Raw genomic sequence first — 461,373 nt, 5'->3', positions numbered from 1 at the left:
TGCCTCCCTACTCACCTGAGCTTAACCCTGCTGAACAGGTATGGCAGTACCTTAAACAGCATTGGTTATCTAATCGCTGTTTTGAGAGTTATGATGCGATTGTCGATGCGGCATGTGACGCTTGGAATGCATTGTGTAATCAGACTAACTTAATTAGGTCTATCACTCAGCGGGAGTGGTGCGACTTGAGTGTTATTTTTTAGAATTGGTATGATAATGTTATGGCGTCAAAAACCTTAACGTTGGCCTCTGTAGAGGGCAGCAGTACGTATTTTTCTACAGACAGATTTGAGCATGGGTTTGGCTATGATATAGCCCGCTCTTACGCCCATGATTTGGGTGTGGACTTAAAGGTCAAGCAATATGACACGGATGCAGAAGCCTTAAAAGCCGTTCGCCAAGGTGATGCAGATATGGCATTAACCACCGCCAGCACTAAGTTAAGTACAGAGTCTGGTGTGGCCTCAATCAATATTAGCTGCGGCTTTGACAGTACTCTTGCTACTAATGGTTTGCATCCAAAAACCAATTGGAGTTTCCGAAGCAATACTGATCCTCTGGCCGTTAAAGCCAGTCACTTCCTATGTGATGATGGACAGTTGATTAGTACCACCAAAATTGCCAATTTTTATGATCAAACTTTATTAGAAGATGATTATAACCGTAAGCATTTTGAACAGGCATTAAATACCAATTTGCCTCACTATAAAAACTCTTTTCAGCAGCAAGCCAGCACTTACAACCATGACTGGCAGCTTTTAGTGGCTATGGGCTATCAAGAGTCGCATTTAGATGCCAATGCGATTTCGCCTACAGGAGTCCGTGGGTTAATGATGCTAACCAACAACACTGCTAAGGCTATGGGCGTCTCAGACCGAGTAGACCCTTATCAAAGTATCGGTGGTGGCGCTCGCTATTTAGAGCAGATGAAAGCCACGTTCAAAGACGTGCCAAATCCAGACCGTTTATGGTTTGCTTTAGCGTCTTACAATATGGGCCCCAATGCGGTCAAAAGCATTCAACAGAAACTGGCCGATAAAGGTCAAAATCCCAACAGCTGGTCGAATGTCTATACCTATATGTCAGAAAATGCCATTTATAACTCTCGCTACACTCAGTGCATGCATTATGTCACTAACATCCGTAGCTATTTAGAGTCTCTCAAAACGCAAACGACTTAAGTTCGCAAACTGTTATAACTGTCATAACTTTTATAAGCAGTACCTTTATGGCAGGACCATCAATTTTTAAACAAAAAAAGAGCTCAAATTGAGCTCTTTTTTTTTGATCTAACTTTTGACGTGCTGTTTATTGAACAGGAACTTTAATGGTTTGACCCAACTGTAGCATCGCGGTACTACTAATACCATTCAACTCTGCTAGCTTCTGTGGGCTTATACCATATTTCTTAGCCAACCCAATCAAGCTATCTCCAGATTGCACTTTATAATTAGTGGTGGTCGCAGGAATGGTAATCTTTTGACCAATCTGTAATTGCGCGTTATTACTCAAGCCATTAGCACTTGCCAGCTGACTAACGCTTACCCCGTATTGACCCGCTAAAGCAATCAGTGAATCGCCTGACTTAACGGTATAGTTACCACTGGTAGAGGTTGCTTTAGAAGCAGGGGCTGATGAACTAGCACTCGAGCTAGCGCTCGAAGAGGAGCCACCACTTGCTTTACTCGAAGGTACTTTCAGCGTTTGACCTACGAACAAACCAGCGGTAGTGCTAATATCATTAGCGGCTGCTAAGTCTGCTGTTGATACCCCGTACTCACGTGCAAGGTTAATCAGACCATCACCCGCTTTTACTTTATAGGTTCCGGTATAGTTCACTTTTGAGCTTGAAGTACTGCTACTTGAAGACTTTGAGCTGCTACTAGAACTACTTGAAGTATTACTTGAGGTGCTGCTGCTTGACGAAGCGCTACCACTACTGCCTGGAATCGTAATCACTTGTCCTACCAACAGATTAGAGGTCACACTTAAGTTGTTGGCCTTAGCAAGATCGCTTATAGACAGGTCGTATTTATTTGCCAACGCCGTTAATGAATCTCCTGATTGCACTTTATACTTGATGGTTTGATTATTCAAGTTACGTGCAACTTGCTCTTTGGCCACAGGCAGTTTAATGGTTTGACCACGCTGTAGCTGAGTAGTCGCTGAGAAGTTATTAATATCAGCGATTTGGGTATGAGCCACCCCAAGTTTATTGGCAATACCAATTAGGGTATCACCTGACTTGACCGTGTAACGAGTAGTTTCTCCGCTATAGCTGCTAGAGCTAGAAGAAGATTTACTGTTACTACTCGATGAGCTTGTGCTACTGCTTGATGAAGCAGTATCGGCCGGTACAGTCAGACGCTGTCCTACCAATAATTGCTCATTAGGGCTCATATCATTCATGGCAGCTAATGTGGTGACAGGTATATTGAAGCGTGACGCTAAGCCAATTAGACCTTCACCGCGCTGGACAGTGTAGGACTTAGTCTTACCACTATATGCTGATGAAGTGCTACTGCTAGAGCTGCTGGTCGTGGTTTCTTTAACCATACCAGGGATGAGCCATAATTTTTGACCAGTGCGCAATTGAGCATTGGTAGGCAAGCCGTTGTAGCTTGCCAAACGTGACACACTCAAGCCGACGCGGTTTGCTGTTCCCACTAACGTATCGCCTGGGCGTACGATATAAGTATTAGGCTGAGCGTCACTCTGAGTGACATCAGGTTTAGCGACTGAACTGTCTAAAGGTTTAATAGGCTTAGCGTTATATAGATACAGCTTGGTTCCTGCCAACAAGGTTGAGTTGGGATTAATTTGGTTCCAATCTGCGATATCACGCCAGTTTAAGCCAGCACGTGTGGCGATATTTAACAGGGTGTCACCGCGTTGTACGGTATAAACACTACGGGTACCTGTTGGTTTAGGCGGAGTACTGTCTTGTTGCTGAGTAGCAGGTTTATCAAAGCTAATTTTCTTCTCTAAACCGCGTGCTTCCAGAATAGATTGTTGAGTTTGAATGGCATCAAGTTTGATATTACCATCTACCGGACTTACTACCTCACCCACTTCTGGTGCTTGTTGGCGAATTTGTTGCGAAATGAAGCTCTTCTCTTCAGGAGACAAAGGTGGCTCTTGAACGATGGTCACGTTCTTAGTCAACTGAGCAGAAGTGGTTGGCAAGGTATTAGAAGCCGCCAATTCAGACTCAATTCTTTTCTTCTCAGTGGCACTAATAGGCGGTTCACTCACTGTGTTAGTGATAGTCGCACCCGATGAGAATGAAGGCGTTGGAGCAATATAGCTGCTATTTTGTTGCGGTGCACGAGCTTTGCTTGCAAAATCAGCCAAACCATCCGATGACTTAGCCATCACTTCATATTGAGAATCAGGGATAGTATAAGGAGAGATACCCCCACCATTGCCTTTTAGAGTGCTTAGCTTAGAGTCTACAACGATGTTAACTTGGTTGGGGATAATGACACGGTTAGGTCCTGAAGAATCCACTCGACCGCTGGTTAATGAAGGGTTAAGCGCTTTTAATTCATCATAACCCACGCCTGTCAGTTGTGAAACTTCCATCAAGCTCACGCCATAATTGACTGGGACGCTTCTAAAATGCTGACGGTTGGCGATAGCAGGTAAATAAATACTATATTGGTTGGTATCTTTGATGATTTGAGCAACCGCCATGAAGCGTGGCACATAATGCATGGTTTCAGTAGGCAGCGATAAAGACCAATAATCTGTTGGTAACCCTCTAGCACGGTTGGCATCAATGGCTTTTTGAACACGACCTGGACCAGCGTTATACGCGGCCAATGCCAACTCCCAGCTGCCAAACTGGTTATGTAACGACGTTAAGAAGTCATAAGCAGCACGTGTTGACTCAATAACATCACGGCGGCCATCATAGGTTGGGGTTTGGCTTAGACCATAGATACGGCCGGTACTAGGAATGAACTGCCATAGGCCTGCCGCTGCCGCGTTACTAGTACCTGTTGGATCGTATGAACTCTCGATAACCGGTAGTAATGCCAATTCTGTTGGAATATTACGACGTTCCGCTTCACGTACAGTATGATATAAATAACGACTCGCACGAGCGGTTAGACGGTTAATATACTCTTGACGACTGATAAACCAGTTCTTCTGAGCATCAATTCTTTGCTGCTGACCGAAGCCATAGCTTTGGTTCATGCGGAAACCTGCTCGCATTCTGTCCCACAAGTTACCATATTGCTGAATGGCCAACTTATCATCTTCCACCATTTTCATATCCGTGGCTTCTAATAAATTTTCAAGCTCCGATAGACTCTCATCATCTAGCAATGAGGTACTATAACCTCTGGTAGCCGGTACATTGGACACCGCTTCGTTTTGTGCAACAGGAACACGAGTCACCTGTTGTGTACCTTGAGTTGGTGCTGTGCTGTTACAACCGGCTAAAATTACTGAGCCTATAGCAATAACTAAAGGTAGCTTACAAAATCGAATAGAGGTTTTTCTAAAGTTCATGACAATAACAACCCAGTATAATAAGTGAAAACAACTTTATATATTAAAATTTTTATATATTAAGACATAGTTTGTGAGTAAGTAAGGACAACATGCGCCACAAAGTATAATGGCTTTTGATGTAAAATTGTATCTATAATAACTTTTATGAATAGCTTTTTAGATTATGGGCATCAAAACCTTAGCAATTACCACTTTATATACAGTTATATATACCAGTGGTTACTTCCCTATTAAAGTCCAAAATCAGTCTAAAAACTGTTCAAAAAGCTTACCCTTAATCTATTAAACTTTAAGTAATAGACTGCAGGCTTTATACTCAACGCCTGAGTATATCAGCAATTTCCTAAATACAAAAAACGAAAAAGTTTGTAAATATTACAAACTTTTTCGATGGAACATAATGAAGGCGTATTATTCAATAGTAACTTGTGACACTGCTCTTAAAAGCACGGCATTGTTATTATCTGACTTTAAGGTGGCGCGTGAGGTGGTACTCATCGTTCTTTGCTGACCATCTTTTACCCAAGTTTCAACCGTTTTGACATCAGCTTTCGCTTGTTCACCACTTATTACTACGTTTGAAATTGAAATATCATACGCATAGTTACTAGATTTTGCCCAACTGTCTTGCAATAGCTTCAAGTAAGCTGCTTTGTCTAAACTGGTGGTTTTACCTCGGCGTGATAGTGAAATTAGCGCCTCATCTGCTACTAAGCTGGATACTTTATTCACGTTTTTACTATTTGCTGCTTGTTTCATTTGGGCAGCATAGCTTTGTACAGCAGCTTCTGATATTGCTGCTTGTGCAGAAGTTGCGGCAACACCGACAGTCGCTACAATAGCCACTGGCGCTAAGATACCCGCTAGAGATTTTCTAGAGCTAAATAAACTCTTTATCATCATGACTTCCTTTATATTATTGTAATGGATTTAAGCTTAAGACTATAAATTTCATGAAATTAAACGTCTTAACCTAACTTCTATCTTACTACAATTCAATTAGGCTTATCCTAGCTGATTATTAACGTCTTGTAATATTTAGTCACAAATAAAAAAAGTAAAGGGCAATCTTATCCAGATTACCCTTTGTTTTATTACACTATCTTAAACACTAAGTCTTAAGCACTAAGTAGCTTTTAATCAATGATGGTATCATCATCTTCAACCAGCATGCCTAAACGTGCTGAGCGGCGCTGCATCATTTGGCGTGCTAATGCCTGCATGTCCTCTACTCTATCTACCTCATCGACAATCTCTAAGCCGAGTAAGGTTTCTAGTACATCCTCTAAGGTGACCAGGCCTTTAACTTCACCATATTCTCCCACTGTAATGGCTATATGAATACGGCTATTTAGCATCAAGTCTAATAAGTCAAACAGCTTCATTTTAGAAAATACAAAAGTAATTTCACGCTTGTAGCTTTCTAACGGCTTGTCCATATGGTTATTGGCTTTTGCCAATAAGATATCTGACTTTAAGACAAAACCTGTCACTTTATCTAAGTCTTCATCATAAATGGGTAATCTTGAAAACATTAGTTTTGGACGATTTGCCAGTAATTCTGCCACTGTAATCGACTGATCAAAAGCATGCATTACTGATCTTGGCGTCATAATATCTTCTACCTTAATAGCACCAAATGCCAAAAGGTTTCGAATGATTCTTGACTCTAGAGGATCTATTTGACCTGACTGCTCACCAACACTGGCTAACGCTGCAAATTCATTACGGCTAAAGGTATTCGCTTTTTTACCCCGTGTTAATAACTTGGTAATTTTTTCTGAAAACCAAATTAAAGGGTATAAAAGGAAGATAATACCTTTCACAAAATAAGCAACTGGACCTGATAACTGTCTCCAGTATACGGTACCAATAGTCTTAGGAATAATCTCCGAACCAATCAAGATTAAAAGGGTCATCAGTGCAGAAAACACCCCAAACCATTCACTTCCGAAGACAATTGTGGCCTGAGCACCTGCTCCTAAAGACCCCACAGTATGGGCCACTGTATTTAAGGTCAAAATAGCCGCAATAGACTGATCAATATTGTCTATTTTGACATGTTTTAACATCGCTGATTTTGCAGGGTTTTCTTCTGCGATTGATGCCACATAAGAGGGCGTCATAGTCAGTAGTGTCGCTTCTGATACCGAACAAATAAAGGACACAAAGACCGATAGTACAATAAAGCCTACCAATAAGGCGACATGGACACCATAAGCGTATGTCTGAATGGCAGCGTCAGCCTCTGCATTACCACCGGCTGCATAAGCAACCAATGGTAATGAGGCGATAAGAATCAATGAAATGATAGTATTACGGGTAAAGCGTGATGATGTTCTAAATCGAGCTTTCAAGTCACACACCTAATGTAATTAACATATAAAAAATAAGAGTTACAGGATAGCATTAAATTTATGGCGTTTACATCCATTTGTCGTTAACGCCCTCACGTAATGCTTTACCTGGTTTAAAATGCGGAATAGATTTTTGTGGCACCATAACCATTTCACCGGTTTTAGGATTACGGCCTTGTCTGGCCTCACGGTGATGCAAACAAAAAGTACCAAAACCTCTCACTTCAATCCGATTATTCTCAATTAATTTTTCAGACAGTAATTCGATAATTTCTCTGACCGCATCATCGACTTCTGTCTCTGAGATATAGTCGCAACGAGCCGAGACGTCCTGAATCAAATCTGATTTATTTATAACTTCTGTCATATCCTTGTGACCTTAATAAATGATTAGTTGAAATAGCTTTAAAGTTATAGTCCTTTAAGAACCTTATAAGCAAATAACCGTTATCTTCGTGATAACAGCTCTGTCAATAAACTATGAAAACTCTGTTAAAAAATAAGCAGGTTACCCCGCTCTGTAAACAGTGAATTAACCATAGCATGTTGATATTAAATCATAAGTTGCGGCATCTGTGGAACTATTATTCCAATTTATAACCAAATAGCAAGTAAATCGACATAAAAAAGGAGTACCCGAAGGTACTCCTCTTTATAACCATAGCGTATAGCTATCGATATTTAGTCAAAGATTAGTCTTCTTGCATCTGTTCTTTGATTAGGTCACCGATAGTTTTTGGCTGTGCTTCTGGAGCAGCTTGAGTGCTACCAAGCTCTTTAATAGCTTGACGCTCTTCAGCTTCATCTTTAGCTTTGATTGATAAGCTAATACCACGTGATTTACGGTCAACGCTGATGATTTTCGCTTCAACAGTGTCGCCTTCGTTTAGATGTTTAGTCGCATCTTCAACTTTGTCACGTTGGATTTCAGAGGCACGTAAGTAACCTTCAACTTCATCTGCTAAAGTAATAGTTGCGCCTTTAGCGTCAACTTCTTTAACAGTACCAGTTACGATTGAACCGCGATCGTTACCTACTAGGTACTCGTTGAACGGATCAGAGCTTAACTGCTTGATACCTAGGCTGATACGGTTGGCTTCAGCATCAACTGAAAGAACCATAGCTTCAACAGTGTCGCCTTTGTTGTAGTTACGGATAGCTTCTTCGCCAGCTTCGTTCCAAGAGATATCAGATAGATGAACTAGACCATCGATACCACCGTCAAGACCAATGAAGATACCGAAGTCAGTGATTGACTTGATAGTACCTGTTAGCTTATCGCCACGGTCAAACTTCTTATCGAACTCTTCCCATGGGTTTGGTAGAGTTTGTTTGATACCTAGGCTGATACGACGACGCTCTTCATCGATATCAAGGATCATAACGTCAACTTCATCACCAATCTGAACTACTTTAGATGGGTGGATGTTTTTGTTAGTGTGATCCATTTCTGAAACGTGTACTAGACCTTCGATACCGTCAGAAATCTCAGCGAAACAACCATAATCAGTTAGGTTAGTTACGCGAGCTTTAACGATGCTACCTACTGGGTAAGTACCGCTTACGTTATCCCAAGGATCAGTGCCTAACTGTTTAAGACCTAAGCTTACACGGTTACGCTCACGATCAAATTTAAGTACTTTAACTTTAAGATCTTGACCCACTTCTACAACTTCAGATGGGTGCTTAATACGGCGCCATGCCATATCAGTGATGTGTAGTAGACCATCGATACCGCCTAGGTCAACGAATGCACCATAGTCAGTTAGGTTCTTAACGATACCTTCAACTTCGATACCTTCTTCAAGCTTATTAAGTAGCTCTTCACGCTCAGCTGAGTTTTCAGCTTCCATAACCGCTTTACGGCTAACAACTACGTTGTTACGTTTCTGGTCTAATTTAATAATTTTGAATTCTAGTTCTTTGCCTTCAAGGTGCGTAGTGTCACGGATTGGACGAACATCAACTAATGAACCTGGTAAGAAAGCACGTACTGAACCAATATCAACAGTAAAACCGCCTTTTACTTTGCTTGAGATGATACCTTTAACAATTTCATCACCTTCAAATAGCTTCTCAAGCGCATTCCATGTTTCAACACGTTTTGCTTTTTCACGTGACAGTAGGGTTTGACCCATACCGTTGTCAACAGCTTCAACAACAACATCAACGCTATCGCCCACTGCTACTTCAAGCTCGCCATTTTCGTCTAAGAACTCTTCACGAGCTACAACACCCTCAGACTTCAAACCAGTGTCAACTGTAATCCAATCGCTATCGATTGCTACAACAGCACCGCTGATTACTGAGCCACGCTCAATATCAAGACCCTGCTCTTCTAGACTCGCTTCAAATAGTTCAGCAAATGATTCCATTATGATTACCTTAATATAGCCGTATCCTGTCCAGCACAGTACGGTTCAAGTTAATGAGGATAAAAGATTGACGCTGGTTTTACTCTTTTCATCCCCATTTAAAAAAAACGTTAAATTTGTTTGGGTGGTATCAAACTCGATTCACATCTCGTGTTTGATGAACTGCCTAATATGCCGTTAGGTTATCTAAGAAAGTATCAATAAACTCTCAAGAGATAATTAAACTAACAAAATAGCTTAGTCGCTAAAGCAAATACCCTTAGTTTGGCAGAACTCTTTAATCTTCGAATAAACATCTTCAGCATTCATCTGAGAGCTGTCTAATACCAAAGCGTCTTCAGCAGGTTTAGAAGGAGAAACGCTTCTATTTTCGTCACGCTCATCTCGTTGCTGAATGCTTTGCAATATGGCTTGGTAATCCGCACTTTGCCCTGCTTGCTCTAATTGAGCAACGCGGCGATTGGCACGCGCTTCCGCACTGGCTGTCAGATATACTTTGGCATCCGCATTGGGAAATACCACTGTACCCATATCACGACCATCAGCGATTAACCCTGAGTCGTTTGCCATATTTTTCTGTAGTGCTAATAATGCCGCTCTTACTTTAGGCAGGGCGGCAACTTTAGAGGCATAACCCCCTACCGTTTCATTTCTTATCTCACCGGCGACATTACTGCCATCAACCACGATATCAACTTCGCCAGTCTCACGAGGTAGAAACTGTATGTGTAACTTGTTGGTTAGCTCAGCGATATTCTCTTCATCTTTACTGTCTAACTCTGTATTAGTTAGCAACTTTGCTTCAAAAGCTTTTAAACCAACAATTCGGTACAAAGCCCCCGAATCAAGTAAGCGGTAATCCAAAGCTTGAGCCAGTTTCAAACAGACGGTCCCTTTTCCTGCACCACTTGGGCCATCTATTGTAATCACTGGAAAGCTCATCTTTTATCACCTACTATTTATTTTATAATATTAGCCGTTTGTAGGTCACTACTGTCGGCTATATTTGTTCGTTATTTTTTTATTAATAGCGTATTAACTAACTAATAAAGAGGCATCTACACGACTGTAAACGCAAATAGTGCAAGATTATAACAAATAAAGCGCTGCATCACTAGATAAAATTAACGATTTACCCACAAAAGTTCAATTATCTTTTTAGCCTTTAATCGTTGTTAAAAACTCGATTATTAACTCGAACTGTTTTTCTTTTTAGTTCGTCTTGCCTTAAAAAACGACTTTAAGATTTGCTGGCTATCGGCTTGTAGCAGACCGTAATTAACCGCTATTTTGTGGTTATAAAAATCCATTTCAACCAAATTCAATTGGCTACCCACCATTCCAGCTCGAGGCTCTTGGGTGGCAAATACCAACCGCGACAATCGAGCATGGATTAGAGCGCCAAGGCACATGGTGCAAGGCTCTAATGTCACATATAGCGTGGTATTAGCAGGCAACCTATAGTTCTCTAACGCAGAACAGGCCGAACGAAGCGCGACTATTTCAGCATGGGCCGTAGGGTCGCACGTTAATATAGGCTGATTAAACCCTTCGCCTATAATATTGCCTTCCTGTACCAACACCGCCCCCACAGGGACTTCTTCTTTAGAAGCGCCTTGTTGTGCCAACTCTAAAGCAGCTTGCATACATTTAACATCACTGAGCGACCAAAACTTGGCTTTGGATAAATCAGTAGTCGATAAATCAGCTGTATGGCCATTGACCGTCGTCATGGCCTTTAAATTTTGTACTTGTAAATGAGTCATAGCAAAAGCTTTTAAATAAGAATTATACCTTTCTAGAAAATTATCCATCTTTGGCAAACCAGTTAAATCGACTGGTTGTCTTGTTTGTGCCTGTTTGCCTTAATAGGTTAATTTCTAGAATTAGTATTACTGAGGTAGTTGCCAATCTATTGCACTTTTGCCATGTTGAATTAAGTATTCATTGGCTTTAGAAAAAGGTTTTGTGCCAAAAAACCCCCCTCTATTGGCTGCCAGTGGTGAAGGATGGACAGCAGATAAAATAAGGTGTTTATCCGTATCAATAAACTTGCCTTTAAGCTTAGCCTTACTTCCCCAAAGAATAAATACAGTATGCTCGGTCTGCTTATTGATCACATCAATAACCGCATCGGTAAATTGCTCCCAGCCTTTGCCTTGGTGACTGCCAGCATCACCCTCTTCTACGGTCAAAGAAGCGTTTAAAAGCAACACGCCTTGTTTCGCCCAGTGCGTTAAGTCGCCATGTCTTGAAGGCACTGTACCAATATCATCGGCCATCTCTTTCAAAATATTATTAAGCGAAGGCGGTTTAGGTATTATTTTGGGCACAGAAAAAGACAAACCCATCGCTTGCCCAGGACCGTGATAAGGGTCTTGACCCAAAATAACCACTTTCACTTCTGACAGTGGTGTTAAGTTAAAAGCATTAAACATCTGGCTGCCTTTGGGATAAATCGTTTTTCCCGCACTATACTCTTGTCTTAAGAACTCTCTTAAGTTGTCCATATTTTGAGAAGTCAGTTCGTCCGCTAAGGCTAACTTCCAATCTTCAGGCATTTTCACCCGCGCTAAAATAGCTTGTTTTTCAGCGTCACTCTTTTGGGGCTGATCTGTGTCAAATAGCTGCATAGGAATACTCTTATTTTGATTATATATTAAGAATTATAAGGCTTAACTGATTCAATATTCTGTCAAATTTTATGATAATTAAATAAGGATAAAAAAAGAGGTCGACCCTAGGGTAACCTCTTTTTGGAGTGAAATAACAATACTTAATTTAGTGCTTAGTTCGTTGGCCTAAATCGCTATAGCTCATCTAACAACTATTTAGCCATTTAGACTTCTGACGATTTAACCTTCAGCGTATTCTACGCCACGCTGACCGTGCTGCTCAACCACTGTTAGTAAAATACGACTGCCTTCTGCTGCCGCCTTACCACTGTTGTCTACAGAACTTTCAAAAGGCTCATCATTCAACGTCACGTGCACTGCACCACCTTCCGCTAAGTCACCAAACAATACCATATTAGCCAATGGCTTTTTGATCTCGTTTTGGATCAGACGTTGCATAGGACGAGCACCCATCAAACGGTCATAACCTTTGTCAGCCAAGTATTCACGAACTTCATCGTCAATCTCTAATACCACTTGCTTGTCATCAAGCTGGGCTTGAAGCTCAACTAAGAACTTGTCTACCACTGAAACAATGATAGAAGAGTCTAGTGGGTTAAACTGAATAATCGCATCCAACCGGTTACGGAATTCAGGGGTGAATACCCGATTCATCGCTTCAGTGTTATCTTTACTATGATCTTGCTTAGTAAAGCCCATTGACGCACGGCTAATGCTATCAGCACCAACGTTTGTGGTCATAATCAAGATGACTTGCTTGAAGCTGGCAACACGGCCGTTATTATCAGTTAATGAACCGTGATCCATAACTTGTAATAACAAGTTAAATACGTCTGGGTGCGCCTTCTCAATCTCATCTAGCAATAACACACAATGTGGGTGCTGATTGATTTTCTCAGTTAATAGACCACCTTGATCAAAGCCAACATAGCCTGGAGGCGCACCGATTAAGCGTGATGCAGTATGCGCTTCCATGTACTCTGACATGTCAAATCGCACAAGCTCTATGCCCATCAGATTCGCCAACTGTTTAGAAACTTCAGTTTTACCTACCCCTGTTGGGCCAGCAAACATGAAGGAACCAATAGGCTTATCAGATGACTTCAATCCTGCTCTTGATAACTTAATAGCATCAGACAAAGTCTTAATCGCTTCACTCTGACCAAATACTAAACGGTTCAAATCACGTTCTAAGTGTTGTAACAATGATTTATCATCGTTAGACACTGATTTAGGTGGAATTCGAGCCAACTTAGAGATAATCGCTTCAATGTCTTCTACATCAATAACCGTAGGCGCTACTTGCTTATCTTCATCTAAGTCTGCTTTAGAGTCATCTTGCTCAAGCTCAGCATCCGCTTCTAAGTCTTCGTCTGCTGAATCATTTGCTTGGGCGTCTTTTTCTAAGTCAAGGTCCAATTCGAAATCATCATTAACGTCTTTCTCATCCGTTATTGACGCATCATCTTGATCTTTAACAGGATCATAGTCTGAATGACTTAACTCATTTATTAACTGATTTTCGTCTTCCACTTGGTCTGCATCTGGGGTAACACCAAGACGCTTGTAAGCACCTGCTTCATCAATAACGTCAATGGCCTTATCTGGCAAGAAACGTTCATGAATGTGTTTAGCAGATAATTTAACTGCACTCACTAAGGCAGCATCAGTATATTCCACATTATGGAATTCTTCATAACGCGGTTTTAAGCCGCGTAAAATTTCGATGCTGTCATCAATGCTAGGCTCGTTGACATCAATCTTTTGGAAACGACGAGATAACGCATGGTCTTTTTCAAATACCTGACGATACTCAGTAAATGTGGTTGACCCAATACATCTTAATTCACCGTTGGCCAAAGCAGGCTTGATTAGGTTCGAGACATCCATATTACTGCTCATAGATGATCCTGCACCAATAATCATATGAATTTCGTCAATAAACAAAATAGCATTTGGTTTGGCTTTTAACGCATCAAGCAATCCTTTCATCCGCTTCTCAAAATCACCACGGTATTTAGTACCCGCAATTAGAGAGCCAATATCTAGGCTATAAATAACACAGCCCTGTAAAGGTTTCGGAGCTTTATTATTGATAATTAACCAAGCCAGACCTTCAGCAATTGAGGTTTTACCCACGCCTGGATCACCCACTAATAGCGGGTTGTTTTTGCGACGACGACATAGTACTTGTGCCGTACGCTCAATTTCGCTCTGACGACCAATTAAGGGATCTGTCTTACCTTCCGCCGCTCTTTTATTTAAGTTTTGGGCAAACTCAGTTAGAGGGTCTTTTTTCATTCTTGCCCCTTTAGCTTCAGCAGATTCTGCTTCAGGGCCTGAATCACGAGTTTCATCGCCGTCTGAACCATGAGACAAGTACTGAGTCAATTCAAGACGACTCACCCCTTGTTTTTTGAGCAAGTAAACCGCATAAGTATCGTGTTCAGAGAACATAGATACTAAGATATCTGAGCCCTGTACCAGACGACCGGAGCCGATAGACTGCACATGAAAAATTGCACGCTGCAAAATGCGATCAAAACTCTGAGTAGCCTGAGGCGTTTGTTCTAAATCCGCATCTAAAGTCGGTGTATGTTTTTCGATATAAGCTTCAAGGTCCGAGCGTAAGCTAGCAATATCAGCTCCGCAAGCCTTTAAGGTAGTGGCAGCATTATTGTTTTCTAACAACGCCAATAGTAAGTGCTCAACGGTGAGATACTCGTGAGACTTCTGTCGAGCTAGCGTCATGGCTAGACGCAAGGAAACTTCGAGATGACGACTTAACATAGAGGTATCCTGTCAATATTGTAATTTTTTATTTGGTAAGATCTTTGTGAGTATAATTTTAATAGATAGTTAACTATAACAAGTTAACAGGGAATTGGGGTAGTTAATGACAATGATATTATTGATATCACGATTTTTTTGTAACTTGCTTTTTTCACTTAGATCTTATCCACTTATTAAGTAGGTAGGGTTTGCCATGCTAAAAATCAAGTCAACTTGCTGACAATGTGTTTAATAGATACTCAAACCTAACACAAATTTTTCGCTCAATTTCAATGCGTTATGCAAGCTAAGATAATAAGGAACAAAAAAGAAGGGAAGAAAATAGTAGGCAATGAAAACAAAAAATAGTAGAAGGATAAGGAGAAAGTGGCCCCAGCTTATGAGGCTGACACCGCTATTATTATTCCTTAATAAATGGGGTATCGATAGTTAGTTTTCAAGGGATTAGAATCTAAGGGATTAGACTTCAAGAAGTTAGCGGTTAAGGAGCTAGATTTTAAGCGATTAGATTATGAGGGATTTATGGTTAAGCAAATATATTGTGATTAACGGACAATTGTCGGTGGTGGCTTAAAATTAACTGCTTTGATGAGGCTCAATCTGAGTCAAAAGTGGATAGCCTTCTTTGCGGGCCGTCTGATTGACTTTCTTAGCCTTAGTCTCAGCAATGTCTTTGGGATAAATACCAGCAATACCACGACCTTGATTGTGAATATTAAGCATAATCTCAACCGCACTAGTGGTGTCATGACGAAATTCAGACTGTAGGATATACACCACAAATTCCATCGGTGTATAGTCATCATTGTACATCACAACCGCATACATAGGCGGCTCAGCAAGATCAGGCTCAGCGACCATTACCTCAACTTCACCATCTTCTTCAACCTCATCATCTATGAGTCGAGAAGGCAGTGTCTTTAACGGATGCAAAATAGGCAGAGTCGCTGGATGATGCCAGTCCCCTGACATCTGCTTATTGGTTTGAGAAATAGTATTGGTACTTTTAATCATATGCATCATTAATTAGTAAACTTATGGGCCGCTGAATAAATAATAGTTAAGGGGTATCGCCTTGTGTACTGCCTTTGGTGTTGCCTTTTCCTTCAGTAACAGGGCGCTGATCTGTTTCTGGCACTTCTGATAATGAAAGTGGCATCTTATCTACAGGACTTGCCAACTCCCAGTTATAAATCTGCTCAACTTTTTGACCATTAGACTCAAGGTTCAATTTGGCCTGCTTAGGTCTAAAACCTTTTGGCATCACAAAACGACCTCTAATACGGGCAATACCTTTAATATCGTAGGTACTTGGCTCTAAAGGTACATCGACTAAATTGTCTTCATCCAATAAGGTTAAGGTCGGTTTTAGACGATGTTGTTGCCCATCCTTCGCTAACATTGCCACATCAAAACGATATTCAAAGGCATTCTCAGGTAAAGGCTCCATCTTAGCACCCACCACTTGTAACGGTAAGCCGCCTTGCTCTACCAAAGTGTCAGCATAGACCTGATTGACCTGAATCAGCTGTAAGTTTGTCACTTCTAACTGCTGCATATCTTGACGCATTTGGCCTAAGTTATTCAGGCTAATATCACGCTCCTGCTTAGCAGTATTCAATTGAGCAATTAATGCTTGAACATTTTGCTTCATCTTCTTGATATCTTCAGCAGTCAATTGCTGTGCATCACCCTTAAGCTTTGCGTCTTCTTGCGACGCTTGATAGCCTCTGTAATAACCAAATTTATGGCCAAAGGCAGTAGCAATAACGCCAGTTAATAATACGGCGCTCGCAAATAAAACCAATATCAGCGGACTCATCACACCATTGGATGATCGCTTCACATTTTTCGGGGTGGATTTGCTGATTTCGGTGGGCATGTGTTCTAGACTCGTATCTTATGAATCGGCAATTAATTAGGCCGCCATATTCCATGGCAGATTTAAGGCAAGGTATTATACCTAAATCTCAATGTAATAACTAACAGCAGATTGGATTCAATGTAATATTTATGTCGCCAATTTTTTATATCAAATAACATAAGCCATGTATTTTAATATACAACTACATTTAAAACTGTTTAGTTTACTTATAATTGACGACCAATCAAAAACTTAGATAGGTTTTTAAACATCTGACATCTTATTGAAGATACCTGACCAATTACAGGTATCGAGAGCTAACGTCTAAAGTTGATGTCGATTTAAAAGGCTATCTTTTAAAAGGGTATCTAAGGCACCACAGGGATATGGTTCAATCCTAATGATTCATCAAACCCAAACATGACATTCATACACTGTACTGCTTGTCCTGCTGCCCCTTTTACTAGGTTATCTTGAACAACCAGAATAGTCGCTGACTTGGTCTGATTGTCTTGATATACCGCAATTCTAAGTCTATTACTGGCTCTTACGCTGCGAGTATCTGGATATTCGCCTGAAGGTAACACATCAATAAACGTCTCATTTTGATAAGCGTCTTCATAAACTTGCTGCAAGTTCAAGGCACACCCAGCGTCAGTTAGTCCCAAATGAATGGTGGTAAACATACCTCGAATCATCGGTACTAAATGAGGAACAAACCGAATATTGTGGGTAAATTTACTGTTTAATAACTGGTGTACCCCTTGTTCAATTTCAGGTAGGTGACGGTGCCCAGTTACCCCATAAGCATTAAAATTATCGGTAGTTTCGGCATAATTAAGATCAAGCTTAGCTTGGCGTCCTGCACCAGAAATGCCTGATTTGGCATCAATAATGATGCGAGACTCAATCAATGGCTCGTTTTCATTATTTTGGGCTTCTATAATAGGTTTTAAGCCTAATATAGCGGTCGTAGGATAACAACCAGGGTTGCCAATCACTTGTGCTGACTTGATGGCTTCACGGTTAATCTCAGGCAGACCATAAGCAGCTTGTTTTAGCAGCTCTGGGCAAGCATGCTTGTGCTTATACCATTGTTCAAACTGCTCTAAAGACTGCAGCCTAAAGTCAGCAGCTAAATCAATAACTTTAACCCCTGCGTTTACCAAATCTTGCGCTTGCTGCATCGCCACACCATGAGGAGTGGCAAAAAATACAACATCACAAGTTGCAAGGGCTTCAAGCGTATCTTCACCTAAGTCGCTATACGTTAAATCAGATATACCACGTAGGCTCGGAAAAATACTGGCAACAGGCTTGCCCGCTTCGGATCGCGACGTTAACCATTTGATGGTTACTTCTGGATGAGAAGATAACAATCTTATAAGTTCAATACCTGTATACCCTGTTCCACCTACAATGGCTGCCTGTAACATATCACATCCTATCTGATTGATTAAAAGCCGATTAAATAAAATCCGTCTTACTATTTAAAATAACTGAGATTAAGATAACCTAGACTGATTAAATATAATCCTTATTTTTCAAAGAGTCATTCTATTTATGAAGTTTACGTTATCATCTAATGCTATTCAATGTCTTAAACCCGACTATTTTAGTCGCCTATGCATTTATTCACTTAGACAAAGTATTTCATTATTATGGAACTACCCAGTACAAAATAGGCTTATTCACGAATAAGCCTATTTTGTACCACCTAAGTTTTAAGCCCGTTCATGTTTTAAACCAATTAAGGTTTTAAACCTATCAAAGTTTAGAGCTTGTATTCATGCACCGCATCAATAAATACTTTGGCGTTTTCAGGGTTTACCCACTGTGTAATACCATGGCCTAAGTTAGCCACATAGCCAGTCTTAACACCGCCTGCATAAGCATCGTCTAACATAGCATTAACCGATTGACGAATAAGTTCAGGTGAGCCATATAACGTGGCAGGATCTAAGTTACCTTGAACCGCGATTTGCTTATTACTTTGCGCTAAAATAGCACGGGCTTTATCTAGTGGCATGGTCCAATCCAAACCTAAGCAATCTGCCTCAGTATCTGCTTGAATATCTAACCACAGACCACCGCCCTTGGTAAATACCACCACAGGCACATCAGGATGACGCTGTTTAAGCTCAGACACCACACGTTTGTTGTACTTATGTGAGAACTCTTTAAATTGACGGTGTGCTAAAGCGCCACCCCAACTATCAAACAGCTGTACAAGCTGGGCGCCTGCGACAATTTGCGCGTCCAAATAATCAATGATTGCTGACGTAATATGATCTAAAATTTGATGTAAAAATTCAGGCTTGCTGTACAGAAGACCTTTGGTATAACGGTAATCTTTTGAACTACCACCTTCGATCATATACGTCGCTAGAGTCCAAGCACTGCCTGAAAAACCAAACAAAGGCACCAAACCATTCAGTTCTTTACGGATACTGGTAACGGCATCCATAACATACCCTAAAGAATCATTGGCATTAAAAGGTTCAAGCTGATTAAAATCGGCTTCAGTGCGTAAAGTGCGCTTAAACTTAGGACCTTCTCCGGTTTCGAAATATAGTCCCAATCCCATAGCATCTGGTATTGTCAAAATATCACTGAATAAAATGGCGGCGTCTAAATCAAAACGTCTTAAAGGTTGCATCGTGACTTCTGTTGCACGCGCAGTGTCTTTACACAGACTCATAAAATCACCTGCCTCTGCTCGAGTTGCCTTGTATTCTGGAAGATAGCGGCCTGCTTGGCGCATCATCCATACTGGCGTCATGTCCACCTCTTCGAAGCGTAGAGCTTTGAGCAAACGATCGTTTTTCAACGGTGCAAAATTGTGAGTATTGTTAACAGAATCAGAATTCATTATAGACATTATTATCTCTTTAAAGTCACTAGATTATAATCGAAATGGATAGGTAGAATAGAATACTACCTATCAATGGTATCAGGTTATGCCACACTCTACACCTAACGGCCCTTATTTATTTAAAATGGCCATATCATCACGGTGTATCATCACCACACGCTCTTCTGAGCTGCCCAATATTTTTTCAAAATTATGGGTTCTTTCGCGAGCCACACGTCTGGCTTCTTCAGAAGAAAAATTCACTTGGCCGACTGCAATACGTTCTTTGGTAGTTTCATCGACAACGGCTACCACATCGCCTTCATCAAAGTCACCTTGGATATCAACCACGCCCACAGGCAATAAACTCTTGCCTTGTACGGTAATAGCATGTACTGCACCAGCGTCAATAAACAAGGTGCCTGACATTCTAAGATGCGCTGCCAACCACTGTTTACGGGCGATTATTTTATCTTGTTGATTAGTTTGTAATAGCGTACCGACCGATTCTCCATCAACAATACGGGTAATTACTTTATCAAGACTGCCATTTGCAATCACAGTGGGACAACCGCCCATGGCGGCCAATCTGCCTGCTCTAATTTTAGTCAGCATTCCACCGCTACCTAATTTGCCGCCCTCTCCTGCAATATCATATAGGTAATCGGCCATGGCACGTTCTTGACGAATCATTTTTGCATCAGGATTTTCACGAGGATTATCAGTAAACACCCCGTCCTGGTCGGTTAAAATAATATACAAATCAGCGCTAACCATCGCTGCAGCCATCGCTCCTAGCGTATCATTATCACCGAATTTAATTTCGTCCACAGTAATGGTATCGTTCTCATTAATAACGGGCAGTACACGCCACGACAAAAGCTTGTGTAGCGTATTGGCGGTATTAAGATAACGCTCACGGTTAGACAAATCATCATGGGTCAACAGTATCTGTGCACTGCGTACTCCACTTTGGATTAAAGCCGATGACCAAGTTTCTATCAATCCCATTTGACCAATGGCAGCGCAGGCTTGCAGCGCTTCTAATTTCTTAGGGCGTTCTTCCAGACCCATTCTTACTAAGCCTTCCGCTACTGCCCCTGATGAAACCAATATGACTTCTTTGCCTTGATTGTGTAATTTAGCAATTTGACTGGCCCATTCATATATCGCGGTACGATCCAAGCCTTTGCCGTTATTAGTCAATAAAGAGGAGCCGATTTTTACAATGACACGCTGTAAATCAAATGATCTTTTTTCAGTGGCAAAGCGGCTATCATCTAATTCAGTGGGCTTGGGTATGCTGACTTTAGATTTTACGGCTTTTGGTTTGCTAGCTTTTGATTTGGTAGCTTTTGGTTCGACATCTTTTGGTTTTGCAATTTTCGAGTTTTTCTGATTGTTATTAGCACTCATAATTCTTCCCAAAATTTTATGAATAGAATAGTAATATGCTTTGTAAACACTGCTAACTATTGGTAAATATAAAAACCTAGTAAATATATAAATATAAGAATCTAGTAAAGATAGAAATCACTCATCTCGCCAGTAAGTTAGACAATCGTTTATAGATAATGCTTTTTATAGCTAACCATATCACTGTTAACTAATGACCTAACGAGATGAGTGAAGGAGCGACTATGGGGCGTAAATAATTTCTACGCCATCATCATCGTCGTCTCCATTGTCTGATCTAAAGGCAGCTTCACGAGCAGCACGTCGTGCGGCACGATACGCTTCTTTCTGCTCTTCTGTATTTAGACGGACCTCAGCTTCAAGACGTTCGAACCTTTCTCGTTGCGCTTCAGCAAATAAAGAATCTTCTTCTTCACGCTCTTTTTCACGCTCAATTTCATTCATTAGATGGTATTTAACATCATCTACGCCTTGACCGGTTAAGGTAGACGTTCTAAATACAGCGCCTGTCCAGCCTAGTTCTGCCACGATATGTAGACAAAGCTCATTTAACTCATCTTCGTCAGGCACTTGATCGATTTTATTTAAAATTAAAATCTGTGGCAAATTGGCCAATTCGGGTGAGAATCGCTCTAACTCATTTAAAATAACGTGGCCATTTTCGACAGGATCACTACCGTCAATAGGTTTAATATCTAAGATATGCAATAGACGACGGGTACGGGCCACGTGCTTTAGGAAACGAATTCCTAAACCTGCCCCTTCAGAAGCACCCTCGATTAAACCTGGAATATCGGCCATTACGAATGAACGATGTATGCCCACATCTACCACGCCTAAGTTTGGCACAAGGGTGGTAAACGGATAATCGGCTACTTTTGGTTTGGCAGAAGACACTTGTCTAATAAATGTCGATTTACCAGCATTTGGTAATCCAATCAAACCAACATCTGCCACCACTTTAAGCTCAAACTTAAGCTCTTTTAGCTCGCCCTCGAATCCTGAAGTGGCTTTACGCGGGGCTTGGTTGGTTGAGCTTTTGAAATGAGTGTTACCTAATCCACCGTCACCGCCTTTGGCAACTAGAACTTCTTGACCAATTTCAATCAAGTCACCCACTACTTCACCGGTCTCATTATTAATAATGGTAGTACCGATAGGGACACGTAGGTATATGTTATCGGCCCCTTTTCCTGAACAGTTTTTGCTTTGTCCATTTTGGCCACGGCCCGCATCATAGCGACGTGTATAGCGGTAATCCACTAGAGTATTTGTATTGTCATCAGCAACGACTATGACATCGCCACCTTTACCGCCGTCACCGCCATCTGGCCCACCACGAGGAACATATTTTTCACGGCGAAAGCTCACAATGCCGTTACCACCATCCCCTGCTTTGACAGTAACAATTGCTTCATCGATAAATCGCATTGGTTTTGCTCCCTTAACTTCTTTTAAATTGGTCTAACATAAATTGGCTAATTACAGACTTCCACATAGCGCAGAAGCATTGCTTATTAGAAATATAATATTTTCGTGAAAACAATTCTAGAAAATAGTGTTGATTTTTATAACGCCGTATTCTACAGCATTATTATTGATTAAATGGATACGATTGACTAAATAGAATTAATATCTACTGATACCTTTAATAAAAATACCCGATAACCATAACGATTATCGGGTATCGTTGCAAATCGTATCAGTCATTCTTTTGTTATCAAAGCACATTAATAATTGATTTTTTGATGCCAATCTCATTAAGAAGCAACAAAAATTTCAAACCGTACTTTCAAAAATGACTATTTGCAATGGCTTTACTGATATTCTTTACCAATAGTAATGCTTAAAGCTGATTTAGACCGCTTTGATTAAGCAGAAATATTAGTGTAATGAACACCTGCCATTTGAGCAGCCACTCTTAATACTTGAGTGCTGTAGCCTACTTCGTTGTCATACCATACATAAACAGTCGCATGGTTGTCAGTAACGATAGTCGCTTGTGCATCAACAATACCTACTTGCTTAGTACCGACAAAGTCTGATGAAACAGCTTCTGTAGAATCAGTATAAGCAATTTGTGACTGCCATGCATCACTTTGAGAAACTTGCTTTAAGAAAGCATTTAGTGCGTCCGCACTTTCAGGTGCTTTCTCAAGATTCAAGTTTAAAATAGCCATACTAACGTTTGGTGTAGGAACGCGGATCGCATTACCTGTTAGTTTACCATTTAATTCAGGTAAAGCTTTACCAACTGCTTTAGCAGCACCAGTACTGGTAATTACCATGTTCAATACCGCACTACGGCCACGACGGTCAGCTTTATGATAGTTATCAATTAAGTTTTGGTCGTTAGTAAAGGCATGGATAGTTTCAACATGACCGTTAACAATGCCAAACTCATCGTTAAGTACTTTTAGCGAAGGAGTGATAGCGTTAGTAGTACAGCTAGCAGCACTGACGATAGTGTCATCGCCAATAGTGTCATTGTTGACACCATATACGATGTTTTTGATGTCACCTTTAGAAGGGGCTGTTAACAATACTTTTTTAACGCCTTTGGCTTGTAAATGCTTACCAAGACCCGCTTCATCTTTCCAGATACCGGTGTTATCAATAACGATGGCATCGTTAATACCATAGCTGGTATAGTCGATTTCACTTGGGTCATTGGCATAGATAACTTGTACGAAACGACCATTTACGATAATACCTTGGTTCTCTTCATCTACAATGATAGAGCCTGGGAAAGTACCGTGAACTGAATCACGCTCTAATAAAGAAGCACGTTTTGCGATATCACCTTCTTTACCAGGACGAACCACAAACGCTTTTAACTGTAGGCCTTTATCAGTCGCTGCCTCTTCAAGCAATAAACGAGTTAAGATACGGCCAATACGACCAAACCCATAAAGAACAACATCAGTCGCTTCACTGGCTGCTGGCTGTGATTTATCTGCTTTTGCTAACGCATCAACAACGCTTACTTTGTTTTTTAACAATTGACCAGCATCAACCACGGCAGTTTTAATATCTTGATTGTCTACCACTTCTTTTACAGTAGCGATAATATCATCAAGACTTAATGCTTCACCATCGTTACGGTCAGCAGTCTGCTGAACTTTGGTTAGTAAGTCTGCAGTTGAAAGCCCATTAAGTGTTTCACCAAATAAGTTAACTTTTACGTCTTTATGGTTATAAAGATTATGCAGTTGATTTACGAGCTCATAAGCCTGATTTTCTTGTTGTTGATATTTGGCTAAATGAACTTGATGTAACTCACGGCGCGTATTAGCATTACTCACAATAGTCATCCTTTGGGTAAATGAAGTGAAGGGGTTAGTGAAGTGAAAATAGTAGCTAAATTAAATAAGGTTGCTTTAGATATTGCCAAAACCTGCTAATGGATGCCAAAAGCAGGTTTGTGATGGTCATTCTATCTAAGGCTAAATTCGAAGTTGATTTTAAAGCATATTGGCAATTTTAGCCAGCACGATAGTAAGCAATGTGGTCAAATTAGCTGACCTAACTAACTCAATACCTGTTTTTATAACTATCTTCGTTTATAACATTCTGTCTTCAACGGGTAGAAGTTAATAGATTAGCTACTGGTCTGTTTATTACTTGAATTTGGATTTTGCTGTGTCGTCTGCTGTTTATTCATGTTATTTGTGGTATTCGCCGTCTTATCATTAGGGGCTGTATTATCAGCTTTTACGATAGTCTTAAGCATGCCGGTATGCGTAGTTATTTCAAGCTTGTTAATATCATAACCTTGCATCTTCGCCACATTTTTATACTGATCAAAGGTCGTTTGAGCCATGGTCGGTGTGCGTGACAACATCCATAGATATTTATTGTCTGGTGTTCCTACCAAAGCAGTTTTATAGTTTTGATCAAGCTGTAATACCCAATAGTCTGCTTTACCTACTGGCAACCATCTAATCCAACTTGGTAGAAAGGTCACTTTAAGCTCACTGCCTGTATCATTAGCAGGCGTTGCAAGACCCTTGGCTTTCATCATTGAGCCATCTGCTTTACGGCACTCATTGATCACATCAACTGACTTTAATTTGCCACTGTCATCTTTATTCAAGTTATAAGTGGCTGTTACATCAAAGGCACAGTTACGCTGAAAATACATAGGAAAACGGGCAATTTCATACCATTGTCCTGCATATTTATTTAAATCCACCCTATCTACTGAGGTAGGTACTGTCGCCATAGCTGCATTAGCCCCTGCTGAGGCATTCATTTGAGCTCCAACTGTGCCCACTTCAGCATGAGAGAAAGTAGAGTAAGCAGCTAACGGCACTAATAGCGCTAGAGCAATGCCTGTGTGTTTAAGTAACGCCTTCATAAAGGCTCTATCTGGAATGTCGTGGCTGTATTTATTCATAAGAGTATCGATGTATCTATAGGTTCAATTCAAAAAGCGGAATATGAAATAATTATTTGCAGTCATCAAAAGATAAGCGGTCACAATATAAATAAGTATTTAAACCCAAGTATCGATGAATATGCCCTTGATCAATAAATAAGTAAATATTAATGAACAATCATTTGTCTAGTCTTGGCTGACTATAATTAAATTAAACAGTTAAATAATAAGCTGTATAAATAAAATGCCTACCCAATTCCGCTATCTCAATAAAATGTATTTTCAAGCATTGTTTCAAAGCTTAACCATTTGAGCCAATAGCAGGTAACTGAACAGTAGGTCTGGTAATCATTACTTTAACCTACGTCAGTTAAATGAAGCGTTACTAGTAGTATTTGTTGGCTCAGCTGTTTTTCGGCTGGCTTAACAGGCTTAGCAAGCTTTTGAAAGAAATTAAAAACACTGCTCTTAAACTAATTACTTTCAAAGCAATCGTTAGTAAAGCCCTGAAATGTCGTCGCTTTTTTTGATATAGCCATCATAATATTCGGCCTATAGCTTTACTATCCAAAAAATGTAGTATTACGATACTGTTTGTAAATTCACTGTGGATTTTTGATTTTTTGGTGAGGTTACGTTAAAAAATTTCGTATTCCTGCTACTTTGTCACCTTGATGATGTCTTACTTGCTGTAAGTCTTCTGAACTCATACCACCTAAGGCTATAACCGGTACTTCACTCACACTAGCAATCCTCTGAAACCCTTCCCAGCCCAATGGCACGGCTTCAGGATGAGTGGCCGTTTGTTGCACTGGAGATACAAAAACACCTATCACTGGCGATAAATCGTGCTTTAAACGATACTGAGCCAGTTGATTAACTTTTAGCACCGTTTCTTGGTTATGACTGCTAACCGTTAAAGGCAAACCTGCCAGCAGATTATTACAGACATCAGTGAGGTTAGCCTCTTGATAAGTCTCATCAATCACTTTTTGGGTTAAATGCTGAGCAATGACCTGCGGAGGTAAAATGTTTTTGCTGTATAAATAATTGGCTAACTGGCAATCTATAATGAGCATAATATCAGGGCGATTCGCCAGTAATGAGCTTAACAGTTGCTCACGCTGTGGCAAATCAGAGTTTTTCAAACGCAAGTAAACACAAGCTTGTAGTGGCAGCTTTTGTTGATACCAGTGCAACCACTGTTGTCGTCGACTGTCATCAGTAGTATTGGTATCAACATTAGTGTTCATATCAATGCCATTATCCGCGGCAGCTCGAGACTTAGCTTCTGTCTTTAGCTCTAAATCACTGTCAACATCTTGAGTAATGCTTATTAAATCAGGCAACTTCAGCCACTGTAGAATGGTTTTGTTCGCCTCCGGCAACCGATATTTATTGGCTACTAAATCTTCTAGACTGACCCATTGCAACTGTTGCCCTTCACATCCCTGTTGCTGATCGCGACATTCAAGATAGTGCTGCTCTGTTAGTTCTACTCGAAATATATGTAGGCAAACCCGCTTTGACTTATGAGGGGTCTCAATATTGGCGTAATGATGTCGCAGTATGCCTAGCGGATTTATTAGACAGCGTGCCGATATATCTAGTCCTATTTCCTCTAACACTTCCCTAATAAGTGCCTGCTCAGCGGTTTCATTGTCTTCAATCTTACCGCCAACAAACTCATAGCGATTGCCTTGATGTTGTTCAGGTTTACGAAATCCCAATAAGTACTGGTCGCCATAATGAATGACCGCCACTGCCACATCAATATTTATCACTGTTTTCTTTCTCCTTATATTTATTGTCATCTTTAAATCACTGATTGATTAAAATCAAACACCGTATTCATTTTATTTAATAAAACACTTGCAATGGAGCTCATAATAAATAATAATTGAGTTAATGATAATCATTATCAATTAGATAAATTCTATAAGTTGCTTATGGCGTTTTATCTATAGCGTGATTCAGTTATACAGTTTATAGCTCAATACATTGAATCATAGAAAACTCTTAACTTTCTAAAATTAAGGATTAAGCTTTATGGCCACTATAATTTCACGCGCACTTCATTTACGTGACAATCAACTTCCTATGCTACAGTCTGAGCACTTGTTTGCCCTCACTAAAGAAGTGAGAATCCAACATGAAGGCGAAGAGTATCGTCTGCGCTTGACTCGCAACAATCGATTAATTTTAACCAAATGATTTACTGATTTATTAATACTGATGCTAACTTATAGTGTAACGACCCTATGAGAAGAAACATTAAAACGAAATAATCCAGTTAAAATCAATTGAAATCAGTTAAAAAAAGAGGGGGTGACTTTAAGTCGCCCCCTCTTTGCTTTGCTTGCTAACTAACTGCTTATTAATTGACTGGTTAGCTAACTGGCTTATTAAACAATGCACTCATTCAATAGCAGTCAGCCTTCAGATTAACTACGTCCTAGAAATTAAAGCTGTACACCACGTCTACTGCATTTTCTGCTGCTGAAGTGGCCTCCACATAAATGCGGCGGGTTAATTGATAACGTAACGATAAGCTACTTTGAGAGTTAAACACACCTACCCCATAACGAATATACAAATCTGGGGTAATATAGCCAGTCACGTTAACGTTGGTATCACTATCGGTACCCGAAGCATCAATAGTCAATCGCTCTAAACCAAACGCATCGCCAATACTATTAGTCAAGCTGCGTGTTCCGGTCAATCCTAAGCTTAAGCCTGCCGCTGCCAAGTTATTGGTTACCTCTGACTTAAAGCCCTCCTCACTAATCTGAGTAGCCCCTGGATTCGAGATACGACCCGTTACTAGCGCATTCATAGCTTGTTGCTGAGTTAAACCAGCATTGTTGAATACCACGATGTTGGGTTCAGAAACTCTACCTTTAACACGCACACCGACTGAACGACCTTCGATTTCTTTAGCGGCTTCAATACTTACAAGAGGGTTAACGACATCGCCATTAAAACGTACTTGAGCATAATTCAGATCAAGGTTTTGACCAAATACATCGATGGTACTTCGGCGGCTCACCTGAACGACGCCTAATGCATTCATTACCCCTTGACCTTTTTGAGTAATATGAACAGCGCCGGCCAATGGTAATACTGCCCCAAACCCGCGGAAGTTCACATCACTACCCAGATCTACCCCAATATCCGCATTGATTGACCAAGGTTTGGAGATAGCCAATACCTCTTCAATGTTGCCGATTAATGCACGGTTTAACACCACCACATCATCTGATTTGGTAACCACATCTTCGTTGGCTTCTGGCGGTCTGATAGTGGCTGTTGGCACTGAGACCGCACCCACTATATTGACATATTGTTGTTTTGGCTTAATGACAATATTGAAATCTGGGTTAACCTCTGCAAAAAGCAGTGGAGGCTGAGTAATTACCAAGCGCTCGCCTGTCACTCGTAATTTGGCTTGCAGCTCTTGTTTCCAATCTACGATACCAGTAAGTTGTCCATCGCCCTCACCACTCATAAAGGTCCCTTCGAGCTGAGCACTTTGACCTCTAATTCGGGCTTTGGCATTAATATCCGTTAGATTAACAGGTAAATCTAACAGGGCCACTGTGGCATCTCTTAAGTTCAGATCCCCATAGAATACCGGACTGGTTAACGTTCCCCCTAGACCCCCTGCCATTGTGACATTACCTGCCAGCTTACGCATACCTGGGAAGAAAGGTTTGAAAACGGCTAAATTCAATTCATTTAGCACCAACGCCCCTGATATTGGTTTATCCTCTTTATAAGGATCAATCACAACGTCAGCATAACCTCTAGCGCCATTTCCATTATCAATATCAGTACGTAACTTCAAGCCTTCTTCAAAAGATCTAACAATCAAAGAGATACGCTTGTAAGGTACAGTAATTGGCTCATCCTGACCTTCTTGGATCATGCCAAACTTACCATTGTCCGAATATAAAGTGGCATTAATAACTGGCTCAATACCTTTGCCCCATTCGACAACAGCCTTACCATTTAAGTTCGCCTGCCAACTGAGATCTTTTGGCATAAAGGGCGCAAATAAGGTGGTGTCAATTTGTTGTATGGCTAAGTTAACTTGTCCTCTGGCAGTAGAAGCAATTAGGTTCTCACGAAGACAAAGCTTACCAGTCTGATCGGTGGCCTCCCAACAATGAGCAGCCAATTGAATTTCAGGAGATTTACCGCCAAACGAGGCAATAAGCTGAGCAGGTTGACTTTGAGCCAAGGTAACGTATTCAGTAGATATTTCTCCATCACCTACTACGCCTCGCCAACTACTATTCTGACGGTTAAAGCCGCCTTTAACAGTGGCTTGGATACCGACTTTATTGTTAGCACTAGTGGTATCTCCTTTAACGGTCAGCGTATGATCTTGCTCAGTACCATTAAATACAGCGTACACATTTTCAAACTTACTGCCTGAAGCCTGTAAACCATCTGCAATGACCACCAGTGTACTTGGGCGCTTGGCCAAATCGACAATCTTACCTTTTACCACACCCCTCTCTAGCAGTAGTCCTGGCAGCGCCAATTTATTACCGGTTAAGTCCACATAAATGGTCGGCAGTGCCTGGCCTTTTTGCTGCATCAAGGTAAAGCCGCCTAGCACAGAGCCTGCAAAGTCTTTATTAATCTGACGTAAATCGCGAATGCCCACTTTGGCTTCAAGATTCTCGGTGTTACCATTTGCCACAACTTGGTTGTCTCCCCATTGCAGCAATAAATTATTGGCATTTAAGGTTTCTACCACACTCTTAAACTTCTGAACCTGACCACTGGCATCCGTCGCCTTCAAGGTCGCTAAATACTGACCCATGTCTTTAGGTAGATGTAGAGTGGCATTAAGATTACCTTGCGCCAATAGAGGTTGACCGTTAATTTCACCACGCAGTGCCATCTTATCGACAGCAATACGCTGCACACTGTCTTTCCATAAGCCAGTACTAGAAACTCGGCCGGTAATGTTACTCGGTACGTCCTTAATAAAATAACCAAGATTAAAGTCATCCATGACTGCATTTACATTCCATGCGACGCCATTTCTAACATCAAGCTTGCCTTTGGCAATAATGCTACCTGCTTCACCCACATGACTTAGATTGCGAATGTTAATGGCTTGGGCGTCACCGCCTGCATCTAAGACCAGCTTACCTTTGGGCAGTTGAAGCGTATCGATTGACCCATTAAATTTGACCTCAAAATCGCGTAAGTCGCCAAGCTTGGTTTTATTATTACGCCATTTACCTGAAGTTTTTAGATCACCTGTGACAATACCCTCTGTCTGTGGGGCAAAGAAGCCAACATTAAATCGATTGGTATTGGCCTTAATATCCCACCTGATACCATCGCTCAAATTCACGTTACCTGAAGCCGTAATGTCTCCAGCCTCACCTTTATGGTTAAACTTCTTAATATTGATATTGTTTGTGGTGCCATTGGCATCCACAATGAAGTTACCTTTCGGTAAGCCTTGAGTGGCGACCTTACCATTAAATCTCGCATCAAAATTCTGTAGGGTGCCATTTAAAATATCGACCACGCCATCACCACGCCCCATGATATCTACATGGCGATTTTGCGAAACTGTTTTGCCACTCTTGGGATCAGTACTATTGACTTGAGCGGTTAAGGTAGAGATTAAATCAGAAGAATTAATGGTAAACACATGACGCTGACCCTTAACCACCCTGCCTTTTACACGACGGGTGATATCTATCATTTTCCCTGTCGCATTAATTTTGCCCACGACTTTATTGACGGGAATAGAATCTTTGAACGCTTGAGGACGTAGACCCTTAGTATTGGCGTCAATACTCCAAGTCAATGGTGACTTCTTCGTCGCCAACAAGATACTGCCTTTACCCGCTAGATCACCCATTACCCCATCGTAATTTAGGTTCTGTAGGTTAATAAGGTTATCGATCTTATAGAGTTTCACCTTGTAGTCACCTGCTGGTGCCACATTCAATTTGTTTATCTGAGCATCTGCCGTCACCCATAGTTTCTCATCGCGTAACATGACATTGGCCACGCCGCTTGGGCTATCAATATCACCCACTTGAGGCACATTTTTACGACGTAGATTTTGCCAGCTGGCATCAACATACCAAGGCGCATCAAACCTTGGATTATTGGGCTTAGCGCCTTTGACCACTTTGGCTTTGATCTGCTCTCCATCGCGCTGCTTCAAGTTGCCATTAATTTGCATCAAGCCATCTTTATTTTTTAGATCATAGACCACCGCCAACTCGCCATTTAGATACTCGGGTGCATAAGGTGCTGCACTCTTAGGCAGTAAGCCACGTAGTTTATAGTTGCGACTGTAAATCATCGCTTTGGTAGTGAAATCATCTTCCCAATCCAAAACACCTCTGGCCAATAAGTTGCCTTCTGGGGTTTCAGCCGTTAGCTGTTGTAGCAGCATTTTTTTGGTATCAATGATATTGGCTCGGCCCTGATAATGGCCGCTAGGAATGTCTTTGGCAAGCAATCGACTATTAATTCTAAGTTCAATATCAGAGAGTACGCCTGACGCCGTCGCCATACCATTTTGTAATCTAATTTCTTGACCCTCAGCATATGGTAGGTCAATTTCATCCCAATTTAATTTGGCTTCAAAAGGTGCGTTGTCATCAAGACCTTGTACGGTAAAGACACCATTTACATTGCTGTCATTATATTTACTGCGGATTTTGCCATAGGTGCGCTTCACACTACCAGTGGCTTCAACATAAATAGGATCGATATAAACCTTGTCTAGGCGATTAACCGTGACCAGCGCTGACACATCCAAAGGATAATTACCTTCAAGCACCACTGACCCTTCTAAGTCAGCAATATGTACCACATCACTATATTGCAGTGTGGCTTGACCGATATCTAGGTTGGTACCCACCCAATATAAATCATCTGCTTCAATATCAGTAACCTCAACAGGTTTTCTGCCGACTTGGTTGTAGATAATTCTATTGATATGGGCTTTATCAAAACGTAAGTTGACCGGAAGCTCATAGGTCTTATATTCGAAAGGATCGCCTGACGGCGGTAAACGGTTTTCAATAACAATAGTTTCAATATCCGCATCTCTTAGATGCACTTCTCTGGCAAATATGGCACGCCAGCCGATCTTGACATACGTATTGACGAAGTGAATATCCACATCTTCAGAAGCGCTCATGGTGATGTCCTTTACCAACATACCATCGCGCAAATTACCTTCAGCGTACTGTAATTCAACCCCAGTCTTTGAAACAATTCTTTCAAGTATAAACTTGGTGCCTCTTTCGGTCCCTGCCATGATGTAAAAAGCAATACATACGATTAAAAACAGAATCAACAACAGCGCCAAAAGCTTTAGCAAAAATGACAAAGGATAATGATGCTTAAGTCGCTCCGCATCACGCTGAGCAGGATCTTTTTGTTGATTAGGTTCAGGGGTTTGCGAAGTGGTCATGGAATCAGTAACTTGTTAGAAATAAAGTAAGTCATCATAAAGCTTGATCGTTTAAAGAGGGTTAAAACTGAGCGGTTTATCAATGAATTAATCTCAGTTCAAATCCCTCTAAACCTCATTAAAGCTTACAATATTTAGGGTTAATATGGCCTGTTTTCACAAGAGGACTAAAGTCGAGTCATAGTAAATGATATTGGTTATAACGGCAACAGCATAAGCTTTATTAACACTACATAAGCTTTGTTTATTATTGCAGTGGTGAGCCAATAAAGAAATGCAATCGAACAGGAATACTGTCTTCTAATACCCCTGCCGCTAAGTCTACTCGTACCATACCTACGGGAGAAGCCCAACGTACACCGAATCCCACACCAAGTTTGGTTTCTGCTTCAAAGTTAGTATCATAAGCGTTACCGACATCGGCAAAGACCGCCCCTCTAAAGCCTGGTTTAAATTCATAGTTATACTCGGTACTACCGACAGCAAGGACTTGACCCCCCACCAAATAACCCTTTTCAGTAGCTGACAAACTTTTATAATCGTAACCGCGAATACTACGGTCACCGCCGGCGAAGAATCGTAACTTATAGGGTACATCCTCAAAATCATTGGCCCAAATGTAGCCCCCATCTAGACTTGCTATAACCTGGTGCTTATTCATATCCCCGAAGCTATATACCCCACTAACCCCTGCTCTAGCAATCGCCATATCGGTATCAGACAATGCTTTATCAGCCCCCGCTTCCACTGAATAATATTGATGCCATCCTTTGGTAGGATTAGTGGCATTATCAGCCACTGTCTTATCAATCTGATAACCCAGTAATAAAGCTTCTTGGCTAAAATTAGCGCCTTCTCGGTTAAAAGGAACCGGTAGATTTTCACGATCTGGCCCTTTTACCCCACTTTCAAGGTCATCAAGTCGATATCTTAAAGAGTAGGTTCTATTCCATCCCTCATCTTTACGAATATTACGTGATATCCCTGCCCTAAGGGTATTGGTATCTAAATCTAAGTTGTTTTTGCCTTGATCGATGGTCTCTTGTTCATAACTCAAGTTTGCGGTGAGTGTGTCATCCAGTGGATGCTTCCAAGGACGGCTGGCGTGTATATTCACCGATTTATTGATTCTTGACGCCCCCACGCTAACACCCGCTTGATAACCGTCGCGATTAATCAAGTTATGCTCCATACGAGCAACTGCTCGTACACCAGTATCGGTACCATAACCAATACCTAAGTCGACATCTCTAGGCTTATCGGCGGTAACAAAAACGTAAAGAGGAACGGCTTTGCTGTCGGCAACTTGTTGCGGAGTTTTACGATTTGCCAATACGGTTTTACTCAGGTCGGTTGGTAAATTATCAGTATCAGCAAAAGGATCTTTATCATCTGGGAAAATCTTCTTCACTGCATCACTAACCGCATTAGAGATTTTACCCAATAAGTTTTTGGCCTCTTCTTCAGATTCATCTAAGACCCGATCGTCAGGTAGTCGAGATAAACGCTCTGCTTTGACAGTGATTTCGTTCAGTTTATCGCTAGTTTCTTGGTCAACAGAATATTCAATGGGCTTAAATTCTTCGTTGATATTGCCCATACCCCCTGCTACTTGAGAGTCGAGAGGTTGGCCATTTTTATCAAGCTCAGTAGATCCTGTACTGCCTTCATTCAACACTTGTTCAGCGTTGGATGCCGAATCATTCTCCTTGACAGCATTGTCAAAGCCTAAAGTAGCACCCACTGTATTAGGTCTAATCGTTTCAACGTTGATCGCATTGAAATAACGGGTGGCAGACAAATCATTGGTAAACTTAGTCACATCAGGTGCATAGTATTTATCGCCTACCTCGAACTTATGCAGCTGATGCAGTAGTTCTGGCTTGACCGGCAGTTTGTCAGGATCTGTCGTTAGCTGTCCCGTTTCTTTATCAATAGTAAAGAAAACTACTTTATCAAAATGATAACGTTCACCGGTATCATAAACCAGGTCCACATCAGCAGTGTTATCCGGCAAGATAACGTCCACTGATTTGTTCAACCATTGACCATCAAAAAACCCAAACTGATCGGTTGTAGTTTCGATTCTTTGTTTGGTCTGTTTGTAGACACCGTGATTAAAGACATCCTCTTTTGACGGAGGTGCCTCCTGTTGAATGGCTTTAAACTGTGGTAGGTCTTTACCCTCACCACGTATGTCAATATTTCGGCTACTAACCCTAACAGGATCACCTAGATGCTCAATAATGACCGCCACTTCATCGGAGTCAATTCTTTTAAAGCTAAGCTTGATATCATAATATCCCACAGCCTGAGCCGCATTTAGGGCTTCTTGGTGTAGTTTTGGGGTCACCGCCGTAAAATCAGAGATAGACTCAACGGTGATATTCTCCATTGCCGCTTTAATATTGGTCGCGGGCTGGGTATTCTTATCAACTTTGACTAACTTTGACTTAGACTGCGGGCTACCGTCTTCTTGTTGTCGATAAATTGTGGCTTTGATTCTGGGTAGGCCCGCATAACCATCATTGAATAAGCGGTTATAAAGCCCTTTAATAAATCCAGGTTTTGCTTCTGAATTATCGCTATCTTCCGGGTAATCTTCAGTATCAATTGCTGTCAAATCATGATTGGGATCATTTTGATATTCTGGCAAATAATCATCTGGATTAATACTTGAGTCAGCGGCGCCATTTTGCTCTGCTCCGACCACGACGTCATCAGTAATCTCACCACTGGTTTTTTTAACTTGATTATCAACCTGCCCAATGGCGGTATTTTTAACCGCTTGGTGCGCAGCAGTTTCTGCTGCCTTAGCTTGGGCAGTGTTGGGATTAACAGCGACATCTTTTGCTTGATATACCGGCTGCGTACCTTTTAATTGTTCCTCAGTTACCGCTTCATCGGTAATACCCAACGTCTGTTTGTTAGTCGGGTTAATCTGTGTTGTGGCGTCTAAATCAGTATCAAAACCTAAAGGCGGCTCAGTCGAATCCAAACGTGCTACGGGCTTTTGAAAATCATGAGATACCTGCGTCGCCACTTGAGACAACGCTTGGTCTATTTGCTGTGGCGACTGCATCACTGGGGCATTTGCCAAACGATTGCCAGCAGCATTATCTGTTTGCAAGCGGCTATCAGAGAAAACCCGTTTAAAGGTGTCCTCAGTGCTCTCATTAGGTCGATTTGTGGATTGATTTGTTGAATTATTAGCAACGTTAGTATTTTTCTGACTGTTGGGACGAGGCACCGGAGAGTTCAAAGTTTCACGCTGATAGTCTTCAAGGACACTGGGATCAATAATCCCTTGTTCGACCGCTTTTCTTAACTTAAGGGCAATCAGTGCCTCTTCTAACTGCTCTTGGGTTTGTATTTGAGATTTGCCTAAATTAGGATCATTCTGCTCTTTTGGTAGATCAGTGGGCTTAACCGGCTCAGCTGCGTGGGCCACTGCCGAGACAAAAGTCTGGGTCATTAGACACACTGATAATCCATAAGCCAGTTTAGAATAGCGAAAAGGCAACTTTCGATTGCTAAAGCTGCTGTGGTAGAACTTGCCATAAGGAGGTAACTGATTGTCAGCTGACGTCTTAGCCAGCGACAAAGTAGTGTCTAAATTAGGCATTGCTGCTCTCTTATCCATATTAACTTGCTAAAGTAGTTCCATTGGCTAAAGACTAACGCCTACGTTATGTCTATGCAAATGCGATTTTAATAAATCAAAAAAACAAATTTAATTCAGGTGTGATAAATTATCGCTATTATACTTAGATGTTTAACGTATTTTAGAGATAAATAAAATTTTACACAGCTCAACGAAGACTTAATAAACATCATAATAATTAAATAGCATTAATATTAGGAAGCCAATATATGGCATCACAATTCTCGCTTTTTCGCAGTCGTCGCTTTACCCCAATGTTTTTTACTCAATTTTTGGGGGCGTTTAACGATAACTTTTTCAAACAGGCTTTGTTGCTACTGTTAACCTATAGTGCAGCAGCCAAATTAGGTTCTTCAGTTAGTTTACTGAATAACTTAGCCGCCATGTTGTTTATTTTACCTTTTTTCCTATTTTCAGCTTTAGCCGGTCAATTGGCAGATAAATATGAAAAATCTCGGCTTACTTGGTATATCAAAGTCCTAGAAGTAGTAATCATGGTATTGGCCACTTTTGGGCTTATATTCGAAATCTACTGGCTATTATTTGTCGCCTTATTTTTATTAGGAGCACAATCTACCTTTTTCGGTCCTATCAAGTATGCTTATCTACCGCAAGCCATGCACCAAGACGAATTAGTAGGCGCCAATGCCCTATTTCAAACCGGTACTTCCTTATCCATTTTGATGGGTATGATGGTCGCCGGTTTATTTATTCAAATGGACAATCATTTGTACTGGGTTAGCGCCATGGCTCTATTGATTGCCTCTTTAGGACTGTTAGCCAGTAAGTTCATACCTAGCATGCCAGCGGTTCAACCCAACATGAAGATTGATTGGAATATTTGGCGCACCAGTATGGATACCATCAAATATCTATATTCGTTGCCTTTATTATTTTTCATTATTATTGGCAACAGTTGGTTTTGGTTCTACGGTGCCACTTTTTTAACTCAGACACCTGAGTTTAGTAAAGTGATATTAAATGGTAATGAATCGGTCGTAATTTTTCTATTAACCTTGTTCTCTGTTGGGGTAGCCATAGGGTCTTTACTGTGTAAAACCCTTACTAAGAACCAAGTTAGTTTTAGGTTGCTACCCTTTGGTATTGCTGGGCTTAGCTTATTTGCTATTGATTTATACTTCTCGCTATCTGGCTTGAATATTGATTCAAACACTTTACTCGGTATCAGCGAGCTTTCAAGTGTGAGCGGCAGCTGGCGTGTTTTTGCAGATTTATTTTTGTTAGGATTTAGTGGCGGCATTTACATTGTTCCACTGTATGCGGCAATGCAGGCCTATTCGCCAGTGACTCATGGCGCACGAGTTATCGGGGCCAATAACATTTTCAATGCCATATTTATGGTAACGTCTGCTATCTTCTCCATCGTTATCCTAAACTTATTACAACTGTCTTTACCACAGCTGTTTTTAGTAACCGGCCTACTAAATATCATGTTTGGCATATTTTTATATTCTAAACTAAAACGATATAAAGATACCATGAAGATTCAGCAAGATACTCTGATGTAATAAGCAGTTAACGCCAAAATAAAAAAAGCCAACTTCTAAGAGTTGGCTTTTTTATGGTACCTGATTAACACAAATTATTTTATGCGACTTATTTTATGCGGCTTAGTTTCTTAGTAACGGTAATAGCGATTGGAATGGCCACTAATGCACCTACCACAGCGGTGCTGATAATATGAGGGATATCATCAAACCCTACCACTAAAGCAGTAATCATAAATACACCGATAAGTACAGTTGCGGCCATACCCCATATCATGCTCAATAATTGCCAGTTCATGTCCAATACCTCACCTTAAAAAATGATTATTAGTTAACGATTCATTATTAATAATACAGTTATACACCAAATCCACATTTTTGATAAGGTTTTTCGCTAAAATTTTCGTGGTTTGACAGGTCTCCCTAATTTAGCGACCTTTATTACTCGAAATGTTATAATCTAAAGTGATGCTGTTTGCTTATTCATAATGATAAGTACCAAAAATGACAACTATAATAACTTTAATCTATCTATTAATTATTAACTAGATTTAAGCAATTTTTCTTATTGAACCCTTCTATTTTTTATCATTGATTTTCATAGGCATTTGCTTTTTATACATTGTTTCTCATAAAGGTCGTTCAATGTCGCAAGATTCTTACATTCCAGCCCCTTACTTTCAGTTTGTCACCAATGCAGCAAATTTTGACTTAACTAAGTCTCTGTATGAGGCAGTACCTAACAAAAAAGTTCACCGTCATTGCCCCTTTATCATCATAGAGGCGGATTATATTAATAAGCCACTAATGGATGTGGCAGTGGCTACACTTGAGACAGACTCATCCGATTTATCAGCTACCTCTGAAGCAAAAGCCAATGATTCGCAGACAGTGAATACCATGCCCTCCTCAGATGACAGTGAGCTGCCGGAAAACCAGATAACTTTGGAAAATATAGAGTCTCAATCCGGCATCAAGCCCAATGCCGCCAAGGCTGAAAAAACCGTCAACGAAACTATTAAAGAAAGCGAAGCATTATCAGAACAAGAAAAACAGCGCTTAGATTATTTGGCTCAGCAAGAAGCAAATCCTGTCAATCTTCATGAGTATCTACAGAAAACCGAAGAACCTGCCAACGCAGAAGTTTCTGCAAGCGACTCAACTGATATCAATGCAACAGACAGAAATACGGATGACAGCAGATCTAAAGATGCCCTTGCAGACCAATCATCAGCAATATTAGACTTTAAAGAACTGCCGACTGTGGAGGAATTATCGCCCTCTGATTACCAAACTGACTCTGATACCGCCAATGAAGTAGCTGAAGTCAGTCTTGATGATGCAGACACAGATACTGATACTGATAAGAAAAAAAGTAGAAGACATAAAAAGGAAAAGGAAGAAGAACCACTGACAGAAGAAGAGCAGCTAAAAATCAAAAAAGAGGCACAACTCGAATCTTATAAACAGTTTTTGGCTGAGCAAAAAAACAAAGTAGCTATCGACTATCCAGGCGTTCGGGTAGATATCGAGGCCAATGCTTTACCAAGCCGAATGTATTTTATTATGAACGCATTATCGGCGATTATTGCCAGTTACGGACTGGTGGTAAACTCTGCAGCAGTCGTTATTGGCGCTATGCTGGTAGCAATGATGTTAGGGCCTATTAGTGGAGCCGCCTTGGCCATCATTGACTACCGGGCGCCTCTATTACGCAAGTCATTACTCACTGTCTTAGCCGGTGCAACGATGGTGATGCTTATTGGCTTCATTATCGGATATATACATCAAGACTCGCCGCTTACCAATGAAATACTGTCGCGTACCCAGCCCACTTCAATGGACTTAATGATTGCTCTAGCCGGCGGTACGGCAGGCGCTTATGCCATGATTTCACCGCAGCTATCTGTCGCTGTTGTCGGGGTTGCTGTTGCTACCGCGTTAGTACCGCCTTTGGCTGCCAGTGGTATTTTATTTGCTCACGGTGAGGGCTCGTTAGGCTTAGGCGCTTTACTTTTGGCCGTTACCAACATTATTGCCATTCAATTTACCAACGCCTTAGTGTTATGGTCTTCAGGGTTTAGACGACTGGTCGAAGATGACTATAAAAGCAGCCCGATGGTGGCATTTTTTCGCCGAAATGCGGTGCCTTTGTTATTGCTAGCAGGGATAGGCGTCTATTTAACCTATAACTTTAATACCATTACCAAAAAGCAAAAGTTTGAAAATGAAGTCAAGGAAAGCGTCAATGATTATTTCATTGATAAAGGCAATGCCTTGACCAACACTCAGTTTGTACCCAGAGAAGATTATCAAACGGTCAGAGCGGTCATACGCGGCGAAACTCGGCCTTCATCTTCGGATGCCCAATACTTAGAGCAGCAAATCAATATAAGAATTAAAGAAGAGTACCCAAAATATCAACCGGTACGTTTGCAACTCAGATATATCCCAGTGATTGTTATTGAGTCAAGCCCGTATCACAAAGATGAAATTGATAAAACAGATGCCGCTATCTTAGCCAATGAATAATTTTAGCTTATAAGCAGGCTTAGCTGATGAGAAACCTTAGCCAATAAAGGATATTAGACAGTATATAAGAGCCCATTAGTTTTATTAGCAGTAATTATATGGGCAGTAATTTTACGAATATGCTGTTTGTATACTGCTTGATATTGAGTCAATAGTCATGTTTTGGCTTTAAATATGCTAAACTTTGACGCTATTATTTATAGCAACGTCTTTGTAAGCACTCTATGTCTTATTTTGCGGCTGTAAAACTACTTTATCTGTATAAATCCCTTTATAATTTATCGTTAATAACCCTTTAGCTTAACCGCCATTCTTTAAGGAGTTCATGTGACTCAGTCTGCGCCCACTTCTACAAACTCAGTATCACCTACCACTCGCAAATTTTTAAGCACAGCTGAGCTGCGCAAAGCATTTATAGACTTCTTTGTCAGCAAGCAGCACACGCATGTGCCCTCGTCTAGCTTAGTGCCTTACAACGACCCAACCTTGTTGTTCACTAATGCCGGTATGAACCAATTTAAAGACTGCTTTTTGGGCATCGATAAACGCGATTACAGCCGTGCGGTTACCTCACAAAAATGTGTGCGTGCCGGCGGTAAACACAATGATTTGGATAACGTGGGTTACACCGCCCGTCACCATACTTTCTTTGAAATGTTGGGTAACTTCTCGTTTGGTGACTATTTCAAAAAATCTGCCATTGCTTATGCGTGGGAGTTTTTAACTTCAGCGGATTGGTTAGCTTTGGATGCCGACAAGTTATATGTCACTATCTATGAGACTGATGATGAGGCGTTTGATATCTGGCATAAAGATATCGGCCTGCCTGCTGAGCGTATTATCCGTATTGGCGATAATAAAGGCGCACCCTATGCGTCAGATAACTTCTGGGCCATGGGCGATACTGGCCCTTGTGGTCCTTGCTCAGAAGTTTTTTATGACCATGGCGCACACGTAGAAGGCGGCTTACCTGGTACGCCTGAAGAAGATGGTGACCGTTATATCGAAGTATGGAACTGTGTATTTATGCAGTTCAACCGTCAGCCAGATGGCACCATGGAGCCTCTACCAGCACCAAGCGTAGATACTGGCATGGGTCTTGAACGTATCAGCGCTATCTTACAAGGGGTACACAGCAACTATGAAATTGATTTATTCGTCAATTTAATCAATAGTGCTGCTGATCTATTAGGTATCAAAAACGAAGAGCAAGCTTCTTTAAAAGTTATCGCTGACCATATCCGTGCGGTAAGTTTTTTGATTGCTGATGGTGTATTGCCAAGTAATGAAGGCCGTGGTTATGTGCTACGTCGTATTATTCGCCGTGCCGTAAGACATGGTAATAAACTGGGTGCTGAAGACAGCTTCTTCTACAAAATGGTCGCTCCTTTGGTAGCAGAGATGGGTGAAGCTTACCCACAGCTGGTTGACAAACAAGCCTTTATCGAAGCAGCTATCGAAAAAGAAGAAGTACAATTTGCTAAGACACTTGCTCAAGGTCTACGTCTATTAGACAGCGAACTCAGTAGCTTAAAATCGGGTGATGTTTTATCCGGTGAAGCCGCCTTTAAGTTATATGACACTTATGGCTTCCCAGTGGATTTAACCGCTGACATCACTCGTGAGCGTGGTATTAGTATTGATGAAGCAGGCTTTGATGAGCAAATGAATATCCAACGTCAACGTGCTCGTGATGCGGGTAAATTTGATGTGGACTACTCTGCTGCTATTAAAGTAGATGCTCCTACTGAATTCGTTGGTTACGAAAAGTTAGACGACACTCAAGCCAATATCATTGGTCTTTACCAACAAGGTAAAGAAGTTGATGAGTTAAATGAAGGTGACGAAGGCGTCATCGTTTTAGACCGTACTCCTTTCTATGCTGAAGGCGGTGGTCAAGTTGGTGAAATGGGTGAAATCCGCACTAGCTCTGGCGTATTCAATGTAGAAGACACTAAGAAATCGGGCCAAGCCATTATTCATCATGGTGTGGTTAATATGGGTAGTCTAAAAACCAAACAGACTGCTGATGCTCAAGTAGTGTCTGCGATTCGCTCTGCCAGTGCCAGAAACCATTCTGCCACTCACTTATTGCATGCTGCCTTACGTAAGGTATTGGGCAATGAGGTATCTCAAAAAGGTTCTTTGGTGTCCAGTGAAGTGCTACGTTTTGACTTCTCATACGACCAAGCCGTGTCGCAAAAAGATTTGGCGACGATTGAACGTTTGGTTAATGAGCAGATTCAAGCCAACATTGAGACTCAGATTGAACTGATGAAAATTGATGAAGCGATGGCCAAGGGGGCAGCCGCTTTATTTGGTGAGAAATACGGTGAAACGGTTCGCGTATTGACCATGGGGACCACCGAAATTGAAGATGGCATTGAAAAACCGTTTTCTATCGAGCTTTGCGGTGGCCTACACGTGAAGCGTACCGGTGACATTGGCCTGTTCAAAATCACTTCAGAGTCTGGTATTGCCGCTGGTATTCGCCGTATTGAAGCTTTGACTGGTATGGGTGCTCTGCGTTATGTACAGCAAGCTGACAGTCAGTTAACTACCCTAGCCAATCAGCTTAAAGCAAAACGTCCTGAAGTGGCTGACCGTGTACAAACCATGGCCGATAAACTGCGTGAGCTAGAAAAAGAAATTGAGCGCTTAAATCAAAAGATGGCCAGTGCTCAAGCCGCTACGTTAGTCGACAATGTACAGACCATCGCTGATAAAAAAGTACTGATTGCTAAAGTTGCTGGTATTGATGGTAAAGCCATGCGCGGTCTAATCGATGACATGAAGTCTAAGCTTCAAGACACTATTATTGTGTTAGTGGGTGAAAAAGACGGTCAACTTGCGCTCGCCGCTTCAGTCAGTAAATCACTAACAGGCAACATTAAAGCGGGTGATATCATTCGTCATTTAGCCGAAGAGCTTGGTGGCAAAGGTGGTGGTAAACCTGACTATGCTCAAGGCGGTGCACCAAGCAGTGATAAATTAGAAGGCGTTATGGCGCAGTTGCCAACTTGGTTGGGCACTCAATTAGGCTAGAATGCTGTTTTAAAGTGGTTAAGCTTTAATATGCATAATTACTTAACTGGCCTAACTCACTGGACGTGCGCATAGCGCGTTCAGTGACGCGTCAAACCATTGCAATAAGTTTAGATATTTATAACTATTTACCATCATTAATTTGTCTCGCTTTCTTTGATGGTAACGTTCGGTTGTGTTATAAAGTACGTTTGTCTAAATAGTTTTGGGTTATTCCGTGAATTGATTGTTTGATCAATAGCGTTTACTGACACCTCTACGTTTTAGACAGTTTTAAATAAACCAAGGGATTACCGTTTTTTATTATTATTTTCTCTTACTGCGTATGCCATAGTGACTGTCTATAAAGATGACATCTCATTTAGCGGCATAAGTTTGGGCGATAGTAGTAGAGATAATGGTGAAAACCAAAACTTTCAATTCAAAGGGTTTCACATGACATTGATTGTACAAAAATATGGTGGTACGTCGATGGGCAGTATCGACCGTATCAAAAATGTTGCAAAGCGAGTCAAGCGCTGGCATGACCATGGACATCAAGTGATTGTTGTCGTATCAGCCATGAGCGGTGAGACTAACCGATTAATCGACCTTGCCAATCAAATTAGCAGCACACCAGATCCTCGTGAGTATGACCAAATGGTCTCTACAGGTGAACAGGTTTCTATTTCATTATTATCTATGGCTATCAAAGAGCTAGGCATTGGCGCCCGCTCTTTTACCGGTGGTCAAGTGGCCATTCACACCGATAATAAATACAATAAAGCACGTATTGCTTCTATTGATGATGAAAAGATTAGAGCTCAGCTTGATTTAGGCAATGTGGTGGTAGTAGCTGGCTTCCAAGGTATTGATGAAGAAGGCAATATTACTACGTTAGGTCGTGGTGGTTCAGACACTACGGGCGTGGCATTGGCTGCCGCTCTTGGCGCTGATGAGTGTCAAATTTACACTGATGTAGATGGGGTTTATACCACTGACCCACGGGTAACCGCCAAAGCCCGTAAACTTGATAAAATCACTTTTGAAGAAATGCTCGAAATGGCCAGTCTTGGTTCAAAAGTATTACAAATTCGTGCCGTCGAGTTTGCTGGTAAATACCAAGTACCTTTGAGAGTACTGTCTAGTTTTGACGAAGGTCAAGATGGCAGCTTTGATGAAGAATTCCGCCAGAATGTTGGCACACTGATTACAGTTGACGAAGGAGACGACATGGAACAGCCGGTCATTTCAGGTATCGCATTTAACAGAGACGAAGCAAAGATTGTGGTACGCGGTGTGCCGGATAATCCAGGCGTTGCCTCTTCTATCTTAACCCCGATTAGTGATGCTAATATCGAAATCGATATGATCTTGCAAAACTTATCAGATCAAGGTTTAACTGATTTTAGTTTCACTGTAAATCGTCCAGATTTTGAAAAGGCTATGAAAATTCTTGAAGGCATCAAGCAAGATATCGGTGCCAAAGAAATTCATGGTAACACTGACGTGGTGAAAGTGTCTTTAGTCGGTGTTGGTATGCGTTCACATGCGGGTGTTGCTAGTAAAATGTTCCAAGTATTGGCTGAAAATAACATCAACATTCAGATGATTTCTACCAGTGAAATCAAAATCTCAGTATTGATGAAAGAACAGCATTTAGAAAAAGCAGTTAAATCTTTACACACTGCATTCGGTCTAGATCGTGCTGATGGTGAAAGTAAAGTAGCGGGTCTTTAAGAACCAACTGTTTTTTATAACGCCTTTGACTCCACGGTAATGGCCATTACATTTAATGACTATTACTCGTGCTAGCAGCATAATGTGAAATAGCGCTTTTGTTGTATTTATCTTTAAATGCCCTGAACGTTATGGATATTCACATTAAATAACTGGTCTTTAGGTTGTCATATCTGATAAATTTTAAGAGTCCTAGTGACTCTTTTAATTTATCAGATTTAATTTATGTGGCGACTCTTTTAATTTTTATAATGTAATTAAAGTGAGTCAATGCGTTAAATATAGTGATTACTAATGACAGTAACAACATTAACTAAGGTACTCCCCAATGTCTAGACCAAATTATCATAAAATTAAGATAGAATTGGGTTGATAAAACGATTTATTATCCGAACTATTGTTAGCCAGATAAACCTGTGCAGGAGTATGGTAATCGAGCGACTGATGTAAACGCTCATGATTGTAAAACTCGAAATACTCTTTCAAACCTGCTCTTGCCTGACTGACTGTCTCAAACTGTCGCAAATACACGCATTCATACTTCACTGATCGCCAAAGCCTTTCCACAAAGATATTATCCAGTGCCCTACCGCGACCATCCATACTGATGGCAATACCCTGCTCAATGAGCGGTCTGGTAAATCTTGGGCTGGTAAACTGAGAGCCTTGATCCGTATTAAAAATCTCACAGCGTAACCCATTGTGCAGTAAGCTACTTACCGTATCAACGCAGAAATCCGCCTCAAGCGTGGTAGATAGCGACCAGTCTAGAACATAACGACTGTACCAATCTATCACCGCCATCAAATACACGAAGCCCTTGGCTAAGCGAATATAGGTGATATCAGTACTCCATACTTGATTACAACGGCTAATCGGTACATGCCTAAGCAAGTACGGGTAAACTTGATGCTCAGAGTTAGGCTTACTCGTGTTAGGATGCTGATAAATAGCGTCTAGCCCCATTTGCCGTAGTAAGCGCCTAACTCGATCTTCTCCCACTTGATAGCCTAGTTGCCTCAAATACGCTGTCATGCGTTTAACCCCATAAAATGGGGTCTTGGTGTACTGCTGGTCAAGCAGGTTCATCAGGGTAATATCAAGCTCGCTGATGGGCTTTGGCTGATAGTACAGACTTGAGCGGTTGATACTGAGTAATTCACATTGCTTACGAACACTAAAATCCTTGTTATCAGGTTCTAGCAGTTGTTTACGAGTGCTCAGGGTAGCTGTAAGGACTTTTTTTTAAGCCAGTCTCTTTCACTGATGACTTGCCCTAGCTGCCTATGTAGTTCATCGATAATAGCTTGCTGGGCTTGTTCGTTGGCTTGCTGTTTGGTATTGAATGCAGTAGGGATAACTGCCAAAGCCTGCTTTTTCCAGTTGCTGATTTGGGTTGCATGAACCCCATATTCTGCGGTTAACTCGTTGAGGGTTTTGTGTTCTTTGATGGCTTCAACGGCGACTTTGCTTTTAAATTCAGCATTGTGACGCTTACGTACTTTTGTCATTAGATAGACCTCTTTTTCTAAAGGTTATTCTATCTTATTTGCTACAATTTTTTGGTCTAGTTTTCCGGGAGTATTATAAACCCTTATAATGTTCTGTTCGAATATGGTCTATGCAGATGTATTTAAGAGAAAAATCAAGCTCTTAGGGCAAACACATCATTCATAGCAATGCTATTTTGAACACTATTATTCCCTTGGAAAGTGGGTTGTTCTGATATTTTAGTCTTCGGACTAAGTGAATAACTTCAAAGTAGTGTTGGACAATCAAGGTCGCCTATTTTAAAGGGCAAACTTAATGGGCAACATTATGACTATTTTATCATTTGGCATTTGCCAGTTTTTTCAATTGCGACATAAGGAGTGTGACGCATGTTAATTTTAACTCGCCGTGTGGGTGAAACTTTAATGATTGGTGACGAAGTAAGCGTCACTGTGTTGGGTGTAAAAGGCAACCAAGTTCGTATTGGTGTCAATGCGCCTAAAGATATTGCCGTCCATCGTGAAGAAATCTATCAACGTATTCAGCACGAACGTGCGATGCAGTCACAAATGCAGCACTTGGAACAAAGCAATTTTCCAACTTCATTTGATGATGATGACTTTTTCAACAGATAGCTGATCGTTTTACAGCATTATCTTATCGGCATCGTACTTAGGTCGTATGCTCTAAGAGACAACCGTAACATTAGCATCTAATAATTAGTTTTGATTTGATAATGAGGCCATTATGAGTATCCGACATTCTGACGTGTCTGCACTATTAAACGGATTAGACAAAAAAGCCATTGGCTTTAGTGATGTGATTAACTTTATCGATGATTTTTATCGTTATACCCCTGTTAAATTTATTAATGGGGACTTGGTTAATGAACCAGGTACCAATGAAGGCAGTGCAAAGATCTTTGGTTTTGCCAAACACCATGGTTTAAACCAGCTTGATACTTTAAAGCTCTTTGGTGAGCATTATCATTCTGTACTTGCCACCTCAAATGGGACTGATCACGCCAATATCCGTAACTTTTTACACTGGGGTTGGAGTGCGTTCTTAATGGAAGAAAATCCCTTAACACCGCGTCCAAACGTAGATGTAAAAAACATCTAGTTCACTTATCATTTGTAATCGGCCAAAAAAAAAGACTAACTTAAGTTAGTCTTTTTTTTGGCCAGAAAATAATTAAATGCTATTGAATTAACGAAACTTCACTGGCTGGATAGCGCCTTTAGGGTTGGGCATGTTTGGATAATGATGTTCATGTTCAACATCACATTCCTCTCCTACCACTGTACCGTCTTTTTTAACCGGCTTATGAATATAGCCCACGCGTTCTTGTGGCGGCAGATTTTCATGTTCCCATATCATCACTGCTTGAAGACAAGTTTCACGTTGCTCTGGCGTTAGCTTATTGCCATCAGGCCATTTGCCCAATTCAATGGCGGTCTTAAAAGAGGCCACTAGCTCAGGCGTCATAGCTGCCAATACTTCTTCTTTATTCATGTTATACCTCATATTTAGTATGACTGATATTTAGTGCTACTTATAGTTGAAACTAATAGAAACTAAAATCTCACTATTGGTCATCTTCACTATCTAAAGCAAATTCTTCAGCATGCACATTCCAATTAAGCTTAGTACGACACGCCTCGTAAAAATCAAATCCTGGAGGATGTAATAAGGTTAATTTGTCCGGATGCTTTCGAATATACAATCTTTGATGCTGCTCTAATGCCACACTAGGTTTGCCATCTGCACTGACCATAGGCTGAGTACGATTGTCCTCATGAATACGAATCATGATTTCACTTTTATCGCTGACCACAATGGGACGGCTCGACAACGTATGGGGATGCATCGGCACCAAACATATGGCATCTAAGCTTGGGTGAATAATAGGCCCGCCTCCAGACAAAGCATAGGCGGTAGACCCTGTCGGCGTCGCCACAATTAGACCATCACTGTGTTGGCGATAAACATCTAAGCCATCAATTTTGAGTTGAAAATCAATCATATGCACTGATTTACCGGCATGTAATACCACATCATTGAGGGCCATATCTTGATGTACAACCTCGCGGTCTTCACGGATTTCCATCATCAATAAAAACCTTTGATCGAGCTGATAATCGCCCATCAATACTTGACGTAACTTAACCCCCACCTCATCAGGATTCACATCAGTCAAAAACCCTAATCGGCCCCTATTGACCCCAAGTACAGGTACTCGGTAACGAGCCAATGCTTGTGCCGCATGCAGAATAGAACCATCTCCACCTACCACAATGACTAAGTCACAGACTTCACCAAGTAGGCTACGTTTCACTATCTGTAATTGATTTAGTTTTTCAAGCTCAAGATCAGGTAAAGACGCGGTATCCGAATCAACGTAGAGACTCAATCCCATTTCGTTAATCCGTTGCCCTATCTCATGAATAGTAGTAATAACCCCCCGTTTACGGGCGCGGCCCATTAAACCTATACGCCTAAAGGCGGGGTTTTTAATAGAATGAAAGTGGGTAGAATCTGATAGGTTAGGCAACTTATCAGACTGCGCGGAGCTTTCCATAGGCTTAAGCTTCAGTAAATGGGTCATTAAGATTGAGACTTTAGGTTATTCAAGATTTAAAAGACTTAGCAGTAAAGCATTTAGCCTTCAAACTACAGAATATTGTGTAACTTCGATATAGTGCTAATGCTAATCTAATAAGGATAAGCTGTGTATTCAGACAGTGCTTTTATAGAGTGTAAGCGTATCACATTATCTCATTTCCTGCATTACCCTATGGCCAAATTTGAGAGTCAGAAAATATAAAATTTGGCCTACTAAATCGTATATTGCAAGTTTCATACAGTTTAGCAAGCTTAGAGGCAAAGTTATGACTCGCATCTGCTGTTAGCACATTGAAATACAGATCTCTCGTAACCATTAAATAGGTAACTCTATTCATATTATTCACATTATTTATATTTACATCTTCAAGGTCGCGGAAACTGCAAGCACTTAACGTATTGAAGTCTCAACATACCTTTACCTAATTGATAGAAGTAAGTTATCATGACCGTTAACTATACCTATCCATTTAAGGCTGAGTTAAGTCAGATTTAGCTAAAATTAGTGATTAATAATTAACTAATCCCTGACTTAACTAATACCTAAAGTTTAAGTGGCTTAATTTTAGAAGTTTAGAGTTTATACAACTTGTGAATAATTATTGAATTAATAATTAAATACTAAAGGAACTAATTAATATGGCAAACCCAATTGTCAGTCGTACAGAACTTGCTGTTGGCGGCAAATCAATGACCGTTAAGGGCGTTGTGCATAAAACCAGCTTTTTGCTCGGTCTTAGCGCAATTGCTGCTTTAGGCTTTTTCTTCTTTGTTATCAGCGGTGGTATCAGTGGTGGTATGGCCCAAATGATTACCTTTGGCAGTATGTTTATTGCTTTTGGTTTGGCTCTATTCATCACCTTTAAACCTCAAAAAGCCAAAGCTTTGGCAGCCCCTTATGCAATCTTGGAAGGCTTGTTTTTAGGTGGTGTATCCCTTATGTTTATGGGTATTGACCCCAGTATTCCTGCTAATGCGCTAGCGGCAACTTTCGTTACTGCCGCAGTAATGTTAGGGCTTTACCGTTCAGGCATGATTAAGGTAAACGAGAAATTCCGCTCAATTATGATGTCAGCTATTTTTGCCATCCTGTTAATTTACATTATGCAGTGGGGCTTTGTGTTATTTGGCTCAAGCTTACCTTTCTTATTCCAAACTGGCGGTTTAGTGGCCATTGGCTTTAGCCTATTTGTGGTGGTGATCGCTTCATTTAGCTTGCTGCTTGATTTTGATAACGTTGAACGTGCAGTTGCTGCTGGTGTATCAGAAGACTATGAGTGGGTATTTGGTGTTGGTATTTTAGCCACTCTGGTTTGGATGTATTTCGAGTTTATGCGCTTGTTAAGCCATTTCAATGACTAATATTGATTCAGCTATACAACGCTATTTTCAATAATAAAAAGGGTCGCATTTGCGACCCTTTTTTTATGTCTATGATAAAAATACTGAGCATAAATTATTAGACTCGTTTTAGACCATTCTCGTTTTAGATTATACCCATTTCAGACTAGGCTCGTTTCAGTCGTAACGCATTTAATACCACGACCAATGAGCTTACTGACATCCCAATTGCCGCTAACCATGGCGGGACATAGCCGAAGGCTGCGGGTAGTAGCACTACAGTGTTGTAAGTTAATGCCCAGCGAAGGTTTTGCTTAATAATGTGCTGTGCTTTATCCGCTACCCGTTTAGCATCATATACGGCCGATACTTTGCCATTCAAGATGACGCTATCACTAGATACTTGTGCCAAATCAGCAGCGCCAGCAATAGCTGTAGAGATATTAGCGGCGGCTAATACTGGGGCATCATTAATGCCATCACCTACCATCATCACCACGTGCCCTTGTTGTTGCAACTGCTTAATGTGATTCACTTTATCGCTTGGCGAGAGGCCAAAGTGTACTTGGTTAACTCCTAACTCTTTGGCCACAGTTTGAGCGTGTTCACTTGGATCACCCGTTAATATGACAGTTTCAATATTTTGTGCTTGCAGCCCAGCAATCATCTCTGCCACCCCTTCTCTGACACTGTCATTAAAGTAGTATAAAGCCACAGGCTCCCATACCTCAGCCGTACTCTCAGAACCGACTGCATTAATACTAGGCGCACATCGGGTCAGCATAACTGCAGTACTGGCTTTATGCTTCTGCAGTTGTAGCGATACTTTATTGGCTGGGTTTTCTGCTACAGTTAAGCTTGAGCTCTTATCGTTTGAAGCGCTGTTTGAAGTATTGTTTAAAGCAAAGTCAACATGTCCCAAACGGTATTTATAACCGCCGCCAATGTCATTGACCACCGCCTCAACGCCACCTGCAGTATGGTGTGTCAGCTCCGAGACAGCGGGCAAATGCAGTTGATAAGCGGCATCTAATAAAGCAGTGGCAATCGGATGACGACTGCCCACTTCTAAGGCCGCTGCGATAGCCAATAAATCATCTTTATCTGATTTTTGAGCGGTTAATGCATCGATATAAAGAAGATTGGGCTTACCGTAGGTCAAGGTGCCTGTTTTATCAAATGCCACATGGGTAATTTCGGCCAAGGTCTGAATGGTATGACCGCGTGTGGTTAAGAAACCATAGCTTGCCAGCCTATTGGTCGAGACCGTCAAGGCAATCGGAGTGGCCAGAGACAACGCACAAGGACAAGTGGCTACCAGTACGGCGACTGTGGCCCAAAGCGCTTGTGAGGGATCGACAAAGTACCAGGCTACAAATACCACGACCGCCAATACTAAAATCCTAGCCACAAACCAGCGTGCCCATTTATCGGCTTGCTCAGCCACTTTTGGCTTTTCACTAAGAGCCCGATTCATTAAACGGTCGATAAGCGCAATTTGACTGTTCTCAGGTAACGCAGTTACTATCATCACAAAAGGTTGGCTGTCATTTTGCGAACCCCCAATAACCCTATCGCCTCTGTGTTTGACTATCAGCAGACTCTCACCAGTTAATAGGCTTTGGGATACCGTCGCCGTGTCACTACAAAGGATACCGTCAGCAACTACCTCACTGCCCGCCTCAATCATAATGACATCACCAATACTCAAGGTAGAAGCCGTCACCATTTCACTGTCACTGAGCGTAGTACTGTCTTTTACGTGATCTGCCCTGACTGCACTGTGGCTCTCTAATTGAGCCTGCTCGGATTGTTTGCTCCGCTTAGCAGAGTGAATAAGCGCCCCTAACTCGGCCAGTCTCTGTTGCTGCGTCTCAGTCAATACTAACGGATGCTCTGCGGTCTCAATTTTCTGTTCTACGGATTGTTGTGTTGTTTGGTTGGCTTGATCAATTTGTTGTACCAGCTGTGACTCAAACCCAATTCTTTGTACCAATGTCGGCTCTACCACTACCAAGTCATTGGCCATATTAGCGGCTTTCAGACGCGCATTGTGCTCGATATAACGCCCTGCCAATAAGAAAAATACAAACATACTGACTGAGTCATAATAAGTTTCACCATGACCGGAGACAGTGGCATATAGACTGGCAAAGAAAGTCACGATTAAAGCAATACTAACCGGCACATCCATATTGACTTGACGAATCTTAATCGCCGACCAAGCGGATGCAAAAAACGGGACCGCACAATAGAAAAAGACTGGCACACTAACAAATAGCGACACCCAGCGTAAGAAGTCACGCTGCTCTATCAACATACCGCTATAACTGGAGTATTTGCCAAAATACATCCCGACAGCAAACATCATGGCCTGCATAGCGCCCAAGGCGGCAATGCCTAGCCGAATCATCATTTGCTTATTGTTGCGTGCCAGCATCGCCTCATGAGTGTCTTGGCGATAGGGTTTCGCGTCATACCCTATCTGATTAATCGTAGCCAAAATATCACTAATCGGTAGCTTATCTTCTTCCCACACGACCCGCATGCGCTGATTGGTCAAATTAACTTGACATTTGTCTACCCCAGGTAGCTCATAAAGCCTAGTTTCAATTAACCAAGTACACGCAGCACAGCGTAAGTTACTGACTGAAAGCTCCGCTACCGACTTGCCATCAGCAGCGTACACAAACTGAGCTTGAATATCCTCGTGATCATAAGCCCTTAGACGCTCTAGCTCGGTCGGCATACTGGCGGTACGGTTAATCTCTGAGCGGTCTAAATAATATTGCTCAAGTCCCGCTTCCACGATACTTTCAGCCGCTAACTGACAGCCCATACAGCACATTAACCTGGACTCACCCAACACCTCAGCAGTAAACGGCGGTTCAGGCACAGGTTCACCGCAATGAAAGCAGCAGCCTTCAGGAGGCAGTATCAGATTGTTGAGGTCTTCTAAGTCATTAAATTGCGCTTGGTTTTTTTGTGCTATCGCAGACTCTGTACCAGAAGTCGTTTTGGAAAGAGGTGTGGCACCAGCGCTAGAATTTTCAGGCTGGCTAGAACTATTTTTAGGATGGGTCATAGCAGTATTCACAACAAATTGTCGCAGTAAAGATAGTGTCTATTGTATCAGGTCTGACCAACTAAAGACGGTTATATGAAGAGGACTGACCACTGATTCAGTTTAATACTTTTATTTTTAGGGAAGCTTTTAATATTAGGGTCGTATGCTTGGTCATTGTGGATTAATGAGGGTCATAAAACAGATATCAACTTACTCAACAAAGGTCGATACATGAAAAAGGGATGAAAAGTGGGCTTTAATGAGCAATAGCAGCGTATTAAATGGCATTTACATTGAAAAAAAGGCCATTTTCCGTCATTATAATCAGGTCTTTTTTTATGTTGGTAAACCTATCGTGCATCATAAACCTTCTAAAGCAAAAACTCAGTTTTCTAAATCTTCAGTACCCTCTTCAAATTCAATCACCGGCAAGACCCCAAATCCTGAACAACAACGAGGATCGGTGCTTGGTTTTGTATTACTGATTATTATCATCGTCGGTATGTTAATGCTTGCTATGTATTTAATTAAGCAAGATAGGATCATTACCGCTAAGTTTGAAGGTAAGCGCTGGAATCTTCCAGCTAAAGTATACTCTCAGCCTCTTGAGCTCTATCAAGGTGCGACATTGACCACTAAGAATTTAGACTCTTGGCTAGAGATGCTTAATTACAAATCCAGCTCTAATTATGATCGTACCGGTACTTATAACAAGTCCTCTGGTCAATATGTCATTCATACCCGGGGCTTTCAATATAGTGCCAACGATGTTGACCCTGAACAAGTTATCAAAATTAAAATCCAAGATTCAAAGATAACCAGTATTCAAAGTACCCAGCTCAATGACACTGGTATCGTGCGTATTGAACCGGTCACCATTGGTGGTATCTACCCTGACAATAACGAAGATCGTATTATATTGCCTATTTCTGAGATTCCTCAGCCGCTTATTGATGCCCTAGTTTCTACTGAAGACAGAGGCTTTTATGAACACAAAGGCGTATCTCTAAAAGGGATTGGCCGAGCCTTTTATAATAACTTAAAAGGTGGGTCTATGCAGGGGGGTTCAACCATCACCCAACAGCTTGTTAAAAACTTCTATCTTAGCTCTGACCGTACTTTAAAGCGTAAAGCCAACGAAGCGGTTATGGCCATCTTGTTAGAAATGCATTACAGCAAAGATGAAATTTTACAAACCTATTTGAATGAAATTAACTTAGGCCAGAATGGCAATCGCTCTATTAATGGCTTTGGATTGGCTGCCCAATTTTACTTTAATCAGCCTTTAAAAGAATTACGTATCGATCAACAAGCCATGTTGGTTGGTTTGGCCAAAGGCACCAGTTACTATAATCCTCGTCGCAACCCTGAGCGTGCTTTGAACAGACGCAATACTGTACTAGGTAACATGTTGGCTACCGGCAAAATTGATCAAGAAACCTATGAAGAAGCGATTTCGAAACCGCTTGATGTGGTTGAGAAGCCTAGCATTGGCAAAAGCCGGTTTCCAGACTTCCTAGATATTGTAAAGCGTGAATTACACGAAAACTATCACCCTGAAGATCTGAAAAACGAAGGGTTAAAGGTGTTTAGTACCTTGGACCCTGTGGCTCAATTTGCCGCTGATGCTGCGGTACAAAAACAGCTGTCCGCATTACGCAAACGAGGCAGCAAAACCAAGCCCTTACAAGCTGCGTTGTTGAGTGCTAACCCGGCTTCAGGTGAACTGGTCGCAGCGGTAGGCAGTGGCAGTGAATTTACGGGGTTCAACCGTGCTGTCGATGCCAAACGTCAAGTTGGTTCATTGCTTAAGCCTTTTATTTACATGACAGCACTCGAGAGTGGCAAGTACAATCTTGCCAGCTCAGTCAATGACAACCCGGTTACTTTAACCTTGTCAGATGGCACAACTTGGACACCTAAAAACTATGATGGTGTGGATCATGGCTATGTGCCAATGACCACAGCCTTGGCCAAATCTTATAACCAAGCGGCCGTCAATACCGGGATTGAGTTTGGAGTGGGCACTATTATCAATCAGATGCACCGTCTGGGTATTAACGAAAAAATCCCCACTTATCCTTCTTTGTTTTTAGGTTCTGTGGAGCTTAACCCGATGCAAGTGCTGGGCATGTATCAGGTTGTGGCTGCTGGTGGTTTCCGTACCCCTATCATAAGTATTCGTAGCGTGGTTGACGACAAAGGCAGTATTTTACAACGCTCTGGACTAGACACTAAACGCAGTGTGCCACCCGACGTTAACTATTTGACCAATTATGCCCTACAAGAAGTGGTCAGAAACGGAACAGCTACCTCATTAAAATCTTTGGGAAGTGACCTCAATTTAGCGGGTAAAACAGGCACCACCAATGATTATCGCGATGCTTGGTTTGCAGGCTATAGCGGTAACTACGTTAGTGTGGTTTGGGTCGGTCGTGATGACAACAAACCTATTGGTCTTAGCGGAGGCAGCGGTGCGTTACCCGTGTGGAAAGACTTTATGGGCCGCTTGCGCCTTACTCCTGTTGAACTTGTTCAGCCGGATAATGTTGAATGGCTATGGTTAGAAAACGGCACCGGCAAACTGTCTCATGAAAGTTGTGAGGGTGCCCGATATCTACCGGTACTTTCAAGCCATCTTCCTGAAGAAGCTAGCGATTGTGCGATAGCTTTGTATCAACAGGAGCAAGCCCGTAGGCAAATGGAATGGTTAAACGACCAGCGTAAATCCCTACTGGAGCAAAGTCGTCAATTAGACAGCGTTCAAGAAGGTATGCCGTCTAATAATGGAGATAATGTTAATAATCAGAATGGTGCCTCTGCAGACGATGCGGGCAATGGTTCAGACAATAACAGTGAGAATTCAGGCAACACTTGGTATGATAAAGCCTTAGAATGGTTTTAAATTAAGTTTAACGCTTTGAAATTATATAATTGAAGCTAATTCTTCATAGGGTTAGCTTCAATCTACTCTCTACCATTTAATTTACAATTTGGATTGAAATTATGTCGATGCAATCCCCTGTATTCCGAAAGACACTTACGTTGCCATCTTGGCTTATGGGTTCAACATTAAGCCTGATAATGATTGGTACAATGACTGGCTGTCAAACCACAGAGGGTCTGTCTTCAGCTTCTACTTCAGTGCCAGTTACTCAAGTAGAAAACACGGTCAATACCCCTCATAGTATTCCTAACACTCCCTCTAACAAACCTAGTAATATCCACGACAACGACTACCCTATTTCAGAAACAGAATCAGACATTATAATTGTAGAAGAAGAGTCCGAGTTTGATACATCAGATATAGATTCTGACCGTACGACAGAGGAAGCTGAAGCCAACAATACAGCATCTGTAAATCACAATACTATCGGTCAAACCAGACCTACCCCTTCTGTGGCAACTCCCACAGCGGAGGAAGTGTCTATCATCAAACCTCGTGCACCAGATGCCAAAACCACCCAGCAGATCCTGTTAGAGCAAGCCCGCCAAAACTCAAAGAAACCGGCACAAAAATCCGCTACTATTCAAGATGGTAGCAATATCCCTGCTTTTAGAAAGCTGATGGATACTGGGGTAGAACAATTACGCCAAGGACAAGTTTCTGCCGCTCAGTCTACTTTCACTCGTGCTCAGCGTTTGGCACCTCAATCTTCAGCGGTTTATTTTTATTTGGGCCAAGTGGCTTTAAAACAAAACCAACCGCTTAAAGCAGAAGCTATGGCCCGTCGCGGCCTAGTCGTGGCCACTACTGAGTCTAGAAAAAGAGCGTTATGGCAAGTTATTTTGAAAGCTGGACAAGCACAAGGGAATGCACGCGTCATTAAAGAAGCAAAAGCAGCACTTTCAAGATAAAGGCTATCAACCTAACGACTATCACGTTAAAATATACCGTTTTATTAAGTTATTTACCCTAAGGATAATTATGGATTGGCAGCAACTACACCTGCAATGTGCGAAACAAGATGTGGACTTGGCAGAAAGCCTTTTATTAGAGGAAGGGGCACTTTCAATAAGTCTAGAAGATGCAGGAGATCAGCCCTTATTTGAGCCGCTTCCAGGACAATCACCATTGTGGGATGAGGTTATCTTAACTGGTCTATTTACCGCTGATAATGCCCAAGACATTGAATCGGCTGCACAAGACATTGCAGTACAGGTTAATGCAAGACGAGTATGGACCACTGCCCTTGCTGATACTGACTGGGAGCGCGAGTGGATGTCACATTATGCGCCGATCGAATGTACCAATAACCTTTGGATTGTGCCTAAATGGATGAGCCCACCTAATCCTGATGCGGTCAACATTATGATGGACCCAGGCTTAGCCTTCGGCACCGGCTATCATGCCACGACTCGTCTGTGCTTGGACTGGCTAACCGATCAAGACTTATCAGACAAAGTGGTCATCGACTATGGCTGTGGTTCAGGTATCTTGGGTATTGCTGCCCTTCTACTGGGTGCCAAGCAAGTATATAGCGTCGATATTGATCCTCAAGCAGTCTTAGCAACCAAACAAAATGCTGAGCGTAATGCCGTAGATCACCAGTTACAAGCTTATTTACCAGAAGACTTCGCCGCAGCTTTTAAAGCAGGTGAGATACCAAAAGCGGATATTATTGCTGCCAATATCTTAGCCAAGCCTTTAATGGAGTTGGCACCCTACTTAGCCACGTTAATAAAACCTAAAGGCAATATTGTGCTGGCTGGTCTAATCTCAGAACAACTAGAAGACGTTATTAGCGCCTATCAACCTTGGTTTGATTTAGATACCCGTCACTCTTACGAGAAAAATGACAATCAGGATGATTCACACTGGCATCGCTTGTCAGGTACCTTTACTGGTTAACTAGCTAGTTGAATGAGTGGTATAACTAACTAACCCATCAGCTTTTAGTTTAGTTAGTGAACCGGCCATACAAAACCCTCTCTTATTATTTTTTTAAAAACTATTAAATCTGTTATAACACTATGGACAATCAACCTTCTTCTTTTAGCGATCTGAACAGTTTAACTGCCTCTAATAACAGGGATAAAGCCTCTGCGACTAATGAGGCTCGTAGACCACTTCGTTATCACGTTCAACAAGCCGTTGAGCAATATTTCGTAGAGCTTGAAGGAGAGTCTACTTCTAATCTGTACCAAACCATCCTTCAAGAAGTGGAAAAACCTTTATTAGAAGTGGTACTAAAGCAAACCCAAGGTAACCAGTCCAAAACAGCGCTAATACTGGGGCTGAATAGAGGAACTTTGAGAAAGAAAATGGAGCAATATAACTTAATGTGATTCTATTATTGCATTAACAATTTATTGCCTCCCGTTTGGCATTGATGAGATTGATGGTTCAAATTACCCCTTCTTTATTTTAATAAACCATTCATATTAGACACCTTGTTAATAAGGCGACACAAAACTTTAATCTTTACCGGTTAAAGTTTTGTCATATTTTCAATTTTGCTCTAATATACTCGGGTCTTAATTTTATAGATTAAGGCAATTACTCAAAAACCCACGATGATTTCAGAATCCAATCACCGTTTTTATCGTATACACTATGGGAAAAACTATGTCTGATAAGCCGTACGCTCTTATTTCTGTTTCTGACAAAGCTCAAATTGAAAGCTTCGCAAAAGGCTTACTTGAAGCAGGATATGATTTATTGTCAACTGGTGGTACTTATCGCCTACTTTCTGAGAATGGCATTGCAGTCACTGAAGTAGCAGACTACACTGGCTTCGCTGAAATGATGGATGGCCGTGTTAAAACCCTGCATCCAAAAATTCATGGCGGTATTTTAGGTCGCCGTGGTCAAGATGATGCGGTTATGAGCGAACATGGTATTCGCCCAATCGACTTGGTGGTAGTAAACTTATACCCTTTTGCCCAAACCGTTGCCAAACCAGATGTCACTAAAGCAGACGCTATTGAAAACATCGATATCGGTGGTCCAACCATGGTGCGCTCTGCTGCCAAAAACCATGAGCATGTGGCCATTGTTACCAACCCAGCAGATTACGATGCTATTTTACAAGAGCTAAAAGAAGCTGGTAGCCTATCGCAAAAAACCCGTTTTGATTTGGCAGTTAAAGCTTTTGAACACACCGCTCATTATGATGGCATGATTGCTAACTTCTTAGGCAGCCGCTTGGATTCTTTTGAAGCGCCTGATAACTTTGCCCGTACTTTTAATGTGCAAATGAAAAAAGCACAAGATTTACGCTATGGTGAAAACCCTCATCAACAAGCCGCTTTCTACGTTGAAGAAAATGGATCAGGTGAAGGCAGTATCTCTACTGCTAAGCAGCATCAAGGTAAAGAGCTTTCTTATAACAACATCGCTGATACCGATGCGGCTTTAGAATGCGTTAAGTCATTTAGTGAGTCGGCCTGTGTTATCGTTAAGCACGCTAACCCTTGTGGTGTGGCTATTAATGCAGATCAGACTCAAGCTTACAAAACTGCCTTTAGCACCGACCCTGAGTCTTCATTTGGGGGCATCATCGCGTTTAACCGTCCGTTGACCAAGCAAACCGCTCAAGCCATCGTTGACACTCAGTTTGCTGAAGTCATCATTGCCCCAAGCTTAGAGCAAGGCGTACTTGAGATTACAGCAGCTAAGAAAAATGTGCGTGTTTTAACTTGTGGTGAGTTACCTAACCCACAAAATCGTGCTGCTCAATTTGACTATAAGCGTGTGACTGGTGGTTTATTGATTCAAAACCAAGATTTAGGTCTAATTACCGCAGATGACTTAACGGTAGTTACTGACCTACAACCTACTCCTGAACAATTAAATGACCTTCTGTTCACTTGGACTGTGGCCAAATATGTGAAGTCTAACGCCATTGTTTATGGTAAAGATCAACGTACTATCGGTATTGGTGCCGGTCAGATGAGCCGTGTTAACTCAGCACGTATCGCTGCCATTAAAGCTGAACATGCTAATCTTAAGACTGAAGGGGCTGTTATGGCATCAGATGCTTTCTTCCCATTCAGAGACGGTATTGATAACGCTGCTGAAGTAGGTATTAAAGCCATTATTCAGCCAGGTGGCTCTATCCGTGATGATGAAACTATTGCCGCTGCCAACGAACATGGCATCGCTATGGTCTTCACTGGCATGCGTCATTTCCGCCACTAATTGAGCAAAGTGCTTAATCTATTGTAGAGCTTAGCTGTCATTAATAAGTTTAATGACAGCACCTAATAAAAATTTAATAAAAGCACTCAATAAAAAAACCGCCTCACTTGAGGCGGTTTTTTTATGATTATGTTTTATGATACATATCTTTTATAAAGCAATAGCTTATCAGACAATGCTAAATGCTATGTCACAACTCTGTGGTGAGTTTAAACACCACCAACTTCATTGATAACTTTTTCGTTCTCTTCGACTTTAGTGGCACCTTTTAAATACTCTAGATAATCGCTGAAGTATTCTTGACCACGGATACTTCTCATATCAAACATTGCTTGCGAAAGCTCAGCGGCTGGTACATCTTTCATAGACCCTTTACTGATAGGACCCAGTACCAGTACCGTAGCCCCTTCTTTGGTCTTTTCAGAAACAGCTAGCTGCTTACCATTGGTGCTGTCTTTACTAAAGGCGATGGCTTGCTCATCAGTAGACAATAATGGGTTTTTACGGTTGATATTGCCTAAAGACTTAAAGTTAGCCTGGACCGCTTGCATGCCTTTATCATTAACAGTTTTGCTAATATTTCTCGCCGCTGCTAAAGCCTGTTCAGTGGCTTTTTGTTTGACCAAAATATTTTTAATATCTGCAGAAGCTTGTTGCAATGTTAATGGTTTCACGGGGCGATAGTTGGTAGGTTGAACCCAAATAGTCCCATTGTTTACTTTAATACTGGCACTAACCGACTCATCTTGAAGCGCGAAATCATCAAACGCGGCATCAATAACCGCTGGCTGGCCCAGAGCCGTCTTATTACCTACTTTAGTGTAGTTTTTGATTTTCTGCACGGTCAACTCTTCTTGCTGTGCAATGTCTTCAATACCCACGCCATCTATTGCCATCTCATTAATACGGGTAATCTTGTCAGCAATTAACTGCTCGCGTTTTTGACGCTGAGCCTGAGCGACAAGCTCTTCACGCATACTTGCTAAGCTAGGAACGCTATCACCTGACATTTCTGTTACTTTGAATAATTGATAGCCAAAGCTGGTTTTTACGGGCGCTGAAATCTGATCTTTATTGAGTCCTTCAATGGCTTTAGCAACTTTAGCACCATCTGCACCGAACACGTCTGGATTAAAGGTGCCGATATCACCACCTTTAGCCGCACTAATCGGATCTTCTGAATACTGTTTGGCTAAGGCTGCAAAGCTTTCACCTTGTTTTAAACGCTTTTGTATTTGCTGAATGGTTTGTTCAGCCTTATCGCCAGTAATTAAAATTTGACTTAGCTTTTGATTAGCAGCACCTTTATAGTTGGCTTTAAAAGCATCGTACTGAGCCTGGATCTCTTTTTCCGTTACTTTATCAACTGCGACTTTAGCAGGGTCTAGTTGAATATAAGCCAAATCAACCATAGCCACGCTATTTAAGTCATTTTTGTGTTCATTATAGTAATTTTCAATTTCTTTAGCAGAAACCGATACCTTATCTTTATACTGCTCCCAAGGTAGACGATATACCCAAACGTCTCGGGTTTCTAGCTGTAGAGCAAGTAGATCATTGATTTCAGACTCTGGATAAATCGCCGTTTGTGCCACACCCGCATACAGCTGCATTAGGTTTAACTGTTGACGGTACTGATCAAACAACTGATCTTTGGTCATCCCTTGCTGTTGTAGTGAGAATGCAAAACGATCATTAGAAAATTGACCATTTTCATCTAAAAACTGAGGGTCTTGTAATAACAAGTCATTGATTACCTTATCAGATACGTGCATTCCCAATTGGCCTGATTGGTTTCTCAGTAGGGCACGATTAATCAAGCCCTTTAGGACTTCACGATTTAGCGCATTGGTATTAATCGCACTGGCTTCCACACCATTTTGTAGCAGCTCATTTCTGCGAGTATTAATCGCATCTTGGTATTCTGCACGAGTAATGGTCTGATCCCCTACTGTGGCCACGTCATTGGCATTTGCTGACCCAGTAAAATAGCTTTCAAGGCCCAAAATTACCAAAGGTGATAAACACAGCATTAAGAAAATTCTGCCAGGCCAACTTTGAAGAAAATTACGTATCGATTCCATAGTACCTATCAGTCATCAGTTAATAAAAGGTTAACGCAATATCATACGTGAAAATAAGGTCTGACACAAAAAAAACGCACCCTAAGGTGCGTTATTGTCTGTCATCAGACATAGTGTTCGCTTTACTTAGCGCAGAATCGGCTTAGTTTAAACGATCTTTAAGGCCTTTACCTGCTTTAAAGTGTGGTACACGGCTTGCTGGAATCTGAAGCTCATCACCAGTCTTAGGGTTACGGCCAGTACGCGCTTTGCGATCTTTAACGCTGAATGTACCAAAACCAACTAATGAAATAGTGTCGTTGTTTTCTAAAGCTTCGCCAACACTTTCCATCATAGCATTTAGAGCGTCAGCAGCTTGAGTTTTGTTCAGACCACTTTTCTCAGCGATGCTATCTACTAATTCTGATTTATTCATAGAGACTTCCTTTAAAATGATTTAAATTCGGAGGTAAATTCTATCGCTTAAAAACGAAATAAGCAATATCCAAGCCCTTAAATACTACACAATAGCGTAAAAAAATGCACTTTTTTTAATTTTGAGTATTTTCTGGACATTGGGGTTCTAATGCAGTTATAGCAAGGCGATTATAAATGTGCAAGCAAATTTACATTTTACTGTTCAATTGCTCACTCAAAACGCCTTGAGACACCATATATATTGACTTTATACCTGCAAAACCTTGTAGGTTCAAGTAGTATCGTATATTTATACTAACAAAATACCCTCAATTTGATTAATAACAATCATACCTATGGCGTACTGGTTGCATTATGCTATTATTTATCGCATTTAATTGTTGATAACATTTCGCTCAATGAGCAATGATTATTTTAGATTTAATGTCACTGTCATTTAACATGGCAATAGTTTCATACAATAATTAATTACTTACTATTACTAATAATCACTTACTATATTAGTCACTTATGCCATAGTAGCGTATAGGTATGATAGTCGCTTATTATGGCTTTAATCAGTGTATGGTCTCAAGGATTTATAGCTTGAATGACGTGACTATCTAGCTAGCAATGTAAATTAATCCACATAAATTAAATATAGCTGTTAACGATGTATTGGTCTTAACCGAAACGATGCATTTAACTTTTAAAAATACAAATAGGTTTAGTATGAGTCAAAATTCAATTTCAAACTCTCTACTTAATATTGTACTGGTATTTGCAGAGTCCGCCATTACACTTGTTTTAAGATTCGATTCAAACCTACGTAAGGCCGTCTACCCTTTAGCCAAGAAAAATGTGGTCGTTTGTGTCCGAAGCTACTTACCCCATACTGAGTTTTATGCGACCTTTACCAATAAAGGTATATTATTAGACAGTCACCTTCCTCAATCGGTCACAGAACCCGATGTGGTAATTAATGCTTATGCGCATCAGCTGATTAATTCACTACTTAGCAATGACGTCACTCAGATTAATAAAATAACCATGCGCGGTGCTACTGAGACAGTCACTGAAGTACGTAACTTCTTATCGCAGTTAGGCGTGGCCAGTCTGTTCCAAGGTATTATTAAAACCTTTAAAGGCAAGGATAAACATAATAAACAAACCTCTAAAGAGGATAATAAACCTGACTATAAAGCCCGTATTGAAGAACAGCAGCAACAATTAAATACGCTAAGCATGCGGAACCGTGAACTTGAGATTAGTCTAAAAGAAGCACATAGTAAGCAAAAAATCACCTTAATTGGCCTGATTGTGGCTTCATTAATAGCCATCGCTGCTGTAATCGGTTGGGCAAGTTAATCTAGTCTATTTTCTGCTCTGCAGAGAAGGTGCCTTCTTTGATATGCCCTCAACTGATGTGTCTTTAAATAAATATCATAAAAAACGCCCTAATTAAGATAATTGCTTAATTAGGGCGTTTTTTGTGGGGCTTATTAGATCATTATTAGATAATTATTAAACAGTTAAAAGCTTATTATGTTGATGATAAACAGAGATAAGTTAATTATAAAAGAAAAGCGCTCACAGCAGGCTTTCTGTATTGAAAAACCAATACAATGGCCTCAAATTAAAGTAACTGAATCATTATGTCCGTCTTTAATAGAAAGTAACTGAATCATTATGTCCGTCTTTAATAGATAGTTGAAGAAATGGCTGAATAAATGGCCAAGCAACTGTCCAAATGAATAGCCGAGCTGTACATTGCTCTATAAAACCTTAATCTAATCCTAAATTAAACTAGGTAATTTGATATAATACTGCGGTCTAAAAACCCTAGTCTCTAACTGAGTAAAATCACAGGCTAAATGACCTTGATTTGAATCTGTATGTTTTCATTACAATTAAGCCCCTAATTAATCTTGACTGTATTACTCGGAATTAACTATAATAGGACTTAATTAATTTAGACTGAAATCGTGGAGACATTAAATGCGTTTAACAACTCGAGGTAGATACGCGGTTACTGCGCTACTTGATCTGGCTATTCAAGATGGTGACTCATCAAGTGCTGTCTCCCTATCGGATATCGCCAAGCGCCAATCAATTTCTATTTCTTATTTAGAGCAGTTATTTTCTAAATTGCGTAAAGCAGGATTGGTTACTAGTACCCGAGGTGCCTCAGGTGGTTACCATTTAGCCAAGCCTCTAAACGAAATTGATGTGATGACTATTATCACCGCCGTTGATGAATCTGTTAATGCCATGCAGTGTGGCGGTCAAGGTAACTGTCAAGGCGGCGCAATGTGTCTTACCCATGATTTATGGTGTGCCCTATCCATGCACATTGAACAATATTTAAAAAACATTTCATTAGATCAGTTGTTAGAGATGGAGAATGTAAAAGACGTTTCGCACCGTCAGCAATTACTTCATGAAGCAGCAACTGAAAGAACTGAAAAAAATAGAACAACAAATCCCAATATAATATTCCCTGCCAGTGAGGTTAATCCAGCATGAGTAACTTAAACCGTCCAATCTATCTTGACTATGCCGCTACAACCCCAGTCGATCCACAAGTCGCTAAGAAGATGGCTGAGTACATGACCTTTGACGGTATGTTCGGTAACCCGGCTTCTCGTTCACACGGTTATGGTTGGCAAGCTGAAGAAGCAGTTGAAAATGCCCGTCAACAAATCGCTGATCTAATAAATGCAGATCCTCGTGAAATTGTATTTACTTCTGGCGCAACAGAATCTGACAACTTGGCAATTAAAGGTGCGGCACATTTCTACGAAAGTCGTGGTAAACACATTATTACCAGTAAAATTGAGCATAAAGCGGTATTAGATACTTGCCGTCAGCTTGAGCAAGAAGGTTTTGAAATTACTTATATTGAACCTCAGCCAAGTACTGGTCTTATTTTACCAGAGCAAGTTAAAGAAGCTCTTCGAGAAGATACTATCTTAGTTTCATTGATGATGGTAAACAATGAGCTAGGAACAGTAACTGATGTTAAAGCCATCGGTGAGATTACTCGTGAAGCTGGTGTTATCTTCCATGTCGATGGTGCCCAAGCCGCTGGCAAAATTAAGATTGATTTAGAAGAACTAAAAATCGACTTGATGAGCTTCTCAGGTCATAAGATTTATGGTCCTAAAGGTATCGGCGCTCTATTTGTACGTCGTAAACCTCGTGTTCGTCTGCGTGCTGAGCAGCATGGTGGCGGTCATGAGCGTGGTATGCGCTCTGGTACGTTACCGACGCATCAAATCGTGGGTATGGGTGAAGCTTTCGCCATTGCCGCTGAACGCTTAGAAGAAGATCATGCTCATGCACAAAAATTACATGACAAGTTATGGCAAGGCGTACAGGATATTGAAGAAATTTATCTAAATGGTGATGCAGAAAACAGTATCCCAAATATCATTAACATCAGCTTTAACTTTGTTGAAGGTGAATCTTTAATGATGTCTCTTAAAGACATGGCCGTATCTTCAGGTTCTGCTTGTACATCAGCCACTTTAGAGCCTTCATACGTTCTACGCGCTATTGGCCGTCCTGATGAGTTAGCTCATAGCTCTATCCGCTTTAGTTTCGGCCGTTATACAACAGAAGAAGATATTGATGTGATTCTGACTCAGATTCACGAAGCTGTTGATAAGTTAAGAGACCTATCTCCGCTATGGGATATGTATAAAGACGGTGTTGACCTTAACTCTGTAGAGTGGGCAGAACACTAAGCAAGAAAAGCATAATAGTAATTAGGGGCATTCTTTAAAATTGACAACATTTAATAATAATCTTTTAAATTAAGACCATTATTACCTAAAAAATCCCCTAATTTATGCTGAATTATTTAAACACATTAGACAATAATTTTATTGTCCCCTTATATCTAGGTTAAACCCCAGGAGAAACACCATGGCTTATAGTAATCAAGTAATTGACCATTATGAAAACCCACGTAACGTTGGTAATTTAGACAAAGATGCCAAAAACGTTGGCACTGGTATGGTTGGTGCTCCAGCTTGTGGTGACGTTATGCGTCTACAAATCCAAGTTGGCGATGACGGTATTATTGAAGATGCTCGCTTTAAAACTTATGGCTGTGGTTCAGCTATTGCCTCAAGCTCATTAGTAACTGAGTGGCTAAAAGGCAAAACACTAGACCAAGCTGCTGAGATTAAAAACAAGCATATCGCTGAAGAGCTTGCTTTACCACCAGTGAAAGTTCACTGTTCAGTATTGGCAGAAGACGCTATTAAAGCAGCTATCAATGATTACCGTACCAAAAGTGGCATCACTACTGACGCTTAAGTATCGTTTTAAGAGCACTTAAGCTTTAAATGATCAGCGTTTAAATATATTTATTAAATAATATAGCTAGCGTCTAAATATAGAGTGTTATGTTTAAGACGCAAGTGATCCAAAAGCTTAATGAGTCAATCTTATTAAGCTTAAGCAATATCTCTTTTAATTTTTAACATTAGGAAAGTCTTAATGATAGAACTGACCGAACGTGCCGCAAAACACGTTACAGATTATTTAAATAACCGTGGTCATGGTGAAGGCATTCGTGTGGGTATTCGTACTGCTGGATGTTCAGGACTGGCCTACGTGTTAGAATTTGTCGATGAACCAGACTCAGTAGATGAAAAGTTTGAGAGCCATGGGGTTAATATTTTTGTTGATCCTAAAAGCATGGTCTATCTAGACGGCTTGTTAATGGATTATGTGACTGAAGGTCTTAACGAAGGCTTTAAGTTTACTAACCCCAATCAGAAAGGCGAATGTGGCTGTGGCGAGTCGTTTACAGTTTAAGCCTAATAATTTAATCGGTTATTTCGCTGAGTTAAATTTATACGGTTCTCTATAATATGCTGTGTTTAATTTAATTATAAAGGCCGCATTTAATTATAAAAGCTGCATAATTTAAAATCGTACGATTGCTTCAAATCATGATAGAAACAATTTATTCTATTTAAAAGCTATTGTATTTAAATGCAGTATTTGCCCTAGCTGACGACATTGTTCGTCAGCTTTGATTTTTATTTAACTATTTATGGCGTTATTAACTTATTATAGCGTTACTAATTTTCAATTACTGATTACTGGTTTTGTTTATTGATTATTAATCCCTAAGTAATAGTTTTACCAACAATCAGTCGTATTTTCTTTGAGAGCCCAGTGTCCAAATTTGGCTTCAAAACAAACAATCATCAACCAATAGCATTCAAAGCCTATGTCAGATAACGCGCCTACTTTTGCCAATTTTTTTGCCCTATTTGAACTTCCTATTGCTTTTGAGATAGATACCACAAAGCTTAGCGAACGTTTGCGACAACTTCAAAGTCAGTTTCATCCTGACAAATTAAGTGGCAATGAAAGCGCTTCTTTACAGCAAAACTCAGCTGTCATTAACCATGCTTATGACATCTTAATTAATCCTGATAGCCGTGCTAATTATCTGCTAGAGCTGTCTGGACAAGAGCTGAATGTTGATCATTCTATAGCAGATTTAGATTTTCTCGATGATGCCATGGAGATGCGAATGGCATTAGATGATGCCGAATCCGAGAGTGATTTACCTGCTATAACTAAGTTGAAAACTACTGTAGATCAACGTATTGAGACTCAGTCTCAACGATTTACTGAAGCTTATGCACAGCAAGATTGGTCCGTGGCTATGGATGCAACTCAAAAACTTAAGTTTCTAGTTAAGCTTAAAAAAGATATGGATATAGCCATAGATAACAGTCAGCAAGAAGCTGATGACGATGACTTATATCTTTAATTTATATAGTTTATTTTAATTTTTAATTTTTATTCTGCCTTAGATTGAGTGTTTTATGTCTTTATTACAAATTGCTGAACCAAACCAAAGTGCAAACCCTCATGAGCATAAATATGCCTTAGGTATCGATTTGGGCACCACCCGCTCTATGGTAGCCGTGGTACGCTCAGGTAAGGCAGCATTACTTGAAACCTCTTTAAGCTCTAATGACCAAACTGCTAAAGATACTTTATTACCTTCTGTGGTTTATTACGGCAATACTGAGGGTGTCGATACCCCTATTGTGGGCAGTGATGCATTGAGCTATTTTGAAACGGATCCTGCTAATACCATTATCTCTGCCAAACGCTTTATGGGTCGTAGCGTTAAAGATATTAAGTTTTCACACCCCTATCAGTTGAAGTCTAGTGACACTAATGTTGATGCGATGCCTTCATTTGTTACGGCTCAAGGCGATATCTCTCCTGTCGCTGTCTCTGCTGAAATACTTAAAACCCTACAGAAGAGAGCTCAATCCGCTTTGCCAGACGGTAGTATTCAAGGGGCAGTGATTACTGTACCTGCCTACTTTGATGAAGCACAGCGCCAAGCTACGAAAGATGCCGCAAAATTAGCGGGACTTGAAGTGCTTAGGCTATTAAATGAGCCTACGGCCGCAGCTGTTGCCTATGGTTTAGACAGCAAAAATGACGACTCGAACAAACAAGAACACATTTACCTCATTTATGATCTAGGTGGTGGTACTTTTGACGTGTCTTTATTAAAGATGACTGAAGGGGTTTTTGAGGTTCTAGCCACAGGCGGTAATAGTGCTCTGGGTGGCGACGATATGGATCGTCAAATTATGGGCTGGTTACTCACTCAAGCGGGTTTAAGTCCAAAAAACCTGACGGCTCAGCAGCGCACTCATATCGCCCGTCAAGCTGAAGCGTATAAGCAAGCTTTGACCCATGAAGACAGTGTGGAAGTAGCTTTAGATATTGCCAATACCCAATGGCAAGGTCGTCTTACTTCAGAGGATTTGGTGCAAATTGTTGAGCCTATTACCCGTCGTACCCTATCGACTTGTGAACAGGTCATGCGCGACGCCAATATCGACATGTCACAGCTAGATGAAATTATCATGGTGGGTGGCTCAACTCGTATGCCGGTCATTCAAAAAGCAGTCGCTGAGTTTTTTGATAAAGCCCCCCTATCGCATCTAAACCCTGATGAAGTGGTTGCACTGGGTGCGGCACAAGTGGCTGAACAGTTAATTAAAAAAGACAAATCAAACAACGTATTATTGCTCGATGTTACTCCGCTGTCTTTGGGTCTAGAAACTATGGGTGGGCTGGTAGAAGTGGTTATTCCGCGCAATACCCCTATCCCAGTGGCTAAAAAGCAAACCTTCACTACCTATCAAGATGGTCAAACTGGCATGGTCATTCATGTGGTTCAAGGCGAACGCGATACGGTTGAAAATTGCCGTTCTCTAGGCCGCTTTGAATTGTATGGTATCCCTCCCATGAAGGCAGGCTTGGCACGTATCGAAGTTACCTTTGATATTGATGCCAATGGTCAATTATCAGTCAGTGCATTTGAGGCGACGTCAGGGGTGAAGAGTGACATTAAGATTACCCCCTCTTATGGTTTAAGCGATGAACAGCAAGAACAGCTATTGCGTGCTGGATTTGAAAATGCGGCTCAAGACAAGTTGGCTCGTAGCTTGATTGAAGCCAAAGTAGAGGCTGAGCGTGAAATTCTAGCATTGCAATCGGCTTTACAAGAATTTGGTTCGCTTTTAACTGAAGAGGAAATCAGCAATCTACAGCAAGCAATGCAAAGTTTAGATGAAGCGCTTAAACAAGACACTGCTGCTAAACAAGAAGCAGAACTGCAAGCGATCAAAGCTAATGTTGAGCAACAGCAAGCTAAGTTAAAGCCATTAAGCGATACTTTTGCCGCCCGTATTATGGATCAAAGTGTACAGCAATCACTTGCGGGTACTAGTACTGAGACTTGGTCTGATTAAATAGCGATTTATTATTACTAGGGACCTACTAGTGCTAGGCCATTAATACTGACCTACTATAGAAATACACTGAAACAGATTTTACTAATAACGAGAAGTTGGAACTTTTTATGCCAAAAATTACATTATTGCCTCACCATGAGATTTGCCCAGAAGGTGCTGAAGTTGAGCTTGAAAGTGGCCAAAATCTATGCAAAGGTCTATTAGAAAAAGGCTTCAAAATTGAGCATGCTTGTGAAATGTCTAAAGCCTGTACAACTTGTCACGTTGTGGTACGTAAAGGTTTTAATAGTCTAGAAGAAATGGACGACATCGAAGCTGACTTACTAGATAGAGCATGGGGTCTTGAGCCTGACTCTCGTCTGTCTTGTCAGGTACAGGTTGAAGACACTGATTTGGTCGTTGAAATTCCAAAATACACGCTTAACCACGCCAGTGAAAATCATTAATAGAGCTTGCTATATTTAACTAATAAAATCTAGCAGACAAAAAAAGACACCCATTGGGTGTAATGCCAGTCAGTTAAGGCTGACTGGTATTTTTTTTGGGATATTTTTGTGGCTTACCCTTAACCACCCTCGGGCAAGATCGCTTTCTGCGTTCAGGAATAACAAACAATTTTCCTTCCTCTAAAAGTGCATCTAACAACTTAGGGAAGAGTCCTGCAGCCTGTAAAGGTGCAAACCGTAACAGATCAACAATCGTAATAGACGCCATATGAAAGCTAATTCGTAGAGGGCTAACCTTAGCTCTAAGAGCCATATATCGCATCAAACGTCTTATCAGATTATAAGCAATCATAAGCCCCCAGAATTCTTGTAATACAAGCTGTGGCAGCTTACTTCTTAACAACAGCCCCTGCTGTAAATCAGACTTAATTTCCCTAAAAGCCATCTCGATCTCCCAGCGCTGCAAGTAAAGCTGTGCCACTTTATCCTTAGTAAAGCGTTTATCATCTATTAAAGAGGTGATGTATCGTCTTGTCTTACCCTCATAACGACACTCAATTAATCGAGCTTGCCAAGTATCGGGTAGGTTTGGATTTTTCTTTTGTGCCTGAGGAGAGACGGGCATTTGTATTAAGTAGTCCCCTTCACTAAAGGTTTCAATCACAGTGTAACGCAGATTATCTTTAGCCCGCATGAGCCAGTGACTGTTTGGATGGGCTTGTTGCCAACTGATAAGTAGGTCTGCTGAGAAATAGGCTCTATCAAAGAGCGTAATGCTGTTGTCTTGAACATTTAGCTGACGGGCTAAGGTGATCTCTCCTTGACCCATATCTGCAAGGGTTGTGTCAATGATCTCATGCGTGTCAGTATTGATCAGACATACCGAACGCATTTGGGGATAGGGCGCCTCTTTAGTTCTGCCTTTGCTTGAGCTAAAGTGCTGAAGGTTCTCATCAGTGGATGGGAGTGAGTATACGACGCCATCTACAGCTTGGACGCTAAGTCCCATGAAGTCTTGCTGCTGGGCTCGTGATTCTGTTTGGTAGTGAGCACTTAGTTGATGAAATAGCTGCTTTAGAGGCTCATGCCCGAGGCGTTGTCTTGCTTGTACCACAGCGCTGGGTACGCAGGCCTGTGAGTCTATATTAAGCCGCATTTGCTCTGTGATATACCAAATTGAACGGTTACGATATAAAGCTGTGCCGATGACTATCCAAACAACGTGTTCGGCAGGTAGCTTACGTCTTCTAATGCTCGCTTTGCCCGTATATTCTAAAGCCTGCTGTATCCACTCAGGGTCTATTAATTCACTAAATTGTTCTAGGGTGTCTGGAATCCTTTTATGCGTCTCATTAATAGCGTCTTGTAGTCTCATAGTAAAATAGCCCATCTACTTATTAGATAGGCTATTTTATTACTTTTATTGAGTTTTTGCCTTAACTGACTGGCATTACCCATTGGGTGTCTTTTTTTACGCACTAACTGATTACTGCATTTGCCAATCAAAAGGCATTTGATTGTGACCACGTAGGGCCATCATAAGTGTCTGCTGCATCGCTAGATAAACTTCTTGAGTATAAGGGACTGCAGGAGTACCCCAAACTGGATTTGGCCACGCTAGGTCATTTTGATAGCGTACAATATGATGGAAATGCAATTGAGGCACTTGGTTGCCTAAAGCCGCAACATTCATTTTATCGGCATTAAACGTCTTCGCCATCTGACTAGATAACCAGCTTGACTCACGTAAAAACTGAGCCTGATCAGCAGGCGATAATTCGTAAATTTCTTGCACACCTGCCACTCTAGGTACCAAAATCAACCAAGGAAACTGGCAGTCATTAATTAGACGACAAGTAGATAGCGGAAAATCTCCAACTAAAAACGAATCTTTAGCTAGTGTTGGATGAAGTTGAAACATATGGGCTCTCTTAATTATTTTAATGATTCTGCAAGCCGATATTTTATCAGGTATTGGCCAGATATTATAGATGCTAACGCATGTTTAATATTTTATAGCTGATTAACGATCATTTGTTGACCACCTAAATATAATGCAACAGCTATAAAAAAATATAAGCCAAATATAAAAAAGCAGCCTTGATGTCTCAAGACTGCTTTACCATTTAATCACTACCGACCTGTTTGTACTGATGAAATGGCGGTGTTACAAGCTACTTGCACTTTCTATAATTATTATTCTAGTCCTGATTTTTTTATTATCGTCCTTAATTTTTTTTATTTGTTCTTTTTATAGTTTTCTTTTTTTAATTTTTATCTATTTTTTATTTATTGATTGTCTTTTTATCATTATCAATAATCAACTGACATCTTTACATCTCTACTGCGTCTTCCACTTCGTCATCAATCCAATCAGGGACTTGCAATTCTTCCAGATCTACAGCAAAGCTAATGGCCAGGTTATTAAAGATGGTATTGAGGGTATCGTTAGTTAAGTTCATGGTTAGTGTCTCCTTATCCTTATCATTAATTATTGTCTCTTCGTATTCGGTGAGTCTAAGATACTAATAATTAATGACACTAAGATTAAACCAACATGACGATTTAATGACTATAGACATATTTCATTTACAACTGTGTTTTTAATATTTACAACTGTAGTTTTAGGTAACTATTCTTTATTTTTAACTTCTTAATTTTACGTTCTTTTATCACTCACTAATTGTTAGCCTCTATTCTTTAACCCTACTGCTCAGCCTATCGCAGTAGGGTAACTTCTAACCTCATTTATTATTTTGCTTTTGTGCCACATGTTTAGAGAAGTGATTTAGGAGCTCTCGTACCACCTCCACACGCTGCTGAGGGGTCTTAAGCTTATCGGGATTGGTATAGCGAATACCGGAGGCCCCATTCATACGGTAGCGATTGCCATCCGACTGAATCAGTTGGATAATTGCCAACGCCTCAACTGGAGTATCAGGAGCGAATTCTAGTACCACACTATTGGTCGTCGCATCTATCTTATAAATCTCCAATGGCTCCGCCTGAACACGCAATTGATGGATGGCAAACAGCTGCTTGGTTTGGTCTGGCAACCCACCAAATCTATCAATCATCTCAGTCCTAATATCGGTCAACGTGTCTTTGTCTTCTGCACTACTGATGCGCTTATAGAACAATAGACGCTGCGGCACATCATTGACATAATCTTCAGGAATTAGCGCTGAACAATGCAAGTTAATGTCGCTGGTTAATGACAAAGGCGTATTTAAATCGGGCTCTTTACCGGCTTTAATCGCTTTTGTGGCACGCTCAAGCATGTCCATATATAAGCTAAAGCCAATGGCCTGCATATTACCGCTTTGCTGCTTACCGAGTATCTCGCCCGCACCGCGAATCTCCAAATCTTCACTGGCTAGCATAAAGCCTGCGCCGAGTGTATTGGCACGCTCAATGGCATTAAGGCGTTTTTTAGCATCGCCTTTTAAGCCCTTAATAGAAGGCACTAATAGATAACAATAAGCTTGGTGATGACTCCGTCCCACTCGGCCACGCAGCTGATGCAATTGGGCCAAACCAAATTTATCGGCACGCTCAATAATAATAGTGTTGGCGTTAGGCACGTCGATACCAGTCTCAATAATGGTGGTACATACCAACACGTTGAACTTCTTATGATAAAACTGTTGCATCACCTGCTCTAGCCCGCGCTCATTCATCTGACCATGCGCTACTCCGACTCGAGCTTCAGGTACTAGCTCACGGATATTCTCCGCCATACGCTCAATACTGGCGACATCATTGTGTAGCAGATAAACCTGACCACCCCGCAATAGCTCACGCAAGATAGCCTCTTTCATCAGCTGATTGGTCTTTTGCATCACAAAGGTTTTAATCGCCAAACGTCTTGCCGGTGGTGTGGCAATAATTGACATGTCTCGCATGCCTGTCAATGCCATATTCAATGTTCTAGGGATCGGTGTGGCTGTCATAGACAAGCTATCGACATCACTTTGTAATGCTTTAATCAGCTCTTTATGACGCACACCGAAGCGATGTTCTTCATCGACAATCATCAGACCGAGATTGGCAAATTTCACATCTTTTTGCAGTAGTTTATGAGTGCCGATGACAATATCCACTTTGCCTGCTGCCAAATCTTCCAATACTTGGTCTTGATATTTTTTACCACCAAAACGAGACAATGTCTCTACCTTGATGGGCCAATCAGCAAAGCGGTCTTTAAAGTTATCCTCATGCTGACCTGCCAGCAAAGTCGTCGGCACCAGTACTGCCACTTGATAACCACTGTTGACCGCAATAAAGGCAGCACGCATCGCCACTTCGGTCTTACCAAAACCTACGTCACCGCATATTAAACGGTCCATAGGTTTGCTTTGTTTCATATCATGAATGACCGCATCAATCGCATTAGCTTGGTCAGGGGTTTCTTCAAAGGCAAACTGACTGGCAAACAGTTCATACTGTGCTGTGTCTACTTTAAAGTGAATGCCTTCTTTTGCCTGACGACGTGCCTGCATGTTCAATAGCTCAGCAGCAACATCATGAATTTGTTCTAGCGCTTTTTGTTTTGCCTTATCCCATTTACCACTGCCAATCTTATGTAAGGGAGCCAATGCGGGGTCGCCTCCACTATAACGGCTGATTAACTGTAAATTGGCTACCGGTACATAAATGCTTGCATCATCGGCATATTTTAGATGGATAAACTCTTGTTCGCCCTCGCCCGCATCTAAGGTAATAAGGCCATGATAACGGCCAATACCTTGATTAATATGCACCACAGGACTGCCTTCTGTCAGTTCAGTGACACTCTTAATCAAAAACTCTTCAGAGACATCGCTTTGACGGCGACGACGTGTTTGTAGAACTTGTCTACCAAACAGTTGCGTTTCACTAATAATCGATAAATGATTGGCGATTACTGCCCCACGCTCAATGGGAGCAATGGTAAGTCCTACTGTGGGCTTTCCGCCTTGATTTTGTGCCGGATGCTGATAAAGCTCACTATGCAGGAAGTGCTGTAACCCATCAAAGGTCTGAACTTGAATTTTACCTCTGAACAACTCTAATAAAATTTCGCGACGGCCTGCTGTTTCTGCCACTACCAAAATAGGACGGCGGACAGGTTTGTCTATAGTCTGCTGCTGCTCTGCATCCTCCTCACCCCAGTACCCTTGAGCATAATCTAATAACTCGAGTAAAGGCTCAGCCTTTTGATGACTTACCGGCAAATCTGGCGGCATAATCGCTGGCAAATGCACTTTACCGGTTTGGCTATTGTCAGAGGTAGCCAAATCATTTTGACTTAAGATGACACGAGAATAAGCATTGAGCCTTTCGTTGGTCTCGTTACTTGGTAAATAAAGCAGTTTTGGCTCTAGGATAGGCTTATCGATATCATGACGGCGCTCTTCATAACGACGCTGAATCTGTGACCAATAGTCTGCTTGAGACTCGGCTATATTTTCATCGATAATAAACAGCGAATCGTTGGGGAAATAACTGAATAAATGACCCGTATTGCTCCAGTCCTCTAAATCAAAGAACAGTGGCTGATAATACTCAAGACCACTGCTGGCGATACCTGCCATTACGTCTTTGTGTAGCTCAAACTTACGGCTACTGACATTGGGGAACATCGCTGCGAAGTTATTACGGAAGGTCTCTCTACCCTCCTCCAAAGGAAACTCTTTGGCTGGTAAAATCTGGAACTGTGTAATGGGCTTAGAGACATCTGGCAGCTTATGTAGTAATGACAATGATTCTACGGTTAAATCATGCTTGCTAGCACTGTCTGCATCAGATCGAGCTTCAACGATATCGACTAAAGTTTGGGTCGATAAGGTACGCTGCGTCTGTGGATTGAAAAACTTGATGGTTTCAATCTCATTGTCGAATAAATCTAAGCGTAATGGGAAGGGCTGACCCATAGCAAAGATATCAATAACACTTCCTCGTACCGCAAATTCGCCAGGCTCAAATACGTTATCAACGGCACGGTAGCCTGCTGAAGCCAACATCTCTCTTTGAGCATTTATGTCAAAGACATCGCCCACACTTAAATCAAAGTGCTGACCGATAAGCCAACTGGGTGGTGCAACGCGCTGCATCAAGGTCTGAATACTAATCAATAAAATGCCGCTTTTGGGCATCTCAGTTAGTAGATTGATACGCTCACTAACGATGTCTTGATGGGGAGACAGCTCATCATAGGTTAGCGTCTCCCAGTCTGGGAACACATAGGCATCCACCCCACAAAAGGCAAGTTCAGTTTCAATTTGATTCAACTGATTTTGGTCTTTAGTGACCACTACTTTCAGACGATTGGCAACATTGGCTACTGGACAGTCTGTTAAACTGGCCAACCAAAGGCTACCAGCGGCAGCATGCGTGGGATAGAGCCAACGCCTTTGCGAATTCTCTATAGGGAATAGTTTTTCATTGGTGGCAGTAAAAATATTAGTGAGAGGATGCTCAGAGAGTTTAGGCATAATGTTGTGTTATTTTTCCTTATCAAAGGCCAATAAGCTAAAAGATGTCGTAGCTACTAAAAATAGAGCCTCTATTATACGAACTTGAAGGGGCGGTACAAACTATTGAAACGTCCTTAAAACCACTATTAAAAATTGAACTGCTATTAAAAATAGTATTGCCAAACTATTCAATTAGTCATTTGTAGTTGGATTATTAATCCTATGTGCTTATCAAAAAAGCCAACAAAGCAGTGTGGTGCTGTGTTGGCTTTATAAGTCAGCTAGAGACGTATAATAGAGCTTTAATTTTAGGGCAATTTCAGCTCAGCGTTATTCCCAGATTAACTAAATGAATTAAATGCACAATGAGCTAAATTAACGGTTTTTCGCTAGCAATAATACCGTTATTGTCGGCATAAACATACATGCCTGAGTTTAAAGTTAAATCACCAAAACTAATCTCTAAATCAGTCTGACCTTCACCACGACGGTTTGATTTGCGAGGGATACAGCCTAACGCCATAACCCCGATATCCATCTGTGCCATGTCGTCTACATCACGCACGCAGCCATAAACCACAACCCCAGTCCAACCATTATCGATAGCAGATTGAGCAATCATATCGCCTAATAATGCACAGCGCATAGAACCACCACCATCGACAACCAAGATTTTACCTTCGCCATTGGCATCGCGGCCATCAGAGTTTAGCAACTCTTTAACTCGGCTGTTGTCCTCAAAGCATTTCACAGTGACGATTTCACCGCAAAACTTATCTTTACCGCCAAAGCTATAAAAAGACTTGCCTTCAATATTTGGTAGACAGACTTGGCTTTCTGGATTGGCATCCAATAAATCACAAGTTACGAAGTTTGTTTTGGTCATTTCGGTCATGGTTATTCCCTTAATTATTATTGGCTGATGAAACTATTATTGGCTCATAAAGCTATTATTGATTCAAAAAACTACGGCTATTAATTCAAAAAACTTCGGCGAGTACCGCTAGGACAATCCTGCTACTTACTCAATATTTAGCTTAAGACTTTAATCGAGTCATCGCAAGCATTTGTTGATTGTCAATTATAGTAACTTTATCACTCTTAGCTTCCAAATCTGATACTTTATGACGTTCATTGATATTATGAGCCGTTAGAGCAATAGCTGCTGCCACTCGCTCGGCTTCAATGGGTCGTGAGCGCAAAGTTTTCGGTACCAGTGGCGCAATAATTTTATAAGCCCTTTGTGCTGTATTTTCCAATAAACGACCTTTATGTTTACCTAATAATAAAGAAGGCTGAAAGATAACCAATTCATTAAAGCCTAACTCGGCCAATGAGGTCTCAAGCTCTCCTTTTACTCGGTTATAAAAAAACCGGCTTTCAGTATCCGCGCCTAACGCCGATAAAATAAAGAACCTTTGTACCCCTTTTTTGCGGCAAGATTTAGCAAAATTTAGATTATAGTCATAATCAATACGTCTAAATGCCTCATCGCTTCCTGCTTGTTTTTTGGTCGTTCCCAAACAACTAAACGCATCTGTATCTGGACCAATAGAAATATTGCCCATGATCTCTTCTAGGTTGTTAAAGTCGCCTAATTGATAAAACTGCATTTGAGCTGACATATGCTTTGGCGGCTTTCTAGCAACAATAATCAGATTGTCATACATTAAGCTAAGTTGGCTAACCAACCTTCTGCCAACCAAACCCGTTGCGCCTATTATAATGGCTTTACGTTTCATAACCTCTATACCTTTTGATAACGCTTTGTTGTAACGCTTACAGCATCTGCTGATGAACATCCCTAAACATTTAGCCTTACTACAACCTGATAACTCAGCTGACCTTGCGAAGACTTTAAAATATAAGAACTTAAAAAAGTATCAATTTTAAAAGACGTTCAGATAATATAATGAATATATTAGCAGCAGGTTACTGTAAACATTTTTTTGGACAGTCTCAATCAGTTATTGATTATTGAAATCATTTGATACAAAGCTTGTTATAAAACTCGATAACTGTTATAATCCCGCGCTTTATAGCAATTAGTAAATTTATTGTTACTTTATAATGAGTAACAGCTATTTATTTCAATGTAGATGTACTTTATTTGTTAAGTGCATCTGTTATAAATCTCCTTGCTGTTGACATGGGGTCAATGGCTACTAATCCGTAAGGAGTCCTAAATGAGACATTACGAAGTGGTGCTTATCGTACACCCTGACCAAAGCGACCAAGTAGTCGGCATGGTTGAGCGATATATCAAATTAGTTCAAGACAACAATGGTATGGTTCATCGTCTTGAAGATTGGGGCCGTCGTCAATTGGCTTACCCAATTAACAAAATCCATAAAGCACACTATGTGTTATTCAACATTGAGTGTGATGGTGCGACTCTAGAAGAGCTTGAAGAGCTGTTCCGTTATAACGACGCCATTATCCGTAGTCTAGTTGTACGTCGTGACGACGCTATTACTGAGCCTTCACAATTAGCGAAAAGCGCTGATGAGAAGCGTGCACGTAAAGCGCCACGTAGTGAAAACTATGACAATGATCAGGATGATGAGTCTAACGACGATTCTGACGAATAATTTAAGCTCATTTAAGGAGAAGATCCATGGCACGTTTTTATCGCCGTCGTAAATTTTGCCGTTTTACCGCTGAAGGTATCACTCACATCGACTATAAAGATGTAGAGCTACTAAAACAATACATCAGCGACAATGGTAAAATTGTTCCTAGCCGTATCACTGGTACGTCTAACAAATATCAGCGTCAATTAGCAACTGCTATCAAACAAGCTCGTTACTTAGCATTGCTTCCATACACTGACAATCATCAGTAAGCCAACTTAGGAGTGACTCATGCAAGTTATTTTATTACAGCGTATCGTCAACCTTGGTAAACTTGGCGAAACTGTCGATGTAAAATCAGGTTACGGTCGTAACTACCTAATTCCTCAAGGTAAAGCGTTACCAGCTACTCCAGCTAACGTTGAGAAATTTGAAGCTCGTCGTGCTGAACTTGAAGCTATCGAAGCTGAAGAATTAGCCGCTGCACAGAAACGTGCTGACGCGTTGACTGATGTTAACGTTATCATGCGCGCTAAATCTGGTGAAGATGGTAAGCTATTTGGTTCTATCGGTACTCGCGATATCGCCGATGCACTTACTAAGTCTGGCCTTGAAGTTGACCGCGCTGAAGTTAAGTTACCAGAAGGTACTTTACGTCAAGTGGGTGAATACAATGTTGATATCCAGCTTCATCACGATATCTTTGCTAGCATCTTAGTTACCATTCTTTCTGAAGATGGTGATCAAGCAGCACAACAGCAAGAAGCTGAAGAAGACGCAGAATAATTACTGCCCTACTACAGTTTAGTTGTTAAAGAAAAAGTCAGCTTCGGCTGACTTTTTTTGTGCAAATAAGTTATTCGTTTAGTTAAATTTATCAATATGTTACCTAATGTAAGCTGAAACTTAGTCCTCTTGTAATAATCTGATATTAGCTATATAATAGCTCGTTCTATTGGGGATGTTCTGGCTTCGACGCTGGTGATGAAACCTGATGGTGCATGCCGAGAGTATATGTCCTCTCGTAAATCAAACATATATTGTTATAATTGCAAACGACGAAAGTTACGCTCTAGCAGCCTAAACCCCTGCTTTCTTAACTGCTGATTGCCCATAGTTGGTCAGTTAAGTATAGCGCACGCATATGGGATCGCTCTGGGAACTGCCTTAGTTCTCAGGGTTCAAACTCAAAGGATCGCCCAATCCATCCTGACTGTCGGATCGGTGCGGGTTAAAACCATAGACAGAAACTAAGCATGTAGATCCACAGGCGTAATGCTGGCGGACGCGGGTTCAACTCCCGCCATCTCCACCAATTTCTTAATCAAGGCTTACCGTAATATTCGGTAGGCCTTTTTTAATAGGCGTTTGAGAGGTTTAGTGAATATCCCGAACCATAGCAGGCTATATAGAATACCGGTATTATTGTTGGTATTGAAATGAGTCATATCTAAATATACCAATAAAGTTTCTTTAGCCTGATTAGATTAGACTTGTCTCTCTATCTTAACTATACTCATCTGCAGACATTCTACCCATCAAGTGACGTATGAAACCCATCACATTATTTACTATAGTGTTGACCGCTACAGTGTTAATGGCAAGCTTTTATATGATTAATGCTAGTAGAGTTCAGTCTGTCCCTGAGGCTCTAGCTTGTAATGTCTCCGAGCAAAACGATATCGTGCTTTATAGTGCTGTCTGGTGTGGCTACTGCAAGCAAACTAAGCAATTATTAGCCAAACATAATGTGAATTATTGCGAATATGACATAGAAAGGTCCGCTGAAGGATATGAGCAATTCAAAATGCTGGGTGGCCAAGCTGTGCCCTTGTTACAATTTAACGGTTCAATCATTCATGGGTATAATAAGTCGTTAATTGAAACCCATATCCAAAATCAATAGCTCTACTTTCATAAAAAAGGAGCAAGCTTATAGTATAGGCTTGCTCCTTTTTTTTGGTGACAGATAATCTTAACTTATCTCTTTAAACGCCTTTAAGAATAAGAATAACGCTGTTTTAGCCGCTCTTATCTGCACCGCCTGCATATCACCGATGAAGGTTCTTTCAATAAGTGATACATTGCCATCGACACACAGAGCAATAAAAAATCTCTTTTGAGGTCTTCCCGAAGGAGTCAGAGAAGCTTGTGATATTTGACAATGAAACACACCGATTGCATTTTTAAGGTTATTTTGCTCAATAAACTCTGCAAATTGATTGGCTGCTAGCGCCTCATTAATGGTCTTTTTTTCTACCCGAGTGGTACTTACCTTTAGATTTTCATAAGGAGCATCGGTACTTAATATTCTATTGCTCAAATAAGCATTGGTATTAATCTCATACACCCCAAAGTCATTTATCTGATGCTGACTTAGAGCTTGCTCTAACGATTCATTCTCTTCACTATATAGATAATCTCCCAACAAATGACGTATCTGTTTGGCAGTTCCTTCAAAGTCTTTCTCTGCATCTTCTAAGCTATGTGCTTTGACTGTAAGACGAATGGTGATTTCACCAATCCCTGCATAAGGCGCTATGGAGACATTGCTTTGCTGCGCAATTAATTCTTTTAGTGTATCTTCAACGGCAGACTCGCCAATATTGCCAAACTTTAAATACTTAGAATAAAGTTTCTTACGCGTACCCAAGATATTATCTAGTAAAGGCTTGAGCTCACGTTTAAACATCACCTTCATTTCTCTGGGAGGACCTGGAAGTACGGCATAATAAGTATCTTGATATTTGTGCACAAAGCCCACTGCCAAGCCCACTGCATTTTTTAGAAGATGACTGCCCTCAATGGTATTGGCTTGTCTTTTATTAGAGGCAATTAGAGAATCGTTTCCTCCTTTAAACAGTTCAAGTATTTTATTTTGAGCATCTTCATCAATGACTAATTTTGCTTCCGTAAATTCAGCAATGGCATCTTTGGTTAAGTCATCTTCGGTAGGCCCTAAACCACCACAACATACCACTAAATCAGAACGTTCACTCGCTATCTGTAGGGCTTGTTTGACACGGACCATATTGTCACCCACTACCCCTTGAAAATAGACGTCCACACCTAGGTCAGCCAATTCTTTGGCCATATATTGAGCATTGGTATTCACAATTTGACCTAATAAAATCTCAGTACCTACTGCAATAATCTCAGCTTTCATAATCACCTCTTATTTTTATTTATCGAAAATTCAATATCTATCCTTTGATATTTAGTCTATTGTAAACATTCAGTGTGGCAAACAGTAGACGCTCCTAGTTACGCTATCTAACTTAGCCTTACTGCATGACTTATTTTATACCGCTTAGCTTTTATTTATTTTTTATCGGCCATAAAAAAGGCCTGACACTTTATTGTGACAGACCTTTATTTCATATTAATAATCATACGATTTTTATAAATTTTAGGCAAAAAAATGATGACCCCACTAGCACATCCTCGGCACACTATGTATCTACTACCGTTGCTACCTTCCGGTCCTGGCGGGGTTCATAGTACAAAGTTGCGAGGCTACCAATGGAGCCACCAAGCACGTATTATACCTAAACTTTCAATGTTTTCAAGCATATTCGAACATTTACTGTGTGCTATTTTGCAGATAGGAAAGATAGGCAATTACAGATAAAGCAAGCGCAGATTTGTGTAACAATATTCACAGGGTTTGCACTTACTGCAAATATGTAACATGATATTATTTGCTTCAATTGGCTGTTCTCTGCTTATGCCTTCTATAGACTAAACAAAGCAGCTTATGATTATCAAAATTTTAACCATTATAATTTGTAAGGAATACAATGATGTCAAAATCACTTTCCAATACCCTGTCTAAAGCTGCCATGCTATCTGTATTAGGCAGTGCTGCCCTTTTCGCTCAAGCTGCAAATGCTGAGCCAACCGGCTACAACCAAATCAGCTTCAATGTTGAAGCCAACCAAGAAGTTGAAAATGACCAAGTAACAGCAACTTTATATAAACAAGCACAAGCGTCTACCCCAAAAAAACTAGCGACAGAGCTTAATACTGCGATGAATCAAGCGCTCAGTATTGCTAAGCGCTATCCAACAGTTACCACTACCACCGGACAGCAAAATACCTACCCTAAATATGATGATAACGGTAAGATTGTGGGTTGGACCGGTACGGTTAGTGTGGATCTAAAAAGCAAAGACTTTGCTAAAACCAGTGAGCTTGTTGCCAACTTACAACAAAATCTAGTAGTGCAAAATCTTCAGTTTGGTGTCTCTGAAGAGAAACAAAAACAGCTTGAAAAGGACCTTATTAAAAAAGCCTCTTTAAAATTTAGAGACCAAGCCAAGTCTTTAGCTGAGACTTGGGACATGAGCGGCTATCAAATTATCAATGTTTCTATTAACTCAAGCGGTGGCTATCAACCACGTCCGATGATGATGATGCGTGATGCTGCTGCAAAAAGTAGTGTACCTGTTCAAGAGTTTGAGGGTGGTAATACGCGTTTAGGCGTTACTGCCAGTGGTACAATCGAACTTATTCCATTTAGATAAATTCTCAATAAGATGGTTATTTTTACAGGCACATTTCTATAGCCAGGTTTTTATAAATGCGTATAGATAAACCTTTATAAATATATCATAAAAAAAACCCCAGCTCGAAAGCTGGGGTTTTTTAATCCTACCGATTAACTCTATTAGGTTAATAACCTAGTTCAAGTTAAAAAGCATGCCAATTATAGGCTGTAATACATATCAAACTCAACAGGATGAACTGTAGTGTTTAGACGACGAACTTCTTCAGTTTTAAGTTCAATGAAGGCATCCAACATATCTTTAGTGAATACATCACCTTTCAATAAGAAGTCATGGTCATCTTTAAGAGCTTGAAGGGCAACTTCTAAGTTTTCAGCAACCGTTGGGATTGAACCTTCTTCTTCTGGAGGTAGGTCATATAAGTTCTTATCTGCTGCATCGCCTGGGTGCATTTTGTTTTGAATACCATCAAGGCCGGCCATCAATAATGCCGCAAATGCTAAGTATGGGTTAGCAGTTGGATCAGGGAAGCGAGCTTCAACACGAACCCCTTTAGGTGAGCTTACATATGGAATACGGATAGACGCTGAACGGTTACGCGCTGAGTAAGCTAACATAATTGGCGCTTCGTAATGTGGTACTAGACGCTTATAACTATTGGTCGATGGGTTAACAATCGCGTTCAATGCACGAGCGTGCTTGATGATACCACCGATAAAGTATAAAGCAGTTTCTGACAGACCAGCATACTCGTCACCTGCGAAAGTGTTTACGCCGTCTTTAGAGATTGACATGTGTACGTGCATACCAGAACCGTTATCACCTACGATTGGTTTTGGCATGAAAGTCGCTGTTTTACCAAATTGGTGTGCAACGTTATGTACCACATATTTAAATTGCTGTACTTCGTCCGCTTTACGAACCATAGTGTTGAATGACACACCGATTTCAGACTGGCAAGACGCTACTTCGTGGTGATGTACTTCTACACGGTCTGGACCCATAATGTCTTCTAAACGCTGACACATTACTGAACGAAGATCTTGTGAGCTATCTACTGGTGGTACTGGGAAGTAACCGCCTTTAACGCGTGGACGGTGAGCCATGTTGCCCCACTCGTAGTCGTTATCAGTTGACCAAGCTGCTTCTTCAGCAGTGATACGATGACGAGCACCTGACATGTCGATAGACCATTTTACGTCATCAAATACGAAGAATTCTGGCTCTGGACCAAAGTAAGCAGTATCACCGATACCTGTAGACTTTAAGTATTCTTCTGCACGGCGTGCGATTGAGCGTGGGTCACGATCATAGCCTTGCATAGTGGTTGGCTCGATGATGTCACAAGTTACTACCACAGTCGTTGCATCAAAGAATGGGTCGATAAACGCTGTTTCTGGATCTGGACGTAAAATCATGTCAGAGGCTTCAATGCCTTTCCAGCCAGCAACTGATGAACCATCAAACATTTTGCCGTCTTCTAATACATCTTCATCGATGCTTGAAGCAGGATAGCTGATGTGTTGCTCTTTACCGATCGTATCAGTAAAACGGAAGTCTACCCATTTGGCGTTAGACTCTTTGATTAGATCGAATAGTTTGTTTGACATTGTATGTCTCTCCATTAATTGTTCACAACGAACTTTTTTGAGGGTAGTTTAATCTGAACTTGATTTGAATTTATTATGCTGCACTTAGGCTTATTATGTTCAAAAGCTCGCATATCATTCTCATTTTATCAAAAAACAGTTTAGGTAACAGTAATTTAAAATTTTAATGACAATTTAAATTCAAGCCGTAAACGCTTAGTTCGACTTTAAGCAACCTGTTGCTGCTTTGATATTCTAATTGATGCAACTCACATGCCAACGCTAAATAAATTTCTCAAAATTTAACCTACAGTAGGTAAACAAAAGCTAAATGCTTGCAAATTAGTCTGTTTTTTCACTGTTTTTGGCTTATCTGCCATTCTATAAGATATATAGGTTCAAAAACAGTGCAATCCATTTTATATTTTTGCACCAATTTTGTGCGAATAGAGTATTAATTTTATTTATTATGGTGCATTTAGCATCACAACTACCAATATATGTTACTTATACATCCATTCAATCATCTATTTATTAAATGACATACTGTTTATTAATAGCTTACTGGTTTAATATTTTGGCAGTTAATAATTTAACAATTTGAATAAGCAGCTTAGTGGCCTACCTATCCATTATGACGCAAGGATTAAATTATCGATTCTACTGTGTCACTAATACTCCAAGGATTAGATAATCTTTATCTTAAGTTCCGATATCCTAAGTTCCGAAAAGCACTTGGCATAGGTATAATCTGTTCTATTTTAACTATCTACATCTTCCTTCATAACTAATTTCGACCACTATTAGAATCAGACTATGGATTTAGACCCTTTGTCATATTCCAATGTCTGTTAGAGGTCTTTTTAGAATATTTTGTTCGTTTTAACGTTTTTTTAAATTCTATTTTTTGAATAATGTGATACCTACTTATGATTCTGCTTTTAGATAATTACGATAGCTTTACTTATAATATAGTGCAATATCTACAGCAATTGGGCACACAGGTGGTGGTCGTAGAAAATGATGCGGTGAGTGTGGCTGACATTACTGCCCTCAATCCTAAAGCCATCGTACTGGGACCAGGCCCAGGGACGCCTGACGAGGCAGGTATTACCTTACAATGTATTAAGCACTTTGCCGATAAATTGCCACTACTAGGTGTCTGTCTAGGGCATCAAGCCATTGCACAGTCTTTTGGGGCCACTATAGTTCGAGCCTCACAAATTATGCATGGCCGTACCTCCCAAGTATTCCATGACCAACAAGGTGTCTTCAGCGGTTTGGACAATCCCACTGAGTTTACCCGCTATCATTCCCTTATCATTGACAAAAGCTCATTGCCTAGTACGCTTAAAATTAGCGCGTGGACCTCAAATAATAGCCGCAATAGTCAAGAGTTCAAAAGCCAAGACAATCTTAATGAAATTATGGGAATTCGCCACAAACATCTTCCTATTGAGGGGGTTCAGTTCCATCCAGAGTCTATACTGAGTCAGGCGGGTTTAAAACTGTTTGAAAACTTTTTAGTACAACATCATCTATTAAGTCACTAACAACCTTGGTCTGAGTGTGTATAATAAAAACACGCTTCAAACTTAATAATTCTTTTTTCCAATTAACCTTACTTAGTGTTAAATATTATGCCAAATACTCCGTTAACCACTGCCCATTTATCAGACGAACAAATCCACGACATTCTAACCACTGCATTAGCGCGTATCTTGCGAAGAATTGATTTAACACAACAAGAAATGCGTCAAATCATGACTATCATTATGGATGGACGTTGTCCTGATGCGATGATGGGAGCTCTGTTAACGGGGCTTAATATGAAGAGTGAGTCGATTGATGAAATCACCGCTTCAGCCAGTGTGATGCTTGATTTTGCTCATACTATTGAACCTAAAAATTGTCGTAACATGGTAGATATCGTGGGTACAGGCGGAGATGGTAGCAACCTATTTAACGTCTCTACCGCCTCTGCTTTTGTGGCGGCAGCCGCTGGGGCTACCGTAGCCAAGCATGGCAACCGTGGGGTATCGTCAAAGTCAGGTAGTTCGGATTTACTTGAACAAGCAGGCCTAAACCTAAATATCACCCCAGAGCAAACATGTCAGTGTATTGAAGAGCAAGGTATTGGCTTTTTATTTGCCCCAAATCATCACACTGCGATGAAACATGCAATTCCCGTTAGACGAGCCCTAAAAGTACGTACTATTTTCAATATTCTAGGTCCTTTAACCAATCCAGCTGGGGTTAAAAACTTAGTGGTTGGTGTTTTCACTGATAATATGTGTGAGCCACTCGCCCATGTATTTAAAAATCTAGGTGCTGAGCATGTGATGGTAGTCAGCTCAAAAGACCGCTTGGACGAAATAAGTCTGGCCACCAGTACTAAAGTAGCTGAACTAAAAGATGGCGAAGTGACCGTCTATGATATTTTCCCAGAAGATGCAGGCATAGATTCACAAACTTTAGTAGGCTTAGACGTCAACTCTGCTGAACAAAGTTTGCAACTGATTCAAGCTGCTTTGTCTGGTAAAGACAGTAATGAGTTTGATATTAGTCAAAATAAAGTCGAGAAAGCTCGAGATATGATTGCCCTAAATGCGGGGGCAGCGATTTACGTGTCGGGCCTTGCCAGCAATTTCCCTAATGGGGTTAACCAAGCGCAAAACATTATTCGTAGTAGTAAAGCCCTAGAAAAAATGACTGCGTTAGCTGCCTATACACAGTCTTTCTAAGGTAAAACCGACTATTTATTCTTGACCTGAAACTGGATACTAACCTTAATGATGTTAGGCCAGAACTAATTACTGGCCTAAAACACTTTCATTATTGAGCAATTTCTCACTAAATTTAAGCATAACATAAGAGCAAATTATGACCCAAGATGCCATTCCTTCTATCCTAAAAAAAATTGTTCTCACCAAACAGTCAGAAGTTGCCGCAGCAAAGTTGAAAAAAGATTTAAACGATATTAAGGCGGAAGCCGAACGTTTGTGGCAACAAAAAACTGCGCCGCGTCGTGGCTTTGCAAAGGCCTTACTGTCTAAGCAAGAAGCGGGGCAGCCTGGGATTATTGCTGAGGTAAAAAAGGCGTCTCCTTCTAAAGGCATTATCTCTCATAATTTTGATCCAGCCGTGATTGCTAAACAATATGAGCAGGCGGGAGCAGCATGTTTGTCGGTACTTACTGATGAACAGTATTTCCAAGGCCACAACGACTATCTCCAACAAGCTAAGGCTGCTTGTCACTTACCCGTACTCCGTAAGGACTTCATGATTGATGCTTATCAAATCTATGAGTCTTACTTGATGGGTGCAGATTGTATTTTATTAATCGTAGCCTGCTTGGACGATAACGTATTGCATGAGCTGCATAAAGTGGCTTGTGACTTAGGCATGGATGTACTGATTGAAGTTCATACGCAGCAAGAGCTTGAACGTGCTTTGCAATTGCCTGAATCAGCGCACAATATCTATGGTATTAATAACCGAGACCTTAATACGTTTAATACCGACCTTGAGACTTCAATTAAACTCAAAGCGTATGTTGATAATCAGTCTACTCGCCCTCAGCTTTTAGTCACCGAAAGTGGCATTCATAGCACACAAGACATGCAGCTGATGCTAAACAATCAGATTAGTAGTTTTCTAATCGGTGAGCAGTTTATGAAAACAGATAACCCAGGAGAAACGTTAGCAAGCTTGCTAAACTCTCTATAAGTCCTGATAGACTTTCTATTTTAACTTTTCTAAATTCATTAAATTTAAGCGGTAATTTATATGTCAAAATCTCTATTTTCAAAAGAAATGCAAGACCAACTTAAAGAGCTTAAGGGCGAATTAAGCAAAGGCCGTGCGACCTCTCCAAGTGATCCTGAGAATGAAAAACCCACGGATCCCGTTACTCTACCCACCAAAAAGCAAGTTGAGAAAACGGTTAAACAACTTGGCAGTGAGCATGTTGATGACGATAAAGTTTTGTTCTTACAAGCGATGTCTGGAGTTCAACCGATTAAAGACAACAATACTTTGTCTGATGTGTCTAAACCAAAAGCCACTAAGCCTGATGCCGCGACGTTATCTAAACGTGCCGCAGCTCAAGGTGCTGATACAGAAATACTGGGAGCAGGCTTGTCAGACATGCAAGCTTTACTAAACCCTGTAAGTGGTGAATCCTACCTTATCTATAAGACACCAACTCTACAAAACAAAGTATTCACTCAACTTAAGCAAGGCAAACTGCGTTGGTACGATGCAGTAGACATTCATGGGGCGACCATTGATGAGGCACGTGATGCCGTCACTACTCTAATCACTCAAGCCCGCAGTAAAAATGAAACTGTGGTTAAAATCGTACATGGCAAAGGCTCAGATGCTGTGTTAAAAACTTGTGTCAATGGCTGGTTACGTCAATTACCTGAAGTCTTAGGCTTCTGCTCTGCCCCTCCAAAAGACGGTGGCAATGGTGCAGTATTGGTGCTATTGAAGAAAAATAAATCAGATGACCAGTAGTTTTTCAAATCGTTTTCTATGAAAAAAGCCACTATTTATAACAATAGTGGCTTTTTTATTTAATCTGTCTATTTGGTCACAGCCTACGAATCACTGTCTTTAGTAGTGTCTATTACCGATACCATCTTTTCTTTGGCCGTTGATTTATCTTCATCAGGGGACTCTAAAATCATTCTTTGCGTGGCTAGAGCATGTTCAACAGGATGCTTCTCGATTTCTTTCAAAATATCTATCAACAGCTGGGTTTGCTTATCATAGAACTCATCTGCTCCTGAGGCATAGATATAAGCACGAAATTCTATGACCATAGAATCTTGGCGTAGCTCAGATATTCTGACTTGTGTCCATTCAGAGTTAGTTAATTCATGATTTACCACAAATTCTTCCATCTCTTTCAAGAAATTCTCTAATGTAGTCGCATCCACATGACGCTTTATATAGATGTTATGCAAAAAGTGGAACATATCGCGTGAGGCAAAGTTCTCAATGGACATCGAAGAAAACTCACCATTTGGGACAGTGACAATGGTTCTATTCAAAGTTCGTAATCGGGTTGAACGAATACCAATGTCAACGACTGTACCTTCTAAATCACCAAACTTACAATAGTCTCCCACTCGTACGGGCTGATCTGCAACCACGACCACACTACCCACCAAGTTTTCGATCATTTTCTGTGCACCTAGGGCTAATGCCAAACCACCCACACCCAGTGCCGCAATACCAGTGGTTAAATCAAACCCTAAATTACCGAAGATGAAAATAGAGGCCAAGATCAGCAGTAGCGTCTTAATAATCTTATGCAGTAGACTTAAAATCGAAACGCGTTCAGTTTGATTTTTCTTATAGCTTTGACGTTCTGCCCGACTGAAGATAGCATCAACAACTCTCAATAATAGCCACGTTGATGCAAACCAGCCCACAATATCTTTAATACGGTTAACAGGCTCCCTTACCGTCACCGAAACCCCTGCATAGACCATGACTTCATATAAAATTAATGAGGTCATTACTAATGCCAATGGAAGTACAAATTTAAGATCCAACGGTAGAGGCTTGTTACGCACCTTGGGATAGTAAATTCTTAAGATAAAATAAAGCACCGCAAAGAAGACATAAGAGGCGGCAACACAAATTAATGCCAATAAAAATACTGCAAAGATGTCTGCTAAGTTGTAACCGCCGATCATCTTATCTTGTAGCGGCTTTAGAGTATATTTATCGATAAGTGACGGTGTGGCCGAAATATCGGAGTTTCTAATATCTTGCAATGTTTCGCTAGAGACCTGCCAATACTGACCGCCTTGCTCGCCTTCTTTTCGTACCAAAATAATATCAATGACTTGATCAGGCGCAGTAATCGTCCCTACTTTCTCAAGCGTTGGCGGCAGTTGATCCGCTAAGTTACCTGAAGGGGTATTGTCGATTTGTAGCTCGGCATCCAGTCGTCCTCCGATATCCAGCGCTAACTTAAGCTGACGCACAGACTCAACAGAGTTCTCTCCTGCGTTTAAGCTTAAGTAATTTGCTGCCAAAGACGCATTATTCTCAGCCAGTGCTTTAATAAACCCTTGCACAGTACTTCTTGGCGTTTGCCGTCCAAAAGGATCGACTAACTCTTCATTATTTCCCTGTGATGCAGAATTGGTTAAGGCTGACTGCTCATCTGCAGCTTGACCCTTAGTCGTAAAGGTTAATAATAACGCTAGAACCAATCCAAACATTATTCTCACTAGGATTTGCGAACCATTGGTTTTTTCGTTGCCGTGAGATTGAGAAGGATTAAAATTATAAAAGGACATTTTTAACAGCCTAATGCTTGGGTATTAAAGGGTTTGGTTTGAAATTTTGAAAATTATATAAAACTGGAAGCCTTAATTTTAGCACGCGTGTCATGGCTAACAAGGTGTAAAACTTATGAAAGTCATAACTCAGGCGAACTATAACAAGTTAAAAGCTTCTATTTTGTCTAGCTTTGTTATGAAAACACCTTAGAACTGAGAATTATTAAGCAAAACATGAGGAAAATTCGTCTATTTGTTGTTTAATTTTCAAAAATATAAGGGATAATAGCCCCATTATTTCTTAAATGTTATTTTTCTTTACTGACTAGGTTAGAACATGACTACTACTTATAGCACGTTGTATAAAAGCCTCATTCAAGCTTCTCTAAATAAGTCTCATCTTAACAAAAGCGCTTTGGCTTTAGCGGCCTTGACTTTGGCCTGCCTGCCTGCCGTAGCGGCTGAAAATGACTTATCTGTACAATCTGATATTCCGGTTGCTATCTTTCCAAAGATGACAGTTACTGCAACGCGTACGCCAACAGCTGTGAATAACACTATTGCTCAAACCCGTATTATTGATAGTGAAGACTTAAAACGCTATCAGGGCCAGACAGCTCTAGATGTTATTAAGAATCAACCCGGTTTTAGCTACTACTCAAATGGTGGTACAGGCTCTGTTAGTAATTTTTATGTGCGTGGGTATGATAATAAAAGCATTCTAGTACTGATTGATGGCATACGTTACAGCTCTTTGAGCGCTGGTGGTGCTGCTTTAGGTTTGTTGCCTGCGGATCAAATCGATCGTATCGAAGTTTTATACGGTGCTTCAGGTTCTAGTATTTATGGTGCTGATGCTGTAGGTGGTGTGATTCAAATCTTTACCAAAGGTGCAAATGTGGATGAGAGTAGCTTCTCGGTAACCGCAGGAGCAGGATCAAACGACCAATATCAATATGGAGCGACCGCTCAATTCCGCAATGATCAGGGAACTAGCTTGAGTCTATCTGCAAGCCATAATAAAACCAATGGTATTAATGCTACATTACCAAACCCAAGCGATTCTTTTTCACCTTACAATAGAGATAAAGATGGTTTTGAAAGTGATAACTATAGCTTATCTGCTAGTCAACAACTCAACCCGAATTTGAAGGTTGGCTTAAGTGGTTTATATAGTGAATCAAAAGTTGATTTTGATAATGGTTCTATAGAAGCATATACAGACCAAAAAAATGGTGCTGCACAAGTTTATGCAGACTGGAAATATAATATAGACTCTTCGTTAAAGTTAAGCTACGGTCAGTCTATGGATAAAGGCAAAACCACCAGTGCTAATCCAAGTATTTATGACACTAAACAACAGCAAGTTAACCTCGTTGGTAGTCACAGCTTATCTAAAGGTCAGCTAATTTATGGTGCCGAGCACCTAAAGCAAGAGCTTGATTCTGATAAATACAAAGCTGACGACCGCAAAGTGACTAGTGGCTTTTTAGGCTACATCGTATCTGAAGGCGATTATGATGCTCAAGCCAACGTACGTTATGACGATTACTCAGATTTTGATAGTGAAACCACATATAGTTTAGGTGCTGCGTATCGTTTCACTCCAGAATTACGTGCTGGGGTGAACTACGCTAAAGGCTATCGTGTGCCTACTTTTAACGATTTATACGATGGAGGTGCTGGTAATCCAGATTTAAAGCCCGAAACCAGTGATAACTATGAAGCTTTTTTAGAGTATGCCAATTCAACTCAGTCGACTCGCTTAACTGGCTATCATAATGAAATCGAAGATATGATTGATTATAATAGCAAGGATAATTGGCGCAAAGGAAATATTGCTAAAGCAAAAATCGAAGGCTTAACTTTAACTTCAGATTGGATTATAGACGACTACTTGTTTGGTCTAAGTTATGACTATCAAAAAGCCAAAGATGATAGTGGCGAATTCAATGATGGTAAATATTTACCTATTCGTCCAAAACATAAAGGTCTGGTTTATGTCGGTTATCAGTTCACTGGATTAGACTTACGTGCAGAATATCAGTATGTTGGTGACTACTATAACTTTGTTGGTCATAGCGGTGAGATTGATAGCTACAACTTAGTAAATATTAGTGGTAATTATCAGTTAACTCCTAACTTATCTATGACTGCTCGTCTAAATAACGTGTTTAATGAAAAATATGAGACCTCAGAGTATTACAATACCGACGGCACCAACTTCCTAACCTCTTTAACCTACACCTGGAAATAAACTGATAGTAGCAATTCATTGTCTTATTAAAAAACCACCCTTTTGGGTTAATGCCAGTCAGTTAAGGCAAAAACTCAATAAAAGTAATAAAATAGCCTATCTAATAAGTAGATGGGCTATTTTACTATGAGACTACAAGACGCTATTAATGAGACGCATAAAAGGATTCCAGACACCCTAGAACAATTTAGTGAATTAATAGACCCTGAGTGGATACAGCAGGCTTTAGAATATACGGGCAAAGCGAGCATTAGAAGACGTAAGCTACCTGCCGAACACGTTGTTTGGATAGTCATCGGCACAGCTTTATATCGTAACCGTTCAATTTGGTATATCACAGAGCAAATGCGGCTTAATATAGACTCACAGGCCTGCGTACCCAGCGCTGTGGTACAAGCAAGACAACGCCTCGGGCATGAGCCTCTAAAGCAGCTATTTCATCAACTAAGTGCTCACTACCAAACAGAATCACGAGCCCAGCAGCAAGACTTCATGGGACTTAGCGTCCAAGCTGTAGATGGCGTCGTATACTCACTCCCATCCACTGATGAGAACCTTCAGCACTTTAGCTCAAGCAAAGGCAGAACTAAAGAGGCGCCCTATCCCCAAATGCGTTCGGTATGTCTGATCAATACTGACACGCATGAGATCATTGACACAACCCTTGCAGATATGGGTCAAGGAGAGATCACCTTAGCCCGTCAGCTAAATGTTCAAGACAACAGCATTACGCTCTTTGATAGAGCCTATTTCTCAGCAGACCTACTTATCAGTTGGCAACAAGCCCATCCAAACAGTCACTGGCTCATGCGGGCTAAAGATAATCTGCGTTACACTGTGATTGAAACCTTTAGTGAAGGGGACTACTTAATACAAATGCCCGTCTCTCCTCAGGCACAAAAGAAAAATCCAAACCTACCCGATACTTGGCAAGCTCGATTAATTGAGTGTCGTTATGAGGGTAAGACAAGACGATACATCACCTCTTTAATAGATGATAAACGCTTTACTAAGGATAAAGTGGCACAGCTTTACTTGCAGCGCTGGGAGATCGAGATGGCGTATCGAGAGATTAACTCTGATTTACAGCAGGGGCTGTTGTTAAGAAGTAAGCTGCCACAGCTTGTGTTACAAGAGTTCTGGGGGCTTATGATTGCTTATAATCTGATAAGACGTTTGATGCGCTATATGGTCCTTAGAGCTAAGGTTAGCCCTCTACGAATTAGCTTCCATATGGCGTCTATTACGATTGTTGATCTGTTACGGTTTGCGCCTTTACAGGCTGCAGGACTCTTCCCTAAGTTGTTAGATGCACTTTTAGAGGAAGGAAAATTGTTTGTTATTCCTGAACGCAGAAAGCGATCTTGCCCGAGGGTGGTTAAGGGTAAGCCACAAAAATATCCCAAAAAAAATACCAGTCAGCCTTAACTGACTGGCATTACCCTTTTGGGTGGTTTTTATGGTTTGGCTTAAATTTTAACAATAAAAAAGACCTAACGGAGTAAGTCTTCCTTGATCAGCTAAAATCATTACTTAAGAGGTAGATACTCAGGTAAATAACAGCGTAAATAAGCAATCGCTGCCGTTATCGCCTCTTCACCCATGTCTTCAGTAATCTCATTATGCTGCTTAAATGACAAAGCAAATATACTATGTGTCATGGTATAGACAATGAGAAACTTTTCTTCAATATCGTTAAAACTTACCATATTATAGTGAGCAGATAATTTACCAACAATCATACTCACCATATTAGTGTCTACTCGATCTTCGTAATCACTGCCATCAAAGTCTGGCGTATTTGAGCCATACATTAACTTGTTTTTAGTAATATCTGTATTAAAAAGTTTGACCGATTTTCTTAATATGTCAGCCACATAATCTTGCCAACGCTCAAAACTAGACACTTCAATTTTCTCCAATATTTGAACCGTGTCCATATAATTCAAGAAACGCAATGCTAAGAAAATAGACTCTACATTTGGGAAAAAATGATACGCTGAAGCTCTGGGAATACCCGCCTCTTCACACACATCTGCTAGGCTAATATCTTCAATATTATGTTTTTCACTAAGTCTTCTAGCCGCCATTAGCAGTTTCTGACGACGTACTCTACCCTGCTTGCTGGTATGTTTAAACTTATTAGGCACAATGTTTTTTGCTAATTCAGAGTCAACTAAGACATCATTTATTAGGTGATTGCAACCTTCTATCATAAACAGCCTCTCGATTAGTAGTAGCTAGGAAGGCCTAAACTCTATTGTTCTATAGTTTATTCTAACACCATTTTCTATTTGTGGTTATTTAGTTGACGCTAAAAAGAGGCGCTTTAGTATAACTAGGTACCACAAAAAGAACTTTACATTTATTGATGTTGAGTTAAATCCTTGGCCTAACATTAAAGGAATATTTAACTTAACATAAAGAAACAAAATTAGATACTATTGTGTCTAGTAATATATAAACCTATATGAAATCTTTAACCCCTCTATTTTAAATAATGCAAATTAAATCCTATATAACGTTATTAGCAATAATTTCAAAGGAAGTTATTTTTTAGAGAATGGCTATATAAATTATTATTTTATAAAGAATTATTTTAATTTAATTTTAGCTCGCACAATACCATGATCCGAGTATCTATCTTCATAGTCATGCTTGAGATGGTCATTAAAATAATCGACGCGCTCAACCTCTCCCAGTGAAAATTTACCATCTACCAAAAACTCTTCTGATACAAACAATTGGTCGATTACCTCAGGCATGCCTTGATACAAATGCGTATAAGCGACATCCTTCATCCATCCATAACTGGTCTGCACTCGAGCCGCATCAAACAAGGCCACATCTCTCATGGCTTTGTCATAAATAACCTCACTGGTTTCAGCCAATAGTTGGGTAGTTACACTGTCAGTAACGTCATTCATATCGCCCAACAAAATTAATGGATGACGGGTATTATGCAGTATATCTATCATAAATAAACGCAATGCAGCCGCTTCTGCTGCCCGCATGCACAGACTTCTCAGCTTAGCACGTACCCTCAATAATGGATCATCGTAGTCCTCTAAGCGGTTGCCCTGCTCATCACGGAGATAGTGAGGGCGCTTACTTTTCAAATGTGCAGTAATAACGGTGATAGGCTGTCCGTATACTTCTATAGTGGCTACCAATGGCGGACGATTAAAGCGTTTGTAAAGGCCCACGTCTGGGACATCTATTACTGCCAAATCTGGAAAGTCAGTCAGTAGCTGCCACTCCAAAACTTTATGCTTTGAAATAATACCTAGCGCTGGCGTGTCTTGCGCTCCTCGACCTGCGGTTAAAGCACTAGATGGATCATTGCTGGCCACAGGTGCCAATACTTGTGAAGGCTCAAAGCCTAGTTTCACCGCTAAATCTTGCAATGCTTTTTCATCCCACACTTCCTGAAAAGCATAAATATCTGCTTTGGCATTTTTTAATAAATCATATAAGCCGGTCAGTTTTTTTTGATACTGATGGTCAGTATAAGGCTGCATATTTGCATAATAACTACGGTTAGGCAGGGCAAAATTTAGCAAATTACTGGTGGCTATATAAAAAATTTTATCCATCTTAGAAGCAGGATTACTTTGTTCCATGTCAACGGTCCTTTATTTTTTTAATTATCGATTTTTTAATTATCGGATTTATATGATAAATACCCAATCTGATCTTATTATTTTGGCATTATAAGGGCGAATTCACTATTAGCAGTTGATTACTAATTGTTGGTTATTGGTTTTTTTGCTTTATTTATCACATTAAAATCATAAGCTTACTGCTCTTACTGCAAGGTCTTACCAATGGCTTGATGCCATTTATGCAAATGCTGTTCACGTTCATCTGCGCTCATAGTAGGCTCAAAACACTTGTCTAAATCCCAACTGTCATCAATGGCAGATTCATCATACAAACCTGAGGTAATACCAGCCAATAGTGCAGCACCTTTAGCAGTAACTTCGGTATCTTTGGGTCTTAAAACAGGAACACCTAGCATATCGGCTTGAAACTGCATCAATAAATCATTGTTGGCAGCACCCCCATCCACTCTAAGTTCAGTCAAGGGACTTGGACTGTCCTTTTGCATGGCAGTGAGCACATCATAAGTTTGAAAGGCGATAGATTCTAAAGCAGCACGGGCAATATGGGCCTTAGTGCTGCCTCGAGTCATGCCTGAAAGACTGGCCGTAATGTCTGAACGCCAGTAAGGGGCACCTAATCCGGTAAAGGCGGGAACCAATACCACCTGCTCACTACTATCCACTTCTTTGGCGAGGTCTTCGATATCTTGTGACTTATTAAACAGCCCCATATTGTCACGTAACCATTGCACAATAGCGCCCGCCATAAACACACTACCTTCAAGTGCATAGGTTACTTCACGCTTAGCAGGCGTTAGCATGCGTTGACCTGACTTCACCAACTTTGATAATGAAGTGTGCTCACTTACTCCCGCAATTAACTGAGCATTGGGACTGCGGCGCTGCCAACCCACTGTGCTAAGTAATTGATGTTGGCTAAGTTGTACCTCACTACCGATATTCATTAGCATAAAGCAGCCTGTGCCATACGTATTCTTTGCCATACCGGTAGAGACACAGCCTTGACCAAATAATGCCGCTTGCTGATCCCCAAGTACAGCTTGTATGTGAATTTGTTTGGCAAACAGTCCTTTTTTGGTCTTCCCAAAATCCCCATCAGAGGGCAATACTTTAGGCAACATTTGCTTGCAGAGATCAAACTTATTTAAGAGATCATCTGACCACTCCAACTTATTAATGTCATACATCAAGGTACGTGATGCATTGGTGACATCTATTACATGCTCCCCGCCGGTTAACTTAAACATCAACCAACTGTCGACCGTGCCCACTGCCACTTCGCCACGCTGAGCTCTGTCTTTAAGGTTAGGATGATTTTCCATCAACCATACAATTTTGCTGGCACTAAAATAAGGATCTAGGCGCAGTCCAGTAATGGCCTGTACATGATGTTCCATGCTCATGTCTGACCCTTTTACTTTTTGCTGACGTAGCTTTTGGCACCAGTCATCAGAACGTCTGTCCTGCCAGATAATGGCAGGTGCTAATGGTCTTCCGGTTCGTTTGTCCCATACCACAATGGTTTCACGTTGATTGGTAATGGCTAGGCTAGTTATGTCCGTCGCTAACAAGCCTGCCTGGTTAATGGCATCATGAGCACAGCTAATTTGAGTATGCCAAATTTGCATGGCATCTTGCTCAACATAGCCGGCCTTCGGAGTCGATAAGGTCGTCGGCTTTTGAGATATCTGTATCGCCCGAGCTCTCTCATCATAAATGATGGCACGGCTTGAAGTGGTGCCTTGATCCAATGCTAAAATATAACCTGCCATGATAGGGTCTCTCCGATGATACAAATATGATAATTAGAAATAGAACATGAGTATAAAAATAAGATATGAAGATAAAAGCCAGTCAGCAAGATAAAAATATAGTGCTTATGCTTAAGGCCACGTTATTATAAAAAAGCTTGCACAACTTGGTTAAGATAACGCTGTCCCAATACGGTGGGCTGGATAAATTCTTCATTGTCTACCAATAGCCCCTGCTGTTGTAAACGTTTAATAATCGGCATAATCTGCTCAGTAGCCAATCCCGTCCTTACTGAATATAAAGACAAAGGTACCCCAGAGGATAAGCGTAACGCATTCATCATAAACTCGCCACTAAGGTCCTCAGTAGCAATCGCAGAAAAGCCTACCATCTTCGGAAAGCCTTGATAACTCATATAATCTTTAGGCAAACGGGTCTTACTAAAACGGTAAATACCGCTGTTAAATCCTGGGTAGCTGCTGTCATCGGCTAACGTTATTTTGCCATGCGCGCCAGCACCAATGGCTAAGTAGTCGCCAAACTGCCAATAGTTCACATTATGACGGCAGGGTATATCCTGGGCACCAACCCAAGCTGAGACTTCATAATTTTGATAGCCAAGCTGGGTTAATAACGCACTGCCTTGCTCTTCTATATCCGCTAAATCATTGTCATCAGGTAGCACTGGGGTATTTCTGTAAAACACAGTATTCGGCTCGATGGTCAGTTGATACCAAGAAATATGGGTCGCCCCAGCATGATGTGCTTGCTCAATATCAGTTAAAGCTTCGGCCAGGTTTTGATTTGGTAAGCCATGCATCAGATCAATATTGACCCGTTTAAATCCTGCTTTTTTGGCCGCTTGGGTTGCGAGCTGTGCTTGATTGGCGTTATGAATACGTCCTAATGCTTTAAGCTTGCTATCAGAGAAACTCTGAACACCCATCGATAATCGATTAATACCTACCTTTAAGTACTCTTCAAAAGGCGCATGCTCTAAAGTACCAGGATTGGCTTCCATGGTAACTTCTAAATCCTTAGCCAATGGCAATACCGACTTAAGGTGACTAAATAAACGCTGATACTGCTCAATCGGTAATAACGATGGGGTACCACCGCCGATAAATATTGACGTAATTTCGCGCCCTTGTATCAAGGACAACTGTGAGTCTATGTCTTTGATCAACGCATCAACATAAACGGTAAAGTGATCATCTGCTATTGTAGTACCGGTTTGAGTAAGGCTTTGACTGTCATTATTTGGTAGTGTGTGTGAGTTAAAGTCACAATAGGGGCATTTTTTAACACACCAAGGGATATGGATATAGAGTGCTAATGGGATTTGCGAAACATTTATTAATAATGACATAAAGATAAGGTCTTATACTCGTTGGCAGATAGTGTTATAGTCACGCTTTTATTTTAATTAAAGCACTTTGACTGTCATTTTGAAGGTATTAATATAAAATTGACCACATTGGTTTAAAAAACTGGCTCAAATAAGCTTTTAAGATAGAAGCAGTACAATTTATCAATCTGCTTATTATACGTGCTCAATAAAGAGATAGTAGAGCATTTGAATGGGTATATTGATAATAGTGCCTAGTCCTATTATTAAGATTCCATATAGCCCGGTATTTATAACAAAAACTCTATAACGTGTGAATAATGCACTGACAGCATGACACCGACCCTAACCTGCCCTCTGGCAGGTTATTTATTTATATTATGCGAAGAAATTTATACGACGCGAAGCGTAAATAATATGGAAACAAGTTTTTATGACGGGAAAAAACAGTACGTTAAAAATAGGACTGACAAAATAAAAAGCTTTTTAAGCTTTTTTAAGACAGACAGTAAGACAGCTCTTTAACCTTATTTTTTAAGACCGTTCTTTAATAACAGTTTTTAAAAGTCATATGGCTCTCATTTAAATCCTAATTTCAGAAGTTTGCTTATGTTGCCTAATTTATCCTTTTCTGAATTTAAACAGCACAGTTTGCGCTTGGGCACTCTAGTCCTACCTATCTTAATCACTCAGTTCTGCCAAGCAGCTTTAGGTGTGGTCGATGCTATTATGGCGGGTGGGGTCTCTGCACTAGACTTAGCGGCGGTGTCTATTGGCTCTGGGATTTGGCTACCACTATTTTTATTGGCAACCGGTACGCTGATTGCAACTACGCCATTAATTGGGGAACAAATAGGTCAAAAAACGCCCCATCATGTGCCTCATATTACCCAGCAATCTTTGTGGGCGGCTATACTGATTGGTATCATTGGCTTACTAGTGGTGTCTTTAACGCCCAACCTTTTAGGTGTTATGGGTGTACCTGCGGATATTCAGCCTAAAGCAGCGCAGTATCTAAGATTTGTCGCTTGGGGCTTCCCTGCCATTGCCTGTTATGCAGTATTGCGTAGTTATTGCGAGGCGCTTGGACGACCAGAGCCAGTAACCGTAATTAGCCTGATTGGTTTATTTGTGAATATCCCCATTAACTATATCTTTATTCATGGGTTATTTGGCTTACCGGAATTGGGCGGCGCAGGCTGCGGCTTGGCAACCGCTTGTGTGTTGTGGATAAACGTAATTTTATTGTCAATTTATCTGGTTAAATCTAAACACCAGAAGTTTGATGAAACCCGTTTCTTTTATAACTTTGCCAAACCAGACCGTAAGCAAATTGGCAAATTATTTCGCTTAGGCGTACCCATTGGCGTGTCGATTTTTTTTGAGGCCAGTTTATTTAGTTTGGCATCGATTGTTATTAGCCCCTTGGGTGCCATTGCCGTTGCTTCGCATCAGGTAGCCATGGCCGTCACCTCTCAGCTATTTATGATTCCTATGTCAGTCGCAATGGCACTGACTATTATGGTATCTAACCGCTACGGTGAAAAGAACTGGTTAGCATTACAACAGGTACAGCGTACAGGGCTTATTTGGACCGTCTGTATTGCTTTATGTAGTATGTTAGGTATCTGGATGTTTAGAGAAAACTTAGCAAATGCCTTTACTGACAACCCTGCAGTTAAAGCTCAAGCTATGTTTTTACTGTTGTTTGCAATTGCCTATCAACTGGTAGATGGCTGGCAGGTAAATATTGCTGGCATATTGAGAGGTATGCAGGACACGCAAGTACCCATGTGGATTACCTTATTCTGCTATTGGCTAGTTGCGCTACCTTTAGGCACTTATTTGGTCCGTTTTACCGATACCGGAGCAAAAGGCTTTTGGATTGCTTTGGTTACCGGATTAACGCTTTCTTCAGTATTATTGACCGTACGTCTCATACATCGCCAACGCCAAGTATTGGACATAAAGCCCAGATAATTAGACTGAACTGAACCGTGTTATACAAAATTTAGCATCTTGTTAAGATATATTAGTGCTAAATCCAATATAGAAACTTAAATACATCATTTGTGACTCATCAGACGCGACAAAATTTGTTACAATATACGCAATATTATAAGAACATCTGTAGGCAACCGTATGGACATTGAAAAAATTCGTACGCTCATTGAGCTAATGGAAGAAAAAGACCTGGTCAATTTAGAGGTCAAAACGGGGGAAGATAGTGTCAGTTTAACTCGACATTACCATACCCCTATGCCCTCTATGATGGCTGCTAGCCCTACTTATATTAACGAGCCAAGTTCTGAGGCCGTACATTTAGGTAGTTTGGAAACATCACCTATGGTGGGTGTTTTTTATGCGGCGCCTAGTCCAAATGATCCCCCATTTGTGACACCTGGTCAGAAAGTTCAGGCGGGCGATACGCTTGGTATTATCGAAGCCATGAAAATCATGAACCCACTTGAGGCAACTCAAAGTGGTATTATCGATGCTATTTTGGTAGAAAATGGCGATGTGATACAGTTTGGCCAACCCGTAATCCGTTATAGAAGCTAAGGCATAGGCACCTAGATGATTAAAAAACTGCTTATCGCCAACCGTGGCGAAATTGCTCTACGCATCGTGCGTGCCTGCAAGCAGCTGGGCATTAAGACGGTTGGTGTTTACTCTACTGCCGATGAAGACCTCATGCATCTTCGTTTTGTGGACGAGGCAATTTGTATTGGCAAACCCAATGCGAGCCAAAGCTACCTCAATACTGGCGCAATTATTACTGCCGCTGAGATTACTGGTAGCGATGCCATTCATCCAGGCTATGGCTTCTTAGCTGAAAATGCTGAGTTTGCCGAAAATATCGAAGAAGCAGGCATCACCTTTGTGGGTCCCCACCCCGACCATATTCGCTTAATGGGTAATAAAGTATCTGCCATCAATGCTATGAAGCAAGCAGGCGTGCCTACGGTACCAGGTTCAGTGGGTACGGTCACTTTACATAATGCCGAAGAGCAAGCTAAGAACATTGGTTTTCCTTTGTTAATTAAAGCCGCCGCCGGTGGTGGTGGCCGCGGTATGCGTATCGTTGAGCGCTTTGATCAGCTTAATGAGCAGGTACAAGCCGCCAAGCAAGAAGCAGAACTTTGGTTTGGTGATGATAGCGTCTATATGGAGCGTTACCTGCAAAATCCACGCCACATTGAAGTACAGATATTAGGCGATGGTAATGGCAATGCGATTCATTTATATGACCGCGACTGCTCTTTACAGCGCCGCCATCAAAAGGTTTTAGAAGAAGCCCCTGCCCCAGATATTCCTGATGACATTCGCGAACCTATACTACAAGCCTGTGTTAAAGCCTGTGAAGATATTGGCTATCGCGGAGCGGGTACGTTTGAATTCTTGTTTGAAGATGGTGAATTCTTCTTTATCGAAATGAACACCCGTGTTCAAGTTGAGCATCCTATTACTGAAATGGTAACAGGCATTGATGTGGTGGTAGAACAATTAAGAATCGCCGCAGGTTATGGTCTGTCTTATCGTCAAAACGAAATTCATGTACACGGTCATGCTATTGAATGTCGTATTAATGCTGAAGACCCTAAGACCTTTGCTCCGTCTCCTGGTAAGATTACACAGTACTTCAGCCCTAGTGGCTGTGGGGTTCGCTTCGACTCTCATCTCTATCCAGGCTATGAGATTCCTTCTTACTACGATTCATTGATTGGTAAATTGATTTGTCATGGTCAAACCCGTGAACAAGCTATTGCTAAGACTTTACAAGCATTAGATGAGCTCATTATAGAAGGGATTAAAACCAACATCCCTCTGCATCGTGATCTTATCTTAAAGGACCCAGCTTTTGCCTCACAGGCACAAAACATTCATTATCTTGAAAAATGCTTGCTTAACCCTGTTAAAGAGTAAATGCTAACAGAGCCAGACCTATTTTTATTATTACTCTCAATATTTGTACTTAATCAATCGTTAAAAATTAATGCATAAAAAAAGCAGAAGTGATTCACTTCTGCTTTTTTGTTTATAGCTTAGCTTTTATCAAATACTTATGATAAATCACGGCCTTTGCTGGCTTCGATTGATAAACGTAAGCCGTTTAGACGGATAAATCCTTCCGCATCTTTTTGATCGTAAGCACCCGCATCATCTTCAAAAGTTGCAATCTTCTGATCAAATAAAGAGTTAGGTGATTTACGGCCTACAACACTGACGTTACCTTTGTATAGTTTAACGCGTACCGTACCGCTAACGTATTCTTGAGATTTGTCGATTAATGCTTGTAGCATTTGACGCTCTGGGCTGAACCAGTAACCGTTATAGATGATTTTTGCGTAACGTGGCATTAATTCATCTTTCAAATGAGCCGCTTCACGGTCTAGAGTTAGTGATTCTATACCACGGTGCGCTTTTAACATAATCGTGCCTGCTGGTGTCTCGTAGCAGCCACGTGACTTCATACCAACATAACGGTTTTCAACGATGTCTAAACGACCAATACCATGCTTGCCACCTAGCTCATTTAGCTTAATCATGACTTGGTAAGGCTCTAGTTTCTCACCATTTACCGCAACGATGTCGCCCTTTTCATATTCTAATTCGATATATTCTGGAGTGTCTGGTGCCTCTTCTGGGCTAACAGACCAACGCCACATATCATCTTCAGCTTCAGCATAAGGGTCTTCTAAGATATCACCCTCATAAGAGATGTGAAGTAAGTTGGCATCCATAGAATAAGGTGATTTCTTTTTATTCGCTGAGAAGTCGATAGGAATATTATGCTCTTCGGCATATTTCATTAGACTTTCGCGGCTTGATAAATCCCATTCACGCCAAGGTGCAATAGTTTTGACATCAGGAGCCAGTGCGGTAGCGCCTAATTCAAATCTAACCTGATCGTTACCTTTACCAGTAGCGCCATGGCTAATCGCATCTGCATTGTGTTCTTTGGCAATTTCTACCAAACGCTTGGCAATTAAAGGACGAGCGATAGAAGTACCTAGTAGATACTCACCTTCATAAATAGCATTGGCACGGAACATTGGGAAAACATAATCACGAGCAAATTCTGCACGTAAGTCTTCGATATGGATGTGTTTGATACCCATTGCTTCTGCTTTAGCACGGGCAGGCTCAACCTCTTCACCCTGACCAATATCTGCTGTGAAAGTAATTACTTCAGCGTCATAAGTATCTTGTAACCATTTGGCAATAATTGAGGTATCAAGACCGCCTGAGTATGCCAAAACGATTTTATTGATTTTATCTTTTTCTATCGACATAGTGCATCCTTTATCGAGTGAATGTGAACTAAGAGAAATTATACTGTTACGCGTGGGCATTAAATAATTTGAGTATTGGGTAAAATTAGTTGAGTTTTCTGCCAAGGCATTTCACTATATTCTTACTTAAAGAATTATCTAAAAAATTACCTAAAAATGAGTGCTCACCCGTTATTTATATGTCTATAAATAAATGCACTCATTCAATTTCAGTTTACACTATTTAGAGGCGCAACTAAAGCTAAGCAAAGGCTTATTCCTGCTTTTAATATGTCTCTATCTATCGAACAGTGCCAGTTTTTGATTATAAATATGTTGCGCTAAAGTAGGCTGATAGCCGAATTTATTAGCAAAACCTGTTATCATTAGAGTCCTATTTACTCATTCATTTTTTAACTAACATCGCTTTTATATCGTTTTATAAGGTTATCTTCATTACCGATTTAATCGCGTTAAGATTTAAACTAGTATCTTTAAAACCTATTTAGAACTTACTTAAAGTTTAGATGAATAGCGTTAACACCCAGACTCGACTAATATCAATATATTAATAACAATGGCTTCTAGTTATGACTTCTACACCTTCTTTAACTTCAGAAACTAATGACAACCAGGCTGCGCCAAGACAAATTATCTTACCGCGCCCAGACGACTGGCACATCCACTTGCGTGATGGCGATTCTCTAAAAACCACTGTGGCTCATGCCGCACAAAGTTTTAATCGTGCCATCTGCATGCCAAACTTAGTCCCCCCTGTCAAAACCGCTAAAGAGGCTCAGGCTTACCTTGAGCGTATTCTTGACGCCTTACAACAGGCGGATATTGAAGATAAATATAAACAGTCTTTTGATCCTCGAATGACGTTATATTTAACCGATACCACCACAGTAGCGGATATTCAGCAAGCAGCGGAATCGGGTGTGGTTCAAGCGGTTAAACTATACCCGGCAGGCGCCACGACCAATTCAGCAGATGGCGTTACCAATCTAAGTGGTCGTAACGATGTATTTGAGGCGATGCAAAAATACGGTATCCCCCTATTGATTCATGGTGAAGCTACCGATTCACACGTTGATATCTTCGACCGAGAAAAGCAGTTTATTGACACCACTCTAAATAGCCTTGTTATTCAATTTCCTGAGCTAAAAATTGTGGTGGAGCATATTACGACAGGTGATGCTGCAGACTTCGTTTTATCACAGAATGAGCACGTAGCAGCCACTATTACCCCGCAACATCTTTTGTTTAACCGTAATCATTTGCTTGTGGGCGGGGTCAAACCTCATTTTTACTGCTTACCTATTTTGAAACGTCAGCAGCATCAGCAGGTACTGCTTGATGTGGCTACCAGTGGCAACCCTAAATTCTTCTTGGGAACAGATTCTGCCCCTCATGCGACCCAAGCTAAAGAAAATGCTTGTGGCTGCGCGGGGTGCTATTCAGCGTCTATTGCACTACCTTTATACGCCACTGCATTTGACAGCGTTGGCAAGATAGATCGCTTAGAAGGCTTTGCTAGCCGCTTTGGGGCTCAGTTTTATGGTTTACCAGTTAACGAAAGTAGTATTACTTTAGTAAATGAACCAATGCAAGTGCCTTCAAGCTATCCATATATGAACGATCAAAGCTTAACCCCATTAATGGCGGGTGAAACCTTGCCTTGGTCTATTAAATCCAATTAATGGACGCTAACGCTTAAATTGACTGATTTAGCAGTTTAATAATTAATTGGCTTATTGGCCTAGTAATTTAATGTCGTTTTACTGACCTTAAGACTAGGCCCACTTCTTATTTTATATCTATAATGCGATTTTGATTTATGACTCAATCTAATATAACTGACGACGAATACCAAAACGGCAACAGTAGCGAGCCTCGAGTGTGTACTAACACCTCGTCTAATGAAAGTAGCTCTGATGTCACCGCTGTTGATCAAAACACGAATGGTAATGGCTTTGCCCAACAACCTGTATTGAAAATGGTGGATCGTTTTCGTAAGTTTCTACCGGTGGTAGTCGATGTGGAAACTGCAGGCTTTGATGCGAAGACCGATGCTTTATTGGAGCTTGCTTGTATCCCCATCATTATGGACGAGCAAGGTAAATTTATTCCAGGTGAGGCTTTGAATGCGCATCTCAATCCATTTGAAGGTGCAAACCTTGAGCAGCGAGCATTGGACTTTACCGGTATTGATCCTAATAATCCAATGCGAAAAGCAATTGCAGAAGAAGAGCAGCCTGCGTTACGTCGTATTTTCAAAGAGCTAAAAGCAGTACGCAAAGAAAACGACTGCCTAAAATGCATATTAGTGGGTCATAATGCCCATTTTGATTTGTCCTTTCTGAATGCGGCGATTGAACGCACCAATAGCAAAAATCACAACCCGTTTCATCAGTTTTCAGTATTAGACACCGTTACCCTCTCTGCCCTTGCTTTTGGTCAAACTGTCTTGGCAAGAGCGTGTAAAGCCGCAGGTATCGAGTTTAGTGGGACAGAAGCACATTCTGCACTTTACGATACCCAAAAGACTGCGGAACTGTTTTGTCATATCTTAAACAGTTACCCGATGCTTACCAATGCCCTACTTGAAGATAACACAGCTAATGAGAAATCTGGAGTAGAGTGAAAGAGGTAAAGCACTTAGGTGGTGGTTCAAAAAGTAGGCTGAAAAAAAACAGGCTGAGAAATTGATAAAATAGTGAAATGCAAATCACACTATACATCAAATGCCCAGCCTGTCTAAGTGACAGTATAAAGAAAAATGGCTTCAAAAGCTATGGTAAACAAAACTATAAATGCAAAGACTGCAAACGGCAGTTTATTGGCGACCATGCCTTAACGTACCAAGGCTGTCACTCCCAAAAAGATAGCAAAATACGCCATCTTATGGTTCGAGGCAGTGGCATAAAAGACATCGCTTGCGTTGAGAGAATCAGCAAAGGCAAAGTACTGGCCACCCTAAAAAAGTGTCACTACCAAATAACCCCCAAGCAAAGGCAATACGACTGTCTTGAAGTCGATGAGCTTTGGACATTCGTAGGCAAGAAGACCAACAAACAATGGCTAATTTATGCCTATCACCGTGACACAGGTGAAATTGTTGCCTATGTGTGGGGAAAACGAGACCTTAACACTGTCAAAAAGCTTAAAGCTAAACTGCAAGCCTTAGGCGTAAGTTGTGCTAGAATCGCTAGTGATACCTGGGATAGCTTTGTTACCGGTTTTAAGGGCTTTACCCAAGTCATTGGCAAGTTTTTCACGGTCGGTATTGAAGGTAATAATTGCACTATCAGACATCGAGTAAGGCGAGCATTTAGGCGAAGTTGTAACTTTTCTAAAAAGCTGGAAAATCACTTTAAAGCCTTTGATTTAGCTTTCTTTTACATCAATCATGGATATGTCTAATGTCAGCCTACTTTTTGAACCACCACCAAGCACTTATAGTCAATAAAGATAGTCAATAAAGAAAACTCTACATAGCCATATTACAACTTAATCCACTACCTAAAGTTAGGTTATAACTATATAAACGTATAGTAGTGATAGATATATAGAAGTATCTCATATCGATTAGTAGCTTTTATTTTAATGGACTATATTTTTGATTAACTGTTTTTTATGACAGTTAAAATATTAATAGCCTTGGAAATCACATAGGCTTGTTCTCTAAGGAGAAACTCATGGAATCTACTAATATGATTTGGGGAGTTATAGTTGGCTATATACTTTTTGCCTGTGCGATTAGCATGATAACTAGTCTATGGATTAGGTATCATTTAAAACGAGCAGTTATGTATCCCCACTGTTTACTGAGTGTTGACCTCCTCCCCTCGCTAAACCGAGGGGATTCCTACAGCTAGACGGTCAAGCCCGACCGCGAGGATGTTCTTAGCAGCATTGATATCTCTATCATGCCATGTGCCACACTCAGCACAAGTCCATCCTCTTATTCGCAAGCCTGCTCTACCTTTCGGACTACTGTCACTTATTTTATGGCAGCACGAACAGGTCTGGGTAGTGTAACTCTCATTTACCATCTCAAGCTGACAACCTGCATGCTTGCATTTGTATTCCAGTTGTCGTTTAAGTTCAAACCATCCTGCATCATATGTCGATTTAGCTAGCTTGTTTTTTTTATTGGTAAATGAACGTGATTTAACATCACCAACCACAATTAAGACATTATCCTTAACTAATTGGGTGGTGAATTTATGAATTAAGTCTAATCTTGTGTTTTTGATTTTGGAATGGATTGCTTTAACACGTTTTTTATTGTTAGCACGCTGAGCGACAGCAAGCTTTTTAGCCCATTTTTGGGTCTGCTTAATAGTAAGTTTATCACCCATTGAGGTAGTAGCAGACTCTTTTAAGCCCAAATCAATACCAACGCTGCCCTTACCACTTACCTGCTTAGGAAAGTCTTTAACGGTAATACACGCATACCAACGATTACGACTATCTTGTACTATCTCTAAGGTCTTAATTTGATATAGGCTTAGGTTGTAGCTATCGAATACATCGATGATGAGCTTTTGACCTTTAGATAAGGATAGCTGTATGGTTGATTTAAGTGCCTTCTTACCTGTCTGCCTTGTTTGCAAATACTTGATAGCAGATTTCTTAAAGGGGATCCATCCCAATGATTTACGCTTGGCATCAGGTCTATTAGTACGCCAGTTAAGTTTCGCTTTTTTAAACTGCTTGCGTGATTTAGCATGAGTCTCGTTAATGGCCTGTAAGGTCTGACTGTGTAATCCTAAATACTCACCGCTACCTTTGGTGTATTGGCTTAAATCATACGCTGAAAAGTACTTACCTGTGCGTCTTAAATGCTCAAAGCTTAACGCATTAACATAGTTCCACGCATAGTTAACACTCCCAGCTAGTTTGTTTAGCTGGTTTGCATGTTTGTCTTTGATGCGTAGTTTGAGTGTTTTCATATATTCAGTATGGCCAAGTTAATTTTAACTTACAACCCTTCAACTGCTTCTTACGACAGTGTATGTCGCCTTATATCCACACCCTGAAGTGGGTGGTTTTACGGCGACTGGTGATAAACCAATTATTTACCCGCATTGTCTACTAAAAGACAGGCCAAATAAAAAGTTTTAAAAAATTTAGTAAAAATGCTTGACACCTTAAGCGAACCCCATTAGAATATGCACCACTTCGACATTAACGGTGAAAGCGGTCGAAGTGGTCTGTGTCCCGTTCGTCTAGAGGCCTAGGACCCCGCCCTTTCACGGCGGTAACAGGGGTTCGAATCCCCTACGGGATACCACTATTTTGTGTTATCTAAGTAAGCATTATCCAGTTGATAATTGCTTGCGAAAAAAGCCAAACTCTTTGAGTTTGGCTTTTTTTATGTCTAAATTTTGATGGCTTTATTGACTGAGTTGCTGTTAGCTTTCTGGCATCTATTTATTAACTATTGGCTATCTGACAATTAGTCATCTGATACCGATTATTGTATTCACTTAATAGTTTCATCTGTCACGATACACCATTACCAGCCATTAACGGCTACTAAGAATGCTCTCAATTAAAGTTAGATCTTCGGCATAGGTTAGCTTTATATTCTGATTGTTGCCAGGCACTATTTTTATAGTATAACCCATCGCTTCAAAAGCACTGGCTTCATCAGTAATCATCAATCCTTGCTGTGCCACATAATCCAAAACCTGACGCAATTTAGCCGCTCTGAACACTTGTGGGGTTTGAGCCTGCCATAGGCTACTTCGATCCACTGTGGCCTCAATATTGCCTTCTACACCTACTCTCTTTAGGGTGTCTGCTACAGGTACGCCTAAAATGGCGCCATAGGGCTCCTGCATTGCCGTTTCAATCACCAAATCAATATGCTTGGCCAATACGCAAGGTCTGGCTGCATCATGAATAAGGATTAAATCCTCATCTTTAGCCCCTGCCGCAAAAATAGCTTCTACCCCTGACTTTACCGACTGCCAACGTTCGGCACCTCCTTCTACAAAGGTGACCGACACCATAAAATCTAGATCTTGAGCAATCTCGTCATCCTTAGCAATAACCAACAATACTTGGTTAATATAATCACTAGCTGCTAACGCACTGACACTTTGCTCAACAATGGTTTTACCGAGTACGGGCGTGTATTGCTTAGGTATATCGGCACCAAAGCGGCTGCCTTTTCCGGCAGCAACGATTAAGCTGAATACTTGGGGGAAGACAGAATCAACCGTTATGGAGTCAAGTGGGTTTGCGGTCATAATAAATCACTTTTGATTTTTATGAAGAAGGAAAAGAATGAAATAAAACTTAATTTCAAGCTCATAATTGACTGTACAATAGCCAATTGATAAGAAACAAAGACTAAGGAATACTTTCTATCGCATCCTGAGGATTAACTGGAGGCGTCGGCTGATTGGTATGAGTCACCGGTGCAGTGGATAGCTGTACAAAGGTTTCACCTGGTTTAATTAGGCCTAAATCTAAGCGAGCGTGTTCTTCTACTGCTTCTAATCCCGTTTTTAAGTCATTAACATCAGCACGCAGTACTTTATTTTCATCAATTTTTTGATCATTTAGTTGCTGCTGTATCTCAGTTTCAGTATGCAGCTGTTCTAAGCCTGCTCGTCCACTTTTTCCCAGCCAATATTGATACTGCAAACCTAGCAATACCGCAAGAGCAATCAAAAACAATATGAATTGGCTAAAATATTTCATAAGACGACTTAGAATAAATTAAAAAGTAAGCATTAAAATAGCAAGGTATAACAAACAGATACGACCATTCCGACTAGCTACAAATCATTGTTGACCTCCTCCCCTCGCTAAACCGAGGGGATTCCTACAGCTAGACGGTCAAGCCCGACCGCGAGGATGTTCTTAGCAGCATTGATATCTCTATCATGCCATGTGCCACACTCAGCACAAGTCCATCCTCTTATTCGCAAGCCTGCTCTACCTTTCGGACTACTGTCACTTATTTTATGGCAGCACGAACAGGTCTGGGTAGTGTAACTCTCATTTACCATCTCAAGCTGACAACCTGCATGCTTGCATTTGTATTCCAGTTGTCGTTTAAGTTCAAACCATCCTGCATCATATGTCGATTTAGCTAGCTTGTTTTTTTTATTGGTAAATGAACGTGATTTAACATCACCAACCACAATTAAGACACTATCCTTAACTAATTGGTTGGTGAATTTATGAATTAAGTCTAATCTTGTGTTTTTGATTTTGGAATGGATTGCTTTAACACGTTTTTTATTGTTAGCACGCTGAGCGATAGCAAGCTTTTTAGACCATTTTTGGGTCTGCTTAATAGTAAGTTTATCACCCATTGAGGTAGTAGCAGACTCTTTTAAGCCCAAATCAATACCAACGCTGCCCTTACCACTTACCTGCTTAGGAAAGTCTTTAACGGTAATACACGCATACCAACGATTACGACTATCTTGTACTATCTCTAAGGTCTTAATTTGATATAGGCTTAGGTTGTAGCTATCGAATACATCGATGATGAGCTTTTGACCTTTAGATAAGGATAGCTGTATGGTTGATTTAAGTGCCTTCTTACCTGTCTGCCTTGTTTGCAAATACTTGATAGCAGATTTCTTAAAGGGGATCCATCCCAATGATTTACGCTTGGCATCAGGTCTATTAGTACGCCAGTTAAGTTTCGCTTTTTTAAACTGCTTGCGTGATTTAGCATGAGTCTCGTTAATGGCCTGTAAGGTCTGACTGTGTAATCCTAAATACTCACCGCTACCTTTGGTGTATTGGCTTAAATCATACGCTGAAAAGTACTTACCTGTGCGTCTTAAATGCTCAAAGCTTAACGCATTAACATAGTTCCACGCATAGTTAACACTCCCAGCTAGTTTGTTTAGCTGGTTTGCATGTTTGTCTTTGATGCGTAGTTTGAGTGTTTTCATATATTCAGTATGGCCAAGTTAATTTTAACTTACAACCCTTCAACTGCTTCTTACGACAGTGTATGTCGCCTTATATCCACACCCTGAAGTGGGTGGTTTTACGGCGACTGGTGATAAAAGTATAACAGCAAATAAGATATTACACTCAAAATCTAGTGTATTTCACTTTATAACATTACGTTTCATATCATCGTGTTCTATATCATGGTAGCGTAATCAGTTACACAGCTTTAATAGCAAGATTGAGTGGTATCCTTAGGACAGCCACTCAATCTTATAACCAACTAAAGACCACTAATTCAACTAAAATTAGCGAACTTATTAGCCACGTAAACCGATGAACTCTTCGCCACCACGGTAGCTGGCACGTACTTGCTGCTCGATACGCAATAGCTGGTTGTACTTGGCCACACGGTCAGAACGGCATAAAGAACCAGTCTTAATTTGACCTGCTGCTGTACCTACTGCTAAGTCAGCAATGGTGCTGTCTTCTGTCTCGCCTGAACGGTGTGAGATAACCGTGGCATAACCATTTTTCTTAGCTAAATAAATGGCATCCAAGGTTTCAGATAACGTACCGATTTGGTTGAACTTGATCAAGATAGCGTTGGCAATATTTTTATCGATACCTTCTTGTAGGATTTTTGGATTGGTAACAAATAAGTCATCACCTACCAACTGTACTTTCTTGCCCAGTTTACTGGTTAAGTACGCCCATCCATCCCAATCTGATTCATCTAGACCATCTTCAATTGAAATGATTGGATACTGTTCCGTTAATCTGACTAGATAATCTGAGAAGCTTTGGCTGTCGAAGGTCTTGTTGCCTTCACCGGCTAACACATATTCACCATTTTTGTAGAATTCACTGGCCGCACAGTCTAGCGCTAAATGAATATCTTTACCTGCTTTATAGCCGGTTTTTTCAATGGCTTCTAGGATAACGGTAATGGCTTCTTCGTTACTGCGTAAGTTTGGGGCAAAACCACCTTCATCACCTACTGCTGTGTTTAAGCCTTGTGCTTTAAGTACTGATTTTAGGCTATGGAATACTTCCACACCGGCACGAAGGGCTTCTGAGAAGCTGCTGAAGCCAGTTGGCTCAATCATAAACTCTTGAATATCAACGGTGTTATCTGCATGTTCACCACCATTTAAGATATTCATCATCGGTACTGGCATGGTTAAAGAAGTCTGACCACGTAAGTTAGCAATGTACTGATGCAAAGGGATGGTTTGTGAAATAGCAGCTGCTTTAGCAGTTGCTAATGACACAGCTAACATAGCGTTAGCCCCTAGATTGTCTTTGTTTTCAGTCGCATCAAGCTCAATTAATCGGTCATCAATCGCTTGTTGATCAGTGGCATCATTTTCTAGTAAAGCACTTCTGATCTGACTATTAACATTAGAAACGGCTTTAATAACCCCTTTACCTAAGTAACGAGACTTATCGCCATCACGTAACTCTAATGCTTCACGAGAGCCTGTAGAGGCGCCACTTGGAGCAGCAGCACGGCCCATAGAACCATCTGCTAAAATAACGTCCGCTTCAATAGTTGGGTTACCACGTGAGTCTAAGATTTCACGAGCACGAATATCTTGAATTTCAGTTGCGTTAGTAATACTTTCTGCGTACATAGAGCGACAAGCCTCTTTAATTAAGTGATAAAGAATAAGTTTTGAGCAGATTACCCAACATTAGTTGCTAACTTTAACAGCAGGCTAACAAACACTCTGAGTAATTAAAATCGAAACCTAATTTTACGACTGCCAAAACTTTCTAAACCGCTAAAGGTTTAAGGGATTTTAAAGCAAATCTTTGATATTAAATAAGGTGTTAAATAATTTGGCTAATGATAGCACAAATTACTAAAATCTTGGATGTATCACGCACTCTGTCATTGATTTATTCTATATTATGGGACTTGTTTTGGCATAATTAACCAAAAACATAAGTCCCTGCAATTTTTGGTAAAGGTTAAACCTTATAACGGGTCAAGCGCAAAGCATTCATAAGCACTGAAATTGAGCTTAATGCCATAGCGGCGGCAGCAATCATAGGGTTTAACAGACCGAAAGCAGCCAGTGGAATACCCAAGCAATTATAAACAAACGCAAAGAATAGATTTTGCTTAATATTTCTTACCGTGGCTTTGGCAATATCTACTCCTGAATGTACCTGCATAATCGAGTCGCCCATTAATCTGGCTGAAGCACTGTGCTTAGCAATTTCTGTCCCCTCTAGCATTGCAAAGCTAGCGACGGCCGTGGCCATTGCAGGGGCATCATTCACCCCATCTCCTACCATTGCCACTTTATGACCCACGGCTTGATGCGCTTCTATCCACTGTGCTTTATCACGAGGTTTTAAATAACCTTGCGCCGTCTCTATGCCCAAATCCTGAGCCACATGCTCGACTACAGAGGGCTTATCACCGCTGAGCAACACCACCTCTAATCCATCATTTTTAAGCGTCTGAACCGCTTGAGTACTTTCTTCTTTTAATTCATCTGCTAAGGCAAACATACCCAGTGGCATACCTTCAATACTAACCGCAATGTTACTGGCTATTTGCCAAACTTTAGGCAATCTTTTGGGTAAATTTAAGCCCACAAATTCTGGAGTGCCCACTCTAACTTCGCCAAAGCCTTCGACATCTGCTTTAATCCCCATGCCAGCAACAACATCTACCTTACTGACCGGCAGTAGAGGTAAGTTTTTGGCTTGAGCCGCTGTGACCACAGCAGTTGCCAACGGGTGGCTAGCATGTACTTCAACACTAGCCGCTAACTGCAGCACGTCATCGGCTTTAATCTCTTTATTGACCATCATTGAGTCAACAATATTAGGTTTGCCCTTGGTCAGCGTCCCCGTCTTATCAAACACAACCGTATCGACGCTGCCTGCCATCTCTAAACTTTGAGCATCTTTAAACCATACGCCATGTCGCGCAGCAACCCCCATACCGGCCATGATTGCCGCTGGTGTTGCCAAACCTAACGCACAAGGACAAGCAATGACCAATACTGAAACGGCGTGCAAAATGGCTTTATCCATCGCACCGGTTAACCAAAAGGTCAGACCAAAAGTAACGAGTGCAATCAGCACCACTACCGGCACAAATACCGCAGCCACTTTGTCTGCCAAACGGGCTAAATCGGCTTTACTGCCTTGAGCCTCACTCAAGGCTTTTACCATGTCACTAAGCTGAGTCTCTCGGCCCTTGGCAGTAACCTGATAATTAAGACTGCCATTTTCTACCATTGCGCCTGCCAGCACTCTATCACCCTTATTTTTGGTAACGGGAACTGACTCTCCGGTTAGGTGGCTTTCATCACACCATCCTTCTCCTGAGACCACAATACCATCGGTGGCCACTCGTGACCCTTGTTTGGCGCGTAAGATATCGCCCTTTTGCACGTCATTTAGCTCAATACGCTCAACGCTTGCCTCAGTAGTATTATTTTCTACAGCTATATTTTGTCCTTTACCATCTTTTACCAGTCTTTCGACCGTCGTTGGTGTGAGCTCAAGCAGCATATTGATACTATTAAGACTGTGCTTTTTAGTACGTTGTTCTAAGTATTTACCAAGCTTAACAAAGGCGATAATCATCACCCCCGCCTCAAAATATACAGGCACATGTGCGGCACTATGACTGGTAATCTCTGACCAGCTCAAAGCGAAGCTACTGCTATCGAGCAGATTAATGCCTAAGCTTTGTAGCCAGATATAGGTAGAATAGGCCCAGATGGTCACGGTACCTATCACCACCAACACATCCATATTGGCTAGGCCACCCTTGATAGATGCCCAGGCACTGCGATAAAAAGGACCCGCCAATCCAAACTGAACAAAAGTAGCCAATAAGAACTGAATCCATAACGCAGGCATCCAATGCATGCCTTGACCGAATAGCATACCGGCCATACCGATCAAAAATGGAATCATACAGATCCAAATCAGTACCAGTCGCCAATCCATAGACGTGTCAACGGACTGTGGAATTTGATTGTCTACCATAGGCACCGCAGTAAACCCAGTCTTGCTCACCCACTCGCTAATCTGATCCACGGTCGCTTGACTGGCATCATAACTGACATTTAAGGTCTCACCTGCAAAGCTAACACTTGCTGAATCGATAGCTGGCTTTTTATTTAATACCTTCTCGATACGAGTGGCACACGCTTGACAGGACATACCTTCAACTTGAAACTGAGTCTTAGCTAAATGAGTCGCAGGAGTTTTCGATGTATTGTTCGAATCGTGCTGTGGATCATTTTGAGAAGTGTTTTGAGGATTATTTTCAGAGTTATTTTTATTAAGATTATCGTTATTTGTAGCTTGCGAAGTGGACATAACAACACCAAGGTTAACGGAACAAAAAAGAGTAATTTAAAGACTAACGACAGTCGGTAGGACAATCAAGGTGGATTCTAGACAGGAAAGCATAGATAAGCAATGTATGCCTCTGACTAGACAAAGTAAAGTAAATAGTGAACACAGCATGAATTGGCGATAATTCGAGCCTATACTGCGCCTAATTACTGCCTCTTAACATAATGGGCTAATGTAATTTGATTTGCCTTAGATATAAAAAAACTATTCAATGAAAAAAGCCAGCAAATAGCTGGCTTTTGACGGATTAAGCAAATATCGGATGAGAAATCATTTTTTAAACTATTGTTTAAACCATTTATTAAAAAGCGCTTAGTGATTATTGAGCAGCCACTGAGGCATCGAATCCTGCGTCTTCAATAGCTTCTACTATGGCTTCAACAGCAACAGTTGACGCATCATAAGTCACAGAAGCTTTATTCCCTTCAAGATCCACATCTACTGATTGCACACCTTGAAGTTGACTCACAGCACTGTCTACGCTTTTGACACAGCCACCACAAGTCATCCCTTCAACATTAATAACACGAGTTTCAGTCGCCATTATGTGCTCCTTATTCATCGATTTATTGGAAATTTAATTTTTACCGGCTTACTTAACCTTTAATCCTTAGATTAATTCTTTGGGTTTTGTGGGGCATCTACTGGAAAGGGCTGAGTCACATAATCAACCATGCTAACTGCAGCAGTAATAGCATGGATAGAGGTTTGCGTATCTTCAAAGCGAACCGTACCCACATCATTCTCAGGAGATAATTCAGCAGCTTGCACCCCATCAATATTCTTTAGAGCAGTAATGACACTTTCAAGTCCTTCCGCATCATCGATATTTTTAATACTAAATTGTACCTGTTGAATCGCCATAACTGCCCTCCTTTTAGCTATCAATTACATTAAATTGAGCTATTTAAATTAAGTTATTTATTTTAATTGGTCTATATTTACCGGCTTACATCGACTCAGCTTAATGCGTATCTAGTACGCTAAAGCCTTTAACTAAGTCATCAATTTGCTTTAACTGAGACAAAAATGGCTCTAATTGACTCATTCTTAAAGCACAAGGGCCATCACATTTTGCCACTTCAGGCTCAGGATGTGCTTCTAAGAATAATCCTGCTAGACCGGTTGCCATACCAGCTCGTGCCAAAGTAGTAATCTGCTCACGACGACCACCTGCACTATCGCTACGGGCGCCTGGCTGTTGCAGACTGTGAGTGACATCGAAGAATACTGGCACGTCCATCTGTTTCATAGTATCAAAGCCAAGCATATCTACTACTAGGTTATTGTAACCAAATGAGGTACCACGTTCGCACAAAATAATCTTATCATTACCCGCCTCCAAGCACTTGTTAATGATGTGACGCATCTCGTGTGGAGCAAGAAACTGTGCTTTTTTAATATTAATAATGGCACCTGTCTTAGCCATGGCTTGTACTAAGTCTGTTTGGCGGCTTAAGAAAGCAGGTAACTGAATAATATCGGCCACTTCTGCCACAGGCTGGGCTTGATAAGGTTCGTGCACGTCAGTGATGATGGGCACATTATATTTTTCTTTGATTTGACCCAACCAATCCACCCCTTTTTCTAGGCCTGGACCACGGTATGAGTTTAAGCTTGATCGGTTGGCTTTATCAAAGCTGGCTTTGAATACATACCCAATACCTAAGCGGTTACAGATATCGATATAGCCTTCTGCAATTTCGAATGCCAGCTCTTTAGATTCTAAAACGTTCATGCCACCAAATAAGACAAATGGCTTATCATTGGCAATCGTCATGTCATTCAGCTGAATTTGTGATTGGGCTTGAGTTAACGCAGTCATAGTTTTCTCTGTTTTATTGAGTCAATTATAATAAGTAATAAAATCGATATTTTAGTCTATTTATTGGTCAAAGTAGCGCATCGTTATCGCTAATCTAGTTATTAATCTATCCAGATGAACGGGCTGAAACACGACAATTATTAGGTCTGGAAAGTTTGATACAGATAGACTAATTTAGAAGATGGCCTATTTTATATAAAAAGTTTGATAGACAAGACATCCAATATTGTCACTGTAAATGATTGTAGTACATGCCGAGACAAATACAAACCTTGTATACAAAACACTAAAACTCGCTTAAAAATTAAAAAAGAGGTTAGGACATCCCAACCTCTTTTTTATTAACACATTATTTTTTAGTTAAATACTAATAACCAGTGAACCAAACAGTTAATTGCTCAGTCTATGGTTAATAACATTATCTATAATAAACCACTATTTTATTTTTGGTTTTTAATTGCCGCTTCAATAAAGCTAGCAAATAAAGGATGCCCACCACGAGGCGAGCTGGTGAATTCAGGGTGAAATTGAACCCCGATAAACCAAGGATGATCGGCAATCTCTACTGACTCAACCAAATGCTGCTTGGCTGAATAACCAGAGATGGTCATACCCGCTGCTTCTAAAGGCTCAATATAGCGGTTGTTCATCTCATAACGGTGACGATGACGCTCAGTAATAACCTTAGAGCCATAAATTTGATGCAACTTAGAGCCTTCAATCAATTCAGCTTTTTGGCTGCCCAAACGCATGGTACCGCCTAAGTCAGAATCATCATTGCGAACTTGAAGCTCACCTTTTTCATCCAACCATTCAGTGATAAGACCAATGATAGGCTCTTCAGCTTGACGGTTAAACTCAGTTGAGTCTGCTTTCAGGCCTAACTCATTGGTGGCAAATTCAATCACTGCCAACTGCATACCTAAACAGATACCTAAGTAAGGTACTTTATTTTCACGGGCGTAGGTAATGGCACGCATTTTACCTAATTTGCCACGCTCACCAAATCCACCTGGTACTAAAATAGCATCGGCTTGCTCTAGACGTTGTAATAAGCTGTCATCTGTCTCAAGTACTTCAGCATCGACATAATCAATTTCTACTTTGGTTTTGTGAGTGATACCAGCATGTAACAGTGCTTCGTTAATTGATTTATAAGCATCAGGCAGCTCAACGTATTTACCAACGACAGCTACCGTCACTTTGCCTTCAGCATTTAACAGACGTTCAACCACTTTATCCCAGTCTGAAAGATCTGCTTCTGGTGCTTCGATACCAAAACGCTCCAAGATAATATCGTCTAAATCTTGCTCGTATAAGGTACGTGGAATTTGATAAATGGTGTCCGCATCTTCACAGGTAATTACTGCACGCTCTTCTACGTTAGTGAAAAGCGCAATTTTACGACGGTTGTCTTCACCAATAGCATGTTCTGAACGGCAAATTAATACGTCCGGCTGTAAACCAATAGAACGTAGCTCTTTCACAGAATGCTGAGTAGGTTTGGTTTTGGTTTCACCCGCACTGCTGATATAAGGAACTAATGTTAAATGCATTAACATGGCGCGATTACGGCCTAGCTCAACTTGTAGCTGACGTACCGCTTCCATAAAGGGTAGAGACTCGATATCGCCTACCGTACCACCAATCTCGATAATGGCAATATCGTAGCCTTCGCCACTCGCATGGATACGATGTTTGATTTCATCAGTGATGTGCGGGATAACCTGTACTGTACCGCCTAAGTAGTCACCACGGCGTTCTTTATTCAATACAGTTTGGTAGATACGGCCACTGGTAAAGTTATTGGTTTTACTCATTTTTGAGTGGCGTAAAAAGCGCTCGTAATACCCTAGGTCTAAATCGGTTTCGGCACCATCTTCAGTAACGAAAACCTCACCATGCTGGAACGGGCTCATAGTACCTGGATCGACGTTAATGTAAGGATCCATTTTAGTCATGGTTACTTTTAAGCCACGTGCTTCCAATACGGCCGCTAAAGAGGCTGCGGTAATACCTTTACCAAGTGAGGATACAACCCCACCGGTCACAAATATAAATTTAGTCATAAGAATCAGTCGGCAGTTGGTAAAAAGAGATTTTACTAAATTTGAGGGAGAATTTACAAGGTTGACTTTCTATTAACTTTGAGCTTATTTATAACAAAGGACAATATTTTAGTAAATCATTCCACATATTCAAATGTTTTGGGCGCTGTATTAATTAATACAAGTTTCCATGGGCGTCGTCAGACGCATTACTAGAAGCATTTGTAACTACATTACTAAGTACAGTGTTAGATATGTTGTCAGAGGTACAGTGTATCAGCTAATGCCTGCTTTAAAATATAAAAATTGACCCACTCTACTAAATCCAAAAACTAAGCTACTTAATGAAACAGGCACAAAAAAAACTCATCCCCGAAGGGATGAGCTTTTGGAGAATATGATTCTAATTTAAATTAGAATTTGTATTCTAGACCGCCACCAACTGCGAATACTTTACCATCGCCATTATTACCAAAGTCAGCATCGTTCTGACCAACGTAAGCATGGGCAATCATGTTTTTCTGATAGTAGTATTTACCACCAACAACGATTTGATCAGAATCCCAACCGTTTACACCATCAAGGTCTGAAGTATTGTTATACTGAGCATAAATAGTAGCAGGTTTAGCAAAGTTAGTTAGACCCATTTGAGCACTAACAACATAGCCTTTTTCTTTTTTACTGTTATCTCTATCGTAATCAGCTTCTTGATATAAAGCACCTAGAGTTACAGGGAAGCCTGAGTTGAAAGTAGCTAGATCTAAAGTACCTGTTCCACGAATCATACTGCCCTTAATGTTTAAGTCATCTTCGTATGCTAAACCTAAAGTATAACCTGCACCTTGGTCAAACATTGCAGAAACACCCCAGCCACTTTGATTCTCGCCAGTAATGTCATCATCATTGGCATACATAGCGGCAAATTCTACTGGTACACCTTCAAATTTTGGTGCTTTCCAAACGATAGAGTTTGCGATACGGCCACTGTCTGCCATGTTTAACGCAGCAACTTTTTGCTCACTATCAAGTTTAGTAGAGCCTAAGTTATCCCAGTAACCTTCGTTTACGACGACGTTATTGATGTAGTCAGTGGTTGATTGGTTCTTACCAGCGCGGAACTCACCGAATGACTTGTTGTTAATACCTAAGTAAGTGTCACGGTTTTTTAAAGACTGACCATCATCGCCATCTACATCAATACCATACTCTAATTGATAAATAACGTCTGTGTTAGCAGTCATTGGCTCTGAACCCTTGAAGCCAATACGCGAACCTTGTGAGTTGATTTGAACACCATCTTCGTTATAGTCATTAGTACCAGCAACTGAAGAATCAAACTCTTCATCAACATAGTCAGCAGTCAAGAAGATTTTACCGTAAACAGTAGGAGCAGCGTTAGCTGCTGATACAGATAGAGCAGCGATAGCTGATGCTAAAAGTAGTTTTTTCATGGGGTAGATCTCCACTTTACAATTTTAGTTATGGGCTGCCCTAACAAGCTAACGCCCAGTTTTGTCCATAAAACTTCCAACCAATCATCACACCTGGGCATCAGGCATAAGCTGTGTTAGAAATGAATTAAATACGATTATGGCAACATTATGTGACAAAAATGTTAAACAAGTAACAAAATATTGATTATAAACAATGTTTATTTTTTCAATAGTCAAACGAAGTTTATAGTTCTGTTACATCAATCACCAAACTCATACCTTAAGGCTAAGGATATCAACTTTGAAATAATTTGCAACACTTATTTCGAGGTTTTTAATATGGCTTTTTGGTCAACGATAATTTAAATATTTGATATTTCTGGGATTTATCACTTTAAATATTTTGTTAAGTGTCTATTTATCATGATGCCCAAACAACCTGTTTATCGACATGAATTCATTTTTTATATCGGTATTACTACTCCGCTATGGGCCTTATCTGGAGCCAATCCCAGAGAATTAATTTGTATAAGAAAGCTGTTTTTCAGACAAATCACTGTTAATACTATTGTACTTAATAAATACCATTATATTTAATCTGAAAATCGATGGGCTTTAGAGGGATTACCTTAGTCATAAGATATTAGAAGCCGTATAGTAGCCACTAATGCGCTTATTTTGCGATTACCGCCATACCCCTACTTTATCGAATTAAAAACGCATCAAAAAGCCCTCTGCCACACCTAAAGTGCACCAAAGGGCCGAATTTTATTATTTAATCAATTTCTATAAAGACTATCTTAGATAATTGTCTATTTAAAAGCTCACTGTCCCTGTAAGCAGTCATTACTCAGACTCAGCTATTAGCGTTGCGCTTTCAATTTTAAGCGTGCAGCGTGTAATAATGGCTCAGTATAACCACTTGGCTGCTCACGACCTTTAAAGACTAAATCACAAGCCGCTTGGAAAGCAATAGAGTTATCAAAGTTATCTGCCATTGGCACATAGCTTGAATCCCCTTTGTTTTGCTCATCCACCACTTTCGCCATACGCTTCATAGACTCCATAACTTGCTCTTCGCTCACAATACCATGATGCAACCAGTTGGCAATGTGTTGGCTAGAGATACGTAGCGTAGCACGGTCTTCCATTAAGCCCACGTTATTGATATCAGGTACTTTCGAACAGCCCACACCTTGGTCAACCCAGCGAACGACATAGCCTAGGATACCTTGAGCGTTATTGTCTAATTCTTGACGTTTCTCTTCTTCACTCCAATTAGTGTCTTTCGCCAATGGAATAGTTAAGATATCGTCTAAACTTGCACGCTCACGGCCTTTGAAGCCTTCTTGAATCTGTTGTACGTTGTTTTGATGATAGTGAATACTGTGTAGCGTAGCCCCTGTTGGTGAAGGTACCCACGCTGTGGTTGCGCCCGCTTGAGGATGGTTCATTTTGGTCTCTACCATCTCTTTCATCTCATCAGGTTTCGCCCACATACCTTTACCGATTTGTGCACGGCCAATTAAGCCCGTTTCGATACCAATATCAACGTTCCACTGCTCGTACGCAGGCTGCCATACCGCCGACTTCATTTCACCTTTACGTACAAATGGACCCGCATTCATACTGGTGTGCATTTCATCACCAGTACGGTCTAAGAAACCGGTGTTAATGAAGATCACACGCTCTTTGGCCTGACGGATACATTCTTTTAGGTTAACAGTAGTACGACGTTCCTCGTCCATAACCCCCATTTTTAGGGTATTACGAGGTAGGTTAAGCGCATCCTCTACAGCCGCAAATAAGTCATTGGCAAATTTAACTTCTTCTGGACCATGCATCTTAGGTTTAACGATGTACATAGAGCCTTCACGAGAGTTAGAACGCTCATTTTTGCCTTTAATATCATTAATAGTCAGTAGAGGCGTTACTAAAGCATCTAAAATACCTTCAAAAATCTCTTCTTGGCCATTACCTAAATCTACCAATACCGCTGGGTTTTGCATTAAGTGACCCACGTTACGGATTAATAGTACCGCACGGCCTGGTAATACAAGTTTTCCGCCATCTGGTGTGGTGTATTCACGATCTGGGTTTAGTTGACGAGTTAACTCTTTGCCACCTTTATAGAAGGTTTCAGTTAAATCACCGTTCATTAAACCGAACCAATTACGATACGCTTCTACTTTCTCTTCTGCATCTACCGCGGCTACTGAGTCTTCACAGTCTTGAATAGCGGTAATCGCTGACTCTAATAATACGTCTTTGATATGCGCAGGATCGGTTTGCCCCACTGGATGGTTGGCATCAATTTGAATTTCAGCGTGTAAGTTATTGTTCTTTAATAAGATACCTTTTGGATTGCTCGCATCACCTACATAGCCCACAAACTGAGCAGTATTGGCAAGTGACGTGGTGCTGTCGCCTTGAGCAATTTTTAATTCACCGCCCTCTACGCTAAAACCAGTAGCATCAGTATAGCTACCTTGAGCCAATGCAAAGTTTTCATCTAAGAAAGCTTTGGCATAAGCCACAACAGCTTCACCACGTTTTGGATTGTAGCTGCTGCCTTTATCTTTACCATCAGCGGTATCGATTACGTCAGTACCATATAAGGCATCATAGAAGCTGCCCCAACGAGCGTTAGCAGCGTTAAGTGCATAGCGAGCATTACGTACAGGTACTACTAACTGCGGTCCTGGAATACTGGCAATCTCAGCATCAACATTCTCTGTTGACACTTCAAAGTCTTCACCTTCTGGCAATAGATAGCCAATTTCAGTTAAAAATTCTTTGTATTTTGGATAGTCGATTTCACCATCTTTGGCAGGGTTGTCTAAGTGCCATTGGTCAATCTTAGCCTGTAGCTCATCACGCTTGGCTAAAAGCTCTTTGTTACGTGGGGTAAACTTCTTAACAATCTCTTCAAAATTAGACCAGTAAGCCTCTGATTCCACACCAACGCGGGGTAGTACATCATTTTCAATAAAATTATAAAGTTGACTATCAATGGCAAGGATGCCTTTTTGAACGCGATTTTCATTGTTATTAACAGAGTTACTCATACCATATGATCCTTTGTTGGTGAATGAATTAATCAGTGTCTTCAGTGTTTCATTTAAGTCTATCTTATGCACAAGCATACTCAGACTTGTTATTATTAATTTTATTGAAACAAATTAGGGCTATACCGATAGCTGAAATACACTCTATATACTGATTGACTGGCCACTAGGAGGTCGTCTTTCTTCATACTACTATCATTGAGATAAATAAACAAGAAACTGCCATTTACTAAATAAATGTTTGGTCTTTACTGCCTTGATAGTAGTAGCTAAAGTCAGTAAATTCAAAAGCTTATACAATATTATAATTTGTGTCTTATTAGATTTCAGCGTATTAATTCTAATGAATTAAGCTTATTAACTATCGAGTGCTATTAAATAATAGATTATTGTATTCAGTTATCTTGCCGCTTGTACCTTTACTGTTAACTATAAGTTGAGTGCACTCTTTAGCTCTGATGACAGTTGATATCGTCAGAATTAATATCATCTAGATTAACTCGCCTTTTTTACAGCTGTATTAAATTTCTTGCCGTTAAAAAGCGAAGACCGCTATAAAGTCTAATTGTAAGCATCCGACCATCCCATCTTTTTTTCTATTAAAAAATGCGAGATAGTGTCCACGAACAAATAATCGTGGACACTAACATGACAACACAACCCCCTAATAAGCCCAAACGCAGAACTTACAGCGGCGAGTTTAAAGCACTTTTAGTAAAAGAAGCGACAGACTCAGGTCGATCAATTGCCAGCATTGCCCGAGAGCATGGCATTAACCAAAACCTTCTACATAACTGGAAACGCCAGTATCAGCGCACGCAGACTCAAGCTGACACATTACCTGGTGCTATAAACAGTCCTCATGATCCAAACCCGCACTTTATTCCAATTCATCTTGAGCCTGGAATCACGCATCTAGGCTCAGCCTCCGTCATAAAGAACATCAAACTGCAAATCACAGCTCGAGCATCTGGGGCGATAAGCCTCAACATTAGCCAAATAGACACTCAAAGTTTGATTGACCTACTACGAGGACTGCAATGATACCCATCACTCACATCTGGCTATCCACCGCACCTATGGACATGCGATGTGGTAGTGGCAAACTACTGGCCCACATCATCACCGAACACCAAAGCATTCGCCCTCACTGTGCCTACCTGTTTTACAACAAAGCAGGCACACGCCTAAAAGTATTCATTCATGATGGGCTTGGCGTATGGCTTTGTAGCCGTCAGCTCGATGACAATAAATTTCATGGCTTAACCAAGCCGCTCACCACCACTCAGACTGGTATCAGCATCAACCGTGAACAATTTAATGCCTTAATCAGTGGACTGCCTTGGCGTAACATGGGCAAAGATAAATTAACCCCCATCCTATAAATAGCAGATGACAGGCAAATAAAACTCTGGCAACATATCGCCATGACTGTTGCCAACTTATCCGACTTATCAAAAGACCCCACTTACGCCGAGCTTCTGGTGAAAATCCACCTGCTTGAACAGCGTAATGAGCACCTGCAGCAACAAATTGATCAAACAAATACAAGTCACGATCAACTACAGCAGCTTTTTAACCAAGTGGTTGAAGAAAACCACAAGCTGTATGAACAAGTGCTTGAACTCATCGAAAAACAAAAGCGGCTTATTCACCGGCTCTATGGACAAAAAAGCGAAGGCATCACTGACAGACAAACCCACTTAAACTATGAGGCGGCGCAAGAGGACTTAGCGCAGCTTGAACAAATCCGAGATGAATACCTTAGCGGCTTAAGCCAAGATGAGCTTGCCAAGCTGCCTGCTATTGAACTTACTCAGGCAGAAACCCTCATTGATCAGGGTGAGCTTAAAGCCGTCAAAGAGAGCACAGATGAGCTGCCAGCTTCAGCTACTGATCAGCCTAAAAAAACAAAGCGTGCTAAATACACAGTGATTCCTGACAACCTTGAGGTGAAAACCCAGGTTCATGAACCACTTACCACCGTCTGTGACTGCGGCTGTCAAATGAAGCGAATTGGGGAGGATAAACAAGACAAACTTGGCATTATCCCTAAGCAGTTTTATATTGAGCGTCACATCTACCCTAAATGGGTATGCCGTGAGTGTGACATCATTCATCAAGCGGCTACCCCCAAGCAGATTATTAACAAAAGCATCGCCACCCCAGAGCTGCTTGCACACATCCTTATTAGCAAATATGCAGACCATCAGCCGCTATATCGGCAGAATATTATCTATCAGCGAAGTGGGGTAAATATCCCCGATGCTACTATGGCAGATTGGGTAGGACGCTGCGGCGTCGCCCTTGAGCCTTTAGTCAGTCGCTTGCATGAACTATTACTGTCTGAGCCTATCTTACATGCCGATGAAACCCCGGTATCTATCATGAAGAACCATGTAAAGGTAGGTGGTAAATCATTTAGGACTTACGCAAAACCAGAGATATATTGCCAACCTAAAGCACAGCGTAGTACCATAATAGTCATGAAGAAGCCTAAAGTAACCCGACTAGATTATTGCCAATATCTCATGGTGAGCCAAATAAACTACACCATCACCAACTATGCTGATCATCATCCTGAGAACATCAGTCATGACCGTATCAACCGTTATATTAAAGGTGACAAGCTCAAACCTCGTCTAGTATGGGAACAAGTTAAACAAGACATTGTCGCCGATGCTGAGGGTTACTTGCTCTTTGATGATACCGTATTAGACAAAGATCACAGTCATAAGATAGAACTGGTCAACCGCCAATATAGTGGCAATGCTAAACGATTAATTAAAGGCATTGGTCTTGTAAACTGCATCTACGTTAACCCGCATACCCAGCAGTATTGGGTTATTGACTACCGTATTTACGACAAAGCCATCGATGGTAAAACCAAGCTTGATCATTTAAAAGATATGTTACGACACACGATCGAGTACAAGCAATTGGTATTTAAAACGGTGCTCATGGACAGCTGGTATGCCACTAAAGATATCATGCTGACTATTGATGGTTTAGGTAAAATCTTTTACTGTCCGCTTAAGAGCAACCGTTTGGTTGATGATTCTAAGGGGCAACGCGCTTATACCTCAGTCAGTGCTTTACAATGGACTGAGGCCGAACAAGATAATGGCAAATTAATTAAGATCAATAAATTTCCTAAACACTATAAAGTGCAACTGTTTCGGGTTGTGGTGAGTACTCACCGCACGGATTGGGTCGTAACCAACGACACCACTCAAACAAATCGTGATGACGTACAACAGGTGTGCGCCATACGCTGGAAAATTGAGCAGTTTCATCGTGAGATTAAGCAATTAACAGGTATAGAGTCTAATCAGTGTCGAAAAGCACGTATTCAGCGCAATCATATTTGCTGTTCTATATTAGTTTGGATAAGTTTGACCCGTATTGCTAGGCAGACAAAGAAAACGGTATATCAGTTAAAACATGGCTTGCTGGATGACTATCTCTGCGAGCAGTTGCGCTCGCCTAGACTGATTGTTGCGTAAGTCCTATCATTAAAAAAAGGCTATGTCTGGGCGTATCTTACGCCACAGCACAACTCATTAAAAGCGGTGGTCTATGACTTTGCCGAAAGTCGTCGTAATGAGCACCCTAAAGCCTTTTTAGATAAGTGGCGCGGTAAGCTGGTTTGCGATGATTACAGCGGGTATAAGTTCTTATTTCATCAAGGTGTGACTGAAATCGGTTGTCTGGCTCATGCACGGCGTAAGTTTCATGAACTGCATGTCACTGGGCAAAGTATCGTGAGCATTGAGGCATTAACGTTATTTAGGCAGTTGTATGCTGTTGAACGTGAGATTGATGAGCGATTTGAAAAAAATACACCTCCAATACCAAGAGATCCCCAAATAGTTCGGCAAATCAGGCAAGAAAAAGCCAAACCGATTGCCGATAAGCTGCACCAATGGTTACAAGAAAAAAGGCAGTTAACCACTAAAAATGCCAGTATTAGTAAGGCGATGGATTATTGCCTGAAACGTTGGCAGGCGCTGACTCAGTATCTAGATGATGGCAGGCTGCCGATTGATAATAATTGGGCGGAGAATCAGATGCGTCCGTGGGCACTTGGGCGTAAAAACTGGTTGTTTGCCGGTTCGCTGCGAAGTGGGCAGCGGGCTGCGAATATTATGTCAATCATTCAGTCAGCTCGCTTAAATGGTTTGGATGTGTCTGCTTATTTGACAGACGTGCTAAGACGCCTGCCTACTCAAGAGGATCTGGATGAGTTGTTACCTCATCGCTGGGTGCCACCGCAATAGGGGGTGGTCGGATGCTTACGTCTAATTTGATAGAATAGGCCTTATACGCCTTATCTATGTTCCCTATTTAAGTTTTATATCCCCTATACTCTTAGCCAAAGTAATAAATGAGCACAATTATGAGTGATGACAGTCTTAACGATAGCAATAACACAGTAACTGCCCCCGCCAAAACCGATATCTCCCATATTCATGATTTCTTAGGTGCGCCTACACCCAAAGCTTGGCTTGATGCCGCAGTTCATGATTTGCCAACTCTGATTCAGGACCATGCTAACTGTGAAAAGAAAGCAGCTGGTACTGCCATGAACTTAATCTTTCGCTACGAGTTCCATCAAGAGCTACAAATGAAGTTGGCACAGCTGATTCGAGAAGAAATGCTACATTACGAGCAAGTCGTAGGTATTATGGAGGAGCGTGGTCAAAAATGGCGTCACTTACCTGCCAGTCGCTATGCCAAAGGTATGCTTAAGCATAAACGTACTTATGAGCCTGCCGCCATGATTGACATTTTAATTATCGGCGCATTTATCGAAGCTCGCTCTTGTGAACGTTTTGCGGCACTTAGTGAGGTGATTGAGGATGAAAAGCTGGCTAAGTACTATCGCTATTTACTAAAATCAGAAAGCCGTCATTACGAAGACTATATAAGCCTTGCTCGCTCTTTAGAACCTAATAAGGGGGGTACTGTAGATTTAGAAGCCTTATCGCAAGCCACTAATGGCAGTATCAATACTAATGAAGAAACTATGAACGTTGACCAACGTATCGCTTTTTTTAGAGAAATAGAAGCAGAACTCATTACTAGCCCAGATAGCGAATTACGCTTTCATAGTGGGATACCAACCTAAACATTGTTATAAATGAACGACTTCCCACTAACAACGAAACGTTTCAGTACTAATGAAAAGGCCTACTATAAATAGTAGGCCTTTTTATGGATACACTTAGAGAAGTTATGGATAACTCACTTAAACTTATTTAAGATCTTCATTGAGCACACGGGTTTGCGCATTATCAACAGTGGCATAACGATTGGCATCGGTTATTTCATCACTTTGCGGACGCTCAGTACCCATTGTGTTTTCATTCACATTATCATCAAAAGGCGTATTGCCCTGTTGATCTCTTCTATCCGGTTGACGGGCAGGGTTATCCCCTTCCTTCACATGCTCACTATTGATGTACTCATCTTTAAGTGTTTCAGTACCCTTTTCATTTGTTGTTTCTGAATACTGCTCAGATTCATTTGATGTCTTTGAATACTGTTTAGCCTCTTTCTTAACCGCTACTTCTGATTTATCGATCGGAGTTTTGGTTAAATTTGGGTCTTGAGTTTGCATAATCATTCCTTAATGCCACAGTACCTAAATAACTACTTAAATAAGATTAAGTATGTTATTCAAATAGCTTGCGACCAGTGGGTTAAAAACGTAAAAGCGAATTCGAATATGATTAATTCTAAATAAAACTAAACATTACAGCTTAGTTTTAGCAAATCAGATCTTAATCCTCATCGTGTCGACCTAAGTCAAAAGCATTTAACTCGCCCACGTTTCTGCCCGCTGGAGGAAGACGGGTATCATCTTCACGGCCTTCATCATAAACATCATCTGTTTCTTGAGAAGCTTGCTGTGGACCATCAATATCAGGTTGATGCTTTCTGCCTTCATAAGTACCCTGCTCTAACTCACCTTTATCTGAGGTTTCAGCACTTTGGTCGATAGAAGGCGCATCTGTAGCATCTACAGAATGGGTATCTTTAGGATCTTCATACTGTCTATGTTCATCTTTCACTTTTATGGTTTGATTAATTGACATAATATTCTCTTTATATTTTATATTTATCAGAATTAATAATTAGTTGTGCTCATAATCCATATAATATTTATAGTATGAGCAATTAGTAGCATTAACTATTTAAATTGTCTATCTTGAACTGTTTATCAATACGAACTATTTATCAGTCCGTAACTTTTCATCTATAAAAGGGGTTCTCTCTTCACCTGACAGATTTTCGGGCTGTTCAGACGTTTTATTTTTAGCCTCATCAGATTGAAGATTTTTTTCCACTTCATTTGGATTCACTTCATTCGCTGCTCTTTCTACATCTGATTGATTTTCTGATGCTTGCGGTTTTGCATTGTTATTATCGTTGCTCATATTGCTTCCTTTTTTTGTTTATTTAGTTATGCGTATTATCATATAGGCAGCAGAGCTCAATAAACTATTAGAAACACGTAGCTTTGTGTTTAATTATGTTGAAAAAAAAGCAACTTTGTTAACCAAAGTTGCTTTTTTTAGTTTAATTGAATTAATGCAATAGTAGCTAAATCATCTATTGAACCGTTATATCAGAGACATTATTGATTTTTTGTAGTAAATAATCTTGAGCAATAAAAGGCTGCTCACCAGGCTGCGGCTTAACCTGATGCCAATTGCCATCTCCTTTTAATTCCCAAGCCTGTACATTGTCTTTTAAATAGCTAATAAGCCCATCTTGATACACCCGCTTAAACAGCTTTGGATCTTCAACTGGGAAGGCGACCTCAACACGGTGGAACAAGTTACGACTCATCCAGTCCGCACTACCGCAGTACAAGCGCTCGTCACCATTATTATGGAAATAATAGACACGAGTATGCTCTAAGAAGCGTCCGACCACTGAGCGCACTGTAATATTTTCAGACAAGCCTTTGACCTGAGGACGGATACAGCTCATTGAACGTAAGATAAGCTCAATCTTCACCCCTGCTTGTGACGCATCATACAGCTTGTCAATCAAATGACGCTCTGTTAATGCATTACACTTGACGATAATATGGGCTTTCTTACCCGCCTTAGCATGGGCAATCTCATCATCAATAAAAGACATAAATTTAGGATGCATGGTAAATGGTGCATGTAACAGCTTATTGACGTTGGCCGCTTTGCCCATACCGGTAAGCTCTTGGAAAATCTTATGCACATCTTCTGATAAGTCTGGGTTTGCTGTGAACAATCCATAGTCAGTATAAGCTTTGGCATTGCCCTCATGATAGTTACCCGTCCCTAGATGCACATAGCGGCGTATCTTATTGTCTTCACGGCGTACAATAAGCATTAATTTTGCATGGGTTTTGTAGCCGACGATACCGTAAACCACAACCGCCCCTGCTTCTTGTAACAGGTTGGCCACTTCAATATTAGAAGCTTCATCAAAACGAGCACGTAGCTCAATAATGGCAGTTACCTCTTTGCCATTTCTAGCCGCTTCTGCTAGCGCTTTAACAATCTCAGAGTTCGTACCTGAACGATATAAGGTTTGTTTAATTGCCAAAACTTTAGGGTCAGTTGCTGCCTGCCAGATCATGTTGACCACAGGGTTAAATGACTCAAAGGGATGATGCACCAACACATCACCGCGGCGAATGGCAGTAAACATGCTCTCATCTTTATCAAAAGACTCTCTTCTAAAAGGCTTTGGCATGATGTGTGAAAATGGTTGAAAACGTAGCTTAGGAATATCGAAATCAAATAGTAAACGGGTTAAGTTTACCGGTCCATTGACTCGATATAACTGCTTTTCATGAAGTCCAAATTCTTTAAGCAAATAATCACTGATTTCTTTAGGACAATTGGTGGTCACCTCTAAGCGAACCTTGTCCCCAAAACGGCGATTGTCTAACTGCCCTTCTAATGCTTTAGCGATGTCTTCTACATCGTCAGACAGCTGAAGGTCGGCATTTCGAGTGAGACGGAACTGGTTGCATCCGGTGACGTTCATTCCTGGGAATAGTTTACCCACATGCTCATGAATCACCGCAGATAACATAATGTGGTGTTCTTTCCCCTCTGTCAGCTCATCAGGCAGACGAATGACTCGCGGTAAACTACGAGGTGCAGGTACTATTGCCAAATTAATATCTCGGCCAAAGGCATCTTTGCCCTCTAAGCTTACGATAAAGTTGAGGCTTTTGTTTACCAATCTTGGGAACGGGTGCGCTGGGTCAATACTTATCGGCGTCAACACCGGCATCACCTGCTCCATGAAGTATTCTTTCATCCACTGCGCTTGCTTTGGGTTTAGTTCATCACGCTTCAAATAGCGAATATCTTCTTCCGCCAAGGCAGGCAAGATCTCTTCATTTAAAATACGATATTGCTCTTCAATAGCTTCATGAGCCACCTCTGATATTTCTTGTAACACTTCACTGGGACGCATTTTATCCGGTTTGTGCGAGATATTACCGTGATTGAGTTGCTGCATAAGTCCTGCAACTCGGATTTCGAAAAACTCATCCATGTTCGAGGAGAAAATAATCAAAAAGAACAAACGCTCTAACAAAGGATGGCTGGGATTGGTCGCTTGAACTAGGACTCTTAAATGAAACTGAAGCCAAGAAAGCTCACGGTTGATATAACTGTTTGGCGAATAAGTGCCATCTTCATAACGTTCCCAATCTAAAGTGGTGAACTCAGATGCACCACTATTTACAGCTTTATCAGGGGTGGTGGTTTCTTGCTTATTTTTCATTTCTTTTTTTTGGTTGGCTGTCGTAGTAGTCATGAAGAAATGAGCCTCCTTATTTTTTGGCTTATGGGCGGGCGGTCAGTGTGACTTATAGCCGGTATAACAAATCGAATATTAACTATAATGTATTTTACAGGGCTATTAAACATAGCCACTCAAAATCATACAACTGTCATGCCTTACCTTACCATGTATATTTGACAAGAATGTTAAGGTAGCACAGCATTATTCATACGACGCATAATAATGCGTTGTTTGTTAAGTAACCGCTTATTGCTCATGTGCTTTTCATAATACTTAGGATTGGTCAACATACTGATCAATAAAGCAGACTGATCACGATTAAGTTTACTGGCAGATTTGTTAAAATAGTATTGCGAAGCAGCCTCGATACCATAAATGCCATTACCAAATTCAGCCACATTTAAGTACGCTGTTAAAATACGCCGCTTATCCCACATACCTTCTATCATTAACGTAATACTGGCTTCAAGCCCCTTACGTACATAAGAGCGATGGGAAGTTAAAAACAAGTTTTTTGCCAATTGCTGAGTAATGGTAGACCCTCCAGCGGCAACCGTTCCTGAGCTTTCATTCTTCTTCCTTGCCGCTTCAATACCTTCCATATCAAAACCATTGTGACTCACAAATCGAGAGTCTTCACTAACAATGGCTGCTTGCTTGGCAGACTTAGCAATGTCTTCATACTCAACCCAAGTTTGCGTCACTTCACCCCCATCCAAACGATGGCTCAACATAAACATACTATTATTAATCGGTTGTGTCTTCCAGACCAACAATAAGCCCGCAACAGAGACATAAAAAGCTACTGCCAATAGCATGAGTGCCCAAAAGATACGCTTAAAAAAAGAAAAAACTGCCGTCATAATTTTTGACTCGGCTAACGGTTAAAATTAAAACAATGATAAACTAACTTGACCCTAACTGGTAGCGGTGTTTTCTGAAGTTCTTTACTAAACACTTAGTCAACTTAAGGGACTTAATGGAATGACTACCAGATAGTAAAAACTAATTGAAAGAATCCTATAGGATAACATTTTGACTGATATTACCACCACCCGTCAGCTAATTATTCAACAAGCTCACCTAAAGCTGGATCTCGATAAGGCTGAAAAAACATGGTTTTTATTGGGCACGATGGGCTGCCACTTATGTGATGAAGCTGAAAATCTGCTTAGGCTATTTTCTGGTGTAACGGCAACGGCTATCGAAAAAGTCGATATCGCTGACTTTGAAGAAGAATTTATGATGCAATTTGCCACCATGATTCCAGTTGTACTGACCCCAACGCAACAAATAAACTACCCTTTTTCTGTGGCTGACCTCATGGCACACCAATGATAAAAAATTCTTACTATGAATAAAACAATGGTTTACTTAGGCAGTAATTGTAAATAGAATGCTCACTCTTTTTAACACCATGAGTCGTACTTTGAGTTATTTCTCAGTTTAAAAGTATCAATCTAAGCCGTTTTAGTTAAGAAGACCCTATTAAAAATCTAAATCTCACATCTATTTTTAAGTTATTGACCTTAAGTTATTAGCTTCAAATTATTAGATTGAATTATGAGCATTTGATCTGAACCAAATATGTGCTTATAGGTTGTCAATGCAATGGCTACTATTCCCAACAAATACTCCTAAGTTAAACAAGGATGTTTTATGTTTACTTTTTTGGCACTAATGCCTATTTTGACCGTTTTCATATTATTGGTGGTGCTACGCCTACCTGCTAAGTATGCGATGACTGCCTCTTATTTAGTCACCGCCTTGTTGGCATTATTTGTATGGCATGCCGGCGCTGCACAAGTAGCAGCTGCGACCGCCAATGGGATTATTGTTGCCCTAACGATTTTATTTATTGTTTTTTCCGCTATTTTGCTACTCAATACGTTAAAAGAAAGTGGCGCTATGTTGGCTATCCGCCGTGGCTTCATGGATATCACGCCTGATCGGCGAGTCCAGGCCATTATCGTAGCTTGGTTGTTCTGCTCTTTAGTTGAGGGTTCATCAGGTTACGGTACCCCTTCAGCGGTTGGCGCACCCTTATTATTAGCACTAGGGTTCCCAGCAATGGCGGCCGTTATGGTGGTGTTGATCATTCAATCTACTCCGGTTTCTTTCGGAGCAGTTGGTACACCTTTATTACTTGGGGTTTGGTCGGGCATTGATAACAAACAGGACTTGGCTGATTCTATTCAACCCTTATCTATCTCAGATTATTTATTACAAATTACCGCTAATGTCGGTCTATTTCACGCCTTAATCGGGGTTTTAATCCCTCTCATTTTAAGTGCTTTTTTAACCCGCTTCTTCGGTGAGAAAAAATCATTCGTTGAAGGGTTGAAAGTATGGCCATTCGCTCTTTTTGCTGGTATTTGTTTTACCCTTCCCTACTACTTAGTCGCCAAATATCTAGGGCCTGAATTCCCTTCACTGGTCGGCGGCTTTATTGGTTTACTCATTATCGTTCCAGCAGCCAAGCGCGGTTTTTTAATGCCCAAAGAGATTTTCGATTTTGGCCCTAGAGAAAGCTGGGACCAAGATTGGTTAGGTACTTTGGCACAAGAAGATTTTGATAACAGCGTGGCCCCAAAGTTTTCAGTTTTACGAGCCTTCTCTCCTTATGCTATCGTAATTGGTCTATTGATTATCACCCGTGTTATTGAGCCTCTGCAGACATTCTTAACAGGTGATTCTACTACGATTGTCTTTAGTAACTTATTTGGCACTGACATCTCTAGTAAAGTGCAATTGCTTTATTCACCAGGCACTATTTTAATCATTACCTCTTTATTGTGCATATGGCTTTACGGCATGAATACAGGGCAAGTCAAACGCAGTTGGTCAGTCTCAGCAAAAACCATGGTTGCCGCGGCACCTGCATTATTATTGTCTGTCCCGATGGTTCAAGTATTTATTAACTCTGGGTCAAGTATTGAGGTTGCCACCGATTTACCAGCTATGCCTATCTTATTAGCACAAAGTGCGGCAGGAGCTTTTCATGAAACGTGGCCATTGGTTTCACCTTGGATTGGTGCAATGGGTGCTTTCATAGCTGGGTCAAACACCATTAGTAATATGATGTTCTCCTATTTTCAATGGTCAACAGCCAGTCAAATCGGACTAAATACTGACCTCGCTGCTCAAGTTGTGGCTTTACAGGCCATCGGTGGTGCGGCTGGCAATATGATTTCAGTACATAATGTGGTGGCTGCGTGTGCGGTAGTGGGACTAGTCAATAAAGAAGGCTACGTCATCCGTAAAACCTTGGTGGCCATGACCTACTATGTGGTCCAAGCTGGGTTTTTAGGCATGGCGGTTATCTTTGGTGGTGCTATTTGGTGGTTGTTAGCCGTCATATGGCCAATCCTGTTCTTGACAGTGATGTCTGTTACCAGTAAGTCGGCTGCTTCTAAAAGCTCAAGTATTTAACTTACGCAATTTCCATTAGCCCTAGGGCATCGCTCGATGCCCACATCAGATGAGTGTATTACCATGAAAGATTTATCAAAAATCACTGAAATTGAAGATTTACGCAGAATAGCTGAGCGTAAAGTGCCTCGTATGTTCTATGATTATGTTGACTCTGGGTCATGGACGCAGACCACTTATCGCAATAACGAAACCGACTTTGACCGTATTAAACTGCGTCAACGGGTTTTGGTCGATATGGACAATCGTAGCCTTGCCACCCAGATGATCGGTGAAGATGTCAAAATGCCGATTGCCATTGCACCTACTGGCTTTACCGGCATGATGTGGGCCAATGGTGAGATGCATGCTGCCAAGGCTGCTAAAGACTTTGGGGTGCCATTTTCATTGTCTACTATGAGTATCTGCTCTATCGAAGATGTGGCGGAATATACCAACCATCCTTTTTGGTTTCAGCTCTATGTGATGCGTGACCAAGACTTCATGGCCAATCTTATTCGCCGTGCTAAAGCTGCCAATTGCTCAGCGTTAATCCTGACTGCCGACTTACAGGTGTTAGGACAGCGTCATAAAGATATTAAGAATGGCCTATCAGCGCCGCCTAAGCCAACACTTGCCAATATCCTGAACTTAATGACTAAGCCTGAATGGTGCTTTAATATGCTAGGTGCTAAAAGTCGTACTTTTGGTAACATCGTGGGCCACGCTAAAGGTGTGGGCGATTTGTCTTCTTTGTCTTCATGGACCTCTGAGCAGTTTGACCCTAGCTTAAGCTGGGAGGATGTGGCACGTATTAAAGACATGTGGGGCGGTAAGCTTATCATCAAAGGTATTATGGAACCTGAAGATGCGGTAATGGCCGCTCGAAGCGGAGCAGATGCTTTGGTCGTCTCTAACCATGGGGGTCGTCAATTAGATGGCGCGCCCTCTTCAATCGCCTGTCTTGCTGATATTGTACAAGCGGTACAAGCTGAAAACAGCAACATTGAAATATGGCTAGACAGTGGTATTCGCTCAGGACAAGATGTACTTAAAGCCATCGCCCTAGGTGCTAAAGGCACCATGATTGGTCGTTCTTTCTTATATGGTTTAGGGGCTTATGGTGAAGATGGGGTACGCCGTGCGTTAGAAATCTTATATAACGAGTGCGATATCACCATGGCATTCTGCGGTCATACCAATATTAATAATGTCACTGACGATATCTTGGTAAAAGGCACTTATGAGTATCTAAAAACCTCTATTCCTCAAGTAGCGCCTATTCGTTGGGGTTAATACCTTAATAGTTTAACTTAATGTATTGATAGCTTAACTCAATACTTTTGATGCCCTAAATGAATTGTTATTCAGTATTGAATAGCAAATCACTTAAAAAACCGGTTGAGCTTGGCTTTAGTCGCTGCTTTGACCGGTATTTTTTTGCGTGCTTATTTATTCTGGTTGAGATTCTGGCTGGCGTACATCTTATAGTCAAAGAACTTTAAATATGTTACCAGGCAACCGAGTGCAGTTATTACTACAGTAGGCTTAGCGAGATTAGTACTGTAACTATTTATAGGTTCGCCCACTATAGCTGATAAATATATAGTCATAGGCAGCTAAATTAAGAGCAAGGCAACCGAGTACATGCACGCCTCTAGTAAGCTTATCAAAGTTAAAGACGTACTTTTATATCTCGCTTATGACGATAACAGCTAGGTGGCTATACTATGGCTTTAGCTATGCTAAAATAGCGCCATCTTTTATCATTAAAATTTATTATGCCTATTAAAGAATTGGTTAGCCGTGCCCCGGTGACCGCCTTATTACTGCTTAGCTTTGTTGCTCTATTTGTGATCCAAGTAGCCACAGGCGTCGATATCAATCAGCCCAGCTTAGAGGATTTACTTAAGTGGGGAGCCAATGCTTTGCCTTACACCATCGGTTACGAGCCTTGGCGTTTGGTCAGTAGCGGATTTTTGCACATAGGTCTAATGCATTTACTATTTAACTGTTTTGCTATGTATTACTTTGGCCAAGTGGCAGAAGTGACCTTTGGCTCAGTTAAGTTCCTACTTTTATTTTTACTCTCCACTGTTGGCGGTAACCTACTTAACAGCTATGTGACGTTGTGGCAAATATTCCATAACGAAGGAGCTCCTGGCATTTCAGCAGGTGCGTCAGGCGGTATCATGGGTATCGGCATGGCCCTGCTTATGGTTGAACTACTTAAAAAGACCTTACTTAACTTTCCGGCAAAAGGTGGTAATCCACAGCTGAAAAGTTTGGCCATTATCATGGGCATTAATCTTATGTATGGCTTTGCGGTTCCTGGTATTGATAATGCAGGACATATTGGCGGCGCCCTAACCGGTGCTATTTTGGCAGTAGGCATTATGCTTGGCTATCGTTATTCAGCTACCCATAATAAAGTTTCATTTAAAGCCTTACCGTGGTTAATTTTTGCTATTATTGCGCTTATATTTTATAAGTTATGGCTAGACTTACATCTACAGATAGGGCTATAGTTAATTTGGCTGGGGTTATCCCCCTTCTTGCTTTAGACCCCTAACCAAAAAAGAGTATTGAAATGAAAATCACAGCAAAAAAACTGCTTAATACCGCAACAGTTACCCTATCTTCAGGGATGCTAACCTTAGGGTCAAATATGGCTCAAGCACAGACTATTGCGCCTGAGATGGCCACTGACTCTACAGATAAATTAGGGGTGCAATTGGGGGTTAACGTCAGAATTAATAACACCGCTTATGACATTGATGATGGCGATGTGTCTGTTTTACCCAGCTTATTTTTTGATAATGACAAGTATTATGCACGTGGCAGCCAAATTGGTACTTATCTGGTAGATGATGGCAGTAATGAGGTTTTAGCATTTGTACAACCTGGCGGCTCGTCATTTGATCCTGATGATGCCAAAGGTGACTTAGCCAATCTTGACGAAAGAAAATGGTCAGGTTTAGTAGGCGCAAGTTATATGCGCACTACTCCAATTGGTGGATTTCGTGCGCAAGTTTCTACTGATGTGTTAGGACGCAGTGACGGCACCATCGCTCGATTGACGTACCTTGGCAAGTTAACCCCTGGTAAATGGACCATTTATCCTAGTGCTGGCTTGGAATGGGTTAATAGCAACTACAACGAATACTATTATGGTATCAGTCAAAAAGAGGCGGATAAGACCAATTTAGAAGTCTATAAGCCCGACTCAAGTATCAGTCCTTATATCAGCGTTAATGCTACTTATAATATCAATAAAGACTGGGATTTATTCTTAGGGCAATCGGTTAATTTCTTAGCAGATGAACAACGTGATAGCCCTATGGTTAAAGACCGGGTAGATTACACCACGACGGTTGGTCTACTTTACGAGTTTTAATTGAGTCTTTATTTTGAGTACTCGGATGCTGTGTCGATAAAATCATAAAATACTGTATTACCTGGTATTTAAGACCTGTTAGTCAAGACTAGCTATTTATAATGATGTTTAAGAACTGCTATTTAAGTCTAAGCGCTGCCGCCAATATTAAGAGGAATTTACGTGCAACAAAATCAGCAAGCTATTAACGCTAACTCAAATAACTCTTACGATGATTTTGATGACGGATTGAAGCTTAACATTTCAGAGCTTTGGTCGTATGTGACTGGCAAAGTAAAAACTGTCTATGATAAGGCTGCGGATACTATCGACGATGAGTTTTCATTACCGGTAAGCCAAGATCAAGTTAATGCGGCTTTAAAAAAGTTCGTTACAGATAACGTTTCGCAGATTTTAGAGATTAGAGTCGAGTTGCATGATGATTGGTTCAGATTATTTTGTACCCTAGAAATTTCTGGCGTTTACGCTGAAGTGGCCAGTAATTTTGGTTTGGTGCATGTGCAGATTGATCGAGATGTTCAGCGCTTTGTTTTTGCTCAAAAAACCAATACTGATGTCCTTAATCTGCGATGTGATTCCTTTTTGAAACGTAGCGGCATTAAGTTTGTTATCTGGTTTTACCACAGTGTGCTAAAGAAAGATCCTTTAGGCTTTATTCTGAGTAAAATTAATATTGCCCGACCTAAGGACAATATTATTTATTTGGACATCAACCGCTGGTTGAAACGTAATAAGAAAATTATCAGTACGCTGCATAAGGTACAGGTAAATTACGCATTGCTAGAAGAGCAACAGATGCTTTTAAAAACTAAAGTTAATGTGCGCGACTTATTGAATAACAACAGCATCGAAGACATTATCACCCCTGATGACGAGCCTGAACTGTTAAAAGGTCCGACCAATCCGATTAGTGATGCTATTAGTCCCAGTCAAGAATAAAACGTAGAGCCTAACCCGCTATCTTATAAGAAAGCCCCTACTCATTATGATAGGGGCTTTTTATTTTTATCTATACTTATAATAATAAAGCTACTTCTCAACTGTTTTTGAAATGGTAATGCCTGTATAACCAAATAAAATGGTCAATAAGAAAGACAGATAACAGAAGAAAGCATAAGGTAAATAATCAAGCACAGGTACGCCCAATGCCTGACTGATGAATACACCACACACACTCCAAGGTACCAGTGGGTTAATAACTGTCCCGGCATCTTCTAACGTTCGCGATAAGTTTTTAGGATGCAAATTCAATCGTTCAAACACTGGTCTAAATGCCGTACCTGACAACAGTAAGCTCAAGTACTGCTCACCAATCAATACGTTAATACCAAGCGCTGACATCGCTGCTGCGGCAATAGCACGCCCGCTAGTGTTAAGGCTGTCTTCAATGCCTAACAACAATGCTGGTAAAATACCCAAAGTAGTCAACAGCCCGCCCAAGCTTAATGCTAAGATAACGATAGTTTGGGTGAAAAATATACTATTCACCCCGCCGCGAGACAGAATACCACCGACGTCACCTAGATCTAAATTCTCGGCTGGATGATAGCCTTGAAAGAAATAACCTCCTAACTGCCCAATGTCTGGTGAGCTGTGCAGGTAAGTCACGATCAATGCTGCGATAATGGTGCAGATAATAGTATAGATTGCATTGACTCGTAACACCGCCAAAATGATTAATACCAAGAAGGGTAATACGGCGTAACCATGCACTAGCCCACTGTCTATTAGCTGACCTTGTAATGCGGTCACTTGGCTTAAGTCTGACGTCGTGGTATTGCCAGATAAAAACCAAAATAACAAGGCGGTGATTATCCAAGCAGGCACGGTGGTATACATCATATTTCGAATGTGCTCAAATAGATCAATACCCACAACAGACGCTGCAATGGTACAAGTATCTGATAAAGGCGACATTTTATCGCCAAAAAATGCACCTGACACAATCGCACCAGCTGCAATTGCTACATTCGCATCAAATGCATGGCTCATACCTATAAAAGCCACACCTAGGGTTGCCACAGTGGTTAAACTACTGCCCAATGCAATACCAATGACCGAGGTCAAAATAAAGGCGGAAATATAATAAAACTGTGGTGAGATAATCTCAAAGCCAAAGTACATGACTGTCGGAATAGCACCAGACATCATCAGTGCGGCTACCAGCAGACCAATAAAGAAAAATAGATAAATAGCCCCTATACCGCGCATCACACCAGTCGCCATTTGGGTCTGCATGTCCTCAAAACTTAGACCTTTAAACAGACCCACTGCCAATAAAAAGCAAATAGCTAATATCAAAGATAAGTGTGGCACCCAGCCAAAGCCAATCATGGTCACACCCATAATGGCAATAATTAAAATAGAAAGTAAAAAGGCCAGCTTTGGCGTGACCTGAGTTAATATTTGTGGAGGCATAACACATCCTTATGTTGCCGTTACTTTAAAATCCATTTGCATCAAAAAACGTTTAGTATCTGGCCTCATGCTTATTGTTCAAATAACACATCGGTCTTAGCCGCCATAACAAAGTCATTTTGATGTAGCCCCTTAATACTATGCGACCACCAGTTTACTGTTACCTTACCCCACTCTATCAAAATACCGGGGTGGTGGCCTTCTGCTTCGCTAATTTCAGCCAATTTGTTGGCGAATGCCATGCCTGCCATAAAGTTTTTGAACTTATAAACACGCTGTAGCTGTTCGATACCTTCTATTTCAATCAACGACCAAGCTGCAATATGTTTCATTAGTTCGCTAGATTGATCTTGAGTTACTTTTGGGGCATCGATACGACAAGCTTCACAGCTCGCTTGAGATAATATGCTCATAATAAATTCCTTTGATATAGGTTATTAAATCGTTATTTAAATATTTTGACTTTTGTCGATTGCAGAGGGGTTTGCAAAACCTTTCAGTGTTCTGGACTTTAATATACCGGCTCGAACAACCCTAACGACATGGCTTTTTTGACATAACCCCTCACATCACTATTAGCAATATCAAACAATCTGTCCAAGTCATCAATCACATAATAAATGGGCTGGATATGATCAATTCGATACGGGGTGCGCAGCACATCAATCAAATCGAATTCACGGTACTCAGGGTCACCACTTAAGGCATAAATAGTCTCTGAAGGAGAGCTTAGTATGCCCCCTCCATAAATTCTGCGCTCTGACGGTGTACTCCCTACCAATCCAAATTCAATGGTGAACCAGTACATGCGTGCTAGAAACACTCTTTCCTCTTTACTGGCTTCGAGTCCTAACTTGCCGTAGGCTTCATTAAAAGCAGCAAATGCTGGATGGGTTAATAATGGACAATGGCCCACAATTTCATGAAAAATATCGGGCTCTTGAATATAATCCATATCTTCGGCACGGCGTATAAAGGTCGCCACTGGAAATTTTTTATTGGCCAATAGTTTAAAAAAATGACCAAAGCTGATTAAGGCAGGTACTGCTTCGGTTTGCCAACCTGTCGTTGCTTGTAGTACTTCATCAATATTAGCCAACTGAGGTATTTTTTCTTTTGGTAGGTTAAGAATATCTAGTCCTTCAAGATATTCAGGACAGGCCCGATCAGGTATTTGCTTGGCTTGACGACTTAACAGTGTCTGCCAGATATGATGCTCATCTTGACTGTAATCTATAACCCCATTCATATCAGGAGTATGCGAAACATAGGGCTTTTTGTTCTGCAGTTTAGTTGGTGGGCTATCATATCGAATCGAGGATGATTTTCTGGTTAAAGCGGTGCGTTCCATGCCAGCTTTCCTTGTATCAATGACGGGTTACAACCACTAAAAATAGTGTGTTCAAAAACTCTAATCCGTTTCACTTTAGCACCCTATCAGTTGCGGTAAATGCGGTTTAGTAACTATGTGACTGGGCTTATGTGATTCGGATTATGTGAGTCAGACAAAGTCCGTTTACCTGACTCAGTTATTGGTATTGGGTATTGACTGAATAACAGTAAACATTCAATACTTAAAAAACATTCAATACTTAAACTTAATCCCTAGGCAGTCGCAGGCGTATTGTTATCGTCGCACTCAGTAATGCCTGTTTCTAATGCGCCACGGCGTAATTGATCACGCTCTATAGACTCAAACAAAGCTTTGAAATTACCTTCCCCAAAACCCTCTTCATAATTACCCTTGCGCTGGATAAATTCGAAGAATACAGGGCTGCCTAGTATGGTTTCTGAGAAAATCTGTAGCAGCAACCTCGGTGTCTCTCCCTCTGTCGTACCATCTAATAAAATGCCTCGACTTTGCAGCTCCGATACAGTCTCACCATGCCCAGGTAACCGTTCGCTTAACATCTCATAATAGGTATCTTTGGGTGCAGTCATCAGCGGTATACTTGCTTGCTTTAACTGATCAATACTGGCCAATAAATCCTCACTCAATAGCGCAATATGCTGAATACCTTCACCATTAAACTGCATCAGGTACTCTTCAATTTGCCCCCCTCCTTGACGTGCCTCTTCATTTAAAGGAATACGAATCTTACCATCTGGGGCGGTCATTGCTTTACTGGTTAGGCCGGTATATTCTCCTTTGATGTCAAAATAGCGAATTTCACGAAAGTTAAAAATACGTTCATAAAAGTTAGCCCAATAGGCCATGCGTCCTCGATAAACATTATGAGTTAAGTGATCGATCACTTTAAAGCCAAATCCTTTAGGGTGCTTATCGACACCTGGTAAGAACTCAAAATCAATATCATAAATCGAACTGCCCTCTTCAAAGCGGTCAATTAAATAAATCAATGAGCCGCCAATACCTTTAATAGCCGGTAGCTTTAGCTCCATAATGCCAGCAGGCACCTCAACAGGCTGAGCCCCCATTTCCAAGGCTCGTTTGTAAGCTTTACGAGAGTCTTGAACCCGAAAACCCATGCTGCAGGCACCTGGACCATGCTCTTCTACAAAGTAGCTGGCATGACTCTTAGGCTCTCGGTTTAAGATAAGATTAATGTCACCCTGACGATATAAGGCAACATCTTTTGAACGGTGATTGGCAACATGGGTAAAACCTAGCTTTTCAAACAATGCTTCTACTAGCTCGGGTTGTGGAGAGGCAAATTCTACAAAATCAAAACCACACAATCCCATAGGGTTTTCAAATAAATCTGTCATTTTAAATCATCCTTAATTTTATAGGGTTCCGTATTTTTCAAGCCAATACCTGTGTCATGCCCAATACTTATTGACATTGCACTTAGCCAGACACTGACAAAAGCATTATTCTCGACTGTCTATCCATCTCTCATATCGAGGAATAACATAGCTTTATTAGGAACAACAAACATTAATCAACAATAGTTGACCTGTTATTTATATTAGAGTAGCTTTATTTATAAGACTAATCGTATTTTATGATTTATTTATAAGGTTTTCCTATGAATGTCACCCTACGCCAACTTAATGCTTTTATAAACGTTGCTGAAACAGGCAGTTTTACTCGGGCTAGCGATAAAATGCATTTGACCCAATCTGCTGTTAGCGGACTTATAAAAGAGTTAGAAACCAATTTGAACGTGGTGCTCTTTGATCGCACTACCAGACAATTGTCACTTTCTGTTGTTGGGCATCACCTTTTACCTCAAGCTCGTCGCATATTGAATGAAATGCAACTTTTTGAGAATGAGGCTTCCAGCCTAACTAGCTTAGCTCAAGGTAAAGTAAGACTCGCCGTATCACAATTTGCGGCTTCCTCTATGCCAGCAGTTATTGCCCAATTTACCAAATGCTACCCAGATATCAATGTAACTCTACTTGACTGCTCAGCTGAGCATGTACTACAGCATATCGAAAATATTGAAGTCGATTTAGGCGTCGGTGTTGAGCTAACAGAAGTAGACGAAGATGAGAATTTAACGGCAGAGTTACTGTATGAACTGCCTTTTTGTGTGGTTGTACCAGAAGAACATCGCTTTGCGGATTATAAAAAAGTAAGTTGGAACGACCTAATTGACGAACCGCTCATTACCTTAAATGGGCCCTTTATAGATCATGTTACTTTAGAATTAAATGAGGACATTGCCAATCAGATTAAAAATGCGCCTTACAAAGTTAACTTTATGTCTACCGCGCTTGAGATGACACGCCAAGGTTTCGGTCTAACCCTATGTTTACCCTACATGCCCGAAGTCATTGACTGGGTAAGTGCCAATCGGTTAGTGCTGAAGCCACTTTCAGAGCCTGTAAAGCTACGTAAGTTCTATATCTACCAGCGCTCGTCACGTGCCCTGTCTCCTGCCAGCCTCAAATTTAAAGAATTCCTACAACGCTATTTTGATGATTACTTCAATGAACTGGCCAAAATGCACTTAGTGTCATTCTGATTGTCTAACTGACCTATAAGTCGATTAATACAGCTATAAACCTATTAATGAGCCTATAAGCTTGATTGGCTTGGTATTCGGTATTTACTTTTGGTTATTCCTTAGGGACTAAGCTAACGGTATTGAAATAACACTTGCTAAACAGGAGGAGAGTTTTTCCACTTGCAAAGGTAGAATTAATAAATTACGATATTCATAAATAATTATATATAGCGTAATTAAATTGGATTTATTACGTTTACCACTTAGCTTTAGAAAAGGATTTTCTATGTCTATCATCGACAAAACACTTACTTCTTTTATTGACGTTGCTGCCGACAGTGACTTCTCAATTCATAACTTACCTTACGGTATTTTTAGTGAAACCCCAGAAGGCAGACGGCGTGTCGGGGTAGCTATTGGTGATAAGGTGCTAGATTTAGCCGCACTTGAAGAAGCAGGATTGCTTAAACTAACAGGTGCCTCTTACTTTGATCAACCTACCCTAAACAGTTTTATCGAGTCAGGACGTCAAAACTGGTCTACAGCACGCCGCACGATTCAAGACTTACTTTCTGCTGATAACGCTACCTTGCGTGACAATGAGGCGTTAAAGCAAAAGGCCTTATTTAATCAATCAGCGGTAAGTTTGCACCTTCCCTTACACGTCCCTGGCTATACCGATTTCTATTCATCAAAAGAGCATGCCACCAACGTTGGCACTATGTTCCGCGATCCTAACAATGCCTTATTACCTAACTGGACGGAACTTCCGGTGGGTTATAACGGACGTGCCAGCACGGTGATCGTAAGCGGTCAAGATGTGATTCGCCCATCAGGTCAGCTTAAGCCCAACCCTGATGAACGCCCTATTTTTTCAGCGTGTCGCCGCCTAGACTTTGAGCTTGAAACCGCTTTTGTTGTGGGTAAGCCAAACCATATTGGTCAACCTATCTCTATTGACGATGCGTGGGAACACATCTTCGGTATGGTCTTGCTAAACGATTGGTCTGCTCGTGATATACAAAAATGGGAATATGTCCCTTTAGGACCGTTTAATGCCAAGACCTTTGCATCGTCTATCTCACCTTGGGTGGTAACTTTAGAGGCGCTTGAACCCTTTAAAACCTCAGTACCGGAGCAGTCGCCTGAGCCATTGGCGTACCTGCGTGAAAGTAAAACTAAAAACACTTACGACATTAACTTATCTGTTGAGCTGTTAACCGAAAAGTCGGATCAACCTACGGTAGTTTGTGAGACTAACTTTAAATATATGTACTGGTCGATGGCTCAGCAGCTTACCCACCACACTATCACTGGTTGTGCAGTCCAAGTTGGAGATCTAATGGGTTCAGGCACCATATCTGGCCCTACCCCTGAATCTTATGGCTCAATGCTTGAAATTGCTTGGAATGCAACCAAGCCTGTAGCAGTAGGTAAGGGAGAAACTAGAACCTTTATTGAAGATGGCGATACAGTGATTATGAAAGGGTACAGTGAAAAAGAGGGCGTACGCGTTGGTTTTGGGGAGGTTCGTGGCAAAGTATTACCTGCCCTAGAATTTGATTTTTCAAATTAGCCATCGCATATGGCTCCCATTAAATTTATTAGAACCCTCTCATCAAAAGGATTTTGATATGAGTTTTGCAATAGAAAAGATTCATCATGTTGCGTATCGATGCAAGGATGCCAAGCAAACAGTTGAGTGGTATCAAAAGAATTTAAACATGCGCTTTGTTTTGGCTTTTGCAGAAGATTATGTTCCTTCTACGAAAGCCTATGACCCTTACATGCATGTCTTTTTAGATGCTGGAAATGGTAACGTACTGGCTTTTTTTGAGCTACCCAATCAGCCAGAGATGGGCTTTGACCCCAATACCCCAAACTGGGTCCAACACTTAGCACTCAAAGTTAAAGATGAGCCCACATTATTGGCAGCCAAAGCCCAACTTGAGGCCAATGGCATCGATGTGGTTGGCGTAACCAACCATGGTATTTTTCACTCAATATACTTCTTTGATCCTAACGGACACCGCTTAGAACTCACTTATGATGATGTTAATTCCGAGCAAAAGGTATCCTTGATTACCGAAGATATGAAAAAGGACATGATAGAAGCATGGTCAAAAACCAAACGTGCACCAACCCACACCCACTTTTTACACAGTGAGGAGTTGGCTGACATTAAAGACAACGCACCCCTTGGTGAATAGTAGCTATGGTCGACCTGTATACTCCTCTATACTTGGCCTATCACAGTCTGGATTAAGCTTAAACTTAGTCAATTAATCGACTAAATGCCATCGATTAAATGCCTATACATTATTCGCTTAATGGTTTCGACCAGCTGCTGCGTCTTATCCTTAGGCAGCTGTTCTGTGGTACCAATGACTGTCATGGCATATTCGGTAGAGAGATAGACCTGTTGCCCGCTATCAGTAGCTACCGGTACCCCATGTATTGGAAGACTAATAGCACTGATGCCCATTAACATATCACCCGTTACGGTGGCATAGCCTTGACTGCGTATATTGGCCAGCATTTGCTCATAAAGTTCCCATTTATCGTCGATGTCTGTATCAGCATTACTGGCTAGCCATTCGGCATTGGCTAAGGATTTAATACGGTTTTCATTGTGCATACTGGCAAATAACCGGCCGGTTGCTGAAGTGGTTAATGGCATGCGAGAACCAATACGAGTGATAATACTCACTGGCGTATCAGACTCAACAGAGTGAATAACGACTGGTCCCTCTTTAAACCATTTGGCTATTTGTACACTCAACTGCGTGGTATTTTTTATCTCAACTGCTACCGCATTCAGTTGCTCAAGCATATTTTTTTGATTGAGCCCACTATAGCTTAGTGAGTTAACTCGAGCACCGAGTGCATAGCGGCCATCTTCTATTTGTTTGGCATAGTTTTTACGAACTAAGCTAACCAAATAGCGGTGAACTTTAGCCGGATGCATGTCGACAGCGTGGGCAATCTCTTTCAACATCATCGGCTCATTTTGTTCGATAAGAACATCCAACACAGTGAGGCCAATTTCGAGTGACTGCACCCCACTTTGAAGTTTATTTGAGTCTGTTGCTTGAGAAGAAGACATGAAACAATTACCTGCTATGCTAAATAGTATATGTGGCTGATTATAACGATTATATCTCTATTTAACATCCTCATAAGGAAATGTGATTATGAAACTCTATGGATACTTCCGCAGTGGTACCTCACATCGCACTCGTATTGCTATGAATTTAAAGCAATTAGATTATGACTGTGTCTCGATTAATCTTGCTAAAGATGAACAATTACAGGCGGCTTTTAAGACAATTAACCCACAAGGTTTGGTGCCTGTTTTAGAAGTAGACGATCTAGTAATGTTTCAAAGCCCTGCGATATTAGAATGGTTAGATGAAGCCTATCCACAATTTCCTTTACTGCCTAAAGATGTTGTTGGCAAAGTTAAAGTCCGCGCTTTGAGTGCTATGATAGGCTGTGATATCCATCCTCTCAATAACCGCCGAATATTGCAATATCTGCGCTCTGAGCTTAATGCAGATGAAGCTGTGGTTTTGAAATGGTGCCAACGTTGGATCATGGAAGGATTTAGCGCTTTAGAAAAACTACTAGCGCAAGATAAGCATAGAGGCAGCTTTTGTTATGGCAACCAACCCACGCTTGCAGATTGTTATCTGATCCCTCAAGTGTATTCGGCACGACGCTTTAAAGTAGACTTGACCCCTTATCCCAATATTTTAGCCATTGATGCCCACTGTCATACCCTAAAGGCTTTTCAAGATGCCGCACCAGAAAATCAATCTGATGCTCCTCAATAAAAATTAGGCCAAACCTAGGACTTAACCTAGTTATATATCAATATAGAAATGCCCATTAATATTAATATATTAATGGGCATTGCTTTAAATCTATGGTTTTGCGTTAAATTGCAGTTTAATACGCCACTGCTACCAATAGTTTTCAACCGCAATATTACCAACTCCGCGGCGGTTCATAACCAGACCCATGTCTTTTAACGTCTCTTTGGTGTCTTCAACCATTTCTGGATTGCCGCATAACATAATATGCGTATGCTCTGTCGCTAGTTTCTGTCCAGCAAAATTCTCTAACTCACCACTTAATAATAATTCAGGCAAGCGCTTAGTTAGCGCGCCTTCTACCTCTTCACGCGTCACGATAGGGATAAATGTGAATTTAGCCGGTGACTCAACCAAACCGCCAAAATCTTCTGCTAGAGTTTTAATACGGTCAACGTAGGCTAACTCTTGCTGATTACGTGCACTATAGGCCAAAATTATATGCTCATAATCTTCCCACGTCTTTAAATCTTGTAGCATAGATAAAAATGGTGCCAGTCCAGTACCGGTGGCCAACAGCCATAAATCCTTGGGTAAAGGTTCTTGATAACGGGCCAAAGTTAAGAAGCCAAACGGAGTGGTATTTAATAACAGCTCATCACCGACCTGCAAGTGCTGTAACTGCGAGGTAAATGCACCGTCTGGAATCACAATTGAGAAAAACTCTAACGTTTCATCGTAAGGAGAAGACACGATTGAGTAGGCTCGATAAATATCTTCGTCTGCTGCCTCTGAATTAGGTTGGTCTTGATGATACTTTAAACGGCTAGGATTTACCCCTAAACGTACGAACTGCCCTGCAGTAAACTTAAAGCTGTCAGGACGAGTGACGGTAAAGCTGAATAAATTTGGGGTCCAAGTGGTTTTGGAAAGTACTTTAACTTTTTGAATATTGTCAGAATCAGTAGTCATAAGATCTTCTTAATTATTATATTTTTAGTTAACAGGTATTAAGTATTACTATTTAGAACCTAATCTTTGATACTTAGCTTTGATGATTAGTTTTAACGATTAGCTAGGCTAGTTATTAGAGCAGTTTATTAGACCAATAAAAATGCTTGTAGAGCATTTCGCCCTACAAGCATAACATATCATACTGTGCAACTCATCTAGAGCGCGGTTGTCTTAACCGATTGGCTTACCAAATAATAGCTTGGGTCGCCCAACCGATAAAGTCATTTGGTAATATACCCACATACAATACAATCAGGGTCACTAAAATTACCATTAAACCACCTGCTTGAATACCCCATTCGCCCAATGCATCAAACTCAATAGTTCTGGTTGGACGCTTGAATAGAGTCAACATGACACGCAAGTAGTAGAATAAACCAATCGCACTACCTAGGATAATCATAGCCGCTAAGAACCACTGCTGACCATCTACAGCAGCCACTACCGCGAAGAATTTAGTGATAAATCCTGCAGTTAATGGAATACCCGCCATAGACAATAGCATCACTGTCATAACCCCAGTCAACACTGGACGACGCCAAAATAAACCTTGGTAATGAGACAGTTCAGCCGCTTCTCCAGCATCTTTATAAGTGCTAGACATTAAGGTAATCACACCAAACAGACCCAATGAGGTTAAAGCATACATCGCCATATACATATTGGTGATTGAATAAGCACCTGGACCAATACTAACGGCCACTACCAATACATAACCCATATGCGCAATTGAAGAGTAACCCAATAAACGCTTTAAGTTAGTTTGACGTAATGCCAATAAGTTACCAAACAGGATAGATAAAGTAGCAATCACTAACAACAAGGTATTAACTGTCGGCAATGCCAATACAGCAGCATCCAACATAAATCTTATCGCCAATGCCATCATCGCCACTTTAGTTACTGACGCTAAGTATGTCGCGACAGGAGCTGGTGCACCTTGATAAACGTCTGGCGTCCAAATGTGGAATGGCGCTGCCGATAATTTAAAGGCAATACCAAACACCATCATCGCTGCGCCCAAAATCATCAATGGCGATTCAAATACATTGCCTAAAGCATTGGCAATTTCTTTGAATTCAAGGGTACCTGTTGAGGCATAAATAAACGCCATACCCATCAGTAAGGTGGCTGAAGCGGTCGCCGATAGCACCAAGTACTTCAAACCTGATTCTAATGAACGATCGCGCATAAAGGCATAAGCCAACATACCGTATAAAGGTACCGATAATAACTCAAGACTCATGAAGAATGAGGCTAAGTTATGTGCTGTTACCATTAGTAATGCGCCAATAGTTGACAACAATAGCAACATGTACAGCTCTTCTTTATGGTCTTTAAAAGTCTTAAAGTAAGGGTATGCTAAGGTACAGCAAGCCAATGACGATAAGAAAATAAATACCATGTTGAACTGAGCAAAGGGGTCAACAATAAACATACGGCTAACAATCATTTGATCAGGAACCGCGAACCACCCCATGATTTGACCGATGAGGGTAAATAAACCTAGGTTTAACCCTACAACTGCTACAGTACCGGTCAAGAAATGTGAGCGTTTTAAAGCAATCGAGATCATTACGACTAATAAAGTAACCGCAACAATAATCACTGGTGCAAAAGGCAATAATACAGGCCAAGCATTTGCTAGAAGATTATTCATTAACGTACCTCCGCTGCGGCAACTGCTGACTGTATAGATTCTACAGTGTCAAAATTAACAACTTCATGATAATTGTAGGCATTACTAATCCACTGCATCGCATGGCTAGACGTGTCTAATACAGTTTGTGGATATAAGCCTAACCAAACCAAGCCGATGGCCAATGTAAGCAGTAACATAAGTTCGCGTTTGTTTAAATCGTAAAGATTAATGGGCTTATCATGTTCTTCCTCACCTTCGTAGCTATGATTAATCATATGCGTAGGAGGAATGTCAGTAACTGCCAATGTGGCATTGGCTGGTTGTACCGCATGATTTTGTTGAGCCACTGGCTGGACCGTATTGGCATCAGTGCTAACCGTCGCAAACTTAGGCACAGTTTCTTTACCAAATAATGCACGGTGAATAATAATCAACGAATATAATCCTGCCCATACTAAACTGAAGGTAGCAATAACCACATATACTGGATATTTTTCGAAAGAGCCCAATAGGATTAAGAATTCACCGATAAAGTTACCAGTACCTGGAATACCTAATAGAGCCGCACAGAAGAACATTAATAATGGCGCGAAATAACGGAACTGACCCCACATGCCACCCATCAATGGAAGTTCACGGGTGTGCATACGTTCGTACAATTGACCGGCCATAATAAACAGAGCCGCTGACGATAAGCCGTGAGCCAACATCTGAACCATCAATCCTTGCAAGCTGAGCAATGTACCAGCATAGATGGCCAATACCACAAAGCCCATATGCGAAATACTGGTATAAGCCAATAAACGCTTAATGTCAGTCTGAACGAAAGCCAACCAAGCACCGTAGAAGATACCGATAGCACCTAAAGTCATAGCAATTGGCGCAAAATCTTGTGAGGCTGCTGGAAATAATGGCAGTACGAAACGAATCAGACCATAGGCGGCTGTCTTAATTAAGATACCTGCCAAGTCAACAGAACCTGCTGTTGGTGCTTGAGCGTGAGCATCTGGTAGCCAGCCGTGGAATGGCATGATAGGCAACTTAACCGCAAAACCAATAAAGAAGCACAGCATGATGGGATATTCCCAACCGCCCAACTGAACGCCCAATAACTCATTGTAGTTAAAGGTAAAGATACCTGAAGTACGGTAGTTCATGATGACCAGTAATAAGATACCAACCAACATGATAAGACCTGAGGCCTGAGTATAAATAAAGAACTTAGTTGCTGCATATTCTTTGGTTTTGCCATTGGTCGCATTGTGACCCCAAATGGCAATTAAGAAATAGATGGGAACTAACATCATCTCCCAGAAGAAGAAGAACAAGAATAAATCGATGGCTAAGAAAACCCCGATTACCCCACCTAAACTCCATAGCAGGTTAAGATGGAAAAAGCCGACACGGCGCTGAATTTCACCCCATGAACAACCTACCGCCATAATACCTAGGAACGCGGTTAGCGATACCATTAATAACGACATGCCATCTAAGGCCAAATGGAAACTGATGCCGAAAGAGTCAATCCAAGGCACACTAAATTCAGCAAACCAAGGTAGCTTAGCTGTAGGTGCCAATACTTGCTGACTCATACCGGCGAACGCGCCTTCACGCCACAATACTAGAGATAGACCAAAAGTGATGATCATACCAATTAAGGCAATCCAGCGTGGCAGACGATTACTTATCTTCTCTACTAACCAGCAGAGCGTACCCGCAATGAACGGGGTCGCAATTAATGCTGGCAACATCCAAGCTAATTGAAATTCTGTCATCTTAAATCACCGTCGTCATGACTAGTATCAATAACACTGCCATCCCCAATCCAAAGCTTGCAGCATATCCTCGAAGTGAACCTGTTTGAGTCATGGACATCACTTTGTTACCAGCAGAAGCGATTGCGGGTAGGATGTTCCATGTTTTATCGACAGGATCCGCTTTAAGTAATTTGCCAATTAATATAAATGGTTTAACGAATACTAAATCATATAAAGCATCAAAGCCTAAACCGTTATAGCACCAATAATAAATAGCACCGCCCAAACTTGACGCTTTAAACTTAGCCAACAATTTACCGCTATTGGCCACATATAGTAAGAAAGCTAGGATTAGGCCGGCAGCCATAGCGCCCATAGCGATATATTCTGCAGTATGCTTCGCATGCGCATCGCCATTTAATTCTAATAAATGGCCCACACTCTCTGGTAAAACGCCTTGCAATGGTGGCGTAATTAACGCACCTACGGCAGTAGACAATACCAATAATACGATTAGTGGCAACTGATAAGAGATACCAGATAGCTTGTGTGCATGAGTTTTTTCTTCACCAAAGAAGGTGAACCAAATCATACGGAAGGTGTATAAAGAGGTTAAGAACGCACCAAACACACCCATGTAAAACAGTACTTGGTTTCCAGTTGCATAACTTTCCCAAAGAATCGCTTCTTTAGAATAGAAACCAACGGTGATCCAAGGAATAGCGGCCAATGCACCACCACCGACGATGAAACACCAAAATACCAATGGTATCTTTTTACGCAGACCGCCCATCTTGAAGATATTCTGCTCATGGTGAACGGCTGTAATTACCGCACCTGCTGATAAGAATAACAGGGCTTTAAAGAAAGCGTGGGTCATTAGGTGGAAGATAGCCCCTTGCCATGCACCAACACCTAGCGCTAAGAACATGTAACCAATTTGGCTCATGGTCGAATAAGCTAAGATACGTTTGATATCGGTTTGTGCTAGCGCACAGAAACCTGCAACTACCAAGGTAATCGCACCCATTGCACCTACCCAATAAAGCAAGATGCCAGGAGTTAACATGAATAATGGATGTAGACGGGCGATTAAATAAACCCCAGCCGTTACCATCGTCGCGGCGTGAATCAATGCAGAAACAGGCGTTGGGCCTGCCATCGCGTCGGCCAACCAAGTGTGTAACGGAATCTGTGCTGATTTACCCATAGCACCACCTACCAACATCATCGTTGCCAACACTAAAGTAGAGTTATTGGCTTCGAACATTTGAGGCGCTTGAGTAATAATATCTTGAATATTTAGAGTGCCGAATTCACGGAACAATAAGAACAAACCGAAGGCTAAGAAAACGTCACCAATACGGGTCACGGTAAACGCTTTCATAGCAGCGCGACCATTGGCTCTATCATGATAGTAATAACCAATGAGCAAGTAAGAACAGATACCTACCCCTTCCCAACCTAAATAGAGAAGCAATAAGTTATCTGCCAATACCAGTAAAATCATACTGGCAACGAACAAGTTCATGTAGCTAAAGAAGCGAGCAAACCCGATGTCGCCTTTCATATACCATGAAGCAAATAGATGTATTAAGAAACCCACTCCAGTAATAACGCCTAACATGGTTAAGGCTAAGCCATCAAAGCTTAGACCAAAAGCAGGGGCGAAATCCCCAACTTGTAACCAAGTCCATAACGGAACATTGATAACGGTACTGGGATCATTGGTCTGTAAATAGCTAACAGAAGCTACTAATGCACATAGTGCAGATAGCCCCATACTACCAACGCCTAACCATTTGGCTGCGGTTTCTGATAATTTGTCACGCATCGACGCTAAAATCAGAAAGCTGATGGCAGGAAAAATAAAGGTTAACGCTAATAAACTCATTTCATTAACCTCTCATCTCATTGGCCGAATCAATATCTAAATGACCACGGCGATGGTAGAACTGTAATAGGATTGCTAAGCCCAACGAGGCCTCAGCAGCAGCTAAAGTTAGGATAAAGATGAACATAACTTGACCATCGGCACTTAGCCAATGACTGCCTGCAACAATAAAGGCAAGTCCGCCAGCACTCATCATAATCTCTAAACTCATTAGCATGAATAAAAAGTTGCGACGAACCATAACACCACATAGACCAATAGCGAAAATAATTCCTGCTAAGATCAGTCCATGTTCCATCGGAATAGGACCCACAATAGAATTCTCTATTGCTACCGTATTCGGCGCACCCTGCACCATTTCGACAGGCGTAACATGCAGCGACTGTGCCGAAGTAGCATCTAGATTTGCATTACTCACAGTCGTACCTTGAACGGTATCAACTGTTTCAGAGGTTGCAGTTGCCATTAACTATCCTCCTTATTGTGCAGGTTTGGTCTGGCATTATAGGACGCATCATTCTTGTTATATTGAATGTTAGTGTTGATAAACTCTTTTGCATCAATAGACTGATAGTCGAAATCCTGATCAGTGTGACCTCTTGGCGCAGCAAGATGGCGATTATGACTATCATTTTCGTCATCTAATGCTCTTTTACCCAAGTGATAAGCGGCAACCAAGGCAGCCAATAACAGCAGTGCGGCTACTTCTACTAACAGTAAATACTCTGTAAATAGAGCAATACCGACTTGTTTAGCAGAGACAGTTTCTGCGCCAATTGTTGCGGCCACTACTGAGCCATCGGCATGAGATAAACCATTACCCATTGAGATTAAATAAGTCAGAACAACCGCAATAATAAAGGTTAGTGCGGCTGGTACTGCCCACGTATCTGAGGACAACCATTTACTCTCACGTTCCTCGTTTTTAGTTCCTAAGTTCAACATCATAATGACGAATACGAACAGTACTAAAATGGCACCAGCATAAACGATGACCTGTAATGCACCTGCAAATGGCGCACCAAGGATAAAAAAGATACCTGCTAAAGCAAGTAACGTCACAATCATAGAAAGAATGGCATGAACAGGATTGGCCAGCATAATGACGCGTAAACTAGCAATAATTGCTACCAAGCCTAATGCATAGAACCCTACCAGTGCAGTATTATCGAACCAGTGTAGCCAACTCATGGCAATAGACTCCTTAAATCGACAGGTTGGGCCTCATTCTGAGCAGAACCTTTTGGTTTGTCTTTAATCGCCATACCGCTAACACGGTAATAGTTATAATCAGGATATTTACCTGGACCTGAGATTAATAGATGTTCTTTTTCGTATACTAAGTTTTGACGTACATATTCACCCAACTCGAAATCTGGAGTTAACTGAATGGCTGTCGTCGGACAAGCTTCTTCGCACATACCACAAAAGATACAGCGAGAGAAGTTAATACGGAAAAACTCAGGGTACCAGCGCCCATCTTCACGCTCAGCTTTTTGTAATGAGATACAAGCCACAGGACAAGCCACTGCACATAAGTTACAAGCCACACAACGCTCGTCTCCATCTGGATCACGGGTCAGTACAATACGACCCCTGAAACGTGGCGGCACAGGAACAGGCTGTTCAGGATACAATATGGTATCTCGAGGTCTAAACGCATGACTGTTAACCATCCACATAGAGCGAACAATGGTAAACATGCCCACGACTGTATTTTTCAACGTTTTAAACATGTTAACTTCTCTAATTGCTTATCAGTGATTTCATCGTTAATACTGATATTCCTTTATATGGATAACACAAAGGAATTTCAGCTTTAAAGGATCCATCAAACCTAATAAATAGAAGATTCAAAAACCCAGTAATTTTTCAATAGACTAAGTTCTACTTAACTTTGGTCTTTTATAACTTGCTGTCTAATAGCATTTAATCAAATGGTATTTAATTAAATAGCCCATTAAATCGATAGCCACTTACTTAATCTGTCGACCACTGTTATCTTGTTGGCACCCCATCAATCTAGAATATTAAACATTATCAATCTAGGTTGATGAGGCTAATATCAATTTATACTGCTGAGATTAATATTAAAGCAGCCGTAATCAGTAAGTTAATCAACGTTACCGGTAGACAGACTTTCCAACCGAAGTTCATAACTTGGTCATATCTTGGACGCAATAATGAACCACGCGCCAAGACGAACATTGTCATGAAGAATAAGGTCTTAATCATAAACCAAAATGCAGGAGGTAAAATGGTAAAGCCTAGATTTAAAGGAGCGTCCCAACCGCCGAAGAACAAGCAGGTCATTAATGCTGAAATAAGCACAACGTTGACGTATTCACCAATGAAGAACATACCAAATTTCATGCCTGAATATTCGACATGATACCCTTCTGCTAGTTCCTGCTCAGCTTCTGGTTGGTCAAATGGATGTCTGTGAGTTACAGCCACACCCGCAACAACGAAGGTTAAAAAGCCTAAAAACTGTGGGAAGACGTTCCAGTGCCAAAAGCCACCTGTTTGCGCCGTTACAATATCACGTAGGTTAAATGACCCTGTCATTGCCACAACACCCATTAGTGATAAGCCTAAGAAAACCTCATAACTAATAGTTTGTGCTGCCGAACGCAAGCCACCTAATAAAGAATATTTGTTTTCAGAAGCCCAACCACCGAACATAACCGCATAAACTGCCATACCCGCCATGGCAAAGAAGAACAAAATACCAATGTTCCAATCTGCCACACCTAAAGTTGGAGAAATAGGAATAATGGCAAATGAAGCCAGTGCCGTAAACATCGCAATCGCTGGCGCCAAGATAAACATAAATTTATCAGCAAACTTAGGTGTCCAATCTTCTTTAAAGAAGATTTTTAACATATCAGCGATTAGTTGTAATGATCCCCATGGGCCTACACGGTTAGGGCCATAACGGTCTTGCCATAAAGCCAGCATACGACGTTCATAAATAATCATTAATGCCGCAACAGTAACGACCACTAAGAAAATAACCAAAGATTGTCCGACTAGGAACAATGTATGCCAAGCGTCAACTGATAAAGTTTGGCTTAAAAAGCCTGGTACCTCAGGGATGATTCGAATAGATTCCATATTAGCCTCCCTGACCCTCTAACTGTGGTTTGTTGTTATTGAATGCTGATTTCATAGATTTTGGACGATCTATTTTTGTCACAGATGCTGGTAAATGACCATGTAAAATTGGTACTTGACCTACTGGATAACCAATACAGCCTTCTGCTAAATAAGGAACAATAACCACTGGTAATTCTACACGCTGCCCATCTACAGTGACGGCCAACCAATCGTTATTGCTAACTTGCCAATGTTCACCATCTTCAACACCAATGTAGAAAGCAGGTTGTTGCATTTGCTCAGCAATAACAGGGCTTCTATGCGCCATAGGCGATCCGCCATACAAGTTGTGTACAGGAACCAACTTAGCTTGACCTTGGAAAATACTGGTCTTAATAGGCTGAGTTAGCTCAGGACGGATATAATCACGTTTGGCATGTTTTTTGGCATCATCAATTAAATCGAACAGACGAATACCAGGGTCACCCTGCTTTAAGCTGCCGCCCACTTTATCTTGATACTTATTCCAAGCCTGAGGTGAGTTCCAGCCTGGTGCTTGTGCGAAAGGAATCATCGAACCTGGTGTTTGGGTGCCACTATAACCTTCCATTGAGAAAGTTAAGCCGGTGTCCAAGTCTTTAGGCTGCATAGGTTCATGCACTGATAAATTAGCACGCATTGCAGTACGACCCGAATAACGTCTTGGTTCACGCGCAATTTTCAATCCAGAGATACGGAAATCAGCTTCCGGTGCAGCTTGTTTGATACCCGCCAAGTTAGGATGAGTCTTAACCAATTCGTTAATAACATCATCTAGCTGAGTCCAGTCCAGTGGCAATTGGTTTAAGCTTGTTTCAACTGCATGTAACCAGCGCCATCCTTCTTTGATGCAGTTTTTGCTATCATAGTAGCTTGGATCATATACTTGGAAGAAGCGTTGTGCGCGACCCTCGGCTGATACAAGCGTACCATCGGCTTCAGCAAAGCTGGCTGCTGGCAATACAATATCAACGAACTTATGCCAATGTAGGCTTTGATGATCTAAAGCAATAACCGTTTTATTGGCCAATAACTGAGCTAATTTCTCAATATCTAAAGCATCGGTTAACTGATTTTCTGCCACGATGACCGCATCAAAGTCTGCTGCCAATAATTGTTCTACTGGCTTGCCACCTAATAAGCAAACACCTACGCTGTTGGCATCAGGTACACTTAGATATAGGCCAGCTTGTTGGCTATACTTATCGTTTGCTTGCTTTAATTCTAGTGGTGGTTGCTGTGGATCACGCTCTAATTCATCAGCAGATTTAGATTGACCCGCTTTATCAGGTTTGGCATCCAACTCTTGATCTTCGCTTGGCTGTGCTTCAGCAGCTTGTGCACGAACTTTGGCATTGTGGACTTCAATTTGCTCAAGCTCGTAAGCTTTAATCTCGCTACGTTTGCCTGTTAATGCTTGGGCTATCTGTGCTGAGGCTTCGATAATAGCCACGCTAAATTGACCAGTACCTGAAACCACCAAAGGCTTGTCTGCGGCGACCAAGTCAAAAGCAATTTGCTGAGCCAAAGCTTGCATTGGATCTAACTGGGCATCATCTTGTGGCGCATTGTTTTTGATTTGCTCAAGGTCATTACCCAGCGCGTTAATGGCTTCTGCAACTGCAAAACCTAAGCTCGCGATATCTTCTGGTGTCGCCACACAGCTAACTTTACTGATATCGTCGAGTTTGGTTTGAACCGTATCGGCAATATAAACAGGGCTTAACTCTTTTTGACCAATACGCTGTACAGGCTCTGCCAACCAAGACTCAGTTTTTAGCGCTTCGGCCATTTTGATCTTTTTGTTTTTGGCCGCTTGACGGATCGCCAGTGCAATACGAGGTGTTGTCTGAGTAACATCTTCACCCAAGATAAATACCGCATCATGCTCTTCAATTTCAGCCATAGTCGGATTATAAATGCCTTGAGTGCTCAAAACCTCAATGCATTTTTCGACCAAGCTTTGTTGATGACTGTTTAGGCCTGTAGAGAAGTTTTCGAATCCAACCAGTTTTTTTAGCGCAAAGTTGGTTTCTAGACTGGCTCTTGGCGACCCAATACCGATAACTCTTTTACCCGTTAGACGCTTAACCGTTTCATCCAATGCATAATCAATATTGATTTTGACATGCTTATCATTGATATGTTCAATGGCTTGAACAGGACGATCTTCACGGTTGACATAGCCGTAGCTAAAACGACCTAAGTCACATAAGAAATAACGGTTTACTTCGCCGTTATAACGGTTTTCAATACGACGAAGCTCGCCATAGCGCTCACCCGCTGAAATATTACAACCCGCAGAACAGCCATGACAGATGCTTGGGGCATACTGCATATCCCATTTACGGTTATAACGGTCTGAATGCGTCTTGTCAGTGAATACCCCTGTTGGACATACTTCGGTTAAGTTACCCGAAAATTCACTTTCAAATTGACCATCTTTATCACGACCGAAATACACACGGTTGTTTGAGGCATATACCCCTAAATCTTCACCGCCCGCATAGTCTTTGTAATAACGTACACAGCGATAACAAGCAATACAGCGGTTCATTTCATGTGCAATGAAAGGACCCAATTCTTGGTTATGGTGAGTACGCTTAGTGAAGCGATAACGACGTTTGTTATGACCTGACATATAAGTCATGTCTTGCAGGTGACAATGACCGCCTTCTTCACATGTTGGACAATCATGTGGGTGGTTGGTCATTAAGAATTCTACGATAGATTTCCGAAACGCTTTTGCTTCGGCATCATCTACTGATATGTACATGTTATCGGTAGGTGCTACCATACATGACATTACCAATCGACCTTTACCTGCTGCTGCGTCTTCTGCGTTGTTAAACTGCTTTACCGCGCACTGACGGCATGAGCCGACTGAACCAAGTGCAGGGTGATAGCAGAAATAAGGCACATCGATACCCAGTGACAAACACGCTTCTAGAAGGTTATCTGCCCCGTTTACCTCGACCTGCTTACCGTCAATATGTATGACCGCCATGCCTGTTTCTACTCCTCTACTTCACATCACTAGGTTTAGAAGTTGGGGTATTATTCCCGGCTTCTGCGCCTGCTTTTGTATCCGAATTATTGTTGCTACCGGTATCTGCGCCTGAATTAGACGATGCCGCAGGATTGCTACTTACCATAGATGACATTACTTTTTTAATTTCTGTTTGCGCCCATTCTGAGGTTTCAGCATCTACTTCGACGGCTGGTACCACAATCTTGCTGTCAAATTCATGACGGAAATATTTAAGTGCACTCATCAGCGGTTCCATGGCACCTGGAGCGTGTGCACAGAAAGTTTTACCCAACCACAAATCGCGGGTTAAGCCTTCTAACTTTTCAACATCACCCACTTTACCCTGACCATCATCAATTGCCGTTAGTAGCTTCACGCCCCAAGGCAACCCGTCACGACAAGGGGTACAAAAACCGCAAGACTCACGTTGGAAGAATATTTCTAAGTTCTTAAGTAATGGCACCATGTCTTGTGACTCATCTACCACCATGATTAGACCTGTACCCATACGGCTACCCGCCTTTTGGATAGTGTCAAAATCCATGGGCACATCTAAATGCTCAGTGGTAAGGAAGTCAGTTGACGCACCACCCGGCAACCAAGCTTTAAGGCGTTTACCTTGCTTCATGCCTCCAGCGAAATCTTCAATAATTTCACGGGCGGTATAGCCAAAAGGCAATTCCCATAAGCCTGGATCATTGACCAGACCAGAGCAGCCAAAGATTTTAGTACCTGGGGTAGTCGTGTTGCCTTTTTCATTAGGTAAAGACTGATACCACTCAACACCATTGATCAAAATCGCCGGCATGTTGCTTAGGGTTTCAACGTTGTTAACTACCGTTGGTCTACCCCATGCCCCAGACACTTGTGGGAAAGGAGGCTTGGTACGAGGGTTCGCACGGCGGCCTTCAAGACAGTTAATTAATGCGGTCTCTTCACCACAGATATAACGACCTGCACCGGTATGAACATGTAAGTTAAAGCTGAAATCTGAGCCTAAGATGTTGTCGCCCATTAAATTATTGGCCAAACATTCATCAATAGCTGCCATCAAGCGCTCAGCGGCAACAATATACTCACCGCGAATAAAGATATAGCCGTCAGTAGCTCCAATAGCATGGGCAGTAATAAGCATACCTTCAATTAGCTGGAATGGCAGACGCTCCATAAGCAGGCGGTCTTTGAATGTGCCTGGCTCCATCTCATCGGCGTTACAGATTAAGTAACGAGGTCCGCCATCTGGAGGTGTCATGAATGTCCATTTTAGACCGGCGTTGAAACCTGCACCACCACGACCACGAACGTTGGCCGCTTTAATCATATCGCCGACTTCTTTAGGTGCTTTACTTAAAGCGGTCTTTAAACCTTCGAAACCACGCAATGATTGATAAGTTTCTAAATCCAAAATAGCGTCATGATGCGCTAAGCGCCAAGTCAATGGCTTGGTTTCAATAGTGGCCGTAGCTTTATCACCATAAATAGGCACACGCTGACTATTCAATTGACTAGGTGCTTGACCCTGCTTACGACGGGCAAACTGTTCAGCAATGCTTAGTCTTGGTGTCTCGGCAGTTTCAGCCGCTAATACTTGTTCATTCTGACTCATGGATAATACTCCAATAACTCGGCAACCTGATCAGGCGTAACCGGACCAAAGGTATCTTCATCAATTAACACAGAAGGGCCCTTATCGCAGTTACCCAAACAACAGATAGGCAGTAAGGTAAAACGACCATCTGTTGTGGTCTGACCAAATTCGATACCCAGCTGTGATTTCAACTCAGCAGCTAGCTCTTCATAACCGGTCAAATAACAGGCAATAGAGTCACAAACCAAGATAACATGGCGACCTACTGGTGAGCGATAAATACGGTTAAAGAAGGTAGCAACCCCTTCAATATCGGTTACTGGCACATCCAGTAAATTAGCAATGGCATTGACTTGAGCATCATCCACCCAACCATTGCGCTTCTGTACCAACTTCAACGCATCTAGTGACGCTGCTCGAGCTTGAGGATAATGATGAATATACTCATGAATCCCCTCAATCTCTTGAGCAGTCAAGATGCTAGCAACATCTACAGTTGGGGCTTTATCGGTCACAATCTTAATCATTGTCTTATTTTCTCTTTAACTGCTAGCCAGGTCTAATTTATGGCCTGCTGGCTTGATACCATAGAAAATTGAAAACTATCCGCTATCTTTTATCTGTCTGTATCGGCCATCACAATATCAATTGAGGCTAAATAGATAATCACATCAGACACCAAACTGCCGTTAATTACAGAAGGCATTTGCTGTAAGTGAGCAAACGTTGGGGTGCGAATACGGGTACGATAACTCATGGTTGAGCGGTCTGAAGTAATATAGTAGCTGTTGATACCTTTGGTGGCTTCTACCATCATTGAGGCTTCACCAGCAGGCATTACCGGACCCCACGACACAGAGATAAAGTGGTTAATCAAAGTCTCAATATCGTTTAACGTACGGTCTTTTGGCGGTGGGACGGCCAATGGATGGTCCGCTTTATAAGGACCTGACGGCATATTGTCCATACACTGTCTAATAATGCGTAACGACTGACGAATTTCTTCAATCTTAACCATACAGCGGTCATAAGCATCACCGTTATAACCCAAAGGCACTTCAAAATCGTAGTTTTCGTAGCCCATGTACGGACGTGCTTTACGTAAGTCAAAATCAACACCGGTAGCACGTAGACCTGCACCAGTAACACCCCAAGCTAAGGCTTGTTTAGCATCATATTGGGCAACGTTTTGGGTACGGCCTTTTAATACTGAGTTTTCCATAGCCGCTTTAACATATTCGTCTAAGCGTTTAGGCATCCAGTCCAAAAATTCGCGAACCAGACGCTGCCAACCACGCGGTAAGTCAGCGGCTGTACCACCAATACGGAACCAGGCAGGGTGCATACGATAGCCGGTTACCGCTTCGATAACGTCATAGGCTTTTTGACGGTCAGTAAACATATAGAATACTGGGGTCATACCACCCGCATCCTGAATAAAGGTACCGAAATACAATAGGTTGTTGGTAATACGGAAGAACTCGCTCATCATCACACGGATAGTTTGAGCACGTTCTGGTACCGTGATGCCAGCCAATTGTTCAACTGCCATGACATAAGGCAGCTCATTCATTACCCCGCCTAGGTAATCAATACGGTCGGTATAAGGAATGTAAGAGTGCCAAGTTTGACGCTCTGCCATTTTCTCGGCGCCACGGTGGTGATAACCGATATCTGGGATACAGTCGATGATTTCTTCACCATCAAGCTGAAGTACCAAACGGAATGCACCGTGAGCAGAAGGGTGGTTAGGACCTAAGTTCAAGAACATAAAGTCTTCATCACGACCACTACGTTTCATACCCCACTCTTCAGGAACAAAACGCAGGTTTTCTTGTTCAAACTGCTGTTTGGCCGCGTTTAAGAAGTAAGGGGTAAATTCAGTGGCACGCGCATGATACTCTTTGCGTAGCGGATGACCTTCCCAATACTTAGGCAATAAAATACGGGTTAAATGCGGATGACCATCAAAGGTAATCCCAAACATATCCCATACTTCACGCTCGTACCAGTTGGCGTTTGGCCAGATTTTAGTCGCCGTCGGTACTTTTAAGTCATCTTCTGACAAAGCCACTTTGATACGAATATCACTATTACGCTCGAGAGACATAAGATGATAAAAGACCGTGAAATCACTGGCGGGTAGCCCATCACGATGTTTACGCAAACGCTCATCTATTGCTGATAAGTCAAGCAACATCACATAAGGCTTAGGTAACGTGCGTAAGAACATTAGGATTTCGAGTAGATCGTTTCGTGAAACCCAAATGGTAGGAATACAGTCGAAAGTAAATTGCTCTGTAAATTTACCCGCAAATTTATGTCCAAGTTCACGCAACACAGGGTGTTGTGTTGTATTTGGATTGGCGCTATTAGGGTTAGTCGCGTTGCTATTATCCGTTACCATGGTTACCGCTTACCTCAGAGTCATTGCAATTATTGCGAATACGGAAGGGTGAATATATTTATTACTTAGGGTTTACGCCAGTTTAGCTGAACCAAAACCCGTATTATTTATCAAGCTGTTAATAGCTTAAGCTACTACTAATAACTTAAGCTAATAACAATTAAATGCTGTCTGGGCTGCGTAAGTTTTTAACCGCAATACGATCGGCTTGTTTGCGATCACGCTCAGGTAGCATTTGAGGTTGATAGATGCCTTTCTCATTTACATAAGCCCCTAGTGGACGGCGCTCTTTGGTAATTGACTCTTGTAACAGCATCAAACCTTGAATTAAAGCCTCTGGACGTGGTGGACAACCTGGAACATAAACGTCCACTGGAATAATTTTATCCACACCCTGTACTACTGAATAAATATCGTACATACCGCCAGAGTTAGCACATGAGCCCATTGAGATAACCCATTTTGGCTCAAGCATTTGCTCATATAAACGTTGAATAACTGGGGCCATCTTCACAAAACAAGTCCCTGCCACAATCATAACGTCTGCTTGACGAGGGGAAGCACGAATAACCTCTGCCCCAAAACGTGATAAGTCATGAACGGCTGTCAAAGTTGTTGCATATTCAACATAACAGCACGACGTACCAAAGTTAAACGGCCAAAGTGAGTGTTTACGTCCCCAGTTGGCTGAGGCATGTACCATATCCTCAAGCTTACCCATAAACACATTACGGTTTACTTCTTCCTCAAGAGGATCAGTAACGGTTTGACGTGTCTGCGCTGGATAAGTATCGGCGTCAGGATTTGCACGGGTTAGCGTATATTTCATGATATAACCCTTAAGAAGACGATTTGTTAGAAGATGATTTATTAAATGCTTTGAAATCTACACTGGTAACATTACCAGCGACGTTGATATTATGGTCAATGTTGGCTAAATGGCGCTTGTTGGCCTCAATATCGTTAGATACGTTAACCTGACCAGAAGATTGGGCGGGCACTTTACCCGTAGGGTCGGTATGCAATTCATCAATACCATTAAACTGGGTGATGCTCGCTAAGTTGAATCCGGCTGGTGCCTGAGTTAAGCGCTCTTTCTTACGACGCTTATCAGAAGGTGCCCAGTTCATAGCGCCTAATTTAAGCTCATAAACCAGACCCACAAAAAGAATACCGATGAATACCGCTGCGGTGGCGAAGCCAATCCAGCCTACTTCTCTAACGGAGACTGCATAAGCATATAGATATAAGGCTTCTAAATCGAAAATAACGAAGAAAATAGCCACAAGATAGAATTTTGCAGACATACGAATTCGGGCATTGCCAGCTCCGACAACGCCCGATTCAAATACTTCTTCTTTTTCTGTACCTTGCGAGCGTCCACCTAATAAACGTGGTACTACCAGCATAAATATGACCAAACCAATGGCAGCCAAAATAAAGGCTATTGCTGACCAATTAAAGGCGGAACTCATCTGTATATCTCCTCACTGGCACGTATCCATTAATGCCCAAAATAGAATAATAGGAAAGAGCACTTACTTTTAGGATACATCGGCTGGCAAAATTAAGGTGTTACTATACTTTTTTTATGCATAAAATGCCAATTTAATGGTGCATTCGAGGGTCATAATTCGGGATAGACCTCGCTTTTAGAGACATTGACATTTATGAATTTTTGAGGCAACACCCTATATTAAATTGTAAAATATTCAATAGCTTATCGTGAAAACACTTAATTTCTAATAGCTGCAAACTCTAACACTTGATTTTCAATACCCAAGTACAGATGATGCTTAAGTGCAAGTACAGATGATGCTTAAGTGCGAGGTAACGTAACCCCTCTTTGACCTTGGTATTTACCACCACGGTCTTTATAACTGGTCTCACAAATGTCATCAGCATCACTTTGGAAGAACAACATTTGCGCTACCCCTTCACCGGCATAAATGCGTGCAGGTAAGGTGGTAGTATTACTGAACTCTAAGGTCACATGACCTTCCCATTCTGGCTCTAATGGGGTAACGTTGACGATTATACCACAGCGAGCATATGTTGACTTACCTAAGCAGATGGTTAATACATCACGAGGGATTCTGAAATACTCTACGGTACGCGCCAAAGCAAATGAGTTGGGGGGAATGATACACTCATCACCAACAATATCAATAAAACTATTTTCATCAAAGTTTTTGGGATCAACAATCGCTGAATGCACATTGGTAAACACTTTAAACTCACGGGCACAGCGAACATCATAACCGTAACTGGACGTCCCATAACTGACCAACTTCTCACCAGCTTCATTGAAACGAACTTGACCTGCTTCAAACGGCTCAATCATGCCATGCTCTTCAGCCATTTTACGAATCCAGCGGTCAGACTTTATTGACATTTCATACCCTCAAACTGTTGATTTCAAACTTCTAATTTAAAAAATATAGTATAAAAAAAGGTTGATTATAAGAGATTCAACCTATTAATTACAGCCTTGTGATTGAATGTATTCCTCATTCAGGCGATTTCATGCTGCTATTTTACGCTCATTAGTAGCTTTGTGCTAATACTCATATGTATTAAGTACTTAAAAATGTAATAAATCTCTACCAATCCCTGTTCAGCCATTGTCTTATATCTACCCTCAATTGTCTTTTAGTAGTCACACTCGTCTTCTTAATGTACCTATTAATCATACAATACAGCGGTTACCACTTAGCGAAGTGATCTTCTGCCAGTCCCATGATCTTATCTAACGTCACTGTTTGTTGGCCAAGTTTAATCTGACCAGAATATAGCCCTATCCATTGCTCAAAGATACTGGCTATCACGCCATAGTCATCTGTCTTTTTATAGACTTTAAGGGGGGTAAAAGTTAAGTCAATCTCTATTTGACTCCAACCCAGATTTTGATGGCTGATGTGCCATACCTCAGTCTTATCGGTCTCAGCTCTTCGAAACATCACAGGCGGTAAATAATAAATCTGACCATCAATCCAGCAGGCATTTTCACTTACTCCGGTCTCATTGACACCCATCGACAAGTTCAACATAAACTGACGTTGATCGCTCAGCTTAGTGTTTATGCAGCTCCAAAACCAGTTGGTTTCATGACGCATAAAACCTAATGTCCAGTCTAGATTGGCATGTGTCGATGAATTAAATACCAACTTTTTAGAGATGTTTTTAGAAGCATCTACGACATTGTTAACGCTATCTGCCGCAACAGTTTCGACTATGGCACTGTCTGTCATCGTTTTTTCTACCACCGCACTGGCATAATGCTTTGATGACTGATGTAGTATTAACTCGCCTTTAGTCTCTACAAACGGCTCTTTTTGAGTAAAGCTCCAACCTCGTCTGCCTGATGGAGAGCACACCGCCAAGGGATTTGATCCGCGCTGTAAGTCCGCGTTCACCGTAAACACGTTGCTGTTTAGTCTTAGAGACACCTGTTGTGGTGAGAAGTTCAGGGTCATTGACAGTTTTTGGTGAGTAAATATTATCTCACCGTGTTGATGGTCTCCACTGAAATGAGCATTTAGCATCAAAGGCTGCAAAGCTTCTACTATCTCAAGCTGCTCAGAGTCTTCATTATAAATATAAGCAAAGGCAGTGGTGGCAAGCTTAATAGTGGCAACCGCGATACAAACTCGATAAGGCTCATGAACCAACTGTATGAATGCAAATTGATTGGCTTTCAATTGCTTTCGCCATTCTGCTACTGGTCGTTGAGAGATTAAATGACTGTGATAGTCCAAGTAATTTATCTGCTCAACGTGGGCAAAAACCCCAAACTGTGGCTGACCTTGTTTAATCAATTGCTCAGTCGAAGGCAAACTATGAGCCGACCTATCCTCTACTTTATCTACAGTGGATTCAGATAGCTTCATTGATTCGGCATTTTGTGACATGTATAACATCCTTTTTTACAGTCAATTATCTATTTAAGTTTGAACATACTATCATGTCGCATACGCATGAAACCCAAACGTTTACAACAAAACTAAGCATAAAAGATAGAGCTAGAAACTAGGCATAAGCCCCAGACACAGACCTAAAACAGCGAAATTACCCTTTGGCTAAAAGATACGGCCATCATCTCGCTTCTTCGCAAACTTAGCGATATTTGCTTCAATATTTTTGGCAATATCTAAATAGAAGTGCGCGTAACTGTCCCCTTCTCCTAAATTGGCAATAACGCTCGGCTCCCCCTTGTCCGCTTGAGCACGAATATCACTTGCCAACGGCAGCTGACCGAGTAAGGGCACTTGATATTCTTTGGCGATAGATTCTCCGCCTCCTGCACCAAATATGGCTTCGGTATGACCGCAGTTTGAACAAGTGTGCAGTGCCATATTCTCCACCACTCCGATTACAGGGATACTGGTTTTGTTAAACATCTCGATGCCTTTTTGAGCATCCATCAAGGCAATATGCTGTGGCGTGGTAACAATAACAGCGCCGGTCACTGGGATACGCTGAGCTAAGGTCAACTGAATGTCGCCGGTGCCCGGTGGCATATCAATCACTAGGTAATCGAGCATCGGCCAGTTGGTTTGGTTGAACAATTGCATTAACGCACCGGTGGCCTTAGGACCTCGCCAAGCCACAGGGGTATTGTCTCCATCCAATAAGCTACCAATGGAAAGCATCGCTAAACCATGGGCTTCTACTGGGACAAATTGTTCATTTTCTAATTGAGGTTTAACGCCTTCAACACCCAACATACTTGGCATTGAGGGGCCATATATATCGGCATCTAAGATACCCACACGATTGCCTAGCTTCTGTAGCGCCAATGCAATATTTACCGTTGTGGTCGATTTACCCACGCCGCCTTTACCCGATGCTACTACCAAGATGTGCTTGATACGGGGGTGCGGCTGTAAACTTGCTTGAGTGGGTGCACGCTTAGTAATGGCAGGCTCGCTCGCCTCTGCTGACTTGGCAGGAGCAGCAGCATCAATGGTTTTTGGTAAAGTCTTGCTGCTACCTTTGGTAGAACTGATAGGCATAGCGTTATCCTGTGACATAGAGTTCGCTCCAGTAGGCTTAGGCAATAAGGTTATGTTTAAGTTAATCTCTTCTACACCATAAGGTTGTAGCTTGAGGCCAAGCTGTCTTTGAACCTCTTCTGGATCGGCACTTTCATCCAAGCGCAAATCTAGGGTTACCGTCTCACCCTGATATTGAAACTTAGTTAATTCATTTCTATCACGGCCCAATGGATAACTGGCCAGAACCTCTTCTACCGCAGTTTCTATTTTGGGTGCTTGCTGATCCGCTTCGTGTTTACTGGTCGTCTTAGTTATTGTCTTTTTTATAAAATCAAACATAATTGCCCCTTAGCAACTGATAATTGCTATCTATTGTCGCGCGTGATGCCGTCATTACTTGGCTTATAACATTCATTTGTCGCCTATGTTTATAGTTAGTCAGTTTATCTGAATTTAGCGATTAAAAAAACCACAACGCCCACGATGCTATAGCCCCTGCTTTATTTACATGGTAGTAAGTGGTAGTAGGTAGCCTTCTAACTATTAGTCTTTGACCTATGTTTATAGTGGGTGAATTAAAGCACCAAAAACTTGGAAGCTATAAACAAGTAAATCGCTACACCCGAGGCATCACATACTGAAGTGATTAAAGGCGCACTGGCGCTGGCAGGGTCGAAGCCAAGTTTGTTCAACACAAACGGCAAACTCATACCAATCACACAGCCGATCATTACCACACAGACCATACTCAGTGCTAACACCAAAGACACCACCGCATCACCACGAAAATAACCAATAACAGCGATAGCAGCGGCCATAGTAATACCCAGTAGCAAAGCAACCAGTGCCTCACGCCCCAATAAGGAGAACCAGTCGCGCATGACCACTTCCCCAGTAGCTAAGGCACGAACCATCAAGGTTGCTGACTGCGAGCCGGCGTTTCCACCACTGTCCACCAACAAAGGAAGGAAAAATACCAACACTAAGTTTGCCGCAATTACATCCTCAAAGTGAGCGATTCCCACCCCCGAAATTAGGTTGCCGAACACCAAGAATACCAGCCAAAATACCCGCTTACGATATAGAATTTTAATGCTAGTGTCTTTAAAGCTACTTACTAAGCTTGAGACACCGCCCGATTTATGGAAGTCATCTGTGGCCTCATCGCTAGCGACGTCCATAGCATCATCGTGGGTGACAATACCTACTAGAGCGCCATTATTATCAATAATAGGTAGCGCAATTAAGTCGTAGCGAGCGATGGTCTTTGCCACATCCTCTTGGTTTTGATGTACATTCGATGAAATCACTTTACTGAGCATGATATCGCCAATCAGCTGCTCTGGTGCCGCTAGAATTAAAGTACGCAGTGAGACAACCCCTTGTAGCTTACGCTGCTCATCAATAACATAGGCATGATAAATAGTCTCAGCATCGGGGGCTTCTAAACGTAAAGCCGCTAGCGCTTCAGCCACTGTCATCTCAGCTTTTAAGGTAGCGTAGTCAGAGGTCATCAATGCCCCTGCTGTTTTTTCAGCATAGGCAGACAGACGTCTAATATCTTCACGCTCAGCTTGCGCTAAAGCGGGTAATAAGGCATCACGTTGATTTTGATTAAGGTGCTTATATAAGTCTGTCCGTTCATCCGATGGCATCTCGCCGACTAACTTAGCAAGACTCGCCCGTGGGAATAAGAAGGCCATTTCGACCTGCTCTTCGGCCTCTAAATAAGAAAATACCGTGGCTCTATTGGGTAAGTGCTCCAATAGTTTCCAAGAAATTTTAGGGTCTAATAATGCCAATATATCGGCGGTATCAATGGGACGTAAATCTTTTAACTGATCTACAGCGCGATCAAATTGCTGATTATTGATAGCATCTTTGAGTAGTAATGCGGTTGCTTCATGATTCATAATTTTACTCCTTGCAGCCCAGGATTTAAGCAAGCCACTGATGCAAGTCACTATAAAAATCAAATAATAAAAAAGAGCCAATAGGTCTATTATTGGCTCATGATTTAAGCTCTAAATACTGGCTTTTTTTGGGCAGTTTAGTTGAAGTCTTAAACGTTGATGAGACACTTTATAGACTGCAATCTCTTTATTTATAACAAACTCAAGGAGATGCTAAGCGATTGCCATATTTTAAACAAGGGGTAGACTGTTAAATCGCCAGAACTGGTCGATAATTCATAAACTAATGAGTGTATAAGCTAAGGAACTTATAAACTGAAAAGCTTATAAATTAACGGTCAAAACTAGGTTAAAAGGCTTGAAAGCCTAATTCATAAACCAGCCATGACTGGCGACTATAGACTGACCGGTGAAGACATTGCTAGGGAAAGCCGCTAAGAATAAGGCCAACTGAGCAATGTCTTCGGTACTGGTAAATTCTTTATCCACCGTATTGACCAACATGATATCGTTAATCACTTGCTCTTCCGTGATGCCTTTCTCTGCCGCTTGTTCAGGTATTTGTTTTTCAACCAAAGGCGTCTTAACAAACCCAGGACAAATCACATGAGAACGAACATTATATTGAGCGCCCTCTTTTGCTAATACTCGGCAGAGTCCTAGCAAGCCGTGCTTGGCAGTGACATACGGTGCTTTAAACAAAGAGGCTTCATGAGAATGCACTGAACCGGTATAAATGACAGTACCAACCTTTTGATTTTGATACATATACTGAAGGGCAGCTTTGGTAGTCAAAAAAGCCCCATCTAAATGAATAGACTGCATTTTTTTCCAATCATTAAAGCTTAACCTATGAATGGGGTCAATAATCTGGATACCGGCATTGGATACCAAAATATCGATGCTACCGAAGTGTCCAACTAAGGCCTTAACCCCTTCATTGACTTCAGTTTCAGAAGAAACGTCCATCTCAATGGCTAAGGCTTTTCCGCCTTTTGACTCAATAGCCTCAACGACTTTTTGGGCCGCGGCCAAATTAATATCGGCTACCCCTACTGCAGCGCCAGCTTGGGCATAAGTTTCGGCAATGTCTCTGCCTATACCACTGGCAGCACCTGTGACCAACGCTACCTGGCCGGTTAGATCTTGATTTAATTGAGTCATGTCTGCTATATCCTTATATCAGTGTTTTTCAGTCATATCAGTGTTTTAAGTCAACTGTACCAAGACAGAGGAGCGAACGGCCCCTCAAGTATAGGCTTAGCAACCGCCATTACATTCATTGAGCGTTACTTTTATTGAATGTTACTTTTATTGAGCAATGGTGACGGGGGTATTATTCTGTAGCTCTTCAAAGCTAACACCTTCTGCCAACTCTACCAGCTTTAAGCCGTTATCCGTCACATCCAATACCGCCAATTCAGTAATAATTCTATCCACGACGTTTTTACCGGTTAAAGGCAACTGGCACTCGGCCAAGATTTTAGGCTCACCATGTTTGTTGATTTGCTCCATCAACACAATCACACGCTGTACGCCTGCCACTAGGTCCATAGCGCCGCCCATACCCTTGACCATTTTTCCCGGAATCATCCAGTTGGCTAAGTCACCTTTTTCAGATACTTCCATAGCACCAAGGATAGCTAAGTTAACATGCCCGCCTCGAATCATAGCAAACGAATCAGAGCTACCAAAAAAACTAGCACCCGGTTTGGCGGTCACGGTTTGCTTGCCCGCATTAATCAAATCTGCGTCCACGTTGTCTTCTGTTGGAAACTCACCAATGCCCAATAGACCATTTTCTGACTGTAACCAAACATCCATACCTTCAGGAATATAATTGGCCACCATGGTAGGTAAACCAATCCCTAAATTCACATAAAAACCATCTTGTAACTCTTTGGCGGCGCGCTGCGCCATTTGTTCTCTTGTCCATGCCATATTCATACTCCTTGTTATCTTTTGACTTTGTAGGCGTTTTTCGACCTGATCGTCTTTCTGAAATTATTTTGTTAACGGTGTTGCTCTATTTTTTAACTGTCACTTTTTCGATACGCTTTTCAGGGCGGCTATTCACAATTAATCTTTGAACGAAAATACCTGGCAAATGAATGTCATCGGCATCAAGCTCTCCAATTTCTACCACTTCCTCGACTTCTGCGACCGTAATCTTGCCTGCCATGGCACAGTCGGGATTGAAGTTACGCGCTGTTTTATTGAAAATTAGGTTGCCCGCTTTATCCGCTTTTTGTGCTTTTACTAAGGCCACATCAGCTGTCAACGAATGCTCTAAAATATAGGTACGTCCCTCAAACTCACGGGTCTCTTTGCCTTCTGCCACTTGAGTACCCACGCCTGTAGCCGTATAAAAAGCAGGGATACCCGCACCACCTGCGCGTAGCTTCTCTGCCAAAGTTCCCTGAGGCGTCAACTCAACCTCAAGCTCACCGCCTAAAAACTGACGCTCGAATTCTTTATTTTCACCCACATAGGAGGAAATCATTTTTTTGATTTGACGAGTCTGAAGCAGCAATCCTAAGCCAAAATCATCTACCCCTGCATTATTACTAATACAAGTCAGCTCTTTTGCCCCACTTTCTCTTAACGCTAGGATAAGCGCTTCTGGAATACCGCACAGCCCAAATCCGCCAATAGCCAAAGTTTGTCCATCTTGGATAATGTCTTTTAAAGCAGATTCAGCACTGTCGTATAGTTTTGATTGACTCATTATTCTCTCCCTGTTTGAATCAATTGAAGAATTTTATTGAATCACATTCCTTCGAAGAACTCAGTCATCATTTAGTCAACATAAAGCCAGTCAACATAGAGCTATCGAAAAACGTAATGAAATAGATAATACCTCTTTTTGGGCTTCAGTTTAACCTGAATTTTTATTTATGGGTACAACTGTCAACCAAATAATTTTTCCACTATACTGGATTATTGATAGACGGATTTATCACAAGCACCTTTAGACTATTGCCTCAATATCAAAGCAGCCGGCTGTCGCTACTGCACCTTTATTAAAAGATGATATTGCGGATACTAAAGGTGTTTTTTATTTAAATTTATGCCAAGGAGAAGGCAAATATGTTTAGCACTTTCGCTATTATCATAACGTTATTGTTATTGATGTTTTTCGCCTATCGGGGTTATTCAGTCCTGATTTTAGCGCCCATTATGGCGATATTGGCCGTCTTTTTGTCGGGTGATTTTTTAAGCGGAATTCCTGCTTATACCGATGTCTTTATGTCTGCGCTGAGCGGATTTTTAATGAAGTTCTTCCCAATCTTTTTATTGGGAGCACTTTTTGGTCGTTTAATTGCTGACTCTGGGGCCGCCACTGCTATTGCCAATACAGTGGTAGACAAACTTGGCAGTAATAAAGCCATTCTTTCAGTCATTATGGTGTGTGCTATTTTGACCTATGGCGGTGTCTCCTTGTTTGTTGTGGCATTTGCCATCTATCCCATTGCCAAAGACTTATTTAAAGCAGCAGACATCCCTAAACGCTTAATTCCTGCTGCAATTGCTCTGGGCTCTTTCACATTTACCATGACCGCACTCCCCGGCACACCTGCCATTCAGAATGCTATCCCTATCCCTTATTACAACACTAACGTATTTGCAGCACCTATTTTGGGCATGATTGGTGCAGCGATTATGTTTTTCGCCGGTTGGTACTGGCTACAATCTCGTGCCAATAAAGCAATCGCTGCAGGAGAAGGCTATGGGCTACACGAAGACGACTTAGAACAAAAAGACGATATTGACCATAGCAAAACCACAGATGAGCATAAAATATCTTTTACAACCGCTATCATTCCTTTGATATTGGTCATCGGATTAAACGCACTGCTCACCTATGTCATCTTCCCAGGTCTTGATTTTAGCGGCTTGCAAACTCAATACCCTGATCTAAACGTTGAAGGCTCACTTGGCCTTTGGTCTATTATCATCTCTTTAATAGTGGCCTGTATCGTACTGATTATTTTGCGTATTGGTCATTGGCATAGTTTGAAAAAGTCTATTAACCGAGGCACTTATGAATCCATGCTGCCTATTTTTAATACGGCTTCAGAAGTCGGTTATGGGGCGGTTATTGCCTCTTTAGCAGGCTTTGTTATCATTCGCGATAGTATTTTGAATCTTAACCCAGAAAATCCGTTAATATCAGAAGCCATTGCTATGACTACTTTAGCAGGAATTACGGGGTCATCTTCAGGTGGGTTAAGTATTGCACTGTCCACGTTAGGAGAAAATTATTATGCCATGGCCCTATCAGCCGGTATTGATCCTGAACTGATGCACAGAGTGGCCGTGATGGCAGCCGGTGGTCTAGACACTTTGCCGCATAGTGGCGCTGTGATTACCCTACTGGCCATTTGTGGACTAACTCACAGACAGTCTTATCTAAATATTGCCATGGTAACCATGCTCATTCCATTGGTCGCTACCACAGTGATTATCGTATTAGGTACCATGTTTGGGTCTTTTTAATGGCATAGAGTGGTAGCAACCTTTGATATTTAACCTTTGTCTTTCAACCGTTATCAAAAGCTAAATGACGGTTGGCAATAGGTTCTAATTAGAAAAGCCCTCTTACTGGTGAAGAGGGCTTTTTTAATTATAGCTATTTACGCTTATGGTTATTTATAAAACAGCTTATAAAACAACAATTTTAAAGCTCTTAGTCGGTTAAACCAATAACCAAAATCCACCCGTAATGACCACGCCAGATACGCCTAAAATAATTAAACAATATCCCATAATAGCGCGGGCATCTAATCCAGCAATACCGAGCAAAGGTAAAGCCCAAAAAGGTTGAATCATATTTGTCCATGCATCACCCCATGCTATTGCCATAGCTGTGATACTGGGACTGACACCTAAAGCTACGCCAGCCGGCATCATGACCGGACCTTGCACGGCAAACTGTCCTCCGCCTGAAGGCACAAATATATTGACCAAACCTGCACTTAAGAAAGCAAAAACAGGAAAACTATCGGCCGTAGCATTATTGATGAAAAACTTAGTGACTTCAGTACTAATCGATATACCGTCAGCATTTGCACCTGTCATAATCCCCATAATGCCACCATAAAATGGGAATAGCAGCACAATACCAGCTATCCCACCAATACCAGATTTGACTGCACGATAATATCTTTCTAAGGTGCCATGAGCCATTAACCCAATAAATAAAAACAAGCCAATAACAATATCGAGCCCTAAGTTGAAGCCATTGTTTGTAAAGTAATTGATATAATAAAGAACAGCGAAAGCCACTAGTACCCAAGCCACCACACGACTGTCATCAAGTTTTTGCGCCGGTGTGTTTTTTTCAGGTGCTACTACCGATTCAATCTTAATCAGTGAAGGATCTACAGTAGTTGGATTCTTGGGGTGCATCAAACGGTTAACGATTGGCAGAATAATAATTAAAGCAATAAGTATTATAAGGTTATATGAGGCAAATATGGTTTGTGATAAGGGGACGGCCTCGGTAAGCACACCTCCTGATAGCTTTTGTAAATTTTCACCACCAGAGCTTAAAGTTAATGGAATCGACCCTGAAAAACCACCATGCCAAATAACAAAACCTGAGTAAGCTGCTGCTACCAATAAAGGATAGTCTACGTTAGCAACTTTACGTGCTAGTGACTTAGCAAAGATAGCCCCCACCACTAACCCGAAACCCCAGTTAATCCAAGATCCTGCTAGCCCCACCAAGGTTGAAATGACAATGGCCATAGCCGGTGAAGTGACCTTACTGGCCAGATGGTCTAAAAATCGTTGAATTATAGGCGCATTAGCAAAGGCATAGCCTGTCACTAGAATTAAAGCCATCTGCATGGCAAAACTATGCAAAGACCATAAGCTATTCCCCCAATGTCCTGCCATTTCTAAGACATTTTGACCGGTTAATAACATGCCGGCAATGAGGGCAATAAACGTTAAGATGATTGAAAAAACGAATGGAGAAGGCAGATATTTATTTACCAGTTGGACACTGGCATTGGTGAGAAATTGAAACATAACGAATCCTTGTTAAAACTAATTTTTTAATCCATAAACACTAATTGTTATAAGTGGATGATTCTAGCTCAATCTTTGGCTGTTTAAAATCCCTCAAACGACCTTTTTCAATATATCTGTACGTCCTCGGTACTAACCGTTTCAATAAACCTCTAATTTTTATGGTCTTAGTTTTACGAATATGCCCTATTTATACAGAGGTTAATTCCCATTTTTATGACATTTGCGGTATCATAGGCACACATTTTATATTCTGATAATCTTTCAAAAATTAATAAACTTTATAGGTGATTTTGTGCGTCAAATTCTTGTTACCAGTGCCCTTCCCTATGCCAATGGCAATATCCACTTGGGTCATCTTTTAGAACATATTCAAACTGATATCTGGGTGCGCGCTATGAAAGCCCAAGGTCATCAGGTAACTTATGTTTGCGCCGATGACGCACATGGTACGAGTATCATGCTTAAAGCAGAACAAAAAGGCATTACTCCAGAACAGCTTATCTCAGAAGTCAAAAGCTCGCATCAGGCAGACTTTGCTAAGTTTCTAATTAACTACGACAACTATCACACCACTCATTCTGAAGAGAATAAAGAGTTCTCGGAATTAATTTACCGTCGTCTAAATAGCGAGGGTCATATTACAACCAAAGATGTGGAACAGTTGTTTGACCCAGAGAAGCAGTTATTCTTAGCAGACCGTTTCGTTAAAGGCGAATGTCCAAAATGTGAGGCCAAAGATCAATATGGGGACAACTGTGAAGTGTGCGGTACGACTTATAATGCCACTGAACTTAAAAACCCATACTCGACACTATCGGGTGCGACGCCAGTTCTAAAAACCTCAAAGCACTATTTCTTTAACTTGCCTGAATTCGAAACCTTCTTAAAACAGTGGACCAAAGATGAGGGTCGTTTACAGACATCCGTGTCTAACAAATTGCAAGAGTGGTTTGAATCTGGTCTGGCAAGTTGGGACATCTCGCGCGATGGTCCTTACTTTGGTTTTAAAATTCCAGATACCCCTGAAGGCGAGCCGGATAAATACTTTTATGTGTGGCTAGATGCGCCTATCGGTTATATGGCCAGCTTTAAAAACTTATGCAAAAAGCGTCAAGGCTCAACTGATCCCCTTAGACCTGAATTGAGCTTCGATGACTATTGGTTGGAAGAGAACCAACACAAAACTGAGCTTTATCATTTCATCGGTAAAGACATTGTTTATTTCCATGCCTTATTCTGGCCGGCTATGTTGTCAGGTGCGCAATACCGTACGCCAACGGGGGTGTTCGCTCATGGCTTCTTGATGGTCAATGGCGAAAAAATGAGTAAGTCGCGCGGTACATTTATCCAAGCTGAAACCTTTGCTAAGCACCTTCACCCAGAGTATCTGCGCTATTATTTTGCCACCAAGCTATCAGATAAAGTTGAGGACATGAACCTAGACTTTGCAGACTTTATGCAAAAGGTTAACTCAGACATGGTCGGTAAAGTGGTAAATATTGCCAGCCGTAGTGCCGGCTTCATCGTTAAAAAATATGACGGTATGCTCTCTGAAAACTGTGCTGAGCCAGAGCTATTGAATGAGATTGTTCGTGCCGGTGAAGAAATTGCAACGGCTTATGAAAATCGTGAATTCAGCCGTGCTATGCGCCTAATTATGCAGTGTGCCGATAAAGCCAACGAGTACATCGACAGCAAAAAACCTTGGTCAATGGCTAAAGAAGAAGGCCGTGAACAAGAAGTTCAAGATGTATGCACCGTGGCGATTAATATCTTCCGTCAGCTGATGGTGTATCTGGCGCCTGTGTTACCAGAGCTGACCGATAATGCTAAATCATTCTTAAACATTGATGATTTAAGCTTTGCCAGCCGCCATGAGCTATTACTCGGCCATAAAATCAATAAGTTCAAACCATTAATGCAGCGTATTGAACAGTCGCAAATCGATGCCATGATTGAAGAGTCAAAACAAGATTTGGAAGCCACGCCTACTATGGTACCTGCCGATAGCAAGCAGACTTCAGCGGATAACGCGCAACAAGAAAATGTAGAAGCATTAGACAGCTACATTGAATTTGACGACTTTATGAAAGTTGAAATGACAGTGGCCCAAGTGCTTGAGTGTAATCACGTTGAAGGGGCGGACAAACTACTTCAATTCACTTTAGATATTGGTAAAGACCAGCCTATCAATGTGTTTAGTGGTATTCGTAAATTCTATGAGCCTGAGCAGTTGGCCAATAAGAAGGTCATTTGTGTGACTAATCTTGCTCCGCGTAAGATGAAGTTCGGGGTATCAGAAGGTATGATTTTATCTTCTGGCGATCCTAAAACAGGCTTAGTCGTCATTACTTTACCAGATGAGTGTAAAGTGGGTGACCAATTAGCGTAACGCTTAACTGCCAATTAATACACTTTGACCGTCTTAACGCCTGAAGATAGAAGCCGATGTTGAACATCGGCTTTTATTTTTTGTGTTATATGTTACGTTATGCGTTTTGGCTACTTTTTTTATTTCCCAGTTGTGTTACATTATTGTAATATAGACTTACACTGTTAAAATTAAATGGACTATCAAATGCAAAAGCAGTCAAACTCTCTCTCGTTCATGACCTCTGTAAAGCCAGTTTCAATCTTCAACTCTACTGTGAAGAATAAATCAGTCTGGCGCAGCATGATGGCGATGACTCTTGGGGTTGGCTTAGCGACGTTAAGTGGCTGTACTGATAAGCCCGCTCCTGAAACAGATTCAAACGCTGCAACCACCAAAGAAGCGAAAACTGTGGCCATTACTCAGATTGTCGAGCACCCCTCGCTAGATGAAATTCGCCGCGGTATTATCGAAGAGCTTGCAGCCAATGATTATGTTGAAGGCAAAAATTTAACGGTTAACTTCCAAAGTGCGCAAGGCAATACGGCGACAGCAGGACAAATTGCTAAGCAATTCGCTGGAGATATGCCTGATGCTATCATCGCTATTTCCACACCTTCTGCACAAACTATCGCCGCCTCGACCACCACTATTCCTATTATCTATACTGCTATCTCAGACCCTGTGGCAGCCAAACTGATAAATGAAAACAATATTCCGACTCAGGCCAACATCACAGGTTTGTCGAGCCAACTACCTATCGAACCACCGTTAGACCTAATCCAAAAGATTGTGCCAAACGCCAAGACCATTGGTTATGTCTATAGCCCAGGTGAAGCAAATTCAGTCACAGTATTAAAGCAGTTGCAACAAGCAGCGCCTGCTCGTGGTCTAAAAATATTAGAAGTGACTGCCAACCGCCCTACCGATGTGGCGATGGCGACGCGTAGTTTGCAAGGTCGCGCTGATGTTATTTACACCTCTTTAGACAATAACGTTATCAGTGCTTTTGAAGCCATGGCCAGTGCCGCTAACGAAATGAAGATTCCGGTTATTACCTCGGATGAATTCAGTGTACGCCGCGGGGCAACAGCAGCACTTGGTGTTAATGATTATGACTTTGGCCGAGTCACAGGCAAGATGGTATACCGTGTTTTAAATGGCGAAGCTATTACTGATATTAAACCTGAAATTATGAACAAGCTGACACTATATGTCAGTCCAAAGCATGCCAAACAGCAAGGCATTACCCTGGATTCTTCTGTTATAGCCGATGGCATTAATGTGGATGAAACCAAGCCAAGCAATGCGGCGAAATAAACAATAGCTTAAAAAGCTCACACCCCTTATAGACGGAAATTTGTAAGGGGGTACTACTTCCCAGGAGATTGACCGATGTACACTAAAAATCGCTTTATGAAGACCCTAATGTGGGGCGGCGTTGCAGCAGCAGTTTTAACTGGCTGTAATCAACCCAGTACTGAAGATAAGACAGCAGGTAATAACGCTGCAGATGCGCCAGCTGCAACCGATGTGAAACAAGTTGCCATTACAGCGATTGTTGAGCACCCTGCTTTAGATGCGGTCCGCCAAGGCGTGATCGAAGAGCTTGCCGCTGAAGGTTATGAAGAAGGTAAAAACTTAAAGATTAACTTCCAAAGTGCACAAGGCAACACTGCTACCGCCGGTCAGATTGCGAAGCAATTCGTCGGTGATAATCCAGACGTTATAGTTGCTATCGCCACGCCTTCTGCTCAGTCAGTGGCCGCGGCTACCAACTCAATTCCTATCGTATTTTCGGCAGTGACTGATCCTGTAGAAGCCAAGCTACTAAAAAGCTGGGATGGGTCAGGAACCAACGTTACTGGTGCCTCTGATGCTCTACCTTATGAGCCACAGATTGATTTGATGAAACAAATTATCCCAAGTCTTAAGAATGTGGGTTATGTCTATAGTCCTGGTGAGGTTAACTCAACCATCGTTTTAAAGAACTTACAAGATAAATTACAACCTATGGGCATCACTGTTCATTCTGCTCCAGCCCAGAAGAGTAATGACATTGCTATGGCAGCGCGTAGTATTGCTGACAAAGTGGATGTTATTTACACCTCTACAGACAACAACGTTGTGTCAGCCTATGAATCTTTATATCAAGTGGCTAAAGAAAGCAAAGTACCTTTAATTGCTTCAGACACAGGTTCTGTAGAACGTGGTGCCGTCGCAGCATTAGGTGTGAACTATCATGATTTAGGCCGCGAAACTGGCAAAATTGTGGTTAAAATCCTAAAAGGCGAAAAACCAGGTACGATCCCTGTTTATAAAGCGGAATCTTTAGACTTATATCTCAGCAAGAGTCATGCTGCGGAACAAGGTATTACCTTACCACAAGCCTTGTTGTCAAAAGCCAAAGAAGTTCAAGACTAACTCAGTATCTGATGACTTATTGGAGGTTGTTTCTAAGCGACTCAGCCTCTAACTTTTAATAAGACAAATAAAAGGCACATGATTAGAGTCATGTGCTTTTTAGATTGTTCACATTTTAGTATATTTGCTAGAATAAATTATTTTTTATGACTGCTGCTAATTTATTAAGTTGTGGTCAACCGATATTGGTGGGTGCTATGCTACCGGTTGTTAATTTTCGCAATCATAATGCTCATTGGTTTACCCTAAGCGCAGATTGTCTAATCTGTTAAATAAACTTTGGTGGCCTGCCATGCGAAGCAGTCTGCCGAACCCTAAGCGGTGTCTAAATCTCTTATGTCTCTCATTGCTTTTTTCGGTGCCCTTGAAAGTGGTCTTATTTATGCCTTAGTGGCTTTAGGCGTACTTATCTCATTTCGAATTCTTGATTTTCCAGACTTAACGGCTGATGGAAGTTTCCCGTTGGGCGGCGCTATTGCTGGCATCTCTATTGTCTCTGGCATTGACCCTTGGATTGCTTGTGGCTTAGGCATGTTAGCAGGTGCGGTAGCAGGTATGGTTACTGCGTTTTTACATGTGAAGTTGGGTATTTTGCAGCTGTTGGCCAGTATTTTGGTGATGGTGGCTTTATATTCAGTTAACTTACGTATTATGGGTGCTCCAAACTTACCTTTATTGGGTGAAAATACTGTATTTAGTAACTTAGTTACCAATGAGAATGGCTACTGGATGCGCTGCGTTATCATTGGTGGCGTGGTATTGATTGCCAAATTAGTACTAGACCTATTCTTCAGTACTGAATCAGGACTCTCGATGCGTGCGACGGGCTCGAACTTACGCATGGCACAAGCACAGGGCATTAACACTTCTTGGATGACCATTATTGGTATGGCAATCTCTAATGCTTTGGTCGCTTTGGGAGGCGCACTGTTTGTTCAAACCCAAGGTGGTGCTGATATTTCAATTGGTATCGGAACCATTGTTATTGGTTTGGCCGCAGTTATTATTGGGGAAACCATTATCCCTGCCAAACGTATTTGGTTAATTACCTTTGCTGTGGTTATAGGTGCCATTATTTATAAGCTGTTTATTCAAGTGGCATTATCAAGTGATACCTTACGCAGTATCGGGTTTGGCTCACAAGACTTGAACTTAATTACCGCTTTATTGGTTGTGATTGCACTTCAATTACCGTCGATAAAGTCAAAGCTATTGTCAGGTCGTCGAACTTAGCCCCCTGTTTAACTGTTTTATTCAGACTTTCTGAACCAATAAGGATATCGCCCTATGATGCAAGCCAACGACCTTAGGTTAACCTTTAACCGAGGCACTCCCATCGAAAACCCTGCACTGCGAGGCATTAGCTTAAATATTGCTGAAGGCGAATTTGTGACCGTAATCGGTACCAATGGCGCGGGTAAATCGACTTTTTTAAACGCAGTAAGCGGCACCACCCGTGTTGACAGTGGGTCAATTTTATTAAACGGCATTGATGTTACCAAGAAGACAGCACACCAAAGAGCACACTGGGTGGCCCGTGTTTTCCAAGACCCCATGGCAGGGACTTGTGAGGCATTAACCATTGAAGAAAACTTGGCTCTGGCTTATAAGCGTGGCACCAGACGCGGATTAAGCTTTGCTCTGAACAATAAAAACCGGGACCTGTTTCGTGAAAAGCTGTCTATTTTGAAACTAGGCCTAGAGAATCGTCTTACCGATAGGATGGGACTGCTATCCGGTGGTCAACGTCAAGCGGTTAGTCTATTAATGGCCTCATTACAGCCTTCAAAAATCTTATTACTTGATGAACATACCGCCGCACTAGATCCAAAAACAGCCGCTTTCGTATTAGAGCTGACCGACAAGATTGTCACTGATAACAATCTAACGACGATGATGGTTACCCACTCTATGCAGCAAGCTCTGACTCACGGTGACCGTACGGTGATGTTACACCAAGGCCAAGTGGTATTAGACGTTTCAGGTGATACACGCAAAGGCATGACCGTACATGACTTACTTGAAATGTTTGAAACGACCCGTGGTGAAAAAGTGGAAGATGACAGTTTGATTCTAAGTTGATCTTATTCTGCTAGAAGCGGATAAGTTAAACCGTAGACCCAATTATTAACAACAAAGAAGCCTTTCACTTAGTGAGAGGCTTTTTTTAACCCGTAATGGCACCCTGCCCTGTTAATTTTAGCTTATAGTTTATGTTTAGTAAGCTGTATTTAGAGCCTCATATTTAACCGGTTTTATTGAATCTGGCTAATATTTATTAGTCTCTATTTAACCCCCTGAATCTCACAACCTCTATTCAGTAACCGTCTTAGTAATTAGCTTTTCAGCCCCAACCAACGTATTTTCCACATCACTATAATTAATACCGCTATTTTCGATCAACGCCTCTGTTGTATTAAACATCACCAGTACCCTGCCGTCGACTTCAGTCACTAAAACTTTAAGAGGCAGCTGTAAAGCAAAGCTTGGGTCTTTTTTCATTAAAGGCGTGCCTGCTTTTGGGTTACCAAAAATAAGAAGCGTTGCAGGCTGCATTGATAAGCCGGCTTGTTGAGCAGCTGCAGCATGGTCTATTTTAGAAAACACCGTCATATTCTTGCTAGTTATGGCATTTTCAAGACGCGTCACTGTCTCATTAAAACTGTGTTTACTTTTTAGAGTTTTGGTTTTCGCTACCTGTGAGAGAGAAGCCTGGGTTGTTTCAACTTCATGAGTCGCATCATTCGATGCTGTGTCTGGATTATACAGGCCACTACTTTGACAACCACTTAAGATCAAGCCACTCAATATCAAGCTACTTAATACCCATTTTGTTGATAATACTGCTAATAAAGCAGAAGCCATCGAATTGATTTTATGGTTCATAACATACTCATCCTTGTTGGTTTTATTATTTGTCACTCCCACAGCTTCACATAAATAGCCCTTCACTTCAAATTTGTGTCATAAAAAAGAGGACTTAGATTAACTAAGTCCTCTTCTAATAAGATCATGTATGGCTTGAGTAAACGGTAATTAAATCTCAAACTCTAAAGGACGATCGCCTTTATCATCTTGGATACGGGTTGGTAAACCGATGTTGTTAAGCAGATTAATGAATGGCTTCACATCCAACTCTTCAACGTTTGCCATATGGCCCACATCCCACTCACCGGTAGCCACAAGCATAGCAGCAGCGACAGGTGGTACACCTGCTGTGTAAGAAATACCTTGGCTACCTACTTCATTGTAAGCTTCTTTGTGATCAGACACGTTGTAGATGAAGATTTCAGTATCTACGCCATTCACTTCACCCTTCACTTTGTCACCGATACAGGTTTTACCTGTGTAGTTTGGCGCCAGTGAGCTTGGGTCTGGAAGCACTGCTTTCACCACTTTTAGGGGTACCACTTCTTGACCTTCAGCAGTCACCACTGGCTGCTCAGACAATAGACCTAAGTTTTGAAGCACAGTGAATACGTTGATGTAATGATCACCAAAGCCCATCCAGAAACGAATATTAGGCACATCTAAGTTGGCTGATAATGAATGGATTTCATCATGACCACTTAAGTAACTGTTTTGCTCGCCCACTACGGGAAGATCATCGGTGCGCTTTACTTCAAACATTTTGTTTGATTGCCACTGGCTGTTCTGCCAAGAGTAAACCGTACCGGTAAACTCACGGAAGTTAATCTCTGGATCAAAGTTAGTGGCAAAGTATTTACCATGGCTACCGGCATTGATATCGATAATATCAATATCCGTAACCGAACCCTTATCCATCATATCGTAAGCGGCACGTGCGTAAGCATTAACCACACCTGGATCAAAACCTGCGCCTAAGATGGCCGTAATGTTATTTTGTTCACAGCGCTCTTTACGCTTCCATTCATAGTTGCCATACCAAGGCGGCGTTTCACAAATTTTACGTGGGTCTTCGTGAATCGCCGTATCAATATAAGCTGCACCAGTATTAATACAAGCTTCAAGTACCGTCATGTTAACGAAAGCTGAACCAACGTTGATAACGATCTGAGTGCCTGTCTCTTTAATTAGCTCAGCAACAGCGGCAGAATCCATAGCGTCCACTGCATGAGTGTGTAGAACTGCAGGCTGTTTAAAGCTGCCTTTCTCTTCCACGCTAGCGGCAATAGCATCACACTTTTCTTTGGTGCGCGAGGCGATATGTAGCTCACCCAACACATCGTTATGCATCGCACATTTATGAGCAACAACTTGGGCCACGCCACCAGCACCTATGATTAGGACGTTGCGTTTAGGGGTTTGAGCATTAGTAGTCAATCTGGAAATCCTCCTTAGTGGGTCAATTTAATTAAAAGATAATTGACACCGTGAGTGTTGTGCGTGAATTAAAAAGGAAGAATTGGGAAAACCCACGCACCCGAAATAAAATAAAATCAGTCATACAATTTTTTAGCCTCTAAACATGTGTCAAAAGTACACAAAAGCCTAGAAACTAAAAACCGAGCATTATAATGTCAAATGGACAATTATGCGACCGTAATTTGTGCTATTTACGGTGACCTCATAAAAGAAAATCATCGCAAACAGCCAAAAGTTAATACTGCTTTAAACAAAAGATTAGCGACTATCATGCCATGTCTATCTGCTATTAGGGGAAATAAAGCCAATTCATTTGCTAAACCAACGTCAAATAACTACTTTGGATGTTATTTCCTTAGCGTTCAATTATGACACTACCATTTAAGACAGACTTGATTTAAAGTCTTCATAACCAAAGGTTTTTTGTACTTTAAGCTCACCTTGTTCATCACAAATAACGATAGATGGCATAGCCACGCCATTAAACCAGTTCTTTTTGACCATGGTGTAGCCTGCCGCATTACCAAAGGCCACTTTATCACCTATACTTAGTGGCTTCTCAAGCGCATATTCACCAAAGATATCGCCTGCCAAACAAGATTTGCCATAGATAATGGTACTGTCATCGGTCTGCTGCGATGTCATATGGCACGATTGTTCATTAATTTGCACCAAAGGCGCCGTCTCACGATAAATCAAAAGATCCAACATGTGCGCTTCAATAGACGCATCCACTACAGCTAGAGGCTTGCCGTTGTGCAGCGTATCTAACACAGTCGTTACCAACTTAGCCGCATCATGAATACACGCTTCGCCTGGCTCAAGATAAATCTGAACCCCATATTTCTCACTAAAGCCTTTTAATCTTGCTGCCAATCTCTCTAATGGGTAATCGGGCGCAATAAAGTGAATGCCACCACCTAAGCTGACCCACTCTAGCTGATAAAACAGCTCACCAAACTTAGTCTCGATATCTTCCAAGCTTGCACTGAACGCTTCAAAGCTGTCATTTTCGCAGTTGTTATGAATCATAACCCCAGTAATGTCTTTAATGACCGGCTTAATCTTATCGATATCGTGCTCACCTAGACGGCTAAAGGGACGCGCTGGGTCAGCAATAATAAACGAAGAGTTACTGGTCTTCGGATTAATACGTAACCCAACAGGGACATCTTGTGCTTTGGCTTTGTCTTTGAAAGCATGTAACTGATTGAATGAGTTAAAAATAATCTTATCGGCGTAGGTCAATACTTCGTCGATTTCATCCGCACCATAAGCCACGCTATAGGCATGTATCTCACCACCAAACTCTTCTTTACCCAGTCTCACTTCATTTAAAGAAGATGAGGTTGTGCCGTGTAAATATGGCTTCATCTCATCAAACACACCCCAAGTTGCAAAGCACTTAAGTGCCAATAAAGCTTTCGCCCCTGATAACTCACAAAGGCGCTGGACGATTTCTAAATTTTGCTTTAAGGCAGCCACATCAATTTGATAGTAAGGGGTCTTTAGCATGTCTTCTTCCAAAAAATTAAAAGCAGGGATAAGGGGTATTTATTGAATCTATATATATAGAGACGAGGACGGATAATTCCAACCCAGCAGATGTTTATTTGTTATGGACTATGATTATTTATTAATGCCTTTTAAAGAAAAGTCTAGCTTTTCGGCATCGGGGTGAAAGGCATAACATACGGCTTCTTTATGTCCTTGCTCCCAGCTTTGAGTAGTTGGCAACAAAACTGACATTTCATAGAATGAGTCTTTATAAGACTTACCGACATAGCCCTTAAACTTGTCTTCACACACATCTAACATGTCCTCGAAGAACTGCTCCGTCTCAAGGTGCGACTTAGACTCTTCGGGCAATTGATGAATATAGTACACCTCATTATCATGTGAAGCTTTACAAGACAAAGATTCCATCGCAATATTGGTAATGGTCGCATTACTGACTGCAGTCTCTGGATTTTCCTCGATAGCAGTCTCATCAGGAATGGCATCATTGAAGCACATCCCCACGAATAACTCCTTTGTTTCTGGCTGTGCCACTTTGTTGCTCTCTTCTGCTTTGCTGCAGCCTATCATTAGGGTCGATATCATCAATGCCATCGCCGCTACTGAAGCAGATACTTTTCCTTTGTCTAAATAAGACTTTATCAATTTATTTCTTTCCTTTTATTTACAGCCCAATTATTTATATACCAGTTATTTACATGACAGACAGATATTCGAATTTGAGTTTTTATCAATAACTATTTAAATATTCATTATCTAAGCCATTAACGATTAATCGCTCCGCTATCTGGCTAAATACGCTGTCATTTCTTCAACCCCATGTAAGGTCATCGGATACATATGCCCCTCCATCAGCTTTTGAATTTCGCCAATGGTGTGCGTATATTGCCAGTAGGCTTGGTCCTCTGGATTCAACCACGCTACCTTATCGAAATGCGCAAGCATTCTTTTTAGCCAAACCACGCCAGCCTCTGCATTCATGTACTCGACACTACCACCGACTGAAAAAAGCTCATAAGGAGACATTGACGCATCGCCGACGAAGATAACCCGATATTCACGCCCATATTTTTGTAGTAATTCCATAGTTGGCGTGCGTTCAGCATGACGACGCTGATTGTTTTTCCACACGTAGTCATAGAGACAATTGTGAAAATAATAGAACTCAAGGGTTTTAAACTCATTTTTTGCCGCTGAGAACAGCTTCTCTAACGCCTCAATATGCATATCCATACTGCCGCCCACATCGAACAACATAAGTACTTTAACTCGGTTGCGGCGTTCAGGCTGCATATGTATGTCTAATACCCCTTTCTGGGCCGTACGCTTGATGGTCTCTTTAATATCGAGTTCATCAGCACTGCCGGTACGGGCAAATTGGCGTAAATTGCGTAATGCCATTTGCAGCTGGCGCGTACCCAGCTGTTTGTCATCATCCAAGTCGCGGTATTTGCGCTGTTCCCATACTTTAACCGCACTACGTTTACGCGATTCACCGCCGACGCGAACCCCTTCAGGATGATCGCCATAGGCTCCAAAAGGTGAACTACCCCCGGTGCCTACCCATTTACTGCCGCCTTGATGACGCTCTTTTTGCTCTTTAAGACGTTCTTCCAACGCCTTCATAAGCTCTTCAAGCGAACCATATTTCTTTAGTAAACGGCGTTGCTCTTCGGTCAAGTTTTTGGGATCAAGCTTTAAGTCTAGCCATTCTTTAGGGATATCGGTGAGCTTAGACATCAACTCATCAATATCTAAACTGTCCACCCCATCGAAATAGTCGGCCATAGCACGGTCAAATTTATCAAAGTGACGCTCATCTTTAACCATGCATAGTTTAATCAGCCGATACATATCATCACGGCTAGCGAAGTACCACAGCTCTTTATCTTCAGGAAACTGTTTAGAAAGTTCGGGGTGTGGCTGACGCATTAATCCCTTATCAAGTGCAGCATTCAAGTCTAGTAGCTCGCGCGTACTGACTGGCACTCCATAAGTACGTAAGGTATAAAACAGTTTTACAAACATATCAGCCTAGCCCTTCGGTTTATTACACCCAATCTTGGTTAATCTCACTCTGATAATATGAGCTCTTATTTAACGTCTTTAATATTGCTTTAACTTAACGTCTCATCATGTTAGCAAAGCGCTGCAACAAGGTAATGTCCGCTTCATTCTTAAGCAGTGCGCCGTACAATGGTGGAATAGACTTCTCACCGCGTAGGTTTTCCTCTAATTCTTGCTGTGCCATATCATCCGCTAATAATAGCGTTAACCAGTCCACTAGCTCTGAGGTTGAAGGTGGCTTCTTTAAACCCTGAACATTACGCAGCTTATAGAAGATATCTAACGCATCATTGACCAGTTTTTGCTGAATATTAGGGAAATGCACATCGACGATTTGACGCATGGTCTGCTCATCAGGGAAGTCGATGTAATGGAAGAAACAACGGCGTAAGAAGGCGTCAGGCAGTTCTTTTTCGTTGTTTGAAGTAATAATAACTACTGGACGTTTGTCCGCAACAACGGTCTCGCCGGTCTCATAAACATAAAACGACATTTTATCCAGTTCATGCAGCAAATCGTTCGGAAACTCAATATCTGCCTTATCAATCTCATCGATCAATAGCACACTGCGCTGCTCTGAGGTGAACGCTTCCCATAATTTACCTGGCTTGATGTAGTTATTAATGTCATAGACCTTATCATCGCCAAGCTGTGAATCACGTAAACGGGACACCGCATCATACTCGTATAAACCCTGCTCAGCTTTAGTCGTTGATTTAATATGCCAAGTAATCAGTGGCATTCCTAAACTCTGTGCCACTTCTTCGGCCAATAAAGTCTTACCGGTTCCAGGCTCACCTTTGATCAACAATGGCTTTTGTAAAGTAATGGCCGCATTGACCGCCAACTGTAAGTCATCAGTGGCAATATAGCTTTGAGTACCGGTAAATTCTTTGGGTGTATTTTGAACATCATTAGTGGACTGCGTCATAGTTATTATCTCGTTAAATTTAAGGGCTATGGATTAAGAGAATGCTAGTTGATTACAGAGCGGGGCTAAAAATTGGTTGGTTTTAGTCATGATTTTAACCCCTTAAAAAGTGGTAAAAACAAAAAACCGGAAGGATGAAGGAGTGTATGGTATCTATTATGAGCGGTATTTTATTAAAAGCATTAAGTTATCAAAGACATCAAGTTGGTCTAGCTAAGCAGTTAACCATAGCAATTCATGATTGAAGTTACGAGTCAGATGCCTATATTCATAATTCATATCTAATTCAAATATCTATATTTTTCAGCGAGTATTTGTTAGTCCGCATTGTCTAACCAGTTACGTCTAATCATTTAGAGCTATCAGACGACTGTAACTCAGGAAATTCCAGTCAAACCGCTATAACTCAAGCCATTTCGGCCAACAATGCCTTTGATTATTGACCGTTATTGAATTTTTTATTGCCCTTTATTTACTGCGATTTAAAAGTAGCGTTGAACTATAGGTCTTTTTTGGGTGTCGTGCTGTCTTTTGTCGTTGGCGTCTCTACCGTTACCTCTTCTTTAGCCAAAGGCACTGAGCGTTTTTGCTTCACAAGCTCAGGAGTATTGTCTACTGCGGCATCACCTTTAACCAAGTCCACATAATTGGCAGACGCCAGTTGCATGTTGGCCTTTTCATCGGCAATGACTGGCTTGATTGGCATTTTTCTCAATCGTGTTCTTGATCAACTGCCAAATAAAGCCCAATACAAGCCCAACTGAGAATACTACCAAGATCGGTAATAGACTGCGCATTGCTAAGCCTGGCTCTTTCATTAAGATACCGTAAATGACCCCGATACTAGCAGGCGCCACTTCACCGGTATTGCCAGCAGCAGACCCTGGTGCCAGTAAGATTGAGAATACGGCTAGCCAGCTCATACCACCTATAGGACTTGGCAATACTCTAACGATCAGTAGCCATAATAATAGGACGATTACGGAAAATCCGACATAGGCATACAATGGCAACATATCCGGTGGCACATCGGCCACAAAGTTACTCCACCAAATCGTCAATCGGCTTACTTTATCGCTGATTTCATCCAGCGGCAAATTAATAACAATATTGCGTAACCATTCCATGCAATGCTCAATCTAAAAGTTAATTAAAATTAAAGTACACTTACTGCTCAAACATACCGAGACAGTAATAGATCATATTTTAGTTCGCGTATTCTACCATGACCGAGGCAATAATAAACCAAATCACAGCCTGCGTAATCGCTCGTAGTGGCTCAGTTAGGATTACCCTACGTGTGAATATCACACCACGAGTATCTATTTTAAATGTTTTCTACAACAATTGAAAAAGTTAAATTTATCTATCAGTCATAACGCTTGTCTTGCGCATCTTTCATACGGGCTTGAGCCTGTGCCAACAATACGTCTGATGGCGGAGACTGTACAAAATAGCCCTGCGATTTTAATTTTTCGATCACCTCATTTTTGTCGACTCGGGCCAGCTTCTTAGTCTCTTCCAAATCTAAATGCATCAAAAACTTACCTTCGCCCAAGCTTTTGCGTAACTCTTTTGGCAATACCCCTAACCAATCCTTAATTTTATCGGTGTCATTAGGATAGTCAGGTCTGGCAATATAAACGTACATTTCGCTGTGCTTGGGGAATTTATAAATATCACAATGCATTAGAGGTTACCTTTTATATCTGTTATTGGTTTGTAGGTCTGTTATTGGTTCAGGTGCTTACAGTTTATGAGCACTAATTATGAGTTATGAGCACTAATTATCAGTACTAGGTACGTAAACACAAAGCCTGTAAAACTAAGTACTTAGAGAATAAATGTTCAAAGACTAAGCACGCTGTCCTATTCTATAACTGACTATATAATACAGTACCACATTAATAAAGTTGCCCATAATAACGAATATGCTAATAAAATCAACGCAATACAAAACATAAAATCGTTTTGCTTAGGCTAACTCCCTCACTTTAACTGAGAAATCCGGCTTTGTTGGGGTATTTTTGACGATAAAACCCTTATTTGCACACGGTTTTGCAGCTATAAGCCTAATACTGAGAATTTGTGACTTGTAAAATAAGTTCGCACCTTTCATAATAAGGGCGTTTTTCAGGAGAGCGCAGTGGCCTTTTTGACCCCATATGGTTATTAAACTAGGGTTATTAAACTCGACTGCCACCGAAGGCGTAAGCACCCTGCCAATCGCTCAGGTAACCGGACTGAATGACTCATTAACCCACCGCAGGCTATTATAGCCTTGTATGGAAGGGTCTATACCTTATGTTGAATACACAACAAAGGTAGGACAACGATGACAAATCTGGAGAGTGGTATTCACTTCATATAAAGTCGCTCTTAATATAAAGGCGTTTTATATAAGGTGTTAAATACCCACCGAAGGGGAAAAGATATTTTATAGCTTGGTAATTTTAGTAGGTTATTAACTGCTAGGTTAATAACTATTAGTACAAGTTGTAGATATCGAAAATCTCAGGTAACAGGACAGATGGGGCAAATAAGTTAATCGAGACCTCTTGTCAGTTTAGTACACCGTTTACTTCTTTTATCTTTTATTTATAGATAGGAGAAGCTTGGCGTGTTAACTGTCAATCGAGTTGACTCGTAGGCTTATTTGCCTTTTTTTTGTGCTTATTTTAGACACAGTGGATGTTAAGGTATTGGTTCTTGGTAGTAATTTATCATGTTAATACGCTGTAAATATGCCACCCTGTGACTATACATACTACGGTTGACATACTTCGGTTGCTATCAACTCTGTATAACCAAATTCTTAATTTAATTAGTTATTACCCTTTGAGATACTTTTTATTAACCCCTTTTGTCACTCACCACAAGGACTTGTCATGACTACATTACAACGCACTCCCTTTTACCAGTCTCACTTAGATAACAACGGTAAAATCGTTGACTTCTCTGGTTGGGAACTTCCTATTCATTATGGCTCTCAAATCGATGAGCACGAAGCGGTTCGTACCGATGCTGGCATGTTTGACGTGTCACACATGGTAATTACAGATATCGAAGGCAGTCAGGCCAAAGCTTGGTTACAGAAGTTATTGGCAAATGACGTTGCCAAACTTAAGACTGTGGGTAAAGCTCTGTATTCAGGTATGTTAAATGAAGAAGGCGGCATCATTGATGACCTAATCGTTTATCTTATGAATGAAGAAGAAACTCAATACCGTATCGTTTCTAACGCCGCAACTCGTGACAAAGACTTGGCTAACTTCAACAAAGTAGCCGAAGGCTTTGAAGTTACTTTAACTGAGCGTCCAGAGTTGGCTATTTTAGCCATTCAAGGTCCTAATGCTGTCGCTAAATTAAAACAAGCAAAGCCAGCTTGGTCAGAAACACTAGAGGGTCTAAAGCCATTCGTTGGTGCAGATTTGACTGACATTGAAGCCAATGACTGGTTTGTGGCCCGTACTGGCTATACTGGTGAAGACGGCGTTGAAGTTATCTTACCCGGTGACAGTGCTGAAGAATTCTATAAGCTTATGCTAGAGAATGACATCAAACCTGCCGGCCTAGGTGCTCGTGACACCTTACGTATGGAAGCGGGCATGAACTTATACGGTCATGATATGGACGACACTATTAGTCCTTATGAGTGCAACATGGGCTGGACTTTGGCCCTTAAAGATGACCGTGACTTCGTAGGCCGTGATGCTCTTGTGGCCAAGCGTCAGCAAGCCAAAGATAATGGCACTGCTATGAAGCAAGTGGGCTTATTGCTTGAGACTCGTGGTGTCCTACGTGAAGGTATGACCGTGACTATCAATCAAGGTACCGACAAAGAAACCACAGGTGTTATTACCAGTGGTACTTTTTCACCTAGCTTAAAGCAGTCTATTGCGATCGCTCGTATTCCTGCAGACATTACTGATGAAGACAAGGTACAAGTAGACTTACGCGGTAAAGGTAAGTTTGTCGATGTCCGCGTCTTGAAGCTACCTTTCGTGCGTAATGGTGAAAAACAGTTCGATTAATTGTTAATAATTTTTTTATCATTAGAATTTTTATTGTACTGTCTTTTATTCAAACCTTTAAAACAACATTAATCTGACAGGATAGGCCGGTTGATAAAGCAGAAACTCTGATGTTTTCTACTAAAAATCCGGCCTATACTTTGCTATAGTGATTAAGTTTTATAGCGTTACGATTTTATTGAATTAAACCTTTAACGTAATTGGATATTCCGCCTGATTGAGTTTAAGTTATAGGTTTAACTTATAAGCTGGATATCAAATTTGCTTTTAACCCACCCCCTCTACCTTTTTGGAGAAATTTATGAGTAATGTTCCATCAGAACTAAAGTATGTTGCTAGCCACGAGTGGTTACGTATGGAAGACGACGGCACTATCACTGTCGGTATTACTGACCATGCTCAAGAAGCGCTTGGCGATATCGTATATGTAGAGCTTCCAGATGTGGGCGATACAGTAGCGGTAGATGACGAAGTTGCTGTTGTAGAATCTGTAAAAGCAGCCTCAGACGTTTATGCCCCTATCACTGGTGAAGTTGTGGCCATCAACGAAGCGCTTGAAGATGATCCTGAAGTTATCAACACTGACCCATACGGTGAAGGTTGGATGTACCGCATCAAGCCTGACAACGCTGATGACTTTGATTCATTATTATCTGCTGAAGAGTATCAAGCTGACCTTTAATTAACAGAATTGTCTCTTTAATAGGGCGTGAACGGCGTTGTTTCATCTTTGAGGCGACGCTTACTTATTTTCACCCTTATATCATTACCTATTTAGGGATAAATATGTTATGTCACAACAAGACCAAGGAAGTCCTACCCCCACCCAAGAGACTAAAACAGATCAAGGTGTTGCTATGCAAGATATTAGATCATCAAAGAATTTAGCCGCCTTCACAGAGGTAGTTGAGTCTCGCCGTTCGGTAAGACGATTTACTGATACCCCTATTCCAGATGATGTGCTGCGTGACTGTTTGCGCTTGGCAATGCTTGCTCCCAATTCAAGCAACTTACAGCCTTGGGAGTTTTATATTATTGAAACGCCAGACAAGCGTAGCAAAGCCAACAAGATTTGTATGAATCAAAATGCTGCCAAAACAGCGAACAAGCTAATCGCTGTGGTTGCGAGAACCGATAATTGACACGACCATGCCAAGCAAAATATTCGAGAGTACCCAGACGGTGTAGCACCCAAAAAAGTGCGTGACTATTATGAAAAAATTGTCCCTCTAGACTTTTTACGTGGACCTGCCGGCGTGATATCAGTCGCCAAATGGGCGCTGACTCAAGCAGCCCGTCAGGTTAAAGGACCGGTCAAAAGCCCTTATTATACGTTTGAAGATGTCAAAAACTGGGCAACAAATAACGCGGCCCTAGCTGCCGAAAATTTAATTTTGGCATTACGTGCTCACGGCTTTGACAGCTGTGCCATGGGCGGTTTTGATGAACCGGCCTTAAAAAAACTGCTTAAGCTGAGTGATCATCATCATGTGGTGATGATGATTGGTGCAGGAGAACGAGCCGACAATGGGATTTACCACAGCCAATTCCGTTTCGATTACGATCAGTTCGTTAAACGGGTTTGATTTTCTCAATGACGCTTACTTAAGTAACACTTACTAAATATTAAAAGTATTGAACAACATTTAATTTGCAAAGGATATGCTAAGAATGACAAAACAGTCGCATGATGAGCCTCATATAGAAAGCCAAGAAACAGAGGGCCAAAAAAGCCATAAACCAAAATCAGGTAGCTTAAATGCACCTCATTTAGAGGCTTTTAAACAGGTAATTGAGTCACGCCGATCAATAAGACGTTTTACCGACACCCCTATCCCTGATGAGGTTCTTAAAGATTGTTTGCGTATGGCAATGCTTGCGCCCAATGCCAGTAATCTGCAGCAATGGGAGTTTTACGTTATTGATTCAGAAGAGGTTAAGAAAAAAGCAGTTAAGCTCTGCCTAGGACAAAACGCAGCCAAGACCTCTAGTCGATTGATAGCCGTTGTTGCCCGTACCGATAACTGGCGACAACACAGCAAGCAAATTATTAAAGAATATCCACAACAGCCGGTACCGGCGAAGGTTAAGAGATATTACGAAAAGCTTATTCCACTGGTTTATACCCAAGATCCAATTAATGCGCTAGCCGTGGTTAAATGGGGGTTTGCCACCGTACATCGCAAAGTTAAAGGTCCCGTAGTCACGCCCTACTACACTCAGGCTGACCAAGTAAAATGGACACTTAGCAATACGTTTTTAGCGGCTGAGAACTTAATGTTGGCGCTAAGAGCATACGGATTTGATAGCTGCCCAATGGGCGGATTTGATGAACCAGGTATGAAAAAACTACTGGGCTTAACCCGTCACCACCACATTGCCATGATGATTGGTGCGGGTGAAAGAAGCGACAACGGTATTTACAATGAACAATTTAGGTTCGATTACGACCAATTTGTTAAGCACGTTTAATTTAAAAGTTTTACAACCGGTACGACAATTGCCAGTTTAATCCGGCTTCACGGTTTTCACGTTTGTTGATAGAAAACCCTAGCCACATGTTTGATTTAACAATTAAGGACTGCCATGACCTCACAAAACACACACTCTAACCTATCTTTTGACGGTCTATTTGACGAAGCGCGCTTCGTTGCTAGACACTTAGGTTCAGGTGCTAACGATCAAGCAGAAATGCTTAAAGCGGTTGGCTATGATGACATGGATAGCTTTATTGCTGATACCGTGCCTGAAGCTGTACGCATGAACCGCGAGTTAGACCTGCCAAAAGCCATGAGTGAGCACAATGCTCTGGCCAAGCTACGTACTATGGCAGATGACATTACCGTGAACAAAAGCTATATCGGCCAAGGCTATTCACCAGTACGTATGCCAGCGGTTATTCAGCGCAACATCCTAGAAAATCCAGGCTGGTACACCGCTTATACGCCTTACCAAGCTGAAATCTCACAAGGTCGTCTTGAAGCTTTATTAAACTTCCAACAAGTTTGTATTGACCTTACTGGCTTGGAATTGGCCGGTGCCTCACTGCTTGATGAAGCCACTGCTGCCGCTGAAGGTATGGCAATGGCCAAGCGTGTTAGCAAAAGCAAATCAAATCAATTCTTCGTCGATGAGCGCGTTTATCCCCAAACTTTAGACGTTATTCGTACCCGTGCCAAATATTTTGGTTGGGACGTTGTGGTTGGCGATTTTGAAACTGCCAAATCAGGCGATTTCTTCGGTGCGTTATTCCAATACGTTGGCCGTGAGGGTGACGTCGTTGATTTAACAGACGTAATCGCCACAGTTAAAGAGAACAAAACTTATGCCCTAGTGGTCAGTGACATCATGAGCTTGGTGTTATTAAGATCACCAGCTGCTATGGGTGCTGATGTGGCTTTAGGTAGTACTCAACGCTTTGGTATCCCAATGGGCTTTGGTGGTCCACATGCGGCCTACTTTGCTTTCTCTGATAAAGCAAAACGTTCAGCTCCTGGTCGTATTATTGGGGTTTCAAAAGACGCTCAAGGCAATACTGCCTTACGTATGGCACTACAAACTCGTGAGCAGCACATCCGCCGCGAAAAAGCCAACTCAAACATCTGTACTTCTCAAGTATTGTTGGCCAACCTAGCTGGTATGTACGCGGTATATCATGGCCCTGAAGGTCTAAAACGTATTGCTACCCGTATTCATGCTATGGCCACTGCTTTCAGCGATGTTATCAAAGCAGCGGGCGGTGAATTAAGCGTTATTCATGATCAAATCTTCGACACAGTGTTAGTAGATTGTGGTTCTGAAAGATTGGCCACTCAAATCTATGAAAATGCAGAAAATGTGGGCTATAACTTATGGCGTGAAGGCGACAGCAAGCTTTCTGTTTCTTTCTCTGAAATCAGTAACTCAGCAGATTTTGAAACCTTAACTCAATTATTTACCAACAAAGCTGAAGCGTTACCTAGTGAAGCCAAAGTGTCTTTAAATGATGCGGTTCTACGTACTGATGCCATCTTGACTCATCCTGTATTCAACTCGCATCATACAGAGCACGAGATGCTACGTTACATGAAAAAGTTAGAAGACAAAGACTTGGCCATGAACCGTAGCATGATTTCATTGGGCAGCTGTACCATGAAATTAAACGCGACTAGTGAAATGCTACCCATTACTTGGAACGAGTTTGCTAACGTGCATCCTTTTGCTCCACAAGACCAAGTAACCGGCTACGTGGCAATGATTGAAAGCTTACAAGAGCAATTAAAAGCCATCACTGGTTTTGATGATATTTCAATGCAGCCAAACTCTGGCGCATCAGGTGAGTATGCAGGTCTTCTGGCCATTCGCCGCTATCATGAGTCATTGGGTCAAGCCAACCGTGATGTGTGCTTAATCCCTAAATCTGCTCATGGTACTAACCCAGCGACCGCTCAAATGATGGGCATGAACGTTGTGGTGGTTGCCACTGATGAAAATGGTAACGTTGACCTAGACGACCTAAAAGCGAAATGTGAAGAGCATAGCGAAAACTTAGGTGCGCTGATGATCACCTATCCGTCTACACATGGTGTGTTTGAAGCCGGTATCCGTGATATCTGTGACTTAATTCACAGCCATGGTGGTCAAGTGTATATGGACGGCGCCAACATGAACGCTCAAGTGGGCATCATGCAGCCTGCAGAAGTCGGTGCTGACGTACTGCACATGAACCTGCACAAAACCTTCTGTATTCCTCATGGCGGTGGCGGTCCAGGTATGGGCCCTATTGGTATGAAAGCTCACTTAGCGCCATTCAAAGCCAACCATAGCGTGACTCCAGTGTTTAATGCGACACAAGACACTACTGCGGTCTCAGCAGCCCCTTATGGCTCAGCCAGCATCTTACCTATTTCATGGATGTACATCACCATGATGGGCCGTGATGGTCTGCTACAAGCCACCAAGACAGCCTTGCTAAACGCTAACTATGTGGCAAGCCAGCTACAAGATGATTATCCTGTACTTTATACCGGTAAGAATGGCCGTGTGGCGCACGAATGTATCATTGATATCCGTCCGCTTAAAGAAGAGACCGGTATTACTGAGGCTGATATCGCCAAGCGTTTGATGGACTATGGTTTCCATGCACCAACTATGAGCTTCCCAGTAGCCGGTACACTAATGATTGAGCCAACAGAGTCGGAAGCCAAGCACGAGCTTGACCGCTTTATCTCTGCGCTGAAATCTATTAAGCAAGAAGCGCTTAAAGTGAAAGAAGGTAAAGACGGCTGGACGGCTGACAATAACCCATTGGTTAATGCACCTCACACAGCGTTCGTTATCACTAGCGATGAGTGGAACTACCCATACAGTCGTGATACTGCTGCGTTCCCATTAGACTACATCCGTCAGCATAAATTCTGGCCGACCGTCGGTCGTATCGATGATGTGTATGGCGACAAAAACCTAATGTGTAGCTGCCCAAGTATAGAAAACTATATGTAGTCTTTAGCTTCTAACTTTATACAAAGTGCTAGCTAAATAGACAAGTATGAAAAAACCTTCAGGTCCTAGGACCTGAAGGTTTTTTTATGGCCAACCATGCAGAACATACAGTTAACAGTTACTGTTAATGTCTTTTTTAACTATATCTACTAAATTTTTAACCGTAATTACTAGATTTCTAACAGCAATTACGAGCAAACTGTATTACTGTACAATAAAGCGGTGAATATCAAAAAGCTATTAGCCATAGATAGCCATTAGCTTAGCAACACCGCAAATGTGCCGAACTTACCATAACCACTGCCAGGAGTTAACCTTGTCTCAATCTCAGCCCTTATCCCACTCATCCGTGAAAAGCGCTGATCGCCCTTTTGTGGTATTAGTACATGGACTGCATCAAAGCGCTTGGGTCATGAGCCCTTTGGCCAAGCAACTTCAAAGCAGAGGCTTCGCCACTTATCAGCACAATTATCATAGCTTGCGAGACAGTATTGAACAGCACAGTATCAGTCTCAATGCTTGGCTGAGTGACAACCATAACCCTGCTATCCCGATTAATTTAGTCGGTCATAGCTTAGGCGGATTAGTAATAAGAGATTTTATTTCACGTTTTGCACAGTGGAAAATAGCACGCTGCGTAACGCTCGGCACGCCGCATAATGGCAGTACCACCGCTGAGTACGTCAATAAGCTGGTCTCTCCTTTAGTGGGAAACGCTTATAAACAAGCCTTGGATGGGCAAAGTGCGCCATTGAAGGAAGGGGTTAGTTTAGGAGTCATCGCTGGCAACTCCCCTTATGGCTTAGGTCAATTAGTACTGAACTATCATAAGAAAAAATCTAAGCTTGCCCACCCACAGTGTGAGCATGACGGGACGGTCTACGTTTTCGAAACCCAACTGGCCGAGGCCACCGACCATATCATTCTTCCTGTCTCGCATACTGGGATGTTAATTAATCAAGTGGTCGCAGAACAAACCGCTTATTTCCTCGACCATGGCATGTTTAAGAGACGCTAAATGAACCTCCTACTCTTTTTCATATGGATTTTCATATTTAGAGCTATGCAAAGGCGTAAACTATAGCAATGCTAAAAGTTCGTCTATAAGTGTAAGTTCAGTGACAGGTATGATCTAGCTGAGCTTAGAAGTTTTAGAAGCTAGATCTCATCATCCTCTTGTTCCATACGCATACCGTCTTGTAATGCTTGTTTATGACTGGTAATTAAAGGAATTAAAGTCTGCATCACCCATTCTTTACGCCAACCCTTTAACCCTTCTGGCATCTGCTCGATAGGCAAATCATAAGCCACAATCTCATACAAGTGAGACAGCCATTTTTTGCGCATCAGCACATTGGCCGGCACTCCAGTCTCCGCCTCATACTCTTTTATGGCTTGGCTGACAGCTTTTGAGACCGTTTTGTCTTTAGAACGATAAGGAGGGAACACTCGAGCAGGCTGTTCCTCAACTGGTAAGGTCCGTGCTTTATTAATAATATCAATCAACTCTTCACCATATAGATGAATCATACTACGATGCATGGTGGTTTTTTGAGTCAGTTGTTTGACGCTTTTTGGAAATTCAACCACCACATCGCGTACCGCTTGTTTCTTCAAAATAAAGGTTTTTGGTTGATTGGTAGCCCGTGCTAAAGCCTCTCGCCAACTGGATACAGCTTGTAATACTGCCATTTGCTCGCCGGTGTAGCGAAAATCTGCCATGGCCAAATAAGTGGCATCATCTTCAATATTAGCCGCCTCATAAAGCTCTTTGGTATACAACTGACAATCCTCAATGACCTTGTCTAGTAGACTTTGCTTAGTCAGTTGCTGCTGTAAAATGTCATATAAATTAAGCAGATAACGAACATCATCGATGGCATAAGACTCTTGCTCATGGGTCAAAGGTCGTGCTAGCCAATCTGACTGACTCTCCCCTTTTTCTACGTGAACGTCAAGCTCTTGACTCAAGGCTTGCTGATAACCCATTTGTAGCTGACCGGTTAAATAAGACAATGCTATTTGAGTATCAAAGACATTGGTTAAGGCAGGGCTTTCAGATAGTAGGTAAAAAATACCCAAGTCTTCACCGCAAGCATGCCATATCATCAGTGGCATCTCTTCTAACACCACCCAAAACTCGGTCAAATCAAGTTTTGGGGCATCAATCAAGTATATACACTCACCGGTATTGATCTGCACTAAGGCCAATATCGGAAAATAGGTACTGCGTTTAATAAACTCGGTATCTAAAGCCACTCTGTCTCTGGTTTCTAAATCATCAAGGCAAGCCTCTAACGCCTCAAAGTCTGATACCCAATGTACTGGCAAATCAGCAGAAGCTTCTAAGTCTTTTTTTATAGCTGCCATATCAATCAACTTACTGCTGTCATAAATAGAGGCTTTATTGGGTACTGAAGAATCATTAGTTGCCGAATCTTTTGATGAGCGGTCTGTGGATACCTGAGTCATGGAAATCTTCTTTAGAGTTAGAATTACAATGGGAATTAAAAATACAATGGTTAAAACACCATCACTAAACCGCCATTAAAATAAAGCGGTCAAAATGCAGCTATTTAAGTAAAACCTTTTAAGCTTAAGAGCGATTCTGTAGTGCCTGAGACAATGTCATACTGTCCAAATATTCAAGCTCGCCGCCCATCGGAATACCTTGAGCAATACGGGTCACTTTACCCACATGACGACGCACCGCTTCAGAGATAAAGTGTGCTGTGGTCTGACCCTCCACCGTGGTGCTGGTCGCCAATATCAGCTCCTCTACAGGAGAGGCCTTAACCCGACTGACTAGCTGATCAATATTTAGATCATCAGCATTAATACCATCAAGTGGCGATAAATGACCGCCTAACACGAAGTAGCGACCCCGATATCCAGCAGATTGCTCAATAGCCATGACATCTGCTGCGGTCTCTACCACACACAGTACTTGGTCATCACGTCTGGGATCCAAGCAAATCGGACAAACCTCGTCATCACTAAAAGAGTGACATTGACGACACTCAATAATATCGTGCATGGCAATGTCCAAAGCTTGAGCCAACGCTGACCCTTGCGGTCTTTTTCCATTAAGCAGGTGCAAGGCCATACGTTGGGCTGTCTTTTGACCCACTCCTGGTAGCACTCGCAACTGCTTAACCAAATTATCAAATTTTTCGGTTAACAATCAATCACCTTCTTTATGTACAATTTTTATTTTGTGTGCAAAATCTAGTAAGACCCTAATACTAATAAAGGTAGCTTCACTCTAGACAAATACGTCATTCATTATGAATAAAACTTTGGCCTAATCATTGTCATTATAACGCCTCACTATAATCACATAATGACGAGAAAGTAGCTAAAAAATAGCTTAAAACAAAAATGGGGGGTAATTGACTCATTACCACCCCATTACTAACACAAATTTGTAATAAATTTTTATCAGGCTATTGGATTAACCGAATAGACCTTGCATACCTGGTGGTAAACCCATACCGCTGGTCGCATTTGCTAAAGTAGTCTCAGATAATTCGTCTGCTTTGGTTACTGCTGCATTGATAGCCGCCGCAATTAAGTCTTCGATTAAATCTGGCTCATCTTCTAAAAGACTTGGGTCAATAGACAAACGTTTTACCACATGACGACCAGTCATGGTTACTTTTACTAAGCCATTACCTGCTTCTGCTTGAACTTCTTTGTCAGCCAATTCTTTTTTTGCTTTTTCAACATTAGCTTCCACTTGCTTTTGCATCGCTTGTGCTTGTTGCATAAGTGCTTGGATATTCATAGTTACCTCATCAGTAATTTTAATTTATATTGGATTTATCTGGTAATCGGCTATTTTGTTTATTGATGACAAAAAGTCTGCTTAAGTCATTATCGAACATTCTGCCTTTAGCAATCAATTTTAAGCCATCTATGTTAAACAATCATAATAACCCAAAAAACATAGGCCTCATTATACTGATATCTGGGAGGAGTGTCTAAGGGGTTATGTTGTTGACGTTAACTTAAGCTGTCTAACCCACGAGCCAAATCTTTGATGATGTCATCGACATCTTCCAAGCCAACAGACAATCTTATCAGCGCATCAGTCACGCCAGCTTCGGCTCGAGCTTCAGCAGAAATTCTAAAGTGAGTGGTGGTTGCTGGATGAGTGACTGTGGTCTTCGCATCGCCTAAGTTATTGGTAATAGACACCATTTGGGTGCTGTCGATAACATGCCAAGCGGCAGACTGTCCGGTGTGATTGCCCACGGCTTTAACCTCAAAGCCCATAATTGCCCCATAGCAATTCTGACGATGGTGCTGACGTGTGGCTAATTCATGCATTGGGTGACTTTTTAAACCTGAAAAATGTACTTTTTCGACATTTGGATGGTTTTGTAAAAACTCTGCAATTTTATTGGCATTGTCACAGTGGGCTTGCATACGTAAATTTAAGGTCTCAAGACCTTTGATAAATACCCACGCATTAAAAGGACTCAAGCTAATCCCGCCTGAGCGAACCACGACGAAGGCTTGCTGCATTAACTCATCACTGCCCACTAAAGCGCCGCCCAAGACTCTGCCTTGACCATCAATATATTTGGTTGCTGAATGCACTACGATATCGGCTCCGAACTCTAGCGGTCTTTGAATCGCTGGCGTTGCAAAACAGTTATCCACTGCAAATAAGGCACCATGGGCATGCGCGATATCACCAATTGCTTTCATGTCCGCAATCTGGCCTAATGGGTTGCTTGGGGTTTCACAAAATAACAGGCGAGTATTGGGCTGCAGTGCTTGTTCCCAAGCCTGATTGTTAAAACAGTCAACGTAGGTGACGCTAACCCCAAATTTGCCCATAAAATTGTTGAAAAGACCGACTGAAGAGCCAAACAGTTGCTTGGCAGCCACAATATGGTCGCCTTGCTTTAGATAAGCGAGGCACATGGTCAATATAGCACCCATACCAGACGCTGTGGCTACCGCACGCTCACCCCCTTCTAAAGCGGCTAAACGGCGTTCAAAGGTGCGAACCGTGGGATTGGTATGACGTGAATAAACGTTACCGGTTTTGGCCCCATTAAAGTGAGCAGCTGCATCCGCTGCAGATTGATAGACATACGAGCTGGTAGTATAAATAGCCTCACTGTGCTCGCCTTCATCACTTCGATGTTGACCTGCTCGTACGGCGATGGTCTGCATCGCATAATCTTGACTCAAATCTAGTACGTCATTGGTCCAGTTATCATCTAACTGATTACTTTGAGGGTTGGCAGCGCTGGTTACTGAATTACTGTTTTGGTTGTCATGAGTCATATTAGTATCTATTATCGGTTATGAAATATTGAAGGGAAAATTTAACGGTACGTTTTAACTTAAACTTGGTTTTAAGCATAACGGCTTAAATCAGAGCTATGTGTTGAATTTATATATTAAATTTAGGTAAACAAAGTTATTTTAGCAATATATTAATATTTTTTTATTGTTTTTAGCTTTCTATTCTAGGCTAAGGCTATTCTATTTTTAGATTAACACAACCTTTAAATCCTGCTATGGAGTATAAAAATGACCACCACTAACCCAATCACTCACTCAGCAACTGATTCAAACTCTGACCAATCTCCTTCTACTCAGCCAAAATCTGCGCAACCTAGATCTGTCAGTTTTTTAGGTCTTGGTGCCATGGGTCACCATATGGCAAAACACTTGGTTAACAGCTTTGATACTGTCATGGTCTGGAACCGATCTTTTGATAAAGCTGAAACCCATGCCGCAGAATTTGGTACTTTGGCGGTTAGTTTAGAACAAGCGGTCATGGCAGACGTTATTTTTTCCTGCCTACCGACAAGCAACGTGGTAGATGACATCATCGATCAAGCCCTACCTCATTTGTCTGCCAATACTGTCTGGGTAGACTGCACCAGTGGCGTGCCAGAGCAAGCCAAAGCCAGTCAGGCCAAACTTAAAGCGGTAGGTTGTGAGTTTTTGGATGCCCCGGTGTCTGGACAAACGTCGGGCGCGGACAGTGGTACGTTGACAGTAATGGTTGGCGGCTCAGCCGACGCTTTGGCTTATGCCAAACCTGCCATTAACTGCTTCGCTGGACTTATTGTCCATGTGGGTGATTCAGGGGCTGGCTTTGCGGTAAAAGCAGTGAACAATACTTTGTTTGCAATCAATGCTTGGGCGGCGGCTGAAGGCTTATCAGTGCTTAAAGCACATGGGGTGAATCCTTCAGATGCGCTGGCCTGTATCAACAAAGCCAGTGGTCAAAGCTTTGCCACCTTAGCCACTCTCCCTGATCGTATTGTCAATCGTGCTTTTCCCAAGACTTTCACCATAGATTTAATGGCCAAAGACTGTGGTATTGCTATCGATTTACAAACTGAAAAGCAAGTACCTACTCCGGTTATGGCACAAGTGGCCAGCTTAATTCGAGCCGCGAGTAATCAGAATCAGCCTGGCGATGCTGACTTTTCAGAATTTGCTAAATTTTATGAAATGATGAGTGGTATTACCATTCAAGACGAGTAATATGCCAAGTAAAATAAATGATACGCTAACTCGTAGTTTAAGAGATAAAACATAGCGTTTTGTTAAGCAAAATAAACACAAAATAGGAGGGTAGATAACACTGTCACCCTCCTATTTTCATAAACATTTCAGCAACTTTAATGGGCTGTAAATTGAGGTAAAATATTTTTATTTTATACCCCTTAATTTGCTGTAATTTGTGACTGACCGTTACAGTCCATTTTTAATTAAGCGTATTTAAATAAAGGTCTTGAAATTTGAGCGACATTCTTGTTATTCCGCCCACCGAAGATATCGAATCCAACTCTGCTTCTGCTTCATATTTGCAGCGAGCCAGACGTGGGCTAAGTAATCTATTGCTAAGCACTAATGCCATAAAGAATAAAATCATAAGCACCAATGCTATAAGTGCTAAAGATATAGATACGAATAATATAGAAGTTAACAACCCTGATTCTGAGGTTAAAAATACTGAGATTAAAAATATTGAGATTAAAAATACGGAAGCTATAAACAGCTTGTCTGTAAACAATGACATTATAAAGACGATGCATGACAAAGCAGTTTCATTTCATAACCATCATGGTATAACCACAAAACTTATTGCGTCTGGCTTTTTAGCGATATTCTTGTCGGCTTGTAGCACCCTACCTAAAACCCCTCATGTGGCCAAAAGTATTCAACTTACCGAAGCCATTAACCGCCATTATACCAATAAGAAAACTCAAACTAGTTCAGATACTACCCATAGTTCTGAAAACGTTGATAGCTCAACGTCGCCACAGTCAGAGTCTCAAAGAAAAGCTCAACTAGCACAAGCCGTCTCTCAACAGAGTAGCTTACACCCCAACCTATCTGGTTACCATCCTATTGTTACTGGTGCCAATGCCTTTGCTGCACGCAGTGTGCTAACAGATATGGCGACTGAAAGCATCGATGTCCAATATTATATTTGGCACAATGATCAAGCAGGTCAGCTATTGTTAAAACAGCTGTGGCAAGCGGCTGACCGTGGGGTTGTGGTTCGTCTTTTGTTGGATGACTTTAATAATAATGCCGCTTTAGACAAGCATTTATTACGCTTTGCTAGTCATCCTAATATTGCAGTACGTCTTATTAACCCCATGTCTTTTCGTAAATTTCAAACGTTAAACTATTTTACCGATTTAAGACGTATCAATCACCGTATGCACAACAAAAGCATGACGTTTGATCGTCATCTAAGTATTGTGGGCGGCCGCAATGTGGGTGATGAATATCTGAGCAACGATAAAAACAGCCAGTTTGCAGATTTAGATGTGCTACTCATAGGCGATGTGGTACAAGACATTAATAATAGCTTTGAGCAATATTGGCGCTCTCCTATTTCTTACGATATAGAAACTTTAGTCAAGAAAAATAATACTCAGTCCGGCGCTGTATTATCCAAAGATTCAAAATCGAATACTGAAAACTTTATTGCCAGTCTAGACAAAATACATCCAGACACATCAGGTGCTAACATTGATGGACTTAAAGTGTATAATCAGGCTCTAAAAAATTCGACCATTGATAATGATTTAATTCATCAGCAAATACCCTTTCGTTGGGCACCGATAACTTTTTTAAGTGACGATGTCGAAAAGCTGCTAAAAAATACGCATCCTCAAGCGCATTTGGTTTTTCAGTTGAGAGACTTATTAGGTACGCCTACTAAGAACTTATCGATTGTTTCTTCCTATTTTGTGCCCACTAAAGATGGGGTTAATACCTTAATTAAGCTTGCACATCAAGGGGTAAAGGTTAGAATACTCACCAATTCTTTTAATGCTACTGATGTGTCTGCTGTACATGCAGGTTATGCTCAGTGGCGAATTCCTTTACTGCAAGCAGGTATTGAAATATACGAGCTAAAAGCCACTGCCTCCAAAGAGGATAGAGAAAATAAACTGTGGCGTGCCCGTTCACAATCTTCGACAAGCCTTCACGCTAAAGCCTTCGCTGTAGATGATCACAGTGTATTTATTGGGTCCTATAATGTTGATCCTAGATCCGCCAATATTAACACTGAGATGGGGGTAGTTATTGAGGATGCTGAGCTGGCTCATAAGCTACATGTTGCCATTACTGATGACCTACTTTATCAAGCTTATAAAGTTGTGTTAACCGACCAAGGCCGTCTGCAGTGGCAAACTTTAGAGAACCATCAACTTGTTAAGTTTGATAAAGAGCCTGATATTGATTTGATAGACTCATTATGGATTAATCTTATGTCTTCTATGCCTATTGATTGGCTGCTATAACCCATTGAAACACAAGACTTTAGGGTCGCATGAAACATTCTTTTCCCTAAATTAAAATTTAGGTAGCCCCATTAATATTTATTACGCGATACGATTACTATGCCTTTTGTTGCCCTGTCAGATTCATCAAGTTCAGTTTCGCCAAAGCAGTTAATGATCATTTGTGCTAGTAACGCTGTTACCTACTTTGATTTTTTAATTTATTTGTTTATGGCTGACATTATTAGTACCACTTTCTTCCCGGTCAATGATGATCCGCTATTAGCGAAGCTGCAAGCCTTAGGCTTATTTATTGCCGGTTATATCACTCGGCCTATTGGTGCTGCATTACTCGGTCGTTATGCTGATGTTAGAGGCCGACGACCGGCTTTATTATTTAGTATGTCCTGTATTGCAGTGACGGCTTTGGTGACCGCGTGCTTACCTACTTATGCGCAAGTCGGTATCTTAGCGCCTATTTTATTTTTTATAGCACGAATGGCTCAGGGTATTGCCTTTGGTGCCCATACCCCTCTGGGTTGGGTCTATATTGCAGAGCATATTAATAAGCGAAACCTAGCCACTTTTTTAAGCTTTGTAACCGCAAGTTTTATGCTAGGAGAGCTGGGATCGAACTTACTCTTTGAAGTGATATCCTCTACTCACACCCAAGCTGAATTTGTTGAAAGTGGTTGGCGCATTCCTTTTGTTTGGGTAGCCATGCTCAGTTTCATTGTCCTACTGTTGTTACAAACTTTAAATGAAACGCCTATCTTTATTAATCAACAAAAAAGACAAAAATTTGTACCAAAACTATCTGAATTAGCGCCGATGCTAAAAAGATACAATGCCATATTTCTAGCCTTAATGCTCACTTTTATCATCAGTAGCTTGACTATGGTGGTGGCACTATTGTTACCTCAACTTATCTCTATGAGATTTAGTGTGGACGAGTCGATGCTTAGCTTTTCAAATAACTTAGGTTTGTTATTTATGATAATTGGTTGTGTCTTCTTTGGCCTAGTTGCTGATAAGAGTGGCACTGGAAAAGCAATGATGATAGGGTCCACTGCATTAATGCTGCAAGCTTTAGCCTTCTACTATCATTTGGAAAACGATGGTGGGGCCTTTATTTTATTCATGTACGCAATTTTGGGTTTCTGTACCGGTATTATTAGTTTAGGGTCGGTCATTTTAGTACAACTGTTCCCTACTGAAGTTAGAGTTACCGCAGTCTCTCTAACGTACAACTTTATGTATGCCATTGTCGGTGTGAGCTTGCCTGTGGGTCTGGGCTATGCGACTAACTTGGTCAGTTTCTCGCCTGCCCTATACATAACCTTCGTGTGTATCGTTACCTTTATTATTGGTCTGTATGTATATCGCTTACCAAAATTTAAAGATTTGGATGAGTCAATTAAGTTATAACTTTTGTCTTTCGCTTTTTTCTTCAATTTATATACTTAGGATATCATTTTTCATATGAGCCAATCTGATTCGCAAAACATCATGATCAATAAGCGCCTTTCTATCGCCCCGATGATTGACTGGACCACGACGGATTATCGATTTTTTGCCCGTCTGTTTAATCCGCATACTTATCTTTATACTGAGATGATTTCGACAGGCGCTATTATCAACGGTAATACCGATCGTTTACTGCGCTTTGATAACACTGAACATCCTTTAGTACTGCAACTTGGTGGAGCGGATATTGGTGAGATGACACACGGTGCTGTCGAAGCCCAAAAGCGCGGATTCGATGAGGTCAACATTAATGTAGGCTGTCCTTCAGACAGAGTGCAGCACAATAAGATTGGGGCTTGCCTTATGGCTGAGCCGGAAACTGTGGCAAGCTTAGTACGCCATATGCAGGCTGAAGTAGATATCCCTGTGACTGTTAAGCACCGTATTGGTATTGATGAGCATGACAGTTATCAGTTTATGAAGGATTTTGTGCAGGCCAGTGCTGAAGCAGGCTGCCAGCGTTTTATTGTTCATGCGCGTATTGCTTGGTTAAAAGGACTTAGCCCTAAAGAAAACCGTGAGATTCCCCCGCTGAGATATGATGATGTCTACCGCTTAAAACAAGAGTTTCCTGAACTCCAAATTGAAATAAATGGCGGTATTGATAGCTTAGAACAAATAAAATCTCATCTTCAACACGTTGATGGGGTAATGATTGGGCGAGCCGCCTACCATAACCCTTACCTCTTGGCTGAGGCCATGCAGCTGTGGGGCGAAGAAGCACCCAGTAGAGAGTATATTTTAAGTCAATTATATCCCTACTTAGAAAAACAGGTCGCCAAAGGAGAGCCTTTAACTTCTATCTCTCGTCATTTGCTAGGTTTATTCCAAGGTCTGCCTGGTGCTCGTCGATGGCGGCAGTCGCTAAGCGGTAAGCAGCAACTAACGGTAGATGATCTTAAAGCAGCAGGCGATGCCACTTTAGCATCGATAGAGCGAGCAAGACAAACAGATTTAGTCACTGACTATAATCATTGAGATAAACATTAAATGGCTGCTTTAGACCTTTAGAACAACTCAACCACTCTTAATAGCTTTATAAACAAGCTTTTTAAGAAGTAGAGTAACCGTTATAACAATCATCAACTCAACACATGATTTATAGTCTAAAAAATAGATTGATACTAGAAATGATTCGATAATAGAAATGGCTCGGTACTACAATAAGTACCTAGCCATTTTTTATCTTTTAAAGCGACAAACTGCTAGTTAGCTAACAATCAAATACATCCACATTGCCACCCCATTATTAATAATATGCAAAATTATGGGTAAATATAAGGAATTTGACCTAGCCCTCGCATAACTGAGTAGTAACGCTAATAAGAAGATAACGCTCATCTCATAAAATTCATACTGTAAATGAATAATTGAAAACAAGATGCTGGTTACCAGACTGGCGACCCAAACCCCTTTGGCTCCTTCAAACTGCTCTCTTACCGCACTCCACAGTATCCCGCGGAACATCACCTCTTCATATATTGGTGCAATAACCACCATCGTTAAAATTAGCAACCACTTTGGATTAGCGCTGTCATAAAGATCATCCACAAAAGCTGTGGGATCCTTATCTAGCCAATAAGTCAAAAATTCTGTACCAATCATAAATAACAACCACAGGCCAATAAAGCCCATAGCCACATATAAAGGGAAAGGCTTTAACGACAAGTAATCGGAGACATAATAATTGAGTGTAGTTCGAGAATTGAAGTCATTCTTATGGACAAGGTTACCCTGAGTAGAAGCGTTGACAGGCACAGTTGCTGAATCAGTTTGTACCACTGAAATGCGCCACTTTATCACGCCATAGATAATGATAAGTAAGCCAATCAGCGTAAATATCATAGAGTAACTGGTGACTGTACCATCGAAGCTACCCATTCCGAAACGCTGAGCAGTGGTTAATGGATGGTCATTAAATACCACGGGAGCAAACAGATAAACCCCTAAAAGCTGTAAAGAGAGGAATAGGCCTATTATGGCAATATAAAGCATTACCACGCCAGCTTTAGAAAACAATTTGGGCACCTCAATAGTTTGATTGGGCACTACAATGGTTTCAGAGGCTTGTTGTAATGGCTTTGTACTAGGTTTATTAAACATAATAGAGGGCAATTTTAGAATTTTAAGAGGGTGTCACTTAAGGAAATGTGGCAAAGAAAGAGAATGTCTGTACCAAATTATCCTACCTTGGCACAGACTAGAACCGCGAAGTCAGTACATTAGTTAATTAGTACAGCAATTAATGAGGTAACAAATAAATGCTAAGCTTGTTCAGCAATAGTAGCCAGAATCATTTGTGCTACTGAATCAGGATACTCTAGCGGGAACATATGTCCCCCTGGATGTAACTTAAAAGGAATAGACAGACGACGTCTAATCTTTTGCGGAAAACCATGCTCGTAAAACTTACTGCCATCACCAATTATTAACGTTACTGGTTTCTTAGGTGGCTTATTGGGTTTCAGCCAATACAAAGAAGGATTGGTACGGAAAACAGCCACCTCAGCCTCTTTGGGAATCGTTAGGGTTACCGACCCATCTTGCTGATCACGTAACCCATGTTGTAAATAGCCTTCAAATGTACGGTCATCAAAGCTCTTAAAAAATCCTTTAGGACGTAATAATTCACGAGCTTGCTCACGACTGTCCCACACATCACGACGGTTTTTGGATACACCCGCGGGTGACATCTTATCTACTCTCTTTGGAGAGACTAATTTTGCGGTATGCCATAAGAAATTATCTTTGCCATAAATAAGTGGTGGGTCCATCAGTACCGCTTGCACAAATAATTTGGGCTTACGATAGATGGCCTGCAAAGTACATAAAGCCCCAAGAGAATGGCCCCAGCCAATCACTGGAACTTTATGTTTTTTGACTAACTTTTGCACACTATCGATTACCTGATTGGTCAAACTTTTCCAATGATTATCGATGGCATAAGTGGGTTGACCTTGCTCATCAAACCCTAAGGTAGCAATGTATTCCACTGTAAAGTATTGCTCTAACACCTCAAATAAAGGCTGATAGACTCGACTTGGCATACCATTAGCGTGGGCAAAATGAATCACTGGCTTTCCCGTTAGTTTAGAAACAGGAAGCCTTGAAAAATCCATATTCAATGACACATTTGAAGTAACTGACATTTATCTCATCTCAGCTGAAGTTTGTTCTTCTGGTAATAGCTTTAACTCTACTGAAGAGCCAATACCAGAGCCTAATTGTACTGCAAAATTACTTAAGAACATTTGCAGTGGATCTGCTGGGGTATAGTTAATAACGTCATCCACTTTAAGCTCTTTTTCTAACGTCATTAAACTGCCTTTTTTATCGGCTAACCCTAAAGCAATTGCTTGTTCGCCAGTCCAAAACAATCCTGTGAACAGTTTGTTCTTTTCTGGGTCTTTCAATCTATCGCCACGACCTTGTTTCACTGCATTGATAAAGTGCTTGTGAGTATTATTTAACACACTCTCAATATGCTGTTTTTCATAGTCGCTTAAATCACGGCTGATACTTAGAATATCTTTATATTCGCCTGCTGTCATAGTGGTGTCTTTAACACCAGCCTTTTTCATAAGACCTTCGACATTATAACCTGGCATAATAACCCCGATGGAGCCTACTAAGCTTGAAGGGTTAACATAGATTTCATCTGCAGCAGAAGCTATATAATAAGCGCCCGAAGCACCCATATCACCAATAACCGCATAAAGCTTTTTATCTGGATGCTGTTTACGCAGATCCATCATAGTTTGCCAAATTTGGTCAGATTGAACTGGAGAGCCACCTGGTGAGTTAATATTTAACACCACGGCTTTCGAACCTTTAGATTCGAAAGCTTCAGTTAATGCAGCACTAACATCATAAGCATTTGCCGGATCATCAGCGCTGATAACCCCTTCGATATCTACCACAGCAAGATGAGGGGTTGTCACATCTGCAGTGCTAATAGGGTCCGCAGTAGAACAGCCACGACTGAGCATAAAGAATAACAGCAACAAAGTCGCCAGACTCAGTACTTTAGATATCACTCGCCAACGACGGGCACGTCGCTGCTCTTCGATACTGGCCAGTAACGTTTTCTCTAGTAGATGCCACTCTCGGCCGCCAGAACTTACCGGTAATGAGCGCGGCGTCTGCGGTGATTTGTTATTAGAGTTGTTTGGAGCAGAGTTATTATCAGGAGTTTTATTGGGATCTGGTGGCCAGTTTGACATATAAAATGTGAATCCTACTTATAGATTGATATATTGACTTACAGGGTTTATATTTTATGGGCTAATGGCTTATCGATTGACTATAGTGCCAACTATATTATTCATTGACTGATTAACTTGATTGATTAAATAATCTACTATCGCATTCAATGATTATTTCTTTAATTGACAGTACTTTATCTAAACCTTGCCTCTCAAGCTCTAAATAAAGTATAAGCTCATACCTTACCTGAATCGCCTGTGATTTGTCAGCGGTAATTCTGTAAAATATTAATTCATATTTAAATTTTTAGTTTATTTACATTGCTGTTTTATTTGCTCAGCCACTAACTATTTTAAGGGATAAGCATCACTCACTTTTGTTACTTAACATCGCTTGTTGCCAGTATAAATAACTTTCAGTCAGCGATAGCTTAACAGGTACCATGCTCTCCCCAGTAATTTTCCAATCTTTAGCAGAGAAATTTACTATCAGCTCAGGGTCTAGTACAGATTGAGAAGGGGTCAGCCAGTATGCTTCGTTTATGGTCGGCTTAAATTGAATACTAGAGTCGCCTACTTTTAATTCTTGTGCTGGGCACATAAGTTCCCAAAGCTTACCCAACTGTGACTCAACGCTGCTATAAATTACGACGCTGTTTTTTTCAACCTTAGGCTCAGTCCGTCTTTTATCGTCGACTTTAGACTGTTTTGCTAACATAGAATCGCTATTAGAGGGACGAATAGCAGCACGTAACTGCTCATTACTCCCTTGTTCATTAAGATAAATAGCCTGTGTCGTAGACAGTTCAATCACGCAGTCCCATACGCCACTGTCTTTTACCTGTTGCCAACCCGTCAATACTTTCAGTGATAAATCATCTGTATCATATCGTTTGGTAGGCAGTTCTTTGGCAAATAGTCGTTCAGATTGCTGCTGTGGCCACTGCTTGCCATTGTGACAACTTTGGGCCGTTAGAGTCGACCCTGATAATGCTTTGTTCACTTGTTGCTTATGATTAGCTAAGCCCGCTTGCCAATAATATGACAGTGGCAGATGGCGATTTAATTCACGTACCACAGGTGCCAATCCCGCTGTCTGCGTTTGGACAATGACCCCAGTCAAATGGCTAATTCCATGTTCTTGTAGTTGGTCGTATAGAATTTGGACCAATTGTTGCTGTTGTAGCGCTGCTAAAGAAGCGTTGGCTACTTTATATTTATTATCATATTCTGAAAGTAACAACCAAGCCTGTTGCTGAGTATGAATTAAACTCGCTGCATAATTAGAGTCTTTGGGGTTTAATACGGTAATCTGAACCGAATCTTTCAAAGTATCATTATTAGCGTAGGCCAATGCGGCTATCGCAACTAGAGGCGCCGTAGACAACAAACGGCTTAACATGCCTTTAGGCAATAACCAAGGTAACACTAATAATAAGAAAAGTCCTAATAAAGGCACACTAATATCAGTATAGACCCAGCCACTGTACTGCAATATCTCTTGTAATGTTAAAAGCAGGCGATGTAAAAGATCTAATATCCAAAATAACAAAGACCAAATTGAATCGGCCAATGCATTATTTGGAAAAATAACGAACAGTACACTGGCCAATAGATTTAGCGGTACAATTATCCAGCCGAACAAGCCAATGGCAAATAAATTGACCGCAAACCCCCAAAGAGAGACTTTACCAAACAGCCAAAGACTAATCGGTAGCAAAGCGATAGACATCCAAAGCTGTAACTTCAATAAGTCGGACGATTGCTGTCCAAGCCTGCCCGTTAAACTTAAGGTCGGACTAACAAATGCTTGGGACACTTGCGAGCTTTGTTTTGTATCTTGTTTCCTCTCCCAACGTTGGCTATAAGCCACTAAGACTGCAACCGCCACAAACGATAGCCAAAATCCTGCCTGCCAAAGAACAAAAATATCTGACCAAGCCATAATAACCGCTAACAGTAACAACATCTTAAAAATAGCCGGTACGGCCAATAGATAACGCATCACTCCTACTAGAAGCAGCATGCAAGCCGTTCGCAGTGCAGGCACATCAAACCCTGCAAATAGCGCATAACCAAAAGCAGTTATGGCGGCAATAATAAAAGCGCACTGCCAACGGGGTAGAAAATGATAAATACGGGGCATGAACCGATTAATAAAAGCCGTGGCAACTGTGGCACACAATATACTCAAAAATAAAACATGAGTACCTGAGATGGCCAATAAATGCGATATGCCGCCAAAACGATATAAAGCTGTCGTCTCATCACTGATTAAACTACGATCGCCGGTTAATAGACTTAGGGTTACCGCCACCCCATCTTGGTTCAAGCCAGAGTGCTCACTATTAGCGTCAACCTTATTGGAGTCATTATTGCCAGAGTCATTATTGTAAGAGTCAATATTTTCAAAGTCAGTGACGTGGACTCTTTGGGAGTTATTAGAATAAGTGCGCTCATTCATTAACTGTAGGAAATGCTCACGAAACCTAAAACGCATAACATCAATCTTCTGATGTAGTGTTAGATTTGAGACCTCCTCTACCTTCTGATAATTGGTGTCAACAATAAACGCCTTTGCCATGGCATGACGACTGCTTAGCCATCGATATTCATCGAACTCATCTGGATTATTTTTATCTTTTAACTCAAGAGGTATGAGGGCTAGCTTCATCCTAAGCTGCTGCCCTGCTGCTAGTTGGTTAAGGGGTTTATCCTTGATTTGATAACTTTGTAGCATAACCGTCATAGTATTGGGCAATATCTGCAAACCAGTGACGGTCTTCGCTTGATTCAAAGACACAGACACTTTATCAGTTAAAACATCGGTATTTATGGGTTGATGAAAAGGATTGATCCGTTGGTTATTGTCTATAGTTGAGCCAAACTGATTGCTATATGAAGTTACAGTCTCAACTTTATTATCAATAACCTGTAATGAGTCGAATTCAATGTCACTTAGCTGAACCAATTGCCGGTAACCCTGCACCACTGACTTATCTTCTACTTTCAACCTTTTATCACTTAACCCTATCGGCGTCACCATAGCCTGTAAATAAAGGTTGTTTTGCGGTGATGATTCGATAAAAGCCAATCGTTGAGCGACGCTATGACAAAGAACCGCCAATAAAAATAGTAGCCCAATGCTTATTTTAACAATAGACGCTATAAAGCCTTGGTGATAAAACTCTGTCAAAGGGGTGTGATAGAAAGGTTGGGGCTTAAGGATTTGAGAAGGTTTTTTATGCGGAGATTTTTTAGGAGAAGAAACAGAATGAGATAGAGAGGTATGCTGCCAATTATTTCTTCTAGCCACCAACTGGAGTAGAAAAAATCCTAACCAAAGTAACACTATTATTGCCAATACAAAATAAGCTGCAGCCTGCCAATGCTCACTATTTACCTGATACCGTATCGTACTAAGGGTATAGAGCTGACTTGGATCCAGCTCTAAAATAGCCAACATTAGACCGATTGCTGCAAACCCTGCAAGCCAAATCAAATAAAGCCCTTAGTATGTCCTCATCATCAACCTTGATTCTGAGTCATTAATAATCTGAATGATTAATAAATAAATCATGCTTTGATAGCAACGGTATTATAAGACTAGTTAAAATTAGTGGTCAAAGTTTTCCCACTTACCATTTTTGAGTAACATTTGGCGATCGGCCATGGCAGCTAAGCTTCTATCATGGGTGACCATTAACAGTGCTGTTTTCATGGTATCTTGTAGCTCTGCCAACAAGGCAAAAATGCTCTGCGCATTGTCATAATCTAAGTTACCTGTTGGCTCATCAGCCAGTACCAGTGACGGCTTAGTGACTAGGGCACGGGCAATCGCTACCCGTTGTCTCTCACCACCTGACAACTCACCAGGACGGTGTTCTAATCGATGTCCCAACCCTACTCTTTCTAGCAGATCTACAGCTTGCTGGCGGGCTTCTTTAATTGGTACCTCTTTACGCAATAACAAAGGCATGGCCACATTTTCAATAGCAGTAAACTCTGGTAATAAATGGTGAAACTGATAAATAAAGCCCAAATGCTTATTACGCATTTCGCCACGTTCAGTCTCATTCATATTGTTTAAACACTTACCATGCAACCAAACCTCACCAGAAGTAGGCACATCGAGCCCGCCTAATAGATGCAATAAGGTACTTTTACCTGATCCACTGGTCCCGACAATAGCAATACGCTCGCCAGCATTTACCGTTAAGTTAAGGCCCGTTAGAACCTGAGTGCGAATATTGCCTTCATCGTAAATTTTATTAATATTTTTTGCGACTAAAATTTCTGACATACTATTTTCTCAATTACTCTATTTTTAAAAATGGCTTTTTTAAGATTTATACTGCCTTTCGCTACCTTTAGCAGCAGACTTATTAAAACTTAACAATTCCTTGAATCTTAATAAGTCTGGGTTTTATTTTAGGGCTGATTGCTATGCCTAATAATAGAGCTATTCGTAACGTAAGGTTTGTGCAGGTTGAATGCTAGCCGCACGACGAGCAGGATAAATAGTTGCCAAGAAACTTAATAAGAACGAGGTACTGGTAATAATCAATACATCTGTCCAGCGTAGTTCAGTGGGTAGATAATTAATAAAGTAAGCATCGAATAGATGTAAGTTAAATGACTGGTTGATCCAACCTAGAAGATCGCCTACTGTCAGCGCCAAGATAACACCCAATACCGTACCTGCGACCGTACCAATCACGCCAATGACTAAGCCTTGTACCATAAACACTTGCGTAATCAGCTTAGGAGAAGCACCAAAAGTCTTCAGAATAGCAATATCTGCTTTTTTATCAGTAACCAGCATGACCAAACTAGAAACGATGTTGAAAGCGGCCACGATGATGATTAAGAAAAGCAGTAAGCCAACCATCGCTTTTTCCATTTGAATGGCACCGAATAAATTGCCATGAGTACGGGTCCAATCATTGGGGAATAAATACTCTGGATCTATATTGGCAGCACGTTGGGCCACTTGAGGGGCTAAGAAGATATTATCTAACTTCATGCGAACCCCTTGTGCTCCGGGTGGTAGACGAAGTAAGGTTGCAGCATCACCCATAGGGATGAAAGCCACCAAGTTATCTACTTCACGACTGATGTTAAACACCCCTGTCAACGTAAAGCGCTTGAATCTTGGAATGACACCAGCAGGCGATGGAGAGGCTTCTGGCAGCACCAAAGTTACCTTATCGCCTACTTGTAATCCCAATGCTTCAACCATGCTCTCGCCTAGAACAATACTGAAATCACCGTCTTTTAAAGTGTCAATACTGCCCTCAACCATGTGCTCATTAATGATTGAGACATTTTTTTCGTATTCAGGCTCTACGCCAGTGACCATGATGCCTGCCACCTGACCATTGGAGGTCAACATACCTTGTAGTTCGATAAAAGGAGCCACGGCTGCCACTTCCGGGTCTTTTTCAATTTTAGTGGCCAGACTTTTCCAATCAGAAATAATCTCGCCTGAACTGACGGTTGCTTGCGGGACCATCCCTAAGATACGGGATTTAAGCTCACGGTCAAACCCGTTCATTACGGATAACACAGTGATTAATACTGCGACCCCTAGGGTTAATCCAACCATTGATATTAATGATATTAAGGAGATAAAGCGGTTACTGCGTTCAGCACGCGTATAACGTAATCCTAAAAATAAGGCTAATGGACGAAACATAATTCAGGCTCTTAACCGATTAGAAAAGGACTAATAGGTAGTAACTAAAGTGATGAATAAAAGCTTATGCTAAATAGCAAAGCCCATAGTTTGACACAAACACAGCCAACTTGGCTATGTTTGATTACTGCTATTATTTTAATAACACTGGCAAAATGTTGTTTTATTTGCCAAAAACTCTTAATTTATACTCAATCTGTTTATCATTAGAAGCATATGATCTTGTATTAACACAACTTGCCCCTATTTAGTTAGTAGAGCATTCGTTAGTAATGTAGATTGCAGTAAGTAAAATTTTAGTAAATTAGTTTTAGTTAAGAGAGCGCAGGGTTGCAAAACTTGCTATCTAGGTTGATGACCCTAATAACGGACGGCTAAGCGATAGCTCTTTATAATTTGTAATCTTTATAACTTATAAATAGATAAATAGCTTTCGATCAAAGCGCTTAACGTCTAGCAATGCAGTTAGGTTATAACAAAAATGTAGCCAGCCCTTAAAACCAACCATCAAAAGTATAAGTACATTATGACAACTCAAGTTTATAAATATAGCCAGCATCCTGATATACGCCCCATTACCATCACTTTAACTGATGAACAAACGGCAGGTCATGGCGACCATTGGCGTATCTTGACCGACAATATTGAACAAGATGTACCCAACTGGCTACAAAACTCCATTGATGAGGCGACCATCGCCGCAGGATTAAATTCCAATCTAACCAAAGATAGCCTCTCTAATTTACTTCTGTCTTGCAATCAGATGTGCCATATTAATCAAGTGTTGGCAATGAAGGACGGTAAGCCACAAAACTTTATAAACGCTTTTCCTTGTGTCAGTAGTCCTTATGGCTTGGTCTGCAAAATTGACCGTATCATTGCCAATAATTCTACTCAAGACGCGGTATTACGCCTAATTAGTGAAGATGGTAGCGTCATTTATGCATTTGACCAAATGTATACCGTTAACCAACCTCTTTATCGTCAAAATCAAAAATACTTTGTCAATTTTAGTGCTTGGGCTTATGCCATTGAGCCAAGTAATAAAGAAGAAATCATCCGAGTAGAAGACCCAGATGCCATTCGCTATCACCGTGCTTACAATGATATCGTCGCCCAAAATAATGGGGTTATTCCTGCTGACTTAGAACAGCAAATCGATAAGTGGCAACCTGAAAATGATGAGCAATTAGCTCCTGTTGAAATTAACTTGGGCAACATGTGCGCTTATTTATTTGGCGAGACTTTGGGTCAAGAAGATGAGGCTTGGTGTCAGGGTCAGGTATTGGGCAAGCAGCAACAGAAATTGCATGACCGTGAACTAACTGTGTTTGATGTGGCAATATTACGTGAGCCAGATGCTGATCCCTTTGTGGTTCGTGTGGCTACTCCCACTACAGAGGCGGTTCAGAAAATCGAAGTGAATGACTATGTTCAAGCCAATATCTGGCTACAAGCTGCTATTTACTATGAAAATCAAAAAGACTCATAATCTTCTTTGATTTCAAGCGTTAGTTTTGATTTACCCGAACTTTAACTATTTGAAAAGCCGACTCAATTATTGAGTCGGCTTTCTTATGTACTACTTTTCAAGCTATAGTTCCTTTATAAACCTCTTCTTTTAATTAAGTGTGACTAAATCTTAATAGCTAGCCATACTATTAATAGTTGACTTTTTAACATTCTATACAAACTATATATTTACAAGCGTTACAAATTCAGGGTAAGATTATTTACTTAATTTCTCTACGATGAAAGGATAAATTACTAATATTTATTCAGTTCATATCAGGGTATTTATGAAAGCTTCTTCTGACAAAATTTTCAGCCCTGCTGCACTGCCTTTACCTATTTTAACGGCAGAGCACTCTACTGATTTGGGTAAAACTTCTAATACGAGCTATAAAACTACCTCAACCCTTTCTAACTCTTATAAAGAGTTACGGTATGAGCATCCTAGTGCAACAACCAAGAATTTATTAGAAACGAATCATACTTATGACACTCACTCTACGGCAGAAAAAGTGAGTTTAGAATCAACGTTACCTGAATCCACATCGAAGGCCCTATCTCATACTGAAAACAATAATCCTGGGCTACTGTTTTTTATGAAATCATTATTAGGCGATAAAGCCTTTGACTCTATTAGCTTACTTTCTGTCAGCTTCTTCATTTCTGGCATTTTATTGATGCTCTATTTGCTGAATTAAGGTTGTAAGCCCGAATTAAATGATTTAGTGGTATTTGACAAAGATTTGAGTGTACTACCATTCTAGATTACATTTTCCATAAAAAAAGAGCGATTGATTAGCAATCGCTCTTTTTTATATCTGAAATTAAGCCAATAACATTGTTACAATCATTATCTAAGATAATTGAACCAATTAGCCTTGTTCAGTCATGGCATAGATTTTCTTAAAAAGTTCTTTTTGCTCAACTGATGGTTTAGCAGTTTGCAATGCCATCACTTGACCCATGTCTCCGTCAATGCGGATTTTGCCTGACATAAATGCATTCATTGCTTCATTCATATCGCCTTTTAAAGCAATTGCTATTAAAGTTTGCTCATCAATGTTGATGGTGGTACTGGCATCTGTTGTGCCCTTTTTTAAGACACCATTTTGAAGCGATGCACTGACATCACCATTTGCAGTATTGGTAACATTCAAGTTTAACTTACTGTTGGCCAATGTAGGTGGTAAATTTAAATCACCGGCTTCAGCGGTTAAACGATCTACTTCGTTAAACCATTCATCTGATAAAAAAACTGCCATAAGAATTTCCCTGTTCAAATTAAAAATAGAGTTAATGTAAAAATAGAGTTAAAATATATCACAAGCATATCAGTTGATATATCAAAACAATGCATTTAGTTTATATAGTTAATAGTTAAACTAGTCAAGATAGGTTTTACTAATTTACCCATAAACCATTTTTGAGTGGCTTATGAACGAATAAGGGCTATCTCGATCATTTTATCAACTAAACTGCTAGTAATATAAACTTTTTAGCTCCGTATTACTAAAGTCCTAAGATTGCTAACTCACTTAATATTGAGCCTATATCCTGTTAAAAAACAGTGAGTCTACAGTATTTATGTGAATTAGTAAGTCACTTTTAATGTTACAGTTTTTGCGTTAAATTAGGCTTTTCAAAGGTAATATGAGAGAAAATAAGCCTTTAAACCCTCGTATTCGTAACAAAATCGATATTACCCATAACTTTTTTACGGGTTTTTTTTGATTTGACTATTTCGTCAGATGATATTTTGTATCCTATGCGTTACAATAGCTTCATATTTAGATAACATCGGGTATAACAGCCAAACAATTGAGACTAAAATTTATTTTTAGACCCTCATGAGTGAGCCATCTATAAATTAAATAACTGAATTGCTGTGTAGATTTCAACACAAGGTGGCCTACCTATAAGTGCCGCCTTCATCATTCAGAATTAATTTTTTACAGGCCGCTCTGCTTTGGTTGACACCTTTGATACTTAAGGCTGTAAAGGAAATATTCCAATGAGTATAAATAACACAGCAGTCTCTCCAGTCGATCGTGATTACGAAATCACAGTAGTCAGATATTTTACTATCATGACAATCGTCTGGGGGATTATAGGCATGGGTCTTGGGGTGTTCATCGCCTCACAATTGGCTTGGCCTGCCCTAAACTTTGATATCCCATGGCTAACATTTAGCCGATTAAGACCGCTGCATACGAACGCAGTAATTTTTGCGTTTGGTGGTTCTGCTTTATTTGCAACCTCCTACTATATCGTTCAGCGTACCTGTAAAACCAGACTTTTCGCTCCTTATTTAGCTTGGTTTACCTTTTGGGGATGGCAAGCCGTTATTGTTGGTGCTGTCATTACCCTTCCTTTGGGTCTGACCTCAACTAAAGAGTATGCGGAACTAGAATGGCCTATCGATATCCTAATTGCGGTTGTTTGGATATCTTATGCCATCGTTTTCTTTGGTACCTTGATCAAACGTAAAACGTCACATATTTATGTGGCTAACTGGTTCTTTGCAGCTTTTATTATCACTATTGCTTTACTACATATCGTAAACAGTATGGCCATCCCTGTAGGACTATTTAAGTCTTACTCATTATTTGGTGGTGCAACTGATGCGATGGTACAGTGGTGGTATGGTCACAACGCTGTAGGTTTCTACTTGACAGCTGCTTTCCTAGGCATGATGTATTACTTCGTACCAGTACAGATTGGTCGTCCAATTTATTCATATCGTTTGTCAATCGTGCATTTCTGGGCATTAATTGCTTCATACATGTGGGCGGGTGGACATCATCTTCACTACTCTGCACTTCCTGATTGGACACAATCTTTAGCTATGGTGTTCTCTGTTATCCTATTCGCTCCTTCATGGGGTGGTATGATTAACGGTGTTTTAACACTATCAGGTAGCTGGGATAAACTACGTACCGACCCTATCATTCGTTTCTTGATCGTTGCTTTATCATTCTATGCAATGTCAACTTTCGAAGGTCCAATGATGTCTATCAAGACTGTAAACGCGTTGTCGCATAATACAGACTGGACAGTAGGTCACGTACACTCAGGTGCTTTAGGTTGGGTTGGTTTAATCACAATGGGCTCTTTATACGTATTAATTCCACGCATCTTCAATAAGCCTAAAATGTATTCAATCAGCTTAATTAACACTCACTTCTGGCTTGCAACTGCGGGTACTATCTTCTACATCGTTTCTATGTGGATTTCAGGTATCGGTCAGGGCATGATGTGGCGTCAAACTAACCCAGATGGAACGCTTGCTTACAACTTCATTGAAACAGTAGCGTTCTCACACTATCCATACATCGGTCGTGCATTTGGTGGTTTGTTGTACGTAAGTGGTATGATTGTTATGGCTTACAACGCCTATAAAACAATCAAGATGCCAAGCGCTCGTCCTGTTGACGAAGCTGACCCAACAAATCATAGTCCTATCGTCAAAGATGACGAAGACACTCAGCCTGTTAACGTGTAAACCAGCAATCGCTTAAGGAGATATCATGGCAGGTACAGCTCATGAAATAATTGAAAAAAACACAGGCTTGCTGGTCATCTTTATTGTTATTGCAATTAGCTTTGCAACATTAGTAGAGATTGTTCCATTAATTTTTGATACCAAGTCTAGTGAAGAAGGTGGGGTTAACCAACCACTACCTACGATGCAACCATGGACAGCGTTAGAGTTTGAAGGACGTGATATTTATATCCGTGAAGGCTGTCATGTGTGTCACACACAAATGATTCGCCCACTTCGTGCTGAAGTTGAACGTTATGGACCTTATTCACGCGCTGCAGAGTCTACGTGGGATCACCCATTCTTATGGGGCTCAAAACGTACTGGCCCTGATTTAGCCCGTGTTGGTGGCCGCTACTCTGACGATTGGCAGAAAAAACACTTAATCCATCCACAATCATTGGTGCCTGAATCTGTTATGCCAGGCTTCCCATGGTTGGCTAAACAAGAAGTTGATGGCAGTAAAGTGCAGCAAAAAATGCGCTTATTCCGTGATCGCTTCGGTGTGCCTTACACTGATGAAGATATCGAAAGTGCGCCTGACCAAGTATTGGGTGCCACTGAGCTAGATGCTCTAGTTGCGTATCTTCAGCAGCTTGGTACTGCAATGGAGGGTCAACGCTAATGAGTATGAGCGATCTACAAGTTATTGCTACTGTGGGGGCATTTATTGCCTTCATCAGTATTGCATGGTGGGCGTATTCACCGACTAATAAGAAGCGCTTTGAAGAAGATGCACAGCTTGCGTTGGATGATGAGTTAGTTACCTCATCAGCCTCAAATTCACGCAATAAGGATAAAAAATGAGCATATTTTGGAGTTCATGGATTACCATTCTAAGCATAGGGTGCTGGCTATTCATTCTTGGTGCGCTCCTATATGTCGTCCGTCCAGGTTCTAGTCCAGAACTGGAGGAAGACGGTACAACAGGTCATACTTATGATGATGTTATTCAAGAGTATGACAAACCTCTACCTAAATGGTGGTTGGCTATTTTCTTTGGTTCAATTATTTGGGCAGTGGGTTACTGGTTACTATTCCCAGCTCTTTTCCCAAGACATTTCAATGGACTATCAACTGTCGAAGTAGATGGCAAAACTGTACCTTGGAGCTCAAAAAATGAGCTTTACAGTGATCTTGAAGAAAACAACAAGATTTTCACTGAAAACTTTAATACCAATTTCTTGCCTAACCCTGCGGCTCAGAAACAGTTAGCTACTTTGGCCTCATTGCAAGCAAAAGAACGTGTTAAATCAGAGCGTAGCAGTGAGCTAAACGAACAGCTTAAAACTAATATCACAGCTTTAGCGCCTTATGTGAAAGAACTATCAGGTAATCAAAAAGCGGTTATGGCAGGTGAGCGTTTGTTCTTACAGAACTGTGCAGTATGTCACGGTTCTACAGCACAAGGTGCGCCTGGTTATCCTAACCTGACTGATAATGATTGGCTACATGGTGGCAAACCTGAGAATATTTTGTTGACGCTACATAATGGTTGGCATGTTAATCTTGATCCCGCTCAACCATTGCCAATGCCAGCTCAACGTGATGATATTGGTGAGCAAGGTGTACGTGCAGCAGCTGAGTATGTTCTTTCAATTTCTAAGAACCAAGAAAAGTCTGAACTTGATCCAGCTAAAGTTGCTCAAGGTAAAGCAATTTTCAACGAGAAATGCTTTATCTGTCATGGTAGCGATGCTAAAGGTTCGATTGATGCCGGTGCTCCTAACCTAACAGATGGTATTTGGTTGTATGGCGGTGATCGCGAAACTATCCAAGAAACTATCCGTCATGGTCGTGGTGGTGTTATGCCACAGTGGGAAACCAAGCTAGGTAACGAACGTATCATGCTATTGGCTTCTTATGTTTATTCTTTATCGAATAATCCAGTGGTATCGAATGCACCAACCGAAGCTTCTGCTAAATAAGCTATTGCTTTAATTCAAAGTATAGTAGCTAAGCTAAGAGATATGATTTAAGAAATAATAAAGGGGGCTGTCAAAACAGTCCCCTTTATTCGTTTTAGATACTCTAAGATTTATATTTTGCAGGGCAAACGCACACTTTTAGGAATTCCATTTAAAATCAGATAGTTATGAATTTAGGTTTTTATTTTCTAAGTTTATAAGTTTATAAGTTACTGAAAATATTAATGTTTTTTAAAAGTATGCGTTTGCCCTGTTATATTTTGTAGAAATGATAGATTTAAACATTCATCTATATTGTATTTTATATAATCAGTAACCATATAGTTTCTATCAATCATATTGACCTATTTAATCCTATTAATAATCGTGATTATTCTAATGTGTTATTAAGATTTTTATGATTAAAACTTATTTAAGTCGACCAAACGGTTAATCAGTCCTTAACCGCGTAATATCAATCAATGTTAAAATAGTAAGAGAGTGACTAGAAAATTAAATTCTAGCTTTCTCCTCTTTTGCCAGCATAATGGTCCTAATATTTAGAGGTACATTTATGTCAACCCCCTCCCCTAATAGAATTCCGGTTCACGATGTGGATGCGACCAAAAAACGCATTCATCCTCGTTTCACTGATGGTTTTTACCAGCGCATACGTGTCTTTAGTATGTATTTTTTATTGGCCTTATTTTTAATTCTACCTTGGATTAAATATGATGGCCGTCAAGCCATTTGGTTTGATGTACCGAGTCAGCATTATTATATTTTTGGACTCACTTTATTCCCACAAGATTTCTTCTTTGTGGCGGCTTTCTTTATCATTGCTGCATTTACTCTATTTATGGTGACTGTTTATGCAGGCCGTGTTTGGTGTGGTTATGCATGTCCCCAAACCATTTGGGTCCATCTTTTCCAACATGTCGAAAAGTGGGTCATTGGGGATAGAAATAAGCGCATTAAGTTTGATAAAGAACCAAACTCTGCCAGTAAAATAGCCAAGAAGCTACTAATCTATTTTATTTGGATGTTGATGTCTTTAATAACAGCGTCAACTTTCGTTAGTTATGTTTCTGGGACAGAAGCATTGTATGGCAGTTGGCAATCTATTGGGGGTATTCCTTTCCCAGATTGGCCAACTTGGGTTTGGATATCAATGTTTATCTTTACCTTTGCCACTTATGCTAACGCCGCTTATATGCGTGAATTCATGTGTACTCACATTTGCCCTTATGGCCGTTTCCAAAGTGTGATGTTTGATAAAGACACTTTAATTGTTTCTTATGATTATAATCGTGGTGAGCCACGTGGTCCTCGTAAAAAAGGTACTCATCCAGAGACTTTAGGGGATTGTATTGACTGTACGATGTGTGTTCAGGTTTGTCCGACAGGTATTGATATTCGCGATGGTTTACAAGTAGAGTGCATCCAATGCGCCGCTTGTGTGGATGCGTGTAATGATATTATGGACAAGGTAGGCTATCCTCGAGGGCTTATTCGCTACACCACTGAAAGACAATTGGTTGAAAACGAACAAAGCCGTTACTTACGCCCTAAACTGTTCGCTTATCTGTTACTATTATCAGTATTGATTGGGGTGGTGGGTTATGCTCTAATTGACCGAGTACCGCTACAGATTGATGTCCGTGGAGACCGCAACCAGTTATCTTCCATGAATGCTGAAGGGCAAATTGTTAACAGTTATATCATTAAGGTGACTAACAAAACCCAAGCCCCTCATGATTACGTATTATCGATTACTGCGCCTAAAGGATTTACTTTAAATACCCGATTTGAAAGTATACCTTTAGATGCGGGTGAAAGTTACGATATGCCAGTAAGTATCGCTGCCGACCCACAAGCAATTGAGCAAACTGAAGTACCTGTGGTCTTCAATATTGATAGTAAAGATGGCAATTATCATGCTTCTAGAACCAACGTCTTTACGTCAAAGAGTCAAAAATAATGCACCCCTGACTGGTTTATTCAGTTACCAATGGTAGTCCGTTAAATCGCCAGTTTTATAGAGTCAATCTCTGTAAACTGGCACTTTATTTTTTGCATACTGCTTAAGGTTATCCTATGAAAAAATCCACCTCTCCTACCAATTTTGGGCATCAAGATACTCAGCCTTGGTATAAGAACTATATGGTTCTTGTCTTTGTCATTGGTCTGCCTTTATTCGTGGTGGTAGCCTGTATTTGGTTCGTATTTTATTCGGTGCAGATTAAGGATACCGTAGTTCGCGACGACTGGTACATGGATGGCAAAACGCTTTATCAAGACGTGTCACGAGACAAGTTAGCTCACGATTTGGATTTACGAGGTGAAATGACTTTTACCGAAAATGGTCAAGTTATTTTTAATTTAGAATATCCTCAGCAAAGTCTTGAGTCAGGTAAACTTTTAGATGGTACGCCCCTTTATTATCCCGATAAACTAACGTTGTCTATCTCTCATGCTACTGATATCAGTAAAGATCGAGATGGTATCCTGAAGCATACTAAAGGCAATGAATATATTGCTGATATAAAGCTTGATACTCTTGAGTCAAAATACTATGTACAAGTCAGCAATGAGGGCAAGCTCAACTGGCGGCTTAGAGAGGTTGGTAAGTTGCCAAAAGAGCATATTAGCTTTAAGCCGTTAAAGTCTTTTGGTTAATTTCTTATGAGTTGGGCTATAAGCGTTAATCATTGTTAGATAAGCTATATACTTGATTATTTATTTATCTAATAATACCAATTCCACAAAATAATATACAATATAACCAACTCAAAAACATAATAGAATCACATGCCGAAAAAGCCCCTAGAAACCATAAACTCACAGACCACGATTTTCTGCAATTGTCTAAAACAGAAGGCAATGCCAGAGCTAGAATCAGACTGCTCATGCTGCATCAACTGAGTCAAGGTCATCCTATAGCGACCGTAGCAGAGAACTTTGGCTATAACCCTAGAAGCGTCTATACCATAAGAAGGAAATACTGGTTGCATGGTATCACTAGTGTCTATGACTCAGCTGGCAGAGGCAGAAAGAGTCTTTTAGCAGAACAAGACATAGAACCATTCAAACAAGTGATAGTAGAAGCTCAGCAGCAAAGAGGTGGTGGTAGGCTCACCGCAAAAGACATCGCACAAATCGCCAAGGAGCAATTTAACGCCAACTATACCCCTAAAGCGATCTATCCTCTCATGAAACGTATTGGTATGAGCTGGATATCTGCGCGTAGTCAGCATCCTAAGGCAGATCCTAAAGCCATGGAGGCATATAAAAAAACTTCCTTGAGCAGGTAAAGCAAGTTCTACCTGATGGTGTTGATATCAAGCAAGTTGATATATGGTTTCAGGATGAAACACGTATTGGCCAACAAGGCGCTATCACAAGGGTTTGGCACTATAAAGGACAAAGACCTCGAGTAGTCAGGCAGCAGCAGTTTGAATCGACTTATCTGTTTGGTGCCTTTAATCCGGCGACAGGTGAGAGTGTTGGACTTGTTCTACCCTATGTGAATAAGCAGGCCATGGCATTGCATATGGAGGAAATTAGTAAAGCTGTTCCTGAAGGTCGGCATGCCGTGGTGGTCATGGATGGGGCGTTATGGCACCAACCAAGTTTGGATCAAGACAATGTGACCATGCTTAAATTGCCTCCCTACTCACCTGAACTTAACCCTGCTGAACAGGTATGGCAGTACCTTAAACAGCATTGGTTGTCTAATCGCTTTTTTGAGAGTTATGATGCGATTGTCGATGCGGCATGTGACGCTTGGAATGCATTGTGTAATGAGACTAACTTAATTAGGTCTATCACTCAGCGGGAGTGGTGCGATTTGAGTGTTATTTTTTAGAATTGGTATAAGAGTTTAATAAAGACTCAACAATAAAAAGGAGAGCCCATTGGCTCTCCTTTTTGTTTATACGGCTTCACTAATTAATAACTTATTAATCAAGTATTGGATTAATAGTGGGAATTTTCTTAGGCTTACTAGCGTCTTCAAATGGCTTGATATCTGGCTGTGTTGGCAAACCAATTTCTGCTAAATTAGCTTCACCACCGACCTGTATATTCACCCCTTCAAAAGGACGTTCATTATCGTCACGATCCAATTTTAAACTTTCAAAATCAAATAATTCTCGGTCAGCCAATTGTGAAGGTGCCACGTTTTGCATCGCTTTAAAAATCGAGGCCAAGCGCTGAGGATGAGCATTGTCCCATTCACGCAACATATCATTGATCATCGCACGCTGTAAGTTTTCTTGAGAACCACATAAGTTGCAGGGAATAATGGGAAACTCTTTGTAACGCGCATATTTGATGATGTCTTTTTCTTCCACATAAGCCAAAGGACGAATCAATACATTTTGCTTATCATCGCTTAATAGCTTAGGTGGCATCGCTTTTAATGAACCGCCATGAAATAAATTTAAGAAGAAAGTTGCTAAAATATCGTCACGGTGATGGCCTAGAGCAATTTTAGTGGCCCCAATTTGTTTGGCAAATCCATATAGTGACCCACGGCGTAAGCGAGAGCATGCAGAGCAATAGGTTTTACCCTCAGGTACCACGCTTTTCACCACGCTATAGGTATCTTTTTCCAAGATATAATGCGGTATACCCTGCTCTTGCAGATAGTTTGGCAGAATATCTTCTGGATAGCCGGGTTGTTTTTGGTCTAAGTTTACTGCCACCACGTCAAAGTTAATCGGGGCAATACGCTTTAGAAACAGTAAGATATCAAGTAAGGTATAACTATCTTTACCACCTGATACGCAGACCATTACCACATCACCGTCTTCAATCATATTGAAGTCACGAATAGCGTGTGATACTTGCTTACGCAGTTTTTTCTGTAGCTTTTTGAAGCGGGCTGACTTTGTGCCTTTATGATCCACTGCTTGTTCATCAGATGACTCAAATTCTGAGTATTCTTCGTCATTATCTAGGCTATCGGCCATTTCATCTTGATTGTTATCTATAACATTATGGGTTGTATCAGCAGGATTAAATGTCTGCAGTTGTGAAAAATTAGTTTGCATAATAAATCGCTATTTTATGGCTTTAAATATACAGCGATTATATCAAATTGGTAGTTTTAACGCTTGCGGTAAATTTCTTGATATAAAAACAGCAAAAAAACGCCCTCATTATGAGGTAATGCCAGTCAGTTAAGGCAAAAACTCCCTAAAAGTAATAAAATAGCCCATCTAATAAGTAGATGGGCTATTTTACTATGAGACTACAAGACGCTATTAATGAGACGCATAAAAGGATTCCAGACACCCTAGAACAATTTAGTGAATTAATAGACCCTGAGTGGATACAGCAGGCTTTAGAATATACGGGCAAAGCGAGCATTAGAAGACGTAAGCTACCTGCCGAACACGTTGTTTGGATAGTCATCGGCACAGCTTTATATCGAAACCGTTCCATCTGGTATATCACAGAGCAAATGCGGCTTAATATAGACTCCCAGGCCTGTGTGCCCAGCGCTGGGGTACAAGCAAGACAACGCCTCGGGCATGAGCCTCTAAAGCAGCTATTTCATCAACTAAGTACTCACTACCAAACAGAATCACGAGCCCAGCAGCAAGACTTCATGGGACTTAGCGTCCAAGCTGTAGACGGCGTCGTATACTCACTCCCATACACTGATGAGAACCTTCAGCACTTTAGCTCAAGCAAAGGCAGAACTAAAGAGGCGCCCTATCCCCAAATGCGTTCGGTATGTCTGATCAATACTGACACGCATGAGATCATTGACACAACCCTTGCAGATATGGGTCAAGGAGAGATCACCTTAGCCCGTCAGCTAAATGTTCAAGACAACAGCATTACGCTCTTTGATAGAGCCTATTTCTCAGCAGACCTACTGATTAGTTGGCAACAAGCCCATCCAAACAGCCACTGGCTCATGCGGGCTAAAGATAATCTGCGTTACACTGTGATTGAAACCTTTAGTGAAGGGGACTACTTAATACAAATGCCCGTCTCTCCCCAAGCTCAAAAGAAAAATCAAAACCTACCTGCTACTTGGCAAGCTCGATTAATTGAGTGTCGTTATGAGGGTAAGACAAGACGATACATCACCTCTTTAATAGATGATAAACGCTTTACTAAGGATAAAGTGGCACAGCTTTACTTGCAGCGCTGGGAGATTGAGAAGGCGTATCGAGAGATTAACTCTGATCTACAGCAGGGGCTGTTGTTAAGAAGTAAGCTGCCACAGCTTGTATTACAAGAATTCTGGGGGCTTATGATTGCTTATAATCTGATAAGACGTTTGATGTGCTATATGGCAGTTAGAGCTAACGTTAGCCCTCTACGAATTAGCTTTCATATGGCGTCTATTACGATTGTTGATCTGTTACGGTTTGCACCTTTACAGGCTGCTGGCCTCTTCCCTAAGTTGTTAGATGCACTTTTAGAGGAAGGAAAATTGTTTGTTATTCCTGAACGCAGAAAGCGATCTTGCCCGAGGGTGGTTAAGGGGAAACTACAGAAATATCCAAAAAAAAATACCAGTCAGCCTTAACTGACTGGCATTACTCATTACGAGGGCGTTTTAGAAGTTGCAGTTAGTATGTAGAGAAATTTCACGATGTTTATACTTTGTTTAATATACAATGTTTTAGTAATATCATTCTGGGTTATAATAAACAACGACTGATTACTCGTCCTAAGTATCAAAAAATGGACTGCCATGCAAAACTCTCAACAGCCCACACCTTCCCATCAAAAATATTCCAATAAACAAGAAGGGACATTTAAGAAATGGCTACCTGCTATTGTACTTGCCGTAGTAATACACGGGCTTTTGCTTATTGTTTTTTTTAACAGCCAAAAAAAATCGGTTCCAGAAACAAACTCTGCAATCGATACGATTAAAACTTCTGAAGCGCCTGTAGATTTAGAACATGAAAAAGAAGTGTTGTTAACGTTAATAGAAGAGCGTTCAATCACTGAGAAAAACGGAGCTGATGAGGGAGAAACAGAGGAAGAATCTGAGAATAAAACATCTGACGACGGGAAAGATAAGGAGAGCACCACGCAGTCTGAGACGGATGCTAAGGATGCTAAAAGAGAGGCAGAACAAAAAGAAAGTGCTAAAAATGATGATAAAAATGCTAAATCCGAGCCTACTAAGACCTCTGCTCAAAATAGAGCATCCGTGCAGCAGCAAAGCACAAACATGCCTATAGACAATGTTATTTATGCACCGCAGCCTCAAGGCAATCCAAACGATGCTGTACTACTACCGAGAGATTTACCACAAGCTGAACTTAACTCTAGAATTGGGAATAATCAGTACGCCGATACTGCCGAACAGTCCCAAGATGCCAATGATCAGCTAAGTAAGCTGCTAAATGATGTTAAAGAGCAAAAGCTTCGTGAAATTCAGGCTCAACAGCAAGCGAGTAAGGCCGCTTACCTAAAAAGCCAACCGGCTACTGCACCAACCAAACCTACAAAACCAGCGTCTGATTCGAGCAATTAAGATAATTTAGGCTAAGCTAATCTACGATAAGCTTACGCTATGGCGTCAGTTGGTAATTCATCTAAATTAACCAATTGACATACTCCCACCACCAAACCTAACGGTTATGATGGGGGAATCTTTGCGACCCATAACAACCTAAGTTGTTACCTTTCGCCATGCCACCTACGCTAATAGGTATAGGCATGGAGGAACTCTTTACACAGTAGCACGTCCTGCTACATCAGCTAACGCCTGAGAGCGTATATTGCTTGCTGCATTGGTATCACGGTCATGCTGTGTTTGACAGCTAGGGCACGTCCAATTTCTGACTGACAACGGCAGAGTATCTAATTTGTGATGACAATGCGAACAAATTTTACTACTGGCAAAGAACCGACTCACTTTTAGAATGTTTTTACCATACCAATTCGCCTTGTAGGTAAGCAGGGTAACAAACTGCCCCCAACCCACGTCATTAATCGCTTTGGCAAGTTTTCGGTTCTTTACCATGTTTTTCACACCTAAATCTTCTATCGCATAGCTTGTCGCTTGGTTTTCACAGATAAGGCTATGCGTGATTTTGTGATGTAAGTCTAAGCGTTGGTTGCGTACTTTTTCATGAATACGAGCAACAGCTAATTTTTGTTTTTGATAGTTCTTACTGGTCTTTTGTTTACGAGCAAAGATTTTTTGCTGTATAGCAAGTCGTTTACTGGCTTTGGCTAAATGCTTTGGGTTATCAAATTTGCTACCATCTGATAGATTGAGTAAGTGACTAATACCTAAGTCAATGCCAACCGTTAATCTAGGTTCAATGGTCGTAGGCGTTGGCAATATATCAGCTTTATCAACCAGTACGCTTGCATAGTATTTGCCTGTGGCGGTTTTACTAATAGTAACGGTTTTGATATTACCAACAAATTCACGGCTAAATACGGTTTTGATGCCTTTTATTTTAGGTAGATTGATAATACCTTGCTCAAAGTTTACGGTGCAATGTTGAGGGCATTGATAACTACGCTGTGGGATTTTTTTAGATTTGAACCGTGGAAATTTGGCATGACCTTTGAAGAAGTTAGTAAAAGCGGTATAGATATTTAGTAAGGCATTAAGTAATGATTGGCTATTGACCTCGTTTAGCCATGCAAACTGAGCTTTCTTTTTCTTTTTTACTAAATGGCTTTGGATTTTGCTACGTGATAATGATTTGCCAAACATAGCATAGTAGCGTTTTTGCAATGCCAACGCCCAATTGAACACAAACCGACTACAGCCAAAATGCTTTTCGATTAGCACTCGCTGTTCGTAGTTTGGGTAAATTCTGTATTTATAGGCTTTAAGCATGGTTTGTCAGTCAACTTGAATATAGGTATAACTTAGCATTATTTGCATTTAGCATCAATTATCAGCAATAAACCTAAATCCTTAGAATAGGTCGCCCGTGCTTACATCTCCACCTAAATCAAAGATTATAGGTGGAGAATTACGCACGATAAGTTAAATAGCCAGTTAAACAAAAAATCGGCCTTAAAGGGGCCGATTTTTATTATGGGACATAATATTTTTAAAATTAGTATTTTAGAAATTAATACCCTGGGGTTTAACTGCCCTTATGAGACCCCGCACCTTGAGATTGAATCTTCTGGTTAATCTTATCTAGACGCTCTGCAGTGCCCACATCCACCCAATCAGCATTCATAACCTCTGCAGTAACTTGGAGTTTAAGCATCGCTTGTTTAAGTAATGGGGCTAAAGGGGCGATTTGACCTTCCGCTATACCTGCTACGAGATCTGGAGAAATAACACTAAGACCCGCAAAGGTATATTTTTCATCATCTGCGATGGCTTCTTGACTAGCCAGCCCACTATTAATAGCAAAATCACCGTGCGGATGGTGCTTAGGGTTATTAATCATTAATAAATGCGCTTTTTGATCGGACGTCATGGCGTATCCAGTCAGCTCAGATAAATCATAATCGGTCCAGACATCGCCATTCACTAATATAAAAGGGCAATGCTTCAACAGACCTTCTCTCAATGCTTTGGCAATCCCGCCAGCAGTTTCAAGAGGCTCACCTTCTTCAACCGACCAATGAATACGGACCCCATATTGACTGCCATCTCCTAGCGTAGACATTAACTTATCAGACAACCAAGACGTATTGATAACAATATCGTTAATACCAGCCGCCTTAAGCGCTTTAATATGCCAAACAATAAGCGGTTGACCGCCTACTTCTACCAAAGGCTTAGGGGTGGTTAACGTTAATGGGCGCAATCGGGTTCCTTTACCTGCCGCCAATATCATGGCCTGTGTGATTGCCTTAGTAGCCGGCTGATTCTGCTGATCTGATGCGATGTTTGCCGCTGTCTTGGTACTCATGGTAGACCTTATTAATTTTGAAAAAGTGGTGTTGCCCAGTAATAGGCACTTAATGAATAGGCACTCAATAAATAGAAACTAAGCAAAAAGAAGCTAGACGAATACAAGTCAAGCAAATTAAAACTAAGCAAATTTTTGCTTATATTTTGGGACTATTTGTTGCTCTAACCACTGTAAAGCAGGCTTAATGAAAGCTTGGGTTTGGGCATCTCCCTGCTCGCTTAGCCATTTCATTTCAATCATCAAGTCTTGCCATACTTTAGGAATATCAGCCAAATAACGTGTCTTACCATCACGTTCTGCCAATCTAATAAAAATACCCAAAACTTTTAAGTGACGTTGAATACCCATCGCGTTTACCTGACTGGTAAACTCATTCAGATTGTCTGGTGTGGCAGGGTGTATGTTTTTACTTTGCTGCCAATAATACTCAATCCAGTCTGCTACCTGTGACTCACTCCAGTCAACATAGGCATCTCTAACCAGAGATACGAGATCATAAGTATAACTGCCAATTAACGCATCTTGAAAATCAATCACCCCCAGCTCACTGCTATGATATTGATCCTGCATCAGATTGCGGCTGTGATAATCTCTATGCACCACAACTTCAGGATGCTGCAATAACTGCTCAATCAAAGCCTGGGTGAAGTTTTGCCAAACAACTTGAGTCTCAGAGTTTAATGCTTGTCCGATATAAGGTAAAAACCACTCACTGAATAACTCCATCTCTCTCTGTAAGGTTGCTGCATCATAATCTGGCACATCAAAGTTTTGCTTGGCCTCTTCTACATTTAAAGTTTGCAGCTGTAATAAACAGTCAATCGCCCAACGGTATAGCTCGTCAATACGACCCGTATCTTGTTTAACTTTGGCATCGGCAATTAAATGGGCGAATTCAACACTACCAAAATCTTGTAATATCAGAAATCCTTGCTCAATGTCTTTGGCAAGCAAGGTAGGCACATTAATCTTTGGGGTCATCAAATTATCAATGCGTACAAAGCTTTCAATAGATTCAAGCTCTGGTGGCGCATCCATCACGATATAGCTTGGGTCTAATGCATTAGACACATCCTCTGTTTCTTGAGCCTTATTGCTCTGAGTATCTAGATAAATTCTGTGATAGCGGCGGAAGCTGGCATCACCTGGTAAACTTTCAATACGAATTTTATGATGCGGAAAAGCAGCCTCAATAAATTGAGTAAGCTGCTCATAGCGCTGCTGAGTATGATAAGTATCTACAGACTTACCTGTTGTAGCTGGAGTCCCAGAGGCTAGTGATGGTTGTTCAGTTGAAGTTGTCATAGTTAAAAGGTACTTTTATATTGAAGAAAAAGGCCTATAGCCGAAGCTCATACAAATCTTTAACAGTTAGCTAATAGGATATGAGCGTAAAATTATGAATAATACTGTGGTTTCAATACTGCTTTAAGATATCTTGTGTGCAAATAGGCAACGACTACCTTAAGCTTGACGTTATAGAAACGAATTAGCAAATTTCAAAGTATATAGTGTAGCTGATTTGCCTTTTTTTGACTATGATAAGATATTGCAGATTTATAGCATTACTATCTTGACACAAGCCTATATAATAGCGGTTGGTTTTGATAGCCAATAAATTGAAACTTATAATATTAGTTTGCTATAAAGTAGATTATATTCGCCTAATAAAAGATAATAAGTCTTGATAAACTAACAGGTGACCTTTACTGAAGGCATAGATTGGTTTCAAAGTTTCATATAGATAAGTCTGTTGCCACAAAAGGTGTTTTTGGCAGACAGGACAAAGTAGCCATTGCTCGAAAGCGACTGTTTGTTGTTTATTAAGAGCAAGGCAAAAATATTTTTTCAACTCAATAAGGTAATCCTTTGCTGTACTCGCAACTCTATCGCAGTATATTGCGTGCCTGCCGTGAGTTATCACGCCGTCCGCATTACACAAGTCGCTTAGTCATCAGCTTACCGCTGCTCATTAGCGTGCCTAGTGCTTATGGTGCTATCGTTAGCCCACAAGTAGAGACCGCTTCGTCTATCGATTCGATGAAGCCTGTGAACACGGCCTCCTCTACCATTGATAATAAGACGATCGAAGATATTGCCACATTAAAGGATGCCTCGCGCATTACTTATAAAAAAGTAGCAACAGTCCCAACGTCACAGAGCAAGTCAGCACCAGTTGATGGGGCAGATGTTGATTTAACAGATAATCGGGTTAACAACAATATTGTTAATACCCAAGAGGAAGCGTTGGAGGCAGTCGGCTTTGAGTCACAAGAGACACCTTCTGCGCCTACCTATACCCCATCGAGCGAGTCATCGACAGTAAATAATCCTGTAAGTCAAAATTCAATTCAAAGCGCAACCCAAAGTACGCAGACTTACCCTGAGGACGAGTATTTACAGCCCGCAGGTACAACAAACCCTACTCCTAAATCCACAACAGCCTCCATTGCTAAAATCAGCAGTGCAAATGAAACTGAGCTTAGAGCGCCAACCAATCCTAATCCGGAAAAGGCGTTTGGCAGTAATAGCGATGCGTCGAGTTCAGCCTCAAATACTGAGACAAAACGTTCAAAAATTAGTCAGAGAGTGGACGAGTCTAAAAATCTTGCGGCGACCTTCAATGAAGATAGCGTTCAAAAAAGCTTACAGCGTTTGGCTCAATTTTATCAGCTACAAGCTGAGGATTTACGAGAGCGCCTAGACAGTCCTGCAAACAGCACAGATATTATCGAAGCTCAAACCTTGGCGCCTATCGCGGCTCCGAATATTTTTAATTCTCAGTCTCAAGGTGCTTCTTCTTATCGCTGTGAAGGCGTTTGGGTGACCCCGAATACGGCAGGAGCCGATGCCAATTATCAACAGGCTATTCAACGTGCTCAACAACAGGATGGTCTGTCCCTTGCGAATGGTCTTCCATTACATGCTGTTGCCGATTACGGTTATTATGATAATGATACTTATGTTGAGCTTGCTGGTAATGTAGAAGTTATGCAAGACGGCAAGCTGGTGACTGCTGATCAAATAGCCTTAGATCTTAATAGCGGAGTTGCTGGTGCAAAAGGCGGCGTATTATTAGCTGAATCAGGACCGAGTCGTCCCGAATCTTCAGGCAATATGCAAAATACAACTCAAAGCAATAATGGCGGCATGATTGCCGTCGCAGAAGAGTTGGCCTATAACACCAACAATAGCAAAGCGACTGCCTATGATGTGGCGTTTGCTAGTGTTCCTATGCAGGCACATGGTTATGCGCATAGATTGAATAAGCCTGACAATACTCATTACGAGCTTGAAAAGGTGATGTTTTCTACCTGTCCGCCCACCGACCGCAAATGGCAAATTGAAGCACAGCAAATAGACATCGATACGGAAAGTGGCCGCGGTGAAGCTTACGACGCGACTTTCCGTCTGGGTAAGGTGCCTATTTTATACCTACCCTATTTTAACTTCCCAGTTGATGACCGTCGTAGTAGTGGTTTGTTAACCCCTACCGCTCGTATTGATAGTGAAAGTGGCTTAAAGCTTAGTGTGCCTTATTATCTAAACTTAGCCCCTAATTACGATGCCACTATTACCACGGACGTTTATACTAATCGTAATCCGATGGTCACAGCCGAAATGCGTTATCTAACCGAAGGTTACGGTAAGGGCGAGCTAACAACAGCTTATATGCCCAGAGATAAAAAGTATGATGATGAAGACCGTGCCGGTGTGTTCTATCGTCACGAATGGGCCTCTGAGACCATTCCAAGATTAACAGCTGACGCTATTTATAGCTATGTATCTGACCCTGATTATATCAATGATTTTGATGACTACGGGTTGGTAGAAAACCGTCTGAACTTACCTAGACGAGGTCGTATTAATTATTATGATGATTATCTTGATGCGCAGCTAAAAGTAGAAACATTTCAAACGTTAAAAGCCACTGATGCTAATGGTAATGTGGTTGCTGATAAAGACAAACCTTATTCACGTTTACCACAGTTGACGGTTGATTATCGCTTGCCAAAAATGAACAATGCTTTGGATAAGTTTGAAATCACTGGGACTCATGATTCAGCATATTTCAAAAAATCTATCAAAGATGGATCAGAGAGTGAAAAGAGCGGCGTTCGTCTTTATAATGAAATTAGTGCCAGTTACCCTATAGAAAAAACATGGGGTTACGTTAAACCTAAAGTAAGTTTGCAGCATCTATATGCCTCTTTTGATGAAGAAAGCCGTATTGACAATAATGTCTCAAAAGATGATAACGACCAATCTGTCTTCGTACCAAGTTTCAGTGTAGACTCGGGACTTAACTTTTATAGCCCTGGATCTCCCTTTGGTTGGTTTGATAACACCATGGGTGGCTATCAATTATTAAGTCCACGCCTAAAATACAGTTACTCCTCTTATGAGAACCAAAGCGATATTCCTAACTTTGATACTCGTATTGCGTCATTTGACTATGATCAACTATTTGCGGACAGCTGGTTCTTAGGTCATGATAGAATTTCTGATAATAATAGCGTGGCAGTGGGTCTAAATTACAGCTATGTTGACTCCATGGGGATTACCCGATTTGATGGCGGTATTGGGGATCAGTTCTTCTTAACTAAGCCAAAAGTAGGGCTAGATGCTAAAGAAGGAACCCTAGATGTTAATTCGACAGGTGTGGCATGGCGTTCAAGCTTACAACCTTATCGCAATATTTGGTTTGACTTTAATGGAGCATTAGACTCAGACAGTAAGCTTAATTATATCTCGAGTCAGGTGCGCTATAACCCTACCCCTAATAGCTTAATTAATTTTGGGGTGATTGAGCGTAAAGAAGACCGTATTACCAATCAGTCTGCTTTATCTGCTTTGACCGCCTCTACCATTATTCCTATTAATGACAAGTGGCGATTATTGGGACAAGGTCAATACGACAGCCGCGATAATAAGTTTATTGATGCCACAGTTGGTATAGACTATGAGGATTGCTGCTATGGGTTTTCACTCTATGGCCGCAGTTACTACAATGATCTAAACCTTGAGGACAAACCGACGCGCGCCATTATGGCAGAATTTAGAATTAATGGCTTTGGGGATAGAAAAAGTCGCTTAACCAGACACTTAGATGAAAAAATTCTTGGCTTTGAGCCAGTGGATGAGTTATGGAAAAGATAATCTATTAAGGGTAAAGGCCAGTGACTTTAAAAACTGGCTCCTTTTAACCCTTATTTTTATTTTATATCACCAATTCTTTGACCTTATAAGTTTGTTAGATTTTAAGAGATACCTTCTATACCTAAGATCGCTATATGCAAATTTTTATATACTAATACTCAGGCTAAAAACAGGCTACTTATGACAGCATTAAATACTAAGCAATATGATTCTCAAAGTTCTTACCTGCCCACCGAGGCTCTAGGTACGCCTAAATTAGGCTTAAAAAAATTAACTGAAGCGTTGATGCTTTCTACCTTAATGGGTGCATTAAGCTTAACCGCTCATGCGGCAGATAAAAAAGCGGCCTCAACCAATGTGGAGAAAGCCGTGCCTTCTGCCAAAGCACCTATATCTACTCGGGAAAGTACCAATGGTATCATCGCTATAGTAAACGATACGCCTATTTTGAAAAGCGAGTTGGCATCGGCAGTTGCTACAGCACAGGCTCGTATTCAGGCCAGTGGTCAACCTGCTCCAAGTCCGCAACGCTTACAAAATGATGTACTTAACGGTCTAATTTTACGTGAGCTACAATTAGACATGGTAAAAAGAGCCGGTATTCGTCCTGATGAAAATGCGGTTAACCAAAGTTTGGGCCGTCTAGCACAGTCACAAGGCTTAAAATCATTAACTGAGTTACAACAAGCCTTAGATGCCAAACAACCAGGACGATACGCTGCTGTTCGTGCTCAAGTTATCGAAGAAGAATCTTTAAAAGCATTGCAACAAAGTCAGGTGGCCAGACGTGTTCGTATTACCGATCATGATGTGGATGCTTTTCTAGCATCACCTGAAGCACAAAAATTACAAAGCACAGAATACCGTACCATTCATATTCGCGTACCTTTTAGTGATGATTATAACCGCATTACTGACAGTGAGAAAAAAGCAGCGATGCAAATTGCCCAACAAGCGCAAGAACTGCTTAAATCTAGCGATGATGCTGAAATGGTGTTAAGTCAGCTGTCCGCAGGAACGGCCAAAAACTATATAGCGCCAGTACAAGGGGGTGATATGGGCTTTCACCCTGCTGCCGGCTTGCCCATCGATATCGCCAAGCAGATTACCCCATTAGAGATTGGACAAGTCACTGAACCACAGATTACCCCAGAAGGTATCGATATTGTGAAATTGGTAGATAAGCACACCAATGACAATATGATTATTCCGCAGTGGAAAGTTCGTCACATTCTAGTAAAAAAAGATGAGCGCAACAGTGATGCGCTAGCAGAACAGAAAATTAATGATTTATATGAACAACTGCGCCGCGATGCTGATTTCGCTTCATTGGCTGCTACCTACTCAGATGATCCAGGTTCAGCAGGTCGCGGTGGTGATTTAGACTGGGTAGCTGAAGGCCAAATGGTACCTGAGTTTGAAGAAATGATGAAACGCACCCCTGAGGGTGATTATTCAACTCCTTTTAAATCTCAGTTTGGTTGGCATATCCTGAAAGTTGAAGGGGTTCGTCAAAAAGACGTTAGTGACACAGTGAAGCGTAATCTAGCACGTGAAGCGTTATATCAGCGCCTAGCCCCACAAGCACAAGAAGACTGGCTACAAGAGCTTCGCGCCAATGCTTATGTTGAAGTATTTAACTAAACTAATCAGGACTAAGCGGATTAGCCAAACCTATTAATTAAGCGGTATCTATTAAGTCGTAAGCTTAATTAAAAAGTCCATAAATAAAAAACACCCTATCAATAGATAGGGTGTTTTTTTATGGCTTAATTAAAGCTCTTTAAATAAGCACAAATAGGGACAGTTAAGACTTCTGTCTATTTTGTATTATCTATCGTCTACAGCATGTCGCCTATAGGCCCAACACTGCTCTAGGATCGATAGGCGTTCCGCCATCACGTACCTGGAACTGTAAACCAACCATCGTGGTCTGTCCTGAGCTTCCCATGGTAGCAATACGTTGGCCGGCTTGCACTTGATCGCCCTCTCTGACCAACAACTCATTATTGTGTGCATAAACAGTGATATATCTATCATCGTGTCTGATCATAATCAAGTTACCGTACTCAGGTAAACCATTACCAGCATACATCACGACACCTGCTTTACTGGCCATAACAGGATCGCCAATTTTACCACTAAACCACATACCCATATCGCCTACACTAGGGTTAAAGTTTTTAACCACTGGATTGTTGGTAGGATAGCCATACCCTTTAGTCGATGTGGCGGTTGGCGTGTTGTAAGTTGGGGTAGTGACAGGCGGTCTGGTTTGCACCGGTGGTGTCGAAGGGGTGTTATAAGGTCTAGTATTAGGCACGTTGGCCACTGTACCATTACCTTCCCAAAGCTTAAGCCACTGTCCTGCATAAATAGTATAGCGGCTGTCCAAACGGTTCAAAGCACCAATTTGACGATAATTTAGACCATAACGCGCGGCAATATGACTGACCGTATCTCCTGATTTAACTTGATAGTAATTTGGCACACCTCGAGTATTTACTTGCACTACTGGACCTGTAGGCTGATAAGTCGGTTTGGTAGCACAACCTGAAAGCATAAGGGCGCCGCCCAATACTGCCAATGCCAAGCCTTTTAGCTTCAACGATGATGGCGTGTTAGTAGCAGCAGCCTGTCTTAAACTAACCGCCTCATTGGTGTCTATCAAAGAAATATTGGACATGCATGTCTCCCTATAAAAAATACAATAATGACAAAATGTTGGTGGTGGTTCAAAAAGTAGGCTGAAAAAAAACAGGCTGAGAAATTGATAAAATAGTGAAATGCAAATCACACTATACATCAAATGCCCAGCCTGTCTAAGTGACAGTATAAAGAAAAATGGCTTCAAAAGCTATGGTAAACAAAACTATAAATGCAAAGACTGCAAACGGCAGTTTATTGGCGACCATGCCTTAACGTACCAAGGCTGTCACTCCCAAAAAGATAGCAAAATACGCCATCTTATGGTTCGAGGCAGTGGCATAAAAGACATCGCTTGCGTTGAGAGAATCAGCAAAGGCAAAGTACTGGCCACCCTAAAAAAGTGTCACTACCAAATAACCCCCAAGCAAAGGCAATACGACTGTCTTGAAGTCGATGAGCTTTGGACATTCGTAGGCAAGAAGACCAACAAACAATGGCTAATTTATGCCTATCACCGTGACACAGGTGAAATTGTTGCCTATGTGTGGGGAAAACGAGACCTTAACACTGTCAAAAAGCTTAAAGCTAAACTGCAAGCCTTAGGCGTAAGTTGTGCTAGAATCGCTAGTGATACCTGGGATAGCTTTGTTACCGGTTTTAAGGGCTTTACCCAAGTCATTGGCAAGTTTTTCACGGTCGGTATTGAAGGTAATAATTGCACTATCAGACATCGAGTAAGGCGAGCATTTAGGCGAAGTTGTAACTTTTCTAAAAAGCTGGAAAATCACTTTAAAGCCTTTGATTTAGCTTTCTTTTACATCAATCATGGATATGTCTAATGTCAGCCTACTTTTTGAACCACCACCAAAATGTTAAACCTATCTTCGAAGAAGGATTGTCTGAATAGTAAACAACCCTCATTTAAGCAACGTTATTTAATAGCTGTATTTGAAAAAATAATTAACCGCCTACTATCTAAGCAAAATAATGTACTAATTAAACCTGCATATTAAATAAGCCTTAAAAGATAGCAACTTTTAATTCGTCAGCAAGTTAAGTTTAAGCACTGATAATAAGCAGTAAACGCAGATATGTTATGTAATAGACACAAAGCTATCGCCTATTATAGCAATCAATCATTTTTCCATAATTGAGTATCCTAATCGCTTGGCAACTTATGTCAATATACAGGTAAGTCTTATAACGATTCTTTACATAGCATACAGGCTTGGTTAGGGTAACAGATTTGAAAGCTGTTAAAATAATAGTTGTTCATATAAAAGCTTTACTAAACAAATGCTTTGCTCAATTACGAAATTTTATACAATCCTTTATTACCCTACTAGCAATATTGATTACGCTTTTGACAACATAAATCACAGTTGTTAAACATCTGGGCAAATTAAGGATGAGATAATAGATTATATGGATGGAAGCCTTATTAAAAATACTGGTATGGATTAAAATATCGCGAAAAAAACGGGCTGAAAAATGTAGTCAGTTCCTTATATATTAGCTTCCTATAAACAAGACACTTAACTCAGATAAATTTCAGATAAATTATAGCTTATAACATATAGATAACTTAGTTAGATAGCTGAAATAACTCATTTAAGACCGTAGATTTACTTATTAATCTGATTGATATCAAACCCAATTATTAGACATCGATATCAAAAGATACCTTATCACTAATGACGATGATAATGACTATGAAAAACCTTATGACAATTTTGGCAAATAATCCATTAAGTAGTTGTTTGGCCAACAACTTAACGGGTAATACTCGCAAAATACTATTCTCTACTTTGGTAGGATCTGCCGCCTTTTTGGGGTCGGCTCTCGTTCAGGCCGCGCATACCACTATTCCTGTCGATTTATCTCGTGCCACTGCTACCAAACATGAAATTGCAGTGTTGCAAGTTCTCGCAGAGGTTTGTCCTCCTATGCTAAACCGTCAGCAAAGAACCAACTTTCAAAAAACTTATAACCATCAATTAAAGCAGATGTTGCCTTCTATTGATAACCCTAAGGCAGCCATTCGTTATTTATCGACTCAGCAGGATTATAAAACCATTTTATCGAGTATGCGTAACTGGACGTTGAGTTATTCGCGTGATGAAAACCTTGCGTTATGTACTGACTTGGCCAGTGCTGATTTTTAATGGCGGTTTTTAATAGGAGCTTTAAGTAACAGCTTAGTCAGCTATTTTTATTGTCATATAATTTTTGAAACCATAATAAGAAAGGTCGCAATCTTTGATTCGACCTTTTTTTGTGGGTAATTGGATATTTCTTTGACATAATTAGTAAAATTCACAATGTTAAAAAGTTAAGTTATTTAATTTAAAGCCTATTTCTCATTTATTTGTTTAACCCATTTGAGCAATTTGTTAATATACTGTCTCGTTTGGTCCCACTGTCAATAGTTTCTATTTATAGTTAAGGATAAACCCAACGCTTTTAAACTTCTGTTATGTAGTACTTTAACATAGTAAACCTTTACCTCCCATTTAGATTCATTCAGATGTTGTCATTACTTACGCCCTCTCTCTTTGCCCTCTGAACTAATAATTGGTCTATGTGATAAACCAATTAGACACATCAGTGCTTCATCGGGCTAAGACCAAAGATTGAGGTTAAGTGAGTTGACTAAATCTTGAATTAACTATGACCAAATATGGTGTCTTAGATATGACTGCTCCTGCAACTAAGCTATTACCTTCACTATTAGTTAAATCTAATACTGTAACCCCGTTATCTATTGTAAAATCTTTTCTATTAGGCTCAAGTATCCTAGCGGTATCATCGGCCTCTCTAGCAGCCACTGTGCCGCCGCCTGAAATGGATAACACTGCTTATGTCTTAATGGATTATGATACAGGCGCAATTTTAGCAGAGAAAAATGCAGACCAGCCCCTGCCTCCAGCATCACTGACTAAGATGATGACCAGTCATATCATTGAGAAAAAACTTATGTCAGGCGAGTTAAAAGAAGACGAGCCGGTCATCATGAGTGAAAATGCTTGGTGTCGTGGTACTAGTGACCAATCTTGTATGTATGTGCCTGTACATAAGAGCGCCTCTGTATTAGATATGCTGCGTGGCATTATCATTCAATCGGGTAATGATGCTTCTAAAGCCATGGCTGAGCACATTGCAGGTAGCGAACAAGCTTTTGCTCAATTAATGAATGCAGAAGCCAAAGAGTTAGGTATGACCAATACCAACTTTGTTAATGCCACCGGTATGCCAGATGAAAACCATCATGCTTCAGCTCGTGACCTTGCTATCTTAGCTCGTGCCATTATTAAGCAAGGCGGTGACTACTATAAGATTTACTCTGAAAAAGAGTTTACTTATAACAACATCACCCAAGGCAACCGCAATGCTTTATTGCGCACTGATCCCACTGTCGATGGCTTAAAAACAGGCCATACCGATGCGGCAGGCTATTGTCTAGCTGCCTCAAGCCTACGTAATGATATGCGTCTTATCTCAGTAATTATGGGCAGTAAGAGCATGCAAGCGCGTGCGGATCAATCCCGCGAATTATTAAACTGGGGCTTTGGCCATTTCAGTACCAAAGTTGTCGCGCCAGCCAATCAATTTGTAGACACCGTTCCTGTTTATTTTGGTGAAAAAAACGAAGTTAAAGTAGCCACAGGCGAAGCTTTAAAAGTATTGGTTGCCAAAACTCAATCAGACAAAGTTAGCACAGTAATTAATATGTCTGATGATATCCAAGCACCTATCGCTAAAGGTCAGGAAGTGGGCCGCATGATAGCTGTAATGGATGGTAAATCTGTGGCATCTGTACCTATCATTGCTACTGAAGCAGTTGAAGAGTCAGGTATCTTCAAACGTGCTTGGCAACACATTTCAAAATGGTTTAGCAACTTATTCTAGGCTATTGGTCTCAATGTTCGGTTAATTTACCGGCATTAATAGACATAAACAAAAAGAGGGGCTGTCCTATGACAGCCCCTCTTTTTGTTTATGTGTTATATCTCACTAATCAGGCTAAGTATTATAAAATTAGCGCTTATGCGACCCTTTTTTGTACTTCATATCTCGGCGCTTCTGACGTGCCTCTGATACCCCTGGTCTTAGCTTTTTGGAAGAGGTGGTCTTCTTGCCAGCATAAGGGTTGGTATTTAGCTTAAATTCGATTCTCAGTGGTGTGCCTTCAAGCTTAAATACTTTACGAAACTCGTTTTCCAAATAGCGCTGATAGCTTTTGGGTAATGAGCCTGTTTGGTTACCATGAATCACGACGATTGGTGGGTTATGACCCCCTAAGTGAGCATAACGTAGCTTAATACGACGACCGCCAGACATAGGTGGCGGGTTGGCCGCTACCGCATCTTCTAAAATCTGTGTCAAACGGTTGGTAGATACTTTAAACATAGAAGACTCATAAGCTTTATGAATCGATGGGTATAAGTTACCAACGTTGGTGCCATGCAGTGCTGAAATAAAGTGCACTTTCACATAAGGAATAAAGTTAAAGCGGCGCTCAATCTCAAAACGGATTAAGTCTTTTTGATCGTCAGACAAACCATCCCATTTATTAATGGCCACTACGATAGCGCGGCCTGCGTCTAAGGCATAGCCTAACATGTGCAAATCTTGATCAACGATACCTTCTTGCGCATCGATAACAGCCACAACGACGTTAGAGTCTTTAATCGCTTGCAATGTCTTGACGACTGAGAATTTTTCTACCTTTTCATCGATACGGCCACGACGACGCACGCCTGCTGTATCAATTAATACGTAGTTTTTGCCATTACGCTCATAAGGGATATAAATACTGTCGCGTGTGGTGCCAGGCATGTCATATACCACGACCCTATCTTCACCCAGCATACGGTTGACTAGCGTAGATTTACCCACGTTAGGACGACCAATAATGGCAAGTTTTAAACCACCTTGCTCCTCTTCCTCGACATCTTCAGGCATGTTTTCAGTAAGATCATCTAGTAAGTTACCGATACCACGGCCATGGCTGGCAGTCATCGGATACGGCTCACCTAAACCCAAAGCATAGAACTCAGCGGGTGCAGCGTCATGAACCCCATCTATTTTATTAGCCACTAGGTATACGGGCTTGCCTAAGGTGTGCAACATTTTACCGATTTCGGCATCAGCACCGATCATCCCCGCTCGCGCGTCAACTACGAAGACGATAATATCGGCTTCATGAATAGCAGTGTGCGACTGTGCAGACATATAATCATCAATGCCTCCGCGGCCATCATCAGCTTCACCAATACCGCCGGTATCAATGACAACAAATGATTTGTTGTTATAGGTGGCATCACCATACTGTCTGTCACGGGTGAGTCCGGACAAATCAGCGACTAGCGCCTGACGCGTTTTGGTCATTTGGTTAAATATTGTCGATTTACCCACATTAGGGCGACCTATTAAGGCGACGACAGGTTTTATGGACATTTTTTATCTCACTTGGTTTTACAAGGCGTTAATGATTGAGAATGAAATCAGAGTGCTTTATAGTCAGTTAAATGGAAAATTAATAGCAGGTTTTAGCAATCTATAAATTTTTAGACCGTTAAAAGTTAAGGATTTTAACGACAGCTTCGTAAATAAAAATTAAAGTTGAGTTATCAAGACGTCGTTCTTAAAATAATTTGCAGTATATTACTGTTCATAACTTTGATGTTCTAAGCTCGATATCTACGGCGATCAGCGACAATATGACAGCACAATTGTTGGTTTATTGTGTGTTTCGCTAATTACTGTTAGATTGCCCAGTTATGATAACATGGTTTTAACTCTCTTAATAATGAACCTATGTCAATTATGTCAAGACGCTCTGCACCTTTTGTCGCTCCGGAAGATATTATCCAAGACCCTTCATCCAAGGAGGGTAAATCGCTTGCCAAAGAGTTGCTCTCTACCTTGCAAGCCGATATTGCTGCTTTTCGCCACGATCAGTTTCCCCCAGATATTTTACGACAAATCAGGGACATGCCGATTTACCAAGGCAACCAACAAGAAGTAGCCGCTTACCATAAACGTTGGCAACCTCTGATAGACCGTGCTCTGCAGTTTTATCCTGCTGCCTACCTACCCCCTGACCACCTTCCTCTACCTGCTAGCTTAGAAATACCGCAGTTTATTTATCATGTGCAGCGGTTGCACCTGACTAAGACCCGGGCAAAAGAATCCAAAAACTTTGGCTCTGTGGGGGCATTAGTCGACAAGTGTGGTGACTTTACTGATGCTGAATGTGCACGTTTGCAGCGGGTGTTTGATCATGATGAAACGGCCCGTTTGGTCGCGCATAGAGAATTTATTGACCTTCGCGCTTATGTTTTTTGTAAAAACGATAAAGGAGAGTTGTTAGATCCAGAACGAATTAGATTCTACCGTACTGGCCTTATCGTTCACACCCTGCCCGACTTTAAAATTGTCGACAGCCGTCAAAAGCCTCGCAAACGGCGCAACGATGCTTACAATAATCCACTAGCAGACAATGGGGTCTGGAAAGTATATAAAAAGAGGGAATGAATAATCTCTGCACTCAAAGCTTAAATAATTGTCACACCCGTAAAACTGAAAAGGACCCTACATGTTCGCAGCCTCCCTCGTACAGCCTAGCCTCATGCTTCAAGCAACTATATTTTTAGGGGCGGCTTTATTACTGGTACCCTTGGGCAAGCGACTACACATTTCCACCGTTTTAGGATATTTAATTACCGGGTTACTGCTCGGCCCGAGTGTCTTCGATGTTGCGGGTGATGCTGAAAGCTTGATGCATTTTTCTGAGTTTGGCGTGGTGATGTTGCTGTTCGTTATTGGACTTGAGCTTCAGCCATCGAGACTGTGGGCGCTACGTCATTCTATATTTGTCTTTGGTGGCCTACAGGTTGGGGTCACTGGCCTGTTATTGATGGGGCTTATTTTTCAGTTTACCCCGCTTAAGCTAGACACTGCCTTTATCGTAGGCTTTGGTCTGGCGCTCTCATCTACCGCTTTCGTGCTTCAAGTTTTGACCGAAAAAGGACAGCTAGCAAGTACTCATGGCCGCGAAGCCTTTACAATCCTACTGTTCCAAGATATTGCGGTTATTCCGCTATTGGCCGCGATTCCCTTCCTCTCAGGGGTCCGTGAGCAGACCTACGACCTGCTCTATTTTGCCAAAGTAGTCGCCGTGTTTGGGGGCTTATTTTTGGTCAGCCGCTATGTGGTGCGTCCTTTCTTTAAATTTGTGGCCTTAAGTGGTGCCAATGAGCTACTCACAGCAGTAGCACTATTTATTGTGATGGGCGTATCCATTTTGATGAGTCAAATCGGGCTGTCTATGGCACTTGGGGCGTTCTTAACCGGTGTTCTGTTGGCAGACTCTGAATACCGTCATGAGCTAGAAGCCAGTATTGAGCCTTTCAAAGGATTATTGTTAGGCTTATTCTTTATGTCGGTCGGTATGTTAACCGATGTGAAATTAATCTTGGCCCATCCTGTTTTAATTATTAGTGCGGCCGTGGCACTCATGCTGATTAAGTTTGGGGTGATTACGGCTATTGCTCGCTTGTTAGGTAACCGCTTGCCCACCAGTATTCGACTGGGGGTAACCTTGGCCCAAGGTGGTGAGTTTGCCTTTGTGTTATTTAGTACAGCGGCCAACCAAAACGTCTTAAGACCGGAACATGCCAACTTACTCACCTTGATTGTGACTATCTCAATGGCATTAACCCCGATTGGATTTATGCTATTGGAAAAATTTGGTGAGCCTAGATTTGATAAAGCGCAGCCTGACCGTGAATATGATAGTATTCCCGACCATGAGCATCCGGTTATCATCGCTGGATTTGGCCGCGTTGGTCAAATCATTGGTCGGGTACTGCGTATGCACAATATTGAGTTTACGGCGATTGAAAGTTCAGCCAACCAAGTAGATTTCGTGCGTAAATTTGGTAACCAAGTTTATTATGGTAATCCTCAAAACCCACAAATTTTAAGAACCGCAGGTATCGAAAAAGCACGCATATTTATCATCGCCATTGATGATGTGGAGCGCTCTATCGCCACTGCCCGCTATTTGCACAATAACTATCCCCATTTAAAAGTCTTAGTTCGAGCTCGAAATCGTGCCCATTACTACCGTTTACGTGAAGTAGGCGTGACTCATATCTGGCGCGAAACCTATCTGTCATCGTTAGATATGTCGCGTGAGTCATTAGAGCTATTGGGCATCTCACCTGAAAAAGCGCGTGAGACCATCACAGCCTTCCGCGACTATGATGATGAGTTATTAAAACAGCAGCAAGCTATTTATGAAGACGAGGCTAAGCTAATTGAATCTGTTCAATCGTCTATGATGGAGCTTGAAAGCTTGTTTGATTCCGACCACTCTGAAGGCAAAAAGCTGGACTTAGAAGAGATTGAAACGGCGGTTGGTATTTCAAAACACACTTAATCGCCCTCTTTAGCCCTTAATGGCTTAATACTTTGATTTCATAACGTTGGCTGTTTGTTTTCATACGCCATTGCTAGTAGTTAGAACAACTAGCGATCAAGCAACTAGTAAATAAAACCACTAGTGACTAGAACAAATTGGTGGCTTTCTTTTTGTATTGAGTGAAGTGACACATTGCCACTGCTCTTGTTGCTTTGCAGAAGGCCGATACAAGATATAGGTCTGACCATTAAGATTGCGATTGGGAAAAGGAATATTTTGCAAAGTCGCAATCAGCACACAGCTGCTTGGTTTATTGCCTAGAGCAGGCGTTTGTTGCACTACCTTGAATGACAAATCCTCCCTGTTACTCTCTAACTTATGGCCTATTGGGCATTTACCTTCAGACTGATACAGTTTCTCAAACTCACTGGTTGCGATACGAGTCTCTGCAAATGTTTCTTGGATAATGCCATGCTCTTTAGGCTGAGCATACAAGGGCAAAAACTGACTTTGAATTACGGTTAATAAAAACACAAACATACCAAAGGCGATGCCTAGACCTACCAAACTGGTACCGCCCTCTTTTTTCAAATGAGATTTTTGTTGCTCAGGGGCTTGCGGATAGTCGGCCAACACATCCGCTATTTCGCGTCGTGCCATTCGGTAGTAATAAGCATCTGACCACCTTGCTACGATAACTGACCAAAATAACCAAATAGCCCCAGCAATAGCGATACGAGTCAACATTTGATAGGCATCTGGCACAAAAGACATAAACACAAATTCAAATGCGCTCAAAACAATCACTATATTTAGCTGGATAAAAGACCAACCTGCCACAGTATAAACAATACAGTCCAGATAGCGCTTTCGGTATAGTAACCAACCAAAAGTAGCAAAAAAAGCGGCCCAGTTCCACTTCGGCGATAAATAACCTTGATCATCGAACTCGGCAAAACGTTTTAAATAATACGCTTGCGAACGATTGCCAATAAACCATTTATCGAGCTGAGTACGTTTTTCAGCGCTAATTCGACTTTGGTAAAAAGGGGGTGGCGACGTTTCTTCGATAAACAACATAGCAACTAAACCTTTTGTGAACCCTAACAGGCTCTAGTAGAGACAAACTTTGACGGTTTGCGCATCGTTTTATAGGTGGATAAACGCTATAATACGCCAAAATTACTTAGTTTTTTAGCCTTACTGCTGTTTTTAATAGCCTGTGCTAATCTCCCCATACCTTCAATTTGATAATACCAATAGTGGACGATTTTTTTAATATGAGCGCTGAGAATACTCCGAACACCCCTACCGAAGATAGCTTACCAACCTCTGAAACTACCGACGTGAAGGATAATGCTATCGATCCGGTAACAGAAAGTGCCGCTGAGCAAAATACTGATCTAGCTGAGTCTGATGATCATGACGCGGCTTACCCACGCCTAATCAAAACCTTTATGAAGCGCCGCACTCACCTTAATAAAAATGCCGAGCAAGCGTTAACACACCCTATCTATGCTAAATATATCGTCAATACTATGGACGATAGAGGCCAAGGTATTATCGACGACATCACAGATTTGCGCGCCTTATTTGCAGATACTGAGCAGACACCCAATGGCCCTGACGCCCCGTTGACCTTTGAGATTGGGTTTGGCATGGGGGGCTCATTAATTGAAATGGCCAAAGCCGAACCTAGTCGCAACTTCGTCGGTATTGAAGTACATGAGCCAGGTATTGGTAAGTGCGCTTTTATGGCCAATGAAGAAGGCCTGACCAACCTAAAGATTATCAACGGTGATGCCATTGGTTTAATGCAGCAACTGCCTGAGAATCATATTGACCGTATCCAACTTTATTTTCCTGATCCTTGGCAAAAAAAGCGTCATTATAAGCGCCGCTTTGTTAGCCCAAAGCGTATGGAAATTGTCACCCGTGTGCTAAACCAAGGCGGCTGGTTCCATACAGCAACGGACTGGGAACATTATGCATTTTGGATGTTAGAGGTGCTAGATAACTTTGAAGGGCTGACCAATACAGCAGGGAAAGGTAACTTCACCCCTCGTCCAGATTTTCGTCCTATGACAAAATTTGAGAAACGCGGTATTGATAGAGGTCATGGAGTTTGGGACTTAATTTATACCAAAGACTAGTAGGCATGGTTCAAATTTGGTTCGAACCTTTCTGAAATAGCTTTAAAAAAGTTCGTCTCTGTCATTTTTTAATCCAGAGCCGATGTGGAACATCGCTATATTAGGCTAGAAAATCAGGCGTTATTTAAAGGATTTATAGTTTTTTAGTTTAAAATTTCTAGTTATTGACGATTTATTGGTATTGAGTAAATTTTACAGTCCTCGCTGAGTTAGTGCTGCAAACGCTTGTCTGGTAAGGAAAACAAGAGTTTTCCCCACAACCTGTGGATAAGTCTGTGGATAACCCTATACTTGACAAGTTATACCCTAGATAACATACGGCTTTGGATAAAATTGCTCATTTTTTGTACAATTATTTTTATCAATAAAATCAATAATTTATCCAGCATGTCTCCTCATTAAACTCTTATTATAAATATTTTGACCCTAATAAAGTACTCAATGATGATGTTTCACAATTTGACCAGACGGTCTTAAAATTACTGTGGATAAGTCAAAAAATCAAGGGGTCACCTGTTGACATTTGAAACATTTTAGGTCCATTTGTTTAATAGGATTATTTTAGTACAAAATAGCAGGGTTAAAAAAGAAAATAGTAACCCATATAGCCAGTTTTACAGCCAGCTTTTAAATTTTAACCATAAGGCTCATGCAGTTATGAAATTACGTATTTTAAGTATTGGTAGCAAGATGCCAAGTTGGGTAGATACGGGATTTAATGAGTATCACAAACGTATTCAGCCAATGCTTAGTACGGATATTTTAGATTTGCCTGCTGCCAAGAGAGCCAAAAATCCTTCGGAGGCCAATTTGGCTCAATATAGAGAAACCGAGGGCAAAAGCATTCTTGCTGCGCATCAAAACAACCCGCGTGAAAAACTATGGGTACTAGATGTTAAAGGTAAAATGCTGTCAACTGAACAGCTTGCCGACAAACTTAGTGACGCCATGCAGCTGGGCGATGATGTAGCTTTAGTGATTGGTGGTCCTGACGGGGTTTCTCCTGAAGTCTTAGCAGCGGCAGACTTTAAATGGTCTCTTTCGGCGTTGACTCTGCCCCATCCTTTAGTGCGAGTGGTATTAATGGAGCAGTTGTACCGTGCCATGAGTATCAATAACAACCACCCTTACCACCGAGGTAATTAGTTTAGATGTGCACTTCAGGTTTAAAATACCGCTTTTGTCCCCATATCTAAGCTATGAATAATTCTAATCTATCTCACAGCTTGCAAGACTATCGCGCTACTACGACTTTTAAGTCGCTGACCAGTAGCGAGGTGCTAGACGCTAATCCGCCGCAATCCACATTGCCAGCATTGTTTATTTCACATGGTGCCCCCACACTGGCTTTGGAAAAAAACACCACGACCAATGCACTTGCCCGCACTGGACAAAATCTTCCCAAGCCCAAAGCCATTATTATCATGTCAGCGCACTGGGTAACTGCTTCGTTAGAGATAGCAAGCAACGCCCAACCGCAAACTTGGCATGATTTTTCAGGCTTTGATAGTGCTTTACACCAAATTGAATATCCTGCCAAAGGGGCGCCTGCATTGGCAGAATCACTGTCTACTCAGCTTAGTAAAATGGGCATAATGAACCGTTTGAATCCGTTACGTCCTCTGGACCACGGGGTCTGGGTCCCATTAATGCATCTTTACCCTGAAGCTGATATCCCAGTAGTGCAGCTTTCATTACCTAGCTACTTCGATGCTTATGCCTGTTATCAGTTGGGCAGCTTGTTTTCTAAATTACGTGAAGAGCAAATTTTGGTCATTGGTTCCGGCAACATCACACATAATTTGGGTGCGATAAAGTGGCATGCAGACACTGAAGACCAATTAGCTAAGTCGTTTAAGGTATGGCTGTTAAAGCAACTGAAAACCAATATTCCTGATGCTTTAGAATGGGACAAATTTGCGGATATCGATAAGGTGCACCCTACTTCAGAACACCTCTTGCCATTATTTTTTGCTTTAGGCTGTGGTCAACGGGTGTCTGTGGTCCATGAAAGTATGGCCCATCATAGTTTGGGCATGGATTTTTACCGCTTTGATTAATGAGCTATAAATAACCGCATACTCGTCTTATTTTTGGTAAAATGTCGCTTTTTTCCTTTACTTTATTCTCGGCTACTCGCCCTTAACTTTTAAGCCTTTTATTTACTCAGTCGCTTCTGCTTCTATTTTAAACGCTGTACTTTCAAGCAGTGCCATTATAAGCAACACACTGAAGCTGGCTTAAGCTGCGTAATCAATAGCCCTCTTATAAACACGGTATTTATCCTATGACTGACTCAATAACGACTGCCTCACCTAGCGCTGGAAACACAAACGACTCTTTACAAGTAGAATCAAACGCAGCCTCTAATATAGCCACCGACGCCCAACAAAATGCCGTGGTGTTGCTATCGGGTGGTTTGGATTCGGTAACTTGTTTGTATTGGGCTAAGAGTCGTTATAGTAAAGTCACTGCCGTCAGCTTTAATTATGGTCAGCGTCATAATAGTGAGTTGGTTGCTGCCAAAACCATTGCCAAACAGGCTGGTGTCGATCATAAAATTATTGATATCGACATTGCGCAGTTGGGTGGCTCATCCTTGACCGATCATGATATGACAGTTCCTGATGGCGATGCCGATAAGTTCCCAACCCACACAGATACTATTGATAATGACGCTATTCCTAATACTTATGTGCCTGCCCGCAATACCATATTTTTATCGTATGCGCTTGCCGTCGCTGAAGTAACCGATGCCAATCATATTGTCATTGGCGTAAGCTCAGTAGATTACTCAGGCTATCCGGACTGTCGTCCAGAATATATTGAGGCCTTCGAGGTGATGGCGAACTTAGCCACTAAAGCTGGGGTGACCGGACATAAACTGCATATTCAAACCCCGCTACAAAAGCTTTCTAAAGCGCAAACTATCCAACTAGGCAACTCTCTAGGTGTGGATTATTCACAGACTATTTCTTGCTATAAAGCAGATGCAGAAGGTCGTGCCTGCGGTATCTGTGACAGCTGTACGTTACGCAAAAGAGGCTTTAGCGATGCTGGTCTGGCTGACCCAACCCGCTACGCTGCTGAATAGCGTTTAGCTAAGGCTATATAGCTAATAGATAGCTGCTAAATAACTTATAGATAATTATGTTTAGCAGCGGCTTGTTATATTGTTATGGTTTTCAAAGCTTTTTTAGTCAATAGGGTCTATAATTATTTCTGTTTATGTCATTGCCTATGTCATATTTTTAAGCCAAAAATTAGGTAATGATTGAGGCAAAAAGACAGCACGGCCCTTTATCAATGTGACTTGTAACTGAGTAGCAACATTTATTTGCAACTCAATAGCAAAATTCATTATTAATCTAGCTATCAGGTTGGTAAGGTATGCTGTTAGATTAAGCAGGTTCAGAGCCAAGGCTGAAAATCATTATCAGACTGTCATAATTATAATAAGTTTAGATTAATTGTGACTAAGTTGATTAAGATGGACTTGGCTGATTTGAATATTGTTATTTACTACTTTAAGCCTCTAAAGGATTTTTATTCATGAATTTTATTTCAAAGAAGGTTTTACCTCTTGTGGCACTAGGTGCTTCTGCCGTTATGTTTGCAGCGCCTGCTCAAGCATTAGATATCAAACAAGACCAGATTAACAAATGTGTAAAGGGCGCAGTGGATTATAAAGTAGCAGACAATGCTACCGCCAAGAAGTTATGCAGCTGTACAGTTGATGTGCGCAGCAAAATGACTTTAGGCCAAATGTGGGAAATTGAAAGCTATGCGCAAAGTGGTAAAGATCCTGCCACCCTACCTTACGCCAAAACTATGCAAAATAGTCTACAGCAGTGCACCAAAGGCTTAAAACTAAACCCACCTCAAAAGCCAGGCAAATAATTAAGCACCGAAATAAATAGTAAGTAAATAAGTAGCAAGTAAATACATTCGACTATTTATGAATAGTAAAGCTACCAAACTAGGCTGACAGATGTCAGCCTTTTTTTGTGCTTTAGTTTTTTGATTGGTGGAGGTTTTAATATTAACTATTGTTAGAGGGCAACCAATATGGTGAACACTGTTTAGAGGCAATTAGGGTCAGAGGCAATTAGGGTCAAATGTACTTTTTCTATCGTTTAAGACCTATGCTAGAGTGGAGAGATTATGGCTCTTTATCTTTATCAATTTTAGGCATACAAATGAACAACCTTCCTTAGCAGAATCTAAAGCGGAATCTAAGCTAGGCCATGAATTTTTATATAATAAATTTAGGACATTACCTATGACTCAACGTATTGATTACAATGAAGTATCGCCTGATGGCGCAAAAGCATTAGGGGCAGTCTATAGCTATGTTCTACAGTGTGGATTACCTTCAGAATTTATCGAGTTAGTATTTTTACGTGTTTCTCAAATCAATAACTGTGCATTTTGTTTGGATATGCACACCAGAGATTTGAGTAAAAAAAACGTGCCTATAGAGAAGTTAGCATTGGTTCAAGCCTGGAGAGAAGCTGGTGAGCTATTCGATGATAGAGAACAAGCGGCCTTGGCATGGGCTGAATCAGTAACCAAGGTTGCTGATACTGGCGTACCTGATGATGATTTTCATCTGGCCAAAGAAGTATTTTCAGAAAAAGAGCTGGTCGACTTAACACTTGCCATTAGTCTAATGAATGCCTACAACCGCCTAGCGATTAGTTTCAGAAGCACTCCCCAGGCTGCCATTGAACAGTAACACTAGATTCATAAGCTTTAACAACTTATCTCTTACTTATTACTAAATCTCTTTTAATAATGTAAAAACCCCGCCTATTAGCTTGCCCTTATAAAAATCTGCCTAAATTTCCTAATTCACATGACCTACTCTTATCCGGTCTTACAGGTAACGCTAAGACTTTGTCTTTCATAGTGTATGTTTTCTATTATCACTATTGATAGTGATATCTATTTTGACAACCAAACTGGTAACCATTTCTATTAATCTGGTAACCAAACTGGTAACCAATTTTGATGTAAAACATTGTAGTATGAGTTTATACAACATCGTCTTTAATAAGAATAGCAGTCGTAAAAACCATATATGTATCAAGGACTTTAAACAAAGCTCTTAGAGTTTTAGTATGGTTTTTAATATAAAAAGGCTGCATGAATTAAGACGATTAATGTCGCAAAAATCAAACAGATGTCAGCCTTTTTTTACAGCATAAATTAAAATAATAATTGCTAGACATTGATAACTTAACGATTGATAACTAGGAAGCTATTTATTATGGCCAAACCCACTGATGAAGTTATTACCCTACCCGACTTTCCCATGCCTATCGTACAAAAGATAGACGATGAAATGGTCGAAAGTGAAATTTTGCTCGATCAGTTTGTTGAAAACAAGGACAAAGGCTTAATTCTTTATTTCTATCCTCGTGACAACACCCCAGGCTGTACCACACAAGCGGTCGACTTTACTGCCAAGCTAAATGAATTCGATAAGTTAGGCTATGACATTATCGGAGTATCAAGAGACAGCATTGACTCGCATAAGAAGTTCATCGAAAAAAAGGAGTTAGAAATTCCTTTAATCAGTGATACTGATGAAAAACTTTGTCAACACTTCGATGTTATTAAAGAAAAAAACATGTATGGCAAAAAGACCTTAGGTCTAGTACGGTCAACTTTCGTGTTTGATAAAGATGGCAAGCTAACACATGCTCAGCGTAATTTACGTGCCAAAGACTATGCTGATAGATTGCTTGAGACCTTATCTTAGACTATAAGCAAAATTTTTGGCTTTTGTCATTGAGACTAGAATGGCATTGAGACTAGAGATAATAGAACCCTTTAGATTCATTATTTATATTTAGGAACCCGCATACTATGACGCAAACTAATACAGACTCAAAAAAATCCATTCGTCACGTTGATGCCGCTATTATTGGCGCTGGTACTGCAGGACATAATGCCTATCGTCAGATTAGTAAGGCCACAGACAATCTAGTCATTATCAATGAAGGCATTTGGTCGACCACTTGTACTACCATGGGTTGTATGCCCAGTAAGCTATTAATTGCGGCGGCAGACCGAGCTTATCATGCCAATCATTCTGATGAGTTCGGAATAGAGGGAAATGCCACTATCAATGGCAAGCAAGTCATGAAACGAGTCCAAGACGAACGCGATCGTTTCTCGAGTTTTCCTCTAAAGAATGTCGAAAGTTGGGACGAAAATAGCAAAATATATGGCCGTGCGGTGTTCTCAGAATCTGGGCTTATCGAAGCACATACTGCAACGGGCGACATTGAATATGTCAAAGCTGACCATATCATTGTTGCTACGGGCTTTAAACCTTCTGTACCGGAAGGCTGGAAACTATCTCTAGGCGACACGCTTATTACTTCAGATACTATCTTTGAGTTATCTGATTTACCGAAGTCTATGGCCGTGGTGGGTACCGGTGCCATCGGGCTTGAGCTGGCACAAGCGATGAGCCGATTGGGCGTAGAAGTTGCTATCTTTAATCGCAGCAAGAATGTGGGCGGTATAAAAGACGATTCCATTAATCAAAAAGCGATTGCTTGTTTTTCAAACCAGCTCGATTTACGCTTAGACACCAAGATTGAAAGTGTTTCTCGTGATGACAGCGTCAGTCCCGCACAAGCAGTTATTAACTATACGGATGCCGATGGCAACGCTCAAACTTGGCGCGGTGAAAAAGTGCTGGCGGCGACGGGTCGACGCAACTCACTTCATACCCTAGGTCTTGAGCATGTGGGTGTTCATCTAGATGATAAAAATCGCCCATTAGATATGGACAAACTGACAGGCAAAATAAAAGACACCAATGTCTATATTGTCGGCGATGCCAACGCTTACATGCCATTGTTGCATGTTTCAAGTAACGAGGGTTATCTATCTGGTAAAGAGGTAGCGCTCATTATCAGCGGTAAGGCTGATGAAATTGACCTGAGTGAGGCTATCGCCAAAGATCCAGACTGCTCTAAGGACAGCACCATACTTAACGATATGGCACCCGATAAGTCGCACACGGCAACCACAGCGATGTCCGTTATCTTTAGTGCGCCGCAAATTATGAGTGTCGGCCAGTCTTTAAGTGAGATTGAAGAGGCACACCAACCTTGTGTGATTGGTGAGGTCAGCTTTGACAATCAAGGCCGTAGCCGAGTAATGGGCGTTAACTGTGGTCTACTTCGTATTTATGCCTGTCCTAAAAGTAGCCTTATTTTAGGGGCAAGTATGGTGGGACCGGACGCTGAGTACATTGCGCATATTTTAGCGACTGCCATTACCAACAAACTAGACATCGATGGTTTACTGGCCAGCCCCTTCTACCACCCTACGATTCTTGAAGGTCTACGCACCGCTTTGCGTGATGTGGCTGGCAAGATAAGAGAGTATCAATCCTAATCTCTGCCACATTTATTTATTGACCATTAATAAACACCCTGCTCGCTTACTTGCAGGGTGTTTTTTGTAGAGAACGTTTTATAGAAAACCTTTTATAGTAAAGAATGTTCTATAGCAAACAATGATTTTATAGGCTCTAATGTGTCCTTGATAGCAAGGCATTCTCAACTTATCGTCATTTTGTTGTATATTAATAAGGTTAAAAGCGATAAAACGGACCGTTAAGCGAAACCAATCTGGATAGGAATGATAATGGCAAGAGAGACTGGCTCACAAATTAGCGCATTTTTTCAAGAGATCTTGCACGATTTATATTCGAGCTTATACCTTGCTATCGGCGGTGATTTAGAAGAAGAAAGTCGAGATTGGGCGTCTCGTGGTGTGGAACTTGCCAGTACCACCATTAAGATTATTATCTTATTGCTGATTGTCGGATTTCTATACTGGTTATTCACTTATATTGTTCAACGCTATCAAGAACGCTTAAAGCTATCTGACAGACGGCTCAGTATTATTCGCTCAGTATTGCGCTATATCTGGTTGGTCAGTTGCGTTCTTGCCATTATGAGTCAAATTAGTGTAGATCCCTCTACTGTCTCCGCGACCGCTAAAGCCAGTATTTGGGCCGGCATTTACTATGTGCTATGGACCACTTCAGAGCAGGTCATTAGCCGAATACTAAAGCACTATGGGCTCAATGCTTCCATAGAACAACTGCTTAAAAACGTCTTTTCAGTATTAATTATCGTACTCGGCTTAGCCAGTGTCATGGCTCAGTTTGGCTTTGACATCGTCTCGTTGGTTGCGGGTCTGGGTATTTTGGGTTTGGCAGTTGGTTTTGCGGCCCAATCGACGATTGCCAACTTTATTTCAGGGATTACTATTTTACTTGAGCAGTCATTTAAAGTGGGTGACTGGATTAGTATTGGCGATAAAGAAGGCCGAGTTATTTTAATCTCGCTGCGTACCACTCATATTTTAACGCGAGACAATATCACTGTCATCATTCCAAATGCTACCGTTGCCTCCTCTGAGGTAACCAATCTCACCTCAAAAAACTTCATTCGTTTTGATATTCAGGCTCGTATTGCCCTAGAGGCTGATATTGAAAAAGCTAGAAACGTGATCATGCAGGTGCTTGACGAAGCTGAAAACATTCTAAAGCGCCCTGAACCTTCAGCCACTGTGGATCATATCAGCGACTTTGGGACTGTATTTATTATCCGTTATTGGGTCAAACCTGCTGCCGTTGCCCGTATGCCTATTATCAAAGAAACCTTGCAAGAGAAAATTAAAGGGGGCTTTGAAAAAGCAGGTATCAATATTCCCTACCCGCATATGCGCCTTATCATGCCGACGGATATGACGTCCAATATGCCCTTTCAAAAACAAGCCCCTGAGGTTGAAGTGCTGTTAAAGCAAAACGACAAACAAGCTGATACAGATGATATTAAATAGCGTAAAAGTAGCATGGAAATAAGGTTATTTTTAGCGTCTTGTTATGCCCTGCTAGGCGAGTGTGTTAAAATCACCCTTAATTAAAGCACCACTCCTTCCTATCGGCTTAATTGTCAGCCTACTTGTCACAATAAGTCCCTTTTTAAAAAGCATACTTTAAACTCAATCCCCCTCATTTCATTTAAGGGTCTGAAGATTGAATTAGAAAATATAACGTAAAGGCCAAATATGTCCACCCCAACATCAGAAAACACTTCTACCAACAATGACCTAAGCCTTCAAACTGAAGACAGTATTATGGCGGCATCAAGTGTAGACAAACGCTTCGATATTATCGTCACTTGTGCTGATGGCTTAGAAGCCCCCCTGCAAACTGAGCTTGATAGCATGGCTATTAGCAGCGAGCTTAAAAGCACGGGCCGTATTGCTATCAATGCCACCTTAGAGCAAATTTATAAAATTTGCTTGTGGTCACGTGTCGCATCTCGCGTATTACTGCCTATTAAAAAGCGCAATATCAATAAAGACTATGATGTGGCAGAGCAGTTGAATGGCCTAGCAAAGACCGTAGATTGGACTGAGTGGTTTGGCTTAGACAATACTTTCGCCATTCGTATGAGTGTCGATAAAAGGGTTCAAGTTAGCCAACAGTTTGCCATGCTACGTATTAAAGACGCTATCGCTGATACGTTTAGCGAAAAGCTAGATGCCCGTCCTGATGTGGACAGCAATCACCCTGATTTCCCTATCTATGCTACCGTTAATGAGAAGCAAGCTGAGATATTTTTAGACCTATCTGGTACCAGTCTTCACCGTCGTGGCTATCGTGTGGCGATGACGGATGCGCCGCTGAAAGAAAACTTAGCCGCTGGCCTGTTATATACCGTCGGTTGGCACAAAAAGAAAAACAGCTACAGTGCCTTAATTGACCCTATGTGTGGTTCAGGTACCTTTATCATTGAAGCCTTGTTAATGCATTGCGATTATGCGGTCGGTATTGATAAAGCTGAGTCACAATTTGGTTTTTATAACTGGCAAGAGCACAACAGCGACCTATGGCAACAGTGTGTGGTCGATGCTCAAGAGCGTTTCCATAACGGACTAGAAAAAGCCGCCGCTGGCAAATTGCCCACTATACTAGGATTTGATGCCGATGCAGGTGCCATTAAAGCAACGCATAAAAACCTCATTGCCGCCGGTCTGATTGAACTGATCCCACATTTGACCTTAGAGCAACGTCCGTTATCTCAGTTAAAAATGGCATTGGCCAAACCTCTTTTGGACAGAAAACTTAAGCGTCCTTTGGTAATTACCAATCCGCCATATGGCGAACGTTTGGGTGAAGTGGACTTTATCAAACCGCTATACCAAGGCTTAGGCTTAACGCTACAAGAAATTTTTGAAAAACAAAAATACCAACCTATGTTGGGCTTATTGGCGGCCCATGTTGAGCAAGCAGACGTGCTGCCTATCGAAGATCCGCAGACGCTGCGTTGCCATAATGGTGCCATTACGGTTTACTTCCGTCATGGTCAATTGATCCGTAAAGAAGGCGATAGCTTAATCGATCGCTTTGAGAAAACAGAAATTAAAGTTGATGAAGCACAAGACTTTGTGAACCGTCTCCAAAAAAACGTCAATCATCTTAAAAAATTGGCGGCCAAAGAAGATGTAACCAACCTACGCGTATATGATGCTGACCTACCGGATTATAAGGTGGCTATTGATGTGTATGGCGATTACGTTCATGTACAAGAGTGGGCGCCACCAAAGACTATTCCACCTGAGACAGCCCGTAAGCGCTTTAACTTAGCACTAATGGGTATCCGTGAGGTATTTGGCATTAACCGTGAACAAATCTTTATTAAAACCCGCGCGCGCCAAGTCGGTAACACTCAATACGGCAACCCTGAAGCAAGTGCCCAATCAAAAGACGCTAAAGACAGCAATGAGCCGCCTAAAAAGGACAATCGCAACCGCTATAAGGGCAATAAGTTCCAACAGGCCCGTGAAGAGGCAAAGCGTTTAGAGGCTCAAAAACTGGCTCAGAAAAAGCGTAAGATGCATGTGGTTCAAGAAGATGGCGCTTATTTTTATGTCAACTTTACTGACTATTTGGACACAGGTTTGTTCATTGACCACCGTAATATGCGCAGCATGATTCGCTCGGCCAGTCGTGGTGCCGACGTATTGAATCTATTTGCTTATACTTGTACTGCCAGTGTCCACGCTGCCCTTGGTGGTGCTAAATCGGTCACCAGTGTCGACTTATCTCAGAACTACTTAGATTGGGGCAAGCAAAACTTTGCCTTAAATGGCTTGGATGTGACGACCAGCCGCTATCAGTTTATTGCTTCAGATATCTTTGATTGGATTAAAGACAATACCGATCAGTTTGACGTTATTTTTATTGATCCGCCTACTTTCTCAAACTCGAAGAAGTTCCAAGGCACTTTTGATGTACAGCGTGACCATACGGCGCTTATTAACCGAGCAATGAACCGTTTGGCCAATGGTGGGGTAATATATTTCTCTAATAACTTCACTCGTTTCGAGCTAGATGAAGAGTTGTATGATCGTTACGATGTTGTTGAGATTACCAATCAAACTATCGGGTTTGATTTTAATCCTAAAAAGCCAATTCACCAAAGCTTTGAGATTCGTCATAAGCTTTAAGCAGTTATTTGTTCTGATATTTAAAAATAAAAGCCCCGCTAGGTAATCTAGCGGGGCTTTTTTAGGTTGGTAATCACTGTATCTGCCATTAGTACGATTATATTTATTTTAATAATAATGTATTCTAGGCTCATTGCTATGATTCGATGGAAAGCTTTTCATGAATAACATCCCTAACCCTAAGCGTTTATTTATTCGAACCTATGGTCAGCAGCCAAAAGGGCATAGTCACAGTCATCCTCAAATCACTATTCCTCTCACTGGCACTATCAACATGATAATGAACAATGAGGTGCTTAACGTCCATTATGGTGAAGCGGTTGTTATACCCAACCATACTTTTCATCAGTTCAAAGCTCAAGAAAATTTTCGTTTTCTAGTAATAAACTTACCGGAAACATTCGAATTGAATGATTTACTGCAAAACAACGTTAAGTCTAACAACGATACTTATCAAACTGATGGCTATCAAAACAGTGATTTACACTTTTATCTTGATGAAAAAATACTGTTATTTATTCAGTTTATCGAAAAGCAATTAACGACAGCGGGCAATACTACAATTGAGGCGCTTATGCTCGAACTATTTACCGAACTCATTTGCTGTATCGATAGGCCTAACCGCCCAGATCCTCGGATTATCAAGGTTATTAATGAGATAAACCAAGATATTGCAGCCCCTCACTGCATTGCATCTTTGGCAGATACTGCCTGCCTCAGTCCCAGTCAATTTAAGGTTGTATTCAAGCAGCAGCTAGGATGCTTGCCAAATGACTACATTACTCAGAGACGTATGCAAAAAGCGCTAGGACTTATCTTAAATACAGACTTACCACTCACTATCATTGCCGAACAATGTGGCTATCGCAGCGTACCAGCATTTATAAGGCGTTTTAGAACGACGTACAACCAGACACCTAATAAGATGCGTATCAAACCCTAGCTTAAGTTTCTTTTATAAAGCCGATGTTTCTAGCACAGGTTATTATCTTGACTCACCATAAATCATTACTAGGCCACCTAAAGTCACAAGCAAAAGACCTGAGATCTTATAGATGTCAATTCTTTTAATTTCTAATCCAAATAGACCTGTTTGACTTAAAATTAGCGCAAAATACATCTGCCCTAAAAACACCCACAGTAGTGTATTACCCGACCCAATCTTCGGCGCAGCAATAAACATAAATAAGATATAAAGACTGCCGAGAAACCCTGGTAACCACATCCACCAACTTGCGTTAGCAACTTCTGGTGGTTTAATGCCGCCACTTATAAAGTAGGACATTGCTAATGAGGCAATAGTGCCACCAAGGTATAAATAGAAAGTAGACTGAATTTGCGAAGCTTGAGTACTTTCTCGAAAAGCATTCACCATCGCAAGTTGCAGCGGTACAATCGCACCGCCGAATAGACTGATAATGATATAAGGTAGGACGTTCATCGCTTGCTTGCCTATACAGTTACTTTGTAGAAAAGTATGCCGACATCGGCGATATCAAAGCAAGAAAACTACCTTTTTGAGATATAAAATAAGCTATTCAGGTAATTAAAGGGAGTTTTATAAGAGTTAACCGTAAACACCCCAAGTAACCCTATCATTACCACCGTAATCTTTCATGGTTTTTACCTGATCATAACCAAAATCAGTGAACATTTGGCGTACCAATTCACCTTGATCATAACCATGTTCAACCGCCAATAGGCCACCACGGGCTAAATAATCTCTAGCTTGCTCGGCAATCTGTTTGATATCCCCTAGCCCATTGTCTGGTGCAACTAAGGCTGATAGTGGCTCAGCTTTAAGTTTATCTAGGTGATGGTCATTATCGACGATATAAGGAGGGTTAGAGACGATAACATCGAACAGTGGTTTGTCAGTATCCTCAGAGTCCTGAAATACTGAAAACCAATCACTGTGTAGAAACTCTATATTACTAACTCTATTAAGCTGAGCATTACGTTTGGCCACCGCTAATGCTTCAGTTGAAAAATCAAGCGCAGTTACCTGCCACTGTTTGGGATAAATAGTAGCCAACTCATGAGCCAAACTAATCGCAATGCACCCCGACCCTGTACCCAAATCTAACAGTTGATAAGGTGCCACAATCGGTTCGTTATTCAAAACACTTAGACTATTTTTACGCTGGCTAATCCAGTCTAGCACTTGCTCTACTAAAACCTCAGTATCTGGCCTTGGAATCAAAGTGTGCTCATTCACCTCAAATTCTAGCGACCAAAACGCTTGCTTACCGGTCAAATAGGCCAACGGCTTGCCAGCCTGCATCTGAGCAATGCCGGTATTAAACTGCGCTTGTTCAGCGTCAGTTAACTGATAATTGCCATCAGTAATCAAAAATGACGGTGGTTTTTGTAATATATGCAACAGCCAGTCACATACCCAGTGCGCAGGCAAATCACCGTAGTCATTTTTTTTAATTTGGCTGACGCTCACTCGCTGCTGCGCGCTCATTGATACCCTACCTTGTGTTATTTCTTGCTTTCAGGCTGAGTGTTGACAGCATCGTCAATACCTAGCTGACTTGCCGCCACATCATCGCCATAAATGTCATCATTACCGCCAATGACAATATATTTATCTACCAAATAAATCAGTACTAAAATAGGAATACCAATCACGAAGGTAAAGGTAAAGAAAAATGGCCAGCTGGTAGCTTCTACGATAGAGCCTGAGTAGCCACCGATAACTTTAGGAATCAAAGTCATGATAGAGGAGAAAATCGCATACTGAACCGCGGTAAATTTAATGGAAGTTAAAGCAGATAAGAAGGCAATAAACACCATACTTGCAAAGCCTGATGCTAGGTTATCGACAATTACCGCGAAGTACATGTACTCGACACTGCCTTGATGATAAGTCAGCAAGATAAATAACAAGTTGGTAGAAGACGCTAAGATAGCCCCAAGCATCATTACCTGCATAATACGCATTCTTTGCGCCAGCATGCCGCCTAAGAAGCCGCCTACTATGGCCATAATGACCCCAACCAACTTCACTGCATCGGCGATTTGAGTTTTATCAAAGCCCATTTCTTGATAAAAGACGTTTGAGATAACGCCTGCGACGATATCTGAAATACGGTACAAGCCTATTAATGCCAAAAGTAGCAGTGCTTTTTTGCCATAACGACGGAAGAAATCCAAAATAGGATTGATCCAAGTCGCCATTGCTACCTCTTTTTTGACCAAACCTACTTTGACCAATAATAAACCGCTGATAATTGCCAAGCCCAAACTTGCTAATAGGCGAACTGTGGCGATTAAAAATGCCGCTAATGCATCTTCAAATTCTGGAAGTACTTTACCAAGAAGATTAAAACCTGCAATAAATATGGCCACCGACAGCACAAACACCAACACCAACCTGAGGTAATCATTCTTAGATTCGGTCACTGTAGGCGCTTTATTGATGATTTTCGGCTGGTTTATCAAGAAGAACAGTAATAAAAAGGGTGCAATACCGATTGTCACCGCAAAATAATTGTTTAGTATCGGATAAACGGCTTCAGGAACGATGACAATGCTACTGCCTGATAATCGGTTATATAAGGTTTCTACTAAATATGGCAGACCAATTACGGTACCGGGCACCAACAAAATAGCGGAATATATAGAAAAAAGCTTTAAATTCAGCTGTTGCTTCTTAACCTGCAAAATCTCAGCCGTTGGCTCGTAACCGGCAAAAGTGGTTAATAAAGGCAAGGTCATAATCACTGCCATCACATAATAGGTATTACGCCATGCTTCATAACTATAGGCATTTTCAGTAGAGCCAAAGTATACGGCCAAATACAATGACCCTGCACCGGCGACAATCATACCAATGCGATAGCCGGTGACATAGATTGAAGACAGTACCGGCTGCATCTCTGGTGGTGCCAACTCAATACGATATGCATCAATCACAATATCTTGAGTGGCCGCCGAAAACCCTAAAAGCACAGACCCTGCTGCCATAAGATGTAACACATTGAGCTCGGCAGGGTTGACACTTGCCATCAGATAAATGGCCAAGATGATAAGTAGCTGTGCTACTACCATCCACGCCCGTCTACGTCCTAGCCATTTGGTTAATATAGGAACAGGGATGGCATCAATGAGAGGTGCCCAGATAAATTTAAAGGCATAGCCGAGGCCTGCCCAACTAAACATGGTGATAATACTAAGATCTACGCCTGCCTCATTCAGCCACAGTCCTAAGCTTGAGAAAATAAGCATAATAGGCAGACCAGCTGCAAAGCCTAAAAAGAACATAATAAGTACCCGAAGGTCTTTAAATGCTCTTAAAGAATCAATCCATGATTTTTTGGGAGGGGCAGTTAGCTCAGATTTTGAGCCATCTTTATGAGTTGGGGTCGATACAGACATAGTAGACCTATCATTATAAATATCGGAAAAACCGTTATGTTACTTTAGAATGAGATAATTGACTAGCCGTATCGTATCAAGCGTACAATTCCCTAATTTTTCAAATATGTTGAAAATAGTGATATCTCACTAAATAACGGTATAATGTTCGGATTAACCCGCTTAACCCCTTTTATAATGACCCGCTACTTACCCCACACTTCTGCTTTATAATAAGCCCATATTTTAGGCACCTACAATTTATTGAGTATGTATTAAGCACAAGTGATACAGGATACATTTATGGCAATTGATGTCGTCGTCAACCAAAGACACTTACAGATTCAACTCAAACAGTTAGAGACCGTTTGGCATACCGTGATTAATGGCTATAATCTAAGCCAAGCTGCTCAAGTGTTACATACCAGCCAATCAAGCTTATCAAAACATATTTCAGCGTTAGAGAATCAACTCAAAGCTGAAGTATTCGTTCGTCAAGGCAAACGTCTTACGGGTTTAACCCCTGTAGGCGAAGCATTGCTGCCTCATATTGAGTCGATTTTTACTGAAATTCGTACCATCGAAAATATCAGTCTGGATTACAACAATCCTCAAACCGGAACCTTAACGTTAGCGACTACCCATACTCAGGCCCGCTATGTATTGCCAGAGATTATTAAAAAGTTCAAAGAGCAGTTTCCAAAAGTACAGCTGGTGCTACAGCAAGCCGATCCCCAAACCATTGCCAACATGGTGATTCGCGGTCAAGCGGATATAGGTATTGCCACAGAAGCTTTATTGCAAAACTCTTATCTACGTTGCTATCGATATTATGATTGGTCACACCGAGTTATCGTGCCCAAAGACCATGAGCTTGCTGGACTTGAGAGTATCGACCTCCCTACGCTAGCCAGCTATCCGCTAGTTACCTACCATGGTGGCTTTACTGGTCGTGGTGCTATTGACCAAACATTCCATGAAGCTGGACTTGAGCCAGAAATTGTATTAGCAGCGCTTGATGCTGACGTGATTAGCACCTATGTTGGTGCTGGTCTGGGAGTGGGGATTATCGCTGAAATGGCTTTTGAGCCGGGTCATTATCAAAACTTAACCGCTATTCCGGTAGATCACTTCGGCCGTTTTACCAGTTGGATTGCAGTGCGTGATGACGCTGAAATTCGTCACTTTGGTAAAGCATTCATCAAACTTTGCCAACAACAATTCGGCAACTAGAAGTCTCTCATTGCCTATAGCAGTGCTACCTCCAAAGTTTGGTATAGATTTAAAAAACTCTTGCTCACCGCAAGAGTTTTTTTTAGTTTTTGTAAGCAGCCGATCATAATCACTCGTCATATCCTACTAAAATAGTCTAGAATACACATTAATTTGTCTGCTTTGTTACCTCACTATTATTGTCTATAACAAACACCCTGCTTGTTATTTACTTAAACTTGCTGGTTATTCATTTACTTAAAACCACTCCTACATAGAACAATCAATCTTCCTAGATTAAACGTTAAATCAAGCACTCAAATTAAGCACTTTAATTAAAAACAACTCACTAAAATATTCAAAAAACAACGGCCTTGTTATCAAGATTTCTTGAAGTCTATTTTTTAAGGTCGGTTTTTATTTTTGCTAATGATAGCCGTTGTGTGACCTTATCCATTGGCTTAATACCATAAGGAATGTCCTCTTATGCAAAAATTTCTATCCATTATCATGTGCTTATTTGCACTACCGCTAGTTATAGGTGGCGGTTACTTACTTTATTTGGGGGGCAGTCCTTACTATGTGGTCGCCGGTGTATTGATGCTGGCCTCTGCTTGGTTACTGCTTAAACGCCAATGGTTGGCCTATGCCCTATATAGCATTTTTATTATAGGCTCGGTTATCTGGGCAGTATGGGAATCTGGATTCTATTGGTGGGCATTAGCAACTCGCCTAGGCTTCCCATTAATTTTCGGTCTATTGATGCTATTGCCTTGGGTGGCCAGAAAGATGGGTACTCAAAAAATCAAAGTATTAACTGGGCCTTCTAATAATACTTTACATAACGCTTCAGGCATTACTTCAAATACCCCTTTAAATACCTCTTCACCGCAAGCAACAGCAGACTTACCTTCTGCTAATGAAGGCGAACATAATGAGGGTCCAAAAAAATCAGCCTATTACTGGGCCTTATTGGCCAGTGTGGTGGCCGGTGCAGCGGTGTCCTTTGGTAGTATGGCAAATAATGCGACTGATAAACTCGGTGTCCTAGATTTAAAAGGTGACTCTGCTACCCCTGCTAATCTGGGAGATCCTTTATCGAACGGTCAACAAACTCCAGAGGGTGAATGGAGTGCTTATGGACGTACTGATTATGGCCAACGCTACTCACCCTTGACTCAAATTAATACTGACAATGTCAAAAACTTAGAAGTGGCGTGGCAAATTCAGACCGGAGATGTTAAGGGCCCTAACGATGTTGGGGAAACCACCTATCAGGCGACTCCTTTGAAACTAGGTAATGCACTGTATATGTGTACCCCTCATAACTGGGCGTTGGCTTTGGATGCCGATACGGGCGAGGCCTTATGGAAATTCGACCCTAAAGTAGGCGAGAACTTACAACGTCAACATCAAACGTGCCGTGGTGTCTCTTTTTATGCCGGTACCAACCCTCAGACCAGTATTACTACCGATATTAAAGCCCAAAAAGTTGAAGGCAATACCTTCACAAAAGCAACCACTCAGTGTGATGCAAAAATATTCATTCCTACCTCAGATGCTAAATTGTATGCGCTTAACCCTGAAACAGGACAGCGTTGTCAAGATTTCGGTAACGAGGGTGCGATCGATTTAATGCACAATATGCCCTTTAAACAGGCCGGTTATTACTACTCTACTTCTCCACCTATTGTGGCAAGTGACGTAATTATTGTAGCGGGAGCGGTCAATGATAACTATGACATTAACTCTCCTTCTGGGGTCATTCGTGCTTATGACGTGAATACTGGGCAACTTATGTGGAACTGGGATGCAGGCAATCCTGAAGACACTAAGCCTTTAGATATTAACGATCCAAATCAAACTTACAAAACTAGCTCACCCAACTCTTGGGCGATTGCCAGTGCCGATGAAAAATTAGGCTTAGCATATTTCCCCATGGGCAACCGTACCCCAGACCAATTGGGAGTATACCGCTCACCTGCAGAAGAAAAATATGCCACATCGGTGGTAGCTTTAGATTTAAAAACAGGCCAAGCACGCTGGGTACAGCAATTTGTTCACCATGACTTATGGGACATGGATACTCCGGCACAGCCAAGCTTAATTGATCTAAAAACAGACAAAGGTGTTGAGCCAGCACTTGTGGTACCGACCAAACAGGGTGATGTTTATGTGTTGAACCGCGCTACTGGTAAGCCTATTCTGCCTATCAAAGAACGTCCTGCCTCGCAGAACCATTTGATCAAAGGCGAGCATGCTTCACCAACCCAACCTTACTCTGCTTTGAGCTTTGAGCCTAAGCCGCTCACTGAAAAAGACATGTGGGGCGCCAGTCTTCTAGATCAGATGATGTGCCGTATTGAATTTAATAAACTCAATTATGAGGGTAGATATACCCCACCTTCTACTCAAGGTACACTGGTATATCCTGGTAACTTCGGTACCTTTAACTGGGGCAGCTTAGCGGTTGATCCTGAAAATGGCGTTATGTTTGGTATGCCAACTTATTTGGCATTCACCTCAAAGCTTATTCCTAAAGACAGCTTGGGTGATGTCGAAACCAACAAAGGTGAACAAGGGGTTAATGCTAATGAAGGTGCAGACTATGCAGTGGAAATGGGACCATTTTTATCTCCTTTAGGCGTTCCTTGTCAGCAGCCACCTTGGGGTACGATAGCAGCAGCTAATTTAAGTACTGGCGAAATTGCCTATCAGCGTAAGAATGGTACGGTACAAGACTTATCACCTCTGCCCTTGAAGTTTGAACTAGGCGTGCCGGGTATTGGTGGTCCTATCATCACCAAAGGAGGCGTCGCTTTCTTATCAGCAGCGACTGAAAATAACTTTAGAGCTTATGACTTAAAAACCGGCGACGTCTTATGGAATCAGCGTATTCCTGCAGGCGGGCAAGCAACCCCGATGACTTATCTAAACTCTAAAGGTGAGCAGATGGTGGTGCTTGTCGCAGGTGGTCATGGCTCAGTGGGCACTGAAATTGGCGATTATGTTATTGCTTATAAACTTGCCAAATAATACGGCTCATTCTTAGTAGTGAAATCATTACCACTCCAATAAAAAAAGGTGCCTTAGGGCACCTTTTTTTGAATGGGTTGTGCCGTTTTATAGATTGTTATGATTTATTAAAATCATCGATATTTACTTGAAACCTTAGCCACTAAGGGTCATATCATTAGGTACAGAATTGTTAAAAATAGCTATCAAAAACAACTATTAAAACAATCGGCAAAATTAAATTTTGAAAATAACCCTCAAAAAGCCCTTAAAAATAACTGACAACAATTAGTGGATACATTATGACTTCTATACCTCTTTCCTTTTTAGACCTTGCCCCCGTTCCTGAGGGCCAAACCACCTCTCAAGGTGCCTCTTATACTGTTAAGATGGCACAAAAAGCCGAAGCTGTTGGTTTGAACCGTTACTGGATGGCAGAACACCATAATATGCCAGGTATTGCCAGTGCCGCAACTTCAGTCCTGTTAGCGCACATTGGTGCCAAAACTGACAACATTCGCATTGGCTCAGGCGGGGTTATGCTACCCAACCATGCCCCTTTGGTAGTTGCTGAACAATTTGGCACCTTGCAGGCTTTGTACGGTGACCGTATTGATTTAGGGTTAGGCCGTGCACCCGGTACCGATGGTGCTACCTTTAGAGCACTGCGTCGTCAGATGCATGATGCGGACCGTTTCCCGCAAGATGTGCAGGAGCTTTTATTCTTCCTAGGCAAAGATTCAGACGATAGTCCAGTTCAAGCTTTCCCAGGTGCACACAGTAATGTGCCTATCTGGATTCTAGGCTCTTCATTATTTGGCGCCACCTTAGCAGCGAAACTGGGGCTTCCTTACTCTTTTGCCTCACATTTTGCACCACGCATGATGACCCAAGCTATTGCCACTTATCGTGAAAACTTTGAACCCTCACCTTATCTAGATAAGCCTTATGTGATGTTAGCGGCCAATATGTTATTGGCGGATGATGAGCAAACCGCGCGTTATCACTTTACCTCTGCGCAGCAAAGTTTTGTTCGTTTACGTCGCGGTGGTCGAGGACAGGTACCTGCTCCTGTAGAGTCTATGGAAGGTATCTGGAGTGCCCCAGAGCAAGCTATGGTTGAAGATGCGTTAGCAGTCTCATTCGTCGGTAGCGTTGGACGCGTCCGTCCTCTATTAGAGCACTTTATTGAAGAGCACAAGCCTGATGAGCTAATGGTCACTGCCAATATCTACGACCAACAGGCACGTTTGCGTTCTCTTGAATTGGTGCCTGAGTTAGGGGTGTTTGATTTAAAACCTTAAGCAACCCTTAATCAACCTTGTTCGCCATCCTGTTTGTGGCAATTAAGTGGCATTTTTGCCTGAGATAACATAAAAAAAGCCGATATTAATTTATCGGCTTTTTTTGATTCAACTGTTTAATTTGAAAGGTTTAAGGTAATTTAATTTGATCAGTTTAAGGTAATCAGCAAGCCATCAAGCGACTAATACGCACAAAATTCAGCAGAACTGAAACCCGAGCCTACCATCGTAATTCTATGCTCGCCTTTTGAACGGGTGTAATACCTATAGTCGGAATCGCCATGATCGGCCAGTCGTCTGCCTTTGCTGTCTTTAACCGACTGAACATGGCCATCGGTATTGATAACCAGCTCTTGATTGGCACCTAGCGAGACTTTAAATACCCGCCCTTTACTTAGGTCACCTGTGTAACTTCCACAGTAGCTACCTTTTGCGAATACTACTTGGCTTGTGGGTAACGCTTGCGCAGTCAAAGACAGAGACATTATCACACCAACAAGACCAGCTTTTGCTATAACTTTAGATTTCATAATGAATACTCAGTGTAATAGGCCAAATGGCGATTAAAGGTGTGGTAAATGAAATACCTTCTCAAATCAATATATCACCGTATTCACTGACTTACAATATGGTTAAACCATTAGAGAGATTTAAATATTAATATATCATCGTTAAACATTATAAAACCTTAATAAACACAGAATTCGACCGCACTATCGATTCTGCCAACCATCTTAATAGTATGGGTGCTAGTATGCTTAGAATCATAACGATAGTTTGCCCCGCCCTTATCTTCCAATATCTCTCCTTGGCTATCTGTCACTGATTGCACATGCCCATCTGTGCTAATAACCAGTTGTTGATTGGCATTCATCTCTATACTAAACAGCGCCCCTGAAGTTAAATCTCCTTGATAAGTGCCACAGTTACTGCCCTTAATAAAGATAACCTCATGAGTTGGCATTGCCTGAGCAGTGACGGTTAATAACCATAGAGAGCCTGCCAAACAAAGCGACAAGCTGTTTTTTTTCATCATAATATAAGTATCACTATTGTGGTTTTAAACCCGTATTATTTTGCCCTGAATACGAATTTTGAGAATGGTATCGACGTTAAGAATTAATTAGTTTACATCCAGCCCAGTGCTCTTAAAGCCGCTGCCCCTATGGCCATTCCGAACAAAGATACGACGGTGGTAAACGCTAAAATATTGGCCGCTAGAATTTCGTTACCGCCCATGGCTTTTGCCATCACGTAACTGGCCGCGGCGGTTGGTGAAGCAACCATTAAAAACAACACCCCCATATGTACCCCAGTTAGACCAAAACTTAAGCCAACAAGTATCGCAACTATGGGCGCAATGACAATACGGCCAATACTGGCCTGCATCGATAACCCTGATAAATTAAGCATGGAGCGCATATCAATGGTTGCACCAGCGCATATTAAGGCCAGTGGTAAAGACACTGCTGCTAATAGCGCCCCTGTTTGAGTAATAACACTCGGTAATTCAGGTAACTCTAAGGTAGAAGCCAATATTTTATAACCAAAGGCGGCAATTAAGGCTAGAATCAGCGGATTGGTAAACAACTTCTTACTGATCATCACTGCGTAGTTTTCATGCTTTGCCACTTGCTTCGGATCAGCCTCTGGATCTACGGTAGTGCGACTTAGGGTAATCACTGCCAAGATATTAAATACCAAAGTAATAACGCCCATATATACCGCACCAATACTAAGACCTTCTGTGCCATAGGCATTAGCTACTGTGGCCAGACCAATGATGGCCATGTTGCTGCGAAAGACTCCTTGGACAAAGACGCCTTTATCCTCTGGCCGTTCTATAAAGTATCTGGCATAAAGCTCAGCACCAAAGTACAACAACAGAGTAACCGCCAGTCCAGCAGCAATCAAGTAAAACTGCTCACTAAAGTTCACTGTACTTTGAATCACACTAAAAAAAAGCAAACATGGCAAGGCATAATTGAATACCAGCTTCGAGGCTTGATCTATAAAGTCTTTACTTACCTGTCCCTTCTTGCGCATAAAAAAACCCAACCCCATAAGCATGAGGTTGGGTAATACAATATTTAAGGCAAAAAGGATGGCGTCAATCATTGCTATCTCATCTGGAATTTAGGAATATGTTATATCGTCCAGTTTAGCAATTATTATTGCTTAATTGAAAGCCAAAGCAATTGACAGTAAGCCATGCGACTTGATTAAGCTTTTAAAGCTACTTTTGCTTTTTTCTGTTTTTTCAAAGTCATACCAAGCAGTTGTATCGCTGCAGGTGTTACACCACTAATACGACTGGCTTGGGCCAAAGTAGCCGGACGAATGTCTTGTAGTTTTTGAACAATTTCATTCGATAAACCAGAGACCGCAGTGTAATCAAAATCAACCGGAAGCTCAGTGTTTTCTAAGCGCTTCATTTGATCAATATCTTCCTGCTGACGGTCAATATAACCAGCGTATTTGACTGAGATTTCGATTTGCTCACCGACATCTGCTGCCACATCCGCCCCTGTTATCGCCGCAATATCATCAAACCCAACATTAGGACGTTTTAATAAATCATAAGCGGTTGACTCTTTTGACAGGCTTTCACCGGTACGCTCAGCGAACTTTTTACCAAGCTCATTATTTGGGGTCGCCCAAAGCTCTTTAAGACGGCCTGACTCAGCACCAATCGACTCCATCTTATTCTGATAAGCCTCCCAGCGCGTATCATCTACCAAGCCTAATTTACGACCAATTTCAGTAAGACGCTGATCCGCATTATCTTCACGCAGCAGCAATCTATATTCGGCACGACTGGTAAACATACGGTAAGGCTCTTTGGTACCGTGAGTAATTAAATCATCTACTAATACGCCTAAGTAAGCTTGGTCGCGACGTGGCGTCCAGCTGTCCATGACTGGATTATCCTGGGTCGATAAAGCAGCGTTAATACCGGCTAACAGACCTTGCACCCCAGCTTCTTCATAACCGGTAGTACCATTAATCTGACCCGCAAAATACAGGCTATCAATAGATTTGGTTTCTAACGTCGGTTTGAGGCTTTGAGGGTTAAAATAATCATACTCAATGGCATAACCTGGACGGGTAATATGAGCGTTCTCTAAACCCGCCATGGTACGAATAAACTCTAACTGCACATCAAATGGCAAACTGGTAGAAATACCATTAGGATACAGTTCATGTGTGGTCAATCCTTCAGGCTCAATGAAGATCTGATGGCTGTCTTTATCAGCAAAGCGATGGATTTTGTCTTCAATCGAAGGACAATAACGTGGCCCTACCCCTTCAATATTACCTGAGAATAGAGGTGAGCGGTCTAGGTGCTGGCGAATGATATCGTGTGTTTTTTCATTAGTATGGGTAATAAAGCAGTTCACCTGCTCAGGATGCATATCGACATTGCCCATAAAGCTCATGACTGGCAATGGTGTATCACCTGGCTGAACTTTCATCACACTAAAATCAACGGTTCGCGCATCAATACGAGCCGGCGTTCCTGTTTTTAAACGGCCCACAGGCAGCTTTAATTCACGTAAACGCTCAGCCAACTTAATAGAAGGTTGGTCACCAGCGCGGCCCCCTTTTGAGTTGTCCAAACCAATATGAATAACACCGCCTAAGAAGGTGCCTGACGTTAGGACCACGGTTTTGGTGCGGAAAATAATACCGGTTGAGGTTACAACCGCACAAGCTTTGCCGTTCTCTACCAAGATGTCATCCGCACCTTGTTGGAATAAGTCTAGATTAGGCTGGTTCTCTAAAGTATGGCGAATGGCCGCTTTATATAAAATACGGTCTGCTTGCGCACGAGTAGCACGTACTGCAGCACCTTTACGGCTGTTTAATACTCGAAACTGAATGCCTGCTTTGTCAGTCGCCAGTGCCATAGCACCCCCTAGCGCGTCAATTTCACGCACCAAGTGTGACTTACCAATACCCCCAATGGCAGGGTTACAGCTCATCTGGCCTAAGGTTTCAATATTGTGTGTCAGCAATAAAGTCTGTGCGCCCATACGCGCAGCCGCCAATGCTGCTTCGGTACCGGCATGCCCGCCACCGATGACGACAACATCGTAAGATTTAGGATAAGTAATACCAGCGGTATTCGATGTGGAAGTTGATGACATAAAGACGCCTCGCCTGCTGTTCTCAGCAATTACTGAATAGGGAAATCACTCAAAAGATGACTCAATTAAGACCCCATCTTGTTAAGCCGCTACTCTAAAAATAGAGTAACAGATAATTATAACAAAATTAGCAGCTCATCTGTAGTCCATTAAAGCCTCAAATTTAATAGGGTTATGGGCTGCAGTGTGATAGATTGCCCTACTGACTAATAGCTGTAGTGGCTCTAGCTCTAGCGTCCAATAGCTTTCCAAAGCTATCAAATGGTTATCTATTTGTAGCTTTCATTGCCTTTGCTAGGCATGACTTGAAATAATGAGCAATAAATTTTCACACTCTACCTCTGTAACCTGACCATTAATAGGGTTACGCTTATGCCTCTTTACCGTACCGCACCTAGTAGTAACATCTGCGAATTACTGCTAATTATTAATAGTTACCAAATATTCTAGTCGTGAAATCAATTTTAGTTGTGAAATAAATATTATTTATATTTTGAGGACTGCATGAAAACCCCTATAAAAACAAAACTCGATTCTAATGAAAAACTGCCAACGAACAGTTCGAGAATATTCACTAAAAACAATCTATTGAGAAACCTACTTTTTGCTGGACTAGCTAGCACTGCATTGACCGCCTGTAACAGTGTACCTACCCCCTCATCTGAAGGTTCTTCTACCCACAGTACCGTTAATCCTACTGGCTCAAAAAACAACTCCAAGGCTGATAACACTAAATATCCAGCGGATGCCAGCCGTCATGAGTACCAGTTGAAAAATGGTTTGAAAGTGATTATTAAAGAAGATCATAGAGCACCGGTGGCCATGAGCCAAATTTGGTACAGTGTTGGCGCCACAGATGAGCCTGAAGATAAAGGCGGTATCTCTCACTTATTAGAACACATGATGTTCAAAGGAACTGAAAAGGTTTCAGGGGCAGATTTCGACAGACTAATCGCCAAATTTGGTGGTGATCATAATGCCTTTACCAGCTATGACTATACGGGGTACTACGAAATGTTCCCCGTTAACCGTCTTGAGCTTTCTTTAGAGCTAGAAGCGGACCGCATGACCAACTTACGTTTTGATAGCAAAGAGTTTGTAGAAGAATTTGAGCAAGAACGTAACGTGGTAATGGAAGAGCGTCGCCAACGTACGGACGACAATCCTCTAGCCAGAGCTTTTGAGAAATTCCGTAAATTGGCACTACCTAATAGTCCAAAAGGCGAGTCTGTGATTGGTCCTATGCAAGAAATTGGTAATACCGATATTAAAGACTTAGAACAGTGGTACAAAACTTGGTATGCCCCAAACAATGCGACTTTGGTCATCGTGGGCGATGTTGATCCACAACAAACGATCAAAAAAGTTGAACAATATTTTGGCGCTATTCCAAGTAAGCAGATTCCTGAACGTCCGTCAGTATTGCAAAAAGGCTGGCGCGGTTATCAACAACAAACCGTAAAAGAAACGGTCAATGTGCCTACCTTACTGATGGGCTTCAACGTTCCTACTCTGCACAGTGCTATGGCAACCGATGTTCCTAAAAAGGAAATCTATGATCTACTAATGATGCAATTCATTATGGACGGCGGCTATGCTGCTCGTTTTGAGAAGAACCTAGTGCGTGAACAAGGGTTGTTGTCTTCAATAGTATCTAGCTATGACCTCTATGAGCGTGGCGATGGTTTGTTTATGATTCAAGCCACGCCGCGTGAGGGAGTCACATTGGCGCAAGTGCAACAAGCAATTATGGATCAAATCGATAAGTTCAAGACTGAAACTATCAGCGATAAAGAGCTTGAACGTGCTCGAAATAATGCGGTAAATGGCTTTGTGTTTTCACAAGACAGTATGCAAGGCCAAGCCTATATGATCGGTAATTTACAGTCACGTGGTTTAGACGACCGTCTTATTACAACGTTACCTGACGAATTGGCCAAAATTAGTAGCGCAGATATTAATGCTGCCGCTAAAAAATATTTTGCTAAAGACAATCTAACGGTTATGTACGTTGAACCTATCGAAGCGACAAATACTAAGGCTCCTAGCAAATAAACGATATGGTATAAATGCTTATTTATCTGACAGGTAGAAACCAACAGTTAATAGATAGAAGCCTAAGAGATAAAAACCAATTAAAAAAGATTTTTAAAACTATAAAAACCTAATACGGATTTGATATGAAATCATATTTACAACCTTATTGTTATCTTAAGCCGGTCATTGTGGCCAGCTCATTATTAGCGTCTTTAGGGCTAACCTCAATCAGCGCTAGTGCCGCACCCGAAATGCCCAGTGGCGAGCGTGCAAAAGCTGATGTGGACATCACCCAACCTATTAAAGCGCTAGACACCTTATCTAGTTTAAAAAACAATGACAAACTGGACTTTTCTATTCCTAAATTCCAGCACTTTACCACCAGTAATGGGGTGCCTGTCATTTTCTTTCAGACCAATCAGCTGCCTATCGTGGATGTTGACTTGCGCTTTAATGCCGGTAGTGCCCGCGATGAAAGTATCCGCAAAAATAGCTTTGGTCTCGCCAGCATGGTAGCTGACTTACTTACCAAAGGCACAAAAGAGCTTGATGAAACTGCCTTTGCGGAAGCCACAGAGCAGTTAGGCATTGAGCTAGGTAGTGCCGCTTATAAAGATCAATTTGTGGTTAATTTGCGCAGTCTGTCTGACAGCGACAAACTAACCCCTGCTTTAAAGCTGCTTAATGATGTGGTTAACCAGCCAAGATTTGACGCTAAAGTCTTAGAGCGCAGTAAAGCACAGCAAGTTTTAGGTTTAAGACAAATGATGCAAAACCCGTCCTATCTTGCCAGTACTACCTTCAATGAGGCACTTTATGGCACTCATCCCTATGCTCATTCTTCTTATGGGACAGTAAAGACTGTTCCTACTATTACCACCAATGACTTGCAGCGCTTCCATGATACTTACCTAGTCGCCCAAAACGCCAGCTTGAGTATCACAGGTGATTTAAATTTGCAGCAAGCAAAACAAGCAGCTGAAGCAGTCACCAAAAACCTAGCGCAAGGCAAGCCGGCGCCAACTCTACCTAAACCTACCCCCATTAACAAAAGTAAATGGGTCCATGTTGATTATGACAGCGACCAAACCTCGGTCATTATTGGTCAACAAGGCTATAGCATCAGCGCAGATCCTGCCGAGCTTCAACGCAGTACTGACTTTGCTATTGGTAATGAAATACTGGCAGGAAGCGGCTTTAATTCTCGCTTAATGGGTAAAATACGCAAAGAGATGGGCTACACCTATGGAATCTATGGCAGCATGGCGGCGATGCAAGCTCCTGGTCCTTATAGCATTAGATTCTCTACACGTAATGAAAAAGCTGACGAGGCTATTAAAGCCACCCTACAAACGGTTCGAGACACATTGAAGCAAGGCGTGACTAGCGAAGAATTCAAGCTTACTCAAGAAAGCTTAATCAACAGCTACCCCATGGGTTTCTCAAGCAATGCCAGCATCAACGGCCTGCTTGGTGGTATCAACTTTAATAAGCTTCCGGATTCTTATATTACCGATTATATTAACCGCATTGAAAATACGGATGTCAAAAACGTAAACAAAACACTCAAAGAAACATTAACGCCCGATAAATTCATTATCGTTACGGTAGGTAAGCCAAATATCGCTGAAAACTCTGACCTTAAAAAGTTAAAGTAGCAAGTAGCTGGTGCTTAATTTACGCCAATCTTTAAGGGTTTTGAATACCTCTATAACTGAACTTCATGGATGAGCTTTAGGTGATAAGATACAGCTTTTTTAAAAACCTTTTATAAAACAGCTGCTATAAACGAAAAAAGACACCCATAATGGGTAATGCCAGTCAGTTAAGGCAAAAACTCAATAAAAGTAATAAAATAGCCTATCTAATAAGTAGATGGGCTATTTTACTATGAGACTACAAGACGCTATTAATGAGACGCATAAAAGGATTCCAGACACCCTAGAACAATTTAGTGAATTAATAGACCCTGAGTGGATACAGCAGGCTTTAGAATATACGGGCAAAGCGAGCATTAGAAGACGTAAGCTACCTGCCGAACACGTTGTTTGGATAGTCATCGGCACAGCTTTATATCGTAACCGTTCAATTTGGTATATCACAGAGCAAATGCGGCTTAATATAGACTCACAGGCCTGCGTACCCAGCGCTGTGGTACAAGCAAGACAACGCCTCGGGCATGAGCCTCTAAAGCAGCTATTTCATCAACTAAGTGCTCACTACCAAACAGAATCACGAGCCCAGCAGCAAGACTTCATGGGACTTAGCGTCCAAGCTGTAGATGGCGTCGTATACTCACTCCCATCCACTGATGAGAACCTTCAGCACTTTAGCTCAAGCAAAGGCAGAACTAAAGAGGCGCCCTATCCCCAAATGCGTTCGGTATGTCTGATCAATACTGACACGCATGAGATCATTGACACAACCCTTGCAGATATGGGTCAAGGAGAGATCACCTTAGCCCGTCAGCTAAATGTTCAAGACAACAGCATTACGCTCTTTGATAGAGCCTATTTCTCAGCAGACCTACTTATCAGTTGGCAACAAGCCCATCCAAACAGTCACTGGCTCATGCGGGCTAAAGATAATCTGCGTTACACTGTGATTGAAACCTTTAGTGAAGGGGACTACTTAATACAAATGCCCGTCTCTCCTCAGGCACAAAAGAAAAATCCAAACCTACCCGATACTTGGCAAGCTCGATTAATTGAGTGTCGTTATGAGGGTAAGACAAGACGATACATCACCTCTTTAATAGATGATAAACGCTTTACTAAGGATAAAGTGGCACAGCTTTACTTGCAGCGCTGGGAGATCGAGATGGCTTTTAGGGAAATTAAGTCTGATTTACAGCAGGGGCTGTTGTTAAGAAGTAAGCTGCCACAGCTTGTATTACAAGAATTCTGGGGGCTTATGATTGCTTATAATCTGATAAGACGTTTGATGCGATATATGGCTCTTAGAGCTAAGGTTAGCCCTCTACGAATTAGCTTTCATATGGCGTCTATTACGATTGTTGATCTGTTACGGTTTGCACCTTTACAGGCTGCAGGACTCTTCCCTAAGTTGTTAGATGCACTTTTAGAGGAAGGAAAATTGTTTGTTATTCCTGAACGCAGAAAGCGATCTTGCCCGAGGGTGGTTAAGGGTAAGCCACAAAAATATCCCAAAAAAAATACCAGTCAGCCTTAACTGACTGGCATTACCCATAATGGGTGTCTTTTTTTTATTGCTGTTTTTATTGACTCTATTATTTTTATCGACCCTATAGTTAGTAGAGGATCATTTATCAAAAAGTCTTTTATTGAACATGATTGTATTGAACATGATTGTATTGAACATGATTGTATTGAACATGATTTTATTGAACATTAATAGTCACGTCATAATCAATAGGACTATTTTGATATTCTATGCCTTTATAACTTAAACGAATCACATATTTATCAGATTGCGCTACCAAGTAACTGCCATTGGCAAAGTCATAATAAACAGGACTGACCAAATCAGCAGCAATATAACTTGGGTGCGTGTCTACAGATATTTTTTGTCCTTTTTCAGGATAAATATAATAATCACATTGTGAATCGTTCATCACTTCATTTTTACGAACTATCTTAGTAGACCCCACCGGTGAGTTCACCAGTTTGGGACATTTGTCCTTACGGGTAGCCGCTAACTTAGCTTTATCATTGGCGACAGACTCACCGATTGCCTGAGCTTCAAAATTAAAACTTGGCTCTGTATCACCGACTTCAATAGGTGCGATCGAATCTTTTTGATTTAATGAAGGGAGGTTTGCCACATCAATTCTAGGTAACCCTGTGTCTGATATGTCTTGCCATTCTTCAGTAGTAGAACTTTTATTAAACAAAGTATCGATTGGCTTACATGCAATAATAGTGGTGGCTGCAACAAAACAGCTTAATATAGCCAGATACGATGATGATCTTATATTCAAATCTTATGCCTCAAGTGATATGTACCTTCTTGCGCCTTTCAAATACTCAAAAACGGCTACTAACGTTAACTCAAGCAACACTTTCAGTATTAAATTCATTATAAATAACGACATTAATTAGGAGGGCATGCAAAGATAAGGTTTTCGAAAAAATGAGGGAAAGGAGTATTAAGCCACGTTTTACAACGCTTACTACTAATGAAGCATAGGTTGATAAGTGGCTCACTACATATTATACACTAATTATACATAAGTATTAAGAATTTTATCAAAAAATCGGTTGACTTAATTTAGGTACCTACAATAAGACCCTGGAGCTGAGTATTCTGCCCCCCAATAGCGATAGCCTTGAGTGTCTAAATGAATAGCGCCCGTGGAATATATACCCAGGCCAAAACTATAGTTTTGGCCTTGGCTTGACCAAAATTGACACAATCTATCTTGCATACTGGTTTTATACCAAGGCTGCCCTTCGTATTCAGGAACCCAGATATCAATAGCGCCATTGGTCATATGTTTACTGGCCCCTGCACCCCCTGCACAAGCATTTAAAGAAGGGGAACGATAAGTAGATCTAATTTCTGCTGTGGGCGGGATAACCCCCTGTTTCTTAAGATCATCGTAGAGTCTCAGTGTAGAGACCATATTCGACCAAAGCTCAGAAGGCGGTAATTGATACTGCTCATAACCACAACGATCCCAACTACGGGCTGTGGTCAATAGTTGATCAAAAGGAGGTATCGCAGGCTCACCAAGATAGTTAGCAAGATAGCGCTTATATTGAGCTACTTCATTAGCACGATACGGCGATAAATTTAACCACTGCACATAATTATAGTTGGTTTCACCAAACGTATTAGATTGTCCGTAATAACCAGGCTGAGACGTTCCACCGAAAGGACGTATATTGGTGTTTTGCTCAATAGTAAGTCGCTGCGATTGATAAGCCTGTTCACTTTGTCGGATTAGATTACCCAAGCGGTCTGTTTGACCATTTTGGTTAGTGACCACTTTATAAGTACGTTTATTGGCATTGGTAACGGGTTTTATGCTTCTTTGTTCATTGATATTTGCGCCTGGAGTTTCGGCCATTGTGGTACAACTGGTGGTTAACAGAGCAAGTGATGCAATGAGGCCTAAAGGGAGTTTCATAGTGCTTTTCATGGCTTTGTGATTTCCAGTAATATTATTATAGTAAAAGTATGTCACTCAAAATTAAGAAGATAAGACAGCCAAACGGATTAACGCCAGTTTACAAGATAAAAACCTCTCAACAAGCCTTAAAGTAACCTACTTAAAGTAATCTAATGGACTTAATATTTTGTATTCTGCTAAGTTAATGTCTCTAATCACCATTTAGCAATGACGTATTTTTTTACAATTTATTAGTCATTTACCAAATAGTGGATTAAAAAGATAGGACATTGATACTATCAAATTTGCCGCAGTCACGCTAAACTATAGCGTCTCACTTCTTACCAAACTATTGCTCATGTTTAGATAAATTGCTATTTAAATCTCTGCAATACTACTGTCTTTAGAATACTGAGCCAATATGATGGTAATAGAACGTAATTTTGAGCCATCGATCCTTAAAGTTAGAACGCCCCTAATCTCAATTTTTCTCCTAGGTTAGGCCTAACTTTAAGCTCACCATTCCCCTTTGCTAACTCAATAAAAACCGCCTTATGTCAAAGCAACAACAGTATCGATTTTCTCGGCAAACTCATCATTTTGGCCGGGACGACAGTATTAGTATCTGGGAACGCATTCATATTGACCCGTGGCTGATGCTACTGCTACTTACCATTAGCTTTATTGGATTGGCTATTTTATATAGCGCTTCAACCCAAGACGTCGATATGGTTATCCGTCAAGCCGTAAGTTATTTACTCGGTTTTACAGTGATGATTACGATGGCGCAGATTCCACCAGGTCTTTATAAAACCTTTACGCCGATTTTTTATGTCATCGGCTTATTTTCATTGGTTTTGGTAGAGATTATTGGCGAAGTGCGTATGGGTGCTCAACGCTGGATTGATATTCCAGGTTTTGGTAGCGTACAGCCCTCGGAGTTTTTGAAGCTTGGGCTGCCAATGATGTGTGCTTGGTATCTGTCTCGTAAAGATTTACCGCCGAATATCCCTACGGTGTTTGCCACATTGGCCATCATTATCGTGCCCGTATTACTGATTGCCAAACAGCCCGACTTAGGAACTTCTATCTTGGTTGCGGCCAGTGGTATCTTTGTGCTGTTTTTAGCCGGATTACCGTGGTGGATGATTGGGTCAGCAGTAGGCATGATGATACCGACGGTTTGGGTGGGCTGGACCTTTTTGATGCATGATTATCAGAAGCAGCGGGTATTGACCTTATTCAATCCTGAAGCTGACTTATTGGGCGCCGGTTGGAATATTACCCAGTCCAAAACCGCCATTGGCGCCGGTGGGCTTACTGGTAAGGGTTACTTGGAAGGAACACAATCGCACCTACACTTTTTACCTGAAGGCCATACCGATTTTATCATTGCGGCTTTCTCTGAAGAGTTTGGTTTGCTTGGGGTTAGCGTTCTTATTTTTATTTATTCTTGTATATTAGTTCGCTCATTCTATATTGCTGCGGTCCATGTCGATACCTATGGTAGATTATTGGCCGGCGCCATTGCCATGTCTTTTTTCGTTTACGTGTTTGTTAATATTGGCATGGTGGGCGGTATTTTACCTGTGGTTGGGGTACCTCTACCTTTGGTGAGTTACGGCGGTACGGCTATTATTACGTTAATGGCGGGCTTTGGACTACTGATGTCGGTTTATACTCACAATGTCAAATAATAAGTAACGAGATACTCCTATACAAACATGGAGTTAATTAACAGGATAATATCGCTGAGAATAAAGGGTGTTATCTGCTAAGCTGACTTCTAAACGACGCCTTATTACCGTAAATTGTAGTAAGGCGTCTTTTTATTTCAGCAATTAAATTTTTTTATTTCGTCAACTAAATGGCAGAATTTTTCATTACAAAAAGCTACGTTAAAAGCGACACTGATTGTCGTATAGAATCCTGTTAAACCTTATAACCACATGACTTAAGCCCCATTTTTGTTATCATAACTGTCTATGATCATTAGGATAAAAATATGGGTTCGATTAATTACGAAAGGCTACAAGGTAAATTAAATATTTTAGCAGATGCTGCTAAATATGATGTCTCCTGCTCCTCTTCTGGTAGTAATCGAAAAAACAAGGGTGGCAGTCTAGGTGACGCATCTAAGTCAGGTATCTGTCATAGCTATACCGAAGATGGTCGCTGTGTCAGTCTACTTAAAATATTACTAACTAATCACTGTATTTATGACTGTGCTTACTGCACTTCTAGACGCAGTAATGACACCCCAAGAGCTGCTTTTACTGTCGAGGAAGTGGTAGAGCTTACCATGCAGTTTTATCGCCGTAACTATATCGAAGGGCTTTTTCTAAGCTCAGGTATTTTTAAGGACGGTGATTACACTATGGAGCGCTTAGTAGAAGTTGCTAAGCTGCTACGCACTCGAGAAGGTTTTAACGGCTATATTCATCTTAAGACCATACCTGGTGCTAGTAAGGAACTCCTGTATCAAGCAGGCTTGTATGCAGACCGCTTAAGCGCCAATATTGAAATCCCAACTAAATCTGGGCTGGCTTTACTAGCGCCAGAGAAGAATCATGCCCAGCTTCAAGCGCCGCTACAAACGGTAAAAGAAGAAATTATCACCATTAAAGAGAGCCGCAAAAAGTACAAATCGGCGCCTAAGTTTACGCCTGCCGGCCAAACCAGCCAAATGATCGTAGGTGCCAGTAATGAGACCGATTTACAGGTCATTCAGCTCTCCAGCCATTTTTATCAGAAATATGACCTAAAGAGGGTGTATTACTCAGGTTATGTGCCTATGTTATCTGACAGCCGCCTACCGGCTATTGGAACACCGGTGCCTATGGTTCGAGAAAATCGTCTTTATCAAGCGGACTGGTTAATGCGCTTTTATGGCTTTGGGGCTCATGAAATCTTAGAGCCTGAAGACCCTTTCTTAGATTTAGAATGTGACCCTAAGCTGGCTTGGGCCATCCGCCATCGTGAGCACTTCCCCGTTAATATTCAGACAGCCCCTTATGAGGTCATCGTCCGAGTACCAGGAATCGGGGTTAAAACCGCCAAAAAAATCGTCAAAGCTCGACGCTTCAACCAAATCACCTTGGAACATCTCAAAAAAATGGGTGCAGCGGTCAACCGTGCCAAATACTTTATTGCTACCACCGGTAAAAATGAGCATTTGGCCCATTTAACTCGGGATAACTTCCGTCAGTATGTACTGGCACAAACCCAAACTAAGTTTAAAGACCAACGCAGTGGTCAGTTGGCGTTGTTCTAAGCTTATTGTGATTGTGACGTTCTATTACCCTCATCTTTTGAGCATTCAACACCTAACATTTGAAACTTAATATTGAGCCTTAAGCTATGTCTCCATCAAGCCAGCTATCCGTTAATCAGCCTACCCTCATCGTCTATGAGTCTAGCTTTGAGGGTTGGTTAAGCGCTGTATTTTACGTGTATGAAAATAGGCTACAAAATCAGCCCTATTTACAGTTAATCGATATCGATGATTATCAGCCTTCTTTGATTGATACTGCCTCTTATGTGGCAGTCGATGATGCTAAGGCTCAGCGGGTATTAACTAAACTAAATAAGGTACTGGGGCATTCAGGTATGCGCCAATTGCTTTGGGGCTTTTTATCAGAAAAGCAGGGCATTGGGAGTGTGTTATTTCTAGTCGTAAAGTATGCTCTAGATTATCCCAATCGACAGGTACTGGAGGACCTAGGTAACCTAGCCGTGCTCGAATTAGCACAAACTGTCAAATCCGTCGGACGCGAGAAGCACCGTATGGAAGCTTTTGTACGCTTTGAGCACACCACAGAAGACATCTATTTTGCCCGTGTAGAGCCAGATTTTAATGTATTGCCTTTGATTGGTGAGCATTTCCGCCAACGTTATCAAGACCAACAATGGGCCATATATGACCTAAAGCGGGGTTATGGTATTTTTTATGACCAATCTAAAAGTGTGAAGGGTGAACCTGCTGCTCTACAAACGATTGTGGATGTCACCGATGAGGTACTCTTTAACCCCAGTAGTATTCATAGCGAGCAAGAAAAACAATATCAAAGATTTTGGCAAGGCTATTTTGCCAATGTTAATATCAGTGAGCGCAAGAACCCTCGCTTACACAAGCAATATCTACCTCAACGCTACTGGAAGTACCTCACCGAAAAGCAAGTACTGCCCAATGCAGAACATCTTAGAAAATCTCGCTAACCTCGACGTTTAGACAAATTTAACAGGTAACTTGTTTTTTAGCGCATTTTACCTGACAATGTGCACACCCTATTCTGTTATTACTCCTTAACCTGTCCAGATGCTACTATGAAAGTGATGCGCCTGCTCTCCTCTTTAAAGCACGACGAATCCGAGCGCGGAATTTTTCATCTTGGGCGTGCATTGGTAAAAAGAGGTCATACCTCAATTATTGTATCCTCTGCTGATAAGGAACACGAATTAGTCAAACGACTAGAGCGTGATGGCAATATCTACCACCAACTGTCTCTTGAAAAAAAATCTTGGATGGCTCTTCGCCAAATTTGGCCTTTGCGGCAGCTCATTGAAAAATATCAACCTGACATTATTCATTTACACTCACGCACCCCAGCTTGGATTTTGCATTGGGCTCTTAAAGGGGCCAAATTAAAGCACAAACCCAAGTTAGTCTCCACCATGTATGGGTTTTACCCCCTCAATAACTATTCTCGCGCCCTACTCAATGTAGACTGTACCATCACTGTTTCTGATAGCGTAAGCGAATATTTATTACAGGGCATAAAAGAAGTTAAAAAACCGCCACGCTCAATCATTCGTATTTATCGTGGCGTCGATACTCGTAACTTCCCCTACCGCTACAACCCTTCGGTTTATTGGATTCATCGCACTTTTGCTGAATATCCTGAGCTTGAACACAAAAAATGGCTACTATTCCCTACTGTTATTGGCCAAGAGTACGGTCAAGAATGGCTCATTGATATCTTGGGTAATCTCAGTGAAGACTTTCCCAATTTGCATATTATCATTATGGATGAGGACTCTCGGCGCGATGTGGTACATGAAGAGTTTATGCAGCGCGTCAATGCCCTTGAACTAAGAGATAAGTTTACCTTTATTGGGACCAAGCGTAACGACATGAGAGAATGGTTAGCAGCCGCCAACCTTGTATTGGGATTGGCCAACCAACCTGAATCCATTGGTATTAATGTGCTGCAAGCCATTCACTTAGGTACACCCGTCGTGGGCTGGAACAAAGCTGCGTTTCATGAAATTTTGAAACCGCTTTACCCTCAGGGTTTGGTCAAAGAAGAAACTGCTTATGCCTTGTGCAAGGTCATTCGCAATCAGTTAGAAAACGTCATGCGTCCTCCCATTACTGATAAATTCACTATGCAGCAAATGATTGATGAGACCCTAGCAGTCTATCGTAAGTTAGACGACTTAAATCAATTAGAACAAAAAGATGCGTTGGTCGAAAAAAGACAAAAAAAGAGAAGGCGTAACAGTTCTGACGTGTACCAATCTTAGATAGACTAAGATAAAATAAAATAGGTAAGCAAAAAATAAAAAAGAAAAAACCCAAGTCTAGGGCAGAGACTTGGGTCTTGGGGCGCGATTTTACTTGTTATTATTATTATTTCCTTCAGGCTATTCCTTAGCCAGAGTTTTACGTAAACTTTATATAATTTCATCTACAGGGCAATAGACTACGTTATATTTGCTGAAATATCCTAACAGCTCATCTACATAAAGTAACCAACACTGCTATCCTTGCTATCCTTGTGTTGATGAGTCCATTGTATGCTGATCACCTCCCTGTGCCTAGCAGGCAAAAGCCCATTTTCACGTAAGCATATGCTTACATGAAAATGGGCTTTGTTAGTTTAATGCTAAATACTTAGTTAAACTAAAGTGATAAGCAGACTTGGACACTCTAACTTTGTGGCTGCTGTTCTGCCTGATTTTGCTCCGCCTGCTCTTCCTCAGCATGTTCTTTTGAGAGACGCTCCCCTTCCTCTTTGCCTTCCTCAATTTTAGCCGCAGTTTCTTGCTTGTCCTTGGCGCTAGCTTCAGTGGCATTTTCTGCCTGTTCAGCTTCAGCACATTGCTCATACTGCAACGTGGTCATAACTGGAAAATGGTCTGAGCCTATAGAGGGTAGCCTTTCAATATCTACTAAGGTAAAGCATGGGCTATGGAAAATATGGTCGAGTGCCCAACGTAAAATGGGATATTTGACATGGAAAGTATTGATAAAAAAACGCCCAATACGCGGATCTAGTAACCCAGATATACGCTGGAACATCAACGTTGTTTTTGACCATGCCACGTCATTTAAATCTCCCGCTAATATCGCCGTTTGATTGTTCTCATTGATATGTCGCCCTACCATGAGTAACTCTGCGTCGCGTGTGGTCGATTTATCAGCCTCTGTTGGGCTCGGCGGCATTGGGTGCAAACAATACAACCAAATAACCTCTCCATTGGTCAAGCGCACTTGGGTATGTATGGAAGGGATGTCATCAATCAGCAGATATTTAATCTCAGGATCAATCAGCTCAAGCTTAGAATACAGGTGCATGCCATATAAATTGTCCAATGGCACCTTAACACTATAGGGATAGTCTGGCTCTATTACGCTTAGCACATCTTCCCATTTTTGGTCCGATTCCAAAGTGATTAAAATATCAGGCTGCTTTTGCTGCACCAAGTTAACAAGAGCTTGCGTGTTGTTATTGGGCGTCAACACGTTAGACACCATCAGCTTAACCTGAACCGGATTGGCCATGGGCATCGCTTGACGTACCTCTTGTTTCCATAGCCTAGTGTACGGCAAAATCATCCGTAACTGGAATCCTATAGCGCCTATCAACGCTAGCATCAGTGCTATCTCTGCCATCTGCCACTGAGGTGTCAATATCAACAAGCCAATCAAGCTGGCTAATCCAATAAATAAAATCTGTATTCTTGGAAAATCAACCCCTCTTATCCACCAATGATCTAAAGGCAACAACCCCCATACGCTGGCAAAAATAACCAAGCCGGCCAATATTTGAAACATAAGATAGAGTGTATCGAGCATAGCGTACCAACTTTAGCGAAGTAAATGAAATTACATAGGGCTTATTTCAGCTTATTAAAAGGGTTCTCTTTAGTAAGATAGGCCTTATAAAGCAGCACAATAATACAGAGATTGTAGCCAATATATAATTAAAATAGTAAATATATCTATTGCTTAAATTTTATAACAAAAAAATTGTTAAAAATTAAAGGTCAACTCTTGCAATTTGCGACATATCAAGGCAATGTAAACGGTTGCATATCAGATATTTAGCCAAAACGCATTTGGTCATTTGTCCCAGTATTGCAAAACTGAATAGTAAAACTGATACTGCAAAAACAGATACAGCTTTGGTTGTTAATAACTGACTAGGCTTATTTGAGCCTAATGTTATTAATCTAATAAATAATTTTAGCTAGAGACACAAGGGATATATTCATGAGTCAATTAAAAGTGGGTCTTGTTGGATGGCGTGGCATGGTCGGTTCTGTGCTAATGCAGCGTATGGTAGAAGAGAATGATTTCGCTAATATCACTCCTATTTTCTTTTCAACCAGTAATGCTGGTGGTGATGCTCCTACCTTTGAAGGTATTAAACACACTGACGCCAGTGCCAAATTAAAAGATGCTCATGATATTGAAGCACTAAGCAGCTGTGACGTGATTATTACCTGCCAAGGGGGTGATTATACCACTGCAGTACATGGCCCATTACGTGATTCTGGCTGGACAGGCTATTGGGTAGATGCAGCAAGTAGCCTACGTATGGAAGACAACAGTGTTATCGTTTTAGACCCTGTTAACCGTGCTGTGATTGATAGCGCCCTACAAAACGGTACCAAAGACTTTATCGGTGGTAACTGTACCGTGTCATTAATGCTAATGGCCATTGGTGAGCTATTTAATCGTGGCTGGGTCGAGTGGGTATCAGCGATGACTTATCAAGCAGCCAGTGGTTCAGGCGCAAATAACATGCGTGAGTTAATCAGTGGCATGGGCATGTTACATGATGCAGTAGCAGATGAGCTTGCTGATCCTGCCAGTGCCATCTTAGCCATTGATAAAAAGATTGCTGAGACTCAGCGCAGTAGCGACTTTCCTACTCAGTACTTTGGCGTGCCTTTAGCGGGCAGCTTGATCCCTTATATCGACAGCCAGCTTGAAAACAAACAATCTCGTGAAGAATGGAAAGGTGGTGTTGAAACCAACAAGATTCTAAACAATGAAGGTGACGATATCATTCCTATTGATGGTCTGTGTGTTCGTGTTGGCTCGATGCGCTGTCATGCTCAAGGCTTAACCATTAAACTTAAAAAAGACATTCCTCTAGAAGAAATTGAAGCCGCACTAAAAAACAGTGGTAATCAGTGGTTAGACTTTGTGGAAGACGACAAAGAAGCGACTATGCAGCGTTTAACTCCTGTAGCAGTAACAGGAACGCTAACAGTGGCACTTGGCCGCTTGCGTAAGCTTAAAATGGGTCCTGAGTATTTGGGTGCCTTTACGGTTGGTGACCAGCTATTATGGGGCGCTGCTGAGCCATTACGCCGTATGCTTAATATTATTCAACAATCGAAGGCTTAATCGTTTATAAGCGGCTTATATTTTGGGTAAACCTATTGTCTACACGGCAATGATTCATCCATAAGCTATTATCCCGATAATCAGTTGTACCGATAATCAGTACAAAAAAACCCCCAACTTTAAGTTGGGGGTTTTATTTTAAGCGTCACTTTTACGGTAATGACTGACTTATCTTATAGTAAAGACAGTGCCTGTACTAGCTAAATAAGGCACTAATAAAGACAATGATCACTCCGATAGGGGCCACGAACTTCGCAATAACCTGCCATAGTGACCAACTGCCCCCTGACAAACCAAGCTCTTGACGTACGCTGTCTTGATTCATGAACCAACCGGCAAACACAATGGCAGCCAGACCAGTGATAGGCAACATGAACTTACTGGTTAACTTGTCTAAGAAGTCAAAGATATTATTACCAAATATCATCACATCTGACCACATATTAAATGATAGTAACGCAGCAACACCCAATAGCCAAATTGCGATACTGGCTAAGATAACTGCTGTGGTACGATTCATAGACGTACGCTCTTCTAAGAACTCAATAGAAGGTTCAATCAATGAAATAGAAGACGTTAACGCAGCAAAGGTAATTAATAAAAAGAATAACGTACCTAAAATAGCGCCTGCCGTCATACTACCGAAGGCAATAGGTAAGCTCACAAAGATCAAACCAGGGCCTGATGCAGGATCCATACCGTGGCTAAAGATAATTGGGAAAATAGCCAAACCTGCAGCTAAAGCAATTACCGTATCCATAATAACTACGGTACGCGCCATACTTAACAAACTAATGTCTTTACCTAAGTATGAGCCATAAGTGACCATGATGCCCATACCCAATGATAAGGTAAAGAAAGCATGACCTAGAGCAGCAAGAAAAATATCTGAAGCGCCTTCACCAAATAATTTTGAGAAATCTGGGGTGAATAAGTAACTAACGGCTTCACCAAAGCCACCATTTACCACGTTATAACCAACAATGATAAATAGAATTAAAGCCAATAACGGAATCATAACCTTCGAGGCTTTTTCAATACCACCAGTTACCCCAAGTGCCACAATGCCACCTGTAATCAACATAAACACAGTATGCCAGATGGTCAAAGTACCTGGTGAGGCCAACATAGTGTTGAATACCCCTTCTACTGCGGCACCGTCTAGACCTGTGAAGTCGCCTGAAGCTAACTTGGTCATGTAATTGAGGGCCCAGCCACCAATAACACTATAGAAAGACAGAATTAGGAAAGCACCTAAAATACCGACAACACCCACAACCGCCCAATTACGACTTCGACCTTCTGAAACCGCCACATTGGCAAATGAATCCATTGGGTTACGTTGCCCACGACGACCAATCATCCATTCTGCTACTAAGATTGGAAAACCAATCAACGCGATACATACCAGATAAGCCAGTACGAAAGCAGAGCCTCCGCTTTCGCCGACCATGTAAGGAAACTTCCAAATATTACCTAATCCTACGGCAGATCCTACAGCGGCCATAATAAAGCCGACTCGTGATCCCCACTGTGCGTGATGCTGTTTATTTGACATTTTAACTCTCCAGCCCTCCAAGGCTATATTTAATCTGTCTTACTTCCTTATGAGACAGTAATTGAAATCGTTCAACACAGCCAAAATACTGGCCGCATAGTAAGATATGTTTACATGCTTTAACAAAGATAGTCTGTTTCATAAGAGAAAAATTGTCAAGCGACTTAAAAATAAAAAAGCCATAACTAAAAGTTATGGCTTAACGTTAAATTTTCTTACAATCAGTCTTTAGTGTTTCGAATTATCGAGTAATGCCGCGCTTACTGTTTACCAAGGATTGGATTAATAATTCAATTTTTGGTTCTTGCGGAAGGTAATCCTTGGTCAATTCTTCTATGACCTGTTCGGTTGTTTTCCCCGATTTAAAAATTAGTTTATAAGCGGCACGAAGCGTATTAATAGTCTCTTTAGACCACTGCTTGCGTCGCATGCCTTCAATATTTAGACCATGGGCAGCGGCAGGATTACCTGAAACCAACGTCATTGCCGCCACATCTTTTAGAATAACGCTGCCTCCACCAATAAGACTGTAGTCACCAATCTGACAAAACTGATGGACACCTGCATTACCGCCGACGATAACTTTATTTCCAATATGGACGTGTCCGGCTATCCCAACATTATTGGCCAATACATTACCATCTCCAATGACACAGTCATGCGCCACGTGGGTATTCACCATAAATAAGTTATCACTGCCTATTTTGGTAATGCCATTATCTTGGACAGTGCCTCTATGAAAGCTACAAGCTTCCCGAATTGAGTTATTGTCTCCAATTTCAAGCCATGTTTCTTCACCCGCATATTTTAAGTCCTGACAGTCCTCACCTATGCTGGCAAACTGAAAAATTTCATTGTTTTTACCAATGCGGGTATTCTTGGTAATCACCACATGGCGAAGTAGCTTAGTTCCTGCATCAATAGTGACATTATCGCCGACAATACAATAAGGTCCAATCACAACTGAGTCATGAATTTCAGCTGTACTTGAGACAATGGCAGTGCGGTGTATTTGCGTCATTAAAAAACCTGTTATTTTTACTATAAGTGAATTTTACAAGAGTTTGTTCGGCGGTACATTACGTTTTAGAGGTTGTGTCTTGGCGCATAATCATCAATTGTGCACTGGCCACCAATTTATCATCGACATAGGCCTTACAATCAAATTTATACAGATCACGCTTTTGTAACATTAGTTCAGACTTTAAGACCAATTGATCACCGGGAAGTACCGGGTTTCTAAATCTTACTTTATCCACCCCAGCAAACAAAAATAGATAGCCATCTTCAGCAGTAACCCCTTGAGTAATAAAAGCCAGTATGCCCGATACTTGAGCCAAGGCTTCAATAATTAATACTCCAGGCATAATGGGCTGCTCAGGGAAATGGCCTTGGAAAAAAGGCTCATTAATGGTCACGTTTTTGTAGCCAGTAATCCATGAATTTGGCGAACAACCTGTCACTCTATCGACCAGCATAAAAGGATAACGATGCGGTAAATATCGCTTGATTTGTTCAAAACCCATTGGCAAAGTGACCGAATTAGTCGACAAAAAATGCTCATCTTCTGTGGTCATTTGCCATTGCTTTTGTTCAGTACTAGTCGTCTCTAGGCTTGTAGCAAGTCCTGAGTTTGAACTATCACTATTTTGAGTCATGAGCTGTCCTTACCTAAATAAAATAAAGCACACTATTTACGAATATATGATTTAAAATTATCTGTTACTTATTTTTTGCCTAACGCTCGAATTTTAACCATGGCTCGACGCCAGTCCATCGCAGGCATTGAGGTTACTCCTGACGAGTAAACGCCAGGCTTTTTAATAGATTTACTGACTAGGGTCATTCCAGTTAGCACCACCCCATCGGTAATCTCTAAATGACCAGCAATACCGACACCGCCGCCGATCATACAGTATTTGCCAATAATTGCACTACCAGCGATGCCTACTTTCCCAGCGATGGCCGTACCTGCCCCAACTTTTACGTTATGACCTATCTGTACTAAATTATCAATGATGACGTTGTCTTCAATCACCGTATCGTCAATAGCGCCTCTATCGATACAGGTTTGACTGCCAATACGGACATTATTGCCAATAATAACCCGTCCTAGCTGTACAATGCGCTCCCAGCCCTCTGTCGCTGTATTGGCCATAGGGGCAAACCCAAAGCCTTCAGCGCCTATACTTGCTCCAGCATGAACCCGTACTGCGTCGCCTAATTGGCAGCTATGACCAATATAGGTATGGGGATACAAAGTACAATGCTCTCCAATAGAAACCTGCTCAGCAATATGTACGTGAGACTGCAATTTGCTACCTTTCCCTATTTTAGCCTGTTCTGCAATCACGCAAAAGGGACCAATATAGACATTGTCACCCAACTCTGCAGAGTCTGCAACTTGAGCGGTCGGATGAATAAAGGATTGATCTTGCTCATTACTAAAACTTCTAGCAGGGTCGAACAGATGAGTGGCGCTGGCATAAGCAACATACGGTGATGCCACTACAAGCGCTATACTGTTTGCAGGTACTTGATCCGCATTCTCTTCAGAGATTAATATCACAGCCGCTTTGGTATTTGATAAGACTGAAACATAGGCCTGGTCTGATAAAAAACTCAGCTGAGTGTCAGTGGCCTGATCCAAGCTGCCAATACCGGTTAAGCAGGTTTGCAATTGAGAAGGACTTAAATCTTCCTGATTTAAGATAGGTTGTCGAACCGTTATCGCTGAAATCACATCAGCTAGGCTTACGGTAGGGTTAGAGAGCGTCATAAGTTGGGTAAGTGTCCTTAAACCTAAAGTATGGCTTTAAAACATTGCCTTTGACTAGGCTTATAAAATAAATAGGGTTAATATCAACCTTAAACGAAAGCCCAAAGTTACTAACTTTGAGCTCATATAAAAGGATCACAATAAATGACTGTGAGGCGTTATGCTCTATCGGTCTGCTCTATTGGTATTTGGATTACAGAATCATCAACCCTATAGAGCAGTTTCCATTCAAACTAGAAGATACGATTTACTTAGACTAGAAAGTGCTACCAATCTGGAATTGTACTTCTTCTGTCTTATCCCCTTTCTTATCACCAAACGGCTTAGCATAACTTAATGAGATAGGACCAATTGGGGTAAACCATGTAATACCAGCACCAGCACTGTATCTCATTTCATTGTCTTGAATTAACAAAGGCGTACCATTAGGATCTTCTTTAAATGAGTTTGATGTCTCGTCAAATCTAACTTTTTTGTCTTCTTTGTCTGTGGTATCAAAGACTTGACCACCTTCAACAAACAATACTGGACGGACTTGATCTGCCCAATCACCTTTAAACGGCATAGGTAATACTAATTCTGCACCAATAGTGGCCAGAGCATTACCACCCACTTCTTCACCCACCGCATAACCATAATCTTTAAGGTTTTGGTCATATCTATCCATCTGCAGATAATAAGGTGAACGTGGACCTAAACTTGATGATTCATAACCACGTACTGAGCCATAGCCGCCTGCATAGAAGTTTTCATAGAAAGGTAGGTCATTACCATAACCTAACTTTGCATAGCCTCGAGCAACGAAGTCTCGGCCTAATGGGTAATAAACGTTGCCTTTATAAATTAGTTTTTGGTACGTTTGATCGCCAAAACCTAGAGTAGCATTAACCGTATGGTTCATACCTTTGGTCGGGAACACCGGACGGTCTAAAGTACTGTAATCCCAGCCCAGTAATAGACTGTAGGTATTGTAATCGTTTTTGAAACCACCCACTAAGTCTTGTTGAACAGGATCGCCATTTGGATCAAGCTCAACATTTCCGTCTGCGTCTAATTTATTAACTGAATATCTTGTTACCTTACCATCTTCTTTTAACAGGTCATAAGCGTTGGAGATACCCATATAACGGCCACCACGAACTTCTGTATTGTCGTAGTTAAACCCGGCACTAATACGCTTGGTCTCATCGATAGGATAGCTATAGTTTAAAGAAGCTCCATAAGAATCCGTCACATAGTTACTTACGTTACGGTCATCGAATTTGGTTTTTCTATAATAGCCACTAATCCCCTGCGAAACGCCATTTTCAGTGAAGTAAGGGTCGGTAAAACCTAAACTATAAGAATCTCGCGTTTCTGAACGTGATAAAGCCGCATTAACTCGGTTACCCGTTCCTAGGAAGTTTTTCTGACTGAAATCTAATTGGAACGTTACCCCGCCACTTTGTGAATAACCTGCAGCGATGGTTGAGCTACCTGATGGCTGCTCTTCAACGGTAAAGTTAACATCCACTTGGTCTGGCGTATTTGGTACCGGCTTAACGTCAACGTTAACCCCTTTGAAGAAACCTGTGCGCATCAAACGTACGCGTGAGTTTTGAATTTTGTCGTTTGAAGCCAATGCGCCCTCTAGCTGACGCATTTCACGACGCAGCACTTCATCTTCAGTCTTGGTGTTGCCGTTAAAGTTAATACGACGTACATAGACCGGACGTGCAGGATCAATGAAATAATCGATATCTACAGTTTTAGTTTCTTCATTAATACGAGGAACGGGGCGAACCTGAGCGAAGTAATAGCCGTCATCCCCATATTGATTTTTAAGCGCAGTGGTTGACGCCTCTAACTTAGCTTGTGAGAACTGCTCACCTGGTTTGAAAGCAATACTTTGCGCCAGTTTCTCTTTATCGTAAGTAGGATTGCCTAAGAAGTTGGCTTGGCCAAACTTATACTGCTCGCCTTCTGTCACGCTGACTTCGATGAATACTTTATCTTTAGAATCATTGATATTTAAAATAGCATTGTCAACGCTGAAGTTAACAAAACCTTCGTTCATATACATTGATTTCAGGTTTTCTAAACTGGCAGCCAGTTTTTCTTTGGCGTAACGGTCTGATTTAGACAGCAATCGAGTCCATGACGACTCTTTTACCGCAAACACATCTTTAATATCTTCATCACTAAAGTGTTTATTACCAATAACGTTGATATCAACCACTTTCGCCGGTTTACCTTCGATAAAGCGTACAGTTAGCTTGACACGGTTACCGTCTAATAATTCTTGGTCTACTTCGATATCACTGTTGTAATAGCCTTGACCAATATATTGCTGTTGTAGCTCATTAGCTACGTTTTGAACCGTTGCTTGCTTTAATACGCTACCTACTGAGATACCAGCGTATTTCAGACCTTCCTCTAACCCCTCTTTAGGGATAAGCTTGTTGCCTTCAAAGTTGACTTCAGCCACGATAGGACGTTCAGCCACATAATAAGTCACACGGCCATTTTCATTCTTAGCTTGAATGTTTGCAAAGTCGCCTGTGGCATATAATGCTTCGATGCTATTGGCTAAATCTTGTTCGGTAACCACCTCACCCACATTGGTTGTCAGTAGAGGATATAAGCTTTCAGGAGTTAAACGTTGCAGTCCCACAAACTCGACATTGGTTAGGACATTATCAGCGGCTTGTGCCGATACGGCCATAATTGCTGCAAAGGCAGGTACTGCTATTAATTGTGACATTTTAAATAAAGACGTTTGCATACATACAATCCGTGATTCAAAGAACGTGCTAAAAGTAAGGTAGTTTAAAAATTTATCAACCACTATATTTCATAATGGGGTCATGAGCTTATGTCTATTTTACAAAGATAAGAGAAAGAACCGAGTCTTACAAATACATCGAGTGCTGTCTCGACATACAACCTCACTTTGCCTTTAATATATAAGGTTAGTGCAAAACAATCATAATGTTAATGGGCTATAAGCAACAATTTAAGTTATAACCAACTATTTAAAGCTATAAAATTAATAAAATCCAGTATTTTTGTTTAAAAATAGCGACTAAAGTCATTTGTAATGGCCAAAATCATAAAGCCAAGAAGAAATAAGAAGCCGATATTAAAACCGATGATCTGCATTCTCTCAGACACAGGGCGACCTCGAATCAGCTCAATCAAGTAATAGAGTAAATGACCGCCGTCCAACACAGGAATAGGTAATAAGTTTAAAACGGCAAGGCTCAAGCTAATAATACCGGCATTGGCCAATACCTGCTCCCAACTAATCTCGAAGCTTTGTTTACTAATCACAGCAATGGTAATCGGACCTGATATATTGTCTAACCCCACTTTACCGGTGATCATTTTACCCATAGAGCTTAAGGTCATAGAGGCTAATTGACCTGTTTTGGCAAAAGCTTTACCAATCGCAGTCTTAGGGTCGTAGGATACCATCGTTTTATAGTCATCTGGTACTACAATCTCGATAGGATTAATTCCTGCCCCAATTTGACCATAATGTTGACCGGCATTGCCTTTTTTACCTTGAGGCATGATTTGCAAATCAATCTCACGGCTCTGACCTTGCTCATCTTTTCTAAGGACAGTAAAAGTCAGTAGCGTTTCAGGATTGTCTCTGATAATACGGGTAGCAGCCAACCAATCATCTACAGGCTGTTTGTTGATAGCGATAATTTTATCGCCCACTTTCATGCCTTGACGTATAGCAGCACCATCTTCTGTTAACTGCCCCACTATTGGCTCGATATGCGGTTGCCAAGGCATAACCCCTAAGCTAGTTAAGGTGTCTTTACCCGACTGTTCACCCTGCATAAAGTTTTCAATGGGCACTTCAACATTCGTTACCGCTACTTTATTCGCCTCAACTTGTGACGCTTGGCGATAATCTGTAGTAGCATTGACGGCTGTAGGGTCAGTCGCGGATTGTTGCACCTTGGGATTAACTGTTTCTAAAGACACAGCAACTGTACCGGTCTCTCCCATACGATCGGCTAAACGGTAATTCACCTCTTCCCAAGTCTGTACTTGATGACCATCTACTGCAACGATTTTATCGCCTTTAGGTAGATTGACAGCGGCGGCTGGTGTGTCTGGTAAAATCGAACCAATACGGGTGTTTAACTGCTCGCTTGGAACTAAAAACAATACCCAAAATAAAGCGATGGCAATGATGAAATTCATTACTGGACCGGCAGCGACGATGGCAATCTTTTTCAACGGATGCTGATTATTAAAAGCCAAGTGCTTTTCTGCTTCCGCCACTTCTCCTTCACGTTCATCAAGCATTTTGACGTAGCCGCCAAGTGGCAAAGCTGAGATACGATAGTTGGTACCTGTCTTTTTACTGGTCCAACTGGCAAGCTTAGGGCCAAAGCCAATAGAGTAAGTCAGAACCTTAACACCGCATAATCGAGCCACAATATAGTGTCCCCATTCATGCAGGGCCACTAATGGTCCTAAAATGGCAGCAAAAGCCAATAAGAATAGTGCCAATGTCATTAACTGAGACATTGCGCTACCTCTTTTTGAGCTTGAATTCGAGCTAATTTATCAATGGCCAAAATATCATCCAACGTTTTAATACTACCTCTAAAATCCCGATCAACGCTTTGATTGGCACTAGATCGCTGATGCATAGTGTCTAATACTCGGCCATTAATCAAGGCAATGTCGGTTAAGGAAACTTGCTCTTTTATAAATGCCTCTACCGCAATTTCATTGGCAGCATTTAAAGCAATAGTTGCCTCTTGTCCTGATTGCATCGCCTCTCTTGCTAACTTTAAACACGCGAACTTTTCCAAATCAGGTTTGATAAATTCAAGAGCAGATAGCTGATACAAATCCAGAGACTTCACCCCAGCAGTGATACGTTTAGGATAAGCCAAAGCATGTGCGATTGGGGTACGCATATCGGGACTGCCCATTTGTGCTAAAAAGCTGCCATCACAGTATTCAACCATAGAATGGACGATACTTTGTGGATGGATAACCACATTGATTTGCGACTCAGCTAAATCAAACAAATGGCAGGCTTCAATAAGCTCCAGACCTTTGTTCATCATCGTAGCGGAGTCGACCGATATCTTCTGACCCATTGACCAATTAGGGTGTTTTACCGCTTCACTGACACTGGCTGTCTGCATTTGCTGCAAACTTTTATATAAAAATGGTCCGCCTGAGGCCGTTAGCCATAGTTTATTAATGCCATAGCTGGCATCATGGATTTGGGTGTTGTGTTGTTGCACCTCAGGAGGTAAGCACTGAAAAATAGCATTATGTTCTGAATCTAATGGCAGTAAGGTCGCCCCATTATCTTTAACCGCCTTCATCATCAGGCTACCAGCCATGACTAAGGCTTCTTTGTTGGCAAGTAATATACGTTTACCTGCCTTGGCTGCGGTTAAAGTAGAAGCCAATCCTGCTGCACCCACTATGGCCGCTACAACGGTATCTACCTCGGTATCTGCAGCAATATCATCCAAACCCGCTTGACCACCCACCACATCACAAGTCAGATTGGCTTGCTGCAAACGTGCGGCAAACTCATCCACCTTATCTTCAGGGACGGCCACTCTACTCGGTTTAAACTGCTGACACAGCTCAAACAACTTGTCCAATCGACCATGACCTGACAGGGCATAGACTTGATATTGTTCTGGATGATCCGCCAATATAGAGAGTGTGCTGTCACCGATTGAACCGGTGGCGCCGAGTACGGCGATGCGTTGGGTCATAATTTTCCTTTAAGCCATTGCGAGTTTTAATATGAATACTTGTGAGGTTATTAGGCTTGTATAATCGTTTTATTGAATTTCAGACTGCTAATTCACTTATAAGACTACTAATAATTTAAATTATAAGACAGCCAATAAGCCAAAATGTTGAAGCAACCAGAAGCCCAAGGCAAAAATCGGTGTGGCGGATAGCAGAGAGTCAATACGGTCAAGAATACCACCATGCCCTGGTAAAATAGTACCAGAATCTTTAACACCGGCACGGCGCTTTAGCATTGACTCAAATAAGTCGCCAAGTACTGAGGCCAAGATTGTCACTAACGACAAGCCAATAAATAGGCCTAATTCAACACCTGAAAGCTGAAGTTTATATAAGCTAATACCTAATACCACTATCATTCCAGTGATTAAGCCACCAATCAACCCTTCGATACTCTTGTTAGGAGACACATTCGGCGACATTTTGCGTTTGCCAAATTTTCGACCGACAAAATAAGCGCCACTGTCTGCACACCATACCAATAAGAAGACGTACATTAGCCACCAAGGTGACTGTGACCATAAGAAAAACATGGCACTAATGGCTGCAGTTAATATGACCATACCCATAATAGATAGGCGCTGACCATACCAATTGGTTGAGGTAGGGAATTTAATCACCCAAGATAGGGCCATAATCCAAATTATAACCGCAGCCGCCCACCATAGTGGCCAAGTGAAAGGAACCAATAAGGTCAGCATGGTGATGCCTAAAATCAATGCCACAAACAAAGAAGGAGTGCGCCACTTAGGCATCAATTTGGTCCACTCATGAGAGGCAATCACCACCCCAGTGGCTAATAAAGGAACGAAAAGATAGGGCGTATCACTAGCAAACATTGCGATCCCCACAATCAAGACCAAAATCAAAGCCGTCTTAATGCGTATCCACATACTAGGCACCCTCTTTTATGTTATTTATTTAATTTTAAGAAACGTGCTCAATTAAGGCAAACGTTAGGTTTCTGATTCTACTTGTTCGCTGGTTTTACCAAATCGGCGCTGACGACGCGAAAACTCAAACATCATCTCATTCAGCTCTTTGGCAGCAAAGTCTGGCCATAGCGTGTCTGTGAAAAACAGCTCAGCATACGCCGATTGCCATAATAAAAAGTTAGAAATTCTATATTCACCGCCGGTACGAATCAGCATATCCACATCAGCAACATCGGCCAACTGTACTTGTTGACCTAATGTCTCTACGGTTAGCTGCTCGGCGGTCATTTCACCTTGCTCAATTTTTTTGGCAAGTTGACGGGCAGCATTGGCTATGTCCCACTGACCCCCATAACTGATTGCAATAACTAGGGTCATGGCGGTAAAGCCTGCGGTATCCGCCTCAGCGTCTGCCATTTGTTGTTGTAGTTCTAGGCTTAACTGACTTCTATCACCAATAAATCTTAGGCGAATATTATATTTTCGCATGCGTGGTAGCTGCTCATTAATAGTGGCAGACAGCAGTCGCATCAGTAACGCCACTTCATCAGCAGGACGCTGCCAGTTTTCACTTGAGAACGCAAAAACAGTTAATACTTCAATACCTACCGCCACGCAGTATTCAACCAAAGGATCTAAAGACTCTTTTCCGGCAACATGACCTTGACCTTTGGCCATACCATGCGCTTTTGCATAGCGATTGTTACCATCCATAATAATGGCAATATGTTTAGGTAAAACCGCAGGAACAGGCAAAGAATCGTACGCATTTGAAGGGTGTGACTCAGTCATAATAGTCTTTATCTAATCATGGTGATGGGTTTTGGTTTTATTAGTCTGTAATTAGTGTCGATTTGGATTAGGCCATTAAATACAGACTCAATAAAACCTTATATAGCCAACCTAGCCTGCCCACTTAGGGTTCAAATGAACAGGCTAGACTTATTTTATTGCTTATACAGCGTCTTGAAAGTTTTAAACTTCCATTAGCTCTTTTTCTTTGGCTTCAAGCTTGCTGTCGATAGATGCAATGTATTTATCCGTTAGCTTCTGGATGTCATCGCTGGCACGACGCTCTTCATCTTCGCTGATTTCTTTTTCTTTCGCCAATTCTTTCACGTCATTTAGCATATCGCGGCGGACATTACGCACAGAAACGCGACTGTTTTCAGCTTCACCACGGGCCAACTTTTGCATATCACGGCGAGTTTCTTCGGTTAAGGCTGGCATAGGTACGCGAATCACATCGGCAGTCATTGGGTTTAGACCTAGATCTGCTTCACGAATCGCTTTGTCTACCGCTTGTACCATTGAGCGCTCAAATGGCTGAACCAATAAGGTACGAGAATCTTCAACGTTGACACTAGCCACTTGGTTAAGTGGGGTATCTGCACCATAGTAGTTTACCATCACGCCAGATAACATACCTGGGTGAGCACGGCCTGTACGTACTTTACTAAAAGCATTTTCCAACGCTTCTAGTGACTTCTTCATACGGGCTTCGCCATCTTTTTTAATGTCATTAATCATAATATTTTCCTTACTATATTATTTAATCTGTGAATAGTTTAAGTTAGTTAGTCAGTGAATAATTTAAGAAATTAATGGTTAATACGGTTATTCCAGAAATAGTCTATCCATTCTAAAAGCTCACTATCTGATTCAAAAAGCGGCTATTTTGTTTTTGCTATTAATGAAAAACTCGTGTGCCTTCATTTTGGCCCATAATAACGTTTAATAATGAGTTGGGCTTATTCATATCAAAAACCTGTAGTGGTACATTGTGTTCACGGCACAGAGCAATGGCAGTTAAATCCATCACGCCCAGTTTTTGTTCAAGCACTTCATCAAACGTTAAAGCATCATACTTTTTGGCATCATCATGGATACTTGGGTCTTTGTCATACACACCATCAACTTTGGTCGCTTTCAGGATAACACCGGCTTCAATCTCAATACCGCGTAGACAAGCAGCTGTATCGGTGGTAAAGAATGGATTACCTGTACCGGCAACAAAGATACACACATCTCCGTTTTTTAGATAACGAATGGCATTTCTGCTGCTATAGCTTTCAGTCACTTCACCAATAGGTAATGCAGACATCAAGCGGGTGTTGATATTACGGCGCTCAAGCGCATCACGCATTGCTAAACCATTCATGACTGTGGCCAACATACCCATTTGATCGCCGGTAACACGCCCTACCAAACCCTCTTTTTGTAACTGACTGCCACGATACAAGTTACCGCCGCCAACAACGATACCTACTTGCACGCCTAAGCCACATAAGTGAGCAATCGCTAAGCTCATCTTATCTAGTACAGAAGCGTCAATCCCCATACCTTGACCACCAGCCAAAGCTTCCCCAGATAGTTTAAGTAAAATACGTGAATACTGCGGATTTTTATCAGACATAAGACACCTTGGTATATTGTTTGGACTAATTTATTTAATCTTCAGTGACCTACTTCGGTTATCAGTTTAGTCATAAATTATGACCAACAGATTAGGTATAATAAAGAGCAAACAAATAGCTAAATAAAAAACTAAGTAAAAATAAAGCTAAATTCGGTAAAGTTTACCAAAAAACGCTATCTGCTTATAGCGCTATTTTGATACTTAGGCCGTCCCTTGCCTGCTTGCTCCGGCTAAAATCCTACGAGAGGCTATAAAAGACAGCGTCAGTTCTAACCTTTTGACCGCTATCCTTTAATTGTTACCCTCTATAAGAAGCGAACAAGTCATACTCACTGGCTTCATCTATGGTTACGGTAATCATATCGCCTACTTTCAAAGCGACCTGACCATTTTGCACAATATCATCGACATATACGTGGCCGTCAATCTCAGGCGCATCGGCGTAACTACGACAAATGGCTATATAATCTTCGTTGTCAATCTCATCGACCAATACCGTCATGGTCTTACCAACTTTATCTTGTAGCTTCTGCTCAGATATTTGCTGTTGTACCGCCATAAATCGCTCATAACGCTCTTTCTTCACTTCTTCTGGTACCGGATTAGGCAAGTCATTGGCCACAGCGCCTTCAATTTCTGAATAGGTAAAACAGCCCACGCGGTCAAGCTTAGCTTGTTTCAACCACTCAAGAAGATATTCAAAATCCTCTTCGGTCTCACCGGGGAAGCCTACCACAAAGGTTGAACGAATCACGATGTCAGGGTTAATTTCACGCCACTTTTGAATACGCGCCAACGTGTTTTCACTGTGTGCAGGACGCTTCATGGCTTTTAAGACACTTGGGCTAGCATGTTGTAGCGGGATATCTAAATATGGCAATAAACCACCACGATCGCCTGGCTTCGCCATAAGCTCAACCACTTTATCGACATGTGGATAAGGATACACATAATGTAGACGTACCCAAATACCTACTTTGGCCAGTGCCTCACATAAATCAAAGAACTTTGATTTGAGCGGCATACCATTCCAGAAAGTGGTCTTATACTTTAAATCTAGGCCATAAGCGGAAGTATCCTGAGAAATAATTAACAGCTCTTTAACCCCAGCTTTCTTTAGCGCCATAGCTTCATTCATCACCTCATCAATGGGACGAGAGACCAAATCACCGCGTAAGCTTGGAATGATGCAGAAGGTACAACGATGGTTACAGCCTTCTGATATTTTTAGGTAGGCATAATGACTTGGGGTCAACTTCACGCCCGCTAAGTCAATTAAATCAATCTTGGGGTCATAAGCTTTTTTATCTTTAATTGCTTGTGGCATTGGCGCATGTTTTGAGACTGCGGTAATGACTTCATCATAAGCATGCGCCCCCGTTACTGCGAGGACAGCAGGATGCATATCACGGATTTTCTCGGCATCTTTACCCAAACACCCGGTCACAATCACTTTGCCGTTTTGGCTTATGGCTTCACCGATAGCATCTAAAGACTCTTGTACCGCGGACTCAATAAAGCCGCAAGTATTTACCACTACCAAATCTGCACCCTCATAATCTGAGGCCACACGATAACCATCACGGGTTAATTCAGTAATGATACGCTCACTATCTACCAGTGCTTTAGGACAGCCTAACGAGACGAAACCCACTTTTGGGGCAACAGAAGAGCCTGTCACTGGCTGATTGGCTTGCTGTCCACTTTGCTCGACACTGCGATTTTGATTGTGGTTGGCTTTGTGGTGATAAGCACCTTGAGAAGTTGTGTCTGAGGTGGCTGAAGCACCTGGCACATAAATAGAAACGGAGTCCGCTGGATTTTTGCTTGGCATAGACAAATACTTTTAAGAATAGTGAATTGAAAGAGGATAGATTGAATGATTTGAGAGGCAGTGTTTAAACACTAGAATTTTGATGTGCATTGTACGAATTTTAGCACCGCTATACTAGCACCAATGCGTTATTCATGTATTTTTCATTTCAGTATTAAGTACTTTTGCTCCTCAATATTTGCACAATATTGGTTAATAGGACTCGTTTTAAACAGTTCTCGATCCTTATTTTATGGCAAAAATATTCCTATTTCCCCTATTCCGTCATACTTATTCCTAAAAAAACCAGTTTATGCTTCTTGGATGCACTAAAATGTATCAATACAAGTTCCTTATGCACTAATTTTGAACATTCTAAAGCGAGTTGAAATCGGTTAATAAGAAGACGCAGTGACCTTGAAACCATAATAAGCCCATTGTGAGCTGCTCTCGGCTTGGTACTAATCTTGCATCCTTATTACCATAGCTATTACAAGCTTGGTTATTCGTTCCTTTACTAATTTTATAAGTATGAATAAAGCCTAGGGTTATAGACTCTTATTTATTATTAACATAGTCAGTTTTTGTTTTATCCGTCTCACATTATAAAAAGACCTTATATGAAGCCGTTAAATGCCCTATCTATATTACAAAATCTGTATACCGGAGTCATCTGTGTCGCAGAGGATTTGACCATCCAATGGGTAAATAACCAGACTGAGCAACTGCTGTCGGTGAGCAAGTCTCGTTTAATCGGTCTAAATATTTTAGATGTCTTATTGCCAACCATAATCGACACCAAATCCCCAAAAGATAGCAGCAGTCAAAAACAAGACACGACTTCTAAAGCGCTCTATAAATCTGAGAACGAGATATCAGAGTCAGACAGTCAGGCGAATTTGGAGGCAGCTAGAGACAAACTAGAAACCCAATTTCATAATGCCAAAGCTTATCTACAGCCTTTTATTGAATACAGTCGCCATATCAGAGGCGTCTCTCATCCTTTATATGTTCATTACAGTGTCACGCCTATGAATCAACATGGGCAGTCTTGCTATATGATTGAGATATGGCAAGGAGACCGTCAAAGCCGGTTAGATAAAGAACAGCGGCTACAAGAGCAACATGACGTATCTCGTGAAATGCTGCGCTCAGTTGCACATGAAGTCAAAAATCCCTTGGCAGGTATTCGCGGCGCCGCTCAGTTGTTAATTAAGCAAACCCAGCACACGCCTGAAGAAAGTTTGGATAGCGAAGATACGGTGTTGGTCGATGCCAAAAAGCTCACCACCTATGCCGGTATTGTTATTAGCGAAACCGACCGCCTGACCAAACTTATTGAGCAGCTTTTGGGATCAAATCAGCTTCCCGAATGGCAAACCATTAATATTCATGAGCCGTTAGAGCATGTGTTACTGCTTACCCAAACTCAGTACCCACAGGTGACTATTAAAAGAGATTATGATTTGTCGCTGCCGGAGCTTACAGCGGACAAAAACCAACTTATTCAGGTGTTTTTAAACCTGGTGAACAATGCCTGTGAAGCTTTATCCGAACAGGATACAACATTATTGGATGCCGAATACCAACCTCAACTAACGATTATCACTCGAATTGAACATCAATACACTATTGGCCCGCGACACCACCGCCAAGTCATTAGAGTGAGTATCCAAGACAATGGAGCCGGTATTTCTGATGATTTAATTGAGCGTATTTTCTTCCCGTTAGTCACAGGCAGAGCCAATGGTACCGGTCTAGGCTTGGCATTAGTTCAGGAAATTGTCCATCGGCATGAAGGCAGTATTGAAGTCAGCTCCCAGTCTGGAGACACCCAGTTTAATGTCTATCTACCTTTACAAATAAGCAGTCTTCAATCCAATAATAGTCGTGACCTAAAGCCAAAAATTTCCTTTTAAAAATAAACACCTTCTATAACTGGACCACATTCATAAAAAATGGAATACATAGCATGACAATTAAACACAGCCTGTGGCTAATCGACGATGATCCTGCCTTAAGATTAATCTTAGAAGATACTTTTAATGATGCTGGACTTGAAGTACAAGCTTTTAGTAATGCAAAAGGCGCTTGGGCAAAGCTAAACGACATATTGAATGACCATCAAAATCAAGCCAGTCTGCCCGATGTTATTTTAACCGACATCCGTATGCCAATGATGGATGGGCTGTCTTTTAGTCAATGGATGAACAAAAACTTTCCAGACTTACCGGTTATTATTATGACCGCACACTCAGACTTAAAGTCTGCAGTGGACAGCTATGATACAGGGGCTTTTGAATATTTACCTAAGCCCTTCGATCTCGATCACGCCATCACAGTTGTCAAAAAAGCCATTAGTACCAATCCTAAAGCCTCAACACTCGACTCAATAGCTAATGTCTCTGCGCCTGTAGTCGATGAGTCAACAACTACTGAAGCAAATACTACTGGCTCTGCTTCTACCAAAGCCATAAAAAAAGCTCCCGCAAAAGCTGCCAAACCAGAAGGGGTGCAATCCAGTCCCATTATTGGCCAATCCCCTGCAATGCAAACTGTGTTTCGTGCTATAGGGCGACTTGCCTCCTCACCAATTACGGTATTGATTACTGGCGAGTCTGGCACGGGTAAAGAGCTTGTGGCCGGAGCTTTACATCAAAACTCTCCCCGTCAAAAAAAGCCTTTTATTGCTTTAAACATGGCCGCTATTCCACACGAACTGATAGAATCTGAGCTGTTTGGCCATGAAAAAGGGGCGTTTACTGGGGCTACCACTCAACGTCAGGGTCGTTTTGAGCAGGCGGATGGCGGTACGTTATTTTTAGATGAAATCGGTGATATGCCTTTTAGTACTCAGACTCGTCTTTTACGTGTATTAGCCAATGGCGAGTTTTTCCGGGTGGGCGGACAGAAGCCTATTAAAGTGGATGTACGCATCATTGCTGCCACCCATCAAAACCTAGAGCAACTGGTCAAAGAAGGAAAGTTTCGTGAAGATTTATTCTATCGCTTAAACGTTATTCGACTACCACTGCCCCCACTGCGTGCCCGTCCAGATGATATTCCTGAGCTTATTGAGTTCTTTATGAGCAAAGCAGCTACTGAGATGAAAACTGATAAAAAGCAGCTGTCCCCCGATGCACTACATGTCATGCAAGCCTTTAACTGGCCGGGTAACGTGCGTCAATTAGAAAATGCCTGCCGCTGGATTACCGTTATGGCAACTGGCGAAGTATTAGGAATCGAAGATTTACCGCCTGATCTAACCGAATTTGCACAGAATTACTTTGCCATCAAAGATGCCAATGACCACAACATTGATAATAGCAATGATATCAATAATACGCTGAGTTTGACTACTTCTGAGTCACACCCTGCCTTCTCTACTACTGAAAGAATAGTTCCGGAACCAGTTCAAACTCAAAGCACTGATCGAGTAGATACTGTATCTCAGCACAATTTTAGTACTGACCCTAAGTTTAATACTGAGCCTAACTTTAACACTGGCAATGTCGCCAGCTTTACGTCTGCTGCAAACTCAGCTTCTCAAGTCTCAGCTACCAATGATCATACTATTGCCCAACAAAGCAGTTGGCAAAATCAATTGCAAACTTGGGCCACCACCGCTTTGAATCAGGGTAAAACAGACATTTTGCAGTTGGCCACACCAGAATTCGAAACAGTGTTAATTACAGTGGCATTAGAGCACACTCGGGGCCGCAAAGGGGAAGCTGCCGACCTGCTGGGTTGGGGACGTAACACTTTGACCCGTAAAATAAAACTACTGGGTATTGGTGAGGACAATGAGTAAAGAGTTAAGCCGAGTTGAATAGAGAGTAAACACTGTTACTATTATCGCCTTAAGCCACCTACTCTATTCAGGCTGTTTACAGCACCGAGTTAAGTTTTTGTCGTAAATGGTGGTCTATTTTGCTTATTATTCATAAAAAAGCAAAAAAAATCACAAAAAAGACTTGCGAACTGATTTAAATTCTATATAATAACCAACCACTGAGAAGCACTAACCCAGTAAGCATCTAACAAATGCTAAATGTTTAAAATGGGGCTGTGGCGGAATTGGTAGACGCACCAGATTTAGGTTCTGGCGCCGAGAGGTGTGAGAGTTCGAGTCTCTCCAGCCCCACCATTTTATCCGGTTAGTTACTCTCATATCAAATATTAAAACCTGCTTAGTAGCAGGTTTTTTATTGTCTGAGCTTTGATGACCCTAAAAAAAGGACTTGCGAAGTTCAGTATTTTCTATATAATATCCAACCACTGAGAAGCACTAACCCAGTAAGCATCTAATAGATGCGGAATGTTTAAATGGGGCTGTGGCGGAATTGGTAGACGCACCAGATTTAGGTTCTGGCGCCGAGAGGTGTGAGAGTTCGAGTCTCTCCAGCCCCACCATTTTATCCGGTTAGTTACTCTCAACAAATATTAAAACCCGCTTATAGCGGGTTTTTTATTGTCTGTTACATTGGTATATTAACGGCTTAATCCTTACTAAAGCTGAACTCATACTTCCTTTTTATAGGTTCAGCTTATAGCGTGACCTAAGTTATCGTGATTTAAGCTAAGCTAGCCTAATCTATAAGGTCATTTCGTTTATACGATTAGTCTTTTCTCTTCTAAATTTTTGAATATCTTGTACTCAACCTCAGTGGCATCACTTTCAGTATCAAAATCATATTCCGCGACAGGGTTTTCACTTATAAAGTAAACCTTAATTTTTGCACTCTCTCTAGATATTCTACTAATATCACTTAAATTGATGGTATCGTTTTGGATAACAAGAAACATAGTTATGACCTTTAATAGTTGTGTCAAAATTGATTTAACAGAAAATTCATTTAGAAATTTGAGCTATACAGTTGTTAGTATAGTAGATATTACACAGGGTTTTTAAGTACTTGTAGTACATCGATAATCTCATCAATACTTTGATAGCGATTCTCTATACGTTTTGCCAACAGCTTATCGATTATAGGCTGCAACCTTTCCCATTGATATGGCAATAAGGGTATCTCTTTTTGACAATGTAATCTAGCCCAAGCTTTTGCTGACGTTTGTTCAATAGACGTTTTTTCAATAATAGCGGTCTTACTATTTTCCTCACTGCTCTGATAGACTCCCGCGCCCCTTGCCAACGAATAAGGTTTTTGTTCCGCAAAAAGCTCAAATAAACTTATCCCAAACGCATATAAGTCGCTTTGAATACTTATCGGTTGTCCATGCCAACATTCAGGGGCTAGATAGGCAGGTGTGCCACTAATTTTAGCCATGTTTGTATCTTTAATGTTTGTACTTTTATTAAGCTGACTTATTTTACCAAATTGAGTGGTTAAACCTATCTGCTGGGCATAAGCTAAGTCATTCAAAAAAATAACTGGCTCTGTACTATCGTTATCAACCACCCTACTTTTAGCATTAAGCTGACTGTTTACTCGATGCATTTCTGATACTAAAAAATTACTGGGCTTAATGTCGCCATGGATCCAGCCAGCGTCATGTAACTGCTGAATAGATTCAGCCATCTGAATGGCCAGCTGTAGCTTAATTTGAGCCGACAACGTAGTGTCTGCCAGATAGCACTTCAAACTGCCCAGCTCAAAAAACGGCATCACTAAGCCGTCAAATCGCCACTGATGAGACTTTATTAAAAGCGTAGATGATGTCAAAAACTGATAGCTTAATAAACGGCTCGGCCAATTTGTAACCTGTTGCTTTAGCTGTCTAACATTGGCAATTTCAGACTCTAAGGGTGATGTACATTTACTTTTAATAGGTAATAATTGCCACTTCACCATATAGTCTTTTTGTTCACACCTAGCCTGAGTCAGTCCTTGATAGCCTGTTTGATCCTGATAGCTTAATTCAGTTAACTCAGTTATGCCAACGGGTTGCCAGTCCTGACTTAGCCGAATGAACTTAACAATTTGATAGTCCTGCTTAGTAAGCTGGTTATTAACCGCCTGAATAAGGATTTGTCGCTGGCTGTCGTTAATGTAAGGCATAGTTTGACTTCTAAGAATAGTGGATTAAATCGTTCTAGCTTTAATATAAGCTAATTCGTTCGCTATTAGAGGATTGGGTTAACAAGCATGTACCATAAAGTGTGGCTTGCATTACAACGGCTTTACTGGCACTATTTTTAGCTATCCTGTTCTTTTCATTCATAATCATACTGGTATAGGGCTTAGTCAGCATGGCAAATTCTGTAAATAGCATCACTCTCGATGACACATTGAGCCACTTATTGGCTGAGTTTTTGAAACAAAACATCATCCCTGCTCTGCATATTGATCCCAATCAACTGGCCTATCGCTGGGTAGGTGGTATCAAAGGCAGACTTGAGCCGATTAAGGTTAGCTCCTCATTGGCACTAGATGACCTCATCGGTATTGATACTCAAAAACAAAAAATAGTACAAAATACCAAGCAGTTTTTAGCCGGTTACCCTGCCAACCATGTGTTAATGACAGGCACTCGAGGTGCTGGTAAATCCTCTATCGTACGTGCGTTATTAAATGAATTTAAGGACCAGGGTCTACGCATGATTGAGGTATCACGCGACGATCTACAAATGCTGGATAAAATTAGAGATGCCATTAACGAGTTGCCTGAAGACACTTCTTGTCGCTATATCGTCTATTGTGATGACTTGGCATTTAATGGCCAAGATGAGAACTACCGCACCCTAAAAAGTGTATTAGATGGGGCGTTGGATTCAGAACAAGATAAGATTTTGGTCTATGCGACCAGTAACCGTCGTCATTTATTACCTCAACTGATGAAAGACAACGTCAGTATCTATGATGGTCAGACCGATGAGGTGAACCCTTATGAAACCATTGATGAAACGGTGTCATTATCAGATCGTTTTGGGCTTTGGCTGTCGTTCTATCCTATGAACCAAGAGACTTATTTGAATATAGTTGGCCATTATCTACAAGCTGAAGGTGTTGAATGGACAGATAAGGTACGTCATGAGGCCTTACTTTGGTCTTCAAGTCGTGGTGGCCGCTCAGGTCGTGTGGCTTATCAATTTGCCAGACACTGGATGGGTCAGCATTTATTAAACCAAGATAGCTAGTTGGGTAACTGCCTTACCGCTTTATGGCTCACCTCAAAGTGCATAAAGTCTCGAGCCAGCCATAGATTCCCTTGATAATACTGCTCGGCTTCTAGACGAATATCAGCCATATTCGGTGTAGTCGATTCAGGATCATCATAAGGCTGATAACGGGCACTAAAATGAGTCAGTATTAAGTTATTTAATTTGGCGGATTGTGCAAAGCTCGCAATACGCTTGGCTGTGGTGTGCATCGGATCAAAGGCATCTTCTCTTGACATATAGTCAATTCATAGTAAAACCACCACAAATCCAAAGGAGATAAAAAAACAAAGTATCGACACAATCAAGTTGCCATTCTTTACGTTTTTGTTTAACCCAAGCCCATGCTTTTTCGATGGGATTCAGATCAGGACTGTAAGGTGGCAACCACAATATTGTATGCCCAGCATCTTCAATAAGCTCTTTAGTTTCTTGTCTTTTATGAAAAGTAGCATTATCCATCACTATAACGCTATTACTTGGTATCTCTACGAGTAATAACTGTTCAACCCAACTATGGAAAATATCACTGTTAATACTACAATCATATAAGCCAACAGCGAATAGCTCATTATCGTGAATAGCGCCAATAGCATTTGTTTTATTCTTTAACTGCCAGTTGTACTCACCAAAACACTTTTCCCCTTTTTTAGCGTAGCCATAAGGTCTGTAATCATGAGACTTAAAACCACTTTCGTCTATATAAATAATTGGCCTCGCTGTCGCTTCAAACTGCTTGAGTTGTTCGAGAAATTCAATACGCTTCTGTTTATCAGCTTTCGGATGATTTAGTGTCTTTTTTTTGAGTGATGCCTAAGCGTTTTAAAGCAGTACATATACCCGATGTACTACATTTAAGACGTTGGGCCCTCTCATATTGGTAGGCATCTGGATAGTCTTCAATGTCTTTTAAAAGAAGCTCAGTGTCTATTTTCAAAGGCTTGAAAACACGTCTTTTTCTTTCAAGTGACTTCTTCCAATTTTGGAGTGTACGTGTACTTATCTCGAAGTATTCGGCTGTCTCTCTAATGGAGTAGCCTTCTTCAAGTTTCTGTAATGCTAATTGTCTATAATCTTGTGAGTATGCCATTTTTATAGTGTAGTACTTTTTATGTGATTTTACTATAATTTTATCAGCAACTGCCTGAGTATAGGTCGCTTCATGCACCAATAAATCCGCTCCTTTAGCCGCTTCATTAAGCAGCTGCGGGCTATCATTATCACCCGCGACAATAATATTGAGCACCTGAGACACTCGCTGCGTATAATCCATTGATTTCAGTTGGCTGCCATTTGATAGAGTCACATCCTCCCCTGCCTGTAGCCGCCCCCATACGGCAGTAGGCTCAATACCATCCGCTTTAAGCTTTTCAGTATCTAGCTTTATGGTCTGCACAGTTTGAGTGATTTTAAAGCCGTAAGACTCTACGCGATGCGACAGCTTAATAACCTCAATATCGAGATGATGTGTGGGCGATAACGGCACAGATACGGTATGTAACGGTGTTGGCTCTGTGGACTCAAATAAGCTTTCAATGGTGATAAATTCAATTTCAAAGGGAAAATACAGCTCAGTAGTTGCCTTAACTGCCTCTATAAACTGCTTGATAGCTTGAGGTGCAATAATGGTTAACGACTCTTTACGCCCTGACATGGCCATGCTAGCGAGAAGCCCTGGCAAACCATAACAATGATCCCCATGCACATGGGTAATACAAATCACAGCCAACTGATGGCTGCTAATATTGGTCTCTAACAGCTGATGTTGGGTCGCCTCCCCGCAATCAACCAAAACCCAAGGCTTGTTTTTCTTACTCGGTGAGTTGCCCGTAGAACCAAAAGGGTTTAGGCACTCGATGGCCAACGCTGTGACATTGCGCTTCTTGGTTGGTACGCCAGCTGATGTGCCCAAAAAGGTAAGATGTAACATGGTTATTTTTGGCTGCCTAATAAACGTTCATTATTTAGTGGCGGTATTCCAGAAGAACGACTCAGCGTCAGCATGTTGCAGATAAACAACTGTACCACTTCATTATCCTGGTTAAAGGTTTTAACTTCCACGGTTACTATACCGCGGTCCGGCTTAGACTCCGATTCTTTAACCTCGATGACTTCGGCCTCAATATGCAATGTGTCATTAGGATAGGTCGGCTTAGGCCACTTGAGCTGCGCGCTGGCTCCTATTAATCCGCTTGCCATCGGAATAGACTCTACCATTAAGCGCATGGTAATACCGGCGGTTTGCCAACCACTCGCTACCAATTGACCGAAAAAGGTCTCCTTGGCCCTTGTTTCATCCATATGATAAGGCTGTGGGTCATAACTTGCCGCAAATTCTTTAATTTTTTCTAGGCTTATTGTCTCGGTACGGCTTGTCCATTTGTCACCGACATTTATGTCTTCTAAATATAATTGCTGCATCTCTAAACCTATCATTCTGATATTTATTCTAAAAGCTCTATTGCTTATTGCTTGCTTCTAATTTGCTTTTTATTGGTTATAGTCACTGCAAAATGGCTTATTTTTTCCAATTTAATATAACAAAGAACCCTACGTTATTTTCATAACATAGGGCTCTTTATAATCTATCCGTCTTCGTTTAACGAATGCGCTTAGACAGATTATGCATCATACGGATCACGTAATACGATAGTCTCATCACGATCAGGACCTGTAGAAATGATATCTACCGGGCAATCGATTAACTGCTCGATACGCTTGATGTAAGCCTTGGCTTCTTCAGGTAGGTCATCATAGCTAGTAATACCCACTGTTGAGCCTTTCCAACCTGGTAAAGTCTCATACTTAGGCGTTACTGACTCATAGAACTCGCCATCATGAGCACCAGCAAATTCTGTCTCAGGTAGCTCATAGCCTACCCCAATACGGATTTCATCTAAGCCATCTAATACGTCAAGTTTGGTTAAGCAGATACCTGATAATGAGTTTAATACCACGGCACGGCGAAGTGCTTCAGCATCAAACCAACCACAACGACGGGCACGACCGGTAGTTGCGCCAAATTCATGACCTACTTTAGCTAGGTGAGCACCCACATCATCAAATAATTCAGTTGGGAAAGGGCCACTACCGACACGAGTGGTATAAGCCTTAGTGATACCTAGTACATAGTCTAAGTATAATGGGCCAATACCAGTACCTGTTGATACACCACCAGCCGTTACGCTTGAGCTAGTAACGAAAGGATAAGTACCATGGTCGATATCTAGTAGAGTGCCTTGAGCGCCTTCAAACATTAAGTTTTTGCCAGCAAGACGTAATTGGTTTAGCTCTTCAGTCACATCACATACCAGACCTTTCAACTCATCACGCCACTCTTGGCATAAAGCATAGGTTTCATCAAAGTCGATGGCGTCAACTTTATAGTACTGAGTTAACTGGAAGTTATGATATTCAATTAAGTTACGCAGTTTTTCTTCTAAGTCATTGCGGAATAGATCAGCAAGCTTAATAGCACGACGTGCCACTTTGTCTTCATAAGCTGGGCCAATACCACGACCAGTGGTACCAATTTTGCCTGTACCACGTTTTGCTTCACGCGCTTGGTCTAATGCAATATGGTAAGGAAGAATTAACGGACAGTTTGGTGAGATTCTTAAACGCTCACGAACGGGAACATTATTATCTTCAAGCTCTTTCATCTCGATTAATAATGCTTCTGGTGACAACACCACACCGTTACCGATAAAGCAGGTAACGTCATCACGTAAGATACCTGATGGAATTAAGTGTAGAACGGTTTTTTTACCATCTACTACTAACGTATGACCCGCATTGTGACCGCCTTGGAAGCGTGCTACTGCAGAAGCTTTTTCGGTTAGCAAGTCAACAATCTTGCCTTTACCTTCATCGCCCCATTGGCTACCAAGTACTACAACATTCTTTCCCATAACAAATCCTTAACCACTCGTATTGAACTGTAAAAATTAAATTGCGTCATTGTGGCGCAGTTATTTTGAGCCTTAAAATCAACGTATACCTTCGTATAAAACAAAGTTTACACTGCTCTTAACACCCACTCACCATCATCTAAAACTAATTTATGTGTCACATTGTTAGGTGCGTCACTGTCACACAGCGGGCGTACTACTCGGTGCCCTAAATCTCGTAACTCTGAAATCTTATTGGCCAAATCTTTTTCTAGCTTGGCGTTATTGTCACTGCGCACGCCTTGCATGTCCGCAAAACTCACTAAAACCAATTTCGACTCTGCCAATGTCATATAACGCTGTAAACGGGTAACTTCCAAACTAAACCCTGTCGCACTGCGCGAGGGTAGCTCTTCTGCAATGGCCGTCGGGACATTGTTTGCTGAATCAAAACTCTCACCATTAAAACGACCACCGCGTACTACTGCTTGAGATTCGTTTTCAAAGTAAGCGTTAAAAACGATACCCGTATGATAGTGATAACCCAGCTCAGTAATGTCTACACTGACATCGCTCTGATAGGTATCTCTGATATGACGGGCCATGGTTTGTACTTCACCGACTGCTTTAACAATAGCCGCATCATTAGTCGCTGTATCTGATAAGGCTTGCTTTAGAGCAACCATGTCATGACCATAGACAGCCAACTGATAAAAATCATTACCCATAGGCAAATCTTCACAGACCTGCTTTAGTTCAGGTAAGGCTTTATTGGCATACAGGTTCATCAATACTGAAGCATCATTGTCAGACAACCCTGCTAGATCTTTTAAACGCGCAAAAATAGCCACATGACCGATGTCTATGTGTAGATGTTTTTTTAGATTCAAGTTATCGATGAGACAATACAGTACATCAATTAACTCGATGTCCGCGTCTAGACTGTCACTGCCAAATATCTCAGCACCCAATTGCAAGGGCGTACGTGAACCAAACAGACCGTCCGGTAGGGTACGAATAACGTGACCGGCATAGCAATAACGAGCGATTTGGTTGGCTTTGCCCATTTTATTTAAGTGAGCATCAATACGTAATATTTGTGGGGTAATATCAGCACGTACCCCCATTAGACGACCTGACAGCTGGTCAATAATTTTAAAGGTTTGACGCTTTAAGTCCTCTGAGGCATTGCCTAACAATGACTCAGTAAACTCAATCATTGGCGGACAAATCAACTCATAGCCGCGGCTCACAAGCAGACGAGTTAACTTATAACGCAGCCACTCTTGTTTTTGTGCTTCTTCAGAGAGTAAATCACTGACACCATCTGGCAGCAACCAAATATTATCAATATCTGCGACATGGGCTAGTTTATCTGAAGACTGGCTTTGAATTTTGCGAGAGGTTGTAGAACTGTCAGACACAAGTAATCCTTGTTTGGAGGCGACACTCATTATTTAAGTCGGTTCGCCATCACCAAATCGTTAGTTAAAGTGTATTAGTAAGTAATCGATATTTTGAGAATATACAATTATTTTGGGAATATACAATTATTTCGAGAATATACGGTTATTCTGAAAACCTACAGTTATTTCAAGAATAAAAAATACTGAAAAATTAAATCTCTGTACGGGCTAAGCCACAATAATTCACGCATTTGGCACTCTGTACATTTCGGCTGAGCACACAATTAAACGGCGTACACCGTTTTGCTATGAACCGTTTTGCTGTAAATAATTAAGTTCATTCTAAGCCCACTTGGTAAAAAATTTACCAAGCCAATATGCTTAAATCATCTGCTGTTTGAATAGATGCATTGGCCGACATTAAGCACTAAACTCATATCTTCAATGTCATTTTAACATGTCTTTATCATGCTATGGCCAAATCCGCTACTTAATGAGCTGATTAATTTATGACTTTAAGTCTAGCATAGCTCATCGCTTTCGCCTAGAGAAACCCCAGATAAAACTAAAAATTCCTTACAATCATTGTGTGGCTAAACTCAACTTTGCCTTTCTCTAAACACCTATGCTCTAATAAGCTCTAATAACCTTCTATAGTGTAATTTTTTTCTATAATAATGACAGATTATACTGGCCATTTTAATTTATTAGTAGATTTAACTTATTGAAAAATAATCTTTTTAAACCACATTAACTTGCCAGTCTCTATAAATATAAATTGGTGAGATGTGTTACTATTTTGTTTAATTTTAGACCCCACTTACTCCAAACCAACCCTTTACGGTCAATTTAAGTCACTGTCTCATAGGGCCATATCATTGTGCTATCAATCTTAGGTCCTTATTTTTATTGAATAAATTGGACATTAAAAGAGAATTATTTATGCCCTCACATCATCCTGACCCAAATTTAAATCAAAGAAACGTTTTAGGCACTTTTTTGGCGAGCTGCTGTTTTGATCCCATCACTGGCTACTACCGTAACGGCTTTTGTCATACAGGCCCACAAGATGTCGGTCAACACACCGTCTGCGCCAAAATGACCAGTGAATTTTTAAACTTTTCAGCCAAGACCGGTAATGACTTAATCACGCCTGTGCCTGAGTTTGGATTCCCGGGGTTAAAGCCTGGCGATTATTGGTGCATCTGTGCCTTACGCTGGCTAGATGCACTAGACCACGATATGGCCCCCCAAATTAAGCTTGAGGCCTGTCATGAGAGCTTATTAGAATTGGTAGATATGGAAACTTTAAAAAAATACGCCTTATAATGCGCCTCAAATTAGAGATCATAAGAAGTTATAACTTAAACAATCAGGCTAATTTTTTGCGCTTCTTGTAGTTAATTAACTGTGATTAACATAGCTCATAAACTTAAAATTATACTCGAACTGCCCTGCTTTGTTATTAGAAGCCATGAGGATTCACTATGTCCGATCTAAAATATAAAGAAGAGCAACAAGCTCTGTCCTTTATGTCACCTACTATGCCGGTCTACGACCCAGATGCAGAGCGGGTAGAAGATTTTGAACGATCGGGTATTAATGAGATAGTTAATTGCTGTGTCTATTCGCGTAAAACTGGCGAATTCATTGAAAAGATAGAGTTAGATGAGGTCAGTAGAACTTTGTCCAATAAAGGACAATTCATCTGGCTTGGTTTATATGACCCCAGTATTGAGACTATCCAAGCAGTACAGAGGGCTTTTGATATTCACGAACTAGCGCTAGAGGATGCATTTAACGAAAATCAGCGCGCTAAAATCGAAACCTATGGCAACGATTCCTTATTCGTCGTTGTAAGGACCGCTTACTTAGCCCAAAACAATATCCATTACGGAACTACTTCGATGTTCATGGGCAGTAATTACATTATTACTATTCGCACCGGCGCCTCAAGCTCTTATGCACCGGTTAGAGCTTATTGCCATCGACGTCCTGAAAAAATGTCTATGGGTCCGGTATTCGTGCTTCATGCGGTCCTAGATTATGTGGTCGACAGCTACCTACCTATTACTGATAGCTTAGGGGAATACTTAAGAGAGCAAGAACGTAATATTTTTTCTTATAAATTCAGTAAAGAGATTCTGCAAAGCTTATACACCTTGAAATCGCAACTGGTTCATATGCGCGCGGTAATGATGCCGGTACAGGACATCTGTAACTTCTTCATTAATCATAAAAAAAATGAACTGGTTTCTGTGTTCCCAAGTATTGCCAAGCCCTATTTTAGGGACGTCAATGACCATCTATTACGTGCGATAGATGCAGTCAATGGACTTAATGAGATGTTGAGTGTGGCAATGGACACTTATATGGCGATGGTCAATATGGGGCAAAACGAGGTGGTACGCAAACTGGCTGCTTGGGCTGGTATATTAGCTGTACCGACAGCCGTTGCGGGGATTTATGGAATGAACTTCGACTTCATGCCAGAACTGCACTATCAGTATTCTTACTTTATAGTGCTTGGGGCTATATTTTTAACGTGTTTTATTCTATACCGTCAATTCAGAAAGTCTGGGTGGTTGTAAATACTTCTGAGTGCGTATGATTCCAGTGTTATCGATTGATATTGTCAATTGATATTGTTAATCATTACTGGCTGTCGCTACTTTTCGTTAGCACCAGTTTCGATGCTGGTCTTCTGACCATTATTACCTTGGAGAGTATCGTTGCTGTTTTTCTGAGAGCTATTTTCCTGAAAACCATTTTCCTTAAGACCGTGCTTCTGAGCATGGTACTTCTGTAAGTTATCTTCAGGACGCCCAAATTTACTGGCTGTCCACGTTAATATGAAAATGGCGATACTGAGGATGAAGATAGAAAACGTTGTGGTTATCAATAACCATAAGTGAAAATCTTCGGAAACCGCTTGTACATCTACTACCAAATGTCGTGACAAGGCGGTGATGGCAATATAAATCAAAAACTGTACAGGCAATCTATGGGTCTTAAAATAAATACCTATCATGGCCAACAGCTCAAGATAAATAAACAGCATAAGAATGTCTTTAAGCTCCGCTTTGCCACTTTGGGCAATACTAATGAACTCCGCACCCCCTGCCCAAATTACCACAAGTCCTATCACTAACAATGCTAAATAATGACTGACATCAATCATAAACATCCCAAATGCCTGTGCTTTTGCTTGCCAGCTATTATTTGGGTGATGAGAACTCATTAGCTATGCTCCGTTAATTCAGAAAGTCTAGAGGATTGTGGAGGCAGGATGTTGACATACCTACCTCCTTAAATTGATTTACTATAATTCTAAGGTGATGTTGCTCTTTAATAGCCTATTGAGCTGCTTTTTCAGCCGCTTCAACTGTCTGACGAATCAAAGTATTAATCGTCATAGGACCTACTCCACCTGGAACTGGCGTATAAGCCGCTGCAATTGACTCGATACCTTTTAGTTCGATATCACCTACTCCGCCATCATCAGTAGGATGGAAACCGGCATCGACTACGATAGCACCTGGTTTAATCCAATCCTTCTTAATCAACTCTGGTACACCAACTGCACCAACAATGATATCTGCACGTCCGACATGTTCTGCTAAGTTTTGAGTTTTTGAATGACAGATAGTGACGGTACAGTTGGCATTCAATAGCATTTGCGCCATTGGTTTACCTAAAATAGCACTGCGACCCACGACTACTGCATTCTTACCTGCAAATTCGATGCCATTTTGCTCAAGCAAGTACATAATGCCTTGAGGGGTACATGACCCATAAGCAGGCTCACCCATGCTCATACGACCAAAGCCAAGGGAGGTTACGCCATCCACATCTTTTGCCAAATCAATCGCATCAAAACAAGCTCGCTCATCAATTTGCTCAGGCACAGGATGCTGTAATAAGATGCCATGAACGTCAGGATTGTTGTTTAATTCGTCAATCTTGGCCAATAGTTCATCGGTTGTGGTGCTTGCTGGCATCTCAACTCGGATAGATTCCATACCCACGCGCTTACAAGCATTGCCTTTCATACGCACATAAGTAGCAGAAGCAGGATCATCACCCACTAATATCGTCGCTAGAATTGGGGTACGGCCGGTTTTTTCGACTAGAGCAGCAACTCGCTGAGTCAGGTCTTGCTCGATTTGTTTTGCAAGTGCTTTACCATCAAGGCGGGTGGCAGTAGCTTCTGTCATTTTTGGCTCCATCATCTAAAAATTTAAGAGGTAGTTTAAAGGGACACAATCAATTATTTTAAAAGCAGCCCTGTATAAGGCTTACTTTACCTGCAATATTGTAACCTATGAAGCCCAAATAATCCGCCCAGTTTGCCATAAACCGGATAAAATTATCCTTCTGTATGATATATAGAAATAAGTGTATAGGAATAAGTTAGTACCGCTTTAATTCGTCCGATTTTTCGGTATTGGATATAAGTGAGCAGATATTTCCTGTCTTTATCTAAACACAGATGATTGTTTTTATTTGATGGCTAAAAGTCATGTTTTTGGGTCAAATAAAAAAAATATTGAACAATAATCACTATTTTTACAAAATGCGGCCAAGACAGCTTGTATTTTTATTTTTTTTTGGTATTATAGGTCACCTCAAATGGCTGGGTGGCAGAGTGGTTATGCAGCGGATTGCAAATCCGTGGACGCCGGTTCGATTCCGACCTCAGCCTCCAAATTTCTTATTAAAATTTTTAATAAGTTAAAGAAAAAAAGTGTTGACGAATATTAATTTTATGATAATATACGCGCACTAAATGAGTTGCTAGCAACACTAAGCAGCTTAGTTTAAAAAGTTTTGCCCGGGTGGTGAAATTGGTAGACACAAGGGATTTAAAATCCCTCGCTAGCAATAGCGTGCCGGTTCAAGTCCGGCTCCGGGTACCATATATTAAAAAGGCTTCCAAGTAATTGGAAGCCTTTTTTCTTTGTGGTATGTTTATTTTACTTATGAAAATACACCTTTCTAAATAAGTTTTCACAAATTAAAAAAAGCCCCTATTCCAAAAATTGCCATTTACAGCAACCTTAAAAATAGGGACTTTTTTATCTTATATCGCGAAATAGCTATCTACCGCTACTACAAGCGCCAATCTTGATTTAGATTAATCGTATTCAATTGTCACTGTGGCAATCGACTTTACCTCACCTGCGGTCACTACGCGATCGGTTTGATAGTAACGGGCTACCATTGGCAATGTATAGCTTAGTGTTTGACTGGCATTAAGCGTACCAAGGCTTAGCGGCTCACCCTTGGCAATAACTTTATTGCTATTATTGTACTTAGAGACCAATTGCGTGCCCACCCCTTTTGCTTGCGTATTGGTAGGAGCAATATTTTTTAAAACTCTATTGTCGTTATTAGCAGTTTCATAGTCAAAGCTGACACTGATTTTGTCAGGGGTCTGAATATTTTTACCCCCATTACACAAGATATTGATGTCAAAGGCCTGCTCCCCTTGGGTAGAGCCTACGCCTTTAAAGTCTGTATTTTTCATTGTGGGTAGTTGAACCACTTTATTGGCATTGCTTTTTATTTCGCAAGAAGAAGAAGTAATAGTGATGGTATCACCAGTTACCGTACTAGTTAACATAGAATAGCTAGGATAACCTTGAACATAATAACTGCTATATAGACCCTGTGTTAAACTACCTGTACCCGTGGCTTCGCCTGTCTTCACAATTTCAATAACAAAAAATCCAGCACCTAAAGAATATGTTACTCCTCTTTTAAAAACTGACGAATAGGGATAAAATCCCGAAAAATTCTCTCCATCTTCTAGTTCTCGATATAAGCGAATCCCAATACCTGGTACGTTGGTCTTATATACACTATCCTGCATTGCAAGCCCCTGATTATTTAGAATCACAGCCTGTACTGGAGTATCTCTATCGCAATAAATTCTTGAGTTAGGGTTAGCGGGAATATTAACGCGTTTGGTATATAAAATCTTACCCACTGGGTCAGTCGGCTTAGCAACTATTTTACCAATAGCCATATTAATATTAACCGTACTGAAGCCCCAAGTGAAACTACAACCTGCTTGGGCCTGCGTTGCCCCAAGGCTACAGCCCATAAGCACAGCAGACATTAAAAAGTATTGCTTAAAGCCCATGACAGACCCCTTCTTCTAGGGTAATCATTTGTTGGGTTTTATCTTTGGCTAAATTGGTTATATCATATAACATTTGACACTGCTCATTTTGTTCATCACCCCATTTAACGGTGATAGTATCGGATAACTTTGGCGTCCGTAAGTATACCAAGCTTCCTTGAGCAACTATACCAATACGTTCATTATTTGAATCTATAACGTCTGCGCCAAAAGGCAGAGTATTACCTTTGTCATCAACAGTATTGATGTATATCGCCTTTCCTACTTTGGTTGAAAAATCCAACTTAGTTACCGAGCCTTCATATGGAACAACACGTTGACTTGCCCCTTCAAGCTCTACATCATCGGAAATGCCTACGGTATCTAATGATACATCATTAATGCGATAAGGACTAACGTAAGGAATGACTGCATATCCTGATTTATTAACGGTAATCCCATCGATACTATTAACTCTAGCACCTTCAGCACCTGGGGCATGAACCAACACCATAGTGCGCCCCTGATCAGGACCGAATACCACGCCGCTTGGGTGTACCACTATGTTACCTCCAGCAGACAGACCCAGTTGTTGATAGCCATCTGCCACAGAGTAAGTGCCACCTAAAGTAGTATAGTTACTACGATACTGAGCATTGGTATTTAAACTTGGGTTTTCGCCATAGTCAGTAGATAAAGTAGCACCATAGCTAACTCTGTTGCCAAGTGAGCCATTAACGCCGACTGTAATGTTGTCCTGAGTAGCGTATGTGTTGAGAGTGACTGCCTTACGTTTGATCGATAGTGGCAGTGATAAGGTCAACATATATTCAGTATCGTCAATAACTCTGCCTGAGTTAGCATTTTCTACTACCCGTTTATTGGCAGATAAGCCATAGCTTACACCTTTGTAAGTGTTGTTATAACCAAACTGATACTGTTTAGTATCTTCTTGCTTATCCCAATAGTCTACCCAAGCACCGGTCAAATACAAGTTACCCCAATCATTAGGTAATCCTTGGTTCAAGGTCACCTGAAACTCACTACGCTGCTTGCCAATATACAATGAGCCAATGCCCTCTTCATCTTGCTTTTGTGCTCTAAAAGCATCTGACAAACGGTAAAAGCCTTGTGTTGAATAACGATAAGCGGCCAAAGTTACATTGGTATTGGTCGGGCTAATAAGCTTGCTATAACTGATACGATAACTTTGTCCGGTCTCTGAGTCCCGGTTTTTAAAATCCGTATCTGAGTGAGTTACATCCATAGCCACTGCACCCAATCGAGTAGCAAAAGCGCTACCCAAAGTCACCGATTTATAGTCTTCAGAGGCCTGTGCACCTCCATAGGCGGTAATAAAATTATTAATACCGCGCTGATATTGGCCCTGCAAAATTAAAGGATCTTTATCAATTTCTTTATTTCGATAATTACCCGCTACCACCGCATAGCGACTTAAGCCAGGGCGTAGCATTTGAGCCACTGAGCTGTAAGGAAGAGAGAATTTCTGTACTTCACCATCGGCTTCAATAACAGAAACTTCTAGCTGTCCACCAAAGCCTGTGGGATACAAATCATTAATCTCAAAGCTACCCGCTGATACGTTAGTTTGATAGATAAGCTGACCTTGCTGGCGAACCTCTACCTTAGCATTGGTCTTCGCATTACCACGAATGCGTGGCGCATAACCACTCAAGCTACTGGGCAACATACGATCATCACTGGCAAAAGCTACGCCACGGTAACCAAAAGTATCAAATATATCCCCTTGACTAAAGCTATCGCCCAAGGTGAGTACGCCACGCTGCTCAGGAAAAGCACGCTGTAAATAGGTATTTACCGCAGTGTATTCAGACTTACTGTTTTCATTATCTGACCATGTCCACTGACCATTATGACGCAGCTGCCAACTCGCCAAGTTGAGCCCAGCATTGAGCGAGACAAAGGCATTAGTATCTTCTTGATTGCGAACTTTATCAAAGGTTTTGTAGGCACTGGCGTTATAAGAGGCAAAGCCAGCATTAATACCCCTATCCCAAATACTAGGATCGACATAACCTCGGGCATTATTCTGCATAGCAACTTGAGGAATAGATACCTCAAGCTTTAAACTTGACATATCGAAATTATAGAATGCCTCGTCTACCCACTGCCCAAGTGGCAAACAACTGTTGGCAGAGTCTTTGGCTTTTTGTTTAATCAGTTCAGCTTTAATACCGAACTCAAGCAGCTGTTTGGGCGTAAAGCAGGTAAATGAGCTTTTGTCATCTGGAGTGGGTTTAAACACCAAGCGCTGTTTGCCAAACCAAGCGCCATTAATATAAACATCCAAACTATATTCACCTGGCAAAATAGGATTACCATTAGCAAACTTGGTGATGTCAATTTTTTTGGCATCACCAATCAAAAAATCTGAATCAAAATCTGCAGATATCACCCCAGCACTCTCATTTCCGGCAGTCTCATCAGCCACTGCCAAACCCGAAAGGCTTAAAGTCACTACACCACATAATAGTGAATAGCTAAACGTATGTTTTATAGGCGTTTTTATTATTGTTACCTTATCCATCATAGTTGCAGTCACCCCACATCCTTCACGTATGATTTAAATACGTATGATTAAAAATAGTCAAAGGGGCCAAACAACCCTTTATTCAACTACCTGCTGTACTCGGCCGCCATAATCATTGATGGTGGTAAAAGTCATGCCTTTAATATTGGGATTTTTAATGTTAATTTTTTGCTCAGAAAATGGTAATAACATCATCCCATCGGTCAATACCTCTTCCTTATCGGCTGTAGCTCCTAAGGGTTTTTGCACAATAGAGGTGATAGTAACATGATAAGGGGTCGGGTTTTTAATGGTCAAGGTATTGCCTTGAACTGACCACTGTAATTGTTTAGAAGCAGACAAGCTATCCCCTTTAAGACCCGCTGGACGATAAAAGAACTTAAGACGTGATCGGATCGCCAACTGCAAAAAGTTATTTGAGCCACTATCGGCATTTTTTGTAGTAGGTTTGGGAGGAATATCTAACACATTCAACCAAAACAAGCTTTCTTGAGTTTTGCTAAGCGCATCAACCCCAGGCAAAGCACTGACTCGTAATGATTGGCCTTTACCCGGCTCAACACGAGTTATAGGAGGGGTAATAACAAATGGTGATTTGGATTGGTCGGGAGTAATTTTAGCATTCCCTTCATCGATCCAAGCTTGTACCAAGGCTGGACTTGTGCCTTCATTAGTCACATTAATGGTTATTTCACGGGCATCAGAAGGGTACACAATGCGAGTACCATGGATTACCACATCGGCATTAGCGGCAGTAAAAGGCAACATTAATGCCATTAGAGCGGTTCTACACATTTTGCGGTTTAATAGTTTGCGATTTAATAGCATGATGTTGTATCCCTTCTGTAATTTAAAATATAAAAGCTAAGGTAATTACTTACCTTAGCTCATTTAGTCTTACAACATGATTAACTTTTTAGTGACTAAAGTAGTGACTATGGGTAAACAATCGTGTACTTAACAGAAGTCTTTACGTCACCGGCTGTTGTTTTATCTTTAGCATAGTACTCAGCATAATAATTTAGAGCGGCTGAGCCACCAGCTGAAACGCTAACTTCTTGTGAATTAAGTTGAGTACCTGCTGTTTTTGCAAGTACTGGAATAACTTGGTTGTTATCGCCTAGTAGTTGAACCTGTACGTTTGTAGCACCACCAGTAGTGTTTAAACGGCCTGAACTAAAATCTACAGTATCACCTGGCTCAAAATAAGTAGCTACTTTACCTTCTGAACAGCCGGTTAGGTTAATAGTAAATGGAGTACGACCTGCAGTTTGACCTGATGCTGCTAACGAAGTAACAGACACCGTAGGTAGTGCTACCGTTAAGTCTTTAGACTTAGCATCTATACTACAAGTTTTATCAGTGATTTTACCTGTGATAGTAACAGTACCGTCGGCTGCATGTGCAGCAGCTGAACCTAGGATAATTGCAGAAGTAGCTAAAATGATTTTTTTCATAAGGATTCCATTAAAAGAAAAATGTTTCTGTTTTATGTTTTTGCTTTTATTAAGGTAAATAAACATAAAACGATTTTTTTAAACTAACACTCCGACTAAAAAAACCTAGCTTACCTTTACCCAATGTCCATAAAGCACCAAAATTAGCTATATACAGATACTTATAGGGTCAAAAAATCCTACATATAAATGCATTCAGCTAATTCTTTATTCCATTAAATGTTGAGAAAGCGTTGTGACAAAAGGTGTTCAAAGAAAGGTTGTGTTAACCATATCACTATCATAACCAATTAATGCTAATTTAGAATAGCGTAAGTCAGAAATGACATATGGCCTTGATAGCGACGTATTATATACTAAAAGAAACTAATTGCAAGTTATTTTAGTATTTCTTATGTTTAGACAAGTAAAAAAATTCATTAAAACTAAAAAACTATTTAAAATTAATTACTTACTGTATAAAAAATTACTAAAAACTTTGTTTAACTCCATGTAAAATTAGGCTATTTTTATCCGAACCACAATAAAAACAAAACCACTGTAGCCTACTATTCATCTGGGCTTGATTAAATTATGCTCGCTTATTCTCAGTTTATCAACTACGAACCTATGAAAAAAAATTCTACTAACAGAAAAATTATTCATACGTTAGGTGTTGCTAAATTAAAAACCCTTAAATAAACACATTTTCCAAACATTATTAGGATTTAGTTCAATTTAGCTTATCGATACTCGAAGTAAGCAGTAATAATTATACAACTACCATAATATATATATTGGGTCAATACCGAATAAAACAAGGGATATAAGCCTATTGGAGTATTGCTTTATATAATTTAAATAGGTAGGAACTGCGAATAATACATGATGAATAACATGCTTTATATCGATATCGACTAAAAAAACTTCTTCTACTAATACAGTTTTAAAGTCATATTCTTTTAGAGTTGTCATCTTTTAAAACAATTTATTATTATTTGTTTCATGGGCAGGCTCTAGCCAACGTAGGATTTGTCTTAACAATGTTTAATCTTAAATATCCTTTGCTACCTGCCTTGATTACATAATGAAATAGAGAAATTATGAATCATCAAATAGTGATCAAATCTAGCGCAACTGAATGAGTAATTAGTAAGCTATCTTAAATAAAAAAGCCCAAGACAACCTAAAAAAATCATCTTGAGCTCGTCTATATTTTTATTTTATACGCTATTCAATTAAACTAAATAGAGTATTATTCACCTTGCAACAGATCAATCATGCCCTGATACTTCTCTTTTTTAGCATTAATTTTATTGCGTTCTTCTTCGGCATTATCAACAGGTTCTTCTGAGTCTTCTACTTTCTTATCAAAAGCCTTTAATTCTGTCTCTGCCGCATTAAGAAGCTTAGTCAGCATAATTCCCAAAGCTTTTTCAGAAACATCGTGAGTCATACTAGAGGCTTCAGAAGCAAAGTCTTCTTTTAGCTTAGCCGCCCATTGATAGATATTGGCTATCGACACACTGTGCTTGTCTTCTTCAGCGCCTTCTTCTTTTTTAGAATCAGATTTTTTTTCGCTTTCTGTTCCTTCTTCTGAATCAGAGTCTTGATTTGATTCAGACTTCTTGTCTTTCTCAGGGATAAACTCTTCTTTTAGTTTAGCAGCCCATTGATAGATATTTGATATTGCTGCGCTATATAAGTCTTTGCTTGACTCTTGCTTATCAGATTTAGACTCATCTTCTTTAGACTCATCTTCTTTAGACTCATCTTCTTTAGACTCATCTTCTTTAGACTCATCTTCTTTAGACTCATCTTCTTTAGACTCATCTTCTTTAGACTCATCTTCTTTAGACTCATCTTCTTTAGACTCATCTTCTTTAGACTCATCTTCTTTAGACTCATCTTCTTTAGACTCATCTTCTTTAGACTCATCTTCTTTAGACTCATCTTCTTTAGACTCATCTTTTTTAGATTCATCTTTTTTAGAATCGTCTTGTTTAGAATCGTCTTTTTTAGAGTCGTCTGTATTAGATCCTAGATTTTGTTCAGCATTAAAATCTTCGAAGTCACCATTCTCATAAATAACTTTGTCGCCTTTAACAACTTCTACTTCTACTGCATCTTTTTTGTTTGACATAATTTGTTCTCCTAATTTCTAATAATTATTTACTCTTATAATAGTCCGATTAATGATAGCCCAATGCACTCTCAGCTTTAGTACTTTAATGTAAAGTATTATGCACAATACGTTAAGATTTCTTGTTGCGACACTAGTGCCATAACCCTTCAGGATATATCAGTTGGCTATCAATGGTCGGATACCCTTCAAATTCGAGGGTAATACCAGAAGCAGTAGGAGTTAAGTGACACATTGCTCCTAGTGGGAAGCTTTGCTTACGGGCAACATGACCAAAAGGTAGCCCTGTATAAATAGGCAATCCTGTGACCTGCCCCAGATGCTCAATGACCGAAGCCAAATTATAACGGGCATCATAACTGTCTTCTCCTGCCCCACTAAATGCACCAATTACTATGGCTTGTTGATTTTTGAATGCGCCTGAAAGGTATAAGCTATAAAGCATACGCTCTACTTGGTAAGGCTGCTCACCGACTTCTTCTAAAAACACAATGCCCCCCTTAGGATTAGGCATATAAGCACTACCTGCCAGCGCAGAAACCACGCTTAAATTACCTCCCCATAAAACACCGCTAAGCGGAGTCGATAGGGTTAACGTATTTTGCTGTGCCAGACTTATCTTGAGCCTAGGATTGGTAATTGCTTCTATGAAACCTTGGCAACTGATTATGTCCGGTTGCGGTTTACCAAATTCTGTATAGAGCATAGGAGCAGCCAAACTGGACATATTCCCTTTGGCCAGTAACGCACACTGTATGGCAGTGATATCGCTAAAGCCTGCCAAGATACTACCCTTATCTTTCATAAGGCTACCTAGACTTTTCCAGTCAACAGATTCTAAAAGTCGCATAGCACCATATCCGCCTCGGGCTGCAAGCAATAGCTTAGGGACCTCTACTGCTCCAGTGGCCATATTTTGTAAATCACTGGCCCGCTGTTGGTCGGTACCCCCAAAGCGTAAATACTGACGGCGCGTGACTTCTGGATTTTGAATATCAAATCCAGCACAGGTGAGACGCTGTAAGCCCAATATATTGCGACTGTCATCCACCCCTGTATTGGAGCTGGCAAATATACGAGTGGGTATGGTCGGCAGTTTACAATGACTCATATCTATTACGGGAACGGTTTTATCCGCCCTCTCTTCAGGTAAGGCTTGAGCTGCTAACGCACTATTTGATTGATACAGTAATCCTAAGCCGCCTATACCTAATGTAGTAAGCTCTAAAAAACGCCTGCGATTTAGCGGTGTTGGCTGCACCTTATGAATATTCAAACCTCTTTTCTTAAAATCCTCTACGATTTCTGCCTCACTCATAACAACCTCTTTTATTCATCAAACTGACTTTTATTAGACTAATTTCTATCAAACTGATTTCTATTAAATATTAAACCGACTTTCATTAAACCAATTAGGGTTATTATTTTTATTAACTTGGTTTTTTTATACATCTTGCCATAATTACTAGTCTATAAGAATTGATAGTCTATAAACTCAACTGAAGCTTAGTCTAAAGTTATTAAGAAGTTGGCTATTTAGACAACTATTTAAATGAGTTTTTAGATGACTATTTACATAGCTGTTTAAAAAGTTTCTTATAGAATCATCTGTATTTTCAATAGGTTATTAACCCTAAAATTGAAGAAAAATTCATTATATCGTCTCGGTTATAACTTGTATCATTTCTTGAACCCAAAACATACCGAGCACTGCGTTATAATAGGTAATGGGATATTTAACTAAGAATAATAAAAACAGCCCTAGACTACTTATTCTTCCTTCAAGCTATCCCTAAATTTATGTGATAGCCACTTATGGTTACCATACCCTCTTTCATACCTTAATTTGTTGTTATTAGGACTTATTATGAGTTATACATTTAATCGCACTTTTCCACATACTCGCTTACGTCGCCTTCGTGTTAATGACAATGTGCGCGCGATGATTCGTGAAGTTGAATTGCTTCCTAAACATCTTATCGCCCCTGTATTTGTTTTAGAGGGCGAAAATCAACGTGAAGCTGTTGCCAGTATGCCTGGAGTAGATCGTTTATCTATCGACTTATTGGTTGAATATGCCAAGGAGTTATTGGCAGAAGGTGTCACCACTGTTGATATCTTCCCTGTTATTGACCCAAGCCTAAAAACTGAAGATGGCAAAGCCGCTTATGACCCTGATGGGTTAGCTTGCCGAGCGGTACGTGCTCTTAAAAAAGAAGTGCCTGAAATGGTGGTCATGACAGACGTGGCTTTAGACCCCTATACTTCACATGGTCAAGATGGTTTACTTGATGAGACTGGCTATGTGGTCAATGATGACACAGTAGATGTATTGGTTGAACAAGCCTTAGCTCATGCTCGTGCTGGCGCTGATATTATCTCACCCAGTGATATGATGGACGGTCGTATCTTAGCAATGCGTGAAGCGTTTGAAGAAGAAGGCTTTGTAAATACCAGCATTATGGCTTATTCTGCCAAATATGCTTCTGCTTACTATGGTCCTTTCCGTGATGCCGTTGGCAGTGCTGGTAACTTAAAAGGCGGTCATAAAAAACAATATCAGATGGATTTTGGCAACCGTGCGGAAGCTTTACATGAAGTGGCCATGGATATCAATGAAGGCGCTGATATGGTGATGATTAAGCCTGGTCAACCTTATTTGGATCTAATCCGCGAAGTCAAAAATACCTTTGGCGTACCGACTTTTGCCTATCAAGTTTCTGGTGAATATGCGATGCATATGGCGGCCATTCAAAATGGTTGGTTAACCGATGCCGTTATCCTTGAATCACTTATCGGCTTCCGCCGTGCTGGTGCTGACGGTATCTTAACTTACTTCGCATTAGAAGCAGCCAAGCAGTTGAATGCTTTAAAGTAACTGATGTTAACTAAGTATAAAAAATATTAACTGAGTAGATATTAACGTAGTATAAAAAAACCCCCGTATCCAATCAGATACGGGGGTTTTTATTTTAGTCCGCTTATTTATTGAATTAAATTAAGCAGACTTTAATTTAACAAGTCTCTATTAGAAACGTTTTACGTAAGAAATACCGTATACCCAAGGATTGATTTCAACAGTACCAATATCTGCACCGTTTAATTTAACATCTGGTTCAAGATCGATATAACGCGCATCAATACGAACCGCATCTGTTGGGTTGAGTTTAAAATCTAGACCCACGTGACCGGCTACGCCCCAGCTATCATCAATTTCTAAGTCAGAATCATTTCCGTCGTAAATACGTTCTTTAAAGAAAGTTGTGTAGTTTGCACCCACACCGATAAATGGCTTCACATTAGAGTTGATATTATCAAAATGATACTGTAGTGATAACGTTGGTGGAAGATGTTGTGTTTTAGCTTTAAGAATATTGCCATTACCATCTTTTAAATCGATATCATGATGGAAAGGAAGAGCAGCCAATAGTTCGATACCGACGTTGTCTGCCACAAAGTACTCACCAGTGATAATAGGACGTACATCAGAATCAACTTCAGTCTTAAACGCACCATTTGCAAGGGTACCATTGTCGCTATCTGGGTCTACATAACCCGCACCAACACCCACTGTCCATGTACCAGCAGTTTCAGCCATAGCTGGAGTCATGCTTAAGCCAGCAGCAATAGCGGCTAATAATAATGCTTGACGTTTGATCATAGTATCCTCGATTATTTAAGTAGCAAGTAATAGCGTAAATAAACAGTAATAAATACGCCTATTTATGACATCAGAACAGTTAGAATCTTTCTGCTTCTTAACCGCTTGGTTGTATTATATTATATAACCACAAATATAGTAAGGTTATCTATCGAAAACTTGCGACTTCATAGTCGATTTTTAGTATTGTTTTGTCCTATTTAACTAAATAGGCTACTTTTGGACTTATCTAACATAAATACAATAGGCTTTAGCTTTCGTTGTTTATGACCTATCTTATTAAGGACTCTATCCCGTCCTTGATATACTCACAAACGCTTATAATATTGATAACCAGTTAATAATCAGTAAGCTTCAAAATATTTCAAAAAACAATCATTGGTATTTTTAGATAAATTCTCAGTTAGTTATAACCCCTTATTTATGTTATATACGTTATATAACCCAAAGAAATAACCAATAACTCAACTGATTACCTAAAACTCTATTTTTATGAGTTTAACTTAAGGCCAACTAATTATGGTATCTGGAAAAAAACTACCAAGCTTCAATTCTTTGGCAGATTTAAGACCCAAAAAAAATAACTTTAGAACCAAAAAATTAGCTTCTAGAAATAGCGGCTTATCTAAAGAGTTAAAGGCTTTGGAGGCTCATGCAGTTGATGCTTTATTAAATAATAAGTTTGACGAATCGAAAAGGTACTATGATAAATTTATTGAGTTGCAGCAGAACAAGTTTACTAAAGACTGTTCTACTGCTTTTAGTAATAGAGGCATAATTAATGCACGTTTGGGAAATATTCAAAGTGCCATCGAAGATTTCGAAATGGTGGTACAATTAAATAAAAAGCACACTTCGGCTTATAACAATCTTGCGAATATCTATTTGAGTACTGGTCAGTATGACAAAGCCTTTGAAGCCATTAATCAAGCTTTAAGGTTAGATCCCAATCACTATAATGCTAACTTTAATCATATTCTTATCTTGAATAAATTGAAACGCAATAAAGAAGCGATTGAAGCCATAAACAAACTTTTCATTCAGTTTCCTAATGAGATAAAAGCTGTCGACCCTAGCCCATTTATAGATATAAAAAAGCAAGTTTGTAATTGGGAAGGTATTGAAGAATTAGAACAGAAAGCCGCTGACTTAATAGATCGTGACAAAATCGACGCTAAATGGGCATTGGCTCATTTAAACAATCAAGCTTTAAATGGTGAGCAGCAATTTAAAGCATTAAAGAAGTTTTCCAATCAAAATTTTGGACACTTAAGCAGACAGCCAATATCTGCCTATAATCGTAATAATCGTAAAATCAAAGTTGCCTATGTTTCAGCAGATTTTTATGATCATGCAACAACTCGATTAATGGCGCAGTTATTTGAAAATCATGACAAGCAATTGTTTGAATGGTATGCAATCTCACATAGTTTAGATGATAATAGTGCGATGCGACAAAGAGTCACAAAGGCTTTTGACCACTTTATCGATGTAAACTCTTGGACAGACGAGCAAGTCTCTCTATGGATGCGTGAACAGCAGATAGATATTGCGGTAGATTTAAAAGGTCATACTGGTAATCAACGTTTGGGAATATTTGCTCGCGGTTGTGCGCCTGTGCAAATAACTTATATCGGCTTTCCTGGAAGTACGGGTAGTAACTTCATGGATTACATTATAGGCGATAAATGGGTAACACCTTTAAGCGCTAAGAATCAGTTTAGCGAGGCTATACTACAACTACCTAATTGTTATCAGCCTAATGATAAACAGCGTTATTTACCGCCTCAATCATTACAAAATTCTAATGATCCCGAATTTCTAGCGTGGCGAAAACAACAGCGAGTCGTTGAAGGCTTACCACAAGAGGCTTTGGTATTATGCTGCTTTAACAATACTTATAAGCTGCACCCTAATGTTTTCAAAATATGGATGCGCCTACTCGATAAACATCCTAATAGTGTGCTTTGGCTATTAGCAGACAAACCTTTGACTGAAATTAATTTAAAACAATATGCCAAATCATATGGCATAGATGAAAAACGTATTCATTTTGCCCCTCGAACTGATCAAAAAACTTACTTGAGCCGTTATTTATTAGCGGATTTGTTTGTGGATACTTTCGCTTATAATGCACATACTACAGGTAGTGATGCCTTATGGATTGGTCTACCTATGGTGACTTTAGCAGGCCCTAGCTTTGCCTCTCGAGTTGGGGCGAGTTTGCTAGATACAGTAGGGCTATCTGAGCTAATTACATACTCACAAAATGATTATGAGCAAAAAATCAATGCGTTAATGACTGACCCCCAAAAGCTAGCTGATTTGAGTCAACACCTTCGCAACGTTAGAAACACAACTCCATTATTTAATTCTAAGAAAACTGCGCAAGATTTAGAGGCCCTTTATCAGTCTGTCGTATCGAAGTAGCTTAATCGCTTGAGAGTTTACAGGTTCAACTTGATGAATGGATGCTCACTAGAGCTGTTATCTCTATGATTAAATCAATTTCTGTGTTTTTGATTTATTAATTTAAATATCTCATCTTAAATCTCAATTAACTCAGTTGTGATTTCATACTGAACCCCTATAATAACCACTCGGTAATTTTGAGAATCCTATTGAAGTGTCACCATGAACTGACCCTTTCAAATTATCAATTTTCGTTATCAAAATCTTATTATCCAAATTTTGATAACGAAAATTGATTATCGAATCCAATCTTCTAAAGATTTATCTCTTCTCCAAAGCAATATAAAGGTGTGCCATGAGTAAGCTTAACCCCAAACAACAAGAGGCCATGACTTATGTGTCCGGCCCCCTCCTCGTTTTAGCGGGTGCAGGCTCAGGTAAAACCTCGGTGATTACCCAGAAAATCGCCTATCTGATTGAGCAGTGCAATGTGCCTGCTGAGCGTATTACCGCAGTAACTTTTACCAACAAAGCAGCCCGTGAAATGAAAGCGCGGGTTAGCTCATTAATGCCAAAAGAAAAGACCCGTGGATTGACGGTTTCGACTTTCCACCAATTCGGCCTACAGTTTTTACGTTATGAGCTATTGCACACTCCTTTAAAGGGCAATTTCTCTATCATGGATGCTGACGACAGTAAGCGTCTGCTGATGGAGCTGATGATGCGTGACAACTTATCAGGTGCAGAGAGCCGCGAATTGGTGGGCAAAGCCATTAAGTTTATCTCGGATTGGAAAAACGACTTAATCGAACCTGAAAAAGCGATGGAAACGCTAGACGATCCAGAGGACATGATTTTTGCCACGCTTTATGCCTTATACGAGCGTAACTTACGGGCTTATAATGCGGTGGACTTTGACGACTTGATTGTGCTACCTGCCAAAATCTTACGTGAAAATGCTCAGCTGCGAGACAAATGGCAAAATCGCATTCGCTATCTATTAGTCGATGAGTATCAAGATACCAACACTGCTCAGTATGAGCTGATTAAGCTAATCGTTGGCCCGACAGGTAAGTTTACCGTAGTAGGCGATGACGACCAGTCAATTTATGCATGGCGCGGCGCACGTCCAGAAAACATGGCACTACTGAAAGAAGATTTCCCCAAATTAAAAGTCATTAAACTTGAACAAAACTACCGCTCAACCAACCGTATTCTTAATGCTGCTAACACGGTTATTATGAATAATGAGCATTTATTTGAAAAAGCATTATGGTCAGACAAAGGCCAAGGTGAAAAGATTCGCATCATTAACTGTCGTAACGATGATGATGAGTCGGAGCGCGTGGCGAAGGAAATTATTACTCACAAACTGCGTCATGGTAATGAATGGGAACAGTATGCGGTGCTATACCGTAGTAACTTCCAAGCACGCATGCTTGAAGCACAGCTGCGCCAACTACAAATCCCTTATAAGCTATCAGGGGGTCAGTCTTTCTTTGCACGCAGTGAAATCAAAGATGTAATGGGTTACTTGCGTCTAATCCTTAACCCTGAAGATGACAGTGCGTTTTTACGTATCGTCAATACGCCTAAACGTGGATTGGGTCCGGCGACGTTAGAGAAGCTTGGTCTGTTTTCCCAAGAGCACAGCATTTCACTACTCGCCTCTTGTACTCATGGCGGCCTGTCTCATGTATTGCCGATCAAGGCTTATAGCACTTTAAAAGAGTTCGGCGATTTTATCGAACACTATACCCGTGAGCTCGATCAACATCCAGACCCTGTGCCTTTAGTCCGTCAGATGATTGATGAGACTGGCTATATTGATTTCGTACGCAGTGACTCAAAGACACCGCAACAAGAAAAAAACCGTTTGGATAACATTGAGGTGCTATACACCAGTATTCAAGCGTTAATCAATCGTGCAGAAGATGATGATGACAAAACTATCGATGCTGTAATCCGTAAGTTGGTATTACTCGACATGTTGGAGCAGCAACAAGAAGAGGAAAATACCAACAAGGTTAACCTGATGACCTTACATGCTGCTAAAGGTCTTGAGTTTGATTTTGTCTATATCATGGGGCTTGAAGAAGAGCTGCTGCCGCATAGAAACTCTATTATTGCTGAGACTATTGAGGAAGAGCGCCGCTTAATGTATGTGGGCATCACCCGTGCCCGTCGTGAGCTGACTCTAACCTTGGCCGCTCAGCGCCGTGGTGGCGGGCAGATGCGAACCACCACTCAAAGTCGTTTTTTAGAAGAGCTGCCAGAGGAGCATTTAGATTGGCCAGCCAATGCCAAAAAGAAAAAGGCTGAACGAGATCCAACTGTGGTTGCCAATGAGTATATGTCTAACATCAAAGCCCTTCTGAAACAGAAAAATAAGTAAGCTTAGATTAATCAATAGGCTTAGGTTAAATAAATAAGTGGACTGTGATTGAGGTCAACTTCAAGGGGTTTAAATAAGAGCTCAAGCAAACTTACAGATTGGTCATGCAAAACCGTGAAAATATTGTAAAATAAACAAAAATGACAGGAGGCATGCCTGTCATTTTTGTTTTTAAGAGTTTTGTTTTACACCTTTTCCTCCTCAACCTCTCTCTCATCAAGCAATCTAAGGGCGCCTATGTCGACTCAAACTGAGCAAAAAGTAAAACCAGACTCCCTCGCAGAAAGCTATGATCGTGCTGAAGACAAGCTTATTTATCTGCAGCGATTGGTGTCCGATAGAGACATTGCTACGATGGCAGAGTTCTTAGCAGAGCAGTCAGATTATGAGATTGCTAGCTTATTAGAATCTTTCCCTCACGATGCCCGTCAACTCATCTGGGAATCTGTTCCGGTAGAGCTTAAAGGTCAAGTATTGGCCGAAGTGGTAGATGACATCCGCCCCTCCTTAATGGAGAACATGCAGGCTGATGAGATTGAAACCTTAGCAGAAGATTTGGACGCCCAAGACATCGCTGAAATTCTAGATACGGTAGATGACAAAGTTCGATCTGAAGTGATGTCCAATCTTGATGAGGACATTAGGCAACAAGTTAGTCAACTGAATACCTATGAAGAGTATGAGGTTGGGGACTATATGGACCCTGATACCATTCAGATTCAAGGTAATATTACGCTACAACAGGTACAGCATTGGTTGCGTCAAGATGAAGATTTATTAGACGATCAAACTCAAGAGCTTATTGTCGTCGACAGCAGTCATCAACTCTTAGGCCTACTCAGTTTGGTCGATCTGATTAAATACCCGCAGAACTCTTTAGTAGAACAGTGGATAGACCCTGCCATCACCATCAATGATCGCATGGATATTCAAGATGCAGCGGCAGTGTTTCGCTCCTCTGACATTCGCTATGCACCAGTAGTAAATAGCTTTGGCGAGCTGGTGGGCCAGCTCAATGCTGAAGACATCATGGAAATTATCCAAGATGATGTTGACAGTACTATGAAGCACTTAGCCGGTGTGAGTGATGATGAAGAACTGTTTGCGCCTATTTTACGTAGTGCCAAAAGCCGTAGTGTTTGGCTAGGTATTAACTTATTAACCGCACTGCTTGCCGCCTCGGTCATTGGACAGTTTGAAGAAGTGTTGGCTCATGTGGTGGCTTTAGCCGTTTTAATGCCTGTGGTAGCCAGTATGGGCGGTATCTCGGGTAGCCAAACGCTTACAGTAGTTATTCGAGGGTTGGCAATGGGTCAAATCGGGGGCTCAAACCGTCTGTGGCTAATGAATAAAGAACTGTGGGTGGGCGCCATCAACGGTATAATTTGGGCCCTTATTATGGCGGCAATCACTCAAATTTGGTTCCATGATCCCAAAATCAGCTTAGTTATTGGCTGTGCCATTGCCATCAATATGACCGCTGCTAATGTGGCTGGTATTGGCATACCTCTATTTCTAAAACGCTTAGATATTGATCCTGCACTTTCAGCATCGGTCATCCTGACCACAGTTACTGATATTGTCGGCTTTATGTCCTTTTTGGGGCTTGCCAGCCTGCTTATTCTTTAAGCCTTCAATCTTTTAACTTTGCAACTTCGCATTCTGTAATTTTTTAGCTCTCTGACTTGCTAAATACCTTAGTTAAATGATTAAAGGTGTTATTGGACAAATTATTGAGCGTATTGTTGGGTAAAATGCTCATCCGATATTAATTCAAGCCTCTGCTTCTGCTATCATGGCCGCTAAAATTAAGTGAAACTCTAATCAGACAGTGAATGGATGTAATATGAACTCTGTACAAGTCAAAATATTAAACCCTAAAATTGGCAATGATGAAAACTTCCCAATGCCTACCCGCGCTACTGATGGCTCTGCTGGCATTGATTTACGGGCCTGTATTGATGCGCCTATCACCATTAAGGCGGGTGAAACTCAGCTAATCGGTACTGGTATGGCCATTTATATTGCTGATCCTAATTATGCTGGGATTATTTTGCCTCGCTCAGGCTTAGGCCATAAGCATGGGATTGTACTGGGTAACTTAGTGGGTCTTATTGATGCCGATTATCAAGGCGAACTAATGGTGAGCATTTGGAACCGTAGTGACAGCGACTTTGTGCTAAATCCTGCAGAGCGAATGGCTCAATACATGGTAGTACCTGTAATGCGTCCTGAGTTCGAGATTGTTGAAGAATTTAATGAGCTAAGTGCACGCGGCGCAGGTGGTTTTGGCCATTCAGGTCGCCAATAGTATTAATAGCGGCAAACATTGATTTATGTTTACTTATGGTATTATCGCTATTAACGCCTAAACTAGCGCTAGGTCTTATACTGTAGGCCTTAAGAGCGAATTACCTCAAATACCATGTTTACAATGCAATAGCTTAAAAGTACTATTATTATAAATTTATAAAGTTATAATATTGGTCTCTTAAAATTTGGAACTTTGCCTTGTCACAGCCTTCCTTCAGCGACCAGCGTACCCTGTTTAAAGCCTATGATATTCGTGGTGAGCACTCTTTGTTTACTCCGGAATTTATCGAGGCTTTAAGCCGTGTGCTCGCTCACTATTATGTACATCAGGCAGCAGCACGCCAAATAGTGATAGGATTTGATGCACGTCATGGCAGTAAAACCATTGCTCAGCAACTGGCTATTTGCTTCCGTATGTTTGGCATTGAGGTCATATGGCTAGGATTAGTAACCACCCCAATTATGGCTTTTTGGGCCAATCAATATCAAGGTCATGGCCTTATCGCTACGGCCAGTCATTCCGAAGCCCATATTAATGGCATAAAATGGCTAATAAACGGGCAGTCTCCTAGCAGTGAACAAATTCAATATATTTACCAACACTTAGTTAGCCATACTGAGCCAGACTGTTTTAGTATAAGCAACCAAGCTAATGCCCAACAACCACTGGCAAAGCTTATTAAGCTACCACGAAATATTATCGTTGAAAGCTATATAGATAAGGCCATTTCTGCGATTGAAACTATTAACAATTCTCAGTCGAAAGCGCCAAAATTAGTCATCAACGCTTTAGATGCCCCCTCTTTATCATGGCCTGTCTCTGGCCGAACTGCTTCACCATTAAAAATCGTTATTGATTGTTTAAATGGGTCCACTGGGCTTTTTGCTGAGGAGTTTTTCCGTAGTCACCCTACCCTGTGTTCACAAGTTATTGTGCTCAATGCCACTCCGAATGGTAATTTCCCCAAAGGCAATCCAGATCCTATGGAAAATGGCCGTCTACAAGAGTTGAGTGAGGCGGTTATAGGTTATAACGCTGACCTTGGTCTAAGTTTTGACGGTGATGGCGATCGCTTAATGGTGGTGGACAACCAGGGTGAGGTATTGGTCGCCGATCACTTACTATTTCTGTTGGCGCGAGTGGCCATAGAAGACCATCGTACTCAAGGAACTTGTGCCTACGCTAGCTCGTGTACCCCGACCGTTATCTTTGATGTAAAGTGCTCGCATCATTTACCCCTGCTTATTAAGCAAGTGGGCGCCCAAGGTCAGATGAGCAAAACGGGCAGTAGTATTTTGCGCCGTGCCCTGCAAGCCAAGAAGAATGGTACTGAGCCTCATGTATTATTTGCAGGCGAATTATCTGGGCACTTTATTTTTAATGATGGTTATTTTTTATTGCATGATGATGCGATGTATGCCGGATTACGTTTGTTAAACTGGCTACACTATCAGCCCTTTAGTCTGGCTGAAATCATTAAGACCTTACCCGAAGCCGTGAGTACTCCAGATGTGTATTTACCGCTCTCTGATTATTCTTATAGTGTGTCACACAATGCAGCCATTCCTAGCAGTGATGAAACGGCTCAGCCTATATTAAAGAAACTTTCTGCTCTGTGTGATGAGTTACAAAGCGGCACAAACAACTTAGTAGTCTCATTGCCTGCAGATGCGAGATTAACGTGTATTGATGGGTTACGCTTGGACTTTACCCATGGCTTTGGCATTATTCGCTCCTCCAATACTAGCAATAGCTTAACCGTACGTTTTGCCGGTGACTCTTTATCTGATTTAGAAAACATTCAAGGCTGTTTCGTTAACCTTTGTCAGTCTATTAGTCAAGATTTGGCCCGTCAGGTAGCCAACATTCGGGTAAAGCAGTAGAATAATAGACATAGTCAACGCCTCAGTTACCCTACTGATGACAGCGTCGACTGTTCCTACGATTATATTACCGACAACAAAAACGAGCCGCTCATGTCCTTAAATCTTGCCCAAGCCCAAACCACCGCTCAAGTATTAACCACTGCCCTTCCTTATATTCAGCGCTTTGAAGATAAAATCATTGTGGTCAAATATGGCGGCAATGCCATGACTGATCCAGAGCTTGAAAGCTCTTTTGCCCGCGATATCGTGCTGTTAAAGACCGTAGGCCTACACCCTGTCGTGGTACATGGCGGCGGTCCTCAGGTTGATAATTTATTAAAAGAGCTTGGGCGTCAGTCTGATCGTATTGATGGTATGCGAGTTACCACAAAATCGACTATGGACGTGGTAGAAATGGTACTTGGCGGTAGCGTAAATAAGTCTATCGTCAGCTTAATCAATAAACATGGAGGCCGCGCCATTGGTCTGACCGGTAAAGATGCAAACTTGATTCGTGCTAAAAAATTGTTGATGAGCAAAGTTGATGAGCACGGCAATCAAAGTGAAATCGACTTAGGCTTCGTTGGAGAAGTAGTCAGCGTCAATAAAGACGTTATCATGATGCTTATTGGGTCAAACTTTATCCCGGTTATTGCCCCTATTGGTGTCGATAATGACGGGAACAGCTATAACATCAACGCTGACTTAGTGGCGGGTAGAGTGGCTGAATTTCTACAAGCAGAGAAGCTGATGTTGTTGACCAATATTAAAGGGGTCATGAACAAGGAAGGTAAAGTGGTGACAGGTCTTACCCCGCAAAAAGTGGATGAGATGATTGAAGATGGCACCATTTCGGGCGGTATGATTCCGAAAATTCAATGTGCCTTAGATGCAGTACGTGGCGGCGTAAAAAGTGCAGTTATCGTTGATGGCCGTGTGCCTAATGCTACCCTATTAGAAATCTTTACCAATGAAGGTGTGGGTACGTTAATTAGCCGTGACTTAGAGTCGGCTTTAAGTTAGGTTTTCTGTATTCTAGAACATAACGTCTAAAAATGGCGTCTAAAAAAGGGTACCCGTAATGGTGCCCTTTTTGCTAAAAGTGTCATACCTCTGCTCTTATATTTGGGCAGATATTTAAAAAATTTTAAGCGTTGAACACGTCTTCAAATTCCTGCTCATTGAAGCCGCATAAGAGAACTTGCTTGCTGTGTGCTTCACCTTCTACGATAGGGCGTTTGATCATACTGGTATTTTCAACCAATAGATCAATGGCTGTATCGACATTGGCATCTGCAGCCGCTTTTTGTTCATCAGTCAATTTACGCCAAGTCGTCCCCCGCTTGTTAAGCACTTTTTCAATACCCAACTCGTCGACCCAGCGCTGTACGCTTTGCTTATCAACCCCTTGTTTTTTGTAGTCATGGAACTGGTAACTCACTCCCATTTCATCCAACTTAGTAAATGCTTTTTTCATTGTGCTGCATGCTTTAATACCATAGACGGTTATCGACATTGGTCATTTCTCCTTTTTTTGTGTCCGTTATTCTTATAACGGTTATATCAATAAACTTTTACAAGCTTAATAGTTAACGACTGGTAAAGCCAATATCAGGTTAAAATTAGTGCTTACCATCGCAATTTTAGTCAATTTACGCTATCCTATCGTATCGGATTTTTCCTATTATTTATTACTGTCTTTTTATCCAAACCTTTATAAAAACATCTAACTTAGAGCCTATTATGAGCACCACAGCAAACGAACAGACAAATCCTAATCATTACCACCCACAGCAGATCGAAGCTAAACAGCAAGCAAAATGGGAAGCGGATAAGCGCTTTGAAATAAGCAATGACATCAGCAAAGATGAAAACACCCGTTATATGCTGTCAATGTTCCCCTATCCTAGTGGTAAGCTGCATATGGGACACGTTCGTAACTACACCATCACTGATGTGCTTAGCCGCTATTATCGCTTAAAAGGCGACAAAGTTTTACAGCCAATGGGCTGGGATGCGTTTGGTATGCCAGCAGAAAACGCGGCCATTGCCAATCAGGTTGCCCCTGCCAAATGGACCTTCTCTAATATTGACAACATGCGTGCTCAATTAAAGACATTGGGCCTTTCAGTGGACTGGTCTCGTGAATTTGCGACCTGTACTCCTGAGTATTATCGCTGGGAACAGTGGTTCTTCTTACAGCTTTACAAAAAAGGCTTGGTTTATAAAAAGCTGGCCACCGTAAACTGGGACCCTGTCGACAATACTGTATTGGCCAACGAGCAAGTGGTAGATGGTAAAGGTTGGCGTAGCGGCGCACCTGTTGAGAAGCGTGATATCCCAATGTACTACTTCAAAATCACTGACTATGCCGATGAGTTGTTGGATGATTTAGACCAGTTAGAGGGACAATGGCCAAGCGATGTTATCACCATGCAGCGCAATTGGATTGGTCGTAGCCAAGGTATGGAAGTTCATTTCCCTTACAAAAATAGCGATGATATCAGCACGCTAGATGTGTTCACTACCCGTCCTGACACCTTAATGGGCGTCACTTATGTGGCGGTTGCTGCAGAGCACCGTTTGGCGAAATTGGCCGCTGAACAAAATCCAAAAATTGCTGAATTCTGTGAGCTTTGCCGCAAAGGTTCTGTCGCTGAAGCTGATTTAGCAAAAGCGGAAAAAATTGGTATGGATACCGGTTTAACCGTTACCCATCCTCTAACTGGTGAAGAAGTGCCTGTTTGGGTGGCAAACTATGTATTAATGAGCTATGGCTCAGGGGCCGTAATGGCAGTTCCTGCACACGACGAACGTGACTTTGAATTTGCCACCAAATACAACTTACCTATTAATACCGTTATTGAAACCCCAGAAGGTCATGAAGGAGCATACACTGAGCGTGGTACGCTAGTGAACTCTGGTGAATTTGATGGCTTAGATTTCGACGGTTCATTTGAAGCGATGTTGGCCAAACTAGAGCCTCAAAACTTAGCCTCACGTAAGATTCAATATCGTCTGCGCGATTGGGGTGTGTCTCGTCAACGTTATTGGGGCTGTCCAATCCCAATGATTAACTGTGAATACTGTGGCAACGTTCCTGTGGATGAGGCCGATTTACCAATTAAGCTACCGACTGACGTGGTGCCTGATGGCCGTGGTAACCCGCTTAAAAACATCCCTGAATTTGTGAACACTACCTGTCCTAAGTGTGGTGGCCCTGCAGAACGTGAAACCGATACCTTTGATACCTTTATGGAGTCAAGCTGGTACTATGCCCGCTTCGCTAGCCCAAATGACGACACTCAAATGGTAGACAAATCTGCCGCTGATACTTGGCTTCCCGTTGATCAATATGTGGGCGGTGTTGAACATGCCGTGATGCATCTATTGTATGCCCGTTTCTATCATAAATTGATGCGTGATGAAGGTTTGGTGTCAGGGGATGAGCCTTTCAAAAACCTACTGACTCAAGGTATGGTATTGGCAGGTACGTTGTATCGCAGCAATGAAGATGGCAGCAAAACCTATTACTTCGCTGAAGATGTCGACATTAATTATGACGACCGCGGCCAGCCTATTAATGCTATTTTGAAAGCAGATGGCCAACCGGTGACCATTGGTAAAATCGAGAAGATGTCGAAGTCGAAGAATAACGGCGTCGATCCACAAACTACCATTGACCAGTATGGTGCAGACACAGTACGCCTATATACCCTATTTGCGGCGCCTGCTGACCAAACTTTAGAGTGGTCAGATGACTCTCTAAAAGGGCCATACAACTTCTTGAAGAAAGTTTGGCGTGAAGTGCATTCACATATCGAAGCGTTACAGCAGCAAGGTATTGCGGCCACAGAACTACCTGCTATTTCTAGTATTGACAGCAATGAGCTTGACAGCCTAGCCAAGGGCTTACGCCGCAAAACTCATGAAGTTATCGCCAAGATTGACAATGACTTAGGTGACCGCTTATCGTTAAATACGCCAGTCTCAAGCTTGATGGAGCTGGCCAATGAGATTGGCACGTTTATCTCTAAGAATAAAAACATTAATAGCACGACGTTAGCGGTACAACAAGAAGCTATCACCACTCTACTGACTATCTTATCGGTCTACGCACCGCACATTGCCGAGCACTTACTTGAAGAGTTGGGTGTAGACACTACGGCCTTAGTCTATCCTAAAGCCGATGAGTCCGCTTTGGTTCAAGACACCATCACCATGGTGGTCCAAGTGAATGGCAAAGTACGTGGCAAAATGGAAGTGGCGCCTAATAGTGACCCTGAGTTACTTAAAGCGCAAGCCAAAGAGCTAGACACGGTGGCGAAGTACCTAACTGGCGATATCAAAAAAGAAATCGTTGTGCCTAACAAGTTGGTTAATATTGTAGTGGTGGGATAAATCATGAAAAACCTGGCAGCCAAGACTGAAACTCACAACACCTCTAAAACCAAGCGTGGTGCCTTATGCACTGTCTTGGTTAGTGTGGCCCTACTGGGATCACCCCTTATTTTGAGCAGTTGTGGTTTTCATTTACGTGGCTATGACAGCCCCATGACTTATGCGGTACAAAGTACCGCTCTAACTATCAATGATGATGACCCTGTGAGCTTTCGTTTAAAGCTGCCATTAAAGCAGCGTTTGAATGCCGTTGGGGTTAACGTAGTTGATGATATTGGCCGCCAAATTAATAGCAGCGAGAAACAATACACCTCAAGCATTCGCGTAGAAAATGTACAGCTTAGACGCTATGAGCTGGTCGGGGTATTGACTGAAGTTCGCTTAGTGCTGTCGGCTGACGTATTTTATGAGACGCTGAATAACACTGAAGGCAAAACCAATGAGCCTATGACAGTGAGAAATAAGGTACAAGTTGAGCGTACTTATCAGTTTGATGAAGCGTCGGTAAGTATTGAAGACAAGCAAGGTAAGCAAGTTCAAGATTGGCTGTATCAGAACTTAGCTCAGCGTATTGCCGCTCAATATGTGGCTCTGAACTTACCTCGAGTGGCGCCTGAAGCTCAACCTACAGATGCTAAGATAGCAGTCTTGGTACCTAATGATACCGACCAAACCTCACCTGAGTCTAACCAATAAGTTATGGAAGATACTTTTTTAAATGTTTATCCAAAACTTAGCGTAGCTGATGCTGGACAATCGTTTAATTTGACAGGCTTGTGGTTAGCACATAGCGATGAGCCGTTGCTACAGCAGTGGCTCGTTGATGCCATGCGCAGTGCTTGGCAAGCACAGAATCTCGCCATCAAGCGTATAGAGTTGGTCTCAAGCAAGACTTGGCAAGATGTACTGGGTGAGCTCAATAGTTTGTCTTTATTTGATGACGCCACTGCTGTCATTATTACCGGCAATCATAAACCCGATAAAGCAGTACAACAAGAACTGCATAACTTCGCTATAGAAGCCAATAGCGGCAGCAATCAAAACTGTGTTTTGTGGTTGACTGGCAAAGTGGACAGTCGCTCAAAGAGCAGTAAATGGTATCTACCGTTTGCGCAGTTGGGTCATGTGATTGACTGTAATCTCTATAATGAAAACCAGCGCCAACAGATTTTATCCTTTCAGGCGCATCGCTTTGGTCTGAATCTATTACCCGAAGCGTGGCAATTTTTGATGTTGCAAACTGAGCATCATTTACTTAGTGCGTATCAAACTCTATGGCGCTTATCGTATCTGTTTTCACCTCAAATAGTTACCGCTACTGACTCAGCCCCTCCCCCAAACGCGTTGAGTTCAGACAACCTAATCACTACTAATACGGACATACAGAGCACGAATCTGTCCCCTATGACGCCTGTTACTATTGATGTTGATAGCTTACAGAGCGCATTGGTCAGCGACGCGCAATACACTGTTTTTGATTTATCAGATACCATGTTGGCCGGTAACGCTGCTCAAGTCATTAAGATTATTGAGCAATTAAAAACCACAGAAGAACCCACGCCTTTAATACTTTGGGCCATCAGCAAAGACATGCGTCTCATTATGCAGCTTATGGCAGGTGAAAACCCACAAAGCTTAGGTATTTGGAGCAGTAAACAATCTTTATATCAAAGTGCGTGTCGTCGTCAAACCTCGCAAAGTATTGCAGATTGGCCTGACATTTTGTATCAATGTGATAAAGCGGTAAAAGGCATCGTTCGTCAGCCCGCTTGGGAGTTGATGCTACAAGCTGCTCTTCGAGTGACTGGTCACCGACTGTTTTATTAGCACAGTAACTGTCTGACGCTCCATTATCCTTTATCTAGGTTCTACTCATATTTGCCTGACATTTGCCGGCTGATGCTGTATATCGGCTCGCCTCTACTATTGCCCTGACCTACATTTTGTTCGAGTCTTTATCCTTGTTCGTCCTAATGTGTAATCCGGCTTATACTGTCTTTTATGGACGATGACTATGGTTTGTAACCTTTCTTAAACTTAATACCATGGTCTTTTTATAGGGGTGGGTTATCATAAGTTTATTTAAAATTAGGTTTCGGACTGTGATATGGCTTTTATCTCGAATCAAAAAACCCGTAAGTCTTTGATAAAATGGACAATTATAGGACTTATTATTCTTGCGCTGGCGCTTCTTTTATATAATAAATTTAAGCCAAAACAAGAAACTCCAGACTTTATTACTACCATGGCACAAACTGGAGATATTGAACGTAACGTGATGGCATCAGGGAAAGTGAAAGCCCTAAATACAGTTGACGTGGGTGCTCAGGTCTCTGGTGAGGTCACTAAGCTTTATGTCAAAGTGGGTGATCAGGTAAAAAAAGGCGATTTAATCGCCCAGATTGACCAAATAACTCAGAAGAACAATCTATCAAATCAACAAGCAACGTTGGAACAAGGCCGCGCAGGTTTGCAGAGTGCTCAAGCCGAATATTACAGTCGTAAAGCAGGTCTTGAAAGTGCTCAAGCTGATTTGGCCAGTCGTGAAGCTGATCTGAAGCAAGCAATATCTGATTATGATCGATTGCGCCCTCTGTTGGCACAAGATGCGATTAGCCAACAAGAAGTTCAAACTGCTCAAACCAACGTTGAAAAAGCACAAGCCAGTGTCGCTGCTGCAAGAGCCGCTATCAAAACTGCTCAAGCGGCGTTAGTCACTGCTCAGTCTAATATTGCCAGTAATGAGGCAGACATTCGTAAAGCCCAAACCAATTTAAGTACCGCCAACACAGATTTGGGGTATACCACCATTCGTGCTCCTATTGATGGGACGGTTGTTGCTGTTGTCACTGAGCAAGGAACGACGGTTAACGCCAATCAAGCGGCGCCGACTATTGTCACTTTAGCAGACCTCTCTACAGTCCGAATTAATGCTCAAATCTCTGAAGCCGATGTCATCAATGTTAAAGCAGGCATGCCAGTGTATTTTAATACTATTGGCGATCCAGATACTAAATACGATGCTGTATTGACCGCTATTGAACCAGCACCTGAAGAAATCAGCAACACCAGCTCTACCGATTCTGCTATTTATTATATCGGTTATGTTGAAGTACCTAACCCCGAGCGCCGCTTTCGTATCGACATGACCGCTCAAGTTTATGTGGTGGTTGATAAAGCAGCCAATGCGTTATTAGTACCATCAGCAGCCATCAAAAAAGGCGGCGGTTCAAATAGAGGTAAAGACAATGAAAAATCAGGCAACAAAAAAGGGGGAGTAGCTGCACCTCCCGTTAAAGGCACCTATGTTAGGGTCTTAAAAGCCGACGGTAGTGTTGAGAATAGACCTGTTAAAGTGGGTATCGATAATAGAGTGGATGCCCAAATCCTGAGTGGACTTAAAGCCGGTGAAACGATAATAATTGGTGAAAATTCAGGAAAAACTGGTAGTGGCGGAAGTGGCCGTCGTCGTCCACCTGGCATGTAGCCTTAGCCAGACGTTATTATTCTTAAACTCCAGTTATGGATAAGCTAAGCAGACATAACACTTTGTCTTATCCACTAACTTTACATTTAACTTAGGTTATCTTGCCTGAACTGAAGACTTTGCTATGACCATACCCCAGCAGCCTATAGGCCACACTTCCCCTACCGACTCAAGCCCTGAAAGGATACCTTCGTCGCCGAAACCAGGGGCCAAACCTATTATGGAGCTCAATGGTATCATCCGCGAATTTGCTGCCGGTGAACAAACCATTCGTATCCTGCATGGTATTGACTTGACCATCTACCAAGGTGAAATGGTGGCTATTATCGGTCAGTCGGGATCAGGTAAGTCCACCTTGATGAATATTTTAGGATGCTTGGACAAGGCCACTGCCGGTGAATATCTGATTTTTGGTAAATCAGTTAAGCAGCTTGATGCCGATGAATTGGCCAAACTACGCCGAGAACATTTTGGCTTTATCTTCCAACGCTATCATTTATTGGGCGATATTGATGCTCGAGACAACGTGGCAGTCCCTGCCGTGTATGCTGGCATGGATAATAAGGTACGGGCCCAACGGGCTGAACAATTACTGACGGACCTAGGCCTTGGTGATAAAGTACATAACCGTCCAAGCCAACTGTCAGGGGGACAACAGCAGCGCGTATCAGTGGCACGCGCCTTAATGAACGGTGGTGATGTCATCTTAGCCGATGAACCCACAGGTGCCTTAGACAGTAAGTCAGGGAAAGATGTTCTACAAATTTTGAACAACCTAAATGCGCAGGGACATACGGTGATTATGGTCACTCACGATCCTAGTATCGCTGAGCAAGCCGAGCGCGTTATTGAATTAAAAGACGGTCACGTTATAGCTGACTATCGCAACGAGCACTTTAAGCGTTCAAACAGCTCTGAAATAGAAGTAGCTGATGTTGATACGCCTAATACAGCTACATCGGCTCATGTGACAGCAACTGAGGCGTTATCTAGTCCTTCTAGCGCCTTGCAAAAAAAACAAAAAAGTCGTTTTGGCTCACTAATTGACCGTTTATCCGAAGCGTTTAGAATGTCAATCTTGGCCATGCGCGCGCATAAAATGCGTACCTTACTGACCATGCTGGGTATTATCATTGGTATTGCTTCGGTTGTCTCTGTGGTGGGTCTAGGTCAAGGCTCACAACAACAAATCTTGTCAAATATTAGCTCATTAGGTACTAACACCATTACCGTTATTGACGGCTATCCCTATGGTGATCCGAGACGACGCTATAACGATGACAATCTGACGCCGGATGATGCCAAAGCAGTGGCTGACCAACCTTACGTGGTCAGTGTTAGTCCGCAGCTTGATACCAGCGCTAGTGTCCGCTATCGAAATGTACAAGAATCTGCCAGTATCAGTGGTGTGGGCTCAGGTTATCTAGAAGTCACTGGAGAAAAACTGGCACTCGGTCAAGGGTTTGATGAGCAAAGTATCTCCTTGCGTATGCAAGACGTCATCATTGATGACAATGCCAAAGGTACCTTTTTTCCAGATTTAGAGAATCCAATTGGTGAGGTTCTACTGATTGGCAATGTCCCAGGACGTGTGATTGGCGTTTTAGAGCCCAAGGATAATGCATTCAGTCGTTCTAGTGACAGCCCTACTATCTATATGCCCTACACCACTATGATGTCACGTATTGTGGGCGGAGAAAACATTGATCGTTTTGTTGTGCTCATCGACAATCAAATCTCAACCAGTGCTGCAGAATCCGCGATTTCAGAGCTAATTGAAGGGCGACACGGGGCTGATGACTTTAGAACCCAAAACTCTGACTCTATTCGTCAAACCATTGAGTCTACTACCAATACCATGACGCTACTCATCTCCTCTATTGCGATTATCTCTTTAGTCGTGGGCGGTATTGGGGTAATGAATATTATGTTGGTATCGGTGACAGAGCGTACCAATGAAATTGGGGTGCGTATGGCAGTCGGCGCTCGCCAAAGTGATATTATGCAGCAGTTTTTGATAGAAGCGGTACTGGTCTGTATATTAGGCGGTGGACTGGGCGTATTGTTGGCATTCTTAATTGGTGAAGGTATCAATAGCATAGGCTCAGATAGCTTTAGTGTTATTTACTCCCCTACCTCAATTATCGCCGCTTTTGCTTGTTCTACGTTAATTGGGGTGGTATTCGGATTTTTACCAGCCCGTAACGCTGCTAAATTAAACCCAGTAGAAGCCTTATCAAGAGACTAATCATTAGAAATACAAGCTTAGCGCAGAAAAAATAAAGGAATGTCGAAAAAAATTAAATTTAGGGTTGCATTCTCATTTTTGAAGCGTATAATGTGCTCTCACGTTAAGGGGATACAGCAACCCTTTAACTGTTTAGAAACTTGCCTTTAAGCAATTTTCTCTTGCGAAGCTAAAAAAGCAGTGCTTTTTTTATACGCTTCTCAGGGCCGATAGCTCAGTTGGTAGAGCAGTTGACTTTTAATCAATTGGTCCCGCGTTCGAGTCGCGGTCGGCCCACCAAATATTTAAAAACCCCGATTAATTTAGTCGGGGTTTTTCTTTCCCCTAGTTTGTCTTGTTAGAATAGATTCTACTTAGAATTTACCTTAACCATAAGACACCTAGTGGATGTCATAAAATTGCAATTATTTTAAATTTTAGGTTGCAATCTTAAATTTGATAAGTATAATATGCCTCTCCTAACAAAGAGACAGATTATAAAATCTCTTCAAGTTTAGGGCCGATAGCTCAGTTGGTAGAGCAGTTGACTTTTAATCAATTGGTCCCGCGTTCGAGTCGCGGTCGGCCCACCATATATCTAAAAACCCCGATTAAACAATGTTTAATCGGGGTTTTTTTCGTCTACTCTATTTGGCTAAAAGCTATTCAGCTATTTCCTAATGGCTAAAGACCTTGTATTAACAGTAGGTCTTATCTGTTAATACAAGGTCTTAATAAAAGCTACGCACAAAGTCATAATGTGTTATTTAAAACCTATTGCCTCCATAAAGTCCATTTTACGAGGTTCATTAGGTGCTTTTTCAATCAAGCTGTCAAAATCTTCAGCACTAATTTCTGTTTTTCTGCCGTGTGCCAGTAGCAACTGTGAGGGATCAAGTGCTTTGATCTTATTTAAAGAAGCTTTGTATTTATTGGGATAAGTAATCAAATAAGGTGATACAAACTTATTTTTAATTTTTAGAATCAAATCAGCGGTATACACTTGGTTGCTAGGCGTATGCCATAACGACAGATCACAATTTGTGTGCCCTGGCGTCTCTAGTATGACCCACTCTTCAAAGTTGGGCACTGTGTCCCCATCCTTTACTATGACATCTGGCTTTAGAGAGGGTGCGTACCATTGATAGGTCTTTGGTTTTCTTTGACGATTGGCAACATAGTGAGTCAATATCAAGTCCCATACGTGTTGCCTGCGTCCTGATAAGCCCTTATACCACACGTCAGCTTCAGCGCCTGCCACAATCTGACAGCCAGTCTTTTTACGAAGTAGCGCTGCACCCCCAGCATGGTCAGGATGCATATGACTGACCACCACTGTCTTTAACTGATTAAGAGGACGCTGTAGGGTATCTGTGATGTAGTTTAAAATAGGCTCTACGTCACCACGGCAACCCGAGTCTATTAACATTAACTTGTCAGGATATACTGCAAGATAAGTGGTCTGAATGTAGCCTTCTATACTAACTATTTCTACTAAACTCATAAATGTCCTACTTCCTGCTCAAAAAACAATCGAATCATAGTAAACCTAGACAGCACTTTATTTAAGCCTCCATGTTGACCGATAAGTTTTACACCAAGATACTTGTGATTCAGAGGCCTCTTATTTTTTTATCCTGCTTTTATTTGTCTGTTACCTCTTTTTTATCTATCTCTTACTTATCTGATTAAAAATATCATAAATATATAGCACTATTAGTCTATAGCTTTACGCTCACTTACGTTTTCATATAGCTTAACTACAAACCCTATCGGCTTGGTCGTTATACTAATAATAGTTACTCGCATAAAGGGTAGCAGTATTGAAAAGTACTAGTATTAAGGGAACTCATATTTGAAACTAAAATTGACTGAATTGCCCTTAAATTTACTGCAAACGATATAGGCGTCGTTTATTAAGCCGATTCAAGGCTAAAGGCGTCAAAATAATAAGGATAAGTAGAATGCATAATAAAAATTATCACACCCGTACCGTTGGACAAGCACAAATACCTGCTTTAGGATTGGGAACTTGGCAATCAACAGACGATGACTGTATTGAGGTGGTTAGCCAAGCCCTACAAATGGGCTATGAGCATATTGATACGGCCCAAGCCTATCATAATGAGGCTCAAGTTGGAGCAGGCATTAAAAAGTCGGGCGTAGCTCGTGACCGCTTTTTCTTAACTACCAAGATTTTCCCAGATGATATGCGCTTTGAGCCTGATAATTTAGTGAAGTCGGTGCATGAGTCATTAGATAAATTAGACGTTGAGTATGTAGATTTATTATTACTGCACTGGCCAGATGCACGTGTCCCACTATCAGAGACTATGCCTGCTTTGGCAGAGATGCAGCATCAAGGATTGACTAGAAACATTGGGGTCTCTAACTTCAATATTAATCTACTGTTAGAGGCGCAAAAATACAGTGATGTGCCTATTGCAGCGAACCAAGTCGAATTTCACCCCTTTATTCGTCAACAGACTCTGCAAACGTTCTTATACAACCATCATATTCCGCTAACTGCCTACTCACCGTTAGCACGTGGTGATGTCTTTGATAATGATACTATTAAAGCTATTGCTGACAAACATAATATTAATCCAGCACAGGTATCGTTGGCTTGGATTTTATCTGACAAAAACCGTATTGCCATTCCAAAAACCAGTACCCCATCTCACCTACAAAGTAACCTTGATGCGTTAAAGGTACAGCTGGATAAGGAAGATATTGAAGCCATTAATAATTTGGCACGCTCAAACGGTCGTATGATTGAACATCCCGACTATACGCCTGAATGGGATGACTAAAGAACCAACGCCCATTCTCAATTAAGAGAATAAACGCGTTATAAACAAAATAAAAAACCAGCCATTTGGTGGCTGGTTTTTTTATGGATCTAAAGCGCTGACTGGACCAATATAAGGGGCTTCTTTTGCTTTGATCTTACCGTCATTAAACCCGTTGTATAAGCTAAAAAACTAACGAATATCTAAAGCAATAGCAAATTGACCGGCCAAATGCTTCGCTGTCTCTAGCTGATTGGGGTCAGTAACCTTGACACAAGTGATAAATCCGTAAGTGGCATCTTCTTGGGTAGTAACGTCTGCGGCAATATTGTGCTCATTAAGTAAGGTAGCCACTGCCTCCACATTTGCCAATCGTTTTAAAGCAGGCTTGAATACCTTACCCACCGGGGTCAGAGGTATTTCATCAATAATGTGAATCTCTTTTGGTATTGCGGCACGCTCACCAATATGGTCTTGGCAATACGCCTCAAGGGCTTGTTTGTCTATACTTGCGCCTGTCTTAGGCTGCACGTATAAAATGGGAATCTCGCCTGCATACACATCAGGTTTACCAATAGCAGCGCAGATTTCGATATCCCCAAACTTATAGACAGGCTCTTCAATTAATTTTGGATCAATATTATGACCACCCCGAATAATAAGCTCTTTTTTACGACCTGTTAAAAAGAAAAATCCATCGCTGTCTTGATAGCCCAAATCTCCCGAATTAACCCATCTTTTAGCGGGGTCCAGTTGCTTATTGTCCGCTTTTTGCTTATCTTCAACCGTATCGTAAAGCCAAATATCCTTATTTTGGCTGTCTATATAATATCCTGCAAATACATTGTCACCACGTATAATAACATTGCCGACCTCACCTACTTTTGCAGGGCGGAATAATCCATCCTCCTCTAGGATAGCCACAATCATTTCTTGATGTGGAAAACTTTGACCAATCGAACCAATTTTGCGTTCACCCTCACGAGGATTCACCGAGCTACCACAATTAGCCTCTGTCAGCCCATAAGCCTCTAATATGGTCATGCCTGTTTGTGCTTCAAACTGGTTGAAGACTTCAATAGGCATTGGTGCCGCCCCGCTTAAGCAATACTGCAAACTGCTAACATCCTGCGTTTTAATCGGAATATTTAATAAAGAGCTGAACAATGTCGGTACGCCGCTAAAGAAGTTGATTTGGTACTGCTCAATAATATCCCAAAAATTAGCAACGACGCCCTCACCTCGGTAACCTTGTGGCGTAGCCAATACCACATGACTGCCCAAGGAGAAAGGTAGCATCCCTGTTACCATGACGGCATTGGTATGAAATAGGGGTAAACCGCATAACAAATTTTTGCCATTGCCAACGAAGTCATCACCCAAAGCAGCTCTCACCTGTAATACGTTAGATACTTCATTTTTATGTATTCGCTTAGCAATCTTGGGTCGCCCTGTGGTACCGCCCGTACAAAAGAACGAAGAATAATCTAAGCTATTACGACGTTTCGATTTATTGTTCTCAAAGGTTAAACGATCGCCTGGCTGCTTTGCTATGGCAGTTTTCCAATTATGCCAATTGATATGGTTAGGTAGTCCAGCCTTACTACCAAAAAGCAGAGCTGTCACATCGTTTTCTATGATGTCTTGACGTTTTTGTAACACTTTAGCAGGCAAGGACTTTTTGCCGAGCACATGATCGGCCATATTTATGCTAACAACGTGTGCTAAGCTTTGAACATGCTGTGCGATATACTTAGCTTTTGACCATATTTCAGTATTGGGAAAAGGCGCAAGGGTAACCAGTACTCGAGCCTTAGCCGTTGCCAAAAGCTCGCTAATGACCTCAGGCTCAAGTAAAGGGTTAATGGGCATAATAATGTGGCGAGTTTGCACCCCTATTATGACGCTATAGCACTCAGGGAGATTGGGAAGTAGCATGGCAACCACCGCATCGTCCTCTAGTCCTAAAGTATCCATAAAGTTGCCCACTTGATGTATCTCAGTCAGCATCTCTGCATAGCTAAAAGTTTCATTTTCCTTATAAGCGGTGCCTTGTAAGAAAAAGCTTAAAGCAGGCGCATCAGGATTAATATCATGCCCTTTTTTAAATAAGTTGTAAGTGGTTGGCGACTCATTCAAAAGCTGCCCATAGCGAACGCTGTCCATATGTTCTGAGGCTACTGAAGTATTGGTAGGTTGGTCTGTATTGGTCTTATTATCTTTAGTTTTATTGCTTGGGACACTTTCCATGTGAGAATCCTTTATCTATCAAAAGCTTAATAAGTAATTGTGTAGTCACAAATCACGTTGTGAGACACCGTTTTGTCGTAAACAAAATATTGGTTATAGTTTATCTTTTAAAAATATAACTTACCACTTCTAAAGGATGTATCAATATGCTTAACCTGAATTTATACATCTAGCCATCTATAAGAATCTCTACTGGCTTGAATAAACTGCCCAGAATCCACATCAATTGCCGTTAGCCAACCTGTCTTATAGCAGCCGCTATCAATAACAATATTTTTATTAGATAGCTTTTTGGGCATACCGTCTTCCTGATCAGTATGTCCACATATTATAGTCTTCCCACTTTTATGAACATAATTTAGCGCCGCATCTCTTTTACTTATTTTTCGCCATAACAAATACTCTTCATCCTGATCTTCAATATCTATGTCTAACTTCGGGCTAGCGTGTACAAAAATATGAGTATCAGTAATATGATATATCGGTAACGTTTGAATCAGGCCAACATGTTCTCTAATGGCGTTAGGTATATCTAATTTAGCAGTAGGTTTGTCAGACAGTAGTTGTTGTGCTAAAAACTCATAGGGTACTAAACCATAAGACTGCAACGTTTCAATACCACCATATTGCATCCAACTATTTGTTGAGTTATGTCTACTTTTAAGATTCTCGGTTGTGAAGGCATCGACCATAAACACTTCATGGTTGCCTTTTAGCATAATGACCTGACAAACACCTTGTAGCGCTATTATTTCATCAATCACTGCCCTACTGTAGGGGCCTCTGTCTATATAATCCCCTAAAAAGATTAAGGTATCTTTCTGCTTAGGTGCTATGGCATGTATTAGGTTAAGTAATTCAAGGTGATGACCGTGAATGTCGCCGATGGCGAAAGTTCGGCCATTAATCGCACTATGATTTTTGTTATTGGTTATTTGATTTAGCATGGTAGGTATCTTAGAGTTATGAAATTTATAGTTGAAACCATCCTACACAGTTAATCTACTATAATAAAGTTATGGGATTAATCTTAATTAGCATAGTAAATACGGTATAAACAAAAAAACCAGCCATATTTCTATGACTGGTTTTCTTGTTTTACGGGTATAAAATAGCTAAAAATTAAGCTAAATCACGAACCTTAGGTTCACGTTCCCATAGACGGGTTTTAGCATTTTCGATAAAGGCATCTAACTCATCTAATGGCGTTACGAACTCATCTTTTTCTACAGGTAGTTTACTTAGGATAAATTCATCAGTAGCACCACAATAAGCAATGGCTTTACAATGGTTGAATGCATCATTGAACCAGTCTAGCGTTGAGCTATCTTTGGCCAATTTCTTAGCCACATCTGGCATGATGATACTTACTACTGCATCAAACAACACAGATGGTGCACCAGCAACTCGTTCGTCAGCTTGGATGATTGTGCCGTCATCTAATTTAACTTCGATGCTTGGGGCTACAATCTTAACGCTACCACCCTCAGCTTTAACGGCGTTTTCAAATTTCTCAATAGAAGCTTTCTTAGAACCTGCACCTACTAAGATACCGACTTGACGGCCTTTTAAAGTTTTAGGACTTAAACCAATGGTTTGAACCGCTGGAGACTCAGGCATATCAACGATAGGACCTTGCGCCTTAGCGGCTTCAGGTAAATCCATACCTAACGCATTGGCAACACGAATTGCTAAGTCTCCATCAATATTTACAAGATGACTTAAAGTTCTTGTACGCACATGTGGAGTTTCAACTTTACCTAGTTCAAAAGCAAATGCTGTTGCGATATGCGCTTGTTCCGCTGGCGTTTGACTACGGTAGAACATACGAGGCTGACTATAATGATCAGCGAAGCTTTCAGCACGTATGCGACCTTTAACGCCATCATCTAATTGCTCATTGAAAGACTTAAAGCCTTGCTTATTGTTAGCACGTGGCTTATTAGGCTCTAAACTCTGTGGTTCATACAAGGTACGACCTTTAGGTACATGCATTTGCATATGACCATCTTGCTGATTATTTGCAAATGGGCATTTTGGCGCATTAATTGGAATTTGCGCGAAGTTTGGCGAACCTAGACGTGATAACTGAGTGTCTAAGTAGCTGAACAAACGACCTTGTAATAAGGGGTCATTACTGAAGTCGATACCTGGTGGTAAATGTGATGGACAGAAGGCCACCTGTTCAGTTTCCGCAAAGAAGTTATCTGGATAACGGTTCAATACCATTTTACCCACAATCTTCACAGGCACTAATTCTTCTGGAATCAGTTTAGTCGCATCTAAATGGTCAAATGGGAATTCTGCTGCTTCTTCTTCGGTAAACAACTGAACGCCAAATTCCCACTCTGGGAAATCGCCCATTTGAATAGATTCAAATAAGTCACGACGGTTATAGTCAGGGTCTGCACCTGAAATCTTAACCGCTTCATCCCAAGTTAATGACTGAACGCCTAATTTTGGTTTCCAATGGAAACGAACGAAGGTGCTCTTACCTTCAGCATTAATTAAACGGTAAGAGTGAATACCAAAGCCTTCCATCATACGTAAGCTACGTGGAATAGCACGGTCACTCATCAACCAAATTAGGTTATGCATAGTTTCAGGTGTCAATGACACGAAATCCCAAAAAGTATCATGAGCTGAAGCTGCTTGCGGGAAACCGCGATCTGGCTCAGGCTTAACAGCATGAACAAAGTCTGGGAATTTCATAGCATCCTGGATAAAGAAGATAGGCATATTATTGCCGACGATATCCCAGTTACCTTCGCTAGTATAAATCTTAACCGCGAAACCGCGCACATCACGTGGGGTATCCTTTGAGCCTTTGTTACCGGCTACGGTTGAAAAACGCGTAAATAAAGGTGTTTGTTTACCAGTTTCAGTCAAAATCTTAGCAGTGGTATATTTTTCTAAAGATTCGGTAAGTTCAAAATAACCATGGGCACCAGTACCACGGGCGTGAACAATACGCTCAGGGATACGCTCATGGTCAAAATGAGTAATTTTCTCACGTAATACAAAGTCTTCTAATAGAGCTGGACCACGTGGGCCTGCTTTTAAAGAGTTTTGGTTATCAGAGATAACCACACCTTGTTGGGTGGTTAAATTAGGTACATCATCACCGGCTTGAAACTGTGGCTCTCCACCATTACCAGTTTGCGGATTCATATTTTTAGCGGGGTCATTATGGTCAATATTATCTTTCATTATTATTCCTTGCTGGGTGAGTTATTTTTATATCATTCAAGCCAGAAGACATCGTTAACTAAATCTGGCTAACTTGACCTGGCTTAACAATACGGCCTAGCTATACCGAACTGTACATTACAACTTGACTTTATAATCCGAAAATCTATCTACTTGATAATCCGAAAAACTATCTACTTGCTATATTACCTAAATCGATAGAAATACCTGTTTAGATTTAGTTAGATATGTATAATCATCGTTAATAGAATGGGATTGCACTCACTCATATTTTGCTTAAGCTAATCTTAACCTTAATAATAATAAGTCTCTCATATTGGACTTATATTTCCAGAGAATTAAAATATTTTAGCTTCCTAGCACTTAACAGCTTAAAACTTAATATTCTGAAACTTAAAACTCTGAAATTTAGCAACCTAAAACCTTTTGACGACATGCTATTAGATTTAGGCCGAGCTACTTTTAAATTAAGCTATCTTTAAATCAAGTAAGCTAATTGACTCAACAACCTCCTTAAAAATACGCTACTGTTTTATTAATTGCGGAAATACTTATCTATCACCATTTCAATATCATGTCGCAGGACATTGACACTGGGCATACGTTCAGCATGAAATCTTAAAATAGGTATGCCGGCGCTGGCCAACGCCTTATCTTTCTTTTCATCGGCCTTAACTCTCGCCGCACTATCATGCGTCCAGTCATCAAGCTCAATGGCCAGTAATGTGGTTTGCGCATCTCTATCTACCAACACATAATCCACGCTTTGACGACAAATACGGTTGAACCAGAAGTTTTTATTGGTCCCTGCATCATCATTGGGTTGAATGATGCGCGAAAGTTGTACCTGACTAAAAATGTAATACTCCGGTACTGCCTTTTGTAGCTTGGCAAAAAACAATACTTCTGTATCGGTCATAATCGGCATTGGCTCAAAAGGCCAAATAGGAAGATCATCTCCCTTTACCGGTTTGACTTTTTTATTGTCATGACGGCGCTGACCGATAATACTCATCATAACTATGAGTGCGACCAACACCATGACACCTAACATCATAAAATCCACTAACACTTACCGCCTTAATTGAAAAGTTCTTACTTTATAAAATAAAAAGGACTTACCTATAACTCCTTTCTACTGCTAAATTTCGCAAAATCGAGAATGCTGTTGCTGTATTTAAATACGTTTTAAAAACAAACGTTTGTAGCATTTATAGGCTCTTATTTATATGCTTATTATCGCACTTATTATCCAAACAGCCATCCGCTTTATGAAGGTCGATAAAAAAACACGACATCTAATGTCGTGTTATTAAAATAAATAAGGCTTACTGTTTTGTGGTCTAGGTCACGTTAATTGAAACCAGTTTTCCACCTAGCTCCACATTACTATTTCCAAGGCTAAAATCATCAGTCAATAACTGAAACCTTAACGCCAATAAAGTACCCAAGCATTGTTTACGTCTGCGTTTGGATCGGCATTGATTTTATCTTTTAGAGCCAAAGCCGCTTCTTTACCCTTTTCTGGACCCACTACCACTCGCACCCCTTTGCTGGTATTGCTAGTGGTCGCAGGATAGCCGGCCGCTCTAAGCTCCTTCACAATCGCATCGGCTTTTTGCTGACTATCAGCCAACGCTACTTGTACCCCGAAAGTGCCTTTGGCTTCGCCATTAGCCGCTTTACGACGTGCTTCAGCCAAACGCTTCTGAGCGTCTTGTTTTTTGGCAACAGCCGCTTTCTTTTGCTCCGCTTCTCGTTGCAATCTTTCGACTTGCTTACGTGACGGAATGGTAATATTTTGTCCGACTCTTAGAGAAGAGTTGGTACTCATATTATTAGCCTGAGCCAAGGCTTCTACTGGCACATTATATTGGCGGGCCAGTTTGATTAGGCCGTCGCCAGATTTGACTTGGTGTCCCTGTTGGCTAGTGGGGGCTTTACTGGCTGCGGCTGCAGGTTTAGAGGCAGCAGCTTGGGTCTGTTGTGCTTTCTGCTGATTACCACTACTCGCATTATAATCACGTACCAAACGATCTACTTGACTACGTGAGGGAATAGTAAGTTCTTGCCCCACTCGAATGTGAGCGCCTTTCGACAGTTTATTGGCCTGGACAATGGCTTCAACAGGTACATTATACTGACGCGATAACTTAATTAACCCTTCACCACTTCTTACAGTATGCTTTTGGGTGCTGCTAGATGCCTTTGAAGCCGTTTCAGCTTGCGGCTTCGGCTCAGGCTTTGCTTTGACAGCCTCTTTAGCAGGTTGAGCCTCAGTTCGAGCTTGTACTTGAGTCCCTGTCACAGGTGTCGCTACCTGCTCTACTGGTCTTGCCGTTACCACAGGTTTGGTCACTGGAACCGCCACCTTAGAAGTCACTTGATCTTTTGGGACTTCATCAACAACAGGCTCAGCGGCGCCACTGCGATACTGTTCATTCTCAAGACGTGCTTTTTGCATGGCTAAGGCTTCTGCCCTTTCCTGCTCGGTCAAAAACTCACGTGTCTTCTGATCCAATTGCGCCATTTTCTTTTCACGCTCAAGACGTTTCTGCGCCAATAAGCGCTCTTCTGTCTCAAGATCAGCGGTCAACGGGTCTTGATCAGACTTTACAGCACTGCTGACTTGTTCTACTTTTATGGCATTATCTGCAGCGGTATCTTTGGGAGCGTCCATTTGTTTCACCATGGACAACAGCAATATGCCGCCACCAATAAATACGCCTGTACCCAATAGCAATTGTCGTGATGAATCCATATTCCAACCCTTGTCAAATCTCATGCTTAAACAGGTCGTTTCAAAAAACGACTGTTAACCAATATTATTTAAGGATTATAAAGGATTACTCAAGTTATGTCTGCTATCAAGTGCCTTAATAGCTGCCTAAGCATTAAACACAGCACTTATACCATAGCCCAATAGGACGAATAGTCAAAAACATCAATAACTTGGCTATCAATGAGGAGAAATAGACTATAGGTTTGATATTAGGACCTGATTCCTCTGCTAATTTGTTATAATGCCGAGACATCTCCCGAGGATGGGTGGTTATGATAAGTCAATCATTGAATGCACCTTTTCCTCTCACCTCAAGGTAACTGGAATGACTATGCAAACCGTGACAGAAGAAAACCACTCTCTCTCCTCTATTGAACCACTAAAAAACGATACTTTCCAAATTGGTAGCCGGACATTTTCATCTAGACTCTTAGTGGGTACGGGTAAATACAAAGATTTGCAGCAAACTGGCGAGGCTATTGAAGCGTCTGGGGCTGAAATCGTTACCGTGGCGATTCGCCGCACCAATATTGGTCAGCATAGCGATCAGCCAAATTTACTAGACGTTATCTCTCCTGAAAAATATACCATTCTACCTAATACTGCCGGATGTTTTGATGCGGATACTGCCATACGTACCTGTCAGTTAGCCCGCGAGCTATTAGATGGACATAACTTGGTTAAATTAGAGGTATTGGGTGATCAAGAAACCTTATATCCTAATGTTACGCAGACCCTTATTGCAGCGCAAAAGTTAATTGACGATGGTTTTGAGGTTATGGTGTATACCTCAGATGATCCCATTGTGGCCAAAGAGCTTGCCAGCATGGGCTGCGTAGCGATTATGCCATTGGGCAGCTTGATTGGTTCAGGTTTGGGGTTATTAAATCCGCATAATTTAAGCCTGATTATCGAAAATACCAAAGCCCAAAACATTCCTGTCTTGGTAGATGCTGGTGTCGGTGCCGCATCTGATGCCGCCATTGCTATGGAGCTTGGCTGTGACGGGGTACTAATGAACTCAGCCATTGCGCACGCCAGCAATCCTGTATTAATGGCTCACGCTATGAAACATGCCATTTGGGCTGGACGAGCCTCTTATCTAGCCGTTCGCATGCCCAAACGCAAGATGGCCGTACCAAGTTCACCACAAACTGGGTACTTTTTTCAGTAAACCGTTCAGTGGTTTAACCTTCTAGTTAACGACTGTTTTTCAGGGACGTTTTTAAATAAAGACGTCCGCCACATTGCCTATTTTATTGCAATAGGTTTTGCATTAATATGATTACGTTATGAGTGTTCAAATAGCTATGACAATAAGTTTTTCTCTACAATTGCGACTTCTTTTATGCGGTCACTTTATTTAAGCAAAGGAATGCTATGCGTTTATTATCGATACTAGACTTACTCTTTTTAATGGTAGAGAAACGAAAACAACCCATGCATGTTGGTGGATTGTTTTTATTTGAAGTGCCTGTAGAAGCCGATGAAGATTTTGTACTTTCATTGGTACAACAAATGCAAAACTCCAAAGTACCGCCTACCTTCCCCTTTAACCAAGTGCTACATAACTTGACTTACTGGACTAAGGATGAAGAGTTTGATGTTGAACATCATTTCCGTCATATTGCCCTGCCTAAGCCTGCGCGGATACGGGAGCTGTTGTCCTATATCTCAAAAGAGCATGGCCGTCTATTAGACCGAGCCCGTCCTTTATGGGAATGTCATATTATTGAAGGTATTGAACCTGAAGCACCGGGTCGCCCCAAACGCTTTGGTCTTTATTTTAAGATACACCACTCATTGGTAGATGGTGTTGCCGCTATGCGCTTGGTGCAAAAATCTTTATCACAGTCACCGAATGAGACCATGACCTTACCGCTATGGTCATTAATGATGCGTCACCGTTATGAGATTGAAAGCATCTTACCAGACAAAAAAAGCTCTGCGCTTAGTATTATTAAAGATCAATTTAAGACTGCCAAGCCTGTGTTTAGTGAACTTGCTCGTACTGTGGGACAAAGCAAAGATTCAAACTTTGTTAGGACCACTCAGGCGCCTGCCTCTATTTTGAATCAAAGTATTTCAAGCTCAAGACGATTCATCGCTGAATCCTATGACATCAATAGGTTCAAAAATGTGGCCAGTAACTTAGGCGTAAGTCTTAACGATGTGGTGCTAACCATCTGCTCTGGCGCGCTACGTAACTATTTATTGGCGCTTAATGAGCTACCAGACGAGCCTTTAATTGCTTGGGTACCTTATTCAATGCGTAAGGATGGCAGTGCTTCGGGCAACCAATTTGCCTTTATCTTATGCAACTTGGGCACTCATTTAGAAAACCCACTGAGCCGCTTAAAGCTAGTGCACAGTAGTATGAATGATGGCAAACAACGCTTTGGTCGTATGAATCAGTCTGAAGTAATTAACTACAGCTTGGTTTCTTATAGTTGGGAGCTTGTTAACATCCTGACCAGTGCTTATCCCAAAAAGCAGGCGTTCAATCTAATTATATCCAACGTTCCAGGGTCACAGAAAAAGCTCTTCTGGAATGGGGCTGAATTAAGGGCACTATATCCCGCCTCTATTCTATTCAACGGTCAAGCCATGAATATTACCTTGGCCAGTTATTTGGATAAAATTGAGTTTGGTATTATCGCTTGTAGTAAAACCTTACCGAAGACCCAAAGTCTATTGAAGCTACTTGAAAATGAATTGGCCTATTTAGAGCTTATTTGCAACGAAAGAAAGTTGGGTATCCGTGAATAATGCTGACCAGAAGGTCAAAGTCGCAAGAGGTCGTATGCGCTTAGTTTCGTTAGTAGAACAATTGTTTTTTTTAATTGAAAAACAAAAACAGCCCATGCATGTTGGTGGGCTGTTTTTGTTTGATATTCCGGCATCTGCAAAGCCTGACTTTGTGAGTGACTTAGTACGTCAAATGCGTAAGGGTAACACGCCGCCTACTTTTCCTTTTAATCAGGTGCTTCACAATTTAACATTTTGGAAAACCACCAATAACTTTGATATTCATTATCACTTTCATCATACGGCCTTGCCAAAGCCCTATTCAAGTAAAGCTTTGCTTTCTTATGTGTCAGATGTACATGCAAATATGCTAGATAAGGACTACCCTTTATGGGAATGTCATATTATCGAAGGCATAGAGGGGCTGGCCACTGACGATAAACCGGACGCTAAATATTTTGCTTTATATTTTAAGATTCACCATTCGTTAGTGGATGGTGTGGCAGCGATGCGTCTTGTTGAGCGCTCGCTTTCATCCTCACCCACTGAGGTTATGACCTTGCCCCCTTGGGCATTGCTAAGACGTGATGAGAGCAACTTAGAAAAAATCGTCCCTCCCAAACGTACTTTTGGCGGCATCGTCAAAGAGCAAATCGGGAGCATTAAGCCCGTATTTGGTGAACTCAAAAATGACATTAAAGAGCGCGATGAGGTTGGCTATGTGTCAACCTTACAGGCACCAGCCAGCCTATTAAATCAGCGTATCTCAAACACCAGAACTTTCTTAGCCAATACCTATGCCTTATCTAGATTCCAAAAAATCGCGGAAAGGTTACAAGTTACCACCAATGATGTGGCACTGGCTATTTGCTCAGGCGCATTACGCAGCTATTTATTGCAATTACAACAGCTGCCAAAAGAGTCTTTAATCGCTTTCGTTCCTGTTTCACTGCGTAAGGATGACAGTGTGTCTGGCAACCAAACCTCGTTGGTATTATGCAATTTAGCAACCGATATTACCGATCTTAAAGAGAGAATGAATACCATTCATGCCAGCATGACCATAGGTAAAGATAAATTTGGACGTATGGCACAGGCACAAGTTATTAATTACAGTGCCATTAGTTATGCTTGGGAAGGCGTTAACTTATTGACCAATGCTTATCCCAAAAAACAGGCCTTTAATATACTCATCTCCAATGTACCAGGACCCAAAGAGACGTTGTACTGGAATGGGGCAGCATTGACTGCGCTATATCCCGCTTCAGTCATTTTCAATGGTCAAGCGTTAAACATTACTTTGACCAGCTATCTTGATAAAATGCATTTCGGAATTATTGGTTGTTCGCGGACGTTGCCAAATCTTGAACAACTACCAGATTTAATAGAAGCAGAACTAACAAAGCTCGAAGCATTGCCTGAACTGACTGAACTAAATCATTAGCTAATCCTTATTAGCTAACTGACAATGTTTATGACGCTCGTTGATTAGTGAGACCTTGGCCATATCTTTTGTAATAGCCATAAGCCATAAACCACGACCACATAGTTAATGGCAAAGCCGATTGCGCCGCTTATGACCAACATCGGTATCACCCCATTTTCTTTTAATGCAGTGACACTTAGCTCTCCAGCGGATAAATCATACAAAGAATAAATCATCAATAATGAGGTGGCAATCAAGGTCAATAGCGAGGTCAATAGGCCAATACGATGACACTCTATTCTCTCTAAAGCTCGGGCTTCAAACCGATTAAACAGAGCAACAACCGCTATATTCAACAGCAAAATCACCAAAACCGATAGGACAATTCCTGAGAGCGGCAAGCCCACTTCGTTTAGCAAAGAGGGCACAAACACATAAAGCAAGGTGTAAGGCAGTGCAAAACGCAATAAATAGCGGTAACTTTTGGTGTGGTCGGTCTTAGTCATTTTCCCAGGGTCTGGGCCATGATGGTTTTTACTGGGGTTATGGTACTCATCTTGCTCACTAAACATTGCTTTCTCGTAGGGTTGTCAAAATAGGATCGTTAAATATAGGGCTGGCTTCCAAAACATAAGCTATTTTTTGAAAGTAGGCATATAGGCTGCTATCTAAACACAAATTATGGTTTATTGCTTTGATTTATAGACAATTGCTGTTTTGGGCAAAAAAAGAGGTGAGCATTGAGCTCACCTCTTTTCTTAATGGCTTTATACCACAGCCTATACCAGTCTTAGCTTGCCACTTTGGCCACTTTGAAGCCAAGCTGTTGCACCACCTCTTCTTTATCATAAGGGGCCAATACCGCTTTACTGCTTGGCTTGTCTTTTAGATAAGTGGTTGCCACGCGCTGCAAATCTTCTAAGGTCACTGCCAGAATATTGCCACGCATTTTTTGTTGCCATGCCTCACCGCGGTTATGTAAGTCAGAGAAACAAGACTTCACTGCTTCTCCAGCAGGTGAGCCTGGCTTGTCCATACCTGAAACAATCCCTAAGATAGCCTCTTCCAATTGCTCAGGCTTTTGAGGCTCATTAAGCAACCAATTGACACTTTGCTCAAAGTGCTCAAAAGTTTCGGCACAATGGGGGTCACGGTAGCTAAAGAACTTGAAAGCACAGGCATTGGCATCATAGCCGGCACCGCCACCGTATGCTCCACCACGCTCACGAATAGCACTGTGCAAATAGCCGTTGCGTAAGTAAGGTGCTAATACCATTAGCGCTGCCGTGTCTGGATGATCTGCAGGTACCACAGGATAAGCGGCCGCATTGTGATAGACGTTGGTCGCTACCAACCACGCCATGTCTTCGGCTTGTCTCTCTACTGGCGCTAACTTAGTTTCGGCACTTGCGGCCCCTAAGCTAAGCTGCAACTGAGTATACTCACTAGGAATAGTGGCCGCTAGAGCCTGAGTGTCTTGCGCAACTTTATTGGTATATAGCGACTCTTCCCAACTTTTCTCAATAAGGTCTTTAAAGTGCGCTGTTTGCTCAGGCTCACAGACAATCAGCGCCTGTTTAGGTAGGCTGGCTAGGCGCTTGTGTAGCACCATAAGCGCTTGGCTTAACTGATCCCATTTAGCATCATCTTCGGCCGCATTGCCTAAAAACTCTTTTAGCGCATTTAACGCCGGCAAACCACTACGCACATATTCAAGTTCTGCTTGGCGACTCATGCCACGGCTTGCCGTCTGCATTGCATAAGCATGTCCTGAGCTGGCAAGACGTGACTGCCACCCTGCTCGTCTTTGCTGTAGTAACTCTTTGATGCGGTCATGCTCGGTAAAGATACTGTGTTCAAGGACTTGTTTTACCAAGTCAATCGCTTCAGGCTTACGGTTTAATGCTCGGGTCGCTACCACAAAGTAACTGGTTAGGCCATTAGGATCATCGATGGCAGTACGCTGACTAACCCGGGCAGTAACCCCTGAAGAATGAGCCGCTTGTAACGCTTGAAAATCTCGCGCTGACAAGGTATCAGTTCCCAAATCAGACAATAGACCTAGATAAATTGGCAACAGTGGGTGGTTAATCAACTCATCTTGACCCACTAGAGGCATAATCAATTGATAATAATATAAGCCATTGGTGCCTGCTTCATATTGATGTAGCACACTGTCATCACCTGCCAGCTTAATAGGCACCTGCTTACCATGAGTAAAGCTGATTGACTCAGGCACATCCTCTAAACCCACTTTAGGCAATAAACTTAAATCATCAGGCGCTGCTTGACGTGCCGCTAACTGTGCCGCTTGCTCCTTAAGCTTTTGCTTATCTTCTTCAGTTAAACGGGCTTCAAGAGCGTCTAAACGCGCTTGCTCTGCTTCAACCAGTTTGGCAGATTTGGTGGCATCCGGTACTAGAGTGACACGCACACGATGTGGGTTGTCAATCAAATGCTGCTGCAATAACCCAGGCAACCAAGCAGGATCTTTGACTTGCTCACGTAGCCACTGTAAATGCTCATCAACTTCCCATATATCAATCGGGTTACCATCATGAATGGCTGTACTAAACCCTTCTAACATCAGGTTTAGACCATAAGGGATACTGTCACCGCCAATATGACGTTGATCAATTTCAATTTGATGCAATATGGTTTCGATGGCTTCAGGGTCAATCTCATTATCAGCCACTTGCTGCAATAACTCTAAGATACCTTGTTCAATGGCATCGGCATGCTCAGGCTCTGAGCCACGTATACCGGCGTAGAACACCATCTCAAAATGACTGTCGTCTAGGCCTAATAATGGACTTGGACCGGTAGCCAACGGATGACTATCTAAATAAGCGCGCAGCGGAGAGCCTGCATGTTCGATCAACACCCCTTCTAACAGACGCAAGGCCAAACGCTGTTTAGGATCAGTAATCTCTGGCAATAACCACGCCATAGCATGGTGAGTCTGCGCTTTATCAATCTCATCAACCGTGTAAGTCTCAGTAACTTGTATCGGCGCTTCTAGACGAACTTCAGGACGAGACTCATGCTTTTTGCCGAGGCTAAATTGTGCCAAAGCATCTTCATGTAGTTTGGCCTGAGTTTGCTGTACTGGAATATTACCAAAGCTCATAATCACACTGTTTGAAGGATGGTAATGGCTTTGATGAAACTCAACCAATTCTGCATGGGTCAAGTCTGGAATATCTGCAGGATCCCCTCCAGAATTATAATGATAAGTGGTGGTTGGGAATAAGTGATGGGCCACACTGTGATACAGCTGGTCTATCTCACCACTCATTGCCCCTTTCATCTCATTAAACACAATGCCTTTGAATTGCGGCTTATCTTGCTCATCAAGTTCGACACGAATGCCTTCTTGAGCAAAATCTAGTGGGTGTAAATTCGGGAAGAAAGACGCGTCTAAATATATCGACAACAGGTTAAAGTAGTCGTTTTTATTTTGGGTAGCAAAGGGATAAGCGGTCCAATCGGCAGCGGTCATGGCATTCATAAAGGTATTCAATGAGCGTTTGATCATTGAGAAGAAAGGGTCGCGTACCGGATATTTGGCAGAACCACAAAGGGCAGTATGCTCAAGAATATGAGCCTCGCCTTTTGAGTCCATAGGCTGAGTACGAAAACCAACTAAGAATGCATTTTCATCGCTAGGATGTGCCAAGTGATAATGCATGGCTCCGGTTTGTTTATGCTTAGAGATAATCACATCTAAAGACAACGCTTCAATTTTGCGCTGTTGGATTAATTCAAAACTAGGATGTAAAGTCAGGTCTGGTGCTACGTTATCTTGTTTCATATTTTCGCTCATATTATTTATCGTATTTTTATTGGCCATAAAACTGCTGTTTAGCTAACCAAGCCCCTATCCCTATTTGGGTGGCTTCATTTAAAAATGCTGATATTAGTTAATGGAGTCTTTTATGGTTTTTTAAAGCCAACGTAACAAGTTTAACTTTAATTCAAATAAATACCCTGTCTTAAAAAAGCACGATACTTTGAACAAAAGAGGAATCTCAAAGCATTAATTGCTACTTATACGCTGTTACCCTATAGAGCGTGTTTATAACCTGCCACATCAGACTGTGTCACTAAGACTGAAACTTATGAAGCCGATAGGTCAGAGTTTTGGCCCACGCAAGTACGTACCTTAATAATACTGGGTGCATATTTATTTTTTAGCGCCGCCTCAGGTAGGGTTAAGCAAAACACCTTCCCATTCTGTGCTCGGATTGATAGTTCAAATTGACGAAATTTAGCAACATGCTCTGGCTGATCAGCGGGTAAACCCAATAAATACCAAATTAGCATGCTTATCCAATAGCCATGGGTATAGACCACATGATTGCCCGGTTCGAATTGCTCAAATTGTGCCAGTACTTTTGGAATACGCTGATAGAAGTCTTGAAAGCTTTCAGCATCGGGAGCATGAGGGATGTTAGGAGGTGAGCCTTGCCAGTAAGCATCGGTCATGGCCATACGTTGTTCGAATGATGCGCCTTTTAGACGACTGAAGCCTAATAAATCAAACTCCTGTAGCCCTTCAATTATCTTGGGCTGTATATTGAGTTTGTCGAGTAGAGGCTGCGCTGTTTGCTGGGTTCTGATATAGCTTGAGACACTGACTGATTTAAGGTCTTGTCCCAAGGTTTGTAACACCCATTCTGCTACGTCATAAGCTTGTCTCCGGCCCAATTCAGTCAACTCAATGTCTGCATTACGTTGAGCCACTCCGCCAGCATTGGCAGTGCTTTGACCATGCCGTACCAGATATATTTTTTTCATGCTAAGCCCTTACTGAGAATAATAGAGACATTACTGCCTTGTCTTGGCGCTGTCCTAACTTGACTATTAGACCATTGGCGTAATGCGCGTTAACTCTACTCGTACCGTTACAGAATTCAAACTTATTTTACGGTAGACAGTTTTTATATTGTCTATATTCTATTTTTAGCTTAGCAGACGTCGTAATATCATTGTTTATTAATACTGTTTATCAATATAAAGTAATTAAAATAAAAATAGAGTGACTAAAATAAATCCACTACATCCCATCGCTTTATTAGCGTGGAACATGCAGAAACTACTTAGTCAGTATTTAGATTCTTGATGAAACTTTTTATTTTTAGCTAAGAGAAGCATTTGCTAAGCACTGACGTAAGCCTTATGAAATCTAATGGTTGCACAGTTACCCCCAGCGCCTGTGGATAAGTCTGTGTATAACTCAAAACTTGACAGCAAACAGCACTGAATTCCTAAGGCTTAGGCTTAAATTGTTTACTTTTTGTACAATAAATTTAATTAATAAAATCAATAGCTTAAATACGCTATTACTTTCATTTTTATTTTTTTATTTTATTTTTTAATTGGTCGAAATTCTAAGCTATGTTCCACGATTTAACGGCTATTTTTATGAGATTATAGTAACCTCCACAATTAATCTAAATTACAGTATGATAGCCACACTAAAAATCACTACCCCTTAAATACTATTAATACCCCCTTAAATACTAAAAATTGGAAATATTATGTACGATGTAATGGCTGTAGGAAATGCTTTGGTAGATCACGAATATCTATTGAACGATGAACAACTTACCCAGACTAGCTTAGCCAAAGGCAGTATGACTTTAGCCAGCCTAGAAGAACAAGCTCAGCTGTTAAAAGAATTTGAAGCTCAGCAATTACAGCCCTCAAAACAAACGGGTGGCGGTTCAGCGGCCAATGCTATGTTTGCTTTTGCCAGCTTAGGCGGGAAGTCTTTTTATGGTTGCCGTGTGGGTGATGACAAAGCTGGTGAGTTTTATTTGGCCGATTTAAATCAAGCTGGGGTCGCCACTACTTTTGAAAAGTCTGTATCAGCAGGCGGTGTCACTGGTTCATGTGTCGTGGCCATTACCCCGGATGGTGAGCGTACCATGCAGACTTTCTTAGGCACTTCAAGCGATATCAATGAAGGAAATATCGATTTTGATGCCCTAACTCAAAGCAGCTGGTTATACTTTGAAGGCTATCTGGCCATGTCAGAAAGCTTGCGACCTGCCCTGCAGAAGCTACGCCAACAGGCCAAAGCCAACAATACCAAAATCGCCGTAAGTTTCGCCGATCCAGCAGTGGTTAACTTTGCCAAAGAGGGCTTATTAGAGGTCTTGGGTGATGGGGTAGATACTATCTTTTGTAATGCCGAAGAAGCCCAACTATTTACCGAAACCGATAACATTACTGAAGCCGCTCAAGCCTTAACTCAATACTGCCATTTGGCGGTAGTGACCAACAGTGCTGATGACACTATCATTTGCGAAAAAGCAGAAGATGGCTCAATCACTTTACTTGACGTTCCTACGCCTAACGTCGATAAAGTCATTGATACCAATGGGGCTGGCGACAACTATTCTGGCGCATTTTTATATGCCTTATCGCAAAACCATTCTTTAGCTCAGTGTGGACAACTGGCAGGTACTGTGGCTAGCCAAGTGGTACAACAGTTTGGACCTCGTCTGTCAGTGGCACAATATCAGCACCTTGCTCAGAATATTCTATCGGCTTAATTTAAGAGTAGATAAACCTACGATAACGAGGCTATCTTTTAGCCTATCGAATTTGAAAGCACCTAACCTCTACCCTATAAAAAATCCCAGACTACAAGTAGTCTGGGATTTTTAGTGGAGTCAAAGGACCCTAAGCTATTTAGTTCTTATCACTATTAGCTCATGATCTAACGCAACCCTGAACCATATTGGCCATAATATAATCTGTTATGCTTTGGCCAAGGCTTGCTCTAAGTCCGCTTTAATATCTTCAATATGTTCAATACCAATAGACAGACGAATCATATCTTCACTCACGCCAGCCTTCGCTAATTCTTCTTCATTCAACTGACGGTGTGTGGTGGTCGCTGGATGACTGGCCAATGATTTGGCGTCCCCAATGTTTACCAGACGAGTGATTAAATTTAAAGCATCGATAAATTTAGCCCCTGCTTCGCGGCCCCCTTTTACCCCAAAGGTTAAAATCGCAGAAGGCGTACCCTTCATATATTTTTGTGCCAATTGATGGTCAGGATGGTCTGATAAGCCCGCATATTTAACCCAAGCCACTTTATCATGACCCTTTAGATACTCAGCCACGGCTTGAGCGTTTTGTACATGACGCTCCATGCGTAAGCTTAGGGTTTGAATGCCTTGCAGAATACTAAAAGCATTTAACGGGCTTAAGGCTGCTCCTGTATTACGTAATGGGGCGACGCGAGCACGAGCAATATAAGCAGCAGCACCAACGTCTTTAACGAAGTTTACCCCATGATAGCTCACATCAGGCTGATTCAATATAGGGAAACGCTCCGGATAATCGCCCCAATTAAAGTTGCCACTATCTACAATCGCGCCCCCAATAGAGGTACCAGTGCCACTCATATATTTGGTTAAGGAATGCACCACGATGTCTGCACCGAACTCAAAGGGACGGCACAAAGCAGGCGTAGCCACCGTATTATCAATCACCACCGGTACGCCATGCTGATGAGCGGCTTCAGCCAGCGCTTCGATATCGATAATATTACCTAGTGGGTTGCCGATACTTTCAGCAAAGACCATTTTAGTCTTTTCATCCACCAAGTCATGGATAGCGGCTGGGTTTTTGTGGTCAAAGAAGCGCACTTCAATACCTTGACGCGGTAAGGTATGCGCAAAGAAGTTATAAGTACCACCATAAAGTGTTGAGGCAGCAATAATATTATCACCCACTTCACAAATGGTTTGCACCGCATAGGTAATTGCCGCCATACCAGAAGCGACTGCCAAAGCGCCGATACCGCCTTCAAGTGCTGCCACACGCTCTTCTAATACCGCGTTTGTGGGGTTCATAATACGGGTATAAATATTACCGGCTACTTTTAAATCAAATAGATCAGCCCCATGCTGAGTGTCATCAAACGCATAAGAACTGGTGTGATAAATAGGCACAGCAACTGCTTTAGTCGTCGGCTCTACCGTATAACCGGCATGAATGGCCAAAGTTTCTAAACGCTGATTATCAACGGCATTGTCAGTATTACTCATATCGCTTCCTTAACGTATTGGTATAAATTAGTGAGATGAAATCCTAAGGGCTACTATAAGACAAAAGTCACCCCAATGGCAAAATCAAAAAGTCATAAAAAAGCTGGATTATCCAATGATAACCCAGCTAATTTATAAATATAATGACTAATTATTATTATACTTATTACCGAACCTCATATTAGCGAGGTCGATTTATAAGGTACTTATAGTCTATTTCTCTGCACACGACAAAAAAATCATCCCCACCCGATTTTCATAGGTTTAGGGGTTAAAAAGCTAACTAACTGTCGAAATACAGTCTTATCATTGTTAAAAAACACCAAGCGAAGACCTTCGATCAATAAATCCAGGCCAAGCGCAAACAAACTGGCTTGAGGTCGAGCGTTTGACTTTAACTTGCGTTTTAACGGCTTATCTTTGTCTTTATAAATACCGACATGATAAGCCCAACAAAATGCTAAGGCGTTCACTGCGACTAATTTACTGACCCGATCAAGATGGGTTAAGTGGGTATCTTCAAGATTAAAGCCACGCCCCTTTAGACAAGCAAATAAAGTCTCAATTTCCCAACGCTTAGCATAGCTTGTCATCGCATCCACTGTTTCTAGTTGATTGGTTGCCACAATCACTAAATCATAGTCTTTATCACGCTTGGCAAATACTCGAACCAAACAACCATCGACAGTCAGTATTCGCCCATGTCGATATGTTTCTTGATGGCTAACATGGCGAAATAATTCTTTAATCTGTACCAACTTGCCATGATGATTCTTAACTTTACTGTTCTTCTTAATCCGTATGGCAAAGGGTATGTGATTATTGGTGAGCCAGTTAAACCATTTTTCGCCAACAAACTCTCTGTCCGCTACTATCATCTCAAGGTTATCTTTGCCAAATTGTTTGATAAACCGCTCAATAAGTTCACAGCGTTCAAGATGGTTTGTATTACCTCGCTTATCTAGCATTTGCCAGTATAAGGGGATGGCTATCCCTTTATATACCACCCCTAGCATAAAGATGTTGAGGTTACTTTTACCCCATTTCCAGTTGGTACGGTCAATGGTTAAGGTGACTTTGCCTAGCCTAAATAGTCGATATATCATTAAAGCCAGTTGATCGTAGTCTGTCCTCGCTTCGGCAAAAAATCGCTGTAGTCTGCGATAGTGACTGTCGGTTTTACCACCCTTAGGAAGGTGTCTTGCTATTTTTTTAAGATTACTGCTTTGAGCAGTAATCAGGGCTATTATCATTAGGCTCAAACATGTGATTCTTGCCTTGTTCATACTCAGGTTTTGGGTTAAAGTTTCACTAAGTCTGTTAAAGTTTGGCATGGTCTGATTCGTCTTGAAAATTACTATTATGCCTTTGCTTTAACAGACTTTTTTGTTTTTTTGTCGTGTGCAGAGAGTCTATTTATAATAAGCATTTTCGGTACGGGTGTGATCCGTATCATCAACCACTTGAGTTAACTCAGGAATTTGCTGTTTTAACTGAACCTCTACGCCTTGACGCAGGGTCATATCTACTGCAGAACAGCCTTGGCAACCACCACCGAATTTTAACACTGCGGTTAGGCCAACACCCTCTTCTTCGATCAACTCTAACAATTGTACGTCGCCACCATGAGCCGCTAAGCTTGGGTTAATCTCAGATTGAAGAACATAGTTGATACGCTCTTCAACACTTGCATCAGCGCCGACTTTAGGCACTTTTGAGTTAGGCGCACGGAACGTCAATTGTCCACCAAAACGGTCTTTGTTATAGTCAATTACTGCATCTTCTAAGTAAGGCACTGAAGAGGCTTCGATATAAGCAGTAAAGGCTTCAAAAGGCAGCTGCAAATCAGCTTCATCTTCTTCGCCTGGCTGGTTATAAGCCATACAGCATTCAGCTCGAGGGGTTCCCGGATGCTCAACAAAAATGCGTACCCCGATACCTGGCGTTTCTTGCTTCGCCAATAGCTCAGTTAAATAGTCTTGCGCTGAAGGGGTAATAGTAATATTGCTTTTAATGTCAGATTGTTCGATATCAATAGCAGAGACTGGAGCATTATCAGTCATAGGATGACCTCTTTTAGTATTAAGAATTTAATTGTTTTAAAGCTGAATATGAGTCTTTAATGCTTCTATTATGGTGTCGATTGAAAATTAATCAAGGAAAATGGCAATTCATTACTGACAAATTAACAACCCACATTTACTGCCAACAAAAGCAGCTTATATACAAGCTAAATTTTATGATATGACCTATAATACTGCCTAATAAAAATCATTACTTCCTATTGCCGTGCTGATTGCCTTTGGCCGGCTACTCAAAAACATTTTCTTGCCCCTATCCGGCTTTTTATGCCTTCATTATTTCTGGCTTCTGTTGCCTAGTTTTTGAGTATAAAAAGTTGAGAGTTGACTATCATGACCTTAATCAGTGCGGTAATCTCTATTTTTTTACTGATAGCGATAAGCGCTATCGTATCAAGTTCTGAGCTTGCCTTAGCTTCAGCCCGAAAAATCAAATTACAAATTTTAGCCAAAGACGGTGAGGTACGAGCCCTTGACGTCTTAGCCATGCAAGACAATCCCGGTAGCTTTATTACCGTGGTACAAATTTTATTAAATGCCGTCGCTATTTTAGCCGGTGTGATTGGTGAGTCCGCCATTAGTCCCTATTTAGTTGCCTTACTAGGCAATGAGACTTTGGCGTCAGTATTGTCTTTTATCATCGTTACCAGTGTTTTTGTGCTGTTTGCAGATCTGATGCCCAAACGCTTTGCTATGACCTATGCAGAGCCCATTGCCATTCGATTGGTTCGTCCGATGATGATGCTAATCTTCGCTTTCAAACCCATTATTTGGGTATTTGATGGCGCAGCGGATATGTTATTTAAGTTATTGGGAATTGATACCGTACGCCGTGACGACCTAACCTCAGAAGATATTTATGCGGTAATGGATGCGGGTGCGGAAGCAGGCGTATTAAAACATCAAGAGCATCATTTAATTGCCAATATCTTTGAGATGCAAGAGCGTACGGTGACCTCGGTGATGACCACCCGTGAGTACATTGTCTATTTTGATTCCAAAGAAAATCATGATGTCATCGTTGAAACCATGATTCGTGAACCGCATCACAAATTTTTAGTCTGTTTAGACGATGATTTAGAGCAGACCATAGGCTATGTTGAGTCTCGCGCCTTTTTAGCACTAGTGCTTCAAAAAGAACAAGTGCAGTTAACAGACCCTAGTATCTTGCAAACGGTCTTATTTATCCCTGACACGCTCTCATTATTTGATGTGTTAGAAACTTTCAAAACCACGGGAGCTGACTTCGCGGTTATCGTCAATGAGTATGCCTTAGTGGTGGGTGTCATTACCTTAAAAGATGTGATGAGTATCGTCATGGGCGAGTTGGTAACAGTTGATGAACAGCCTATCGTACAGCGTACCGAAAACTCATGGTTGGTAGATGGCATGACCCCTATTGAAGATGTGATTCGCACATTAGGTATCATTAATTTGCCAAACTCGGAGAACTATGAAACCATAAGTGGGTTCATGATGTATAGTTTGCGCAAAATACCCAAAAAGACCGACTCTATCGAACATGCAGGCTTTAAATTCGAAATTCTAGATACTGAAAACCTTAAGGTGAATCAGTTACTAGTAACTAAAGTCATTGAAGAATTACCGCCTCAAACCTAATATCTCAGTCAAAGAATATCAGCAAAGTGATATTTCTTGGCTAAGTGATATTGACGTGGCTAGACGGAACTAATAGTATCAACTGCATAGCGTATCCCTGATGGGCGATAATCTCTTATAGCTAATGGTCTCATGGTTAATAGTCACTTATTGCCAATAAACCTTTAAACCAAGTAGTACCTTCTGTCAGCCAAGTAGTACCCCCTGTAGTTACCTCTACAGATTTAACCGTTTTAAACCGTCATTTTATACCAATAGACTGTCTTGCTTTTTATAGCAAGTCTACCCTTCTCTGCTTTGAGTCACTTAGGCTTAGAGCGGGTGGGCTTTTTTTATTTTAAAGGCCATTTTATAAAAGGCTTTAGCTATTGGTATGTCTATTTCTAAGGTGCTTTGTATGTCTAAACAAATCCCAGAAACCAAAGCTAATTCTTCTGTTGCTTCCTTCTGGACGGCCAGTGATGACCAGCAGCGCACTATGATACTCGGTGTGTTATTGGCTGTCATTTCCAATTTCTTGTTTGGTGCGCTTTATTTTTACAGTAATTTGCTACAACCTTTAACAGGAACTCAAGTATTTATTTGGCGCATGTTGTCGATGTGGGTGGCCTTGATTGGTTTCTTAGTGATCCGTGGACGACTGGGCTACCATTTGAATATTATAGGTCAGTTAAAAACTCCCAAACAATGGGCTTGGCTACTTTTGCCCACACCCATATTTTTTAGCCAGCTGTGGTTGTTTATGTGGGCCCCAGTAAATGGACAAGGCGTACAAGTGGCCATGGGCTATTTCTTGTTTCCGCTGATGATGGTGTTATTTGGTTATTTGTTCTTCGGCGAGCGATTAAGCAAACTACAGTGGTTGGCGGTGGGCTTTGCCATGATCGGCATTGGTATGGAGATTGCGCGCACTCAGAGTGTTTCTTGGGCAACTTTATGGGTCTGTGGTACTTATCCTATTTATTATATTATGCGCCGCCTTCAAGGCATTACTGCCATGACGGGCATGTTGGTAGACTTAACTTTATTTTTACCCATTGCGTTAGCTTATCTATTATTTATCGCACCTGAAAATCTAGCATTCGTTTCCGGCTCAGGATTATATATGCTACTGGTGGCCAGCCTCGGTATTTTGAGTGTGGTGGCGTTAAAGACCAATATTGATGCCAGTCAGATATTGCCAGTCAACGTATTTGGTATGCTTAGCTATCTTGAGCCGGTATTCTTATTTTTCTTGGCCATTACTGTGCTTGGCGATAGCTTTGAGCCAGGAATGCTATACAGCTACGGTCTGATATGGATAGGAATTATGTTTCTTATCGCGCATGGTATCCGCCAAATACGGGCCAATAGAAGAAACAAAAAGCCGTGGATGAAAGGGGCCCGCGTCAGCTAACTGTCTTATTTTTAATCGTATTGCTTTACTGGTATTGCTTTAATCGCATTGCGCACATCTGATAGAGAGCTGGTTAACTGCTTATGGCATATTGATTCAGGCTTATAGCGTATCGTTTACTATATAAATCTATCTGCCAATACAAACTTAGACCTCTACTGACTCAGCTAGAGGTCTTTTTTATATGTCTCAAAGTCACGTTGTTTACGATTTATTTTTTAACGGCTTTTATACGTTTTACCACTGATTAATGATTGTTATTGTGAAGTCTAGTATGTCACTATATGGACCTTTATATTAAAAATACCTGATATTGAGCTGATATCTGTTGATACTAAAAAACATGATATTAAAAAAATGATATTAAAAAATAATCACCACTTACGGGTTCAACTATAGAGTTGAATATTGCTATTGCGGGAGCTTCTACAATGAGTGTGTTACCTGAACAAAGCCCTATCCAATCAGAACAAAATTCTGATAATTTGCCAAATTCAAAAGACAGTCGCTGTTACAAATACTTAGTGTTTATTGGTCGCTTTCAACCTTTTCATATGGGTCACAAAGCTGTGGTGGATGAGGCGTTAAAAAGAGCAGAAAACGTTATTATGCTCATTGGCTCAGCCAATATGCCACGAAGCCTTCGCAATCCATTTACTGTTGAAGATCGTGCTCAAATGATTAAAGGGGCTTATCCCAAGCAAGACGCAGATAGAATTCACTGTGTAGGACTAGATGATGCCCTCTATAACGACACCCGCTGGTTGGAATATGTGCAATCCTCTATCAAAACCGTAACTCAAAGCTTAACCGAAGACATTGCCCTAATCGGTCATTCAAAAGACAGCTCCTCTTATTACCTATCGTTATTCCCTACTTGGGAATCTATTTCAGTTCCTAATTACAAAAACTTGTCAGCCACACCTATTCGTGAAGGCTATCTAATGGGAGCTACGCCCATTGGTGACCGCACGCCTGCCTCGACGCGTGAGGTTATGGAAGCCTTCAAAAAGACTGAGGATTATCAAAACCTGCATGAAGAAGCTTGGTTTGTCGATGATTATAAAAAACAATGGCGTGATACTCCCTATCCACCTACCTTTATGACCGCTGATGCGGTGGTGGTTCAGTCAGGCCATATCTTATTGGTCGAGCGTGGCGGAATGCCGGGTCGCGGCTTATGGGCGCTGCCAGGTGGTTTTGTTGATCAAAAAGAGACCTTACTGGACGCTTGTATTCGTGAATTGTTAGAGGAAACAAAGCTAAATGTTGCTGCCACTGTACTATACGGCTCTATGCACAGTCAGCATACCTTTGATGACCCTTATCGTTCAGCGCGTGGTCGTACCATTACCCAAGCTTTCTATTTTAAACTAAAAAATCATACTGAAGGTCTGCCGAAGGTCAAAGGCAGCGACGATGCTGTTAAAGCTTTCTGGTTACCTCTGGCAGAGCTTGATCCTAAAAAGATATTTGAAGACCATTACGCCATTATCACTAAAATGGTCGGACTATAATCGCCCAAATTTTAAATTTATAGTCACGCCCAGAGAAGGCAAAGGCTTTACGACGCTTACCCATTGCCCTTAGCTTGCTTATTTTAGCTTTCGGTAATTTATATCTTGTGTCAGCGTCGTTTTATCCACAAAAGGAGTTCTGTGATGTACACCAGCAATTTGAGCAACTTAATTCTTAACTCAGACAGCTATAAAACGTCGCACTGGCTACAATATCCGCCAGGTAGTGAGTATATGTCGAGTTATGTAGAAGCTCGAAAAGGCGATTATGATGTGGTCTTCTTCGGCCTACAAGCCTATATTAAAGAATATCTTAGTACCCCCATTACTACCTCTGATATCGATGAGGCTGAACTGGTTATTAAAGCGCATGGCTTACCCTTTAACCGCTCAGGATGGGAGCGTTTGGTAGAAAAACATGGCGGCTATTTACCGATTAGAATTCAAGCCGTCGCTGAAGGCAGTATCGTACCGGTCTCTAATGTGGTGTGTCAGATTATTAATACTGACCCAGAGTTTTATTGGCTACCAAGCTATCTGGAAACCTCGCTACTTCGTGCCATTTGGTATCCTTCTACCGTAGCGAGCTTGTCTCATTATTGCAAAACAGTAATCAAAGCGGGACTAGAGAAGTCAGCCGACAGCAGTGCTGGGCTGCCGTTTAAATTGCACGATTTCGGTGCCCGTGGCGCTTCTAGCTTAGAGTCAGTGGCGTTAGGTAGTTTGGCCCATTTGGTGAACTTCTCAGGAACCGATAGCATGAGTGCCCTGCTCTCTGCCAGCCGTTGGTATGGTATGACCGATGAGATGCCCGCTTTCTCAATTCCTGCTGCTGAGCACAGTACTATGACTGCTTGGGGTCGTGAGCGTGAGAGCCAAGCCTATGCCAATATGCTTTAACAGTTCGGTGGCGAGGGTCATACAGTAGCAGTTGTCTCTGACAGCTATGACCTATGGAATGCCATTGATAATATTTGGGGCGATGAGTTAAAACATCAGGTGGAAACTATGGGAGGTACGTTGGTAGTACGTCCTGATAGTGGCGATCCTGCTAAAGTAGTGCGTGAAGCTTTAGAGCGTCTGTCTGTCAAATTTGGCTACACTGTAAACAGCAAGGGCTATAAAATCCTACCAGACTATGTGCGTCTCATCCAAGGCGATGGTATCAGCCCTCAAAGCTTGGGCAATATCTTAGATACAGTTATGCAGGCTGGATTTAGTGCTGATAACGTTACGTTTGGTATGGGAGGCGGCTTACTGCAACAAGTCACTCGCGATACCATGAGCTGGGCGATGAAGGCCAGTGCCATTCAAATTGACGGTCAATGGAAAGACATCTTTAAAGACCCTATTACTAGCCGTTCTAAACGTTCTAAAAAAGGCCGTCTGGCCTTAGTCAAGAATGACAAGGGGGAAATCAACACTGTCAAAGAAGAGACCTTGAAGGACAGCACAGATAACTTACTGCGTGATGTTTTTGTTGATGGCAAACTATTGATAGAAGATACTTTAACCACGATTCGTCAGCATACCGGCAGCTGGTAAGCTGGGGTTAATCTTTAATAGAGGTCTGTTTTAGTTCACCCTGTTTTACGTAAAGCAGACCATACCTCATATTCTATCTGTTTCAATAAAGAAGCGTCGTCATTAACCATGACGACGCTTCTTTGATGATAAGGGTTTAAAAATCATCCATTTTCAATCCGTCTGTTACTCCGACGACTGTTAATGGTCATCTACTGGTCATTAATAACCTCTGATTCCTGTAGCCTGTTATTTTCAAATGCATTACACTCTTGATAAGGCATTAGATTTATAAGGCATTAGATTTATAAGGCATTAGATTTTATGCCTAAAGATTTTATATAAAGCGTTACTCTGCACACGACAAAAAAAACAAAAAAGTCTGTTAAAGCAAAGGCATAATAGTAATTTTTAAGACGAATCAGACCATGCCAAACTTTAACAGACTTAGTGAAACTTTAACCCAAAACCTGAGTATGAACAAGGCAAGAATCACATGTTTGAGCTTAATGATAATAGCCCTGATTACTGCTCAAAGCAGTAATCTTAAAAAAAATAGCAAGACACATTCCTAAGGGTGGCAAGACCGACAGTCACTATCGCAGACTACAGCGATTTTTTGCCGAAGCGAGGATAGACTATGATCAATTAGCTTTAATGATATATCGACTGTTTGGGCTAGGCAAAGTCACCTTAACCATTGACCGCACCAACTGGAAATGGGGTAAAAGTAACCTCAACATCTTTATGCTAGGGGTGGTATATAAAGGGATAGCCATCCCCTTATACTGGCAAATGCTAGATAAGCGAGGTAATACAAACCATCTTGAACGCTGTGAACTTATTGAGCGGTTTATCAAACAATTTGGCAAAGATAACCTTGAGATGATAGTAGCAGACAGAGAGTTTGTTGGCGAAAAATGGTTTAACTGGCTCACCAATAATCACATACCCTTTGCCATACGGATTAAGAAGAACAGTAAAGTTAAGAATCATCATGGCAAGTTGGTACAGATTAAAGAGTTATTTCGCCATGTTGGCCATCAAGAAACATATCGACATGGGCGAATACTGACTGTCGATGGTTGTTTGGTTCGAGTATTTGCCAAGCGTGATAAAGACTACGGTTTAGTGATTGTGGCAACCAATCAACTAGAAACAGTGGATGCGATGATAAGCTATGGCAAGCGTTGGGAAATTGAGACTTTATTTGCTTGTCTAAAGGGGAGTGGCTTTAATCTTGAAGATACCCACTTAACCCATCTTGATCGGGTCAGTAAATTAGTCGCAGTGAACGCCTTAGCATTTTGTTGGGCTTATCATGTCGGTATTTATAAAGACAAAGATAAGCCGTTAAAACGCAAGTTGAAGTCAAACGCTCGACCTCAAGCCAGTTTGTTTGCGCTTGGTCTGGATTTATTGATTGAAGGTCTTCGTTTGGTGTTTTTTAACAATGATAAGACTGTCTTTCGACAGTTAGTTAGCTTTTTAACCCCTAAACCTATGAAAATCCGGTGGGGATGATTTTTTTGTCGTGTGCAGAGAAAGCGTTATTAAAAATAGAGCTTTTGGAAAACCCACACTCATACGCACAAAAAGACAAGCAGATTAGCCATGATTCCTTTACAACCAAAGCACCTAGCTCTCGTCCCCGTTTATATCTATCAAGGTTTAAAATTAAAAAAAACCGCTCTAAGACTGCCTGAAGCGCAAGGTGAACGCAGTGGTCATATACAGCTTATAAATAATAATAATGAGACCAAAGAAAAAAACAAAGAAATTCTAAACTTAATGCTGGTTGGTGACTCTTCAGCTGCCGGTGTGGGGGTTAGCTCACAGCATCAAGCACTCGCCGGCCAATTAATTGAGCAGCTACAGCTTCTGCCCAAAATACAACAAGACTTTTCTGAATTAAATTGGTCGTTACATGCCACATCAGGGCATACCAGCTTCGATACGTTACGTCGATTGTACGTTATCGCAAAGCCTCAAAATCCGGTAGATGTGATGATTGTCATGCTCGGTGTCAATGACACAACCACCAATGTCTCACCTGCAAAATGGCAAGCACAGTTATGTGAAATCATTAATCTAAGTAGACGTAAGTTTGGTGCCAAATATATTCTTTTCCCCTGCTTACCGCCCATGCAAAACATGCCGGCTATACCCCGACCGTTAAATAAACTAATGGGACAAAAAACACAGGTTATGAATGATAAGTTACTAGAAGTTTGCGAGCAATATGATGACGTTTTAGCAGTGCCAATCGATTTTAGGGAAACTGGCTTAAGCGCCACGCAGTTGTTTGCTGAAGACGGCTTTCATCCCAGTGCTGTTACCTACTCATTTTGGGCAGCACATCTGGCGAAAACCATTAGTGAGTTAGTCTAGGGCTAGTTCGAACAGACCTAGAGCTAAAAAGAAAAGTAACTCTGCACGTCAGTAATGCCCGTAACGCTAAAGTTAGATTACGGTCATTACTGAGTATCAAATCATTAACCATTAATGTACTAGAGCAGACCTTTGCGGCGCATTTGTCGATATACCACAATAATCACAATAATATTTAGGATTAATACCCCAAGCTTGATCCAGTCAAAGGGACGCACAATCAGGTAATACAGCTCAAGTGGAACAAAAATCCCATAGCCAAGTACACTGTACCAATAGGCCCAAGTTTTATCCTTTGACAATCCATACGCTTCAAGAAATCTTAACGCCGCATAGCCCAAAATTAATAAGGTGAACAAAGGCCAGTTCTGTGAAGCTTGCAGTGCTGATCGAGTCAGTGCACCGACTTGGACACTGAATAATTCACCAAAATGCTTTATCCATGCGCTATTTGCCGACTGTATTAACAGCGGTACTTCTTTGTGCCAGGCCCATAAAGCAAGGGCAGTTATCACTGCCCCAACCCCTTTAATTACTTCGTATAAAGTAACTGCTTTAATTGAACCACTAATTTGATAGGGTTCAGTCAAAATAAGTCTCCACCACTTTACCTTGCAACGTATGGTTTAAGAAAGGTGTGTTTTTACCTTTCGAAAGCATCGTGTCTCTTGTCACCTGCCACTGCTGATTTGGATCTACCAATACCGCACCGCCGATCTGCTTGTATTGGGTTTCAATTCCCGCAATACGCGCTGGGGCTAAGCATATTTTCTCAACCAACTCCTCTGGGGTTAATACGTCATCACGTACCAGCTTACAAGCGAGTGCCATAAAGGTATCGAAGTTTGAAATGCCTGGGGTGGACTCCGCAAAAGGTGCTTGCTTAGCGGTATCATTTAAAGGCTCATGATGACTACAAATAGCATCAATCGTCCCATCTTTTAGACCTTTAATCAGTGCTTTTTGATCGGTATTACTGCGCAGTGGTGGAATCACATAAGCTTGGGCATTAAAGCCCTCTAAGTTGTCATCGGTCAGGTGCAACTGATGCATAGCCACATCACAGGTAACAGGCAGGCCTTGCGACTTCGCCCAGCGCATTAGTCCAATAGAAGACTTACAAGTGAGTTGGCTAAAATGGGCAGCAATTCCTGTTTCTTCTACCATCAATAATTGAGTAGACAGCGCTACAGTTTCCGCTAACCAAGGGATGCCTTGTAAGCCATGAAATGAGGCAATGTAACCCTCGTGAGCTACCCCACCTGCTGATAAACTAGGCTCATTAGGATAGAAAAATACTTTTAAGCCAAAGGTAGCGGCGTATTCTAAGGTACGTAACAAGACTAGGTCGTTTGCAAAAGGACGACCCGCATTGGTCACTGCAATACAGCCGCCTTTTTTAAGGCCTGCAACGTTAGCAGGACGTTCGCCCTTTAGCTCAGCGGTTAATGCCCCTAGGATATGTAAATAGATACCGCCATCCTGTTTGGCTCGCTCACGCAGACCTTTTAATAAAGAACCATTTTCTAAAATTGGGTTGGTATCAGGCGGGGTCACCACATGCAAAAAGCCATTGGCGCGCGCCGCATGACCTTCCGACTGTAAGGTTCCGTGTTGTTGTAGGCCAGGCTCGCGTAATCGGGCACATAAATCGACCAAAGGTGGAAGTAACCAATGGTCTTTTTTGGGTTCGATATGGGGCTGAGTAAAATCTTTAGGTAGAAGGTTAAGCATGACAAATCCAGTTAATTTTTTAGAGTATAAGAGATAAAAGTCAGTCTATTAGCGATAAACAAAGTAAGCAGCGGTCTCTAATTACAGAAGACCATGTAAGGCTTGATACTCACGCTGTCCCTGCATCGCCATAGACAACACCGCCATACGAATCGCAATGCCATTATTGACCTGCTTTAAAATCACTGATTGCGGACCATCAGCCACGCTTGAAGCAATCTCTACGCCGCGGTTCATCGGCCCTGGATGCATTACTATCGCGTCAGGTTTCGCTTTGGCGACACGCTCTGGGGTAATACCATACTTCTTAAAATACTCACCTGAAGCGGCCATTAACGGAGAGCCTATACGTTCATTTTGAATACGCAGCCCCATCAAGACATCACAGTCCACCACGCCTTCATCAATATTCTCATATACCTCAACGCCATAACGCTCAATACCCTTAGGTAATAAGGTACGAGGTGCAATTACCCGTATTTCCTTCACCCCCAAGATTTTCAAAGCTGCAATATCAGAGCGCGCCACACGAGAGTGCTTAATGTCACCAATGATAGCCACAGTTAATTCTTCAAAAGGACGTGGGGCTTCACGATGGATGGTGAGCATATCTAACATACCCTGAGTAGGATGAGCATGCCAACCATCACCACCATTAATAATGGCAATTTCAGGCGTCACTTCGGTGGCCATAAAATGTGCCGCACCCGATGCTGAATGACGGACGACGAAAATATCCGCCGTCATGGCTTGTAGATTCCATAAGGTATCGCGCAGACTCTCACCCTTTTGGGTACTAGAACGAGCAATATCGATATTTAACACGTTGGCACCCAAACGTTTTTCTGCCACCTCAAAGGTGGTACGAGTACGGGTAGACGGCTCAAAGAATAAGTTCATTACCGTACAGCCTTCAAGCTCAGGGCTATTAATCAGCTGCCCATTGGCATCAAAAAAGCTTTCTGCTTTGGCGATGATGGCTTTTAATTGCTCACGGCTTAAACCTTCAATACCCAAAAAATGACGAATGTGACCGTCTTCATTTAACTGGGGTTTACTCAATGAGGCATTAAGTCTTGCCGTGGTTGAGTCAAAAATATCAGATTGGGCTGACTGTTCTTGGGCTACAGTCTCAGGGTTCTGTGTTGAGTCAGTCATGGCAGTTACCAGTATCCTTTATGAGCAGGTGTGTGATGGGTTGAGTCGATATCAATGTAATCGCTTTGTTTAATATGTGGCCAGTAGTCAATGGTACCCTTAACTACTGGTGCCTTTAGCAGCAACTGTCTTTGATATTTAGTACTTTATGTAGCTTATATAACTTATATAGCTTATAACGTTTTAATGTTAAATATGTGGGCTATTATAGTTAACTTACACAAGAAATATTGCATGGTTTTTGCTACACTTTGCGCAGATAAATTCACCTCTATAGTCAGTCAACACTATAAAAGAGAATTAAAATCACTTTAAAAGGTTCAATAGCGGTAGGTAGCAATAAAATTTCGTATAGTTTAGCTGATTTGCCGTCTTTCAAAAAGTAACCGTATAAACATTCTCGTACTAAATTTATATAAACACCTTAGTTATTTGATACACAATACGTTATTACCTGACCTATTTATTAAAGTTTATTAAAGGAATCCGAAATGACCACGCTTAATGACTATTTTCAAAGCCACCTAAATACGGCATCTACTGACAACCACAGTCAAAAATCAGCCGTCATCGATGTTATCAATACAATTACCACGGTTGGGAAAGAGATTACAGAGCTTCTTCGTAAAGGGGCATTGGCAGATATTCATGGGGAAGCAGGGGCTGAAAACGTACAGGGCGAGCAACAGAAGAAGCTTGACGTTATCGCTAATGACTTATTATTGAATGCTCTAACCACCAACAAACATTGTGCCGGTGTGGCTAGTGAAGAGCTTGATGATGCTACTGCCGCTAATGAAGCAGGCGAGCTTTTGGTATTATTTGACCCCTTAGATGGCTCATCGAACATTGATATTAATATGCCAACCGGTACTATTTTCTCGATCTTGCCTTATAACAACAAAGGTCAAACTGTACAAAACTCAGATTTCCTACAAAAAGGCACTGAGCAATTGGCAGCAGGTTATCTGTTATATGGCTCTTCTGCTATGTTGGCTTTTACTTTCTCTGACGCTTTAGACAGTGACAATGATGGCGTGGTAATGTTCAGCTTAAACCCAACGAGTGGCGAATTTGAGTTGGTTAAAAAGAACATTGCCATTGATGAAGATACCAAAGAATATGCAATTAATGCGTCAAATTATCGTCACTGGCTACCCCCTATGCAGCAGTACATTGACGAATTATTAGCTGGCACTACCGGTTCTCGCGGTAAAAACTTTAATACTCGCTGGGTAGCAGCCATGGTGGGTGATGTGCATCGTATTTTATGCCGCGGTGGTATCTTTATTTATCCAAAAGACACCAAAGATCCTAGTAAAGCCGGTAAACTGCGCCTGATGTATGAAGCCAACCCTATGAGTCTGCTTATTGAGCGTGCGGGTGGTGCTTCAACAGATGCAGTAAATCGCATTATGGACTATGAGCCTACTGACATTCACCAACGTGTTGCGGTGGTATTAGGGGCTAAAAACGAAGTATTACAGGTTCAACAATTGCACAAGCAATAAATATCGACGTAGCGAGTTAATCAAAATAGAACGTCACGAAATAAGGCCTTACTATTCAGTAAGGCCTTTTTCATATTTAACAATTCAATTTTAGCAAGGGTGTGATACCCTACTCAGCATAGCCCTTACTATTGCCTTTACTTTCCTATAATCTCTATTAGTTCTTAAATTTCTATGCTTGTTTAAGCAAGTATTTTTGCTTCAAGCATTTGCTGATACTGTGACAGTAATAAATAAGTAAGGTGTCTGCTTTCCATTTAATTTTAAAGAGCCATCAATGACCGACATTATTACCAATAAATACTCAAATAACCCAGTAATTACCTCGGATAAAAACCCGACCGCTAAGCTGGCAAAAGCGTTACTGACTCAATCACGTCAACGTAAAAAGGCGGGTCAGACCGTTCTTGAAGGCGTGCATCTGATTGAAGCTGCCCTACAAGCCAATCACATACCAGAGCAAATCATTATTTCTTATAGCGGTTTGTCACACCCTGACGTGCAACAACTTCTAGCATCATTGAGCGGTTATAACTTAGACAATAAGCTTACCGTAGTGAGTGACAGTGTTTATCAGAGCATTACTACGTTAGGTAATGGTGTTGAAATTATGGCCATCGTTAATGTGCCACAGCACAATCTTCATACTCTAAAGTCACCGATTACCACTGACTGCTTAATCTTAAATGATGTACAAGACAATGGAAATGTGGGTACTTTACTGAGAACTGCGGCCGCAGTGGGTATTAAGAACATTATCTGCACTAAAGGCAGCGCTCAGGCTTGGTCACCAAAGACCATGCGTGCTGGTATGGGGGCTCAATTCGGGCTAACTATTTATGAAGGCATTGAGGCGGATGAAGTACTTAGCTACCTAAGACTACCTGTTTACGCTACTAGCTCACATACTGATAATATCATTTACAAACAAAATTTAAATCGTCCAGTTGCTTGGGTAATGGGTCACGAAGGACAGGGCGTGTGCGAAGCGATCATGAAAGAGGCTACCCCAGTGGCGCTGCCACAGCCTAATGGCCAAGAAAGCTTAAATGTGGCCATTGCTGGCGCTTTATGCATGTATGAGACACTACGCCAAAGAGATTATGCTAACTAATTAATCACCGTCTCTTATCTTTGTAAAAAGGGAGGTCTAATAAGTAGATCTCCCTTTTTTATTGATTTTTTATTTTTGGTTATTAAATATAATTGCTTATATTTTTTAGAAACAAACAAGCTCATAAAAAAAGACCGTCTCTTTCGAGACGGTCTTTTTAGCATACTGCTTTACTACGTTTTAACTAATATGAGTTATTAGTCTTTAACGTTAGCAACAACACCAGCACCTACAGTACGGCCACCTTCGCGAATCGCGAAACGTAAACCTTTGTCCATAGCGATTGGGTGGATTAGCTCTACGCTCATCTCAACGTTATCGCCTGGCATTACCATTTCAGTACCGTCTTGTAATTGGATTGCACCAGTTACGTCAGTAGTACGGAAGTAGAACTGTGGACGATAGCCGTTTAGGAATGGCGTGTGACGACCACCCTCTTCTTTTGACAGTACGTATACTTCGGCGTCAAATTTAGTGTGAGGAGTGATTGAACCTGGCTTAGCTAGTACTTGGCCACGTTGTACGTCTTCACGTTTAGTACCACGTAGTAGTACACCACAGTTCTCACCAGCACGACCTTCGTCTAGTAACTTACGGAACATCTCGATACCAGTACAAGTTGTTTTAACGGTGTCTTTGATACCAACGATTTCGATCTCGTCACCAACTTTAACGATACCAGACTCAACACGGCCAGTTACTACAGTACCACGACCTGAGATTGAGAATACGTCTTCGATAGGCATTAGGAATGGCTTATCGATGTCACGCTCTGGCTCTGGAATGTACGTGTCTAGAGTTTGTAGTAATTCGATTACTGCTGGCTCACCGTATTTACCATCTTTACCGTTTAGCGCTTCTAGTGCTGAACCTTTGATGATTGGTGTGTCATCACCTGGGAAGTCGTAGTCTGAAAGTAATTCACGTACTTCCATTTCTACTAATTCTAGTAACTCTTCGTCATCTACCATGTCACATTTGTTCATGAATACCATGATGTATGGTACACCAACCTGACGTGATAACAAGATGTGCTCACGAGTTTGTGGCATTGGGCCGTCAGTAGCTGATACTACTAGGATAGCGCCGTCCATCTGTGCCGCACCAGTGATCATGTTTTTAACATAGTCAGCGTGACCTGGGCAGTCTACGTGTGCGTAGTGACGTGCTTCAGTGTCATACTCAATGTGTGAAGTGTTAATAGTAATACCACGTGCTTTTTCTTCAGGTGCTGAGTCAATTGCAGCATAGTCTTTGGCTTCGCCACCAAAAGTTTTTGCAGCAACAGTTGCGATAGCAGCTGTTAGAGTAGTTTTACCGTGGTCAACGTGACCGATTGTACCAACGTTAACGTGTGGCTTGTTGCGTTCAAACTTGGCCTTTGCCATGAGTGTATCCTCTTATTAATTCTAAATTCAATTAAGACAGACAATAGATAACAGTTATAACCAACACTTATTAATCTTTAGTCCATCTGATAACAATATTCTTAAAAATAATGATTCTTGAAAATGATGATCAAGTCAGTCGCAAATGATATAAGAAAACAGCAGTAAATGACAAGCCTTTGATACGTAATTGGTTAGAAATTCATCAACTACTTACAATCTATTCCTTATAGGAATAACCTAAACTTGTCTTTTACTGTGTCTTCAAAGGGCGTCTAATTTTTAGATACCCTTCTCACTTATCCCATTTAAACTTTATAACTCGATACTACTCTTCGTCGTCATCTTTGCCAGAGAATTTCTTCATGATCTCTTCGGCAACAGATTTAGGTGTTTCAGCATACTTTTGGAATTCCATAGAGTATGTTGCACGACCTTGCGACTGTGAACGTAAGTTAGTTGCGTAACCAAACATCTCAGCTAATGGTACTTCAGCACGGATCTGCTTAGTGCCGCCAGGTAGATCATCCATACCTTGAACCATACCACGACGACGGTTTAAGTCACCCATGATATCACCCATGTATTCTTCTGGTGTTTCAACTTCAACTTTCATCAATGGCTCAAGCAATACTGGGTTAGCATTCATGAAACCTTTCTTGAATGCGATAGAACCTGCCATTTTGAATGATAATTCATCAGAGTCAACATCATGGTAAGAACCATCGTATAAAATCGCTTTAACACCAACGATTGGGTAACCTGCAAGGATACCGTTCTTCATACGTTCCTGAATACCTTTATCAACCGCACTATGGTATTCTTTTGGTACAACACCACCAACGATTTGCTCTTCGAATTGGTAATCAACACCAGAGTCTAAATCAATAGGCTCAAGTTTCAACCAAACGTGACCGAACTTACCACGACCACCAGTCTGACGAACAAATTTACCTTCTTGTTCAACTGTGCCACGGATAGTTTCACGGTAAGCAACCTGTGGAGCACCGATGTTTGCTTCTACTTTAAATTCACGCTTCATACGATCAACAAGAATTTCTAAGTGAAGCTCACCCATACCACTGATGATGGTCTGACCTGATTCTTCGTCAGTATGTACACGGAATGATGGATCTTCTTTAGCCAAACGACCTAGAGCAATTGACATTTTTTCTTGGTCAGCTTTGGTCTTAGGCTCAACTGCTAAGCTAATTACTGGCTCTGGGAATTCCATACGCTCTAGAGTGATAACTTCTTTTTCATCACATAAAGTATCACCAGTACCTACGTCTTTCATACCCACTAGAGCAGCGATATCACCAGCACGAATTTCTTCAAGCTCTTGCTGTGAATCAGCATGCATCTGTACGATACGACCGATACGCTCACGCTTCATTTTAACTGGGTTATAAACGCTTTCGCCTTGTTTGATAACACCTGAATAAACACGTACGAAGGTTAAGTTACCAACGAATTTATCGTTCATGATTTTGAACGCTAGTGCCGCAAATGGTGCTTCATCAGACGCTTCGCGAGTACCTTCAGTTTCGTCTTTGTCATCAAGAATACCTTTAATAGCAGGTACATCTTGTGGCGCTGGCATATACTCAATTACCGCATCCAACATCTTTTGTACGCCTTTGTTTTTGAAGGCAGTACCACAGTACATTGGGATAATTTCGTTATTGATAGTACGCTGACGGATAGCTGCATGAATTTCTTTATCAGTTAGCTCTTCGCCTTCTAAATATTTATTCATTAACTCTTCATTAGCTTCAGCAGCTACTTCAAGTAGCTCACTGCGATATTCTTCAGCTTTGTCTTGAAGCTCAGCTGGAATTTCACGCTCTTCAAACTTCATACCTAGAGATTCAGTATCCCAGTAAATAGCTTTCATCGTGATTAAGTCAATAACGCCTTCGAAGTCATCTTCTTTACCAATTGGGATAACCATAGCTACTGGGTTACCACCTAGGCGAGTTTTAACTTGTTCTTTAACACGGTAGAAATCAGCACCAACACGGTCCATTTTGTTAACGAACGCTAAGCGAGGTACATGATATTTGTTAGCTTGACGCCATACAGTCTCAGACTGAGGCTGTACACCACCAACCGCACAATAAACCATACATGCGCCATCAAGTACACGCATTGAACGTTCTACTTCAATCGTGAAGTCAACGTGGCCTGGGGTGTCAATGATGTTGATACGGTGCTCTGGGAATTGATGAGCCATACCAGACCAGAAACAAGTAGTCGCAGCTGAGGTAATAGTAATACCACGCTCTTGCTCTTGTTCCATCCAGTCCATAGTGGCGCCACCATCGTGAGTCTCACCAATCTTATGGTTAACACCAGTATAGAATAAGATGCGTTCAGTCGTGGTTGTTTTACCAGCATCAATGTGTGCTGAAATACCAATATTGCGATATCGGTTTAGGGGGGTTGCACGTGCCATAATTTTTTCCTAATGGAATGTCTTTATAATTTATTTCGTTTTAGTAGTTTGAGATAGGCAGGAAGCTAGAGTAGCTTCAAAAGATGACATTTATATGATACTTAAGCGGATTCATTGTCGACAGAGTCTCAATCTTAGTATCCATTGACGAGTCATCGGTTAGCTAGAATAGCACTGTCTGTATTTTAGGCAGTTGTCCCAACTCACCATTACTTATCAAAAACTTAACGCTATTACTTTCATATCGTTCACTCTAATTTACCAAATTAGGCAGTCAAGCAAACCATATATTATGTAACTTTTATCGTAAGAGGCTATTATGAATCGAAATCCCTAATAGCCTTAGATCGAAATGATTAATCACTACGCTTACTTAATTCTTGGCTTACTTAATAAAATCATCAATAGTAAATGAATTTAACTAAGTAAGTTTGAAACACAGTAATCGCTATATTAGAAGCGGTAATGAGAGAATGCTTTGTTGGCGTCTGCCATGCGGTGAACTTCGTCACGCTTTTTAACAGCATTACCTTTACCTTCTGAAGCATCACCTAACTCACCAGCTAAACGGTGTGCCATTGATTTTTCAGAACGCTTAGAAGCAGCATCGGCTAACCAACGCATCGCTAAAGCTGTACGACGGGAGGGGCGTACTTCCATAGGAACTTGATACGTAGCACCACCAACACGGCGAGCTTTAACTTCAACCATTGGGCGAACGTTTTCAAGTACTTCTTCAAAAAACGCAACTGGATCTTCGATGTTACGTTTTTCTGCAACTTGCTCTAATGCACCGTAAACAATACGTTCTGCAGTAGATTTTTTACCATCAACCATTACGTGGTTGATGAATTTAGCGATAGTTTGGCTACCAAATTTTGGATCCGGTAGGATCTCACGAGTAGCGACGACGCGACGTCTTGGCATAATAAATTTCCTTGTCTTCAGGGGTGTCTGGCATTCATAACCATATACGAATATAGGTTGAAATAGTGGTTACCAGCCAGCCTTACTGCATGGTGGTATGTTTGCTAATTAGCAGAACACCTAACCCATGCATGTTATTTAGTTGTTTGCTCATTAAGCCTTAGGCTTCTTAGCACCATATTTAGAACGACCTTGCTTACGGTCTTTAACGCCTGCACAGTCAAGTGCGCCGCGAACAGTGTGATAACGCACACCTGGTAAGTCTTTAACACGACCACCACGGATTAGTACAACACTGTGCTCTTGCAAGTTATGACCTTCACCACCGATGTAGCTAGATACTTCATAACCTGAAGTTAAACGTACACGACATACTTTACGCATGGCTGAGTTTGGTTTCTTTGGAGTGGTAGTATATACACGAGTACATACACCGCGACGTTGTGGGCATGATTGTAAAGCAGGAACGCCAGACTTTTCCTTTAATACTTTACGACCCTTACGAATCAATTGGTTAGTTGTTGCCATAAGGCATCCTTCTCCCGTTTATTAAATACAAAAAAATGGGTTACTAAGCTGTCATTTGCTGTTTCAGCTTTTTTGACTTTAAGAAAAATCTTATTGCCATAATAAGCTTAGAGTGCTACGACAGCTTACCCATTTTTCGGACACTATATTATATAGACTTATTATTCAATACTCAATAGCCGGTTGACTTTGAAAATAAACAATAAATCGCTTTGAGTCTCCCTATTTTAGGTCATTACTATCAACTTTCAAGGGACATTATTTAATATAATCTGTTTAATATTACTTAGCTAGTCATTTTTGAAAGTGGCTAAACCAGTAATCATTTGCTTTATGTTAAACTACAATAACCTATCAATAGCGGCTTTTTGTCTTGTTAAAATGGCTTGTTAAAATAAGGTCATTAAAACCTATAATTAAAAATGTCATTAAAACAGCAATCAAAAGATAAAATCGCCATTTGATACCTCATATAATTTTTAATAACCTCTTCCCATCTCATAACGACCAGACTATAAGTGATTTAACTATGAGCAATTCTATAGACTCAGCTAACTTTATTAACCCCAATCAAGATACCCGCATCACTCAGGGTAGCCAAGTACAACTTCATTTCGAAGTTTCTTTAGAAAATGGCACTGTTATTGATTCTACTTTTAACCGATCAGAGCCAGTAAAGCTAACCATCGGTGATGAAAGTTTATTACCCGGATTTGAAAATGTGCTCAATAACTTGCGTGCCGGTGACACTCGTACTGCACATTTAGAGCCAGAACAGGCGTTTGGTGAATGGAACGAGGACAATGTCCAACGCTTTAGTGCGGCTCAATTCGCGTTATCAGAACCCAATCCACAAGTGGGCATGATGATGGAATTTGAAGACAAAGGTAAAAATACCTTACCAGGGGTAATTAGCAAAGTCACCGAAGATGAAGTCGAAGTAGATTTCAATCACCCTTTAGCGGGTCAGTCAGTATTATTTAAAGTTCAAATTTTTAAAGTCACCCCGCCAGGTCAAACCGGTGTACAACTGATGTAGTTGATCAATAGCTAGGTCAGCCAATCAAATATGAGTGATATAAGTAAGTTAAGTGCGGTACACACCCCCATAAAATAAAAATTCAATAAAATAAAAAGGATCCGGTTATGAAATACACTACCCTACCCAAGCTTGGTGATAAAGTCTCTAAGATATGTCTAGGGACTATGACTTGGGGCCAACAAAATTCAGAAGCTGAAGCGCATGAGCAAATGGATTTCGCTTTATCAGAGGGGGTCAACTTTTGGGATACAGCCGAGATGTACCCCTCACCACCGGCTAAAGAAAAACAAGGCGATACCGAGCGCTTCATGGGTACTTGGTTTGCCAAAACCAAAAAACGTAATGAGGTGGTATTGGCCAGTAAAATTTCGCCCATGGATTTTTTACGTGATGGGAACACCCGATTTAATGCCAAACATATTGCAGAAGCACTCGATGGCAATCTAAAACGCCTGCAAACCGATCATATTGATGTTTACCAGCTACATTGGCCTGAACGTCAGAGTAATTTCTTTAGTACTCGTGGTTATACTGAAGAAATGGCCGTTCAAGATCTTTCTGGCTTAACGCCCTTTTTAGAAACCCTAGAAGCTTTAAACGATGAGATTAAAAAAGGTCGTATTAGAGCATTCGGTCTCTCTAATGAGACTGCTTGGGGCTTAATGCGCTATCTTTGGGAAGCCGAAAAGAATGGCCTTGAGGGTCCGATTACCATTCAAAATCCATACAGCCTATTAAACCGTTTGTATGAAATCGGCTTGGCTGAAGTTTCTCATCGTGAAAATGTCGGTCTACTGGCCTATTCACCTTTGGGTTTCGGGGTATTATCAGGTAAATACTTAAATGGTAAACAGCCTGAAGGGGCACGTTTAACAATGTATGACCGCTTCCAACGTTATATTAATGAGGAAGCAAAATCGGCCACTGCACAATATGCAAAAATTGCTGAAGAGGCCGGATTGGATATGGCTCAAATGGCTTTGGCATTTGTGAATAGCCGTCATTTTGTGACCAGTAACATTATTGGCGCCACTTCAATTGAGCAGCTAAAATCCAACATCGATAGCGTGAATCTTGAGCTAACTAGTGAGGTGTTACAAGCGATTGAAGCGGTCCATACCAAACAGCCGAACCCATCACCATAGGCTCATTCATAATAGGCACATTCTTATATTTTATTAAAGCTAATATTAGAGTTGACGTGCTGTGTTTAAACGACTGCTGATATGATAAATTTAATTCTATAAACCAAAAACCACTGGCTACTTAAAGTAATCAGTGGTTTTTTTATGTTTACTTTTAGCTTTGCTGTTATAAAGCTATGCAATTATAGTTGCCAAAAAAAATTGTAAGCTTTAAGCAATTGACTTCGTTTCGAGTGCTGCGTTATCAGAGTTAGAAGCTGTGTGCTCAGAATTTTTTTTAATAACTCGATTGTGCAATTCTTCTAAACCCGTCTGCATACTCTGGTACAGATCTTCAGTTAGCTCATCACGGGTTTTGCCCGTGGTCGGTATGACGGCGAGTGGTAGAACATAGGCAGTTACTGGATCGCTGTCCATAACCCTTAAGAAGCTCTGAGCAAAAGAGACATCGCCCACAAAAGGTACAGTATGATCTAATTCACCCTTGGCATTGACATAGCAGACCACGATAGGTTGAATAGGCTTATCCGCATCCATGGCGCCTTGTAATAGTTTGCCATAGATTTTTTTGATATGAGTACCGTCGGTGGTAGTGCCTTCAGGATAAAACAGAATCGAATAGCCTTTGGTTAAGAAGTCGGCTATTTGACCTGCCACTTTGCCTGAATCACCTGAACCGCGTTTAATAAACAGTGAACCACAAGCACGTGCCAAACGGCCAAAAACTGGCATGGCCTCTACCTCTGCTTTGGATAAGAAAAAACCAGGCATTACACTACCCATGACCGGAATATCCATCCACGACACGTGGTTGGCTGCCCACAATCCATGCGTATCAGGGACTGGCTCAACCGCAACAACAGTGACATTGAAGGCGGCAGCCATATTACGACAAAAGATTTGGTTATAGCGGGGTAACTCATCACGTTTTGGTACCGGACCCCAACTGTCTACTTTAGTAATGGCACGATATCCGCCTACCATGGTCTCTGTCATACCTTTCAGCACTTTTGCCCGCTTTAACTGTTTATTCAGTAACTGACCTACTTTGGTCTTTTTATGGGTCGTACTTTGCTTATCTTGTCTTCTAGCAGTATCTTGCTTACTTTGATGAGTCTCGGTATTCGAAGTGTAGGTAGTCATAAATTATCCGTGATTAAATGAGGCGCAATTGAATGCTTAAAGTAGGGGCAAGTGTTAACTTTCAATAAAAGTTTTAAATTTAAATAAAAATAATGGATCATGCTATTTAAATAATTTGCCACTATAACTTCTACTCTCAATTAATGTGTAATAATTTTCCCCTATTTCGATTAGATTTATGTTTCCAATCAACGTAGCGGGTGATTTATATAACTTATTATTGCTACTTTTGGCACCATATTTCCTGATAATTACTGCTTGCTACTAACCACACGACTGTGCAACTCTTCTAAACCTGCTTGCATACGTTGCTGTAGCTCTGTAGTAAGCTGATCACGACTCTTATCCTCAGGATATAATGGCTGTAAAGGCAGTACGTAGGCAGTAACCTGACTCCCATCAATCACATTAAACAGACTGTCCTTCAGTTTAATACCGCCATAATAAGGCACAACATCGTCAAGCTCACCTTTTTCATTTACATAACATATGACGATAGGCTGAATCGGCTTATTGGCATCCATCGCTGCCTGAATTAACTTACCATGTAGTTTCTTTATCTTATGCCCATCAGTAGTGGTTGCTTCAGGGAAGAACACGATCGAATAGCCCTGCTTTAAGAAAGTAGCCATCTGCGAAGCCACTGAACCGGCGTCCCCTGAGCCCCGCTTAATAAACAAAGTACCCGCCACTTTTGCCAAAGGGCCCATAATTGGCATTTCGGCCACTTCTGCTTTCGATAAGAAAAAAGCAGGGCTTACGCTCCCCACCACAGGGATATCCATCCAAGAAATGTGATTTGAGGCCCACAAAGCATGAGTTTTAGGTACCGGTTCTACTTCAACCACCTCTACCCCAAACGCCCTTGCTGACTTGCGGCAAAATGTTTGAATATATTTGGGTAGAATTTCTCTGGGTGGCTCTCGCCAAGCATCAATTTTGGTAGCGGCTCTATAGCCTCCGATAACTGTATCAACCAGACCCACAACGGTTTTACTGCGCTTGATACCGTTTTTGGCGTTAAATTTCAAAGTGTCTTCAATTTTAGATTTCAAACTCATAGTGAGTCCTATACTCAATTTATTAATATAAGAATTGCCTATTACTATTAGGTCTATGCCGGTACTTGTTTTAGGGCTAAATTTTTAAAAATGATTGTTTAATAGCATGTCGTTCATACAATCCAAATATTAAGCACCCCAAACATCAAGTAATAGAGTATATCAAATAAATTAATTTCAGTAATCAACTGTTCACTGATTTATTGCCCAATTTGAGTTTTTTAAACACAATGTCTTATATTTGTACTATTTTATGACTTTCCCCTTTTAATTTGATACTAATAGCATCATAAATAATAAATGACGACCTCAATCTCAATATTGAAGGTTGTGTCCTTTGAATTGGAAAAAATAGGTGAATATTTTTGGATTATTTTGGTAGACATGAAGGTGGTGAACGCGCCATCTTAGTACATCTAGACATTCGACAAATTTCAGACCCTGATGATTTAGAAGAGTTTAAACTTTTGGTTGACTCAGCCGGTGCTCAGCAATTGGCTATAATCACTGGTTCTAGACAAAAACCCGATGCCAAATACTTTATTGGTAGTGGTAAGGCGCTAGAGATTGCAGAGCAAGTGCAGGCTTTAGAGGCTGATATTGTTATTTTTAACCATAGCTTGACCCCTTCTCAAGAACGTAACTTAGAAACCTTATTACAGTGCCGTGTATTAGACCGTACCGGACTTATTTTAGATATTTTCGCTCAGCGTGCCCGTACGTATGAAGGTAAACTTCAGGTAGAGTTGGCGCAGCTAAATCACTTGGCCACTCGCCTAGTAAGAGGTTGGACTCACTTAGAGCGTCAAAAAGGTGGGATTGGTCTACGTGGTCCTGGTGAAACTCAGCTAGAGACAGATAGACGTTTGCTTCAAATCCGCGTCTCTCAATTAAAAGCTCGCCTAGATAAAGTTAAGCAAACCCGTGCTCAAGGTCGTGCGAAACGCCAAAAATCAGACGTGTTAACTATTTCTTTAGTCGGCTATACCAACGCTGGGAAATCTTCTTTATTTAACCGTTTGGTCAATGAAAACATTTATGCTGCTGACCAACTGTTTGCGACGCTTGACCCCACTCTAAGACGTTTAGATTGGCAAGGTGTGGGCCGTGTAGTGTTGGTAGATACGGTGGGTTTTGTCCGTCACTTACCTCACGAATTGGTAGAATCTTTCCATGCGACGCTAGAAGAGACTTTAGAAGCTGATTTGCTGCTACACGTTATTGATTCAGCGAGTGCCGATATGCATGAGCAGATTAAAGCGGTTAAGTCAGTACTGGCAGAGATTAATAACGATGTTCCTGTGCTTAACGTTTATAACAAAATTGACTTGACCGGCGAACCCGCACAAATCAATTATAGTGAGCCTGGCGTACCAAGCCGCGTGTATGTTTCTGCTAAGGCAGATTTAGGCATGAGTATGTTGACCACAGCGGTGCAACAGCTATTGACTGGGAAGCTTAATACTTTTGAGCTAACCTTGCCGTTTAATGCTGGTAATCTCAAAAATGAGCTGTATCGTTTGGATGTGGTAGAACAAGAAGGCTATGCTGAGTCAGGTCATGAGATTCTTACCTTACGCTTGCCCGCTGATAAGCTACAACAGCTATTAGGACAGTCTGACATTAATCCTTTTGAGGTGTTACCTGCTGATCAAGCTGAGCTGTTAATTCCTAAACTTGAGCCTTTTGAAAAAGAGTTAAAACAGGACTCTGCTCAAGCGTTGCTAGCAGAGGATGAGCTACTAGAGGATGATCTTTTACAGGATAATTTGCTAGACGAAGATATGGATATAGACGATGATAGTATGCCTATTATTGAACAGCAGTCAGACTTGAACTAAGCGTCGAATAACGATGCTAAACTAATGCTAACCGTATACTGTCTAAGTATAACCATTAAATAGTTAGCATTTTTTCACAATAGCATGAACCGTTTTTTATTAAAAAGAGCCCACAGGCTCTTTTTTTTGTTTAAAATTCAATATCAATGCCCGTTACAGGTATTGATTTGGTAGAATCTAATTTTAATGGCTTATTGTTACTCGTTGTTATTGCTTGTCTTTATTATTAAGGATGATTCATGCCTACTGCCCCAACCTCAACTCCTGTCCATCACTCCGTAAATAATACTGCCCAGCAGTCATCGGAGGAGTCTTTCAGTACTACTAACCAATCTAACAATCCCTCCGGTAATCAAGCGCCTACGCCAAACTCAGGATTGTCTTTGCCTGTGGCCATCGTACTGACATTGGCAGTGGTGGTGGTGATTCGTGAGGGTGCATTAGTATTGTGCCAAGCGCTAGGTTTCCCCAGTGCGGCCAATATTGTAGGTATGATTACCTTGTTTGTTTTACTGATGGTATGTCGTTTTACGGTAGGTATACCTGAATGGATTAGCAATGCCAGTAACACGCTTTTGGTAGACAGTGGTTTTGCCTTTTTGCCAGTATCAGCGGGTGCCGGTCTGTTAATATTCGGGCTAGGAGATGAGCTGTGGGGCGTGGTGTTGACGATAGTAGTGAGTACCTTGATACCTTTATGGGGCTTGGCGAAGCTATCAAATTTATGGCTTAAGCATTCAAAAGAGGACAATGTCTCTATGAATGTAGAGTCATCAAGTGCCACCAAAAGTACGACCACCGATGCAAATCCCTCTAACCATTCTAAGAAGTAAGGCGGCAAGTTATGGACTTATTTAAACTCATGCCTGAAGGCACTACTCTGTTTACGGTCTTCGCCGCTTTTCTGCTGACCTTAGTCGCTCACACTTTGGCTCGTATTTTATCAAAAAGAATTTCTGGCTTACCCATGGTCATTACCGCCTTGGTCTTGGTTTTGCTGTTTTTATTTATTTTTGACTGGGATTACGACCATTACTATGCGGTTGCCAAGCCAGTCTTTGACCACTTACTGGGGTATGTGACTGTACTGTTGGCGATTCCTTTGGCTACGATGAATCTAAAGGGCCTGCCTATCAAAAAGCTATCTATTATCGTAATAATAGCCAGCTTGGTAGGCGCTCTATTACCCATGGGCTTAGCGTATGCTTTGTCTTTAAGCTATGACACTATTTTAGCCTTTGCCACTCGTTCTGTGACTACGCCAATTGGCTTAAGCGTGGCTGAGATTATTAAAGCTCCTTTAGCATTAGCCAATCTAATCATTATCGTATCCGGGCTACTCGGGGGCGCAGTGGCAAAACCAATGTTCCGTAACATAAGTGATGACCGAGCCAAAGGCTTAGCCTTGGGGTTGGCGGCTCATGCTTTTGGTACTGTAGAGGCGTGGCAAATTAGTCACACGGCTGGTAGATATGCTGCTTTTGGTCTTGCTGTAAATGGTCTGGTGACTGCGGTATGGGTGCCCATATTCTTGGCAGCTGTCCTATAATTTTAATACAATTATTAGAATTTAAGAGAGGTAAATACTTAATTTCTTCATAATTAATGACTAGAATTTAGCCATAAATTACGTTCAGTAACAATATTTCTCATTCTTTCTGAACTGCTGTTTATAAGATACAGAAGGGATTATCTGTTAGATATAAATGTATAATAATGCTATATTACGTTGTCTTATCGTAGTAGTGATATTTAAAGTAAGCTTATAAATAAAGCCTATTTATAGGATTTAATTATAAACTTTAATAACGTTATAAGCCTTAATAACCTTATACCGCCTGATATCTATATAATATAGTCTTAAATAAGTGAAAAATAAATATGACTGAATTGTTGAATAAAGTATTAGCTCGTTCAGCCAGTTTGGTTGCCGGTTCTGTTCTAATTTCATCGACCATCTTGTCAGCAAATGCTGGCGGAAACATGTACATTTATAAAGATGCCTCTGGTCAAGTGCTCTTAACCAATGTTCAACCTTCTAACAATTTCAACAAGCATTCCAAAAAAGTACAGGTGACTTATTTCCCTGATTCGGGAAGTGAAATAGTTTCTAATAATACTTTGACTATTAAAGAGCCGAGTTACTTTAGTACGTTAGAATCAAGAAGTTACAGTGATATGCCAAGTAGTAGCTCTAGTTATAGTGCTAGCATAGGCTCAGGTAATAACGCATATGATTACTACATCATTGATTCTGCGAAACGCAATGGTATCGATCCTGGTCTATTGAAAGCAATCATGCATACCGAATCTTCATTCAATCCTAATGCTCGCTCACCAGTGGGTGCGCAAGGTTTGATGCAGCTTATGCCGGCAACAGCTCGCCGCTTTTCAGTACGTAATGCTTGGAACCCTTCAGAGAATATTGAAGGGGCTGCAAAATATGTGGCATGGTTAAGCCGACGCTTTAATGGCAAAATTGAGCATATATTGGCCGGTTATAATGCTGGTGAAGGAAATGTCGATAAATATGGTGGTGTACCGCCTTTCAGAGAAACCCGTAACTACGTACAAAGAGTATTGAGCCGTTATAATTCATTATATAAGAACAACAGCTCTCTATTCGGTAAAGCGGCTACCCCTACTTCAGAAGCACTTTACCAACCTGAAAATTACTCGGTAAGTTCTACATCTTTTGCTACTACTAGCAATACTTATTCTCAGTAGCAACCGCTCTGAATAATTATTAAGTTTTAAGTCGATAAAAAAGGCCCTCTATAAATAGAAGGCCTTTTTTATTATCTAATTTATTCATTTTTAAATGTTAAGTTTTTAACTGATAAGTCTTCAACAACATTTTAAATTTAAATAAAAACTTATGCCGTCGGATGCAGACGCACGTTTAGGTCATCAATAATTTCTACCCAATCAGCATCACGTTTCCACTCTTCTTTCAAGAAAGCACGTTGTGAATCGGTCCAAAAATCAGCATCAATTAAAGACTGGTCTTTGTTTAACTTATGCTCACTGATAAATTTATCAATTGCTTCATCAGAGCTATCAAGACCCAATTGTGCAAACAGCTCGTTTAACGTATATTCTGGTTCACCTAACATAATGCTTCCTCTTTTAATTTAAGTAATGACTGATTTAATTGGTTTTTTCTTATTTAGTTTAATTAGTCCGTTCTAATCTATCGTCCGTTCTAATCTCTTTAGTCTCTTTAAATCTTTACCGCCTATAATTTGATTGTAGCAAATAGTTCAAAGTTTACTGTGCTAAAAGTATATAGAAGCTTTACTATTGTGTTAATAAAGTAGCGTTTTGCATTTTTAGGGCATCATATTTTAATTATCAAATTCTAGTAATGTTAACCACAAAAAAGCCTGCAAAATGCAGGCTTTTTTTTAGCGTAACAGTTTCGCTTAGAATAATTTACTTACTTATGGAAGTAAATGTTCTACCGCATCACGTTCTTCGCTAAGCTCTTGCTCAGTGGCTTTCATCTTCTCTTGAGAGAATGCTGATGAAGTGTCTAAGCCTTCAACGATTTTCCAATCGCCATTGCTGCAAGTACATGGGTACGAGTAGATTAAGCCTTTAGCGATACCATACTCACCTTGTGAGTAAACGCCCATAGAAACCCAATCATTTTCATCAGAACCAAGTGCCCAAGTACGCATGTGAGCGATAGCAGCGTTGGCTGCTGAAGCGGCAGATGACGCACCACGTGCTTCAATGATTGCTGCACCGCGTTTTTGTACGCTTGGGATGTAGCTGTTTTCGTACCAATCACGATCAACTTGATCTAGAGCTGGCTTACCATTAACCGTACACTCAGTTAGATCTGGGTACTGAGTTGATGAGTGGTTACCCCAAATGATCATTTTTTTGATGTCATTAACGGTGCTGTTAGTTTCTTCAGCTAACTGAGCCAAACCACGGTTGTGGTCTAAACGAGTCATCGCTGTGAAGTTACGTGGGTCTAAGTCTGGTGCATTGCGCTGAGCGATCAAAGCGTTAGTGTTAGCTGGGTTACCCACAACCAATACTTTAACATCACGGCTAGCCACTTCATTTAAAGCTTTACCTTGAGCTGAGAAGATAGCAGCGTTAGCTTCAAGTAAGTCTTTACGCTCCATACCTGGACCACGAGGACGAGCACCTACTAATAGGGCATAGTCTACGTCTTTGAATGCTACTTTGGCATCATCAGTTTGTACAACGCCTGCTAACAATGGGAATGCACAATCTTCAAGCTCCATAACAACCCCTTTTAGGGCGTCAAGTGCTGGTGTGATTTCTAAAAGCTGTAAAATAACAGGCTGGTCTTTACCTAGCATTTCGCCTGAAGCAATACGAAACAGCATAGCATAACTAATATTACCAGCAGCACCAGTAACGGCAACGCGAACAGGTTGTTTCATTTAATTCTCCTAGAGATTTAGTGAGGTTGTTTTCAATTGGGTTATGACAGAAATTGTCATAAATAGGCAACCATTAATAAGTGACGGTGCATTTGCCCAAATGTAAAATGAGTGATTAAACATCCGTTTAATCCTCTCCTAGGCACGTTAACACTACCAGAGTGTCACCCCAATATAAGACCCTTTGAACTGATTACTTACTATTGATTACTGCCCAATAAGTATTCAATTGAAAAAATCGTAGCGGGCTGACAGTGCCTATGATTGGTAGAAATAGTTCTTTTCTATCATTAGCATGACAGATTTATTGACCAGGCACTGTGCTTTCAACCGATTCAGGTTCATCAGTTAGCCGAGACCAAGTCTCGAGCTTAAAATAGTCCCTAGTTTATAAAGCCGTATACGTTTTTATCGCGGTAAAAGTGTAGCACCTTTCAAAATTTTGCTCAAACCTATTTATACCTATCTTAATAATAAATAAGGGATAACAAAGTTAACCTTCGCTATCCCCTATTTTATTACTTAGTAGCCTGCAGGAATGGTACCCATACGTTGGGTAATCGGCATATTTGCCCCGAGCAGACTGCTATAGATAGTGGCGTTTTCCATCACTCGCTTAACATAGTTACGGGTTTCAGGATAAGCAATACTTTCTACATACTGGTCGGCAGCCAATGAGCCATACACCGGTTGCCAACGTTTGGCTTTGTTAGGACCGGCGTTATAACCTGCTGTGGCCAGTACAGGCTGATTATAAAGTTTGCCCATAATGTCGCTCATATACCAAGTGCCATAGCGAATATTGGTATCACCACTGTTAGCGCGGCTGGCACTATAGGTCTCACCTAAATTACGCGCAATATATTTTGCGGTATCAGGCATGATTTGCATTAGGCCACTAGCACCAACACCCGAGCGAGCACTACTCACAAAACGGCTTTCTTGACGCATAATACCATACGCCCAAGCTGGATCAATACCCGCTTGACGACTATAAGTCACCACTTCGTTCTGGTGCGGCATAGGATGCGACAAACTAAAGGCATCTAGGCCTTCAGTACTATCAATGGCATAAATAGAACGGTCTAGCCAGCCTAAATCGTGCGCATATTTAGACGCCGCCACGATCATTTTATTATCATTGTTATCACGTGCTTTTTTAACCGCCCAGTTCCATTCACGGTTAGCATAAGTGCGATTGGCACTAGAGTTATACAAGGCAAAAGCACGGGCAAAATGAGGGTCATTAAGCATACGATTGGTATCGCTACTTGGAACATTTGGCACTGAAGTACTGCCTGCACTGAAGCGCTGACCAATTTTGTCTTTTGCCAAGAAGCCATAATAATCACTATTATTGGCTAAGCGTTGGTAGATTTGGCGCGATAAGCCTTTTTTACTGCTATCTCTAGATTGCTCATAGGCACGGGCCAACCAATACTGCCAGATATTCTGTTTTTGAGCCGCATTGTCCATACTACCAATGGCATTAACCAAGTCGTCCCATTGACTAAAGCGAATGGCAGCCGTGGCATAATCTTCTGCTTCTTCGTAGTTAAATGGTTCACCTAAGCTCTTGCGGAACCAAGTTATCGCTTCATCATTAAAGCCATCGTCAGTGTTATAATACATACGTTTCACACCTAAGATGCGATAAGCGTAACGACGGGTCTCTTCATTAATTAGCTTCTGAGCACGGCTATTGTCTTGATTAATATCATAATCTACTTGAATTGCCGCCTCGCGATAAGATTTATCCGCCATACGGCCGATAGCATAAAGATATAAATATTGATTTTTTACGCTATTGGGCTGACTACCAAAACGAGTTAAGAACGCTGAAGGATTCAACTGAATTTCACTTAGCTCACTATACGCAATAGGCGTCCCTAGCGACTGTGACAATGCCATAATATCGCCGGTATTACCTACCCTTAGCATGCGCAGTAAGCGCTGCTTACGGTCGGTATTGTTAATCATCGGGTTACCATTCATTTCAGTAGCCAGTTGGCTACACAATGCAGGCTGCTTTTTAGTGGTCAACCACACATCTGGCTTTAGTGAAATGGCTCGCATGGCATCACCACCATTATTAAAGCCTAGCGCTACCGCACATCTTTCACTATCATCCGCATTATGTACGTAGTTAGCGACTTGACGCACTGCATTATAATCCCCTGCCTGTGCTTTGGTTTCTGCATAGTCTGCCGCTAGCTTTTCGGCCATAACACTACCACTATACTGACTAGCAAACTGTGTCACAACACCAGGATTTAAGGTAGATAGGTCATTATTGAGTCGCCAATAAGCAGGGTACATAGCAAATAAACCATTACCCATCATTTGCTCATACTGATACAAAGCACCAGAATCTCGACGCTCGCCCGCTGCCAAGGCCTCATTAAAGTAGTTGATACTGGTATCATTCTTATAATCTGGCGTACTCCCAGGCCATGCTAACTGAGCACAAGCAATCTGGGTCATGCCCATTAGGGCTAATGAAGAAACAACGATAGGGGCTTTGGTCCCTATTAATGCACGTGCTTTGGTCATAGTCTTGATATCTTTAGATGGGTTACAGGTATTTTTGGTTAATTTATTAAACGTAGCGTCAGTTAAATGATCGATAAAGGTGTCTTTTAGCATAAATACGGTCTTATTATTCAAAGTTAAAATATTAAAAAATTATTTGGCTAGTGGTCGTAAGCAATTTTATTTTCATTCCGTTGATAGCTGTTTTAACAATTTCTTTGATAGTACTTTTAATTTAATAGGTCGCTTAAAGAACCTATCTAAAAAGTCAGCTTAGCTTATTGTGCCCCATTAGCTAAAATATAAAAGTTTCGACAGAGTAAACTCAGTTTAACTTTATTAAGCTATTAAAATTAAAGCACGCCTTCGTCTAGATTATAGGCAACAAATGCGGAGAGCCAAAATGCTTTATGTAAGCCGATGTTGCAGTGTGGCTTACAAAGTTTCTTTTGTTTACATCCCCCAATCTAAAACTCATGTACTTTTGTACTCTGTTCACATTGAATTTTTTAGACGCCTCTTTTTAGATTTGGTTTTTAGACCCCTTGTTTAGACCGCTTTTTAATTAACGTCTGGTATGGTTAGCTTCTAGATGACTTATTTGAATGACCTATTTAGAGGACCTACTACTTGCTATCGCTTACTGTTAACTGACTGCTGTACTCAGCTTTAACACTCAACCTTACTCAGCTTATGTTATAATAACGCCCTATTATTATCTTTTAAAATGACATCCCTTACCGATATATTTATCGCCGTATCCGTCTTATACCCTCTTTATTATCTATATTTAATAACTTTTAACGACTATCATCTTGGACTGCTTAATATGAGTGCTACCTTATTTGACCCCAAAACTATACGTCAACAAACAGCCGATACTTCACATTCAGCTGGGACCCTCGCGGTGGATAGCTTAGCCCAAGCCGATCTTGCACAAAAGCCGAAAAAGAAAGTTTATATTGCCACCCAAGGCTGTCAGATGAACGTGTATGACTCAGAAAAAATGGGCAACGTTCTGGGCGACTCACATGACATGATAGTGACCAATAACATTGAAGAAGCCGATGTTCTATTGATGAATACTTGCTCTATCCGTGAAAAAGCTCAAGAAAAAGTATTCTCAGAGTTGGGCCGTTGGCGTAAATTAAAAGAAGACAATCCAGATTTGGTTATTGGTGTGGGTGGCTGCGTCGCCTCACAAGAAGGCGATAACATTCAAAAACGCGCCCCTTACGTGGATATGGTATTTGGTCCTCAGACCTTACACCGCTTGCCAGAGCTTTATGACCAATCTACCCGTCAAAAAGATGTTAAACCCAAAGACCGTATCGGTACAGTCGATGTGTCCTTCCCAAGCATTGAAAAATTCGACTTCTTACCTGAACCAAAGGTTGAGGGTTATAGAGCGTTTGTTTCAATTATGGAAGGTTGCTCTAAATATTGTTCATTCTGCGTGGTGCCTTATACCCGCGGCGAGGAATTATCACGCCCACTAGATGACGTATTGGCAGAAATTGACAGCCTAGCAGAACAAGGGGTTCGTGAAATTACCCTATTGGGTCAAAACGTAAACGGCTATCGTGGTCAAAAAGATGATGGCAGTATCTGCCGATTTGCAGAGCTTTTACATTATGTGGCTCACGTGGACGGCATTGAGCGCATTCGCTATACCACCAGCCATCCTTTAGAGTTCACTGATGACATCATAGAAGCTTATGAGAAGTTACCACAGTTGGTGTCTCATTTACATCTACCGGTTCAAAGTGGCTCTAATAAAATTTTAGCGGCTATGAAGCGTAACCATACCATTGACGTTTATATCAATCAGATCAGAAAACTGATGGCGGTTCGCCCTGATATGCACTTATCAAGTGACTTTATTATTGGTTTCCCTGGCGAAACGGAAGAGGACTTCTTAGAAACTTTGAATTTGGCCAAAGAACTAGATTTCGACCATTCTTACAGCTTTATTTATTCAAAACGTCCTGGAACACCAGCTGCCGAGCTACCAGATGATGTGAGTTTAGCCACCAAAAAAGAGCGTCTGGCCATCTTCCAAAAGGTCATCGTTGACTCTACGTTGAAGAAAACCCAAGAAATGGTGGGCAAGACTTTACGCGTTATGGTTGAAGAGATTGCAGACCGTTATCCTGACCAATTATTAGGAACAGCAGACAACACTCGCTCAGTATTATTCACAGCCACTGAGGAGCAGAAAAAAGAGCTGATGGGTAAATTTGTCACTGTAAAAATTAACGACTACGTTAGCCCGCATATGGTGCGTGGTGAGCTAGTAGAAGTTTTAGGCTAATATAATTGGTAACTCTACGGAGTTAAAAGCCTCCCAACAAAACGTTTTACCTTTAAATAAAACCAAAAAAAGTACGGTGACTATTCATAGACACCGTACTTTTTTATGGCTTAACAATTAGTTAGATGACCAGTAATGATCAACAATCTACCCTTGGTCGAAATGCTAGCACGCCCTTATGACTGTAACATTACTTCCCATGCTAGGGCCAAAGCAATCAGCATAAATATCAAACCACACAGTCTATTAAGCCATAGCAGTCGTGACCCACTACCAAGCCATCCTGCGAGCTTGGTGCCGCCTAAAGTATAGATTATCTGCCAAGTTATCTCGCTGGTAAAGAATCCTAGGGTTAATATTACATACTGAGGCCATAGCACCGCATTAAAGTTGATGAACTTTGGAAAAAAAGCGGCAAAGAATAAAATAGCTTTGGGATTTGATAACGAGACCCACATACCTTGGCGGAACCGTTGCCAAGGGGTTTTTATCATTGAAGGCGGTTTATTTCGTGGTGATAGCTTGCGAGTAACGGTATTGATGGTATTGGTATCGCTATTTGTAGCATCGCTATCAATGATAGCCGCATCAACAGCAAAACTATCATTGTCCCCAGCATTTCGCCAAGTCTGTATGCCAAGATACAGTAGATACAATGCACCCACTACCTTTAGCATGGTCAGTAACCAAGGCATTTGACGACTGATAATATCAATACCAAGCAGTGCCGAGACCAGTAATATCAATAGGCCAAAGCTTAAGCCTAATAATACCCAAAACGTTTGGCGTACCCCATGATTTAGACCATACTGGAAAGCCAATAACATATTAGGGCCGGGTGTGGCTGAAAGTAAAAAAGTACTAAAAAAGAACAATAAAAAAGTCGAGCCACTCATCAACGATAACCTTAAACGCTAGCCGGTGTTTACAAACAAACTGTTTTTAAACAAAGCGTCTCTAAGCAGAACACCTTTGAATAAATTGCTTATCTAGTCTGGGAGTTTACTAAAAAATATAGACCCTTAAATCTGAAGGTCTTAAAGCTCACCTTATGACAACTAGCTTTGTAGCGACTGTAGTAATTTTTGCAAAAAGTCATCGCACTCGGCCAATTGAGCCAGCTCAACATATTCATCGGCCTTGTGGGCCTGTTCTATGCTACCTGGGCCACAGATGACAGTGGCAATACCTGCATTGGTAAACTGTCCACCTTCAGTAGCATAAGCCACTTTATGCCTTACTGAGGACTGTACCAAACCTGCAATAAGCTGTTGCAATGCTTCACTTTCAGTATCGGTCATGGCCGGCACACTTTCTAACTGCTCAATCTTAATGCCTGTTTGGCTATCTACTTGCTGCATTTGCTGATTAAGCTCGGTTATTCTTTGTTTAATCACCGGTAAAATATCTTGGGTGCCCATACTCGGCAGGTTACGATAATCAAAGGTAAACTCACACAGATTGGGCACAATATTAGTCGCGGTACCACCTTCAATTGTGCCGATAGATAGCGTCGAGTAAGGTACATCAAACATAGGATCCACTTGATCGGACTGAGCCAATTGACTCGCAAGCTCATCAATAAATCCAATTAGTTTCGCCGCATAGCTTATAGCGTTGATTCCTTGATGCGTCAACGATGAATGTGCTGATTTGCCATGCACTGAGCAACGGAACACGGAAATGCCCTTATGTGCTACTACCATTTTCATGGAAGAAGGCTCACCAACAATACAGTAATCTGGATTTATTCCACGCTGACTTAATTCCTCAAGCATCAGCGGTGCGCCAAGACAACCCACCTCTTCATCAAATGACAACGCCAAATGAAGTGGTTTTCTCAATTGACCTTGTTGAGACAATGCTACTGCTTGGGGCAGCAAGTTTAAGGCACAGGCAATAAACCCTTTCATATCGCACGCACCGCGACCATACAGCTTATCACCGCGAATCTCAGCTTTAAAAGGATCTGAAAGCCAGTCTTGACCATCAACAGGCACCACATCAGTATGCCCTGAAAGTACGATACCTCCTTTAATAGTGGCTGAGGCAGTATCTGCTAATCCGCCACCGGCTGGCACGCTGACAAATAAGTTGGCTTTACTTTGGTTAGCCTTATTGGAAGAATGCTCCCTATCTGTAGTGTCATTAAAGGTCAGCACCGGCTCAAGCCCCAAGCTAATACAATACGCCTGTACCTCTTCAATCAGTGCCAAGTTAGAGTGGCGACTCACGGTATCAAAGGCTATCAACCTTTTTAACCACTCTACACTTTGACTGGGATACGTAGTGCTCTGTTCTGAGATACTCATAGAACTTCCTTAAAGGGAATACAGCAAGGGGACCATGCTTATTTCATTGGCAAAATTAGTTAACACAACACAAAATGGGCTAAGGCAAATATGACTGATACTCGTATTAACAGTCAGAATAGCAATAATAAAGACAATAGCCCCAGACTTATAAAGCCAGCCTAACGCTTAAACTTTAGAGGTGCGCTGTTGCCACACACGTTGATGTAAAGCTTTTACTTGCTCATCAAACCCTGCTACTGGGCCTTCCGCCTTAATATCAGGAGCGACTTCATTTATACTTAGGCTATTGATTGGAGAATCAGCTTGTATACCTTGCTCTTGTTGCCACTGCTGCAATTGTTGCGATGAGCTGATATAGACAATACGTCCCAAGCCTGCCCAGGCGTGCGCCGCTGAACACATGGCGCAATGCTCACCTGAGGTATAAACCACCGCCTCACTTCGCTGCGCTTGAGTCATATTTTCTGCTGCCCACTGAGCCAGTGCTAGCTCAGGGTGATAAGTGGGCTCGACACTATTAACACGGTTACGGTCTTCTCTTAAAACCTCACCACTGCCTGATACCAACACACTACCAAAGGGCGAATCACCTGCCTCGACTGCTTCCGCCGCTAATGCCACACAACGTTGTAAATGAATTTTATCGGTGCCAGTTATCATAATAGGCTCGTCCTTATCATTGATTATCGGTATGAAAGTTTAACAATTCTTCAGCTTAAGAAGGATTATTTTGATTCATAATATCGATTACTGGAGGGATCGGCTTAGGCTTAACCCCTTCTTGCTCCAATTCTTTTGCTGTCTTAGCATTGACTGACAATCCAGCAATGAGTGGCAACGACATTAAGGATTTACGCGGTCTAATTGCCAAACTTACAGGCACCATACGTACAAACTCATATAAGTAAAGATAAGACTCTTCTCCGCCTTCAAACTCGTCATCTGGCTCAATACGAATACTGCCTATTTTTGCCAAATCTGAAAACATAACATTTTCTTCAGCCGTTAAGGTACAGTCAGTGACGCCAAAGCCGGTCATAAATCCATTGGCCCATTCTTTAAGCGCCATAACACGTTCATACAAATCGTGCTCATCATCAGGCACTAACGGGGAGTATTGATAGGCATCATCTTTATCTTTTAATTGAAAAGAGGTGTCTTCTGCTTCTTCAGCTAGCAGAGTCAACGCCGCTTCATTAGGAAGGGAGAAACTCAGTTCAGTTAACAGCTGCTCCCAGTCTTCAATTTTTGCTGGGGCATGACATACTGTCATTAGCCCTGTCATCAAGCCATGCAGCTCACTAATGGTCACATCTGTCCAATCTGCAAACGCTTTCGACCAATCGTTCCAGCCTGAAATATCGTCATTCATTACAATTACCTTTTTTATCAACAGTGAATTTTTATTAAGTTACTACTATTCTATCTTTAGCAGTCTTTCTTTAGGTTTAATTTCGATTAACTTTCTATGGTATGTCTGACACTTTCTGTCAGTCTAACTTACGACACAATATTAAATTTTGAGCCATTTTAAACACATTCGTTAACAACCTACTGCTAGATATAATGTGGGCATCTGTGGCATTATTAAAGGTATTATATACCTAACCTGGCATTTAAATTTTATCTGACTTTATTACAAGTGATTTCACATGACTCAGCCTTTAATTGAAAAACTGCAACATTTAGATTCTATATTGCACGATATTCGGCACCGTTATGATGCCTCTCAAAATGAGCTAGTGGCTTTAAAATCTAACCCTAAAATAGACACACAGCAAATTGAAGAGCTACAGCAGCAACTCAATGACATGCACAGTGCTTATGAGCAAGGCGTTACAGAGCAACAAAATTTGCAACAACAATTAAGCGACCTCAATAAAGAGTATGAGACCTTAGCTGAAGCACACCACACCTTAACTAGCACTTATGAACAAGGTGTCACCGAGCAACAAAATTTGCAACAACAATTAAGCGAGCTCAATGAAGAGTATCAGACCTTAACTGAATCACATCACACATTAAATGATGAATACAGTGAACTATTAAGAAAATGCGAAGCTTTAGAACAGGTTAATCAAGCTCTATTAGAGAAGAATCGCTTGGCAAAAGAGCATACCAAAGTGGTTATGCAGCGACTCACTCTCATTGACCAACCTGCAGATTAGTCCCCTCTTTCCCCCTGTTAATTTGACCTATATTGATGGTCTCAAATATTAACGGTGTCAGAGTCTCCTTAATTTGCTTGTCGATAACACCATTAATTAGGTGTCATACGATGAATTAGAATCAGCATGTAAATTGGAGACATATTAACAGGGAATACCGGTAGCATATAATTGGTTTATCGCTGCATGGAGGCATCTCTGTTTGGTGCTTTAAAATTTTGGTTATTTATAAATTACTTTATTTTAATTATTTAAGAGAAAAATATGTCAACTGATTATCCTAATGATCATGAACCACAGAATTCTGAGGTAAACTTTAATGAAGACGGTATCTTTACTGAATCTGACACTAAAGAGTTTGCTGAAAACAGTTTTAATGAAGAAAACGTCAATGATGAAAATAAGATGACCAGTAGCCATGACTCTGAAGCCCATCACTTGGAAAGCTACGAAGCGAACGATCAACACTCTAATCAAGTAGAGATTATTACTCCTGCAGACTTTGCTGAAGACCAAGATCTTATTGAAAATGAGACGTCAGAGCTTGAAACACAACAAGAGCCTGAGTTTGCCACGGTCAATATCAGTATCTTAAGCAAAGACTATACTATTAATTGCCCAGTCGGCGAAGAATACGAACTGTTTGAAGCCAGTGACTTTATCAATAATTTTATCGAAGACCTGCGCTCACAAGCCCCTCATCTTCCTCATGAAAACCTGCTAGTGCTTTGCTGTCTGAATCTTTATGAAAAACTGCAACAATCTAAAAACGCGGCGGCTGAAGTAGAGAAAGGTATGGACCAAGCCAATCAACTTATCGCAAGAATGATTGAAGACATGCAATTGGTGCAACAATAACTAAAATACTAGTTGACGATAGACACTTATAAGGCTGCCTAATGATTGTGCAGCCTTTTATTTGCCTATCATTTTGTTTAATTGACGCTTTAATTTAATTGGCGTCTTATTTAGTAACAGTGCTTTATTTAATGGCAATGCTCTATTTAACTATGGTTGGCGTAATCTGCTCTGCATTTCTTGCGTGAAAATCCGCTTGATGCTCATAGTTACAGAAGAACCAAGTGGTGACTTTTTTCAATGCTTGTTTCTTTTCAAACAGCTGCTTTTGATGGTCATCATAAGCTGATTGGGCTTGTTTCTTTTGTTGACGGGTTAACTGTTTTTGGTACGCTTTATCTGACGCTTGTTTTTCGTAAGTTGCTATCTGTTGCTCTAACGCTGCTATCTCAGACGTTAGTTCGTTTTTTCGCTGTTGGTCAGTCGCCATTAGCAAGGTTTCGGGTTTCGCCTCCATTACCCCTCGATATTCAGCCAAAGGATAGCCACAAAAGTCACATTCTCTTGGCGTAATAACATCCCCTTTTTTGGGCATGAACTCTTTTGGTGGTTTGGGGTACATAAATTTAAAGAAGGCCCACATAGCAAGCCAGATTAGGATAAGGGTAATTATAAATGCTAACATGAAAAATTTCCTAGTTTTGCCTGCTAAATAGCTATGGCTTGGATATAACATAAAAATTTGGTGTTATACTAACGGTAATTGTATCGTGTTTCGACTACAAAAATCGTTAACAATAGAAACAACAAAAAATTATAGGCGATACTGTATTTGATAGAGTATATCCTTGAAAGATTTTTTATATCGCTCATGTGATTTGTTATATTTGCCAAGCTAAATTGGCGTTTGGTAGTTTAGATGAGAAAGATTATAAGCCAAAACTCCTATCACTGTTGCGATGATAAAACCCATAAATTAATAACCCTTAAACGCTAAACGTAACCCTGTACATTGCCAACACCAACAAAATTTAATAAGTTGCTTTTGAGGCGATACGCTTGGCGCTAATACCCATAATGAATAGGACTTAATAATGTCTAACGAAAAAAACAGTAACCATATAAGTAACAATGCAACAGGAAAGTCGCTGAAATTTGCCCTAGCCCAATCTCATTTCATGGTAGGCGATATTCAGACCAATATTGAAAAAATGCGTAGTTTGGCCATTGAAGCACGTGATAATGGCGCTAATATCATTATCTTCCCTGAATTGGCATTGCTAGGCTATCCCCCCGAAGATTTATTACTGCGTCCCAGTCTTTCAGACAGAGTAAAAGCAGCGCTTAGCTCATTGAATGATATCAATGACATTGTGATGATTATTGGCTATCCGCATGTTGATTATCATGGCACTTTCAACTCAGCAGCCATTATCCAAAACGGCCAGCAAAAAGGCTTTTATCACAAACAGTACCTACCAAACTACGGTGTGTTTGATGAGCGCCGTTACTTTGACAAAGGTCGCAACCAAGTTCTATTTGATTATCAAGGTATTACTATTGGTCTGCTTATCTGCGAAGACCTGTGGCAGGACGAGCCTATCAAAGCGCTAAAAGACCAAGGTGCTGACTTAGTGGTAACCATTAACGCCTCTCCTTTTGAAGCAGGCAAACAGCATACCCGTCAAGCTTTGCTAAGCAAGCGAGCCACTGATAACAACTTACCTATTGTCTATGTTAACGCGGTAGGTGGCCAAGATGATTTAGTCTTCGACGGTGGCTCTATGGCCGTACAGGCCAATGGTAAAGTAGCTCATGAAGCCCCTCGCTTCTTAGAGCACATGCTGTATGCTAACTTTAATGTCGAGAGTGGTCAGTTTGACACCCAAACCAAAGCACCTTTACAGTTAAGTGCTGAATCTGAAACCTATCAAGCTTTAGTAGTGGGCTTACGCGACTATGTTAACCATTCAGGCTTTGAAGGGGTAATCGTTGGTCTATCAGGCGGTATCGATTCGGCGTTGACCCTATGTATCGCTGTAGATGCACTGGGTTCAGATAAGGTATATGCGGTAATGATGCCTTATGAATATACCTCACAAATCAGCTTAGAAGATGCGCAAGCTCAGGCGCGCAGATTGAATGTCTCTTATACTGTCTGTCCAATTCATGACGCTGTCGATGGTATGCGCCATACTTTAGCGCCTTTATTTAGCAAGGCCAAAGCGGATACCACGGAAGAGAATATCCAAGCACGTGCCCGCGGTATGGTGTTAATGGCATTGTCTAATAAGTTCGGTCATCTGGTTATCACCACAGGTAATAAGTCTGAAATGGCTGTCGGTTACTCTACTTTATACGGTGATATGGCCGGTGGGTTTGATGTGTTAAAAGATGTCTATAAGACTCAAGTTTATGCCTTAGCCAATTATCGTAACCGTTTAGAAGATACTGATGTTATTCCAGAACGGGTGATTACTCGTCCACCGTCGGCAGAGTTACGTCCAGATCAAAAAGACCAAGATAGCTTACCAGATTACGATATTTTAGATGCTATCTTAAAAGACTATATCGATAATGACCTAGGCTTTAATGAAATCGTTGCTAAAGGTTTTGACCCTGATACGGTACGTCAGACCATCCGCATGGTCGACAGAAGCGAATACAAACGCCGTCAAGCCGCTATTGGCACTAAGATAAGCCATAAAGCCTTTGGCCGTGAACGCCGCTATCCTCTAGTGAACGGTTGGAGCATTGAAAGCAAGTAACTCCTTAACCCCTTTAACTTGTTAGAGTTTAAACTTAAATAGCATTAAAAAAGGAGCGTCTATAATAGATGCTCCTTTTTTATGGGCAATTATTACTCAATTAATAATTTACCTTATCAGCTGCGATACTGCTTCCAAGTTGCAAATATCAATCTCTTGCCCCAAATATCGCACTGCCGACGCGGACCATCGTTGAGCCGTGGGCAATGGCTTGCTGCATATCACCGCTCATACCCATGCTTAGTGTATCCCACTGAGTTAACTCAGGATGCGCTTGCTGTATCTCATCGAACAGCTTTTTAGTGCGCTCAAAGGCATCTGAGCCCTCTTTAGATGGGATAATCATTAGTCCCCGTAGATTGAGATTATCGTAGCTTTTGATAGTCGTTATTAGAGATTCTAACTCGCTAGGTAGGCAGCCTGATTTACTGTCTTCATTGTCGATATTGACCTGAACCAATACGTTTAATTTGCCTAACGCTTGTGGACGCTGCTCGTTGAGACGCTTGGCAATAATATCGCGCTCCACGGTATGCACCCAATCAAAATTCTCCGCAATATCCCGGGTCTTATTACGCTGAATGTGGCCAATATAGTGCCAAACAATGTCTTTTGTAGCAGGTATGCTTGCCACTAGCTCTTTAATTTCTGCCATTTTTTCCATGGCTTCTTGTAGGTAGTTTTCACCAAAATGCACTTGGCCAGCTTGCGCTAACTCAGTAATCATCTCTGCCGGTTTGGTTTTAGATACCGCCAATAAAGTTACCGAATCTCGTTCTGAATCAGTACATGCTTTTTGAATTTGTTGCGTCACTTCTTGCCAGCGTTGTAGCAGTGTCGATTCCATTGATTTGCCCTCTTTGCTTTTAATTGATTTGTTGCCTAGTTTTTTAGTTATACTCTAATGGTACCACTTGTTAGACCTGCTTCTCTATTAGCAATCTTTTACCTTACTGTTTTTTATCTGTCTGGAGGCTGTATGGCTTCGTGCTTTTGTCGAACTGAGGCTTTTATCAGTTTCTTATTTTTATCCGCTTCATAAAATCTGAACCAAAAGTTTAAACCAAAGGTTTGCTTAACCACTATAATCAACAAAGGTGTTCGAGGGATTTGCTTAGAGGTAGTAAACAGTTTAACAAAACAGTCGCTTAACCAAAAAGGATGACCTAAGTGCCAGATACGGAAACAGACCGCTTTGACAGTATTCACGCTTTACTCACTTACGCCAACCAGCAAAATGCCTCAGACTTACATCTGTCCTCCGGTATGCCTGCTTTATTACGCATTGATGGCGATATTATTAAGATTGACATGCCTGTGATGGAGCATGCCGCCGTTAACCGTTATATTGCCAGCACTATGAACCGCGCTCAGTGCGATGAGTTTCAAAAACACTTAAAAATAGATTATGCGGTTTCGATGCCCGATATTGGGAGGTTTAGAGTCAATGCCTATACCCAAAGCCGAGGAACAGCTGCGGTGTTTAGGGCCATTCCTTGTTCTATACCGAGTTTACAACAGCTTGAGTTAGGGGGAACAAATTCTGGTGAGGCTACCTTCGATAATAAAGAAAACACCTCGCCTAGCTTACATTCTACTTTTGAAACCATCGCCAATTTTAAGCAAGGATTGGTGTTGGTCACCGGTCCCACTGGGTCAGGTAAATCCACCACCGTTGCTGCGTTGATTGACTTTATTAATAGCACTAGACCAGCCCATATTCTCACCATAGAAGATCCCATTGAATTTGTGCATCACTCAAAGCTAAGCCTTGTCAATCAACGTGAAGTGGCTCAACATACCTTAAATTTTGACACTGCGTTACGCTCGGCTTTAAGAGAAGACCCCGATGTTATCGTTATTGGTGAATTAAGAGATTTAACCAGTATCCGTTTGGCATTAACAGCAGCTGAAACAGGACACTTGGTTTTTGCCACTTTGCATACCAATTCAGCAACCAAAACTATAGATAGGATTGTCGATGTGTTTCCTGCTGCCGAAAAGGACATGGTCAGAGCCATGCTTTCAGAATCTCTAAAGGCGGTCATTTCACAAGTCTTGGTAAAACGTAAACAAGGGGGTCGCTTGGCGGCCTATGAAATCATGATAGCCACGCCCGCCATTCGCAATCTCATCCGTCAAAATAAATTAGCGCAAATGTATTCTGTCATTCAGACTGGCAGTAGCTTGGGTATGCGCACCCTTGAACACTCATTAAATGAATTAATAGACCGCAATCTTATTGAGCCACAAACGCTATAGTTATATAAATTTATAGGCATATAAAAAAGATTATGGCGTTGATATCAGCAGGCCTATTACCGTGTACTTATAGAGTAGTACTAGCATTCGGAATTGGGTTGCCTTGTACCCTATTTAGTATTTAGTCGCCTATGACCCTGAGTCATCTAACCTTACAAGGGTTAAAAATGCGATTTAAAAAAAGACCCGTTTATAACGGGTCTTATTCAAAAGATAAAATCGAAGAATAAAATTCTATTCAGCAGTCAAAGGGTTCAAATTAATGCTTTTTCGCTGAATCTTGGCACTTTTCATTGTCACATAAACCATATAGTACTAATGAGTGTCCAGACAATCTAAAGCCGTGCTCTGCAGCCACTTTCAATTGCTCTTCCTCAATGACCTCGTTATGGAATTCAATAATTTTACCGCATACATCACAGACCAAATGATCGTGGTGCTCGTCTTGGGTAATCTCAAAAACAGATAAGTTATTTTCAAAGTTGTGACGCTCAACAATACCTGCCTGCTCAAATTGAGTTAACACTCTATAGACAGTCGCTAAACCCACATCTTCGCCTTGCTCTATTAAGGCTTTATACACCTCTTCAGCACTCATATGATGATGTTCAGAGCTTTCTAATAGCTCAAGAATTTTGATACGAGGTAAAGTGATCTTCAGTCCTGCTTTACGTAACTCTTGATTGGTAGTTTTCATTGCGATCCTTATAACCTTATAATTTATGACTGTAACTGGTATTAAACTATTAAATAATGCAAAAATTAGTTAAATAGTCTCGTAAGTGGTAGGCAATTGCAAGTAATTGACGTATCATTTATTAAAACTTAGCGTTAGCTTAGACTCAATTAGTTTAATAGCCATTTAGTTTAGATGGTCTATCTTACTAAAATTTTATTATCAGTTTATAATTGCCAGAACTTTGGTAATTCTCATCACTGTCTTGAATCGTTATGACCTTACGGTAGCGATTACATTAGGTAATTCTAAAACGTGAACTTATGAATATATTAAAAAAATTACTGTACCCTATCGCCATCACTGCCACACTGTCGCTGTCGGCATGTTCTATTTTTGGTGTCTATAAAATCGATTTACCTCAAGGGACACCCATTACCCAAACTCAAGCACAGCAAATTCAACCAGGGATGAACAAAAACCAAGTGCTTTATTTAATTGGTAGCCCTGCTTTGCGTGACACGCTTGCGCCTAATCGTTGGGACTATATCTACGATTATACACCAGGCACTTATGGTGAACGCGAAGGCAAAAAAGTTATCAGCAACGCCAGTCAGCATCTTATCATTTATTTTGATGAGTCTGATACTGTGGTTAAAGTAGAAGGCATCGAAAGCCTTCCGGCAACCAAGCAATAAACCGTCTGATGCCCTTTTCATCTGAGGGCACCCTTCTTGTTTGAAGGCGATTAACGCTATTATCTGATCCATAATGGAAAAGGGTAATAGCGTTTTTAGCTTTTACGGTTCTTATTTTTTACTGCCTATCGTGTTGCCTATCTCTTCTAACTTCTATTGACTCACTGCTCGCTTCTTACGTTTGCGCATTGGATCAATGGTCAATGGCCGATAAATCTCAATCCTATCATGTGCTTTTAACACATAGCTCAATAGCTTCTTCTGTGAAAACACACCCACATACCAGCTCTTATTATTAATCTGCTCAGCTTCAGCATGTTCGTGGCACCACTGTTTAAGCAGCGGGTATTTTTGCAGCCAACCTGCTTGCTGCAATGCTTGTAATAGCGTCGTACCCTCAACAACTTCAATCTCCAGATAGTCGCTGTCAGTCGCTGAAGGCGCATAAGCCAAGCTGATAGGTAATTGTTTAGGCGTATTGACCTGAATGTCTTGGGAGCGGCTTATCATGACATTAACCAGCCTGCTATAGCGACAACAATTAACAATGGCACTAAAATACGAATGGCCACACGCCAGATATTATAGATACCCTCTGATTTGAAGTTTAACGACTTACGCATGTGACTGATTTTCATCTGCCAACCAGAGAATACCGCCAGAATTAATGCACTGATAATACTGACCACTACCAACACACCAGACAATACTTGAGGTGTTGCCAGCGCAACCAACAATATAGTTATTAAAATACTAACGGCAGTGGCTATCCAAATGCCAAAGCGCTGAAATACCGTAGCAATCTGAGTACTGGCATAATGCATAAAAAATGCTGCAGCGGCTAACACCCCAAAGGCATAAACAATCGTTGTAGCTGGGGCGAAATTGCCTGTGGTGAATATTAATGCCACGCTACCAATGACCAATTGGGTTAACCAAATAGGTAACACCGTTTTAGTGGCTATTTCACGGGTATTTTTGCCAATTTCAGCACTGTGATTTGGGTCACGGCTAACCAGTGGGCTATTGAACCAGAATAAACCAGTGCCCACACCGACACTGACCAACGCTAAGGTAACCGCTCTTGCCCACTCACCAAGGCTAGTCTCAGTCATGATAAGCGCCAGTGAAGACACATTATTCACAGCAGCCATCACAAAAGCGATGGCAATTAACACTAAAGACACTACCAAAGTGCTGCCACCCAATAGACTTAACATCCCAGCGATAACCACCATAATAATACCTAGGGCATAATCGGGTACGTTAACTGACATCCCTAATTTTTGAATAGCGTCTAGTAAATTAGCACTGACCGCATCAATGCTTAATCCAGTGATTACTAATGAGAGTAGTACTGTTAGCCATACAAAGCTGCGCCAAATAGTACTGGTATCTGCTTGTCTGGTAAGCTCTTGAATGCCTTGCGCAGGTATCTTTTGACTGCGATGCGCCAAACCAATCTCTGCATATAATAGTGGCAACCCTACCACCACCATCGCCGCCAACCACATAAGCCAAAAATCTATTTGACCTATAGGCGTAGGAACGAACCATTTAAATAATAGTAAAGGCAATAGTGCAGCGATAAACAAGGAGGCAAAACGATTTTGCATGCTGATATCCATGGGTTAAATTTTAAGTTAATGACAATCTAACTGATTTTGAACAGCCAAATCAAATGTATTCGCGTATCTAATAACATAAGACTGCGTAATAGGATTAATAAAAGCCCATCCTTAAGCTCTGTATAATTTATTCGTAAGCTCTACATCATACAATCAAATACTGCTTCACCGCTTGATAAGCCGATAGCTATATAACTTGGCAGCTTCACAACTTAATAGTTCTATAACAGAAAAACAAGCTTAGAGCTATTACAGTAATAGAAACGCTAAGCTCAGATATTGGGCTAAAATTTTGATTTTAAATACGGATGATTTATTTTAAATCAGATAATCATAAAGGCGCTAATAAACAAAAACCCCGAAGAACGGGGTTTTTGTTTATTAAATCTCTTTCGCTACTTTATATTTTAAGCATAGTGGGCTTTAGAATGAGCAACTTATCTGTTATTGATAAACGTATTGACAAATAATCTATTATCGAAAAAAATGCTATCGACAAAAAATACTATCTAAAAATAATATCATCGTCAAACAATAACTGACTAAGCCACCCACACAATCTGTTTAGTGAACCGCACTAACAAATTGAGATAAGATTTTGATATCACGATCACTAAGCTTAGAGGCAACTATTTGCATCATGCCTTTGTCGCCTTCTTTCGCTCCATCGTTGATACGTTTTTGATCACGAGCCACATCGTCTTCACGACCAGCAGCACGGAACATTTTCAATTGTAGGCCAAGATATTCAGCATGCTGACCACCAATACGTGGGAAAGCTGCATAGGCATTACCTAGGCCTTTAGGATCATGACAGCCTGCACAAGCAATAACACCGCGCTTCTTGTCACCACCTAAGAAGATTTTACCCGCTTCTTGAGCAGTAGCAGGGTTACCTGCGAACGCACCCCATGGTTTTTGTTCCGAGAAGTAACCCGCAACATTTGCTAGGTCTTGCTCACTTAAACCCGCAATCTGACCTTGCATAATACCGTTAATACGATAACCGGTTTTGAAATCTCTTAATTGTTTAAAAAGATAACGAACATTCTGACCTGCAAGATTGGGCTGAGTGGGTACAACACTGATACCCATCATGCCGTGACAGGCAGCACAGTTGTTTTCAACGATTTTTTGTCCGGCTGCAGCATCATACTTAGGAACAGTGACAGCTGCACTGGCGCCGATACTGGCAACACATAGGCTGGTGGCAACGAGCAATTTTTTCATTGTAGTCTAATCCTACTAAGTCTTTCAGGCGGTAGCTAAGCAACTATAACTTTGGCGCTGAAACGTTGATAATAAACAACCCTCTACTCCAAATGCCGGGAGGAACTATCAGCGTATGGTTAAGTTATAACTACTCACAGAGAATAATTAATGCCATTATTATATCAATAGTTTTGTAAAAATAGCTACCTATCCGTGACATATTAGTCAGTATGCCGTAATAATTTGGACTTAAAATAACTCACAGGTACAAAAAGCCCTGATTTTATCAGGGCTTTTGTGGTTTGGACACCAATAAATGCGTGTCAAAAAACAGCCAAATAGCTATCAAAAAATAGAGGGCCACCTATTAAAAGATAGCTTAATTACGGGGTTATTTAGACATATATTCAATCAGATCCGCGTAATCTTTGCTGGTTTTACAGTCACCGCATAACCCCCCTGCTGGCATTTGCTTACCGCCTGCTCTAACCGATTCTACCAACGCAGGCATACCTTTTTGAGCTTTTAGTTTTTGCCAATATTGAGTGTCGCCTTTTTGAGGGGCATTAAATGCTCCACTTGAATGACAAGTCGCACAGCTGGCTTCATAACGCGTGGCAACATCTGCATTGCCCAATACGGGAACGCTGCTTAATATAAGGGTAGCAAACAATGGTGCTATTACTTTATTAAATTTCATTAATATTCTCCTTACCTTCGTCGCCCATTTAAATCGATAATTTAAGTCGAAATTGGCCAAATATAAGTCAGTATGGCAAGTCAATATTTAGGGGTTAATAACTCCCTATTAGTGCCGTATTTACTGCTTTGCTTAACGAGGTATCATGCAATTGGTTAAATAACTTGTGACTTACAGGCTTTAGAATCAATACTTTGTTTGTATTACTTTTTGTGCTTATTCACTCGGCTAACTGTAAATACATAAAGCCAAATAAATAAGAATAGACAACTCGAAGATACAATTAAAACGATAAGATAGTAAATACTGTAAGGTGCTTAAAAAATATAAAACTCAGTAAACACCTATTCACTTAACTTATATTATGAAGGCTTTTCTTTAAAATTCAATAATAAAACTATACTTTATTGTTAACTGTACTTTGTTAATAGAACAAGATTAAGCTTTTGTTTTTAATAGATTTTACTAGAATCAGCCTGTTTAATCTAAAACTCATCCGTCAAATATAAAATTAATCGATCAAACTTGGTCAATTCTTCTGATTAAAGTGTTGGATATTTAAAACTATGATACAAACCTTTATTCAGGTTATTATCTTTAAGACGCAAGACTGGTTATAATGGTACAAACTATAGCTCCTCTTATTGAAGTACCGTATTGAAGTACATTGTTAAAGTACATCTTTGCAGTCACTCTTATAAAACGTTTTAACGCTTAACTCTATTGCCTATTAAATAGCCATCAAATTTATTTTATACCGTTCAAACTTGAGACACCTTATGGCCAATGCACCAAAGACCAAAAAGACCAAAGCCCCACAATATGTTGCTCCAGAATCTGCAGCAGACTTATCTCATTTATCGCCTCGTAAACGCTTAGAGCAAACTGAATTTTTAATGTCTGCTCCGACTTTCAAATTATGCCCAGCAGATACCGGTTACGAGGTAGCTTTTGCAGGACGCTCTAACGCTGGTAAATCTTCAGCTATTAACGTATTAACCAACCAAAGACAGTTGGCCCGTTCTTCTAAGACCCCTGGGCGTACCCAAATGATTAACTTCTTCTCTATCGGTAATGAAGAGGCTCGCTTAGTTGATTTGCCCGGCTACGGCTATGCTGCGGTCCCTGAAAAGATGAAGTTGGTCTGGCAAACTGAACTAGAGGAATATCTGGTATCGCGTGAAAGTTTGGCCGGACTTGTGCTATTGATGGACAGTCGTCATCCCCTAAAATTCTTTGATGAGCAGATGTTGCATTGGGCCAAAGATGGTGAGCTGCCCGTGCACGTCCTATTGACCAAAGCCGATAAATTTAAATATGGTCCTGCCAAAAATATTTTGCTACAAACCAAGCGTGAATTAGAAAAACTTGATCTGCCTTTTTCTATCCAATTGTTCTCTTCATTAAAAAAAGAAGGGATTGATGAGTTGGCCGAAGTGATGGGCCGCTGGTTAAGAATTGATGGACAACCAACACCTGAGTAAGCTGTGGGTTCAGCAGTCATTACCCTTGACTTAGGTTTTATTTTATAATGAGGGTATTGTGCTTTACTTTACAGCGATTTTTTGTAAGTCTTAATGACTTTTAAGCCTTTTTTTAACGTTGCTTTTAAACTTATCCTTGTTTTTAGAAATGAGTAAAAAGGTATAAACCGATAAGCGGCTATAAATTTAATGCTATGGTTTATACCTGACCTATTGATTCTGCTATATTGTCACTTTTCGATTATTTCTATTTCTAAATACTTTTTAAGTAAACTTTGGCATCTTTTAGCTTTAAATAAGGCGCTTCTGAAAGTAAAACCCTTATTATTTACTTATCATCCAAATTTTTTGTTTTAAACTAACATATAAGACGGCTTCTATGACTGATTCGACTACCTCCACTCCAGATTACAAAGATACGTTAAACCTTGCCGACACAGCGTTTCCAATGCGAGGCAACCTAGCCCAGCGTGAACCAGATTGGTTAAAAGCTTGGGAAGCAGATGATGTGTATGGCAAAATCCGTGAAGCGAAAGCGGGACGTGAAAAGTATATTTTGCATGATGGTCCTCCTTATGCTAACGGTCAAATTCACTTAGGCCATGCCGTAAACAAAGTCTTAAAAGACATTATCGTTAAGTCAAAAACATTGTCAGGTTATGATGCACCGTATGTCCCTGGTTGGGATTGCCATGGTCTGCCTATCGAGCAAAAAGTAGAAGCTAAAGTTGGTAAAGTAGGTCAAAAAGTGACTGCCACTGAGTTTCGTGGTCTGTGCCGTGAATATGCCCGTAGCCAAGTTGATTTACAAATGGCTGACTTTAAGCGCCTGGGTGTATTTGGCGATTGGGAAAATCCTTATCTGACCATGAACTTCCACCAAGAAGCGAATATTGTCCGTGCTTTAGGTAAAATCTACGCCAATGGCTATGTAACCCGGGGTATGAAGCCTGTTAACTGGTGTCTGGATTGTGGCTCTTCTTTGGCGGAAGCTGAGGTTGAGTATGAGGATAAAACCTCCGATGCCATTTATGTGGCTTTTGACCTTGTTGATCCTTCACAAGTTTTGCCTGAAGGCAATAACGACAAAACAGCCGCAGTAATCTGGACCACAACGCCTTGGACTTTGCCTGCTAACCAAGCCATTGCCGTAAGTGCTGACTTTGAATACAGCGTGGTGAAAACCAGCAAAGGCAACTTAGTGTTGGCCACTGACTTAGTAGACAATGCTTTACAAGCGCTTGGTCTAGAAAATGAAGGGGTGATTACTACTTTAATGGGCGATAAGCTTGAGCTAGTCAAAGCTCAGCATCCGTTAATCGAATCACGCCAAGTGCCTATCATTTTAGGTGAGCATGTTACTACTGAAAGCGGTACTGGCCTAGTACACACCGCTCCAGCTCATGGTGCAGACGACTACATCGTAAGCTTACGCTATGACTTACCTGTGACCAATCCTGTTGGGGGTAATGGGGTTTATCTGGACACCGCAGAAGTGTTTATTGGTGAGCACATCTATAAAGCCCAACCCAAAATTATCGAAGCATTAAGTAATAGCGGTCACTTATTAAAGCATTACAAAATGGAGCACAGCTACCCTCATTGCTGGCGCCATAAGACCCCTATTATCTTCCGTGCTACACCGCAGTGGTTTATCCGCATGGATCATAAGGTCACTGAAAAAGGCAATACTTTAAGACAGCAGACGTTACATGACATTCCGAATGTCATTTGGACGCCAGCCTGGGGTCAAAATCGTATTGAAGCTATGGTAGCCGGTCGTCCTGACTGGTGTATCTCTCGCCAGCGTACTTGGGGCGTGCCGATTCCTTTCTTTACCCATAAAGACACCGATGAGCTGCATCCGAATACTCTAGAGCTTATGGAAAAAATCGCTCAAGTCATCGAAAAAGGCGGCGTAGAGGCTTGGTTTGATGCGGCAGCTGAAGACTTCATTGGTGAAGATGCCAAAGATTATGTCAAATCTACTGACACCCTAGATGTGTGGTTTGACTCGGGAACGACTCACTTTGCTGTCCTTGAGCAAGATGAAAACCAGACCAACCCTGCCGATATGTATTTAGAAGGCTCAGACCAACATCGCGGTTGGTTCCAAACTTCGCTATTAACATCAGAGGCAATGTATGGCAGAGCACCGTATAAACAAGTACTGACTCACGGCTTCGTGGTAGATGAAAACGGCCGTAAAATGAGTAAGTCTTTGGGTAACATCATTAACCCACAAGATGAAATCAATAAAACCGGTGCAGACATGCTGCGTATGTGGATCGCATCAAGCGACTACCGTTATGAAATGAACGCTGGTAAGCAAGCTTTCAAAGGTGCCACAGACATGTACCGCCGTATTCGTAATACGGTACGTTTCTTGTTGGCCAACACTGATGATTTCAATCCAGAGACTGATAGCTTGGCGATGGATGAGCTGGTAAGCTTGGATAAATACATCATGCTACGTGCTCAGAAAGTGCAGCAAGCTATTGTGGCTGCTTATGATGCCATGGATTTCCACCAAGTGACTCAGCAAGTGACTGCTTTTTGTTCACAAGACTTAGGCGGCTTCTATCTAGATATTATCAAAGACCGTCAATATACCACCATGGCGGATGGCAAACCTCGTCGTTCGGCACAGACAGCGATGTACCACATTGCTCATGCGCTACTACGCTGGATTGCCCCTATCTTAAGCTTTACGGCTCAAGAAGCTTGGGAGGCATTGCTGAAAGAATCCGCTACCGGTGCCAATGCTTATGTCTTCACCCAAGACTGGTATCAATTACCTGACTTTAGCATGGACAAAATTAGCGAAGCGGATTGGGCGGTTATTTTGGAAGCCAAAGACGCCATCAACAAAGTTATCGAGCATGCTCGTGAACAAAAACGCATCAATGCCAACCTTTCAGCCGCTGTGGCAATTTATGCTGATGGCGAGATTTACGACAGTCTGGCTAAGCTTGAAGACGAGCTACGTTTCGTATTGATTACCAGCTCGGCCAGCTTAAATAAACTAAGCGATGAACAATTAGGCGATGCCACAGAACTGGACAACCTTCGCGTGGAAGTTACGCCTGCTGAAGGCACCAAGTGTATTCGCTGCTGGCACGTTCGTGACGATGTGGGCTCTAATGCTACCCATCCGCTACTTTGCACACGCTGTGTGAGCAATATCGAAGGTACAGGCGAGGTCCGATACTATGCCTAATAACTCAGGCCATTCAAGTGACACACCAACACCGGCCTATGCCACAGCGACGCCTAGTCTGACTAAGCGTCCTAAGCTGGTACCTAATAAAGGGCGAGCCCTCTTATGGTACTTGCTGTCACTGCTGGTAATCGGCTTGGATCAATGGACCAAATGGTTGGCTGAATTGAAGCTTAATTTTCATGAGCCTATCCCGGTCATTGAGCCTATTTTAAATTGGACCTTGGCCTATAACTATGGGGCTGCCTTTAGCTTCTTAGCGGATCAAGGCGGCTGGCAAAAATGGTTTTTTGCTGGACTGTCACTGGCGATGTCTATTTTCTTGGTTATTTACTTGACCCGAGCACCGCGTCAGGCAAAACTGTTGAATGTGGGTTTGGCACTTATTTTAGGCGGGGCTATCGGTAACTTAATTGATCGGGTACGCATCGGTAAGGTCATTGACTTTATTCATGTACACTATGCCGATGTGTGGCATTATCCTATTTTTAACATTGCCGATATTGCCATCTGTATTGGGGTGGCCATCGTGGTTATCGATATGCTATTTTTTGAAAGCAAACGCAATGCTAAGTTTCAAGCTTAAGTCATTATGATTTATAGCTGATAAAAAAGGCCCTTCACTTTGAGGGGCCTTTTTTATGGAACTAGAATACTATAAATGTTTTTCATGATGAAAAATTCACGCTAAGAAATTGATCTTAATGACTCACACTGAACCACTAAAACTGTGAAATATCACCACCTGAAATTAGATACAGCAGCGCTGCTAAGTTGATTATGACAGTGACATAATAGGTCAATCTAAAATCAGGCTTTTGGGTTTTATGGCGTAAATAGTTTTGAGCCAGCATCGCTCCTACCCAGCCTCCTACTGCACTTAAGAAATGTAAGGTGATCTCCGGCGTACGCCATTTACCTTGCTGTGCTGCACGTTTGTCTTTGGCATAAACTAAATAAGTGACTGCTCCTATTAATACATACCATCCCACCACTGCCCAACTGATTTTCCCCATTGCGGCAATAAACAGCAAGACAGCATAAAAGCCGATGCCCATTAACAGTTGCTGTTTTTGCTTTTGTTGAAAGTCAATATGCTTTGAGGCTCTTCTAACCGGGCTTTTTTTCATCATAATCTCTGTGGTGACTAAAATGCTAAGTTTGTTTTATGCTCTAAATTTATACCCTCTAAATTTACGCTTTAAACGCTTGTATAAGCAGCCAGTCATCACCATTAATACCATATAGGCTACTTTAACTTTACGAGGTAACAACTGTGAAGCAACAGTGATAAGTACTGAAATTTGCTACTCTAATTGCAAATCAACTTACCATAAATCTAGACTAAGTATAACTACTGACTTCAATATAATGACTAAAAATATTAATAAAAAAGCATATAACAAATCTAATATTAAAGCTGAAAACAACATCAATGACATTAAAACCCCATCACTGGCTGTTCATAATAAGCCTAAAGGAGAGCACTTGAAGGTAGGTATAATAGGAGGCGGAGTTGCAGGGTCAACTATTGCCATTCGTTTAGCAGCGCTGGGGGTAGAAACTTATCTATTTGAATCCAAGCAAAGCTTAATCGATGGTCCTCCCATGTGTCACCTTCACGCTGGTGGTAACTTGTACCGAGAGATACCTGATGAGGATTGTGTCGAGTTATTAAAACAGTCAATTGATATGCTGCGTATGTATCCGCATAGCATCGATGTCAGACCGACGGTGGTGGCCATTCCTAAGCGTGATGATGGCAATCCTGATGACTTATTGCCTCGTCTAGAGTTACTTACTCGTGAGTATAATGCCCTGATTAAAGCTGATCCTGCCAATAAAGTGCTGGGAGAAGCAGAGAATTATTATCGTTTATATGACAGACAAACATTAGAGGACTTAATTGGCTCTGATAGTTTGGCGCCAGATGAATTACCCAAAGAGATGGATCAGTGGGTGGCTAATGCTGCCAAACAATTAGACTTGGATAAACTAAAATATCCCATCGTTGCGGTCCAAGAATATGGATGGAATATTTTCCGCTTAGCAGCCTCCGCTGAGATTGCCCTTAGCTACTATCCTAACGCTAAATTGTTGCTTAATACTCAGGTTACTGATGTGACTAAAGCTGATACTTTATCGAGTGACAGTGGGTCTGGACATCAATGGCAAATCCATTATAAGCAGTTAACCAATGATCAGTCATTAAATGATGCTATTTCGGAGACAGATACCGTAAGCGTCGATTACTTAATCAATGCCTGTGGCTTCAAAACTGGCATTATAGATAATATGGTGGGCGTGCCTGCACAGCGTATGGTTGAATTTAAAGCTTCCTACGTTACTCATTGGGGCAGTGACAATGAGAGAAATAATGATGCTAATAATAATACCAATAATGATCCCGCTTTAAACGGCTCAGAGACAGATTCGCTTAACTCTGGTCTAAGATTGCCTGAGATTATTATTCATGGCAAACGCGGTACGCCTCAAGGTATGGTACAGCTTACCCCCTATCCGGAAGGCTATTATCAAATTCATAGCATGAATAAAGCGGTAACGCTGTTTCAGGATGGACTGGTAGCCACCAAAGCGGACGATGCGCAGCCTGAATTAAAGGCAAAATATATAGACTGTATTGAAGAAGGTTGGAATCCAGAGACCTTACAGCAGCGCAGTCAGCGTGCTATTGACGAAGTCAGTGAGTTTGTACCACGTTTTGCTACCGCCAAGCCTACTGGCAATGCCTTGTATGGGGGACAGCAAATACCAGGAGACAATGATACCTTGCGTGTGGCAGATGTTAGCCTATATCCTGAGCTACATTACGCCCGTGCAGAAAATGTGAAAGCCTCTTCTGCCTTAGCCGCTTCTGATGATATTGTGGCTTTGCTTGAGTCTCAGCACTTCCTTCAATCTACCGAGCAACAGAACGATGCACGTCTGCATCATGACTGGGCTTACTTGCGTCAAAGCGGCAAACCAGACATCGATGAGTTGGCTAGAAAATTTGCCAATCAACGTGCTTTCCCCTCTCCCATGTCAGGGGTGGTAACACCGATCGTTGGTCCTTAATCCAAATCGATTCAGTGGTTATCACTGTTGTCTTTTAATTTATTTGTATCAAAAACCAAAAAAAAGGCTGCCCTTATAAGGCAGCCTTTTTTACGACCAAACTAAAATATTCTACTAAATCTTATGGGTGGCAATCGGATCATCAATATGCACATATTCATTTAATAAGGTCATGGCAGACTCAATATCATTACACACCACCAATCTTTCAAGATCTTGTTGCTTCATAAATCCTTCAGCAGCGGTGTGCTCCAGGTGTGCTACCAGCGGATCATAGAAACCGTTAATATTTAAAATAATCATTGGTTTTTCATGCTGATAAAGCTGACGCCAAGTGGCGATTTCCATAATTTCCTCTAGCGTGCCTAAGCCGCCAGGTAGGGTAATAAAGGCATCTGCATATTCGGCCATAATTGCTTTACGGGTATGCATAGTATCCGTCAGGTGTAATCGGGTTAACCCTTCATGAGCAATTTCATGGTCCAACATAAAGGTAGGAATGACCCCCACTGCATGTGCTCCACCAGAAATAACGGTATCGGCTACTGCGCCCATAAGTCCAATACTGGCACCGCCATAGACTAGGCCCATGTCATTCTTTGCCAAAGCAGCGCCTAACTCTCGAGCGGCGGCTTCATAAACAGGATTATTGCCCATGCGTGAACCACAATACACCGCCACCAAACGCTGTTTGATAGATGATTTGTCGATCAATTCACCCACATGATCAACATCTTTACTGGTAATGGTTTTATAAATTGGGTTGTTTGCTGAGCCCGCTTCTGCTTTCAACTTTTGGGTCATAAATAACTGCCACCTTGATTGATTAAAAAGTTATGAATAAAGTATGAATAATAAATATGCCTATTAAATAGGAATGATAAATGAGCTATCACTAGATAGGGAGCCATAATAACATAGTCATCTGTCCCTTAATTTTTCACTATGTTCGATTTAGTTTACCTGTTGTACTTGACCTTAGCGTATATTAATACCACATCAACTACTTTAAACCACAAAATAGTCATCAAATATTCTATGATGATAAACAGCCGCCCATAACCCCCTTGTCTAATCCCACTTAGCTTTAAAACTGTCTGGGTTCAAAATTATCCGACTTTAAAGCTCTGACACTTTAAAGCTAACGGATTTCAAGCCTATATGGAAGCCACATGAGTAACCCATCACATGAATAATCTTGCCAACAAAGGTCATCAGCCCTCCTCGCCTTCTAGTACCTTAACTGTCGTTACTGAACGCAACCAACCCCTGACGGCTAGCGTATATGTGCCGGAAAACACTGAAAACGAAGCCATTAAAAATGCGCTTATGATTGCTCCTGCAACGGGCATTAAACGCAGTTTTTATCATCGTTTTGCAACTTACCTTGTCAACCAAGGGTTCGGGGTAATTACTTATGATAATGAAGGTATTGGCGATTCATTAACCTGTCCGCTATCGAAATGTGATGCCTCGTTGATAAGCTGGGGGCGCCATGATGCTACTGCAGTACTAGAAGCCTTACAATATGAATTTCCAAACGCCAAATATCATTTGATAGGCCACAGTGCTGGTGGGCAGTTAATCGGTCTCATGCCCAATTACCAGGTGTTATCTTCAGTGGTCAATATTGCGTGCTCATCAGGCCGTATTAAAAATATGGAAATGCCTTTTAAAGCCAATGCTATGTTATTCATGAACGGTGCGATAACCTTGGGCAATTTACTGCTAGGATATACGCCCTCAGATAAATTCAATATGGGAGAGCCGCTACCTCGCGGTGTGGCCAAACAATGGCGAGATTGGTGTAATGGCAAAGGTTATATCAAGACTGCTTTCGGCGAGACGATATTTACCCATTACTATGACCAACTGAATACCCCCGCTTTATGGCTAAACTTTAGCGATGATGATATTGCCAACGCCAAAAATGTTGAAGATATGCTGGTAGTATTTAGTGCTATGCCAGTAGAAAGAGAGATGTTGGAACCACAACAGTTTGGACTCACTAAGATTGGTCATATGAAGTTCTTCAGTGCCAAAACTTATGAGAAAGCGCCTCAGTTATGGAAAATGGTCACTGATTGGATTGAACAGCATTCTGCCTAATTAGCCTTTTAAAAAGGAGACTTTAAAGCCTATTTTGATGCAGCCAATTCATCTGCGATACGTTTTTGTAATGCGGAATATAACGAAGGGGTGAGATTGGGAATGTTGCCCAACATCCATTTAATGTAGCTGAGCGGTACTTGGTCAATCTTATGACCTTTGTATTTACCAAAAGGCATTCTAGCAATGGGTTTGGCATTGTTGGATATTTGATGTGCAGTGGCAAAATCGTTCGGATCAAAATTCAAACGTTCACAACATGCTTTGTATAACAGATAACACATTCTGGCATCACCCAATGCATCATGCGCCGCTGCAGTCATCTCAGCGGCCTCTTCTTCACCAAGCAGCTGCTCAATACATTTCGATTGAGAGTATTTGTGCCATTCAGGGAAGGCCACTCGGGCCAATCTAACCGTACAAATTAGCTTTACTTTCGGCCGGCCAATAACACCCCAATCAAAACGAACATTGTGACCTATTAAATAATCAGATACCTGAAAGTTATCTAAATCAAAAGACGCCAGCCCTGCCACATCAGCATCGGTAATCCCATGAATTTTGGTCACGATGGCAGAAATCGGCCGTCCACTATTAAAGTATGACATCCACTCGTGCCCAGTGCTTGCCTCGATAGTGGCTACTTGTATCGGTCTAGGATCACGTCCTTGGTCGGTCTCTGTGTCTATAACTAACGCAGTTGGCATAATAGGGTCTTGTGGCATAGAGGCTATAAATTCATCCTAATAGGTAGGGCATCTAATATATGCCGGTTATACCAGCAAAATTAAATACTTAATGTTATTTAAATATATGGTGCTATTTAAATATATGGTGTCATTTAAATATATGGTGTCATTTAAATATATAGGGTTATTAAAAACATATAGTAAATATAACCCGAAATAAGTATACCAAGCCATAATTACACCGCTGTCCGATAAGCGTTTAAATCAGGTTGTTTTTAAGTTTCAATTACCACTTTCCCATTGAGACTCTTGTTATACTGAGACGCTCGTCATTTTATTTATCTAATTATTTAATTCTTTATTTATCTCATTATTTTTTTAGCGACTATTATCTAACTACTGACTATTACTCCTTACTGTCTATTTATAACTGTTGTCCGTCTATGACCACATATCCTATCTCTACCGATAAGTTACAGTCTTGGCATCATTACAAACGCCCGTTTGTAAAAGACCTAGCTTTTGCTCTTGCCTGTCCCGATGTGCTAAAGCACTGGATTTCTGCTGATCCAAACCTAGTTTCCGCACAAATATCAGTACATAAACCTGAATTTTGGCTCACTCATTACCAAAATTATGCTGATCGTTTGCAGCAATTAGACCGTAGTAATGAGTATCAACATTTAACCCGATATCTAATGTCGCGTCCTAGCCCTTACCGTTTAGGCTTTCACTTTGAAGGACTGATTCACTTTTGGTTGGAAGATGGGTTTCAGCTAGGACTACATCCTTATGAAGTTATTGCTCATAACGTTCAGCTATACAATGGTATGCAAACCACGGGTGAACTCGACTTTATTCTAAGAAATCATGATACTAATGAGGTTGAACATTGGGAGTTAGCGATAAAATTTTACTTGGGCTCAGCACCTTATGATAATTTTGCCAACTGGGTAGGCATTAATGCCCGTGACACGTTGCAACGTAAATTAATTCATATGCAGACCAAGCCTTTTCGCAGTGTCTGGATAGATTTAGACTTTTATGAAAAGATAAAAATTGATAAACGTTATGTAGTCATGAAGGGTCGCTTCTTTAAGGAAGCTGACAGCATTGCCCCTAATCCTGAGTGGCTCAATGACGAGTTTCCCACGCATCTATGGTACCCTATTAATAAGCGTAGTGACTTTGAAGCATTAGATATGCCTGAACTTCGCCCCGCTCATTATATTGAATGGTTAACCCACCGTCCTTTTTATGATGCTGAATTTCTGAGACAGAATATGGTCACAAACTTAGATCCTAGGTTGAATAAGGAGGAGCTACGTCGTCGCCGTCACCGACTATCACAGTGGCCTTACGTACCGCTGGAATTAGAAGACATAGATACCAATCTTTATCTTAATAAAGGCAATCCTGTGGTGCTGGTTCGCACTACATAACTTTAATTTCAATTATCTTCGAACAGTTTATAAAAAAGGAAGCCTCATTAACTGAGGCTTCCTTTTTTGTAATCAGGCCAGCTAATATGGCACTTAACGCGCCAAACGCCACACACTTACTTGACCCGATTTGGTTTGGGTTAATAAATAGCCACCTTGAGAGGTTAACTTAGTCACAGGACCCTTGCTCTGGGTACGGCTAATGATACGACCATCTTCTGGGGATAAGAAGTGAATCACACCGTCTAAGTCGCCAATTGCAATGTAATTACCAATAAGCTCTGGGTTACTCAATTGACGATAAGCCAAATCTTTATTTTCCCATAAGGGCTCACCTGTTTGACGATCGAATGCTTTCACTGTCCCATCTAGTGTGGTGGTAATAACTGCTTGATTGGTTACCGCCAAACTATTTTTACTGGCCGCTTCTTGTAAGAAAGTGACCTGTCCACTGGCCAAGTCGGCAGATAATAGCTGACCACTATAGCTTACAGCCAGTAGCTGACCTTGGTTCACTGTTGGCGTACCATCTACATCCGTCATGCGCTGAATTTCACTGGCACCTGAGGGAATACCCACTCGGCGGTTCCACTTTGGCACACCTGATTCAATATCTACAGCATGCAAACGGCCATCTGCACCACCTAACAAAGCTGTCTGGTTATCCAGCAAGGTAGGCTTAGCACTACCACGTACGCTAATGCTAGGCGTCTGCGTGGTAAACTGCCAGATAGATTCACCTGTCTGTAAAGACAAGCCATGCATTACGCCGTCATTGGCCGATAGCACCACACGATTGTTATGAATTAAGGCCGGTGCTAACACAGTACCTTTGATTTTATTTTCCCACTTAACGTTACCATTACTGGTATCAAAAGCCACAACACGGGCAGACTTAGTGGTTACGACCGCCGTTTGACTGTTGCCGTCAAATGCCACACCGCCTAAGATATCTTCTTTTAAATCAGTACTCCACAGTGCCTGACCATTTAGATCATAGCTCGCTACTTTGCCTGAGCCTGAGGCCACAACTACTTGCTTGCCATCAAAACCTACTTCAAAACGGTTCACGTCAGCCAGTTTAGATCTGTCACTTAATGAGGTTTGAAATACGGGATCAACTACCTTGACAGACTGCTCAAGTTGAACCAATTTAGTAGGCTTATGCTCTTCGGGCTTAATGGTTTTTCCACATGCCGCAACCAAAGCAATTGAAGCACACAAAATAGTAATTTTAGAGGCTTGGGCTATAACGCTTGCTGCTGTAGATTGGGGTTTATTGTTATACATAGTTGAATCAGCTCAATCAGGTTAAAAGTCATAGCGCCTAAAAAGCCGGTAGGGCATCTTTGGTACTAATCTTATGGTTGTGTATGTTATAACAAATTCGGTTATAAACAAAAAGTCAAAAGGCAATTTATTGTACTAACTTATTGTAACGAGCCTATTGTAACGGGCTTCTTACTACAGGCTTACTGAGCAGTGCCTTCAGAGGAACCACCGGCTAGTTCAGCAGCTACAGCTTCAAGCTCGGCATTACTTTGGGCTTGAGCAGCATCCTGGCTTTGTTGCAATGCCGCTACGTCAACAATCTGATCAGCAGGCTCAATAGGCTCTGGGTTGATACCTAAGTTTTCTAACTTCAAGCGTAAGAAAGGACGCTCTTCATGACGCTTAGACAATAAGCTCCACGCATTTTGATAAGCACGTAGGGCTTTTTCTTTGTCTTTTTTCGCCGAATAGATATCACCCAAAAGTTCTTGCTGACTGGCTTCAAAGGCTACTGGTACATCTTTTGAAGCTTGAGTAAGTGCCTCATCCACATTACCATCAGCCAATAATACCGTGGCATAGCGAAGCTGAGTTATAGAGTGTAAACCTGGATCTTTTAGATCAATCTCTAGTGCTTTTTTCAATGCCTCTGTCGCATTCTTCATGTCATTGGCATCAACCGCATTACGTGATTTAATCATTAAAGCTTGCCAAGCATAAACTGTATTGCCGTGTTCGGCCACTAGCTTATCAATATCAGCATTTAGCTTTTTACTCACATCAGCATTGCCTTCTGGCTGACCCATTAATTCATCGTTGGTTTTTTCAATGGCCGCATACTTATCTGCAGCAACCGTATCTTCTTTCATGCCTGAATTTTGGAAATAGGTCCAGCCAAAATAACCTGCCAAGGCCAACAATATAGCGCCAATAATATAACCGGCAGCCTGCTTTAGCTTCTCCATTGACTGCGGATCACCGTTTGAATTATTCAAGTCTGGTGAATTGGAAATGGGATGTTTGGCCATAAATCTACCTAATAAGTTAATTACCAAATATTCAAAGAAAAGCGGTATTGCTAGCCGTTTACTCTAATATAAGTTCCGAATTATAAACTAAAGTTCTCAGTGCTGTGTAGCCATAGTTTGTCTTGGCTGACCTGTTCGCCTGTTTCCATCGTTTTAATACTAATGGTGCCATTCTCAATTTCATCTTGCCCTAAAATTACGGTCAATTTAGCCCCTGACTTATCGGCTTTTTTCATTTGTGCCTTTAGGCTATTGGCACTAGACATTTTAATACGTAAGTCTGAGCGTGCTTCTCGTAAAGACTGTGCATAGAGCAGTCCTTGGTCATAAAGCTCAGGATGAACCACCACAAAGATGTCACAAGAGGTCGTTTCTGGCATTGGATTAATAGCTTGTACTAACAGTAGCAATCTCTCTAGACCCATAGCAAAACCTACTGCTGGATCTGATTTTACTGTTTTTGCTTTATCTGCTGATTTACCAATAGATTTTAGCTGGCCAATTAAACCATCATAGCGGCCGCCAGCACAGACTGTCGCCTGTGAGCCTAGCTTGTCAGTTACCCATTCAAATACGGTCTTATTGTAGTAGTCTAGACCGCGCACTAAATTTGGGTTGACCACATACTCAATATCTAATGCTTTTAAGTACGTTTTTAATTGACTGAAATGAGCTTTGCTTTCTTCGCCTAAGAAGTCCGCCAATCGAGGCGCATTTTCTAAAATAGCTTGGGTGTTTTGGTCTTTACTGTCTAAGATACGTAGCGGATTGGTGGTTAATCGGCGCTTACTGTCTTCGTCCAATAGGTCTTTTTTATTGTGCAAAAACTCAACCAAGGCGGCTCTATAAGCCAAACGCTCATCCAACTCACCTAAGCTGTTAATCTCTAAGGTAAGCTCATGATCAATGCCTAAGCGCTTCCACATCATATGGGTCATCGCAATTAGCTCAGCTTCGACATCAACCAACTCACTGCCGAAAGCTTCTACCCCCAACTGATGGAATTGACGATAACGTCCCTTCTGGGGCTGTTCGTAACGGAACATAGGGCCCATGTACCAAAACTTAGGACTATCGCCGCGCAATAAGTTATGTTCAATGACAGCACGAACCGCCCCTGCAGTGCCTTCAGGACGAAGCGTCAATGGCGTTGGTGGATCAGACTTATCCGTAAAGCTGAACATCTCTTTTTCGACGATATCGGTCGCATCACCAATGGCTCGGGCAAATAACTGTGTTTCTTCAACGATAGGAAGACGTATTTCCTCATACCCAAATTGATCAAGAACCTCCTTTAACATGTTCTCTAAACGTCGCCATTGGCTGCTTGGCTGACTGCTAGAGGTTGCCACATGCAGAATGTCGTTAAACCCTTTGATTGACTTAATCATATTATTTGCCCAAATAATTTTTTATTCCGCTGATAACCCAGCGTAAATGAAACAATTGTTTTTATTTTACTGGTCTTAATTTGGCAAGGCTTGCCGCTTAATTGCTACCGTCTACTCGCAATATCTCATTGGCCGCTTTTTGTTCAGCAATCGCCACGCGTTCTCTGACCATTTTTTCAATGTTGTCTACTAACGTAGTGGTATCAATTAGATGGCTCTTTTCACCTTGCAAATATACCAGCGAGTTGGGAGAAGCACCCACTACCCCAATATCTGCTTCTTTGGCTTCACCAGGTCCATTGACCTTACAGCCAATAACTGACACATCCATTGGCACACGCACATCTTCCAAACGGGCTTCGAGCTCATTCATGACTCGAATCACATCAAACTCTTGACGTGAACAACTAGGGCAAGCAATAAAGTTAATCCCATTGGCACGAATATTTAGAGATTTTAGAATATCGAAACCAACTTTAATCTCATCTTCTGGTTCGGCAGCTAATGAAATACGAATAGTATCGCCAATACCATCTAGCAATAAGCCACCTAGCGCAATCGCAGATTTAACGGTACCTGTGCGATAAATACCCGCTTCTGTTACCCCTAAATGTAGAGGGTTGTCGATTTGCTGTGACAATAGACGGTAAGCATCCAAGGTCAGGAACACATTACTGGCCTTTACTGACACTTTATACTGATCAAAGTTTAAACGCTCTAAGATATCAATATGGCGCATCGCTGATTCAACCATCGCCTCACCAGTGGGCTCTGTATATTTGCGCTGAATCTCTTTTTCTAAAGAACCGGCATTCACCCCGATACGAATAGGAATATTGTAATCACGGGCACAAGCAACTACCTCACGAACTTTGGCATCATTGCCGATATTACCTGGGTTGATACGTAGGCAATCTGCCCCTGCAGCAGCCACTGCAAGTGCGATTTTATAGTCAAAATGAACGTCTGCAATTAGCGGAATATCCACTCGTTTTTTAATCTCTGCAAAAGCAGCCACCGTATCCATGGTAGGGGTTGATACTCGCATCATATCAGCGCCAGCATCAACACAACGCTGTATTTGTGCTACTGTGGCTTCTACATCACAAGTGTCAGTATTGGTCATACTTTGGACACTGATAGGGGCATCACCACCGACTGCCACATCACCGACATAGATTTTTTTGGTTTCACGACGTTTAATTGGAGAGGGAGTAGACATAAGACTTCTCAGTTGACTGGAAATTTGGTGAACAAAATATTGCACTGCGAAGCGACAGTCAAAGTTTAGCGTCTACCAAGACAAATACTTTGAACTGCCACTTTTATAGTATTGAATTAAGGCGCCAAACTAAAATTAGCTTGGTTATTAGTGGCAAAGTCATTTAACTTAATCGTCTCACCATTGAGCATTAAAGTTACATTAGAAACGTTGCCAATTTGAACTTTAAATGGCGGTTTGCCTGACAACTTATACCCGCCTCGCGCCTGCTCACCGGTCAATAAGGTTTTGCCAGTGGCATCAACAATGGTTAGCTGGGTATTGTCTTTTAATTGGAAATCCAAGGTCGCACTATCCGCACTGACCACAGCAGTAGAATCTGAACCCAACGCTGAACCTGAGCTGTCTAAAGCATTCCCACTATTTACCACTGTAGTATTCACAGCCGCGCCTGCTGACTGTTCGCTTTCTGACAAGTTATCCACTACCGCATTGGTATTGGTATCTTGCTCATCGGTACTGGCATCTTTCGCATTTGAAATGGTACGAAGTAGAAATACAGCCAAAACAATCAAACCAATTACGCCCAATACCAATAGCGGATTGATACGAATAGATCGTCTTCCTTCACGCTGTAAAGTACCCATCGGCTTGAGAGGAGACTCGATATCATCGACACTCTTCTTTTTTAACTCATCAGGATAGTTACGGTTAAAACTGTCTACGATTTGGTCTGGATCTAGGCCAAGATACTTAGCATAGTTAATCACGAATCCTCGAGCAAAAGCGGCTTGCGGCAAAGACTTAAAGTCTTCTGCTTCAATCGCTTCGAGATGACGCGTTAAAATAAATAATTCAGCCGCCACATCATCCAAAGTTAGATTTTGATTTATGCGTGCTTGCTTAAGTCGATTACCAAACGAGCCGACATTTTGATTTGATGTATCTATGGTAGGTGTTAACGGGTCTTTTCTATCTATTTCCATGATGCCTCTGGGTTACGAATCCAAACTTTTAGCTTTTTGGCTTCTTCACTGTGCGGTAAGGTAGCTAAAGCTGTCGCGAAAAATATTTTTTGACTTGATCACTTACTTTATACTTAATTATAGTATCTCTATAACCACTTTATTATATCGGGTCACGCTAAAGGCGCAACTTTGCCCTTTGCCGAATTATTCGAGGGGCGGTCACCGCACTTTCTTCTAATAGCGTCAGCATCTCTTTATACAAGTTCTCTGCCTGTACCAATTGATTGTTACTAATTAATAGATCAATCAGCTCCAAATGAGCCACTAAATTATTACGGTCACGCTCTAAAATTCTAACGAAGGTTTCAGTGGCTAGAGCATAATCGCCCCTCTTGAGTGCAGTCAGTCCTAAGTTCTCTAAGGCCTTAATTCGACCTTCATAACCTAGGGCAGCACCCGCTATTTCAAACTGATGCATGGCTTCATCGTATCGGCCCAGTTGTGACAAGTAAACACCATAATTATTACGTGCTTTCATCAACTGTGGCTGTAATACTAAGGCTTGGCGAAAGTACGATTCGGCTTCAATAATATTTAGCCGACTGCCTTCCGCTTGTAACAAAACCCCCATCATATCATAGGCAGGGGCATAACGTTTATTGGCTGACAATGCTTTTTCTAATTGACGTTTGGCATTATCAAGCTCATTCAATGTCAAATACTGAGCGGCCATTTGGGTTCTAATAAACGCTATCTCATTAGCCTGCTCAGTGTGATACGAGCGTTGTGTCGCGTCCTGATAGGAGGTTGATTGACACCCCATCATCGAGATTGCAACCACCACACCAAAAATTGGATGTCTCACTGCGACAAAGTCAGATTTTGAATGCAATCTTGGCCGATGCACATGCTCAGCGGTTAAAAAGGTCTGAGCAAGGCAAGTCATGGTTGTCCCTAATGAGTCATCATTTACTAAATATTACACTACACGAATCGTATTGTAACGGCCTAGGCCCTTTTCTGCACCTAAAACCTCTAATTTTTTTATCATAGAATAAAATATCAAGCAAGCGACCAATTAATGAGAAATTATGGTATAAAAACTCAACAAAAGTAAGCTCAGTTCTATTAATTTACTGATTGTTCCGCTTGGCGAGACTTAATGCTTTCTTGCCATTTGGCTGAGCGGCGGGTTCTGTCTGCCACTTGACCGACCAATTGACCACAAGCGGCATCAATATCATCGCCTCTTGTCTGTCGAATGGTACAAACAAAGCCGGCATTGTTTAGAATATTACTAAACGCATGAATGCGATTGTTACTCGAACGATCATAAGGCGCATGAGGGAATGGGTTGAACGGGATTAAATTAATCTTACTCGGTAATCCCTCTAACAATGCCACCAATTGGTGAGCATGCTCATCACTGTCATTAACACCCGCCAGCATTACGTACTCGATAGTAACATGCTTTTTGTGTCGAGGATTATTATCATGAACATATGCTTTAGCGGCAGCAATCAACTCACTTAATGGATATTTTTTGTTGATAGGCACCAACTCATTACGCAGCTCATCATTTGGCGCATGTAATGAAATGGCCAACGCCACATCGATGTCCTTATAAAGGTCATACATCTTCGGTACCACACCAGAGGTTGATAACGTCACACGACGCTTTGACAATCCATAGGCATGATCAGACAACATCAAACTCATTGACGAGACAACGGGCTTATAATTAAGCAGTGGCTCCCCCATTCCCATCATAACCACGTTGGTTACATTATTTTGCCATTCAGAGCTGTCAACGCCTTCCATATAAGAGGCGTTAGCCACCCAAAGCTGACCAATAATCTCAGCCGCGGTTAAATCACGTTCAAATCCTTGTTTGCCGGTACTACAGAAGCTACAGTCTAAAGCACAGCCCACTTGTGATGAGATACATAGGGTCTTGCGACCATTCACTTTACTGTCATCCGCTGGAATCAGCACCGTTTCTACCAATGAGCCACCAGCAACTTTAAACACCCACTTACGAGTGCCATCTTCACTAAATTCTTTATGCACTACCTCTGGAGTTTCGACACATGCTTTTTCGCTTAGTTTCTCACGCAACCCTTTTGACAGATTAGTCATTTGCGCGAAGTCAGTTACCCCATGCTGGTAAATCCATTTCATCACCTGAGTGGCACGAAA

Annotated in this window: 354 protein-coding genes, 7 tRNA genes, 2 other RNA genes, 4 pseudogenes and 2 riboswitches (2 of these 369 running past the window's edge); of the genes and pseudogenes, 169 read left to right on the top strand and 198 right to left on the bottom strand. The window is 41.3% G+C overall.

The genetic code is table 11. The features are described from left to right. Together LK453_RS09225 and LK453_RS09220 are read left to right on the top strand one after the other, a co-directional pair. Positions 1 to 203, top strand: partial view of an IS630 family transposase gene (locus LK453_RS09225; RefSeq protein ID WP_201534484.1) — the 3' end only. It extends 355 nt beyond the left edge of the window; only the last 203 of its 558 coding nucleotides appear in the window; its start codon lies beyond the left edge, outside the window; its stop codon occupies positions 201 to 203. A gap of 18 nt (positions 204 to 221) precedes the next feature. Then, positions 222 to 1,181 carry a transglycosylase SLT domain-containing protein gene (locus tag LK453_RS09220; RefSeq protein ID WP_227674370.1) on the top strand — a complete coding sequence of 320 codons (960 nt, stop codon included), beginning with the start codon at positions 222 to 224 and terminating at the stop codon, positions 1,179 to 1,181. A gap of 127 nt (positions 1,182 to 1,308) precedes the next feature. Here the strand turns inward: LK453_RS09220 and LK453_RS09215 are convergent, their stop codons facing one another. The 18 genes from LK453_RS09215 to LK453_RS09130 all read right to left on the bottom strand — a co-directional run bounded on the left by LK453_RS09215 (position 1,309) and on the right by LK453_RS09130 (position 26,984). Then, on the bottom strand, positions 1,309 to 4,521 hold the full coding sequence (locus LK453_RS09215) for a lytic transglycosylase (protein WP_007395204.1): 3,213 nt from the start codon (positions 4,519 to 4,521) through the stop codon (positions 1,309 to 1,311). A gap of 414 nt (positions 4,522 to 4,935) precedes the next feature. Then, complete coding sequence (locus tag LK453_RS09210; protein WP_144295767.1) at positions 4,936 to 5,424, bottom strand: hypothetical protein; 489 nt, start codon at positions 5,422 to 5,424, stop codon at positions 4,936 to 4,938. A 236-nt stretch (positions 5,425 to 5,660) separates the two neighbouring features. After that, entirely contained in the window at positions 5,661 to 6,881 is a 1,221-nt protein-coding gene (locus LK453_RS09205; RefSeq protein WP_007395207.1) for a CNNM domain-containing protein, read from the bottom strand. A gap of 67 nt (positions 6,882 to 6,948) precedes the next feature. Further along, positions 6,949 to 7,248, bottom strand: a complete 300-nt coding sequence (locus LK453_RS09200) for an integration host factor subunit beta (RefSeq protein ID WP_007395208.1) — start codon at positions 7,246 to 7,248, stop codon at positions 6,949 to 6,951. 325 nt (positions 7,249 to 7,573) lie between these two features. Beyond that, positions 7,574 to 9,256 (bottom strand): 30S ribosomal protein S1, encoded by a 1,683-nt coding sequence (rpsA, locus tag LK453_RS09195; RefSeq protein ID WP_007395209.1) that lies wholly within the window; start codon positions 9,254 to 9,256, stop codon positions 7,574 to 7,576. 237 nt (positions 9,257 to 9,493) lie between these two features. Continuing rightward, complete coding sequence (gene cmk / locus LK453_RS09190) at positions 9,494 to 10,198, bottom strand: (d)CMP kinase (RefSeq protein WP_007395210.1); 705 nt, start codon at positions 10,196 to 10,198, stop codon at positions 9,494 to 9,496. Between the two features lie 248 nt (positions 10,199 to 10,446). Then, the gene (gene tadA, locus LK453_RS09185) at positions 10,447 to 11,022 is read right to left on the bottom strand and encodes a tRNA adenosine(34) deaminase TadA (protein WP_313596386.1); all 576 of its coding nucleotides are present in this window, start codon (positions 11,020 to 11,022) and stop codon (positions 10,447 to 10,449) included. A 126-nt stretch (positions 11,023 to 11,148) separates the two neighbouring features. Continuing rightward, positions 11,149 to 11,817, bottom strand: a complete 669-nt coding sequence (locus tag LK453_RS09180) for a uracil-DNA glycosylase (RefSeq protein WP_376751556.1) — start codon at positions 11,815 to 11,817, stop codon at positions 11,149 to 11,151. A gap of 294 nt (positions 11,818 to 12,111) precedes the next feature. After that, positions 12,112 to 14,682 carry an AAA family ATPase gene (locus tag LK453_RS09175; protein WP_201537855.1) on the bottom strand — a complete coding sequence of 857 codons (2,571 nt, stop codon included), beginning with the start codon at positions 14,680 to 14,682 and terminating at the stop codon, positions 12,112 to 12,114. A 579-nt stretch (positions 14,683 to 15,261) separates the two neighbouring features. Further along, on the bottom strand, positions 15,262 to 15,708 hold the full coding sequence (gene clpS / locus LK453_RS09170; protein ID WP_007395214.1) for an ATP-dependent Clp protease adapter ClpS: 447 nt from the start codon (positions 15,706 to 15,708) through the stop codon (positions 15,262 to 15,264). A 37-nt stretch (positions 15,709 to 15,745) separates the two neighbouring features. Next, positions 15,746 to 16,567, bottom strand: a complete 822-nt coding sequence (locus tag LK453_RS09165) for a hypothetical protein (protein ID WP_201541640.1) — start codon at positions 16,565 to 16,567, stop codon at positions 15,746 to 15,748. 350 nt (positions 16,568 to 16,917) lie between these two features. After that, on the bottom strand, positions 16,918 to 17,985 hold the full coding sequence (gene argC / locus LK453_RS09160) for an N-acetyl-gamma-glutamyl-phosphate reductase (protein WP_007395216.1): 1,068 nt from the start codon (positions 17,983 to 17,985) through the stop codon (positions 16,918 to 16,920). 338 nt (positions 17,986 to 18,323) lie between these two features. Next, positions 18,324 to 19,430 (bottom strand): uroporphyrinogen decarboxylase, encoded by a 1,107-nt coding sequence (hemE, locus tag LK453_RS09155; protein WP_007395217.1) that lies wholly within the window; start codon positions 19,428 to 19,430, stop codon positions 18,324 to 18,326. 105 nt (positions 19,431 to 19,535) lie between these two features. Next, positions 19,536 to 20,819, bottom strand: coding sequence for a glutamate 5-kinase (gene proB / locus LK453_RS09150; protein WP_227674371.1), 1,284 nt, complete (start codon positions 20,817 to 20,819; stop codon positions 19,536 to 19,538). A gap of 222 nt (positions 20,820 to 21,041) precedes the next feature. Further along, positions 21,042 to 22,250 carry a GTPase ObgE gene (gene obgE / locus LK453_RS09145; RefSeq protein ID WP_007395219.1) on the bottom strand — a complete coding sequence of 403 codons (1,209 nt, stop codon included), beginning with the start codon at positions 22,248 to 22,250 and terminating at the stop codon, positions 21,042 to 21,044. A gap of 440 nt (positions 22,251 to 22,690) precedes the next feature. Beyond that, on the bottom strand, positions 22,691 to 24,133 hold the full coding sequence (locus tag LK453_RS09140; protein WP_007395220.1) for a glyceraldehyde-3-phosphate dehydrogenase: 1,443 nt from the start codon (positions 24,131 to 24,133) through the stop codon (positions 22,691 to 22,693). A 287-nt stretch (positions 24,134 to 24,420) separates the two neighbouring features. Further along, positions 24,421 to 25,218 (bottom strand): lipocalin family protein, encoded by a 798-nt coding sequence (locus LK453_RS09135; protein ID WP_007395222.1) that lies wholly within the window; start codon positions 25,216 to 25,218, stop codon positions 24,421 to 24,423. A gap of 614 nt (positions 25,219 to 25,832) precedes the next feature. After that, positions 25,833 to 26,984: an NUDIX domain-containing protein gene (locus LK453_RS09130; RefSeq protein WP_052628390.1), complete on the bottom strand. Its 1,152-nt coding sequence runs from the start codon at positions 26,982 to 26,984 to the stop codon at positions 25,833 to 25,835. 265 nt (positions 26,985 to 27,249) lie between these two features. Here LK453_RS09130 and hemP point away from each other — a divergent pair, with 265 nt between their 5' ends. Then, positions 27,250 to 27,414: a hemin uptake protein HemP gene (gene hemP, locus LK453_RS09125; protein WP_007395225.1), complete on the top strand. Its 165-nt coding sequence runs from the start codon at positions 27,250 to 27,252 to the stop codon at positions 27,412 to 27,414. Between the two features lie 241 nt (positions 27,415 to 27,655). On the opposite strand, the gene LK453_RS09120 is transcribed toward hemP, so the two are convergent. Together LK453_RS09120 and LK453_RS09115 are read right to left on the bottom strand one after the other, a co-directional pair. Then, positions 27,656 to 32,671 (bottom strand): translocation/assembly module TamB domain-containing protein, encoded by a 5,016-nt coding sequence (locus LK453_RS09120; RefSeq protein WP_007395226.1) that lies wholly within the window; start codon positions 32,669 to 32,671, stop codon positions 27,656 to 27,658. 247 nt (positions 32,672 to 32,918) lie between these two features. Beyond that, a complete protein-coding gene (locus LK453_RS09115; RefSeq protein WP_007395227.1) occupies positions 32,919 to 36,314 on the bottom strand; it encodes an autotransporter assembly complex protein TamA in 3,396 nt (1,131 codons plus the stop codon). 230 nt (positions 36,315 to 36,544) lie between these two features. Between LK453_RS09115 and LK453_RS09110 the strand changes: the two genes are divergently transcribed. After that, a complete protein-coding gene (locus LK453_RS09110) occupies positions 36,545 to 37,864 on the top strand; it encodes an MFS transporter (protein ID WP_201528374.1) in 1,320 nt (439 codons plus the stop codon). 88 nt (positions 37,865 to 37,952) lie between these two features. On the opposite strand, the gene LK453_RS09105 is transcribed toward LK453_RS09110, so the two are convergent. After that, positions 37,953 to 38,141 carry a hypothetical protein gene (locus tag LK453_RS09105; RefSeq protein WP_007395229.1) on the bottom strand — a complete coding sequence of 63 codons (189 nt, stop codon included), beginning with the start codon at positions 38,139 to 38,141 and terminating at the stop codon, positions 37,953 to 37,955. A 347-nt stretch (positions 38,142 to 38,488) separates the two neighbouring features. Here LK453_RS09105 and LK453_RS09100 point away from each other — a divergent pair, with 347 nt between their 5' ends. The 3 genes from LK453_RS09100 (at position 38,489) to LK453_RS09090 (ending at position 45,139) form a co-directional block, all read left to right on the top strand. Then, complete coding sequence (locus tag LK453_RS09100; protein ID WP_201537382.1) at positions 38,489 to 40,375, top strand: DUF389 domain-containing protein; 1,887 nt, start codon at positions 38,489 to 38,491, stop codon at positions 40,373 to 40,375. Positions 40,376 to 40,702: 327 nt separating this feature from the next. Next, entirely contained in the window at positions 40,703 to 43,420 is a 2,718-nt protein-coding gene (gene alaS / locus LK453_RS09095) for an alanine--tRNA ligase (RefSeq protein ID WP_007395231.1), read from the top strand. Positions 43,421 to 43,855: 435 nt separating this feature from the next. Next, entirely contained in the window at positions 43,856 to 45,139 is a 1,284-nt protein-coding gene (locus tag LK453_RS09090) for an aspartate kinase (protein WP_201541642.1), read from the top strand. Positions 45,140 to 45,484: 345 nt separating this feature from the next. On the opposite strand, the gene LK453_RS09085 is transcribed toward LK453_RS09090, so the two are convergent. Next, a protein-coding gene (locus tag LK453_RS09085; protein ID WP_227945133.1) for an IS3-like element ISPpy1 family transposase occupies positions 45,485 to 46,650 on the bottom strand; the annotation gives its coding sequence in 2 pieces (ribosomal slippage) (positions 45,485 to 46,377 and positions 46,377 to 46,650; 1,167 coding nt in all). A 369-nt stretch (positions 46,651 to 47,019) separates the two neighbouring features. Here LK453_RS09085 and csrA point away from each other — a divergent pair. Both csrA and LK453_RS09075 read left to right on the top strand, forming a co-directional pair. Then, on the top strand, positions 47,020 to 47,265 hold the full coding sequence (gene csrA, locus LK453_RS09080) for a carbon storage regulator CsrA (protein ID WP_007395234.1): 246 nt from the start codon (positions 47,020 to 47,022) through the stop codon (positions 47,263 to 47,265). A 112-nt stretch (positions 47,266 to 47,377) separates the two neighbouring features. Continuing rightward, the gene (locus LK453_RS09075) at positions 47,378 to 47,752 is read left to right on the top strand and encodes a HopJ type III effector protein (RefSeq protein ID WP_007395235.1); all 375 of its coding nucleotides are present in this window, start codon (positions 47,378 to 47,380) and stop codon (positions 47,750 to 47,752) included. Between the two features lie 87 nt (positions 47,753 to 47,839). Here the strand turns inward: LK453_RS09075 and LK453_RS09070 are convergent, their stop codons facing one another. Further along, on the bottom strand, positions 47,840 to 48,145 hold the full coding sequence (locus tag LK453_RS09070) for a YeaC family protein (protein ID WP_044298341.1): 306 nt from the start codon (positions 48,143 to 48,145) through the stop codon (positions 47,840 to 47,842). Positions 48,146 to 48,218: 73 nt separating this feature from the next. Then, positions 48,219 to 49,238: an NAD(+) kinase gene (locus LK453_RS09065; protein ID WP_007395237.1), complete on the bottom strand. Its 1,020-nt coding sequence runs from the start codon at positions 49,236 to 49,238 to the stop codon at positions 48,219 to 48,221. Positions 49,239 to 49,894: 656 nt separating this feature from the next. On the opposite strand from LK453_RS09065, the gene LK453_RS09060 reads away from it, so the two are divergent. Next, positions 49,895 to 50,617: a Bax inhibitor-1/YccA family protein gene (locus tag LK453_RS09060; protein WP_007395238.1), complete on the top strand. Its 723-nt coding sequence runs from the start codon at positions 49,895 to 49,897 to the stop codon at positions 50,615 to 50,617. 145 nt (positions 50,618 to 50,762) lie between these two features. Here the strand turns inward: LK453_RS09060 and LK453_RS09055 are convergent, their stop codons facing one another. Continuing rightward, a complete protein-coding gene (locus LK453_RS09055; RefSeq protein WP_201537379.1) occupies positions 50,763 to 53,681 on the bottom strand; it encodes a heavy metal translocating P-type ATPase in 2,919 nt (972 codons plus the stop codon). Positions 53,682 to 53,922: 241 nt separating this feature from the next. Here LK453_RS09055 and mrcB point away from each other — a divergent pair, with 241 nt between their 5' ends. The 5 genes from mrcB (at position 53,923) to purH (ending at position 60,807) form a co-directional block, all read left to right on the top strand. After that, positions 53,923 to 56,568, top strand: coding sequence for a penicillin-binding protein 1B (mrcB, locus tag LK453_RS09050; protein WP_007395240.1), 2,646 nt, complete (start codon positions 53,923 to 53,925; stop codon positions 56,566 to 56,568). 101 nt (positions 56,569 to 56,669) lie between these two features. Next, a complete protein-coding gene (locus LK453_RS09045; protein ID WP_144295744.1) occupies positions 56,670 to 57,521 on the top strand; it encodes a tetratricopeptide repeat protein in 852 nt (283 codons plus the stop codon). Between the two features lie 70 nt (positions 57,522 to 57,591). Next, a complete protein-coding gene (prmA, locus tag LK453_RS09040; protein ID WP_007395242.1) occupies positions 57,592 to 58,515 on the top strand; it encodes a 50S ribosomal protein L11 methyltransferase in 924 nt (307 codons plus the stop codon). Between the two features lie 122 nt (positions 58,516 to 58,637). Further along, positions 58,638 to 58,952: a DNA-binding transcriptional regulator Fis gene (fis, locus tag LK453_RS09035; protein WP_007395243.1), complete on the top strand. Its 315-nt coding sequence runs from the start codon at positions 58,638 to 58,640 to the stop codon at positions 58,950 to 58,952. Between the two features lie 280 nt (positions 58,953 to 59,232). Next, the gene (gene purH / locus LK453_RS09030; protein ID WP_044298342.1) at positions 59,233 to 60,807 is read left to right on the top strand and encodes a bifunctional phosphoribosylaminoimidazolecarboxamide formyltransferase/IMP cyclohydrolase; all 1,575 of its coding nucleotides are present in this window, start codon (positions 59,233 to 59,235) and stop codon (positions 60,805 to 60,807) included. Between the two features lie 209 nt (positions 60,808 to 61,016). Here purH and LK453_RS09025 read toward each other — a convergent pair whose 3' ends face one another. Together LK453_RS09025 and LK453_RS09020 are read right to left on the bottom strand one after the other, a co-directional pair. Then, entirely contained in the window at positions 61,017 to 62,891 is a 1,875-nt protein-coding gene (locus LK453_RS09025; RefSeq protein WP_007395245.1) for a SurA N-terminal domain-containing protein, read from the bottom strand. Positions 62,892 to 63,033: 142 nt separating this feature from the next. After that, positions 63,034 to 63,306, bottom strand: coding sequence for an HU family DNA-binding protein (locus tag LK453_RS09020; RefSeq protein WP_007395246.1), 273 nt, complete (start codon positions 63,304 to 63,306; stop codon positions 63,034 to 63,036). Positions 63,307 to 64,019: 713 nt separating this feature from the next. On the opposite strand from LK453_RS09020, the gene LK453_RS09015 reads away from it, so the two are divergent. The 8 genes from LK453_RS09015 (at position 64,020) to fdx (ending at position 71,553) form a co-directional block, all read left to right on the top strand. Next, complete coding sequence (locus LK453_RS09015; protein WP_044298343.1) at positions 64,020 to 64,655, top strand: hypothetical protein; 636 nt, start codon at positions 64,020 to 64,022, stop codon at positions 64,653 to 64,655. 630 nt (positions 64,656 to 65,285) lie between these two features. Beyond that, a complete protein-coding gene (locus LK453_RS09010) occupies positions 65,286 to 65,813 on the top strand; it encodes an Rrf2 family transcriptional regulator (RefSeq protein ID WP_007395249.1) in 528 nt (175 codons plus the stop codon). Continuing rightward, positions 65,810 to 67,036: an IscS subfamily cysteine desulfurase gene (locus LK453_RS09005; RefSeq protein ID WP_007395250.1), complete on the top strand. Its 1,227-nt coding sequence runs from the start codon at positions 65,810 to 65,812 to the stop codon at positions 67,034 to 67,036. The genes LK453_RS09010 and LK453_RS09005 overlap by 4 nt, the downstream gene beginning before the upstream one ends. A 181-nt stretch (positions 67,037 to 67,217) precedes the next feature. Next, complete coding sequence (gene iscU / locus LK453_RS09000) at positions 67,218 to 67,613, top strand: Fe-S cluster assembly scaffold IscU (protein ID WP_007395251.1); 396 nt, start codon at positions 67,218 to 67,220, stop codon at positions 67,611 to 67,613. A 183-nt stretch (positions 67,614 to 67,796) separates the two neighbouring features. Continuing rightward, entirely contained in the window at positions 67,797 to 68,117 is a 321-nt protein-coding gene (gene iscA, locus LK453_RS08995; protein WP_007395252.1) for an iron-sulfur cluster assembly protein IscA, read from the top strand. Positions 68,118 to 68,538: 421 nt separating this feature from the next. After that, complete coding sequence (hscB, locus tag LK453_RS08990) at positions 68,539 to 69,090, top strand: Fe-S protein assembly co-chaperone HscB (protein ID WP_007395253.1); 552 nt, start codon at positions 68,539 to 68,541, stop codon at positions 69,088 to 69,090. Positions 69,091 to 69,145: 55 nt separating this feature from the next. After that, a complete protein-coding gene (gene hscA, locus LK453_RS08985) occupies positions 69,146 to 71,104 on the top strand; it encodes a Fe-S protein assembly chaperone HscA (protein ID WP_007395254.1) in 1,959 nt (652 codons plus the stop codon). A 110-nt stretch (positions 71,105 to 71,214) separates the two neighbouring features. Then, entirely contained in the window at positions 71,215 to 71,553 is a 339-nt protein-coding gene (fdx, locus tag LK453_RS08980) for an ISC system 2Fe-2S type ferredoxin (protein ID WP_007395255.1), read from the top strand. 73 nt (positions 71,554 to 71,626) lie between these two features. On the opposite strand, the gene LK453_RS08975 is transcribed toward fdx, so the two are convergent. The 6 genes from LK453_RS08975 to LK453_RS08955 form a co-directional block, all read right to left on the bottom strand. Further along, positions 71,627 to 72,928, bottom strand: a complete 1,302-nt coding sequence (locus tag LK453_RS08975) for an IS4 family transposase (RefSeq protein WP_227945142.1) — start codon at positions 72,926 to 72,928, stop codon at positions 71,627 to 71,629. A gap of 111 nt (positions 72,929 to 73,039) precedes the next feature. Continuing rightward, positions 73,040 to 73,474: an HIT domain-containing protein gene (locus LK453_RS08970; RefSeq protein ID WP_007395256.1), complete on the bottom strand. Its 435-nt coding sequence runs from the start codon at positions 73,472 to 73,474 to the stop codon at positions 73,040 to 73,042. Between the two features lie 412 nt (positions 73,475 to 73,886). Next, positions 73,887 to 74,015 (bottom strand): hypothetical protein, encoded by a 129-nt coding sequence (locus LK453_RS14325; protein WP_007395257.1) that lies wholly within the window; start codon positions 74,013 to 74,015, stop codon positions 73,887 to 73,889. A 282-nt stretch (positions 74,016 to 74,297) separates the two neighbouring features. Continuing rightward, the gene (mfd, locus tag LK453_RS08965) at positions 74,298 to 78,029 is read right to left on the bottom strand and encodes a transcription-repair coupling factor (protein WP_007395258.1); all 3,732 of its coding nucleotides are present in this window, start codon (positions 78,027 to 78,029) and stop codon (positions 74,298 to 74,300) included. A gap of 352 nt (positions 78,030 to 78,381) precedes the next feature. Then, entirely contained in the window at positions 78,382 to 78,897 is a 516-nt protein-coding gene (gene rraA, locus LK453_RS08960; RefSeq protein WP_044298456.1) for a ribonuclease E activity regulator RraA, read from the bottom strand. Between the two features lie 151 nt (positions 78,898 to 79,048). Next, positions 79,049 to 79,813 (bottom strand): NAD(P)H-binding protein, encoded by a 765-nt coding sequence (locus LK453_RS08955; protein ID WP_007395261.1) that lies wholly within the window; start codon positions 79,811 to 79,813, stop codon positions 79,049 to 79,051. Between the two features lie 384 nt (positions 79,814 to 80,197). Here LK453_RS08955 and rpsF point away from each other — a divergent pair, with 384 nt between their 5' ends. The 5 genes from rpsF to LK453_RS08930 all read left to right on the top strand — a co-directional run bounded on the left by rpsF (position 80,198) and on the right by LK453_RS08930 (position 82,490). Continuing rightward, complete coding sequence (gene rpsF / locus LK453_RS08950) at positions 80,198 to 80,602, top strand: 30S ribosomal protein S6 (RefSeq protein ID WP_007395262.1); 405 nt, start codon at positions 80,198 to 80,200, stop codon at positions 80,600 to 80,602. 26 nt (positions 80,603 to 80,628) lie between these two features. After that, a complete protein-coding gene (rpsR, locus tag LK453_RS08945) occupies positions 80,629 to 80,856 on the top strand; it encodes a 30S ribosomal protein S18 (protein WP_007395263.1) in 228 nt (75 codons plus the stop codon). Between the two features lie 19 nt (positions 80,857 to 80,875). Then, a complete protein-coding gene (rplI, locus tag LK453_RS08940) occupies positions 80,876 to 81,370 on the top strand; it encodes a 50S ribosomal protein L9 (RefSeq protein ID WP_007395264.1) in 495 nt (164 codons plus the stop codon). A gap of 171 nt (positions 81,371 to 81,541) precedes the next feature. Continuing rightward, positions 81,542 to 81,899, top strand: a transfer-messenger RNA (tmRNA) gene (ssrA, locus tag LK453_RS08935). A gap of 234 nt (positions 81,900 to 82,133) precedes the next feature. Further along, entirely contained in the window at positions 82,134 to 82,490 is a 357-nt protein-coding gene (locus LK453_RS08930; protein ID WP_007395265.1) for a glutaredoxin family protein, read from the top strand. Between the two features lie 69 nt (positions 82,491 to 82,559). Here LK453_RS08930 and LK453_RS08925 read toward each other — a convergent pair whose 3' ends face one another. Together LK453_RS08925 and ffs are read right to left on the bottom strand one after the other, a co-directional pair. Further along, the gene (locus LK453_RS08925) at positions 82,560 to 83,750 is read right to left on the bottom strand and encodes a CinA family nicotinamide mononucleotide deamidase-related protein (protein WP_007395266.1); all 1,191 of its coding nucleotides are present in this window, start codon (positions 83,748 to 83,750) and stop codon (positions 82,560 to 82,562) included. A 262-nt stretch (positions 83,751 to 84,012) separates the two neighbouring features. After that, positions 84,013 to 84,109, bottom strand: an RNA gene (gene ffs / locus LK453_RS08920) — signal recognition particle sRNA small type. A 278-nt stretch (positions 84,110 to 84,387) separates the two neighbouring features. On the opposite strand from ffs, the gene LK453_RS08915 reads away from it, so the two are divergent. After that, positions 84,388 to 85,110, top strand: a complete 723-nt coding sequence (locus LK453_RS08915; protein ID WP_044298345.1) for an SIMPL domain-containing protein — start codon at positions 84,388 to 84,390, stop codon at positions 85,108 to 85,110. A gap of 182 nt (positions 85,111 to 85,292) precedes the next feature. On the opposite strand, the gene glnA is transcribed toward LK453_RS08915, so the two are convergent. Next, on the bottom strand, positions 85,293 to 86,702 hold the full coding sequence (gene glnA / locus LK453_RS08910) for a type I glutamate--ammonia ligase (RefSeq protein ID WP_044298346.1): 1,410 nt from the start codon (positions 86,700 to 86,702) through the stop codon (positions 85,293 to 85,295). 908 nt (positions 86,703 to 87,610) lie between these two features. Between glnA and LK453_RS08905 the strand changes: the two genes are divergently transcribed. From LK453_RS08905 to LK453_RS08890, 4 genes are all read left to right on the top strand, one after another. After that, positions 87,611 to 88,234, top strand: a complete 624-nt coding sequence (locus tag LK453_RS08905) for an anthranilate synthase component II (RefSeq protein WP_201538208.1) — start codon at positions 87,611 to 87,613, stop codon at positions 88,232 to 88,234. A gap of 87 nt (positions 88,235 to 88,321) precedes the next feature. Next, positions 88,322 to 89,425: an anthranilate phosphoribosyltransferase gene (gene trpD, locus LK453_RS08900; RefSeq protein WP_201538210.1), complete on the top strand. Its 1,104-nt coding sequence runs from the start codon at positions 88,322 to 88,324 to the stop codon at positions 89,423 to 89,425. A 139-nt stretch (positions 89,426 to 89,564) separates the two neighbouring features. Further along, positions 89,565 to 90,410: an indole-3-glycerol phosphate synthase TrpC gene (gene trpC / locus LK453_RS08895; RefSeq protein ID WP_201538212.1), complete on the top strand. Its 846-nt coding sequence runs from the start codon at positions 89,565 to 89,567 to the stop codon at positions 90,408 to 90,410. A 60-nt stretch (positions 90,411 to 90,470) separates the two neighbouring features. After that, complete coding sequence (locus LK453_RS08890; RefSeq protein WP_201541997.1) at positions 90,471 to 91,202, top strand: Smr/MutS family protein; 732 nt, start codon at positions 90,471 to 90,473, stop codon at positions 91,200 to 91,202. 83 nt (positions 91,203 to 91,285) lie between these two features. On the opposite strand, the gene LK453_RS08885 is transcribed toward LK453_RS08890, so the two are convergent. After that, positions 91,286 to 93,004 carry a mechanosensitive ion channel family protein gene (locus tag LK453_RS08885; RefSeq protein ID WP_201538216.1) on the bottom strand — a complete coding sequence of 573 codons (1,719 nt, stop codon included), beginning with the start codon at positions 93,002 to 93,004 and terminating at the stop codon, positions 91,286 to 91,288. Between the two features lie 319 nt (positions 93,005 to 93,323). On the opposite strand from LK453_RS08885, the gene LK453_RS08880 reads away from it, so the two are divergent. Both LK453_RS08880 and LK453_RS08875 read left to right on the top strand, forming a co-directional pair. Then, positions 93,324 to 95,243: a TonB-dependent receptor plug domain-containing protein gene (locus tag LK453_RS08880; RefSeq protein WP_201538218.1), complete on the top strand. Its 1,920-nt coding sequence runs from the start codon at positions 93,324 to 93,326 to the stop codon at positions 95,241 to 95,243. 126 nt (positions 95,244 to 95,369) lie between these two features. Then, positions 95,370 to 96,671, top strand: a complete 1,302-nt coding sequence (locus LK453_RS08875) for an IS4 family transposase (RefSeq protein WP_227945147.1) — start codon at positions 95,370 to 95,372, stop codon at positions 96,669 to 96,671. A 101-nt stretch (positions 96,672 to 96,772) separates the two neighbouring features. Here the strand turns inward: LK453_RS08875 and LK453_RS08870 are convergent, their stop codons facing one another. The 4 genes from LK453_RS08870 to hemW all read right to left on the bottom strand — a co-directional run bounded on the left by LK453_RS08870 (position 96,773) and on the right by hemW (position 101,990). Continuing rightward, on the bottom strand, positions 96,773 to 97,459 hold the full coding sequence (locus LK453_RS08870) for a TetR/AcrR family transcriptional regulator (RefSeq protein WP_201538314.1): 687 nt from the start codon (positions 97,457 to 97,459) through the stop codon (positions 96,773 to 96,775). 378 nt (positions 97,460 to 97,837) lie between these two features. Then, complete coding sequence (locus tag LK453_RS08865; RefSeq protein ID WP_201538316.1) at positions 97,838 to 98,866, bottom strand: endonuclease/exonuclease/phosphatase family protein; 1,029 nt, start codon at positions 98,864 to 98,866, stop codon at positions 97,838 to 97,840. Between the two features lie 185 nt (positions 98,867 to 99,051). After that, on the bottom strand, positions 99,052 to 100,641 hold the full coding sequence (gene glpK, locus LK453_RS08860) for a glycerol kinase GlpK (RefSeq protein WP_201538318.1): 1,590 nt from the start codon (positions 100,639 to 100,641) through the stop codon (positions 99,052 to 99,054). Between the two features lie 125 nt (positions 100,642 to 100,766). Further along, positions 100,767 to 101,990, bottom strand: coding sequence for a radical SAM family heme chaperone HemW (hemW, locus tag LK453_RS08855; protein ID WP_201542099.1), 1,224 nt, complete (start codon positions 101,988 to 101,990; stop codon positions 100,767 to 100,769). A 588-nt stretch (positions 101,991 to 102,578) separates the two neighbouring features. Here hemW and LK453_RS08850 point away from each other — a divergent pair. The 3 genes from LK453_RS08850 (at position 102,579) to accC (ending at position 105,896) form a co-directional block, all read left to right on the top strand. Next, positions 102,579 to 103,949, top strand: a complete 1,371-nt coding sequence (locus LK453_RS08850; RefSeq protein WP_201538322.1) for an MATE family efflux transporter — start codon at positions 102,579 to 102,581, stop codon at positions 103,947 to 103,949. Positions 103,950 to 104,111: 162 nt separating this feature from the next. Continuing rightward, positions 104,112 to 104,531: an acetyl-CoA carboxylase biotin carboxyl carrier protein gene (accB, locus tag LK453_RS08845; protein WP_007395280.1), complete on the top strand. Its 420-nt coding sequence runs from the start codon at positions 104,112 to 104,114 to the stop codon at positions 104,529 to 104,531. A gap of 15 nt (positions 104,532 to 104,546) precedes the next feature. Next, positions 104,547 to 105,896, top strand: coding sequence for an acetyl-CoA carboxylase biotin carboxylase subunit (gene accC / locus LK453_RS08840; RefSeq protein ID WP_201529596.1), 1,350 nt, complete (start codon positions 104,547 to 104,549; stop codon positions 105,894 to 105,896). Positions 105,897 to 106,033: 137 nt separating this feature from the next. On the opposite strand, the gene LK453_RS08835 is transcribed toward accC, so the two are convergent. Further along, positions 106,034 to 107,266, bottom strand: a complete 1,233-nt coding sequence (locus LK453_RS08835; protein ID WP_007395282.1) for an argininosuccinate synthase — start codon at positions 107,264 to 107,266, stop codon at positions 106,034 to 106,036. A 569-nt stretch (positions 107,267 to 107,835) separates the two neighbouring features. On the opposite strand from LK453_RS08835, the gene pyrC reads away from it, so the two are divergent. From pyrC to LK453_RS08820, 3 genes are all read left to right on the top strand, one after another. Continuing rightward, entirely contained in the window at positions 107,836 to 108,948 is a 1,113-nt protein-coding gene (pyrC, locus tag LK453_RS08830; RefSeq protein ID WP_007395283.1) for a dihydroorotase, read from the top strand. A 296-nt stretch (positions 108,949 to 109,244) separates the two neighbouring features. Continuing rightward, complete coding sequence (gene rnt, locus LK453_RS08825; RefSeq protein WP_044298457.1) at positions 109,245 to 109,892, top strand: ribonuclease T; 648 nt, start codon at positions 109,245 to 109,247, stop codon at positions 109,890 to 109,892. Between the two features lie 77 nt (positions 109,893 to 109,969). Then, positions 109,970 to 110,671, top strand: a complete 702-nt coding sequence (locus LK453_RS08820; protein WP_227953986.1) for an IS1 family transposase — start codon at positions 109,970 to 109,972, stop codon at positions 110,669 to 110,671. Positions 110,672 to 111,099: 428 nt separating this feature from the next. Here the strand turns inward: LK453_RS08820 and LK453_RS08815 are convergent, their stop codons facing one another. Continuing rightward, positions 111,100 to 112,206, bottom strand: coding sequence for an RNA-guided endonuclease InsQ/TnpB family protein (locus tag LK453_RS08815; protein WP_227953989.1), 1,107 nt, complete (start codon positions 112,204 to 112,206; stop codon positions 111,100 to 111,102). 265 nt (positions 112,207 to 112,471) lie between these two features. Between LK453_RS08815 and LK453_RS08810 the strand changes: the two genes are divergently transcribed. Further along, positions 112,472 to 112,547: transfer RNA gene (locus tag LK453_RS08810), tRNA-Glu, on the top strand. Positions 112,548 to 112,782: 235 nt separating this feature from the next. Here LK453_RS08810 and ispD read toward each other — a convergent pair. The 11 genes from ispD to LK453_RS08755 form a co-directional block, all read right to left on the bottom strand. Next, positions 112,783 to 113,511, bottom strand: coding sequence for a 2-C-methyl-D-erythritol 4-phosphate cytidylyltransferase (gene ispD / locus LK453_RS08805; RefSeq protein ID WP_007395286.1), 729 nt, complete (start codon positions 113,509 to 113,511; stop codon positions 112,783 to 112,785). 103 nt (positions 113,512 to 113,614) lie between these two features. Further along, a complete protein-coding gene (locus LK453_RS08800; protein ID WP_007395287.1) occupies positions 113,615 to 113,968 on the bottom strand; it encodes an FtsB family cell division protein in 354 nt (117 codons plus the stop codon). A 107-nt stretch (positions 113,969 to 114,075) separates the two neighbouring features. Then, positions 114,076 to 115,182: an RNA-guided endonuclease InsQ/TnpB family protein gene (locus LK453_RS08795; RefSeq protein WP_227945145.1), complete on the bottom strand. Its 1,107-nt coding sequence runs from the start codon at positions 115,180 to 115,182 to the stop codon at positions 114,076 to 114,078. 321 nt (positions 115,183 to 115,503) lie between these two features. Next, a complete protein-coding gene (gene eno, locus LK453_RS08790) occupies positions 115,504 to 116,820 on the bottom strand; it encodes a phosphopyruvate hydratase (RefSeq protein ID WP_007395288.1) in 1,317 nt (438 codons plus the stop codon). Between the two features lie 340 nt (positions 116,821 to 117,160). Then, on the bottom strand, positions 117,161 to 119,542 hold the full coding sequence (locus LK453_RS08785) for a heavy metal translocating P-type ATPase (protein ID WP_201538312.1): 2,382 nt from the start codon (positions 119,540 to 119,542) through the stop codon (positions 117,161 to 117,163). Between the two features lie 358 nt (positions 119,543 to 119,900). Next, positions 119,901 to 120,125 carry a copper ion binding protein gene (locus tag LK453_RS08780; RefSeq protein ID WP_044298348.1) on the bottom strand — a complete coding sequence of 75 codons (225 nt, stop codon included), beginning with the start codon at positions 120,123 to 120,125 and terminating at the stop codon, positions 119,901 to 119,903. Positions 120,126 to 120,196: 71 nt separating this feature from the next. Next, positions 120,197 to 120,445, bottom strand: coding sequence for a heavy-metal-associated domain-containing protein (locus LK453_RS08775; RefSeq protein ID WP_007395291.1), 249 nt, complete (start codon positions 120,443 to 120,445; stop codon positions 120,197 to 120,199). Between the two features lie 100 nt (positions 120,446 to 120,545). Beyond that, on the bottom strand, positions 120,546 to 121,406 hold the full coding sequence (gene kdsA, locus LK453_RS08770; RefSeq protein ID WP_007395292.1) for a 3-deoxy-8-phosphooctulonate synthase: 861 nt from the start codon (positions 121,404 to 121,406) through the stop codon (positions 120,546 to 120,548). Between the two features lie 440 nt (positions 121,407 to 121,846). Then, a complete protein-coding gene (locus LK453_RS08765) occupies positions 121,847 to 123,475 on the bottom strand; it encodes a CTP synthase (RefSeq protein ID WP_007395293.1) in 1,629 nt (542 codons plus the stop codon). A gap of 392 nt (positions 123,476 to 123,867) precedes the next feature. Continuing rightward, positions 123,868 to 124,905: a porin gene (locus LK453_RS08760; protein ID WP_007395294.1), complete on the bottom strand. Its 1,038-nt coding sequence runs from the start codon at positions 124,903 to 124,905 to the stop codon at positions 123,868 to 123,870. Positions 124,906 to 125,750: 845 nt separating this feature from the next. After that, positions 125,751 to 127,955 carry a malate synthase G gene (locus LK453_RS08755; RefSeq protein WP_044298349.1) on the bottom strand — a complete coding sequence of 735 codons (2,205 nt, stop codon included), beginning with the start codon at positions 127,953 to 127,955 and terminating at the stop codon, positions 125,751 to 125,753. Between the two features lie 648 nt (positions 127,956 to 128,603). Between LK453_RS08755 and LK453_RS08750 the strand changes: the two genes are divergently transcribed. The 6 genes and pseudogenes from LK453_RS08750 to miaE all read left to right on the top strand — a co-directional run bounded on the left by LK453_RS08750 (position 128,604) and on the right by miaE (position 133,086). Further along, on the top strand, positions 128,604 to 128,999 hold the full coding sequence (locus LK453_RS08750; protein WP_201535522.1) for a transposase: 396 nt from the start codon (positions 128,604 to 128,606) through the stop codon (positions 128,997 to 128,999). After that, positions 128,996 to 129,340: an IS66 family insertion sequence element accessory protein TnpB gene (gene tnpB / locus LK453_RS08745; RefSeq protein WP_227953988.1), complete on the top strand. Its 345-nt coding sequence runs from the start codon at positions 128,996 to 128,998 to the stop codon at positions 129,338 to 129,340. The genes LK453_RS08750 and tnpB overlap by 4 nt, the downstream gene beginning before the upstream one ends. A gap of 42 nt (positions 129,341 to 129,382) precedes the next feature. Beyond that, positions 129,383 to 130,348 (top strand): annotated as a pseudogene (locus LK453_RS08740) (IS66 family transposase); the annotation flags it as partial. A 93-nt stretch (positions 130,349 to 130,441) separates the two neighbouring features. Then, a complete protein-coding gene (locus LK453_RS08735; protein WP_201599183.1) occupies positions 130,442 to 131,461 on the top strand; it encodes an IS701 family transposase in 1,020 nt (339 codons plus the stop codon). Positions 131,462 to 131,476: 15 nt separating this feature from the next. Further along, positions 131,477 to 132,235, top strand: a pseudogene (tnpC, locus tag LK453_RS08730) (IS66 family transposase); the annotation flags it as partial. Between the two features lie 119 nt (positions 132,236 to 132,354). Next, the gene (gene miaE / locus LK453_RS08725; RefSeq protein WP_227672034.1) at positions 132,355 to 133,086 is read left to right on the top strand and encodes a tRNA-(ms[2]io[6]A)-hydroxylase; all 732 of its coding nucleotides are present in this window, start codon (positions 132,355 to 132,357) and stop codon (positions 133,084 to 133,086) included. Positions 133,087 to 133,212: 126 nt separating this feature from the next. On the opposite strand, the gene LK453_RS08720 is transcribed toward miaE, so the two are convergent. The 5 genes from LK453_RS08720 to mtgA form a co-directional block, all read right to left on the bottom strand. Then, positions 133,213 to 133,578, bottom strand: coding sequence for a hypothetical protein (locus LK453_RS08720; RefSeq protein ID WP_044298350.1), 366 nt, complete (start codon positions 133,576 to 133,578; stop codon positions 133,213 to 133,215). Between the two features lie 163 nt (positions 133,579 to 133,741). Continuing rightward, positions 133,742 to 134,056, bottom strand: a complete 315-nt coding sequence (locus LK453_RS08715) for a hypothetical protein (RefSeq protein ID WP_007395299.1) — start codon at positions 134,054 to 134,056, stop codon at positions 133,742 to 133,744. Positions 134,057 to 134,191: 135 nt separating this feature from the next. Further along, positions 134,192 to 134,398 (bottom strand): hypothetical protein, encoded by a 207-nt coding sequence (locus LK453_RS08710; protein ID WP_007395300.1) that lies wholly within the window; start codon positions 134,396 to 134,398, stop codon positions 134,192 to 134,194. 175 nt (positions 134,399 to 134,573) lie between these two features. Then, positions 134,574 to 136,784 carry a polyphosphate kinase 1 gene (gene ppk1, locus LK453_RS08705; RefSeq protein WP_201538282.1) on the bottom strand — a complete coding sequence of 737 codons (2,211 nt, stop codon included), beginning with the start codon at positions 136,782 to 136,784 and terminating at the stop codon, positions 134,574 to 134,576. A 173-nt stretch (positions 136,785 to 136,957) separates the two neighbouring features. Beyond that, positions 136,958 to 137,635: a monofunctional biosynthetic peptidoglycan transglycosylase gene (mtgA, locus tag LK453_RS08700; protein WP_007395302.1), complete on the bottom strand. Its 678-nt coding sequence runs from the start codon at positions 137,633 to 137,635 to the stop codon at positions 136,958 to 136,960. Positions 137,636 to 137,807: 172 nt separating this feature from the next. On the opposite strand from mtgA, the gene LK453_RS08695 reads away from it, so the two are divergent. From LK453_RS08695 to LK453_RS08670, 6 genes are all read left to right on the top strand, one after another. Then, complete coding sequence (locus LK453_RS08695) at positions 137,808 to 138,110, top strand: glutaredoxin family protein (RefSeq protein ID WP_007395303.1); 303 nt, start codon at positions 137,808 to 137,810, stop codon at positions 138,108 to 138,110. A gap of 321 nt (positions 138,111 to 138,431) precedes the next feature. Further along, positions 138,432 to 140,204 carry an L-lactate permease gene (locus tag LK453_RS08690; protein ID WP_201538284.1) on the top strand — a complete coding sequence of 591 codons (1,773 nt, stop codon included), beginning with the start codon at positions 138,432 to 138,434 and terminating at the stop codon, positions 140,202 to 140,204. Between the two features lie 63 nt (positions 140,205 to 140,267). Next, the gene (locus tag LK453_RS08685; protein ID WP_044298461.1) at positions 140,268 to 141,479 is read left to right on the top strand and encodes an alpha-hydroxy acid oxidase; all 1,212 of its coding nucleotides are present in this window, start codon (positions 140,268 to 140,270) and stop codon (positions 141,477 to 141,479) included. 485 nt (positions 141,480 to 141,964) lie between these two features. Then, on the top strand, positions 141,965 to 142,711 hold the full coding sequence (locus LK453_RS08680; RefSeq protein ID WP_007395308.1) for a rhomboid family intramembrane serine protease: 747 nt from the start codon (positions 141,965 to 141,967) through the stop codon (positions 142,709 to 142,711). A gap of 62 nt (positions 142,712 to 142,773) precedes the next feature. Continuing rightward, complete coding sequence (locus tag LK453_RS08675; protein ID WP_007395309.1) at positions 142,774 to 143,580, top strand: MipA/OmpV family protein; 807 nt, start codon at positions 142,774 to 142,776, stop codon at positions 143,578 to 143,580. Between the two features lie 162 nt (positions 143,581 to 143,742). Next, positions 143,743 to 144,519 (top strand): hypothetical protein, encoded by a 777-nt coding sequence (locus tag LK453_RS08670; RefSeq protein WP_007395310.1) that lies wholly within the window; start codon positions 143,743 to 143,745, stop codon positions 144,517 to 144,519. Between the two features lie 90 nt (positions 144,520 to 144,609). On the opposite strand, the gene nhaC is transcribed toward LK453_RS08670, so the two are convergent. The 4 genes from nhaC to hppD form a co-directional block, all read right to left on the bottom strand. Next, entirely contained in the window at positions 144,610 to 145,998 is a 1,389-nt protein-coding gene (nhaC, locus tag LK453_RS08665) for a Na+/H+ antiporter NhaC (protein ID WP_007395311.1), read from the bottom strand. Positions 145,999 to 146,069: 71 nt separating this feature from the next. Next, positions 146,070 to 146,411 (bottom strand): 4a-hydroxytetrahydrobiopterin dehydratase, encoded by a 342-nt coding sequence (locus LK453_RS08660; protein ID WP_007395312.1) that lies wholly within the window; start codon positions 146,409 to 146,411, stop codon positions 146,070 to 146,072. A 98-nt stretch (positions 146,412 to 146,509) separates the two neighbouring features. Beyond that, the gene (gene phhA, locus LK453_RS08655) at positions 146,510 to 147,349 is read right to left on the bottom strand and encodes a phenylalanine 4-monooxygenase (RefSeq protein ID WP_201538286.1); all 840 of its coding nucleotides are present in this window, start codon (positions 147,347 to 147,349) and stop codon (positions 146,510 to 146,512) included. Between the two features lie 254 nt (positions 147,350 to 147,603). Beyond that, on the bottom strand, positions 147,604 to 148,728 hold the full coding sequence (gene hppD / locus LK453_RS08650; RefSeq protein WP_201538288.1) for a 4-hydroxyphenylpyruvate dioxygenase: 1,125 nt from the start codon (positions 148,726 to 148,728) through the stop codon (positions 147,604 to 147,606). A gap of 263 nt (positions 148,729 to 148,991) precedes the next feature. Here hppD and LK453_RS08645 point away from each other — a divergent pair, with 263 nt between their 5' ends. The 3 genes from LK453_RS08645 (at position 148,992) to LK453_RS08635 (ending at position 152,128) form a co-directional block, all read left to right on the top strand. Further along, a complete protein-coding gene (locus tag LK453_RS08645; protein WP_007395315.1) occupies positions 148,992 to 149,936 on the top strand; it encodes a LysR family transcriptional regulator in 945 nt (314 codons plus the stop codon). Between the two features lie 268 nt (positions 149,937 to 150,204). Continuing rightward, positions 150,205 to 151,494 carry a fumarylacetoacetase gene (gene fahA / locus LK453_RS08640; RefSeq protein ID WP_265335038.1) on the top strand — a complete coding sequence of 430 codons (1,290 nt, stop codon included), beginning with the start codon at positions 150,205 to 150,207 and terminating at the stop codon, positions 151,492 to 151,494. 58 nt (positions 151,495 to 151,552) lie between these two features. Next, entirely contained in the window at positions 151,553 to 152,128 is a 576-nt protein-coding gene (locus LK453_RS08635) for a VOC family protein (RefSeq protein WP_044298352.1), read from the top strand. 80 nt (positions 152,129 to 152,208) lie between these two features. Here the strand turns inward: LK453_RS08635 and LK453_RS08630 are convergent, their stop codons facing one another. Beyond that, positions 152,209 to 153,024 carry an IclR family transcriptional regulator gene (locus LK453_RS08630; protein WP_201535116.1) on the bottom strand — a complete coding sequence of 272 codons (816 nt, stop codon included), beginning with the start codon at positions 153,022 to 153,024 and terminating at the stop codon, positions 152,209 to 152,211. An 88-nt stretch (positions 153,025 to 153,112) separates the two neighbouring features. Between LK453_RS08630 and maiA the strand changes: the two genes are divergently transcribed. Then, a complete protein-coding gene (gene maiA, locus LK453_RS08625) occupies positions 153,113 to 153,754 on the top strand; it encodes a maleylacetoacetate isomerase (protein WP_201528779.1) in 642 nt (213 codons plus the stop codon). 129 nt (positions 153,755 to 153,883) lie between these two features. Here the strand turns inward: maiA and LK453_RS08620 are convergent, their stop codons facing one another. From LK453_RS08620 to LK453_RS08520, 21 genes are all read right to left on the bottom strand, one after another. After that, positions 153,884 to 154,705: a ferredoxin--NADP reductase gene (locus tag LK453_RS08620; RefSeq protein WP_201535119.1), complete on the bottom strand. Its 822-nt coding sequence runs from the start codon at positions 154,703 to 154,705 to the stop codon at positions 153,884 to 153,886. 226 nt (positions 154,706 to 154,931) lie between these two features. Next, positions 154,932 to 156,407 (bottom strand): NADH-quinone oxidoreductase subunit NuoN, encoded by a 1,476-nt coding sequence (gene nuoN / locus LK453_RS08615; protein ID WP_201535122.1) that lies wholly within the window; start codon positions 156,405 to 156,407, stop codon positions 154,932 to 154,934. After that, positions 156,407 to 158,164, bottom strand: a complete 1,758-nt coding sequence (gene nuoM, locus LK453_RS08610) for an NADH-quinone oxidoreductase subunit M (protein WP_201535125.1) — start codon at positions 158,162 to 158,164, stop codon at positions 156,407 to 156,409. Before nuoM ends, nuoN begins: the two co-directional genes overlap by 1 nt. Position 158,165: 1 nt before the next feature. Continuing rightward, positions 158,166 to 160,040: an NADH-quinone oxidoreductase subunit L gene (gene nuoL / locus LK453_RS08605; protein WP_201535138.1), complete on the bottom strand. Its 1,875-nt coding sequence runs from the start codon at positions 160,038 to 160,040 to the stop codon at positions 158,166 to 158,168. Positions 160,041 to 160,044: 4 nt separating this feature from the next. Beyond that, positions 160,045 to 160,353, bottom strand: a complete 309-nt coding sequence (gene nuoK, locus LK453_RS08600; RefSeq protein ID WP_044298463.1) for an NADH-quinone oxidoreductase subunit NuoK — start codon at positions 160,351 to 160,353, stop codon at positions 160,045 to 160,047. Positions 160,354 to 160,505: 152 nt separating this feature from the next. Next, positions 160,506 to 161,231, bottom strand: coding sequence for an NADH-quinone oxidoreductase subunit J (gene nuoJ, locus LK453_RS08595; protein WP_201528789.1), 726 nt, complete (start codon positions 161,229 to 161,231; stop codon positions 160,506 to 160,508). Further along, the gene (gene nuoI, locus LK453_RS08590) at positions 161,228 to 161,776 is read right to left on the bottom strand and encodes an NADH-quinone oxidoreductase subunit NuoI (RefSeq protein WP_007395327.1); all 549 of its coding nucleotides are present in this window, start codon (positions 161,774 to 161,776) and stop codon (positions 161,228 to 161,230) included. Before nuoI ends, nuoJ begins: the two co-directional genes overlap by 4 nt. A 334-nt stretch (positions 161,777 to 162,110) precedes the next feature. Next, the gene (nuoH, locus tag LK453_RS08585; RefSeq protein WP_007395328.1) at positions 162,111 to 163,157 is read right to left on the bottom strand and encodes an NADH-quinone oxidoreductase subunit NuoH; all 1,047 of its coding nucleotides are present in this window, start codon (positions 163,155 to 163,157) and stop codon (positions 162,111 to 162,113) included. Position 163,158: 1 nt separating this feature from the next. Further along, on the bottom strand, positions 163,159 to 166,185 hold the full coding sequence (gene nuoG, locus LK453_RS08580) for an NADH-quinone oxidoreductase subunit NuoG (RefSeq protein WP_201535151.1): 3,027 nt from the start codon (positions 166,183 to 166,185) through the stop codon (positions 163,159 to 163,161). Positions 166,186 to 166,201: 16 nt separating this feature from the next. After that, entirely contained in the window at positions 166,202 to 167,710 is a 1,509-nt protein-coding gene (nuoF, locus tag LK453_RS08575) for an NADH-quinone oxidoreductase subunit NuoF (RefSeq protein WP_265088886.1), read from the bottom strand. A 101-nt stretch (positions 167,711 to 167,811) separates the two neighbouring features. Then, on the bottom strand, positions 167,812 to 168,321 hold the full coding sequence (gene nuoE, locus LK453_RS08570) for an NADH-quinone oxidoreductase subunit NuoE (RefSeq protein WP_201535301.1): 510 nt from the start codon (positions 168,319 to 168,321) through the stop codon (positions 167,812 to 167,814). A gap of 92 nt (positions 168,322 to 168,413) precedes the next feature. After that, positions 168,414 to 170,204: an NADH-quinone oxidoreductase subunit C/D gene (gene nuoC / locus LK453_RS08565; RefSeq protein ID WP_201535155.1), complete on the bottom strand. Its 1,791-nt coding sequence runs from the start codon at positions 170,202 to 170,204 to the stop codon at positions 168,414 to 168,416. 160 nt (positions 170,205 to 170,364) lie between these two features. Continuing rightward, positions 170,365 to 171,033, bottom strand: a complete 669-nt coding sequence (locus LK453_RS08560) for a NuoB/complex I 20 kDa subunit family protein (protein WP_007395333.1) — start codon at positions 171,031 to 171,033, stop codon at positions 170,365 to 170,367. A gap of 10 nt (positions 171,034 to 171,043) precedes the next feature. Further along, positions 171,044 to 171,679, bottom strand: coding sequence for an NADH-quinone oxidoreductase subunit A (ndhC, locus tag LK453_RS08555; RefSeq protein WP_007395334.1), 636 nt, complete (start codon positions 171,677 to 171,679; stop codon positions 171,044 to 171,046). Positions 171,680 to 172,023: 344 nt separating this feature from the next. Beyond that, complete coding sequence (gene dcd, locus LK453_RS08550; protein WP_007395335.1) at positions 172,024 to 172,599, bottom strand: dCTP deaminase; 576 nt, start codon at positions 172,597 to 172,599, stop codon at positions 172,024 to 172,026. A gap of 310 nt (positions 172,600 to 172,909) precedes the next feature. Next, positions 172,910 to 174,115: a DUF2804 family protein gene (locus LK453_RS08545; protein WP_201541562.1), complete on the bottom strand. Its 1,206-nt coding sequence runs from the start codon at positions 174,113 to 174,115 to the stop codon at positions 172,910 to 172,912. Between the two features lie 168 nt (positions 174,116 to 174,283). Next, positions 174,284 to 175,540 (bottom strand): iron-sulfur cluster carrier protein ApbC, encoded by a 1,257-nt coding sequence (apbC, locus tag LK453_RS08540; RefSeq protein ID WP_201535159.1) that lies wholly within the window; start codon positions 175,538 to 175,540, stop codon positions 174,284 to 174,286. Positions 175,541 to 175,776: 236 nt separating this feature from the next. Beyond that, the gene (gene mgtE, locus LK453_RS08535) at positions 175,777 to 177,114 is read right to left on the bottom strand and encodes a magnesium transporter (protein ID WP_201528799.1); all 1,338 of its coding nucleotides are present in this window, start codon (positions 177,112 to 177,114) and stop codon (positions 175,777 to 175,779) included. A gap of 366 nt (positions 177,115 to 177,480) precedes the next feature. Beyond that, entirely contained in the window at positions 177,481 to 178,278 is a 798-nt protein-coding gene (locus tag LK453_RS08530) for a 3-hydroxybutyrate dehydrogenase (RefSeq protein ID WP_007395339.1), read from the bottom strand. A 147-nt stretch (positions 178,279 to 178,425) separates the two neighbouring features. After that, positions 178,426 to 179,055, bottom strand: a complete 630-nt coding sequence (locus LK453_RS08525) for a CoA transferase subunit B (protein ID WP_044298353.1) — start codon at positions 179,053 to 179,055, stop codon at positions 178,426 to 178,428. Positions 179,056 to 179,140: 85 nt separating this feature from the next. Then, positions 179,141 to 179,842, bottom strand: coding sequence for a CoA transferase subunit A (locus tag LK453_RS08520; RefSeq protein ID WP_201535161.1), 702 nt, complete (start codon positions 179,840 to 179,842; stop codon positions 179,141 to 179,143). 362 nt (positions 179,843 to 180,204) lie between these two features. On the opposite strand from LK453_RS08520, the gene LK453_RS08515 reads away from it, so the two are divergent. Further along, positions 180,205 to 181,614, top strand: coding sequence for a GntP family permease (locus LK453_RS08515; RefSeq protein ID WP_201535164.1), 1,410 nt, complete (start codon positions 180,205 to 180,207; stop codon positions 181,612 to 181,614). Between the two features lie 198 nt (positions 181,615 to 181,812). Here the strand turns inward: LK453_RS08515 and LK453_RS08510 are convergent, their stop codons facing one another. Then, positions 181,813 to 183,153, bottom strand: coding sequence for a short-chain fatty acid transporter (locus tag LK453_RS08510; protein WP_201535167.1), 1,341 nt, complete (start codon positions 183,151 to 183,153; stop codon positions 181,813 to 181,815). 295 nt (positions 183,154 to 183,448) lie between these two features. On the opposite strand from LK453_RS08510, the gene metG reads away from it, so the two are divergent. The 5 genes from metG (at position 183,449) to LK453_RS08485 (ending at position 190,033) form a co-directional block, all read left to right on the top strand. Beyond that, entirely contained in the window at positions 183,449 to 185,548 is a 2,100-nt protein-coding gene (metG, locus tag LK453_RS08505; RefSeq protein ID WP_201535178.1) for a methionine--tRNA ligase, read from the top strand. A 282-nt stretch (positions 185,549 to 185,830) separates the two neighbouring features. Further along, positions 185,831 to 186,847: an ABC transporter substrate-binding protein gene (locus tag LK453_RS08500; RefSeq protein WP_144295775.1), complete on the top strand. Its 1,017-nt coding sequence runs from the start codon at positions 185,831 to 185,833 to the stop codon at positions 186,845 to 186,847. 75 nt (positions 186,848 to 186,922) lie between these two features. Further along, on the top strand, positions 186,923 to 187,951 hold the full coding sequence (locus LK453_RS08495; protein ID WP_007395345.1) for an ABC transporter substrate-binding protein: 1,029 nt from the start codon (positions 186,923 to 186,925) through the stop codon (positions 187,949 to 187,951). Between the two features lie 336 nt (positions 187,952 to 188,287). Then, complete coding sequence (locus LK453_RS08490; protein WP_201535180.1) at positions 188,288 to 189,184, top strand: ABC transporter permease; 897 nt, start codon at positions 188,288 to 188,290, stop codon at positions 189,182 to 189,184. 54 nt (positions 189,185 to 189,238) lie between these two features. Beyond that, positions 189,239 to 190,033: an ABC transporter ATP-binding protein gene (locus tag LK453_RS08485; RefSeq protein WP_007395348.1), complete on the top strand. Its 795-nt coding sequence runs from the start codon at positions 189,239 to 189,241 to the stop codon at positions 190,031 to 190,033. A gap of 231 nt (positions 190,034 to 190,264) precedes the next feature. Here LK453_RS08485 and LK453_RS08480 read toward each other — a convergent pair whose 3' ends face one another. The 9 genes from LK453_RS08480 to LK453_RS08440 all read right to left on the bottom strand — a co-directional run bounded on the left by LK453_RS08480 (position 190,265) and on the right by LK453_RS08440 (position 198,504). Beyond that, the gene (locus LK453_RS08480; protein WP_227674342.1) at positions 190,265 to 190,837 is read right to left on the bottom strand and encodes a DUF302 domain-containing protein; all 573 of its coding nucleotides are present in this window, start codon (positions 190,835 to 190,837) and stop codon (positions 190,265 to 190,267) included. A gap of 150 nt (positions 190,838 to 190,987) precedes the next feature. Then, positions 190,988 to 192,256 carry a saccharopine dehydrogenase family protein gene (locus LK453_RS08475; RefSeq protein WP_201535182.1) on the bottom strand — a complete coding sequence of 423 codons (1,269 nt, stop codon included), beginning with the start codon at positions 192,254 to 192,256 and terminating at the stop codon, positions 190,988 to 190,990. Between the two features lie 423 nt (positions 192,257 to 192,679). Then, a complete protein-coding gene (nspC, locus tag LK453_RS08470; protein ID WP_201535184.1) occupies positions 192,680 to 193,813 on the bottom strand; it encodes a carboxynorspermidine decarboxylase in 1,134 nt (377 codons plus the stop codon). Between the two features lie 114 nt (positions 193,814 to 193,927). Then, a complete protein-coding gene (locus LK453_RS08465; RefSeq protein WP_201535187.1) occupies positions 193,928 to 194,461 on the bottom strand; it encodes a septum formation family protein in 534 nt (177 codons plus the stop codon). Positions 194,462 to 194,599: 138 nt separating this feature from the next. After that, a complete protein-coding gene (locus LK453_RS08460; RefSeq protein ID WP_201535191.1) occupies positions 194,600 to 195,844 on the bottom strand; it encodes a vWA domain-containing protein in 1,245 nt (414 codons plus the stop codon). Between the two features lie 94 nt (positions 195,845 to 195,938). Next, positions 195,939 to 196,814, bottom strand: coding sequence for an AAA family ATPase (locus LK453_RS08455; protein WP_201535194.1), 876 nt, complete (start codon positions 196,812 to 196,814; stop codon positions 195,939 to 195,941). Between the two features lie 499 nt (positions 196,815 to 197,313). Next, positions 197,314 to 197,520 (bottom strand): hypothetical protein, encoded by a 207-nt coding sequence (locus LK453_RS08450; protein ID WP_227674343.1) that lies wholly within the window; start codon positions 197,518 to 197,520, stop codon positions 197,314 to 197,316. Continuing rightward, a complete protein-coding gene (locus tag LK453_RS08445; RefSeq protein ID WP_227674344.1) occupies positions 197,492 to 197,941 on the bottom strand; it encodes a hypothetical protein in 450 nt (149 codons plus the stop codon). Before LK453_RS08445 ends, LK453_RS08450 begins: the two co-directional genes overlap by 29 nt. Positions 197,942 to 198,183: 242 nt before the next feature. Then, a complete protein-coding gene (locus tag LK453_RS08440; RefSeq protein ID WP_007395357.1) occupies positions 198,184 to 198,504 on the bottom strand; it encodes a YcgL domain-containing protein in 321 nt (106 codons plus the stop codon). A 434-nt stretch (positions 198,505 to 198,938) separates the two neighbouring features. Next, positions 198,939 to 199,070: riboswitch (glycine riboswitch) on the top strand. A gap of 78 nt (positions 199,071 to 199,148) precedes the next feature. Continuing rightward, a riboswitch (glycine riboswitch) is annotated at positions 199,149 to 199,354 on the top strand. 348 nt (positions 199,355 to 199,702) lie between these two features. Between LK453_RS08440 and gcvT the strand changes: the two genes are divergently transcribed. From gcvT to LK453_RS08410, 6 genes and pseudogenes are all read left to right on the top strand, one after another. Next, positions 199,703 to 200,848 carry a glycine cleavage system aminomethyltransferase GcvT gene (gcvT, locus tag LK453_RS08435; protein ID WP_201535197.1) on the top strand — a complete coding sequence of 382 codons (1,146 nt, stop codon included), beginning with the start codon at positions 199,703 to 199,705 and terminating at the stop codon, positions 200,846 to 200,848. A gap of 301 nt (positions 200,849 to 201,149) precedes the next feature. Further along, positions 201,150 to 201,530, top strand: a complete 381-nt coding sequence (gene gcvH / locus LK453_RS08430) for a glycine cleavage system protein GcvH (RefSeq protein ID WP_007395359.1) — start codon at positions 201,150 to 201,152, stop codon at positions 201,528 to 201,530. 109 nt (positions 201,531 to 201,639) lie between these two features. Further along, positions 201,640 to 202,434 (top strand): annotated as a pseudogene (locus tag LK453_RS08425) (nitroreductase family protein). A gap of 85 nt (positions 202,435 to 202,519) precedes the next feature. Continuing rightward, entirely contained in the window at positions 202,520 to 203,320 is an 801-nt protein-coding gene (locus tag LK453_RS08420) for a nitroreductase family protein (RefSeq protein ID WP_201535200.1), read from the top strand. Positions 203,321 to 203,434: 114 nt separating this feature from the next. Next, positions 203,435 to 206,329 carry an aminomethyl-transferring glycine dehydrogenase gene (gcvP, locus tag LK453_RS08415; RefSeq protein ID WP_201535203.1) on the top strand — a complete coding sequence of 965 codons (2,895 nt, stop codon included), beginning with the start codon at positions 203,435 to 203,437 and terminating at the stop codon, positions 206,327 to 206,329. 316 nt (positions 206,330 to 206,645) lie between these two features. Then, positions 206,646 to 207,347: a serine aminopeptidase domain-containing protein gene (locus tag LK453_RS08410; protein ID WP_265088885.1), complete on the top strand. Its 702-nt coding sequence runs from the start codon at positions 206,646 to 206,648 to the stop codon at positions 207,345 to 207,347. Between the two features lie 140 nt (positions 207,348 to 207,487). Here LK453_RS08410 and LK453_RS08405 read toward each other — a convergent pair whose 3' ends face one another. From LK453_RS08405 to LK453_RS08390, 4 genes are all read right to left on the bottom strand, one after another. Continuing rightward, the gene (locus LK453_RS08405) at positions 207,488 to 208,801 is read right to left on the bottom strand and encodes a ribonuclease D (protein WP_201535212.1); all 1,314 of its coding nucleotides are present in this window, start codon (positions 208,799 to 208,801) and stop codon (positions 207,488 to 207,490) included. A gap of 124 nt (positions 208,802 to 208,925) precedes the next feature. Next, complete coding sequence (gene recR / locus LK453_RS08400; RefSeq protein ID WP_201535214.1) at positions 208,926 to 209,513, bottom strand: recombination mediator RecR; 588 nt, start codon at positions 209,511 to 209,513, stop codon at positions 208,926 to 208,928. Between the two features lie 270 nt (positions 209,514 to 209,783). Beyond that, the gene (locus tag LK453_RS08395; RefSeq protein ID WP_007395367.1) at positions 209,784 to 210,116 is read right to left on the bottom strand and encodes a YbaB/EbfC family nucleoid-associated protein; all 333 of its coding nucleotides are present in this window, start codon (positions 210,114 to 210,116) and stop codon (positions 209,784 to 209,786) included. Between the two features lie 218 nt (positions 210,117 to 210,334). Continuing rightward, positions 210,335 to 211,633 carry an O-succinylhomoserine sulfhydrylase gene (locus LK453_RS08390; protein ID WP_007395369.1) on the bottom strand — a complete coding sequence of 433 codons (1,299 nt, stop codon included), beginning with the start codon at positions 211,631 to 211,633 and terminating at the stop codon, positions 210,335 to 210,337. 249 nt (positions 211,634 to 211,882) lie between these two features. Here LK453_RS08390 and LK453_RS08385 point away from each other — a divergent pair, with 249 nt between their 5' ends. The 4 genes from LK453_RS08385 (at position 211,883) to dusA (ending at position 217,617) form a co-directional block, all read left to right on the top strand. Then, a complete protein-coding gene (locus tag LK453_RS08385) occupies positions 211,883 to 212,851 on the top strand; it encodes an NAD(P)-dependent oxidoreductase (protein ID WP_007395370.1) in 969 nt (322 codons plus the stop codon). A gap of 257 nt (positions 212,852 to 213,108) precedes the next feature. Further along, positions 213,109 to 215,133, top strand: coding sequence for a phospholipase D family protein (locus LK453_RS08380; protein ID WP_007395371.1), 2,025 nt, complete (start codon positions 213,109 to 213,111; stop codon positions 215,131 to 215,133). A 99-nt stretch (positions 215,134 to 215,232) separates the two neighbouring features. Then, positions 215,233 to 216,540 (top strand): MFS transporter, encoded by a 1,308-nt coding sequence (locus LK453_RS08375; RefSeq protein ID WP_201541564.1) that lies wholly within the window; start codon positions 215,233 to 215,235, stop codon positions 216,538 to 216,540. A 54-nt stretch (positions 216,541 to 216,594) separates the two neighbouring features. Beyond that, on the top strand, positions 216,595 to 217,617 hold the full coding sequence (dusA, locus tag LK453_RS08370; RefSeq protein ID WP_007395373.1) for a tRNA dihydrouridine(20/20a) synthase DusA: 1,023 nt from the start codon (positions 216,595 to 216,597) through the stop codon (positions 217,615 to 217,617). Positions 217,618 to 217,848: 231 nt separating this feature from the next. Here the strand turns inward: dusA and LK453_RS08365 are convergent, their stop codons facing one another. From LK453_RS08365 to LK453_RS08340, 6 genes are all read right to left on the bottom strand, one after another. Then, the gene (locus LK453_RS08365) at positions 217,849 to 218,742 is read right to left on the bottom strand and encodes a CPBP family intramembrane glutamic endopeptidase (RefSeq protein ID WP_007395374.1); all 894 of its coding nucleotides are present in this window, start codon (positions 218,740 to 218,742) and stop codon (positions 217,849 to 217,851) included. Positions 218,743 to 218,903: 161 nt separating this feature from the next. Further along, entirely contained in the window at positions 218,904 to 219,788 is an 885-nt protein-coding gene (locus tag LK453_RS08360) for an alpha/beta hydrolase (protein WP_227674345.1), read from the bottom strand. Beyond that, positions 219,789 to 220,862 (bottom strand): signal peptide peptidase SppA, encoded by a 1,074-nt coding sequence (sppA, locus tag LK453_RS08355; protein ID WP_007395376.1) that lies wholly within the window; start codon positions 220,860 to 220,862, stop codon positions 219,789 to 219,791. Positions 220,863 to 221,211: 349 nt separating this feature from the next. After that, the gene (locus LK453_RS08350) at positions 221,212 to 224,346 is read right to left on the bottom strand and encodes a ComEC/Rec2 family competence protein (protein ID WP_201535223.1); all 3,135 of its coding nucleotides are present in this window, start codon (positions 224,344 to 224,346) and stop codon (positions 221,212 to 221,214) included. A 114-nt stretch (positions 224,347 to 224,460) separates the two neighbouring features. Further along, complete coding sequence (gene lolD / locus LK453_RS08345; protein ID WP_007395378.1) at positions 224,461 to 225,147, bottom strand: lipoprotein-releasing ABC transporter ATP-binding protein LolD; 687 nt, start codon at positions 225,145 to 225,147, stop codon at positions 224,461 to 224,463. Positions 225,148 to 225,306: 159 nt separating this feature from the next. Next, positions 225,307 to 226,542 (bottom strand): lipoprotein-releasing ABC transporter permease subunit, encoded by a 1,236-nt coding sequence (locus tag LK453_RS08340; RefSeq protein WP_007395379.1) that lies wholly within the window; start codon positions 226,540 to 226,542, stop codon positions 225,307 to 225,309. A 526-nt stretch (positions 226,543 to 227,068) separates the two neighbouring features. Between LK453_RS08340 and LK453_RS08335 the strand changes: the two genes are divergently transcribed. After that, entirely contained in the window at positions 227,069 to 228,034 is a 966-nt protein-coding gene (locus LK453_RS08335) for a hypothetical protein (RefSeq protein ID WP_201528842.1), read from the top strand. Between the two features lie 307 nt (positions 228,035 to 228,341). Beyond that, a complete protein-coding gene (locus LK453_RS08330; RefSeq protein WP_201535226.1) occupies positions 228,342 to 228,752 on the top strand; it encodes a hypothetical protein in 411 nt (136 codons plus the stop codon). A gap of 174 nt (positions 228,753 to 228,926) precedes the next feature. Here the strand turns inward: LK453_RS08330 and LK453_RS08325 are convergent, their stop codons facing one another. Continuing rightward, a complete protein-coding gene (locus tag LK453_RS08325; protein WP_201528846.1) occupies positions 228,927 to 229,316 on the bottom strand; it encodes an SCP2 sterol-binding domain-containing protein in 390 nt (129 codons plus the stop codon). A gap of 749 nt (positions 229,317 to 230,065) precedes the next feature. On the opposite strand from LK453_RS08325, the gene ccoN reads away from it, so the two are divergent. The 8 genes from ccoN (at position 230,066) to LK453_RS08285 (ending at position 237,370) form a co-directional block, all read left to right on the top strand. Next, positions 230,066 to 231,556, top strand: a complete 1,491-nt coding sequence (gene ccoN, locus LK453_RS08320; RefSeq protein ID WP_201528848.1) for a cytochrome-c oxidase, cbb3-type subunit I — start codon at positions 230,066 to 230,068, stop codon at positions 231,554 to 231,556. A 25-nt stretch (positions 231,557 to 231,581) separates the two neighbouring features. Then, the gene (gene ccoO / locus LK453_RS08315) at positions 231,582 to 232,220 is read left to right on the top strand and encodes a cytochrome-c oxidase, cbb3-type subunit II (RefSeq protein WP_201535244.1); all 639 of its coding nucleotides are present in this window, start codon (positions 231,582 to 231,584) and stop codon (positions 232,218 to 232,220) included. Next, the gene (locus LK453_RS08310) at positions 232,220 to 232,402 is read left to right on the top strand and encodes a cbb3-type cytochrome oxidase subunit 3 (RefSeq protein ID WP_201535254.1); all 183 of its coding nucleotides are present in this window, start codon (positions 232,220 to 232,222) and stop codon (positions 232,400 to 232,402) included. Before ccoO ends, LK453_RS08310 begins: the two co-directional genes overlap by 1 nt. After that, the gene (gene ccoP, locus LK453_RS08305) at positions 232,399 to 233,523 is read left to right on the top strand and encodes a cytochrome-c oxidase, cbb3-type subunit III (protein ID WP_201535268.1); all 1,125 of its coding nucleotides are present in this window, start codon (positions 232,399 to 232,401) and stop codon (positions 233,521 to 233,523) included. Before LK453_RS08310 ends, ccoP begins: the two co-directional genes overlap by 4 nt. 553 nt (positions 233,524 to 234,076) lie before the next feature. After that, positions 234,077 to 235,483: a cytochrome c oxidase accessory protein CcoG gene (ccoG, locus tag LK453_RS08300; protein WP_201535288.1), complete on the top strand. Its 1,407-nt coding sequence runs from the start codon at positions 234,077 to 234,079 to the stop codon at positions 235,481 to 235,483. A 116-nt stretch (positions 235,484 to 235,599) separates the two neighbouring features. Continuing rightward, positions 235,600 to 236,181, top strand: a complete 582-nt coding sequence (locus tag LK453_RS08295; protein WP_201535291.1) for a FixH family protein — start codon at positions 235,600 to 235,602, stop codon at positions 236,179 to 236,181. A gap of 185 nt (positions 236,182 to 236,366) precedes the next feature. Next, positions 236,367 to 236,816 (top strand): winged helix-turn-helix domain-containing protein, encoded by a 450-nt coding sequence (locus LK453_RS08290; RefSeq protein ID WP_227678565.1) that lies wholly within the window; start codon positions 236,367 to 236,369, stop codon positions 236,814 to 236,816. A gap of 26 nt (positions 236,817 to 236,842) precedes the next feature. Continuing rightward, on the top strand, positions 236,843 to 237,370 hold the full coding sequence (locus LK453_RS08285) for an IS630 family transposase (protein ID WP_201535313.1): 528 nt from the start codon (positions 236,843 to 236,845) through the stop codon (positions 237,368 to 237,370). Between the two features lie 94 nt (positions 237,371 to 237,464). Here the strand turns inward: LK453_RS08285 and ttcA are convergent, their stop codons facing one another. Next, positions 237,465 to 238,478 carry a tRNA 2-thiocytidine(32) synthetase TtcA gene (ttcA, locus tag LK453_RS08280; protein ID WP_227674496.1) on the bottom strand — a complete coding sequence of 338 codons (1,014 nt, stop codon included), beginning with the start codon at positions 238,476 to 238,478 and terminating at the stop codon, positions 237,465 to 237,467. A 275-nt stretch (positions 238,479 to 238,753) separates the two neighbouring features. Between ttcA and LK453_RS08275 the strand changes: the two genes are divergently transcribed. Together LK453_RS08275 and LK453_RS08270 are read left to right on the top strand one after the other, a co-directional pair. After that, on the top strand, positions 238,754 to 240,055 hold the full coding sequence (locus LK453_RS08275; RefSeq protein WP_227945144.1) for an IS4 family transposase: 1,302 nt from the start codon (positions 238,754 to 238,756) through the stop codon (positions 240,053 to 240,055). Between the two features lie 168 nt (positions 240,056 to 240,223). After that, positions 240,224 to 241,018: a hypothetical protein gene (locus LK453_RS08270; protein WP_201538646.1), complete on the top strand. Its 795-nt coding sequence runs from the start codon at positions 240,224 to 240,226 to the stop codon at positions 241,016 to 241,018. Between the two features lie 198 nt (positions 241,019 to 241,216). Here the strand turns inward: LK453_RS08270 and LK453_RS08265 are convergent, their stop codons facing one another. The 3 genes from LK453_RS08265 to LK453_RS08255 form a co-directional block, all read right to left on the bottom strand. Further along, positions 241,217 to 242,344, bottom strand: a complete 1,128-nt coding sequence (locus LK453_RS08265; protein WP_227953987.1) for a transposase — start codon at positions 242,342 to 242,344, stop codon at positions 241,217 to 241,219. Positions 242,345 to 242,600: 256 nt separating this feature from the next. Continuing rightward, positions 242,601 to 243,383, bottom strand: a complete 783-nt coding sequence (murU, locus tag LK453_RS08260) for an N-acetylmuramate alpha-1-phosphate uridylyltransferase MurU (RefSeq protein WP_320157806.1) — start codon at positions 243,381 to 243,383, stop codon at positions 242,601 to 242,603. 123 nt (positions 243,384 to 243,506) lie between these two features. Further along, the gene (locus LK453_RS08255) at positions 243,507 to 244,691 is read right to left on the bottom strand and encodes an aminoglycoside phosphotransferase family protein (protein ID WP_201537186.1); all 1,185 of its coding nucleotides are present in this window, start codon (positions 244,689 to 244,691) and stop codon (positions 243,507 to 243,509) included. A gap of 564 nt (positions 244,692 to 245,255) precedes the next feature. Here LK453_RS08255 and LK453_RS08250 point away from each other — a divergent pair. Both LK453_RS08250 and LK453_RS08245 read left to right on the top strand, forming a co-directional pair. Further along, on the top strand, positions 245,256 to 248,546 hold the full coding sequence (locus tag LK453_RS08250) for an LPS-assembly protein LptD (RefSeq protein WP_227674484.1): 3,291 nt from the start codon (positions 245,256 to 245,258) through the stop codon (positions 248,544 to 248,546). 180 nt (positions 248,547 to 248,726) lie between these two features. Then, positions 248,727 to 250,190: a peptidylprolyl isomerase gene (locus LK453_RS08245; protein ID WP_227674483.1), complete on the top strand. Its 1,464-nt coding sequence runs from the start codon at positions 248,727 to 248,729 to the stop codon at positions 250,188 to 250,190. A 211-nt stretch (positions 250,191 to 250,401) separates the two neighbouring features. Here the strand turns inward: LK453_RS08245 and LK453_RS08240 are convergent, their stop codons facing one another. Continuing rightward, the gene (locus LK453_RS08240) at positions 250,402 to 251,232 is read right to left on the bottom strand and encodes a peptidoglycan DD-metalloendopeptidase family protein (RefSeq protein WP_201528868.1); all 831 of its coding nucleotides are present in this window, start codon (positions 251,230 to 251,232) and stop codon (positions 250,402 to 250,404) included. 100 nt (positions 251,233 to 251,332) lie between these two features. On the opposite strand from LK453_RS08240, the gene LK453_RS08235 reads away from it, so the two are divergent. From LK453_RS08235 to LK453_RS08225, 3 genes are all read left to right on the top strand, one after another. Continuing rightward, on the top strand, positions 251,333 to 252,034 hold the full coding sequence (locus LK453_RS08235; protein WP_227953986.1) for an IS1 family transposase: 702 nt from the start codon (positions 251,333 to 251,335) through the stop codon (positions 252,032 to 252,034). Positions 252,035 to 252,907: 873 nt separating this feature from the next. Next, a complete protein-coding gene (locus tag LK453_RS08230; RefSeq protein WP_227674417.1) occupies positions 252,908 to 253,360 on the top strand; it encodes an MCR_0457 family protein in 453 nt (150 codons plus the stop codon). A 529-nt stretch (positions 253,361 to 253,889) separates the two neighbouring features. Further along, on the top strand, positions 253,890 to 255,104 hold the full coding sequence (locus LK453_RS08225) for a D-alanyl-D-alanine carboxypeptidase family protein (protein ID WP_227674418.1): 1,215 nt from the start codon (positions 253,890 to 253,892) through the stop codon (positions 255,102 to 255,104). 129 nt (positions 255,105 to 255,233) lie between these two features. On the opposite strand, the gene der is transcribed toward LK453_RS08225, so the two are convergent. Continuing rightward, positions 255,234 to 256,655 (bottom strand): ribosome biogenesis GTPase Der, encoded by a 1,422-nt coding sequence (gene der, locus LK453_RS08220; protein WP_201528872.1) that lies wholly within the window; start codon positions 256,653 to 256,655, stop codon positions 255,234 to 255,236. 369 nt (positions 256,656 to 257,024) lie between these two features. Here der and LK453_RS08215 point away from each other — a divergent pair, with 369 nt between their 5' ends. Continuing rightward, on the top strand, positions 257,025 to 257,735 hold the full coding sequence (locus LK453_RS08215) for a hypothetical protein (protein ID WP_201537182.1): 711 nt from the start codon (positions 257,025 to 257,027) through the stop codon (positions 257,733 to 257,735). A 61-nt stretch (positions 257,736 to 257,796) separates the two neighbouring features. Continuing rightward, positions 257,797 to 259,644, top strand: a complete 1,848-nt coding sequence (locus LK453_RS08210; protein ID WP_201537180.1) for a monovalent cation:proton antiporter-2 (CPA2) family protein — start codon at positions 257,797 to 257,799, stop codon at positions 259,642 to 259,644. A 120-nt stretch (positions 259,645 to 259,764) separates the two neighbouring features. Here the strand turns inward: LK453_RS08210 and LK453_RS08205 are convergent, their stop codons facing one another. Beyond that, the gene (locus tag LK453_RS08205) at positions 259,765 to 260,706 is read right to left on the bottom strand and encodes a DUF2628 domain-containing protein (RefSeq protein WP_201537178.1); all 942 of its coding nucleotides are present in this window, start codon (positions 260,704 to 260,706) and stop codon (positions 259,765 to 259,767) included. A 200-nt stretch (positions 260,707 to 260,906) separates the two neighbouring features. Here LK453_RS08205 and trmB point away from each other — a divergent pair, with 200 nt between their 5' ends. The 11 genes from trmB (at position 260,907) to LK453_RS08150 (ending at position 274,278) form a co-directional block, all read left to right on the top strand. Further along, entirely contained in the window at positions 260,907 to 261,779 is an 873-nt protein-coding gene (gene trmB / locus LK453_RS08200; RefSeq protein WP_201541882.1) for a tRNA (guanosine(46)-N7)-methyltransferase TrmB, read from the top strand. A gap of 657 nt (positions 261,780 to 262,436) precedes the next feature. Next, entirely contained in the window at positions 262,437 to 262,925 is a 489-nt protein-coding gene (gene rlmH, locus LK453_RS08195; RefSeq protein WP_044298357.1) for a 23S rRNA (pseudouridine(1915)-N(3))-methyltransferase RlmH, read from the top strand. 53 nt (positions 262,926 to 262,978) lie between these two features. Further along, positions 262,979 to 263,839, top strand: coding sequence for a DODA-type extradiol aromatic ring-opening family dioxygenase (locus LK453_RS08190; RefSeq protein ID WP_227674419.1), 861 nt, complete (start codon positions 262,979 to 262,981; stop codon positions 263,837 to 263,839). A 227-nt stretch (positions 263,840 to 264,066) separates the two neighbouring features. Further along, the gene (queC, locus tag LK453_RS08185; RefSeq protein WP_227674420.1) at positions 264,067 to 264,873 is read left to right on the top strand and encodes a 7-cyano-7-deazaguanine synthase QueC; all 807 of its coding nucleotides are present in this window, start codon (positions 264,067 to 264,069) and stop codon (positions 264,871 to 264,873) included. Between the two features lie 458 nt (positions 264,874 to 265,331). Continuing rightward, positions 265,332 to 265,679, top strand: a complete 348-nt coding sequence (locus LK453_RS08180) for a hypothetical protein (protein ID WP_201537172.1) — start codon at positions 265,332 to 265,334, stop codon at positions 265,677 to 265,679. A 382-nt stretch (positions 265,680 to 266,061) separates the two neighbouring features. Next, positions 266,062 to 266,517, top strand: a complete 456-nt coding sequence (locus LK453_RS08175; RefSeq protein ID WP_201537169.1) for a carboxymuconolactone decarboxylase family protein — start codon at positions 266,062 to 266,064, stop codon at positions 266,515 to 266,517. A 534-nt stretch (positions 266,518 to 267,051) separates the two neighbouring features. Continuing rightward, positions 267,052 to 267,546, top strand: coding sequence for a peroxiredoxin (locus LK453_RS08170; RefSeq protein ID WP_201537166.1), 495 nt, complete (start codon positions 267,052 to 267,054; stop codon positions 267,544 to 267,546). Positions 267,547 to 267,653: 107 nt separating this feature from the next. Continuing rightward, positions 267,654 to 269,201 (top strand): dihydrolipoyl dehydrogenase, encoded by a 1,548-nt coding sequence (locus tag LK453_RS08165; protein ID WP_201537163.1) that lies wholly within the window; start codon positions 267,654 to 267,656, stop codon positions 269,199 to 269,201. Between the two features lie 252 nt (positions 269,202 to 269,453). Then, entirely contained in the window at positions 269,454 to 270,659 is a 1,206-nt protein-coding gene (locus tag LK453_RS08160; RefSeq protein ID WP_227674421.1) for a mechanosensitive ion channel family protein, read from the top strand. A 228-nt stretch (positions 270,660 to 270,887) separates the two neighbouring features. Next, complete coding sequence (gene rlmKL / locus LK453_RS08155) at positions 270,888 to 273,335, top strand: bifunctional 23S rRNA (guanine(2069)-N(7))-methyltransferase RlmK/23S rRNA (guanine(2445)-N(2))-methyltransferase RlmL (RefSeq protein ID WP_201537157.1); 2,448 nt, start codon at positions 270,888 to 270,890, stop codon at positions 273,333 to 273,335. Positions 273,336 to 273,495: 160 nt separating this feature from the next. Further along, positions 273,496 to 274,278 carry an AraC family transcriptional regulator gene (locus tag LK453_RS08150; RefSeq protein WP_201537154.1) on the top strand — a complete coding sequence of 261 codons (783 nt, stop codon included), beginning with the start codon at positions 273,496 to 273,498 and terminating at the stop codon, positions 274,276 to 274,278. Between the two features lie 42 nt (positions 274,279 to 274,320). Here the strand turns inward: LK453_RS08150 and LK453_RS08145 are convergent, their stop codons facing one another. The 3 genes from LK453_RS08145 to LK453_RS08135 form a co-directional block, all read right to left on the bottom strand. Beyond that, entirely contained in the window at positions 274,321 to 274,776 is a 456-nt protein-coding gene (locus LK453_RS08145) for a DMT family transporter (protein WP_201537152.1), read from the bottom strand. A 126-nt stretch (positions 274,777 to 274,902) separates the two neighbouring features. Next, positions 274,903 to 275,805, bottom strand: coding sequence for a peptide chain release factor N(5)-glutamine methyltransferase (gene prmC, locus LK453_RS08140; protein WP_201537149.1), 903 nt, complete (start codon positions 275,803 to 275,805; stop codon positions 274,903 to 274,905). 17 nt (positions 275,806 to 275,822) lie between these two features. Then, positions 275,823 to 277,721: an AmpG family muropeptide MFS transporter gene (locus tag LK453_RS08135; RefSeq protein ID WP_201537146.1), complete on the bottom strand. Its 1,899-nt coding sequence runs from the start codon at positions 277,719 to 277,721 to the stop codon at positions 275,823 to 275,825. Positions 277,722 to 278,003: 282 nt separating this feature from the next. On the opposite strand from LK453_RS08135, the gene LK453_RS08130 reads away from it, so the two are divergent. The 3 genes from LK453_RS08130 to LK453_RS08120 all read left to right on the top strand — a co-directional run bounded on the left by LK453_RS08130 (position 278,004) and on the right by LK453_RS08120 (position 283,231). Next, a complete protein-coding gene (locus LK453_RS08130) occupies positions 278,004 to 278,933 on the top strand; it encodes a LysR substrate-binding domain-containing protein (protein WP_201529869.1) in 930 nt (309 codons plus the stop codon). 465 nt (positions 278,934 to 279,398) lie between these two features. Next, entirely contained in the window at positions 279,399 to 281,948 is a 2,550-nt protein-coding gene (locus LK453_RS08125; protein ID WP_201537142.1) for a membrane-bound PQQ-dependent dehydrogenase, glucose/quinate/shikimate family, read from the top strand. Positions 281,949 to 282,229: 281 nt separating this feature from the next. Further along, entirely contained in the window at positions 282,230 to 283,231 is a 1,002-nt protein-coding gene (locus LK453_RS08120; protein ID WP_201537139.1) for an LLM class flavin-dependent oxidoreductase, read from the top strand. A gap of 182 nt (positions 283,232 to 283,413) precedes the next feature. Here LK453_RS08120 and LK453_RS08115 read toward each other — a convergent pair whose 3' ends face one another. The 4 genes from LK453_RS08115 to mnmG all read right to left on the bottom strand — a co-directional run bounded on the left by LK453_RS08115 (position 283,414) and on the right by mnmG (position 287,382). Next, positions 283,414 to 283,761 carry a hypothetical protein gene (locus tag LK453_RS08115; protein WP_201529863.1) on the bottom strand — a complete coding sequence of 116 codons (348 nt, stop codon included), beginning with the start codon at positions 283,759 to 283,761 and terminating at the stop codon, positions 283,414 to 283,416. Positions 283,762 to 283,919: 158 nt separating this feature from the next. Further along, positions 283,920 to 284,267, bottom strand: a complete 348-nt coding sequence (locus tag LK453_RS08110) for a hypothetical protein (RefSeq protein WP_201537136.1) — start codon at positions 284,265 to 284,267, stop codon at positions 283,920 to 283,922. A gap of 92 nt (positions 284,268 to 284,359) precedes the next feature. Then, positions 284,360 to 285,349 carry an AEC family transporter gene (locus tag LK453_RS08105; protein ID WP_201537133.1) on the bottom strand — a complete coding sequence of 330 codons (990 nt, stop codon included), beginning with the start codon at positions 285,347 to 285,349 and terminating at the stop codon, positions 284,360 to 284,362. Between the two features lie 104 nt (positions 285,350 to 285,453). After that, positions 285,454 to 287,382 (bottom strand): tRNA uridine-5-carboxymethylaminomethyl(34) synthesis enzyme MnmG, encoded by a 1,929-nt coding sequence (mnmG, locus tag LK453_RS08100; protein ID WP_265335036.1) that lies wholly within the window; start codon positions 287,380 to 287,382, stop codon positions 285,454 to 285,456. A gap of 504 nt (positions 287,383 to 287,886) precedes the next feature. On the opposite strand from mnmG, the gene LK453_RS08095 reads away from it, so the two are divergent. The 3 genes from LK453_RS08095 to LK453_RS08085 all read left to right on the top strand — a co-directional run bounded on the left by LK453_RS08095 (position 287,887) and on the right by LK453_RS08085 (position 292,611). Further along, a complete protein-coding gene (locus tag LK453_RS08095) occupies positions 287,887 to 289,437 on the top strand; it encodes a M16 family metallopeptidase (protein ID WP_201537130.1) in 1,551 nt (516 codons plus the stop codon). A gap of 125 nt (positions 289,438 to 289,562) precedes the next feature. Continuing rightward, positions 289,563 to 291,077, top strand: a complete 1,515-nt coding sequence (locus LK453_RS08090; protein ID WP_201537127.1) for a M16 family metallopeptidase — start codon at positions 289,563 to 289,565, stop codon at positions 291,075 to 291,077. 232 nt (positions 291,078 to 291,309) lie between these two features. After that, positions 291,310 to 292,611 (top strand): IS4 family transposase, encoded by a 1,302-nt coding sequence (locus tag LK453_RS08085; protein WP_227945142.1) that lies wholly within the window; start codon positions 291,310 to 291,312, stop codon positions 292,609 to 292,611. Positions 292,612 to 292,780: 169 nt separating this feature from the next. Here LK453_RS08085 and LK453_RS08080 read toward each other — a convergent pair whose 3' ends face one another. Together LK453_RS08080 and LK453_RS08075 are read right to left on the bottom strand one after the other, a co-directional pair. After that, on the bottom strand, positions 292,781 to 293,380 hold the full coding sequence (locus LK453_RS08080; RefSeq protein ID WP_201537683.1) for a hypothetical protein: 600 nt from the start codon (positions 293,378 to 293,380) through the stop codon (positions 292,781 to 292,783). A gap of 285 nt (positions 293,381 to 293,665) precedes the next feature. Further along, the gene (locus LK453_RS08075; RefSeq protein WP_227674406.1) at positions 293,666 to 294,532 is read right to left on the bottom strand and encodes a D-Ala-D-Ala carboxypeptidase family metallohydrolase; all 867 of its coding nucleotides are present in this window, start codon (positions 294,530 to 294,532) and stop codon (positions 293,666 to 293,668) included. Between the two features lie 536 nt (positions 294,533 to 295,068). Between LK453_RS08075 and rodA the strand changes: the two genes are divergently transcribed. From rodA to LK453_RS08055, 4 genes are all read left to right on the top strand, one after another. Beyond that, the gene (gene rodA, locus LK453_RS08070; RefSeq protein WP_201537679.1) at positions 295,069 to 296,211 is read left to right on the top strand and encodes a rod shape-determining protein RodA; all 1,143 of its coding nucleotides are present in this window, start codon (positions 295,069 to 295,071) and stop codon (positions 296,209 to 296,211) included. A gap of 308 nt (positions 296,212 to 296,519) precedes the next feature. Continuing rightward, positions 296,520 to 297,788: a putative DNA modification/repair radical SAM protein gene (locus tag LK453_RS08065; protein WP_201537677.1), complete on the top strand. Its 1,269-nt coding sequence runs from the start codon at positions 296,520 to 296,522 to the stop codon at positions 297,786 to 297,788. An 86-nt stretch (positions 297,789 to 297,874) separates the two neighbouring features. Beyond that, positions 297,875 to 298,732, top strand: coding sequence for a TIGR03915 family putative DNA repair protein (locus LK453_RS08060; protein WP_201537675.1), 858 nt, complete (start codon positions 297,875 to 297,877; stop codon positions 298,730 to 298,732). A gap of 108 nt (positions 298,733 to 298,840) precedes the next feature. Beyond that, a complete protein-coding gene (locus tag LK453_RS08055; protein ID WP_201537673.1) occupies positions 298,841 to 300,040 on the top strand; it encodes a glycosyltransferase family 4 protein in 1,200 nt (399 codons plus the stop codon). A gap of 406 nt (positions 300,041 to 300,446) precedes the next feature. On the opposite strand, the gene LK453_RS08050 is transcribed toward LK453_RS08055, so the two are convergent. Continuing rightward, complete coding sequence (locus LK453_RS08050) at positions 300,447 to 301,595, bottom strand: endonuclease/exonuclease/phosphatase family protein (protein WP_201537671.1); 1,149 nt, start codon at positions 301,593 to 301,595, stop codon at positions 300,447 to 300,449. Positions 301,596 to 302,012: 417 nt separating this feature from the next. Here LK453_RS08050 and asd point away from each other — a divergent pair, with 417 nt between their 5' ends. Further along, complete coding sequence (gene asd, locus LK453_RS08045) at positions 302,013 to 303,158, top strand: aspartate-semialdehyde dehydrogenase (RefSeq protein WP_201537670.1); 1,146 nt, start codon at positions 302,013 to 302,015, stop codon at positions 303,156 to 303,158. Between the two features lie 196 nt (positions 303,159 to 303,354). On the opposite strand, the gene LK453_RS08040 is transcribed toward asd, so the two are convergent. The 12 genes from LK453_RS08040 to rimO all read right to left on the bottom strand — a co-directional run bounded on the left by LK453_RS08040 (position 303,355) and on the right by rimO (position 318,479). Further along, positions 303,355 to 304,716 (bottom strand): sodium-dependent transporter, encoded by a 1,362-nt coding sequence (locus LK453_RS08040; RefSeq protein WP_007395444.1) that lies wholly within the window; start codon positions 304,714 to 304,716, stop codon positions 303,355 to 303,357. Positions 304,717 to 304,957: 241 nt separating this feature from the next. Next, complete coding sequence (lpxA, locus tag LK453_RS08035; RefSeq protein WP_201529837.1) at positions 304,958 to 305,737, bottom strand: acyl-ACP--UDP-N-acetylglucosamine O-acyltransferase; 780 nt, start codon at positions 305,735 to 305,737, stop codon at positions 304,958 to 304,960. 58 nt (positions 305,738 to 305,795) lie between these two features. Beyond that, on the bottom strand, positions 305,796 to 306,293 hold the full coding sequence (gene fabZ, locus LK453_RS08030) for a 3-hydroxyacyl-ACP dehydratase FabZ (RefSeq protein ID WP_227674409.1): 498 nt from the start codon (positions 306,291 to 306,293) through the stop codon (positions 305,796 to 305,798). A 149-nt stretch (positions 306,294 to 306,442) separates the two neighbouring features. Continuing rightward, positions 306,443 to 307,495, bottom strand: coding sequence for a UDP-3-O-(3-hydroxymyristoyl)glucosamine N-acyltransferase (lpxD, locus tag LK453_RS08025; RefSeq protein ID WP_201537665.1), 1,053 nt, complete (start codon positions 307,493 to 307,495; stop codon positions 306,443 to 306,445). 256 nt (positions 307,496 to 307,751) lie between these two features. Further along, the gene (gene bamA / locus LK453_RS08020; protein ID WP_201537663.1) at positions 307,752 to 310,259 is read right to left on the bottom strand and encodes an outer membrane protein assembly factor BamA; all 2,508 of its coding nucleotides are present in this window, start codon (positions 310,257 to 310,259) and stop codon (positions 307,752 to 307,754) included. Between the two features lie 287 nt (positions 310,260 to 310,546). Further along, positions 310,547 to 312,016 carry an RIP metalloprotease RseP gene (rseP, locus tag LK453_RS08015; protein WP_201537687.1) on the bottom strand — a complete coding sequence of 490 codons (1,470 nt, stop codon included), beginning with the start codon at positions 312,014 to 312,016 and terminating at the stop codon, positions 310,547 to 310,549. Continuing rightward, positions 312,016 to 313,251, bottom strand: a complete 1,236-nt coding sequence (gene ispC, locus LK453_RS08010) for a 1-deoxy-D-xylulose-5-phosphate reductoisomerase (protein ID WP_201529829.1) — start codon at positions 313,249 to 313,251, stop codon at positions 312,016 to 312,018. The genes rseP and ispC overlap by 1 nt, the downstream gene beginning before the upstream one ends. Positions 313,252 to 313,371: 120 nt before the next feature. Next, positions 313,372 to 314,184, bottom strand: coding sequence for a phosphatidate cytidylyltransferase (locus LK453_RS08005; protein WP_201537661.1), 813 nt, complete (start codon positions 314,182 to 314,184; stop codon positions 313,372 to 313,374). Positions 314,185 to 314,247: 63 nt separating this feature from the next. Beyond that, positions 314,248 to 315,018: a polyprenyl diphosphate synthase gene (gene uppS, locus LK453_RS08000; protein WP_201537659.1), complete on the bottom strand. Its 771-nt coding sequence runs from the start codon at positions 315,016 to 315,018 to the stop codon at positions 314,248 to 314,250. 183 nt (positions 315,019 to 315,201) lie between these two features. Next, complete coding sequence (gene frr, locus LK453_RS07995) at positions 315,202 to 315,756, bottom strand: ribosome recycling factor (protein WP_007395453.1); 555 nt, start codon at positions 315,754 to 315,756, stop codon at positions 315,202 to 315,204. A gap of 160 nt (positions 315,757 to 315,916) precedes the next feature. Beyond that, complete coding sequence (pyrH, locus tag LK453_RS07990; protein ID WP_201537657.1) at positions 315,917 to 316,642, bottom strand: UMP kinase; 726 nt, start codon at positions 316,640 to 316,642, stop codon at positions 315,917 to 315,919. Between the two features lie 301 nt (positions 316,643 to 316,943). Then, positions 316,944 to 318,479: a 30S ribosomal protein S12 methylthiotransferase RimO gene (gene rimO, locus LK453_RS07985; protein ID WP_227674404.1), complete on the bottom strand. Its 1,536-nt coding sequence runs from the start codon at positions 318,477 to 318,479 to the stop codon at positions 316,944 to 316,946. A 599-nt stretch (positions 318,480 to 319,078) separates the two neighbouring features. On the opposite strand from rimO, the gene LK453_RS07980 reads away from it, so the two are divergent. From LK453_RS07980 to LK453_RS07965, 4 genes are all read left to right on the top strand, one after another. After that, on the top strand, positions 319,079 to 320,377 hold the full coding sequence (locus tag LK453_RS07980; protein WP_201537655.1) for a two-component system sensor histidine kinase NtrB: 1,299 nt from the start codon (positions 319,079 to 319,081) through the stop codon (positions 320,375 to 320,377). A gap of 53 nt (positions 320,378 to 320,430) precedes the next feature. Beyond that, positions 320,431 to 322,269, top strand: coding sequence for a sigma 54-interacting transcriptional regulator (locus LK453_RS07975; protein WP_201537653.1), 1,839 nt, complete (start codon positions 320,431 to 320,433; stop codon positions 322,267 to 322,269). 251 nt (positions 322,270 to 322,520) lie between these two features. After that, positions 322,521 to 322,605: transfer RNA gene (locus LK453_RS07970), tRNA-Leu, on the top strand. A 181-nt stretch (positions 322,606 to 322,786) separates the two neighbouring features. Further along, positions 322,787 to 322,871: transfer RNA gene (locus LK453_RS07965), tRNA-Leu, on the top strand. 198 nt (positions 322,872 to 323,069) lie between these two features. On the opposite strand, the gene LK453_RS07960 is transcribed toward LK453_RS07965, so the two are convergent. Continuing rightward, entirely contained in the window at positions 323,070 to 323,264 is a 195-nt protein-coding gene (locus LK453_RS07960) for a hypothetical protein (protein WP_007395458.1), read from the bottom strand. Positions 323,265 to 323,353: 89 nt separating this feature from the next. Then, the gene (locus tag LK453_RS07955) at positions 323,354 to 324,478 is read right to left on the bottom strand and encodes a protein kinase domain-containing protein (protein ID WP_201537651.1); all 1,125 of its coding nucleotides are present in this window, start codon (positions 324,476 to 324,478) and stop codon (positions 323,354 to 323,356) included. 191 nt (positions 324,479 to 324,669) lie between these two features. On the opposite strand from LK453_RS07955, the gene LK453_RS07950 reads away from it, so the two are divergent. Further along, complete coding sequence (locus LK453_RS07950) at positions 324,670 to 325,557, top strand: ATP-binding protein (protein ID WP_201537649.1); 888 nt, start codon at positions 324,670 to 324,672, stop codon at positions 325,555 to 325,557. On the opposite strand, the gene LK453_RS07945 is transcribed toward LK453_RS07950, so the two are convergent. The 6 genes from LK453_RS07945 to LK453_RS07920 all read right to left on the bottom strand — a co-directional run bounded on the left by LK453_RS07945 (position 325,554) and on the right by LK453_RS07920 (position 330,892). Then, a complete protein-coding gene (locus LK453_RS07945; protein ID WP_320157809.1) occupies positions 325,554 to 325,817 on the bottom strand; it encodes an MBL fold metallo-hydrolase in 264 nt (87 codons plus the stop codon). The genes LK453_RS07950 and LK453_RS07945 overlap by 4 nt on opposite strands. Before the next feature lie 4 nt (positions 325,818 to 325,821). Further along, on the bottom strand, positions 325,822 to 326,337 hold the full coding sequence (locus tag LK453_RS07940) for an IS630 family transposase (RefSeq protein ID WP_227674408.1): 516 nt from the start codon (positions 326,335 to 326,337) through the stop codon (positions 325,822 to 325,824). A 13-nt stretch (positions 326,338 to 326,350) separates the two neighbouring features. Then, entirely contained in the window at positions 326,351 to 327,508 is a 1,158-nt protein-coding gene (locus tag LK453_RS07935) for an IS630 transposase-related protein (protein WP_201541766.1), read from the bottom strand. A gap of 2 nt (positions 327,509 to 327,510) precedes the next feature. After that, on the bottom strand, positions 327,511 to 327,999 hold the full coding sequence (locus LK453_RS07930) for a MaoC family dehydratase (protein ID WP_227674403.1): 489 nt from the start codon (positions 327,997 to 327,999) through the stop codon (positions 327,511 to 327,513). A 200-nt stretch (positions 328,000 to 328,199) separates the two neighbouring features. Then, positions 328,200 to 329,489 carry an adenylosuccinate synthase gene (locus LK453_RS07925; RefSeq protein ID WP_201529811.1) on the bottom strand — a complete coding sequence of 430 codons (1,290 nt, stop codon included), beginning with the start codon at positions 329,487 to 329,489 and terminating at the stop codon, positions 328,200 to 328,202. A gap of 107 nt (positions 329,490 to 329,596) precedes the next feature. Continuing rightward, complete coding sequence (locus LK453_RS07920) at positions 329,597 to 330,892, bottom strand: ATP phosphoribosyltransferase regulatory subunit (protein WP_227674402.1); 1,296 nt, start codon at positions 330,890 to 330,892, stop codon at positions 329,597 to 329,599. A gap of 924 nt (positions 330,893 to 331,816) precedes the next feature. Between LK453_RS07920 and LK453_RS07915 the strand changes: the two genes are divergently transcribed. Next, positions 331,817 to 332,203 carry a DUF2237 family protein gene (locus tag LK453_RS07915; RefSeq protein WP_007395468.1) on the top strand — a complete coding sequence of 129 codons (387 nt, stop codon included), beginning with the start codon at positions 331,817 to 331,819 and terminating at the stop codon, positions 332,201 to 332,203. Between the two features lie 158 nt (positions 332,204 to 332,361). Continuing rightward, positions 332,362 to 333,465 carry a magnesium/cobalt transporter CorA gene (corA, locus tag LK453_RS07910; RefSeq protein WP_201529809.1) on the top strand — a complete coding sequence of 368 codons (1,104 nt, stop codon included), beginning with the start codon at positions 332,362 to 332,364 and terminating at the stop codon, positions 333,463 to 333,465. A 77-nt stretch (positions 333,466 to 333,542) separates the two neighbouring features. Here the strand turns inward: corA and LK453_RS07905 are convergent, their stop codons facing one another. Together LK453_RS07905 and folD are read right to left on the bottom strand one after the other, a co-directional pair. Further along, entirely contained in the window at positions 333,543 to 334,115 is a 573-nt protein-coding gene (locus LK453_RS07905) for a phosphate-starvation-inducible protein PsiE (RefSeq protein WP_201538302.1), read from the bottom strand. A gap of 115 nt (positions 334,116 to 334,230) precedes the next feature. Then, a complete protein-coding gene (folD, locus tag LK453_RS07900) occupies positions 334,231 to 335,091 on the bottom strand; it encodes a bifunctional methylenetetrahydrofolate dehydrogenase/methenyltetrahydrofolate cyclohydrolase FolD (RefSeq protein WP_201538300.1) in 861 nt (286 codons plus the stop codon). A 417-nt stretch (positions 335,092 to 335,508) separates the two neighbouring features. Between folD and LK453_RS07895 the strand changes: the two genes are divergently transcribed. Both LK453_RS07895 and LK453_RS07890 read left to right on the top strand, forming a co-directional pair. Next, a tRNA-Cys gene (locus LK453_RS07895) sits at positions 335,509 to 335,582 on the top strand. Positions 335,583 to 335,706: 124 nt separating this feature from the next. Further along, a tRNA-Leu gene (locus tag LK453_RS07890) sits at positions 335,707 to 335,793 on the top strand. 218 nt (positions 335,794 to 336,011) lie between these two features. Here LK453_RS07890 and LK453_RS07885 read toward each other — a convergent pair. From LK453_RS07885 to LK453_RS07860, 6 genes are all read right to left on the bottom strand, one after another. Further along, on the bottom strand, positions 336,012 to 337,022 hold the full coding sequence (locus LK453_RS07885) for a fimbrial protein (RefSeq protein WP_201538298.1): 1,011 nt from the start codon (positions 337,020 to 337,022) through the stop codon (positions 336,012 to 336,014). Continuing rightward, positions 337,012 to 339,570: a fimbria/pilus outer membrane usher protein gene (locus LK453_RS07880; protein WP_201538308.1), complete on the bottom strand. Its 2,559-nt coding sequence runs from the start codon at positions 339,568 to 339,570 to the stop codon at positions 337,012 to 337,014. Before LK453_RS07880 ends, LK453_RS07885 begins: the two co-directional genes overlap by 11 nt. Positions 339,571 to 339,651: 81 nt before the next feature. After that, the gene (locus tag LK453_RS07875; RefSeq protein ID WP_201538296.1) at positions 339,652 to 340,401 is read right to left on the bottom strand and encodes a fimbrial biogenesis chaperone; all 750 of its coding nucleotides are present in this window, start codon (positions 340,399 to 340,401) and stop codon (positions 339,652 to 339,654) included. Positions 340,402 to 340,508: 107 nt separating this feature from the next. Continuing rightward, complete coding sequence (locus LK453_RS07870; RefSeq protein WP_201538294.1) at positions 340,509 to 341,030, bottom strand: fimbrial protein; 522 nt, start codon at positions 341,028 to 341,030, stop codon at positions 340,509 to 340,511. Between the two features lie 1,234 nt (positions 341,031 to 342,264). Continuing rightward, a complete protein-coding gene (locus LK453_RS14425) occupies positions 342,265 to 343,152 on the bottom strand; it encodes a hypothetical protein (protein WP_265578857.1) in 888 nt (295 codons plus the stop codon). Positions 343,153 to 343,285: 133 nt separating this feature from the next. Next, entirely contained in the window at positions 343,286 to 344,470 is a 1,185-nt protein-coding gene (locus tag LK453_RS07860; RefSeq protein WP_201534834.1) for an LD-carboxypeptidase, read from the bottom strand. A 549-nt stretch (positions 344,471 to 345,019) separates the two neighbouring features. Between LK453_RS07860 and hemB the strand changes: the two genes are divergently transcribed. Continuing rightward, a complete protein-coding gene (hemB, locus tag LK453_RS07855; RefSeq protein WP_007395477.1) occupies positions 345,020 to 346,030 on the top strand; it encodes a porphobilinogen synthase in 1,011 nt (336 codons plus the stop codon). 150 nt (positions 346,031 to 346,180) lie between these two features. Here hemB and LK453_RS07850 read toward each other — a convergent pair whose 3' ends face one another. After that, a complete protein-coding gene (locus tag LK453_RS07850) occupies positions 346,181 to 346,813 on the bottom strand; it encodes an OmpW/AlkL family protein (protein WP_201527968.1) in 633 nt (210 codons plus the stop codon). 519 nt (positions 346,814 to 347,332) lie between these two features. On the opposite strand from LK453_RS07850, the gene LK453_RS07845 reads away from it, so the two are divergent. The 6 genes from LK453_RS07845 to argB all read left to right on the top strand — a co-directional run bounded on the left by LK453_RS07845 (position 347,333) and on the right by argB (position 356,822). After that, positions 347,333 to 349,243, top strand: coding sequence for an O-linked N-acetylglucosamine transferase, SPINDLY family protein (locus LK453_RS07845; RefSeq protein WP_201534820.1), 1,911 nt, complete (start codon positions 347,333 to 347,335; stop codon positions 349,241 to 349,243). A gap of 337 nt (positions 349,244 to 349,580) precedes the next feature. Beyond that, complete coding sequence (locus LK453_RS07840; protein WP_201527972.1) at positions 349,581 to 351,620, top strand: UvrD-helicase domain-containing protein; 2,040 nt, start codon at positions 349,581 to 349,583, stop codon at positions 351,618 to 351,620. 237 nt (positions 351,621 to 351,857) lie between these two features. Continuing rightward, positions 351,858 to 353,249 carry a magnesium transporter gene (locus LK453_RS07835; protein ID WP_201527974.1) on the top strand — a complete coding sequence of 464 codons (1,392 nt, stop codon included), beginning with the start codon at positions 351,858 to 351,860 and terminating at the stop codon, positions 353,247 to 353,249. Positions 353,250 to 353,466: 217 nt separating this feature from the next. Then, the gene (gene dut / locus LK453_RS07830) at positions 353,467 to 353,931 is read left to right on the top strand and encodes a dUTP diphosphatase (protein WP_201527976.1); all 465 of its coding nucleotides are present in this window, start codon (positions 353,467 to 353,469) and stop codon (positions 353,929 to 353,931) included. A 200-nt stretch (positions 353,932 to 354,131) separates the two neighbouring features. Then, positions 354,132 to 355,817: a phosphomannomutase/phosphoglucomutase gene (locus LK453_RS07825; RefSeq protein ID WP_201534802.1), complete on the top strand. Its 1,686-nt coding sequence runs from the start codon at positions 354,132 to 354,134 to the stop codon at positions 355,815 to 355,817. Between the two features lie 93 nt (positions 355,818 to 355,910). Next, the gene (gene argB, locus LK453_RS07820) at positions 355,911 to 356,822 is read left to right on the top strand and encodes an acetylglutamate kinase (protein WP_201534799.1); all 912 of its coding nucleotides are present in this window, start codon (positions 355,911 to 355,913) and stop codon (positions 356,820 to 356,822) included. Between the two features lie 124 nt (positions 356,823 to 356,946). Here argB and LK453_RS07815 read toward each other — a convergent pair whose 3' ends face one another. After that, the gene (locus tag LK453_RS07815; protein ID WP_201534796.1) at positions 356,947 to 357,315 is read right to left on the bottom strand and encodes an arsenate reductase; all 369 of its coding nucleotides are present in this window, start codon (positions 357,313 to 357,315) and stop codon (positions 356,947 to 356,949) included. A 227-nt stretch (positions 357,316 to 357,542) separates the two neighbouring features. Here LK453_RS07815 and leuS point away from each other — a divergent pair, with 227 nt between their 5' ends. The 7 genes from leuS to LK453_RS07780 all read left to right on the top strand — a co-directional run bounded on the left by leuS (position 357,543) and on the right by LK453_RS07780 (position 366,507). Beyond that, positions 357,543 to 360,200 carry a leucine--tRNA ligase gene (leuS, locus tag LK453_RS07810; RefSeq protein ID WP_201534792.1) on the top strand — a complete coding sequence of 886 codons (2,658 nt, stop codon included), beginning with the start codon at positions 357,543 to 357,545 and terminating at the stop codon, positions 360,198 to 360,200. A 3-nt stretch (positions 360,201 to 360,203) separates the two neighbouring features. Next, positions 360,204 to 360,896 carry an LPS-assembly lipoprotein LptE gene (locus LK453_RS07805; protein ID WP_201534778.1) on the top strand — a complete coding sequence of 231 codons (693 nt, stop codon included), beginning with the start codon at positions 360,204 to 360,206 and terminating at the stop codon, positions 360,894 to 360,896. A 3-nt stretch (positions 360,897 to 360,899) separates the two neighbouring features. Further along, entirely contained in the window at positions 360,900 to 362,027 is a 1,128-nt protein-coding gene (locus LK453_RS07800) for a DNA polymerase III subunit delta (protein ID WP_201534775.1), read from the top strand. 280 nt (positions 362,028 to 362,307) lie between these two features. Then, complete coding sequence (locus LK453_RS07795) at positions 362,308 to 363,687, top strand: efflux RND transporter periplasmic adaptor subunit (protein ID WP_201534772.1); 1,380 nt, start codon at positions 362,308 to 362,310, stop codon at positions 363,685 to 363,687. 220 nt (positions 363,688 to 363,907) lie between these two features. Then, positions 363,908 to 365,935, top strand: coding sequence for a MacB family efflux pump subunit (locus LK453_RS07790; RefSeq protein ID WP_227674413.1), 2,028 nt, complete (start codon positions 363,908 to 363,910; stop codon positions 365,933 to 365,935). Between the two features lie 203 nt (positions 365,936 to 366,138). Continuing rightward, a tRNA-Lys gene (locus LK453_RS07785) sits at positions 366,139 to 366,214 on the top strand. A 217-nt stretch (positions 366,215 to 366,431) separates the two neighbouring features. Continuing rightward, positions 366,432 to 366,507 (top strand) — tRNA-Lys (locus tag LK453_RS07780). Between the two features lie 170 nt (positions 366,508 to 366,677). Here the strand turns inward: LK453_RS07780 and LK453_RS07775 are convergent. Further along, on the bottom strand, positions 366,678 to 367,418 hold the full coding sequence (locus LK453_RS07775; protein ID WP_201527992.1) for an MBL fold metallo-hydrolase: 741 nt from the start codon (positions 367,416 to 367,418) through the stop codon (positions 366,678 to 366,680). Positions 367,419 to 367,878: 460 nt separating this feature from the next. Here LK453_RS07775 and LK453_RS07770 point away from each other — a divergent pair, with 460 nt between their 5' ends. After that, on the top strand, positions 367,879 to 368,727 hold the full coding sequence (locus tag LK453_RS07770; protein WP_201534760.1) for an aldo/keto reductase: 849 nt from the start codon (positions 367,879 to 367,881) through the stop codon (positions 368,725 to 368,727). Positions 368,728 to 368,898: 171 nt separating this feature from the next. Here the strand turns inward: LK453_RS07770 and LK453_RS07765 are convergent, their stop codons facing one another. From LK453_RS07765 to LK453_RS07745, 5 genes are all read right to left on the bottom strand, one after another. After that, positions 368,899 to 370,956 carry an acyl-CoA synthetase gene (locus LK453_RS07765; RefSeq protein WP_201534745.1) on the bottom strand — a complete coding sequence of 686 codons (2,058 nt, stop codon included), beginning with the start codon at positions 370,954 to 370,956 and terminating at the stop codon, positions 368,899 to 368,901. 161 nt (positions 370,957 to 371,117) lie between these two features. Continuing rightward, positions 371,118 to 371,903, bottom strand: coding sequence for a metallophosphoesterase family protein (locus LK453_RS07760; protein WP_201534743.1), 786 nt, complete (start codon positions 371,901 to 371,903; stop codon positions 371,118 to 371,120). Positions 371,904 to 372,078: 175 nt separating this feature from the next. Beyond that, the gene (locus tag LK453_RS07755; protein ID WP_201534740.1) at positions 372,079 to 374,166 is read right to left on the bottom strand and encodes a catalase; all 2,088 of its coding nucleotides are present in this window, start codon (positions 374,164 to 374,166) and stop codon (positions 372,079 to 372,081) included. A gap of 535 nt (positions 374,167 to 374,701) precedes the next feature. Further along, complete coding sequence (locus LK453_RS07750) at positions 374,702 to 375,223, bottom strand: DUF2726 domain-containing protein (protein WP_201528140.1); 522 nt, start codon at positions 375,221 to 375,223, stop codon at positions 374,702 to 374,704. Between the two features lie 372 nt (positions 375,224 to 375,595). Next, a complete protein-coding gene (locus tag LK453_RS07745) occupies positions 375,596 to 376,927 on the bottom strand; it encodes an SPOR and LysM peptidoglycan-binding domain-containing protein (protein WP_201534737.1) in 1,332 nt (443 codons plus the stop codon). Between the two features lie 352 nt (positions 376,928 to 377,279). On the opposite strand from LK453_RS07745, the gene LK453_RS07740 reads away from it, so the two are divergent. The 3 genes from LK453_RS07740 (at position 377,280) to LK453_RS07730 (ending at position 381,140) form a co-directional block, all read left to right on the top strand. Further along, positions 377,280 to 378,122 (top strand): thiazole synthase, encoded by an 843-nt coding sequence (locus tag LK453_RS07740; RefSeq protein WP_227674412.1) that lies wholly within the window; start codon positions 377,280 to 377,282, stop codon positions 378,120 to 378,122. Between the two features lie 206 nt (positions 378,123 to 378,328). Beyond that, on the top strand, positions 378,329 to 379,717 hold the full coding sequence (locus LK453_RS07735) for a WS/DGAT/MGAT family O-acyltransferase (RefSeq protein WP_201534717.1): 1,389 nt from the start codon (positions 378,329 to 378,331) through the stop codon (positions 379,715 to 379,717). Then, positions 379,710 to 381,140, top strand: a complete 1,431-nt coding sequence (locus tag LK453_RS07730; RefSeq protein ID WP_320157802.1) for a WS/DGAT/MGAT family O-acyltransferase — start codon at positions 379,710 to 379,712, stop codon at positions 381,138 to 381,140. Before LK453_RS07735 ends, LK453_RS07730 begins: the two co-directional genes overlap by 8 nt. Before the next feature lie 44 nt (positions 381,141 to 381,184). Here LK453_RS07730 and LK453_RS07725 read toward each other — a convergent pair whose 3' ends face one another. From LK453_RS07725 to LK453_RS07715, 3 genes are all read right to left on the bottom strand, one after another. After that, a complete protein-coding gene (locus LK453_RS07725; protein ID WP_201534714.1) occupies positions 381,185 to 381,694 on the bottom strand; it encodes a hypothetical protein in 510 nt (169 codons plus the stop codon). Positions 381,695 to 381,912: 218 nt separating this feature from the next. After that, positions 381,913 to 384,936, bottom strand: coding sequence for an insulinase family protein (locus tag LK453_RS07720; protein WP_201541850.1), 3,024 nt, complete (start codon positions 384,934 to 384,936; stop codon positions 381,913 to 381,915). A gap of 305 nt (positions 384,937 to 385,241) precedes the next feature. Beyond that, positions 385,242 to 385,922, bottom strand: coding sequence for a histidine phosphatase family protein (locus LK453_RS07715; protein WP_201534706.1), 681 nt, complete (start codon positions 385,920 to 385,922; stop codon positions 385,242 to 385,244). A 743-nt stretch (positions 385,923 to 386,665) separates the two neighbouring features. Here LK453_RS07715 and LK453_RS07710 point away from each other — a divergent pair. Beyond that, a complete protein-coding gene (locus tag LK453_RS07710) occupies positions 386,666 to 387,685 on the top strand; it encodes an adenosine kinase (RefSeq protein ID WP_201534703.1) in 1,020 nt (339 codons plus the stop codon). Positions 387,686 to 387,892: 207 nt separating this feature from the next. On the opposite strand, the gene LK453_RS07705 is transcribed toward LK453_RS07710, so the two are convergent. The 3 genes from LK453_RS07705 to nfuA form a co-directional block, all read right to left on the bottom strand. Continuing rightward, a complete protein-coding gene (locus LK453_RS07705) occupies positions 387,893 to 389,194 on the bottom strand; it encodes an O-acetylhomoserine aminocarboxypropyltransferase/cysteine synthase family protein (protein ID WP_201534700.1) in 1,302 nt (433 codons plus the stop codon). A 239-nt stretch (positions 389,195 to 389,433) separates the two neighbouring features. Then, positions 389,434 to 390,447, bottom strand: coding sequence for an IS4 family transposase (locus tag LK453_RS07700; protein WP_227945131.1), 1,014 nt, complete (start codon positions 390,445 to 390,447; stop codon positions 389,434 to 389,436). A gap of 159 nt (positions 390,448 to 390,606) precedes the next feature. Next, a complete protein-coding gene (gene nfuA, locus LK453_RS07695) occupies positions 390,607 to 391,257 on the bottom strand; it encodes a Fe-S biogenesis protein NfuA (protein ID WP_007395507.1) in 651 nt (216 codons plus the stop codon). Between the two features lie 351 nt (positions 391,258 to 391,608). Here nfuA and LK453_RS07690 point away from each other — a divergent pair, with 351 nt between their 5' ends. The 6 genes and pseudogenes from LK453_RS07690 (at position 391,609) to LK453_RS07665 (ending at position 399,723) form a co-directional block, all read left to right on the top strand. After that, the gene (locus LK453_RS07690; protein WP_044298364.1) at positions 391,609 to 392,895 is read left to right on the top strand and encodes a polyamine export protein PaeA; all 1,287 of its coding nucleotides are present in this window, start codon (positions 391,609 to 391,611) and stop codon (positions 392,893 to 392,895) included. A gap of 397 nt (positions 392,896 to 393,292) precedes the next feature. Continuing rightward, positions 393,293 to 394,291 carry an EamA family transporter RarD gene (rarD, locus tag LK453_RS07685; RefSeq protein WP_007395510.1) on the top strand — a complete coding sequence of 333 codons (999 nt, stop codon included), beginning with the start codon at positions 393,293 to 393,295 and terminating at the stop codon, positions 394,289 to 394,291. Positions 394,292 to 394,722: 431 nt separating this feature from the next. Then, the gene (locus tag LK453_RS07680; RefSeq protein ID WP_201534685.1) at positions 394,723 to 395,808 is read left to right on the top strand and encodes a bifunctional nicotinamide-nucleotide adenylyltransferase/Nudix hydroxylase; all 1,086 of its coding nucleotides are present in this window, start codon (positions 394,723 to 394,725) and stop codon (positions 395,806 to 395,808) included. Between the two features lie 144 nt (positions 395,809 to 395,952). Beyond that, positions 395,953 to 397,353, top strand: a pseudogene (locus LK453_RS07675) (nicotinate phosphoribosyltransferase). Between the two features lie 507 nt (positions 397,354 to 397,860). Further along, positions 397,861 to 398,856 carry an IS4 family transposase gene (locus LK453_RS07670; protein ID WP_265335061.1) on the top strand — a complete coding sequence of 332 codons (996 nt, stop codon included), beginning with the start codon at positions 397,861 to 397,863 and terminating at the stop codon, positions 398,854 to 398,856. A gap of 90 nt (positions 398,857 to 398,946) precedes the next feature. Further along, positions 398,947 to 399,723 carry an SGNH/GDSL hydrolase family protein gene (locus LK453_RS07665; RefSeq protein WP_007395514.1) on the top strand — a complete coding sequence of 259 codons (777 nt, stop codon included), beginning with the start codon at positions 398,947 to 398,949 and terminating at the stop codon, positions 399,721 to 399,723. Positions 399,724 to 399,842: 119 nt separating this feature from the next. Here the strand turns inward: LK453_RS07665 and LK453_RS07660 are convergent, their stop codons facing one another. The 3 genes from LK453_RS07660 to LK453_RS07650 all read right to left on the bottom strand — a co-directional run bounded on the left by LK453_RS07660 (position 399,843) and on the right by LK453_RS07650 (position 402,615). After that, on the bottom strand, positions 399,843 to 400,313 hold the full coding sequence (locus tag LK453_RS07660) for a DUF2127 domain-containing protein (RefSeq protein ID WP_007395515.1): 471 nt from the start codon (positions 400,311 to 400,313) through the stop codon (positions 399,843 to 399,845). Further along, entirely contained in the window at positions 400,306 to 401,457 is a 1,152-nt protein-coding gene (locus tag LK453_RS07655; protein ID WP_007395516.1) for a dihydroorotase, read from the bottom strand. The genes LK453_RS07660 and LK453_RS07655 overlap by 8 nt, the downstream gene beginning before the upstream one ends. Positions 401,458 to 401,538: 81 nt before the next feature. Beyond that, complete coding sequence (locus LK453_RS07650; protein WP_201528024.1) at positions 401,539 to 402,615, bottom strand: aspartate carbamoyltransferase catalytic subunit; 1,077 nt, start codon at positions 402,613 to 402,615, stop codon at positions 401,539 to 401,541. Between the two features lie 491 nt (positions 402,616 to 403,106). Between LK453_RS07650 and LK453_RS07645 the strand changes: the two genes are divergently transcribed. Together LK453_RS07645 and LK453_RS07640 are read left to right on the top strand one after the other, a co-directional pair. Next, positions 403,107 to 404,126, top strand: coding sequence for a class 1 fructose-bisphosphatase (locus LK453_RS07645; protein WP_007395519.1), 1,020 nt, complete (start codon positions 403,107 to 403,109; stop codon positions 404,124 to 404,126). Between the two features lie 277 nt (positions 404,127 to 404,403). Then, entirely contained in the window at positions 404,404 to 405,240 is an 837-nt protein-coding gene (locus LK453_RS07640; protein WP_007395520.1) for a TrmH family RNA methyltransferase, read from the top strand. A 197-nt stretch (positions 405,241 to 405,437) separates the two neighbouring features. Here LK453_RS07640 and tuf read toward each other — a convergent pair whose 3' ends face one another. From tuf to rpsL, 4 genes are all read right to left on the bottom strand, one after another. Further along, positions 405,438 to 406,628, bottom strand: a complete 1,191-nt coding sequence (tuf, locus tag LK453_RS07635; protein WP_007395991.1) for an elongation factor Tu — start codon at positions 406,626 to 406,628, stop codon at positions 405,438 to 405,440. A 328-nt stretch (positions 406,629 to 406,956) separates the two neighbouring features. Continuing rightward, entirely contained in the window at positions 406,957 to 409,086 is a 2,130-nt protein-coding gene (fusA, locus tag LK453_RS07630; RefSeq protein ID WP_007395521.1) for an elongation factor G, read from the bottom strand. Between the two features lie 453 nt (positions 409,087 to 409,539). Next, the gene (rpsG, locus tag LK453_RS07625; RefSeq protein WP_007395522.1) at positions 409,540 to 410,013 is read right to left on the bottom strand and encodes a 30S ribosomal protein S7; all 474 of its coding nucleotides are present in this window, start codon (positions 410,011 to 410,013) and stop codon (positions 409,540 to 409,542) included. A gap of 153 nt (positions 410,014 to 410,166) precedes the next feature. Further along, positions 410,167 to 410,541, bottom strand: a complete 375-nt coding sequence (gene rpsL, locus LK453_RS07620) for a 30S ribosomal protein S12 (RefSeq protein ID WP_007395523.1) — start codon at positions 410,539 to 410,541, stop codon at positions 410,167 to 410,169. A gap of 529 nt (positions 410,542 to 411,070) precedes the next feature. On the opposite strand from rpsL, the gene LK453_RS07615 reads away from it, so the two are divergent. Together LK453_RS07615 and LK453_RS07610 are read left to right on the top strand one after the other, a co-directional pair. Beyond that, positions 411,071 to 411,580, top strand: a complete 510-nt coding sequence (locus LK453_RS07615) for an FKBP-type peptidyl-prolyl cis-trans isomerase (RefSeq protein ID WP_007395524.1) — start codon at positions 411,071 to 411,073, stop codon at positions 411,578 to 411,580. A 107-nt stretch (positions 411,581 to 411,687) separates the two neighbouring features. Beyond that, positions 411,688 to 412,728, top strand: a complete 1,041-nt coding sequence (locus tag LK453_RS07610; RefSeq protein WP_007395525.1) for an aldo/keto reductase — start codon at positions 411,688 to 411,690, stop codon at positions 412,726 to 412,728. A gap of 210 nt (positions 412,729 to 412,938) precedes the next feature. Here LK453_RS07610 and LK453_RS07605 read toward each other — a convergent pair whose 3' ends face one another. Both LK453_RS07605 and LK453_RS07600 read right to left on the bottom strand, forming a co-directional pair. After that, positions 412,939 to 413,871, bottom strand: coding sequence for a lysophospholipid acyltransferase family protein (locus tag LK453_RS07605; protein WP_007395526.1), 933 nt, complete (start codon positions 413,869 to 413,871; stop codon positions 412,939 to 412,941). Between the two features lie 251 nt (positions 413,872 to 414,122). Continuing rightward, the gene (locus LK453_RS07600) at positions 414,123 to 414,932 is read right to left on the bottom strand and encodes a lysophospholipid acyltransferase family protein (protein WP_007395527.1); all 810 of its coding nucleotides are present in this window, start codon (positions 414,930 to 414,932) and stop codon (positions 414,123 to 414,125) included. Positions 414,933 to 415,297: 365 nt separating this feature from the next. Here LK453_RS07600 and hflX point away from each other — a divergent pair, with 365 nt between their 5' ends. The 4 genes from hflX (at position 415,298) to LK453_RS07580 (ending at position 419,500) form a co-directional block, all read left to right on the top strand. Beyond that, the gene (gene hflX / locus LK453_RS07595; protein ID WP_007395528.1) at positions 415,298 to 416,773 is read left to right on the top strand and encodes a ribosome rescue GTPase HflX; all 1,476 of its coding nucleotides are present in this window, start codon (positions 415,298 to 415,300) and stop codon (positions 416,771 to 416,773) included. 239 nt (positions 416,774 to 417,012) lie between these two features. Further along, the gene (locus LK453_RS07590) at positions 417,013 to 417,606 is read left to right on the top strand and encodes a CidA/LrgA family protein (RefSeq protein WP_007395529.1); all 594 of its coding nucleotides are present in this window, start codon (positions 417,013 to 417,015) and stop codon (positions 417,604 to 417,606) included. An 11-nt stretch (positions 417,607 to 417,617) separates the two neighbouring features. Continuing rightward, positions 417,618 to 418,322, top strand: a complete 705-nt coding sequence (locus LK453_RS07585; protein ID WP_007395530.1) for an LrgB family protein — start codon at positions 417,618 to 417,620, stop codon at positions 418,320 to 418,322. A gap of 332 nt (positions 418,323 to 418,654) precedes the next feature. Beyond that, complete coding sequence (locus LK453_RS07580) at positions 418,655 to 419,500, top strand: lytic transglycosylase domain-containing protein (RefSeq protein ID WP_007395531.1); 846 nt, start codon at positions 418,655 to 418,657, stop codon at positions 419,498 to 419,500. A gap of 149 nt (positions 419,501 to 419,649) precedes the next feature. Here LK453_RS07580 and LK453_RS07575 read toward each other — a convergent pair whose 3' ends face one another. The 3 genes from LK453_RS07575 to LK453_RS07565 all read right to left on the bottom strand — a co-directional run bounded on the left by LK453_RS07575 (position 419,650) and on the right by LK453_RS07565 (position 423,846). Further along, on the bottom strand, positions 419,650 to 419,889 hold the full coding sequence (locus LK453_RS07575) for a DUF2789 domain-containing protein (RefSeq protein WP_201534681.1): 240 nt from the start codon (positions 419,887 to 419,889) through the stop codon (positions 419,650 to 419,652). A gap of 327 nt (positions 419,890 to 420,216) precedes the next feature. Then, positions 420,217 to 421,200, bottom strand: coding sequence for a malate dehydrogenase (locus LK453_RS07570; RefSeq protein ID WP_007395533.1), 984 nt, complete (start codon positions 421,198 to 421,200; stop codon positions 420,217 to 420,219). A gap of 522 nt (positions 421,201 to 421,722) precedes the next feature. After that, positions 421,723 to 423,846, bottom strand: a complete 2,124-nt coding sequence (locus LK453_RS07565) for a lytic transglycosylase domain-containing protein (protein ID WP_007395534.1) — start codon at positions 423,844 to 423,846, stop codon at positions 421,723 to 421,725. A gap of 715 nt (positions 423,847 to 424,561) precedes the next feature. On the opposite strand from LK453_RS07565, the gene miaB reads away from it, so the two are divergent. Then, positions 424,562 to 426,046 carry a tRNA (N6-isopentenyl adenosine(37)-C2)-methylthiotransferase MiaB gene (gene miaB, locus LK453_RS07560; protein WP_044298367.1) on the top strand — a complete coding sequence of 495 codons (1,485 nt, stop codon included), beginning with the start codon at positions 424,562 to 424,564 and terminating at the stop codon, positions 426,044 to 426,046. A gap of 176 nt (positions 426,047 to 426,222) precedes the next feature. On the opposite strand, the gene LK453_RS07555 is transcribed toward miaB, so the two are convergent. The 4 genes from LK453_RS07555 to LK453_RS07540 form a co-directional block, all read right to left on the bottom strand. Next, a complete protein-coding gene (locus LK453_RS07555) occupies positions 426,223 to 426,942 on the bottom strand; it encodes a LysE family translocator (protein ID WP_201534678.1) in 720 nt (239 codons plus the stop codon). Between the two features lie 162 nt (positions 426,943 to 427,104). Next, positions 427,105 to 428,358, bottom strand: coding sequence for an acetylornithine deacetylase (gene argE, locus LK453_RS07550; RefSeq protein ID WP_201534675.1), 1,254 nt, complete (start codon positions 428,356 to 428,358; stop codon positions 427,105 to 427,107). A 168-nt stretch (positions 428,359 to 428,526) separates the two neighbouring features. Further along, positions 428,527 to 429,021, bottom strand: a complete 495-nt coding sequence (locus tag LK453_RS07545; RefSeq protein WP_201534673.1) for a nucleoside deaminase — start codon at positions 429,019 to 429,021, stop codon at positions 428,527 to 428,529. A gap of 55 nt (positions 429,022 to 429,076) precedes the next feature. Continuing rightward, positions 429,077 to 429,733 carry a UPF0149 family protein gene (locus LK453_RS07540; RefSeq protein WP_007395539.1) on the bottom strand — a complete coding sequence of 219 codons (657 nt, stop codon included), beginning with the start codon at positions 429,731 to 429,733 and terminating at the stop codon, positions 429,077 to 429,079. Positions 429,734 to 430,013: 280 nt separating this feature from the next. Here LK453_RS07540 and LK453_RS07535 point away from each other — a divergent pair, with 280 nt between their 5' ends. Further along, on the top strand, positions 430,014 to 430,529 hold the full coding sequence (locus LK453_RS07535) for a coiled-coil domain-containing protein (RefSeq protein WP_007395540.1): 516 nt from the start codon (positions 430,014 to 430,016) through the stop codon (positions 430,527 to 430,529). A gap of 264 nt (positions 430,530 to 430,793) precedes the next feature. Continuing rightward, positions 430,794 to 431,387, top strand: a complete 594-nt coding sequence (gene zapA / locus LK453_RS07530) for a cell division protein ZapA (RefSeq protein WP_007395541.1) — start codon at positions 430,794 to 430,796, stop codon at positions 431,385 to 431,387. Positions 431,388 to 431,529: 142 nt separating this feature from the next. Here zapA and LK453_RS07525 read toward each other — a convergent pair whose 3' ends face one another. Then, a complete protein-coding gene (locus tag LK453_RS07525) occupies positions 431,530 to 432,012 on the bottom strand; it encodes a hypothetical protein (protein ID WP_201528057.1) in 483 nt (160 codons plus the stop codon). A gap of 409 nt (positions 432,013 to 432,421) precedes the next feature. Between LK453_RS07525 and LK453_RS07520 the strand changes: the two genes are divergently transcribed. Then, positions 432,422 to 434,095: an NAD+ synthase gene (locus LK453_RS07520; protein ID WP_007395543.1), complete on the top strand. Its 1,674-nt coding sequence runs from the start codon at positions 432,422 to 432,424 to the stop codon at positions 434,093 to 434,095. A gap of 148 nt (positions 434,096 to 434,243) precedes the next feature. Here LK453_RS07520 and LK453_RS07515 read toward each other — a convergent pair whose 3' ends face one another. Beyond that, the gene (locus tag LK453_RS07515) at positions 434,244 to 434,942 is read right to left on the bottom strand and encodes a YggS family pyridoxal phosphate-dependent enzyme (RefSeq protein WP_007395544.1); all 699 of its coding nucleotides are present in this window, start codon (positions 434,940 to 434,942) and stop codon (positions 434,244 to 434,246) included. Positions 434,943 to 435,298: 356 nt separating this feature from the next. On the opposite strand from LK453_RS07515, the gene LK453_RS07510 reads away from it, so the two are divergent. Continuing rightward, positions 435,299 to 436,357, top strand: a complete 1,059-nt coding sequence (locus LK453_RS07510; RefSeq protein ID WP_201534837.1) for a type IV pilus twitching motility protein PilT — start codon at positions 435,299 to 435,301, stop codon at positions 436,355 to 436,357. Between the two features lie 259 nt (positions 436,358 to 436,616). Here the strand turns inward: LK453_RS07510 and fur are convergent, their stop codons facing one another. Then, the gene (fur, locus tag LK453_RS07505; RefSeq protein WP_007395547.1) at positions 436,617 to 437,054 is read right to left on the bottom strand and encodes a ferric iron uptake transcriptional regulator; all 438 of its coding nucleotides are present in this window, start codon (positions 437,052 to 437,054) and stop codon (positions 436,617 to 436,619) included. A gap of 302 nt (positions 437,055 to 437,356) precedes the next feature. On the opposite strand from fur, the gene LK453_RS07500 reads away from it, so the two are divergent. Then, a complete protein-coding gene (locus LK453_RS07500) occupies positions 437,357 to 437,731 on the top strand; it encodes an outer membrane protein assembly factor BamE (RefSeq protein WP_007395548.1) in 375 nt (124 codons plus the stop codon). A 153-nt stretch (positions 437,732 to 437,884) separates the two neighbouring features. Here LK453_RS07500 and LK453_RS07495 read toward each other — a convergent pair whose 3' ends face one another. The 4 genes from LK453_RS07495 to LK453_RS07480 all read right to left on the bottom strand — a co-directional run bounded on the left by LK453_RS07495 (position 437,885) and on the right by LK453_RS07480 (position 441,271). Continuing rightward, a complete protein-coding gene (locus LK453_RS07495; protein ID WP_201534670.1) occupies positions 437,885 to 438,241 on the bottom strand; it encodes an RnfH family protein in 357 nt (118 codons plus the stop codon). Then, positions 438,238 to 439,347, bottom strand: coding sequence for a hypothetical protein (locus tag LK453_RS07490; RefSeq protein WP_227674373.1), 1,110 nt, complete (start codon positions 439,345 to 439,347; stop codon positions 438,238 to 438,240). The genes LK453_RS07495 and LK453_RS07490 overlap by 4 nt, the downstream gene beginning before the upstream one ends. Positions 439,348 to 439,923: 576 nt before the next feature. Then, entirely contained in the window at positions 439,924 to 440,589 is a 666-nt protein-coding gene (locus LK453_RS07485; RefSeq protein WP_007395551.1) for a c-type cytochrome, read from the bottom strand. 373 nt (positions 440,590 to 440,962) lie between these two features. Further along, on the bottom strand, positions 440,963 to 441,271 hold the full coding sequence (locus LK453_RS07480; protein ID WP_007395552.1) for a c-type cytochrome: 309 nt from the start codon (positions 441,269 to 441,271) through the stop codon (positions 440,963 to 440,965). 779 nt (positions 441,272 to 442,050) lie between these two features. Here LK453_RS07480 and yihA point away from each other — a divergent pair. From yihA to lspA, 3 genes are all read left to right on the top strand, one after another. Continuing rightward, entirely contained in the window at positions 442,051 to 442,755 is a 705-nt protein-coding gene (gene yihA, locus LK453_RS07475; RefSeq protein ID WP_201534664.1) for a ribosome biogenesis GTP-binding protein YihA/YsxC, read from the top strand. Positions 442,756 to 443,134: 379 nt separating this feature from the next. Next, positions 443,135 to 445,975 carry an isoleucine--tRNA ligase gene (ileS, locus tag LK453_RS07470; protein ID WP_201534661.1) on the top strand — a complete coding sequence of 947 codons (2,841 nt, stop codon included), beginning with the start codon at positions 443,135 to 443,137 and terminating at the stop codon, positions 445,973 to 445,975. Next, positions 445,968 to 446,561: a signal peptidase II gene (gene lspA / locus LK453_RS07465; RefSeq protein WP_007395555.1), complete on the top strand. Its 594-nt coding sequence runs from the start codon at positions 445,968 to 445,970 to the stop codon at positions 446,559 to 446,561. The genes ileS and lspA overlap by 8 nt, the downstream gene beginning before the upstream one ends. A 136-nt stretch (positions 446,562 to 446,697) precedes the next feature. Here the strand turns inward: lspA and LK453_RS07460 are convergent, their stop codons facing one another. Then, complete coding sequence (locus LK453_RS07460) at positions 446,698 to 447,108, bottom strand: DUF1294 domain-containing protein (protein WP_201534647.1); 411 nt, start codon at positions 447,106 to 447,108, stop codon at positions 446,698 to 446,700. Positions 447,109 to 447,346: 238 nt separating this feature from the next. Between LK453_RS07460 and LK453_RS07455 the strand changes: the two genes are divergently transcribed. Next, positions 447,347 to 449,053 carry an FAD-dependent oxidoreductase gene (locus tag LK453_RS07455; protein ID WP_201534644.1) on the top strand — a complete coding sequence of 569 codons (1,707 nt, stop codon included), beginning with the start codon at positions 447,347 to 447,349 and terminating at the stop codon, positions 449,051 to 449,053. Between the two features lie 114 nt (positions 449,054 to 449,167). Here LK453_RS07455 and LK453_RS07450 read toward each other — a convergent pair whose 3' ends face one another. Further along, complete coding sequence (locus LK453_RS07450) at positions 449,168 to 449,857, bottom strand: LOG family protein (protein WP_007395558.1); 690 nt, start codon at positions 449,855 to 449,857, stop codon at positions 449,168 to 449,170. Between the two features lie 384 nt (positions 449,858 to 450,241). Between LK453_RS07450 and LK453_RS07445 the strand changes: the two genes are divergently transcribed. Beyond that, positions 450,242 to 451,162, top strand: coding sequence for an alpha/beta hydrolase family protein (locus LK453_RS07445; RefSeq protein ID WP_201537918.1), 921 nt, complete (start codon positions 450,242 to 450,244; stop codon positions 451,160 to 451,162). Between the two features lie 29 nt (positions 451,163 to 451,191). Here the strand turns inward: LK453_RS07445 and LK453_RS07440 are convergent, their stop codons facing one another. Further along, positions 451,192 to 451,869 (bottom strand): putative quorum-sensing-regulated virulence factor, encoded by a 678-nt coding sequence (locus LK453_RS07440; RefSeq protein WP_227674372.1) that lies wholly within the window; start codon positions 451,867 to 451,869, stop codon positions 451,192 to 451,194. A gap of 425 nt (positions 451,870 to 452,294) precedes the next feature. Between LK453_RS07440 and LK453_RS07435 the strand changes: the two genes are divergently transcribed. Then, a complete protein-coding gene (locus tag LK453_RS07435) occupies positions 452,295 to 453,293 on the top strand; it encodes a DUF1853 family protein (protein ID WP_201537914.1) in 999 nt (332 codons plus the stop codon). A gap of 93 nt (positions 453,294 to 453,386) precedes the next feature. Here LK453_RS07435 and bamB read toward each other — a convergent pair whose 3' ends face one another. The 7 genes from bamB to rlmN form a co-directional block, all read right to left on the bottom strand. Beyond that, positions 453,387 to 454,583: an outer membrane protein assembly factor BamB gene (bamB, locus tag LK453_RS07430; protein ID WP_201537912.1), complete on the bottom strand. Its 1,197-nt coding sequence runs from the start codon at positions 454,581 to 454,583 to the stop codon at positions 453,387 to 453,389. A 182-nt stretch (positions 454,584 to 454,765) separates the two neighbouring features. Continuing rightward, a complete protein-coding gene (locus LK453_RS07425; RefSeq protein WP_201537910.1) occupies positions 454,766 to 455,593 on the bottom strand; it encodes a YfgM family protein in 828 nt (275 codons plus the stop codon). 80 nt (positions 455,594 to 455,673) lie between these two features. Further along, complete coding sequence (gene hisS, locus LK453_RS07420; protein WP_201537908.1) at positions 455,674 to 456,984, bottom strand: histidine--tRNA ligase; 1,311 nt, start codon at positions 456,982 to 456,984, stop codon at positions 455,674 to 455,676. A 97-nt stretch (positions 456,985 to 457,081) separates the two neighbouring features. Then, entirely contained in the window at positions 457,082 to 458,206 is a 1,125-nt protein-coding gene (ispG, locus tag LK453_RS07415; RefSeq protein WP_007395566.1) for a flavodoxin-dependent (E)-4-hydroxy-3-methylbut-2-enyl-diphosphate synthase, read from the bottom strand. A 116-nt stretch (positions 458,207 to 458,322) separates the two neighbouring features. Further along, positions 458,323 to 459,192 carry a RodZ domain-containing protein gene (locus LK453_RS07410; protein ID WP_007395567.1) on the bottom strand — a complete coding sequence of 290 codons (870 nt, stop codon included), beginning with the start codon at positions 459,190 to 459,192 and terminating at the stop codon, positions 458,323 to 458,325. 157 nt (positions 459,193 to 459,349) lie between these two features. Further along, a complete protein-coding gene (locus tag LK453_RS07405; RefSeq protein WP_201537906.1) occupies positions 459,350 to 460,120 on the bottom strand; it encodes a tetratricopeptide repeat protein in 771 nt (256 codons plus the stop codon). A gap of 182 nt (positions 460,121 to 460,302) precedes the next feature. Next, positions 460,303 to 461,373, bottom strand: partial view of a 23S rRNA (adenine(2503)-C(2))-methyltransferase RlmN gene (gene rlmN / locus LK453_RS07400; protein ID WP_144295785.1) — the 3' portion only. The gene runs 126 nt beyond the window's last position; only the last 1,071 of its 1,197 coding nucleotides appear in the window; the start codon falls outside the window, past its right edge; the stop codon is at positions 460,303 to 460,305.

The sequence above is a fragment of the Psychrobacter sanguinis genome, from assembly GCF_020736705.1.
In the GTDB taxonomy this organism is placed as follows: Bacteria; Pseudomonadota; Gammaproteobacteria; order Pseudomonadales; family Moraxellaceae; genus Psychrobacter; species Psychrobacter sanguinis.
Note: the sequence above shows the minus strand (reverse complement) of the source record. Positions and strands in the feature narration are given on the sequence as shown.

Bases quoted from the DNA above. Each gene is read 5' to 3' on its own strand.
- ispG (WP_007395566.1), bottom strand. From the start codon at position 458,206: ATGTCTACTCCCTCTCCAATTAAACGTCGTGAAACCAAAAAAATCTAT.
- LK453_RS09135 (WP_007395222.1), bottom strand. From the start codon at position 25,218: ATGAATAAATACAGCCACGACATTCCAGATAGAGCCTTTATGAAGGCG.
- nuoN (WP_201535122.1), bottom strand. From the start codon at position 156,407: ATGAATAATCTTCTAGCAAATGCTTGGCCTGTATTATTGCCTTTTGCA.
- LK453_RS09100 (WP_201537382.1), top strand. From the start codon at position 38,489: ATGTCGCAAGATTCTTACATTCCAGCCCCTTACTTTCAGTTTGTCACC.
- cmk (WP_007395210.1), bottom strand. From the start codon at position 10,198: ATGAGCTTTCCAGTGATTACAATAGATGGCCCAAGTGGTGCAGGAAAA.
- LK453_RS08205 (WP_201537178.1), bottom strand. From the start codon at position 260,706: ATGTTGTTTATCGAAGAAACGTCGCCACCCCCTTTTTACCAAAGTCGA.
- nuoC (WP_201535155.1), bottom strand. From the start codon at position 170,204: ATGGTAACGGATAATAGCAACGCGACTAACCCTAATAGCGCCAATCCA.
- glpK (WP_201538318.1), bottom strand. From the start codon at position 100,641: ATGGCAGGTTATATTTTAGCATTGGATCAAGGCACCACTTCAAGCCGT.
- lpxA (WP_201529837.1), bottom strand. From the start codon at position 305,737: ATGACGCAAATACACCGCACTGCCATTGTCTCAAGTACAGCTGAAATT.
- LK453_RS08275 (WP_227945144.1), top strand. From the start codon at position 238,754: ATGAGACTACAAGACGCTATTAATGAGACGCATAAAAGGATTCCAGAC.
- LK453_RS08225 (WP_227674418.1), top strand. From the start codon at position 253,890: ATGACTGCTCCTGCAACTAAGCTATTACCTTCACTATTAGTTAAATCT.
- LK453_RS08180 (WP_201537172.1), top strand. From the start codon at position 265,332: ATGAATTTTATTTCAAAGAAGGTTTTACCTCTTGTGGCACTAGGTGCT.
- LK453_RS07690 (WP_044298364.1), top strand. From the start codon at position 391,609: ATGACCTTAATCAGTGCGGTAATCTCTATTTTTTTACTGATAGCGATA.
- ccoP (WP_201535268.1), top strand. From the start codon at position 232,399: ATGAGCATATTTTGGAGTTCATGGATTACCATTCTAAGCATAGGGTGC.
- LK453_RS09045 (WP_144295744.1), top strand. From the start codon at position 56,670: ATGTCGATGCAATCCCCTGTATTCCGAAAGACACTTACGTTGCCATCT.
- LK453_RS07650 (WP_201528024.1), bottom strand. From the start codon at position 402,615: ATGACTGACTCAACACAGAACCCTGAGACTGTAGCCCAAGAACAGTCA.
- csrA (WP_007395234.1), top strand. From the start codon at position 47,020: ATGTTAATTTTAACTCGCCGTGTGGGTGAAACTTTAATGATTGGTGAC.
- iscU (WP_007395251.1), top strand. From the start codon at position 67,218: ATGGCTTATAGTAATCAAGTAATTGACCATTATGAAAACCCACGTAAC.
- LK453_RS07610 (WP_007395525.1), top strand. From the start codon at position 411,688: ATGAAATACACTACCCTACCCAAGCTTGGTGATAAAGTCTCTAAGATA.
- lspA (WP_007395555.1), top strand. From the start codon at position 445,968: ATGCCTAATAACTCAGGCCATTCAAGTGACACACCAACACCGGCCTAT.
- LK453_RS07655 (WP_007395516.1), bottom strand. From the start codon at position 401,457: ATGCTTAACCTTCTACCTAAAGATTTTACTCAGCCCCATATCGAACCC.
- ppk1 (WP_201538282.1), bottom strand. From the start codon at position 136,784: ATGACTACTACGACAGCCAACCAAAAAAAAGAAATGAAAAATAAGCAA.
- LK453_RS07930 (WP_227674403.1), bottom strand. From the start codon at position 327,999: ATGCAGCAATTATATTTAGAAGACATAAATGTCGGTGACAAATGGACA.
- argE (WP_201534675.1), bottom strand. From the start codon at position 428,358: ATGAGTATCTCAGAACAGAGCACTACGTATCCCAGTCAAAGTGTAGAG.
- LK453_RS08690 (WP_201538284.1), top strand. From the start codon at position 138,432: ATGTTTACTTTTTTGGCACTAATGCCTATTTTGACCGTTTTCATATTA.
- hscA (WP_007395254.1), top strand. From the start codon at position 69,146: ATGTCTTTATTACAAATTGCTGAACCAAACCAAAGTGCAAACCCTCAT.
- LK453_RS07435 (WP_201537914.1), top strand. From the start codon at position 452,295: ATGACCACATATCCTATCTCTACCGATAAGTTACAGTCTTGGCATCAT.
- LK453_RS08720 (WP_044298350.1), bottom strand. From the start codon at position 133,578: ATGCAAACTCAAGACCCAAATTTAACCAAAACTCCGATCGATAAATCA.
- LK453_RS08005 (WP_201537661.1), bottom strand. From the start codon at position 314,184: ATGTGGATACGCATTAAGACGGCTTTGATTTTGGTCTTGATTGTGGGG.
- LK453_RS09165 (WP_201541640.1), bottom strand. From the start codon at position 16,567: ATGCCCACCGAAATCAGCAAATCCACCCCGAAAAATGTGAAGCGATCA.
- rlmH (WP_044298357.1), top strand. From the start codon at position 262,437: ATGAAATTACGTATTTTAAGTATTGGTAGCAAGATGCCAAGTTGGGTA.
- dusA (WP_007395373.1), top strand. From the start codon at position 216,595: ATGAGCCAATCTGATTCGCAAAACATCATGATCAATAAGCGCCTTTCT.
- LK453_RS08480 (WP_227674342.1), bottom strand. From the start codon at position 190,837: ATGAACCATAAAATCAATTCGATGGCTTCTGCTTTATTAGCAGTATTA.
- LK453_RS09220 (WP_227674370.1), top strand. From the start codon at position 222: ATGGCGTCAAAAACCTTAACGTTGGCCTCTGTAGAGGGCAGCAGTACG.
- LK453_RS08870 (WP_201538314.1), bottom strand. From the start codon at position 97,459: ATGATAGAAGGTTGCAATCACCTAATAAATGATGTCTTAGTTGACTCT.
- trmB (WP_201541882.1), top strand. From the start codon at position 260,907: ATGAGCGCTGAGAATACTCCGAACACCCCTACCGAAGATAGCTTACCA.
- LK453_RS07490 (WP_227674373.1), bottom strand. From the start codon at position 439,347: ATGCAAAATCGTTTTGCCTCCTTGTTTATCGCTGCACTATTGCCTTTA.
- LK453_RS07955 (WP_201537651.1), bottom strand. From the start codon at position 324,478: ATGCCTTACATTAACGACAGCCAGCGACAAATCCTTATTCAGGCGGTT.
- nuoM (WP_201535125.1), bottom strand. From the start codon at position 158,164: ATGACAGAATTTCAATTAGCTTGGATGTTGCCAGCATTAATTGCGACC.
- LK453_RS08190 (WP_227674419.1), top strand. From the start codon at position 262,979: ATGAATAATTCTAATCTATCTCACAGCTTGCAAGACTATCGCGCTACT.
- LK453_RS08930 (WP_007395265.1), top strand. From the start codon at position 82,134: ATGAAACCCATCACATTATTTACTATAGTGTTGACCGCTACAGTGTTA.
- argB (WP_201534799.1), top strand. From the start codon at position 355,911: ATGTCCTTAAATCTTGCCCAAGCCCAAACCACCGCTCAAGTATTAACC.
- LK453_RS08065 (WP_201537677.1), top strand. From the start codon at position 296,520: ATGGGTTCGATTAATTACGAAAGGCTACAAGGTAAATTAAATATTTTA.
- LK453_RS07815 (WP_201534796.1), bottom strand. From the start codon at position 357,315: ATGTCGATAACCGTCTATGGTATTAAAGCATGCAGCACAATGAAAAAA.
- miaB (WP_044298367.1), top strand. From the start codon at position 424,562: ATGAGTGCTACCTTATTTGACCCCAAAACTATACGTCAACAAACAGCC.
- LK453_RS08925 (WP_007395266.1), bottom strand. From the start codon at position 83,750: ATGAAAGCTGAGATTATTGCAGTAGGTACTGAGATTTTATTAGGTCAA.
- LK453_RS08295 (WP_201535291.1), top strand. From the start codon at position 235,600: ATGAAAAAATCCACCTCTCCTACCAATTTTGGGCATCAAGATACTCAG.
- prmC (WP_201537149.1), bottom strand. From the start codon at position 275,805: ATGAGCGCGCAGCAGCGAGTGAGCGTCAGCCAAATTAAAAAAAATGAC.
- LK453_RS07565 (WP_007395534.1), bottom strand. From the start codon at position 423,846: ATGCTAAAAGACACCTTTATCGATCATTTAACTGACGCTACGTTTAAT.
- LK453_RS07845 (WP_201534820.1), top strand. From the start codon at position 347,333: ATGGTATCTGGAAAAAAACTACCAAGCTTCAATTCTTTGGCAGATTTA.
- LK453_RS08905 (WP_201538208.1), top strand. From the start codon at position 87,611: ATGATTCTGCTTTTAGATAATTACGATAGCTTTACTTATAATATAGTG.
- rlmKL (WP_201537157.1), top strand. From the start codon at position 270,888: ATGTCCACCCCAACATCAGAAAACACTTCTACCAACAATGACCTAAGC.
- LK453_RS08795 (WP_227945145.1), bottom strand. From the start codon at position 115,182: ATGAAAACACTCAAACTACGCATCAAAGACAAACATGCAAACCAGCTA.
- LK453_RS08245 (WP_227674483.1), top strand. From the start codon at position 248,727: ATGACAGCATTAAATACTAAGCAATATGATTCTCAAAGTTCTTACCTG.
- LK453_RS08835 (WP_007395282.1), bottom strand. From the start codon at position 107,266: ATGTCGATAGAAAAAGATAAAATCAATAAAATCGTTTTGGCATACTCA.
- LK453_RS07520 (WP_007395543.1), top strand. From the start codon at position 432,422: ATGTCTAACGAAAAAAACAGTAACCATATAAGTAACAATGCAACAGGA.
- LK453_RS07915 (WP_007395468.1), top strand. From the start codon at position 331,817: ATGCCCTCACATCATCCTGACCCAAATTTAAATCAAAGAAACGTTTTA.
- LK453_RS09140 (WP_007395220.1), bottom strand. From the start codon at position 24,133: ATGACTATTGTGAGTAATGCTAATACGCGCCGTGAGTTACATCAAGTT.
- queC (WP_227674420.1), top strand. From the start codon at position 264,067: ATGACTGACTCAATAACGACTGCCTCACCTAGCGCTGGAAACACAAAC.
- LK453_RS08310 (WP_201535254.1), top strand. From the start codon at position 232,220: ATGAGTATGAGCGATCTACAAGTTATTGCTACTGTGGGGGCATTTATT.
- LK453_RS08050 (WP_201537671.1), bottom strand. From the start codon at position 301,595: ATGCTCGATACACTCTATCTTATGTTTCAAATATTGGCCGGCTTGGTT.
- LK453_RS08450 (WP_227674343.1), bottom strand. From the start codon at position 197,520: ATGCCAATCAAGCCAGTCATTGCCGATGAAAAGGCCAACATGCAACTG.
- lpxD (WP_201537665.1), bottom strand. From the start codon at position 307,495: ATGACGCTCTCTAACCCTACCGTAAGCCTAGCTGATGTGATTTCAGCG.
- LK453_RS08865 (WP_201538316.1), bottom strand. From the start codon at position 98,866: ATGGAACAAAGTAATCCTGCTTCTAAGATGGATAAAATTTTTTATATA.
- rnt (WP_044298457.1), top strand. From the start codon at position 109,245: ATGGTGGATCGTTTTCGTAAGTTTCTACCGGTGGTAGTCGATGTGGAA.
- proB (WP_227674371.1), bottom strand. From the start codon at position 20,819: ATGAGTGCTAATAACAATCAGAAAAACTCGAAAATTGCAAAACCAAAA.
- sppA (WP_007395376.1), bottom strand. From the start codon at position 220,862: ATGTCAAACTGGCCACCAGATCCCAATAAAACTCCTGATAATAACTCT.
- LK453_RS07790 (WP_227674413.1), top strand. From the start codon at position 363,908: ATGGAGCTCAATGGTATCATCCGCGAATTTGCTGCCGGTGAACAAACC.
- uppS (WP_201537659.1), bottom strand. From the start codon at position 315,018: ATGACTGAGTCACACCCTTCAAATGCGTACGATTCTTTGCCTGTTCCT.
- LK453_RS08545 (WP_201541562.1), bottom strand. From the start codon at position 174,115: ATGTCACAAAATGCCGAATCAATGAAGCTATCTGAATCCACTGTAGAT.
- LK453_RS07935 (WP_201541766.1), bottom strand. From the start codon at position 327,508: ATGTTACATCTTACCTTTTTGGGCACATCAGCTGGCGTACCAACCAAG.
- LK453_RS08110 (WP_201537136.1), bottom strand. From the start codon at position 284,267: ATGATGAAAAAAAACAGCTTGTCGCTTTGTTTGGCAGGCTCTCTATGG.
- fis (WP_007395243.1), top strand. From the start codon at position 58,638: ATGGACAATCAACCTTCTTCTTTTAGCGATCTGAACAGTTTAACTGCC.
- rpsF (WP_007395262.1), top strand. From the start codon at position 80,198: ATGAGACATTACGAAGTGGTGCTTATCGTACACCCTGACCAAAGCGAC.
- LK453_RS07925 (WP_201529811.1), bottom strand. From the start codon at position 329,489: ATGGGAAAGAATGTTGTAGTACTTGGTAGCCAATGGGGCGATGAAGGT.
- accB (WP_007395280.1), top strand. From the start codon at position 104,112: ATGGACATTGAAAAAATTCGTACGCTCATTGAGCTAATGGAAGAAAAA.
- nfuA (WP_007395507.1), bottom strand. From the start codon at position 391,257: ATGACTGATAATGCTCCAGTCTCTGCTATTGATATCGAACAATCTGAC.
- rimO (WP_227674404.1), bottom strand. From the start codon at position 318,479: ATGCCAAGCAAAAATCCAGCGGACTCCGTTTCTATTTATGTGCCAGGT.
- LK453_RS07445 (WP_201537918.1), top strand. From the start codon at position 450,242: ATGAATAATCTTGCCAACAAAGGTCATCAGCCCTCCTCGCCTTCTAGT.
- LK453_RS09090 (WP_201541642.1), top strand. From the start codon at position 43,856: ATGACATTGATTGTACAAAAATATGGTGGTACGTCGATGGGCAGTATC.
- LK453_RS08820 (WP_227953986.1), top strand. From the start codon at position 109,970: ATGCAAATCACACTATACATCAAATGCCCAGCCTGTCTAAGTGACAGT.
- LK453_RS07765 (WP_201534745.1), bottom strand. From the start codon at position 370,956: ATGGAAAGTGTCCCAAGCAATAAAACTAAAGATAATAAGACCAATACA.
- nhaC (WP_007395311.1), bottom strand. From the start codon at position 145,998: ATGCCTCCACAAATATTAACTCAGGTCACGCCAAAGCTGGCCTTTTTA.
- LK453_RS08390 (WP_007395369.1), bottom strand. From the start codon at position 211,633: ATGACTCATGACAACCAAAACAGTAATTCAGTAACCAGCGCTGCCAAC.
- mfd (WP_007395258.1), bottom strand. From the start codon at position 78,029: ATGCCTAAACTCTCTGAGCATCCTCTCACTAATATTTTTACTGCCACC.
- LK453_RS07860 (WP_201534834.1), bottom strand. From the start codon at position 344,470: ATGAGTGAGGCAGAAATCGTAGAGGATTTTAAGAAAAGAGGTTTGAAT.
- LK453_RS07440 (WP_227674372.1), bottom strand. From the start codon at position 451,869: ATGCCAACTGCGTTAGTTATAGACACAGAGACCGACCAAGGACGTGAT.
- ccoO (WP_201535244.1), top strand. From the start codon at position 231,582: ATGGCAGGTACAGCTCATGAAATAATTGAAAAAAACACAGGCTTGCTG.
- LK453_RS08850 (WP_201538322.1), top strand. From the start codon at position 102,579: ATGTTGCCTAATTTATCCTTTTCTGAATTTAAACAGCACAGTTTGCGC.
- hemB (WP_007395477.1), top strand. From the start codon at position 345,020: ATGAGTTATACATTTAATCGCACTTTTCCACATACTCGCTTACGTCGC.
- LK453_RS07575 (WP_201534681.1), bottom strand. From the start codon at position 419,889: ATGTTAGGTGAACCAGAATATACGTTAAACGAGCTGTTTGCACAATTG.
- LK453_RS08170 (WP_201537166.1), top strand. From the start codon at position 267,052: ATGGCCAAACCCACTGATGAAGTTATTACCCTACCCGACTTTCCCATG.
- LK453_RS07540 (WP_007395539.1), bottom strand. From the start codon at position 429,733: ATGAATGACGATATTTCAGGCTGGAACGATTGGTCGAAAGCGTTTGCA.
- LK453_RS08150 (WP_201537154.1), top strand. From the start codon at position 273,496: ATGAATAACATCCCTAACCCTAAGCGTTTATTTATTCGAACCTATGGT.
- iscA (WP_007395252.1), top strand. From the start codon at position 67,797: ATGATAGAACTGACCGAACGTGCCGCAAAACACGTTACAGATTATTTA.
- LK453_RS07665 (WP_007395514.1), top strand. From the start codon at position 398,947: ATGATTCCTTTACAACCAAAGCACCTAGCTCTCGTCCCCGTTTATATC.
- LK453_RS08175 (WP_201537169.1), top strand. From the start codon at position 266,062: ATGACTCAACGTATTGATTACAATGAAGTATCGCCTGATGGCGCAAAA.
- LK453_RS07880 (WP_201538308.1), bottom strand. From the start codon at position 339,570: ATGGATAAGGTAACAATAATAAAAACGCCTATAAAACATACGTTTAGC.
- yihA (WP_201534664.1), top strand. From the start codon at position 442,051: ATGGCCAATGCACCAAAGACCAAAAAGACCAAAGCCCCACAATATGTT.
- LK453_RS08490 (WP_201535180.1), top strand. From the start codon at position 188,288: ATGTCTCTCATTGCTTTTTTCGGTGCCCTTGAAAGTGGTCTTATTTAT.
- trpD (WP_201538210.1), top strand. From the start codon at position 88,322: ATGCCAAATACTCCGTTAACCACTGCCCATTTATCAGACGAACAAATC.
- frr (WP_007395453.1), bottom strand. From the start codon at position 315,756: ATGATTAATGACATTAAAAAAGATGGCGAAGCCCGTATGAAGAAGTCA.
- LK453_RS08750 (WP_201535522.1), top strand. From the start codon at position 128,604: ATGACAACACAACCCCCTAATAAGCCCAAACGCAGAACTTACAGCGGC.
- LK453_RS07480 (WP_007395552.1), bottom strand. From the start codon at position 441,271: ATGAAATTTAATAAAGTAATAGCACCATTGTTTGCTACCCTTATATTA.
- LK453_RS08800 (WP_007395287.1), bottom strand. From the start codon at position 113,968: ATGAAATATTTTAGCCAATTCATATTGTTTTTGATTGCTCTTGCGGTA.
- LK453_RS08765 (WP_007395293.1), bottom strand. From the start codon at position 123,475: ATGACTAAATTTATATTTGTGACCGGTGGGGTTGTATCCTCACTTGGT.
- rseP (WP_201537687.1), bottom strand. From the start codon at position 312,016: ATGACATTGGCACTATTCTTATTGGCTTTTGCTGCCATTTTAGGACCA.
- LK453_RS07640 (WP_007395520.1), top strand. From the start codon at position 404,404: ATGACCGACATTATTACCAATAAATACTCAAATAACCCAGTAATTACC.
- LK453_RS07495 (WP_201534670.1), bottom strand. From the start codon at position 438,241: ATGATAAGCCGCTCCCAAGACATTCAGGTCAATACGCCTAAACAATTA.
- LK453_RS08510 (WP_201535167.1), bottom strand. From the start codon at position 183,153: ATGTTTCAATTTCTCACCAATGCCAGTGTCCAACTGGTAAATAAATAT.
- LK453_RS07755 (WP_201534740.1), bottom strand. From the start codon at position 374,166: ATGAAAGATAATATTGACCATAATGACCCCGCTAAAAATATGAATCCG.
- LK453_RS08630 (WP_201535116.1), bottom strand. From the start codon at position 153,024: ATGTCTTCTTCTCAAGCAACAGACTCAAATAAACTTCAAAGTGGGGTG.
- LK453_RS08975 (WP_227945142.1), bottom strand. From the start codon at position 72,928: ATGAGACTACAAGACGCTATTAATGAGACGCATAAAAGGATTCCAGAC.
- LK453_RS08915 (WP_044298345.1), top strand. From the start codon at position 84,388: ATGTCAAAATCACTTTCCAATACCCTGTCTAAAGCTGCCATGCTATCT.
- LK453_RS09065 (WP_007395237.1), bottom strand. From the start codon at position 49,238: ATGACCCATTTACTGAAGCTTAAGCCTATGGAAAGCTCCGCGCAGTCT.
- leuS (WP_201534792.1), top strand. From the start codon at position 357,543: ATGAGCACCACAGCAAACGAACAGACAAATCCTAATCATTACCACCCA.
- LK453_RS08520 (WP_201535161.1), bottom strand. From the start codon at position 179,842: ATGAGTCAATCAAAACTATACGACAGTGCTGAATCTGCTTTAAAAGAC.
- rraA (WP_044298456.1), bottom strand. From the start codon at position 78,897: ATGACCAAAACAAACTTCGTAACTTGTGATTTATTGGATGCCAATCCA.
- asd (WP_201537670.1), top strand. From the start codon at position 302,013: ATGAGTCAATTAAAAGTGGGTCTTGTTGGATGGCGTGGCATGGTCGGT.
- LK453_RS07805 (WP_201534778.1), top strand. From the start codon at position 360,204: ATGAAAAACCTGGCAGCCAAGACTGAAACTCACAACACCTCTAAAACC.
- LK453_RS07705 (WP_201534700.1), bottom strand. From the start codon at position 389,194: ATGAGTAATACTGACAATGCCGTTGATAATCAGCGTTTAGAAACTTTG.
- pyrH (WP_201537657.1), bottom strand. From the start codon at position 316,642: ATGTCTGATAAAAATCCGCAGTATTCACGTATTTTACTTAAACTATCT.
- LK453_RS07875 (WP_201538296.1), bottom strand. From the start codon at position 340,401: ATGCTATTAAATCGCAAACTATTAAACCGCAAAATGTGTAGAACCGCT.
- corA (WP_201529809.1), top strand. From the start codon at position 332,362: ATGTCCGATCTAAAATATAAAGAAGAGCAACAAGCTCTGTCCTTTATG.
- LK453_RS08375 (WP_201541564.1), top strand. From the start codon at position 215,233: ATGCCTTTTGTTGCCCTGTCAGATTCATCAAGTTCAGTTTCGCCAAAG.
- LK453_RS07945 (WP_320157809.1), bottom strand. From the start codon at position 325,817: ATGTCAAGAGAAGATGCCTTTGATCCGATGCACACCACAGCCAAGCGT.
- LK453_RS08405 (WP_201535212.1), bottom strand. From the start codon at position 208,801: ATGACTCAGGTATCCACAGACCGCTCATCAAAAGATTCGGCAACTAAT.
- LK453_RS08685 (WP_044298461.1), top strand. From the start codon at position 140,268: ATGAAAGATTTATCAAAAATCACTGAAATTGAAGATTTACGCAGAATA.
- LK453_RS08560 (WP_007395333.1), bottom strand. From the start codon at position 171,033: ATGAAATATACGCTAACCCGTGCAAATCCTGACGCCGATACTTATCCA.
- tnpB (WP_227953988.1), top strand. From the start codon at position 128,996: ATGATACCCATCACTCACATCTGGCTATCCACCGCACCTATGGACATG.
- bamA (WP_201537663.1), bottom strand. From the start codon at position 310,259: ATGCAAACGTCTTTATTTAAAATGTCACAATTAATAGCAGTACCTGCC.
- LK453_RS07710 (WP_201534703.1), top strand. From the start codon at position 386,666: ATGTACGATGTAATGGCTGTAGGAAATGCTTTGGTAGATCACGAATAT.
- LK453_RS07580 (WP_007395531.1), top strand. From the start codon at position 418,655: ATGACTGAATTGTTGAATAAAGTATTAGCTCGTTCAGCCAGTTTGGTT.
- LK453_RS07405 (WP_201537906.1), bottom strand. From the start codon at position 460,120: ATGACTTGCCTTGCTCAGACCTTTTTAACCGCTGAGCATGTGCATCGG.
- LK453_RS08325 (WP_201528846.1), bottom strand. From the start codon at position 229,316: ATGGCAGTTTTTTTATCAGATGAATGGTTTAACGAAGTAGATCGTTTA.
- LK453_RS07455 (WP_201534644.1), top strand. From the start codon at position 447,347: ATGACTAAAAATATTAATAAAAAAGCATATAACAAATCTAATATTAAA.
- bamB (WP_201537912.1), bottom strand. From the start codon at position 454,583: ATGTATAACAATAAACCCCAATCTACAGCAGCAAGCGTTATAGCCCAA.
- LK453_RS09010 (WP_007395249.1), top strand. From the start codon at position 65,286: ATGCGTTTAACAACTCGAGGTAGATACGCGGTTACTGCGCTACTTGAT.
- eno (WP_007395288.1), bottom strand. From the start codon at position 116,820: ATGTACGCAGAAAGTATTACTAACGCAACTGAAATTCAAGATATTCGT.
- fusA (WP_007395521.1), bottom strand. From the start codon at position 409,086: ATGGCACGTGCAACCCCCCTAAACCGATATCGCAATATTGGTATTTCA.
- lolD (WP_007395378.1), bottom strand. From the start codon at position 225,147: ATGTCAGAAATTTTAGTCGCAAAAAATATTAATAAAATTTACGATGAA.
- LK453_RS08680 (WP_007395308.1), top strand. From the start codon at position 141,965: ATGCCTATTAAAGAATTGGTTAGCCGTGCCCCGGTGACCGCCTTATTA.
- LK453_RS07500 (WP_007395548.1), top strand. From the start codon at position 437,357: ATGAATATATTAAAAAAATTACTGTACCCTATCGCCATCACTGCCACA.
- rarD (WP_007395510.1), top strand. From the start codon at position 393,293: ATGTCTAAACAAATCCCAGAAACCAAAGCTAATTCTTCTGTTGCTTCC.
- tadA (WP_313596386.1), bottom strand. From the start codon at position 11,022: ATGACTCATTTACAAGTACAAAATTTAAAGGCCATGACGACGGTCAAT.
- LK453_RS09070 (WP_044298341.1), bottom strand. From the start codon at position 48,145: ATGAATAAAGAAGAAGTATTGGCAGCTATGACGCCTGAGCTAGTGGCC.
- LK453_RS09020 (WP_007395246.1), bottom strand. From the start codon at position 63,306: ATGAATAAATCAGAATTAGTAGATAGCATCGCTGAGAAAAGTGGTCTG.
- LK453_RS08230 (WP_227674417.1), top strand. From the start codon at position 252,908: ATGAAAAACCTTATGACAATTTTGGCAAATAATCCATTAAGTAGTTGT.
- LK453_RS08445 (WP_227674344.1), bottom strand. From the start codon at position 197,941: ATGGAATGGTTACGCAATATTGTTATTAATTTGCCGCTGGATGAAATC.
- LK453_RS08085 (WP_227945142.1), top strand. From the start codon at position 291,310: ATGAGACTACAAGACGCTATTAATGAGACGCATAAAAGGATTCCAGAC.
- LK453_RS07410 (WP_007395567.1), bottom strand. From the start codon at position 459,192: ATGGAAATAGATAGAAAAGACCCGTTAACACCTACCATAGATACATCA.
- LK453_RS08885 (WP_201538216.1), bottom strand. From the start codon at position 93,004: ATGTCCTTTTATAATTTTAATCCTTCTCAATCTCACGGCAACGAAAAA.
- LK453_RS07680 (WP_201534685.1), top strand. From the start codon at position 394,723: ATGAGTGTGTTACCTGAACAAAGCCCTATCCAATCAGAACAAAATTCT.
- LK453_RS09105 (WP_007395229.1), bottom strand. From the start codon at position 38,141: ATGAACTGGCAATTATTGAGCATGATATGGGGTATGGCCGCAACTGTA.
- LK453_RS07905 (WP_201538302.1), bottom strand. From the start codon at position 334,115: ATGAGTTCTCATCACCCAAATAATAGCTGGCAAGCAAAAGCACAGGCA.
- LK453_RS14425 (WP_265578857.1), bottom strand. From the start codon at position 343,152: ATGTCAAACAAAAAAGATGCAGTAGAAGTAGAAGTTGTTAAAGGCGAC.
- folD (WP_201538300.1), bottom strand. From the start codon at position 335,091: ATGACAGAAGCTACTGCCACCCGCCTTGATGGTAAAGCACTTGCAAAA.
- glnA (WP_044298346.1), bottom strand. From the start codon at position 86,702: ATGTCAAACAAACTATTCGATCTAATCAAAGAGTCTAACGCCAAATGG.
- mrcB (WP_007395240.1), top strand. From the start codon at position 53,923: ATGAGCAATAGCAGCGTATTAAATGGCATTTACATTGAAAAAAAGGCC.
- LK453_RS08395 (WP_007395367.1), bottom strand. From the start codon at position 210,116: ATGAATATCCAAGCACTTATGCAACAAGCACAAGCGATGCAAAAGCAA.
- LK453_RS08530 (WP_007395339.1), bottom strand. From the start codon at position 178,278: ATGACTCAATTAAATCAAGATCTAACCGGCCAGGTAGCGTTGGTCACA.
- LK453_RS09120 (WP_007395226.1), bottom strand. From the start codon at position 32,671: ATGACCACTTCGCAAACCCCTGAACCTAATCAACAAAAAGATCCTGCT.
- LK453_RS08710 (WP_007395300.1), bottom strand. From the start codon at position 134,398: ATGAGCAACGATAATAACAATGCAAAACCGCAAGCATCAGAAAATCAA.
- rpsR (WP_007395263.1), top strand. From the start codon at position 80,629: ATGGCACGTTTTTATCGCCGTCGTAAATTTTGCCGTTTTACCGCTGAA.
- LK453_RS08880 (WP_201538218.1), top strand. From the start codon at position 93,324: ATGACTACTACTTATAGCACGTTGTATAAAAGCCTCATTCAAGCTTCT.
- nuoI (WP_007395327.1), bottom strand. From the start codon at position 161,776: ATGTTTAAAACGTTGAAAAATACAGTCGTGGGCATGTTTACCATTGTT.
- ispD (WP_007395286.1), bottom strand. From the start codon at position 113,511: ATGACCGCAAACCCACTTGACTCCATAACGGTTGATTCTGTCTTCCCC.
- LK453_RS09115 (WP_007395227.1), bottom strand. From the start codon at position 36,314: ATGGATAAGAGAGCAGCAATGCCTAATTTAGACACTACTTTGTCGCTG.
- LK453_RS07795 (WP_201534772.1), top strand. From the start codon at position 362,308: ATGGCTTTTATCTCGAATCAAAAAACCCGTAAGTCTTTGATAAAATGG.
- LK453_RS08115 (WP_201529863.1), bottom strand. From the start codon at position 283,761: ATGAAATCTAAAGTTATAGCAAAAGCTGGTCTTGTTGGTGTGATAATG.
- clpS (WP_007395214.1), bottom strand. From the start codon at position 15,708: ATGATGCATATGATTAAAAGTACCAATACTATTTCTCAAACCAATAAG.
- dcd (WP_007395335.1), bottom strand. From the start codon at position 172,599: ATGTCAATAAAGTCTGACCGCTGGATTCGTAAAATGGCTGAAGAGCAT.
- LK453_RS08145 (WP_201537152.1), bottom strand. From the start codon at position 274,776: ATGAACGTCCTACCTTATATCATTATCAGTCTATTCGGCGGTGCGATT.
- LK453_RS08270 (WP_201538646.1), top strand. From the start codon at position 240,224: ATGCAAAACTCTCAACAGCCCACACCTTCCCATCAAAAATATTCCAAT.
- ttcA (WP_227674496.1), bottom strand. From the start codon at position 238,478: ATGGCCGATAGCCTAGATAATGACGAAGAATACTCAGAATTTGAGTCA.
- LK453_RS08215 (WP_201537182.1), top strand. From the start codon at position 257,025: ATGTCAAGACGCTCTGCACCTTTTGTCGCTCCGGAAGATATTATCCAA.
- LK453_RS07975 (WP_201537653.1), top strand. From the start codon at position 320,431: ATGACAATTAAACACAGCCTGTGGCTAATCGACGATGATCCTGCCTTA.
- LK453_RS08040 (WP_007395444.1), bottom strand. From the start codon at position 304,716: ATGTCAAATAAACAGCATCACGCACAGTGGGGATCACGAGTCGGCTTT.
- ccoG (WP_201535288.1), top strand. From the start codon at position 234,077: ATGTCAACCCCCTCCCCTAATAGAATTCCGGTTCACGATGTGGATGCG.
- LK453_RS07850 (WP_201527968.1), bottom strand. From the start codon at position 346,813: ATGATCAAACGTCAAGCATTATTATTAGCCGCTATTGCTGCTGGCTTA.
- LK453_RS07460 (WP_201534647.1), bottom strand. From the start codon at position 447,108: ATGATGAAAAAAAGCCCGGTTAGAAGAGCCTCAAAGCATATTGACTTT.
- LK453_RS09060 (WP_007395238.1), top strand. From the start codon at position 49,895: ATGGCAAACCCAATTGTCAGTCGTACAGAACTTGCTGTTGGCGGCAAA.
- LK453_RS07590 (WP_007395529.1), top strand. From the start codon at position 417,013: ATGCCTACTGCCCCAACCTCAACTCCTGTCCATCACTCCGTAAATAAT.
- mnmG (WP_265335036.1), bottom strand. From the start codon at position 287,382: ATGTCATCAACTTCCACATCGAATACCGCTGGTATTACTTATCCTAAA.
- LK453_RS08760 (WP_007395294.1), bottom strand. From the start codon at position 124,905: ATGAAAAAACTACTTTTAGCATCAGCTATCGCTGCTCTATCTGTATCA.
- der (WP_201528872.1), bottom strand. From the start codon at position 256,655: ATGTCCATAAAACCTGTCGTCGCCTTAATAGGTCGCCCTAATGTGGGT.
- LK453_RS07600 (WP_007395527.1), bottom strand. From the start codon at position 414,932: ATGAGTTTGAAATCTAAAATTGAAGACACTTTGAAATTTAACGCCAAA.
- LK453_RS09075 (WP_007395235.1), top strand. From the start codon at position 47,378: ATGAGTATCCGACATTCTGACGTGTCTGCACTATTAAACGGATTAGAC.
- LK453_RS08095 (WP_201537130.1), top strand. From the start codon at position 287,887: ATGAAAACCCCTATAAAAACAAAACTCGATTCTAATGAAAAACTGCCA.
- mgtE (WP_201528799.1), bottom strand. From the start codon at position 177,114: ATGAATCATGAAGCAACCGCATTACTACTCAAAGATGCTATCAATAAT.
- hemP (WP_007395225.1), top strand. From the start codon at position 27,250: ATGGCCACTATAATTTCACGCGCACTTCATTTACGTGACAATCAACTT.
- nuoJ (WP_201528789.1), bottom strand. From the start codon at position 161,231: ATGAGTTGGCTACACTGGTTCGATAATACTGCACTGGTAGGGTTCTAT.
- LK453_RS08365 (WP_007395374.1), bottom strand. From the start codon at position 218,742: ATGTTTAATAAACCTAGTACAAAGCCATTACAACAAGCCTCTGAAACC.
- LK453_RS09215 (WP_007395204.1), bottom strand. From the start codon at position 4,521: ATGAACTTTAGAAAAACCTCTATTCGATTTTGTAAGCTACCTTTAGTT.
- LK453_RS07800 (WP_201534775.1), top strand. From the start codon at position 360,900: ATGGAAGATACTTTTTTAAATGTTTATCCAAAACTTAGCGTAGCTGAT.
- nuoG (WP_201535151.1), bottom strand. From the start codon at position 166,185: ATGGCGGTCATACATATTGACGGTAAGCAGGTCGAGGTAAACGGGGCA.
- LK453_RS09210 (WP_144295767.1), bottom strand. From the start codon at position 5,424: ATGATAAAGAGTTTATTTAGCTCTAGAAAATCTCTAGCGGGTATCTTA.
- LK453_RS09055 (WP_201537379.1), bottom strand. From the start codon at position 53,681: ATGACCCATCCTAAAAATAGTTCTAGCCAGCCTGAAAATTCTAGCGCT.
- LK453_RS08125 (WP_201537142.1), top strand. From the start codon at position 279,399: ATGCAAAAATTTCTATCCATTATCATGTGCTTATTTGCACTACCGCTA.
- LK453_RS07725 (WP_201534714.1), bottom strand. From the start codon at position 381,694: ATGTTTAGTGAGCAAGATGAGTACCATAACCCCAGTAAAAACCATCAT.
- LK453_RS08970 (WP_007395256.1), bottom strand. From the start codon at position 73,474: ATGTTTCAACTTCATCCAACACTAGCTAAAGATTCGTTTTTAGTTGGA.
- rpsA (WP_007395209.1), bottom strand. From the start codon at position 9,256: ATGGAATCATTTGCTGAACTATTTGAAGCGAGTCTAGAAGAGCAGGGT.
- LK453_RS07735 (WP_201534717.1), top strand. From the start codon at position 378,329: ATGCGTTTATTATCGATACTAGACTTACTCTTTTTAATGGTAGAGAAA.
- LK453_RS08660 (WP_007395312.1), bottom strand. From the start codon at position 146,411: ATGAGCATATTATCTCAAGCGAGCTGTGAAGCTTGTCGTATCGATGCC.
- miaE (WP_227672034.1), top strand. From the start codon at position 132,355: ATGAGTGATGACAGTCTTAACGATAGCAATAACACAGTAACTGCCCCC.
- LK453_RS08675 (WP_007395309.1), top strand. From the start codon at position 142,774: ATGAAAATCACAGCAAAAAAACTGCTTAATACCGCAACAGTTACCCTA.
- LK453_RS08890 (WP_201541997.1), top strand. From the start codon at position 90,471: ATGTCAAAATCTCTATTTTCAAAAGAAATGCAAGACCAACTTAAAGAG.
- fahA (WP_265335038.1), top strand. From the start codon at position 150,205: ATGTCTATCATCGACAAAACACTTACTTCTTTTATTGACGTTGCTGCC.
- kdsA (WP_007395292.1), bottom strand. From the start codon at position 121,406: ATGACTGCGTTAACTCAAGCCCAATCACAAATTCAGCTGAATGACATG.
- LK453_RS07545 (WP_201534673.1), bottom strand. From the start codon at position 429,021: ATGATAACTGGCACCGATAAAATTCATTTACAACGTTGTGTGGCATTA.
- tuf (WP_007395991.1), bottom strand. From the start codon at position 406,628: ATGGCAAAGGCCAAGTTTGAACGCAACAAGCCACACGTTAACGTTGGT.
- hemE (WP_007395217.1), bottom strand. From the start codon at position 19,430: ATGTCTATAATGAATTCTGATTCTGTTAACAATACTCACAATTTTGCA.
- LK453_RS07570 (WP_007395533.1), bottom strand. From the start codon at position 421,200: ATGAAACAACCTGTTCGCGTTGCCGTTACTGGTGCTGCTGGTAATATT.
- purH (WP_044298342.1), top strand. From the start codon at position 59,233: ATGTCTGATAAGCCGTACGCTCTTATTTCTGTTTCTGACAAAGCTCAA.
- LK453_RS08090 (WP_201537127.1), top strand. From the start codon at position 289,563: ATGAAATCATATTTACAACCTTATTGTTATCTTAAGCCGGTCATTGTG.
- LK453_RS08645 (WP_007395315.1), top strand. From the start codon at position 148,992: ATGAATGTCACCCTACGCCAACTTAATGCTTTTATAAACGTTGCTGAA.
- LK453_RS09015 (WP_044298343.1), top strand. From the start codon at position 64,020: ATGAGTCAAAATTCAATTTCAAACTCTCTACTTAATATTGTACTGGTA.
- LK453_RS08235 (WP_227953986.1), top strand. From the start codon at position 251,333: ATGCAAATCACACTATACATCAAATGCCCAGCCTGTCTAAGTGACAGT.
- LK453_RS08460 (WP_201535191.1), bottom strand. From the start codon at position 195,844: ATGTTTGTAAAACTGTTTTATACCTTACGTACTTATGGAGTGCCAGTC.
- LK453_RS07775 (WP_201527992.1), bottom strand. From the start codon at position 367,418: ATGAGTTTAGTAGAAATAGTTAGTATAGAAGGCTACATTCAGACCACT.
- LK453_RS08455 (WP_201535194.1), bottom strand. From the start codon at position 196,814: ATGACGCAGTCCACTAATGATGTTCAAAATACACCCAAAGAATTTACC.
- LK453_RS07615 (WP_007395524.1), top strand. From the start codon at position 411,071: ATGAGCAATTCTATAGACTCAGCTAACTTTATTAACCCCAATCAAGAT.
- pyrC (WP_007395283.1), top strand. From the start codon at position 107,836: ATGACTTCTACACCTTCTTTAACTTCAGAAACTAATGACAACCAGGCT.
- LK453_RS09200 (WP_007395208.1), bottom strand. From the start codon at position 7,248: ATGACAGAAGTTATAAATAAATCAGATTTGATTCAGGACGTCTCGGCT.
- LK453_RS08485 (WP_007395348.1), top strand. From the start codon at position 189,239: ATGATGCAAGCCAACGACCTTAGGTTAACCTTTAACCGAGGCACTCCC.
- rplI (WP_007395264.1), top strand. From the start codon at position 80,876: ATGCAAGTTATTTTATTACAGCGTATCGTCAACCTTGGTAAACTTGGC.
- LK453_RS08075 (WP_227674406.1), bottom strand. From the start codon at position 294,532: ATGAAACTCCCTTTAGGCCTCATTGCATCACTTGCTCTGTTAACCACC.
- trpC (WP_201538212.1), top strand. From the start codon at position 89,565: ATGACCCAAGATGCCATTCCTTCTATCCTAAAAAAAATTGTTCTCACC.
- LK453_RS07870 (WP_201538294.1), bottom strand. From the start codon at position 341,030: ATGAAAAAAATCATTTTAGCTACTTCTGCAATTATCCTAGGTTCAGCT.
- LK453_RS08055 (WP_201537673.1), top strand. From the start codon at position 298,841: ATGAAAGTGATGCGCCTGCTCTCCTCTTTAAAGCACGACGAATCCGAG.
- LK453_RS08715 (WP_007395299.1), bottom strand. From the start codon at position 134,056: ATGTCAATTAATCAAACCATAAAAGTGAAAGATGAACATAGACAGTAT.
- LK453_RS08360 (WP_227674345.1), bottom strand. From the start codon at position 219,788: ATGTCAGTTACTTCAAATGTGTCATTGAATATGGATTTTTCAAGGCTT.
- LK453_RS09110 (WP_201528374.1), top strand. From the start codon at position 36,545: ATGGCATCACAATTCTCGCTTTTTCGCAGTCGTCGCTTTACCCCAATG.
- LK453_RS08160 (WP_227674421.1), top strand. From the start codon at position 269,454: ATGGCAAGAGAGACTGGCTCACAAATTAGCGCATTTTTTCAAGAGATC.
- LK453_RS08780 (WP_044298348.1), bottom strand. From the start codon at position 120,125: ATGGCGACTGAAACTCGTGTTATTAATGTTGAAGGGATGACTTGTGGT.
- maiA (WP_201528779.1), top strand. From the start codon at position 153,113: ATGAAACTCTATGGATACTTCCGCAGTGGTACCTCACATCGCACTCGT.
- LK453_RS08340 (WP_007395379.1), bottom strand. From the start codon at position 226,542: ATGTTTCGTCCATTAGCCTTATTTTTAGGATTACGTTATACGCGTGCT.
- LK453_RS08060 (WP_201537675.1), top strand. From the start codon at position 297,875: ATGTCTCCATCAAGCCAGCTATCCGTTAATCAGCCTACCCTCATCGTC.
- hppD (WP_201538288.1), bottom strand. From the start codon at position 148,728: ATGACAGATTTATTTGAAAACCCTATGGGATTGTGTGGTTTTGATTTT.
- LK453_RS07485 (WP_007395551.1), bottom strand. From the start codon at position 440,589: ATGAAAAAATTGCTCGTTGCCACCAGCCTATGTGTTGCCAGTATCGGC.
- LK453_RS07555 (WP_201534678.1), bottom strand. From the start codon at position 426,942: ATGAGTGGCTCGACTTTTTTATTGTTCTTTTTTAGTACTTTTTTACTT.
- LK453_RS07885 (WP_201538298.1), bottom strand. From the start codon at position 337,022: ATGGGCTTTAAGCAATACTTTTTAATGTCTGCTGTGCTTATGGGCTGT.
- LK453_RS07980 (WP_201537655.1), top strand. From the start codon at position 319,079: ATGAAGCCGTTAAATGCCCTATCTATATTACAAAATCTGTATACCGGA.
- dut (WP_201527976.1), top strand. From the start codon at position 353,467: ATGAACTCTGTACAAGTCAAAATATTAAACCCTAAAATTGGCAATGAT.
- LK453_RS08875 (WP_227945147.1), top strand. From the start codon at position 95,370: ATGAGACTACAAGACGCTATTAATGAGACGCATAAAAGGATTCCAGAC.
- LK453_RS08330 (WP_201535226.1), top strand. From the start codon at position 228,342: ATGAAAGCTTCTTCTGACAAAATTTTCAGCCCTGCTGCACTGCCTTTA.
- LK453_RS08240 (WP_201528868.1), bottom strand. From the start codon at position 251,232: ATGTCCAATATTTCTTTGATAGACACCAATGAGGCGGTTAGTTTAAGA.
- apbC (WP_201535159.1), bottom strand. From the start codon at position 175,540: ATGTTTGATTTTATAAAAAAGACAATAACTAAGACGACCAGTAAACAC.
- LK453_RS07700 (WP_227945131.1), bottom strand. From the start codon at position 390,447: ATGATAATAGCCCTGATTACTGCTCAAAGCAGTAATCTTAAAAAAATA.
- LK453_RS08135 (WP_201537146.1), bottom strand. From the start codon at position 277,721: ATGTCTGTATCGACCCCAACTCATAAAGATGGCTCAAAATCTGAGCTA.
- murU (WP_320157806.1), bottom strand. From the start codon at position 243,383: ATGAGTACCAAGACAGCGGCAAACATCGCATCAGATCAGCAGAATCAG.
- LK453_RS07740 (WP_227674412.1), top strand. From the start codon at position 377,280: ATGCAAACCGTGACAGAAGAAAACCACTCTCTCTCCTCTATTGAACCA.
- nspC (WP_201535184.1), bottom strand. From the start codon at position 193,813: ATGCTAAAGACCCCTTACTATCAAATTGATGTGGCTGCCTTAAAGCAA.
- hscB (WP_007395253.1), top strand. From the start codon at position 68,539: ATGTCAGATAACGCGCCTACTTTTGCCAATTTTTTTGCCCTATTTGAA.
- LK453_RS08120 (WP_201537139.1), top strand. From the start codon at position 282,230: ATGACTTCTATACCTCTTTCCTTTTTAGACCTTGCCCCCGTTCCTGAG.
- LK453_RS09025 (WP_007395245.1), bottom strand. From the start codon at position 62,891: ATGGAATCGATACGTAATTTTCTTCAAAGTTGGCCTGGCAGAATTTTC.
- argC (WP_007395216.1), bottom strand. From the start codon at position 17,985: ATGTTACAGGCAGCCATTGTAGGTGGAACAGGGTATACAGGTATTGAA.
- LK453_RS08130 (WP_201529869.1), top strand. From the start codon at position 278,004: ATGGCAATTGATGTCGTCGTCAACCAAAGACACTTACAGATTCAACTC.
- zapA (WP_007395541.1), top strand. From the start codon at position 430,794: ATGTCAACTGATTATCCTAATGATCATGAACCACAGAATTCTGAGGTA.
- LK453_RS09180 (WP_376751556.1), bottom strand. From the start codon at position 11,817: ATGCCTGAAGATTGGAAGTTAGCCTTAGCGGACGAACTGACTTCTCAA.
- ispC (WP_201529829.1), bottom strand. From the start codon at position 313,251: ATGACCCAACGCATCGCCGTACTCGGCGCCACCGGTTCAATCGGTGAC.
- LK453_RS08165 (WP_201537163.1), top strand. From the start codon at position 267,654: ATGACGCAAACTAATACAGACTCAAAAAAATCCATTCGTCACGTTGAT.
- LK453_RS08635 (WP_044298352.1), top strand. From the start codon at position 151,553: ATGAGTTTTGCAATAGAAAAGATTCATCATGTTGCGTATCGATGCAAG.
- ndhC (WP_007395334.1), bottom strand. From the start codon at position 171,679: ATGAGTTCCGCCTTTAATTGGTCAGCAATAGCCTTTATTTTGGCTGCC.
- rpsL (WP_007395523.1), bottom strand. From the start codon at position 410,541: ATGGCAACAACTAACCAATTGATTCGTAAGGGTCGTAAAGTATTAAAG.
- LK453_RS07750 (WP_201528140.1), bottom strand. From the start codon at position 375,223: ATGATGTTAGGTGTCATGGTGTTGGTCGCACTCATAGTTATGATGAGT.
- mtgA (WP_007395302.1), bottom strand. From the start codon at position 137,635: ATGACGGCAGTTTTTTCTTTTTTTAAGCGTATCTTTTGGGCACTCATG.
- LK453_RS08620 (WP_201535119.1), bottom strand. From the start codon at position 154,705: ATGACTACTGATTCTGACAATATTCAAAAAGTTAAAGTACTTTCCAAA.
- LK453_RS07515 (WP_007395544.1), bottom strand. From the start codon at position 434,942: ATGGAATCGACACTGCTACAACGCTGGCAAGAAGTGACGCAACAAATT.
- hisS (WP_201537908.1), bottom strand. From the start codon at position 456,984: ATGATTAAGTCAATCAAAGGGTTTAACGACATTCTGCATGTGGCAACC.
- LK453_RS08775 (WP_007395291.1), bottom strand. From the start codon at position 120,445: ATGGCGATTCAACAGGTACAATTTAGTATTAAAAATATCGATGATGCG.
- LK453_RS07720 (WP_201541850.1), bottom strand. From the start codon at position 384,936: ATGAAACAAGATAACGTAGCACCAGACCTGACTTTACATCCTAGTTTT.
- LK453_RS07585 (WP_007395530.1), top strand. From the start codon at position 417,618: ATGGACTTATTTAAACTCATGCCTGAAGGCACTACTCTGTTTACGGTC.
- LK453_RS08500 (WP_144295775.1), top strand. From the start codon at position 185,831: ATGATGGCGATGACTCTTGGGGTTGGCTTAGCGACGTTAAGTGGCTGT.
- LK453_RS08755 (WP_044298349.1), bottom strand. From the start codon at position 127,955: ATGAGTAACTCTGTTAATAACAATGAAAATCGCGTTCAAAAAGGCATC.
- hemW (WP_201542099.1), bottom strand. From the start codon at position 101,990: ATGTCATTATTAATAAATGTTTCGCAAATCCCATTAGCACTCTATATC.
- ccoN (WP_201528848.1), top strand. From the start codon at position 230,066: ATGAGTATAAATAACACAGCAGTCTCTCCAGTCGATCGTGATTACGAA.
- phhA (WP_201538286.1), bottom strand. From the start codon at position 147,349: ATGGAACGCACCGCTTTAACCAGAAAATCATCCTCGATTCGATATGAT.
- prmA (WP_007395242.1), top strand. From the start codon at position 57,592: ATGGATTGGCAGCAACTACACCTGCAATGTGCGAAACAAGATGTGGAC.
- fur (WP_007395547.1), bottom strand. From the start codon at position 437,054: ATGAAAACTACCAATCAAGAGTTACGTAAAGCAGGACTGAAGATCACT.
- LK453_RS14325 (WP_007395257.1), bottom strand. From the start codon at position 74,015: ATGAACTTAACTAACGATACCCTCAATACCATCTTTAATAACCTGGCC.
- LK453_RS08420 (WP_201535200.1), top strand. From the start codon at position 202,520: ATGACAAAACAGTCGCATGATGAGCCTCATATAGAAAGCCAAGAAACA.
- LK453_RS08255 (WP_201537186.1), bottom strand. From the start codon at position 244,691: ATGACAACTTCAACTGAACAACCATCACTAGCCTCTGGGACTCCAGCT.
- ileS (WP_201534661.1), top strand. From the start codon at position 443,135: ATGACTGATTCGACTACCTCCACTCCAGATTACAAAGATACGTTAAAC.
- LK453_RS07425 (WP_201537910.1), bottom strand. From the start codon at position 455,593: ATGGCCAAACATCCCATTTCCAATTCACCAGACTTGAATAATTCAAAC.
- LK453_RS08525 (WP_044298353.1), bottom strand. From the start codon at position 179,055: ATGGCATGGACAAGAGAACAAATGGCGCAGCGCGCCGCCAAAGAGTTA.
- LK453_RS08335 (WP_201528842.1), top strand. From the start codon at position 227,069: ATGACAACTCAAGTTTATAAATATAGCCAGCATCCTGATATACGCCCC.
- LK453_RS08955 (WP_007395261.1), bottom strand. From the start codon at position 79,813: ATGTTCATCAGCAGATGCTGTAAGCGTTACAACAAAGCGTTATCAAAA.
- LK453_RS09005 (WP_007395250.1), top strand. From the start codon at position 65,810: ATGAGTAACTTAAACCGTCCAATCTATCTTGACTATGCCGCTACAACC.
- fabZ (WP_227674409.1), bottom strand. From the start codon at position 306,293: ATGACCACAGAAGATGAGCATTTTTTGTCGACTAATTCGGTCACTTTG.
- LK453_RS07535 (WP_007395540.1), top strand. From the start codon at position 430,014: ATGACTCAGCCTTTAATTGAAAAACTGCAACATTTAGATTCTATATTG.
- obgE (WP_007395219.1), bottom strand. From the start codon at position 22,250: ATGCGATTTATCGATGAAGCAATTGTTACTGTCAAAGCAGGGGATGGT.
- LK453_RS07835 (WP_201527974.1), top strand. From the start codon at position 351,858: ATGTCGACTCAAACTGAGCAAAAAGTAAAACCAGACTCCCTCGCAGAA.
- nuoH (WP_007395328.1), bottom strand. From the start codon at position 163,157: ATGGAATCTATTCGAATCATCCCTGAGGTACCAGGCTTTTTAAGCCAA.
- LK453_RS07645 (WP_007395519.1), top strand. From the start codon at position 403,107: ATGACCACGCTTAATGACTATTTTCAAAGCCACCTAAATACGGCATCT.
- LK453_RS07760 (WP_201534743.1), bottom strand. From the start codon at position 371,903: ATGCTAAATCAAATAACCAATAACAAAAATCATAGTGCGATTAATGGC.
- LK453_RS08440 (WP_007395357.1), bottom strand. From the start codon at position 198,504: ATGCATTGTGATATTTATAAATTCCCCAAGCACAGCGAAATGTACGTT.
- LK453_RS07605 (WP_007395526.1), bottom strand. From the start codon at position 413,871: ATGACTACCTACACTTCGAATACCGAGACTCATCAAAGTAAGCAAGAT.
- rpsG (WP_007395522.1), bottom strand. From the start codon at position 410,013: ATGCCAAGACGTCGCGTCGTCGCTACTCGTGAGATCCTACCGGATCCA.
- LK453_RS07960 (WP_007395458.1), bottom strand. From the start codon at position 323,264: ATGTTTCTTGTTATCCAAAACGATACCATCAATTTAAGTGATATTAGT.
- LK453_RS07950 (WP_201537649.1), top strand. From the start codon at position 324,670: ATGGCAAATTCTGTAAATAGCATCACTCTCGATGACACATTGAGCCAC.
- LK453_RS08105 (WP_201537133.1), bottom strand. From the start codon at position 285,349: ATGATTGACGCCATCCTTTTTGCCTTAAATATTGTATTACCCAACCTC.
- LK453_RS08735 (WP_201599183.1), top strand. From the start codon at position 130,442: ATGAAGAAGCCTAAAGTAACCCGACTAGATTATTGCCAATATCTCATG.
- LK453_RS08265 (WP_227953987.1), bottom strand. From the start codon at position 242,344: ATGCTTAAAGCCTATAAATACAGAATTTACCCAAACTACGAACAGCGA.
- LK453_RS07525 (WP_201528057.1), bottom strand. From the start codon at position 432,012: ATGTTAGCATTTATAATTACCCTTATCCTAATCTGGCTTGCTATGTGG.
- LK453_RS08495 (WP_007395345.1), top strand. From the start codon at position 186,923: ATGTACACTAAAAATCGCTTTATGAAGACCCTAATGTGGGGCGGCGTT.
- rodA (WP_201537679.1), top strand. From the start codon at position 295,069: ATGTCAAAGCAACAACAGTATCGATTTTCTCGGCAAACTCATCATTTT.
- LK453_RS08385 (WP_007395370.1), top strand. From the start codon at position 211,883: ATGACCACCACTAACCCAATCACTCACTCAGCAACTGATTCAAACTCT.
- LK453_RS07745 (WP_201534737.1), bottom strand. From the start codon at position 376,927: ATGGATTCATCACGACAATTGCTATTGGGTACAGGCGTATTTATTGGT.
- accC (WP_201529596.1), top strand. From the start codon at position 104,547: ATGATTAAAAAACTGCTTATCGCCAACCGTGGCGAAATTGCTCTACGC.
- LK453_RS08785 (WP_201538312.1), bottom strand. From the start codon at position 119,542: ATGTCCACTTCGCAAGCTACAAATAACGATAATCTTAATAAAAATAAC.
- LK453_RS08210 (WP_201537180.1), top strand. From the start codon at position 257,797: ATGTTCGCAGCCTCCCTCGTACAGCCTAGCCTCATGCTTCAAGCAACT.
- LK453_RS08515 (WP_201535164.1), top strand. From the start codon at position 180,205: ATGTTTAGCACTTTCGCTATTATCATAACGTTATTGTTATTGATGTTT.
- gcvT (WP_201535197.1), top strand. From the start codon at position 199,703: ATGACTACATTACAACGCACTCCCTTTTACCAGTCTCACTTAGATAAC.
- LK453_RS07770 (WP_201534760.1), top strand. From the start codon at position 367,879: ATGCATAATAAAAATTATCACACCCGTACCGTTGGACAAGCACAAATA.
- LK453_RS09175 (WP_201537855.1), bottom strand. From the start codon at position 14,682: ATGTTAAGTCGTCATCTCGAAGTTTCCTTGCGTCTAGCCATGACGCTA.
- LK453_RS07450 (WP_007395558.1), bottom strand. From the start codon at position 449,857: ATGACCCAAAAGTTGAAAGCAGAAGCGGGCTCAGCAAACAACCCAATT.
- LK453_RS07840 (WP_201527972.1), top strand. From the start codon at position 349,581: ATGAGTAAGCTTAACCCCAAACAACAAGAGGCCATGACTTATGTGTCC.
- LK453_RS07715 (WP_201534706.1), bottom strand. From the start codon at position 385,922: ATGAAAAAAATATATCTGGTACGGCATGGTCAAAGCACTGCCAATGCT.
- fdx (WP_007395255.1), top strand. From the start codon at position 71,215: ATGCCAAAAATTACATTATTGCCTCACCATGAGATTTGCCCAGAAGGT.
- nuoL (WP_201535138.1), bottom strand. From the start codon at position 160,040: ATGAGTTTATTAGCGTTAACCTTTATTTTTCCTGCCATCAGCTTTCTG.
- gcvP (WP_201535203.1), top strand. From the start codon at position 203,435: ATGACCTCACAAAACACACACTCTAACCTATCTTTTGACGGTCTATTT.
- gcvH (WP_007395359.1), top strand. From the start codon at position 201,150: ATGAGTAATGTTCCATCAGAACTAAAGTATGTTGCTAGCCACGAGTGG.
- LK453_RS08815 (WP_227953989.1), bottom strand. From the start codon at position 112,206: ATGAAAACACTCAAACTACGCATCAAAGACAAACATGCAAACCAGCTA.